The sequence below is a fragment of the Telluria sp. ZB2R32 genome (genome assembly GCF_059685715.1).
On the sequence record NZ_JCASIG010000002.1, the window covers coordinates 628,996 to 979,529 of the forward strand.

The window sequence follows — 350,534 nt, forward strand, 5'->3', positions numbered from 1 at the left end:
CGTTCGAAGTCGAGCAGGCCGTCTTCCCCGGCTTTATAAATGCGCGCGGCGGTGATCGTGGTCGGGCCCATGCCGTCGCCGAGGAAGAAAATGATGTTCTTTGCCTGCGGCTTCGGCGCCAGGCGCATGGTGGCGGCGGTCTGCGCCTGCGCGCTGCAACATGCCGCCAGCAGCAGCGTGGAAATGAGTGTTCTGGTCATGGCTTGCTTTCTGGTGGCGCTCATAATCCCGCCGCGCTCTTGATCAGGTCGAAGACGCGGGTGTTGTCGATCGTCCCGCGAAACAGTTCGGCGTTGGCACCGGCCGCGCCGAGATACACGTCGGCGCCGCCATGGATGCCGGCACCGGTGCGCGTGCGCACCACGGCTTCCTGGTGGTAGTCGTCGCCGGCCGCGATTTCGTCGGTCAGTTTGACGTCCTTGCGGCTGCCCTGGATGCGGTGCTCGCCGGCGCCAAAGCCCAGGATCGTGAACGGCGCACCGTCCTTGTCGAGGCGGACCTTCCCGTCCGGCAGGCTGCGCACCAGGCCCAGCACGCCTGCATTGGTCGGCGTGGTCTTGCCGGTGCGCGGCGAGTAGCCGTTGATCAGCAGCGTGTGGTCGTGGTCGGCGGTGGCGACGATCAGCGTGTTTTTCAGGCCCGGATCGAGCTTGTTCATCTTGTCGAGCGCGGTCTGGATGGCGGCGTTGTAGCTCACCGTCTCCTGCAGCGCGCGCTTGGCCGTCGTGGCGTGCAGCGCATGGTCGATCAGGCCGCCCTCGACCATCAGGAAGAAGCCGTTCGGGTTGGTCGCCAGGAGGTCGATCGCCTTGGCCGTCATCTCGGCAAGGGCCGGCTGCTGCGCCGGGTCGCGCGCGGCTTCGTACTTGAAATGGTTCGGGGCGAACAGGCCGATGGCCGGCTGGCCGTTCGGCGCCAGCGCCTGCAGCTGCGCCGTGTTCGCCGCCACGCGCCAGCCTTTATTTTGCAGCTCGCCGAGCAGGTTGCGGCCGTCGGCGCGCTTGCCGCCGGCGTCCAGCGGCGTGAATTGCTGGGCGCCGCCGCCGAAGACGAGGTCGAGGCCGGCGCTGCCCAGCGCCTTGTTGTAGCCGGCGCCGCCGGGCACCAGCGCGGCGGCGATGTCTTGCTCCAGCTTGCGGTGGCAGGCGTGGGCATAGGTCGCGGCGGGGGTGGCGTCGGTGACGCTAGTGGTGGTGACGACGCCGGCGGCCATGCCGCGCGCCTTCGCCAGTTCGGCCAGCGTCGGCACCGCCTGACCATTGGCGCAGCGGCTGACGCTGCGGTTGCCTTCCGTTGCGGGCGCGATCGAGCGCGTGTCGCTCGACATCGAGATCACGCCGTTGTTCTGTTTTACGCCGGTCATGTAGGCCGACATCGAGGCGGCGCTGTCGGTCACTTGCGCGTCGTTCGAAAAGGTTTTGACAAAGGCCGATTCGGGCAGCGTGTCGATGGCCAGTTCGCCCTCTTCGCCGACGGCATAGATGCGCGCGGCGGTGAGCGTGTTGATGCCCATGCCGTCGCCGAGGAAGAAGATGACGTTCTTTGCCTGGCCTGGGACCGCGGGACGCACGCCAAGGGCGGCCGGGCCGGTCGAGGCGCAACCGGCAAGCGCCGCCAGCGTGCACGCGGCGGCGAGAGTGTTGATTCGCATAGTGGGATCGAGAGCGGGGAAACGAAAGAGTCTACACCGCAAATGGCGGATGTGGCTCAAATGATATGTTGCGTCAACGGCAGACGTTTTACCGCGACGCGACTGCGACTGGATTGAACTCCCACTTCTTCCACGCCGCCAGCACCGCATTCGGATACTGCGGCTTGCCGCGGCTGCCGTTGTAGCGGCCCAGCGCCAGATACAGGTCGCCGCGCTCCATGTCGATGTACATGCGCAGGATCGCGCAGCCGTAGCGCAGATTCGTCTGCATGTGGAACAGTTTACGGCGGTCGTTGTCGCCGATGACCTTGGTCCAGAACGGCATCACCTGCATGTAGCCGCGCGCGCCGGCGACCGAGACGGCGTATTTGCGGTAGGCCGACTCGACCTGGATCAGGCCCAGCACCAGGCCCGGATCGAGCCCGGCGCGGGTCGCCTCGTACCAGGCCGACTCCAGGAACTCGGTGCGCGACTGCTCGTCCGGCAAGCGCTTTTTCAGGCGTGCCGACATCTCCGTGAACCATTGCTGGTAGCGCACGCGCGCCGCCTCGTCGCGGAAGGTCGGCTTGGGCGGACGGGTGTCGGCGATGGCGTTCGCCAGCGCCAGGCGCACCGAGTCCGCCATCGCTTCTTCCTTCTGGTTGCCGGCGTGCGCCGCGCCGCCCGCGGCAAGCAAGCCCGCAAACAGGTGCGCACCCAGCCAGGCCCGCGCCCGGCCGTGGAAGCCCCACTGCATCACTGGCCCAGCTTGCCCTTGATGAAGGCGGCGATCTCCGCCACCGGCACGGCCGTGGCGTCGGACTCGCGGCGGCCCAGGTATTCCAGGTTGCCTTCCTTCAGGCCGCGTTCGCCGATGACGATGCGGTGCGGTACGCCGATCAGTTCCCAGTCGGCGAACATCGCGCCCGGACGCAGGCCGCGGTCGTCGACGATGACGTCGATGCCGGCCGCCTGCAGTTCGGCATACAGCGCCTCGACCTGGGTCTTGACCATCTCGCTGCGGTCCATGCCCATCGGGCACAGCACCAGCTGGAACGGCGCCAGCGCGTCCGGCCAGACGATGCCCTTGTCGTCGAAATTCTGCTCGATCGCCGCGCCCAGGATGCGGGTCACGCCGATGCCGTAGCAGCCCATCTGCAGCGGCGCCGGCTTGCCGTTTTCGTCGAGGAAGGTAGCGCCCATCTTTTCCGAATAGGCGGTACCGAGCTGGAACACGTGGCCGACTTCGATGCCGCGCTCGATCGCCAGCACGCCCTTGCCGTCCGGCGAAGCGTCGCCCTCGACCACGTTGCGCAGGTCGGCAACGATCGGTTCCGGCAGGTCGCGGCCCCAGTTCACGCCCGTCAGGTGGGCGTCGACCTCGTTGGCACCGCAGACGAAATCGGCCATGTTGGCGACCGTGCGGTCGGCAACGATGGTGACCGGCTGCTTAGGCGCGACCGGACCCAGGTAGCCCGGCACGGTGCCGTAGACTTCCTGGATTTCGGCTTCGGTCGAGAAGCGGTGATTCGCCAGGCCGGCGACCTTGCCGACCTTGACCTCGTTCAGTTCATGGTCGCCGCGCAGCAGCAGCATGAAGTATTGCTTCGGTACTTTGCCTTCTTCTTCACTCTCGACCGTCAGCGCGATCGTTTTGACGGTGCGCGCCAGGGGTAGGTTCAGCAGCTCGGCCACGCTTTCGCACTTGGTCTTGCCCGGCGTCGGCACCTTCTTCATCTCCTCGGTGGCCGCGCCGCGCTCGCCGATCGCCAGCGCCTCGGCCGCTTCCATGTTGGCCGCGAAATCCGAATCCGGGCAGTACACCAGCGCATCTTCGCCGGTCGAGGCGATGACGTGGAATTCGTGCGAACCGGTGCCGCCGATGGCGCCGTTGTCGGCCGCCACCGCGCGGAATTTCAGGCCGAAGCGATTAAAAATGCGGACATAGGCGTCGAACATGACCTGGTACGACTTCTGCATGCCAGCCAGGTCGCGGTCGAACGAATACGCATCCTTCATCGTGAACTCGCGGCCGCGCATCAGGCCGAAGCGTGGACGGCGCTCGTCGCGGAACTTGGTCTGGATGTGATAAAAATTCAGCGGCAGCTGGCGGTAGGATTTGATCTCGCTGCGCACCACGTCCGTGACCACTTCTTCCGACGTCGGCTGGATGGCGAACTCGCGGCCGTGGCGGTCCTTGACGCGCATCAGTTCCGCACCCATCTTGTCCCAGCGGCCGGTTTCCTGCCACAGTTCCGCCGGCTGCACGACCGGCATCAGGAGTTCGAGCGCGCCCGACTTGTTCATCTCTTCGCGGATGATGGCTTCGACCTTGCGGATCACACGCAGGCCGAGCGGCATGTATGTATAGATACCGGAGCCTAGGCGCTTGATCATCCCGGCGCGCATCATCAACTGGTGACTGACGATCTCGGCGTCGGACGGCGCTTCTTTAAGCGTAGAAATAAAAAATCGTGAGGCACGCATATCGATGAATTCTTTTTAAAAAGAGAGAGTTATAATCGACCTAATTTTAAAGGATTAGCTGGCTGATGCGTCCAATCTTTGTACAAATGGGTCTTGAACACGCAGCGTCCGCCGTTTTCGTTGTGCACGAGGGAAGCTGACGTGTGGATTTGTAGGTAAAAATGTAAGGACCCGGAAGCCGGCAGAAAGTTTCGAGGTGTTCTTATGCTCGATCGGGAAGGGTTCCGCCCCAACGTCGGCATCATCCTGCTTAACGCCAATAACGAGGTGTGGTGGGGCAAACGGGTGCGCGAGCACTCTTGGCAATTTCCGCAGGGAGGTATCAAATACGGCGAGACGCCGGAACAGGCAATGTACCGCGAGCTCGAGGAAGAAATCGGTTTGCGCCAGGAGCACGTCAAGATCGTGGGCCGCACCCGCGACTGGCTGCGCTATGAGGTGCCCGACCATTTCATCAAGCGCGAGATCCGCGGCCATTACCGCGGCCAGAAGCAGATCTGGTTTTTGTTGCGCATGGTTGCGCGCGACAACGACGTCAACCTGCGCCTGACCGACCATCCGGAGTTCGACGCCTGGCGCTGGCACGATTACTGGGTGCCGCTGGACGTGGTCATCGAGTTCAAGCGTGACGTGTACCAGCGCGCATTGCAGGAGCTGTCGCGTTTTCTTACCATGCCGCCCAACGGCGGACATGGCGAGCGCCGCCACAGCGCGCGTTACCTGCGCCAGCCGCGCACCACCAGCAGCGCGGCCGGGAACAAGTCTGCCGTCAAGGCGCCGCTGGCCAGCAGCGAACCGCAACTGATGCTGGCGCCGGAGAAGTAATACCGCCGCAAGGCGCCAAAAAGCAGGCACGCCACGCACGTGGTGGAGCCTGCTTTTTTGTCCGTTCATCTTGCCGCTGCAACGATTTATTTTTGTTGGCAAGAAAATATTGGCGGTAAAATCGGCCGATGACATCGCCCCTGCTGCCGATTTTCGCCGCCCTCGCCCTGTGCGGCATGCTCCTGCCCGCCGTCGCCCAGGCCGACGACGCGGCACCCAAATGTCGCTACATCGACATCGGTTCGCTGCCGCTGCGCTACACCGGCCCCAGCCTGGATCTGACGACCGAAGGCAGCATCAACGGCGCCCCGGCGACGATGCTGCTCGACACCGGCGCCTTCGACACGCTGCTCACCCGGACCGCCGCCGAGCGCCGCAAACTGCCCATGCGCGCCACGCACCGCATTGCGCGCGGGGTCGGCGGGGAGGCCGCCATCCATGAAGCGCTAGTCGCCGACCTGTCGGTCGGCCCGACCGCAAGCGGCGCCGCCTGGCTCTCGATGCTCGGCGATTTCGGTTTCGTGCCCGACTACGATGCCCTGGTCGGCGCGCCTTTCCTGCTCCAGGCAGATCTGGAAATATCCCTGGCCAGCAAGTCGCTGCGCTTCTTCCGGCCTTCCAATTGCGACGGCCAGTTCCTGGCCTACTGGGACGAGAACGCGATGGAAATCCCGTTCGCTGCCCCCCGCGGCCACCGCGGCCCGAATCCGCCGTTCTTCGTGCATGTCAACGGCAAGCGCATGCGGGCGATGATCGATACCGGCGCCGGCGTCACCGTCATTGGCCGGGCGGCGGCCGAGCGCGCGGGCCTGAAACTGGATGCCCCGGGCGTAACGCGGCTCAGCGCCATCGCCGGCGTCGGCCGCGACCGGGTGGCGCGCTGGAGCACGGTGTTTGACACCTTCCAGATCGCTCAGGAAACCGTGCGCAACGCGCACATCGGCGTGGTCGATTGGGACGACGACATCGACATCGACATCCTGCTCGGCGCCGACTTCCTGCGCAGCCACCGCGTATTGATCGCCATGAGCCAGAGAAAAATCTATTTGTCCTACCTGGGCGGTGCGCCTTTCGGCCAGCGCAGCAAGCTCGAACCCTGGATTGTCGCGGAAGCAGAGGCGGGCAATCACGACGCCCAGATGCTGGCGGCCCACATGGTCTCCCAGGGAAAAGGCAGGGCGGAGGATGTGGCGCGCGCCGCCGACTGGATCGAAAAAGCGGCGCTCGGCGGCAACCCGCTGGCGGCCATGTACACCGGTCACGCACTGGTAGCGCAAGGCTTTCTCGAGCAGGGCATCGTGCGTCTACGCCATGCGGCCGCCAGGCTGCCGGCGCACGGGAGAGCGGCCCGCTGGCTCTATCTCGCGCGCGTACGCGACAAGCAGGTGGACCTGGCCCGGAGCGAACTCACGGCCCATCTCGCACGCCAGGCAGACCAGGCCTGGCCACGGCCTGTCGCAGAGTTCTATCTCGGCAGGATCACGGCCGAGACCCTGCTGGCGCAGGCCGGCGGCGACGGCAAATACGGGCCGGCGCATCGCTGCGAGACGCTGCTGGACATGGCGGACTGGCACGGGGCGCACGGCGAATCCGCGCAGGAAGCGGCACTGACGGCTCGCCATGCGGCGCAGTGCGCGACAGCGCCACGCGCGCTACAATGACGGCCACTTCATCGTTCCTGCCTACTTCCTCATGTTCACGCCCTCTTCGCACGACGTGCGCCGCTTTTTTTGCGAAGCCCTGCGCAAGCAGCGCGCCGGCGAGATCCTGACGCCGATGGACGCCATTGCCGCCGACTGGATCGTCCAGCACCCCGAATACCACGACGCCCTCGCCGACGCCGACGCAGCCGTCGCGCGCGATTATTCGGTCGAAGGCGGCCAGCCGAATCCGTTTCTGCACCTGTCGATGCACTTGTCGATCGCCGAGCAGGTCTCGATCGACCAGCCGCGCGGCATCAAGGCGGCGCACGACCTGCTGGTGAACCGCATCGGCGAGCACGATGCCCACCACGAGATCATGGAGTGTCTCGGCGAGATGATCTGGACCTCGCAACGCAACAGCACCCCGCCCGATACCGAGGCCTATATCGAGTGCGTGCGGCGGCGCGCGACGCGCTGATGCCGGACTGGCAATGCGATACAAAAAAGCGGCCACGGCCGCTTTTTTCGTATCATGTTCTACGTAGGGTGGGCTCTGCCCACGCGGTCGTACGCTTGCATACGGCAACGCTTCGCGCTGCGTTTCGACATGCATATGCGGCACCGCGTGGGCGGAGCCCACCCTACGAAAAGCACAACACGACCCGGCTTCACCCCAGCTTGTCGTCCGCCACGCGGTAGCGCGGATCTTCCACCACATTCACCTCGATCATGTCCCGCGCCCTGCCCAGCAGCTCGCGGCAATCCGCGCTCAGGTGGCGCAGGTGCAGGCGCTTGCCGAGCGCGCGGTAACGTTCGGCCAGGGCGTCGATCGCCTGGATCGCCGAATGGTCGACCACGCGCGCGCGCCGGAACTCGACCACCACGTCTTGCGGATCGTCTTTCGGCGTAAACAGTTCGTTGAAGTTGGCGACCGAGGCGAAGAACAACGTGCCTTCCAGTTCATAGACTTTCCAGCCCTGGGCGTCGACGTTGGTCTTCACGCCAATCTGCTTCGCATGCTGCCAGGCGAACACCAGCGCCGAGACGATCACGCCGACCAGCACCGCCACCGCCAGGTCGAAGATCAAGGTGATCGCCGCCACCAGCACCACCACCAGCGTATCGGCGCGCGGCACCTTGCCGATCGTGCGGAAGGTGCCCCATTCGAAGGTCTTTTCGCAGACCACGAACATCACGCCGATCAGGGCGGCCAGCGGAATCTGCTCGATCCAGCTTGAGCCGAACAGGATGAACGAGAGCAGGAACAGCGAGGCGGCGATGCCCGACAGGCGGCCGTAGGCGCCGTTGTTCACGTTGATCATCGATTGCCCGATCATGGCGCAGCCGCCCATGCCGCCGAAACACGCAGTGACGATGTTGGCCGCGCCCTGCGCCATGCATTCGCGGTTCGGCTGGCCGCGCGTTTCCGTGATTTCGTCGACCAGCGTCAGCGTCAGCAGCGATTCGATCAGGCCGACGCCGGCCAGCACCAATGAATATGGCAACACGATGCGCAAGGTTTCGAGGTTGAACGGCACGTCCGGCAGCGCGAACTGCGGCAAGCCGCCGCCGATCGAACCCAGGTCGCCGACGGTCTTCGATTCGATGCCGAGCAGCGCGGCGCCCGCCGTGACCACCAGGATGCCGACCAGCGTCGCGGGCACCGCCTTGGTGATGCGCGGCGTGACGTAGATGACTGCCATGGTCGCCGCCACCAGCCCCAGCATCGTGAACAGTTGCGCCCCCTGCATCCACTCCCCGCCAATTTTGAAATGGCCGAACTGGGCGATGAAGATCACCAGGGCCAGGCCGTTGACGAAGCCGAGCATCACCGGATACGGCACCATGCGGATGAATTTGCCGAGCCGGGCGACGGCGAACAAGATCTGGAATAGGCCCATCAGCACGATCGCGGCGAACAGGTATTGCACGCCGTGTTCGACCACCAGCGCCACCATCACCACGGCCAGCGCGCCGGCCGCGCCCGAGATCATGCCGGGCCGCCCGCCAAAGGCCGAGGTGATGAAGGAAACCAGCACGGCGGCGTACAGGCCGGTCAATGGCGAGACATGGGCGACCAGCGCAAAGGCGATCGCTTCGGGCACCAGCGCCAGCGCGACGGTCAGGCCGCTGAGCAGGTTGGTCTTGAGATAAGCAGGTGAAACGGACTGCACGATAAAACTCCAGGTAATAAATGAAAATCCCCCGGCGCCGGCGTTTAAAGCCGGATCCGGGGGATCCCGATGCTGCTGGCTGGTCCGGCGCAGGGCCGGACCGGCGATGATTTACTTGCGCACCACCAGCTGCGACGGCAGGCTGGAAAGATAGGCGCCGATGTCGGCCATGTCCTGGTTCGACAGCGGCTTGGCAAAGCCGGCCATGATCGGGTTGCTGCGCCCGTTGGCCTGGTCGCCGCCGCGTTTATACGCCATCAGCGCGTGCGACAGGTAGTCGGCATGCTGGCCGGCCAGCTTCGGATAGCTCGGGTCGATCGGCTTATTATAGTCGGCGCCGTGGCAGGACGCGCAGTTGTACTTCTTGGTCAGCTCTTCGCCGCGCTTGATGTCGGCGGCAGTAGCAGAAAACGAAACGGCGCCGAGGGCCAGCGCGATGATCAGTTTTTTCATGGCGTGGGTCCTTACTTGCGGCTCTGGCCGTTCTGCTGCGAATAATAGGCGGCGACGTCGGCGATGTCCTGGTCCGACAGGCTGGTGGCGATGCCGCGCATCGATGGATGCTTGCGGTCGCCCTTCTTGTAGGCGTGCAGTGCGGATTCGATGTACTTGGCCGACTGGCCGCCGATCATCGGCACCTGGTAGACCTCGGGGAAGCTGGCTTTGTAGCCGGGGATGCCGTGGCATCCGATGCACATTTCGACCTTGCTTTGTGCGGCTTTCGGATTGCCGACGACGTCCGCTGCGAGCGCAGTCGACGTAGCAACAGCGGCACCGGTGGCCAGAACGAGTACTGCCAAAAGTTTTTTCATGGTGGGAATCGCAAAATTTTTAATCGAAAACCGCTACCGCACAAAAAATTAGTTATCTACTACTAACCTGTCGATTCTAGCCCAACAAAAGATTGCAGTCTACCAACGTCGTGTGCCCCATCCGACGCCTGCGTGGTTCTGGCATATACTCGAACTTTCCCTCTTTTCCACTAACGCGTATGCAAGCCCATCCCCGTTTCGAAGGCACCGAAAGCTATGTCGCGACCGACGACCTGAAGCTGGCCGTGAATGCCGCCCTGACGCTGCAGCGTCCGCTCCTGATCAAGGGCGAACCCGGCACCGGTAAAACCATGCTGGCCGAGGAAGTGGCGTCGGCGCTGAACATGCCGCTGATGCAGTGGCACGTGAAATCGACCACCAAGGCCCAGCAAGGCCTGTACGAATACGACGCCGTCTCGCGCCTGCGCGATTCGCAGCTGGGCGACGAGCGCGTGCGCGACATCCACAACTACATCGTCAAGGGCGTGCTGTGGCAAGCGTTTACGGCGCCGGAACCGGTGGTCCTCCTCATCGACGAGATCGACAAGGCCGACATCGAATTCCCGAATGACCTGCTGCGTGAACTCGACCGCATGGAGTTCTACGTCTACGAGACGCGCGAAATGGTGGTGGCGAAGCACCGTCCGCTGGTGATCATCACCTCGAACAACGAAAAGGAACTGCCGGACGCCTTCTTGCGCCGCTGCTTCTTCCACTACATCAAATTCCCGGACCGCGACACGATGGCCGACATCGTGCAGGTGCACTACCCGCGCCTGAAGCAGGAGCTGCTGTCCGCCGCCCTGCAGAGCTTTTACGACGTGCGCGACGTCCCCGGTATCAAGAAGAAGCCCTCGACCTCGGAATTCCTGGATTGGCTGAAGCTCCTGATGGCCGAAGACATCCCGGCCGAAGCGCTGCATTCGAAGGACAACAAGACCGTGGTGCCGCCGCTGCATGGCGCCCTGCTGAAAAACGAGCAGGACGTACACCTGTTCGAACGCCTGCTGTCGATGTCGAGGATGAACCGATGATTGCAATCGAGCCGGTCGCGCTCGAATTCAACGGCGTGCGCCTCGAACCGCTGACCCTGGAACACGTGGAGGGCTTGCGCACGGCCGCCGCCGACGGCCAGTTGTGGACCCTGCGCGTGACCTCGGTGCCGGAGCCGCACCGCACGCAAGCCTATGTGCACGCGGCGCTGGAGACGAAGGACCGTCTCCCCTTCGCCGTGATCGATGCGTCGAGCGGCGACGTGATCGGCACCACCAGCTACCACGACATCCTGCCGAACATCGACCGGGTCGAGATCGGCTACACCTGGTACGCGAAAGCCGTGCAGCGCAGCCACGTGAACACCAGTTGCAAATTGCTGTTGCTGTCGCATGCCTTCGATACCCTCGGCTGCGCGGTGGTCGGTTTTCGTACCGATAATTTTAATGTTGCTTCCCAGACCGCGATCGAGCGCCTCGGTGCGAAAAAGGATGGCACGGTCCGCCATCATGCCCTGCGCCGCGACGGCACCGTGCGCGACACCGTCATGTACAGCATCGTGCGCGGCGAGTGGCACGAGGTGAAATCGCACCTGCACTATCAACTGACGCGTCACGCGGGTACGTAAATGCTGATCGACTTCTTCTTCGCGCTGCGCAACGCAAAAGTCCCGGTCTCGATCAAGGAATTCCTGACCCTGCTCGAAGCTCTGGAAAAGACCGTCATCGCCCCGTCGCTCGACGAATTTTATTATCTGGCGCGGCTGGTCATGGTCAAGGACGAAGCCCATTTCGACAAGTTCGACCGCGCCTTCGGCGCCTACTTCAAGGGCATCGAGGCCGTATTCGACACCAGCAAAGGCGAGATCCCGCTCGACTGGCTGATCAAGCGCATGGAGCGCGAACTGACGCCCGAACAAAAGGCGGCGCTGGAAAAATTCGGCTACGACAAGCTGATGGACCGCCTCAATGAACTCTTGAAGGAACAGAAGGAACGCCACGAAGGCGGCAGCAAGTGGATCGGCACCGGCGGGACGTCACCGTTCGGGCATGGCGGCACCAACCCGGAAGGCATCCGCATCGGCGGCGCCGGGCGCAACCGCACGGCAGTGAAAGTCTGGGAGCAGCGCTCGTACAAGGATTACGACGACGAGCGCGAGCTCGGCACGCGCAACATCAAGGTCGCCCTGCGCCGTCTGCGCCGCTTCGCCCGCACCGGCGCGCTCGACGAATTCGCGCTCGACGAGACCGTGCGCGCCACCGCCAGCAACGCCGGTTACCTCGACATCCGCATGCAGCCCGAGCGCAAGAACCGCATCAAAGTGGTGATGCTGCTCGACGTCGGCGGCACCATGGACGACCACATCGAGCGCACCGAGGAATTGTTCTCGGCGGCGAAGAGCGAATTCAAGAACATGGAGTTTTACTACTTCCACAACTGTATCTACGACTACCTGTGGAAGAACAACCGGCGCCGCCACGCCGAGCGCTTCGACACCTGGGACGTGCTGCGCAAATATCCGCCCGACACCCGCATCATTTTCGTCGGCGACGCCACCATGAGTCCCTACGAGGTGCTCGCGCCCGGCGGCTCGGTCGAATACAACAACGAGGAAGCCGGCGCCGAATGGCTGGCGCGTTTCTGCAAGGCGTTCCCGAAATTCGCCTGGCTCAATCCGGAACCGGAACACCTGTGGCAGTACCGGCAGTCGATTGCCGTCATTCGCCAGATCATGAACAACCGGATGTACCCGGTGACCTTGGAGGGGTTGGAGCGGGCGATGCGGTTGTTGAGCAAATAAAGGCGTCGCGGGCCGTGCCGGCGTCACGCGCGGGCATGCCCGCCCTACGTTACCCACCAGCCGCCAGCCGCATTACGTAGAGCGGGCATGCCCGCCTTTACCGTTCGATCAACCGCACCCTATCCCCAAAGTGTTGCCTGTGCTATACATTAAGCATGAGCAACTTTCGCATCCTGGTCATCGGCGGCTACGGCTTTTTCGGCAGCCGCCTGGTCGAACTCCTCTCCCGCCAACCGGGCCTGCACATCCTCGTCGCCGGCCGCTCCCACACGCAAGCCGCGGCCCTGGTGCACAAGCTGCGTCCCGGCGCCACGTCGCCACTCGACGCCCACACCCTCGACATCGCCTCCCCTGCGCTTGCGCAGACGCTGACCACCCTGCACCCCGCTGCCGTCATCCACACCGCCGGCCCCTTCCAGGGTCAGGATTACCACGTCGCCAGCGCCTGCATCGCCGCCGGCGCCCACTACATCGACCTGGCCGACGGCCGCGCCTTTGTCGCCGGCATCGGCGCGCTGCACGACGCAGCGACGAAAGCCGGCGTGCTGGTCACCAGCGGCGCCAGCTCGGTCCCTGCCCTGTCCGGCGCGGCCGCCGATGCGCTGGCCGCCGGCATGCACCGCATCGGCGCGATCGACATCGGCATCAGTCCCGGCAACCGCACCGAGCGCGGCTTGTCCACGGTACGCGCCATCCTCGGCTATTGCGGCCAGCCGCTGCCGGGCGGCGCCACCGGCTGGCGCACCACCCGCTCACATACCTATCCGGCGCCGGTCGGACGGCGCCTGCTGTCGCCCTGCGACGTCCCCGACCTGGAACTGCTGGGCCCACGCTTTCCCGGCACGCCGCCGGTGCGCTTCGGCGCCGGACTCGAACTCGCCGTCCTGCACCGCGGCATGAACCTGATGGCGTGGCTGGCGCAGCGCGGCCTGGTGCGCGACTGGGCCGCGCACGCGCCGCTGTTGAAACGCGCCGCCGACTGGTTCCGCCATTGCGGCTCGGATGCCGGCGCCATGCACGTGCGCGTGACGGGCCTTGATGCCGCTGGCGTGCAGGTGGCGCGCGGCTGGTCGCTGCTGGCGACCCACGGCGACGGTCCCTTCGTTCCCACCCTCGCGGCGGCGGCACTGGTGCGGCGCCTGGCTGCGGGCGAGCTCCTGCCGGCCGGCGCCCGCCCCTGCCTGGGACTGCTGACGCTGGCCGATTTCGAACGCGCAGCCGCCGGCCTGCACATCACGATGAAAGCCGACCAGTGACCCTGTCGATGTATGAAACCGTCATGGGCCCCGCCTTCGAGGCGCTGGCCCAACCTGTTAAAACCTTTCACCGCACCCGCGGCCGGCGCACGCTGCACGGGTGGGTGCGCACCGCGGCACCCGCCTCCTGGCCGGCGCGGCTGCTGGCCCTGTGTTTGGGGACGCCTCTGCAACCCGTGTCCGGCGCCATCCGCTTCGAGCTCGATGCCGGGCCGGCCTGCGAAACCTGGGTACGGCATTTCCCGGGCAAGACGATGCGCTCGCGCATGCGCCTGGTGCAGGGAGAATTGACGGAGCGGCTGGGGCCAGCCCTGCTCCACTTTCAACTGCTGGCCGACGATGGCCGCCTGGTGATGCGGCTGCGCGGATTGCGATTCCTCGGCATTCCCTGCCCGCGCTGGGCGCTGCCGCGCATCGTCGCCGAGGAAGAAGGCCGCGACGGTCGCCTGTACTTCCGCATCGGCGCTGCGCTGCCGCTGATCGGTCAGGTGGCTGGCTACACGGGCTATTTGGCTGTCGACGCCGAAGTAACTGATCGGCGAATGTAGGATGGGCCGGGCGGAGAACCGCTCTGCCCACGCGGATCACCGCTTGATCAGGTGTAATCGCTTCGCGGTATGGGCGCGGTATTCAACGGTACGTATCGGTGGGCATGCCCACCCTACATGCACAACGGCCAGTGGATATGTCACGGGCCGTCGTATAACGTAAGGCGGGCCGGGCCACGAAGGGCATGCCCGCCGTCACCCGTTCGATCAACCGCACCTCGTCAACGCGCTCCCCGCAACGCATTGCGCACCACATACAAGCCCACCACATCCAGCGCCGCATGCACCATCACGGCCGCCAGCAAGCCTACGTATTGATAAATAAATCCGAGCACTACGCTCACCCCGAACACGCTCGCCGCCTGCACCAGGCTCGCCCGGTTCAGCTTGCGGAACTGGTACACCGGCACGTGCGTCACCAGGAACACGAGCGAGGTGATCCACACGCCCAGCAGCGGCTGCAGCGCGGCCCGGAACAGCAGCTCTTCGCCAATCGCCGCGGCCAGGCTGATCCAGACAGGGTTCAAGCCCGACAGGTCGAGCCGGCCATAGGCCGTGACCGTGTTGCGGCTCGCTTCCGAGTTCGCGGTCAGACGCGCGCTGACATAGGAAAACACCGCCGCCAGCGCGGACAGGCCGAGGCCGTACAGCACCTGTTCGCCGTAGGTCATCGGTCCGCGCAGTACCAGGCGCGGCTGGTACTGCAGGACGAAAATGAGGACCAGCGCGATCGCCGAAAACACGACGCAGGTCAATACCTGGGCGGTGAGGCGGATCGGCGCACGGGCGGACTGGGGTTGCTGCGGAATCTGTTGGGACATGGGAGTGTGTCGGGGGGGCGACGAATGAGGAATCGAAAAGGCGGCTGGAACAACCGGCATTCTAGCCAGCGGCGCCGGCCCTGACAACGAACTCTTCCGTTAATCCGTTGTCCAATCGTGCGCAGCCTCCGTCCTTCCCGTCTTATAGAATCGACAAAAGACCAGTCCGTCCCAGGCCGGGTTTTCCGGTGTATTTCCGAGGAGCATGCATGCCCGACCTGTTGCCGATCTTGACCAGCCTGGCGTGGCCGTTCGCGATTGCCATCGCCTGGATCGCGGGCGAATTCGGGCAACGCTGGACGGGTTTGCCGCGCATTAGTTTTTATGGCGTGATCGGCTTCGCGCTGGGCAGCTCCCAGCTCGGCGTCCTGCCGATCCCCGACAGCGGCCCGGCGTCGATGCTGGCCGACGTCGCCTTTGGCCTGATCCTGTTCGAACTCGGCTACCGCATCAACCTGCGCTGGCTGCGCACCAACCCCTGGATCGGCATCAGCGGCCTGGTCGAATCGCTGGCCACCTTCGTTGCCGTCTACCTGATCGCGATCGCCTTCGGCACGCCGCAACTGACCGCGTTGATGCTGGCGGCGCTGTCGATGGCGACCTCGCCCGCCACCGTGGTACGGGTCATCAACGAGCAGCGCAGTTCGGGCCAGGTGACGGAGCGGGTGCTCCATCTCACCGCCCAGAACTGCGTGCTGGCGGTGTTCGCCTTTAATGTCGTCGTCGGCTTCTGGATTTTCCGTACCTTCGAAGACCTGGGCGACGCCATCTGGAACAGCCTGGTGCTGCTCGCCGTATCGCTCCTGACCGGCGCCGTGTTCGGGCTCGCCGTGCCGGCGCTGCTGCATGGGCTCAAGAATCCGAAACAGGATGCGACCGTCGCGTTTGCGCTGGCCGTCATCTTGCTGGTCGCGATATCGCATGCGGGCGGCCTGTCGCCGGTGGTGGCCACCCTCGCCTTTGGCCTGGTGGCGCGCCACCGCCGCGTGGCCTACAGCCAGGCGCAGCGCGGTTTCGGGGCCCTGGGCGAATTGCTGACGGTGTTGCTGTTCGTGTTTGCCGCCTCTACCCTCGACTGGCAAAAGGTCGCCGCCGGCATTGGGCTGGCGACCGTGATCGTGCTGGCGCGGCTGGTCACCAAGACCGGCGGCGTGGTGGCCTTTGCTCATTTATCTGGCGTGTCCTGGCGCAAGGGCGCATTGGCCGGCGTGGCGCTGGCGCCCCTGTCCGTGTTCGTGATCCTGCTGCTGGAGCACGCGCGCCAGCGCGGCGTGCACGTGGTCGAAGAATTGCGCTCGGTGGCGGCGGTGACGATGCTGTTAGAGGTGTTCGGCCCGATCATCATCCAGCGCGCGCTGGTGTGGGCGAACGAGGTACCGAAGACCCAGCCGGAGATCAACCATGCCGCTTGAGCCGTTTAGCGCCTCCACGCCGCTGACCTTCGGCGTCGAACTCGAACTGCAACTGGTCAGCCTGTCCGACTTCGACCTCACCGCCGCCAGTCCGGACTTGCTGCACCTGCTGGCCCGTAAACCCTTTCCCGGCAACGTCACGCCCGAGATCACCGAGAGCATGATCGAGATTAATTCGAGCGTGCATTCTGCTTATGCGCCGCTGCTGGCGGAGTTGCAGGAGATCCGCGACACCCTGGTCGCAGCCGGCGACCAGCTGAACATCGGCATCGCCGGCGGCGGCACCCATCCGTTCCAGCACTGGTCGGAACAGAAGATTTTTTCCAAGGCGCGCTTCGAACACCTGTCCTCGCTGTACGGTTACCTCGCCAAGCAGTTCACCGTGTTCGGCCAGCACGTGCACATCGGCTGCGGCAACGGCGACAACGCGCTGTACCTGCTGCACGCGCTGAACCGCTACATCCCGCATTTCATCGCGCTATCCGCCTCTTCTCCCTTCGTGCAGGGCCACGACAGCCTGTTCGATTCGGCGCGCCTGAATTCCGTGTTCGCCTTTCCCATGAGCGGGCGCGCGCCATTTACCCTGCGCTGGAGCGAATTCGAGTCGGCCTATTTTGCGAAGATGGAACGCACCGGCATCATCAAGAGCATGAAGGATTTTTACTGGGACCTGCGCCCGAAACCGGAATACGGCACGATCGAACTGCGCGTGTGCGACACGCCGCTCACCGTCGAACGGGCAGCCGCATTGGCTGCCTACCTGCAGGCGCTGTGCAGCTACCTGCTGGAGCAGAAGGAAGAACCGCCGGTGGAAGATGATTACCTGGTCTATAACTACAACCGCTTCCAGGCCTGCCGCTTCGGGCTGGAAGGCGCGATCACCCATCCCAAGACCTACGCGACGATGCCGCTGCGCGAGGACATCCTGGCCACGCTGACGAACATGGAACCGTATGCCGCAGTCCTCGGCAGCCAGGACGGCTTGCGCCACCTGGCGGCAGCGGCGGCCGGCGGCAGCGACGCGGCCCTCTTGCGCCAGCAATACGAGCGCCAGGGCAGCGTCGAGGGCATGGTGCATGCGGCGATCAACTGGTTCCGGGGCGAGCGGCGCTTCCGGCGCAGGTAGGGTGGGCACAAGTGCCTTTCGTGGCCCGGCCCACCCTACAACATCATGCCGGGCTGACCCGGCTCGGCCGCATGATCCGCTCGAGAAAATTGCGCTTCACCGGCTGCGGCATCCCCTCGTCGACCAGCACCGCCCAACGTTCGCACAACTGCTCGCAGGTCGCGCGCAGCACCGGGTCGAGGTCCGGCAGGCGCGCCAGCGCGCACAGGTGGCGTTCGATCACCGAGGCCAGGCGCACGCACGGCTTGTCCTTGTCGTCGCGCGCGGTGTAGTGCGACATCAGGTGCAGCAGGGAGGCGAGCATGACGGCGTGACGCTGGGGCATGCCGTGCGCGGGTACGGCAGTGTCTGCGAATGGATGGTTCATGGCGGTTCCTGTTGATCAGTCGTTAATGAGAATGATTCTCATTCATTATGATCAAGGGAAGGATTGGGTGCAAGCCGTTTACGCGCCAACCTTGCTCTAGTCCCAAATTGGGACTAATATCCATCGATGCGCATACTTTCTCTTCCCACGCTTCGTGCTTTTTACGAACAGCCCGGATATGCCGACGCAAAGGAACCTCTCCTGACCTGGCATGGACACGTCCTCAAGGCCAAGTGGGAAACGCCTGCCGACGTTAAGGCTGACTTTGGCACGGCGAGCATCCTTAGGGAAGGTCGGGTAGTGTTCAATATCGCTGGGAACAAGTACCGTTTAGTTACGTCTATCAACTACCCGTATGGGATTGTTTTCGTGAAATTCGTCGGAACACACAAGCAGTACGACGCTATCGATGCTCAAACAATTTGAAAGACATCGCCATGGACATCAAGCCTATCCGTACTAAAGAGGATTATCACGCAGCGCTGAGCGAAGTCGAATCGCTGATGACTGCAGAATTCGGTACGCCCGAAGGAGATCGTCTCGATGTCCTGGCCACGCTCGTGGAGGCATACGAGGCAAAACACTTTCCGATGGACATTGCAGACCCAATTGAGGCTATCAAGTTTCAAATGGATCAGAAGGGTCTCACACCAAAGGATCTCGAGCCGATGATCGGCAGGTTGAATCGTGTGTACGAAGTGTTAAGCCGCGCCAGGCCGCTAACCCTGCCCATGATCTGGCGATTGCATAAAGGACTGGGTATCCCAGCTGAGACCTTGATCCAGCCTCCGCGCAGCGTAACTCCCTGAGTAGATCAACCGGCTGCGGTTCCTACAACCGCGTCTCCCGCGCCGCCCTCAAGAACTCATCCAGCACCGGCGTGCAATCGAGCAGGTCGGTCCCGCCGGCGCGGTGGAATTCCGGGTGCCATTGCAGCCCCATCACGAAGTCGGCGCGGTCGTAGCGGATCGCTTCGACGATCCCGTCGGGATACGACATCGCTTCCACCCGGATGTCGCGCCCGAGTTCCTTGACGGCCTGGTGGTGGATCGAATTGACGATCGGCCGTCCGGCGTGCGGAAACATGCGGCCCAGAGTCGAGCCGGGCGGGAATTCGATGGCGTGGCGGTGGGCGTCGTAGTCGGTGTGGACGTGGGCCAGCGCCGCCGGCACGTTGGTCGCCACGTCCTGGTACAGGGTGCCGCCAAAGGCGACGTTGATCAGCTGGCAGCCGCGGCAGACGCCGAGCACCGGTTTGCCGGCCTCGACGAATTCGTGCAGCAGTTCCAGCTCGTATAAATCGCGCGCCCGGTCGCCGCTCCACTCGGGGCGCGTGGGCGATTCGGAATAGGTTTGCGGGGAGACGTCCGCCCCGCCCTGCAGCACTAGGCCGTCCAGGTGGCGGGCGTAGTGGCGCAGCGTGATGTTACTGGGGTGAAGCAAGCCGTTGGTGTTCACCGTCGGGATCATGAAAACCAGCACGTCGCGCGACATCACCCACTGGGCAATCGACTCTTCCAGGTATTGCAGGTTCTTGCTGCGCAGGCCGGTGGAGCCCGGTTCGGGATGAAAGATGCGCGCCGAGACGCCGATGCGCAGCGTGCGGCGCATGAAGTCGCGGCTGAAGCGGTCGCGCAGGGCGCGCCAGCGCGAGCGCAGGACGCGGCCGGCGAGTGCGAACGGGGTATCGCCGGGACGCTGGTAGCGCGGCGGGCCGCTGGCGGCGCGGCGGTCGGGAATGCGCTGCGGCGCATCCTCGCGGTTTTCCAGCGGCGGGCCCGGCGCCTCGCCGCGGCGCTGTGGTTGGTCGTCTGCCATGGCCCAAATATAGCCCTGCCATGGCGGCGCACGATTCGAAGTTGTAACAAAGTCACACCGGCAACTCCGGCAAGCTGGTCAGGCGTTGCAGCATGCACACCAGGCTGCGGTCGCCCACCGGCTTGTCGAGCAGCCCGCGCACCCCGGCGCCGCGTGCCAGCGTGCTGTCGTAAGTAAAAGTGCGCCCGACCAGCAGCACCACGGCCGTGCGCCCCGCGCCTTCCTGGGCCTTGATGTTGCGGCTCAGGCCGTAGGGGTCGATGCCGGGCGCGGCGGTATTGATCATGGCCAGCGCCACCTGCGTTTCGTCGCACAGGCGCACCGCCATCGGCGCGCTGTCGGTCCAGGCGATGGCCAGGCCGCGCGCGCCGACCAGGCCGGCCAGGTGGTCGCGGAACGCGCCGCCCTTGTCGACGATCAGCACCTTGCCGTCGCGCGGCGGGCGCCGTTCGGAGGGACAGCCGCTGCCGGGGCCAAAGCGCGGACGGCGCCGCCGTTCCGCCAGGATCGGCTGGCCGCGCGCATGCAACAGCGCCAGGGCGCGCCGCCGTTCCGCCAGCAGGCGCCCCATCGCTTCGTACAGGGCAAACGGATCGACCGGCAACGTCAAGTGATCGTAGGCGCCGTGCGCCGGACCGCCGATCACCAGCGCCGGCGGCGCGCAGCGCATGCCTTCGAGGCAGGCGAGTCCGGCCGGACCGGTGCCGTCGACCAACACCAGGTCGGGTTCCTGCAGGCTGTCGTCGTGCAGGCAGACATACAACGGTCCCGAGCGTGGGGCGGCAGCCAGCAGCGCGGCCAGCTCTGCCGCCTGCTCGGGCGCGAATCCGAGCAGGCAGACAGCGGTCGGAATTTTTTGTGCATGCATAAAATTTATCCGGTTTGGCGCAAGAACCTGTTGCACAAAAGGCAGGCTGACTTGCGAGAATTACTGTATGCATGTACAGTACTAGTCTGGCTAAAGCCTTTGCTCAAGGTTTTTCAGGCCGCTTGACGTAGCAAGCTTGCGTACCAATCTAGTCACGTTCGCACGTATTGACAAGAACAATCGCTTACGCCCCTCTCACTCTTTCCTCTCGACAAGATGGCGCCGACAAGATGGCGCCGACAAGATAGAATGCGCAGGCTTTCGAAAATACACTGATCAGCATGGCAACCAAGAAACCCGCACCCGACTACAGCGAATCATCCATCCGCGTCCTCAAGGGCCTCGAGCCCGTGAAGCAACGCCCGGGCATGTACACCCGCACCGAGAACCCGCTGCACATCATCCAGGAAGTCATCGACAATGCCTCGGACGAGGCGCTGGGCGGCTACTGCAACAACATCGGCGTCACCCTGAACGTCGACGGCTCCGTCACCGTCGAGGACGACGGTCGCGGCATCCCGGTCGGCATCCACCCGGAAGAAGGCGTCTCCACGGTCGAGATCGTGTTCACGCGCCTGCACGCCGGCGGCAAGTTCGACAAGGGTTCGGGCGGCGCCTATGCCTTCTCGGGCGGCCTGCACGGCGTCGGCGTGTCCGTCACCAATGCCTTGTCGACGCGCCTGGAAATCACGGTATGGCGCAAGAGCGACGACGGCACCGGCGTGCACAAACTGGTCTTCGCCGATGGTGAAGTCATCGAGCCCTTGTCCTCCGCGCCGTTCGAACGCGGCGGCAAGAAGAACGGCACCCGCGTCACCGCCTGGCCGGACGCCAAGTACTTCGATTCGCCGAACATCCCGATGGGCGACCTGGTGCGCCTGCTGCGCTCGAAAGCCGTGCTGCTGCCGGGCGTGACCGTCACGCTGACCAATGCGAAGACCGGCGACGTCCAGACCTGGCGCTACGACGAAGGCTTGCGCGGCTACCTGGTCGAGGCGATGAACCAGACCTCCAGCGGCCAGACCGTGATCCCGCTGTTCGAAGGCGCGGGCTATGCCGCCGCGGGCGACGAAAGCTTTGCCGAAGGCGAAGGCGCGGCCTGGGTGGTGGCCTGGAACGAGGAAGGCGCCGTGGTGCGCGAGTCCTACGTCAACCTGATCCCGACGCCATCGGGCGGCTCGCACGAGTCCGGCCTGCGCGACGGCCTGTTCGGCGCCGTGAAGGGTTTCGTGGAACTGCACGGCCTGTTGCCAAAAGGCGTCAAGTTGCTGCCCGAAGACGTATTCGCGCGCGTCTCGTTCGTGCTGTCGGCGAAAGTGCTGGACCCGCAATTCCAGGGCCAGACCAAGGAACGCCTGAACTCGCGCGACGCCGTCAAACTCGTCTCGACGTTTACCAAACCGCCGCTCGAATTGTGGCTGAACCAGCACGTCGAATACGGCAAGAAGCTGGCCGAACTCGTCATCAAGCAGGCGCAGTCGCGCATGCGTTCGCTGCAAAAGGTCGAGAAGAAAAAATCCTCGGGCGTGGCCGTGTTGCCCGGTAAACTGACCGATTGCGAATCGACCGACCTGACCCGCAACGAGCTGTTCCTGGTCGAGGGCGATTCGGCCGGCGGTTCCGCCAAAATGGGCCGCGACAAGGAATACCAGGCGATCCTGCCGCTGCGCGGCAAGGTACTGAACACCTGGGAAACCGACCGCGACCGCCTGTTCGCCAACAACGAAATCCACGACATTTCGGTGGCGATCGGGGTCGATCCGCACGCGCAGGGCGATTCGCCTGATTTGAGCGGTCTGCGCTACGGCAAGATCTGCATCCTGTCGGATGCGGACGTCGACGGCTCGCACATCCAGGTGCTGCTGCTGACGCTGTTCTTCAAGCACTTCCCTGCCCTGTTCCGCCATGGCCACATCTGCGTGGCGCGCCCGCCGCTCTACCGTGTCGACGTGCCGCCGCGCGGCAAGAAGCCGCTGCAAAAGCTGTATGCGCTCGACGACGGCGAACTGCTGGCGATCGAAGACAAGCTGAAAAAGGATGGCCTGAAGGAAGGCAGCTGGAACATTTCGCGCTTCAAGGGCCTGGGCGAGATGAACGCCGAGCAGCTGTGGGAAACGACGATGAACCCGGACACGCGGCGCCTGCTGCCGGTCTCGCTGGGCGGTTTCGACCACGGCGAATCGAGCGCGCGCTTCAACATGTTGATGGGCAAAGGCGAAGCGGCCGCCCGCCGCGCGTGGATCGAGGAACACGGAAACGAGACGGAAGCGGATATTTGATGGACGGTGCGGTGTTCAACCGCACGTAAACGCGTGGACTCGGGAGTCCACCCTACGAAACCCGCGATACGTAGGGTGGAGTCCTGACTCCACGCGTTACACCATCAAAACAATCGAACACACTGAACTATGACGAACCAAGCAAACCTCTTCGAACAAGCCGCCGAACCGGCCGACGACATCGAAACGCTGACCCTCTCCACCTTCGCCGAGCGCGCCTATCTCGACTACGCGATCTCGGTCGTGAAAGGCCGCGCCCTGCCCGACGTCGCCGACGGCCAGAAGCCGGTGCAGCGCCGCATCCTGTACGCGATGAACGAACTCGGCCTCGGCCCGACGGCGAAACCGCGCAAGTCCGCGGCCGTCGTCGGCGACGTGCTCGGCAAGCTGCACCCGCACGGCGACCAGTCGGTGTACGACGCCCTGGTGCGCATGGCCCAGGACTTTTCGCTGCGCTACCCGCTGATCGACGGCCAGGGCAATTTCGGCTCGCGCGACGGCGACGGCGCGGCGGCGATGCGCTATACCGAAGCCCGATTGACGCCGATTTCGCGCCTGCTGATGGACGAGATCGACATGGGCACGGTCGACTTCCAGCCGAACTACGACGGCTCCACCCTCGAGCCGCGCACGCTGCCGGCGCGCCTGCCGATGGTGCTCCTGAATGGCGCCTCGGGCATCGCGGTCGGCCTGGCCACCGAGATCCCCTCGCACAACCTGCGCGAAGTGGCCGATGCGGCCGTCGCCATGATCCGCAACCCGAAGATCTCGACCGCGGAGTTGATGACGCTGATGCCGGGTCCGGACTTCCCGGGTGGCGGCCAGATCATCACCCCGGCCTCGCAGATCGCCGACATGTACGCCGGCGGGCGCGGCTCGATGAAGGTGCGCGCGCGCTGGAAGATCGAAGAGCTGGCGCGCGGCCAGTGGCAAGCGGTCGTCACCGAACTGCCGCCGGGAACCTCGGCCGCCAAGGTGCAGCAGGAAATCGAAGAGATCACCAATCCGAAGGTCAAGCTCGGCAAGAAGACGCTCACGCCGGAACAGATCGCCCTGAAGCAGACTGTCCTCAATTCGCTCGACGCGATGCGCGACGAATCCGGCCGCGAAGCGCCGGTGCGCCTGGTGTTCGAACCGAAGTCGAAGAACCAGGACCAGAACGAATTCATGCTGCTGTTGCTGGCGCATACCTCGCTCGAGACCTCGAGCCCGATCAACCTGGTGATGATCGGCGGCGATGGCCGTCCGCGCCAGAAGGGGCTGAACGAGATCCTGCAGGAGTGGATCGACTATCGCTTCGCCACCGTGCGCCGCCGTACCGAGCACAGGCTGGGCAAGGTCAACGACCGCATCCACATCCTGGAAGGGCGCGAGATCGTCCTGCTGAACATCGACAAGGTGATCGCCATCATCCGCAATTCGGACGAGCCGAAGGCGGCGCTGATCGCCGAATTCGGCCTGTCGGACCGCCAGGCCGAGGACATCCTCGAGATCCGCCTGCGCCAGCTGGCGCGCCTGGAAGCGATCAAGATCGAGCAGGAGCTGGCCCAGCTGCGCGGCGAAAAGGACAAGCTGGAAGACATCCTCGCCAATCCGTCGACCATGAAGCGCACCATCATCCGCGAAATCGAGGCGGACGCGAAAGCCTTTGGCGACGCCCGGCGTACCCTGATCGAAGAAGCGCAAAAGGCGGTGGCCGAGCAGAAGATCATCGACGAGCCGGTCACCGTGATCATCTCGGAAAAAGGCTGGGTGCGAGCGCGCACCGGCATCGGCCACGATGCGGCCCAGTTCACCTTCAAGGCCGGCGACTCGCTGCACGCCGTGTTCGAGTGCCGCACGGTCGACTCGCTGGTCGGCATCGGCGACAACGGCAAGACCTATTCGGTGCCGGTGTCGGCCCTGCCCGGCGCGCGCGGCGACGGCGTGCCGATCACGACGCTGGTCGACCTGTCCGGCGGCGTGCGCATCCTGCACTACTTCGCCGGGAATGCCGATACGAGATTGCTGCTGGCGGCCTCGAACGGCTTCGGCTTCATCTCCAAGGCGGGCGACATGGCCAGCCGCCTGAAAGGTGGTAAATCGTTTATCACGCTCGACGCCGGCGCGGTACCGCTGGCGCCGCGTGTGGTGGCGGATGCCGCCGGCGCCATCGCCTGCCTGTCCGGCAATGGCCGCGTGCTGGTGTTCGGCATCGACGAAATGAAAGTGCTGACCAATGGCGGGCGCGGCGTGACGCTGATGGAACTCGATCCGAAAGAGCAGCTGCTGGCGGCGCAGCCGATCAGCCAGAAAGGCGTGAACGTGATCGGCACCTGGGCCGGCTCCAAGCCGCGCACGGTGGAGCTGTACGCGTCGGGGTTGGAACCGCACTACGGCAAGCGCGCGAAGAAGGGCAAGCCGTTGTCGCAGAAGCTCAAGGCGACGGATTTGTCGATGCGTTCGACCGGCGAGTAACGTTCTCGTGATGCGAATGTGACGATGCCGGCGCGAGCCGGCATTGTTGTTTTTGGCCGACGACGCGGCTGTGCTGCGGTGCGTAACGCGGGCATGCCCGCCGTCGTGACGTTGCACCCCTGGCCGCTCGCTTTGGCCACGGACAAAAAATGCCGGCTTCGCGCCGGCATTTTTTTTGACAACGAACCAATTACTTGTTGGCTGCTGCCTTGTGCACGTCGGCCATCGCCTCAGCGCGCGCCTGTTCGGTCTTGGCGGCTGCCTGCGCCTTGTCGGCGGCGGCGTCGACTTGCACCTTCAGCGATTTTTCGTCGGCCTTGATCATGGCTTTCTCGGCCTTCAGGTTCGCTTTCGAGACTTTTTCTTCCGCACGGGCGACGGCCTTGGCGCGATCTTCCGCATCGGCGTGGGTGACGTTCTCGGCGGCGTCCGCGTGCGCCTTCACGGCCTTGGCATGCGCCTTGGCTTTCTTTTCCTGGGCGTCGGCGACGGCCTTGGTGGCCTTTTCGTCGGCCTTGGCGGCTGCCTTCATTTCCTTCGCTTCGGCCTTGGCCACGTCGGCTTCGGCGCGCGCTTCGGCTTTGACGACGGCTTTGGTGTTGGTCTCGGTCGTAGCGGTCTGCGCATAGGCGCCGGTAGCGACGAAAGCGGCGATCAGGGTGGCGAGCAGTTTGTTCATGATGTGTTCCTTTCGGTGCTATGGTGGGCGCGGGTTCTCTCCCGCTTGTTTAACTTTTTATTAACAACGCCCCCAGAATATGCCTCGCCGAAGGAAGGGTCTGTTCGCCACCACACAGACCCTTGTTGCGCAAGATCAAGCGCGTTTACGGCTTTGCCGGCCCCGCGTACAAGTCGATGATCTCGCCGATGCCGTCCTGGCACACCGGGCAGAACGCTTCGCTGCGGTCGAACATGATGCACTGCATGGCCGGCCGGTAATAGCCTTTCGCCTCGTAGTTCGCGCCCTCGAAGGCGCCGATGTCGTGCCGGTGCGGCTGCCTGGCGAACAGCGCGCGGGTGCGCGCCAGGTCTTCGCGGAACAGCGCATTCATTTCGCTCTCGGGGAGGTTCTGTTCACGCAGCGCCGCGCGCCGCTTCTGGTAGGCGCGCGACGCTTCTTCGTATTGCGCTTTCGGCCACGGCGTCGGCAGCGGCGTGCCGGCTTTCACGTGTTTCGCCCATTTGAGTTTGCCCGGGTCGCGCAGCGCGGTGGCATTCGGCTCCCACGGTTCCATGCGCGTGTTGCTGGCGGCGTATGCCACCGGCGAGGTGTAGTACTCGTCGGCCAGGCCGGCGAAGTGGTGGCCGAATTCGTGCACGAACAGATACGGCGCCCACTCGTTGCTTGCCGCCGCCGTGCTGAACTGGCCAAAAATACCACCGCCGCCATAGGTCTCGTTGTTCACCAGGATTTCGATGAATTCGTAGGGCGCATGCTGGGCGATCTCGCGCAGCGCGCGGTTGTCGAGCGTGAGCACATAGCGCTCGCTGCCGAAGATGTCATAGCGCGTGCCCAGTTTCGAGGCGTGGTGCACGCCGGTCGATGGCCGCGACACGCCCGACTCCAACGTCGGCACCGCCAGCGCCCAGACGTTGAAATCGTCCGCGCGCTCCTTGAAGGGCGAGACCGTGAACAGGTGCGCCGCCAGCCGGCGCGCGTCCGCCTCGAATTTCTTCATCTCCGCCGCGGTATAGCCGTCGCCCAGCACCAATAAATCGACCTTTTGCGGCGACGGGCCGCTGACGCGGATTGGAATCGGTTGTGCAGGCGCCGGAGGCTGCTTGCGGATCACGTCCGGCGCATCGGTATCGACCTCGACGCTCCAGGCCACCGAAAAGGCGTTGCGTTCGTCGCGCTTCAGGATGCGCACCCGCACCGGGCGGTCCGGCTTGGGGAAGCGCACCGATTCCTGAAAGGAGCGGCTGATCTTGTTCGCCTCTTCCGTCGTACGCCATTCGCCGAAGATCGTCGAAAAGTCGCGCGAATACAATAAATCTCCCGTCCTGGCATCGACCACCTCGACCCGGTTCTGGCCGCGGTTCGTGTTGTCGAGGTTGCGCATGGTGTCACCCGGCCAGGGCAGCGGTTCCACCAATACCTGTTCCAGCGCATAGCTGTCCGCTAAAGCATTGCCGCTGTGGGTGTAGTCGACGCGCACGGTCGCCGGTTGCGCCGCCTGGGCCAGGCCAGCCACCAATAAGGAAACGGAGGCGCACAGGCGCGAGATGAATCGAAGCATGGAAAATCCTCGGAAAAACGAATCCGGGCATTGTAAGCCTGACACGGCGTGAAGCGACGCCGATGCATATCCGATGTTTGTTGACGCCAACCGTGCATCGAAGCATGATTACTTATCAACAAGAATCGGAGACCGGATGAGACCCTTGCTGCACGCATTGACGGCCACCCTGTTGGCCCTCCCCTTCACCTGCGCGGCGGCGGTCCCGGCCTGCGCTTCCCCGGATGGTCGGGTGCAGGAAGAAGGTTTTGTCCGCATCAACGGCATCGAGCAATGGGTCACCATGCGCGGCGACAGTTGCGCCAATCCGGTGATCCTGATCGCGCACGGCGGGCCCGGCAATCCGCAGAGCCTGTATGCGAACGGCCCCGACGCCGGCTGGACCAGGGATTTTACGGTGGTGCACTGGGACCAGCGCGGCGCCGGCATGACCTATGGACGCAACAAGCCGGTGGAAGATGACATGCTGACCGTCGAGGGCTTGCGCGACGACGGCCTGGCGGTGGCGCGCCACGTGGCCGCGCGCCTGGGGAAAAAGAAGCTGATCATGATGGGCGGGTCCTGGGGGTCGGTGCTGGCGGTGAACATGGTGAAAACCAGTCCGGAATTGTTCTGCGCCTATCTCGGCACGGCGCAGTTCGTCTCGCACCGCGGGAATACCGATGGCCACGCCAAACTGATCGCGCTGGCGCGCGCCGCCGGCGACACCGACACGGTGACAAAGATCGAAGCGCTCGGCCCGCCGCCATGGACCAACCCGCGCTCGTTCGGCATCGAGCGCCGCGCCATGCGCAAGTACGAGGCATCGAGCACCGACCCGATGCCGAAAGAATGGATGACGCCGGGCGCGCTGTACGCCACGCCGCAGGCACTGGCCGATTACGAGGGCGGCGAAGACTATTCGTTCTTCCAGTTCGTCGGCCCCAAGGACAACGGCATGGCTGCCACCATCGACCTGTACAAGCTCGGCACGGAGTTTAAAGTACCGGTCTACCTGGTGCAGGGCACCGAAGACCTGCTCACCACACCGGAGATGACGCAGCGCTACTACGATGCGATCCGGGCGCCGGTGAAAAAACTGGTGCTGGTGCCGCGCGCCGGCCACGATCCGAATGTGCCGACGGTGGAGGCGCAAACGCGCTTGCTGAAGGAAGAGATCCGCCCGCGCTGCCTGTGATCTATTTGTACTGGTACAGCGGCCGCTTGACCACGATCGGCCGGATATCGAGCCGCACGTTATAGATCGAATACGCCTCGGTGGTGGCCGACATGTAGCCGACGCTGTCGCCGGTGCGCGAGAACCTGAATTCGAAGCCGAGGTCGGGCTGCACCGCATTGGCGCTGTCGAGGGTGAGGCCGATGGCTTCCGGCTGGTCGCTGTCGATGAGTTTGCCCATCAGGTCGACCACCGTGCTGTTGCCGAGGATGTCGGCCGAAAACAGCGGCTCGCGGTAATACGGCCGCGCCGGGTCGAGGCGGCCGTCGGCCTTGTCCGGCGCCGGGATAAAACTGTGGGTGGCAATATTGAAACGGTCGCCGTTGTCGAGGTAGCTCAGGCGGACGTTGCTGACGTTGAAGGTGCCTTGCCGGGCGTTGGCGGCGGACAGGTCGACCACCAGCGCCCCCTTGTAGCCGAGCACCTCGACTTCGCGGTTCGGCCCCACCACCATCGCCGTATTTTCATCGATGCCCAGCCCGAGTTTATAGCCTTTTTGCAGCATCGCCGGCAGCATGCGCGCGAAACGGCCGCGCACCAGCAGGTGCTGGTCGATGAACACATCGTCGCCGATGAAGCCGAGGCCGGGCGCGATTTCCTGGCCGTCGGTCAGGCCCAGTTTCAGGGTCGCGAGCACCGGTTTCGGGTGGCCGAACATGGTGCTGCTCATGATGGCGGCGCCGGCGCTGCTGCCGGCGATGACGCCGCCGCGCCGGTAGAGTTCCCACAGGGCATCGAGTACGCGGGTATTGCTGCCATCGGGGCGGCGCAGGGCGCGCGTGATGCGGGCCTGGTCGCCGCCGGCGAAATAGGCGCCGCCGGCGCTGCGGACGGCATCGGCCAGTTCGGGACTGTCGGCCGCGGCCTGGTAGTCGGTGCCGGTCAGGCGCACCGCGACCGGCACGAAAAAGGCGTTGGCGCCGTATTTGTTGAGGCGCTCGACCAGGCTGGCGCCGGATTTTTCGGGGTTCGCGGACGCGGAGGCGAACACGGCAATGCGGGCGCCCTTCCCGCCCGCCAGCTGGACGATGCGCTCCCAGACGGCGGCGTTATCGGGCCGCAGCGCGCCGCCGATGATGACGAGCGAGCCTTTCGAGGCCGGCGCCTCGGCAGCGTGTGAAAGTCCGGCCAGCCAGGCCAACACGAGAGCGACAATGGCGGAGACAGAGACGGCAGAGCGGCGCATGGCTTGCTCCTTCTCGAACACGACAAATCATAAGCCTGTGTCGGGAAGAACGGCGCCGTGTTGAGCTGTCTCAGGAGAGGTAAATGTTTGGAAAGTAACGCTCCATCAGCGTTTCGGGATTGCGCGGCGCGGTGAAACCGAAGCGTTCATACAACCCTTGCGCGTCGTGCGTGGCCAGCGTGAAGCGGCGCAGGTGCTGCAGGCTCGGATGGCGCAGTACGGCGGCCACCAGTTGCTTGCCGTAGCCATGGCCGCGGTACTCGGGCACGACAAAGACGTCGACCAGGTTGGCAAAGGTGGCGAAGTCGGTGACCACGCGCGCAAAGGCGACCTGGCGGCCGTCGAGGAAGCCGCCGAAGCACAGCGAATTCTCGATGGCGCGTTCGACTGTCGGACGCGATATCCCTACCGCCCAGCTCGACTGCTCGCTGAGGAAGCGGTAGATCATCGGGATGTCGAGCCGCGACTGGTCGGTGCTGACGTCGAAGCTGGAGTCGTTGGTATTCATCCGTTGGAAGTCAGCGCTTGGTAGTCAGCACTGGCCGATCTGGCTGAAAAATGAATTCTAGCGCTGTTTATGCAAACGACAAGTACGATTCGTCAGGCGATTATCAACGTTGCGCAGCCGCTTCGTGGCGGGGTTGCAGGTAACGTTCCGGCAGCGCAAGACCGGCGTCTTCGGCGCGCCAGACCAGGTTGGCGATCCACCAGCGCTTGCCGTCGAACGCCAGCTGGATGCTGTTCATGCCGCGCATGAAAGGCTTGGGATCGTTCGGCGAGCGCAGCAGTTCATAGGTGCTGAATACGTGCACCAGCTGGCCAAAGGCATCGGTGGTGCGCGCGATTTCGCGTTCATGGAAGCCGCTGGTATTAAAGGCGCTCATGTTGCGGCTGATGTAATCCTCGACCGTCATCGCGCGCAAGCCATAGCCGCCGTCGCGCCCCGGCTGGATCACCATCAATTTCGCATCGGGCGCAAACAGGGCGCGCATCCGGTTCCAGTTGCGCGGCGCCCCGGCCGGCCCCGAGATGACCTCGTACAAGGCGGCGATGGTGCTGTCGACCGAGGCGCCGTCGGCCTCCTTCGTGACCGCGGGCTGGGCGGGCGCCGTGTGTACCGGCTGCGGCAGCTGGGCCATTGCGCCGCTCGCGGCCGTGAGCATTGCAGCGGCCGCGCCGCGCCTGAGCCATCGTTTCATGTTCGTTTCCCCGGATGCGAATGTTGACAGTTGAATAATCGTCTATTTTACCGCCCTTGTCATTCGGCGCCGGCGCGGACGGCGCCGCAGGATGGCGGGCTATAATCGAACAAATCCACCTGACCCCACCCACCATGAACGAACAATTCTCCAAAAAAGCCGAAGCCTGGTCGGCACGCTTCTCCGAACCGGTGTCGGACCTCGTCAAACGCTACACGGCCTCCGTCTTCTTCGACAAGAGATTAGCCATGTTCGACATCCAGGGCTCGCTCGCGCACGCCGAGATGCTGGCCGCGCAAGGCATCATCAGCGAGGCCGACCGTGCCGAGATCGAGCGCGGCATGGCGCAGATCAAGGGCGAAATCGAGGCCGGCAGCTTCGAATGGCTGCTCGACCTCGAAGACGTGCACCTGAACATCGAAAAGCGCCTGACCGAGCTGGTCGGCGACGCCGGCAAACGTCTGCACACGGGCCGCTCGCGCAACGACCAGGTCGCCACCGACATCCGCCTGTACGTGCGCGCGGCAATCGACGACGTGGTGGCGCTGCTGAACAGCCTGCGCGGCGCGCTGACCGATCTCGCTGAACGCCACTTCGACACCATCATGCCGGGCTTTACGCACCTGCAGGTGGCGCAGCCGATCACCTTCGGCCACCACATGCTGGCCTACGTCGAGATGTTCGGGCGCGACGCCGAGCGCATGCTCGATGCGCGCCGCCGCGTCAACCGCCTGCCGCTGGGCGCCGCCGCCCTGGCCGGCACCACCTTCCCGATCGACCGCCTGCGCGTGGCGCAGAATCTCGGCTTCGAAGACGTCTGCCACAACTCGCTCGACGCCGTTTCCGACCGCGATTTTGCGATCGAGTTCACCGCCGCTGCTTCGCTCATCATGATGCACGTCTCGCGCATGTCGGAAGAGCTGGTCATGTGGATGAGCCCGCGTGTCGGCTTCATCGACATCGCCGACCGCTTCTGCACCGGCTCGTCGATCATGCCGCAAAAGAAAAACCCGGACGTACCGGAACTGGCGCGCGGCAAGACCGGCCGCGTGTATGGCCACCTCGCGTCGCTGCTGACCCTGATGAAAGGCCAGCCGCTGGCCTACAACAAGGACAACCAGGAAGACAAGGAACCGCTGTTCGACACCGTCGACACCGTGCTCGACACGCTGCGCATCTTCACCGACATGGCCGGCGGCATCACCGTGAAAGCCGACAACATGCGCGCCGCCGCGCTGCAGGGCTACGCCACCGCGACCGACCTGGCCGACTACCTGGTGAAAAAAGGACTGCCGTTCCGCGATGCGCACGAGGCGGTGGCGCATGCGGTGCGCGCCTGCGACAGCGCCGGCGTCGACCTGTCGGAAATGTCGCTCGAGACCTTGCGTGGCTTCTCGCCGCTGATCGAGGACGACGTGTTTGCAGTGCTGACGCTCGAAGGTTCCGTCGCCGCGCGCGATCACGTCGGCGGCACGGCGCCGAACCAGGTGCGCAAGGCGATCGAGCGGGTGCGCGGGCAGTTGAAATAATATTTCACGCAGAAAAGGCGGTGAAATAATATTTCACCTGCGTAGGGTGGACGTCCTTCTGTCCACCCTATCTCCAGCCCGCGCACCGTTAAGCCGCCCACCGACGCGCCACGCCAATGTTCGCTACCATCCCTGCAAGACAATAGCGCGGGGAAATAGCATGCAACGCTACAAAAACCTGAGCGGCGAATCGGGCGTGGTCGCCTACGAGATCGGCGACCGCTCGATCACGGTCCGCTTTACCGGCGGCGACCGCTATCTGTACACCGACCAGAGCGCCGGCGCCGAGAATATCGCCGAGATGCAGCGGCTGGCGACGCTGGGCAGTGGCCTGTCGACGTTTATTAGCCAGGTGGTCAAGGACCGCTATGAGCGCAAGCTGGATTGAGGCGCGCCATGACCATGACCAAGACCACCACGGCTCTCCCCGCGCGCAGCTTCGCCGCCTTCCTGTTCGACATGGACGGCACCATCCTCACCTCGATCCGCTCCGCCGAACGGGTCTGGACCAGCTGGGCCGTACGCCACGGCCTCGATGTCGAGACCTTCCTGCCAACCCTGCACGGCAAGCGCACCCACGACACCATCCGCCAGCTCGGCTTGCCGGGCGTCGATCCGATCGCGGAAGCGGCCTGGATCACGGCGGCCGAGATCGAGGACGTCGCCGATATCGAGGCCATCCGCGGCGCGGCGGACTTCCTGGCCAGCCTGCCGCCCGAACGCTGGGGCATCGTCACCTCGGCGCCGCGCGCGCTGGCGCAGGCGCGCCTGGCAGCGGCCGGGCTGCCCTCCAACAACCTGCTGGTGGCGGCCGAGGATGTCGAGCACGGCAAGCCGGCGCCCGATCCATTCCTGCTGGGCGCGCGCAAGCTGGGCGTGGCCCCGGCCGATTGCCTGGTGTTCGAGGATACCCGCACCGGGCTGCAAGCGGCAGCGGCGGCCGGGATGGAGAGCATCGTCGTCACCGTGACGCATACGCATCCGCTGGAGACGGATGTGGTGAGCGTGCTCGATTATGCGGATGTGCGGGCGGAGCGTACCGTAGAGGGCTGGTTACAGATTTCCCGCGACCGCCGCGTAATGTAGGGTGGGCACTTGTGCCCACGCGGTTCAACGCCCGCATCTCCGGTGCATTTGCAACATCCGCATACGTTCGCGATTTATGGCCACGGTGCAGTACGCAACGGTACGACCGCGTGGGCTCGAGAGCCCACCCTACCTCATTCGTGCCGGTACACGCGCGGTTCCAGCTCGTGTTCTTCCGTCGGCGGCTGGGGTGCCGGCGCTGCCGCACCCGCATCGCGCTGCGGATACGGCGTCCCATCCTTGTGCGTGTAGCTGTTCGTGCTGGCGTTGTACATCAGGTCGATGTCCGGATAGGTGGCGCGGTCTTCGGGGACGTTCGGGCCGACCGCCAGGAACAGGGCGTTGCCCCAGCCGCGGTTGACCAGGTGGTGGCCATTCGGCCGGCCGGCGGGAAAGGCGGCGTAGTCGCCGGCGCGCATCAGGGTTTCGCCCTCGTCGGTGACCAGGGTCAGTTCGCCCGACACGACCATGACGAATTCGTCCTCATGGGTATGCCAGTGGCGCTGCGAGGAGGCTGCGCCGGGTTTCAGTTCGACCAGGTTGACGCCGAACTGGGTCAGGCCGCCGGCCTCGCCCAGCGCTTGCCGGCTGCGGCCGTTGACGATGTCGGCAAATGGTTCCGGATAACCGGTGCCGGTCAGCACGGGGATACTGCTCAGGTCTAACCGCGACATACTCAATTCCTTCCTGTGTGGGGAGCTGCAAAGACAGGCTGGCTCCCCACCGTGGAAGAGCTCAGCTCGCGCGTTTCTGTACCAGCGTCAGGATATCGTAACTTGCCACCAGTTCGTCGTTCTGGTTGGTGACCTGCACGTCCCAGGCCACCACGCCCTGCCCGCGGCCCTGCTCGTCGGTACGGTTGCGGTCGACCTTGCGCTTGCAGGTCAACCTTGCGCGGATGGTGTCGCCGATCGCCACCGGCGCCACGAAGCGCAGGTTGTCGAGGCCATAATTGGCCAGCACCGGACCCGGCGCCGGCGACACGAACAGGCCGGCCGCAGCCGACAGCACGAAATAGCCGTGCGCGATGCGCTTGCCGAATTGCGTGTCCCTGGCCGCGATCTCGTCGAAGTGCATGTAGAAATAATCGCCCGAGACGCCGCCGAAATTCACGATGTCCGCTTCGCTCACGGTGCGGCGGTGCGTCAGCAGCGAGTGGCCGATTTCCAGTTCCTCGAAATGACGGCGGAACGGGTGGATCTGCGTTTCCTTGACCGCGCCACCGCGCACATACTCTCCCGTCACCGCCGCCAGCATCGTCGGCGAGCCCTGCACCGCCGCCCGCTGCAGGAAGTGTTTGACCGCGCGGATCCCGCCCAGCTCTTCGCCGCCGCCGGCGCGGCCCGGACCGCCGTGCTTCAGCTGCGGCAGCGGCGAACCGTGGCCAGTGTTGTCGACCGATGCTTCGCGGTCGAGGATCAGCACGCGGCCGTGCGAGGCGGCCGCCACCGGCACCGCGTGCGCGGCGATCATCGGGTCCTTGGTCGCCAGCGTGGTCACCAGGCTGCCGCGGCCGAGCGCGGCCAGGTGCAGCGCCTCGTCGATGTCGCGGTAGGTCATCATCGTGCTGACCGGGCCAAAGGCTTCGATGTCGTGCACCGCCGTGTTGATCGCCGCGTTACGGCACAGGAGCAGGGTCGGCGAGAAGAAGGCGCCGCTGGCGCAATTCTCTCCCACCGGATTGAAACCGTGATGGGCGCCGAAGATGACCTCGTTGCCGCGCGCGAGCATCTCGACGCGCTCGGACACGTCGCGGTGCTGGTCCATCGACGCCAGCGCGCCCATGCGCACGCCATCGATGGCCGGATTGCCGACCACGATTTTCGACAGGCGGTCGCGCAGGCGCTCGCCGAGCGCATCGACGTGCGTCTCGGGCACGATGATGCGGCGGATCGCCGTGCACTTCTGGCCGGCCTTGCCGGTCATCTCGCGCGCAACTTCCTTGACGAAGAGGTCGAATTCGGCATCGTCCGGGGTCACGTCCGGCGCCAGGATCGCGCAGTTGAGCGAGTCCGCTTCGGCGGTGAACGGCACCGATTCGCGGATCAGGTTCGCATTCGCGCGCAGCCTGGCGGCGGTGTCGGCCGAGCCGGTGAAGGTGACGGCATCGAAACCGCTCAAGCGGTCGAGCAGGTCGCCGGTCGAGCCGATCACCAGTTGCAGCGCGCCTTCCGGCAGCAGCTTCGATTCCTGCATCATTTTGACGACCGCATGGGTCAGGTAGCTGGTCGCCGTGGCCGGCTTGCCGATGCAGGGCATGGCGGCGAGGAAGCTCGGCGCGAATTTTTCGAGCAGGCCCCAGATCGGAAAGTTAAAGGCGTTGATGTGGACGGCGACGCCGCCCTTCGGCACCAGGATGTGGGTGCCGGCGAAGCCGCCGCGCTTGCCCAGCGCGATGGCCGGGCCTTCGTGCAGCACGTTCGAGGACGGCAGTTCGCGCGACGCCATGCTGGCATAGGCGAACAGGGTGCCGATGCCGCCTTCGACGTCGACCCAGCTGTCCTGGCGGGTGGCGCCGGTCAGGTGCGAGATCTCGTACAGCTCTTCCTTCCGCTCCATCAGGTACATAGCCAGGGCTTTCAGGCGCTGGGCGCGGGTCTGGAAGTCGAGCTTCATCAGGCCGGGCACCCCTAGCTTGCGGGCGTAGGTGACGGCTTCGTCGAAGTCGATTTTTTCGGCGTGGGTGTGGTAGACCAGCTGGCCGTCGAGGGCGCTGTGCAGGGGGGTGGCGGCTTCCATGCCGATCCAGCGGCCGGCGATCCAGCTTTGCAGGGTGCTTGCTTGTGCCATTTTCTTTGTCTCCTCAGGGTACTTGCGCAGGTGGTGTGCAGATGGCGTACCGCGTGGAGTCAGGACTCCACCCTACGTATAGATGTGTTTTGGGGTACGGGCCGCCGGTTATTTTTTGGGCGTGTGGCCGCCGGTGGCGCTGAAGTCGAAGGCGGGGCGGTTGGGTTCGATTTCCGTAAACGCTTCGACTTCGCGCATCGTTTTCAAGGAGCGTTCGGTGAGCTGGTGGTACTGCTGTGTACCGAAGCTTTTCCACTTGATGTCTTCATCCTTCAGTTCGCGCATCACCTTGGCGGGTGTGCCCATCACCATGCTGCGCGGCGGGATGACCATGCCGGCTTTCACGAAGCTCATGGCGGCGACGATCGACTCTGCGCCGACGACGGCGCCGTCCATGACGACGGCGTTCATGCCGACCATGGCGTTGCGGCCCACGCGGCAGCCGTGCAGCACGGCGCCGTGGCCGATGTGGCCATCGACTTCGATCACGGTCTCGCCGTCTTCGAAGCCGTGCATCACGCAGCAATCCTGCACGTTGGCGCCCTCTTCCAGCACCAGGCGGCCGAAGTCGCCGCGCAGCGAGGCCAGCGGGCCGATGTAGCAGCGCGGCCCGACGATCACGTCGCCGATCAGCACCGCGGTCGGGTGCACGTAGCTGGTCGGGTGCACCACCGGGCGCACGCCGTCGATTTCGTAGACCTTGACCATGATTGGTTTCTCCTTATGTGTTCTTGGGACGGCGGTCGACCACGCGCCGCGCCTTGCCGGTCATCGTGCGTTCGATGCCCATCGGCGGCGTCAGCGTTACCTTCGTCGATACGCCGACATAGGTCTTGATGCAGTGCTGCAGTTCGCGCGCCAGGGCGTCCACGGTAGCCTGCGATTGCCCGGCCTCGCGCAATTCGCCGAACACTTCCAGCGTGTCGAGGTGGCCGTCGCGCGCCACCACCAGCTGGTACTGCGGCGCCAGCGCCGGCATTTTCAGCACCAGTTCCTCGATCTGGCTCGGGAACACGTTCACGCCGCGGATGATCAGCATGTCGTCCGAGCGGCCGGTGATCTTGCCCATGCGCCGCATCGAACGCGAAGTCGGCGGCAGCAAACGGGTCAGGTCGCGTGTGCGGTAGCGGATGATCGGCAGCGCTTCTTTCGACAGCGAGGTGAATACCAGCTCGCCCTCCTCCCCATCGGGCAGCACTTCGCCCGTATCCGGGTCGATGATCTCGGGATAAAAATGGTCTTCCCAGATCACCGGGCCATCCTTGCTCTCGATGCATTCGCTGGCCACGCCCGGCCCCATCACTTCGGACAGGCCATAGATGTCGACCGCGTCGATGCCGGCTTCAGTCTCGATGGTGCGGCGCATCTCGTTGGTCCACGGCTCGGCCCCGAAGATGCCGACTTTCAGCGAAGACGCCGCCGGATCGAGGCCCTGGCGCTTGAATTCCTCGACGATATTCAGCATGTACGAAGGCGTGACCATGATGATCGACGGTTGAAAATCGCAGATCAGCTGCACCTGCTTTTCGGTCTGTCCGCCCGACATCGGCACCACGGTGCAGCCCAGGCGCTCGGCGCCGTAGTGGGCGCCGAGGCCGCCGGTAAACAGGCCGTAGCCGTAGGCGACGTGGACCATGTCGCCTGGACGGCCGCCGGCCGCGCGGATCGAGCGCGCCACCATGTCGGCCCAGACGTCGATGTCCCCTTTCGTATAGCCGACCACGGTCGGGCGCCCGGTAGTGCCGGACGAGGCGTGCACGCGCACCACCTGCTCGCGCGGTACCGCGAACAGGCCGAACGGGTAGTTGTCGCGCAGGGTCTTCTTTTCGGTGAAGGGGAATTTCGCCAGGTCGGCGAGCGACTTCAGGTCGGCGGGATGCACGCCGGCGTCATCGAAGGCCTTGCGGTAGTGCGGCACGTTGTCGTAGGCATGCTGCAGCGACCATTGCAGGCGCTTCAATTGCAATGCCTGCAGTTCGTCGCGGCTGGCGCGTTCGATCGGTTCCAGCTCGCCGGGCGAGGGAATACGTTGGACCATCTGGACCTCCTATTTTCAGCTATGGACTTAGTCGACGTTCGCCACCATCCCGCTCACGCGGTGCGACTTGCCGCGGAACAGGGCGATCGTGCGCCCTTCCTGGTTTTTCACCGTGACGTCGTAGACGCCGGTTTTGCCGGCCAGCGCCTGCTCGACCGCTTCGGCCGCCAGCAGGTCGCCTTCGCGGCCCGGCGCCAGGTAATCGATCGTGCAGCCCGCGCCAACGGTGTTGAAATTGTGCGAATTGCAGGCGAAGGCAAAGGCGCTGTCGGCCAGCATGAAGATGAAGCCGCCGTGGCAGGTCTGGTGCCCGTTGAGCATGTCGGCGCGCACGCGCATGCTCATGCGCGCGTAGCCGGGACGGATCTCGTCGAGTGTCATGCCCAGCGCCTGGCTGGCCGGGTCGCGCTCGTACATGGTCTTGCCGGCCAGTTCGGCCAAGGCTTGCGGATTGCTATGCATGGAAACGTGCTCCGGATGGATTGGCCGCGAGCTTGCGGCGCAGCAGCGGCGAGACCCGGTAACGGTCTTCGCCATAGGTGGCGGCGAGATTCGCCAGCACGGTGACGATGTGATGGATGCCGACCGTATCGGCCCAGGCCAGCGGCCCGCGCGGATAGTTCACGCCCTTCTGCATCGCAATGTCGACCGCGGCGGCGCTGCACACGCCCTGGTTGACGGCGTCGGCCGCTTCGTTGGCGAGCATGGCGATGGTGCGCATCACGACCATGCCGGGCACGTCGTCGATGCGCGTGACCGTGAAGCCGGCCGCCTGGAACAGGCCGACGGCGGCTTGCCAGGCTTCTTCGCTGCATTGATCGGCGCGCGCCAGCGCGATGCGCGTGGCCCGGGCGGCATCGAACAGCAGGTCGTAGACCACGGTGTTCGGGTGATGGTTGGCGGCGGCGCGCTCGGTGGCGCTGCGGCCGTCGGACAGGAAAATGGCGACGCCATTCGTGTGCAGGGCCGGCGCCTCGTGCTTTTCGGCGCCCGCCAGCGGTTCGCGGTGGGCGACGCTCAAGCCGGCGTCGGTCAACCTCGCTTCCATCGGCGTCAGCACGCTGCGCGTGACTTCGCGCGCGACGCTGATGCCGACCGTGTGCGGGCGCACCGCTTGCGGCTCGGTCGGCACGGCCGGGGCCACGACATCGTCGCCGTAGCGATAGAAGCCGCGGCCCGATTTGCGGCCGAGGAAACCGGCATTCACCAGTTCCTGCTGCAGTACCGATGGCGTAAAGCGCGGATCGCCGAAGTAGGCCGCGTGCACCGATTGCGTGACCGAAAAATTCACGTCGTGGCCGATCAGGTCCATCAACTCGAAGGGACCCATGCGGAAACCGCCGCAGTCGCGCATGACGGTGTCCAGCGTCGGCGCATCGGCCGCGCCTTCCTGCAGCAGGCGCAGCGCCTCGGCATAGTAGGGACGGGCGACGCGGTTGACGATGAAGCCGGGCGTCGACTTCGCATGCACCGGGTCCTTGCCCCAGGCGTGCGCGGTGGCGTAGACGGTGTCGGCTACCTGCTTGTCGGTCGCCAGGCCGCTGACCACTTCGACCAGCGCCATCAGCGGCACCGGATTAAAGAAATGCATGCCGACCAGGCGTTCGGGGTGGCGTAGTTGGGCGCCGATCGCCGTGACCGAAATCGAGGAGGTGTTCGTCGCCAGGATGCAGCGCGCGTCGACGATGCCTTCCAGTTCGGCGAACAGGGCGCGCTTGGCGTCGAGGTTTTCGACGATGGCTTCGACCACCAGCGCCGCCTCCTTGACGTCGGCCAGCGAGCCGACCGCTTGCAGGCGTTCGCGCGCCAGGTCGGCCTCAAGCGCGCCCATGCGACCCTTGTCGACCAGCTTCGCAAACACCTTGCCGATGGCGTCAATGGCCTTGCTTGCCGCCTCGGGCCGCGTATCGAACAGGCGCACCTCGTGGCCGCTGGCGGCCGCCACCTGGGCGATGCCGGCGCCCATGGCGCCGCTGCCGATCACGGCAACGATGCTGCCCCTCGCCAGACCCGCCATGCCTATTCTCCCTTGAACTGCGCCGGGCGCTTGGCGATAAAGGCGGCGACGCCTTCGCGGTAATCGTGGCTGTAGCCGAGTTCGCGCATCATCTCGCCTTCCAGTTTCAGCTGGTCGGGCAGCGTGTTGGCGTAGCTGGCCTGCAGCGCTTGTTTGGTGAATGCGAGGCCTTTGGTGGGCGCACTGGCGAAGTGCGTGGCCATGGCCAGCGCTTCTTCCATCAGCGCCTCATCCGGCACGCTGCGCCAGATCAGGCCCCACTCTTCCGCCCTTTCGGCCGAGAGTTTTTCGCCCAGCATGGCCAGTCCCGTGGCGCGCGCCATGCCGATCAGGCGCGGCAAATGCCAGGTGCCGCCGGTGTCCGGAATCAGCCCGAGTTTGCAGAAGGCTTCGATGAAACTGGCCGATTTCGCGGCCAGCACGATGTCGCAGGCCAGGGCCAGGTTGGCGCCGGCGCCGGCGGCCACGCCGTTGACGGCGCAGATGACCGGTAGTGGCAGCGAACGCAGGGTCATGACCAGCGGCGCATAGAATTTTTCGACCGATTCGCCGAGATCCACGCCCGGCGCACCGGGGCTGACGGCGCGGTCTGCGAGATCCTGGCCGGCGCAGAAACCGCGCCCGGCGCCGGTCAGCACCAGCACGCGCACCGTTTTGTCGGCTTGCAGCTTGTCGAGAGCGTCGCGCACCTCAAGGTGCATGGCCTGGGTAAAGCTGTTCAGGCGGTCGGGGCGGTTCAGGGTCAGGACGGCGACGCCGTCGTTGATGGTGAACAGGATCGATTCGTAGCGCATGGTGTCTCCTCCGTTTGTTTTTATTCGTGCTGGTCGAAATCGACGATCACGTTGTCGGTGATCGGGAAGGCCTGGCAACTCAGGACGAAGCCGCGCGCGACTTCGTAGTCTTCGAGTGCATAGTTCACGTCCATCTCGACATTGCCCTCGACGACCTTGCAGCGGCAGGTCGAGCAGACGCCGCCCTTGCACGAGTAGCGCATGTCGATGCCGGCGCGCAGGCCGGCGTCGAGGATCGATTCCTTGTCCTTGTCCATCGTGAAGCTCGCGCCGCTGCCGTCCATGATCACGGTGACTTCGGTCTGGTGGCGTGTTCCTTCGACGACCGGGCGCGGCTTGTGCTCGTGTTTCGGGATGCTGGCGGCGAACAGCTCGATGCGGATCTTTTCCTTGGCCATGCCGGCGTCCTGCAGGGATTTCGAGACGCCGTGCATCATGTCTTCCGGGCCGCAGATAAAGGCGACGTCGATGTCCTGGGCGTCGATCCAGCTTTTCAGGAAAGCGCTGCACTTCTCGCCGGTGATGCGGCCGTTGAACAGTTCGATGTCCTGCTGCTCGCGGCTCATCACGTAGACCAGTTTCAGGCGCCCCATGTAGACGTCTTTCAGGTCGGTCAGCTCGTCGCGGAAGATGACCGACGAGGAGGCGCGGTTGCCGTAGACAAGCGTAAAACGGCTCTTCGGCTCGGCCAGCAAGGTGGTCTTGATGATCGACAGGATCGGCGTGATGCCGCTGCCGGCGGCGAATGCCAGGTAGTGGCGTTCGCTGCTCGGGTCGAGCGGCACGTTGAAGTGGCCCATCGGCGGCATCACGTCGAGCGTGGCGCCTGGCTGCAGGCTGTCGTTGGCCCAGTTCGAGAACAGGCCGCCGGGCGTCTTCTTGATCGCCACGCGCAGCTGCTCGTCCTGCACGCTTGAACAGATCGAATACGAGCGGCGCACGTCTTCGCCGTCGATCATCGCGCGCAGGGTCAGGTGCTGGCCCTGCTGGTAGGCGAAGGTTTGTTTCAGTTCGGGCGGCACGGCGAAGGTAACGGCGACCGCGTCGCGCGTTTCGTGCTTCACCTTGGCCACGGTGAGTGGATAGAATTTGCTCATCTTTGGTTTAGTGGCACTTGAAGTAATCGAAGGGTTCGCGGCAATCGAGGCATTTGTAGAGCGCCTTGCACGGAGTCGAGCCGAACTGGCTGGTCAATTGCGTGTGCTTGCTACCGCAGTTCGGACAAGTCACTTCGGGTTCGACAAAGGCGCCGCGTTTGACACCGCCACGCAAGCCGCTGATGTCGATCGCCTGCTGCACCGGCGGAGCGATGCCGTAGCCCTTCAAGGCCGCCTTGCCGCTCTCGCTCATCCAGTCGGTGGTCCAGGCGGGAGACAGGCGGCTGACCAGTTTTACTTTCTCGAGTCCGTGCGCATGCAGGGCGTCGGTGACGGCTTCGCTGATGACCTGCATCGCCGGGCAGCCGGAATAGGTCGGCGTGATCGTCACCACGACTTCGTCGCCCTCGTAAGCGACGTCGCGCACGATGCCGAGGTCGACCACCGAGATGACCGGGATTTCCGGGTCCGGCACCTCGCCCAGCCAGGACCAGACCTGCTCAATCGTGACGCCGCCGGTGCTCACTACTGCATCCATTACCATTCGGCCCCGGGATAGGCGCGCTGCAGGAACTGCATCTCGGCCAGGATGAAGCCGAGGTGTTCGCTGTGGCGGCCGGCCTTGCCGCCACGCTGCATCCAGGCGTCGGGCGACGGCATGGTCAGCGTGGCTTCCGCCAGGATTTCGCTCACGTGTTCGAGGAAGGCGGCGCGCAGGCCGTCGACCGGCGGCGCGATGCCCTGCTCGACCATCGCGTTGTCGACCGCGTCGTAAATGAACACTTCACCGCTGTACATCCACAGGTCGTCCAGCGCCGCCTGCATCTTCGCGTGGCTGATCTCGCTGCCGTCGCCCAGGCGCACCACCAGGTCGCCGCTGCGGCGCAGGTGGTAAGTGACTTCCTTGAACGACTTTTCGGCGATTTCGGCGATGCGCGGGTCGTTTGACTTCAGCAGGCCCTGCATCAGGAAGTAGTGCCAGGTGTCGAACAGGAACTGGCGCATCATCGTGTCGGCATAGCTGCCGTTGGGCTGCTCGACCAGCAGGACGTTGCGGTAATCATGGGCGTCGCGGTGGAAGGCGAGCTTGTCTTCGTCGCGTCCCTGCCCCTCCAGCTCGCCGGCATAGGTCAGCCACATGCGCGTCTGGCCGAGCAGGTCGAGGGCGACGTTGGTCAGCGCCATGTCTTCTTCCAGCGCCGGGCCCTTGCCGCAGAGTTGACTCAGCTGCTGCGAGAGGATCAGGGCGTTGTCGCCCTGGCGCAGGAGGTATTCGAGCTTTAGATTCGCGATCTTTACGTCCATGGCTGCCGCGCTCACAGGTTTTTGACTTCTTCCGGCATCGGGAAGAAGGTCGGGTGGCGATACACCTTGCTGTTGGCCGGCTCGAACAGCGCTTCCTTGTCGGACGGGCTGGAGGCGACGATGTCCATCGCGCGCACGACCCAGATCGAGACGCCTTCGTTGCGGCGTGTGTAGACGTCGCGCGCGTTGTTGATCGCCATTTCGGCGTCAGGGGCGTGCAGGCTGCCGACGTGTTTGTGGGCGAGGCCGTGCTGGCTGCGGATGAATACTTCCCACAGGGGCCATTCTTTGCTCATGGTTTGTCTCCGGTGTTTCTATTTTGTTGACGTTCGCAGGCGATGCTGCTTCGTGTTCGACGAAGCAGGCGCTGCACCGCGTAGGCACGGAGTGCCCACGCGGTGCACTACCGTCTCGAACAAATTCTTATGCGGCGGCTTTGCGGGCGGCTTGCTTGTCGGCGTGGGCGACCAGGGCGTCGCGGAACCATTCGCCGTCGTCCCATGCCTTGACGCGCGTGCGCAGGCGTTCGCGGTTGCAGGGGCCGTTGCCCTTGAGGACGTTGTGGAATTCGCTCCAGTCGATCTCGCCGAATTCGTAGTGGCCGGTGGCTTCGTTGAACTTGAGGTCGGGGTCGGGAATCGTCAGGCCGAGGTATTCGGCTTGCGGCACGGTCTGGTCGACCATGCGCTGGCGCAGTTCGTCGTTCGAGAACAGCTTGATGCGCCATTTGCTCGACTGCGCGCTGTTGACCGATTCGGCGTCCGACGGGCCGAACATCATCAGCGATGGCCACCACCAGCGGTTCAGCGCATCCTGCGCCATCGCCTTCTGTTCCGGCGTGCCCTTGGCAAGGCTCATCATGATGTCGTAGCCCTGGCGCGCGTGGAAGGATTCTTCCTTGCAGACGCGGATCATGGCGCGCGCATACGGACCGTACGAGCAGCGGCACAGCGGAATCTGGTTGATGATCGCCGAGCCGTCGACCAGCCAGCCGATCGCGCCCATGTCGGCCCAGCTCAGGGTCGGATAATTGAAAATGCTCGAATATTTCGCTTTGCCCGAGTGCAGCGCGGCCAGGAGTTCGTCGCGCGACACGCCCAGCGTTTCGGCGGCGCTGTACAGGTACAGCCCGTGCCCGGCCTCGTCCTGGATTTTCGCCAGCAGCACGGATTTGCGCTTCAGCGTCGGCGCGCGCGTCACCCAGTTGCCCTCGGGCAGCTGGCCGACGATTTCGGAGTGCGCGTGCTGGGAGATCTGCCGTACCAGCGTCTTGCGGTACGCGTCCGGCATCCAGTCCTTCGCTTCGATTTTCACACCGGCGTCGATGCGGGCCTGGAAGGCCTGCTCTTCCGCACTCATGTCTTCTGCCGTCTGGACCTTTTTCAGGCCCGTTTCTACCAGTTGCGCGTACATGGTCAGTCTCCCATTGCAAACATCGTCCAACAATAATACGATACAGAAAACGAGATGTACACCGAAATTTTGAATCATGTTGGGTAAAACAGAAGACGGGATTGCATGGAACAACTGACCAGGTTGACCAGTACCGAGGAGTGGATCGCGCAGGCACTTTCTTTAGAAACCCTACGTTCGAAATCCCTGGTGATGACGGTGATGGGCGACGCCATCGCGCCCCATGGCGGCGCGGCCTGGCTGGGCAGCCTGATCGAATTGCTGGCCCCGCTCGGCGTGACCGACCGCCTGGTACGCACCAGCGTGTTCCGGCTGGTGCAGGAAGGCTGGCTGGGCGCCAGCCGCGAGGGACGGCGCAGCCGCTACGCCTTCGATCCGCAATCGCTGCCGCGCTTCCAGCGCGCCAACCGCCGCATCTACGCCCCGCCCGGCCTGCACTGGGATGGGCGCTGGACGCTGGTGATGGCCCCGAACGGCAGCATCGACGCCGACCTGCGCACGGCCGTGCGCAAGGAACTCGAATGGGAAGGCTTTGCCATGCTGGGGCCGGGCCTGCTGGCGCATCCCGGCGCCGACCCCGAAGGCTTGCTCGACGCGCTCGGGCGTACCGGCGCGCGCGCCAAGGTATTCGTGGTCAGTGCGGCCGAACTGCCCGGCGTCGGCTCGCGGCCCTTGCAGGAACTGGTGGGCGAAGGCTGGGACTTGACGGCGGTGGCGCGCAGTTATGTCGATTTCATTGCGCAGTTCACACCGCTGCTGGCTTTGCTGCGCGAGGCGCCGACGGTGGCGCCGGCGGATGCGTTCGCGATCCGTTCGCTGCTGATCCATGCCTACCGGCGCCTGCAGCTGCACGACCCGATGCTGCCGATCGAACTGCTGCCCGATCCGTGGCCGGGGTCGGACGCGTATGCGGTGGCGCGCGAGGTGTACCGGGTAGTCGCTGTGCAGGCCGAAGTGCATATCGATGCGGTGTTGCGGCGCGAGGATGAGGCGGCGCCGGCGGCGGACGAGGCGTTTTATCGGCGGTTTGGGGGATTGCGATGATCGCGCAGATAATCACCCGGCGAGGCCGCGTGCGCACGAGTGCGCACCCTACGTAGGGTGGACACTTGTGTCCACACGGTATCATCGCATGCACATCGGCGCCCTCAAACCCACCCCGAAACCGGGTATCATCTCGGCTTTACGCCTCTTCTACGGGACACACCATGTCTATCAAGATCAGCAGCCAGTTCGACGCTGGCGCCATCGAGATCGTGAACGCCACCAGCGCCAACGCCATCGACCTGAACATCCGCAAGGATTCGCACGCCGACATCATCCAGTGGTTCTACTTCCGCCTGCAGGGTGCGGCGAGCGAGCCGTGCACCATCCGCTTCCTGAACGCCGGCCAGGCCGCGTATCCGGCCGGCTGGGAAGATTACCAGGCGATGGCCAGCTACGACCGCATCAACTGGTTCCGCGTGCCGACCAGCTTCGACGGCCAGGTGATGACGATCAACCACACGCCGGGCATGGACAGCGTGTATTACGCCTATTTCGAGCCGTATTCGTGGGAACGCCACCTGGAACTGCTCGACCGCGCGCAGATGAGCGAGAACGTGCGCATGGTCGACCTGGGTTCGACCGTCGACGGCCGCGACCTGAACATGCTGGTCATCGGCGAGCCGTCGCTTGAGAAGAAAAAAGTCTGGGTCATCGCACGCCAGCACCCGGGCGAGACGATGGCGGAATGGTTCGTCGAAGGCATGCTCGATGCATTGCTCGATCCGGCGCATCCGTTCGGCCGCCAGCTGTTGAAGGAAACCGTGTTCTACGTGGTCCCGAACATGAACCCGGACGGCTCGGTGCGCGGCAACCTGCGTACCAACGCGGCCGGCGCCAACCTGAACCGCGAGTGGCTCAACCCGACCATGGAGCGCAGCCCGGAAGTCTTCCTCGTGAAACAGAAGATGCACGAGACCGGCGTCGACCTGTGCCTGGACGTACACGGCGACGAAGGCTTGCCTTACGTGTTCGTCGCCGGCAGCGAATCGCTGCCGACCTTTACGCCCGAGCAGGCGGAAGCGCAGAAGCGCTTCAGCGACAACTTCATGATTGCCAGCCCCGACTTCCAGGACGTGCACGGTTACGGCGCCACGCCCTATACCGAAGAGACGCTGACCATGGGTTCGCCCCACATCACGCACGCCTTCGGCTGCCTGTCGCTGACCCTGGAACTGCCGTTCAAGGACAACGCCAACGACCCCGACCCGCAAGTGGGCTGGGATGGCGCGCGCAGCGCCCGCCTCGGCGCCGCGGTGCTGCAGCCGGTGCTGCAATCGATCCGCGCCCTGAAGTAAAGTAACCAGTACCGACGCCCCGCCAGCCGGGGCGTTTTTACCTTTGAAAGCAGCAAGCATGAGCATCTTTTCCGCCTCCGTCTTCGACGCCACCGTGGTCTACAACGGCCAGGAATTATTCAAGGGCCGCGGCGCGGCCGAGGGCTGGGCCGCCAAGGTGGCCAAGGAAATCGAAGCGCCGGTCACGGTCGAGAAAATCGGCACCGGCTGGGCATTGCGCGCCACCGTCGACGGCGCCGATGTTACCTGGGGCATTTACGGCCAGCGCCTGAAGCGGATCGAGGCCGCCTGAGGAGCAAGGAGGCGGTTGGCACGGCGGTAAATCGTTCTATAATCGCATAATCGGCAGTGCCGGATTTGACGGCATCGCCCCCCATTCCCGGACGGCGCGCGACAGGCGCCCGTCACTCGACAGGCCGTTTTGATGAATTCCCTACCTTCGCTGCGCACCGCAGAGCCCACTCCACCACCGCGCATGTCGACCGGCATCGCCGGCCTCGACGACATCCTCGGCGGCGGCCTCACGCCGCAGCGCATCTACCTGGTCGAAGGCTCGCCCGGCGCAGGTAAAACCACGCTCGGCCTGCAATTCCTGCTCGACGGCCTGACGAAGGACGAACACGGCCTGTACATCACCTTGTCCGAAACCACCAACGAACTCAAAGCCGTCGCGGCCAGCCATGGCTGGTCGATCGAGGCCTTGTCGCTGTTCGAACTGGCCAGCGACAGCATGCTCGATATCGATGCCCAGCAGTCGGTGTTCCACCCGTCCGAAGTCGAGCTGGGCGAAACCACGCGCAACGTGATGGAGCAGGTCGACCGCGTGAAACCGGTGCGCGTGGTCTTCGACAGCCTGTCGGAAATGCGCCTGCTGGCCCAGAACCCGCTGCGCTACCGGCGCCAGATCCTGGCGCTGAAGCAGTTCTTCGCGGCGCGCAGCTGCACCGTGCTGCTGCTCGACGATAAAACCGCCGCATCCGACCAGCACCTGCACAGCATCGCCCACGGCGTCATCAGCCTGGAGCAGATCGCCAAGGAATTCGGCAAGGAGCGGCGCCGCGTCAACATCATCAAGATGCGCGGCATCCGCTTTCGCGGCGGCTACCACGACTACACGCTCGACACCGGCGGCATCACGATGTACCCGCGCCTGGTTGCGGCCGAACACATGCTCGACTTCACCCCGGCGATCCGTTCGACCGGCGCGGCGGGTTTCGATACGCTGCTCGGCGGCGGCATGGTGCGCGGCACGAATACCCTGGTCGTCGGTCCGTCCGGCATCGGCAAGACCACGCTGGCGGCGCGCTGCCTGCTCTCCGCGCTCGAACGCGGCGAAACGGCATCGTTCTACCTGTTCGACGAGGGCCTCGGCACCTTCTTCGCGCGCTGCGCCTCGCTCGGCATGGAGCTGCGCCGCTTCGCCGACAACGGCCAGCTGCGCATCCAGCATATCGATCCGGCCGAGCTCTCGCCGGGCCAGTTCGCCCAAATGCTGCGCGACGCGGTCGAGCAGCACAACGTCAGCTTCATCGCCATCGACAGCCTGAACGCCTACCTGCAGGCGATGCCCGGCGAGCAGTACCTGACGCTGCAGATGCACGAACTGCTGTCCTACCTGAACCAGCAAGGCGTGACCACCGTGCTGGTGCTGGGCCAGCACGGCCTGATCGGCGAAGTGCACAGCGACGTCGACCTGAGCTACCTGGCCGACAGCACCGTACTGCTGCGCTTTTTCGAAGCGAGCGGACGCCTGCGGCGCGCCATCACGGTCATCAAGAGCCGCACCACGCGCCATGCGCTGACCATCCACGAGCTGCTGCTCGGTTCCGACGGCGTGCGCGTCGGCGAGCCGCTCGAAGGCTTCGAAGGCGTGCTCACCGGCCTGCCGAGTTACCATGGCTCGACGCCGATGATGGTCGCCAGAACGCATGGCGAAGACTGACGCCGGCGCCAGACGCGACGAGCGCATCCTGATCTTCGCGCCCCACGGACGCGACGCGCAGGTCATGTGCTCGGTACTGGCGCGCGACGGTTTCGGCTGCGCCGTGATCGACAGCTTCGACGATTTCGCCGCCAGCATCGCCGCCGGCGCGGGCGCCGCCATCCTCGCCGAGGAAGCGCTGCAAGGCGTGGACACCGCGCGCCTGCGCGCCTGGCTCGACGCCCAGGAACACTGGTCGGACTTCCCCTTCATCGTGCTGCTGACGCGGCTTGTAGGGGTGCCGGCCGACGGCACCCGCGCCCGTCTGGGAGAACTGGGCAACGTGATCCTGCTCGAGCGCCCGCTGAACGCGCAGACGCTGCGCAGCGCCGCCCTGTCGAGCCTGCGCGCGCGCCGGCGCCAGTACCAGGCGCGCGACGTGCTGCTCGACCGCGAGCGCACCGCCGCCAGCCTGCGCCAGAGCCAGGAAGCGCTGGTACACCTGAACGAAACGCTGGAAGCGCGCATCGACGAGCGCACCCGCGCGCTGGCGCAAGCCAACGACCGCCTGATGAACGAAGTCATCGAGCGCGAACGGGTGCAGGCGGCGATGGTGCAGCTGCAAAAGATGGAAGCGATCGGCCGCCTCACCGGCGGCATCGCCCACGATTTCAACAACCTCCTGAACGTGGTCCAGGGCAGCATGGACCTGATCCTCCTGACGTCGAAGGACGAGGCCGCGAAAGAGCGCCGAAGTGGCGAGACGGGCCTGCCAGCGCGGCGGCAAGCTGACCAGCCAGCTGCTGGCATTCTCGCGCAACCAGAACCTCGACCTGCGCCCGCTCGACGTGGGCACGCTGTTCGAAGGCGTGCGCGAACTGGTGGCGACCTCGCTCGGCTCGAGCATTCGCCTGTCGTTCGAGATCGCCGCGCCGGCGGCGAGCGTCATGGCCGACATGAACCAGATGGAGATGGCGCTGTTGAACCTGGCGATCAATGCGCGCGACGCCATGGACGGCGGCGGCCAGCTGCGCTTTCACGCGGGTGCGGCCACGCCGCCCGCCGGCTTGCTGCCCGCGGGCGATTATGTCCGCATCGCCGTCACCGACAGCGGCGCGGGCATGCCGCCGGAAGTGGCGGCGCGCGTGTTCGAACCCTTCTTCACCACCAAGGACGTCGGCAAGGGCACCGGCCTCGGCCTGTCCCAGGTCTACGGCATGGCGCAGCAGTCGGGCGGCGCGGCGCGCATCCTGAGCGAACAGGGCGTCGGCACGACGGTGGAGATCTGGCTGCGCGCCGCGGGCAGCGGCGCCGACGCACTGCCGCCGCCTGCCGCCGCGGTAGCCGCGTCCGCGCGTCCCGGCGCGCGCATCCTGGTGGTGGAAGACGATGGCTTCGTGCGCGCATCGATGGTCGAATCGTTGGAGGCGCTCGGCCACACGGTGGCCCAGGCGCCCGACGGCGAAACCGGCCTGCGCGAACTGACGCGCATCCGGCCCGACCTGATCATCACCGACTACCTGATGCCGGGCATGACCGGCGCCGAACTGGTGCAGCGCGCACGCGTGGAGCTGCCCGGCGTGCCGATGATCATCGCCACCGGCTATGCCGACATGCGGGCGATCGAACAGGTGATCGGCGACGACATGCTGCTGCGTAAACCGTTCCAGTTGAACGAGCTGGCGGCGATCGTCGAACGCGCCTTGCAAAAGGTGGAAGGCGAAACCGCGGCCGGTTAGGATTTGCCGTACAGCGCTTCGGTAGCGGCGATCGATTCGCGCACCAGTTGTTCGAGCACCGTCATATCGATCTCGTCGAGCCGGCGCACGTACAGGCAAGCCTTGCCGGTCTTGTGGCGGCCCAGTTGCGCCAGCAGGTCGGCGCGCGCTGCCAGGTCGCAGCTGAGGTAGATGCTGATGTCGCCCTTGCGCGGCGCGAAGCCGGCCAGCGGGGCATCGCCTTCGCGGCCGCTGGCGTAGCGGTAGTGATAGCTGCCGCAGCCGACGATGCTGGCGCCCCACATGACGGGCGGCGCGCCGGTGATCCGTTCCATCAAGGCGGCGAGCGCCTGGCAGTCGGCGCGCCGCACCGGGTCGTCGATGGCGGCAAGGTAGCCCTGCGCGTCGGCCGGGGTCGGCAGCGTCTTGTTGGCCATGGCGCCTTGCTTACAGCTGCACGCCCAGGTTCTTGTCGATCCACGCGTGCGCATCTTCGACGGTATCGAAGTGCACGGTGGCGATCACCGTCTTGTCGTGCGCCAGGCAGCTGATGTACACGCGCTTTTCGTCGGCCGAACTGAGCAGGTCGGACTGGGGCGACAGTTCGACCGATGCCACCAGGTCGAGGTTCAGCAGCACGGCCTTCTTCGGGTTGTTCTCTTTATCGATGCGGATAAAACGGCTCATGCTATTCCTTATCAGTTACCTGCCACAACCATCTTCTCGATCAGGATCGAGCCCGTCGATTTGTTCCCGCGCGCCAGCACGTCGTTGCCGACGCCGACGATCTGCTGGAACATCTCGCGCATGTTACCGGCGATGGTGATTTCCTCGACCGGGTATTGAATGACGCCATTCTCGACCCAGTAGCCGGAAGCACCGCGCGAATAATCGCCGGTGACGTAGTTCACGCCCTGCCCCATCAGTTCGGTGACCAGCAAGCCGGTGCCCATCTTGCGCAGCATGCCTTCGAAATCGTCGGCCAGCTTCGTCTCGTCCGAGGTGATGCTGAGGTTGTGGGCGCCGCCGGCGTTGCCGGTGGTTTTCATGCCGAGTTTACGGGCCGAATACGAACCCAGGAAGTACCCTTGCAGCACGCCGTTGTCGATGACCTTGCGGCGCACGGTGCGCACGCCTTCCTCGTCGAAGGGCGAGGAGCCGACTTCGCCGATCACGTGCGGGTCTTCCATGACCTGGATATGGCTCGGGAACACCTGCTGGCCGAGCGTATCGAGCAGAAAACTCGACTTGCGGTACAGCGCACCGCCCGATACCGCCTGCACGAAAGCGCCCAGCAGGCCCGCGGCCAGCGGCGCTTCGAACAGCACCGGGCAGGTGCGGGTGTCGAGTTTTCGCGCGTTCAGGCGCGCCAGTGCGCGTTCGGCGGCGTAGCGGCCGACCGCTTCCGGCTTGGCCAGCTTTTTCGGGTCGCGCGCCGAGGTGTACCAGTCGTCGCGCTGCATTTTGCTGCCCTTGCCGGCGATCGGCGCGATCGACATCGTGTGGCGCGAGAACGGGTAGCCGCCGATGAAACCGCGCGTGTTGGCGGCGACGAAATGCGATTGCTGGACGTAGACGCTGGCGCCTTCGCTGTTGGTGATGCGGCGGTCGACCTCGAAGGCGGCGTTCTCGCAGCGCTGCGCCAGCTCCACCGCTTCTTCGGTACTGATCTGCCACGGGTAGCACAGGCGCAGGTCGCGCGGGTTCATCTCGAGCATGTCGGCGTCGGGCAGGCCGGCCGCGTCGTCCTCGGCGGTGAAGCGGGCGATGTTCCAGGCCGCTTCCACGGTGGCGCGCAACGACGCTTCCGAAAAATCGGAGGTGCTGGCATTGCCGCGGCGCTGGCCGGCATACACGGTGACGCCGATGCCCTTGTCCTTGTTCTGCTCGATCGTCTCGATCTTGCCGCGACGTACCGACACCGACAACCCGCTGCCCTCGCTGATTTCGACCGAGGCATCGCTCGCGCCCTGCTCTTGCGCAAAGGCGAGGACGTTACGGGCCAGCTCTTTCAACTGGTCCTGGGTGTGGGTAAAAACGGTGTCGTTCATATCGTGTTTTTCGTCGCAAGCCCTAAAACAGTTATCATAGCAGCCGTTTACTGTTTTTACTGATCGGCTCAGCGCCAATCGGATTATTCAAATACCATGCCAAATCCAAACCGCGGCTCGGTGGGCTTCCAGTCCAACGAGTTCGAGCAAGAATACGAACGCCCTTCCAAATCTGAGCTGAAGCGCCAGATGGACGAGTTGCAGAAACTCGGCGCGCAACTCGTTGCCGAGCCGCGCGACCGCGTCAAGCGCGTGCCGATGCCGGAAGACGTCAAGGACGCCATCCTCGAGTGCCAGACCATCACCAACCATGAAGGCCGCCGCCGTCAGCTGCAGTTCGTCGGCAAGAAGATGCGCACTCTCACCGAAGAGGAAGTGGCCGTCATCCAGCGCACCATCGACAGCTGGAAAGGCGCCTCGAAAGCCGAGACGGCCGCGCTGCACGCGCTCGAGCGCCGCCGCGAAAAGCTGCTCACCGACGACAAGGCGCTGACGCAGCTGCTCGAGGAAAACCCGGAACTCGACGCCCAGCACCTGCGCACCCTGATCCGCAATGCGCGCAAGGAGCAGGCCGAATCGAAGCCGCCGAAGGCTTACCGCGAACTGTTCCAGATCCTGAAGGACCTGACCAAGAAGAAGGCCGCACCGGCTGACGACGACGCACTGGACGACGATGAGCCCGCAGATGAGCAGTGAAGTGGAACTCGTCATCGGCCTGGTGTCGGTCTCGGACCGCGCCAGCGGCGGCGTGTATGAAGACAAGGGCATTCCGGCGCTGCAGGACTGGATCGCGTCGGCCATCACCACGCCCTACCGCATCGAGCCGCGCCTGATTCCCGACGAGCGCACCCAGATCGAAAAGACCCTGGTCGAACTGGTCGACGTCGTCGGCTGCCACCTGGTGCTGACCACCGGCGGCACCGGGCCGGCGCGGCGCGACGTCACGCCCGAGGCGACGCTTGCCGTCGGCACCAAGGAAATGCCGGGCTTCGGCGAACAGATGCGCCAGATCAGCCTGCGCTTCGTGCCGACCGCGATCCTGTCGCGCCAGGTGGCGGTGATCCGCGAGACCGCCAGCCACGCGGCGCTGATCATGAATCTGCCGGGCCAGCCCAAGGCGATCAAGGAAACGCTCGAAGGCTTGAAGGACGCCGACGGCAAGGTGGTCGCCGGCGGTATTTTCGCCGCGGTCCCCTACTGCGTCGACCTGATCGGCGGCCCGTACATGGAAACCAACCCGGCCGTGACGACTGCCTGGCGGCCGAAGTCCGCCCAGCGTCCGGTCGCGCCAACAACCCTTCAGGAAAATGCATGAGCGACCTGCTGCAAACCATCGACATCGACACCGCACCGAATCCGACGGTCGCCATCATCTGGCTGCACGGCCTCGGCGCTGACGGCAATGACTTCGTGCCGCTGGTGCGCGAACTCGACTTAAAGGGGCTGCCACCGGTCCGCTTCGTGTTCCCGCACGCGAAGCAGATTCCGGTGACGGTCAACGGCGGCTACGTGATGCGCGCCTGGTACGACATCACCGGCGCCGAACTGACGCGGCGCGAAGACGAAGGCGGCCTGCGTGACTCGCAGCGCGACGTCGAAGCCCTGATCGCGCGCGAAAAAGCGCGCGGCATTCCGGCATCGCGGATCATCCTGGCCGGCTTCTCGCAAGGCTGCGCGATGACGCTGCAGACCGGCCTGCGCCATCCGGAAAAGCTGGCCGGCATGCTGTGCCTGTCGGGCTACCTGCCGCTCAACGAAAAGGTGGCGCACGAGCGCACCGAGGAAAGCATCGACACCCCGATCTTCATGGCGCACGGCCGCCAGGACCACGTGGTGCCCTTCATCCGCGGCGAGCAGTCGCGCGACATCCTCAAGGACCTCGGTTATACGATCGACTGGCACGCGTACCCGATGCAGCATTCGCTCTGCTTCGAGGAGGTGCAGGACATCTCGGCGTGGTTGAAGAAAGTACTGGCTTAACGCCTCAACCTCGGGAGCCTCGGCTCCCGTTTTTACTTGGGAGGTCATCATGGCCAAGAAAGAAGAGCAGCTCGACGAAGAAACGATGGCGCTGATTAACTGGTGCATCGAAGTCGAAAAGCACCTGGTCGCCGGCGGCGCCACGCAGAAGGAAGCGCAGGACCACATCGAGGAGCAGGTCGAGTGGTTTACCGATTTGTTCTATGACGGCTTGAGTCCGGAAGAAGCGGCGAAGGAAGCGCTGGCTTGAGCATCGACGGCATCACCGGGGATTGTTGGCGGGTGTGTAACTCAACCGGTGCGAACGCGTGGGCTCAAGAGCCCACCCTACGGTGCACCACCGCCGACGAGTCGAATCGGTTTAACAATGCACGCCAGTGCGCCCTTACTCCGGCAGCGCCACCGCGCTCGATACCGGCACCTCGGTGCGCGCGGTGTTCATCACCATCGCCAGGAAGGTGTAATAGCCGTTCAATCCCATCAGGTCGACCACGCCCTGCTCGCCGAACAGGGCCAGCGCTTCGCCATAGGTAGCGTCCGATACCTGCTTGTTCTGGTGCAGCTCGATGCAGAAGTCATGCACCACCGCTTCGTCCACCAGCATGTTGACCGGCCGTTCGCGCCGCGCGATCGCGTTGATCACGTGCGCCGGCAATCCCACCTGCGCCGCGATCGGCGCGTGAATCGCCCACTCCACCGCCTGGTTCCACTGGCGCGCCGTCACCAGGATCACCAGTTCCGACAGGCGCACGCCGATGGCGCTGCGGTAGCGCAGGTATTCGCCCATGTGCTGCGCGTTTTCCAGCAGTTCGGGACTGCGCAGCAGCGGCACGAAGGGACCGTACAAGGCGCCGCGCGGCCCGGCGATGACGGCCTGGGCGGCGCGGCGCTGTGCTTCGGTCAGCTGGTCGGGCGGGATCGGGGGCAGGCGGTCACGCATAGTGGCCTCGTGGAAGTGTCCAAATGGAAAAAATAGTCGCACAGCTTCCGCTAAAGATCAAAAGGAATCCTGTACGGGCTAGCGTTTTGTCAATCAGCGGACCGTGCGCGGCTATTTCAGCGCCGGTCGGACGCGTGGGCGGCGTTCAGGGCGCAGGGTGTGCAAGCGGCCGGGTGGAGCCGGCCACCCTACTTCGAAGTCAGCAGCCAGGCGCTCATGTCGAGCGCGTCGCGTTCGCTGACACCCATTGCCGGCATCGCCGTGCCCGGGTCGATCGATTGCGGATCGCGGATCCAGCGCACCAGGTTCGCCTGGGTGTTGGGCAGGCTGCCGGCGATGAAGCGGCGCTCGGCCAGGTCGGCCAGCGGGCGCCCGACATAGGTCTCGGGGCCGGCCAGTCCCGGGATCATGTGGCAGGCGCGGCAGGCGTGCTGGGCCAGCGCGACGCGGCCGCGTTCGGGGTCGCCCTGCACGCCGGCCGGCGGCGGCTTGTCCTGGCAGCCGGCCAGCAGCCCCAGCGCCAGGGCGCCGATCAACAGGCGCGCGCTCATCGGGCTGCTCCTGCGGCAGCCGGCGCCGGTTGTCCGCTCGCCTGCGCATAGTCGCGCGCCGACAGCGTCGGCAGCACGCCCATGAAGGCGACCACCGCCCACAGGTCGGCGTCGCTCATATGGAACTGCCAGGCCGGCATGCCGCTCATCTTGATGCCGTGCTTGGTGATCCAGTACAGCTCGCGCGGTGTCCAGCGCGCGCCGGCGTCGATCAGGGGGCCGGGCAGCGGCTGCATGCTCTGCCCGATCTTGGCTTGCGCCACGCCGGGCGCGCCATGGCACTGGACGCAATGGGCGGCGTAGACGGCCGCGCCGCGCGCCACTTGCTGCGGCGCGCCCAGCGCCGGCACGATCACGTCTTTCGAATGATTGCGTACCGAATAGCGCATGCCCTGCTCCAGCAGCGAGTACACCGGCTGCAGGTGCTGCGAGGTGGCCGTGGTGTCGTACCAGCCGGCGCGCAACACGACCGCTCCGGCCGCGGCGGCGGCGAGCCCGGCCAGCACCAGGGTGGTGGCGGCGGTTTTCAGGATCAGGCGGCGGCGGTTCGAGGGCATCGTCGATGGCTGGCAGGGGGTGCGCACTGTTGAAAAAATGATACTGTTTCCTCTTGTATTATATAGAGCCTATGGTTTCATCGGATTCAATTGTGCGCAATCACTTTCCCCTCCCTGCCGTGCCGCTTGCCCGCCCCCTTGGCCTGGCCGGGCTGTGCCTGGCATTGCTGGCCGGCTGCGGCAAGGACGAGGCGCCCAGGCAGGTCAGCGGCGGCGATCCGGTCCGTGGCCAGCGCCTGATGGCGCAATACCAGTGCACGGCTTGCCATGCGATTCCGGAAGTGGCGGGCGCGGTCGGCAACGCCGGGCCACCGTTGGAACAATTCGGCCGGAGAAACTACATCGCCGGCGGCATCCCGAACACGGCGGACAACCTGGTGCGCTGGCTCGACAATCCGCAAGCCCTGAAACCCGGCAGCGCCATGCCCGACCTGGGCGTCTCGCCCGAAGAAGCGCGCCACATGGCGGCATATCTGTTGACGCTGCGATGACGACACCGCTGCAATCCGTCCTCCACCCCGCCGGCCCCGATGCGGCCATCATCGCGCACCTGTCCTGGATCCTGTTCGGCGGCGCCGCCGTCATCTTCGTGGCGGTGATGGCGCTGCTGGTCATGAGCGTGCGCCCCGACAAGCGGCCGGTGGCGACGCGCTGGTGGATCGCCGGCGCCGGCATCGCCTTTCCGGTCGTGGTGCTCAGCGCGCTGCTGGTGTGGAGCACTTGGCGCAGCGCCGAACTGACGCCGCAATCCTCGCGCGGCGCCATGAGCATCGGCGTCACCGCCAAGATGTGGTGGTGGGAAGTGCGCTATCACGACCCGGCCAGCGGGCGCGAGGTGGTCAGCGCCAACGAGATCCGTATCCCAACGGGGCGTCCGGTGTATGTCGGCCTGACCTCGACCGACGTGATCCACAGCCTGTGGGTGCCGGCCCTGAACGGCAAGATGGATACCGTACCGGGCCGCGTCAACGGTCTGACCCTGCAGGCCGACAAGCCCGGCATTTATCGCGGCCAGTGCGCCGAATACTGCGGCGAGCAGCATGCGCGCATGGCGCTGTACGTGGTCGCGATGACGCCGGACGAATTCGCACGCTGGCTGGCGCGGGAAGCGCAGCCGGCGCCGGCGCCTGGCGACGCCCTGATCGAGCGCGGCCGCGCCGCCTTCCTCGAGCAGCGCTGCCAGAGCTGCCACACGATCCGCGGCGTGGCCGGCGCCGAACACGCGCGCCTCGGGCCCGACCTGACCCACGTCGGCGGACGCACGCACATCGCCGCCGGCACCCTGCGCAACCATCGCGGCACCCTGGCCGGCTGGATCGCCGATCCGCAAGCCATCAAACCGGGCGCGCGGATGCCGGCCGCCACCGACATCGACGGGGCCACGCTGCAAGCCCTGGCCGCCTACCTCGAACAGCTGAAATGACGGATACCGCACTCCCACAACGCCTGCCCAGCTCCCTGCCCCGTCCCGAGGGCGAACTGGCGCAACTCGAAGACGCATGGCGCAGGCCGACCGGCTGGCGCTTCTTCAAACGCGTCGACAACACCAGCATCGGCCTGCTCTACATCGGCACCGCGCTGCTGTTCTTCCTGCTGGCCGGCATCCTCGGCCTGATGATGCGCGCCCAGCTGGCCGTGCCCGACAACGGCCTGATGAGCGCCTCGGTGTACAACCAGGTCTTCACCATGCATGGCACGGTGATGATGTTCCTGTTCGCCATCCCGATCGTCGAGGCGATCGCCGTGTTCCTGTTGCCGAACATGCTCGGTGCGCGCGATTTACCTTTCCCGCGCCTGTCCGCCTATGCCTACTGGGCGTATGCGATCGGCGGCCTCGCCTTTTTTTGCACGCTGTTCTTCGGCCTCTCGCCCGACGGCGGCTGGTTCATGTACCCGCCACTCACGGGGAAAGAGTATTCGCCGGGGTTGAACGCCGACTTCTGGCTGCTCGGGATCGGCTTCATCGAGATCTCGGCGATCGCCGGCGCCATCGAACTGATCATCGGCATCCTGTTCACGCGGGCGCCGGGCATGACGCTGTCGCGCATGCCGGTGTATGCCTGGGCGATGCTGGTCGTGGCCGTGATGATCGTGTTCGCCTTCCCGGCGATCATCGCCGGCACCGCGCTGCTGGAAATGGAGCGCGCCTTCGACTGGCCCTTCTTCATTGGCGAGCGCGGCGGCGACCCGATCCTGTGGCAGCACCTGTTCTGGTTCTTCGGCCACCCCGAGGTCTACATCATCTTCCTGCCGGCCGCCGGCATGGTCTCGACCATGATCCCGTCGATCGCCGGCACGCCGCTGGTCGGGAGAAAAGCGATCATCGTGGCATTGATCGTCGTCTGCTTCTTCAGCTTCGGGCTGTGGGCGCACCACATGTTCACCGCTGGCCTGGGCGTGATGACGATGAGTTTCGTCTCGGCCGCCAGCATGGCTGTTGCAGTACCGACCGCGATCCAGGTGTTCGGCTGGATCGCCACGCTCTGGCGCGGCAAGGTGACGATGAACGCGCCGGCCCTGTTCCTGGGCGGCTTCATGTTCATCTTCGTGCTGGGCGGGCTGACCGGCGTCATGGTGGCGGTGCTGCCCTTTGACTGGCAGGCGCACGATACCTATTTCATCGTGGCCCACTTCCATTACGTGCTGGTCGGCGGGATGGTGTTTCCGGTGTTCGCGGCGCTGTATTACTGGATTCCGCTAATCAAGGGCCATTGCATGTCCGAGCGCCTGGCAACCTGGGCATTCTGGCTGATGTTCGGCGGCTTTAATATTGCCTTCTTCCCCATGCACATCACTGGCCTGCTGGGCATGCCACGCCGGGTGTATACCTATCCCACCGAGATGGGCTGGGACGGGCTGAACCTGGTGTCGACACTGGGCGCCTTCGTGCTCGCGTTCGGGGTGCTGCTGGTGCTGGCCGACGCTATTCGCACGCTGCGCCGGCCGGGCCAGGCGGTCAACAACCCGTGGAACGCAGCGACGCTCGAATGGCTGCCCACGGAAACCTATAATGCGCGCAGCATCCCGGAGGTGATCTCCGCCGATCCGCTGTGGGACCAGCCCGGTCTCGCCAGGCAGGTCGAGGCCGGCCAGCATTATCTGCCGGGTACCGTCAGCGGCCAGCGCGAAACGATCGCCACCAGCCCGGTCGGCGCCAGGCCGGCCTACCTGCTGGTGCTGCCCACCGACAGTTGGCTGCCCATCATCGCGGCCGCCGGCACTGCCGGTTTCTTCCTGCTGCTGACCGTCAAGATGACGGCGCTGGCCTGGGTATGCGGCATCACCGCCATCGTCTCCACGATTGCCTGGTTGTGGAACTCGGACCATACGCCGCCGCTCGGCCAGGCGCGCGTGTCCGATACGCTGGTGTTGCCGGTGGGCGCGCGCGGCAGCGCCTCGCACTCATGGTGGGGCACGATCATCATGCTGGTGGTCGATGCAACGATCTTCGCTTCCTTCGTCTTCGCGCACATCCACATCTCGATGCGACTGGAAGTGTGCCCGCCACCGTCGGCCAGCCTTCCCGAGCTGCGCTGGTCGATGCTCTCCGGCGTCTTGCTGCTGGCCGGTTCCGGCCTGATGTCATGGGCGCTGCGCAGCATCGGCAAGCGGCGCCTGCCCTGGCTGGCGCTGGCGGCGACCGGCTGCGTGATCGCCGCCTTCGCCATTACCCTGCACGGCTACGGCCTGGCCGGGCTGGCGCCGCGCGCGCAGGCCTGGAGCGCGACGATCGCGGCGCTGGTAAGCTACCAGGGCTTGCACGTGGTCATCCTGGCGATCGCCGGCCCCTATCTGACGGCGCGTGCCTGGAGCGGCCGCCTCGGCCCTGCTAGCCGCGCCACGCTCGACAATACGGCGCTGATCTGGCACTACACGACGCTGCAGGGGATCGTTGCGGCCCTGGCGGTCCATGTCGTCCCCTTGCTGATGGAGTGAGCGATGCGCGAACGGTTCTTCCGAAAGCTGATCCGCGGCACCCTGCCGCTGCTGGTCTGGGCCGCGCATTTCGCCGGCAGCTACGTGCTGGTGGCGGCCCAGTGCAGCCCGGCCGGTTTCACGCCGGGCAACCCGCAGCGCTGGCCGCTGGCGCTGATGACGATCGTCGCGCTGGCGATCTGCGCGGCGCTGGCCTGGCGCGGGCGCCATGCGCTGGGCGGGAGCGACGAGAAGATCGCGCTGCTGGACCGGGCGGGGGCGCTGACGGCTTTATTGGCGTTTGCGGGGGTGGCGTGGACGTCGGTGCCCTTGTGGTTTGTGGATGGCTGCGCGTGATGTGATGTGATGTGATGTGCGATGTTCAACCGTTAGTTGAACGCGTGGGCGGAGAACCCGCCCACCTTACGGGTCAAGCACAAACACAACCTGTACCGAGGAAGGTAGGGTGGGCGGCGTGTAACTCAGGCCATTGGCCTGAGTTACCCCACGCGTTCAACGCGCGTCCGCACCTCGAAAACTCACCGTGCCGCCCGCCGTACGCGCCAGACGACGTTGCCGACATCGTCCGCCACCAGCAGCGCGCCGGCCTTGTCGATCGCGACGCCGACCGGGCGCCCCAGCGCATCGCCGTTCCTGTCGACGAAACCGCTCAGCACTTCGACCGGCTTGCCATTCGGCTTGCCGCCGGCGAAGGGTACGAACACGACGTTGTAGCCGGCCAGCGGCTTGCGGTTCCAGGAACCGTGCTGGCCGATAAACGCGCCATTGGTAAAAGGCGCGCCCAGCTCCGCGCCTGCGGCAAAGGTGAGGCCAAGCGCGGCGACATGGGCGCCGAGCGCGTAATCCGGCGGGATGGCTTTGGCCACCAGCTCCGGACGCGGCGGCTTGACACGTTCGTCGACGTGCTGGCCATAGTAACTGTAGGGCCAGCCGTAAAAGGCGCCTTCCTTCACCGAGGTCAGATAGTCGGGCACCAGGTCGTTGCCGATTTCGTCGCGCTCGTTCACCACCGTCCACAGGGCGCCGGTTTGCGGCTCCCAGGCCAGGCCGTTGGGGTTGCGCAGGCCCGAGGCGAACAGGCGCGTGGCACCCGTACCGGCGTCGACTTCGAGAATGGCGGCGCGGTTGATTTCGTTTTCCATGCCGTTTTCGCCGACGTTGCTGTTCGAGCCGACGGTCGCGTACAGTTTGCTGCCGTCGCGGCTGGCGATGATGTTCTTGGTCCAGTGGTGGTTCAGCCCGGCCGGCAGCGGCGCCACCCTTTGCGGCGCGGCGGCGATCCCGGTCGCGCCTTGCTGGTACGGGAAGCGCACGATGGCGTCGGCATTTGCCACATACAGGGTCTCGCCGACCAGCGCCATGCCGAACGGCGAATGCAGGTTTTTCAGGAACACGGTGCGGGTCTCGGCGACGCCGTCGCCGTCGGCATCGCGCAGCAGCGTGATGCGGTCGGCGCTGGGCACGCCGGCGCCCGCCTTTTCCATTACCTTCTCCATCACCCACGCCTTGATGCCCGATTTCTTGGTTTCCGGCGTTTGCGGCTTGTTCGATTCGGCCACCAGCACGTCGCCGTTGGGCAGCACGTGCAGCCAGCGCGGGTGGTCCAGGCCGGACGCCAGGGCGCTTACTTCCAGGCCCGGCGCCACGGCCGGTTTGGCGCCGTTCCAGCCCTTGGCCGGTGCAATGTCAACCGTCGGGATCAGGCTGCGCTGCGGTTGCGGCAGCACCGGAGTTGGACCGGCGCCGGCGCCGATGGGCAGGCTGGACCGGCCGGCGCATCCGGCCAGCGTCAGCAGCGCGGCTGCGGCAAGCAGGGTGGATGGGAGGCGCATGCGATTCTCCTGTGACGGAAACGGTGAGCGAATGCGCCGAGTGTAGCAAATCACATAATGCCGTTCGTCTCGATTTCGTTCGGCAATCGATGGCTGCCCGGCCGTTCCCGCATGAGCGTTGCAAAAGTGTCCTACCGGAAAATTATCTGCCCGGCTTCCAATCGGCATCAACAGAAGCCGGCGCCCCGCCGCTTATTGTTGACCGTCAACTTCTAACGGAAGGGAGCACCATGAGCCATATCATCCACCGCAGCCTGCGCCAGATCCCGCCCGTGGTCGCGTCGGCGCAAGGCATCGAGTTCACCGACAGGCAGGGCAATACCTACATCGACGCCTGCGGCGGCGCGGCCGTCTCCGCCCTCGGCCACGCCCATCCCGACATCATCGAAGCGATGCACCGCCAGATCGACGAATGCGCCTATGCGCATACCGGCTTCTTCACGACCGAAGCGGCGGAGGAACTGGCGTCGCGCCTGGTGGCGGGCGCGCCGGCCGGCATCAAGGGCGCCTATTTCGTTTCGGGCGGTTCGGAAGCGATGGAAACCGCCCTGAAACTGGCGCGCCAGTATTTCTACGAAGGCGGCGAGCCGCAGCGTTCGCTGTTCATCTCGCGCCGCCAGAGCTACCACGGCAATACGCTCGGCGCGCTGGCGATTTCCGGCAGCGCCTGGCGCAGCAAACCCTTCGCGCCGATCCTGATGGACGTGCCGCGCGTCTCCCCCTGCAACGAATACCGCGGACGCGGCGCGCAGCAGTCGGTCGACGAGTACACGGCCATGCTGCTCGACGAACTCGAGACCGCGATCATGAAGGCCGGCGCGCAGAACGTGATCGGCTTCGTGGCCGAACCGGTGGTCGGCGCCAGCGCGGGCGCGGTGCCGCCGACGCCCGGCTACTTCAAGGGCGTGCGCGAGATCTGCGACCGTCACGGCGTGCTGTTCATCGCCGACGAAATCGCCTGCGGCATGGGCCGCACCGGCACCATGTACGCGATCGAACAGGAAGGGGTGGCGCCCGACATCATCACGGTGGCCAAGGGCCTGGGCGCCGGCTACCAGCCGATCGGCGCGGTGCTGGCGCAAGGCGCGATCCTCGACCGGCTGCGCCAGGGCAGCGGCGCCTTCATGCACGGCCACACCTATATCGGCCATCCGGTGGCTGCGGCCGCCGCGCTGGCCGTGCAAAAGGTGATCGAGCGCGACAACCTGCTCGCGCAGGTGCAAAAGCGCGGAGCGACGCTGCGCCGCATGCTCGGCAACGTCTTTGGCCAGCATCCGCACGTGGGCGACATCCGCGGGCGCGGCCTGTTCATGGCGCTCGAACTGGTGCAGGACCGCGCCACCAAGGTGCCCTTCTCGCCCGACCGCAAGCTGCATGCGGCGGTCAAGGCGGAAGCGTTCAAACGCGGGCTGATGGTGTTCCCGATGGGCGGCACCGTCGACGGCCAGAACGGCGACCACGTGCTGCTGGCCCCACCGTTTATCACCAGCGAAGCGGAGCTGGGCGAGATCGTGACGCGCCTGGCCGAAGCGCTCGACGCCGCGCTGCAGCCTTGACGCCCTTACCACTCCTTCGAAAGGAAACCGGACATGAGTGAATCGAACGTGATGGAAGCGGCCGCCGGCATCGACCGCTGCAAGGCCGAACTGGAAGAGCGCGGCTGGACGATCCTGCCGCGTGCGCTGCTGCAGGACGGCCCGCGTGCGGCGCTGGCGCATTTCGGCCGCATCGTCCCGCAATTCAATGGCGAGGAAACCTACGAGGTCACGCTGAAACCGGGCTTCGAAAAGCTGCCCTTCTCGCAAAGTAAAAACAGTATCGGCCCGCACACCGAAGCGCCCGTGTACGACCCGCCGCCCAAATACCTGGCCCTGCACTGCCACAGGCAGGCGCAATGCGGCGGCGGCCAGACCCTGCTGGCCGACGGCCTCGCCTTCTACGATTCGCTCAGCGCCGACATGAAGGAATGGGTGAACAACAACGACGTCACCTTCCTGGCCAGCGCCATGCCCGGCATGAGCCGGCGCCAGTTCCACACCCGGCTGATCGACGAAAAGGACGGGAACCGGCTGTTCAGGTTCAGCTATAACCAGTTCCGCTTCGGCGACGTGAATCCTTCCGAAGGCGATTTCGCCACGCCCGGCCAATACGCGAAAACGCCGCTCGGGCGCATCGCCGAAGCCGGCGAAAAATTCTTCTATGAAAACATGATCCAGGTGCTGATCCCGGAAGGCAGCATGCTCATCTGGAACAACCAGCGCCTGATGCATGCGCGCAGCAAGTACACCGACCCGGTGCGCCACCTGACGCGCTACTGGCTGGGCTGATCGTACGACCCTGTTTTACCCGGGCGCTGGCCAGTACTCGCCGGCCAGCGCAGGGTTTTACTCTTTACTTCACTTCGGGTAGGCCAGCACTTCCTGCTGCTGCTCGCCCAGTCCCTCGATCCCCAGCCGCACCTGGTCTCCCTTTTTCAGGAAGCGTTGCGGCGTGCGGCCCATGCCGACACCCGGCGGCGTGCCGGTGCAGATGATGTCGCCCGGTTCCAGGGTCATGAAGCGCGACAGGTAGCTGACGATCTGCGCCACCGTAAACACCATCTTCGAGGTGTTCCCGGTCTGCATGCGCTTGCCGTTCACTTCCAGGTACATGTTCAAGTCCTGCACGTCGTAGACTTCGTCGCGCGTGACCAGGAAGGGGCCGACCGGCCCGAAGGTGTCGCAGCCCTTGCCTTTGTCCCACTGCGAGCCCAGCTCGAACTGGTAGGCGCGTTCGGTGACGTCGTTGACGACGCAGTAGCCGGCCACGTACTTGAGCGCGTCGGCCTCGTCGACGTACTGCGCGCGCGTGCCGATGACGACGCCCAGTTCGACTTCCCAGTCGGTCTTCTTCGAGCCTTTCGGCAGCTGGATCGGGTCGTCCGGACCCGACAGGCAGGAGATGGCTTTGGTGAACATGATCGGCTCGCTCGGGATCGGCGCGCCGATTTCGGCCGCGTGGTCCGAATAGTTCATGCCGATGCCGAGGAACTTGCCGCTGCCCTTGACCGGCACGCCCAGGCGCGGATTGCCGCGCACCAGCGGCAGGGTCTTGTAGTCGATCTTGGCGATCTTGCGCAGGGCACGGTCCGACAGGACGGCTGCGTCGATGTCGGCAATCACGCCCGACAGGTCGCGCAACCGTCCTTCTTCATCCAGCAGTCCCGGTTTTTCCTTACCGGGGCGACCGTAGCGTACCAATTTCATAGTCTTCCTTCGGGGTCAATATGGCAATCTCGCATTGTAGCGGACGCCGTCGAAGGAAGTAGCCGACCAGGCCGGGCAGTTGCAGCAGCACCAGCACGCCGAAGGCGACCCGGTAGGCCACCGCCGGGTAGTGGTTCGCCGCGTCCGGCGTCCACAGTCCGATCAGCTGGCCAAAGCCCGCCTGCACCAGGAAGGCGCCCACGAAGATCACGAGGTTCAGGCAGGTGGCGGCGCGCCCGGTGAGTTCCTTGGGCATGCTCTGCGAGACGATCGCGAACTCGATGCCGGTGATCGTGCCGACCAGCGTGAACATCACCGACAACAGCTGCATGCCGGGCCGCCAGTTGCACGCCATCGCCGCCTGGATCACCACGAACACGGCCACCCCGGCCGCGGCCACGTCGAGCGGGGCGATGCCGCGCCGCCCTGCCCACTCGGTGACCATGCCGACCGCGACCGCGCCGAAGATCACCGACGCCATGCCCATGTACAGCAGGTAGGCCACCACCGGTTCGGGAAAGCGCGCCACGTCCGACAGCCAGCGTCCGATCCACAAGCCCTGGATGCCGAAGAACACCATGTGCGACACCACCACCAGCGAGGTCGCCTTGCGGAAGGCCGGGTTGCGGTAGACGTCGAGGATCGACTTGACCGTCGGCGCCTTGGCGCCGGTGGCGGCTGTCGGGGGACTGAGCAGGCGGATCAGCAGGCCGCAGCAGGCGATCAGGGCTGCGATCGCGACGAACAGGGCGCGCCAGTCCATGTACTGCAGCACTTTCGTGACCGGCATCGTGGACGACGCCGCACCCAGGCCGCCGACCGCGATCAGGTAGCCCTGCACCGAGGGCAGCCGCTTCGGGTCGACCCAGGTCGCGACCGCCTTCACGGCCGACATGAAGCAGCCGCCGAGGCCGGCGCCGATCAAGGTGCGCGCAAGCAGCAGCTGGCCGAAGTTCTGGCCGTACGCGAACAGCAAGGCGCCCAGCGCGCCGCAGGTCATCAAGACCAGCTGCACCTTGCGCGGCCCGTAGCGGTCGAGCGCCATCCCGACCGGCAGCTGCACCAGCGCCGCCGCAAAGAAGAAGGCGCTGGTCAGCAGGCCAAGCTGGCCGGAGGTCAGCGCCAGCTCCTTGACCAGGTCGGGCGCCAGCACCGCATTCACGTTGCGGACCAGCGAAGACAGGTAGTGTCCCAGCGCGAACGGCAGGAACACGCAGAAGAAAACCGCCACGCCGCTGCGGCGTGGCGCGCTTTGGTCGCCCATGGCGGATCCGGGCCTGGATCAGGCTGCGCTGGGCTGGTTGTCGCTGGCGCGGCGGTCGTGCGTGGCCGGCACGATCGGGATCACGCGGCCGCCCGGCACGTAGTGGCTAGGGTCACCGCCCTCCTCTTCGAAGAAGAATTTCTTGCGGCCGAAGGCGGGTTTCAGGTGGTCGAGCCAGGTGGCTTCCGAATCGTATTTGGCGAAGAAGGGTTTGCGTACCCAGTCCGGATTACGCGCCTGCAGGAACTGCAAGGCGAACAGTTTTTCGCCGTTGATCGTCACCACGCCGTCGATCACGACCTTGCCGGGGAAGGCGCTCATCGACGGCCCGCGCACGGTGCGCGACAGGCCCGACACCATCGAGTAGGCCTGCTGGAAGATCTCGTGGGCCTTTGCCAGCGGCAGCGCGAAATAATCGCTCGGACCGGTGTCGCGCTCGACGAACATGTAATACGGGATCGCGCCCAAACGTACGCCGGTGGTCCACAGTTCGGCCCAGCTTTTCGGGTCTTCGTTGATGTGGCGGATCAGCGGCCCCTGCATGCGCAGCGTGGCGCCGGTGCCGACGATGCGTTTCACGGCGGCCTGCGCTACGGGCGCGCGCAGTTCGACCACGTGGTTGTAGTGGCCCATGATGGCCAGATTCTTGCCGGCTTTTACCACGCGCTCGAACAGGCGCATCAGGTCGTCGGAATCCTTGTCGGAGACGAAGCGCTGCGGCCAGTAGGCGACCGACTTGGTGCCGATGCGGATGTTCTGGATGTGGGCCAGTTCGGGCGCCAATAAAGGCTCGAGAAATTCCGTGAGCGAGCGCGTATTCATGATCATCGGGTCGCCGCCGGTAAGCAGGACGTCGGTCACGTCCGGGTGCGTCGCCAGGTAGGACACCAGTTCCGAGCACTCTTTCGCATTGAACTTCATGTCGTCCATGCCGACGAACTGCGGCCAGCGGAAGCAGAAGGTGCAATAGGCGTGGCAGGTCTGGCCCGCGCTCGGGAAGAACAGCACCGTCTCCTTGTACTTGTGCTGCAGGCCGTGCAGCGGCGCGTCGTTCACGCGGGGGACGTTGTGGGTCATCTGGCCGGCCGGGTGCGGGTTCATGCGCATGCGGATCTGGTGCGCCAGTTTCGCCGTGGCGGCGTCGTCCCTCTTGTGCAGCACCAGGTCGCGCAGCTGTTCGTATTCGCGCGCGGGCAGCATGTCGCGATGCGGGAAGGTCAGGCGAAAGATCGGATCGTCGGGGATGCGGTCCCAGTCGATCAGCTGGTCGAGCACGTATTCGTTGACGCGAAACGGGAGCACATGCGAGACGACTTGTGTCGCTTCCTGCAGCTCGGGGCTCATCCATTGCCATTGGCGCGCCAGCGCGATGGTCTGGCGGGTATACGGCTTGAACTTGGCGGGGGTCGATTCGGTGGTCACGGCATGCTCCTGGAAAGGAAAGATGGGTGGCGGTGGCAGCTGGCGAATTCTTGAGTAAGAAATTGCCGGCAGGAACTCATCTTAGGGGCACGCAATCCGCATGAATTGCCAACCATCAACTACGGCGAAACAAACTTTCTTTTAAGAATAATTAGTTTGCTTGAAGACATGTTGCACGCTGTCTGCACCGCCGGGAACGCTTTGTGCGAGCGCAAATTGCCTATTGAAAGTGCAGCGTACATTTCCCAATGCACTTAGGAAAGTTTTACCCATGCACGTCTATCGAAAGGATTGTTCCATGAAGCTGCTCGCCACTGCCACCGCCCTGTGCCTCGGACTTGCCTGCTCCGGTGCACTGGCCAATGACCCGACTGAAAAAGATGCGATCGCCATGACCGAACGCGGCGCCTCGCTGATGAAGGCGAAGGGCAAGGAAGAAATGATGAAGCGCATCAGCGCCAAGGATCCGGAATTCGTCCAGGGCGAACTGTATGTCGGCATGCGCGACATCAAGACGGGCGTGATGCTGGCGCATCCGCACAATCCCTCGATCGTCGGCAAGGACCTGACCGATGTGCCCGACGCCAACGGCAAGAAATACCGCCGCGCGATCATCGACCTGGCTGCCGCCAAGGGGAAAGGCTGGGTCGACTACGTGTACAAAAACCCGACCACCGGCAAGATCGAACCGAAGACGACGTATGTCATGAAAGTCGACGACGTGGTGCTGGAAGCGGGCATCTACAAGAAATAAACGCAGTGAAATGGGGGCGGCTTCGGCCGCCCTTTTATTTGGTAACGGAGAAAAGCATGCTGAAAAAACTACGGATTGGCCCGAAGCTGCTGCTGGCGCCGGGACTGGTGCTGGTGCTGCTGACGCTGCTGTCCGGCGGCGCCTATTACGGCATGGTGCGCCAGCATGCCTCGCTCGAGAACATGGTGCAGGTGCGCGCGGCGCGCCTGCAGGATACGGCCGACGTCGCCGGCGACGCCAAGCATGCGCACGCCAACATCTATCAATTGCTGGCCTGGATCAGCGGCAGCTTCGCCAAGGAGCGGCTCGACGGCCTGGTCAAGGACATCAACCACAAGCATGCCGACATCAAGACCCGGCTGGAGGCACTGGCGAAGGTCGCCGAGCCGGCCGAACGCAAGCTGATCGACGCTTCCGCCACGGCGCTGGCCGCCTACCGCAAGGCGGTGCTGGACACCATCGAGATGGCGCAGGTCGACCAGTCGATCGCCACCAATTCGATGCAGAAGGCAGAAAAGGAGTTCGGCGTATTGAATACCCAGCTGGCGCAGCTGGCGGCGCTGGAGACCCACCTGAGCGAAGAAGCGTATGCCGCCGCCGGCGCCGAATTCCGCATGCTGGGCGTGACGATGGCGGTGCTGGTCGTGCTGTCGATCGCCCTCTCGCTGACGGTGACGATGCTGGTACGGCGCGCCATGCTGCAGGATATCCGCGCCATCTCTGACGTGGTGAACGAACTGGCCGAAGGCCGCCTCGCCGGCGCCACCGGCAGCACGGGTCGCGACGAGATCGCCGACACCTCGCGCGCACTCGACCACACCATCGGCACCCTGAACACGACCCTGCACGCGATCCTGACCTCGGTGCGTTCGATCGATACCGCCTCCAAGGAAATCGCCACCGGCAACCTCGACCTGTCGACCCGCACCGAAATGCAGGCCGGCTCGCTCGAACAGACCGCCAGCGCCATGGAAACGCTGACGGTGGCAGTCAAGGACAACGCGAACAACGCGCGCCTGGCGACCGACCTCGCAGCGGAAGCGGCGCGCCTGGCGGCGCACGGCGGCCAGGCGGTCGACCGCGCAGTGACGACGATGGAATCGATCCGCGCCAGCTCGCGCAAGATCGTCGAGATCATCGGCGTCATCGACGGCATCTCGTTCCAGACGAATATCCTGGCGCTGAACGCGGCGGTCGAGGCGGCGCGTGCCGGCGAACAGGGACGCGGCTTCGCGGTGGTGGCCTCCGAAGTGCGCACGCTGGCGCAACGCTCGGCGGCGGCGGCCAAGGAAATCAAGGCGCTGATCGCCGATTCGGTCGCGATCATCGACGGCGGCGCGGCCTCGGTCAACGAAGCGGGCAGCAGCATGGGCCATATCGTCGCTTCCGTAAAACAGGTAAACGACATCATCGAGCGCATCAGCATCGCCAGCACCGAACAGGCCGAGGGCATCGCCGAAGTCAATCACGCGGTCGGGCAGATGGACGACATGACCCAGCAGAACGCGGCCCTGGTCGAAGAAGCGGCGGCGGCGGCCGAAAGCCTGCACGAGCAGACCGTCAACCTGGCGCGCGCCGTGTCGGTGTTCCAGATCGACGGCATCGAACCGCTGGCCGAGGCGGCTACGGTAGACGAGCAGGCCGAATTCCAGGACCCGCGCGAGCGGCGCGCGCCGGGCAGTCCGATGCGCAAAGCGATGAGAGATGCGCCGCCGGCGCTGGCGCATGCCGGCAGCGTCGATCAGGTCAGCGGAACGGACGGCTGACGAAACGCGAGCCGGCCAGGCCGAAGCGCCAGGGCACGTCCATCGCCTTGGAGATGCCGATGCGCGGGCCCTCAACGATCTCGAGTCCCGCGGGCGCCGCTTCCAGAACGAACGGCGGTTGCGCCAGCGACTGGCCGTTGAAGGCGCGCGTCACCGCCAGCGCCTGGCACAATTTACCGGGGCCGGAACACAGCGCCGCGGCGTCCTCGGCGTCGCGGCGCTGGCGCATGACATCCAGGCCCGCCAACGGCTCGATCGCACGGATCAGTACCCCGGCGCCATGTCCCTCTTCGCGGCAGACGAAATTCAGGCACCAGTGGATGCCGTAGGAGCGGTAGACATAGCAATGCGCCGGCGGCCCGAACATGGCAGCGTTGCGCTCGGTGGGACCGGAAAAGGCGTGCGAGGCCGGATCTTCGCGGTCATAGGCTTCGGTTTCGACGATGCGCCCGCCGACGCCGTCGATCAGGACCACGACCCCGATCAACTGGCGCGCGACCACATCGCTCGGCGCATAAAAATCGATTCCTGCGAGATGTGCTGGGTTCATGCGGGCGATTTTAGGCGTTTCGACAACAGCGCTCTGTCCGTTTTGCCACACAAGGACCTGATCACCGTACCATGTTGCTGCAATGAAATGCAGCATCGTTTATAGTGGCGGTCTTCGTTTTATTTCCTATAAGCACTTTCCCTCCATGACTACAGTTGCCGCCCATGCAATGCCACAGCGCGTCGCACCTGTTGCCGCCGCCGACCCGGTCGACGAATTGATCAAGTCGATTCGCATTCCGCCGCGTCCCAGCCTGCTGGCCGACTTGCAGGCCGAACTGGCGTCGAGCGATCCGTCGCCGGAGCGCATCGGCCGCATCGTCGCGGCCGACGTCGGCATGGCCGGCGCCCTGCTGAAGCTAGCCAATTCCTCGCTGTTCGGCGGACGCCGCGCCAAGTCGATCGAGCAGGCGATCCTGTTCCTCGGCATTAACCAGGTGGCGGCGCTGATGACGGGCCTGCTGGCGCGCCAGGCGATTCCCGTCGAAAGTGCCGCGCTCGCCAATTTCTGGGACGTTTCGACCAGGCGTTCGCATGCGATGGTGTTCCTGTCGCGCCGCCTGCGCATCGGCGCGCCCGACATCGCCCACACCTTCGGCCTGTTCTGCGATACCGGGATGCCGCTCTTGGTCAAGCGCTTCCCCGACTATGAGGCCACCTTCCTCGACGCCGAGGCCGAAGCGCAGCGCCCGTTCACGGCGCTCGAGGACGAACGCCACAGCACCAATCACGCGGCCGTCGGCACCCTGCTGGCGCGTAACTGGGGCTTGTCGGGCGAGGTGGCGTGGGCGATCCTGCACCACCACGACTACAGCGTGCTGGAAGACGAACACACCGACGACGCGGTGCGCTCTCTGGTCGCCCTGTCGCTGCTGGCCGAGCGCGCGCTGCGCCGCTACCAGGGCCATGCCGGCTCGCCCGAATGGGACAAGGGCGGCGTACGCGCCTGCGCCTATCTCTCGCTCGACGAGGACGAGGCGGACGAACTGCTGGATGAACTCGAAGAAGCGCTGCACGACGATCAGTAAAACCAGTAAATACAGGCTTTGACAGCCAACCTGGGGCGGACGATACTGGGACATCGCTACCGGCTTGGGAGGCATGATGAAAACCTGGATCCTGGCGCTGCTCCTCGTATTGTCCGGCTGCGCCCATCAAGTGCAGGATCCCGCTGCCGCCGGCCGCGTCGCCGCCCTGCTCGATGACGCCGCCTTCCCGCGGCCGGCGACGCACATCGATGCCGATAACCTGTTCACACTCAGTCCCGAGATGCGCCGCCACCTGGGCAGCACGCAGTTCCGCACCCTGCTGCGCGACTATGGTCCGACCTCCGGCCTGGTGCGCGCGCTGTACGATCGCCGCGAACTCGCGCTCGACTACGATTCCACGTACACCGGCACCGCCGCCGAAACCTATGCGGCACGCAGGGGCAACTGCCTGTCGCTGGTCATCATGACCGCCGCCTTCGCGCGCGCACTGGACATGAACGTCAGCTTCCGCGACGTGCAGATCGAGGACACCTGGAGCCGCGACCGCACGCTCTTCCTGGTCAGCTCGCACGTCAACCTGAGCCTGGCGCCGAAAGGGCCGCGCAGCACCGACGATACCAGCGGCGTACTTACCGTCGATTTCGTGCAGTTGCCGCCGAACGCCCGCGAGCGCGTGCGCTTCCTCGACGAAGCCGATATCGTCGCCCGCTACATGAACAACCGCGCCGCCGAAGAGCTGGTCCAGGGACACCATGCCGAGGCCTACTGGTGGGCGCGCGGCGCCCTGCTGCGCAAACCAGGCTTCGAGGGCGCACTCAATACGCTGGCCGTCGTCTACCAGCGCAGCGGCCGCCCGCTGCTGGCCGAACGGGCCTACCGCGCCGCGCTCGAACGCGAGCCCGACAGCCTGGTCGTGCTGCAGAACCTCGCGCCACTGCTGGCGGCCAACGGCAAGCAGGCCGAAGCCGCGGTGCTGGAGGAGCGGCTGGCGCGCCTGTACCCGGCGCCGCCCTACCACTACTTCCAGCAGGGGATGACCGCCTACCATGCGGGCGATTTCGCCGCGGCGCGCAGCCTGTTCGCACGCGAAGTCGCGCGTGCGCCCGACAACGACGAGTTCCATTTCTGGCTCGGTGCGGCGAACTTGCAGCTAGGAGAATGGCGCAGCGCCGAGAAGCAGCTGGCGCTGGCGCGCGACACCAGCGTGCGGCCGGATACGCGCGAACGTTATTCGGCCAAGCTGGGGCACTTGCGCGCGATGGCGGCAGGAACGCAGCGTCGGTAATCGGTGGGGAGAGAAGTTGAAACCTGCGTGACCTTGCGCCACTGGAGAGATGCGGGCGCGGCCGGGAGGCCGCACCGGGGTGATACCGCTGCCGGCCGCGATGGCGTCAATGCGCACACCGCAACCGGCAACATGAACTGCTTAGCGGCGGCGCTGGAAGCCGCCCGGGCGTGGTGCCGGCGCGCCGCGCGTTTCGATGTGACGGAACACGATACGGCCTTTGTTCAGGTCGTACGGCGACAGTTCCAGCGTCACCTTGTCGCCCGCCAGGATGCGGATGTGGTTTTTCTTCATCCGGCCCGAGGTGTAGGCGACGAGCTTGTGGCCGTTATCCATTTCGACGCGGAAACGCAGTTCCGGCAGCACTTCGGTGACGAGGCCGTTCATTTCGATGAGTTCTTCTTTTGCCATGTTGTTCTTCCTTTGAAGGTTGGTGCGAGCTGGCGCAAGACGACGGCGCCGCGACGATGCTGCTGCGCGATGCCAGTGCCCGCAGGTGACTGGATCGGCGAAAAAAAAGTGAATGGGCCGCGATCTGGCGGATAGTGACGCGGCGGCTTCGATCCGGGACTGCAGCCGGACGCCGACCTGCGCGTTGATAGAAAAAAAAGCCCGCACGGTGCGAGCTTCGTTTCAATGGTTTGTCAATGCTTTGTATCGCTGCTCTGCCAATGCTATCTGCAAGGTGCGGAGCCCTGGACGCCCATGCTATCTGCGTGGTGCCCCCATCGGTGTAAGTCGACCAATGTATCTCGAATCAATCCCGCCTGGCTGGTCGCTGGCGACGTTACACACATCGCGTTGCGGGCCTTGAGGGGATGTCGTCAAGGCCTATTTACCCTCACGACTGAAATCAGTGTACCACGGATCGAAAAGGCGCGTATGGACCGGGTCAGAATTGTCCGGCTGCAACAACAGACAATGCCCGGCTGGTCACAACAGGGAGCCTTGCGCGGGCGCCGCTTGTACCGGCGCGCCCTCTTCTACCAGCTGGCGCCATACCTGCAACTTCTGCTCGAAGTTCATCGCCATGTGCGCCGGCGAACTCGACGGCAGCACGACGGTGCGGTAGCCGGCTTCTTGGAATTGCGGCGCGAATTTTCCCGACGCCTGGCCGTTAAAGCCGACCGTTTGCAGTTCCGGACACAGGCTGTGCAGGCGCGCGAAATCGTTGGCCGCGGGTTTGCGGATGGCGGAGTCGAGACTGCCCTCGCGCTCGCAGGCGCCGAGCACGTCCCACAGGCCGATGCGGTGCGCCAGCAGGCGCGGCAAACGTTCGGCGTATGGCAGCGCGGCCAGGTCTTCATCGACCAGCGCCGAGACCAGGCGCCAGAATTGATTGCGCGGATGTGCGTAGTACTGGGCGGCGGCGAGCGACTGGGCGCCAGGAAAACTGCCGAGGAGGAGGATGCGGATGCCGGGATCGAGCACCGGCGCGAGGCCGGTCAGGAGTAGCGAGTCGGGAGATGCAGGCGTGGTCATGCGGGGATTGTAGCCCTGCCCGCGCGGCCGGGCCGCACACAAAAAAACGGCGGACCACGCCTGGTCCGCCGCAAAGGGTCACACAGCAAATCGTTCAGCGCACCCGTTTAGCGCACAGCCAGCGGCGCGGCTGCCGGCGCGGGCGCATCCCAGCCGCCGCCGAGCGCGCGGATCAGCGCCACCGTCGTCATGGCCTGGTTGCCGCGCAGTTGGGCCGCGCTGCGCTCGCTGGCGGCGAGGTTGCGCTGGGCGTCGAGCAGGTCGAGGTAGCTGGAGCGGCCGGCGTCGTAGAGCTTTTGCGCCAGTTCCACCGAACGGCGCGCCGAGCGCACCGCGTCGTCGACCTGCTCGCCCTGGGCGGCGAGGATGCGCACGCCGGCCAGGTTGTCTTCGACTTCGGCAAAGGCCGCCAGCACCCGTTCGCGATACGCGCCCACCGATTCCTCCAGCGCCGCTTCGCTACGCGTCACGTTCGCCCGGTTGCGGCCGCCGTCGATGACGGGCAGCGACAGCAGCGCGCCCAGCACCCAGGAGCGGCTGCTCCATTTGAATGCTTCGGCCATCGTGCCGCCGACGCCGCCACCGGCGGCATCGATGGTCAAGGCCGGGAACATCGCCGCGCGCGCCACGCCGATGCGCGCATTGGCCGCTTCCATCGCGCGCTGGGCGGCGGCGATGTCGGGGCGCCGCTCCAACAAGGTCGAGGGCAGCCCGGCGGGAATCGCGGGCAGCGCCAGCGCCTCCGGCAAGGGATTGTTGGCGGCTGTGAAGCGCGCCGCCGGGCGGCCCAGCAGCACGGCGAGCGCGTGTTCGGCATTCGTGCGTTGCCGCTGCAGGCCGATCGCTTCGGCGCGCGTGGCCGACAGTTCGGTGCGGGCGCGGGTCAGGTCGAATTCGCCGATGTCGCCCAGGTCGAACCGGCGCTGGTTGACGCGCACGCTTTCGGCGCGCAGGCGCACGGCGGCATCCACCGTCGCCAGTTCGGCGTCGAGCGCCTGCAGGCGGAACCAGGTCTGCGCCACGTCGGCCTGCAGCGACAGCAGCACCGAGCGGTAGGTCGCAAGGGCGGCGCCGGCATCCTGGCGCGCCGCTTCGACGTTCGCACTTACGCGGCCCAACAGGTCGACCTCGTAACTGGCGCTGAGGCTGGCGCTATAACTGTTCTGCGGCGCGATCGGGCTGCCCTGCGGCAGATTGAGGTCGCGCGGCGCCGGGCGCGCGCGCTGGGCCTGGACACCGAGTCCGACCTGGGGAGTGCGGTCGGCCTGGGCGATGCCCGCGATCGCCCGCGCCTGCTTCACGCGCGCCGCGGCGACGGCCAGGCTGGCATTGTTGCGGGTCGCCTCGTCGACCAGTTCGGTCAGGCGCGGGTCCTGGAAGGCGAGCCACCATGCGCCGCGCGGCTGCTGCTCGGCCTGGCGCGCCTGGGTCCAGCGGTTGCCGTCGGCGGCGGTCTGGATGGCGCTTGCCTCCTTGAACGCGGCCGGGGTGTCGATGGCCGGTTGCTTGAATGCGGGCGCTGCACAGGCACTCAGCAGCAGTGCCACCATCAGGGGTGCAATCATCGTTTTCATTGTGCGACTCCTTCCACTGCAAACACCGGCGGGGTCGCAGGTTGTTTCTCGAAACGTTTGGCAAAGGTGCGCAGCAGGACGTAGAACAGCGGCGTCAGGAACAGGCCGAAGAAGGTCACGCCCAGCATGCCGGCAAACACCGCCACCCCCATCGCGTGGCGCATCTCGGCGCCGGCGCCGCTGGAAAACACGAGCGGCACCACGCCCATGATGAATGCGATCGAGGTCATCAGGATCGGACGCAGGCGCAGGCGGCTCGCTTCCAGTGCCGCGTCGATCACGCTGCGGCCGTGGTGCTCGAGTTCGCGGGCGAACTCCACGATCAGGATCGCATTTTCCGAGGCCAGCCCCACCAGCACGAACAGCGCGATCTGCGTGAAGATGTTGTTGTCGCCACCGGTGAGTTTCACGCCCAGCAGCGCGCACAGGATCGACATCGGCACGATCAGGATCACGGCCAGCGGCAGGGTCCAGCTTTCATATTGGGCAGCCAGCACCAGGAATACCAGCAGCACGCACAGCGGGAAGACATACACCATGGTGTTCCCCGACAGGATGTCCTGGTAGGTCAGGTCGGTCCATTCGTAGGCGATCCCTTTCGGCAGCGTCTCCTGCGCGATCTTTTCAAAGATGGCTTGCGCCTGGCCCGACGAGACGCCGGCCGCCGGGGCGCCGTTCATGTCGGCCGTCACATAAGCGTTGTAGCGCTGCACGCGGTCCGGTCCATAGCTGTCCTTTACCTGCATCAGCGACGACAGCGGGATCATCTCGCCTTTCAGGTTACGCACCTTCAGCTGCGAGATCTGCTCTGGCTGCGAGCGGAACTGGGCATCGGCCTGCACCCGCACCTGGTAGGTCCTGCCGAACTGGTTGAAATCGTTCACATACAGCGAGCCGAGGTTCACCTGCAAAGTCTGGTAAATCGTTTGCAGCGGCACGCCGAGCTGCTTGGCCTTTACGCGGTCGACGTCGGCGAACAGCTGCGGCACGTTGATCTGGTAGCTCGAGAACACGCCCTGCAAGCGCGGGTCGGCCCAGGCCTTGGCCTGCATCGCCTGCGTCGCCTTGTACAGCGCGTCGTAGCCGAGGTTGCCGCGGTCTTCCAGCATCATCTTGAAGCCACCTGTCGTGCCGAGGCCATTCACGGGCGGTGGCGGCAGCACCATCACGAAGGCGTCTTCGACCGCGCCCATGCGCTTGTTGATTTCGGCGGCGATCGCCTCGGCCGATTGCTCCTTGCCGCGCCGTTCGCTGAACGGTTTCAGGCCGGTGAACACGATGCCGGCGTTCGGTGCATTGGTAAAGCCGTTGATCGACAGGCCCGGGAAAGCGATCGACGATTCGACACCGGGAATCTCGGTGGCGATCGCCGACATACGGCGGATGACGGCGTCGGTACGGTCGAGCGAGGCGGCGTCGGGCAGCTGGGCAAAGCCGATCAGATACGCCTTGTCCTGCTGCGGCACGAAGCCGGGCGGCACCACCTTGAACATGACCACAGCGCCCACGCCCAGCAGCGCATACACGGCCAGGGACAGGGTCTTGCGGCGCAGGACGGTCTGCACGCCGCCTTCGTAGCGGTGCGAAGCACGCCCGAAGAAGCGGTTGAAGGCGGCGAAGAAGCGCCCGAACACGGTGTCGATGGCGCGCGTGACGCGGTCCTTCGGCGCATCGTGCGCTTTCAGCAGTGCCGCCGACAGGGCCGGCGCCAGCGTCAGCGAAGCAAAGGCCGAGATCACGGTGGAAATCGCAATCGTCAGCGCGAACTGGCGATAGAACTGGCCGGTCAGGCCGGAGACAAAGGCGATCGGCACGAACACGGCGCACAGCACCAGGGCAATCGCGATGATCGGGCCGGACACTTCCTTCATCGCCTGGATGGTCGCGTCGTGCGGGTTCAGGCCATTCGAGATGTTGCGCTCGACGTTTTCTACCACGACGATGGCGTCATCGACCACGATACCGATCGCCAGCACCAGCCCGAACAGCGACAGGGTATTGATCGAAAAGCCGAACATCAGCATCACGGCAAAGGTGCCGACCACCGATACCGGCACCGCCAGCAGCGGAATGATCGAGGCGCGCCAGCTTTGCAGGAACACGATCACGACGATCGCCACCAGCACGATCGCTTCGAACAGGGTTTTAATCACGGAGTCGATCGACTCGCGCACGAATTGGGTTGGGTCGTACACAATGCTGTATTCGACACCTTCCGGAAACTCTTCCGACAGCTCGGCCATGGTAGCGCGCACGTCCGTCGACAGTTGCAGCGCATTCGCATTCGGCGCCTCGAAGATCGGGATGGCGACCGCCGACTTGTTGTTCAGGAGCGAGCGCAGCGCATACGAATTCGAGCCCATCTCCAGGCGCGCCACATCTTTCAATAAGGTCGTCGAGCCGTCCTCGCCGGTCTTGACGATGATGGCGCCAAACTCCTCGACACTCGACAGGCGGCCCTGGGTATTCACGGTCAACTGGAATTCGGCGCCCTTGGCCGGGCCCTGGCCGACGACGCCGGCTGCCACCTGCACGTTCTGCTCGCGGATCGCATCGACGATGTCGCCCGCGACCAGGCCGCGCTGCGCCACCTTTTGCGGGTCGAGCCAGACGCGCATGGCGTAGTCGCCGGAACCGAACAGCTGCACTTCGCCCATGCCTTCGATGCGCGCCAGGCGGTCCTTGATGTTCAGGGTCGCGTAGTTGCGCAGGTACAGGTCATCGTAGCGGCCGTCCGGCGAGTTCAGGTGCACCACCATGGTCAGGTTCGGCGAACTTTTCACGGTGGTGACGCCGATCTGGCGCACCTCTTCCGGCAGGCGCGGCAGCGCGCGCTGGACGCGGTTCTGCACCTGCGTCTCGGCCTGCTCGACATTGGTGCCGATGGCGAAAGTCACGGTCAGCATCAGCGCGCCGTCGGAGGTGTTTTGCGAGGACATGTACAGCATGTTCTCGACGCCGTTGATCTGTTCTTCCAGGGGCGCGGCCACCGTTTCGGCGATCACCTTCGGGTTGGCGCCCGGGTACTGGGCGCGCACCACGATCGAGGGCGGCACCACGTCCGGGTATTCGGAGATCGGCAATTGAAAAATCGCGATCAGGCCGGAGACGAAGACCAGCACCGACAGCACGACGGCGAAGATCGGTTTGTCGACAAAGAAGCGGGAGAAGTTCATGGCTTACTCCTTGATGTTTGCAGCAAGCGCCAGCGGCGCGGCATCCGTCATCGGCACGATCTGCGGTGCGACGGCCGCGCCGGGACGCACGCGCTGCAAGCCGTTGACGACGATCTTCTCTCCCGCTTTCACGCCACTGCGCACCACGCGCAAACCGTCGACCACGGGGCCGAGGGTGACCTGGCGGTATTCGGCCTTGCCCTCCTTGTCGACCACGAACACGAACTTGCGGCTCTGGTCGGTGCCGACCGCGCGCTCGTTGATCAGGACGGCATTGCGGCTGTCGGCCGCACCCAACTGGACGCGTGCGAACAGGCCCGGCACCAGGACGCCATCCTTGTTCTCGAAGGTGGCGCGCATGCGCACGCTGCCGGTGCGGGCGTCGAGCTGGTTGTCGACGAATTCGAGCTTGCCTTCGTGCGGGAACCCTTCCTCGTTGGCCAGGCCGACGCGCACCGCCACCGGGGCGCCATCGCGCGCCTTGGCGCCGACGCGCAGGTAAGTCTCTTCGTCGCCGTCGAAGCTGGCGTAGATGCGTTCGAGCGAGACCACGGAGGTGAGCAGCGCGCTCGGGTCGACCAGGTTGCCGAGGGTGATCTCGGCTTTCGAGACGCGGCCATCGATCGGCGAGACCACGCGGGTATAGGCCAGGTTCAGGCGCGCCGCCTCGTACTGGGCTTGGGCGGCTGCGGCAGTCGCGTCGAGTTCTTTCTGGCTGGCGGCGGCTTCGTCGAATTCGCGGCGGGCGATCGCCTTGTCCGCCATCAGGCTCTCGGCGCGCGCCAGTTCGCGTTTGGCGAGATCGGCCTTGGCGCGCGCCGAGGCGGCGGCGGCCTGGGCACGGGTGGCTTCGGCCTGGTAGGGCCGCGGGTCGACCACGAACAGGACGTCGCCCTTTTTAACCTCGCTGCCGGGCTTGAAGTTCACTGCGGTGATGAAGCCGCTGACGCGCGAACGGATTTCGACGCGCTCGACGGCTTCGAGGCGGCCGGAAAATTCCTGGGTTTCCGCGACCGGCTTTTCCAGCACGATAGCGGCCGACACCGGTGGCGCGGCGGGAGCGGCTGGCGCCGCGGTTTTGCCGGTGGCGTCGTCGCAGCCGGCCAGCGTGGCGCTTGCCAGGCCGGCGACGGCCAGGGCGGCCAGCAAGGGCCTTGCAGCGCTGGTGAGTTGTGTCAGCTTTCTCATGTTGATTCCTTTTTCTTGTGAGAATGTTAAAAATGTGGCGATAAGAAGACGAAACCCGTCCCGCCCGCGCCAGCCATGGCAAAACGCAGGAAAAAGCGGGTCCCGCCGCACCAAATGGTGCGGTTGTCCGTTCAGTTCAGTTGTGGAAGCGAGGTAGGTGCTGACTTAGCCTGGAAGGGCCCCCTGCCCTTCGAGATCGGCAATGAAGGTCGCGATTTCGGCCAGCGCCGGCCGTTCGCAGGCGCACTCGTTGCGCTCGTCCGCTTGCGGCGTCGGCAGCAGGCGGCGCACGGTGGCCTGGACACCGAAGCCGGCCAGTTTGGCGCCATAGGCTTCGGCTTCGTCGCGCAAGGGATCGTCCTCGGCGGAGAGAATCAGGGCCGGCGGCAGGTTTTTCAGGCGGCTCGATTGCAGGGGCGACGCGTACGGGTGGGTACGGTCCGCCGCGTTGGGCAGGTAGCCGCGGTAGGCGGCGGCGCAGCCATCGGCCAGCTTTTCCTGGTCGGGGCAGTTCGGCATCTCGCGCATCGAGCAGGTCGACAGGCCGGGGTCGAGCATCGGCATGATCAGGATCTGGCCTGCCAGCTTGGGTGCGCCGCGGTCGCGCGACATCAGGGCGCAGACGGCGGCCAGATTGGCGCCGGCTTCGATGCCGGCCACCAGCAGATGCTTGCCGTTCCAGCCGAGTTTGGTCTTGTTCTTTTTCGCCCACAGCAGCACGGCGTGGGCATCCTCGACCGCGGCCGGGAACGGGCGCACGGTGGCCAGCGTGTAGTTCGATGCCAGCACGACCGGCGTATGGCTGACGCCGGCCAGGTGGCGCAGGAAGCTGTCGGAGTCGTCCAGGTTATCGCTGACGAAACCGCCGGGTGGGAAGAACACGACCAGGGTGTCGCGCTTGCCCTTCTGGCCGGTGGCGTACAGGCGCGCCCGCAACGGGCCCTGCTCGCCGCTGACTTCCAGGTCGCGCACGCGTACGTCGTCGTTGATGGCATTGAAGCTGTCGAGGCGGTCGTTCATCGCGCCACCTCGGTGGAGACGGCGGCCAAGGTTGTCGGCGCCTGACCGGGGCAGATCGTCTCGACCATGACCGTGGACAGCGCATGCACGCCGCGCGCCTCCGCGCCCGCCGCCTGCGCATAGGCGCCGCTGCCGACCACGCCGGCCATGGCCAGGATGCCGATTGCCAGTGCGCTTAACGCCACGATGTTGTCCCGCATGTTCCGCAGTTTCATGATCCTGCTCCGCCCGCCAAAAAGGTTTTACTCCAGTACGCACACTATAGACATCCACTGGAATCTGATAAAGATGGCAATCGTGAATCCATTGTTCGCCAATCGCGAACAATACGCTTAAAATTGAATTAAAACAGGGATCGGGAGGAAGCAATGAACAAACTACAAGCCATGGAAGTCTTCGTTCAGGTCGTGGACAACGGCAGTTTTACGCGCGCAGCGGAACTGCTCGACCTGCCCAAGGCGAGCGTGTCGACCCTGGTGCAGGCATTGGAAAGCTCGCTCTCGGCCAAGCTGCTCCATCGCACGACGCGCCAGGTGACGGTAACTTCGGACGGCGCCGCCTATTACGAACGCTGCGTGCGCATCCTGGCCGACGTGCGCGATGCCGAGGAATCGCTGTCGCGCATGCGCATCAACCCGAGCGGACGCCTGCGCGTCGATACCCCGACCGGGCTGGCCAGCGAAATCCTGATTCCGGCACTGCCCGGTTTCTTCGAACGCTATCCCGACATCATGCTCGAACTGGGCAGCACCGACCGCCCGGTCGACCTGGTCGAGGAAGGCATCGATTGCGCGGTGCGCGGCGGGCCGCTGTTCGATACTAGCCTGATCGCACGGCGGGTCGGCATCATCCATTTTGTTACCGCCGCCGCGCCCTCCTACCTGGCGCGCTTTGGCATGCCGGCGCATCCCAACGACCTGGCACGGCACCGCTGCGTGAACTATTTTTCGGCCAAGACCGGTAAAGTCTACGACTGGGATTTCAATCGCGACGGCGAGCGCATCGAGGTGCCGATGCCGGGCGTGATCGCCCTCAACGATTCGAATGCCTACGTGCAGGCCGGCCTGTCCGGGCTGGGCATCGTCCAGATGACCGATTACCTTCTGATGCGCCACGTGGTGGAGGGACGCATGGTGCAGGTGCTGCCGGACTGGCTCAGCGACCCGCTGCCGGTGCACATCGTCTATCCGCAGAATCGCCACATGTCGGCCAAGGTGCGCGTGTTCGTGGAATGGGTGGCGGAAGTGTTCGCCAACCACCCACACATGCGCCTCGGCGCGCGACCGGCGTTCGCGCCGCCGGAACGGGCGGCAGCCTGAATTTTTGCGGCTCGGCCGGTGTAGAATCGTCGCATAACAATCCCGTCCGGAGACCAGCATGGACCACACCCCAGCCGCGCGCAACATCCATACCCTGCTCGCCCAGTACAGCGAGAGCCACCGCAACCCGACCAACGAGCTGATCCACTTCGTGTGCGTGCCCCTGATCGTGTTTTCGCTGCTCGGCATCCTGTACGCGCTGCATCCGGTACTGGCGCTGGTGGCCGTGGCCGGGTCGCTGTGGTACTACCTGCAGTTGTCGAAACCGTTCGCGGTCGGCATGCTGGCGATGTCGATCCTGATGCTGTCGATCCTGGCGGCGATGCCGCCGATGACGGTGCTGCCGCTGTCGATCGCCGTGTTCGTCGTGTCCTGGATCGGCCAGTTCATCGGCCACAAAATCGAGGGCAAGAAGCCCTCCTTCCTCGACGACCTGCGCTTCCTGCTGATCGGGCCGCTGTTCGTGCTGGGCTTCCTGTACCGGCGCTTGAATCTCGCTTATTGAATGGCTGCGCCTTGGTGTGCGGCGCACCTTGCTGGTGGAGAGTAAGCTTTGGGAAACGTATCAAGCTTGCGGAGATTGCCATGAAAGCCACCATTCCACTCGCAGTTCCTCTCCTCCTTGCAGCCTTGCTGGCCGGCTGCGCCACCCCGCCGCCGTCAGGCAGCGTGTATCGCGCCGGGCAGGTCCAGAACGAACAGGTCGTGCGTATGGGCACGGTCGAATCGGTGCGCAATGTCATCATCGCCAATCCGGAATCCGGCGTCGGCACGATGGGCGGCGCGGCGCTGGGCGGCCTGGCCGGCTCCCAGGCCGGCAGCGGCAACGGTTCGGCGGCAATGGGCATCGTCGGCGCCATCGCCGGCGGCCTGATCGGCCAGCGGGTCGAGGCCAACGCCAACAACAAGCCCGGCTTCGAGATCACGGTCCGGCTCGACAGCGGAGAATTGCGCGCCGTGACCCAGAGCGCGGACGAACTGTTCCGGCCCGGCGAACGCGTGCGCTTGCTGAGCAACGGCTACAACACGCGCGTCACTCATTGAATTCCCGGCATGCCGCCTCGGCCGCAAGGCTGATGCGGCCTTGCCACATCCAGGCCGCCGTCCCGGGCGCACGCCTCCGGTTTTCCAATTTATAGACGACAGGCAACGGAGAAAGCACGTATACTTTCGGGATGTCTTCTCCCGTCCTGTTCACCCTCGCCTCGCTCATCTGGGGCTCGACCTTCTGGGCCATCACCTTGCAGCTGGGCGACGTGCCGCCATCGGTGTCGGTGGTCTACCGCTTTGCCCTGGCGTCGAGCGTGCTGTTCGCCATCTGCATCGGCCGCGGCATTCAATTGCACCTGCCCTGGCGTACCCAGAAATGGGTGATGCTGCAGGGTGTGGCCACCTTCGGTTTGTCGTATATCTGCACTTACCAGGCCGAAGAAGTCGTGGTCTCGGGGCTGGTGGCCGTGCTGTTCGCATTGATGGTGTTCTGGACGCCGCTGCTGGGCCGCGTGTTCTACGGCACCCCGATCGCGCCGCGCACCTGGGGCGCCGGCGCGGTGGCGACCGGCGGCGTGGCCCTGCTCTTTTATCACTCGATCGGCGCCGCCTGGCGCGATGTGCAAGCCGGCGGCAGCGGCCACTTCCTGCTGGGCGTGGTGCTGGCGCTGGTGGCGACGATCGCCAGTTCGGCCGGCAGCATCGTCGTCGGCAAGGTGCGCGAGCAGTCCGGCAACGTGATGCTGACCACGGCCTGGTCAATGCTCTGGGGCACGTTGCTGGTGGCCGTGTATGCCGTGGCGACCGGCCAGCGCTTCATGCTGCCGCCGACGCTGTCGTATACGCTTGGCCTGCTGTACCTGGCGATCTTCGGCTCGGTAATCGCCTTCCTCGCCTACTTCACGCTGATCAACCGCATCGGGCCGCAAAAGGCTGTGTACATCGGCGTCATCACGCCGGTGTTGTCGGTGCTGCTGTCAATCCAGCTCGAACATTACCGCCCTGGCCCGGTCGAATTCCTGGGCATGCTGCTGTGCCTGGCCAGCGTGGCCTGGGCCCTGCGCGGCCCCGCAGCAACAGCAGCAGCAGCCAAGCCCGTGAACACCGTAACTTTGAATCAGGTAACCGAAACACCATGACCGCAGTCACCCATTTCTCCGTCCGTCCCGCCGAACCCGCCGACGTCAGCCACATCCACTCGATGATCGTCGAACTGGCCGTGTTCGAAAAACTCGAGCACATGGTCGTCGCCACCGAAGAGCTGCTGCACGACGGCCTGTTCGGCGTGCGCCCGGCCTGCGAAGCCATCGTCGGCGAAGAGAATGGCGAAGTGGTCGCCTTTGCCCTGTTCTTCCACAATTTCTCGACCTTCCTCACCAAGAAGGGCCTGTACCTGGAAGACCTGTACGTGCGCCAGTCGCACCGCGGCAAGGGCTACGGCAGCGCGCTGCTGGCCAAGCTGGCGCAACTCGCGGTCGAGCGCAACTGCGGCCGCTTCGAGTGGTCGGTGCTGGACTGGAACGAACCGGCAATCGGCTTTTATAAAACCATGGGCGCCGAGATCCTGCCTGAATGGCGCATCTGCCGCGTGACCGGCGAGGCGCTGGACTTGCTGGCGCGTCGCGCAGATTGATCCTGAAATAAAAAGCCCACGGGACCGAAAGGCGCCGTGGGCGAACCCATTATGTCAATGGGGAGGGGAGACTGGAAATCAACGATTTCACTATAGCTGGGTGAACTCGTCTGAAGCTGTTGTTCTTACAATTGCTTACCTCTCTTATGGATGCTCTGTTACCTATAATTACCGAGTTGAGGATTGCTGAATTGACGGTGCTCAATGATTAGGCAGCTGTCCCGCACGATTGAGTGATCACAAATGCAAGAAATCGACGTCCGGGACAATGTGTTCTTCGCATGAGGGAGAGAGCAATGGCATTCATTTTCCGGCCGATTACCAGGCGCCTCTACAAGGCATGGCTGCGTACCCGCCTCGACAATTACAACCGCAGCCTGACAGCGATCGCCGCCCAGCGGGAGAACGATTTTCATGCGGAACGGATGCTGCACCGGGCGGTATCGGCCACGCGGTCGAAGTTGCAGTCGCTCTGAAATACTGCAACGGGCTGCACATTGCAACCCGTTGCAGTTCTTCGCCCTGAAAACTTCCGCACTGAAACCTTCATTCATACGCGCGTCTTACAAGCCCGCCGGCAAGCCCACGTCGCGCGCGCGCATCACGCCGCCGTTCACCACCGCCTGGCACGGATTGAAACCGATCGCGTACGCCAGCTCGGCCGGGCGGCTGATATCCCACAGTGCGAAGTCGGCGCGCTTGCCCACCTCCAGGGTGCCGATCTGGTCTTGCAGGCCGAGCGCGCGCGCGGCGTTGATGGTGGCGCCCAGCAACGCTTCGCGCGGGGTCAGGCGCCACAGGGTGCACGCCATGTTCAGCGCCAGCAGCAGCGAACTCATGGGCGAGGTACCCGGGTTGCAGTCGGTCGCCACCGCCAGCGGCACGCCGGCGCCGCGCAGGGCGGCGATCGGCGGCGCCTGTGTCTCGCGCAGGAAGTAATACGCGCCCGGCAGCAGCACGGCGACCGTGCCGGCGCCGGCCATGGCATTGATGCCGGCCGGGGTCAGGTGTTCCAGGTGGTCGGCCGACAGGCCGCGGTAGCGCGCCACCAGTTCGGCGCCGCGCTGGTCCGACAGTTGTTCCGCATGCAGTTTAACGGGCAATCCCAGCTTCTTTGCCGCCGCAAATACGCGTTCGGTCTGGTCGTAGGTAAACCCGATGTGCTCGCAGAAGGCGTCGACCGCGTCGACCAGCTTTTCCTTGACCAGCAGCGGCAGCATGCGTTCGGTGACTTCGGCGATGTAGTCGTCGGGCCGGCCGGTGAACTCGGGCGGCAGCGCATGCGCCCCGAGGAAGGTGGTGCGCACCTTCACCGGCAACAGCTCTCCGATGCGGCGCGCGGCGCGCAGCAGGTTCGCTTCGCCCTGCAAATTCAGGCCGTAGCCGGATTTGATTTCGACGGTGGTCACGCCTTCGGCCAGCAGCTGCGATACGCGCGGCGCGCTCTGGCGCAGCAGGTCCTCGACGCTGGCGGCGCGGGTGGCGCGCACGGTGGCCATGATGCCGCCGCCATTGCTGGCGATGTCTTCGTAGCTGGCTCCTTCCAGGCGCGCTTCCCATTCGTCGCTGCGGTTGCCGGCGTGGACGATGTGGGTGTGGCAATCGACCAGGCCGGGCGTGAGCCAGGCGCCGTCGCAATCGTGGATGACGGCGGCACGAGGCGCCTCGCGCCGTGCGCCGACCCAGGCGATGCGGCCGTGGTGCACGGCGATCGCGCCATCCCTGACTTCGCCATAACCGTCGACCATCGTGGCCAGGTTCACGTTCGCAAACACCGCGTCGAAGCGCTGCCCGTGGCGCTCACTCATCTTCGTATTCCTCGTCCTCGTTGTAATAGAAAATGTCGACAATGAAGATGACCGCCTGGTTGGCCTCGATCGACCAGATCGTGCCTGGATCGAACAGGACGGCGTCGTAGCGCACCATGTTGATGCGCTCGGCGTCGCTGGCGATTTCCAGGGTATCGCCCTCGGCCAGGAACATCAGCGTCAGGTCGGCGCGCGCGACGAAGCGCGATTTGCCGGCCAGGCGCCGGCGGCCGAACTGGTGGTAGCAGCGGTCGGTGCGCGTCATGACGTTGAAATCGGTGGTTGGGCCGCGATTGAGCTTGGCCACCACCTCGGAGTCGCCGTCGAACGCCAGCACCGGGCCGCTTTCGCAGATGATCACCCGTTCGCTGCCGTCGATATCGAGCGTCATGCCATGGCCGTCGACCAGCGCCAGCGTGCGGTCGACGCCGGGAAAGCGGGAAAATGGCCCATCCTCGGAAATCGTGGCCAGGCTGACGCGCCAGTCGAAATCCTCGAAGCCGGCCTCGGGCGGGCCGATCGCGATCGTCGTGGTGCTGCCGCCGCCGTTCTTCCAGGGGTAGGCCGACAGGCCGGCAAACGGGATCAGGATATTCATGTTCAGGCCTCGCTCAAACTGATACGTATGCTCACATCGCGCGCAACCGTTGAAGGGCTTGCCGGTAGCGGCGTCCGATGGCTTCCTGCGCCATGTGGCGCCCGCCCTGCACGACCCAGCGTCCGCCGGCCAGCACGTCGCGCACCAGGTTGTCGTTGCCGCAGAATACCAGACGTCCCAGCACGTCGGTGTCGCGTACGCCGTCCAGGTTCGGGTGCGCGGCGTCGAGCACCAGCAGATCGGCGCGGCGCCCCGCCGCCAGCGCCCCCACCGGACGCCCGGTCGCCTGGGCGCCGCCCCCGAGTGCATCCTGCCACAGGTTCAATGCCACGTCGCGCCTGGCCGGCGTGGCGGCGACATTCCGGCGCCCATGCACCAGGCGCTGGCCGTATTCGAGCCAGCGCAATTCCTCGACCGGGCTCTGCGACACGTGACTGTCGCTGCCGATGCCCCAGCGCCCCCCATTGGCCAAGTAATCACCAAGGGGGAAGAGGCCGTCGCCGAGGTTGGCTTCGGTGCTCGGGCACAGGCCGGCCACGGCGCCGCTGCGTGCCAGAGATCCGAGTTCCCTTTCATTTAAATGGGTCGCATGCACCAGGCACCAGCGCGCGTCGATCTCTACTGCGTCGAACAGGTAGTCGACCGGCCGGCTGCCGCTGAAGTCCAGGCTTTGCTGCACCTCGGCCTGCTGCTCGGCGATGTGGATGTGCAGCGGCCGCTCCTGCGGCAATGCGTTCATCAAGGCATGGATCTGGTCGATGCCGGCCGCGCGCAGCGAATGCGGCGCCGCGCCCACTTCCAGCTGGCCGCCGCGCAAGGGTTCGAGCGCCTCGACGATGCCCAGCACGGTGTCGATGTCGGTATGAAAGCGCGCCTGTTCCGGTTTCAGGGGCTGCGCGCCGAAGCCGCTGTAACTGTAGAGCACCGGCAGCAGGGTCAGGCCGATGCCGGCCTGCTGCCCGGCCGCGGCGACCCGCTCGGCCATCTCGGCCGGGCGCGCGTACATGCGCCCTTCCGGGTCGCGCTGGATATAGTGAAATTCGCACAGCGACGTGTAGCCATGGCGCAGGCATTCGGAGAACAGCTGGGCCGCGATCGCCTCGACCTGCTCGGGCGTGATCTGCGCGGCGAAGCGGTACATCAGGTCGCGCCAGGTCCAGAAGCTGTCCGGTCCGTCGCCCGCCCTTTCGGTCAGGCCGCCCATCGCGCGCTGGAACGCGTGCGAATGCAGGTTGACCATGCCCGGCACGACGTACTCGGCGCGTGCCACGCCGATCGGCGGCCGCGCCTGCGGCTGCACCCGCGTCAGGGTGCCGCGCGCATCCCATTCGACCAGCACGTCGCCCTGCCAGCCCTCGGGAAGCAAGGCATGGCGCGCGAACAGGGCATTCATGCGCGCACCCAGTCGAGCGCGGCGCGCATCATGTCGTGCAACAGCGGCTGGACTTCGGCCGCGACCTCTGCCTGGAACGCAAATGGCGGCGCTTCGTCCATGTACAGGCACTGGCACATCTCGAGCTGGATCGCATGCACGCCCTCGTGCGGCTGGCCATAGAAGCGGGTGATGTGGCCACCCTTGAAACGGCCATTCACGGCGATGCTGAAGCGCTCCTGGGCGCGCGCCACCCCGACCACCGCGTGCTCGAGGCCCGGATCGCAGGACTTGCCCTCGGCAGTGCCGAAATTCAGGTCCGGCAGGCGGCCTTCGAAAAAGCGCGGCACCTGCGAAGCGATCGAATGCGCATCCCACAACACCACGCGTCCGTGCAGCGCCAGCAATCTCGCCAGTTCGGCGCGCAGCTGGTTGTGGTAGGGGCGCCAGTAGCGTTCCAGGCGCCGTTGCACTTCTGCCCCATCCGGCACGCCTCCTTCCCGGTACAGGCTTTCGCGCCCGAAGGTGTCGACCGGGCACAGGCCGGTCGTGTCCAGGCCCGGATACAAATTCGTGTTCTCGGGCGGGCGGTTCAGGTCGATCACGTAGCGCGACCAGCGCGCAGCCAGGGTCGAGATGCCGAGGCGGTCGGCGCAGTCGTAGAGTTCGGCCAGGTGCCAGTCGGTGTCGGCTGTCGCCAGCGCGCAGGGCGCCATGTGCGCGGCCACCTCGTCGGGAATGTCGGTGCCCACGTGGGGCATCGACAGCAGCATCGGCGCGTCGCCTGCCTTGAACCGGAAATCCATGAAGACTCCTGTTGACATATTAAGGGTGGAGGACTGCGAACAGCTCCTTGCATGATGCGGACAATTCACCCGTGATCACCATCTGGCGCGCCGCCTCGATATCGGGCGCAAAGAAGCGGTCGGCGTCGAACGGCGCCACGCGACGGCGCAATTGCGCGTGCACGTGCTCGAGGTGTTCGGAACTGGCCAGCGGGCGGTGGAACTCGATCCCCTGCCCCGCCGCCAGCAGTTCGATCCCGACAATCACCGCCGTATTGTGCGCCATCTGGTCGAGGCGGCGCGCGGCAAAGGTCGCCATGCTGACGTGGTCTTCCTGGTTGGCCGAGGTCGGCAAGCTGTCGACGCTGGCCGGGTGCGCCAGCGATTTGTTTTCCGAGGCCAGCGCAGCCGCCGTCACGTGGGCGATCATGAAGCCGGAGTTCAGGCCCGGCTCGCGCACCAGAAAGGCCGGCAGCCCGGACAGGTTGGCGTCGATCAGCAGCGCGATGCGGCGTTCGGCCAGCGCGCCGATTTCGGCAATCGCGAGGGCCAGCGTATCGGCGGCAAAGGCGACCGGCTCGGCGTGGAAGTTACCGCCGGAGACGATGGCACCATCGTCGGGGAACAGCAGCGGATTATCGGTCACCGCATTCGCTTCGATCAGCAGCGTGCGGCTGGCATTCGCTACCAGGTCCATCACGGCGCCCATCACCTGCGGCTGGCAGCGCAGGCTGTACGGATCCTGCACGCGCTCGTCGCCGACCAGGTGCGAGGCGCGAATCGCGCTGCCCGCTATCAGTTCGCGGTAGATCGCCGCCGCCGCGATCTGGCCCGGCTGGCCGCGCACCGCGTGGATGCGCGCGTCGAAGGGCGCATCGCTGCCACGGGCGGCGTCGACCGACAGGGCGCCGGTGACCATCGCCGCTTCCACCAGGCGCTCGGCCATGAACAGGCCGTGTAAAGCCAGTGCGGTCGACACCTGCGTGCCGTTGATCAGCGCCAGGCCCTCTTTCGCGGCCAGGGTGACGGGCTCGATGCCGGCCATGGCCAGCGCTTCGGCGGCATCCATGATCCGCCCTTGATAGCGCACCGGACCGACGCCGAGGATGGCGAGGGTCATGTGCGCCAGCGGCGCCAGGTCACCCGAGGCGCCGACCGAACCTTGCACGGGAATGGCCGGCATCAGGCCGGCGTTGTAGATCGCGATCAGGGTGTCGATGATGAGCGGACGCACGCCCGAATAGCCGCGCGCCAGGCTGCCGATCTTGGTCAGCAAAATCAGGCGCACGACCGGCTCGGCAATCAGCTCGCCGGTACCGACCGCATGCGACAGGATCAGGTTGCGCTGCAACTGCGCCAGCTGGTCGTTGGGAATGTGGGCCTTGGCCAGGATGCCGAAGCCGGTATTGATGCCATACGCCGGATCGCCCTTGTCGACGATGGCTTTCACGAGTTCGGCGGACGCGGCGATCGGTGCGGCGGCGCTTGGTGCCAGCGTGATCGGGAAGTGCGAGGCCCAGGCCGCGCGCAGGTTGGACAGCGTCAGGGCGCCGGGTTGCAGGGTCCAGCCGTGGTGATGGTCGTTCATTTGGTGCTGCCTTGATTGATCATGGGAAGGTTCAAGCCGGTGCGCCGGGCACAGGCGATGGCGGATTCATAGCCGGCGTCGGCGTGGCGCATCACACCCGAGCCGCTGTCGTTGACCAGTACGCGCGCCAGGCGTTTGGCGGCGGCGTCGGTGCCGTCGGCCACGATGACGACGCCGGAATGCTGCGAGTAGCCCATGCCGACGCCGCCGCCGTGGTGCAGCGAGACCCAGGTGGCGCCGCCGGCGGTATTGAGCATGGCGTTGAGCAACGGCCAGTCGGAGACGGCGTCGGTGCCGTCGCGCATGCTCTCGGTTTCTCGGTTGGGGCTGGCGACGGAACCGGTGTCGAGGTGGTCGCGCCCGATCACGATCGGCGCTTTCAGTTCGCCCGTGCGCACCATCTCGTTGAAGGCAAGGCCGGCCAGGTGGCGCTCGCCCAACCCTAACCAGCAGATGCGCGCGGGCAAGCCCTGGAAGGCGATCCGTTCGCGTGCCATGTCGAGCCAGCGGTGCACCTGCGCCTGCTGCGGGAACAGTTCCTTGATCTTGGCATCGGTTTTATAGATGTCTTCCGGGTCGCCCGACAGCGCCACCCAGCGGAACGGTCCGCGCCCTTCGCAGAATTGCGGGCGGATATAGGCCGGCACGAAGCCGGGGAAGTCGAAGGCCTGTTCGACGCCTTCATCTTTCGCCACTTGCCGGATGTTGTTGCCATAGTCGACCGCATGGGCGCCGAGGGCCTTGAAGTCGAGGATGGCTTGCACGTGCCTGGCACAGGAGGCGGCGGCGGCCGCTTTCAGGCGCGGGTGCTGCGCCGGATCGGCCTGCGCCGCTTTCCACTCCTCGATCGTCCAGCCCTGCGGCAGGTAACCGTGGATCAGGTCATGGGCCGAGGTCTGGTCGGTGACGAGGTGAGGCACCAGTCCGCCGACGCGGGCACGGCGCACCAGTTCCGGCAGCACGTCGGCGGCATTGCCGAGCAGGCCGATCGAGATTGCCTCGCGCTTGCCCGTATGTTCCTGGATGAGCGCGATGGCGTCGTCGATATCGCGCGCCTGCTTGTCGAGGTAGCGCGTGCGCAATCTGAAATCGATGCTGCTCTGCTGGCATTCGATGTTGAGCGAGACCGCGCCGGCAAAGGTGGCGGCCAATGGCTGGGCGCCGCCCATGCCGCCCAGGCCGGCTGTCAAAATCCAGCGCCCGCCCCAGTCGCCATCGAAATGCTGGCGCCCGGCTTCGGCAAAGGTTTCGTAGGTGCCCTGGACGATGCCCTGGGTGCCGATATAGATCCAGCTGCCGGCCGTCATCTGGCCGTACATGAACAAACCTTTACGGTCGAGTTCGTTGAAATGCTCCCAGTTGGCCCAGTTCGGCACCAGGTTCGAATTCGCCAGCAGCACGCGCGGGGCGTTTTCGTGGGTCTGGAATACGCCGACCGGCTTGCCGGACTGGATCAATAAAGTCTGGTCGTCTTCCAGGGTGCGCAGCGAAGCCAGGATCTGGTCGTAACATTCCCAGTTGCGCGCGGCGCGGCCGATGCCGCCGTAGACCACCAGGCGCTGCGGGTCTTCGGCGACTTCGGCGTCCAGGTTGTTCTGCAGCATGCGGTAGGCGGCTTCGGTCAGCCAGCTCTTGCAGCTGAGCTCAGTGCCGCGCGGGGCGCGGATGCTGCGCGTGGGGTCGAAGCGTGGATCGGCGGACGGGGCGTGGGTCATGGCGGCTCCAGAGACAGGAAAAGTGCGCGGCGAACGCGCACCGGAATGCACAGAGTCTAGGTTGTCTATACAACAGCGTCAATCCATTTTGTCATGGTGCCGGCATGGCCCGTCCACGATTATTTCTGGTACACCGCCTTGCCCGCCACCCAGGTCTGCAGCACGCCGGTCTTGTAGATGTCGTAGGTCGACACCTTGAACAGATCCTGGTCGACCACGATGAAATCGGCCCATTTTCCGGGCTCCAGCGAGCCTAAGCTGTTTTCGGCGTGCCCCGCATAGGCTGCATCAAGCGTGAAGCAGCGGAACGCTTCCTTCAGCGACATCGCCTGGTTCGGATACCAGCCGGCAATCGGTTGACCGGATGCATCCTGGCGCGTGACGGCCGCGTGGATGCCGAAGAACGGGTTCGGCGATTCGACCGGGAAGTCGGAACCGCAGGCAATGCGCGAACCCTGGTGCAGGAAAGTGCGCCAGGCGTAGGCACCCTTGATACGTTCGGGGCCGACGCGGCTTTCCGCCATGTTTTTATCGGAAGTGGCATGGGTCGGCTGCATCGACGGGATGATGCCCAGCGTCTTGAAGCGCACGATGTCGGTCGGCGTCACCACCTGCGCGTGTTCGATGCGGTGGCGCTGGGCCGCGCTCTTGGTCACGCCCAGTTCCTTTTTGTAGATGTCGAGAATTTGATGGTTGCCGGCGTCGCCGATCGCGTGCACGTTGACCTGGTAGCCGCGCGCCATCGCCTTTTTCATCATCGCATCCATCTGCTCGAGCTTATAGAACAGCAAGCCGTGCGAATGCGGTTCGTCGCTGTAGGGCTTGATCAGGGCGGCGCCACGGCTGCCCAGGGCGCCGTCCGAATACAGTTTGACGGCGCGCAGCGCGTACATGTCGTTGCCGTAGGTTTTCAGCGGACCGTTTTTCGCCAATGCATCGAAGTCCTTTTCGGTGCCGCCAATCATCCCATAGATGCGCGCAGTCAATTTGCCCTGGTCCGCATAGGCGCGGTACAGGCGGTCTTCCGCCACGCCCAGGCCGGCGTCGTGGGTGCTGGTGACGCCGACGCGGGCCAGTGCGCCCAGCGCCTGATCCAGCGCCACGCGTTCCTCGGCTTCGGTCTGCGCCGGCATCACTTTGGTGACCAGTTCCTGCGCCGCGTCGACCAGCACGCCGGTGGCTTTGCCGCTGGCGTCGCGCATGATCTTGCCGCCGGCCGGGTCCGGAGTTTTATCGGTGATGCCGGCCGCTTCCAGCGCGCGGCTGTTGGCCCAGCCGGCGTGGCCGTCGACGCGCTCGAACCAGACCGGCTTGTCGCTGACCACGGCGTTGACGTCGGCGGCGCTCGGAAAGCGGCCCAGCTTCCAGTTTTCCTGGTTCCAGCCGCGGCCGCGCAGCCAGGCCTGGCCCTGGTTCGCACGGGCGTAGTCGCCGATCGCCTTCAGCGCGCCTTCGAGCGAGGTCGTCTGCGACAGGTCGAGCTGGGTCAGCATCTGGCCCAGGCCGAACACGTGGCCGTGGGCGTCGATCAGGCCCGGCAGCACGGTCTTGCCCCCCATGTCCACCTGGCGCGCGCCCGGCGCCCTGGACGTGACGTCGGCGGCGCTGCCGACGGCGAGGATCTTGCCCTTGTCGTCGAAAGCAAGCGCGGCGAATTGCACCAGGTCGCCCTTGGCGTTCAACGTGTAGCCGTTGGCGTTCACGATGACCGTGTCGGCCTGCGCGCCAATGGAAGCCAGGGCGGCAAGAACGAACGCTGAACACTGCTTGAGGCTGGACTGCATGGACTCTCCGTTTATTAAATAAAAGCAAAACATCAGTGTAGCGAAGTCCACCCGGCTTGGACATGCCCCGCCACCTTCAGCGTCTGTTTTTTCGTTATCATTTCAAGAAAGCAATCGTCATCCACCCACCTTGGGAATCCTCGTGAAACGTCTCGCCCTGTTCGCCTCCGTTCTGTTCGCCACTATGCCTACCCTCGCCGCCGAATGGGAAGGGCCGCAAGACCCGTTCCAGCTCTACGGCAACAGCTACTATGTCGGCACCGCGGGCCTGAGCTCGGTACTGATTACCTCGCCGGCCGGGCATATCCTGATCGACGGCGCCAGCCCCAAGGCGGCGGCGCAGATCGCCGCCCACATCCGCCAGCTCGGTTTTAAACTGGAAGACATCCGCTACATCCTGACTTCGCACGAGCATTACGACCACGTGGGCGGCGTGGCCGAGCTGCAGCGTCTAAGTGGCGCCACCGTGCTCACCAGCGCGGCCGCGAAGCCCGTGCTGGAAACCGGCAAGGCGGACAAGGGCGATCCACAATTCGCCAACCTGCCGGACATGGCGCCGGTAGCCTCGGTGCGCAGCGTGCGCGACGGCGAGTCGGTCGAACTGGGAACCCTGTCGGTCAAGGCGCATTACACGCCGGGCCACACGCAGGGCGGCGTCAGCTGGACCTGGCAGGCGGTCGAGAACGGCCGGGCGATGAACATGGTGTATGCGGACAGCCTGACGGCCCTCGGCGCCGGCACCTTCCGCTACAGCGGCAATACCGTTTATCCGAACGCGAAGCGCGACATCGAACGCTCGATCGCGCGCGTGGCGGTCCTGCCCTGCGATATCCTGGTGACGGCGCATCCGGATGCCAGCGGGTTATTGGAAAAGCAGACCAAGCAGAAGCAGCTCGGCAACGCGGCTTTTGTGAATCCGGGCGCGTGCATTGCGTATGCCGATGCCGGGCGACAAAAGCTGGCGCAGACGCTGTCGCAGGAGGCAGCGAAGCGCTGAAGCTTGGTGCCTGGAGGACGCTGCACAGACCCGTAGGGTGGGCGGCTTTGCCGCCCACGCGTTCAACGCACGGGTGAATAACCGCGCATCATTTTGCAACCAATGGTTGAACGCGTGGGCGGGGGACCCGCCTACGCTACGGCCTGCTAATTTTTTCACGGGCGATCAGCGCCGCTTTCCGCTCGATCCCCCAACGGTATCCCGATAACCCGCCATCGGTACGCACCACCCGGTGGCAGGGAATCGCCACCGCCACCGGATTGGCCGCGCACGCGCCGGCCACCGCGCGTACCGCCGCCGGCGCGCCGATGCGCTCGGCCAGTTCGGTGTAGCTCACCGTCTCGCCCGCCGGAATCGCACGCAAGGCCGCCCACACCCGCTGCTGGAAGGCGGTGCCGCGCACGTCCAGCGGCAAGTCGAGGCCGATGCGCGGCGCTTCCACCAGGCCGACCACTTGCGCCACCTGCTGTTCGAAAGCGGCGTCGGCGCCGATCAGCCGCGCCTTCGGAAAACGGTCTTGCAGGTCGCGCAGCAGCAGCTCGGGGTCGTCGCCCAGCAGCACCGCGCAGATGCCGCGCACAGTCGCTGCCACCAGGATCGCGCCGAGCGAACAGGCGCCCACCGCGAAGCGGATCTCCTCGCCGGCGCCGCCCTTCCTGAAGCTGGCCGGCGCCATGCCCAGCATGGCCGCGCTGCCGGCATAAAAGCGCGAACTCGAGTTAAAACCGGCCGCGTACAGCGCGTCGGTGACGGTGTTTTCCTGGCCGAGCGCGGCGCGCAAGCGGGCGGCCCGGCGCGCCGCGGCATACGCTTTCGGCGTCACGCCGGCATGCGCCTTGAATACGCGCTGGAAGTGGAAGCGGCTCATGCCCGCGGCTTGCGCGACCGCGTCGAGATCAGGTGCATCCTCTTCGGTGTCGAGGATGCGGCAAGCCGCGGCGACGGCCTGCGCCTGGCGCTCGGCCAGCGGCGGCTGGCCGGGTTGGCAGCGCAGGCAGGGGCGAAAGCCGGCCGCTTCGGCATCGGCGCAGCTGGCGTGAAAGGCGACGTTGGCGCGCAGCGCGGGCCGCGCGCCGCAGGAGGGGCGGCAATAAACGCCGGTGGTGCGCACCGAATAATAAAAGACGCCGTCGGCGGCGCGGTCGCGCGCCTGCACGGCGGCCCAGCGCGCTTCAAGGCTTGTAAATGGTGCGGCGATGGTCTCGGTCTTCATGGCGCATGTCCAGGTAATGGGCGATGGCGTCATCCTCGCACTGCGCGCGCCGCTGCGCACCTCCCTGCTTGCTTTCGAATTCGCGATAGAATCGGCACATTCAACGGTCATCATTATCGCCTTTCGGAGAGCAGTTTGAACGAATCGAGCGCGCAAGCGAGCACCCCCATTTTCCAGCAGATCAAGGATTACCTGGTCGGCGAGATCGCCACCGGGCGCTGGAAGGAAGGCGACCTGGTGCCCTCCGAGCAGGCCCTGGTGCGCCAGTTCGGCGTCTCGCGCATGACCGTCAACCGCGCCGTGCGCGAGCTGACCGCCGAGCAGGTGCTGACCCGGCGCCAGGGTTCGGGCACGTTTGTCGCGCCGCGCAAATTCCAGGCGACCCTGCTCGAAATCCGCAACATCGCCGACGAGGTGCGGGCACGCGGCCACCGCCATGCCAGCCGTCTGCATTTGCTGGAAAGCGCGCCGGCCGCCGAGGCGCTGGCGCTGCAGTTCGAACTGGCGCCGGGTGCGCCGCTGTTCCACTCGCTGATCGTGCATTTCGAGAACGAAGTGCCGATCCAGGTCGAAGACCGCTGGGTCAACCCGGCTTGCGCGCCCGCTTACCTGGAGCAGGATTTCAACAGCATCACCCCCAACGAACACCTGATGGCGGTCGCGCCCTTGCAAGGCGCCACCTACAGCCTCGAAGCCTCGGGCGCGCCGCGCGAAGTGACGGAACTGCTCGGCATCGACAGCCGCGCCCCCTGCCTTGTGCACAAGCGCAAGACCACGTCGGGCGGCCGCGTCGCTTCGGTGGTCACCATGTGGCATCCGGGCCACCTGATCCAGTACACGGGCAGTGTTGGATAACAAGACGGAACGACCTATTGGCGCAGAAAATTTTGAACTGGTTGTTCCATAAGCATCAGTTCTCGCACATAATCTCTGCCAGTAAATAATTCTGCGGAACCATTTGTATGAATAACTTCGCCGCGCCTGGCGATGGCGAGCCGCCGCGCGTGCTGGTGCTCGACGACGACCGTTTCATGCTCGAGATGCTGAAAGACATGCTGCACACCATCGGGGTGCGCGCGGTGTATACCGAAGCCAGCACGCGCCACGCCCTGTCCACCCTGGCCGAGCAGAATCCCGATGTGCTGGTCTGCGACCTGGCGCTGCCCGACATGGATGGCATCGAATTCCTGCAGGCGGCAGCCGAACGCGGCTTTCGCGGTGGCGTGATCCTGCTCTCGGGAATGGATTCCGGGGTGCGCGACGCGGCCGGCGAACTGGCGCGCGTGCTCGGCTTGCGCGTGGCCGGTATCTTCCGCAAGCCCATCGCGCTCGACCAGTTGCGCTCGGCTTTGGCCCAATAGCGCAGCACTTGGGATTTTGTACAAACGCCCGAACACTTTTAAGAAAAATAAGGTATTATTCGGCCTAAATCCCCCGCCTGACGTCCTCCAGACGCCCTTCCAAATATTGAGTTCGCGCGCATTGTCTCCACCTTTGCGTTGCAATTAGCCGTATCAGTAACCGGAAGCCGGACGACTGCCAACGGATCGGCATGAGTCTCCAGGCGTACCTTGATCCCTTTGAGGAAAACATGAGCGAAAACATTAAACACATCAGCGATGCTTCTTTTGACACCGACGTGATCAAGTCCGATCTGCCGGTCCTGGTCGACTTCTGGGCCGAGTGGTGCGGTCCGTGCAAGATGATCGCCCCGATCCTGGAAGAAGTCGCCAAGGAATACAACGGCAAGATCACGATCGCCAAGATGGACGTCGACGCCAACCAGGCTGTTCCGGCCCAGTTCGGCATCCGCGGCATCCCGACCCTGATCCTGTTCAAGAACGGCGAAGTCGCTGCGCAAAAAGTCGGCGCCCTGGCCAAGGGCCAGCTGACTGCCTTCATCGACAGCAATATCTAATAACTAAAAACCAAAGACGCATAGCGGCGGCAGCGCGCCCGCACTGCCGCCATTGTCCGGACGGGAATCCGGTCGGCTCCGGCCGCTTCCCAACCCGACGCAGTTTCTTTAACTAACCCACGCAGTTCCCTCCCCTACCTTTATTTCCCGTCACGGGACACCCACACAACATGCACTTATCTGAACTGAAGGCAATGCACGTCTCCGCGCTGCTGGAGATGGCCATCGGCCTCGACATCGACAACGCAGCGCGCCTGCGCAAGCAGGAACTGATGTTCGCGATCCTGAAGAAACGCGCCAAGTCCGGCGAACAGATCTTCGGCGATGGCGCCCTCGAAGTCCTGCCCGACGGCTTTGGTTTCCTGCGCTCGCCCGATGCGAGCTACATGGCATCGACCGACGACATCTATATTTCGCCGTCGCAGATTCGCCGCTTCAACCTGCATACGGGTGACTCGATCGAAGGTGAAGTGCGTACGCCGAAAGACGGCGAGCGCTACTTTGCCCTGGTAAAGGTAGACAAGGTCAACGGCGAATCGCCGGAAGCCTCGAAGCACCGCATCCTGTTTGAAAACCTGACGCCGCTGCATCCGAACGAGCCGCTGCGCCTCGAGCGCGACATGAACGGCGCCGAGAACATCACCGGCCGCATCGTCGACCTGATTTCGCCGATCGGCAAGGGCCAGCGCGGCCTGCTGGTGGCGTCGCCGAAGTCCGGCAAGTCGGTCATGCTGCAGCACATCGCCCACGCGATCACCTCGAACCACCCCGACGTGACGTTGATCGTCCTCCTGATCGACGAGCGTCCGGAAGAAGTGACGGAGATGCAGCGTTCGGTGCGCGGCGAAGTCGTCGCCTCTACTTTTGATGAACCGGCCACGCGCCACGTCCAGGTTGCGGAAATGGTGCTGGAAAAGGCCAAGCGCCTGGTCGAAATGAAGAAGGACGTCGTGATCCTGCTCGACTCGATCACCCGCCTGGCGCGCGCCTACAACACCGTGATCCCGGCCTCGGGCAAGGTGCTGACCGGTGGTGTCGACGCCAACGCGCTGCAGCGTCCGAAGCGTTTCTTCGGCGCCGCCCGTAACGTCGAAGAAGGCGGCTCGCTGACCATCGTCGCGACTGCCCTGATCGAAACCGGCTCGCGCATGGACGACGTCATCTACGAAGAATTCAAGGGCACCGGCAACATGGAAGTGCACCTCGAGCGCCGCCTGGCAGAGAAGCGCGTCTACCCGGCCATCAACCTGAACAAATCGGGTACCCGCCGCGAAGAATTGCTGATCAAGCCAGACCAGCTGCAAAAGATCTGGATCCTGCGCAAGCTGCTGTACTCGATGGACGAGATCGAAGCGATGGAGTTCATCCTCGACAAGATGCGTGCGACGAAGACGAATATCGAGTTCTTCGACATGATGCGCCGCGGCGGTTGATTTACCGTTAAAAGCATCGACGAGGGCAGCTGCGGCTGCCCTTTTTATTTGCGCAAGCGGTATGCATCGTTTCGGCGGGCATGCCCGCCTACGTTACACCACGGCCATTTGAACGTGATACGGACGGCGGCGCACCGTAGGGCGGACATGCCCGCCGATAAACCCGGCAACCACCCCACGGTTGCCTTGAACCCGCAACCGTTTTATAATCGTCGGTTCAGCAGTACTCACCCAGGCAAGTGAGCGGCAATCGGGTCACGAAGCAGGACGACCGACGAAGTGCTGTTTGGCTACCAAATAAACCCAAGGCAGAACCATGAAAACCGAAACCCATCCAGATTACCGTGAAGTCGTCTTCCATGACGTGTCGTGCGACTTCAAATTCGTGACCCGTTCGACCATCGCTACCCGCGAAACGATCAACTTCGAAGGTAAAGACTACCCGCTGATCAAGATCGAAGTCTCGGCTGAATCGCACCCGTTCTTCACCGGCAAGCACAAGATCGTCGACACCGCTGGTCGCGTCGAGAAGTTCCGCCAGAAGTTCGGCGCCGTCGGTTCGAAGACCTCGGTCGCGAACGGCTAAGCCAGTTGTACAGAAGCCTCTCGCAGGCTTCCTTCAAAAAAAGAAGCCGATTCGGCTTCTTTTTTTTCATCTTTTCAATCCCGCTATACTAGCGCGACATTCATTCCAGCACCTGACTTATCGATGAAACCAGTCCGCCTCCCCGCCGCCGCCACGCTGGCCCTGCCGCGCTGGGCCTTGTTCGCGCTTGGCCTGCTGTATATCCTGCCGGGCCTGATCGGCCGCGATCCGTGGAAGGACGACGCCGGCAGCTTCGGCATCATGTGGACGATGGCCAGGGGCGGCCTGAACGACTGGCTGTATCCGAACATCGCCGGCCTGCCCGCGCTGGAAGACGGCCCGCTCGCGTTCTGGCTTGGCGCCGTCTGCATCAAACTGTTCGGCTGGCTGCTGGGCGACGTATTGGCCGCGCGCGTGTCGAACATCGGCATGTTCGTGATGGGCGGCATGTCGCTCTGGTATACCGCCTTCCACCTCGGCCGCCGCCCGGAAGCGCAGCCGCTGCGCCTCGCCTTTGGCGGCCAGCCCGAACCCGACGCCTATGGGCGCACCCTGGCCGACACCACCGTGCTGGTCTACCTCGGCTCGCTCGGCCTGCTGCTGTACAGCCACGAAACGCTGGCCGTCACGCTGCAGGGTTCGCTGGTCGCCTATTTCCTGTACCGCGCGGTGCGCTACATCGAGACCGCCAGCGTGCGCAATGCCGCCCTGGTCGGCCTGTCGCTGGGCGCGCTGGCGCTCACGCGCGGCCCGCTGTCGCCGCTGGTGCTGCTGCTCGCGCTGTTGCTGTGCACGCAGCTGTTCCACATCCCGGCCGGCAACGCGCTGCGCCACATGGCGCTCGCCGCCGCCGCCGCAGTCGCGCTGACCCTGGTATGGATCGTACCGGCCAGCCTGGTGCAACCCTATGGCCAGTCGCCGGTCGCGCAATGGTTCGGCTCCAACGTCCACCAGTTCGCCCTGCCGGGCTGGGCCCCGATCAAGGCCTTTTTCCGCGTCGGCGTCTGGTTCTTCTGGCCGGCCTGGCCGTTTGCCGGCTGGGCGATCTGGGCCTGGCGGCGCCAGGAAAACATGCTGCACATCGTGTTGCCGCTCACTTTCCTGGGCGCGCTGACCGCGCTGTTCCTGTGCGACCCGACACCGGAAAACGGCGACTTGCTGAAACTGCTGCCGCCGCTGGCGCTGATGGCCGCCTTCGGCCTGCCGACCATGAAGCGCGGCGCGATCAACGCCATCGACTGGTTCTCGGTGATGGCCCTGACCACGCTGGCGGCACTGGTCTGGCTGTTCTGGATCGCCAAGCTGACCGGCTGGCCGGCCAAGCTGTCGCACAACGCTTTAAAACTGGTGCCGGGTTTTACGCCCGAATTCGGCATCGTCGCCTTTACGGTGGCGGCCGCCGTCTCGGTCGGCTGGATCTGGCTGGTGCGCTGGCGCGTGTCGCGCACGCGCACCGTGCTGTGGCGCGCGGTGGTGCTGTCCTCGAGCGGATTGATCCTGCTGTGGGTGCTGCTGATGACTTTGTTCCTGCCGGACCTGAATTACAGTAAAAGCTACGCCGGCGTGGCGCAGGCGATCGCCGCCAAGCTGCCGCACGACGCCAACTGCATCGACACCAACGTCGCCCCCGCCCAGCGCGCCTCGTTCGCCTATTTCGGACGCCTGCCGTTTGCCGGCATGGCGGGCGGGCAATGCGATTACGTGCTGCTGCAGGACAGCGTCAAAACCCGCGGCGAGCGCGACCTCACCCGCGCCTGGGGCACACGCGGCGGCACGCTGCTGTGGGAAGGCCGGCGCGCGTCCGACCGCGACGAACGCTTCCGCCTGTACCGGCGCGCGCCCTGAGCGTACGCGCTCCCCTCAGCTCGACATCAACCAGAAGCCGCCCCATCCGGGCGGCTTCGCTTTTTGGGAACAGCCAGCGGCAAACCGCGCCGCCAGGCCAGCGCGCCGCCCAGCAAGCCCGCCAGCAGCAGCGCATAGGCGGGCGCGTCCGGTATCGGCGACACGGTCAAATCGGCGCCGAAGCTGCCGCCGGCACTGCCCACGACCTGTCCATCCACGCGCAGCGCGTACAACCCGCTGGGCAAATTCAATCCCGTCAACGTCCAGGAATCGACCGGGTTATCGCCAAAGCCGGTCAAATCGATCCCCGCCACCGCGTTGCCGATCACGGCCAGCGTCTGCGGGTCGTACTGGAACAGGGAAAAGCCGGTAATCAATACATCCTTCGAGCCTGGCGAATCGAGGAAGGCGGAGGTGACCGAAGCGCTGGCATCGAAGGGCGTGCCGGCCACGGCAAACGTGAACAGGTCAGCAAAGCCGCTGCCGCTTTGCGCGGCCGTGAAAGTGTCCCCGAAAAAGGCATTCAGGCCGCCGGCCCCGTCGGGCACGGTGTCGAGCGCGACGCTGCGCTCGATGGTTTGCGCCTGCGCCTGCGGTGCGCCCGCGAGGGCGGCTGACAGGATGGCTGCAAAGACGGATGCATATGCAGCCCGCGGCACGATCAATGGTCGTTTCATGGTCCCTCCATCGGCAAGTGGCAACGGTTCGGTCATGTCGACGTGCAAGCGTTCAGGGCGCGCCCGGCCTGGACAACGGCCCCGTCCGGTTTTTGCGTCACGTCAACTCCAGGGCGCAAGCGAGGCCGACAATGGACAAAGCGCCTTGCCGATCCCGAGCCGCCCTTTAAGAGGAGACAACATGAAAAGCGTAATGTTCTCGGAAATCGTACAAGCGCCCCGCTACGCCGCGCTGCGCGGCCTGACCCCGCTGGTCGCCTACGGCCTCACATTGGCGGTCGGCACCCCGCTGCTGGTACTGGCGCTGCACGCCGCTTTCCCCGACGCCCCCCTGGCCGGCATCATCCTGCCGGTGCTGGCCGGCGTCGGCCTGCCGCTGTGCATGGGCGCCCCCGGCCGGCTGGAAGTCAGCACCCGCTTCGATGCCCGCCACATGCGCGCCACCCTCGGTACCACCCTGGGCGAGATGGGATTCATCGAAACCGCCGCCGGCCCCGAGCGCATCCGCTACGTCAAGGCCGGCAGCGGCGCCTGGCGCGCCCAGGCCGTCAGCGTACGCATCCGCGCCCACACCCTGGAAGTCACCGGCCCGATCCCGACCCTGCGCACCCTGCAGGCAGTGCTGGCGGGCACGGCGGCCGCTGCCGTCGCGCCCGCGCCGGCAGCGGCCCCGCGCCGTAACGATCTTTCAAACCGGGAAACTGTTGCCGCTGCAATGCAAATCAGCGATAATGCGGAGCGCGTTGCCGGGATGGCGGAATAGGTAGACGCACGGGACTCAAAATCCCGCGCCGCGAGGCGTACCGGTTCGATTCCGGTTCCCGGCACCAAGCACGAATACAAAAAACCCGCGTTCTTCACTGAAGAACGCGGGTTTTTGCATTCTAGCGCCGGTTAATCCACCACCAGCGTCTTCATCTCCCCATCGACCGCCCGCACCAGTTGCCTTACCGCATCCGTCGTCACGGTATCGATCTGCCCGGCCATGCGACGGTCGAACGGATGATCGTCGAACGCCACGTTGGCGCGGAACATGCGTCCGCCCAGGCGCGTCGATGCGGAAATGGCGAGTGTCGGCGGCTGGAAACGCATGCCTTTTAGCCAGGCTTGCGCCTCTTCCCTTGTTGCCACTTCGCCCGGCGGCGCGCTGGCGGCGGCGACGTTTTCGAGTACCCACTGGTTCGAGTTCTGGTACTGCGTCGAATACACGTAGGCGACCATGTTGTAGCGTGCCTCGTGCAGGCGCAGGGGCGTGCGCGTGGTAAACAAGGCCGCCAGCCGCTCTTGCAGGGCATTGCCCGGAATGATCAGTTGCGCCTCGAAGCGGTGCAGGTCGGTCAAGAAGAAATTGCCCATGCCTTCGTAATACAGGCCGGATGCGGCCGTGCCGCAATCGTTGAGTTCGTGCACGACGGTCCAGCGCCCGCGCGGATGGTCGCGCACGGCGATGCCCATGTGCGAATAGCGCAGCTGGTAGCGGCTCAAATCCTGGCCGGCGCGCGAGACCAGCGCCACGCGCGCGCCGCTGGCGTCGAGCGCCTGCACGGTTTGCCGCGCCAGTTCCATCGAGCGGACGACGTCGTGCGCCGTCAGCGGTTTGTCGGCGCAGGCCTGGCCGGCGTGAGCCGCCGGGGCGCAAGCCAACAGCAGCGCCGGCATCAACATGCGCAGCAGGCGTTTCATGTCAGATCGCCCGCGCATGATGCAGCAATCCTTTACCCGCCTCGTTCGGCAGGAAGGCGATCGCCCGGCCCGACATCACCAGCACCTGGCCGGTAGAGGCGGTGACCACTTCCAGCACGGTGCCGGTCGCGATCGACAAGCCGCCTACGGCCGCGCTCGACAAGCGGACCGTGGCGCGGCTGGCGTCGGCCGCACCTTCCAGCACGACCTCGAGTCCGTCGCCGACGGTGCGTACGCTGGCGACGACCACGCTGCCGGTAGCCGCCACCGTCAGGATCGAGCCGATGACGACCACGCCCGATAAATTGGCGCTGGCCTGCGACGGCGTCGACGGTCCGCCGGCCGCGTGGGCGCCGCCGGAAGCAAGCGCAAGGCTGAGCAGGGAAGCGGAAAGGATGCGTTTCATGGGACCTCCGTGGTTGGACAGGCGCATCCTGTCAAACCCTGTATTGCCCGGCAACAGGGCAAGATAAAGTGCCGCCACACGGACGCCGCAGTAGCGCCGGGCGCTACCGCGGCGCCGGCATGCAGCGGACTATGCGGGCAGGTGCGCATGCTCGGCGCATGGTGGTAACTGCGCGACAAATTCGCCGAAAGTCAGCAAATCGGCAATATCGGAAAAGACTTTCCACACGGAAAGTGTCATACTGCCGATGATGCCGCCCGCCCTGGGCGCCCTTTTCTGCCGGAACCCCCATGTCGCTTTTCATGTTGCCCGACGATCCGTCGCTGCTCAGTTACGGGATCTACGACCCGAAACTCGTCGTGTTGTCGCTGCTCGTGGCGATCTTCGCTTCGTGGATGGGCTTGCAGATTGCCGGCCAGGCGCGCCAGCAGACGCGCCAGCGCACCCTGTTCCTGTTCACCGGCAGCCTGGCGCTCGGCGCCGGCGTCTGGGCCATGCATTTTATTGGCATGCTGGCCTTTAATTTGTGCACGCAGGTCGATTACGACCCGATGATCACCATCCTGTCGAACCTGCCGAGCATCGGCGCCTCGTACGTGGCGCTGAGCCTGATCGCGCGCGAGCGCATCGGCGCCGGCAGCCTGCTCGCCGGCGGTGTGCTGGTCGGCGCCGGCATCGGCGCCATGCACTACACCGGCATGGCCGGCATGCGCATGAGCCTCGACCTCCGCTACGATCCATTTACCTTCGGCCTGTCGATCGTGGTGGCGGTGGTGCTGGCGACGCTGGCCCTGTGGGTGCGTTTCGGCCTGACCCGCCTGCGCCGCATGAGCGAAAGCGGACGCCTGATGATGGCCGCCATCGTCATGGGCTGCGCCATCACCGGCATGCACTACACCGGCATGGCCGCCGCGCGCTTCGTCGGCACGGTCGATCCGAATGCGACGTTCGTCACCAACACCACCTTCCTGGCGCTGGCGATCTCGCTGATCACGGTGCTGTTCACGGTCGTGGTGCTGGGCGCGAACGGCCTGCTGCGCTACCGCCAGCTGTACCTCGAACTCTCGCGCAGCGAAGCCTGGATGCGCGCCCTGCTCACGACGACGGTGGACGGCGTGATCACGATCGACCGCGAGGGCACGATCGAGGAATTCAACGCCTCGGCCGAGAAAATCTTCGGCTGGCGCCGCGACGAGATCATCGGCCGCAACGTGCGCCTGTTGATGACCGACGCCGAGCGCGCCAACGAGAGCGGCCTGCTCGGCTACATGGACGACAAAGGCGCGCACACCTCGACCAGCAGCGCCGAAGTCGATGCCACGCGCCGCGACGGCAGCCTGATACCGGTGCGGGTGGCGATCGGCCACGCGCGCCTGCGCCAGCGCGAACTGTTCGTCTGCTTCGTCACCGACATCACGGAGCGGCGCCAGATGGAGACGGCACTGCGCGCCAGCGAGGCGCAGTTCCGCTCCCTGATCGGCACCATCCCCGGCATCTCCTACCGCAGCCGCATCGCGGGCGAGCACCCGCTGGTCTTCATCAGCGATGCCGTCGAACGCGTGGCCGGCTTCCCGGCGCGCGACTTCATCGGCAGCCCGCCGCTGCGCTCCTTCGGCGCCAAGATCCATGCCGCCGACCGCGCGCGCGTCGCGCAAACGATTGCGGCGGCCCTGCAGGAAGAGCGCCCCTACCTGGTCGAATACCGCATGCTGCATGCCGACGGTTCGAGCCGCTGGATGTGGGAAAACGGCGTCGGTGTGTGCAACGAGGCGGGCGAGTTGGCCTGGCGCGATGGCGTGATCCTCGACATCACCGAACGGCGCACGATGGAAGACGCGCTGCGCGAAGCCAAGGACGCGGCCGAGCAGGCCGCCGCCGCGCGCGCGTCTTTCGTCGCCAACATGAGCCATGAAATCCGCACGCCGATGAATTCGATCCTCGGCTTCACCGACGTTCTGCTCGACGGCGAACTGGCGCCCGACCAGCGCCGCCACCTGGATACCGTGCGCAGCAACGGCCGCTCGCTCCTGCGCCTGCTCAACGAAATCCTCGACACCGCCAAGCTGGAAAAAGGCGCGGTCGAACTCGAGATCAACGATTTCAATCTGCTGTCCCTAATCGACGAACTGTCTTCGACGCTGGCGGCCAATGCCCGCACCAAGGGCCTGCAAGTCGACATCCATTACGACCCGGCGCTGCCGACCAACCTGCGCGGCGACGAACTGCGCATCCGCCAGGTGCTGACTAACCTGCTCGACAATGCGATCAAGTTCACCGCCGCCGGCAGCGTGGTGCTGCGCGCCGGCCAGCAGGACGGCATGCTGCACGTCAGCGTCACCGACACCGGCATCGGCATCGCCCCGGACCGCCTGCAGGCGATCTTCGATCCATTCACCCAGGCCGACGCCTCGATGACGCGCCGCTTCGGCGGCACCGGCCTTGGCACCACGATCAGCAAGCAGCTGGTGGAATTGATGGGCGGGCGCATCTGGGCCGAAAGCGTGATCGGCGCAGGCACCACCTTCCACGTGCTGCTGCCGCTGGTGGTGGCGCGCTTTGCGCCGCAGCAGGCACGCGTGCGCACCGCCGCCGCCCTGCCGCCGCTGCGCGTGCTGGCGGCCGACGACGTGCCGCAAAACCTGGAGTTGCTGCAATTGCTGCTGGCGCGCCGCGGCCACACCTTGACCACGGTCGCGGATGGCGGCGCCGTGGTCGAGATGGCTGCGCGCGAAGAATTCGACCTGGTCCTGATGGACTTCCAGATGCCGGTGCTCGACGGCCTGTCCGCCACGCGCCGCATCCGCGAACAGGAAACGCAGTCCGGCCGTCCGCGTGTGCCGGTGATCGCGATGACGGCCAGCGTGCTGCCCGAGCACCGCCGCGCCAGCGTGGAAGTCGGCATGGACGGTTTCGCGTCCAAGCCGGTCGACTGGGTCGCGCTGTCGCACGAAATCGCACGCGTGCTCGGCCTCGGCGCCGGCGCCGCCGCCGACGAGGTCGCGCCGGTCCTCGAGCGCCACGTGCTCAACCGCCATGGCGGCGTGCACCGCTGGGGCGGCAAGGAAGACGCCTGGCGCGAAGCGCTGGAACACTTCCACAGCCAGCATGCGCTGCTGCCGCAGTTCCTGCAAGGCTTCCTCGACAGCACCGATTACCCGTCGCTGCGCATGCTGACCCACAAGGCGCGCGGCGTGGCCGCCAACATCGGCCTCGAACTGCTGGCCGATGCGCTGGCGGAAGTGGAACAGCTGGCCGAAGGCGACAAGGGCCAGCACCTGGCCGGCGCCGCCCTGCTGCCCGACGCCCTGGCCCGCGCCGCGGGGGCGCACGCGGCGGCGCTGCTGGCGATCCGCGCCGAACGCCCCGCCACCGGCCAGGCGCCGGCGGCGCCGCAAGACACCGCCGACCTGCCGCGCGCGCTGCGTGCCGGCCGCCTGCTGGGCGCGGCGCTGGCGCGCGGCGCGCTCGACGACGCCGCGCTGGCCGGCCTGGCCGCCGCACTGGCCGGGCATCCGGCCGCCGCCGGCGTCACGCAAGTGCAGGCGGCGCTGTCCGATTTCGATTTCGACCTCGCCCAGCAGCAGCTGGACGCCGTGCTCTCCGCCCTCGGCGAGCACGACGCGCATGATGATAATCCTATGCCACAGGAAACGATGTAATGAGCACTACCAGCAACAAGCCGCTGATCCTGGCGGTCGACGACGAAGCGAGCAACCTGCAACTGCTGCGCCAGATCCTGCAAGACCATTACCGCCTGCTGTTCGCGAAAGACGGCGCGCGCGCCCTCGAACTGGCGAACAAGGAGCGTCCCGACCTGGTGCTGCTCGACGTCATGATGCCGGGCATGAGCGGCTATGAAGTGTGTGCGGCGTTAAAGGCCAATCCGTTCACCGCGCCGATTCCGGTGGTGTTCGTGACGGCGCTGTCCGACACCGCCGACGAACTCGAGGGTTTCGAAGCCGGCGCAGTCGACTACATCACCAAGCCGATCAGCCCGCCGGTGGTACGCGCGCGCGTGCGCACCCACCTGTCGCTGGTGCGGATGGAAGAACTGAAAGCCTCGCGCCTGGCGATCGTCCAGCGCCTGGGCCTGGCGGCCGAGTACAAGGACAACGAGACCGGTTTGCACGTGATCCGCATGAGCCATTTCGCGCGCATCCTGGGCCTGGCGGCCGGCATGACGGAACAGGAAGCGGACGACCTGCTGCACGCCGCGCCGATGCACGACGTCGGCAAGATCGGCATCCCCGACCGCATCCTGCAAAAGGCGGGGCCGCTCGATGCCGACGAATGGAAGGTGATGCAGAGCCATGCGACGATCGGCGCCGAGATCATCGGCGAGCACGGCGACGGCATGCTGCAACTGGCGCACCAGATCGCGCTGACCCACCACGAAAAATACGACGGCAGCGGCTACCCGAACGGCCTGGCCGGCGAGGCGATCCCGCTCACCGGGCGCATCGTCGCCATTGCCGACGTGTTCGATGCGCTGACCTCGGTGCGGCCGTACAAACGCGCCTGGACCGAAGAGGAAGCGGTGACGCACATGGTGCAGCAGAAGGGCAAGCATTTCGATCCGGCGCTGATCGACCTGTTCGTCGCCCAGTTGCCGGCGATCCGCACCGTGCGCGAGCGCTGGGCGGAAACGGCCTGAGTATTGAGTTGCTTCGCTGGCTACTTCGGCTTGGCCGGATGGGCGCCCAGCGGAGCCACCGCCGGCTGCGCCGCGTGACGCGCGATGACCTCGCGGTAGAGCGCCGTATAACCGGTCGCCATCTGCCCGGCCGTAAACACCTTCTGGAAACGGGCCGCGGCGCGCGCGCCCATGGCGCGCGCCAGCTCCGGGTTCTCCCATAGCGTGCGCATGGCGGCGCGCAGCGCCGGCGCGTCGTCCGGCGGCGTCACCAGGCCGGTCTCGCCATCGATGTTGATGTAGGTGGTGCCGCTGCCGATTTCGCACGAAATCATCGGTTTGCCGTACATCGCCCCTTCCAGCAGTGAAATGCCGAAAGCTTCCGAGCGCAGGTGCGAGGGAAAGGCCATCGCGTAGCACAGGCTCAAGAGGGCAACCTTGTCGTCGTCGCTGACGGCGCCGGTAAAGATCACGTTCTTCAAACCCAGGCGCGCGGCTTGCGCCTTGAGGGCCGCTTCTTCCGGCCCCGTACCGGCGATCACGACCGGGTAGCCTGTGTCCTTCACCGCGTCGAGCAGCACGTGCAGGCCCTTGTAATAGCGCAGCACGCCGACGAACAGGAAGAACTTCGGCCCGAGCCGCTCGCGCCAGTGCGCCAGCAATGCCGGGTCGGGCTGCGGGTAGGTGGACTGGTCGAGGCCGTAGGGAATGACGCGGGTCTTGCCGGCGTATCGTTCCAGTACCGCCGACGAGGCCAGGTAATTCGGCGATGCCGCGACGATGGCGTCGACGCTGCCCAGGAAACGCTGCTTGAGCGGCTGGTACAGGCGCAGCAGTTTTTTCTGGCGCACGATGTCGGAGTGATAGCTCACCACCGTCGGCTTGTTGACGCGCGCCAGGAAGTGGGCCAGGTCCATGAACGGCCATGGGAAGTGGTAATGCACGACGTCGGCCTGCGCCGCCAGGCGCGCCAGCGCGCCGAACGAAGCCAGCGAGCAGCCGTTCGAGGCGAATTCGAAGTCGAGCGGCACGCGGTGAACGGCATGGCCGTCGAAGACGATCGGCGCCAGGTTTTTCTCGCGCGAGAGCGACAGCACCGTGTTGGTCACGCCGAGGCGGCCGGTGCCGACGCATAGCTGGCGAATGACTTGCTCGATACCGCCGATGCTGTCTGGAAAATAGGTCTTGTAGAAGTGAAGGACGCGCATAGGTACGATCGGAAAAGAACAGTCCCGCGGCCGCGGCACCGTCGCCGCTTCGGGCCTGATATGCCCGGACACTGAACTGCCCATGGTCAGCCCTCCAAGGTTAAAGGCCTCAGCCCTGCACCATCCAGCGCAAGGTCTCTGCCAGCGGGGGCGGGTCGAGCGGCCCGATCACCCGGGCCAGTTTCGCATGACTGCCCGACAAAGTCAGGACATCGTTGGCGCGCACGAACGCGGGATTGACCTGCACTTCGATGCGGTAGCCGGCAATCGCGGAGGCCAGGTCGATGACGTCGGCGAGCGAATTGCTGCGCCCCGAACAGATATTGAATGTCTCGCCGCGCGGCGCCGCCGCAAGCAGCCTGCGGTAGCTGCGCGCCACCATGCGCACGTCGGAAAAGTCGCGCGCGACCGCCAGGTTGCCCAGTTCGATGCTGCGTTCGCGGCGACGGAAATGCGAGACGATCTTTGGCAACAAAAAATTGTCGCTCTGGCCTTGGCCGGTATAGTTGAACGGGCGGGCGATAATGATCGGCAACTTGTCCATCCACAGGCGCGCCATGTATTCCATGGCCAGCTTGCTGACGGCGTAATCGTTGGCCGGCGCCGGCGCCACCTCTTCGTCGATGACGGCAACGTCGGCGTTGCCGTAGATATTCGCCGACGAGGCCAGCAGCACGCTCGATACCTTGTGGCGTGCGCCTGCCAGCGCTTCGAGCAGGTTGCGCGTGCCGACCACGTTGACGCGGTAGATCTGCTCGACGTCGCTGTGGGCGACAAAGGCGATGCCCGCCAGGTGCACCACGACGTCGGGTTGCACCTGTTCGACCATCGCGCCGACGGCCGCACGGTCGCACAAATCGACCGCCAGCACATCCGTACCGAGGTCGTTGCCCGGCATGACAGTGCCGAATACCCGGTACCCGGCCGCTGCCAGTTCGCGCGCCACGTAATAGCCGGTAAAGCCGCGCAGACCGGTGACCAGGGCGCGCTTGCCCTCGCCTTCGCGCAGACCGGCATCGGGCTCGAGCGCAAGGCCCGGATCGGACTGGGAAGCGGGCATCGTGCGTTCCATGTCAGAACGAGAAACCCTGGGCATTGCGGCGCAGGTCGGCCTCGACCATCATCTGGCACATTTCTTCGAGCGTTGTTTTCGGTTCCCAGCCCAGCTCGCGCTTCGCCTTTTCCGGGTTGCCGATCAGCAGATCGACCTCGGCCGGACGGTAAAACTTCGGCGAGACGCGCACCAGGGTCTTGCCGCTGCGCGCGCACTGGCCCGACTCGTCCTCGCCGCTGCCGCTCCACTCGATGGCGACGTCGGCGGCCCTGAAGGCCATGGTGACGAAGTCGCGCACGGTCTCGGTGCGGTTGGTGGCCAGCACGAAGGTATCGGGCTGGTCGACCTGCAGCATGCGCCACATGCCGTCGACGTATTCCTTGGCGAAGCCCCAGTCGCGCTTGGCGTCGAGGTTGCCCAATTCGAGCACGTCGAGCTTGTCCTGGACGATCTTGGCGACCGAATCGGTGATCTTGCGCGTGACAAACTCACGGCCGCGCAGCGGCGACTCGTGGTTGAACAGGATGCCCGAGGAACCGAAGATGCCGTAGCTCTCGCGGTAGTTGATCGTCATCCAGTGCGCGTACAGCTTGGCCACGCCGTAGGGGCTGCGCGGGTAGAACGGCGTGTCCTCGACCTGCGGGATGGCTTGCACCTTGCCGAACATTTCCGAGGTCGACGCCTGGTAGAAGCGGATCTTCGGGTTGACCAGCCGGATTGCCTCGAGCAGGTTGACGGCGCCCAGGCCGGTGATCGATGCCGTCGTCAGCGGCTGGTCGAAGGAGACACCGACGAAACTTTGCGCGGCGAGGTTGTATACCTCGTCCGGTTCTGCATTCTGGATCAGGCGCAGGCTCGACGCCAGGTCGGTCAGGTCGTATTCGACCAGGTCCAGGTTCGGGTGCGCCTGGATGCCGAGTTCCTCGATGCGCCAGAAATTCGTGGAACTGGCGCGGCGGAACGTACCCGTAACGTGGTAACCCTTCTCCAGCAACAATTGAGCAAGATAAGCACCGTCCTGGCCGGTAATACCAGTGATGACGGCTCTCTTTGTTGTTTTTTGCATGATGTTAAATTCCGGATGAGTACTGTACGCACGAGTATTAATTAGACAACCTCACATTGTAACAGAGGACATTGACCAAAAAAAACGATACGAATCAGGGGTGTACGGGGTGCCAAATTACACACATTATTCGTTGAGATACAGTCGCGGCGGTAGACGCTTACGCATTGTTACTTGTTTGGCCATAAAAAAACAGGCGAGCACGCTCGCCTGTGAGTCCACTCAAGGATGAATGAATCGGACTGAACTTTCGCCAGTCCGATCCTCGGCCGGATCAGCGGTTCGACACCGCATCGACCACGCACAGCGCGGTCATGTTGACGATGCGGCGCACCGTGGCCGACGGCGTCAGGATGTGCACCGGCTTGGCGCAGCCGAGCAGCACCGGCCCGACCGCGATGCCGTTGCCGGCGGCCGTCTTGAGCAGGTTGTAGGCGATGTTGGCCGAATCGATGTTCGGCATCACCACCAGGTTGGCGTCGCCCTTGAGCGTCGATTGCGGCATCAATTTCGCGCGCAGCTTCGAATCGAGCGCGACGTCGCCGTGCATCTCGCCGTCGATCTCCAGGTGCGGCGCCTTCTGCTGCACCAGCGCCAGCGTGGCGCGCATCTTCTGCGCCGACTCGCTGTCGGACGTGCCGAAGTTCGAATGCGACAGCAGCGCCACGCGCGGGGCGATGCCGAAACGTTCCAGCTCTTCGGCGGCCATGATCGTGATCTCGGCCAGCTCGGCGGCGTTCGGGTTGTCGTTGACGTGGGTGTCGACCATCGCGATCTGGCGCTCCTCGGTGATCACGAAGTTCATCGCCGCATACACGTTGGCGCCGGCGCGCTTGCCCAGCACCTTGTCGATGAAGTCGAGGTGGGTCCAGGTGGTGCCGTAGGTGCCGCAAATCATGCCGTCGGCGTCGCCCTTGTGGATCATCATCGCGCCGATCAGCGTATGGCGGCGGCGCATCGCCAGTTTCGCCATGTCGACCGTCACGCCGCGGCGCATCACCATCTGGTGGTAGGTCTGCCAGTAGTCGCGGTAGCGCTCGTCGAAGTCGGGGTTGATGACGTCGAAGTGCACACCCAGTTTCAGGCGCAGGCCGAACTTCTCGATGCGCTGCTCGAGCACGGCCGGACGGCCGACCAGGATCGGGCGCGCCAGCTTCTCGTCGACCACCACCTGCACCGCGCGCAGCACGCGTTCGTCCTCGCCTTCGGCGTAGACGATGCGTTTCAGCTCGGGCGGGGTGCTCTTCGCGACCTGGAACAGCGGCTTCATGAACGAGCCGCTGCGATAGACGATCTGCTGCAGGCTTTCGGCATAGGCGTCGAGGTCGGCGATCGGACGCGCGGCGACGCCGCCATCCATCGCGGCCTTGGCCACCGCCGGCGCGATGTGGGTCAGCAGGCGCGGGTCGAACGGCATCGGGATCAGGTATTCCGGGCCGAACGACAGGTTGTTGATGCCGTAGGTGGTCGCCACCACGTCCGACTGCTCGGCATGCGCCAGGTCGGCGATCGCGTGCACGACGGCGATTTCCATCTCGCGCGTGATCGTGGTCGCGCCGCAGTCGAGGGCGCCACGGAAGATGTACGGGAAACAGAGAACGTTGTTGACCTGGTTCGGATAGTCCGAACGGCCGGTGGCGATGATGACGTCGCCGCGCACCGCTTTCGCGTCTTCCGGCAGGATTTCCGGATTCGGGTTGGCCAGCGCCAGGATGATCGGGTTCGGACCCATCTGCGCGACCATTTCCGGCTTCAGCACGCCGCCGGCCGACAGGCCGAGGAAGATGTCGGCGCCGGGGATGATGTCCGACAGCGTACGGTGCCCGGTCTCCTGCGCGAAGCGTTCCTTGTCCGGGTCCATCAGTTCGGCGCGGCCTTTATAGACAACGCCGGCCAGGTCGGTGACAAAGATGTTCTCGATCGGGAAGCCGAGGTCGACGATCAGGTCGAGGCAGGCCAGGGCCGCAGCGCCGGCGCCGGAGACGACCAGTTTGCAGTTCTTGATGTCCTTGTTCACCACCTTCAAGCCATTGAGGATGGCGGCGCCGACGATGATCGCGGTGCCGTGCTGGTCGTCGTGGAAGACCGGGATCTTCATCCGCTCGCGCAGTTTACGCTCGATGTAGAAGCACTCGGGCGCCTTGATGTCTTCCAGGTTGACGCCACCAAAAGTAGGTTCGAGCGCGGCGATGATGTCGACCAGCTTATCGGGGTCGTTCTCGGCGATCTCGATGTCGAAGACGTCGATGGCCGCGAATTTTTTGAAGAGGACGCCTTTGCCCTCCATGACCGGTTTCGACGCCAGCGGGCCGATGTTGCCCAGGCCCAGCACGGCGGTGCCGTTCGAGATCACGGCCACCAGATTGCCGCGCGAAGTGTATTTATATGATGCCGCCGGGTCCTTGACGATCTCCTCGCAAGGCGCCGCGACGCCCGGCGAATAGGCCAGGGCCAGGTCGCGCTGGTTCAGCAGGCCCTTGATCGGCGTGACGCTGATCTTGCCCGGACGTGGGAACTGGTGATATTCGAGCGCTGCAGTCCGAAGTTGTTGGCGCAGTTCTTCTTTTTTGTCCGATGACGAATCCATGCTGTGCAGCCTTCCTGAACTTAGAGGGGAACCTCCAATTTTATCAGACTGACTCTTATAGCAGACTACGTATTTTCCACGCCTAAGGATTTCATAAGCTTTGCTGATACGGCGGTAGAGCGCATAAGCAAACCCGATGAATCGGCTGCGCAACATGCCGACCTCGCCCGTGGACGGTAAAATTGTTCCATGCTTTCCGAATTCGACCTCATCAAACAATACTTCCGCCGTGCCCGCTCAGGCAACGCCGTCCTCGGCATCGGCGACGATTGCGCCCTGCTCGCGCCCACGCCCGGCATGCAAACGGCGATCTCGACCGACCTGCTGGTCGAAGGCCGCCATTTCTTCGCCGGCGCCGACGCCCGCATGCTGGGCCATAAAAGCCTGGCGGTGAACCTGTCCGACCTGGCGGCGATGGGCGCGAAACCGGTCGGCTTCACGCTGGCGCTGTCGCTGCCCGGGGCCGACCCGGAATGGCTGGAGGCATTCTCGAACGGGATGTTCGCGCTGGCCGACCTGCACGACTGCGAACTGATCGGCGGCGACACCACGCGCGGCCCGTTGGCGATCTGCATCACCGTGTTCGGCGAGATCGCCCCCGGCCACGCCTTGCGCCGCGACGCCGCCCGCGCCGGGCACGACATCTGGATCTCGGGCACCCTGGGCGACGCACGCCTGGCCCTGGCCGGCTACTGGAAGGAGATCGCGCTGGAGGCCGACGCCCTGGCGCTGGCTGCCCCGCGCATGCACCTGCCGACGCCGCGCGTCGCACTCGGCCGCGCTCTCAGCGCCCTGCCGATCGGGCACGCGGCGCTCGACATCTCCGACGGCCTGGTCGGCGATCTGCAGCACATCCTCGACGCCTCCAAGGTCGGCGCCACCCTGAACATCGACGCCCTCCCCGCCGGCCCGGCGCTGGCTGGGCAAGCGCTGGCCCTGCGGCGCCGCTTTACGCTCGCCGGCGGCGACGATTACGAACTGTGCTTCACGGCGCCGGCGTCGCAGCGCGATGCGGTGATCGCCGCGGCCGGATCGGCGCATACGCCGGTCACGCGCGTCGGCACCATCGACGCGCAGCCGGGACTACGCTTCGTCGATGCGGCGGGCAAGGCGCTGGAGATGGATGTGCAGGGCTGGGATCATTTTAGCGGGGAATAACGCGCTTCCGCGAACGCAGGCGCTTGACCCGTAGGGTGGGCGGCTACACCCGGCCGTGTGATGTGCTACGGCTTGAATGCCGCCCACGCGTTCAACCAGCCCATGCAACCTCGCGTCAGTGCATGCACGGGTTGAACGCGTGGGCGGCGTCAGCGCAGCAGGTATACACAGAACACGGTCTAGCCGCCCACCCTACGGGTCTGTTCAGGCGATAGAATTTCCGCACCCGCCGTCCGCGGCACGCGCCGGTCGTCATACGGCCCGTGCTCCATCCAGTAATGCCGGAATGCCAGCCGCACGTTGTTGCGCAATTCCGTATCGTTCCACGGCTTCGTATAAAACTTGTAGATCGAGCCGCGGTTGATCGATTCGAGCACGGTCTTCACGCCCGTGTAGCCGGACAAAATGATCCGCATCGTGTCCGGATACATCTCCTTGACCTTGCTGAGGAATTCGGTGCCGCTCATGGCCGGCATGCGCTGGTCGCACATCACGACCTGCACCCGGTACAGCGCCAGCAGCTCGAAGGCTTCGGTCGGGGTCGGCGCGGTCAGGACCCGGTAATTGTCGCGCCGTAGCAGGCGGTGCAGCGCACTGAGGGTATCGACGTCGTCGTCGACCACCAGGATCGTCTGCACCCGGCTGTCGTCGAAGGTCTCTGCGTCCGGCGTCTCGCGGTTCTTGCGGATCAGCTGGGCCAGTTGCGCGGCCGGCAGCGCGCGCGAAAAGTGAAAACCCTGGATTTCGTCGCAGCGGTGGCGCCGCAAGTAGGCCATCTGGGCGCGCGTCTCGACGCCCTCGGCGATCACCTGCATGTGCAGGCTGTGCGCCATGCTGACGATGGCCAGCGCAATCGCCGCATCGTCCGGGTTGGTGACGATGTCGCGCACGAAGGCGATGTCGATCTTGAGCTTGTCGATCGGGAAGCGTTTTAGATAGGCCAGGCTCGAATAACCGGTGCCGAAGTCGTCGATCGCGATGCGGATGCCGAGCATCTTGAGCCGCTCGAGCACCTCGATGGTGCGCTCGGCATTGGTCATCAGGGCGCTTTCGGTCAGTTCCAGTTCGAGCATGCCCGGCTCGATGCCGTGGCGCTCGAGCGCGGCGCGCACCACGCCTTCCAGGTCGCCTTCGACGAACTGGCGGCTCGACACGTTCACCGCCACCCGCACCTCGCGCACGCCCTGCGCGTGCCACTCGGCGATCTGGCGGCAGGCTTCGTCGATGATCCAGTCGCCGATACGCACCACCATGCCGGTCTCTTCCAGCACCGGCACGAATTCGGCCGGATACACCAGGCCGTGGCCGGGCCGGTTCCAGCGCAGCAGCGCCTCCACGCCGCACACACGCCCGGTCGACAGTTCGAGCTTGGGCTGGTAGTGCAGCACGAACTGGTTGCCCTCGAGCGCGCCGCGCAGCGCCACTTCCAGGTCGAGCCGCGCCAGCACCTGCACGTTCATGCCGGCGGTGAAGAAGCGGTAGCCGTCGCGGCCCGCCTCCTTGGCGCGCACCATCGCGGTGTCGGCGTATTTCACCAGCGTGCCCGGCTCGACCGCGTCGTCCGGGTACATGGCAATGCCGATGCTGGCCGTCAGGATCGCCTGCTGGCCTTCGAGGTCGAAGGGCGCGCGCAGCGCTTCGCGGATCTCGTTGGCCAGGTGCGCCGCTTCGTCCTGCTGCTCGCGCGTCATGCTGAGGATGACGGCGAATTCGTCGCCGCCCAGGCGCCCGACCGAGCCGCGCTGCCCGCGTACCCGCACCAGCCGCTCGCTGAACTGGCGCAGCAGTTCGTCGCCCAGCTTCGGCCCGAGCGAATCGTTGACGATCTTAAAACGGTCGAGCGTGATGAACAGCACCGCCACGCGCCAGGCCTTGTCTTGCGCCAGCTCGATCGTCTCGCGCAGGTTCTGGAAGAACAGCGTGCGGTTCGGCAGCCCGGTCAATGCATCGAAACTCGCAAGGTGTTTCAGGTGCTGCTGCGCCTGCAGGCGTTCGCTGATGTCGCGCGCCACGGCAATCAGCAGTTTGCTCGAACCGGCCTCGGTCCACTGCCAGCTGATCTCGACCGGTACCGCGCCTTCTCCGCCGACGCGCAGCAATTCGGTTTCGGCGATGTCGGTCTCGTGCGCGGCGCCGTTGGTGGCCAGGTGGCGCTCCAGTTGCGCCTTGGTGGTCAGGCCCAGCGCCACCGGATCGATGCGCAGCAGCGCCTCGCGCGAAAAACCGAGCATGCGGCAGGCGCCGTCGCTCACATCCACCAGCGCCAGGCTGGCCGCATCGACCAGGAAGATGCCGTCGCTGGTCGCATCCATCGCACTGCGGAAGCGCCCCAGCGCGGCGGTCCGTTCGCGCACGGTGCGCTCCAGGCGCGTGCCGTATTCGCGCGACTCGCGGTGCATCAGGCGCACTTCGAGCAGGTTGCGGATGCGCGTCATCACCTCGACCGTGTCGAGCGGCTTGCCGATGAAGTCGCGCGCGCCCGCTTCCAGCGCCGCCAGTTTCTTGTCCGGTTCGGCCGTCACCACCAGCACCGGCAGCCAGGATTCGCTTTCCAGCGGCTTTAACGCTTCCATCACCTGGAAGCCATCCATGTGCGGCATGTGCAGGTCGAGGATGATCAGGTCGAAGCGGTATTTCAGGTGCAGCGACACGACCTGGCGCGGGTCGGTCGTGCTGTGCACATTTTCGTAGCCGGTGGTTTTTAATAAGTATTCGAGCAGCTGCACGTTGACCGGCTGGTCATCGACCACCAGCACCCGCGCACGGCGCACGTCGGCGGGCGTGATCACGGCGCACCTCCCGCGGCAGGTCCGTTCCTGTGCGCCAGCGCGATGTCGACCACCTCGTTGAACTGGTCGATGTCGATCGGCTTGGTCAGATAGCGGAAGAAGCCGGCCGCGAGGCCGCGTTCGACGTCGCGCGGCATGGCGTTCGCCGTCAGTGCGATCACGGGAATGTCTTTCGTGGCCGGCTCGCGCTGGAGCTGGGCCAGCACTTCCAGGCCGCTCATGCCGGGCAGGTTTACGTCCATCAATATGAGCTCGGGGTGGTGCGCGCGCGCCAGCGACAGCCCGAGCGGGCCATCGCCGGCAGCCAGCAGGCGCAGGTCAGGGCGAAAGCGCACGATTTCCTCTACCAGTTTCAGGTTGGCCGGATTGTCTTCGACATACAGCAGCAGGTGCGATGCGTCGCTCGCGTTTGTCGCGGCCACCGCGTCGCGCTGGACACCCGTGGCCGCGTTCGAGGCCAGCGGCACCGTCGTGCCCAGCTCGATCGTAAACACGCTGCCCACGCCGGGGCTGCTCGACACATCGATCGTGCCATCCATCAGCTCGACGAGGCGGCGCGTGACGACCAGGCCGATGCCGGTGCCTTCCTGGGCGCCCGCTTCCTGGCCGAGCCGGTTGAAGGGCTGGAACAGGTCGTCGACCTGGTCGGGACGCAATCCCATGCCGGTGTCCTGGATCGAGATGCGCAGGCGGTTCGGCCCCGCCGGTGCGCAGTCAAGCACCACGGCGCCGGCGTCGCGGTTGTACTTGATGGCGTTCGACAGCAAATTGAGCAGCACCTGCTTCAGGCGCGTGCGGTCGGCCAGCAGCACCGCACCCACCTGCTGCGGGAACAGCATGCGGATGCCGCGCGCCGCCGCCAGCGGTTCGATCATGCTCTGGCATTCGCCCAGGATCTCGCCCAGCGCCACCGGCTCCATCGACAGCGTGATGGTGCCCGACTCGACCTTGGCCAGGTCGAGGATCTCGTTGATCAGCGTGAGCAGGTGGCGTCCGGATTTGAGGATGTGGTTGGCGAATTCCTTCTTTTGCGCCTCGCTCGTCGGCAGCGACTGCGAGGTCAGGATCTGGGCGAAGCCGAGGATCGCATTCAGCGGCGTGCGCAGCTCGTGGCTCATCGACGAGAGGAAGGCCGATTTCGCCTGGTTCGCCTTGCGCGCCTCGTCGATGGCGTTGGCCAGTTCGGCGTTCGCCAGCGCCAGCTGCAGCGTGCGTTCGTCGACGCGCTGTTCGAGCTGCTCGTTCAGGCGCATCACTTCCTGCTGGCTGCGCGAACGCTCGGCCTCGCCGCGCACGATGGCGGCGTTCGAGTCTTCCAGTTCGCGCGTGCGCTGCTCGATCTCGGTCAGCATCGCATTGAACGAGTCGGCCAGCTCGGCCGCCTCGTCGTTGCCGACGCGCGGCGCGCGGCGCGAATAGTCGCGCGTGGCGACGACGTCGCGCGCGATCTCGGTGACGGCGACGATCGGCGCCGTGATCACCCCGCCCATGCGCCGCATGACGAGCCAGGCCGTGCCCATCGCCAGCAGCATCACCCCGAGCGCAATGGCGAGGTAGTCGAGCGTGCGCGCCAGCATGCGGTTTTCGGCGCGCAGCCAGACGGTGCCGACCGTCTCGCCGTTTTCGACGATCGGGCGGAACAGCGCCACGTACTGGCCGTCGCTCTGCACGCCGCTGCTTTGCGGCTGCGGCGGGAACACGCCGCCCTCCTTGTGCGCCGAATAGGAAGCGAACAGGCGACCGCGCTCGTCGTAGATCGCGGCCGCCCCGACCATCGGCCGGGTGCGCAGCAGCGCCAGGTTTTCGCCCGCCAGGCGCGGATCGTCGAACGCCAGCGCGGCCGAGGTCATGTGCCCGACCAGTTCGGCCTGGGTCGAGAGGTCGTTCAGGAGCGAGCGCTGGTAGCTGCGCAGGTCATAGGCGATGATCAGGCCGACCGACACCAGCAGCGCGGCGAAGGTGGTGGCCATCACGACCACCACCAGTTTCTTGCGGATCGACGTGCGCCGGTTCATGACGCTCCCGTCACGCGCAAGGCGGCCGCCAGCAGGCGCGCGCTGATGCGCAGGCGGCTCGGCGCGACCTGGCCGAGCGCCACCTCGAAGCGCAGGCGCTCCTCGGCGGCGACGAAGCGGATCATGCCGGCAGGCGTGCCGGGCGCCGGGTTGGCGGCGTCGCTGACGGTCAGCAGCGGCAAGCCGCGCGTGCCGGCCAGCAGTGCGGCGCCATCCGGGCCGGCGCCGTACAGCATGTGCAGGCCAGCTGGCGAATCGCCACGCTGCAGGCGCCGCACGGCGAGCGGATGGCCGCCCACGCTGCGCCTGGTGGCCACCTGCTCGAGCTGGTCCGCCAGCGCATCGTTGCCGGCCACGCCGATCAGCAGCGGGCTGTCGGGCCGGGCGAAGGCCGAGGCCGGCCAGTCGACGAAGCTGGCGAACTTGACCAGGTAGGCGGTTTTCACCTGCAGCTCGAGACGGGCGTCGGCCCGCGCCGGCTGTGCGCAGGCGAGCAGCCACAGGGCGAGGAGGAGCGGGTGTACGCAACGCACGGCCCGGACGGCGAGCGCCATCACGATCGGTCCGGTCCTACCCGGGAGCACGTGAAAAATGCAGGCGGCATAAGAATTCTGTTGAAAAAAAGAAACGCGGCGGAAACCGCCGCGTTGCAGCATAGCAGCCCAGCGAATGCTCGTGTCGCACGGGACATTTCTTCTACAAGCTATACCCACGCTGGTTGTGGCATTCCGACAGCCCGGCCGGGAACGCATGCAAGTTTGCCACACCGGTCGGCAGCGCGGCGCGCTAGAATGAATCACGCGCGGCCACCCGCTGTCGCGCCGCCGGGTGCGCCCGGCGCCACCTGAAGGAGCTGCACGTGACGAACGACTTGATCGATCTTGCAACGAAAGTGGGCATGGCGCTGCAAGCCAAACGCCTGGTGCTGGCAACGGCCGAATCCTGTACCGGCGGCGGCGTGTCGCAGGCGGTCACCGAAATCGCCGGCTCGACCGGCTGGTTCGAATGCGGGTTCGTGACCTATTCGAATTCCTCGAAAACGGAAATGCTCGACGTGCCGGCGGCGCTGATCGCCCAGTTCGGGTCGGTCAGCGAAGAGGTTGCGGGCGCCATGGCCGAGGGCGCACTGTCCAACAGCAACGCCGACGTTGCCGTTTCCACCACCGGCATTGCCGGCCCGACCGGCGCGGTACCGGGCAAACCGGTCGGCACCGTCTGTTTCGGCTGGGCACGCGGCGACACCACCCATACCGAACGCCTGGTGTTCCAGGGCGACCGCCAGGCCGTGCGCGAGCAGACCGTGGCGCATGCGCTGCGCGGGCTGTTGCGCTTTATTGAATAGTGAGGCGGCGCCAACCAGGCGCCTCGCTGCCCGCCTGGGTGCTGGGTGCGGCGGCGGCGGCAGGCGCCTGTGCTGCATTTGCCACACCTGCTGCCGCGCCGTCCGCGGGTGTTCCCCACATCCAGACCGTGTACGCCGTCGGCGACATCGCCCGCTGCAAGCATCCCGACCCGCGCTGGTCGGGCGCCGCCGACACGGCCGCCGTGGTCGGCGCCGGACTGGCCGCCGACCCGCAGGCGGTCGTGCTGACCCTGGGCGACCACACCTATCCGCGCGGCACCGCCAGCGAATTCGCCAACTGCTACGATCCGACCTGGGGCCGCTTCAAGGAGCGCACCTGGCCTTCTCCCGGCAACCACGAGTACTACACGAAGGATGCGGCGCCCTACTTCGCCTATTTCGGCAAACGCGCCGGGCGCGGCTATTACAGCCTGCGCCTGGGCCAGTGGCGCATCTATTCGCTCGACAGCAACCTGAAGGGCGCCGCCCAGGCGCGCCAGCTGGCCTGGCTGAAAGACGAACTGACACGCGACACTGCGGCCAGCGCGGATGCGCCGCCCTGCACGCTGGCATTCTGGCATCATCCCCTGTACAGTTCGGGCGGCCACGGCAGCGTGCCGACGATGCGCGCCGCCTGGGTGCTGTTGCAGCAGGCCGGCGCCGAGCTGGTGTTGTCCGGCCATGACCACGACTACGAGCGCTTCGCGCCGCAGGACGCGCACGGAAAAGCCGATCCACGCGGCCTGCGCCAGTTCGTGGTCGGCACCGGCGGCGCCTATCCGACGCCCTTCCTGCGCTGGCGCGCCAACAGCGAAACCCGCGACGCCAGCCGCAACGGCGTGCTGCGCCTGCGGCTATATGCGGGCGGCTACGACTGGGAATTCCTGGAAGCGACCCCACCTCAGCTACCGAACGCCTCGCCGCCGGACCGCGGCAGCGCGCGCTGCCATTAAGCGTCACCGATCTATTCGCATCACCCTATTCTTTTGGAGCATTACATGAAAACCCGCCCACTGGTTGCCGCATCGCTGCTGATGGCCGCCCTCAACGGCGCCGGCGCGCAGGGCGGCGGGGGCAGCGCCGCCAGCTCGGCTGCGGCCACCGAAACGACGCTAACCGGCATCCCGAACATCGCCTTCGACAAGTACACGCTGCCCAATGGCTTGCAGGTGATCCTGGTCGAAGACAAGCGCCTGCCGCTGGTGGCGGTGAACGTCTGGTACCACGTCGGCCCGGCCAACGAGGTGCCGGGCCTGACCGGCTTCGCCCACCTGTTCGAGCACATGATGTTCGCCGGCAGCAAGCACCTCCCGCGCGGCCTGGCCGACCGCCTGATGGAAGGCGCCGGCGCCAGCGACAGCAACGGCAGCACGGACTACGACCGCACCAATTACTACGATACCGTGCCCTCGAACCAGCTCGAACTGGCGCTGTGGGTGCATGCCGACCGCATGGGCTACCTGCTCGACGTGCTCGATCAAAAATCGCTGACCAACCAGCAGGACGTGGTGCGCAACGAGCGGCGCGACACGGTCGAGAACGAACCCTACGGCATTGTCGAAGAAGCGCTGAACCACGCGCTGTTCCCGCAAGACCACCCCTATCGCGCCTCGGTGATCGGTTCGCACGCCGATATCCAGAACGCGAAGCTGGCCGACGTGCGCGATTTCTTTACGCGCTACTACGGCCCGAACAACGCCAGCATCGTGATCGCCGGCGACATCGACAAGGTGAAAACGCGGGCGCTGGTGGCGAAGTATTTCGGCAGCCTGCGCCGCGGTCCGGCCGTGCAGCGGCCGCAAGTGAAAACGCCGCCGATCACCGCCGAGCGGCGCCTGGTGGTGCCGGACCGGGTCGAACTGCCGCGCGTGTACATGGGCTGGCTCACGCCGCCCGCCTACCAGCCGGGCGACGCCGAACTGGCGGTCGCCGCGCAAATCCTCGCCGGCGGCAAGTCGAGCCGGCTGTACAAATCGCTGGTCTACGAGAACCAGATCGCCCAGGACGTCGACGCCAACCAGGATGCGCGCGCACTCACGTCCGCCTTCCTGATCGAGGTGACGGCGCGCGCCGGCCACACCCCTGCCGAACTCGAAAAGGCGATCGACGCCGAACTGGCCGCCCTGCGCGACCAGGGTCCGACCGAAGCGGAGGTCACGCGCGCGCGCAACCAGATCGAGACGGCGATCGTCAGTTCGCTCGAAAAACTGGGCGGCGACGGCCTGGCCGACCAGCTCAACCACTACAACCAGTACACCGGCGACCCCGGCTACCTGGCGCAGGACGTGGCGCGCCTGCGCAGCATCACGGCGGCCGACGTCCAGCGCGCGGTGCGCACCTGGCTACAGCCGCGTGCGCGCGTGCTGGTCGCCGGCGTGCCCGGCATTCCCGACCTGCCGCCCGATCCGCCGGCGCCGAAGCCGCCGAAAGCCCGCCCCGGCCCCGGCATCGGCGGCATCAACGAAGCCGAAGCCTGGCGCGCGCAGATGCCGCAAGCGGGGCCGGCCCCGCGCATGAAACTGCCGCAAGGCGAAAGTTTTAAACTCGCCAACGGCCTGACCGTGATCCACCATTACAACCCGGCGCTGCCGCTGGTGTCGGCCGAACTGGTGGTGCGCAGCGGCTCGGACGCCAATCCTCCCGCGCTGCCCGGCCTGGCCGGTTTTACGGCACAGATGCTGACCGAGGGGACCGCCACCCGCAGCGCGCCGCGCATCGCCGACGAAATCGCGCAACTGGGCGCCTTCATGGATGCCGACAGCAGCACCGGCGGTTCCAGCGTCTCGCTGCTGTCGCTGCGCGCCAACTTCGACGCCGCGCTCGCCGTGCTGGCCGACGTCGTGCAGCACCCGGCCTTTCCGACCGCGGAAGTCGAGCGCCAGCGCGCCAGCCGCCTGGGCGAGTTGATGCAGCAACGCGACGACCCCGAACTGATCGCGGCGCTGGCCGCCGCCGGCGCCCTGTACGGCCCGCGCCACCCGTATGGTTACGGCCAGCTGGGCACCGAACCGGCGATCCGCGCCGTCACGCGCGAAGACCTGATCGGCTTCTGGCGCCGCCACTACGTGCCGGGCAATGCGGCGCTGGTGGTGGCGGGCGACATCGCGCAGGGCGACCTCAAGGCGCTGGCCGAGGCGCGTTTCGGCGCCTGGAAGAGCGCGCCGGTGCCGCCGCCGGTAGCTGCCAGGCCGGCCACGACCGAAGCGCGCGTGGTGCTGGTCGACCAGCCGGGCGCCGGCCAGACGGCGCTGCGCCTGACTGCCCTCGCCGCCGAGCGCAAGACACCGCTGTATCCGGCGCTCGAGGTCATGAACGCCGCCTTCGGCGGCCTGTTCACCAGCCGCATCAACCAGAACCTGCGCGAAGACAAGGGCTATACCTATGGCGTCTACTCGGGTTTCAGGTATGACCGCGCGCCGGGCCCGTTCATCATCGCCGGCAGCGTGCGCGCCAACGTCACCGGAGCGTCGGTGAGCGAACTGTTAAAGGAAGCGCAGGCGATGATCGACCAGCCGCTGGCGCCGGCCGAACTGGCGGGCGCGCGCAATGCCGAACTACTGTCGCTGCCGAACCGGTTCGAGACGAACGCCGACATCGGCGCCAGCCTGGCCGAAGCCTTCGTGTTCGACCTGCCGCTCGATTACTACAGCGCCCTGCCGGCGCGCCTGGCCGCCGTCAGCGCGGCCGACGTGCAGGCGGCTGCCAGGCGCTACCTCGATCCGGCGCGGCTGACGGTCGTCGCCGTGGGCGAGCGCAAGAAGATCGCGCCGCAGCTCGACAAGCTGAAACTGGGGCCGGTCGAGGTGCGCGATAGTGAAGGGCAACTGCGTGAAGGCCAACCACGGCCATGAAGGAGGAGACCAGCGTGCTGACCGATGAAAAAATCCTGCAGTCCTGGTCGCGCAACACCGATCCGTGGGTAGCCGCCGTGCGCGGCAAGGAAATCGCCAGCCGCGCGCTGGTGACGGATGCGGCCATCGTCGACGCGGTGCGCTCCCGCGCGCCACGCACCGGCGTCGACCTCGGCTGCGGCGAAGGCTGGCTGGTGCGCGCGCTGCCGGAAGTGGAGATGGTCGGCGTCGATGCGATTGCCGGCCTGGTCGAGGCGGCGCGTTCTGGTGGCGGCGGCGAGTTTCGGGTGATGTCGTATGAAGAGATCGCGGCCGGCCACTTGCAGCTCGCGGTCGATATCGCCGTCTGCAATTTTTCGCTCATCGGCGAAGCCGCCACGGCCGGCCTGCTGCGCGCGGCGCCGAGCTACCTGCGTCCCGGCGGCACGCTGATCGTGCAAACCGTGCATCCGCTCATCTCCTGCGGCGATGCGCCCTATGTCGACGGCTGGCGCGCAGGCAGCTGGGCCGGTTTCAGCAGCGATTTTACCGATCCGGCGCCCTGGTATTTCCGCACGCTGGCGAGCTGGGTCAGCCTGTTCGTCGACAGCGGCCTGCGTGTGACAAGCCTGCGCGAACCCGTTCACCCCGAAACCGGCAAACCGGTGTCCTTGATTCTGATGGGCCAGCTGCCGGATTAACACCTCGTAGGGTGGGCACTTGTGCCCACGCGGTCGTGCCGATGCGCTGGTATAACGCTGCCCGCAACCGCTAACGATTGCTACGTGGTCGCGGGCTCTCACCTGTCGTACCGCGTGGGCACGAGTGCCCACCCTACAGTGCACAACCGTCATCGCCATTTTTTGATATTGCGGGTACAAAAAAGCCCGTCATGCGACGGGCTTTGATTCCTGCACTATCTCGATCAGGCCAGCGGATCGATGACGAACGCCGGCATCGCTGCCTTCTCCTGCGCGCACGCCAGGAATTTATCGGCCGTGATCAGCGCTTCGTTGATCGTGACGTCCATATCCAGGTAGCGGTAGGTACCGAGTCGGCCGACGAAGGTGACGTTCGGTTCCTTCTTCGCCAGGTTGACGTACAGCTCGAGCTGCTGCTTGTCGCGCGCCAGGCGGATCGGATAGTAGGGGATGTCCTTCTCTTCGCACTGGCGGCTGTATTCCTTGTAGCAGATAGTCTTTTCGTGCTTTTCCCACGGCGAGAAGTGCTTGTGCTCGGTGATGCGGGTATAGGGCTGGGCGTCGTCGCAGTAGTTGATGACCGCGTTGCCCTGGTAGTCGCCGGTGGCGCGGAAAGTTTCGAAGTCGAGCGTGCGGTATGGCAGGCGGCCTTCGGCGTGCTTGAACCAGGCGTCGATCGGGCCGCTGTAGAAGACGTGTTCGTACTCGGACTTCACGTCCGGATCGAAACGGGTATTCAGGTGCACGGTCACGCCCGGCACGTTGATGATGTTTTCGACCAGCGCCGTGTAGCCGTCGGCCGGCATGCCCTGGTACTTGTGGCTGAAATAATTGTCGTCGTAGTTGAAGCGCACCGGCAGGCGTTTCAGGATGCTGGCCGGCAGTTCGCTCGGCTCCAGGCCCCACTGCTTGACCGTATAGGTCTTGAAGAAGGCTTCATACAGTTCGCGGCCGACGAAACGCAGCGCCTGCTCTTCGAAGGTCTGTGGGTCGACGATCGACTTGTCGCCCAGCGAGGCCAGAAATTCTTCCGCTTCGGCCGGACCCATCGTTTTATTGAAGAACTGGTTGATCGTCAGCAGGTTGATCGGCAGGGTGAACACCTGGCCCTTGGTGATGGCTTTGACGCGGTTCACGTACGGTTTGAACTCGGCGTAGCGGTTCACGAATTCCCAGGCACGCTCGTTGTCGGTGTGGAAGATGTGGGGGCCGTATACGTGCAGCATGACGCCGGTTTCGGCATCGCGCTCGGAGTGGCAGTTACCTGCGATATGGGAACGCGATTCGAAGACTTCGACGGTATAGCCAGCTGCAGCAAGCTGGTTGGCAATCACAGCTCCGGAAAATCCAGCGCCGACAATGGCGATTTTCTTGTTCATGTGTGTCTATCCTAAACTGTTGATTGGTGATGAACGCGGGAGGCACAGTCCAATACCTGGCTGGACCGAACCTCAAATGTATTTCCGCGTGTTAATTCAAACGGCCGACAGATGGCACCGAACTACGCCGATTTGCTGAGCTTTGGAAATTTTCTTATGACACGCTTCGACAGAGCCTGGCCGTTCTATTTATTAATACACCGACAATTATATGCTGGCTTGCGGGTTTACCCCTGTTCGATTGACAGGGGCGGCGCGGCTTGCCGAACTCGGCCGAAACGCGCACCCAGACTGGTTTTCAGCAGACATTGACTTGCCGAACCGAGCAGTCTGATCTAACATGTGAACATCTATTCACATGTTAATGATGACCAGACCCGACACGCCCGACGACGCCATCGACCAGCTGGCCGACCTGTTCCACCTGCTGGGCGATCCAACCCGCCTGCGCATCGTGCTGGCCTGCCTGGCGCAGCCGACGGCGGTGGGAGACATTGCCGCCACGCTTGCACTGTCGAGCTCGCTCGTGAGCCACCATTTGCGCCTGCTGCGCGCGGCGCGCATCGTGAAAGCCGAGCGCCAGGGCAAGCAGGTGTTCTACGCCGCCGCCGACGCCCACATCAGCACCCTGCTCGCCACCATGTTCGAGCACATCGCCGAACCCACCAACGGAATGGACGCATGAGCCACGACCACACCCACGATCACCATGAGCACCAGCACGGCCACGGCCACAGTCACGGCCATGGCCACGGCCATCATCACCACCACGTCCCCGAACCCGGCCACGGGCGCGCCTTTGCGCTGGCGATCGGCATCAATGCCATCTTCGTCGCCATCGAATTCGTCTATGGTTTCCTCGCCCACTCGACCGCGCTGATGGCCGATGCCGGGCACAACCTGTCCGATGTGCTGGGGCTGGTGCTGGCCTGGGGCGCGGCGGTGCTGGCCAAGCGCGCCCCGAGCGCGCACTACACCTATGGTTTGCGCGGTTCGTCGATCCTGGCGGCGCTGGGCAATGCCTTGCTGCTGCTGTTCGCCTGCGGTGCGATCGCCTGGGAAGCCCTGCACCGCTTCGCGGCGCCGGCGCCGGTGGAAGGCGTCACCGTGTCGGTGGTGGCGGCGATCGGCGTGGCCATCAACGGCTTCTCGGCCTGGCTGTTCATGGCCGGCAGCAAGGGAGATTTGAACATCCGCGGCGCCTACCTGCACATGGCGGCCGACGCCGCGATCTCGCTCGGCGTGGTGATCTCGGGACTGGTCATCATGGGCACTGGCTGGACCTGGCTCGACCCGCTGGTGAGCTTGCTGATCGTGCTGGTGATCGTGGTCGGCACCTGGTCGCTGCTGCGCGAATCGCTGCGGCTGGTGATGGCGGGCGTGCCCGCCAACGTCGACGCGCCCGCGATCACGCGCTTTCTCGCCGCGCAGCCCGGCGTGGCCGGTGTGCATGACCTGCACATCTGGGCGATGAGCACGACCGAAACGGCGCTGACCGCGCACCTGGTGATGCCGGAGGGTTATCCGGGGGACCGCGTGGTCGAAGAGATCGTCGCCGCGCTACGCAAGAATTGCGCAATTCACCACTGTACGCTGCAGATCGAGCAGGGAACGCTCGAACACGGCTGCGCCCTGGGCGCACAGACTTAAGACGGTTGGCAGGACAAGGGCCCCTGGCGTAACGCATGCATATCAGTGTGGCAAAAAATCAACAAAGTTGATGATTTTCAATATATTTTCAGAAATATCATTTTCTTAAGTGTAATAATGCCGATATGTTGCGCGCATATCCATGCGCTCCTTTCCTTTTCCCATCCGTATGGAACATCTGTCGATTTCGGCGCCTGCGCGCGCGCCCGCATTAAAGACCGCGCGGCCGCGCCGCTTCAGGATCACGCTGGCGGTCGTGCTGGGCAGCCTGGTACTCGGCGAAACGACCCTGCAGGTACGCAGCTACCTGAAAACTGGACGTAGTGCGGCCGCGCTCGCCTCCGGCGAGACGGTCGTCGCGATGAACGACACCTATGGGATGCGCACTTACCGGCCGAACTACACCCTGAAACGGCCGGACCCCGACTACCGTTTCGTGACCAATTCGCACGGTTTTCGCAGTCCCGAAATCGCACCGCGGCGCGCACCGGGCGAATATCGGGTCATCGTCGCCGGCGCTTCGACCGTCGCCGGGGCCTATTCGAAGACCAATGAACTGACCTTCCCCGGCCAGCTGCAAACCGCCTTGCGCAAGACCATGCCCGGCCCGGTCAACGTCGTCAATGCTGGCGTCGAAGGCTACAAGATCAAGGACATCGAAGACCTGATCGACCGCGCCCTGATCAGGCAGGCGCCGTCGACAATGCTGATCTATTCGGGCCTGAACGACCTGGGCGCGATCTGCGGCGCCACGCGCGCCGCCAAAGGCGAAGCGCGCGCAGCGCCGGTGGCCGACCTGCCCGACTGGACCCTGTCGCGGCAATTAATTTCGAAAAATACACTGTTGGTACGCGAACCGCCGATCCGGCTCGGCATTGTCGATCCAGCAAAATATTTCCCGGCCGAGTATCCAGCCACGCTCGACCGCATCGTGACCAAGCTCAAAAAGGCCAACATTACGCCGGTCCTGCTGACCACCGCGCGCTCGTACAGGGGCGTGCCCGCTGCCGAAGCGGAAAAACTGGCGGCCTCGACGCTGTTCTTCCATAGCTGCATGAACCTCGACGGCCTGCACAAGGCGAGCGAGATGTTCAACCAGGCCATCGTCGACGTGGCCGAGCGGCACAAGGTCAAGGTGATCGACATCGCGGCGAACATGCCGAGCGGACGCCAGTATTTTGTCGACGCCAATCACTTCACGCAAAAGGGCGACCACCGGGCGGCCGAAATCATCCACCAGGCCCTGACCGGCGTTCTTCCCCACTGATAGGTTCAGCGTGCAAATTACCGAAGCGTCGTATCTGATTTTCTTTACCGTCGTCCTGGTGGTCCACCGGATGCTGCAGGGCCGCCACGACTGGCAAAAAGCGATGTTGACGCTGGCCAGCTATTATTTTTATGCGACCCTTAACTGGCGTTTTCTCGGCTTGCTCATTGCGCTCACCGCGATCAACTTCGGCGCCGGCGCGCTGGTGGCGCGGGCAGACTCGATCCGGCTGAAACGGGCGGGCGTATGGGGCGCGGTGCTGCTCAGCGTGGGCATTCTTGGCTACTTCAAGTACCTCAACTTCTTCGGCGAGATGATCAACTCGCTGGCACACTGGTTCGGCGGTAATAGTCTGGTGCCGTATGTCGAGGTCCTGCTCCCGGTCGGCATTTCCTTCATGACCTTCCAGGCGCTCTCGTACCCGATCGACCTGTATTACGGCCGCCTGAAGCGCCCTTTCGGCCTGCTCGACTTTTCCCTATTTATCGCCTTCTTCCCGCGCCTGCTGGCCGGTCCGATCGTGCCCGCGGCGCAGTTCTTGCCGCAACTGGCGACGCCGGCGCCGCGCGTGAGCGCTGACCAGCGCTTCGACGGCCTGGCCCTGATCATGCTCGGCGTGTTCAAGAAAGTGGTGCTGGGCGATATCCTCGGCACGCACCTGGTCAACCCGGCCTTCGCCGACCCGGCGGCCTATTCCTCTCCCTTCCTGTGGGTGGCGCTGGTCGGCTACAGCTTCCAGGTGTACCTCGACCTGAGCGGCTACTCGGACATTGCCATCGGCGCGGCGCGCATGCTGGGGTATGAGTTGCCGAGCAATTTCAACCGGCCTTATATGGCAACGAGCATCGGTGCGTTCTGGCGCCGCTGGCACATCACGATGTCCTCGTTCTTCCGCAACTACCTGTACATTCCGCTGGCCAGCTCGTGGAACGCGCCGGTGGCAATCAACCTGCTGATCGTCTTCGTGGCGATCGGTTTATGGCACGGGGCCGGGATGAACTTCGTCCTGTATGGCCTGATCCATGGTTCGCTGGTGGCGCGCGAACGCTACAAGAAAGACTACCGTACGCTGCACAACCTGCCTCCGAAGGAATACCGCGGCGGCGCGCTGGTGCTGCGCATCGCCTTCGTTTTTTCGATTGTCGTGCTGTCGCGCATCCTGTTCCGCAGTCCGGATTTTGCTTCGGCCAGCACTTATTTGACGCTCATGTTCGACTCGCCAGCGTTGGCCTTCCCGCTGTCGAAAGCGGCGGCGATCGCCCTGTTCACGGCGGCGCTGATGCATTTCTCGCCGCTGCGCTGGCGCGACACGGCGATGCGCGCGCTCGCCGGCGGCGCGGAATGGAAAATCGGGGTGGCTTTCGTCGGTGTGCTCTACCTTGCGGTCGTCTTTACGCAAAGTAACGGCGGCTTCATCTACTTCCGCTTTTAAGAAGCCTCCAGGCGCATGTGTATGCGCCTGGACGATGTCTTAGCCTGCCAGGTTCGCGAACAGCGCGGTGCTCAAATAGCGCTCGCCGAACGACGGAATGATCGTCACGATCGTCTTGCCCGCATTTTCCGGCCGCCGCGCCACCTGCATCGCCGCCCACAAGGCGGCGCCCGAGGAGATTCCGACCAACAACCCTTCTTCGCGGGCGGCGGCGCGCGCCGTCTCGAAGGCATTGTCGTTGCTGACGGTGATGATTTCGTCGTAGATGGCGGTGTTCAGCACTTGCGGCACGAAGCCGGCGCCGATGCCCTGGATCGGGTGCGGGCCTTTGGTTCCTTTCGAGAGCATCGGCGAGGCTTCGGGTTCGACCGCGATGGCCTGGAAGCCGGGTTTTCTCTCCTTCAGCACTTCGCCGACGCCGGTGATGGTGCCGCCGGTGCCGACACCGGCGACGACGATGTCCACTTTGCCGTCGGTGTCGCGCCAGATTTCCTCGGCGGTCGTGCGGCGGTGCACCTCCGGGTTAGCGGGATTGTTGAACTGCTGCGGCATGAAGGCGCGCGGGTCGCCGGCGACGAGCTCCTCGGCGCGGCGGATCGCGCCCAGCATGCCCTCGGAGCCGGGCGTGAGCACCAGTTCGGCGCCATACGCGCGCAGCAGCATGCGCCGCTCGTTGCTCATGGTGTCGGGCATGACCAGCTTGCAGCGGTAGCCGCGCGCGGCGCAGACCATCGCCAGCGCGATACCGGTGTTGCCGCTGGTGGGCTCGACGACGACGGTGTCGGGGCCGATCTTGCCGGCTGCTTCCGCCGCCTGGATCATCGACAGGCCGATGCGGTCCTTGACGCTGTGCGCGGGATTGTGGAACTCGAGCTTGGCCAGGATTTCCGCCCCGCCCGGCGCCAGCTTGCGGATCCTGACGAGGGGAGTGTTGCCGATCAGTTCAGTAACATCGTTCGCAATACGCATGCCGTCCTCCGTGCTGGTTGAATTACTTACGCCGGGATTACTTCACGCCGAGCAGTTCCACGTCAAAAATCAGGTCTGTATTCGGCGGAATCGATCCGCCCGGCGCGCCGCGGCTGCCGTAGGCGAGGTGGCTCGGAATGATCAGGGTGCGCTTGCCGCCGACCTTCATGCCGGCCACGCCCTGCTCCCAGCCCTTGATGACCTGGCCGGCGCCGAGGCGGAACTCGAGCGGATCGCGGCCATTGTCGAGCGAGGAATCGAATTTGCGGCCGCGGCCGTTGAGCGTCAGCGGCTTGTGGAACCAGCCCGTGTAGTTGACCCGCACCACGCTGCCCAGGCCCGCTTCCCTGCCCTTGCCGACCACGCGGTCGACGATCTCGAGCTGGGGACCCGAAGTCGTGGGCGCCGCCGGCGGCACCGGCTGGGCCGCCTGCGCGGCAGCGGCCGCCTGGGCGGCGCTGGACGTGTCGGTGGTGGCGGCCGCCTGGCCGGCTGCTTGCTGCGAAGCATCGGCGGCCTGGTCGGCGGCGCTTTGCACGCCCTGCTGGCGCACGGCGGTGGCCGCCTGGTCGGCGGCGGCGGGAGTGACAGCAGTGGCCGGTGCATTGGCCGGGACAGGCTGTTGGGCGTGGGCGGCGGCAGCCGCCAGCAGCAGGGCAACGAAGGTAGTACGATGCATCATGTGAGCTCTTTCAATGACAGGATTTCAACCGATATCCGATCATAGCAAGCCCGGGGCGCGCTGCCCAGCGTGGACTCAGATGCTTACAAACTCCGCCGGCGCCACCGCATCCGCGGAAGGTGCAACTGCCGCCTCCGCCAGCTTGCGCAGAATGTGAGCCGCCGCGATCATGCCGAAGCTGGCCGTGACCACCATGCTCGAACCGAAGCCCGCGCAATTCAGGCCGGTGATGCTCGACTCGATCTCGCAGGCATCTTCCGCTTCCGGATAGCGCAGCGGTTCCATCGAAAACACGGCGTCGATATGGTATTTCTGCTTCTCGCCGCGTGAAAAACCGTACTGCGCGCGCAGCACCTTGCGCACCTTTTTCAGCAGCGGTTCCTGCTCGGTGCGGGCCAGGTCGCGCACTTCGATCCTGGTCGGATCGAGCTGGCCGCCGGCGCCGCCGCTGGTCAGCAGCGGGATGCCCTGTTCGCGGCAAAACGCGATCAGCGCGGCCTTGGCCTTGACGCTGTCGATGGCATCGACCACGTAATCAAAACCCTTGCCGCCGATCATCTGCGCAATATTGTCCGGCTCGATGAAATCCTCGACCAGGGTGACCTGGCAAAACGGATTGATCTGGGCGATGCGTTCGCGCAGCGCCTCGATCTTCGGCTGGCCGATGGTGCTTGTAACCGCCTGGATCTGGCGGTTGATGTTCGATTCGGCCACGTTGTCGAGGTCGATCAGGGTCAGGTGGCCGATGGCGCTGCGTGCCAGTGCTTCGACCAGCCAGGAACCGACGCCGCCGACGCCGATCACGCAAACGTGCGCCGCCTTGAAACGTTCCAAGGCACGCTCGCCGTAGAGGCGGCCAACACCGCCGAAGCGGCGCGCAAAGTCGATGTCATCGCCGTGCGGCGCCGAAAAGAGTGGGGTATCAATCGAGTTCATCCGGTCATTTTACCGGACCGGTCTTTCGCGTCCGCACTAAAATAGCGCTCTGTCAATCAAAAAACTTCCCTCTGTTAAAAATACGCACATGAACGATTTCCTTCCTGATACGGCACCCGGTTTCGACCAGCCGATCGCCGTGCTCAAGCACTGCCACGGCCGCATCCGCAAGCAGCTCGCCACCCTCGAGCGGCTGCTGTCGCACCTGCCCGAACACGGTGCCGACGAGGCCGCGCGCCAGGCGGCCGGCGCCGTGCTGAAGTATTTCGAGAAGGCCGCGCACCTGCACCACGACGACGAAGAGCAAGACTTGATTCCGATGCTGCGCGCCGTGGCGCAAGGGGAAGATGCCGCCACGCTGCAGGCGCTGGCGCCGATCATCCTGCAAGACCACAAGGACATGGATGCCTTGTGGCAGGATCTGCACGAACAGCTGACGGCGATTGCCGACGGCAGCGCCGCCATCCTGACGGCCTCGAACGTGCAGCGCTTTGTCCAGCGCTACACGGCGCACATGGAGCGCGAGGAAAGCACGATGGCGCCGATGGCCATGCGCCTGTTCACGCCGGAACAGATGACCCGGCTCGGCACGTCCATGCAGCGCCGCCGCGGGATCGTCGACGACGCGGCACCGGCGCCGGCGCCGGCCATCGGCGATGCGGTGGCCGATCTGCGCAAGGATTACGGCCAGGCCAGCCTGAACGAAGACGAGGTGCTGGACGACCCGATGCAGCAGTTTACGCAGTGGTTCGAGCAGGCGATCAAGGCGCAAGTCAACGAACCGAATGCGATGAACGTGGCCACGGTTGCTGCCGATGGCCGCCCGAGTTCGCGCATCGTGTTGGTAAAACAATTCGATGCACGCGGTTTCACCTGGTACACCAACTACGACAGCCGAAAAGCCCAGGAATTGCGCGCCAATCCTTATGCAGCACTGCTATTCTTCTGGAGCGAACTTGAACGCCAGGTTCGGATCGAAGGCCGGGTCGAGACGACCTCGGCAGAAGAAAGCGACAAGTATTTCGGTAGCAGGCCGTTGAAGAGCCGCCTGTCGGCGATCGCCTCCCAGCAGAGCGCGCCGATCGACAACCGCGCGGCCCTGGAACGGAATTACGAAGCGGTCGCCGCCACGGCGGGCGACGCGCCGGCGCGGCCGTCCAACTGGGGAGGCTTCCGCCTGGTGCCCGAGCGCATCGAATTCTGGCAAGGGCGCCGTTCGCGTTTCCATGACCGCATCGTCTACACGCGGCAGGAAGACGGCAGCTGGACACGGCAACGTTTGCAACCCTAGGAACCTGCCGCTTCCATCCGGCAGGTTCGGCGCCGGCGCACACCTGCCGGCGCATGCGGACCGCCGGAGGTCATCATGTTCGATGCGTTGAAACTCAGCGCCTGGAGTGCGGGCCTGCGCAGCCAGTTGTCGCTGCCCCTGCGTGTGGAACTGTGGAACGGCGAGCATCTCGACTTTTCATCCGAGCCGCCGCGCGTCACCATCCGCGTGCCCAAGCCGTCGAGCCTGCGCTACCTGCTCTCTCCTACCCTGTACAACCTGGGCCGCGCCTATGTCGAGGGCGCGCTCGAAATCCGCGGCCGCGCCGCCGACATGATCCGCATCGGCAGCGAACTGGCCGCCGCCAAGGGCAGCGCGAACCGCCCGCCGAATCCGCTGCGCCTGCTGTCCCGGCACACGCGCGCCCGCGATGCCGAGGCGATCCGCTACCACTACGACGTGTCCAACGCGTTCTACGCCGCCTGGCTCGATCCGAACATGGTGTATTCGTGCGCCTATTTCGAGGACGGCAGCGAAGACCTGGCCGGCGCCCAGCTGAAAAAGATCGACCACATCCTGCGCAAAATCGACCTGCGTCCGGGCCAGCGCCTGCTCGACATCGGCTGTGGCTGGGGCGCGCTGGCGATCCGCGCGGCGCAGCGGTTCGGCGCCCGCTGCGTCGGCATCACGCTGTCGGAAAACCAGGCCGATCTGGCGCGCGAACGGGTGGTGCAGGCTGGCCTCCAGGGACAAGTTGAGATCCGCCTGCAGGATTACCGCGACCTCGACGGCGAATTCGAGCGCATCACCAGCGTCGGCATGTTCGAGCACGTGGGCCTGCAGCACCTACCCGCATATTTTGCCAGGATCAATGCCCTGCTGGCGCCGGGCGGCGTGGTCATGAACCACGGGATCACCACCACCGACGTCGCCGCCCGCGCCACGCCCTACGGCGGCGGCGAATTCATCGACCAGTACGTGTTCCCGCAGGGAGAGCTGGCGCACCTGTCGACGGTCATCAAGGCGATGCAGCAGGGCGGGCTGGAAGTGCGCGACGTCGAAAACCTGCGTCGCCACTACGCGCGCACCTGCACCCTGTGGACCGAGAATTTCGAGAACCGGCTGGAGACCATCGGCACGCTGACCGACGCCAGGCGCCTGCGCATCTGGCACGTCTACCTCGCCGGCTGCGCCTATGCCTTTGCCCACGACTGGATCAGCCTGTACCAGATCGTCGGGGCGAAAGCGGGAGAAGACCCGGGGCAGATTCCGTGGTCGCGGAAGTACATGTACCCATAAACGCGTGCAGCAGGACGTAGGCTGGGCGGCGCCGAAGCCGCGGCTTATTCAAGCACCCCGGTGGAGCCGGCCACCCTGCTCCAGTGCGAAAACGTCTGGCGAAACTTCGCCACCTTCGGCGCCACCACGAACGCGCAATACCCCTGCATCGGGTGCTGCGCATAGTAATTCTGGTGATAGTCCTCGGCCTTGTACCAGGTTTCGCCCGGCACGATCTGGGTCACGATCGGCGCGTCCCACACCGCGGCCATCTCCGCCATCACCTGGCGCGCGGTCGCTTCCTGTTGCGGGTTCTCGTAGAAGATCACGGAGCGGTATTGCGGGCCGACGTCGTTGCCCTGGCGGTCTTGCGTGGTCGGATCGTGGATGGTGAAAAAGATCTGCAGGATGTCGCGGTAGGTGATCACCGCCGGATCGAATGCGAGCCGCACGACTTCGGCGTGCCCGGTCGCGGCGCCGCAGACCTGTTCGTAGGTCGGGTTCACCACGTGTCCGCCCATGTAGCCCGATTCGACGCGCGTGACGCCGCGCACCTCGAGGTACACCGCCTCAAGGCACCAGAAACATCCGCCGCCGAGGATGGCCACTTCCGCCGCTCCCCCATTCCCCGCTTGCTCGCTCATCGTCTGTCCCATCACGATCGTCATGGCCCGATGCTAACGCAAAGCGCCGCGTCCTGCAGGGCGCAACAGGCTGCGGGACAGGCTGTAAAGCACACGCACGCGACGGTCGGCAGGCGGCGGTGGCATAATGAGCGTGCAACTTTCCAAGGTACCAATGAACACACGCTCCCCCCGCGCCACCGAGCGCGGTTTCGACTCGGCCCATTTCCGCCAGGCGCTGTCGCAATTTGCGACCGGCGTGACCGTCATCACGACCCGGCTGGCCGACGGCAGCTTCCGCGGCCTGACCGCCAGCTCGTTCAATTCGGTCTCGCTCGATCCGCCGCTGGTGCTGTGGAGCCTGGGCGCGGGCGCCAACAGCATGCCTGTCTTCAGCGGCAATTCGCATTACGTCATCAATATCCTGTCCGCCGGCCAGCAAGAGCTGGCATTGCGCTTCTCGCGCCGCACCGAGACCGATCCTTTCGACGGCGTCGACTACGAACTCTCGCGCACCGGCCTGCCGATTTTAAAAGGCGTGGCGGCCTGGTTCGAATGCCACAACCGCAGCCGCTATCCGGAAGGCGACCACGTGATTTTCGTCGGCGAAGTCGAGGAGTGCGCCGTGCAGCCGCAGGCGGGCCTGCTGTTCCACGGCGGCCGCTTCGGCACCACCGCACCGGGCTGATCGCCAGGATTTAACGAGGATCGCGCCAGCTTGCCGGAGTTTCAGGCAAGCCGGGACAAGACCCGCGTCCTACCATGCTCTCCACATCAACGCCACTTGAGTGGCTTAATTTGGAGAGCACATCATGCATAAAATCTGGTTCATCACCGGCGCCGGCCGCGGCATTGGCGCCGCCCTCGTCCGCGCCGCCCTGGCGCAAGGCGACAGTGTCGTCGCCACTGGCCGCAACCTGGCGCAATTGCAGGCGAGTTTCGATGGCGCCGACCCGGCGCGCCTGCTGCTGCTCGAACTCGACGTCGCCGTCGAGGCCCAGGCCGCCCCTGCGATCGCGGCGGCAACCGAGCGTTTCGGCCGCATCGACGTCCTCGTCAACAACGCCGCTTACGGGCAAATGGGCAACCTGGAAGAAGTGCCGATGGCCGACGTCGAACGCCAGTTCGGCGTCAACGTGTACGGCGTGATGCACATGCTGCAGGCGGCGCTGCCCGTCATGCGGCGCCAGCGCGCCGGCCACGTCATCAACATCAGCTCGGTCGGCGGCCTGCTCGGCTTCAATGGCGCCTCGGTGTATTGCGCCACCAAGTACGCCATCGAGGGCTTGTCGGCCTCGCTGGCCTTGGAACTGCAACCCTTCGGCATCCACGTCACGGCGGTCGAACCCGGCTTCTTCCGTACCGAATTCCTCGACCAGACTTCGGTGCGCTACGGAGCGAAGACGATCGACGACTACGCCGCCCGCGGCACCGTCGAAGACGCCTACAGCCCCTACCGCGGCAAGCAGCTGGGCGATCCGCTGAAACTGGCGGACCTCGTCGTGCGCCTGGCCGGGATGGAAACGCCGCCGGCGCAGCTGCTGGCCGGCAGCGATGCTGTCGCCATGACCGCCGCCGCCCTGGACGCGCGCCGCGCGCAACTGCACGAGTGGCGCAGCCTGTCGGAATCGACCGACCACGCGGCCTGACTTGAGTGCCGGTGGTGTATCCTGTCCTTACCCATTCGCCATGACACCACTCGACCATTCGATCCCCGGCAGTGCAACGGCGCTGGCGCGCCTGGCCGGCCTGCTGGCCGCGCAGGCGCCCTACGACGGCACCTTCGCCACCGGCATTCCGGGCGTGCATGCCGTGCGCGCCGCCAGTTCCAGCACGGAACTGGTGCACGGCTTGCACCGGCCGGCGCTGTGCATCGTCGCCCAGGGTGCGAAGACGGTCATGCTGGGCGGCGAGTCCTACGACTACGATCCGTCGCGCATGATGATCTTCGCGCTCGACCTGCCGATCGCGGCGCTGATCCGCCAGGCCAGCGCCGCGGCGCCCTACCTGTCGTTCCGGCTCGACTTCGACCAGGCGCGCCTGGGGGAACTGATCCTGAAGGTGTATCCCGAGGGCGTGCCGCTCGTGCGCGAGCAGCGCGCCGTGCAGGTGGCGCAGGCGGGCGAGCCCGTGATCGACGCGGCGGCGCGCCTGATGGCGCTGGCGGCGCAACCGGACGACGCCCCGCTGCTGGCGCCGCTGGTGATCGACGAAATCCTGCTGCGCCTGTTGCGCGGCCCCTTCGGCGCGCGCCTGGCGCAACTCGGACGGGTCGAGACGCACCGCGTGAGCAAGGTCGTGGCCTGGATCCGCGCCCACTACGACCAGGCCATCCGTGTCGACGACATGGCCGCGCTGGCGCACATGAGCACCTCGTCGCTGCATGAACAGTTCAAATCGCTCACCTCGATGAGTCCGCTCCAATTCCAGAAGACCCTGCGCCTGCAGGAAGCGCGCCGGCTGATGCTCGCCACCGGGATGGACGCAGGCCTGGCCTGCCAGCGCGTCGGCTATGTCAGCGCCTCGCAATTCAGCCGCGAATACGCGCGCCATTTCGGCACGGCGCCGACGCGCGACATCGCGCGCCTGCGCAATGCGGGCCTGGCCGAGGCGGTGTCGTTCGTCCAGTAGCCTGGTCAGGCAATTATGAAAATGGCTGTCGCAGTTTGAAAAGATGGCAAGTCTCCTCCTTTCTATAATGGCCCGGCGCGGCGCCGCTAATGACAGCCGCGCCCGCCTCCAACAAGCCTCGAGACCAGGACAGCCATGAACCACGCCGATTCGCCACGCAAGACCGCCTTCCACTGGGACGACCCGCTCCTGCTGAACAGCCAGCTGCTTGATGACGAGCGCATGATCCGCGACGCCGCCAACGCCTATTGCCAGGACAAGCTGCAGCCGCGCATCCTGGAAGCCTTCCGCCATGAGCAAATGGACACGAGCATCTTCCGCGAGATGGGAGAGCTGGGCCTGCTGGGTCCGACCATCCCCGAACAATACGGCGGCCCCGGCCTGAACTACGTCGCCTACGGCCTGATCGCACGCGAAATCGAACGCGTCGACTCCGGCTACCGCTCGATGGCCAGCGTCCAGTCGTCGCTGGTGATGGTGCCGATCTACGAGTTCGGCAACGAAGAGACCAAACAGAAATACCTGCCCAAGCTCGCCACCGGCGAATGGATCGGCTGCTTCGGCCTGACCGAACCGAACCACGGCTCCGACCCCGGTTCGATGGTCACGCGCGCGCGCAAGGTCGAGGGCGGCTATGCGCTCACCGGTTCGAAGATGTGGATCACCAATTCGCCGGTCGCCGACGTGTTCGTCGTCTGGGCCAAGGATGACGAAGGCGCGATCCGCGGCTTCGTACTGGAAAAGGACTGGAAGGGTTTGACGGCGCCGGCGATCCACGGCAAGTTCGGCCTGCGCGCTTCCATCACCGGCGAAATCGTGATGGACAACGTATTCTGCCCGGAAGAAAACGCCTTCCCCGACGTGCGCGGCCTGAAGGGCCCGTTCACCTGCCTGAATTCGGCCCGCTACGGCATCGCCTGGGGCGCGCTCGGCGCTGCCGAAGCCTGCTGGCAGACCGCGCGCCAGTACACGATGGACCGCCACCAGTTCGGCAAACCGCTGGCGGCGAACCAGCTGGTGCAAAAGAAGCTGGCCGACATGCAGACCGAAATTACTCTCGGCCTGCAGGGCTGCCTGCGCCTGGGCCGCATGAAGGACGAGGGCACCGCGGCGGTGGAAATCACCTCGATGATGAAGCGCAATTCCTGCGGCAAGGCGCTCGACGTGGCGCGCGTCGCCCGTGACATGCTGGGCGGGAATGGCATTTCGGACGAGTTCGGCATCATCCGCCATATGGTCAACCTGGAAGTCGTGAATACCTATGAAGGCACGCACGACATCCACGCGCTGATCCTGGGCCGGGCGCAGACAGGTATCGCCGCGTTTTAAGGTTCCCGGGTGGGTATCTTGCCCACCCACCCAGCCCGCATTGGCAACCCGCCCCGGACACGTGCAGACCTGACAATAATTTGCACAATACGTCTTTACAGTAACGTATCGACGTAAGTTTCGCGTTACCATGTGTGCTAGATCAAGCATCGCCCTGCTGATGTTCCACCTACTTCAAGCGCGCGGAACATGCATTCATCCGGTCATCCAGTTTCGACGAATTTGCGATCGCACGACGCTTCCGCGTTGTCGCTCGACTTGTTGCTGAGTAACCTGCCAGGTGTCGTTTACCGCTGCCTGAACGACAGCACCTGGACCATGATCTTCCTCTCCGCCGGGATCGAAAAACTCACCGGCTATCCGCCGGCCGCGTTTACCGGTGACCACGCCATGTCGTTTGCCAGCCTGATCCACCCCGACGACCGCGCCCGGGTGGCCGAGGAAACCAATGTGGCGATCGGCGAACGGCGCCCGTTCCAGATCAGCTACCGCATCACGACCGCCAGCGGCAAACTGCGCTGGGCCTGGGAACAGGGGGCGGCGGTGTTCGACGCGCACGGCAATGTCGAGGCGCTGGAAGGTTTTATCGGCGACATCACGGTCCTGCACCGCGCCGACCAGCTGGTGGTCGAGCAGGCGTCGCTGCTGGACAAGGCGCGCGACGCGATCTTCGTGATGGACATGGGTTCGCGCATCACCTACTGGAACAAGGGCGCCGAGCGGCTGTATGGCTGGGAGGCGCAGCAGGCAGTGGGAAAGCGCATGTCCGACCTGCTGTGCGACGACCATGCGGCCTACAGCGAAGCGTACAAGATGGCGCTCGACGAGGGCGAATGGGTGGGCGAACTGCACCAGCGCCGGCGCGACGGCAGCCACCTGCACGCCGACTCGCGCTGGACCGTGGTGCCGGCCGACCCGGCCTCGAGCATTCCGCAAAAGATCCTGGTGATCAGCACCGACATCAGCGAACGCAAGAACAACGAGGCGCGCATCCACCGCCTGGCCTATTTCGACGCTCTCACCGAACTGCCGAACCGTTCCAGCCTGCTCGACCACCTGCGCCGCGCCCTGCTGGGCAGCGCACGTTCGCGCAAGATCGGCGCCCTGATGTTCCTCGACCTCGACAATTTCAAAACGCTCAACGACACCCATGGCCACGCGGCCGGCGACATGCTGCTGCAGGCGGTGGCGCGCCGCCTCGAACACAGCGTGCGTGAGGCCGACATGGTGGCGCGCCTGGGCGGCGACGAATTCGTGATCCTGGTCCAGCCCGAGGAAGACAGCATGGAGGCGGCCGCGCACCAGGCCGAAACCGTGGCTGCCAAGGTCGTCGCCGCCATGCGCGCGCCGTTTCAACTGGCCGACTTCGCGTATGCGGTGTCGACCAGCGTCGGCGTGACCATGATCAGCGGCGCGCTCGACACAGTGGAGTCGGCCCTGAAGCAGGCCGATACCGCGATGTACCAGGCCAAGGCGGCCGGGCGCAATACCTTCCGCTTTTTCGACCCCGACATGCAGGCCAAGTGGACCGCGCGCTCGGAACTCGAAAGCGGCCTGCGGCGCGCGCTGCGCAACCAGGAATTCATGCTGAACTACCAGCCGCAACTCGACGGCAACAGCCGCGTGATCGGCGCCGAAGCGCTGCTGCGCTGGCGCCTGCCGAACGGCGACATCCTGTATCCGACCGAGTTCATCAAGCAGGCCGAGGAAACCAGCCTGATCGTCGAGATCGGGCGCTGGGTACTGGCCACGGCCTGCCTGGAACTGGCGGCCTGGCAGAGAAATCCGGCAACCCGGCACCTGTCGCTGTCGGTCAACGTCAGCGCGCGCCAGTTCGTCGAACCCGATTTCGTCGCCATGACCCAGGAAATCCTGGCCGCCACCGGGGTCGACCCGCATGGCCTGAAATTCGAGCTGACCGAAACCCTGGTCGTGACCGACTTCGCGCACACGGTCGAGACCATGGAAACGCTGCGCCGCCTCGGCATCACCTTCTCGCTCGACGACTTCGGTACCGGCTATTCGTCGCTGTCCTACCTGAGGAAACTGCCGCTGGACCAATTGAAAATCGATTATTCGTTCATGCGCGACGTGCTCACCGACCGCAACGACGCCTCGATCGTGCGTTCCATCATCGCGCTTGGCGGCAGCCTCGGGCTGCAGGTGATCGCCGAGGGCGTCGAGACGCAGGGACAGCGCGAATGGCTGTCCGCAGCCGGCTGCTTCGTCTACCAGGGTTTTCTCTACGAACGCGCCCTCAGCGGCGAGCATTTCGCGGTCTACGCGTCGCGCCTGCATTAGCCGGGCTAATCCATTCATCGAATGCATAAGAAATCCTTATGCAGCAGGCGAAAAAAAACCGGCCAGGCTTGCGCCCGCCGGTTTTTATAGTGGATGGCAGCGGCTATTAAAACTTGTAGCCGACCGCCAGCACCACGGCGACCGGGTCCAGCTTCATGTGCTGGTTCTGGCCGGTCGAGAAGTGCACGTCGGTGCGCAGGCGGCTCTTGTTGACGGTGACGTCGGCAAACCATTTTTCGCTTAAATTCATCGCCACGCCGACTTGCGCGGTGTAGGTGAACTTGTTGTCGATGTCAAAGGTCGTCGGGTTGCCGCCCGGGTTGGTCAGCGCGGTCAGCTTGCCCGAACCGCGTTCCTTCATGAAGTAGGCGTAGGTGGCGCCGATGCCGACGAAAGGACGGAAGGTCGCGGTCGGTGCGAAGAAGCGGTATTGCGCGAACAGGGTCGGCGGCAGCGCCTCGACCGTGCCCAATTCTCCGGTGCCGGCGATCGAACCGGCGCCCATGATCTTGTGCTTGTACGGCGTGCCCAGCGCGCCTTCGAGCGAGATGTTGTCGGTCAGGCCGTAGGCGATGATCACCACCGGCTGGATGTCGCGTTCGACGTCGGCCTTGGTGAACGGCAGCGCCGGCGCCGTGATGTCGCCGCTCTCGACTTTCGGGGTCAGCTGGTTGAAGCCGAACTTGGCGGTGAACTGGCCGGCCGACTGGGCCGATGCACCGGCTGCGCACACCAGCGCGGCGGCGGCGACCAGCGCCTTGGCGACGCTATTCATACGTACTTTCATACTTTCTCCTGGATTTTTTTACAGCCGGCCGCGCCTGCCCGCAGGCGCGACGCAGCCGGACATTGTTGTATCGGATTACAGCCAGCCCTTGACCGCCATGTCCTTCAGGACGTAGCGGGTCACCAGCCAGTATTCGTACGGCGTCGGATGGATGTCGTCGGCGAACATGTAGTGGCTCACGTCCGGTCCCGACAGCGTCTTGCTGGTGCAGGTCAGCGACGACTCGCTGGTGCAGGCTTTCAGCGCGGTGTTGGTCAGGCCGTAGATGGCGGGATTCGCCACCTGGTCGCGGCTGACCGAGAACAGGTCGACGTAGGCGATTTTCGGATCGTCGCCCAGGCCGGCCTTGAGTTGCACGTTGAAGGTGTCGACCATGGTCTTGATCAGTGCCTGGATTTCCGGCGTCTGCGCCTTGCCCGACGGGGTGCTGGCGATGTCCGGCAGGTTGTTGACGACCACGTAGTTGGCGCCCTTGGCGACGATCTGCGTTTTCACCAGCGCGGCCATTTCGGCGCCTGCGCGGCCGAGTGCGGCCACCAGGACCGGACCCTGGGCGGCGGCGTACTCGTTGCCGGCGCGGGTGCCGGCAGCGGTGGCTGCGGTGCCTGCGGCAGCGGCCGCGGCCTGCGCGTCGGGCAGCGTCGCGCCGAGGCGGGCGGCGGCGCCGACGGCGGCCGCGGCGATCGCTTGCTGGTTGCCACCGGCGGCGGCACCCTGCACGGCCTGGGTGATGGCTGCCGGTGCGGCGGCGCGGTTGGCGGCCGGCACGGTGGCGACCAGGCCGGTGATCAGCAGGGTCGGGAAGGCTTGTGCGCCGGCGGCCTGGCCGGCAGCCGTGCTGCCTGCGCGCAGGCCGGCCAGTTGCATCAGCACGTCGTTACCGCCGGACATGACGGTGACCAGTTCGGTGCCGCTGAACTTGCCGCCGGTCTTGGTCAGATGGTTGGCGATCTGCGTCACCAGCGGCACGGTCAGCTGGCCCACTTGCGGGTCGTTGCTGCGGTGGTGCGAACCGACCGGATCGGTCACGCGCGAACCGCCCTGCGCATAGTTGTAGCAGTTGCTGTAGTTGACGATGGGAACGTTGAAGTCGAGCGCCGGATTGGCATTGTCGACGCCCTGCAGGCCAGTCTGTGCAGCGCATGGCTTGGGCAGGTTCAGTTCGGCGGCCAGCACTTCGGTCCAGTTCAGGCCGGTGTAGGCCGGGTTAGCGCTGGTATTGTCGCCATTGATGGTGAACGCGCCGCCGCCGGCAGCGGCGATGCCGCCGACTTTATAGGTGCCGACGTCCGACAGGCTGTCGCCGAAGCTGACCTGCTGGGTGAACGCGACCTTGTGCGTTTGATCGCCACCTTCGCTGCCGGTGCCGCCGCATGCGGCCAGCGCGGCTGCGGTCAGCAGCGCGAGCGCGAAATTCGTTTGACGCATTGTGTCTCCTAAAAGGAATAAGGTATTTTTCTGTGAAACGAACGCTCGTGCTATTCGCATCGCAAACTAATATGCCAGTGTTCTTTCTGCTTGTATAGAAATATTGCTTGTCATGGTGTCAAGCACAGGCGACAAGAAGGGGCGAGAAAGGGCTGGCAAGGTCTGCCGATTATATCAAGGCATTGCTTTGCGTAATATCTCGAAAGGTAACAGCGAGGAGGAAACGCAACGGTTGTTGGGGCCGGGAGATAATACGGTGCGCGATTCCGCGTGGGCTCGGAGAGCCCACGCTACGGTGCACCGCCGCCGCGTAAATCAATCGAGAATGTAGCGTAACGTAGGGTGGGCTCTGCCCACGCGTAAACGATGCAACACGTTACCGTGGCCAGCACGATAAACGCGTCGCTTCACACCTCGCGATTGAGCAACCCGTGCACGATCCCGGTCGACCCGTGGGCCGCCCGGCGCAGGCGGTCGTTGACCCCGAGCCAGGCGCCATCTTGCGGCGGCGCCTCAACCAGGATCACGTCCGCACCCTGCCCGTCCAGCGCGCGCAAGGCCGCGTACAGGGCATGGGCAAAGCCGTCCGGCGTGGCCGGCAGGCGCTCGCTGGCATGCGCATTCCACAGGTCGGAATAGTGAATCAGCGCGACCTTGCGCCCCGCCGCCGCCATTTGCTCCAGCGTGCGCACCAGCGTCGCCGTGTCCTGCATCGCCACCGGCGTGTGCGGCGCGTAATGCGATTCGAGCGTGCCCGAGGCGCGCGGCGCGGCGGCGTCGGGCGCGGCCGGCATCCGGTCGATGACGGCGGCGATCGCTTCCGCGCTCACGTGGCCGGGCCGCAACAGCACCGGACCATGGGTGGCCAGGCGCGACAGATCGACGATGGTCGATTCGATGCCGACCTGCGAGGCGCCGCCGTCGAGCACCAGCGCGACCGAGCCGTCGGCCCCGAATTCGTCGCGCACGTGCTGGGCCAGGGTCGGGCTGACGTGGCCGAATTTATTCGCCGACGGCGCCGCGATGCCGCCCTGTCCGCCCTTGAAGGCGCGCAACAGAGAAATTGCCACCGGGTGCGACGGGCAGCGCAAGCCGACCGTGTCCTGGCCGCCGCTGACCGCATCCGGAATGTTCGGCGCGCGTTTTAAAATCATCGTCAGCGGCCCCGGCCAGAAGGCGCCGGCCAGCGCGTGCGCTTCGGGCGGAATGTCGGCGGCCCAGTGCGCGATGTCCGCTTCCGGCGCCAGGTGCACGATCACCGGGTGATCTTGCGGGCGCCCCTTGGCGGCGTAGATGGCGGCGACCGCCGCCGGATTTTCGGCGTCGGCCCCGAGCCCGTACACGGTTTCGGTGGGAAAGGCGACGAGCTGGCCCGTCTCCAACGCACGCGCGGCCGCTTCGATGGCGGCCTGGTCGATGTCCTGGATAGTCACGCTGCGATCCCCAGGATGGCGCAGGCGGCGCGCAATTGCGCTTGCGCTTCCTCCAGCGTCGGCGCCACGAAGGTCACGTGGCCCATCTTGCGGCCGCGGCGCGGATCGTCCTTGCCGTACAGGTGCAGATAAGCGCCCGGCAGTGCCAGCACCTGGTCCCAGGCCGGTTCGCGAATCGTGTCGCCATCGAACCAGACGTTGCCCAGGATGTTGAGCATGACGGCCGGCGAATGCTGGCGCACATCGCCCAGCGGCAGTTTCGCCATCGCCCGCACCTGCTGCGCGAACTGGCTCGTCACGCAGGCGTCGATCGTGTAATGCCCGCTGTTGTGCGGACGCGGCGCCATTTCATTGACGACCAGGCTGCCGTCGGCCAGCACGAAGAATTCGATGCAGAGCACGCCAACGTAGCCGAGCTGGGCGACGATGGCGCGCGCCGCATCCTGCGCCCGCCCTGCGCATTCGCTTGAAACGTTCGGGCCCGGCACGGTGGTCGTGAACAGGATGCCGTCGCGGTGCACGTTCTCGGCGATCGGATAGACGACCGATACGCCGTCATGCCCGCGCGCGGTCAGCACCGACACCTCATAGGCCAGCGGCAGCATTTTCTCCAGCAGGCAGGTCACGCCATTCATGCCGTCGAACGCCGCGCGCACCTCGTCGCGGGTGCTTACGCGGACCTGCCCCTTGCCGTCGTAACCCATGCGCACGGTTTTCAGGATGCCGGGCAGCAGCTCGTCGCCGATGGCGTCGATGTCCTCATTCGAGGCAATCACCTTGTGCGGCGCCGGCATCACGCCAGATTGCGGCGCGCACGCGACAAAGAAGCGCTTTTCGGCGATGCGGTCCTGGGCGATCGCCACGCAGGCGCCGGCCGGGGCGACGAAACTGCCGTGCGCCAGCAGGTTCATGCTGTCGGCCGGCACGTTTTCGAATTCGGTGGTGACGGCGGCGCACAGCGCCGACAATTGGCCGAGGGCGATGCTGTCGCCGTAATCGGCATTGATCAGGCGCTCGGCGACTTCGCCGGCCGGGCAACTCGCTGCCGGTTCCAGCACCGCCACCTTGTAGCCCATGGCCTGGGCGGCGTGAGCGAACATGCGGCCGAGCTGGCCGCCGCCCATCACGCCGAGCCAGGTCGGTGGATTGGCGCTCGGCAGAAACGCGCCTCCCTGTGCATTACTCTTGTTACTCATCGGTTGTACCTAAGGCGCCTTTGTTTATACGGGCAAAATCATCGCCTTGGCGGCGGCGGTCTGGTCCAGGCGGAACCGTTCCAGCTGCGCGGCCAGGGCATCGTCGTCCGCCGCCAGCATGGCCACGGCGGTCAGCGCGGCATTCGCGGCGCCGGCTTCGCCGATGGCGAAGGTAGCGACCGGCACGCCCTTCGGCATCTGCACGATCGACAGCAGCGAATCCTCGCCGCGCAGGTATTTGGAGGGCACCGGCACGCCCAGCACCGGCACGATGGTTTTCGCCGCGATCATCCCCGGCAAGTGGGCGGCGCCGCCGGCGCCGGCGATGATCGCGCGCAGGCCGCGGCTACGCGCCGTTTCGGCATAGCTGAACATCTCGTCCGGCATGCGGTGCGCGGAAATCACCTGGGCCTCGAACGGCACGCCGAACTGTTTCAACACGTCGACCGCGTTTTTCATGACGTCCCAGTCGGACGAGGAACCCATCACCACGCCGACCAGAGGTTTTGCTTCGCTCATCATCTCAGGCCTTCAGCTTTTCGCCGGTCAGGCGTTCGATGGCTTCGAAATACTTGGCCTGGGTTTTATCGATCACGTCTTGCGGCAAGGCCGGCGCCGGCGCGGTCTTGCCCCAGTCGGTCAGCGTTTCCAGGTAGTCGCGCACGAATTGTTTATCGAACGAAGGCGGCGACATGCCCGGCGCGTACGAATCCGCCGGCCAGAAGCGCGAGGAGTCGGCCGTCAGCACTTCGTCCATCAGGTGCAGCACACCGTTATCGTCGAGGCCGAATTCAAACTTGGTGTCGGCGATGATGATGCCGCGGGTGGCGGCGTATTCCGAGGCGGCGGTGTACAGCGCGATCGAGATGTCGCGCATTTTGGCCGCCAGTTCCGGGCCGATGCGCGACTCCATGTCGGTAAACGAAATGTTCTCGTCGTGCTCGCCCAGGTCGGCTTTGGCGGCCGGCGTAAAGATCGGCTGCGGCAGCTTTTCGGCTTGTTGCAGGCCTGCCGGCAAGGCGATGCCGCAGATCGATCCGCTTTGCTGATAATCCTTCCAGCCCGAACCGATGATGTAGCCGCGCACCACGGCTTCGACCATGATCGGTTTCAGGCGCTTGGCGACCACCGCGCGGCCGCGCACCTGCTCGACTTCGTCGGGGGCGACCACGCTTTCCGGCGCCACGCCGGTCAGGTGGTTCGGCACGATGTGGCCGAGCTTCTCGAACCAGAAATCGCTCATCTGGTTCAGCACCATGCCCTTGCCCGGGATCGGTTCGTTCATGACGACGTCGAAGGCGGACAGGCGGTCGGTGGTGACGATCAGGATCTTGTCGTCGCCGACGGCGTAGTTGTCGCGCACTTTGCCGTGGCCCAGCAGTGGCAGGGACTTGATCGAGGTTTTATAGAGGCTGTTCATGGGAGGAATATCAGAAAAACGAACTAAGCGGACTTCACGGACGCGGCGGAAAATCTGTGACTTCCCGCCGCCAAGAGACACGGGCTGCCGCAGCAGCCCGTTCCAGACAGTATATTACTTGACGACTTGCGCCAGCTCGCCGGCTTTGTAACGCTCGGCCATCTTTTCCAGCGGGATCGGCTTGATCTTGCCGGCCTGCCCTTCGCAGCCGAACGACAGGTAACGCGCCTTGCAGATCTCGGTCGCCGCTTCGCGCGCCGGCTTCAGGTAATCGCGCGGGTCGAACTTGCTCGGGTTCTGGAACATGTACTTGCGGATTGCGGCCGTCATCGCCAGGCGGATGTCGGTATCGATGTTGATCTTGCGGACGCCGTGCTTGATGCCTTCCTGGATTTCTTCGACCGGGACACCATAGGTTTCCTTCATGTCGCCGCCGAATTCGCGGATGATCGCCAGCAGTTCCTGCGGCACCGACGACGAGCCGTGCATCACCAGGTGGGTGTTCGGGATGCGCGCGTGGATTTCCTTGATGCGGTCGATGGCGAGAATGTCGCCGGTCGGCTTGCGGGTAAACTTGTAGGCGCCGTGCGAGGTGCCGATGGCGATCGCCAGCGCGTCGCACTGGGTGCGGGCGACGAAGTCGGCGGCTTGCGCGACATCGGTCAGCAGCTGCTCGCGGGTCATGGTGCCGTCGGCGCCGTGGCCGTCTTCCTTGTCGCCCTTCATCGTTTCCAGCGAACCGAGCACGCCCAGTTCCGCTTCCACGGTCACGCCGATCGAGTGCGCGAACTTGACGACTTCCTTCGACACTTCGACGTTGTATTCATACGAAGCGACGGACTTGCCGTCGGCTTCCAGCGAGCCGTCCATCATGACCGAGCTGAAACCCGAGCGGATCGCGGCCATGCAGACTGCCGGCGACTGGCCGTGGTCCTGGTGCATGACGACCGGGATGTGCGGATAGGCTTCGACGGCGGCGTCGATCAGGTGGCGCAGGAAGGCTTCGCCGGCATACTTGCGCGCACCAGCCGAGGCTTGCATGATCACCGGGCTGTTGGTGGCGTCGGCCGCGGCCATGATGGCCTGCACTTGCTCCAGGTTGTTGACGTTGAAGGCCGGCAGGCCGTAGCCGTTTTCGGCAGCATGGTCCAGCAGTTGACGCAGTGATACGAGTGCCATGGTAGTACTCCAATAAGAAGAAATCTGTCTATTGCTTCGACAACGCGAAGCCGTCTTTATTCTTTTTTAATCTTTGTAGGTCTCGCCGACACGCACGATTTTCAGGGCGTTGGTGCCGCCGGCTTCGCCCATCGGCGAACCCCAGGTGACGACGATGGTGTCGCCCGGGCTGACCATGCCTTCGCTGATCAGCAGCTCTTCCGCCTTGCGCAGCACGGCGTGGCTGCCGCCTTCCTGCTGCAGGTGGAATGCTCGCACGTTGCGGTACAAGGAGGCCTTGCGCTGCGTCGTCTGTGACGGGGTCAGGGCGAAAATCGGGGTGGCGATGCTATGACGGCTCATCCACAGCGCGGTCGAGCCCGATTCGGTCAGCGCCACGATGGCTTTCACGTCCAGGTGGCGCGCGGTGAACAGGGTCGCGTACGCGATCGACTGGTCGATGCGGGTGAATTCCACGTTCAGGAAGTCGGCGTCCTGTTTGTTGTACTCGGACTGTTCCGCTTCCAGGCAGATCGCTGCCATCATCTCGACGGTTTCGATCGGGTATTTACCGGAGGCCGTCTCGGCCGAGGTCATCACGGCGTCGGTGCCGTCCAGCACGGCATTCGCCACGTCCGAGACTTCGGCGCGGGTCGGCACGGCGTTGACGATCATCGACTCCATCATCTGGGTCGCGGTAATCGCCAGCTTGTTCGAGGCGCGCGCCATGCGGATCATGCGCTTTTGCAGCGCCGGCACGGCGGCATTGCCGACCTCGACCGCCAGGTCGCCGCGCGCGACCATGATGCCGTCCGACGCGTCGAGGATTTCCTGCAGCACGGGAATGGCTTCGGCGCGCTCGATCTTGGCGATCATCAGCGGCTTGTGCGCATACGGCTCGCCGGCGATGTTCGCCAGCTGGCGCGCCATTTCCATGTCGGTCGCGCTCTTCGGGAAGGAAATCGCCAGGTAGTCGGCCTGGAAGCTCATCGCGGTCTTGATGTCTTCCATGTCCTTGGCCGTCAGCGCCGGCGCGGTCAGGCCGCCGCCCTGGCGGTTGATGCCCTTGTTGTTCGACAGCTCGCCGCCGACCTTCACCGTGGTGCAGATTTCGTGGCCCGACACGCGGTCGACCACCAGCACGATCAGGCCATCGTTGAGCAGCAGCTTGTCGCCCGGACGCACGTCGCGCGGCAGCGCCTTGTAGTCGAGGCCGACGCGTTCCTGGTTGCCCAGTTCGCCATTCTCTCCCCACTTGGCGTCGAGGATGAAGCGGTCGCCATTGTTCAGGAAGATCTTGCCGTCTTCAAACTTGCCGACGCGGATCTTCGGACCCTGCATGTCGGCCATGATCGCCACTTCGGTACCGCATTCGGCGGCGGCGCGGCGCACCAGCGCGGCGCGGTCGATGTGGTCCTGGGCGCGGCCGTGCGAGAAGTTCAGGCGCACGACGTCGACGCCGGCGCGGATCATCTTGACGAGGATGTCGAAGTCGGTCGATGCAGGGCCGATGGTGGCAACGATCTTGGTGGCGTTGTACAGGGGACGCGCAGCTTGCATGGGTGGATCCTCGATTCTGAAAAGAGAAGCGCAGCCTCGGGGCTGCGCTGGGCGTTACTTAGTGGGCCTGACGCTGCAGCAGGATCTCGACTGCCGGCAGGGTCTTGCCTTCGAGGAACTCGAGGAAGGCGCCGCCGCCGGTGGAGATATAGCCGATCTTGTCGCCGATGTCGTACTTGGCGATGGCCGCCAGCGTATCGCCGCCGCCGGCGATCGAGAACCCGTTCGAATCGGCGATTGCCAGCGCCAGGGTTTTCGTGCCTTCGGCGAACTGGTCGAATTCGAACACGCCGACCGGGCCGTTCCAGACGATGGTGCCGGCTTTATTCACCTGCTCGGCCAGCATGGCGGCCGTTTTCGGGCCGATGTCGAGGATCATGTCGTCGTCGGCCACATCCGCCACGTCCTTGACGGTGGCGGCGGCGGTCGGGCTGAACTCTTTTGCGCAGACCACGTCGACCGGGATCGGCACCGAGGCGCCGCGCGCGCTCATCATGTCGATGATTTGTTTCGCTTCGTTCACAAGGTCGTTTTCGACCAGCGACTTGCCGATGTTCAGTCCGACGGCCTTCATGAAGGTATTCGCGATGCCGCCGCCGACGATCAGATTATCCACTTTGCCGGCCAGGCTTTGCAGGATCGACAGTTTGCTGGACACTTTCGAGCCGGCGACGATCGCCAGCAGCGGACGCGCCGGCTGGCCCAGGGCTTTACCGAGGGCGTCGAGTTCGGCGGCCAGCAGCGGGCCGGCCGCGACGACGGGGGCAAACTTGGCGATGCCGTAAGTAGTCGCTTCGGCGCGGTGCGCGGTGCCGAAGGCATCGTTCACGTACACGTCGCACAGCTTGGCCATCTTCTGGGCCAGTTCGTCGGCGTTCTTCTTTTCGCCTTTGTTGACGCGGCAGTTTTCCAGCAGCACGACCTGGCCCGGGGCAACGTCGACGCCATCGGTCCAGTTCTGCTTCAGTTCGACCGGCTGGCCGAGCAGTTCGGACAGGCGCGCGGCGACCGGCGCCAGCGTGTCTTCCGGCTTGAACTCGCCCTCGGTCGGGCGGCCCAGGTGCGACGTCACCATCACGGCGGCGCCGGCCTTGACGGCGGCTTGAATCGCGGGAATCGAAGCGCGGATGCGCGTGTCTTCGGTGATGTTGCCGTTGTCGTCCTGCGGCACGTTCAGGTCGGCGCGGATGAAGACGCGCTTGCCCTGCAGCGCATCGCGGTCGATCAGGTCTTGCAAGCGGGTGAAACTGAGAACGGCGTCCATGTCGGCTCAACAGTGAAATAGTGAAAGAACGATATTCTACCCCACCCCTCTTAGACGGCAGCACCAAAAACGTGTAAGACACGCAACAGTGTGAAGGCAATCATTCCGAACACGATGGTCAGCAGCATGTTCTTGCGCCACAAATAAAAGCCGAGGGCGGCGATACCGGCCAGCAGTTTCGGATTGCCGAGTTCCAGGTGCACCTTGCCGCCGGCATCGAGCAGCAGGTCCGGCCCGATGATCGCCGCCAGCGCGCAGGCCGGCGCATAGCGCAGCATGTCCTGGATGCGCGGCGGGATCGCCACTTTATGGCCGATCAGCCAGAAGCCGCTGCGCGTGATCGCCGTCGACAAGGCCAGCACCACGATGGTGGCCCAGATTTCCCACTCAGCCATGGTGCGCCTTTCTTCTTTCGATCATCGCCTCGGTCGCCATCGCCGCCAGCATGCCGGCCAGCACCGCCGCCAGCAGGCCGAGCTTGTACGGAAACCCATAGGCCAGCACCGAGACCGCGCCCGCAACCAGCACGCCGCACAGGGCGGCACTATTCGCCACCAGCGGCACCGTGATGCACAGGATCGCCAGCGTGCCGGCAAAACCCAGGCCCCATTCCGCCGGGATCGCACTGCCGACGAAAATGCCGATGAACGACCCTACCTGCCAGGCCAGCCAGTTCGGGAACACCAGCCCTTTCAGATAGGACAGCTTGCCCGGCACCGGCGCCGCGGTCGGGAAGCGCTGCAGGAACATCGCCACCGTCAAGTCGCCGGAGATATAGCCGTACATCAGGCGCTGGCGCCACGGCAGGTGCGTGAAATGCGGCGCGAGCAAGGCCGAAAAGATTACGAAACGCAGATTGACCACCATCGCGGTGGCAAACGTCACCCAGATCGGCGCATGCGCCAGGATCAGCGGCAGCGAAGCCAACTGGGCGGAACCTGCAAACACCAGCAGTGTCATACCGCAGGCCTGCAGCGGCGTCAGTCCGGTCTTGACCATCGCGATGCCGACCACCAGCCCCCAGGCCGCAATCCCGAACAGGCTCGGCAAGCCGGTCCGGAAACCCTCCTGCCACAAGGCGCGGTCGGGTCGTTCGACGATGGGCTGCACAGAATCAGGCGCGTTCATGTCGCCTTCCTGCAACAGAAAATGAGCTTAGCAAAGCGGGGGCAAAAAAGCATGAAACGCAGGATGAATTGATAGGGCGTTATTGATCAGACTGGACAGAAGACTTGCCAACCCAACCATGACGAATTCGCCATTCTACCGATCATTCCGAACGGTCGCCTGAATCCGTTAAAATCCTGTCTTTGCCCAACTTTGCGTGATGGAGAATGTGAATGACTGACAAGACGATGCCTGTGGTGGAACTCGAGGCCAAGGATCTGCCGGCCCACTGCCCGAACCCGGCCATGCCGCTGTGGTCGTCGCACCCGCGCGTCTTCCTCGATTTCGACCATGAGGGTACCGCCAAGTGCCCCTACTGCGGCACCCACTACCGCCTGGCCCCTGGTGTCGCGTTCAAGCACCATTAATCGCAAGGCGGCTCGCCGCGCATGACCTACGTTGCCCCACGGTGGCTGCCCGGCGGCCACCTGCAAACCATCTATCCCGCCACGCTGGTCGACAAACCGCCGGTCGCCTACCGGCGCGAACGCTGGGACGTGCAGGACCCGACCCTCGGTGACGATTTCGTCGACGTCGATTTCGTCGACGGCGAGCCGGGCCAACCGCTGGTCGTGCTGTTCCACGGGCTGGAAGGGTCATCAAGCAGCCATTACGCGCGCGGCCTGATGGCGGCGCTGGCGGCGCGCGGCTGGTCGGGCGCGGTGCCGCATTTCCGCGGCTGCTCGGGCGAGCCGAACCGCACCGCGCGCTTCTACCATTCCGGCGACTCGCTGGAAATCGACTGGATCATGGCGCGCCTGCGTGCCCGCGCGCCGGGCCCCATTTACGTAGCCGGTGTCTCGCTGGGCGGCAACGCCCTGCTGCGCTGGCTCGGCGAATCGGGCAGTACGGCGAATTTCGTCAGCGCCGCCGCCGCGATCTCCGCCCCGCTCGACCTGGCGCGCGGCGGCGAAGCCCTCTCTTCCGGCTTCAACATGCTGTATACGCGCATGTTCCTGCGCACCCTGGTGCCGAAGTGCCTGGCCAAACTGGAGCAATTCCCCGGCCTGTTCGACCGCAGCGCCCTGCTCGCCGCGCGCGACCTCTACGCCTTCGACAACGTCGTCACCGCGCCGCTGCACGGCTACCGCGATACCGACGATTACTGGCACCGCGCCAGCGCCCGCCACGTGCTGCATGACATCACCGTGCCGACGCTGGTGCTGAACGCGCGCAACGATCCCTTCCTGCCGGGCCGCCATTTGCCGGCCAGCGCATCGAAGGCGGTGACGCTCGAGTATCCCGACGAAGGCGGCCACGTCGGCTTTCCGGTGGGTCCGTTCCCGGGCCGGATCGACTGGCTGCCGCAGCGTATTCTCTCGTTCTTCGACGCAGTTCTGCCACAGTTCACGCGCGCGCCCGACCCCTCCGAATTATGCGAAGCTGGCGCCCATGGATGACATCGTAAAACAGGCAATGGCCAAATGGCCGAACGTGCCGCACTGCTACGGCTGGCTCGCGCTCGACGCGCGCGGCGCCTGGCGCATGCGCGACGAAGCGGCCCAGCAAACAGACGCCCCCGGCGACAAGCTCAACAACGCGACGCTGGTCGGTTTTATCAACCGCAACTACGGGCATGACGAGGCCGGCCGCTGGTTTTTCCAGAACGGTCCCCAGCGCGTGTACGTGAACCTGGAAGCGACGCCCTACATCGCGCGCACCGACCCGGCGCAAGGCATGCTGCTGCAGACCGGCGCCGCGCTGGCCGGCATCGAGCGCCTGTACCTGACCGAAGCCGGCGCCGCCATCGTGCAATCGGGAGAGGTCGTCGCCCAGCTCGACGACCGCGACGTCGCGCAACTGTTCGAATCGCTGGAACTGGACGGCAAGCCGGTCGCCGACGACGCGCTGCTGCGCTGGCTCGGCGGCGCAGCGGGCACCTTGTCCCTGCGCTGGCGCGGCGCCTCGGTGCCGGTCGAACGCATCGCGGCTGACGAATTGCCGCAGCGCTTCGGCTTTGTGCGCGTGCCGGCACCGTCCGCCTGATCCAGTTGAAACCGTAGGGTGGAGTCCCGACTCCACGCGTTACGTACGCATCTCTTCCCCTATTGCCGGTAAATAATCGTTCGTACGGCATCAAGCCAGACGCAAGCGCGCCTACTTGCCTTTCTCTTCTTCCTTCTCTTCCTTCTGGCGCGCTTTCAATTCACGTTCGCGCGCGTCGATCACGGATTGCTCGTAGAACGAGACATCGCTCGCCTTGCGCGCGAAATTCAGCTGATCGACCGCGGCCGGCAGCGCTCCGGCCAGCACATACGATTCGGCCAGCGCCATGTGCTGCAGCGCGATCTTGCCCTGGCTCGAATAGGCACGCGCCAGCAGGTCGTACAGCTTGGCATCCTCGCGGTACAGTTGCACCTGGTCGCGCAGGTAGCGCGTCGCATCATCGAGCTTGCCGGCGTTGATCATCGCATCGGCGTACTGGCGCGCCAGCGCGCGCGACAGCGGATAGCGGTGCGTCGCCTGCTCGGCATCCTTCAATGCCTGTTGGACGACTTCCTTCGGCTGTCCCGGCGCCAGCTTGATTTCCAGGTCGAGCACGGCGAACATGGCGCCGCCGTCGCTGCTCGGTGTGGCCGAGAACACGCCCGCTTTCGGCTGCATCGCGGCGCGCGCCTTGTCGAACCAGGAGCGCGCAGCGGCCAGATCTCCCTCCTTCAGCGCCAGGAACGACAAGCCGTACTGCGCCGCCACCTGCTGCTGGCGGTGCTGCTGGGTCAGCTGGGCCTGGAAGGTGGTGCGGGTATCGCGGCGCCCGATCGTGCCCTGGTCTTGCAGCACCCGCGCGCGCGCCTTGGCAAGATGGAATTCGATGGTGTCGGGACGCTGCCGATACGGCGTTTCCTTGATGCGCGCCTGGATGTCGACGATGCGCTCGCTCGTCAGCGGGTGGCTGCTTAGAAAAGCAGGAATCTCGCCATAGATCTTGTTCGCGCTTTGCAGGCGTTTGAAAAAGGCGACCATGCCCGAGGTATCGTAGCCGCCCGCGCCCATGATCTGGAAGCCGACCCGGTCGGCCTCGCGCTCGGCGTCGCGGCTGAAATTCAGTTGCCGCTGCACGGCCAGGCCCTGCCCGCCCATCAGCACGCCCATCGCCGCGTCCGGACTGGCCTTGGCCGCCAGCGCGGCCAGGATGAACGAGGCCAGCGGCAGCAAGGCATCCTGGCGCTGCTGGCCGAGCATGCGCGCGATGTGGCGCTGCGACACGTGGCCGATCTCGTGCGAGACGACGCCGGCCAGTTCCGATTCGGTCTGGGCCGCCAGCAACAGGCCGGAATGAATGCCGATGAAGCCTCCCGGCAGCGCAAACGCGTTGATCGCACTGTCGCGCACCGGGAAGAAGGTAAAGTCGGCATTCGTCTCGCCGCGCGCACCCGGCACGGCGTCGACCAGGGCGCCGCCGAAATTGTTCAGGTATTCGCCGATCGCATCGTCGTCGAGATAATCGCGGTCGCGCCGGATCTCGCGCATGATTTCCTCGCCGAGCTTGCGTTCGACGATCGGCGACAAGTCTTCGCGCGAGGTGTCGCCCAGCGTCGGCAGACGCGTCGCGTTGGACAACTGAGTGGGTGCCTTGTTGAAGGACTGGGCCGGCGCGGCAAGCGGCGCAAAGCCGGTCGCGGCCGACACGAGCAGGACGGCCAGCGAACGGCGCCAGCGGGCGCGGGCGCGCGGCGGTACGGGGTGGGATGTCGAGTTCACGGTGCTATGATAACCCCATCCGCCGGCACCTTGCCGCAGCCTGAAACACTTTCTTACCTGAGCTATCGAACCCACCATGAACCCATCCGATCCGACCACCAGCCCCGATGGGCTCACCCATTTCGACGCCACCGGCCAGGCCCACATGGTCGACGTCGGCGCCAAGGCCGAGACCCACCGCGTGGCGGTCGCCGCCGGCACCATCCGCATGCAGCCGGAAACGCTGCAACTGATCGTCTCGGGCAACGCCAAAAAGGGCGACGTGCTCGGCATCGCCCGCATCGCCGCCATTATGGGCGCCAAACGCACCAGCGACCTGATCCCGCTGTGCCACCCGCTGGCAATCACGCGCGTGGCCGTCGATTTCGAGGTCGACACGGCCGCCAACAGCGTCCACTGCCGCGCCCAGGTCGAATTGCACGGCAAGACCGGGGTCGAGATGGAAGCGCTGACCGCAGTGCAAGTCGGGCTGCTGACGATTTATGACATGTGCAAGGCGGTCGACCGGGGGATGGTCATGACGAATGTGCGGGTGCTGGAAAAGCACGGCGGCAAGAGCGGCGACTGGACGGCGGCGCTTTAACCGGCGGCCTCGTAATATCATCAGGCACGGGTGCCTGGCGTTTTATTTTGGCGGTTGTAGACTCCCCATCCGAGCCTGCGTCAACACCCGGCCAATCATGCTGACCGCCTTGCCATTCGCATCGGCGAAGCGTTCCAGCGACTGCTGCTGCACCGCCATCGCATTCTTCGCCAGGGCGTCGGCGCAGGACTGCGAAGCGGTAATGAGCGCGCGCAGCGTATGTTCCTGGATGATGCCCGCTGAACTGAGCAGCATTTGCTGCGTATTTGCGTGCATGGCGTTGCGGTAGAGGCCAGCGACATTGGCCCAGGTATCGAACAAGGGAGTGGTGGTGACGGTAGGGAATGCCACATTCGGGTACGCGCTCATCGTTGCCATGATGTTGCTCCTGGTGAATGGTGAGGATCAGACGCCGAATTGTGCGGCGCACCATCGAGTCTACGCTGCGGCTCAGGATGTGGCTACTTCTGTATGCACCAGCATGAGCGCTCGTGATAATGTTCCGACATCCCGAGGCCTTGCGACTGGGCGCTCATGACATTCAAAGACTTTTTCGGCATCCTGTTCGTTACGGCCGGCCTTGCGGTCGCCACGATCGGTTACCGCATCCTCGGCCTCGCATGGTACTGGAGTGCCTCCATGCTTGGCCTTGCTGGCCTGTCGTCGATCTGGAGCGCCCAACGCGACCGGGCCATCCAGAATGCCCTGAGCAACGGCCCCGGCGATTGGGGCGACCGTCATTACCTGGGCGGTGACCGCGCCACCGATTCCGCCGACGTCGGCGACGACTAACGGCTTCGATTCCTCCGACCAATCGCCCCGGGCCGCCCACCCGGCCCGCATGGTAAATTGCTGTCTTTCCGCAAATCCCTTGCACGCGGAACTTCCTGACACGCTCATAGAGGAATCGATGAAATTACGTTTGCTAGCACTGGTGACGGCACTGGCCGCCTCCAGCGCCGTGGCCGCGCCGCGCGGTTTGACGGTGGAAGACCTGGTCGCCCTGGAACGCGTCGGCAGTCCGGCCGTCTCGCCGGACGCCAGCCGCGTCGTGTACACGGTGCGCCGCACCGACATGGGCAAGAACCGCGGCCATACCAGCATCTGGATCGCCGACCTGAAAGGGGCGACTGCGCCGAAAGCACTGACTACCCACGACAGCAGCAGCACCGACCCGGAATGGTCCCCTTCCGGCGACGCCGTCTATTTCCTGTCGAGCCGTTCGGGCAGTTCCCAGGTCTGGCGCCAGGCGGCCAGCGGCGGCGAACCGGTCCAGGTGACCAATTTGCCGCTGGACGTCGACAATTTCCGCGTTTCGCCGACGGGCGACCGCATCGCGTTCAGCCTGGCCGTGTTCCGCGACTGCGCCGACCTCGCCTGCACCAAGGAGCGCATGGAGCAGCAGGGCAAGAACAAGGCGAGCGGACGCGTGTATGACCGCCTGTTCGTGCGCCACTGGGATACCTGGGGCGATGGCCGCAACGCCGTGCTGTTCTCGGCGCCGCTGGACGCCAGCGGCCGCGTCAGCAGCGCGCCGGTCAGCCTGTCCGGCGCGCTCGACGGCGACGTGCCGTCGAAACCCTTCGGCGACCGCGAGGAATACCGGTTTAGTCCGGACGGCAAGACGGTCGTGTTCTCGGCCCGCATCGCCGGCAAGACCGAAGCCTGGTCGACCAATTTCGATTTGTACGACGTGCCTGCTGTCGGCAATGCCGCGCCGCGCAACCTGACGGCGGACAATCCCGCCTGGGATACCAAGGGCGTATTTTCGCCCGACGGCCGCACCCTGGCCTACCTGGCGATGGCGCGTCCCGGCTTCGAGGCCGACCGCTTCCAGATCATGTTGCTGGACGTCGCCAGCGGCAAGAAGCGCAAGCTGGCCGCCAACTGGGACCGCTCGGCGGGCGCCCTGCAGTGGAGTGCGGACGGCAAGACGCTGGTCGTCGATGCCGAGGACGTGGGCCAGCATCGCCTGTTCGCGATCGATGTCGCCAGCGGCAAAGTGACGGGACTCACCGACAAGGGCGCGATCGGCGGCTTCGACCTGCGCCGCGATACCCTCGCCTACACGCAAGCGACCCTGTCGTCGCCGGCCCAGCTGTTCACGGCGCCGCTGGCCGGCGGCCAGGCGCAGCAAATAACGAAGAACAACACCGACAAGCTGGCCGACGTGCGCTTCGGCGAATTCGAGCAGTTCTCGTTCAAGGGCGCCAAGGGCGACACGGTGTATGGCTACGTCATGAAGCCGTGGAATGCCCAACCCGGCGTCAAATATCCGATCGCCTTCCTGGTGCATGGCGGCCCGCAAGGCAGCTTCGGCAATGCCTGGAGCTACCGCTGGAATCCACAGGTGTACGCGGGCGCCGGTTATGCGGCCGTGTTCATCGACTTCCACGGTTCCACCGGGTATGGCCAGAAGTTCACCGATTCGATCAGCGGCGACTGGGGCGGCGCCCCGCTGGTCGACCTGCAAAAGGGCCTGGCGGCAGCCGTCAAGCAATTCCCCTGGCTGGACCGCGAACGCAGCTGCGCGCTGGGCGCGTCCTACGGCGGCTACATGATGAACTGGATCGAAGGCAACTGGTCCGACGGTTTCAAATGCATCGTCAACCACGACGGCGTGTTCGATACCCGTGGCATGGCCTATTCGACCGAGGAACAATGGTTCACCGACTGGGAAAACGGCGGTCCGTACTTTGCCGTGCCCGAGAAACACGAGCGTTTCAATCCGGTGCATCACGTGAACAAGTGGAAAACGCCGATGCTGGTGATCCAGGGCGACCTCGACTTCCGCATTCCGACCGCGCAAGCCCTGTCGACGTTCACCGCATTGCAGCGGCGCGGCATCGACAGCAAGTTGCTGGTCTTCCCGGACGAGAATCACTGGGTGCTGAAACCGGCTAATTCCTTATTGTGGCACCACACCGTGATTGGCTGGCTCGACCACTACCTGAAGCGCTGATTTGCCGATTTTCATGTAGAACGCCAGGACAAGCCCGTGTCAGCACGGGCTTTTTCACTGGATTTGCCGAATCCATTGCTTCAGATTAACACGTTGCGATGGTAAGATACCGCCCTCCCCGGGCCGCCGGCCCACCATCTCCAGAATGAACAGTATGTCCGGACAGGCAAATGCGCTCGCACCTCAGGATGTCGATTTCGAGACGATGCATCTCCAGGTCGGCACGCGCCTGCAGCTGATCACGCACCGCCGAGTGAAACCTGTCCAGTATTTTTCGAGCCTGGTCGGCTACGTCAAGGATGAGTACATCATCCTCAAGATTCCGATGGAAAACGGCGCGCCGATCGCCCTGGCCGAAGGCGAGCGCCTGACGATCCGCGTGTTCTCGGGCGTCAAGGTCTGTTCGTTCGCCTGCACGGTCGAGCGCGTGTTCGGGCGCCCGCTGTTCTATGTCCACGTGTCGTTCCCGACTTCGGTGCAGGGCACCAGCCTGCGCACGGCGATGCGGGTCAAGGTCGACCTGCCGGCGGCGCTCAGCGGCAGCGGCAGCCACGGCAAGCCGCTGGCCTGCACCATTTTGAATTTGTCGGTGAGCGGCGCGCTGGTCGTTTCGCCAAACCGCCTGCCGGCCGACGAAGAGCAGGTCACGCTGCAGTTTGCTTTAAAAGCGCCGCCCGACGACCAGGAAGTACAGATCGGCGCGCATTCCACGATTCGCAATGTGAACGTGACCAAGGCACCCGACGATACCGACCTGTACACCTACGGCATGCAATTTACCGACCTCGATCCGGTGCACTACACGCTGCTCCAGAACATGACCTACGAGGCGCTGCTGGAGAACCGCCAGAAAATCGTTTGAGTTTCTGCCGGACTCACAATATAAAACCCCGCTGCTGCCGGAATGCTGTTCAGTTAAGCCGCCGCGAACTGTCTTCCAGCTCCAAGCCTTGCCACACTGTTCGCGTTTTGTTAATTGTAGGGTGGACTCCCGAGTCCACGGCCGTGCCGTTGCACTCTTCAACGCTGGGAGAAGCCTGTATGTTCGCGCTCCCAGGCCAGGTGGCGCATCTCGATCGGCATAAAGAGGGCCGTGGACTCGGGAGTCCACCCTACATATCGCGCAAATCGTATTGCGCGACCGGGCTTGGTACTAGCTGGAAATGCGTAACACGCCCCTTGACTGAATGGCATTACCGCTGCTGCGGGGTTTTTCTTTGGCAGGTCAGCCCTGCTCGGCCATGCCCTTGCAGACGGCCTCGGCCCCGATCAGCTTTTGCGGCACGGTCGCGGCGGCGCAACTCCAGGCGCCGCTGGCCATGTCGCGCGTCAGGGTGATGGTTTGCCCCTTGACGCTCGTCGGGCCGGCCACGATTTCGCAGGTCAGGCTGGTGGCGTCGGGGCCGGCAGTGGCGCCGAACTTGCAGTTGGCGGTTGGCTTGTCGGCCGCCGCCAGGCCGACGTCTTCCGGTTGGTCGACCGTCTCGCCGTCGATCAGCCTGGTTTCGATGCCGACCTTGCCTGCCGATACTTCAGACAAGGCGACGCCGAACTTCGACTTCGCCATGTAGTCCTGGTAGGTCGGAATGGCGACCGTTGCCAGGATGCCGACGATGGCGACGACGATCATCAGTTCGACCAGGGTAAAGCCGGCTTCTTTCTTTACAACTTTCATGCATGTCACGGTAAGTCTCCGGTGGTTGAAGAGTCCGGAACGATAACCGTGGTCGGCGGAGCACGATTGAGGCGGCGCAGCCAAAACAAAAACCCCGCCGAAGCGGGGTTTTTGTTGTGCAAGCTCAACCGGGATTAGGTCGGGTTGGCTGGTGGGGTAGTAGCAGCAGACGAGGTGCAGGTGCCTTTACCGATCAGGGCTGCATCGACGCCAGCAGCGGCGCAAGTCCAGACGCCGGTGGTAGCATTACGGCTCAGGGTGATGGTCTTGCCCGAGACACTCGAAGGACCAGCCTCGATCTGGCAGGTCAGGCCGCCGTTGGCTGCGACGACGCCGAAGGTGCAGTTGGCGGTCTTGGCGACTGGCAGGCCGACGTCGGTGACGGCGGTGACGCTGTCGCCATCGTTCAGTTTGGCGTCGTAGCCGACTTTACCTGCCGACACTTCCGACAGCGCAGCGCTGAACTTCGACTTGGCGGTGTAGTTCTGATAGTTAGGGATGGCGACGGCAGCCAGGATGCCGATGATCGCAACGACGATCATCAGTTCGATCAGGGTAAAGCCGGATTGTGCTTTCTTGACAATTTTCATCGATTTCATGGTGTTTCTCCGAGGGGTAGTATGTAGGGGTAAGTATTCGGTATTGCTTCGTGCCACGTACTCCTTATTGCAAACGCCGTGCCAGCTCGTTTACGCTTGGAAACCCCTGCAATTGATAGTTACCGTACAATAAAAGCGACGATTTGCGTCAAGTGCGGCCGCGGCACCGACAATTTTTGTCACCTAACGTCCAATTTCTGTCTGGAAACAAATCATGCGGACAGGATTTTTCAGCTCACCCCGGCTGCATAAAAAAAGGAGCCCGCAGGCTCCTTTTCTATAAGACAAGAACTGTCCGGTATTACAGCATCGCCTTCAGCAGCTTTGCCATTTCCGACGGGTTCTTGGTGGCCTTGATGCCGCACTCTTCCATGATGTCCAGCTTGGCTTGCGCGGTATCGGCGCCGCCCGAGATCAGCGCGCCGGCGTGGCCCATGCGCTTGCCCGGAGGAGCGGTGACACCAGCGATGAAGCCGACGACCGGCTTCTTCATGTTGTCCTTGACCCAATGCGCGGCATTGGCTTCGTCCGGACCGCCGATTTCGCCGATCATGATGACCGCGTCGGTATCAGGATCTTCGTTGAACATGCGCATGATGTCGATGTGCTTCAGGCCGTTGATCGGGTCGCCGCCGATGCCGACTGCCGACGATTGACCCAGACCCAGTGCGGTCAGCTGGCCGACTGCTTCATAGGTCAGAGTGCCCGAACGCGACACGACGCCGATGCGGCCCTTCTTGTGGATGTGACCCGGCATGATGCCGATCTTGATTTCGTCCGGGGTGATCAGGCCTGGGCAGTTAGGACCCAGCAGCAGGGTCTTCGAGCCGGCTTTGGCCATGCGGTCTTTCAACGCCATCATGTCGCGGACTGGAATGCCTTCGGTGATGCAGATGGCCAGGTCCAGGTCGGCTTCGACGGCTTCCCAGATGGCGGCGGCAGCGCCTGCTGGTGGAACATAGATCACCGACACGGTGGCGCCGGTGGCAGCTTTCGCTTCCGAGACGTTGGCGTAGATCGGGATGCCTTCGAAGTCTTCGCCGGCCTTCTTCGGGTTCACGCCTGCGACGAAGGCAGCCTTGCCGTTCGCGTAGTCGCGGCACATGCGGGTATGGAACTGACCGGTCTTGCCGGTGATACCCTGGGTGATGACTTTAGTATCTTTGTTGATCAGGATCGACATTTTTTATTCCTTGAATTAGGCGTTACCAGCTGCAGCGGCGACGACGGCCTTGGCTGCATCTTCCATCGTATCGGCAGCGATGATCGGCAGACCGGAGTCGGCCAGCATCTTCTTGCCCAGGTCTTCGTTGGTGCCTTTCATGCGCACGACCAGCGGCACTTGCAGCGAGACAGCCTTCGATGCGGTGATCACGCCTTCGGCGATGACGTCGCAACGCATGATGCCGCCGAAGATGTTGACCAGGATGGCTTTCAGGCCAGGGTTCTTCAGCATGATCTTGAATGCTTCGGTGACTTTCTCAGCCGTCGCACCGCCGCCCACGTCCAGGAAGTTGGCCGGCTCGCCGCCGAACAGCTTGATGGTGTCCATGGTGGCCATCGCCAGGCCGGCGCCGTTCACCAGGCAGCCGATGTTGCCGTCGAGCGAAATGTAGGCCAGGTCGAACTTCGATGCTTCGACTTCGGCTGGATCTTCTTCGTCCAGGTCGCGGTAAGCCAGGATGTCCGGCTGGCGGAACAGGGCGTTGGCGTCGAAGTTGAATTTCGCGTCCAGCGCGATGACTTTACCGTTGCCGGTCAGGATCAGCGGGTTGATTTCGGCCAGCGACGAATCGGTTTCCCAGTAAGCCTGGTACAGGCCTTTCAGGTTCTGGCGCGCTTCGGCCAGCGATTCGGCCGGGATGCCGATCTTGGTCGAGATGTCGTCCGCTTCGGCGTCGGTCAGGCCGACCGATGGGTCGATCGCGATCGAGTGGATTTTTTCAGGGTTGCTATGTGCAACTTCTTCGATGTCCATGCCGCCTTCCGACGAGGCCATCAGCACGACCTTCTGGGTCACGCGGTCGGTGACCATCGAGACGTACAGTTCTTTCTTGATGTCGGCGCCTTCTTCGATCAGCAGGCGGCGCACTTTCTGGCCTTCAGGGCCGGTCTGGTGCGTGATGAGCTGCATGCCCATGATCTGTTCCGCGTATTCCTTGACCTGCTCGAGCGACTTGGCCACCTTCACGCCGCCGCCTTTACCACGGCCGCCAGCATGGATCTGGGCCTTGACGACCCAGACCGGGCCGCCCAGCTCTTCCGCTGCCTTGACGGCCTCGTCGACCGACATGCACGGAATTCCGCGCGGAACCGTCACTCCGAACTTTCGGAGGATTTCTTTGCCCTGATACTCATGGATTTTCATGCTGGCTTCCCTTCTTCTGTTACTGATTTAGCTACGTTAATTGGAAAACTTCGACATCAATATCAACCCTGTACGGCCTTGATCACCCAGCGCGGGTAATACTTTGCCACAGCGGGGCCGTCGGCGCGCAGCGCGTGGCAGCGGTCGATTTCATACGGACGCACAGCGTCGCCATCGCCGGCGGCGTTGCGTATCTCGAATTCTTCATCGGCGAAGGCCTGGATTGCCGCGGTGGGCAAAACCTGCGCCAGTTCGGTCAGGTGGGTGCAGCCGAGCACGCCGGATAAGCGGTCTTTCAGGTGCAGCCGAAAATGTTTCGCAAGCGAGAGGCCAACCAGCTTCTTGTACACCGGCCCGATCGTGTCGCAATACCCCGGATACGGCACCGAGTCGGACGCGGCTTCGGCGTCGACGATCTCGAGATCGCGGTTGATGGTAATGCGCAGGCTCAGGTCATGTACGGCCGTGCCCGCCGGGCGGGTGCCGGATGCCAGGACGATGTCGCGCGCCTTGATGTCGCGAATACGCGCGTCAAGGTCCCACAGGCCATCGTCGCGCGCGTACGCTTCGACGGTAATGGCGCGTGTGTGCCGCAGGGAGCGCGGGGCGGGAGGTGACAGAAGCATAAAAAACGGGTGCCGGTGAAGGCGGCGATCAATGGGGCAGCCGGTGTGCTGATGCACGTCGCCGCAGCTTCTGCGGCAACAACCGCTCATGCGGCGCTGCTTAAACCGTGAAAGTTTAGCACACGCGGGGGACGGTTGCACTGCAACATGGAAGATGCTGGAAATGCATGGCCCTATGGTGAAGAGAACATCGGTTCGCCTACTCTGCTGTTAAGAAGTTGACCATGCTCGGGCCCGGGTCGCTAACCGACGTTGCGACTACGTTTCCTGCGCTATAGCTTACTGTCGATCGCAATAGCATGCACTACCAATAAATCCAGTCTGAAAACGACAAACCCGCCAGACGGCGGGCTTGTCATGAATCTGGGTGGCCCCACCAAGCGCGGCCAACACTGACCTAGTGTCATCGCCAGTATGGTAGCTGGGAGAGGACGTAACCTAGGCTGCATGCTCAGTATACCGTTGTGATTCTAGAGTCGGCCAAATTATTGTGAAGCGACTATCAACCCACACCGTCCTTAACGAAGCACATCTCGCCCTCGCCGTCGAGGCAAATGTTGCCGTCGCTGTCGAACGAGACCGGCCATATGCCCCGGCCCGCCTCCGGCGCGCTTCCATGCCAGACGATGCCCTGGAAGGCCACGTCCATCGAGGCGCCCTTCTCGTCCGTCCAGCGTCCGCGGATCTCGTCGGTCAGGCTGTCCGGGCCATCGATCTGGAGTACGTAGTCGCCGCTGCGCCGCACGTCGAGTACCAGCGTTTGTTCGGCTGTGTTCAGGCGGTAGACCCCGGTCGGTTCGATGGGTTTGGCGGCACAGGCGGCGAGAACGAGAAAAGGCAGGACAGCGCCAAGAGTTTTCATCATGACAACTTTTTAGGCAAACAAACGCCAGCGTGCAGCGTCATCCGGGGTTGAGGAATATGCCGGGGCATATCGCCGGATGGCGCTCCGCGCTGGCACCTGGGAAATCGGTAAGTGTTGATACGGCTGAGCGCTGCCTGAGGACGACCGTTAAAAATCGTCGTCGTCTTCGGGGGCACCCTTCAAGGCGGTGCGCACGGCGCTGCTGGAAAAACCGCGCGCCATCAGGAAACGCATCTGCTTGCTGCGTTCGGCCGCGTCTTGCGCGACGGTGCCGAACTTGCGCTGCCAGACTTCGACGGCACGCGCGGTTTCGCTCTCGGCCAGGCCGGACTTGAGTTCGGCCAGCGCTTCTCCGTTGACGCCGTGGCTTTGCAGCTCGGCCATCACACGGCTATTGCCGTAGCGGGCAGCTTTGCGGTGAATCAGCGATTCGGCGAAACGCTCCTGCGACAGCCAGTTGTTCTTTTCCAAAAAATCGAGAAGGGCGTCGATGTCGTCGCCCTCCTCGGCATGGCGTGCCAGCTTGCGCTTGAGCTCGAGCCGGCTGTGCTCCCGCATGGAGAGGAAGCGCAGGGCCCGGGCTTTCAGACTCAATACTGGTGCGCGCATGGTGGTACCAGGAACCGGTGGAGCTGACGCGGGTCAGCTCCAGGCCGATTACTCCGACACGGCCTTCAGCTTCGGTGCCTTGTCGTCGCCGGCAGCGGCATCGGCAGCCACTGGCGGCAGCTCGCGCACACCGAGGGTTGCACGGACCTTGTTCTCGATTTCGCGCGCCAGGGCTGGGCGGTCTTTCAGGAACAGGCGGGCATTGTCCTTGCCCTGGCCGATACGTTCGCCGTTGTAGCTGTACCAGGAACCGGACTTCTCCACGATCTTGTTGTCGGCGCCCAGATCGAGGATTTCGCCTTCGCGGGAAGTGCCTTCTCCATACAGGATGTCGAAGTGCGCTTCGCGGAACGGTGGCGCGATCTTGTTCTTGACGACCTTGACCTTGGTTTCGTTACCGATCACTTCGTCACCCGACTTGATCGAGCCGGTACGACGGATGTCCATGCGCACGGAGGCGTAGAACTTCAGCGCGTTACCGCCGGTGGTCGTTTCCGGGCTGCCGAACATGACGCCGATCTTCATACGGATCTGGTTGATGAAGATGACCAGGGTGTTGGTACGGTTGATCGAGGCGGTCAGCTTGCGCAGTGCCTGCGACATCAGGCGCGCCTGCAGGCCCGGCAGCGAATCGCCCATGTCGCCTTCGATCTCGGCGCGCGGAGTCAGTGCCGCCACCGAGTCGATGACCACCAGGTCGACCGAACCCGAACGCACCAGTGCATCGGTGATTTCGAGAGCCTGTTCGCCGGTGTCCGGCTGCGAGATCAGCAGTTCGTCGAGCTTGATGCCCAGCTTTTGCGCGTAACCCACGTCGAGCGCGTGCTCGGCATCGATAAAGGCGCAGGTGCCTCCGATCTTTTGCATTTGCGCGATCGTCTGCAGCGTCAGCGTGGTTTTACCCGACGATTCCGGACCATAGATTTCCACGATACGGCCACGCGGCAAGCCGCCGACGCCGAGTGCGATGTCCAGGCCCAGCGAGCCGGTCGAAACGGTTTGCACCTCTTCGACAGGGGTGTTCGCGTCCATGCGCATGACCGAGCCCTTGCCGAACTGCTTTTCGATCTGCGCGAGGGCGGCGGCCAGTGCCTTGCCTTTTTCAGAGGCGTTTGCTGCTACTTTTTTGTCGTCCATAATTTTCTCTCAGTCTTGGAGGTACCAAGGTGTGGGCACCCTCACGCTTTACAAGGGTACTACTGTATATAAATCCAGTAGTTTTGTCCAGCGCGGTTTTGCTCAACTGTTGAAGAAGACTCGCTTTGTTGCGCCAAATCAAACACAATAAGGGTAGCCGGGAGGTCTAATTGATAACAGGGTGATCTTATGCGAATTTTGCTTGCTGAAGATGATAGCGTACTCGCCGACGGGTTGACGCGCTCCTTGCGTCAGTCCGGTTATGCGATCGACGACGTGCGCAACGGCGCCGATGCCGACACGGCCCTCTCGACCCAGGAATTCGACCTGCTGATCCTCGACCTGGGGCTGCCGAAGATGTCGGGACTGGAAGTGCTGCGCCGCCTGCGCGCGCGCTCTTCCCTGCTGCCGGTACTGATCCTCACCGCCGCCGACTCGGTCGAGCAGCGCGTCGAGGGGCTCGACCTGGGCGCCGACGACTACATGGCCAAGCCCTTCGCCCTGTCCGAACTCGAGGCGCGGGTGCGCGCGCTGACCCGGCGCGGCGCCGGCGGCGGCCCCACCGTGATCCGCCACGGCCCGCTGGTCTACGACCAGGTCGGGCGCAGCGCCTACATCAACGACCAGATGCTCGACCTGTCGGCGCGCGAACTGGGTTTACTGGAGATCCTGCTGGCCCGCACCGGACGCCTGGTGTCGAAGGAGCAGTTGGTCGACCACCTGTGCGAATGGGGCGAGGAGGTGTCCAATAACGCCATCGAGGTCTATGTGCACCGCCTGCGCAAGAAGATCGAGGTCGGCGGGGTGCGCATCGCCACCGTGCGTGGCCTGGGCTATTGCCTGGAAAAATATTCCGACGCCGCGCGCGCGGGTTCCGAACAGGCGCTCGATTCGAAGTGAGAAAGCGCGCGTTCAAGCACGCGTTGACGGAAGAGCGCGGCGCGAGCGCGCTCGAGGCCGGGTTGTCCGAACCGCTCTACGTGCCGCCGAATCCCGAGCCCGAAGAAAACATCCAGCATTCGCTGTTCGGCGAAATCCTCGACTGGATGCTGGCGCCCCTGCTGCTGCTGTGGCCGATGAGCATCGCGATCACCTACCTGGTCGCAAAATCGATCGCCAACCAACCGTTCGACCATGCGCTCGAAGACCGCGTCACGGTGCTGGCCCAGCAGGTGCGCGAAGAGAACGGCGTTATTACTACCCGCCTGCCGGGCAGCGCGCGCGACATCCTGCGCGCCGACGACATCGACAGCGTGTATTTCCAGGTGGTCGATGCCGCCGGGCGCCATGTCGACGGCGACCGCGAACTGCCGCGCCCGCGCGATTTCGACAACAACAGCGAGGCCGACAAGGACGGCGCCGTTCATTTTCGCAGCGCCGCCCTGCACGGCAACCTGCTGCGCGTGGCTTACCTGTACATCAATCTCGACCCGCTGGCGCCGCCCGACAGCAACTCTCCCGCCTTCCCGCGCAAGGCGCTGGTACAAGTGGCGGAAACGCTCGACAAGCGCGCCTTGCTGGCCAACGAGATCATCAAGGGCGTGATCCTGCCCCAGTTCATCATCCTGCCGATCATCCTGGCCCTGGTCTGGTTCGCGCTCTCGCGCGGCTTGTCGCCGCTGGCCGAACTCCAGGAGCGGATACGCGCCCGTTCCTCGGACGATTTATCACCCATCGACTCACGCCAGGTGCCGGAGGAGATTTCTCCCCTGGTCGGCTCCTTGAATGACATGCTGGGGAGACTCTCCCAGACCATCGACATGCAAAAGCGTTTCATTGCCGACGCCGCGCACCAGATGAAGACGCCGCTGGCCGGCATGCGCATGCAGTCCGAGCTCGCCCTGCGCCAGCTCGACCCGGACGAAATCCACCGGTCGCTCGAACAGTTGGCGAAGAGTTCGGAATCGGCGACCCGGCTGGTGAACCAGTTGCTGGCCCTGGCGCGCGCGGAAAACCAGCCGCATGCCGGCCTCGCCTTCGAAGAAATCGACCTGGCCGCGCTGGCCCGCGGCGTGGTGCAGGACTGGGTGCAGGCTTCGTTCTCCCACCGCATCGACCTCGGCTACGAGGCGCAGGACGAGGACGTCACCATCGCCGGCAATGCCTTGATGCTGCGCGAACTGCTGTCGAACCTGATCGACAATGCGCTGCGCTACACGCCGCCCGGCGGCAGCGTCACGGTGCGGGTGCGGCGCGACGGCGACGCCGCCCTGCTCGAAGTCGAGGACACCGGCCCCGGCATCGCCCCGCACGAGCGCGCCCACGTGTTCGAACGCTTTTACCGCATCCTCGGCTCGAACACCCCCGGCAGCGGCCTGGGGCTGGCGATCGTGCGCGAGATCGCCGGGCAGCACGGCGCCGAAGTCGACATTTTCAATAACCCGCGCAGCCATTCGGCCAGATTCCCGGGCAGCCTGTTCCGGCTGACCTTCCCGCCCCCCGTCAACGATGCCATCGATGCCACCTGAATCAACCCCGCCCGCTCCTTCGCCCGGACCTGACCTGGAGCAGCAGCGCCGCCTGGTCGCCGCCCGCGCCGCGCACTGGCGCCGCACCCGGCGCCTGACCTTTGTGCTGCTGGCCTTGTGGTTGATCACCGGCTTTTGCACCGTGTATTTTGCGCGCGAACTGGCGGACGTCGCCGTGTTCGGCTGGCCGCTGTCCTTCTACATGGCGGCGCAGGGTGCGGCGCTGGTCTGCCTGGCGATCATCGGGATCTACGCCTGGCGCATGCGCCATTTCGACCGCCTGTATGCGCGTGCGCTGGAAGGCAATGCACAGGTAGACGGATGAGTACCAATAAACGCTACTTCCGGCGCCTGTCCGGCTATTACGCCTGGTTCTGCGTCTGCTTCGCCGGCTTCCTGCTGGCCCTGACGATCCTGGAAAACGAAGGCATGCCGCGCCTGTGGATCGGGCACCTGTTCATGTTCGCCACCATCGTGCTGTACGCCACCATCGGCGTGGTCAGCCGCACCTCGAACGTGACCGAATATTACGTGGCCGGACGGCGCGTACCGGCCCTGTTCAACGGCATGGCCACCGCCGCCGACTGGATCTCGGCGGCCAGCTTCATCAGCCTGGCCGGCGGCTTGTATTTGTCCGGCTTCGACGCCCTCGCCTATATCATGGGCTGGACCGGCGGCTATTGCCTGGTCGCCTTGCTGATTGCGCCTTACCTGCGCAAATTCGCCCAGTACACGATTCCGGACTATCTCGCCGTGCGCTACGGCGGCGGCGCGGGCGGGCGCGGCGGGCCGGTGCGCGCGCTCGCCGTCGGCGCCACCATCATCGTTTCCTTCGTCTACGTGGTGGCGCAAATCTACGCGGTCGGCCTGATCGCCTCGCGTTTTACCGGTGTCGATTTCTCGGTCGGCATTTTCCTCGGGCTGGCCAGCATCCTGGTCTGCTCCTTCCTCGGCGGCATGCGCGGCATCACCTGGACGCAGGTGGCCCAGTACATCATCATCCTGGTCGCCTTTCTGATTCCGACCATGTGGCTGTCGGCCAAGCACGCCGACAATCCGGTGCCGCAGGTGGCCTACGGTTCGGTGCTGCCGAAGCTGGCCCAGCGCGAAGCGCAGCTGGCGGCCGACCCGCGCGAACGCGAAGTGCGCGCCACCTTCCAGCGCCAGGCGGACAGCTATGGCGCGCGCCTGGCCAGCCTGCCGGCCTCCTGGGAACAAGGCAAACTGGAGGCCCAGCGCCGCCTCGACACGGCGCGCCTGCGCAACGTCTCGCTGGCCGACGTGCGCAGCGCCGAACGCGCCCTGGCCGCCTATCCGAAGACCGCGGACGACGCCGAGACGCTATGGCGCGAGCAGCGCACGCGCCTGCTGGCACGCGCCCAGCCGCCGCAGCCGCATGCCACGCCCTTCCCGGGCGCGACCGAGGCCGAATCGAATGCGCGCCGCAACAATTTCCTGGCACTGGTGTTCTGCCTGATGTTCGGCACCGCCGCCCTGCCCCACATCCTGATGCGCTCCTACACCACGCCTTCGGTGGCGGACACCCGCGTCTCCGTGTTCTGGACCCTGTTCTTCATCCTGCTGATTTACCTGAGCATTCCGGCGCTGGCCGTGCTCGCCAAATACGACATCTACACGAGCCTGGTCGGCAGCGATTTCAGTGCGCTGCCGACCTGGATTTCCTACTGGGGCAATATCGACAAAGTCAATCCCCTGATCCAGGTGAGCGACATCAACGGCGACGGCCTGGTTCAGCTGGCGGAAATCGCCATCGACGGCGACGTGCTGGTGCTGGCGACCCCGGAAATCGGCGGCCTGCCCTACGTGATTTCCGGCCTGGTCGCGGCCGGCGGCCTGGCGGCGGCGCTGTCCACCGCCGACGGCTTGCTGCTGGCGATTTCGAATGCGTTGTCGCACGACGTGTATTACAAGATCGTCGATCCGGGCGCCTCGACCCAGAAGCGGGTCACGATCTCGAAATTGCTGCTGCTGGCGGTCGCCTTTATCGCCGCCTATGCCGCCTCGCAAAAGCCGGCCGACATCCTGTCCCTGGTCGGCGCCGCCTTTTCGCTGGCGGCGTCGGCCCTGTTCCCGCCGCTGGTGCTGGGCGTGTTCTGGAAACGGGCAAACCACGCCGGCGCCATCGCCGGCATGCTGGCCGGCTTTTTCGTCTGCCTGTATTACATGATCCGCGTCCACCCGATGCTGGGCGGGCAGATAGACGCCGCCTGGTTCGACATCGCACCGATGTCGGCCGGTATCTTCGGCGTCCCGGCCGGCATGCTGGCGGTGGTGGTCGCCAGCATGCTGACGGCGCCGCCGGCGCGCGGCAGCGATGGCCTGGTCGACTATATCCGGGCGCCGGAGTAGCGCAAAAGAATATCCATGACAATGATTTTTTGACATGCGCAAATGTTATCCTTGAGAAATAACCGTCCGCCCTGCGGCCTTCTTCTCAACAGGATTCCAGCAATGTCGTCGACCCGCGTCTCACTTCGCAGTGCCCTCTTGTTTGCCTTGACGTTGGCTGCTGCGCCCGCCGTCGATGCGCAGGTCAATCCGCAAGCGGGCGCGCCGGTGCCGATCGAACGTTTTTTCGGGCGTCCGGCCTTTAACGGCGCCCTGCTGTCTCCCGATGGCCGCTCGGTTGCGGCGCGCAGCAGCGCGCCGGGACAGCGCGCTTTCCTGATCGTGGTCGACCTGCAGACCAACCAGGGCAAGGTCGTGGCAGCCTACGACGATGTCGACATCGGCAGCTTCCAGTGGGTCAACAGCGAGCGCCTGCTCTTCAATGTCTTCGACAACAAGGTGGCACAAGGCGACGCCTACGACGCGCCGGGCCTGTTCGCGGTCAACCGTGACGGCACCCAGCTGGTGCAGCTGGCCGACAGCGACCGCGCCAACACAGCGAGCAAGGCCACGCGCCGCCGCCTGCCTTGGCATACCTATATGCTGCCAGGGCACGGCGCCCAGGATTCCGAGTACGTCTACGTGAAAAACATGGTGCTCAAGGCCGACAGGCGCTCGGCCCGCGTCAGCCTGCTGCGCCTGAATACGCTCACCGGCCAGGCGCAGGAAATGCCGCGCCCGCGCGAAGACGTGACGGACTGGATGCTCGACCACAAAGGCGAGCCGCGCATTGCCAGCGGCAGCAGCGACGATACCGGCACCATTCATTACCGCGATCCCGCCAGCGGCGAATGGCGCAAGCTCTCCACCCATAAACTGTATGGCGACAAGGAAGACAGGCTCTATCCGCTGACATTCGGCCCCGACGGCAAGCTGTACGTCCGGGTGCGCAGCGGCGGCCGCGATACCTCGGCCGTGCACACGCTGGACCTGGCCAGCGGCCAGCTGAGCGCCGAACCGGTCCTCAGTACCGCAGGCTACGACTTCAACGGCGCCGTGCTGACCAGCCGCGACAAGGTGCTGGGCATGCACTTCACGACCGACGCCACCTCGGCCGAATGGTTCGACCCGGCCATGAAGGCGGTGCAGGAAGCGGTCGACAAGGTGCTGCCGGCCACGGTCAACCTGGTGGCGCCCCCACCCCAGCATGCGGCAACGCCGTGGCTGCTGGTGCGCGCCTATTCCGACACCATTCCCTCGACCTATTACCTGTTCAACCGCGAGACCGGGCTGCTCAACAAGGTCGGCGAAACCCATCCGGGCATCGACCCGCAGCGGATGGGCCGCCAGCAGGCCGTCAACTACAAGGCGCGCGACGGCCTGACCATTCCGGCGCTGCTGACGCTGCCCGCCGGCGCGAAGGCCGCCGGACTGCCGCTGGTGGTGCTGGTGCATGGCGGCCCCTGGGTGCGCGGCAGTACCTGGGGCTGGAATGCCGAATCGCAGTTCCTGGCTTCGCGCGGCTACGCGGTGCTCGAACCGTCGTTCCGCGGCAGCGCCGGCCTGGGCGCCGCCCACTACAAGGCCGGCTTCAGGCAATGGGGCCTGGCCATGCAGGACGACCTCGCCGATGGCGTACGCTGGGCGGTCGAGAAAGGCTATGCCGATCCGAAGCGCGTCTGCATCGCCGGCGCCAGCTATGGCGGCTACGCCACGCTGATGGGCCTGGTGAACGACCCGGACCTGTACAAATGCGGCGTCAACTGGGTCGGCGTCACCGACATCAACCTGATGTACGGCAGCGCCCACCACCGCAGCGACATGTCCGACGAATGGAAGCGCTACGGCATGCCCGAGATGATCGGCGACCCGGTCAAGGATGCCGCCCAGCTGAAGGCCACCTCGCCGATCGAGCAGGCCGCGCGCGTCACGCGTCCGCTGCTGCTGGCTTACGGCGGCGCCGACGTGCGCGTGCCGATCGACCACGGCACCCGTTTCCTTGCCGCCGTCCGCCGCACCAACCAGAACGTCGAGTGGGTCGAGTACCCGGCCGAGGGGCACGGCTTCAACCTGCCGAAGAACAACATCGATTTCTGGGGCCGGGTCGAAAAATTTCTCGACAAACATATCGGCAAGGAAGCCGTTCAGTAGTAATCTGGCAGCCGGTCATCCGTCGCTTTGAAAGAGGAGATAGATATGGCATCCGGCAGAATCCTCGTCGCACAAGGAGGCGGTCCGACCGCCGTCATCAACCAGTCGCTGGTCGGGGTGACACTGGAGGCGCGCCGCTTCCGCAACGTCACGCGCATCTACGGCGCCCTGCACGGCGTGCGCGGCATCGTCAACGAGGATTTCCTCGACCTGACCCAGGAAACCAGCCACAACCTCGAACTGGTGGCGGCCACGCCCTCCTCGGCCCTCGGCTCGACCCGCGACAAGCCGGATACGGCCTACTGCACGCGCATTTTCGACGTCTTGCGCGCACACGAAATCGAACATTTCTTTTATATCGGCGGCAACGACTCGGCCGAAACCGTGCGCATCGTCAGCGAACAGGCGCGCGCCGCCGGCTATCCGCTGCGCTCGATCCATATCCCGAAAACCATCGACAACGACCTGGTCGGCAACGACCACACGCCCGGCTTTCCATCGGCGGCGCGCTTCGTCGCCCAGGCCTTTGCCGGCGCCAATCTCGACAATGCCGCGCTGCCGGGCGTCTATGTCGGCGTGGTGATGGGCCGCCATGCCGGCTTTCTCACGGCAGCCTCCGCACTCGGCAAGAAATTCCCAGATGACGGCCCGCACCTGATCTACCTTCCCGAACGCGTGTTCGACCTGGAACGCTTCCTTGCCGACGTCAGGACGATGTACGAACGCCACGGCCGCTGCGTGATCGCCGTCTCCGAAGGCGTGCACGACGCCGCCGGCGAACCGATCGTCACCCTGCTGGCGACGGATGTCGAAAAGGATGCGCACGGCAACGTGCAACTGTCCGGTACCGGCGCCCTGGCCGACCTGCTGTGCGAGGAAATCAAGGACAAACTCGGCATCAAGCGCGTGCGCGGCGATACCTTCGGCTACCTGCAGCGCTCGTTCATCGGCTGCGTGTCCGACGTCGACGGGCGCGAGGCGAGAGAAGTCGGCGAAAAGGCGGTGCAGTTCGCCATGTGGGGCGATGCCGACGGCTCGGTGGCGATCCGCCGCACCGGTTTCTATTCAGTCGACTACGTGTTGCAGCCATTGGACACGGTCGCCGGCAGGACGCGCACCATGGAAGACGAATTCATCAGCGCGAGCGGCACCGACGTCACCGACGCTTTTCGTCTTTATCTGCGTCCGCTGCTGGGGTCCGGCATGCCGGATGCGTTCCGGCTGCGCGGGGCGCGGGTCGACAAGGTGCTTGATCGGGACGCGCCGTAGTATCGTGCCCGCAACGTGAGTTAACTCTCCATAGCCATACTGTTGCGCCAGACCAAATTGCAACACACCCCGGAGGAAGCAGGAGCCGCCGGAGAAGTGGTTCCTCTGCTATTACGGTGCTGGCGGCCAAGTGCAGCTTGCCCGCCGGGTCGCCGACACAACCACCTCGTGCACCTTGACGCACGAAAAAAAGAAATTTCCGCAAGAACCAAAAATTCAGGTCAGCTGTCACTAGCAATAAAAAAATGCCAGTCAGTTTGACTGGCATTTTTCACGGCGCTTTTTCTACCGGTGCGCTGTTACAGCACCACGGTCTGCGCCTGCCCCTCTTCGCGCGCGCGGATTTCGCCGATGCGATAGACGGTCTCGCCCGCCGCCTGCAGCTGGGCCATGGCCGCGTCCGCGTTGTCGGCGGACACGATGACGGTCATGCCGATGCCGCAGTTGAACACGCGGTGCATTTCCGCATCCGCCACGCCGCCGTGCTGCTGCAGCCACTGGAACAGCGGCGGCATCGTCCACGACGAAGCGTCGAGCACGGCCGTCAGGTTGTCTTGCAGCACGCGCGGGATGTTCTCGACCAGGCCGCCGCCGGTGATGTGGACCAGGCCCTTGACTTCCATCGATGCCATCAGCGCCAGCAGCGGTTTCACGTAGAGGCGGGTCGGCGCCATCAGCACGTCGGCCAGCTTGCGTCCGTGGAAATCGGCTTCCAGGTCAGGCTTTGCCACCGAGATGATCTTGCGCACCAGCGAATAGCCGTTCGAGTGGATGCCCGAGGAAGCCAGGCCCAGCACCACGTCACCCGGGACGATCTTGCTGCCGTCGATGATCTGCGATTTTTCGACCGCGCCGACGGCGAAGCCGGCCAGGTCGTATTCGCCGTCCGGGTACATGCCCGGCATCTCGGCCGTTTCGCCGCCGAGCAGCGCGCAGCCGGACTGTTCGCAGCCTTCGGCGATGCCCTTGACCACCGCGGTCGCAGTCGCCACGTCGAGCTTGCCGCACGCGAAATAGTCGAGGAAGAACAGCGGTTCCGCGCCCTGCACCAGGATGTCGTTCACGCTCATCGCGACCAGGTCGATGCCGACCGTGTCGTGGCGGTTCAGTTCGAATGCCAGTTTCAGCTTGGTGCCGACGCCGTCGGTGCCCGAGACGAGGACCGGCTCCTTGAACTTCTTGCTGATCTCGAACAGCCCGCCGAAACCGCCAATCCCGCCGAGCACGCCTTCCCGCATGGTGCGCTTGGCTAACGGTTTGATTGCTTCGACCAGGGCGTCGCCGGCGTCGATGTCGACACCCGCGTCGCGGTAGGAGAGAGAAACATTAGATGGTTGGCTCATGGTATTTGGCAGCGGAGGCGGTAAAATAGAAAGCGAAAACTAGATTCGTGCACTGATTCCAGTCAATCCGCTATTCTAACAAAACGCCCCGGCCCATTTGCCAAACCGAGACAACAACAAAAACATGCCCTCATCCCGCCATCCGGAGCACACACCGCCGAGCCTTGCGCCGGCGCTCCCGAAGGCACCCGCGCCTGACCTTATTTCCCGCTCATCCGGCGCCCGCCATCCACGCGTTTCCATTGTCAGCCCGGCAGCTTCTATAATGCCGCATGCGTATGACACTTCCAGGATGATCCGATCGCCATGAAACAGCTGGTGCTCGATTTAGGCGCCGAGCCGGCGCACAGCCTCGATACCTTCCAGGTCGGGGAAAATGCCGAACTGGCGCACCTGATGCACCAGTTCGCGCAGCGTGCATCGCGCGAGCATTTCGCCTACCTGTGGGGAGACACGGGCGCCGGCAAGACCCATCTGCTGCAGGCGCTGGCCGCCACCCCGCATTCGCGTTACATTGCCGCCGACGCGCCCGCCGCCGACTTCGTGTTTTCCCTTGAGACGACGCTGTACCTGCTCGACGACTGCGACCGCCTGTCGGCCGCGGCGCAAATCGATGCCTTCGCCCTGTTCAACCAGATCCGCGAACATGGCGCTTACATGGTCTCGACCGGCCCGGTGCCGCCGGCCGTGCTGCCGGTGCGCGAGGATCTGCGAACACGCATGGGCTGGGGTTTGATCTACCTGATCCATGGCCTGTCGGACGACCAGAAGATCGCCGCGCTGACCCAGGCTGCCGAAGCGCGCGGCCTGACCCTGTCGGCCAGCGTGTTACCCTATTTGCTGTCCCATTTCAAGCGTGACATGCGTTCGCTGGCGACGATGTTAGATGCGCTCGACCAGTATTCGCTCGAAACCCAGCGTCCGGTCACGCTGCCCTTGCTGCGCGATTTGCTGCTGTCAAATCCAACCGACGCCGCGCAGTCGGAATTCACGCTGCCGGAAAAGAAACAATGACCAAGCTCGCCCTGTTTGACCTCGACCACACGCTGCTGCCGATCGACTCGGATTACGAGTGGGGCCAATTCCTGGTGCGCATCGGCGCAGTCGATGCTGACGCCTACGCGCGCCGCAACGACGCATTCTTTGCCCAGTACCAGGCCGGCGTGCTCGACCCGGTCGAATACCTCGAATTCGCCCTCGGCACGCTGGCGCGCTTTCCTCAATCCGAACTCGAGGCGATGCATGGCCAGTACATGCGCGAAGTAATCGAACCGGCGATCCGCCCGCAAGCGCTGGCGCTGGTGCGGCGCCACCTCGATGCCGGCGACCTGGTGGCCATCATCACCGCCACCAATCATTACATCACGGCGCCGATCGCACGCGTGTTCGGCGTCGAACACCATATCGCGGCCATGCCGGAAACGGATGCCGCAGGCAAGCTGACCGGGAAACTGGCCGGTACGCCGACTTCGGGACCGGGCAAGATCACGCACATGCACGCCTGGCTCGAACGCCTTGGCCGCCCGTTCGCGGGCTTCGAGAGCAGCCATTTCTACAGCGATTCGCACAACGACATTCCGCTGCTATCGGTCGTTTCGCACCCGGTCGCGACCAACCCGAGCGCCGCGCTCGCCAGCCACGCACAAGCGCAAGGCTGGCCTTTACTCCATCTCTTCAATGATTAAAAAATTCATTCGTAAAATCCTTGGCGTGAAAGACGAGCGCGATCCTACCCAGCCGCACATCCTCGGCCCGGACGAACACGGCATCGACCCGAAACTGGTGTCGCCGAACGCGGTCCGCCTCACGCAAACCCTGCAGGAAGCCGGTTATAAAGCGTTTGTCGTCGGCGGCGCCGTGCGCGACCTGCTGCTCGGCGTAAAGCCGAAAGATTTCGATATCGCCACCGACGCCACGCCCGAGCAGGTGAAAAAACTGTTCCGGCGCGCCTTCATCATTGGCCGCCGCTTCCAGATCGTGCACGTGATGTTCGGCCAGGAGCTGCTGGAAGTGACCACCTTCCGCGGCAACGGCAGCAACAACGCCCCGAAAGACGAACACGGCCGCGTCCTGCGCGACAACAACTTCGGACCGCAGCACGAAGACGCCGCGCGGCGCGACTTCACCATCAACGCGATGTACTACGATCCGGCCACGCAAACCGTGCTGGACTACCACGGCGGCATCGCCGACATCCGCGAAAAAATCCTGCGCATCATCGGCGTGCCGGAAGCGCGCTACCGCGAAGACCCGGTGCGCATGCTGCGCGTGGTGCGCTTCGCCGCGAAACTCGGCTTTACCATCGAACCGACCACGCGCGCGCCGATCCCCGTGATGGCGCCACTGATCGACAACGTGCCGGCCGCGCGCGTGTTCGACGAGATGCTGAAATTGCTGCTCTCGGGCCACGCGCTGGCCTGCCTGAAAGAGCTGCGTTCGGCTGGCCTGCACCACGGCCTGCTGCCGCTGCTCGACGTGGTGCTGGAACAGCCGATCGGCATGAAGTTCGTCACGCTGGCGCTGGAATCCACGGATTCGCGTGTAAAGGCCGGCAAGGGCGTGTCGCCGGGCTTCCTGTTCGCTTCGCTGCTGTGGCACCAGGTGCTGGAAAAGTGGACCGCCTACCGCGCCGCCGGCGAAGCGCCGATCCCGGCCCTGCACCTGGCCGCCGACGCCGTGCTCGACACGCAAACCGACAACCTGGCCCTGCAGCGCCGCATTGCCACCGACATGCGCGACATCTGGGCCATGCAGCCGCGCTTCGAGCGCCGCGCCGGCCGCGCGCCCTATAAATTGTTGGAAAACCCACGCTTCCGCGCCGGCTACGACTTCCTGCTGCTGCGCTGCGAGTCGGGCGAACTCGACATGGAACTGGGCGAATGGTGGACCGCCTTCTATGAAGCCGAAGCGGGCGAGCGCGAACGCCTGGTGACCCAGGCCAACCGCCCGGCGCCGGTCGCCGGCGAAAAAAAGAAGCGTGCGCCACGGCGTGGACCGCGCCACCGCAGCGCCGAAGGTACCGATGCAGGTGCCGATGGCGGTGCGGGATCGAACGCGCGCCTGGACGCAAGTTCGAGCGCGGGTTCGGCTGATTCAGCACCGTCCGTGAGCAACATCCGCGAATGATCGCCTTCATCGGCATCGGCGCCAACCTGGGCGATGCGCGCGCAAACGTGCTCGACGCCCTCGCGCGCCTCGATGCGCAGCCCGGCTGCCGGCTCGTCGCCACGTCAAACCTGTGGCGCACGGCGCCGATCGACTCGTCGGGCGACGACTACATCAATGCGGTGGCTTTGCTCGACACCGGACTCGACGCGCACGCGCTGCTGGCCACGCTGCAAGCCATCGAAACGGCCCACGGCCGCGAGCGCCCCTACCGCAACGCCCCGCGCACGCTCGACCTCGATCTGCTGCTCTACGGCGACGCGTTCATCGACAGCGCCACCCTGAGCGTGCCCCATCCGCGCATGCACGAACGCGCCTTCGTGCTGGCGCCGCTGCTGGAAGTGGCCCCAAGCGCGGTCATTCCCGGCAAGGGGCGTGCGGCCGATTACTTACCGGCGGTGGCGGACCAGGCCATCGTCCGCCTCGACACCTGAACCCCATGCAGATCCCCGTTTTCTTCCAGACCGCCGGCTTGCTGGTGCTGTCGAACATCTTCATGACCTTTGCCTGGTACGGGCATTTGAAAAGCCTGAACAACCGCGCCTGGTACATCGCCGCGCTGATCAGCTGGGGCATCGCCCTGTTCGAATACTTGCTGCAGGTGCCGGCCAACCGCATCGGCGCCACCCAGTACAGCCTGGCGCAACTGAAGATCATGCAGGAAGCGATCACCCTGACCGTGTTCGTGCCCTTTGCCATGTTCTACATGAACCAGCCGTTCAAGCTCGATTACGTATGGGCGGCGCTGTGCCTGGTCGGCGCGGTGTATTTTATTTTCCGTAGCTAAACCGGCCGCTTCGGCAGGCGCTTCGGCAAATTTTCTTGCGTCGGATTACACTACGCCGTCGCATATTTTGTTTTCAAAAGGATCACCATGAGCGCTTATTTGCAGGGCAAGGAAATGACGGGCGGCGACGCGCCGGCACCGGTTAAAACCACGCCCAAGGCCGTCACGATCCCGACGCTGCAGGCAATGCGCGCGGCCGGCACCAAGATCGCCATGCTGACCTGCTACGACGCCAGCTTCGCGTCCCTGATGGACCGCGCCGGCGTCGACATGCTGCTGGTGGGCGACTCGCTCGGCATGGTCTGCGCCGGTCACTCCTCGACGCTGCCGGTGACGCTGGCCGACATGGTCTATCACACCGCCTCGGTCGCGCGCGGCAACAAGAACGCGCTGCTGGTGGCCGACCTTCCCTTCGGCAGCTATGCCACCAAGGAAGCGGCCTTCGAGAGCTCGGCCGCGCTGATGCGCGCCGGCGCCCAGATGGTCAAGATCGAAGGCGGCGCCTGGCTGGCCGAGACCGTTTCCTTCCTCTCCGAGCGCGGCATTCCCGTCTGCGCCCACATCGGCCTGACCCCGCAATTCGTGCACCAGCTGGGCGGCTTCAAGGTGCAGGGTAAAACCAATGAAGGCGCCGAACGCCTGAAGAACGATGCGCTGGCCCTGCAGGCGGCGGGCGCGGCAATCGTGCTGCTGGAAGCGGTGCCGGCGGCGCTGGGCAAGGAAACGACCGAACTGCTGCAGGTGTCAACCATCGGCATCGGCGCCGGCCCCGACTGTTCCGGCCAGGTGCTGGTGATGCACGACATGCTGGGCGTCTTCCCAGGGCACAAGGCGCGCTTCGTGAAGAACTTCATGGAAGGCCAGACCAGCATCGAAGCGGCCGTGCGCGCCTACGTTGGCGGCGTCAAGGATGGCAGCTTCCCGGCGCCGGAACACTGCTTTTAAAGACTGGACGGCGCGATATGGCTGCTGCAATGAGCACCCGGCTGTTCCTGGCGCTGTGGCCCGATCCGGCAATGCGCCACCAGCTGCGCGAACGGCGCGATGCCTGGGACTGGCCGCGCGGCGCCAGCCCGGTGCATGCCGAGAAACTGCACGTGACGCTGCACTTCCTCGGCGAGGTGCCGAGCGAACGCCTGCCCGACCTGCGCCGCGGCTTCGCGGTGCCGTTTACTCCCTTCGCCCTGTCGCTCGGGGTACCGAAACTGTGGCCGCACGGGATTGCCGTGCTCGAGCCGCACGAGGAACCGCCTGAACTGCTGGAATTGCACGCCAACTTGTCGTCCGCCCTGGTCGCCCTTGGCCTGCAACCCGAAGCACGCAAGTACCGCCCGCACGTGACGCTGGCGCGGCGTGCGAACGGGGCCGTCGTGCCGCCCGAGTCAGAGCCGCTGGTCTGGCAGGTCGGTGGCTATGCGCTGGTGGAGTCAAAACCCAGCAATGGGGGTGGGTATACAGTACTGGAACACTACAGCTGAACCGTAGGGTGGACGGGAAAGCCCGTCTACCCTACGGAAATTGCGCCACCGCCTCACACCAGCACGTGCGTAAGCGGCTATTGGAACAGACCCGTAAGGTGGGCGGCTCCACCTCTTCAGTTTGCAAACCAATGGCATGTGTGCCGCCCACGCGTTCAACCGGCCGATGATTCATCGCGACGGTGCAGAGTATGGTTGAACGCGTGGGCGGCATCCAGGCAGCCGGCAGGTATGCTTCTCAGGTATAGCCGCCCACCTTACAGGTCTAATGACCCATGCGGGTCCCCTGATCGTCGCCAGGCAGAGCGTCCTACCCCACCCCAATCCAGGTCGTTTTCAGTTCCGTGTACTTGTCGAAGGCATGCAGCGACTTGTCGCGTCCGTTGCCCGACTGTTTATAGCCGCCGAAGGGCACCGTGATGTCGTCGTTGTCGTACTGGTTCACGTGCACGGTGCCGGCCCGCAGGGCGCGCGACGTGCGGATCGCCTTGTTGATATCGGCGGTCCATATTCCTGCCGCCAGGCCGTAGTGCGTGGCATTCGCCTGGCGTACCGCTTCGCCCAAATCGGTGAACGACAGCACGGATAACACCGGCCCGAAGATTTCCTCGCGTGCGATGCGCATCGATGGCTCGACGTCGTCGAACAGCGTCGGCTCGATGTACAGGCCGCCACTCTCTGCCCGCGCCGCCCTGCCGCCGGCCAGCAGGCGCGCGCCTTCTGCCTTGCCCGACTCGATATAGCCGAGCACGGTCTGCATCTGGATCGGATCGACGATCGCGCCCATCACCGTGGCGTCATCGAGCGGGTCGCCCGGCGCGAAGTCCGGCATCATCGACAAGGCTTTGTCGAGGAAGGCGTCCTTGATCGATGCTTCGACGAACAGGCGCGAGGGTGCATTACAACTTTCTCCCTGGTTGAAATAGATGGCGCCGATGGCGGCGGATACGGCCGCGTCGAGGTCTGGGCAATCGGCGCAGACGATGTTCGCCGACTTGCCGCCGAGCTCGGTCCAGGCGCGTTTTAAATTCGACTGGCCGGCCATCTGCACGATCTGCCTGCCGGTGCGCGTGGAACCGGTAAACGCGATGCAGTCGACGTCCATGTGCAGTCCGAGCGCGCGTCCGGCCTCGTCGCCGAAACCGGGCACGACATTGAAGACGCCGGGCGGCACGCCTGCCTCCAGGGCCAGTTCGGCCAGGCGCAGCGCAGTCAAGGGCGCCTTTTCCGACGGTTTCAGCACCAGGCTGTTGCCGGCGGCCAGCGCCGGGCCGATCTTCCAGGCCGCCATCAGCATCGGATAATTCCAGGGGATGATGGCCGCCACCACGCCGACCGGTTCGCGCGTGACCAGGGCCAGGGCGTTGTCCGCGGTCGGCGCGACCTGGTCGTAGAGCTTGTCAGTCGCTTCGCCGTACCAGCGGATGCAGTTCTGCGCCAGCGCCACGTCGACGCTGCGGCTGTAGCGGATCGGTTTGCCCATGTCGAGGGTTTCCAGCAGCGCCAGCTCGTCGCGGTGGGCCAGCATCAGGTCGGCGAAGCGGACCAGGATTTTCTTGCGTTCGGCGGGCGCCTTGCCGGCCCAGCGGCGGTCGTCGAAGGCGGCGCGGGCGCTGGCCACCGCCGCGTCGACGTCAGGGCCGGCGCAGCGCGCCACCTGCCCCAGCAGGCGGCCATCGACCGGAGAAATGCAATCGAAATGCGTTCCCGCGCGGGCGACGACGCGCGCGCCCTCGATGAAAGCGCGGCCGTCGATCCGGAGTTGGGCGGCGCGTTCGTGCCATGGTGTTGTTGGCATACCAGTGTTCCTTCCAAAGTGAATAGAATCCCCAGGAAAAACAGTGAGAACCTCATCCGTCGGCGAAGTTCTGCCGCTATAATCGCCGATTTTCCGCCCGATAATTTTTACTCCCCGGAGCTGCTGCCACCATGAACTACACATTGATTACCTGCGTCGTGATCTATTTGCTGGGCACGCTGGCGCTGGGAGTATGGGCGGGTACGCGCATCAAGAATACCAGCGACTTCGCCGTGGCCGGGCGCAGCCTGCCGCTGATCATGGTGATCACCACCACGTTTGCCACCTGGTTCGGCGCCGAGACCGTGATGGGCGTGCCGGCCCGCTTCGTGCAGGGCGGCCTGAACGCCGTCATCGAAGACCCGTTCGGCGCCGGTACCTGCCTGATCCTGGTCGGCCTGTTCTTCGCCACCAAACTCTATAAACTCAACCTGCTGACCATCGGCGACTATTACCGCCAGCGCTACGGCAAGGGCATCGAGGTGTTCTGCTCGGTCGCCATCATCCTCAGCTACCTGGGCTGGGTGGCGGCCCAGATCACGGCGCTCGGCCTGGTGTTCTCGGTGCTGACGAACGGCGCCATGGCGCCGGCCATGGGCATGGTGATCGGCACCCTGGCGGTGCTGATCTATGTGGTGGTCGGCGGCTTCCTGGCCGTGGCCCTGACCGACTTCATCCAGATGATCGTGCTGGTGATCGGCATGTCGATCATCGCCTTCTTTGCCGCCGACCTGGCCGGTGGCGCCGGGCGCGTGCTCGACATGGCGCAGAGCGCCGACCTGTGGCGCCTGTGGCCGGAACCGACCTTCACCGACATCGTGTTCTTCTTCGCCGCCGCCATCACGATGATGTTCGGCAGCATTCCGCAGCAGGACGTGTTCCAGCGCGTGATGTCGGCCAAGGATGCCCCGACCGCGCGCACCGGCGCCGTGATCGGCGGCGCCAGCTACATCCTGTTCGGCTTCGTGCCGATGTTCATCGTCGCCGCCGCCGTGGTGGTGATGGGCGACAGCGCGATGGATCTGGCCAAGAACGACTACCAGCGCCTGCTGCCGACTTTCGTGATGACCAAGATGCCGCTGATCATGCAGATCCTGTTCTTCGGCGCCCTGCTCTCGGCCATCAAGAGCACGTCGTCGGCCACCCTGCTGGCGCCGTCGACCAGTTTTACGGAAAACATCCTGAAAAACCTGCGCCCGGGCATGAGCGACAAGCAGCAACTGTTCGCCATGCGCGTCACCATCGTCGTCTTCGCCGCCCTGGTGCTGGCGTATGCAATCGCGATGGAAGGCACGTCGATCTATGAACTGGTGTCGTCGGCCTACCAGGTGACGCTGGTGGCCGCCTTCGTGCCGCTGGTGATGGGGCTGTACTGGAAGCGCGCCACGACCCAGGGCGCGATCCTGTCGATCGGCGCGGGGATGTTCGTGTGGATTCTGTTCTTCCCGCAGATTTCGTCGCTCGGCGAGCAGTTCCCGGGGCAGCTGGCGGGCTTGATCGCGGCGTTTGCCGGCATGTTCATCGGTTCGCTGGCGCCACAGTTTTTAAAAAATCGCACCGAGCCGTCGAAGACGATCGCAGCGGGCGTTTAACAGGTAGGGTGGGCGCCCCGTGCCCACGCGGAATGATGAGCAGTGTTAGCCTATCCCGCAGCCAACAATGATCGACGTTTCGCGTGGGCACGGGGCGCCCACCCTACGTCCTTCCGGCTCCAGGACAACGTGTTACATCCAGCCGCGTGCGCGTACGTCAGCCAGCGTCAAATCCAGGCACAGCCAGATCCGCGCCGCCATTTCGTCGATTTCCGCCTTCGTCATCACCAGCGGCGGCGCCACGATCATCCGGTCTCCCACAGCGCGCATGATGATGCCGTTGTCGAACATGTGCCCGCGGCACAGCATGCCGACCTGCAGCGTGCGCTCGAAAGGCACGCACTCGTGCACCGTCGCCCCTTTTATACGCACCAGGTTCAGGCCCGCCACCATGCCGCAGCTTTCGGCGTGGCCGACCAGCGGGTGTGTCGCCAACTGCTGAAAGGCCGCCTTGAGGTGCGGGCCGGTTTCCAGCGCCACCTTTTCGATCAGGCGTTCGGCGCGCAGGATGCGCAGGTTCTCCAGCGCCGCGGCGCAGGCGACCGGGTGGCCGGAATAAGTAAACCCGTGGTTGAAATCGCCGCCCTGCTCGACCAGCGCGTGCGCCACGCGTTTACCCACGAGGACGCCGCCGAGCGGCACGTAGCCCGAGGTGACGCCCTTGGCAAAGCTGATCAGGTCGGGACGCATGCCCATCGGCTCGGAACCGAACCAGGCGCCGAGCCGCCCGAAACCGCAGATGACTTCGTCGGCCACCAGGAGCACGCCGTACTTGTCGCAGATGCGCTGCACTTCCGGCCAGTAGGTCGGCGGCGGGATGATGACGCCGCCCGCGCCCTGCACCGGCTCGCCGATAAAGGCGGCGACCTTGTCCGGCCCGAGGGCAAGAATCTCGTCTTCGAGCCAGCCGGCCGCCACCAAACCGAAAGCGTTTTCATCCAGGCCTTGCCCGTGTTCGGCGTAGTTCGGCTGGCCGATGTGGCGGATGCCGGGAATCGGCAAGCCGCCCTGGGCGTGCATGCCGGCCATGCCGCCCAGCGAGGCGCCCGCCAGCGTGCTGCCGTGGTAGGCGTTGTGGCGGCTGATGATGACTTGCCGTTCGGGCTGGCCGAGGATGTCCCAGTAGCGCCGCACCATGCGCACGACCGTGTCGTTCGCTTCCGAGCCGGAGCCGGTAAAGAACACGTGGCTGAACTGCGGCGGCGCCAGCGCCACCAGTTCGGCCGCCAGTTGCACGGCGGGGACGTTGGTGGTGTTGAAAAAACTGTTATAGAAGGGCAGCGTTTCCATCTGCCGGTACACGGCTTGCGAGATCGCCGTGCGGCCATAGCCCACGTTCACGCACCACAGGCCCGACATGCCGTCGATCAGCTGGTGGCCGTCGGAATCCCACAAGTACACGCCCTGCCCGCGCACGATCACGCGCGCGCCCTTGCCGCGCAGCGCCGCGTGGTCGGTGAACGGGTGCAGGAAGTGCGCCGCGTCGAGCGCCTGGATGGCGCGGGTGTCGAAGGTCTCCACGTCGGGAATACCTGCGGAGATCATGCTGGCGGCGAGCACCGCCGATTCGTCGGTTGCCATGACGGCACCTCGTTTATGGTTGTAATCCCTGGTTTTGGATAACGGCTCAGATCAAACGTGCAGCAACAAGTGTTCGCGCTCCCATGGACTGATGACGGTCATGAATTCCTGGTGCTCGAGTTCCTTGATCGCCGAATAGACATCGATGAAACGGTCGCCCAGCACTTCGCGCAGGCGCGTCTCGTTGCGCACCAGGGTCAGCGCTTCGGGCAGCCCCTGCGGCAGTTCGACCGGCATCTTGTAGGCGCTGCCTTCGACAATCGGGGTCGGCTCCAGCGCATCGACCATGCCGAGGTAGCCGCAGGCGAGCGTCACCGCCAGCGCCAGGTACGGGTTGGCGTCGGCGCCGATGATGCGGTTTTCGATGCGGCGGTCCTGCGCGCCCGACACCGGCACCCGGAAGCCGACGGTGCGGTTGTCGACGCCCCATTGCAGGTTGATCGGCGCGGCCGTATGGCGCACGATGCGGCGGTAGGAGTTGACGTAGGGCGCGACGATCGCCATGGCCGAGGGCATGTAGCGCTGCAGCCCGCCGATGTACTGGTGGAACAATTGTGATGCCTTGCCGTCGCCGTCGCTGAAGATGTTGCGCCCGGTTTCCGCATCGACCACGCTCTGGTGCACGTGCATCGCCGAACCCGGCTCGTTGGCCATCGGCTTGGCCATGAAGGTGGCGTACATGTCGTGTTTTAACGCCGCCTCGCGCAGGGTGCGCTTGAAATAGAAGACTTTATCGGCCAGGCCGAGCGGGTCGCCGTGCTGGAAGTTGATTTCCATCTGGCCAGCGCCGATCTCGTGGATCAGGGTGTCGACGTCGAGGTTCATCAGGTCGCAGTAATCGTAGATGTCCTCGAACAGCGGATCGAATTCGTTGACGGCGTCGATGCTGTAGACCTGGCGGCTGGTTTCGGCGCGGCCGCTGCGGCCGATCGGGGCGGCCAGCGGCAGGTCGGGGTCGATGTTCTTCGCGGTCAGATAAAACTCGAGTTCGGGCGCGACCAGCGGCTTCCAGCCCTTCTCGTCATAGAGTTTCAGTACCCGGCGCAGCACCGAGCGCGGCGCGAAATCGACCAGCGTGCCGTCAGCAAAATAACAGTCGTGGATCACTTGCGCAGTGGGATCGACCGCCCACGGCACCATGGTGATGGTGGTCGGGTCGGCCTTCAGGATCATGTCGCGGTCGGTGGCCGAAATGGCGCGGTCGTAGGCTTCATCGTCAGTCGGCGAATTGCCGGTGACGGTCATGCCGAGTACGGCTTCGGGCAGGCGCATGCCGCGCTCTTCGGTAAATTTTACTCGCGGCAGGATCTTGCCGCGGGCAACGCCGGTCAGGTCGGGGACCAGGCATTCGATTTCGGTGACGCGCTTGGCATTGAGCCACTCGTCCATGTCGGTGTAGGAAAAATTCTCGCGGATTGCCATCATTGCCTCGTGGTGTGTTCAGGGTCGCAAGGACGCAACGCGCGTCCTGCACGTGGGGAGAGAGCGAGGCAGAGCTAAGGGACGGCGCTGGCCGGAACGCAGGCACCTGGGTAGGCCACCGAGCGGGCCACTGAGCGGGTCCGGATCGTCATGGCCGCCCCTGTTTTTTGGCGCGGTAGTCGCGGCAAGCCTGGCCAAAGGCGCCGAACATCTTCATGGAATACGGATTGTGGGTGATGCGCCATTCGGGATGCCATTGCACCGCCAGCGTAAAACCGGGTGCTGCGCCGACCGAGAACGCTTCCACCAGGCCATCTTCGGCTGTGGCTTCGACGACCAGTCCCGGCGCCAGTTCGTTGACGCCCTGCCCGTGCAGCGAATTGACGGGAATCTCGTCAGCGCCAACAATCGCGTGCAGCATGCCGCCTTCGACCAGCCGGACCTTATGGGCATCGCCGTATTGCTCGTCCATGCCGAGTTCGGGGTTTTCGCGGTGGTCGAATTTCCCTTCCACCATCTGCACCGCCTGGTGCAGCGAGCCGCCCAGGGCCACGTTCATCTCCTGGAAACCGCGGCAGATCGCAATGATCGGGATGCCCCGTCCCACGGCCGCACGGATCAGCGGCAGGGTCGTTTCGTCGCGCGCCGGGTCTTGCGGCAGCGATGGATCGAGCACCTCTTCCGAGTAATAGCTGGGGTGCACGTTCGAGGCGGAACCGGTGAGCATGATCCCGTCGCACAGCTGCAGCATCGTCTCCAGGTCGAGGTCCTTGCCCAGCGAAGGCAGGATCATGGGAGCGCAGTCGGCGCCAAGGACGATGGCGTCGACATACTTGTGCTGGGCCGCGTGGTACGGATGTTCGCCGAAATCACGCGTGCAAGCTGGAACGATAACGATGGGGCGCATGGTGTCTACCTTGTTCGTGAGCGCACTGAGACCATCATACGAGCAATCTGGTCGGAGCGCGAGAGGCCATTAATCCAGATCAAACACGGTGCCGATGCCGCGCATGCGGTGTGCCGATCTGCTAATAAATCTGCGGTTTCATAACAAAAGCATAACGTCAACCTAAAAACAGTGCCAACACGATCCGCTGACCACGCCTCGAATCCCTTATTCAAGGCGAATGCTTCTCAAAAATTCTGTCGAAAATTCTTACATTTCGCATTTTGATCTTCCTCACGGAAACACTAAGTGATTGAAAGAAATAACTATTTCTTTTGTGGCACAACAATTGCTTATAGCTCATCAACAAAATCCTTCATAGAGAGATCACCATGCGCCTGCTGAACAAAATCGTTGCCGCCACCGTCCTCGCCTTCGGCGTCACCTCGGCCGCCCACGCGACCTATACCAACAGCCACTACAACAGCCACTACATCACGACCAGCGATCCATACGCGTTCACGCTGAACGTCGACAAGAAGCCAGACACGACGATCAAGACGGCCAATCTCTCGCTGTACTTTGCGGACATCTTCGATTTGTTTGGCAAGACCTACGAAACGGTGACGGTCAAACTCGACAACACGATCGCGGGTACCGTCAGCAACGTCAACTGGTTCGGCGATTATTACGATTTCAACGTGCCGCCTTCGATGCTTAATGACGGCAAGTTGAACGTATCGATCAGCCTGGGCTGCAACCTGGTGAAACACGGTGTCTGCAAATCCGAGCAGGACGTCTGGCTCAAGGACGTGCTGCTGTCGATCAACCGCGTGCCGACCGTGCCGGTCACGCCGCCGGTTGTAACGCCACCGGTTGTGACGCCGCCTGTCGTGACGCCGCCTGTCGTGACGCCGCCTGTGACGCCGACCGAGCCAACCGACCCGGTGCCGCCGATCGTGACCTTCCCTGAGCCGCCAACCACGATCGACCCGACCCCGCCGACCACCCCGGCCGAAGTGCCGGAACCAGCCACCCTGCTGACCCTGGCCGCTGGCCTGATGGGCCTGGCCGCCGCGCGCCGCCGCCGCGCCTGATCCTTCTACTCCACTGGAAACACGAGCACGAAGGTGCTCGTGTCCGGACCCGGCCGCACCTCCGCGCGGCCGCCATGCAAGTGCATGATGGCGCTGACGATCGCCAGCCCCAGGCCGGTCGACCCGGCGCCCGCACTGCGCGCCGCGTCGGCGCGGTAGAAGCGATCGAACAGATAGGGCAGGTCGCGCGCATCGATCGGCTTGCCCCTGTTGGTCACCGTCAGCTCGGTCTCCTGGCCGGCTGCGCTTGCGCTCACGGTAGCGGCCAGCGTGATCACGCTGCCCGGCTGCGCATGGCGGATCGCGTTCGACAGCAGATTAGCCAGTGCCCGCCGCAGCAACTGGGCATCGGCCAGCACGGTTCCGCTGGCGGCGTCATCGATGGTCACGCCGCGCTCCTCGGCCATGCCCTCGAAAAATGCGCGCATGCGCGCAAACTCCTCTCCGATCGCCAATGGCTGGCGCACCGTGGCCACGTCTTCCTGGCGGGCACGCGCAAGAAACAGCATGCTGTCGACCATGCGCGACAGGCGTTCGAACTCTTCCACGTTTGAAGCGAGCAATTCCTCGTACTCGTCCGGGCTGCGCCGCTGCGCCAGCGCCACCTGGGTCTGGCCCAGCAGGTTGTTGACCGGGGTACGGAACTCGTGGGCCAGATCGGCCGAAAAGCCCGACAGGCGCGTGTAGCCGTCGTGCAGGCGCGCCAGCATGGCGTTCAGGGCTGCGATCAGCGGGCGCAGTTCGCTGGGCGCATCCGCGCTGTCGAGCTGGCTGTCGAGCCTGCCCGGCCGCACCAGGGCGGCATGCGCGGCGATCGCCCGTAATGGCCGCAGGCCACGCGCCAGCAACAACACGGCGAGCACGCCCGCGAGCATGGCTGCCAGCGCACAGGCCAGCACGATTTGCTGGCGGTAGCGCGCGAACATGGCCGTGCGGTCGGCATAGACGCGCGCCACGGTGATGCGCAGCAGCTGTCCATCGAGCCGCGCCGTTCCCGCCACCACCTGGCCCGGGGCGCCGCCACGGCTGGTCCAGGCCAGGATCGCGCTGCGGGTCGGCGCGGCCGCGGCCGGCGGCAAGGGATACGTTTCGCCCGGCGCGTTAATGTCGAGCAGGACCTTTCCGTGTGCATCCTCGATGCGCACCAGCGAATTTTCCTGGCCGCTCATCGTGTCGCGAAAGTATTGCGGGCGCTCCCGCAGCAGCGCCTGGGCGCCGGCGCTGCCGAGCAATTGCTGCACCTGGCGCAGCTTGCCGAGCAGGGCGATGTCGTCGCGGCGCGCGATCTCGCCGACAAACGCGCGGTACAGGTACAGGCCGAGGCCGGCCGCGCTCAGGGCCACGATCAGCACGAAGGCGAGACTGACGCGCAGGGTCAGCGAACCCCTCATTCACCCTGCTCCGCGTCGCATACATATCCCATGCCGCGCCTGGTATGGATCAGCTTGATCATAAACGGGTCGTCGAGCTTGCGCCGCAGGCGCCGGATCGCCGCGTCGATGACGTTGGTATCGCTGTCGAAATTCATGTCCCAGACCTGGGAAGCGATCAGGGAGCGCGACAGCACCTGGCCCTGGCGCCGCGCCAGCAGGTGCAGCAGATTGAATTCCTGCGTGGTGAGCACCACCTGCCGGCCCTGACGCCGGACCTTGCGCCGCACGACATCGATTTCCATGTCGCCAATGCACAGCAGTTCGTCCTCGCGCACCGGCGCGCGCCGCAGCAAGGTACGGATGCGCGCCACTAGTTCCACGAATGCAAAGGGCTTGACCAGGTAATCGTCGGCGCCCAGTTCCAGGCCCTTGACCCGGTCCTGCACCTCGTCGCGTGCGGTCAAAAACAGGACCGGCAATTGCGCCGTCGCTTCATGGGCACGCAGCGCCGCCAATACTTCCCAACCGTTCATACCTGGCAGCATGACGTCGAGCACCACCAGGTCGACTTCTTCCTCGCCGGCGATCTGCAACCCGTCGCGCCCGTTGCGCGCCAGGCTGGCGCCAAACCCCGACTCGCGCAGGCCGCGCTGCAGGTAGTCGCCGGTCTTCGGCTCGTCTTCGATGATGAGGATGTGCATGGCGGCCATTTTAAGCTGCCGGGATGGCGTCGAACATGACAGGATTGTCATCCTGGCGTCAGGCTGGCGTCGCCATCGGCCGGGTAAAGTAAGTGCTTCATCTCAGCAGAGGATCCCATGACCAAACTTGTCCTGGCGCTGTGCGCCGCGTTGCTGACGCAGCCGGCACTTGCCGCCCTGCCGCCCCCGGCCGACCTGTCGCTCGATGCCGCCAACGGCCTTGCCGCCGCGGCGATCGGCGCTTGCCGTGCGCAGGGCCGCGCCATCGTGGTCGCCATCGTCGATCGCGGCGGCAACCTGGTGGCCGTGCAGCGCGCCGATGGCGTCGGCCCGCACAACACCGAGGCCAGCCGGCGCAAGGCCTATACGGCGCTGTCGACCCGCAACAGCACGCTCGCGCTGGCCCGCAATGCCGCCGCCGAACCCGATACCCGCAACCTGGCGACCCTGCCCGAACTGCTGCTGCTCGGCGGCGGCGTGCCGCTGCGTAGCGGCGGGCAGGTCGTCGGCGCCATTGGCGTGGCCGGCGGCGGCGGCGCCGTCAACGACCACGCCTGCGCGCTGGCCGCCATTACGGCCACGCCGCCATTCGAAGCCTCCCGCAACTGATTTATCCTTCAAAGGAATCCACCATGCCCAGTATCGCCCGTACCTTCTTCGCCGCCAGCCTGCTGAGCGCTTGCCTGCATGCCGCGGCAGCGCCTGCAGCAGACAATCCCCTCAGCGTCCATATCCTCGACCTGCAAAGCGGGCAGCCGACCGCGGGCGTGGCCGTCACGCTCGAGAGGCGCGATGGCCGCGACTGGCGCGCGCTCGCCAACGCCGTCACCGATGCCCAGGGTCGGGTGCGCGCCCTGTACCCGGCCGGCAAACCATTGGCCGCCGGCGCCTACCGCATCGTCTTCAAGACCGGCGAGCACTACGCGCGCCTGCGCCAGCCGACCTTCTTCGACCAGATTCCGGTCGAGTTCAAGGTCGAGAATACCACCCAGCACTATCACATCCCCCTGCTGCTGAGTCCATACGGCTACTCGACCTACCGCGGCAACTGACGCGCAGCAGGACGGGGGAGTGGCCGGAAACGGTCTACCATGCGGGATGAACCTGGCCAACGAGTATCCCCCCATGCCATCCATGAAGCACTCCTTCCTGCCGCCGGGTTCACATGGAGCGTGACCCACTGGCGGCTGGCGTCGATGCGCCGCTGTTCATCGTGCCGCGCGTGCTCGACGGCTTGCGCGCGTACCGGAACTCGGCATGCCTGGCGGATGAACTGGTGCAGCTGGCCGATACGCTGCTGGCGGGAATCGAAGCACATCCAACCAAATTCTGGGTGTTGAAGCAGTTTCAAAAGACGCTGGATGCGCTGGGCGACCACGACGCCCAGGCGCGCGAGCACGTATGCGGTGAGCTGGAAAAGCTGATGGCGATGCTCGGTATCGCCAGTTCGGATGGGGTACTCGGCATTCACCACCGGTAGCGCCGCAATTCGCAACCATATGTCGGCGCCAGCCGCTGACTCCTGCTCCACGCCGTTCCATTACCCGTTATGATCAATTGACCGCGATCAAATTGATCATACGCGTCCACAGAACAGCCAACGATCCCAGGAGACAAGCAGTGAAAAAGCAAGCGTCGCCGTATCTCATTCCCATCGCCATTCCCCTGAAAACCCTGCTCGCCTCGAGCATTGCCGCCGTGCTGCTGGCCGCCTGCGGCGGCAACGACAACGACGTAGCGCCGCCCTCGCGCGTGGCGATGGACGTCGTGCGTACCGCCGGCGGCGAAGTGCGCGCCGTCGACCGCCTCGGCATGCGCAGCTATTTCGCGATTCCCTTCGCCGCTCCGCCGGTCGGCGCGCGGCGCTGGACGGCGCCGGCGCCGGCGCAACCGTGGACCACCACGCTGGCCGCCACCAAGTCGGCGGCACCCTGCCTGCAGACCAGCGCCAGCCCGTTCCGGATGTCCGGCGACAGCGAAGACTGCCTGTATCTCGACGTGCACGCGCCGACCGGACTCGGGCCGTTCCCGGTCATGGTCAACCTGCATGGCGGCGCCTTCAATACCGGCGGCGCCGCGGTGTATGCCGACCCGTCGCCGCTCGTGAATAAAGGCGTGATCGTGGTGAATGTCGGCTACCGCCTCGGCGCCATGGGTTTCCTCGCGCATCCGACCCTGGCCGCCGACGGCGCCGCCGGCAATTACGGCATCATGGACCAGCAGGCGGCCTTGCGCTGGGTGCAGGACAATATCGTCCAGTTCGCAGGCGACAAGAACAACGTCACCCTGTTCGGCGAATCGGCCGGCGGCTTCAGCGTGATGGTGCACCTGGCTTCGCCCGGCTCGCGGGGCCTGTTCAACAAGGCGATGATCCAGAGCGGTAACTACGGCAACGACCGCCAGCTGAGCGCGGCGCAGATGGGCGCCGTCAGCGGCTCCATCGTCGACACGGCGATCAACGCCGCCCGCACCGCCGGCGTCAGCGGCATCAACTGCGCCGCGGGCGCGGTCACGGCGGCATGCCTGCGCAGCCTGCCGGACGCGGTAATCCGCACCTACCTGGCCGACGCCATCAGCACCGCCCTGCCGATCATGGTGCCTTCGGTGGACGGCAAGGTGCTGCCGCAGTCGGTCAAGGCGACCTTCGCCGCCGGCGAGAACATCAAGGTGCCGACCGTGAACGGCACCAATCAGGACGAATACGCACTGTACATCGCGATCAACGAAGCCGCGCGCCGGGCGGCAGCGACGCCGCCGAACGTCGATCCGGCCAACACCAGCTTCGCGCTGCCGGCCGCGGGCTACGCGCCGACCATCGCCGGCCTGACGGCGGGGACCGGCATCAACGTCAACGAGGTCATCTCTACCTATTACCCGCTGACGAACTACGGTAGCAATCCGGCTACCCAGCCGAGCCTGGCGGCGTCGAGCCTGGCGACCGACCTCGGCTTCTCGTGCCCGGCCCTGCGCACCTCGCAGCGCATCGCTTCTCAGGGTTCGCCGGTCTACATGTACGAATTCCGCGACCAGACCGCCTTGCCGACGGTCGGCGTGGCCAACGGCCGCTACACCCTGAGCTTCCCGCAGGGCGCGGCACACTCCTACGACCTGCAATACCTGTACAACCTGGGCGACCTGCAAAACGACGAACGGCGCGCGCTGCAGACGGCGATGACGCTTTACTGGAGCAATTTTGCCAAGACCGGGAATCCGAACAGCGGCGGCACCGTGCCGGCGGAATGGCCGGCCTTTACGGGGCCGGACAAGGTGCTGGGGCTGGACGTGGCGTCGGGTGGCGGTGTGAAGGCATTGAGTACCTTCGATGCGGATCACAAGTGCTCGACGGCGTGGGCGCGGGTCGTAACGTTCTGATTGCCTGAGTCGAGACAGTCGCATACGCAGGGTGGGCTCTCCGGGCCCACGCGTTACGGGCGTGTCACTCGGCCCGTAACGGCAATGTACCGCTCATTAACGTTTGCAAATGCACGTTTGCAAATGCCGCGTAGCGATATGTTGCGGCGAACGCAGAGTGGAAGCGTGCGTAACGCGTGGGCTCGGAGAGCCCACCCTACGAGGTTGTGAAAAAAAATCGCCATGGCTGCGTTGCCTCGTCTCGTCGTGCACTCGTACTGTCTTCGACTCGGCGCCGGGGGGCCGTATCCCTTGCCCTGACGATTTTTTCACAACCTCTACGATACACAAGAGCCAGTGCTGTTTGCCAACAAATCAGCACGCAGGCGCCGCGTGTTATTTATCCTTGTACTCGTGATCCTTGTACTCGTGATCCTTGTACTCGTCATATTTGCGCGCGTCGCCGCGCACTTTATCGGCGGGATACTTGGCGCGGTTGAGGACCATCTTTTCCTCGACCGCCGCCATCAGGTCGACGTCGAGTTTGTCGGCCAGGCGCACCAGGTAGACCAACACGTCGGCCATCTCATGGCGCACTTCGGTCAGCCTGGCGTCGCCGAGTTCGTCGCTGCGGCCATGCTGCAGCCACTGGAAATGTTCCAGCAGCTCGGCGGCCTCGACCGCCAGCGCCGACGACAGATTCTTCGGCGTATGAAACTGGTCCCAGTCGCGCTCGTCGACGAAGGTGCGCACCAGTTCGCGCAGGCGGGACAAGTCTCCAACCTTGCCCTGCCCCTCGTCGGAGCTCACAGCTCTTCCCCGCGGTCGCGGTAGCCGTCGAGCACGACTTCGAGCTTGGGAGCGATTTCCTCGAAATTGCTGACCGTGATGCCGAGGTCGCGCAATAAACCGTCGTGCACGCCGTAGACCCAGCTGTGGATGGTCAGCGGCTGGCCGCGTTCCCAGGCGTCGCGCACGATCGTCGTGTGGGCGACATTGATGACCTGCTCGGCCACGTTCAGTTCGACCAGGCGGTTGGTGGCCGACACGCCGGCCACGTTGCCCAGGTATTTGCCGTGCTTGTCGCGCACGTCGCGCACGTGGCCGAGCCAGTTGTCGGCCAGGCCGACGCGGGTGTTGGTCAGCGCCGCATGCACGCCGCCGCAGCCGTAATGGCCGCAGATGATGATGTGCTTGACCTTCAGGACGTCGACCGCGAACTGCAACACGGACAGGCAGTTCAGGTCCGAGTGCACGACCACGTTGGCGATATTGCGGTGCACGAACAGTTCGCCCGGCGCCATGCCGAGCAGTTCGTTGGCCGGCACGCGGCTGTCCGAGCAGCCGATCCACAGGTACTCGGGTGCTTGCTGCGAGGCCAGGTCTTTGAAATAGCCCGGGTCTTGCTCGACCATCGAGCCCGCCCATTCACGGTTGCGCTTGAAAAGGTCGGCAGCCGTGAGGCCGGTCGGGGTTTTTGCCATCTGATTCTCCTGCTGGTTTGAGCTGCGCGTATTGTAAACGCAACACAGAAACGCCACACCGCCGCACGCGGGACAAAAAAAACCGCCGGGGGCTGGCGCCGCCCGGCGGTTTTATTACAGCATCTTACTCGAAGAAGTCTTTGACCTTGTCCATCCAGCCCTTGCTTTGCGGGCTGTGCTTGGCGCCGCCTTCGTTGGTCAGACGGTCGAACTCGCGCAGCAGGTCTTTCTGCTTGTCGGTCAGTTTGACCGGGGTCTCGACCACCATGTGGCAGAACAAGTCGCCGGCATAGCCCGAACGCACGCCCTTGATGCCTTTGCCCTTGAGGCGGAATGTCTTGCCGGTCTGCGTGCCTTCCGGCACCGTGAACGAGACTTTACCGGTCAGCGTCGGTACTTCGATCTCGCCGCCCAGGGCCGCTTTCGAGAACGAGATCGGCATTTCGCAATGCAGGTCGTCGCCTTCGCGCTGGAACACCGCGTGCGGCTTGATGTGGATCTCGACGTACAGGTCGCCCGACGGACCGCCATTCGTGCCCGGTTCGCCGTTGCCGGTCGAGCGGATGCGCATGCCGTTGTCGATACCGGCCGGGATTTTCACTTCCAGCGTCTTGTTGCGCTTGATGCGTCCGGCGCCCGAGCACGATGGGCATGGTTCCGGGATCATCTTGCCGCTGCCGTGGCACTTCGGGCAGGTTTGCTGGATGCTGAAGAAGCCCTGCTGCATACGGACCTGGCCATGACCGGCGCAGGTGGTGCAGGTAACCGGCTGCGTGCCCGGCTTGGCGCCGCTGCCGTGGCAGGTGTCGCACTTGTCCCAACTCGGCACGCGGATCGTCGTGTCGAAGCCGTTGGCTGCCTGCTCGAGCGTGATCTCGAGGTTGTAGCGCAGGTCGGCGCCGCGGTAGACCTGCGGTCCGCCGCCGCCGCGCCCACCGCGGCCGCCGCCAAAGATGTCGCCGAAGATATCGCCGAAGGCATCGCCGAAACCGCCGGCGCCGCCGCCGAAGCCGCCGCCCCCCATGTTCGGATCGACGCCGGCGTGACCGTAGCGGTCATAGGCCTCGCGCTTCTCCGGATTGGTCAGCATCTCGTAGGCTTCCTTGACCTCCTTGAACTTCTCTTCCGCTTCCTTGTTGTCCGGGTTGCGGTCAGGGTGGTACTTCATCGCCAGCTTGCGATAAGACTTTTTAATTTCTTCTTCCGAAGCACCCTTCGCGACCCCAAGGATCTCGTAAAAATCACGCTTTGCCATTTGGCACCTTGCTGTTATCTGCTAATCGAACTGTCTGAACAAAAAAACCGAGCCGCGAACCTTGTGGATTCATCGGCTCGGCCGTTTTATGCGAATGTTAATTACTTCGCGTCTTTGACTTCTTTGAAATCGGCGTCGACGACGTCGTCAGCCTGGGCCGACGATTCCGCACCGCCCTGCTGGGCACCACCTTCGGCACCCGCACCGCCAGCCTGCTGCGCCTGCATGTCGGCGTACATCTTCTCGCCCAGCTTTTGCGCAGCGGTCGTCAGGGCCGCGGTCTTGGCTTCGATGTCGCCCTTGTCGCCGGACTTGATCGAACCCTCGAGGTCGGTGATGGCCGCTTCGATCTTTTCCTTCTCGCCCGCTTCCAGCTTGTCGCCGTATTCGGTCAGCGACTTGCGGGTCGAGTGGACCAGCGCGTCGGCCTGGTTGCGCGACTCGGCCAGTTCCTTGATCTTCTTGTCTTCCTCGGCGTTCAGCTCGGCGTCCTTCACCATCTTCTGGATTTCGTCCTCGGTCAGGCCCGAGTTCGCCTTGATGGTGATCTTGTTTTCCTTGCCGGTGGCCTTGTCTTTCGCGCCGACGTGCAGGATGCCGTTGGCGTCGATGTCGAAGGTCACTTCGATCTGCGGGGTGCCGCGTGCTGCCGGCGGGATGCCCTCGAGATTGAATTCGCCCAGGCCCTTGTTGCCGGCCGCGATTTCACGCTCGCCCTGATACACCTTGATGGTCACTGCCGGCTGGTTGTCGTCGGCGGTCGAGAACACTTGCGAGAACTTGGTCGGAATCGTGGTGTTCTTGTGGATCATCTTGGTCATCACGCCGCCCAGGGTTTCGATACCCAGCGACAGTGGCGTCACGTCCAGCAGCAGCAAGTCCTTGCGTTCGCCCGACAGGACCGAACCTTGAATCGCGGCGCCGACGGCGACGGCTTCGTCCGGGTTCACGTCCTTGCGTGGATCCTTGCCGAAGAACTCTTTGACTTTTTCCTGCACCTTCGGCATGCGGGTCATGCCGCCGACCAGGATGATGTCGTCGATATCGGACACCTTGACGCCGGCATCCTTGATCGCGGTACGGCATGGCTCGATCGTCTTGGCGATCAGTTCCTCGACCAGCGATTCCAGCTTGGCGCGGGTCATTTTCAGGTTCAGGTGGACCGGCGCGCCGTTCGCCATGGCGATGTACGGCTCGTTGATTTCGGTCTGCTGCGACGACGACAGTTCGATCTTCGCGCGCTCGGCCGACGCCTTGATGCGCTGCAGGGCGATCGCGTCTTTCGACAGGTCGAGGCCGTTGATCTTCTTGAATTCGTCGATGATGTAATCGATGACGCGCTGGTCGAAGTCTTCGCCGCCGAGGAAGGTGTCGCCGTTGGTCGACAGCACTTCGAACTGCTTTTCGCCGTCCACGTCCGCGATCTCGATGATCGAGACGTCGAAGGTGCCGCCGCCGAGGTCATACACGGCGATCTTGCGGTCGCCCTTTTCGGTCTTGTCCAGGCCGAAAGCCAGTGCAGCCGCGGTCGGCTCGTTGATGATGCGCTTGACGTCCAGGCCCGCGATACGGCCGGCATCCTTGGTTGCCTGGCGCTGCGAGTCGTTGAAGTAGGCCGGCACGGTGATGACCGCTTCGGTGACTTCTTCGCCGAGGTAGTCTTCGGCGGTCTTCTTCATCTTGCGCAGGATTTCAGCCGACACCTGCTGGGCGGCCAGCTTCTTGTCGCGCACGCCGATCCAGGCGTCGCCGTTCTCGGCCTTGACGATCGCGTACGGCATCAGGCCGATGTCCTTCTGGACTTCCTTCTCGTCGTACTTGCGGCCGATCAGGCGCTTGACGGCGAACAGGGTATTTTTTGGATTGGTGACGGCCTGGCGTTTCGCAGGTGCACCGACGAGGATCTCGCCATCTTCCTGGTAAGCGATGATCGACGGCGTGGTACGCGCGCCTTCCGCGTTTTCAATGACCTTTGGCTGGCCGTTTTCCATGATCGCAACGCACGAGTTGGTGGTGCCCAGGTCGATACCGATGATTCTGCCCATGATTTTTTTCCTTTGAATTACTGAAGTTTCGGATGTATTGGAATATTGGGAAAAACTGCGTGTTTTCAAGGGGCCGGCCCTCCGGGGCCTCTTGCCACTTGGCACAGGATGTTTTTCTTATTTTGCCTGCGCTGCGGTGACGATGGCCGGGCGCAACAGGCGGTCGGCGATCATGTAACCCTTTTGCAGCACGCTGACCACGGTATTGGCTTCCTGGTCGGCCGGCACCACGGCCACGGCCTGGTGCTTGTTCGGATCGAGCTTGTCGCCCTGCGCCGGCAGCACTTCGACCAGGCGGTTCTTCTCGAACGCGGCGGTCAACTGCTTGAGCGTCATCTCGACGCCTTCCTTGATCGATTCGACCGTCGGGCTTTCCACCTTCAATGCCATCTCGAGGCTGTCGCGTACCGGCACCATGGCCTCGGCGAAACTTTCGATGGCAAATTTGTGGGCTTTACTGACGTCTTCCTGGGCGCGGCGGCGGATGTTCTCGGCGTCGGCCTTGGCACGCATGAACGCGTCGTGCATTTCAGCCAGCTTGGCTTCGGTCGCACTCAGCTGTTCTTCGAGGCCTGGCTCTCCGGTTGGGGACGTGGCCTGTGCAGCAGGAGCAGCATCGCTCTCCGGCTGGGGAATCACCTCTGGATTTTCTTGATCATGCATCGAAAACACTCCTGAAATCAAATACTTGGCTGAATAATGAGACGGACATAACTCGTCGTACAGCGCCGCATATGGGGCGATCTCCTACAACTTCAAGGGGTATTGCACAGAGGCCGGCAGAAAGACTGACAACATTTGTTACAACAGTTACCGATGAGCTGATTCTTTCCCGCGCGAAGCGCTCTACCATGCTCGCAAGACGCGTCACGACGTCTTTCGAACAAGAACCAGGGCCAAGGGAGCCAGCATGAAATTGCGAATGATCAGCAGCGCCGTCGTGGTCTACACCGCGCTGGCAGTGGCGTGCATCTGCTACGCCGGGGTATAGAACACACCGTCAAAACGTGCCATTTTAACAGGTCCGCGAAGCGGACCGGGAGGCTGGGCCTAGGCGGCCCCGCGGTTCCCCGCCCAGTGATAGGTAAGGCCCAATACGGCACGCCCGTACTGGCACCCAATTGTGTAGCGCGCGGGCCTGTGGAACGCGTGGGCGGCAAAGCCGCCCACCTTACATGTGTGATCAGACCCGTAGGGTGGGCGGGTTCCCCGCCCACGCGGTGATAGTTGAACTCAGATCTTCCACGCCAGTGCCGGCATACGGATTTATGCGCCTAAGCGCAACGCATGCTCGCGCCCCACTTCCGCCTCGCGTCGCTGCACCTCCCGCTGGGACGGACTCATCATGGTCGGCCAGCCAATCAAATGCTGCTCGGCGATCTCGGCCAGCCCGACGATCCAGGTCGGCGCCTCGTTCAGGCATGGAATATAGTGAAATTCCTTGCCGCCCGCCGCCTCGAAATCGTGCTTCACTTCCATCGAGATCTCTTCCAGGGTTTCCAGGCAATCGCTGGTGAAGCCAGGGCAGATCACGTCCACGCGCTCAATACCCTGGCGCGCCAGTTCCGCCACGGTCGGCGCCGTGTACGGCTGCAGCCACTCGGCCTTGCCGAAACGCGACTGGAAGGTAACCAGGTAGTCGTCGGGCGACAGCCGCAGGCGTGCCGCCAGCAATCGCGCCGTCTTCTGGCATTCGCAGTAATACGGATCGCCCAGCATCAGGGTGCGCTTGGGCACGCCATGGAAACTCATCACCAGCTTTTGCCCGCGCCCGTGCGCTTCCCAGTGCGCCAGCACGGTATCGTGCAGCGCGTCGATATAGCCGTCGTGGTCGTGGTAGTGCTTGACCAGGCGCAGTTCGGGCACGTTGCGGATGTTCTTGTAATGGGCAAACACGGCGTCCCAGATCGACCCGGTGGTCGTGCCCGAATATTGTGGATAGGCCGGCAGCACGGCGATGCGGTCGCAGCCCTCCGCCTTCAACGCATCGAGCACTTCCGGCAACGATGGTGAGCCGTAGCGCATCGCCATGCGTACCTGCACGCCTTCATGGCCGCGCTCCTGCAGCGCTTCGCCCAGCAGGTCGGCCTGCTTCTGCGTGTGCACCTTCAGGGGCGAACCTTCACGCGTCCAGATCATCTGGTATTTCTTGGCGGAGGCGCCCGAGCGGAACGGCAGGATGATCAGGTTCAGGATGAACCACCACACCAGGCGCGGAATCTCGACCACGCGCGGGTCGGACAGGAACTGCTTCAGATAGCGCTTCACCGCCGGCCGCGTCGGCGCGTCGGGCGTGCCGAGGTTAACGAGCACGATGGCGCTGCGCGGGAGCGAGCCGTGGGTGTGAGCGGGTTCTTTTCTGAAGGGCATAAGCGAATGGGTGACGAATGGGGCCTTCATTATAGGTGCGCCCGTTGCCGCATTCGAGTTGATATTCTCGATCGGTGCGATAGCCCAGCCGTTCGGCAATGTCATTGCCACGGAAGGCAAAAAAAACGCCGCCCGGAAGCGGCGTCTGGCTGCTGCATGTCGCTTTAGGTCGTGACTTTCAGGCGCACGTCGATGTTGCCGCGCGTCGCATTCGAGTATGGGCAGACGATATGCGCCTTGTCGACCAGTTCCTGCAACTGGCCCTGCTCCATGCCGGGGCCGTGAATGGTCAGGTCGACTTCGATGCCGAAGCCGGTCGGGATCTGGCCGATGCCGACCTCGCCGGTCACGGTCAACTCTTCCGGCAGTTTCACTTTGGCCTGGCCGGCGACGAATTTCAGCGCGCCGAGGAAGCAGGCCGAATAGCCGGCCGCAAACAGTTGCTCGGGATTGGTGCCAGTGGCGCCATTGCCGCCGAGTTCTTTCGGCGTCGTCAGCTTGACGTCCAGCACGCCGTTGTCGCTACGCGAGGTGCCTTCGCGGCCGCCCTGCGAGGTGGCCTTGGCGCGGTACAGGACTTTGTCGATGCTCATGCGAACCTCCTTTGTTTTGGTTGGAGGGAGATTGTGGCAGATGCATGAGCGGTGGAGCGCCCGGTAGAGGTGGAGCCGGCCTGGGCCTCCCCGGTCGCGCCAAACGCACGTGGACGAGGGATGTCCAGTCTTACAGGCCATTGATGAAATACAGCGTCGTGTTGCCGATGCTGCCGACCGAACGGGCTACGACGGCCGAGTGCGGGCCGGTAGCAACGACGGTGCGGCGGTCGCCCAGCAGGATCGGTGGTTGCGGCCAGCGCAGGTCGGTAATCTGGAGGCGGCGACTGCCGATCAGGTCGGTCGTACCCCCCTGGGCGCCGGCCTGCGCGTTCAGGTAATCGACTTCGAATACGCTCCTGGACGAATCGTTCGCACCGAATCCCTGCGCACTGTCCCACACATCGACCGCCCCGTAGGTCTTTTCCGGAATGTTCAACAGCCGCATCACTCGGCCTTCAGGTGCGAGGATCCAGCCGATGCGCTTGCCAGTAGCCAACGATGCGTAGCTGTAACCGTCTTGCATCGTGTCACCCTGGAATCGGGTCTGGCCGAACCCCTGCCACAATGGTTTGGGCGACGAACTGTTCAGCACTGCCGTCGGACCATCGAATGCGTAGCGCGACAGGTTATTTTCCGTCGTTTTCTGGTTCACCACGACAATTTCGCGCGGCCCGTTGAAGGCAATGTCGCTCATGTAGGCTTCAGGCGACTGCGAAACGACTGCGCCGGCGCGATACACAGTGAAGCCCACGTTATGCGCCTGCACTACGGCCACGGTATCGGGCTCTGCCGGCGAGATGGCCAGCGACGTCACCGGACGCTGCAGGCCGGTAACGCGCCAGCCCAGTGCACCGGCTGCGCCCACGTCGACGCGCTGGAAACCGTTCTCTTCCGGTAGCGTGACGTAAGCGACACTGCCGCTGCCGGACACGGTCACCTGGCCTGGCTGGCTCGACAGTGGATAGCGGGCTTCGATGCTGCCGTCCGCGGGACGCAGCACAACCAATGAATTTCCGATTGGGCCGCCCTCGGGGCCGATGATCCCGACCAGGCGGTCCCGCTGGCGGTCATAGGCCATGCCGCTCAGCGGCATCGTTACCGAAAGCACACTGACATCCTGTGCAAGCGCCGGCTGGGTCACCATCTTCGGGGTGGCGACCGCTTCCACCGCGCCCAGGTCGAACACCATCAGCTTGACCCGCTTGTGGAAGGCATCGTCGATCTGCAGCGCTACCCGTCCTTGGCCGGCATCGACCACGCGCTTCAGTTCCGGCGAGTAGTTGCTGCCGTCGGCGAGCGGCGCGAATGCGAACACGGCCCGGCGCTTCAGGGTGAAGCGGTCGCTGGCGTACTCCGACAGCACCAGGCCGGGTTCCCCGGAACTGCCGAAACTTTGCACGGAGACTTCGGACAGCGTTCCCTGGTCGGCCAGGGCGGTGAAAAAGCCGCCCATGCCGTAAGGCTTTATGTTGACGCGTAATGTTGCGGGATCGACGATGTTGCCACCCTCGAGCAGCACCCGGCCGTTGTAGCGTTGCAGCGTATTCTCATCGCAGCACGTGGAGATGCCTGGAAACTGGGGCGCCAGCATCTGGCCCTGGACGGGAATGCGCAGCATGATGCGTGCGCTATCCTCGGTGTCGAGCGACAACAAGGTGTCGGCGTCGGCGAATATCACCTGCGTCGCCTTGTTATTGAGGACAGGGCCCACTTCGAGCGTCTGCGGCCATTTGACGCCATCCTGCCAGACAGCGAGGCGATCGAACATATTCAGGCCAAGCACGCTCTTGCGGCCGGCAGAGACCGCGACGGTACCAGCGTTGCCGGGACGTACCGACAGCGAAGTGGGGTAATAACCCTTGTCGCGCCCTTCGGTCAATTCAATCTCGCGCACCAGGCGGCGCGTCGACAGTTCGTACTGCCGCACCGTGCCGTTTGCGAGACCAACGTACAGCACGCTGCTGTCGTCGGCGATTGCCATGGTGGTCGCGGCAGCGGGCAGGTCGATGCTCCACGCAGTCTGCAACGTCAGCGGCGACAGGCCGAGCAGGGTAGTACTGCCGGCAGCTGCCGATGGCGCCACCAGCAACTGGTCGCGCTGCCGGTCATATGCCATGGCGTCGGCATACAAGTCGCGCACTGCGCCTGGCGCGAGCGAGGCCGTCGCGGTGCGCAGGTCGCCGCCCTCGAAGCGTACCGCCACGGTCGCGACAAGCTGCTGCGGAACGGGCGTCGGCGCCGGCGCCACGGGCGGCGTGACGACTGGCGATGGCGTTGGCCCTACGGTTGACACAGGAGGGGGTGCGCTACCACCGCCGCCACCGCCACCGCCACCGCAGCCTGCCATGACCGCTGCCAGTCCCAGCACTAGAATTCGTTGCAACATCCGGTTCATCGAAACTGCCTTGCTGGCGCCAGCCCCGGCACCTGATGCTTGGTCAACGAACGATGGCCAGTGTTCGCCGTGGCGCCGGTCGACGCCCACGCAGGATCATACATTGGAGTGCACCTGAGAAATCTATCGGATTGTCACCCTGGATGCTGTGCATGCGTGCGGTGCCCAACCGCCTGGTATCTGGAAACGAAAGTGGTGGCGCTCAACGAAACGCCCGGCACGAGCCAGGTTTATGTTCGGCGCAAGCAGGCAGCGATCCGAAAAATAATACGGAGAAGTATTGATGCGGACCGAAATACTCACGGAGCAAGCCCGGAATTTTGTCGTATTCAGACACGCTGCCGGTTGGGTGCTTACCTATCTGACTGGCAGCGTCGGCCTCTACGAAGTCAGTATCCGCCTTACCGAAGATGAGGTTGCTGCGATCTGCCTAAGGCCGGATTTTGCCAAAGCTCTGGCAGAGCAGTTTCGTCGTGCCCCTCAAGACTATCAAGCCCGGGAACTTCGCCCTTCAATTTTTCCACCCGATAGCTGAATCTGAATGTATGCTCAGCGGTCACTCGACCAATCCAGAAAATCGCCCAGCGTTTCTGGAGACGACATCTGAAGAAGCGCCTCGGCCAAGTCATGCTGGTGCTTGGCAACCGCAAACGCAGCGAGTGCACACGCCGTAAAGGCGGTATCCCATGGGCGGCCGGATACCTTTTCCACCAGGCCCGGAAGCCGAGCCAGGGACTGAAAATACGATGCTTCCAAGTCGTTGGGAATGCCAACCCCGCTCCTGTGCCGGCAGATCTCGACCCATGCGGGAAAATGAAAATACACTTCGCTCGCCGTCTCCGGAGACGTGCCGAGTGCCTGTACGACGTGCGGAACTGCCGCGAATGAAGCCGTATGCACGTCCCCTTGATGGGCAAGGGAACTCCATAAGCTGAACCATGGATCGGCACCCCCGCTGTCGCCGGGCAAGGTATGTAGCTGCGCCAGCAGTGCGGGAATGTTTACGGCGCTGCCATACGCATCTTCCAATTCAGCCCAGCGCGGGCTATTCAGGTCGAGCATGGATGCTCCAAAAGTTCAGGACGCCAGCAACTCCCGCGCATGCTTGCGCGTCGTCTCGGTAATCTCGATCCCGCCCAGCATGCGCGCCACTTCTTCCACGCGCGCGCGGTTGTTCAGCACTTCGATGCGCGACACGGTACGGCCTTCGCCGGTCGTGCCCTTGGCCACCTGGAAGTGTTGATTCGCCTGGCTCGCCACCTGCGGCAAGTGGGTCACGCACAGCACCTGCCGTTCCTGCCCCAGGCGTTTTAACAAGCGTCCGACCACCTCGGCCACGCCGCCGCCGATGCCGCTGTCGACCTCGTCGAAGATCAGGGTCGGGGTCGTGGTGGCGTTCGAGGTGATGACGGAGATCGCCAGCGAGATGCGCGCCAGTTCGCCGCCCGAGGCGACCTTGGCCAGCGGACGCGCGGCGACGCCGGCGTGGCCGGCGACCAGGAATTCGACGGCCTCGAGACCATGCGCGCCCGGCTCGGCCGGATTGAGGCCGACTTCGAAACGGCCACCGCCCATGCTCAGTTCCTGCATCGCGTTCGTCACCTGCTCGCTCAGTGCGCGCGCCGCCTTGATGCGCCGCGCCGACAGACGGTCAGCCACCTTGCGGTAGGCAGCTTCCGCCTTTGCTTCCTGACGTTTTAGCCCTTCCATGTCGCTGGCGTCGGCCAGCTGGCGCAGCTTGGCGGCGAGGGCCGCGTGTTCTTCGTGCAGTTCTTCCGGCGTGACGTGATACTTGCGGGAAGCGCTGTGCAGTGCGTCCATGCGCGCATCGACTTCGCGCAGGCGGCCGGGGTCGAGTTCGACTTTGTCGATGTAGCTGTTCAGCGCGTACACCGCTTCCTGCAGCTGGATGCGCGCCGGTTCCATGCAGTCGAGCACGGTCTGCAGTTCGGCGTCGACGTCGACCAGCTTACCCAGCTTGGTGTTCAGCGAACTTAGCTGCGACAGGATCGGGTGGTCGGATTCGGAAATCGCGGCCAGCGCTTCCTGCGCGCCTTCGATCAGGCTGGCGGCGTGCGACAGGCGGCTGTGCTCGTTCGTGATGTCCGTCCACTCGCCGGCTTTCGGCGCCAGTTTATCCAGCTCGCTCACCTGCCATTCGAGGCGCTCGCGCTCGATCAGGACGTTCTTGGCATTCGTTTCGTACTCTTCGCGCTGGCGCGACAACGCGCGCCAGGCACGCCAGGCGAGCGCTACTTCCTGCGCTTCGGCGGCGGCTTGCGGGTCGCGCACGGCGATCTGGTTGTCGAGCAGGGCGCGCTGGGCATCGGCTTTCAATAAACTCTGGTGTGCGTGCTGGCCATGGATGTCGACCAGCATTTCTCCCAATTCGCGCAACTGGCTGGCGGTGGCGGCGATGCCGTTGATATAGGCTTTCGAGCGGCCGGCGTTGTCGATCACGCGGCGCAGCAGCGCGCCGCCCTCTTCCACCGCGAACTCGTTCTGTTCGAGCCAGCTGGTGGCTGTTTCCGTGAGCGCGAAGTCGGCCGTGATGTCGGCCTTGGCCGCGCCTTCGCGCACCATGCTGGCGTCGCCGCGCCCGCCCAGGGCCAGCTGGAGCGCATCGATCAGGATCGATTTACCGGCGCCGGTCTCGCCGGTGAAAACCGAGAAGCCGCGGGCGAATTCGAGTTCGATGGTGTCGACGATGACGAAGTCGCGGATGGTCAGTGTGCGCAGCATGAAAAAAGGGGTCTCCCGGGATTTTTTGGAAAAATTTTTATTTCAATTTGCCGTCGTTCGACGGATATTCATGCCAGTGCAGCTTCTCGCGCAGCGTGTGGTAGTAGCTCCAGCCTTCCGGATGCAGGAAGGTGATGGTATTCGGCGAACGCGAGATGACGATCTCGTCGCCATGCTGCAAGGAGGCGAAAGTCTGCATGTCGAAATTCACCGAGATGTCGCGTCCGCTGACGATCTCGACCACGATCTCGCTGGTGTCGGGGATGGCGATCGGCCGGTTCGACAGCGCGTGCGGGGCGATCGGCACCAGCACCACGCCCTGCAGGCTCGGGTGCAGCAGCGGCCCGCCGGCCGACAATGCGTAGGCGGTGGAACCGGTCGGCGTCGAGACGATGAGGCCGTCCGAGCGCTGGTTGTACATGAAGTGGCCGTCGACCGTGACGCGCAATTCCGCCATGCCGGCGCCGCTGCCGCGCGCCACCACGACGTCGTTGACGGCCACGCCGCAATAAATCATTTCGCCGCCGCGCATGACGCGCCCTTCGAGCAGCGTGCGCTTTTCGGCGGTGGCCTTGCCTTGCAGGATTTCGCCGAGCGCGGGCAGCATGCGCTCGACCGGGATGTCGGTAATAAAACCGAGGCGGCCGAGGTTAATGCCGATCAGGGCGATGTCGTATTGGGCAAGCTGGCGCGCGATGCCGAGCATGGTGCCGTCGCCGCCCATGACGATGACCAGCGGCACCTGCGCGCCGATCTCGGCCACCGTCATGGTCTCGACGCCGGGCATGCCGAGGTTAGCAGCCGTGTCCGCCTCGAACACGACGCGGTGCCCGGCTTCCTGCAGGAAGTCGACGATGCTGGCGACCGGCTCTTCGATGCCGGCCGTATTTTGCCGCACTACCAGCGCGATGATCGATTGCGATTCGGGTGTAGCGGGCATAAAGGTCTCTCGGCGATGGATGGGCGAACACGCTGGAGATTAACCGATAATCCCGGCCGCTGCCACCCGGCCGCGCATCAAATACTGTACAAAATCACAGTATAGAGGTGACCGGGGCGGAACCGCAAGATCAGGCGATCACGGCCAGTGCGGCGGCTGCAACAATCGCCAACACGATACAGAAAAGATGCATGCTTCCCAGCACGATCCAGCGCAGCGCGGTCAGCAAGCGTCCTCCTCCATACACCTTGCGCATCGCGGTCGGCAGATAGAAGGCCAGCCACAGGAACAGCGCCGTGCCGAGCAGGGGAATACTCTCGGGCAGGACCAACAGCAAACTCAGCATCAGGAAAGCAAACGCGTTCGTGTGCAGCGCGAACAGCAGGTGTTCGCCGTAGCGGCGGCCGGAGCCGAGATAGAGCAGCTTGAGCAGTGCGGCGAACACCGGCATCAAGAGGAAGATCGCGTAGGGCGCGTAGCTGGAAAAGGCGCGCTGCAAGGCGGCATTGCGCTCGTGATCCGGCAAGCCGAAGAAATGTCCGACCTTTGTGCCGAGCGCCGGATGAATCGATGCCGCTTTTTGCGCCAGCTTGCTGCCGTCACCCTCGTCGAATTCGATCAGGCTGTCGTGCTTCGAACGCTTGCCGCGCACCTCCCCGTCACTGTCCTCATTCGCTTCGGCACGCGGCGTGAGCACGGCGACCTTGTCTTGCGCCGCATCCGCTTGTGCGCTGGCCTGCACTTGCACCGGTGGAGCCGGCGGCGCATCCGAGGTGGCATTGCCGAAATGGTTGCCGCCAAGTTTAAAGATGGCAAAGAAGATGATGCTGAAGCTCAGGTACAGGCGCAGCGGTTCGACATAGCGCGCGCGCTTGCCTTCGATGTAGTCGCGCGTCAGGCGGCCCGGCCGGAACAGCAGCAACACCACCGACTTCCACAATTTCCCTTCCAGCGCGACATAGTGCGCGATGAATTCGTGCAGGAATTCGCGCGCACTCGGCACGTGCAGGTGCGCCGCCTGGCCGCAGCCCTGGCAGAACTGGCCGGCAATGTGGGCGCTGCAATTCGGGCAAACGGTGGCGTGGTCCAGCAGCAGGTCGTTTTTCACGGCAGGTTCCGAAAAGATGACGAACAAACAAAGGGCGAATACAGCATGGTAACTATTTAATTGCAAAAAAGCATTATCCAATTGCGCGACTCGCGTCCGAATGACACGTTAGGATTCATGCAAGAGTCAGCAGAGGAGAACCATATGGTTATCGAAACCAAAGATCGCTTCGTCAACACCGATGCGAAGATTGAAAACGACGGCATGAAGCGCCAGCCGCACGAGCGCGACGAGTCGCCCGACGGCCAGGACACCGAGCCGCGCGGCATCATCAAGCAGGCCGCCGAAGACCTGGCCCAAGGCCTGGTCGACACCGACCTGCGCAACACGCCCGGCATCAGCGAAGCCGTCGAACCCGAAGCCGGCGCCACTGGCCAGGCCAACCCACAACCCGACCGCCATCGCTCGATGCGCGATCACGATTCGGTCGAGCCCGTTCCGGGCAAGAACCGCTGAAAGGACTATTCACATGACAATCAAACGCAACGGCAGCGCCGTCTGGAGCGGCGGTTTAAAGGACGGCAAGGGCGCCGTCTCGACCGGCAGCGGCGTGCTGAAGGATTCGCAGTACGGTTTCAATACGCGTTTTGAAGATGGCCCCGGCACCAACCCGGAAGAACTGATCGGCGCCGCGCACGCGGGCTGCTTCACGATGGCCCTGTCCGGCCAACTGGGCCAGGCCGGCTTGACGGCCGAGGAACTGCGCACTACGGCAACGGTGTCGATGGAAAAGGTCGAGGGCGGCTTCTCGATCACGGCCGTGCACCTGGACCTGGTGGCAAGAATCCCCGGCGCCAGCCAGGAAGCGTTCGACAAGGCAGCCCAGACGGCCAAGGAAAACTGCCCGGTGTCGAAGCTGCTCAATGCCGAGATCACGCTGACGTCGCGCCTCGAAAGTTAAGGAGGTAGGGTGGGCCGGGCCACGAAAGGCACTCGTGCCCACGCGGGATCAGCGGTCGATCTGAAGCGCAAATGAGCGTAGCCGCAATGCGTATGCAAGCATCGCTGTTGTTCACATGCCGTACCCGTGGGCACAAGTGCCCACCCTACGGTACAACGACCGCATCGGCAAAAATTGTTCCAAGCGCATAAAATTACCGCTTTCAGAACCAACCAGAAAGACACCACCCATGCGCTTCCTGCACACCATGCTCCGCGTCGGCGACCTGCAACGCTCGATCGACTTCTACACCAACGTGCTCGGCATGAAACTGCTGCGCACCAGCGACAATCCCGAATACAAATACAAGCTCGCCTTCCTCGGCTACGGCAGCAATCCCGAGCACGCCGAACTCGAGCTGACCTATAACTACGGCACCGACAGTTATGACATGGGCACCGCCTATGGCCACATCGCCATTTCCGCCGAAGACATCTACGCCACCTGCGACGCCGTACGCGCCGCCGGCGGCAACATCACGCGCGAACCGGGTCCGGTCAAGGGCGGCTCGACCGTGATTGCCTTTGTTACCGATCCGGATGGCTACAAGATCGAGTTCATCCAGCGCAAGGACGATGGTGCACCAGGCGGCTTGAGCAACTAAGCCCCCTCCGGCAGCATCGCGCCGATGCTGCTACAATCCACTTTGCCTGGTTTTCAGGCAACAATTACGTCTTCGGGGCGGGGTGAAATTCCCCACCGGCGGTAGGACCGGCAACGGTCGAGCCCGCGAGCGCCTGTTTTCATCCTGAAAACAGGGTCAGCAGATCTGGTGCGATGCCAGAGCCGACGGTCATAGTCCGGATGAAAGAAGATGTGCGTTATTGCGTGTGAAGCACGTGCGTGCTCGCCAGCCTGCCTGGCGGTCCGCCGGCGTGCTCGCGCGTGCCTTCGCTTGCCCTGATGCGTTTTTCGCCAACTTATCGCGAGGAGCGTTTCACATGTTAGTCAATACCACCACCCTCTACAGTCCTGACCTGGACGGCCGCATCGCAGCAGCACTGGCCGCAACCCAGGCCGGCATCCCCGTCATCCTGCTCGACGACTTCGACCGCGAGAACGAAGCCGACCTGATCGTTGCCGCCGACAAGCTGACCGTCGACACCATGGCCCTGATGATCCGCGAATGCAGCGGCATCGTCTGCCTGTGCCTGTCGGCCGACAAGGTACGTGCGCTCGAACTGCCGCCGATGGCCGCCGAGAACGGCAGCCGCTACGGCACGCCGTTCACGGTCTCGATCGAGGCGCGCGACGGCGTCACGACCGGCGTCTCGGCCCAGGACCGCGTCACCACGATCCGCGCCGCCATCGCCGCCGATGCCAAGCCGGAACACCTGGTGCGTCCGGGCCACGTGTTCCCGCTGCGCGCCACGCCAGGCGGTGTGCTGGCGCGCGCCGGCCATACCGAAGGCTCGGTCGAGCTGGCGACCATGGCGGGCCTGCAGCCGGCCGCCGTCCTCTGCGAACTGATGAACCCGGACGGCAGCATGATGCGCGGCGACGCCATCGAACGCTTCGCCGAAGAGCGCGGCTTCCCGATCCTGACGATTGCCGAGCTGATCGAGTGGCGCAAGCGCCAGGCGTAAATAAAGCATTGGCATGAGCAAACGGCGCTGCGGCGCCGTTTTTCATGTGGGAAATTTTTGTACATCGTCACCAATCCGTTTGACCGGCGCCAAGCAAACTCTTCAATGGACGAACGAACGCAGGCGTGCGTCCTAGACTGGACCGTCAACTCGTCAATGGAGGCGTCATGTTCACTTTCCGGTCAGTCAGCACAACTTTCCGTCCCGCTCATGCCGCGGCAATCGCGCTGGCAGCCGTGCTCGCCGGCTGCGGCGGAGACGGTGGCCATGGCGGCGGTCATGGTGGCGGCAATGGCAATGGCGGTGGCGGCGGTGTATCGCCTCCGGCGCCAGCGCCAGCGCCAGCGCCAGCCCCGGCGCCAGCCCCTGCACCCGCGCCGGAACCGGCACCGGCCAATCCGCCGCCGCAGGCCGATCAAGGCCCCGTCTACGATTTCATCGCCCTCGGCCTGCCCGGCAGCACCTATGGCGACATCGGGCGCTACGGTCTCACCCATAACAACTGGGTCGCGGGCACCTCGTACGACGCGGCAGGCAATCCGCGTGTCTTCGTCTTCAACGGCAAGACCAATGTCGATATCGGCACCTTCGGCGGCAGCGGCGGCCGCGCCTTGTCGATCAACCGCTGCGGCCAGGTAGCGGGCTGGGCGCTGACGGCAGCCGGCGTGCCGCATGCATTCTTCTACGACGGCACCAAACACGACATCGGCACGCTGGGGGGCGCGGATTCCTACGGCTATGCGATCACCACCTGCGGCAGGGTGGCGGGCTGGGCCAGCACGGCGCAAGGCGAGACCCACGCTTTCTACTACGACAGCAACGGCATGCGCGACCTCGGCACCTTCGGCGGCAGCGCCTCGTATGCACTGGCCTTGAATAGCGTCGGGCAGGCGGTCGGCTATGCGTATGGCCCGAACAACGCCTGGTTCCGCGCCTTCCTGTACGACGCCCGCACCGGCGCGCCGATCCAGGACCTCGGCGCACTGGGCACCAGTTCGCTGGCGCGGGACATCAACGATGCCGGCCAGGTCGTCGGTTATGCCCGTGACGGCTTCGGCCCGCTGCGCGCCTTCCGCTACCAAGCCGGAACCATGCACGACCTGGGCTTGCTGCCCGGTGCGGAAGGGGCGGAGGCGCGTGCCATCAATGCCGCCGGCCACGTCGTCGGTTACGCCTATTTTGCCGGCGGCCGCCACGCATTCCTGCACGACGGCAGCACGCTGCGCGACCTGGGCACGCTCGGTGGCAGCAACTTTTCCGATGCGGTCGCGATCAATGCCGGCGGCCTGGCGGTCGGCTCGTCCGTGAATCCCGCGGCCGGGGCCGAGCACGCGACCGCATGGGGTCCCGGCTACGGCATCGTCGACCTCAACGAGCGCGTCAAGGAGTTGCCGGCGGGGACAGTGCTGGTGACGGCGCTGGCGGTGGCGGACGACGGCGCGATCGTGGTACGCACGAATACCGGACTGGGATTGCTGCGTCCGCGTCAATAAGCAGCGCAACAACGAAAAACGGCGCCCCAGCGGCGCCGTTTTTTATTTGCATCCCGTGTTCAAGATGCAAATTTTGTATGCACGTTTATTTTTGCAGCAGGTTATTCACCGGCACCAGGTCCGCTTCGCGCAGCGAGCCCGACGCGGCTTTCAGACGCAGGCCGTTCAGGATCGTGTTGTAGCGCGCGCGTGCCAGGTCGGTGCGGGTCGAGTACAACTGGCGCTGGGCATTCAGGACGTCGATGTTGATGCGCACGCCGACCTGGTAACCGAGCTTGTTCGACTCCAGCGCCGACTGGCTCGACACCTCGGCTGCCTGCAGCGCCTTGACTTGCGCCAGGCCGCTGTTCACGCCAAGAAAGGCCTGGCGCGCCTGCAGGGCGGCATTGCGGCGCGTCGTTTCGAGGTCGTTGCGCGCCCGGTCTTCGAGCGCGATCGCTTCGCGCACGCGGCTGGTGACGGCAAAGCCGCTGAAGATCGGCACCGTCCATTGCACGCCGATGGCATTGCTGCGGGTGTCGCCGGATGCGCCCGAGATGCGGCCGTTGACGTCGCGGCGCGAGGAGCTGGCGACCAGGTCGAGCGTCGGCAGGTGGCCGGCGCGGTTTTTCGAGATGTCGCGCTTGGCCGACTCGAGCGACAGTTGCGAGACCGTCACGCCGTAGTTCTGGCTCTCGGCCGACGACACCCAGGGATCGACGTTGGCCGGCTGCGGCGGCGACAGCGTGACGCCGCTCTGCAGCGGCGCCAGCGTGCCCGGCTCGGCGCCGATGATCATCTGCAGCATCGTGCGGCGGTTTTCCAGCTCGTTGACGGCCGCGAATTCCTGCGCCACCACCAGGTCGTAGGCCGCCTGCGCTTCGTGCGTGTCGGTGATGGTCTGGGTGCCGACTTCGAAGTTGCGCTTGGCCGAGGCCAGCTGCTCGGTCACGGCGCTTTTCTGGGCACGCGTCGATTCCAGCGTGTCCTGGGCCGACAGCACGTCGAAGTACGCCTGCGCCACGCGCGTGATCAGGTCTTGCTGGGCCTGCGCGAACTGGGCTTCGGCAATTGCCTGCGCCAGCTTGCTTTGCTCGTAGGTCTGCCAGCGGTCCCAGCGGAACAGCGGCTGGCTCAGCGCCAGCGTGTAGTCGTTGGTGCGCAGGTTCGAGCCGCTGGCGCCGACCACGGTCGGCACCCCGCCCACGACAACCGTCTGGCCTTCGTTGAACGGCGAGAAATCGCTGTCGTTCTTGGTGATCGCGCCCGACAGGCCGACCGTCGGCAGCAGTCCCGCCCTCCCCTGGGTGGTACGCTCACGCCCCGCCGCGAGCGAAGCACGCGCGCTGGCATAGGTGGCGTCGTTGGCCAGGGCCTGCTGGTACACCTGGATCAGGTCGATCGCGTGCGCATTGAGCGATACGAAGGCGCTGGCCAGCAGCACGGCGATGAGGGGTTTCTGCATTGCGGTCTCCGTCGGAGTCATCAAAAGTTGAGGAATCAAGTCAATACTTCGGCATCGCCGGATCGACCTGCAAGGCCCAGGCGTGTATCCCGCCCGTCAAATTCGTTACGTTCTCGAACCCGTTGCGTTCGAGGAAAGCGGCTACCTGCATGCTGCGTGCACCGTGGTGGCAGATGCAGACGATGTCGCGGTCGTCCGGCAATTCGCCGGCGCGGATCGGTACCAGGTGCATCGGGATCTGGGTCGAGCCTGCGATACGGCAGGTCTCGAACTCCCAGTTCTCGCGCACGTCGAGCAGGAGCGGCTGTGGCCTGGCGTCGTCAGCCAGGCGTTCGGCCAGCTCGGGTGCGGTCATGTGTTGCATCGCGCGTCCGATCAGAAGGTGAAACGCGACGCGGCCGGGGCGCCCGACAGCATCTTGACGTTGGTCTCGAATACCGTGACCGTCTCGTAGGCGGCCTCGGAAACGCGCGTCACCAGCACGCATTGCATGGCCGGCGCCTGGCCGACGATGGCGGCGATGCGGCCACCGACTTTCAATTGTTTCAGGAAGCTTTCCGCCATGTTTTCCAGGGCGCCCGAAATCACGATCACATCATAGGGAGCGTCCTTTTCCCAGCCGTTGGCGCCATTGCCCTCGACCACGGTGACGTTCTGGATGCCGGCGCGGGCGATGTTCTGTTCGGCCAGCGCCTTGATTTCCGGCGAGATCTCGACCGTGGTCACGTGACGCGCTTTATGCGCCATCAGTGCGGCCATGTAGCCCGAGCCGGCGCCGATTTCCAGCACGTGCTCGTGTTTTTGAATCTTCAATTCTTGCAGGATGCGCGCTTCGATCTTCGGATTGAACATCGCTTCGCCGCCCGGCAGCGGGATTTCCACGTCGGCAAACGCCAGGTTCTGGTAGGACTGCGGCACGAACTGTTCGCGCTTGACCACATGCAGCAGGTCGAGCACGTCCTGGTCCAGCACGTTCCACGGACGGATCTGCTGTTCGATCATGTTAAAGCGGGCTTGTTCGATATTCATCTCAATACTCGGTGGAAAGGAAATAATCCGATATTTTATCGTTGAACTGCCATCAAGCGTGCATCTTATCGGGATGCCATCAGGATCGCGCGGAATTGCGACAGTCTGCAGTTTGGGAGGGGTGAACGCCGGGAATCCGGCGCCATAGCGTTGCCGGTAGTTACGCGCCGGCTTGCGTAGCCTTGCAGTCCGGCGGCAGCAGGCCGTAGAGGGCCATGTCGAGGAAACTGGCGAGAAAGGCTTGCGGTTCGAGGTCGCCCCGTTCGCAGGGGCCGACCGAATGCTTCCAGGTGACGAGCATGAGCATCGGCGCCATCAGCACCTGCGTCATCTGGGTGACGTCGATCGGGCGGAACTCGCCGCGCGTGATGCCGCGCTCGAGCATGCTGGAAATCATGCGCGTGCCGCGGTTGATGACCTCGATCTGGTAAAACTTGGCCAGTTCCGGGAAGTTACCGGCCTCGGCCATGACGAGCTTGATGATGCCGGACGCCTTGCTGGCGCCGATCCGGTCCCACCAGTCCATCAACACCTTGCGCAGCAGGTCGGCGCTGTGGCCCTCGAATTCGGCGACCGAGGACTCGGCCGCGCCGATCACGGGCACGATACTGTTGCGCACGACGGCCTTGAACAGCTCTTCCTTATTCTCGAAATACAGGTACAAGGTGCCTTTCGAGACGCCGGCGCGGCGCGCCACGTCTTCCAGGCGGGTCGAGGCGAAACCGCGCTCGACGAACAGGTCGATCGCGGCCGCCAGCAGTTCATGCGGACGAGCATCCTTGCGGCGCTCCCAGCGCGGCTTGGTGTCAAAGGAACATTCCATGCTTCTGCCCGACAACATAGTATTAAGTCATCGAATATAGACCCGGGCTCTGGGGTAGTCAAGCACGCCGCACTTCGACACCGGTACAGCTCTCAGGGCGCCTTGCCGCCGTACCCGTAGATACGCCCGCTCGAGCCGGGCTTGAACAGGGTGCCGGCGGGATCGCGCGGGGCGGCATCGGTTTGCTGGCGTGGCGCCTGGAACACGGACAGCACGTCGACCACGCCCGGCAGCAGTTTTTCCATGGCCACGTCGAAGCTGGCGACGGCGCCCACCTTCAAGCTGCGCGTCGGCGTGGTGGCTGCCTGCAGGATGGCGTCGGCCACCTGGTGCGGATCGAGGCGCGGCGCCGGCAGCTTCGGTTCGTGGGCGAGGTAATTGCGCGCGTGCTGGGGCAGCGGCGTGTCGACCGCGGTTGGTTCGATCAGGGAAATCGAGACCGGCGCGCCATCCATGTGCTCGATTTCGATGCGCAGCGCATCCGTGAATCCTTTGACGGCATGCTTGCTGGCCGAATACATGCCCTGCAGCGGAATCGCCAGTTCCGACGCTTCGCTGCCGACGTTCACCAGCGCGCCGCCCGTCATGCGCAGGTGCGGCAGCGCCGCCAGCGAACCGTTGACCATGCCCCAGAAATTGATGTCGAACAGGCGCCGGCTGTCGGCTTCGGTGACCTCGTCCAGCCGGCCATAGATCGTGCTCCCTGCGCAATTGACCCAGGTATCGATGCGGCCGAAATGGGCGATCGCGCGGCGCGCCACCTCATCGACCTGGGCGCGGTCGGACACGTCGGCCACCACGTGGATGGCCGCATGGCCGCCAGTGGCCAGGCCGTCGGCGATGGCTTCGAGCACATCGCCGCTGCGCGCCACCAGCACCAGCGTCGCCCCGCGCTGGGCGGCGTCCTGGGCCGTGGCCAGGCCGATGCCGCTGGAGGCGCCGGTAATGACGATGACTTGCTGGTCGAGCGGCTTGAGCGAACTTGCCATTGTAAAGACTCCGGTAATGAACGGTTGGGTCAACGATAGCAGGATCGATTCGGGGGCAGCGCCCGCCTGTTGGCGGCATGCGTTTGCACGCGCATTTGCACGTTATACTGTGCGGTCCCTTTTATGCCCTCGCCCGATGAACTGCCGCGACCATTGCGGTGCCTGCTGCACCGCGCCCTCGATTACCAGCCCGCTTCCCGGCATGCCCAACGGTAAGCTGGCTGGCGTGCGTTGCGTGCAGCTCGACGACGAGAATCGCTGCCGCGTGTTCGGCAAACCCGAGCGGCCGGCGTTTTGCGGCGGCTTGCAGCCGTCCGTCGAGATGTGCGGGAACGATCGCGGCCAGGCGATGGTCTGGCTGGAGGAACTGGAGCGGGCGACGGCGCCGGGGTAAGGTTTGCTCGCGGACGTGAGATTGGTGCCTGTGACGACCGGTGGGCATGCCCACCGGAATTCAACCTACCGATAACCTGACAGGCCCCCACGTTCAGCAGCAAGCCAGGCTGTTATTTCTCACCCTCATCCTGCGGCATCACCAAGCCGCGCACCTTCGCCCGCTTCTTCTTTTTCACCGTCGTCGAGATATCCTGCCCCGGCTTGATGGCTGGCGGCGGCGCCACCGGCAAGGGAAAGCCGAGGAACACCATGATCAGTAGGATCGGCAGCAGCAGATAAAACAGTGGCCGGCGCCAGTTGAGTTTTTGTTTCAGCATTGCCAATAGATGCGTATTGACAATGCGTGTTCAAGTAGCGCGCCCCTGTTTATTCGATATGCACGTCAGGCCGCGCGTTGGTGGCCGCTGCGCTTTTTCTGCTGCACATGGGCGAACAGGGCGCCCAGCGTCATCCGTTCGTCCCAGACATCGGCCAGCGCCACGTCGTAGCGGTTGCGCAATTCGCTGGCCAGGCGCTCGACTTCCTTCGATTCCGGAATCCACTTGGCGGGGTTGAGCGCACGATACACGCCCAGCAATTGATCGTCGGGACGGAACTTCTGGGTTTCGGTAGCGCGGAAGGAGAATGCGTCGGCGAACAGCGACAGAAATTCGCCGATTTGCCGTTTCGAGGCCGAGGGAAAGGCGCGGCGCCACAGGCGGGCCTGGGAAGTACGTGCACGGAAAGGATTGGGGATCTGTCCGATGGCAAGGGCGGACCATGCAACCGCCAGCAAGACTAGGATTGCAACAATACTCATCGTTGAACGGCAGAGTGAATCATGAACCCAGTCTAGCACGCGATTGGCGGCGTGGCGCATCGGTGTGCATATTGTGCAAACGCCGAAACGGCCTGAACACGGTATTAAAACCTCACTCTTTCCGCCATAAAATTCAGTGGCCGCCAATGCCTGGCTCGACGGTTAGACCCTTGCTCGTGGTAAGCTTCGACCCCGCGCAATTCTTCCGCGTCACAGATCGTTCCGCAGTTCGACCCAACAACAGATAAAGCATTTCATGGATATTCTTCTCGCCATCAAGGCGATCATTATGGGCCTGGTCGAGGGCTTTACCGAGTTCCTGCCGATCTCTTCCACCGGGCACCTGATCCTGGCGGGCAGCCTGCTGAATTTCACGGGCGAGAAAGTCAAAGTGTTCGAGATCGCGATCCAGGCCGGCGCCATGCTGGCCGTGATCTGGGAATTCCGCGAGCGCATCGCGCGCGTGTTGAGCGGCATGTTTACGGAACGGCGCCAGCAGAAGTTCATCGTCAACGTCGTCGTTGCCTTCCTCCCAGCCGCCCTGCTCGGCCTGGTGTTCGCCAACGCCATCAAGGCCGAGCTGTTCAAACCGGTGCCGGTGGCGCTCGCCTTCATCATCGGCGGCCTGGTGATCCTGTGGGTCGAACGCCGCCCGAAGGGCGTGCAACAGGGCCTGCCCCATGCTGCGCGCGTCGAAACCGTCGACGACATGACCTTATTGGATGCCCTGAAAATCGGCTGCGCCCAGGCCTTTGCCCTGATTCCCGGCACCAGCCGCTCGGGCGCCACCATCATCGGCGGCATGCTGTTCGGCCTGTCGCGCAAGGCAGCCACCGAATTCTCGTTCTTCCTCGCCATTCCGACCTTGCTGGGCGCGACCGCCTATTCGGTCTACAAGGAGCGCGCCCTGCTGTCGATGGCCGACCTGCCGATGTTCGGCCTCGGCGGCCTGTCCGCCTTCATCTCGGCCTTCCTGTGCGTACGCTGGCTCCTGCGCTACATCAGTTCGCACGACTTCACGATCTTCGCCTGGTACCGTATCGTGTTCGGCATCATCGTGCTCGTCACTGCGCATTACGACCTGGTGCACTGGGCGGAATAAGCCGGCGGCAATACTAAAATTCTTATCATGACCACCGAACTGGAAGCGCGCGCCCTACACCTGCTGGAGACCGTCTTCGGTTACCCGGCTTTCCGCGGGCAGCAGGCCGACATCGTCAACCACGTTGCCAGTGGCGGCGACGCCCTCGTGCTGATGCCGACCGGCGGCGGCAAGTCGCTGTGCTACCAAATTCCTGCACTCTTGCGCGAAGGGGTGGGCGTGGTCATTTCTCCGCTGATCGCGCTGATGCAAGACCAGGTCGACGCCCTGGAAGAAGTCGGCGTGCGCGCCGCCTTCCTGAACTCGACCCAGACCTTCGAGGAAACCCTGCGCATCGAGCGCCTGGTGCGCACCGGAGAGATTGACCTGGTGTACGTGGCGCCCGAGCGCCTGATGACGCAGCGCTGCCTCGACCTGTTCCACGATTCGCGCATCTCCCTGTTCGCGATCGACGAAGCGCATTGCGTCTCGCAATGGGGCCACGACTTCCGCCCGGAATATATCCGGCTGTCGATCCTGCACGAGCAATTTCCGAATGTCCCGCGCATTGCGCTCACGGCCACGGCCGACCAGCAGACGCGCGACGAAATCGCGCACCGCCTGCAGCTCGACGACGCCCGCAAATTCGTCTCGTCCTTCGACCGTCCCAACATCCGCTATTCGATCGTCGAAAAGACGACCGGACGCAAGCAGCTGCTCGACTTCATCAGCACCGAACACCCGGGCGACTCGGGCATCGTGTATTGTCTGTCGCGCAAAAAGGTCGAGGAAACGGCCGACTTCCTGAACGAACACGGCATCCGCGCCATGGCGTATCACGCCGGCATGGAGCATGCAAAGCGCGCCGACAACCAGGCGCGTTTTCTCCGCGAAGAAAACATCGTGATGGTGGCGACGATCGCCTTCGGCATGGGCATCGACAAGCCGGACGTGCGCTTTGTGTGTCACCTGGATCTGCCCAAGAGCATCGAAGGTTATTACCAGGAGACGGGCCGCGCCGGACGCGACGGCGCCCCTGCCAGCGCCTGGATGGCCTACGGACTCCAGGACGTGGTGCTGCAGCGGCGCATGATCGACGAATCCGAAGCCGACGAAACGTTCAAGCGCGTGCTGTCGATGAAGCTCGACGCCATGCTCGGGCTGTGCGAAACCTTGTCTTGCCGACGCATGCGCCTGCTCGATTATTTCGGCGAGCGCTCAGGGCCGTGCGGCAATTGCGATACGTGCCTGATTCCGCCGGTGAGCTTCGATGCCACCGTGCCGGTGCAAAAACTGTTGTCGACCATTTACCGGGTCGACCAGCGCTTCGCCGCCGGCCACGTGATCGACGTGTTGCGCGGCGTGCAGACCGACCGCATCAGCCAGTGGCACCACGATTCCTTGTCCGTGTACGGCATCGGCAAGGACATGGGAGAACAGGAATGGCGCGCGCTCGTGCGCCAGACCATTGCGCTCGGCCTGATCACGGTCGACCATGAATCCTATAGTTCGCTCAAATTGACCGACGCCGCGCGTCCGGTACTCAAAGGCGGGCAAAAGGTGCAGTTGCGCCAGTACCAGAAACCAGTAAAACCGAAGCGCGCGTTTACCGCGTCCAAGGGCGGCTACGAAGAACTGGAACTGTCGAAATCCGAGCAAGCCCTGTTCGAGCGCCTGCGTTCCTGGCGCATGGGCGCGGCGCGCACGCATGGTGTGCCGGCGTATGTCGTGTTCCAGGATGCGACGCTGCGCGAAATTGCCAAGGTCAAGCCGACTTCGCTCGATCAATTGCGCGGCGTAACCGGCGTAGGCGAAAAGAAACTGGTTTCTTACGGCGACGACATCGTCGGCATCATCAACGACATGCTGTAGCACCCGCCGCAGTACACATTTTTTATTCCATGCACATCGAATCCTCTCCAAGCGCGCCGGCCCACGGCGTGCCGGCCAATGCCGCCAGCCTGCAAACTTTCGTGTTCGCCCTGTTCTTCATTTTCGGCGGCATCACGAGCCTGAACGACGTCATCATCCCGAAGCTGAAAGACCTGTTTACGCTGAGCTATGCGCAAGCGATGCTGGTGCAGTCGGCCTTTTTCGCCGCGTATTTCATCGTCTCGATTCCGGCGGCCGCGATCGTGCGCCGGATCGGTTACATGCGCACCGCGGTCGTCGGCTTGCTGACCATGACGGCGGGCTGCCTGCTGTTCATCCCGGCCTCCTCGTCCGGCATGTTCCCGACCTTCCTGGTCGCCCTGTTCGTGCTCGCGTCGGGCATCACCATCGTGCAAGTGGTGGCCAATCCGCTGATCTCGCTGCTCGGGGCGCCGCACACCGCGCACAGCCGCCTGACCTTCGCCCAGGCCTTCAATTCGCTCGGCACGACCGTCTTTCCGTATGTCGGCGCCATCCTGATCCTCGGTTCGCTGGCCACCATCGATCCGGCCACCCTGTCGGGCGCGGCGCTGGACGCTTACCGCGCCGACGAAACGCGCGTCGTGGTCCAGACCTATCTCGGCCTGGCCGTCGCACTAGTGGTCGTGGCGGCGTTGGTCTGGCACAACCGCAAGAAGCTGGTCGAGGCGCCGGCGTCGAAGGTGAGCATGTTGCGCGCCTTCGAATTGCTGCGCCAGCCACGTTTCGCGCTGGGTGCGCTGTGCCTCTTCCTGTACGTGGGAGCGGAAGTGGCGGTCGGTTCCGTGATCGTGAACTACCTGATGGAAGCGAACGTCCTGGGACTCGATGCCGAAGCGGCCGGCAAGCACGTGCCGCTGTACTGGGGCGGCGCGATGGTCGGCCGCTTCATCGGTGCCGCCCTGCTGCGCCTGTTCTCGCCGGGCAAAGTGCTGGCCTGCGCGGCAGCGATGACGATCACGCTGCTGCTGGTATCGGCCAACACGACGGGCATGGTGTCGGGCTGGTCGCTGCTGGCGGTCGGCCTGTTCAATTCGATCATGTTCCCGACCATTTTCTCGCTTGCCTGCGAAGGCCTGGGCGAGCGCGCGGCCGAGGGGTCGGGCCTGATTTGCATGGCCATCGTCGGCGGCGCGATCGTGCCCTTGCTGATGGGCCATGCGGCCGACACGGTGGGCCTGAAAATGGCTTTGATCGTGCCGGCGCTGTGCTATGCGGTGATCGTGTGCTTCGGCATATTCGCACGGCGGCCGCGGAAAGCCTGACAAGCTGCGCCAGCGTACAAAAAAGCCTCCGAACAATCGTTCGGAGGCTTTTTTTTGCGTACGGCCTGCCCTGCTATTATTTCTTGGCAAACACCAGATCCCACACCCCGTGCCCCAATTTCAGGCCACGGTTTTCGAACTTGGTCAACGGGCGATAGGCCGGCTGCGGCGCATAGCCCTCGGCCGTGTTCTGCAAGGCCGGCTCGGCGCCCAGCACCTCCAGCATCTGCACCGCGTAATCTTCCCAGTCGGTCGCCAGGTGGATATAGCCGCCGGTTTTCAGCTTTTCGCACAGCAGTTTGACAAAGGCAGGCTGGATCAGGCGGCGTTTATTATGGCGCGCCTTGTGCCAGGGGTCGGGGAAATACACATGCACGCCTGCCAGCGAGCCGTCGGGAATCATGTGGTTCAGCACTTCGAAGGCGTCGTGCTGGATCAGGCGCAGGTTCTGGATGCCCTGCTCGCCGATTTGTTTTAGCAGACTGCCCACGCCCGGGGTGTGCACTTCGACGCCGATAAAATCCTTGTCCGGCATCTGGCGCGCGATGTGCGCGGTGGTGTCGCCCATGCCGAAACCGATTTCGAGGATGGTCGGCGCTTCGCGTCCAAAGGCGGCGGCGTAGTCGAGCATCTCTTTTTTATACGGCACCAGGAATTGCGGCCCGAATTCTTCCAGCGCGCGTGCCTGCCCCGTCGACAGGCGGCCGGCGCGGGTGACGAAACTGCGGATGCGGTGTTCAGTCGGGTCGTAAAGCATCGTACGGGCCGGGCCGTTGTCGGGGGTGTCTGCGGACATGGGAAATGAGAGTGAGGAGAATGAGGAAAGGAGGGCGGACATTATAGCCTACGCCGCCGCCCTGTTTCACTGGCACAAGCGCCCATGGCAACGCAGCTCGCGTGTGTGGTCAAGAAGGCAATCTGCGCCATAATTGCCTCTCTCGCCAACCTTGCCAAGGCCCGTTGATGCATTCGACCAAACACCCGATCGCGATCGAAGACAACGTCGCGACCTTCCAGTTGACCTCCTTTCACTACGGCACGCCCGGCGCCGGCAAGAAGGTGTATATCCAGGCCTCGCTGCATGCGGACGAAGTACCGGCGATGCTGGTCGCCCATTACCTGCGCCAGGAACTGGACCGGCTCGACGCCGCCGGATGCATCAAGGGAGAAATCATCCTGGTCCCGGCCGCCAACCCGATCGGCCTGTCGCAGACCATCCACGGCACGCCCTTCGGACGCTACGACCTGTCGACCGGCGTAAATTTCAACCGCGCCTATAAACACGTCGCCGCCGACCTCAAGGAATCGCTGGCCGGCAAGCTGGGCACCGATGCGCAAGCAAATGTCGCCCTGATCCGCGCCCACGCGCGCACCTCGCTCGACGCGTGGAACCCGACCACCAGCGGCGGACTATTGAAAAAAATCCTGCTGTCGATGGCGATCGACGCCGACATCATGCTCGACCTGCATTGCGATAACGAAGCGGTGCTGCACATGTATGCCGGCGAGCCGCTGGCCGACGCCGTCCAGCCGCTGGCCAGCCTGATGGGCGCGCATGCGGTGTTACTTGCGCGCGAATCGGGCGGCGAACCTTTCGATGAAGCCTGCAGCCGCCTGTGGTGGGACCTGGCCGAACATTTCGGCCCCGAGGTCGCGATTCCACCGGCCGGCATTGCCATCACCGTCGAACTGCGCGGCGAAAACGACGTGCGCCACGAGCTGGCGCAGCCGGATGCGCAAGCGATCCTGCAATACCTGGCGCGCGCCGGCGTCCTCGACCTGCCGCTCACGCCGCTGCCAGAACCGCTGTGCGCGCCGACGCCGCTGGAAGCGGTCGAGCCTTTATGTGCGCCCCACTCCGGCGTGCTGGTGTTCCTGAAAACACTCGGAGATAAGGTCGCACCCGAGGAAGCCGTGGCCGAGATCGTCAACCCGGTGACCGGACAAGTCACACCCGTGCGCAGCAAGCACGGCGGCGTGTTTTTCGCCAGCACGGCGCACCGCCACCTGCTGCGTGGCATGCACGTCTGCAAGATCGCGGGGACGACCGCCTTCCGCGCCGGCGACCTGCTCGGTTCGTAATCCCCTACGCTGCGGCGCGGCGCGCGGCCAGCAGGCGCGCGCCGGTAGCCAGCAGCGCCAGTAGCGGCAGTGCCCAGGCCTGGCCCGAACGCAACTCCACCAGCGTCGCCGTGCTGATCGCGCACCACAGCAGCGGCACGATCCACAAGAGGGGGCGCGCACGCCACAGCAACAGGGCAGCAAAAGTAAAAGCCACGGTCGGGTCCGGCGCCAGGCCGAACAGTTCGCCCTGGGTCCAGGGACGCCCGCCAAGGGGCGCCAGCAACGGATACAGCAGCGCGGCCAGGGCGATGCCGAGCGCCAGCTTACCCAGCGACCCGACCGCTTCCGTCAGTCGCGGCGCCTGGCGCCGGCTGGCAAGCCACAGCAGCAGCACGGCCTGCACTGCAAACCCGACCGCAAAATAAGGCGCGCCGGTATTGATGGTCGCGTAGCGCTGGGCAAAATACGTCCAGGCGACTTGCAGCCAGGCCAGCGCCAGCAACAGCGCCGCCGAGCGCCCCGCTTTGGCGCCGCCATGCCACAGGAGGGCGAACAGCGCGATGCCGACTGCCAGCGCCAGCAACTGGCCCGGCCACAGCGCCAGGTTGTGCAATTCGAACAGGCGAAAATAGGTCGCCTTTGAAAACATCAGCAGGTCCGACAGCGAATACGTCCACCACTCGCTCATGTGAGCCGCTTCACGTCGGCAAGGATGCGTCGGCGCAGGGCCGCGTCCGGCAGCGGCCCGCGCGCGGCCCCCATGTTTTCCAGCGCATGCGCCGGATTGGACGTGGCGGGAATGGCGCAGGTGACGGCCGGCTCCGCCACGATGAATTTCAATAAGGCCTGGGCCCAGGTGGTGCAGCCGATTTCCGCCGCCCAGCCGGGCAAGGGCTTGCCGGCCAGCGCTCCGGTCAAGTCGCCCTGGCGGAAGGGCCGGTTGACGATGACGGCGATCTTGCGATCGCGCGCCAGCGGCAGGATGCGGTTTTCCACTTCGCGGTCGAGCACGTTGTAGCTGATCTGCACGAAGTCGAGCGGCTGGGTTTCCATGATTTTCATGAATTCGCCGTGGCGCCGGCCTTCGGAGGTGGTGATGCCGACATAGCGCAGACGGCCCGCGGCCTTCATCTGCTGCAAGGTGCGCAGGTGCTCTTCCCAAGCCAGCAGGTTATGCACTTGCAGCAGGTCGAAGCGCGGCACGCCCCACAGCGCGCGCGACGCCTCGATTTGCGCCGGGCCGCGTGCACCGGCACCGATCCACACCTTGTCGGCCGAGAACAGCGCCTTCGGACCTTTCAGTTGCGCCAGCGCGTGGCCGATCACCGCCTGGGCCGAGCCGTACATCGGCGAGGAATCGATCAGGCGCCCGCCGCCCTGGAAAAACGCCCGCACCACCTCGGTACAGCGGGCGCGGGCGACCGGGTCGTCGCCAACGTTGAAGGTGATCCAGCTGCCGAGGCCGACGACGGGCAGCGCTTCGCCGGAGGACGGGATCGGCCGCGTGAGGAGCGGCGCCGCTGCAGCCGCCAGCGCCGGCCCCATGGCGGCGCAGGCACCACCGGCGAGCACGGCGCGTAGCAGCTTCCTGCGTTCCTCGTCAACAACCTGCATGTGCGCTCCCGCTAAAGGCTGACCTGCCGACACGCCATGTCACCACAGTTTGGATGAGGAGACAACAGCGGCACGTTTGCACGCTTATTTTTTAACCTCCAGCGCCGCCAGCCGCGCCTCCGTTTCGCGGATGGCCAGCTCGGCCTGGCGCTGTTCGCGTGCATCCTTCCTCAACATATAAAACACGTTCAGGGCGCAGGTCGTCAAACCGGTGAGGATGCCAAAGGCGACGCCGACCCGCTCGAGCGTCAGCGCGGTGCTGATCGATGCGAACGCACCAATCACGCTCGAGATTTCCACCATGTTCAGTTTCATCGCCATTCTCCCTTCGTGTCGTTGAGCCAGATCAGCCTCGGTATAGTAATACTATACTTAATAGTAAACTTTTTCTATACTCGCACGTTTAGATTTGCTATACACTTTCACCATGGAAGCTAAAACGATGATTGCCAACTGGATCAAAACGGCGCGGCAGGAAGCCGGCCTGTCGGGCGAAGCCCTGGGGACCAAGCTCGCTTTCGAGCTCGGCACGGCGCGTGGCCATACCAAGGCGAACATCTCGCATTGGGAGACCGAAAAGCACAGTCCCAGCCTGCAGCAGTTGCTGGCGATCGCCAAGGTCACCGGTCGCAGCCTGCCGGCCGCCATCATCGACGGCTTGCGCGGCAGCGATCCCGCCGCCCTCTTTCCCGGCGCCATGCGCGTGGTCGTCTCCGACGCCAGCGACGACACGTTTATTCAGGTGCCGATGGTGAAATTACGCCTGTCCGCAGGCGTCACCGGTTTCCAGACCGAACCCGAGCACCACGATGGCGGCACGGTCGGCATGCGCCGCGACTGGGTCGAACGCAAGGGACTCAACCCAGGCAAGCTGATTGCGATCCTGGTCAAGGGTCAGAGCATGGAGCCGACCCTGTACGAAGACGATATCGTCGTCATCAACACCGCCGACAGGAAACCCACGGCCGGCCAGGTGTTTGCCGTCAATTTCAACGGCGAACCCGTCGTCAAGCGCATGCAAAAGGATGGCGGGCGCTGGTGGCTGGCCTCGGACAACCCCGACCAGCGTACTTATTATCGGCGCGCCTGCGAGGGCGACGGCTGCCTGGTCATCGGCCGCGTGGTGCGCAAGGAAAGCGACCGGATCTGATGCGAGTACACGTCACCCAGTTTGCCCCGCATGGTTCACCGATCGTGGTCGCCATCGTCGAACCGCGGTTTACAGTAAAAGGTGCGGCGGAACCGGTCATCCGGAAAGTCGCGGAACATTTCCCGGCCAAGCCGGTCATGCTGGTGTCGGTGCAACCGAACGGCTTTCGCGCGTATGCGTCGTTCCAGACCGGAGAATTGCTGGCCTTGCTGCAGCTGGAGACGCTGCAGTTGCAGGAGATCGATATTTCGCTGCCCGCGCCGGAGAGCGATGCACCGCTGCCGTTCTGATCAGCTGGCCAGCTTGTCGTCGATAACTTTCCTAAAACCTTTTTTATAGGCGACTTGCAGGATATCGATGTCGTAACGCCAGTTCGCTTCGACGATCACCGGGCCATCTTCGAGGATCGCCACATCCCAGCCGACCGTGTGCAGGCCTGCGATCGTCTCGTGGGCCCGGGTGACCAGCGCCAGCACTTCGGGCCAGTACGGCAGCTGAACGCCGATGATCGATGCGCCCGAACCGGGGTGCACCGCGACTTCGCGCATGGCCGGCCAGGTCTTCGACTTCGAGCCGATCGAGGTGATCATCGTGCCCCGGGCGACGTCGACCCCGGCGACGAGGTTGCCGCTGGCGCCGTGCGAGAAATTGTCCACGTCGGACTCGCCGACGACGATGCGCACGGCCCCGGCAATGACTTCGATCTTGCCCGCGTGGCGGAAGGTGACGACGCGGATCGTCGACAAGCCTTTTGATTGGGTGATGGACTTGATGGCGCGGTGGTTCGACAGTTTGGGCTGGACGATCAGCGCTCGCGTGTAGGCCAGTATCGGGGCGCAATAGCGCTCCAGGTCCTCGAAGCTGCCCTCGTGGCCCCCGCTCCAGCGCACCTTCGTTGCGGTGACGGTCAGCGAAAAGGTGCCCTTGCCGTGCGAGCCATTGCTCGGTTTGACAAAATACTCGCCCGGCACCAGTACCTTTTCCAGATCGGCGGCACTGAGCAAGTGCGGGATGGTGCTGCCTGCGGGTGACGCGCGGGTAATCAGGGCCACGATGTTGGCAGTCGGAATGCCGTGCTGGCGGCAATGCTCGAAGAACATGATCTTGTTGTCGGCCAGTTCGCGCGCCTCGTGCGACGTGATCGCCGCATAACGCTTCTTCAAAGGCTCGTTGTCGAGGTAGTCCGACCAGGTGCGCTTCGGCACCTCGGCCAGGCTGTACAGCGAAAAGAACTTGGCGCCAAGGCCGAGACTGGTACGCGCGTACATCGGCCCCCACAGCAAATGCACGTCCGACAGGCGCTTGATCGACGACATCGCATACAACTGTGCACGCATGTATTGCGAGGCGACATCCATGACACGGGACAGCTTCATTCTTTCCACCTTTTCCAGATTCGACGACCAGTGATGATTACCCTGCACGCCCGACTCGGGTTCATATGCAAAGTGCAACGGTCATGATAACGCAATCACCGTTTTATGTAGTTCTGGAAATTGTGCAAGATGGCGCGCGAGCTGGCGCCGTGGGATGGAGCGGGTGAAGGGAATCGAACCCTCGTCTTAAGCTTGGGAAGCTTCGGCTCTACCATTGAGCTACACCCGCATTGCTCTCATTCTACGCGGGATCATGCCCCGCTGCCAACCTTCCAATGCGGCTCAGCTGGTCTGGGCACCGCCTCAGTCTTGATGGGCGCAGACACCTTTACGGTGTTCCAAGCACACAACACCACTCGGGAATTTAAAAAAAAGCAATTTTTGTTGCAAAAAACGTTTTATTTATTGTAATATGTAAATGAACGTATCTTTTTAGAAATACAACATTCTTGGGGAATTCCATGAAACTGAACAAATTCGGCAGCATTGCAGGAAGCATCGCACTCGTCGCGGCACACGGCCTGGCTGTTGCCGGACCAATTTCGTATTCGGAAAAGACCTGCACGGCTGGCGGCACGACTACCAGCGTGATTCACTGCGCAGCAAATGCCGGCGGTACCAGCTACGGCGCCACCGTCACGGCCTGGTCGGCGCAAAACACCGGCACGTTCAAGAGCGCAACGATGACCTACTATGCCGGTTCCGGTATCGGCATCACCAGCAAGAACGAATCGCTCTCCAATCCGCAGCATGCGATGGACAACAACGGCGCCACCGAGGCGATCCTGGTGAATTTCGGTTCGGCCAACTTCGCCCTGGACCAGGTCTCGATCGGCTGGCGTAGCGGCGATGCCGACGTCAGCATCCTGCGCTACACGGGCGACAGCGCACCATTGCTCACCAATAGCATGATGTCGGACCTGAAGAGTACGGAAGGCTGGGAGTGGATGGGCGACTTTTCGACCCTGACGCCGAGCACTGCGCTCAGCTTCAACAATACCGGCGAAGTCAAGACGGCGTCGTGGTGGCTGATCAGTGCCTACAACACGGCCTATTCGGGCCAGCCGAGCAGCCTCGGCTTTGGCAACGGCAACGATTACTTCAAGCTGTCCGGCTTCGGCGGCAGCATCGTGACGCCTCCGCCTCCGCCACCACCGGCCGACGTGCCGGAACCAGGCACCTTCGCCCTGGTCGGCATTGCCCTGCTGGGTTTCGCGGCTGCACGCCGCAAGTCGCAAGCCATGTAAGCAGATGGCGGGGCAGTTACTTGCCCTGCATCGAACCTGCAACAAACGACAGGCCGCCGCCCCGCACAGGGCGCCGGCCTGTGTTTCATTTGGGCGGCTCGACCGTATATCCCTTGGCCTGCAGCGTGGCGATTACCCCTTTCGGGTCCAGGATTTCCTTGATGTGCACGGCCGTGAACGTGCTCGCGTTGGTCGCCAGCGCCTTTTCCGCGGCGGCCACCCAGGCGGCCAGCGAACGTTCGTTCAGCGTCTGCAGCTCAGGCTGGTTCTTTGCCAGCGAACTGCTCAGCACGGCCTGCTGGCAGGCGGCCCGTTCGCCGTAATCGAGTTTGCGGATGTCCTCGTAGTCACCGACCGCCCAGGCGTTCGCGCGGGCACGCATCGCGACGAGATCGCGGTCGAGCCGGTCAATGGTCTTGGCAAGGCAAGGAATGTCGTCCATGGCCGACTTCTTGAAGTCGCGCACGGCCTTGCCCGGTTCCTTGACCTCGACCCGCAGCGTAGGATCAGTGACCTTGAGCTTGTGCTTCCCGACGAGTTTGTCGATGGTTTTGCCGATCTCGCTGCTGCTCGTGAGGCCTGCCTGCTTGAGTGCGCGGTTCGACAATTCGGCCGCGACGAAGGAGGGACGCTCGCGCTCGATACCGCTGTCGTTGCCAAAATAAACCTCCTTCAGCGGACGCCAACGCGCATACACCTCCGGCGGCAGCAAGTCCTTCAGTTCCGCGCCGTCCGGATTCTTTTTGACGCCAATCAGGAAAGGCAAGGCCGTCACGGCGCCCCAGCCGACGCTGACGCTTGCTCCCGGCGGCTTCAGGTATTCCTGCGACTGGGCAATTGCCTTTTCGACGCCGCGTGAATGCCATTCCATCCCGGCCGGCAAAGGAGAATAGGTGCCGAACACCCACATCACATGGTCATCCTTCGAGACCTTCCACACGCCCGGGCCGGGGCGGCTGCCAGAGACGAGCACCTGTTGGGGAACCGGTTCGCCACTTTCCGTCGTGGGTTCAGTGGCAGCAGTGGCTGCGGAAGGCGCAGGGGCGGGAGCAGCGGGCTCGGCTGCGGTCTGCGCCAGGACGGGCAGGCTCAGGAAACACAGGCTCAGTGCGGTGACGACACGTTTCAACAGCATGGTTACATCCTTCGGTAGTTAGCTGGAGGACATTGTGTTGTCATCTAGCGATATAAGCAAGAAACAAGATGTTACAAGAGCCATATGTATATTGAATATCACGAATACTCACTCATCTGGATACGCGCATAAATATTTCCCTGAACCATCAAGATCCGGGGCAGGCGGTCGTTATCCAGATGATCGCGCGCCGATGCGCGCATGCACTCATTATGGATCCGTCATGAAATTCGCCGCCATCTTCGTCTTTGCCGCCGCCTCGCTGCTGTCCGCCTGCGGCAGCATGCGCACTTCCTCCCCGCCGGCCGCGCTCGCGCAGCCGGCGATCGTGACCCTGCACGCCACCGGTTATGGCGCCGTCAACATGGCTTCCTGCAATGGCGAATGCGAGCGCGTTTCGCCGGCCCAGCGCAAGCTGCTGGCCATGCGCGCGGCGCGCCTGGATGCCTACCGTTCGATGGCCGAACAGGTCTATGGCTTGCGCATCGAAGGCGGCAGCACGGTTGCCTCGCTGGCGCTCAAGGACGACAGTTTCAAGGTGTATATTGACGCCTTCATCCGTGGCGCGCGCGTGACCAACGTCGCCCAGCGCGACGACGGCACCTACGAAACGACCGTGGAGATGGATTTCGACACCAATGCGGCGCGCATCCCAGTTCCAGCTCGCGACCCTGCCCCACACGCCGCCCCGGCAGTGGCGAAGAACGCCCGCACCATGGTGGGCAACGCCGGCCCTGGCGCTGCCTACGGCGCGTCGTTCTACCATGCCCAGTAAGCTGCGGCTTCTCGGTAGCGCCCTCCTGGCGCTGCTGCTTCACTTTCCGTTATTTGCCGCCGCCGCGCCGGCCGAAGCCGAAGGCGTCGCCGCGATCGCCGAAGGTGGCCTTGCGCGTGCGCGCCAGGGCGCCATCCGCGACGCCCTCGAACAATTGGGCCTGCGCAGCGGCGCCCGCGTCGACGTTGCCGCCGGCGCGTCCACGCGCGGCAAGGCGTTCGAGAGCAGCCGCGTGCAACCGGCCGCCGACTTCGAGCGCTACACGGTGCTGCGCGAATGGCAGACTGGCCAGCTGCTGCACGTGCGCATCGCAGTGAAGGAAGAAGAGGCGCGCCCGCGCGGCGGCGCCACGCTGGCCTATAAAAAGAAAATCGTCGTCACGCCCTTCCGCGTGCGCCGCTCGCCGCAACTGGACGACGTCGACGACATCGCCGTTCGGCTACCGCAGGAATTGCTGCGCCGGATGGGCGCGAGCAGCAAATTCCTCGGCAAGGAAAGCCCCTACGTGATTTCTCCCGGCGTGGACGGCCCGAGCACCGACACGGCGGCCGTGCGCCGCCTGGCATCGATGTACGACGGCCAGTTCGTGATCTCGGGCGAAATCGTCGACGCCGGCAATTACGAGCAGCCGGCCTATTACGGCCTGATCAAGAAGGATGCGCGCCGCATCGAGATCGCCTTGTACGTGCACGACGGCTTGAGTGGAGCGTTGGTCGCGCGGCGCAATGTGCTGGTCGAGCAGGTCGGCGCGCGCCGCGTCGGGCGCGATAAACCGTTTGGCAGTGCCAGCTTTGCCGCCACGCCATTCGGCGGCGCGATCCTGCGCGCGCTCGACGAAGGCATCGCCGCCGTCTCCACCGATATCGCCGCGTTGCCGTTCATGGCGAAGGTGGTGCAGGTGCAGGGCGAGCGCATCTTCATCGATGCCGGCAGCACCTCGTCGCTGGCGCCGGGCGACCAGCTGGTGATCTACCGCGCCGACCCGCGCCAGCAGGTGTACGGGGCCGACCCGCTGGTGCCGCTCGGCGCCGTCGAGACGCCGGTCGGGACCTTGTCGGTGGTGCAGGTGCAGCCGGGGTTTGCGATCGGGACGGTGACGCCGCCGGGCGCCGCGAAGCAGGTCAGCGCCGGGGATCTGGTGCGTTTCGATGTGGCGGTGATGCCGGCAAAATGATGGTTGTGTAGGGCGGGCTCTCGAGCCCACGCGGTGCGGCGTGTGCAAATCGAAATGCATTTCGACCGGCACATGCTGTACCGCGTGGGCACAAGTGCCATTCGTGGCCCGGCCCACCCTACGCGGGGCGCTCCAGCAATGACTGCGCCAACTTGAACCCGTCGACCATTACCTTGAACGCCTGGTGCTTGGTCTCTTCGTCCGGCACGCGCAGGATGTAGGACGGGTGATAGACGGTGACGACCCAGTGTTCCCCATGGCGGATCGCCTTGCCGAGCGACTCGCCCAGTTTCGCGCTGCCGCTCCCCAACACCGATTTCAGGGCGGTCGCGCCCAGCGCCACGATCACCTTCGGCTTGACTGCCGCCAGCTCCTTGTCGAGCCAGTAGTGGCAAGCCTCGACCTCGCGCTGCGCCGGGGTTTTATGCAGGCGCCGCTTGCCGCGCGGCTCCCATTTGAAATGTTTGACGGCGTTGGTGAGATAGATCTCGCGCCGGTCCAGGCCGGCGCTCTCGAACACGCGGTCGAGCAGCTTGCCGGCCGGTCCAATAAAGGCTTTGCCGGCCAGGTCTTCCTGGTCGCCCGGCTGTTCGCCCACCAGCATGATCTGCGCCCGCTTCGGCCCTTCCCCACCGACGGCTTGCGTCGCGAACTGCCACAGTTCGCAGCGGCGGCATTCGTCGAGTTTCGACGGTTGCTGGCGTTCGGGTTGGGCGTCGGCGGGCGCGATCGCGATCGTGCGCCCGCTTTGCCGGCCCACCGCCTGGGCCTGGCCGGTGCTGCGCGCGCCCAGTTCGGCATTGCTGACCATTTGCGGGACGATCGCGCCTTCAGGCAGATTCTTCCAGAAGCGCGACGGGATATGGCTTTGCATCAGCTGAGCGTTGACACGCGCCGGGTTAAAAATGCTGCGGTAATAGGTGAGCCAGAGGGCTTCGCCGGCGTCGTCGAGGTCGGCCGCGCTCGACATCAGCGGGCCGGTATGGTGCAGGGTGGCGCCGTCCCACATGACGCTGGCCTCGGGCGTGCCGATCATCCAGGTGACGCCGCCCATGCGGTTCCTGAAATGCTCGGCAACCTGCGGCAGCACGTCGTGGCGCGGCTCGAACCAGGCGGCGAACTGCGGCGGGCCGGCGTCGAGCGGACGCTCGCGGAATCGGATATAGGCATGCATGTCGTGCTCCTCGCGGCGCACCGCCTTGACCATCGCGTGCAATTTGCCGCCGTCGGCATCGGCCGGCGACTGCACGTCGTGCTCGCCGTGCTGCCAGCGCCAGATCACCCGGTACAGGAAGGCCCAACGGTCGGGCACGCGGCAGCAGGCGGCCGATTGCAGCATGTCCATCAGCGCGCGCGGTATTCGAAGTAAATGCGGGGGTGCAGGTTTTACGTGCTTTAACTCGCTAGGCCCATTATCCGCAGGAGAAGCAGAGTCCGGCGCACCCGAGAACAGGTCGGTGGCGACGGCGCCCGCCTCGTTCCAGGTCACCCGTTCCGGCGCCACGTCATGCATCAACAGGTCGCGCGCGGCAGTACGCCATTCGGGAAAGCCGGACACCACCAGCGGCTGGCCGGCAATCACGCGGGCCGCCGCGTTCATGCCGCCTTCAACTCCGGCCACAGGTTCATCTGCTCCTGCGGCGCGCCCAGGTGGCGCCGCAGCAGGTCGGAACTGGCCAGGCCCTGCGCCGGCTTGTAGTCGGCGGTGACGACGAAGGGCGCGATTTTCTTCATGCTGCAGCGCAGGCGCGACAAATCTTCCCAGCGCACCCGGCGCAGGCGGCGCAGGTCGACGATGCGCTTGGCGTTGCGCAGGCCGATGCCGGGCACGCGCGCGATCATTTCGGCGTCGGCGCGGTTCAGGTCCATCGGGAAGTGGTCGCGGTTGGCCAGCGCCCAGGCCAGTTTCGGGTCGACGTCGAGCGCCAGGTTGCCGGCCGCCGGCATCAGTTCGCCCGCGGTAAAACCATAGCCGCGCAACAGGAAATCGGCCTGGTACAGGCGGTGCTCGCGCAGCAGCGGCGGCGGCGCCAGCGGCACGCTGTCCGGGCTTTGCGGGATCGGGCTGAAGGCCGAGTAATACACGCGCTTGAGTTTATAGCTGCCGTACAGGGTCTCGGCCGTGTTGAGGATGGTCTGGTCGTCGCTGGCGTCGGCGCCGACGATCATCTGCGTGCTCTGGCCGGCCGGGGCAAACGCCGGCGCCTTCGGTTCTTCCGCTTTCTCATCCAACTTGCGCCGGATCGAACCCATCGCCAGCTTGATGGTGTGGACGTTTTTCTCGGGCGCGAGGCGGGTCACGCTGTCGTGGGTCGGCAGCTCGATGTTCACGGATAAGCGGTCGGCGTAGCGGCCGGCTTCGGCGATCAGCAAGGGATCGGCGTCCGGAATCGTCTTGAGGTGGATGTAGCCCTTGAAATTGTGCTCTTCGCGCAGCGTGCGCGCCACGGCGACCAGCTGCTCCATCGTGTAGTCGCTTGACTGGATGATGCCGGAACTGAGGAACAGGCCATCGATGTAGTTGCGCAGGTAGAAATCGTGGGTCAATTTCACGACTTCGGCCACCGAAAAGCGTGCACGCGGGACATTCGAGGTACGGCGGTTGACGCAGTACTGGCAGTCGTAGACGCAGAAATTGGTGAGCAGGATTTTCAGCAGCGAGACGCAGCGGCCGTCGGGCGTATAGCTGTGACAGATGCCCATGCCGGTGGTGGCGCCGACGCCACCGTCGTTGCCGTCGGAAGCACGCTTGGGCGCACCGCTGCTGGCGCAGGAGGCATCGTATTTGGCGGCGTCCGCCAGGATTTCGAGCTTGTCGGAAAGTTTCATCGGAATGGAGAAACTGTATGGGTGTACAGTATAAACCAGCCCGGGTATGTACGGCGCGCGGTAAGGGTTGGTGCCGGGACAAAGGCGGGTCGCCGTTGTAGGGTGGACTCCTGAGTCCACGCGTACGTGCCGTGGCACACCGCCAACACAGATGACGATTGCCGACGCATGCGTGACAGAATGAATTTCGATTGTTCAAGCGTGCGTAACGCGTGGGCTCGGGAGCCCACCCTACGAGGTTGTGAAAAAATCGCCATGGCGGCGTTGCGCCGCCTTGCCCTGACGATTTTTTCACAACCTCTACGTTACACGACCGTCACCGGCTCACGGTGAACGTTGTGAGTCGATTTATGATTTACCTCACCGGCTTGCCGTCCTGGTCCAGCACGACCACTTCGCCCCAGCCCAGCGAACGAATGCCCGTTTCCACCTTGCGCAGGTCGCCGATCACCACCCAGACCACGTTCTCCGGCTGCACGAATTTATTCGCCGCCTGGCCCAGCTGTGCGGGCGTCAGCGCCTTCAGGTTGGCCGAGTACCCACTCCAGTAGTTTTCCGGCAGGTTCAGGTTGACGCTGGCCAGGGCCGCCGCTTCCAGCGCGCCCAGGGTTTCGAAGCGGCCGGCCAGGCGCGAGGTCATGTTGCGCATGATGCTCTCGTACTCGGCGCCGACCAGCGGACGCGCGCCGGCCACGCCCTTGACCTCGTTCGCCACTTCGCGCATCGCCTCGACGGTTTTATCCGTCTGCACCGGCGCCATGGTGATGAAACTGCGCTGGCCGCGCACTTCGCTCAAACGTGCATTGGTACCGTAGCTCCAGTGTTTATCGAGGCGCAGGTTACGGTTCAGGCGCGAGGTGGCGATGCCGCCGAAGTTGTGCATCACCGGCTCGATGGCGAGGTCTTCCGGCTGGCCGTAAGGCAGCGACAGGTGCGCGGCGACGATGGTCGATTGCGGCGCGTCCGGCTTGTCGATCAGGTAGACCTTCTTGCCGGTCGTGGCGCCCAGCGCTGCCGCCGGTTTGGCCGGTGCCGTGCCGGCGGCCCAGCGGCCGAACGACGCTTCCAGCGCCGGCAGCAATTTATCCATCGTGGTGTCGCCGGCAACGACCAGGGTCGCGCTGCCCGGACGGAACCAGCTGGCGTGCCACTGCGCCAAATCGTCGCGCGTGATGGCGTCGACGCTGGCGGCGGTGCCGCTGGCAGGCTTGCCGTAGGCGTGTTCCTGGCCGTACAGCAGGGCCGGGACGACGCGCATGGCGAGGCTGTTCGGCTGCGCCTTTTCCTGGCCGATCTGCGCCATGCGCCGCGCTTTCTGCAGCGCGAACTGGTCTTGCGGGAAGCTCGGGGCCAGCGCGGCGTCGGCCATGATGGCGAGCGACGGCGCCAGGTTGGCGGCGGTCGCCTGCAGGCGTACCAGCGACTGGTCGGCGCTGCTGGCGGTCGCCAGGCGCGCGCCCAGGTTCTCCAGCGCATCCGACAGCGCAAAGGCGTCGCGCGTTTTGGTGCCCTTGTCGAGCAGGTCGAGCGCGAGCGAAGCGGCGCCGGCCTTGGCCGTACTGTCCGAGGCCACGCCGGCGTCCACCGCGAGCGTCGCATTCACGATCGGCGCCGTGTGGCGTTCGAGCAGGATCACCTTCAAACCATTTTTTAACTGCGCGCGCTGCATGGCCGGGAATTTCACGTCGGGTGCCTCGCCCAGGCCCGGCAGCACTTTGCGGTCGATGGTCGACTTCACGGCCGCCAGTTTGGCGAACGGACGCACCGTCATCGTGTAGTGATTCGCACGCAGCCAGCGGTTGCCGGCCGCCTTAACGTCGCCTGGGGTCGCCGCTGCCAACTGCTCCAGGCGTGTCAGATACGCATCCGGCGCACCGCCATAGGTCATGCTCTCGGCCAGCACGTCGGACCGCCCGCCGAAGCCGCCCAGGCGCTCGATGCTGCGCGAGAAGTCGGACAGGGTGCGGGTTTTTACGCGCGCCAGTTCGGCGGCAGTCGGGCCTTTGGCCAGCAGGTCGGCGACGATGGCATCGATCTCGCGCTCGACCTCGAGCGGATCGGCGCCCGGTTTGACGGTGGCGACAATGTTAAAAGTGCCGCCCAGTTCCGCATCGTTGACATAGGTACTGACCGCGGTGGCCAGGCCCTTGTCGTAGACCAGGCGCTTATCGAGGCGCGCGCTCTTCGAGCCGGCCAGTACTTCGGCCAGCAGCGCCAGGCGCGGCGTGTCGGCATCCTTCCAATTGGCCACGTGCCAGCTGCGGTAGATGCGCACCTGCGGTACGTGATCTTCCATCTCGTCACGGATGTTGCGTTCGAGCTGGGGAATCCAGGTCTCGGTGCGCGGCAGCGGCGGCCCCGGCGGAATCGCGCCGAAGTACCTGGTGACGAGTTCGAGCGCCTTTTCCGGCGTGATGTCGCCGGCCAGCGACATCACCGCGTTGTTCGGACCATAGTATGTGCGGTACCACTCGCGGATGTCTTCCAGCGAGGCGGCCGACAGATCGTCCATGGAGCCGATGGTCGACCACGAATACGGGTGCGAATACGGGTACATCTTCGCGCCGATCTCGTTGCGCACGCGGCCATACGGCTGGTTCTCGCCCTGGCGCTTTTCGTTCTGCACCACGCCGCGCTCGCGCTCGAGCATCTCCTTCGAGATGTAGTTGCCGAGGAAGCCCATGCGGTCCGATTCGAGGAACAGGGTGCGTTCGAGCGCCGACACCGGCACGTCCTCGAAGAAGTTGGTGCGGTCGGTATTCGTGGTGCCGTTGCGGTTGTTGGCGCCGAGGTCGTCCATCGCCTCGCGGAAGCCATGCGGGTAGTTTTCGGAGCCGTTGAAGAAGAAGTGCTCGAACAGGTGCGCGAACCCGGTCTTGCCGCGCTTCTCGTTGCGCGAACCGACGTGGTACCACATGTTGACGCCGACCACGGGCACGCTGTGGTCTTCGTGCACGATCAGGGTCAGGCCGTTGGGCAGCACGAATTTTTTGTGGTTGATCGTGTAGGCCTGGCGGTCGAACGGTGCGGATTTGGCGCTGGGTACGGTGGCCGGTGCGGCATGCGCGGGCAGCGCGGCGGTCGAGGCGAAGGCGAGGGCCAGCGCGGCGAGAAGGGGTTTGTTCATGGGTCTCCGTGGGACGGCGTGTGGTTGTTGTAGCGGTATTTTAACCATCGGGTGCCGGCACTCAGCAGAGTTTTCGGTATGCATGCGTGGGTTGGACGCGTGGACGGCTCTGCCGTCCACGCGTTCAGGCAGCAGCAGACTGCGCCATCTCCAGCTGCCCCGCATCCATGCGCGCCGCGATCTTCTTCAGGTACGCGCCCGCGCCCGCCACGCCGGCCGCATCGGCGCGCGCCAGCCAGGCGTAGGCGGCCACCAGGTCGCGATGTACCCCCTGCCCGGTCGCACACATCACGCCCAGGTTGAACTGCGCGCGCGCATGGCCCTGGCGTGCGGCGCGCAGGTACCAGAAGTGTGCCGCCCCGTAGTCGCGCTCGACGCCGTGGGCGCTGTCGTAGCGCAGCGCCAGCGCGAACTGGGCCAGCGCATGGCCTGCGTCGGCGGCCTTGCGGTACCAATGCGCTGCTTCCCTCGGATCGCTGGTGTCCAGGCGGTCGAGCAGCACCCCGACCATGTGCTGGGCCGGCGCGTAATCCTGGTCGGCCGCGCGCCGGTACCAGGCCAGGGCACGCGCGGCGTCCTGCGCCACGCCGGCGCCCGACTCATAACGCAGGGCGAGATCGAACTGGGCGCGCAGGTGGCCTTGCTCGGCCGCCTGCTCGTACCAGTACAGCGCCTGCGCCGGATCCATGTCGACGCCGTTGCCGGCATCGTAAAGCTGGCCCAGGTGGTATTGCGCGGCAGGTAAACCCTGGGCGGCGGCCAGGCGGTACCAGTGCGCGGCCTGCACCGGGTCGCGCTCGACACCCTGGCCGTGCTCGTGGCGCAGGCCGAGGTTGTCCTGGGCGGCGGCGTGGCCCTGGTCTGCGGCGCGCCGGTACCACGTCAATGCGGCCGCCTCGTCGCGCGGCACGCCATGGCCGCTGTCGTGGATCAGGGCAAGGTTGAACTGGGAACTGGCGTGGCCCTGGCGCGCGGCGCGTTCGTACCAGTCGATCGCCTGCACGCTGTCATGGGCGACGTCCTGGCCCTTGTCGAAGCGCAGCGCGAGGTTGAACTGGGCCGGCGCATAGCCCTGGTCGGCCGCGCGGCGCAACCAGTCGAGCGCCTGCGCCGGGTCGCGCACGACGCCCTGGCCGCTGTCGTAGCGCAGCGCCAGCGCGAACTGCGAGCGCGCATAGCCCTGCTCGGCCGCACGCCGGTACCAGCCGGTCGCCGCCGCCGTGTCCTGGGCCACGCCCTTGCCGCCGTCGAACATCATGCCGAGGTTGTGCTGGGCGCCGGGGTCGCCCTGGTTGGCGGCCTGGCTGAACCAGTGCAGCGCCTGGCCGACGTCGGCCGCGGTGCCCTGTCCCTTGGCATGCATCCAGCCCAGGTTGTACTGGGCCGGCGCATAGCCCTGCTCGGCCGCGCAGCGGTACCAGTGCAGCGCCTGGACGTGATCCTGGGCCACGCCCTGCCCCTTCTGGTACATCAGGCCGAGGTTGTACTGGGCCTGCTCCAGGCCGGCGGCGGCCGCCTTGCGGTACCAGCCGACGGCCAGTGCCTCGTTGCGCGGCACGGCCTGGCCGCTGACGTACATGAAGCCGAGCTGATGCTGGGCACTGGCGACGCCGCGCTCGGCCAGCGCTTTTACGCGCAGGAATTCGGCAGTGTGACGAGCCGCAGTGTCGCGCTCGGAGCCAGGCACGCCCGCGCTATTCATGCGCGCGGATCAGGCGCGCAGCGCGGCCGCCGGCGATGCCTGGCCGCGCAGCACGCCAATGAAGCTCGACAGCGAAATCGGGCGGTGGAACAGGTAGCCCTGCATCGTCTCACAACCGTTGGACCGCAGGTAGTCCGCCTGCGTCTCGGTCTCGACGCCTTCGGCCACCAGGTGCAGGTTCAGGCCGCGCGCAATCGAGATGATCGCCAGGATCACCGGATAATGCCCTTGCGCGTCGTGGATCTCCTTGACGAAGGACTGGTCGATCTTCATCGTGTGGATCGGGAAACGGTGCAGGTAAGAGAGCGACGAGTAGCCGGTGCCGAAGTCGTCGATCGCGACCGACACGCCCAGCTGGCAGAGTTTGTTGAGCTGCTCGATCGCATACTGCGGATTGCGGATGCAGATGTTCTCGGTGATCTCGACCTCGATCTGGCTCGGCGAAATCCCGTAGCGCACCAGCGCACCGCGCATCTTCTCGAAAAAGTCGCCGCGGTCGAGGTATTGCGGCGACAGGTTGAGCGACAGGCGCACCGCCTGGCCGCTGGCGAGGTTCCATTGCAGCATGTCGCGGCACAGGGCGCCGATCATCCAGTCCGAGATCGGCAGCATCAGGCCGTTCTCTTCGGCGAAGGGCAAGAATTCGCCGGCCGACAGCAGCCCGCGCGTCGGATGATTCCAGCGCATCAGCGCCTCGGCGCCGACGATGCGGCCGCTGGTCGAATCGATCTGCGGCTGGTAATACATCTCCAGTTCGTTGTGCTCGAGCGCGCGGCGCAGCGCCTGCTCCAGCGCGATCTTTTGATGCGAGGCGTCGAGCATCGAGTCGTGATAAAAACTGTGGCCGTTCTTGCCCAGCGCTTTCACCTGGTACATCGCGATGTCGGCGTGCCGCAGCAGTTCGTCGATCGATTCGCCGTCGCCCGGATAGATGGCGATGCCGATCGAGGCCGAGATGTGCACTTCGTGGCCGTCGAGGTCGAAGGGCCGGTGCAGGCTTTCCAGGAACTTGTCGGCGATGACGCGCGCGTCGTCGCGGTCGCGCAGTTCCGGCAACACGATGGTGAATTCGTCGCCGCCCTGGCGCGCCAGCGTATCGCCCTTGCGCAGGCAGGCCTTGAGGCGCACCGCCACCTGCTGCAGCAGCTCGTCGCCCTTGACGTGGCCGAGGGTGTCGTTCACCAGCTTGAAGCGATCGAGGTCGATGAACATCACCGCCAGTTCGGTCAGCTTGCGCTTGGCCTGGATCACGGCCAGGCCAAGGCGGTCCTTGAACAGGATCCGGTTCGGCAAGTCGGTGAGGATGTCGTGGTAGGCCTGGTAGGAGATGACCTCTTCGGCGCGCTTGCGGTCGGTGACGTCGCGCGCCACGCCATAGGTGCCGAAGAATTCGAGCTTTTGCACTTCGCTGTCGGGCACGTGCATGCCGATCGAGTTCAGCGAGATCGTCATCAGGGTGTTGTTGAAGGTGCGCTCGCCGCTGTTGCTCCTGGCCCCGCGGCATTTCAAACGCAGCTCGACGTTGCGCGACGCCCGCTCGTCGACCCGTCGCTCGTTGAAGACGTAGCGCGCGCGCTCCAGGTCTTCGTCGTGCACCAGGATCGAGTAATGCTTGCCGATCAGTTCATCGCGCGAAAAACCCAGCAGCTGGTAGGCGCGGTCGTTGACGAACGTGAAGCGCCCTTCGTGGTTCAAGGTATAGATGATGTCCGGCGAGCTGTCGACCAGGTAGCGGTACATCTTCTCGGAGTTTTCCAGCTGCTGCGCCATGCGCGCGTTGGCGACGGCCAGGCGGCGCTGTTCAAGCGCGTTGCCCACCGTTTTCATCAGCTCTTCGCGGCTGTAGGGCTTGCGCAGGTAGTCGTAGGCGCCGCGCTTCAAGGCGCCGATCGCGGCCTCGATGCCGACTTCGCCGCTCATCACGATCACGTCGGCGTCCACGCCGCGCTCGTTCATGAAGTCCATGATCTGGTGGCCGCCGATGTCGGGCAGGCGCAGGTCGAGCAGGACCAGGTCGAAGCGGCTGCGCGACAGCTGGGCGATGGCTTCGGTGCCGGAACCGGCGGTGGTGAGATCGAAGCCGCGGTCGCGCAGCAATTCGTAAAGCGAGGCGAGCAGGCGCGGCTCGTCGTCGACCAGCAGCAAACGCGGCTGGTGCGCCGCACCAGGCAGGGTCGACAGGAAAGGCTCTCCAGCAGGACGATACTCGTTCATCATGACCTTAAACAGAACCCAGGGCGCGCGCCGGCAAGGCCGGTGCTGCGCTGGCGCCGGACCATGCCGGCAGCAGAATTTCGAATGCGGTGCCGCCCCTGCCGCTGCGGCAGGCGATCTGGCCGTTCAGCTTGCGCACCAGCCCATGCACGATCGACAGGCCAAGTCCCCGGTGCGCGCCATCCTTGGTGCTGCGCACGGGCGAGAACAGGTTCGCCATCACCTCCGGCGCCAGCCCCGGGCCGTTATCGAGCACGGCCAGTTCGACGTACAGGGTGCGCTCGCGGTGCACGGCGCCGCGGTTGACGATCTTGATGCGCCCGCCGCCGCTGCCGGCCAGCGCCTCGACCGCGTTTTTCACCAGGTTGACCAGGATCTGCTTGAGCAGGTCGGCGTCGCCCTCGACCAGGCGCGCTTCCTCGCCCATGGTGGTGGCGATGTGCACGCTGGCGGGGACGAACTGGCCGGCGCGGAACAGGCGCACCACGTCGTCGACGACCTTGGTTACGTCGAGCGGACGCGGGCCGGTGTCGAGCGGCTTGACCTCGGCCAGGCTGCCGATCAGCTGGCCGACGCGGTCGATCTCTTCGTTCAGCACCGACATCTCGGTGGCCACCGGTTCCTGGCGCGCCAGTTTGCTGTCGAGGACACTCAGGTAATTCTTGATGATCGACAGCGGGTTGTTCACCTCGTGCACCACGCGGCGCGACGCTTCGCGGTATTCCTCGGCCACGCCGGCGAGCTGGCGCCGTGCGTTGCCGCGCTCGGCGATGGCGTTCTCCAATGCGGTCGCCGCTTGCGTGCCGAACGATTGCAGGAAGCGTTCGCGCTTCTGGCAGGCGGCGAGCTGCCAGGCCGCCACGCCGCCGACCATCACGCCCAGGCAGCGGTTGCCGGCCACCAGCGGCAGGCAAACCATGCTGTCGGTGCCGAGCATGCGCAGCAGCTGCTCTTCGGCCAGGCCCAGGGACTGGCCTTCGCGCCGCACATACACCAGGCGCCGCGCCAGCGCGGCCTGGGCAACGCCCTCTTCCCTGCCGCCCTTGTTCAGTGGGATGGCGAATTCGGCGATGCGCTGGGTGCTGCCGCCGGGCGCGCCGACCAGCATCTGGCCGGTCGGGTTCTCGAGGAGGATCACGGTGTTGTCGAAGTCGAACAGGATGCGCGCCGAGCGCGTCATCGATTCGAGCAGGTCGGACTCGCCCTGCTGGCGTGCGAAGGTCTGCCCCACTTCCGACACCAGCACCAGGTTGCGCACCTCTTCCTGCAAGCGCTGCTGGACCGGATCGATGGGCGGCGCGGCATAGGCCGGCGGCGTCGGGATCTCGTCGGCGCCGGCCAGGTCGATGCCGAGGTGGATGGCGGCCTTGTCGACCTGGCGCGCGGCGCCCGCCAGCATGGCGTCCAGTTCGCGCGCATCCAGGCCGCACAGGGCGGCGCCGTCGCCGAGCGCGGCCGCATCGTGCGGGTGGTGCGACATCAGGTGCGCCAGGCGCACGATGCGGATCAGGGGGTGGGCCGACTCCAGGCGCGCGCTCGACTCGTGGTGGTACAGCACGGCGTCGGCCAGGAAGGAATCGAGCTGCCAGCGCTCGATCAGCCAGGCGCCCGCTTCGGTATGGGTGATCTGCAGCGTGCGCTGCTCGACGGCGCACAGGTCTTCGTCGTCGAGGGCGGTGAAGTTATAGGCGTATTCCTTGGGCGCGGTGGCGAGCAGGGCCAGGCGCCCGACGTTGTGCAGCAGGCCGGCGAGATAGGCTTCTTCCAGGTGCGGGTACTCGATGCGGCGCGCGATGTCGCGCGCGATCACCGCCGCGCCGAGCGAACGCTTCCAGAAGGCGCGCAGGTCGGTACTGCCCGAATGCGGAAAACTGTTAAAGGTCTGGAATACCGAATCGCTGATCACCAGCGTCTTGATCATGTCGGTGCCGAGGGCAACCAGCGACTGCTCGAGGTTCACGCCGCGACCGCTGCGGTGATAGGCGGAGCTGTTGGCGACGGCCAGCAGCTTGCCGGTCATGCCGGCATCGTTGGCGATCAGCGCCGCCAGTTCCGGCATGCCAAGGTCGTCCGCCTGCAGATGCCCGATCAGCTTGACGAGTATTTGCGGCATCGCCGGCAGACGGGCAATCAGCAGGCGATTGCGAATATCCTGATCGGGTTGGTGCATTGTCTCGAGCGACGCCACGGAAGGTTTTTTTTCGGGTGGCATTCCCGGCAGGGCTACCACGACAGACATTCACGCCATCTCTTAATAAGAAGGCAATCTACTATGTTGATCTAGATCAAACGGCTGGCTTAGCATATATACATTTCTGAAAGGGAACAATACTTTCCTTGCAAAGTATGTATTTTTAGCAAACCAATGATGTATAGATGTGACGTTTCATTGGACATATGGCAATAAAGTTGCCTTAATCGTTACTTTGGCGTTGACCAGACGGGCGCCCTTGCGTTAGCCGCCTCTGCGCGCCAGTACGCGCCGGTACTTGCGCGCGGTCAGCCAGCACCCCAGCGCCAGCAAGGTAAAACCGGCCTGGCCGAGCGCCAGCGCCAGCACCGAGTGCGACAGCGCCGGTGCGATCAGCCCGGCGACGATCGCGCCCATCAGCGTGACCAGGAAGGACTGGCAGGACGCCACCGTGCCGCGGATGTGCGGGAACAGGTCGAGCGCAAGCAGCGTGGCGCCCGGCGAGATCAGCGAACTGCCGAAGGTGAAGAAGAACATCGGCAGCACGGTCCAGGGCAGCGCCGGCGGCAGCAACAGGTGGTAGCCGACGTTGAAGGTGACGGCGCACAGCATGAAGGCGAAACCGATGCCGATCTGGCGCGCGAAGCTGTACTTGCCGGCCATGCGGTTGGCCGCCATCGAGCCGAGGAAAATCCCGCTCACGGTCGGGACGAACAGCCAGGCGAATTCGGATGGGCCGAGCTTCAAATGCACCGGCAGCAGCACCGGAGAGGCGGTAATGTAGAGGAACAGGCCGGCGAAGTTCAGCGCCGTCACGCCCGCCTTCATGTGGAACAGGAAGGAGCTGAAGATCGCACTGTAGCTCTGCGCCAGGAAGCGCGGATTGAAGGGCTGGCGCTGCGCCAGCGGTATCGTTTCCGGCAGGTGCTTCCAGCATACCCAGCCCAGGATCAGGGTGTAGGCGCACAGCGCCAGGAAGATTGCGCGCCAGTCGAACAGGGTGACGATCCAGCCGCCCATGACCGGCGCCAGCGCCGGCGCGATCGAGAAGATCATCGTCACCATCGACAGCAGCCGCGCCGCCGGCGCATCCGAATACAGGTCGCGGATGATGGCGCGCCCGACCACCACGCCGGCCCCGGCCGAGACCCCCTGCATGATGCGGAACACCCACAGGTAGTGGACGGTGGACGCCGCCGCGCAGCCGAAGGTGCCGATCGCGAACACGACCAGGGCGACCAGGATCACGTTGCGCCGCCCGAATGCATCCGACAGCGCGCCATGCCACAGCACCATGCCGGCAAAGGCCAGCATGTAGGCCGTCAGGGTCTGCTGCACCTCGATGCTCGATGCGTGCAGGTTGGCCATGATCTGCGGGAAGGCCGGCAGATAGGCGTCGATCGAGAACGGGCCGAGCATCGACAAACCCGCCAGCAGGGTTGCCAGGCCGCCGGCCGAGAGCATGACGATCTTGTGTGGCGCCGGCAAGGGCACCGGCACCACCGGGTCTTTCGGCAGCTGGTCGGGGTCGGTCGGTGGCAGCATCGGTGACTTGGTTAATGGCTTAGTTATTGTCCAGTTTCGGCTTGGCTTCCTCGCGGCGGTTGTAGCCGGCCACCATGTCGAAGCGGAACAGGCGGCATTCGAGGGCGCCGTTGAAGAATGGCGTCTTGCGCGCTTCCTTCAAACGCAGCAGCTTGGGCAGCGACAGGTCGGCCGTGAACAGGAACACGGTCCAGCCGGCGAAGCGCTGCTTGAGCGTGGTGCCGAGCGCGGAATAGAACGACACCGCCATCTCGTCCTGTGGAACCGTCGAGTCGCCGCGCACGCCGATGCGCTCGCCGTAGGGCGGGTTGGTCAGCAGGATGCCGGGGCCATCGACCGGCGGATTGACGTGCTGCGCCTCGATCTGTTTCAGCGGTACGTCGAACAGGATGCCGGCGATTTTCAGGTTATGGCGGGTCATTTCGACCATGTCGCCCGAGATGTCCGAGCCGAAGATGGTCGGTTCCGTCGGCAGCACATTTGCCTTGATCGCGGCCTTCATGTCCTGCCATGCAGCGCGATCGAAGTCAGCAAACTTTTCGAAGGCGAAACGGCGGCGCGCGCCGGCCGGGATACCCTGCACCATCTGCGCCGCCTCGACCAGGATCGTGCCCGAGCCGCACATCGGGTCGAACAATGGTACGCCCGGCTTCCAGCCCGACACGCGCAACATGCCGGCGGCGAGGTTTTCGCGCAGCGGCGCGTCGCCCGTCTCTTCGCGCCAGCCGCGTTTGAACAGCGCCTCGCCCGAGGTGTCGAGGTAGATAATAAAATTGCGGGCGTCGAGGAAGCCGACGATGCGCATGTCCGGCTCGCGCGTATCGACCGACGGGCGCTTGTTGAACTGGTCGCGGAAGCGGTCGCAGATCGCATCCTTGATTTTCAGAGTCGTGAATTCCAGGCTTTTCAGCGGCGACTTCACCGCCGTGACGTCGACCCGGATCGTGTGGTCGACGCCGAACCAGTCTTCCCACGGCTGCTCGAGCACCAGGTCGTAGATGTCGTTTTCGTTGTTGTAGCTGCGCTGGCCCATGCGCATCAGCACCCGCGAGGCGATGCGCGAGTGCAGGTTGACGCGGTAGGCGTCGAGCATGGTGCCGGAGCAGTGCACGCCACCGGGGACCTGGTTGTGAACTTTCAGGGTGTCGCTGTGCGCCTGCGCGATTTCAGCGAGTTCTTCGGCAAGCGCCGCTTCCATGCCGCGCGGGCAGGGGCAAAAATAGGAGGTCATGGGGGTACCCTTTGTCCGTTGGTGAAAAATTAAAAAACACCTGGAGCGCCGCCGCTTCAGGTGTGGATGTGTGTTGCGGTGTTCATATGGTAAACCGCGTGGACAAAGTCCACCCTACGAGGTTGTGAAAAAATCGCCATGGCGGCGTTGCGCCGCCTTGCCGTACCCACGTACTGTCTTCGGCGGCGCGCCTTGCCCTGACGATTTTTTCACAACCTCTACGGTTCGTGGCTGTTCGTAGGGTGGGCTCTGCCCACGCGGTCGTACCGTGGCGCACCGCGACGTCCGCCCGGGCTGTGACGATCAGAACGGCTTGACGACCACCAGGATCACGATCAGCACCAGCAGCAGCACCGGCACTTCGTTAAACCAGCGGAACCAGGTGTGGCTGCGCTTGTTCACGCCGGCCTCGAACTTCTTCAGGATCGAACCGCACGCATGATGGTAGCCGATCGCCAGCAGCACCAGCGCCAGCTTCGCATGCAGCCAGCCGCCCTGGATGCCGAAGCCCAGCCATAACCACAGGCCCAGCAGCAGCGCGGGAATCGCCAGCATGGTGGTGAAGCGGTACAGGCGGCGCGCCATGCCGAGCAAACGGGTCGTTGCAGTAACGTCCGTCTCCTGCGCCAGGTTGACATAGATGCGCGGCAGGTAGAACAGGCCGGCGAACCAGGAAGCGATGAAAATGATGTGGAAGGCTTTGATCCAGAGGTACATGCGGTTCCTTGACAGTTAAGTACGTACTTCGCCGTGCCCGAACACGACGTATTTCAATGAAGTCAGCCCTTCCAGCCCGACCGGGCCGCGCGCATGCAGCTTGTCGTTCGAGATGCCGATCTCGGCGCCGAGGCCGTACTCGAAACCGTCGGCGAAGCGGGTCGAGGCATTCACCATCACCGAGGCCGAGTCGACTTCGCGCAGGAAGCGCAGCGCCGCGCTGTAATCCTCGGTGACGATGGCCTCCGTATGCTTCGACGAATAGCGGTCGATGTGGTCCATCGCTTCCTCGATCCCCGCCACCACTTTGATGGCCAGGACCGGCGCCAGGTATTCGGTGCTCCAGTCTTCTTCGGTTGCAGCGGCCAGGTGCGGGTAGCCGGCCAGGATCGCCTGCGCCTCGGCGTCGGCGCGCAGCTCGACTTCCTTCGCCTGGTAGAGCTCCGCCAGTTGCGGCAGCACGACGGGCGCGATCGAACGCGCGACCAGCAGCGTCTCCATCGTATTACAGGTGCCGTAGCGGTGGCACTTGGCATTGAAGGCGATCGGCAGCGCCTTGCCGGGATCCGCCTTGTCGTCGATGTAGACGTGGCAGATGCCGTCCAGGTGCTTGATCATCGGCACCGTGGCTTCCTCGATCAGGCGCGCAATCAGCCCCTTGCCGCCGCGCGGGACGATGACGTCGACGTACTGCGGCATCGTGATCAGGGCGCCGACGGCGGCGCGGTCGACGGTATCGACTACCTGCACCGCGTCCAGCGGCAAGCCCGCCTTGCTGACACCTTCGGTGACGAGCTTGGCCAGCGCGCGGTTGCAGTGGATCGCTTCCGAACCGCCGCGCAGGATCGCCGCGTTGCCGCTCTTGATGCACAGGCCGGCCGCATCGACCGTCACGTTCGGGCGCGCTTCGTAGATGATGCCGATCACGCCCAGCGGCACGCGCATCTGGCCGACCTGGATACCGCTCGGGCGCGATTTCATGTTCGAGATCTCGCCGATCGGATCGGGCAAGGTGGCGATCTGGCGCAGGCCTTCGACCATGGTCGCGATCGCTGCCGGCGACAGCGCCAGGCGGTCGAGCAGCGCCGGCGCCAGGCCGGCGCTGCGCGCGGCGTCGAGGTCGAGCGCATTGGCGGCGGCCAGCTGCGCGGCGTCGCGCTCGATCGCATCGGCAATCAAGAGCAGCGCGCGGTTGCGCGTGGCGCCGTCGGCGCGCGCCATCGCCCGCGCGGCGGCGCGGGCGTTGCGGCCCAGCGTGTGCATGTAGTCGGTGATGTCCATGATCGATTCCAGTGAGCGTTAATTCGCGGGGTGCAGAGCTGTTTCGAGGTGCTGACGTGCGTTGAACGCGTGGGCGGAAAATCCGCCCACCTTACGGGTGTATGCATGCGGATCGATGACGTCTCCCGTAGGGTGGGCACTTGTGCCCACGCGGATGATGAGAACCGATAGCGGCGCACCCGCAGGTCCCGCGACCGATATTTACCATCACCGGTCAACGACCAGTTAGCGCGCCACCTTCAAGGCCAGCTGCAACATCGCATCCCACGCATCCCCCGCGAACGCCTTGGCCCGTAACCCCTTGACCATCTTGTCCACCTGCGCCGCCTCCTGCAGCGCCGCTTCCAGCGTCGGCAATGAAATGCGCCGCAGGGCCGGATCCATCATCCGTTCGCGCGGACCCCAAATGCGGTATTCCTTCAGCAGCGCGCCGAGCGGCCGTCCCTGCGCCATCCCGGCTTTCAATTTTAACAGCGTGCGGATTTCTTCGGAGACGGCCCACAAGACCAGCGGCAGCGCCTCGCCCTCCCCTTTTAACCCCTCGAGCATGCGCGCCAGGCGCGCCGGGTCGCCCATCAGCATCGCTTCCGACAATTTGAAGACGTCGTAGCGCGCCACGTTCAGCACGGCGTCCTGCACCTGCTCGAAACTGAGTTTGCCCGGCTCGTGCAGCAAGCCCAGCTTTTGGATTTCCTGGTGCGCGGCCAGCAAATTGCCTTCCACCCGGTCGGCAATGAAGTCGAGCGCGGGGCGGTCGGCGCTCTGCCCTTGCGCACCCAAACGCATGCCGATCCAGCCCGGCAGCTGCGCCCGTTCCACGTTCGGGATCTCGATATACACCGCGGCCTGCTGCAGCGCCGCCACCCACGACGCCTTGGCCGTCTGCCAGTCGAGTTTCGGCAGCGTGATCAGGGTGAGATTATCGGGGCTGAGGTCCTTGGCATAGGCTTGCAGCGCGGCGCTGCCATCCTTGCCGGGCTTGCCGCTCGGGATGCGCAGCTCGATCAGCTTCTTGTCGCCGAACAGCGACAAGGCCTGGTTCGCCGCCAGCAGCTCTCCCCATTTGAAGGTGCGCTCGACGGTGAGCACGTCGCGTTCGGTGTGGCCGGCCGCGCGCGCGGCGCGGCGGATTTTATCGGCCGCTTCCAGCGCCAGCAGGTGTTCGTCGCTGGTGATCACGTACAAGGGCGCCAGCCCCTTTGCCAGATGGGGCTCGAGCGCTTCAGGCCGTAACTGCATTACCGTCTCGCTGCGCTCATTGCGGCTTCAATGCGGCCAGGCGGCGCATGATCTGCTGCACCAGGTCGGATTGCATGTCGCGGTACAGCAGCGCTTCTTCGCCTTCCTTGGCCAGCAGGGCTTCTTCGCTGAAGGTGAGGTTGCGGCGCAGCGTGATCTCGGTCGGTCCCAGCAGCAAATTGCCGGCGGCGTCGCGCACCTGGAATACCAGCGTGTAGGTGAGCAGGTATTCGCGCACGCGGCCGAGGTTGTTCAGCGACAGCACCGCCTTGTTGCGCGCCTCCGACAGCACCTCGAAGCGCGCCTGCGCCTCCTGTGGCGTGCTGGCGATGACGACGCGGTCGCCGGCGCGCAGGTTGCGCTTGAGCTCATTACCCAGCGGCGAGGCATCCGAAAACGCCAGGTGGATGCTCGAGAACGGCATGTTGTAGGCGCCGTCGGACCCGCGCAGGTGGAAGCCGCAGGCACTCAGGGTCGTTACCAGCAGCAGCGCCGCACAGGCGCGCACGAGGAATGGGGAATGAGCGCGCATGCCTTACACCACGATGTTGACGAGTTTGCCGGGCACGACGATGACCTTCTTCGGCGTGCCTTCGATGAATTTCTGCACCGCTTCGGACGCCAGCGCCGCCGCCTCGATCGCTGCCTTGTCCGCCGCCTTCGGCACTTTCACCGAACCGCGCAGCTTGCCGTTCACCTGGATCATCATCTCGATCTCGGCCTGCTCCAGCGCGGCCGGGTCGACTTCCGGCCACTGCACGTTGAGGATGTCGCCGTGGACTGCGCCATAGCCGAGCTCCTGCCACAGCGCGTGGGTGATGTGCGGTGCGACCGGGTTCAGCAGGCGCAGGAAGATCGAGAAGCCTTCGGCGATGACCGCATCCGAGGCAGCACCGTCCGCCAGCTTGGCCGACTCCAGGGTATTGAGCATCTTCATGCAGGCCGAAACGACCGTGTTGTACTGGATGCGTTTCAGATCGTAGTCGGCCTGCTGCAGCACCTTGTGCACTTCGCGGCGCAGGGTTTTCTGGGCGTCGTCCAGGGTCTCTTTCGATGCGCCCGCAGCCAGCGCAGCGGCGATGCGCTCGCGTTGCGCATAGCCGTAGGCCCAGACACGGCGCAGGAAGCGGCTCGCGCCTTCGACGCCGCTGTTCGACCACTCCAGGGTCTGCTCCGGCGGCGAAGCGAACATCGTGAACAGGCGCGCGGTATCGGCGCCGTATTGTTCGATCTGCGCTGCCGGGTCGATGCCGTTGTTCTTCGACTTCGACATCTTTTCGGTGCCGCCGATCGTGACCGGCTGGCCGTCGGCCTTCAGCACGGCGTTCTGCGGACGGCCCTTGTCGTCGAAGGTCAGTTCGACGTCGGCCGGGTTGAACCAGGTTTTTTTACCGGACGCGTCGTCGCGATAATAGGTCTCGTTCAGCACCATGCCTTGCGTCAGCAGGTTCACAAAAGGCTCGTCGAATGTCACCAGGCCGAAGTCGCGCATGACCTTGGTCCAGAAGCGCGCGTACAGCAGGTGCATGACGGCGTGTTCGATCCCGCCGATGTACTGGTCCATCGGCATCCAGTAATCGTTGCGCGCGTCGACCATGGCGTCGTTCGAACCCGGCGAGGTATAGCGCATGTAGTACCAGGACGAATCGATGAAGGTGTCCATCGTATCGGTCTCGCGGCGCGCCGGCTTGCCGCATTTCGGGCAATCGCACTTGAGGAAGGCTTCGTCCTTGTTGAGCGGATTGCCGGTGCCGTCCGGGACCAGGTGCTCGGGCAGCACGACCGGCAGGTCGGCTTCCGGCACCGGCACCACGCCGCACTCGGCGCAGTGGATCATCGGGATCGGCGTGCCCCAGTAGCGCTGGCGCGAGATGCCCCAGTCGCGCAGGCGGAAGGTGATCTTCTTGTCGCCCAGGTCTTGCGCGGCGAGGTCGCCGGACACGGCGTTCACGGCCGCGGTGTAATCGAGCTCGTCGTACTTGCCGGAGTTGATGGTGCGGCCGTTTTCCTTGTCGCCGTACCACTCGTGCCAGGCATCCAAAGAGTATTCCTGGCCTTCGACGGCGACTACCTGCTTGATCGGTAAATCGTATTTTTTGGCGAATTCGAAGTCGCGCTCGTCGTGGCCCGGCACGCCCATCACGGCGCCGTCGCCATAGGTGATCAGGACGTAGTTGCCGACCCAGACCGGGATCTGCTCGCCGGTGACCGGGTGCGTGACCATCAAACCGGTCGGCATGCCCTTCTTCTCCATCGTCGCCATGTCGGCTTCGATGACGGAACCGAGCTTGCATTCGGCGATGAATGCCGCCAGTTCAGGGTTGTCCCTGGCGGCGTGCTGGGCCAGCGCGTGTTCCGGCGCCACGGCGCAGAAGGTCACGCCCATGATGGTGTCGGCGCGGGTGGTGAAGACGTACAGTTTGCCGTCGTTGATCAGCTCACCGGCATCGTCCATGACGACGTGCGGGAAGGCGAAGCGCACGCCGACCGACTTGCCGATCCAGTTGGTCTGCATGGTGCGCACGCGCTCCGGCCAGCCCGGCAGCTTGTTGTCGACGTGGTCGAGCAGCTCGTCGGCGTAGTCGGTGATGCGCACGTAGTACATCGGGATTTCGCGCTTCTCGATCGGCGCGCCCGAACGCCAGCCCTTGCCGTCGACGACCTGCTCGTTGGCGAGCACGGTCTGGTCGACCGGGTCCCAGTTCACGGTGCCGGTCTTCTGGTAGATGATGCCCTTCTCGAGCATTTTGAGGAACATCCATTGGTTCCACTTGTAGTACTCGGGTTTACAGGCGGTCATCTCGCGCGACCAGTCGATGGCCAGGCCCATCGATTCCATCTGCCCGCGCATGTGGGCGATGTTCGAATAGGTCCACTCGGCCGGCGGCACGTTATTGGCCATCGCCGCGTTCTCGGCCGGCATGCCGAAGGCGTCCCAGCCCATCGGCATCAGCACGTTGTAGCCGTTCATCCGCAGGTAGCGGTACATCACGTCGTTGATCGTATAGTTGCGCACGTGGCCCATGTGCAGCTTGCCGGACGGGTAAGGCAGCATCGAGCAGGCGTAGTATTTACCTTTCGGGAAACGTGGATCGTTCTCGACGGCTTTATAGGCATCGATCGACTTCCAGTACGCCTGCGCGGCCTGTTCTACTTCGGCGGGACTATATTTATCTTGCATGATGATCTGCGGACGGAATGTGGGAAGGGTGGGAGCGGCGAACGCTTTAGCAGAACATTATACTGGTTCATCTTGTACTGCGGCGAAGCGGCATGGGGGCGGTTTTATAGGCATCAGCCCGCGGCGCCGACCGTAGAGGTTGTGAAAAAAATCGTCAGGGCAAGGCGGCGCAACGCCGCCATGGCGATTTTTTCACAACCTCGTAGGGTGGGCTGACGGTTGAAACATGCCGATGCCAGAGCGCGTGCGTCTCGCGGCAGAATTCGTCGACGCCGTGGCGGGTGCCGAACAGGAAGCCGAGCTTTGCGGGGTGCAAGGGCAAGGCGGGCATGACGTAGCGGGAAATCGCGAGGAGGTCGGCGGCGGTCATGGCCGTTGCGGGCGAAGCTTGGTTAGCGCAGCACCAGTTCCAGCGCCGGCTTTTCGCCGTAGTCTTCGTAGCGCTCGTTGATGCCGCCGACGCAGAACACGATTTCGTCGACCAGGTCGGGCAGGCGCGCGCGCAGGGCGGCGCTGTCGGTGATGACGATTTCCAGCACCTCGTTCGGTTGCAGCCGGAACTTGGTCATGTTTTCTTCGTCACGCAGGTAGCTCAGGCAATCGACCCAGGTATCGATGGTGTCGCCCGAAGCGGTATGAAAGCCGAAAGCGCTGCGGCTCTCGGCCAGAAAACTGGCTTCGTTGACGATTGCGGCGCCGTTCAGTTCTGCCACTGCCATTACATCATCCTTTCACGCCGGTGTTCAATGCGAGTACGTCCTGCATGTCGTACAGGCCGTTTGCCTTGCCGGCGATAAAACGCGCGCCGCGCAGGGCGCCGTGGGCGTAGGTCACGCGGCTGCTCGATTTATGGGTGATCTCGATGCGCTCGCCGGTGCCGGCGAACAGGACCGTGTGGTCGCCGACGATATCGCCGCCGCGCACGGTGGCAAAGCCGATCGTCGACGGATCGCGCTCGCCGGTGACGCCTTCGCGGCCGTACACGGCGCAGTCCTTGAGGTCGCGTCCCAGCGCATCGGCGATGACTTCGCCCATTTTGAGGGCGGTGCCGGACGGCGCATCGACCTTGTGGCGGTGGTGTGCCTCGATGATCTCGATGTCGTAGCCTTCGGCAAAACTTTTTGCGGCCAGCTCCAGCAATTTCAGAGTCACGTTCACGCCCACGCTCATGTTCGGCGCGAAGACGACGGCGATCTGTTCGGCGGCGGCGGCGATCGCCGCCTTGCCGGCATCGTCGAAACCGGTGGTGCCGATCACGATCTTTTTGCCGTTGGCGGCGCAATACGCCAGGTGCGCGAGCGTGCCTTCCGGGCGCGTGAAATCGATCAGGCAGTCGGCATTCGCCAGTGCGCGCGCCAGGTCCGATTCGATCGTGATGCCGGTCAGCTGGCCGGAAAAGGCGCCGGCGTCGTGGCCGATGAAGGGAGAACCCGCGACGTCGAGGGCGCCGGCCAGGACGGCGTCGGGAGCTGCGGCGATCGCCTCGATCAGCATGCGGCCCATGCGCCCGCTGGCGCCGGCGACCGCGATTTTCAGTTGCGTCATGACAGTTTTACGGGGTGTTCGTGGAAGTGGCGGGCGTGGCGGGCGTGACCGGTTCGATCGGACGCGCGCTGGCGGCGGCTTCGGCCTTCTTTGCTTCCTTGACGACGTTACGCGCCGGACCGGCGATGCGGGCGATGTATTCGCGCTCGGTCGGCAGGTTGCCGCCTTCGAAGCGCTCGACCACGTCATCCTTGAAGAAAATGCTGACGCGGCTGGTGGTCAGTTCGCCATTGCCGCGCGCCAGATAAAACGGAAAGTCCCAGCGGTCGGCGTGGAACATGTCGGTCAGCATCGGCGTGCCGAGCAGGAAGCGCACCTGTTCGCGGGTCTGACCCACTTTCAGCTGGTTCAGCATTTCTTGCGAAACAAAGTTGCCTTGCTGGATGTCCGGACGGTAAGGCGAGAAGATCCACAGGAATTTCTGCAGCTTGGTGCCTTGCGTCGTTTGCGCACCGGCATTGGCCAGCGAGGCCGACAGGCCGGCATCGCTTTGCAGCGCCGCTGCGGACGTGTTCACCGGTGCGGCCGGCTTGGTCTGGTTGCGCCACGAGGCGCAGCCGGACAGCACCAGCGTGCAGGCAAGGCCCGCGGCGAGCGCGGCCCGGCCCCGGGAAAGACGAACTGCGCGATGGACAACGGCATCAAAGTGACGCATAAGTAACCTCAAACGTTTAAGCGGGAGCTTCCAAAACGCTATATCATAAAGCACTCCGCCCATCTACGAGTAACAAACATGAGTAACAGTCCCACCGACCTGAAGGCGAGCGGCCTGAAGGCGACCCTGCCACGCCTGAAGATCCTGGAAATTTTCCAGAATAGCGAAGTGCGGCACCTGACGGCGGAAGACGTCTATAAAATCCTGCTGGCCGAAAACATGGACGTCGGTCTGGCCACGGTCTACCGCGTGCTGACCCAGTTCGAACAGGCCGGCCTGCTGAACCGCAACCACTTCGAAACCGGCAAGGCGATCTACGAACTGAACGCCGGTTCGCACCACGACCACCTGGTCTGCCTCGACTGCGGCCATGTCGAGGAATTCTTCGACGAAGAAATCGAATCGCGCCAGAACAAGATCGCCGTCGAGCGCGGTTTTAAAATCGCCGAGCACGCGCTGGCGATTTACGGACATTGCATCAAGCCGGCGTGTCCGCATCGGAATGGCGGGTGATGGTAACTTGCCTGCAATGAACGACGGCGCCGATGGCGCCGTTTTTTGTTGGTGACCTTACGAATTGCTCAACGCATTCGACAGCAACTTCGCCGTGATATCGACAATCGGAATCACCCGCTCATACGCCATGCGCGTCGGCCCGATGACGCCGAGGGTGCCGACGATCTTGCCGTTGACCTCGTAGGGCGCGGTGACCACGCTCATCTCGTCCATCGGCACCAGGTTCGATTCGCCGCCGATAAAAATCTGCACGCCGCCGGCGCGGCTGGAAACGTCGAGCAATTGCATCAGGCCGGTCTTTTGCTCGAACATCTCGAACATCTGGCGCAGCGAACTCATGTTCGAGGACAGGTCGGATACCGACAATAAATTGCGCTCGCCGGAAATGACCATCTCTTCGCTGCCTTCTGCCATCGCCTCGCTGCCGGCTTCCACCGCCGTCTGCATCAGGCCGCCAATGTTCTCTTGCAGCTGACGTAGTTCCCCCGTCAGGCGCGCGCGCACTTCGTCGAAGGTGAGGCCGGCGAAATTCTGGTTCAGGTAATTTGCCGACTGCACCAGTTGCGTCGGCGTGTAATCGACCTCGGTGAGCAGCAGGCGGTTCTGGACGTCGCCGCGCGGGTCGACGATCACCAGCAGGATGCGCTTTTCGGACAGGCGCAGGAATTCGATTTGCTGGAACACCGATTCACGGCGCGGGCTTTGCACGACGCCGGCAAATTGCGTCAGCGAAGAGAGCATCTGCGCCGCGTTGGCGATGAGTTTTTGCGGCTGCTGGGCGCACAGCCGCATGCGTTCGGCATCGACGCCGTGCTGGCCATGCTGGCCATCGAGGTGCTGCACCGTCAGCAGCGTGTCGACGAACAGGCGGTAGCCGCGCGGCGTCGGCACCCGGCCGGCCGAGGTGTGGGGGCTGGCGACATACCCCATTTCCTCGAGGTCGGCCATGATGTTGCGGATCGTCGCCGGCGACAGGTCGAGGCCGGAAATTTTGGAAAGCGCACGCGACCCGACCGGCTGGCCGTCGGCAATGTAACGCTCGACGAGGGCTTTCAGCAGGGTTTGGGCTCGGGGTTCAAGTTGCATGGGGAGTGGTGGCGCGCAGAATGGTTGCACGGCTATTATGCACGCTCACGCGCGCGCTGTGCACTCACGCGTGTTCGCGCTTGAGCCAATCGAGCAGTTCATCGAAACTGGCGACGATGGCGTCCGGCTGCACGCCCTCTTCCAGGTGCCGGCGGCTGGCGGTGCGGTTCATCCAGACCGCGCGCAAGCCGGCGCGCTGGGCGCCCTGCACGTCGAGCAGCAAGTCGTCGCCGACGTGCACCGCCTCTTGCGGCGCCACGCCGAGCGCCGCGCAGGCGGCGTGAAAGATCGCCGCATCGGGTTTCGCGCGCCCGAAACCGGGCGCCGCCACCGAGGCGTGGAAATGGTGGGCCAGTCCGATCGTCTGCAGGTCGGCATTGCCGTTGGTAACCGAGCCGACCAGGACACGCCCTTTCAAGCGAAGCAAGCCTGGCAACACGTCGTCGTAGGGAATCACGGCGTTGCGCGCGGCGAAAAATTCGGTCATGGCCAGTTCGACCTTGTCCGCGTTTTCCCCCGCCTGTTCGAAGGCGGCGATCAGGCCGGCGCGGCGCAGGGCGCCGAGGTCGAGCTGGAATTCGGGACGGCGCGCCAGCAGCTCCAGGCGCGCCTGGCGCAGGCTGTCGATGCTGAAGCGTTCGGCCACGCGCGGCGCGTTGCTGGCCAGCCATGCGAACAAGGTCTGCTCGGCCTGCACGATGACGGGCGCGATCGGCCACAGCGTGTCGTCGAGGTCGAACAGGATGGCTTTGGGCCAGGGGCGGCGGTGGGATGGCTTCATGCCGGGGCTTAGTCGAAAGCGGTCGTCAGGGTGACCCAAGCATAGCGAGGCCAGCGGCGAAATGCAAACGGACGGCGCCAGCGGGAACGGCCCGCGTTATGGTGGCGCCGCGCGTGCCACTGCGCGTGCCACCGCACCGTTACACCCCGATACAAAGCCTAATGCGCGCGGGCCTTGTCAAATGCTCTAAAATGATGGGCAAACTTCCACCATGCGGCCCGGCGCCGTGCAATTGCGCGCCTTGCCCCTCCCCTTTTTTGGAGAAATTATGATTCGTTCCCCCCTGCGTGCCGGCATCGCGCTGGCATGCGCGCTCAGCCTGTCCGCCTGCGGCGGCGGCGACGGTGATGTGTACGTCGGCGGCACGGTTTTCGGCGTGACCAAGGCAGGCCTGGTGCTGACCAATAACGGCGGCGACGACCTCGCCGTGCCGGCGGGCGCCGCCGAGTTCTTTTTCAACACCCGTGTCGAAACCGACGCCGGCTACGACGTCAAGGTCAAGGCCGTCCCGCCCAACGTCGACGGCATCGAAAACTGCGTCGTCAGCGGCGGTTCGGGCCGGGCGGTCTTTACCATCACCAGCGTGCGCGTGATTTGCCAGATCCGCACCCATGCGCTGACCGGCAACATCATCGGCCTGAACGGCGCAACCGGCCTGGTCCTCGTGAACGGCACCGACCGCCAGGAGATCGTGCCGACGAGCACCGATCCGCAAGCCTTCCGCATGGCCCCGGTGACCGAAGACCTGCCGTACGGCGTGACCATCCTGAAGCAGCCGGCCGGCCGCCAATGCACGGTCGAGAACGCAACCGGCACGATGGGCGCGAGCGACATCGGCAACGTCATCGTGCGTTGCGCTTAATAATTCGTGGAGACTAATTTGAAGAAATCGATCCTGGCGCTGTGCGCGCTGACCCTGGCCGCCGGCCTCGCCGCCTGCGGCGGCGGCAAGTCGGGCCATACGGTCGGCGGCACCGTCACCAACCTGCAGGAGGGCACGCTGGTCCTCGTCACCAACGGGATGGAAGTCGCTATCCAGCCGCAACGCGACAGCAGCGGCAAAATCTTGCCGACGACGAACTATGCGTTCCCGAACCAGCTGGAATACGGCGAGGCATATAACGTCACGCTCAAGCAGATCGGCACCGACAGTCTCGGCCAGGCCATCTATCTACAGCCGTTGCACCAGGTATGCGGCCCCCTGAACATCCCGGGCAACGTCACGAGCGATACCGCGGGCCGCCTGTCCTCGATCAACATCGCGTTCGGCTGCGACTACGCCAGCCACAGCATCGGCGGCACGATCACGGGCCTGGCAGCCGACGGCCTGGTCCTGAACAACGGCGGCGCGACCCTGCGTGTGGCCAAGAACGATGCCGGCGTGTATCCGACGACCTTTGTCTTCGAAACTGCCGTCACCTACAAGCAGACCTATGGCGTAACGGTCCTGACGCAGCCGGCAGGACAGACCTGCAGCGTCGCCAACGGAACCGGCGAGATGGGCGACGAAAACATCACGTCGATCAGCGTTACCTGCGTTACCAATCCGGCCTGAGCGCATGGAGACATTCACAACACATATGTCGATCATTCCCAAATAAAATTAGACGTATATGTTGTGGTGCAGCATAATTGCACCTGTCTCCTCCAACTCTCCTCAGAAAAGAATTGGATTTAAGCCTACCCGCAACGGTGGGCTTTTTTTTGTCCGCGTTTTTGCAGGCGCCTTGGACAAAGGCTCAGCCGAACTTGGTGGCGCTTGGGAGGCGCTTGCCGGTGACTTTGACGATCGCCATTTTCTCGCTGCCGACCGACACCATGGCATCGGCGCGCACTTGCGCCTTGTAGCTCTCGGCACTGGCCCAGGTGGTGCCGACGACGGCGAGTGCGGCGACCAGGAACAGCGCTTCCATATGTTTGAGGACGTTCATTTCAGGCTCCCTTCGGTTGGATGTTTGCCCTGGTGCTTCTGCGTTTGGGCTGTCGATGGGAGTACTTTAGCAACGGTCCCTTTGCCCTTCCATCGGCATGCGACGAACTGCGCAAAGGGCGCGATGAAACGCGCGCAGAAGGGATATGGCGCGCTTGTGCAGCGCGTCACAGATGGTTTGAGAGGGAACGCGGCAGATGCCAACGTAGGGTGGGCACTTGTGCCCACGCGGGATGGTACAGATGATCAACCCTAAAATCGCGCCAGGCAGGAAGCGCGAAAATAAAGGGTTTGCGGTCTTCAAGAATACGAGCGCGTGGGCACGAGTGCCCACCCTACTCAAACCGGCTTCAGAAGATTCGCCAGCGCCACGTACTGCTCCAGGCTGACGTTTTCCGGCCGCACGCCCGGGTCGATCCCCGCTTCGAGCAACTGCGCTTCGGTGAACATGCCGGCCACGCAATTGCGAATGACCTTGCGCCGCTGCGAGAATGCCTTTTGCACCACGGCTTCCAGGGTCGGGCCGTCGACGGCCAGTTTGCGGCGCGTCGGCACCATGCGCACGATGGCCGAATCGACCTTCGGCGGCGGGTCGAAAGCAGTCGGCGGCACGATGAACAGCAGCGCCATGTCGTAGCGCCATTGCAGCATCACCGACAGGCGCCCGTAGGCCTTGGTGCCCGGTTCGGCCACCATGCGCTCGACCACTTCCTTTTGCAGCATGAAATGCTGGTCCTCGACCAGGTCCGCGAACTCGGCCAGGTGGAACAGCAGCGGGCTCGAGATGTTGTATGGCAGGTTGCCGACCACGCGCAGCTTTTGTCCCTCCGGTACCGGCAGTGCGCCGAAATCGAACTTCAGGGCGTCGGCCGAGTGCACCGTCAATTTCTCTTGCGGATAAGCTTTTTCGAGGCGCACCACCAGGTCGCGGTCGAGTTCGACCACGTGCATGTGGTCGAGTTGCTTGAGCAGCAGCGCCGTCATCGCCGCCAGGCCCGGCCCGATCTCGACCATCGCCTCGCCGCGGCGCGGATCGATCGCTTCGATGATGCTGGTGAGGACGTGGTTATCGGTCAGGAAGTTCTGGCCGAAGCGCTTGCGTGCTACGTGTTTCATTCGTACTTTCGTTAATGTGATGCGGTGCGACTGGCCGCCACCATGCCCATGGCGGCGCGGATCGCCTCTTCCATGCTGCCGCAATCGGCCCGGCCGAGACCCTGCGCGGCCAGGTCGAGCGCGGTGCCGTGGTCGACCGAGGTACGGATCAGCGGCAGGCCGAGGGTGACGTTGATGCCGCGCCCGAAGGTCGCGTGCTTGAGCACGGGCAGGCCCTGGTCGTGGTACATGGCGAGCACGCAATCGGCCTCGTGCAGATACTTCGGCTGGAACAGGGTGTCGGCCGGATACGGCCCGCGCGCATCGATGCCGCGCGCCTGCGCCGCCGCCAGGCTTGGCGCGATGACCTCGATTTCCTCGCGCCCCAGGTAGCCGTTCTCGCCCGCATGCGGGTTCAGGCCGGTCACCAGGATGCGCGGCGCCGCGATGCCGAATTTACTGCGCAGGTCGGCGTGCAGGATGTCGAGCACCTGCGCCAGCCCCTCCCGCGTGATCGCGCCAGGGACGTCCTTCAGCGGCAGGTGGGTGGTCGCCAGCGCCACGCGCAGGTAGGGCTGATCGCCGCCCGGCTGGCCGGCCAGCATCATGACCACCTTGGGCGTATTGGTCTTGTCGGCCAGGTATTCGGTGTGGCCGGAAAATGCCACGCCGGCCTGGTTGATGGTGCTCTTTTGCAGCGGCGCGGTGACGATGGCGTCGAACCAGCCGGCCGCCACGCCTTCGAGCGCGAGGTCGAGCGTGGCCAGCACGGCGCGGCCGTTGTCCGCGTCGAGGGTACCCGGCACCACGTGCGCGGCCAGCGGCACGTCGATGACGGCGATGCGCTCGCGGCCGAAGTGCGGCAGCCCGCCGTTGCGCAAGGCCTGGATCGACAGCGCCGCCAGGCGGATCTCGGGGTCGATCAGGCTGGCGGTGAGCGCCAGGAAGGCGGCGTCGCCGACCAGCACGCAGTTGGCTTGCCCACGCAGCGCCCAGGCGGCGCGGATCGAGATCTCGGGGCCGATGCCGGCCGGCTCGCCGACAGTCAATGCCAGCGTCGGACGGGTTGCCTGCTCCATGGTGTTACGCCTCTTCGCGGTACTCGACGTAGGCGCGGTCGCGCACTTCGCGCGCCCAGTCCTCGAAGGCTTCGCCGAGTTTGCGCTCGCGGATCACCTGGCGTGCGCGCAGGCGCTCCTTCTCCTTGCTCTGGTCTTCGGTCTTGCGCTCGAGGACTTCGATCAGGTGGAAGCCGAACGGGGTCTCGACCACGTCCGACAGCTGGCCCGGCTTCAGGGCATCCATCGCGGCAGTAAATTCCGGCACCACGTCTTCCGGCGTAATCCAGCCCAGCTCGCCACCGCGGGCGGAGCTGCCGTCCTGGCCGTTCTGGCGCGCCATGTCCTCGAAGGTGGCCGACTTGCTCTCGATTTTCGCCTTGATCTCGGCCAGCTTGGCCTTGACCTGCGCCACCGGCATGGCCGGCGAGGCCTTCATCAGGATGTGGCGCACGCGGCTCTGCTGCACCAGCGCCTGCTCCGGCGTTTGCGACTGCGCCAGGCTGCGCTTGTCGATCATCTTGATGATGTGGAAGCCGGTATTACTCTTGATGACAGGCGTGACCTGGCCCGGGCTCAGTTTGCGCAACTGGTCGGAGATCAGCGGCGGCAGGCGGTCCGGGTCGCGCCAGCCGATGGCGCCGCCCTTGAGGGCGTCGGGCGCGTCCGAATAGGTGGCGGCGATCTTGGCGAAGTCGGCGCCGGTGCGCAGCTGGCGCGCGACTTCGTCGGCACGGGCGCGGCGCGCGGCGATCTGCTCGGGCGTGGCGTTGACCGGGATGCCGACCAGGATCTGGGCGATGTCCATCTCGACCTTCTCGGCCGCGGCGGCCTTTTCGGCAGCGAGATAGGTATCGATTTCGGCGTCCGAGACCTGGATCTTGCTGTCGACTTCATGTTCGCGCAGGCGCTGCATCATGATTTCGTTGCGGATCTCTTCGCGGAACTGGGCGAAGGTCAGGCCTTCCTTTTCCATCTGGTTGCGCATGTCCTGCACCGACATCTTCTGGCCTTCGGCGATGCGGCCGATGGCGGCGTCGAGCTCGCGGTCGACCACGCGCACGCCCATCTCCTTGGCCAGCTGCAGCTGGGCGCGCTCGACGATCATCGACTCGATCACCTGGCGCTCGAGGTCGGCCTGGGCCGGGAGCTGGGCGTTCTGGGCGCGCAGGCGCTGCACGATCTGGGCGACGCGGCCGCGCACTTCGTTGCGGGTGATGACTTCGTCGTTGACGACGACACGGATCGAATCGATGACGTTGGCGCTGCTCGAGGCCGGCGGCAGGAAACCGCTGCCGGGCGCGGCCGGCGCCGGCTGCGCGGCGGCTGGAGCGGGGCTCTTCGCGTCTTGCGCCAGGGCCGCATTGGCCGTGAGCGCGCACAGCAGCGCCGCTGCGAGCTTAAGGTGATGCAAACGGGTAGTACGCATAGTCTGGGAAGCACTCATTCAGGTCAAAATCATCCAGGGTCCGGTTACGGACGGCCGATGTTCTGGTTCAGCCGCGTATAGCCGGGAATACTCTTGTAAAACGCCTCCAGCGGGTTACCCAACCCGAGGCGCGACAGGCCGTTGAGCTCGAGCTGGAAGAACGACGACGTCGAGGTCGCCTGCGCCGCCGTCACGAAGCGTTGCGCGCCCATGCGGAAGATCCAGCAATCGGCCTTGTACTCGAAACCGACCAGGCCTTCGAGCACCTTGTGGTCGCGCAGCGAATAGCTGACGCGGCCGACGCCGTACCAGCGCTTCCACAGCGGCCACTGGGCCGACACGTCGGCGTTGCGGAAGCTGTCGCGCACGTAGCGGTACTCGGCATTGAGCACTTTCAGTGGCCCCGGCGTCCAGCGCACGCCATGGTTCTGGGCGTACACGCTCTTGTTAGTCGCGTCGTATTGTACGCTGCTGTCGAAGTTCCAGTGATTGATGATGCGGCCCGATGCCGCCAGCAGCAGGTCGGAACGGCCCGTCTCTTCGCCGGTCAGCACGCGGCCGACGCGCGGCTCGTCGAAATAAAAACGCTGGGCGATCGCCATGCGCAGGCGCTCGGCGCCGTCGGGTTCGATGTAGCGCGACACCAGCGCCGCGGTCAGCTGGTTGGCGTCGGACACCCGGTCGCCGCCGACGTAGCGGTTTTCGGTGAACAGCTGGGCATAACTGAAGCCGGTTTCGCCGGTATCGAAGAGCGGGAAGTCGTCCTGGTTCTTGTACGGCGTGCGCACGTAGAACAGGCGCGGCTCCAGGGTCTGGGTGGCGGCGCTGCCGAACAGCTTGGCCTCGCGCTCGAACACCATGCCGCTGTCGACCGAGAAGATCGGCAGCGTTCGCGACAGGCTGGAAGGACGGCCGGCGTCGCCGTCCATGTTGTACTTGGTCGCGTGCAGCATCAGCTTGGGCGTGACGTAGTAACCCGGACGCACCCAGGGATAGCTGACCTGGGACACGGTCAGCAGGCGGTTGCCGCTGTCGAAGGTCGGGTGCGCGAAGCGCGTCGCCTCGGCATCGATCGCCCAGTCGAACCCTTTTACGTCATAGCGGCCAGTATGAAAATTAATCTGGGGCATGCGGTCGTAGGGACGCGGAATCGCCAGCGCCGGATTGGCCACCGCCGCCGGTTCCTGCAGCACCTGGATGTTCTGGGCGCGTGCAGTCAGGCTCCAGTTCGGCGCCGTATAGCTGCTGTACACCTCGCGGATCAGCTGGCGCTCGGCGCTGGTGGCGACGGTCGGCGCGAAATCGCTCGGGTACTCGTCATCCGAGGCGCCGTGCAGGTTCCAGCCGAAACCCCAGCCCGGCGCCAGCGTCTGGTTGTGGGTCGAATCGATGCGCCAGCGGTCGGTGTGCGTGATGCGGTCGTTGCGCAGCGCTTCCACATGGGTCTCGCCGGCGTAGGGACCGCGCGCCGTTTCGCCCAGGTAGCGGCCGGTCGCGCCCAGTTGCAGGCCGCGGTCGAACATCATGCGCGGGTAGACCGTCAGGTCGCGGTTCGGTGCAATATTAAAATAGTACGGCACCATCACTTCGGACTTGCCCTTCGAGCCGAAGCCGATGGTGGCCGGCAGCCAGCCCGAACGGCGCGCGCCCGACAGCGAGAACGACAGCGCCGGCGTGCCCAGGATCGGGAAGTCCTTGAAATAGATGATGGTCTTGCCGGCGGTGCCGACGTCGCGCCCCGAATCGAGGCGCAGCGTGCTCGCCTTTAAGTACCAGTCCGGATTCGTCCCTTCGCAGGTGCTGTAGGTGCCGTCTTGGACCAGCGCTTCGTTCTCGCCGAGGAAATCGATGCGGTCGGCGCGGCCTTGCGCATTGTTCAGCTGCAGCTTGTAGCGCGGATTGGTGACGTAGCCGCGTCCGGTGGACATGTTCAGCTGCAGCGTGTCGCCCTGGTAGCGGTCGCCGAAGCGCCACATGTCGACGTTGCCGCTGGCCGTGACTTCGTCTTCGACCAGCAGGTAGCAAGCCCGGTCGGCCGTCATTTTCGACTGGCCGCGCGTGATTTCGACGTTGCGTTCGAGATTGATTTCGCGGTCCGGGCGGCCGCCGATTTCCTCGGCGCGCACGGTAACGGGAAGCTCTTGTTCGTCGGCATGGGGCGTAGCCGGCGCAACTTGCGCATGCAAGGGCCCCGAGGCCACGGTGACGAGGGCGGACAAGGCAACTGCCCGCCGCCGCGGGAATGGTAGGGCCGTAAACCAGCTCATGGAATCTGTGGCTGCACCATAAAGGGCGATTTTTTGGATTGAATCCCTTATTATATGGGAATTGTCTTCCTCAACCGGTTTCCGCTGGACGTTCCATGGCTTCTTTGTATCAAAACTCCCCCACTTCCGCCGAGCAGGACGCGCGCCTCGCACTTCTCACCGAATGGCTGAGCTCGCTTGACCTGGTGGAAACCGGTTCGCGCCGTCCGGCCTCGTCCGATGCCAGCTTCCGCCGCTATTTCCGCCTCGATGTGGCGCCGGCACTACGCGGCAAACTCGGCGACACCCTGATCGCCATGGATGCGCCGCCCGAGCGCGAAAACGTGCCCGCGTTTATCCACGTGGCCGGCCTGCTGCACGAAGCCGGCGTCACCGTGCCGGCGATCGTCGCGCGCGACGTCGAGCGCGGCTTCCTGCTGCTGTCCGACCTCGGCACCACCACCTATCTGGCCCGCCTCGATTCCGACAACGCCGCCTTCATGTATTCGGACGCGGTCGACGCCCTGATCAAGTTTCAATTGACCAGCCAGCCGGGCGTGTTGCCCGAGTTCGACCGCGCCTTCGTGCTGCGCGAAATGAACCTGTTCCCGGAGTGGTACATCACGCGTCACCTGGGCGTGACGCTCACCGACGCCCAGCAGGCGCAACTCGACAAGGTGTTCGAGACGATTACCGCCAACGTGCTGGCGCAGCAGCAGGTGTTCATGCACCGCGATTTCCACTCGCGTAACCTGATGTTCCTCGACCAGGGCAACCCGGGCGTGCTCGACTTCCAGGACGCCGTCTACGGCCCCATCACCTACGACCTCGGCTCGCTGCTGCGCGACGCCTACATCCAGTGGGACGAAGAAATCGTGCTGGACTGGGTGGTGCGCTACTGGCAAAGCGCCAAGCAGGTCGGCCTGCCGGTCAACCCGGACATCGACGCGTTCTACCGCGACTTCGAATTCATGGCCCTGCAGCGCCACCTGAAGATCCTCGGCATCTTCTGCCGCCTGAACTACCGCGACAACAAGGCCATCTACATGGGCGACCTGCCGACCGTGATGGATTACGTGCGCAAGACCGCGTACCGCTACATCGAACTCAAGCCGCTGGTGCGCCTGCTCGACGCTTTCGAAGACAAAGCGCCGCAGGTCGGCTACACCTTCTGAGTGCATTTTTCGGAAAATCCATGAAAGCCATGATCCTGGCCGCCGGCCGCGGCGAACGCATGCGTCCACTGACCGACGCCTGCCCGAAACCCCTATTGAAAGTGCGCGGCCGTCCGCTCATCGCCTGGCACATCCTGAACCTGGTCCGCGCCGGCATCACCGAGATCGTCATCAACCACTCGCACCTGGGCCACATGCTCGAGGATGCGCTGGGCGACGGCAGCCAGTTTGGCGCGCGCATCCAGTACTCGCACGAACCGGCGCCGCTGGAAACGGCCGGCGGCATCGCCAACGCCCTGCACCTGCTGGGCGACGAACCCTTCGTGGCGCTGTCGGGCGACATCTACGCGCCCTATTTCGATTTTTCCCAGGTGTTCGATGCGCTGCCCGACAACGACGCCATCGGCCAGCCGCTCCCCGCCGACAAACGCGACATCGCCTGGCTGTACCTGACGCCGAACCCGTGGCACAACCCGGAAGGCGATTTCGGCATCGACATGTACACCCTGTCGAACGAAGGCAACCCGAAGTGGAACTTCGGGAACATCGGCGTCTACCGCCGCGAAATGTTCGACGGCATCCAACCCGGCGAATTCGTGAAATTCGGCCCGCTGATGCGCAAGTTCATCGCCCAGGGACGCGTCGGCGGCGAAATCTACGAAGGCCCCTGGGTCAACGTCGGCACCGTCGCCCAGCTCGAGGAACTGAATGCCCCACTGGCCAAAAGGGCCGGCGCGTGAATCCGTTCGTCGCCCGCCGTGCACGCCTGGCGGCCGGCATGGAGCCGGGCGCAGTGGCGGTGCTGGCCACGGCGCCCGAAGTCGCGAGAAACAGCGACAGCGATTACCCCTACCGCCACGACAGCTATTTTTACTATCTGACCGGTTTCATGGAGCCGGAAAGCGTGCTGGTGGTCGTCGCCGCGCAGGGCGATTCGCCTGCCCGGTCGATCCTGTTCTGCCGCGAGAAAAACGTCGAGCGCGAGATCTGGGACGGGTTTCGCTACGGCCCAGAAGCAGCCCGTGACACCTTCGGCTTCGACGCGGCGTATCCGATCGGCGAACTCGATGCGCACATGGCGCGCCTGCTGGCCGACGTCCCCGTCCTGTATTACGCGCTGGCCCACAATGCGGCCTTCGACGCCCAGGTCGCAGGCTGGCTGAAGGCGGTACGCGCCCAGGCGCGCAGCGGCGTCATGGCGCCGGCACGCACGGCGCACCTGCTCGGGTTGTTGGACGAGATGCGCCTGCTGAAAGACGAGAGCGAGCAAGGGCTGATGCTGCGCGCGGCGACGATCGCCGGCGCCGCCCACCTGCGCGCCATGCGCGCGGCGCGGCCAGGCATGTTCGAGTACGAACTCGAGGCAGAACTGCTCTACGAATTCCGCAGGAACGGCGCCCAGTTCCCGGCCTATACGCCGATCGTCGCGGCCGGCGCGAATGCCTGCATCCTGCACTACAGCGCCAACAATGCGCAAACGGTCGACGGCGACCTGGTCCTGATCGACGCCGGCTGCGAATTCGACAGCTACGCCTCCGACATCACGCGCACCTTCCCCGTCAATGGCCGCTTCAGCGAGGCGCAGCGGGTGCTGTATGAACTGGTACTGCGCGCGCAGGATGCGGCGCTGCGCGCCATCGTCCCCGGCCACCCCTACAGCGACGTGCACGAGGCGGCGCTGGCGGTGCTGGCCGAGGGCATGCTCGACGTCGGCCTGCTCGATCGCACCACCTGGGGCAACGCCGACAACGTGCTGGCCGAACGCGCCTACGCTCCCTTCTACATGCACGGCACCGGCCACTGGCTGGGACTCGACGTGCACGACAGCGGCAGCTACCGCGACCTGGCCGCCGCCGGCAAGCCTTCGCGCCCGCTGGTCCCGGGCATGGCGCTCACCGTCGAACCGGGCATCTATGTACGACCTGGCCCCGGCGTGCCGGAACGCTTCTGGAACATCGGCATCCGGATCGAGGACGACGTGATCGTCGACGCAAGCGGCGCGCGCGTGCTGTCCGGCAGCGCGCCGAAGACGGTGCTGGAAATCGAAACCCTGATGGCGGAGCGATGATGGAAGAACATAAGAACAGCGGCGACGTCGATGTCGACGTGGCGATCTGCGGCGCCGGCCCGGTGGGCCTGGCCCTGGCCGCGCTGCTGGCGCGGCGCGGTGTCCAGGGGCAGCGCATCGCCCTGATCGATGCGCGTGCGCTGGGCCAGTCGATTGCCGATCCGCGCTCGATCGCGCTGGCCTGGGGCAGCCGCATGCTGCTGGAAGAAGTCGGCGCCTGGCCGATCCCTTCGACGGCGATCCACACCATCCACGTCTCGCGCCGCGGCCAGCTCGGGCGCAGCCTGCTCGACCGCAGCGAACACAAGCTCGATGCCCTCGGCTACGTCACCCGCTACGGTGAAGTCGTCGATGCACTGGCGCGCGCGGTCGAGCGTGCCGGCGTGCAGGTGATCCGCCCGGCACGCGTGAACGCGCTCGACGAAACGGCCGACCACGTGGCGCTGCAGCTCGACGATGGCCGCACGCTCACCGCGCAGGTGGCGGTCGGCGCTGAAGGCGGCGTATTCGGGCAGCAGGAAGACAAAGGCAAAACCCGTGACTACGGCCAGAGCGCGGTGATTGCACGCGTGTCCGCCGCCAGCCCGATCGCGCACCGCGCCTTCGAGCGCTTTACGGACGAAGGCCCCCTGGCCCTGCTGCCGCAGGAAGGCGCCGACGGGTATCAGTATGCGCTGGTCTGGTGCGTGCAGCCCGAGCGCGCCGAAGCGTTGCAGGCGATGGACGAAGAACGTTTTCTGCACGAACTGGGCGACGCCTTCGGCGGGCGCCTGGGCCGGTTTACCAAAGTATCCGCCCGCTTCGCTTATCCGCTCGGCCTGAACGCCGAAGCGCACGCCACCACGCGCACAGTCGCCATCGGCAACGCGGCTCAGACCCTGCACCCGGTGGCCGGCCAGGGCTTGAATCTCGGCCTGCGCGACGCCGCCGTGCTGGCGCGACTGCTGGCGCGTTGCCCGGGGCCGGAAGGCATCGGACGCTTCCTCGACGAACGTGCGCAGGACCGCCAGCTGACGATCGCGCTGACCGACGCCATGGCGCGCGCCTTTGTCGGCAGCGGGCCGCTGCAATCGGTGCTCGGACTCGGCCTGGCGGCGCTGGACGTGGTGAAACCGGCGCGTACGCTGCTGGGGGAGCTCATGATGTACGGGCGACGGGGCGGATCGGCGCTGCTGCCCAGGTAGGGTGGGCACTCGTGCCCACGCGGTGCACCGTCTCCCGATTGAAATGCGGTTCGACAATAACACGCTGAACCGCGTGGACTCGAGAGCCTACCCTACGTTATGCCGCGGCCGCGGAATAATGCATTTATTCGACCGCCTTCACCATCGACTCGATCACCTTCTTGGCGTCGCCGAACACCATCATCGTGTTCGGCATGTAGAACAGATCGTTGTCCAGCCCCGCATAGCCCGACGCCATCGAACGTTTATTGACGATGATGCTTTTCGCCTTATAGGCTTCCAGGATCGGCATACCGGCGATCGGGGATGTCGGGTCTTTCGCGGCCGGGTTGACGACGTCGTTCGCGCCCAGCACCAGCACCACGTCGGTCTGGCCGAATTCGCCGTTGATGTCTTCCATCTCCGCCACCTGGTCGTAGGGCACTTCGGCTTCGGCAAGCAGCACGTTCATGTGGCCCGGCATGCGCCCTGCCACCGGGTGGATCGCGTAGCGCACGTTGACGCCGTGTTCGGTCAGCTTGTCGACCAGCTCCTTGACCGAGTGCTGGGCGCGCGCCACCGCGAGGCCATAGCCGGGCACGATGATCACCGATTCGGCGTTTTGCAGGATGAAAGCGGCATCTTCGGCCGAGCCGGATTTGACCGGGCGCTGTTCCTGCGCGCCGCCAGCGGCCGCCGTCGCCTCGCCGCCGAAACCGCCCAGGATCACGTTGAAGAACGAGCGGTTCATCGCCTTGCACATGATGTAGGAGAGGATGGCGCCGGACGAGCCCACCAGCGAGCCGGCGATGATCAGCATCGAATTGTTCAGCGAGAAGCCGATGCCGGCCGCCGCCCAGCCTGAATACGAGTTCAGCATCGACACCACCACCGGCATGTCGGCGCCGCCGATCGGGATGATGATCAACACGCCCAGCACGAACGACAGCGCGGCCATGATCACGAATGGCGTCCAGGCCGGCTCCACCGCATCCGAAAAACAGAACACCAACCCTAACGCGATGATGGCGATGGCGATGACCAGGTTCAGGATGTGCTGGCCACCGAAACGCACCGGCGCACCCTGGAACAGGCGGAATTTGTATTTGCCCGAGAGTTTACCGAAGGCGATGACGGAACCGGAAAAGGTCACGGCGCCGACAAAGGTGCCGATGAAGAGTTCCAGCCGGTTCCCGAACGGCAGCGCGCCGCCGCGCTCGGCGATATTAAAGGCCCAGGGTTCGGACACGGCCGCCACCGCGATGCACACCGCTGCCAGGCCGATCAGCGAGTGCATCGCCGCCACCAGTTCCGGCATCTTGGTCATCTCGACCTTTTTCGCCGCATACGCCCCGATCGCGCCGCCCACCACCACGCCCAGCAGCACCAGGCTAAAACCCATGCCGCCGCTGCGCGCGCTGTCGGCGGCGGCAAATTCCGCCTGCAGCTTCAGGATCAGGGCGACGGTGGTGACGGCGGCGATCGCCATGCCGGCCATACCAAAGGTATTGCCCATGCGCGCCGACGACGGCGACGACAACCCCTTTAAAGCCTGGATGAAGCAGACCGAGGCGACCAGGTAGAGCAGCGTGACCATGTTCATGCTGATGGCGTTCATGCGGCCTCCTTCTGGGCCGGCTTGGCGGAAGCGGCGTCGGCCGACCGCTTCGGTTCCTTCTTCTTGAACATCTCCAGCATGCGCTGGGTGACCAGGAAGCCGCCGAACACGTTGACGGCGGCCAGGGCGACGGCGACCGTGCCCATGGCCTGGCCCAGCACCCCTTCGGTGAGGCCGGCGGCGAGCATGGCGCCGACGATGATGATGGCAGAAATGGCATTCGTCACCGCCATCAGCGGCGTGTGCAGCGCCGGCGTCACGGTCCAGACGACGTGGTAGCCGACGTAGATCGCCAGCACGAAGATGATCAGGTTGATGATGGTGTGGCTGATTTCCATGTCGTCTCCTTTAGGCGCGCAGGCTTTCGCCCTGATGACAGAGCAGCGTCGCGCGCACGATCTCGTCCTCCAGGTCGATGGCGAACTTGTCTTCTTTATCGAACACCAGTTTTAAAAAGTCGAGCACGTTGCGCGCGTACAGGGCCGAGGCGTCGGCCGCGACCAGCGCGGCCAGGTTCGGCTCGCCGATGATGTGGACGCCATGCTTGACCACCGTCTTGCCCAGTTCGGTCAGCGGGCAGTTGCCGCCCTGCTCGATCGCCATGTCGACGATGACCGAACCGGGCTTCATCGCCATCACGGTCTCTTCGCGGATCAGCACCGGCGCCGCGCGCCCCGGAATCAGGGCAGTCGTGATGATGATGTCGGCCAGCTTTGCCCGCTCGTGCACCAGTTCTCCCTGCCGGCGGATCCAGTCGGCCGGCATCGGGCGCGCATAGCCGCCCACGCCTTGGGCGATCTCGCGCTCTTCGTCGGTAAGAAAAGGGACGTCGATGAACTTGGCGCCGAGCGACTCGACCTGCTCTTTCACGGGCGGGCGCACATCCGACGCTTCGATCACCGCGCCCAGGCGCTTCGCCGTGGCGATCGCCTGCAAGCCGGCCACACCGACGCCCATGATCAGCACGCGCGCGGCCTTCACCGTGCCGGCGGCGGTCATCAGCATCGGCATGAAGCGTTGATAGGTGTTGGCCGCGAGCATGACCGCCTTGTAGCCGGCGATGTTCGCCTGCGATGACAGCACGTCCATCGACTGCGCGCGGGTGATGCGCGGCGCCGCTTCCAGCGCAAAGGCGCTGATGCGGCTGGCGGCCATGGCGGCGGTGTTGTCTTTATCAAAAGGATTGAGCATGCCGACCAGCACGGCGCCGGGACGCATGCGCGCGCGTTCGGCTTCATCCGGGGCGCGTACCTTGAGGACCATCTCGCAGCCGAAGGCATCGTCCGCGCTGCCGACCGTGGCGCCGGCGGCGGCATAGGCCTCGTCGGTAACGGCGGCATGAATACCAGCGCCGGACTGCACCACGACCTGGTGCTTGCTAGCCAATTTTTTCACTGTTTCCGGAGTTGCCGCTACGCGGGTCTCGCCCGGCCGTGTTTCGGCCGGAATGCCGATTCTCATGCATTCCTCCCTGATGTTGGTGTTCTGTTCACAATCTAACACGTAAACATGGCCGTTTTGTCATTCCCCGCACCTGCTCCGGCGGGCGTCATGCATTGTGGGTAAATACGATACAGCCAGGCCACATTGCTGCCCTTTTTTGTATCAAATCGCTGCAATTGACGCTTTTTTGTTGCACTGCACAGGTACTTGCAAGCAACGCTTTGAAGGGCGCTGTAGAATATCGGCTCATTTGTCGAGGACGCGCATGACCCATACCTTCAGACCGTCAGTCACCGTTGCCGCCATCATCGAACGCGATGGCCGTTTCCTCCTGATCGAGGAAGAGACGAGCGAAGGCATCAAGCTGAACCAGCCGGCCGGCCATCTCGACCCGGGCGAATCGCTCGAGCAGGCGGTCGTGCGCGAAGCGATGGAAGAGACGGCGCACGAATTCATCCCGACCGGACTGGTCGGCATGTACATGTCGCGCTATTACTCGAAATCGCGCAATGCCGATATCACTTATTTACGCTTCACCTTTTGCGGCATGGCCGGCAAGCAGTACGACCGGCCGCTCGACGACGGCATCCTGCGCACCCTGTGGATGACGCGCGACGAGATCGCCGCATCTAGCGAACGCCACCGCAGCCCGATCGTGCTGCAATGTGTGGACGATTACCTGGCCGGCCGGCGTACCGACCTGGCCCTGCTGTACACTCACCCGTCGGTGTTCGAAGAAACACTGGCCACCAATCCAACTTAATAGCAGACGTAACATGAGCAAGAAAAAAGTCGTGATCGGGATGTCGGGCGGCGTCGACTCCTCGGTCGCGGCCTGGATGCTGAAAGAACAGGGCTATGAAGTCATCGGCCTGTTCATGAAGAACTGGGAAGACGACGACGATTCCGAATACTGCTCGACGCGCCAGGACTGGATCGACGCGGCCAGCGTGGCCGACGTGGTCGGGGTCGACATCGAAGCGGTGAATTTCGCCGCCGAATACAAGGACCGCGTCTTCGCCGAATTCCTGCGCGAATACCAGGCCGGCCGCACGCCCAATCCGGACGTGCTGTGCAATGCCGAAATCAAGTTCAAGGCCTTTCTCGATCACGCGATGAAGCTCGGTGCCGACCTGATCGCCACCGGCCACTACGCGCGCGTGCGCGAAAACAGCGCCGGCAAGTTCGAACTGTTAAAGGCTTTCGACCACACCAAGGACCAGAGCTATTTCCTGCACCGCCTGAACCAGGCGCAGCTGTCGAAATCGCTGTTCCCGCTGGGAGAAATCCCGAAGACGGAAGTGCGCAAGATCGCGGAAAAATTGCAATTGCCGAACGCGGCCAAGAAGGATTCGACCGGCATCTGCTTTATCGGCGAACGCCCGTTCCGCGACTTCCTGAACCGGTATCTGTCGCACAAGCCCGGTCCGATGAAGCTCGACAACGGCCAGACCGTGGGCGAACACATCGGCCTGTCGTTCTATACGCTGGGCCAGCGCAAGGGCATCGGCATCGGCGGCCTGAAATCGCACCGCAACGAGGACGGCACCAGCGAACCATGGTTCGTCGCGCGCAAGGATATCGCCACCAACACGCTGTACATCGTGCAGGGCCATGATCACCCGTGGTTGTTGTCGGCCCGTCTCGACGCCGGCCAGGCCAGTTGGGTCGCGGGCGAGCCGCCGGCGCCTGGCCTGCTGTCGGCCAAGACGCGCTACCGCCAGGCCGACGTGTCCTGCACGGTGGCAGCCGAAGGGCTGGACCGCTTCGCGCTCGATTTTACCGACCCGCAATGGGCGGTCACGCCGGGCCAGTCGGCGGTGCTGTACGACGGCGACATTTGCCTGGGCGGCGGCATCATCGACGGCGCCAGTGCGGCGCCGGGGTGAACGACACGGAAGCAAAAGAAAACCGGCCTGTGCCGGTTTTTTTTCGCCCACCTGTCTTTAAGCCAAAGTAAATCTTTGTTATCAGGGTTGTAAATACGCAGCACTATATTGATATCTTTACCATAACCAGCGAAGAACAAGTGGTTTTTCGTCTGAAGAGGTTAAGTTTCTTCATTGAAAGACGTTATTCTAGTTTCCGTGCGGCAAAAAAGAGACCGGCTTTCCTGTTCGGCCGCCCGATAACCACTAGAAAACGTCAATCATGAACATCTCGAACCTGCGTGTCCGCACCCGGCTGTTTGCGGGTTTCGCCATCCTGTGCGCCTTCCTTCTCGTCGTTGTCGTGTTCGGCGCCACGATGCTCGGCCGGATCAATGCCGGCACCGAGGTCATCGTCACCAACTACATGCCGAAGATCGAGGCATCGAATGCCGTGCTCACCGAGGTCAACGCCATCTCGCTCGCGCTGCGCAACATGTTGATCAACGCCGATGCCGCCGACCGCAAGACGCAGCAAGCCGAAGTCGAGCGCGCCCGCGCCGCCATCGCCGCCACCTTCACCAAACTGCAAGGCGTGATCGTGAGCGAACAGGGCAAGGCGCTGTTGAAGCAAAGCCTCGATTACAACGTACAAGCCACCGCCGCCCAGGACGAGCTGCTGCGCCGTATCGGTGCCAACGACATCGCCGGCGCATCGGACTATCTCGTCAAGCAGTACCGCCCGCTGCTGGGCGAGTACCGCAAGGTGATCAACGGCCAGGTGCAGATGCAAAAGGAACTGGCCGACAAGGCCGTGGCCGAGGCCAAGCGGACCTATGCCAACACCGTCAACATGATGATCGGCCTGAGCACGGTCATTTTCGCCCTGGCGGCGTTCATCGCCTGGCGCATCACCGCTTCGATCACGGTGCCGGTCGCGCGCGCCCTGGCCGTGGCCGAAACGGTGGCCGCCGGCGACCTCACCAGCCGCATCGAGGTCACGACGGGCGACGAACTGGGCCAGCTGCTCACCGCCCTGAAAAAGATGAACGACAGCCTGCTCACGACCGTCTCGACGGTGCGCGACGGCACCGGACTGATCGCCTCGGCCTCGTCGCAGGTGGCGGCGGGCAGCCTCGACCTGTCGAGCCGCACCGAGGAACAGGCCAGCGCGCTCGAGGAAACGGCGTCGTCGATGGAAGAGCTGACCGCGACCGTGAAGCAGAATGCCGATAACGCGCGCCAGGCCAGCACGCTGGCCGACACGGCGTCCATGGTGGCTGCGCGCGGCGGCGACGTCGTCAAACAGGTGGTCGGCACGATGGACGCGATTGCTGCGTCGTCGACGCGCATTGCCGACATCATCGGCGTCATCGACGGCATCGCCTTCCAGACCAACATCCTGGCACTGAACGCCGCCGTCGAAGCGGCGCGCGCCGGCGAACAGGGGCGCGGCTTCGCCGTCGTCGCCGCCGAGGTGCGCAACCTGGCGCAGCGCTCGGCCACCGCGGCGAAGGACATCAAGGACCTGATCGCCGACTCGAACGGCAAGGTCGGCGCCGGCAGCTGCCTGGTTAACGAAGCCGGTGCGACGATGGAAGAGATCGTGGCGAGCGTGCGCCGCGTCACCGACATCATGGGGGAGATCAGCGCCGCCAGCCGCGAGCAGAGCGCCGGCATCGAGCAGATCAACCAGGCCGTCACCCAGATGGACCAGGTGACCCAGCAGAACGCCGCCCTGGTCGAGGAAACCTCGGCCGCGGCCGACGCCATGCGCAGCCAGGCGGCGGCGCTGGCGGCCACGGTGGCGGGGTTCAAGACCGGGAACGAGGAGCAACCGGCGGTGCCGGCGCCGCGCCCAGTAAAACCGGTGCCGGTGCGCGCAACGCCACGCACGATGCGGTTGGCTGGCGCCGCTACCGGCGGTTGGGACGAGTTTTAATCGTGTAACGCGGAGGTGCATTTTCGTAGCGTGGGCACGCGTGCCCACGCGGTCGTGCCCATGCATACCGCAACGTCTCAGACGCCCTCTCTCGCGCGTGCCTGCCGTTTCTTTGAAAGCCGCGTGACCGCAAACGGTGTACCGCGTGCACTCAAGAGTCCACCCTACGTATCGCAGCCGATCGCCCGTCACCTCAAGCGCAGGCCGCTTCCCCCTGCTTCGCCCGGCGCGGACGCTCCAGCGTCCACTCCGCGCAAATCCATTCCTCGAACTGCTGCGGCGCCATCGGGCGCGCGTACAGATACCCCTGCACCTGGTCGCAGCCGGCGTCGGCCAGGATGCGCGCCACCGGCGCCGTCTCCACGCCTTCGGCCACGACCTGCTGGCCGAGGTCGTGCGAGAGCTTGATCATGGTCGCCACCAGCGCGCGCTTGCGCCCGTCGGTATCGAGGTTGCGTATGAAACTCTGGTCGATCTTGATCACCTTCGCCGGCACGCTCTGCAGGTAGGCCAGGCTGCTGTAGCCGGTGCCGAAATCGTCGATCGCCAGCTGCACGCCGCCGCCGGCCAGGGCCTCCAACGTGGCGGCCGCCAGCGTGCGGTTCGACATCAGCGCGCTTTCGGTGATCTCGATGGCCAGCGCGCCCGGCGCCAGGCCGTGCGCGCGCAGGCGGGTCAGCACGTGGGCGCAAAAGTCCGGCTCCAGCAGGTTCACCGCCGACACGTTCACCGCCAACTGCGTCACCAGGCCGGCGCGCTGCCAGGCGGAGAGTTGATGCAGCGCGCGCTCGAGCACCCAGCGCGTGGTCGCGCGCGCCAGTGAGGTCTGCTCGACCACGGGAATGAATTCGCCCGGGGAGACTTCGCCCAGGGCCGGGTGGCGCCAGCGCAGCAGCGCCTCGGCGCCGATGCAGCGGCCGGTGGCCAGCTCGATTTTCGGCTGGAACACGAGGCGCAGCTGGCTGTCGTCCTCGAGCGCGCTCCCAAAATCCTTGGCGACGCGAAAACGGCGCATGAACAGCGCATTCTGCTCGGCCGAGAAGACCCGCACCCGGTGCCCGCCTTCGATGGCGTCGTGTGCTGCGCTGTACATGTCGCGCAGCAGGTCGGATGGGTCGGCTTGGCCGGTCGTGAACGGCACCACGCCGACGGTGGCGGTGGTGACGAAGCGCGCGGTGGTGCTGTCGGCACGCAGCGCGACCCAGGCGCCGAGCCAGTCGCAAAAGCGCGCCAGGTCCGCACCCGGCTCGGCCAGGAAGGCGAACTGGAACGGCGCCACGTGGTACAGCTTGCGCGTGGGACCGAGCGCCGCACGCAGCATGCGCGCCGCTTCGGTAACGATGTCGTCGACGAAGCCGGCGCCCATCGCGCGCACTGCGCTGCTCATCTGTTCGGGGGTGGCCAGGTTCACCAATGCCGCCAGGCGCGTTTCTCCAGCCGGGCGGTCGAGCGCCAGGTCGCGCAGGTCGTCGGCGAACTGGCTGCGGTTCGGGATGCCGCTGACTGGGTCGATCCGGCCGATCGCGTGCTGCAGTTCGATCTGCGCCATCACCATCGCGGCCAGGTCGGCGAGACCCGTGCGTTCGCCGGCGCTGACCGCACGCGGCTCGGTACCGAGTACGCACATCGCGCCCAGACAGTGGCCGTCGCGCGTCATCAAAGGTGCGCCGGCATAGAAGCGCACGCCGCTGGCGGCCAGGTTGCTGTCGCGGTAAAAATCGTCGGCCAGCAGGTCGGGAATGACCAGCATGCTGCACGTGTCCGCCACATGGCCGCACGGCGCCTTCTCGCGCGGAATTGAACAATGGTCGACACCGACACGCGACTTGAACCACTGGCGGTCGACGTCGGTGAGCGACACCGCGGCGATCGGCAAGCCGAACAACTGGGCAGCCATGCGCGTAATGCGGTCGAAGGCCTCGTTGGGCGGGGTGTCGAGCAGGTCGAGCTTGCGCAGGGCGTCGAGACGGGCTGTTTCCAGCTGGGCCGGCAGAGAGGAAATCATGTGATGTTGGTTCTTGCCGGCGCTGCCGAAAGATATGACGAAAATGATGATGCAATCATTTTGATCGTCAAATTTCCACAAGTCAACTTAATTATTATGAATTGACGCGTAAATACGTCGAAATGTGACAGGGAAACAATTCTAGCGGAGTCAACATCATCAATTTCGGCATTTTATCTTGTTGCTCAAGTAAAATACCAATCAATTATTGATTACGCGAAAATAAATACTATGGCTTCATCCAGCCTTGACGATGGCAACGATCCGATACTGACCACGCGCGAAGCGGCCAAGCTGCTCGGCATCGCGGTGAGCACTGCCCAGCAATGGATCGAAAATGGCGCGCTGCCGGCCTGGAAGACACCGGGCGGCCACCGCCGCGTGCGCCTCTCCGCGGTCAGCGCGCTGTTGCGCGCGCGCGCCGGCGGCGCCGTACCGGCCGGCAGCGCCGATCCAGGCAACTTCCTGGCGGGCGCCGCCTGCGCCCTGCCCGGCCACGAGCATGCGCGCCTGATGGCCCTGCGCGCGACCGGTTTGCTCGACAGCGAAGCGGAAGCCGTGTTCGACCGCCTGACCTGGCTCGCCACCCAGGTCACCGAATGCCCGATCGCGCTGCTGTCGCTGGTGGCGGGGGGCCGCCTGTGGTTCAAGTCGCGGGTCGGGTTCGCGCTGCCACAGGGTCCGCGCGAGGGCGCCTTCTGCAGCCACTTGATAGAACAAGATGCCGAGCGTGGCGCCGGCCGCAACGCACCGCTGGTGGTGCCCGACACCCTGCTCGACGCGCGCTTCCGCCACAATCCACTGGTGGTGGGCGCGCCGCACGTGCGTTTTTACGCGGGCTTCGCGCTGGTCGACGACGAGGGGTATAAACTCGGCGCCCTGTGCGTGATGGACAGCGAACCGCGCCGCCTGCGCGAACGCGAGATGCGCGCGCTGGCCGAACTGACGCAGATCGCGGCCGAGGAGATCAGGCGGCGTTAAGTATCAGGAGCGGCGCCGCCTTGCTGCTGCCTGCGCACCACGGCGATGACGGTATTGCGGATGGTCTTCAATACCGTATCGGCCTTGAACGGTTTCACGATAAAACCCTGCACCCCGCGCGCCAGCGCCGCTTCGATGGTCGGCGCGTCGAGCGTGCCCGAGACCATGAAGACCAGGGTTTTCGGCAGCCTGGCGCGCAACTGCTCGACCACGTTGCTGCCGTCTTCCACCTGTTCGCGCGCGATGCACATGATCTGCGGCCGGAACTTGGCCGCCTGCAGCAGCGCATTCTGGCCGGTGTGCGCCTGGCCCACGACCTCGTAGCCGCCCTCGGTCAGCACGGTATTCAATAATCCGCGCGAGATGGCGTTCGAATCGACGATGACGGCTTTCAGCATGGGCCGCTCTCCTTCAATGTCCGGTGTTCAGTGTGAATCGTAGGCCAGCGCCTTCCAGGTGACGCCGAGGCGCACGTCGGTTTTCAGCCGCACCAGTTCGCGCGACAGGTACAGGATGTCGCGCTCGGCGCGCAGGCGTTCGCCGAGCGGTGTCTTCAAAATGCCGGCGCCGGCCATCACCGCGTCCAGGCTGCCATAGGCATTGAGCAGGCGCGCCGCCGTCTTCATGCCGATCTTGGACACACCAGGCACGCCGTCGGTGGCGTCGCCCATCAGCGCCAGCAGGTCGTGCAGCAATTCCGGCGCCACGCCGAACTTGTTGCGCACCCAGGCGTCGTCGTGCCACTCGTTCTTGAAATGATCCCACACCAGGGCGCCATGCGCGATCAGGACATGTAAATCCTTGTCGGTGGTGGCGACGATCGCCTCCCCCCTGTTTTCCTGCAGCCAGCGCATGACGCAGGTGGCGACGACGTCGTCGGCTTCGACCTCGGGCAGCATCGCCACCGGCACCCCGGCCGTGCGCAGGCGTTCCTGGAATTCCGGCAGCGCCTCGCGCAGCACCGCCGGCATCGGCGCGCGGTGCTCGCGGTAGCGCGGGTACAGCGCGTGGCGCCAGGTCGGGCCGCCGTAATCGAAAGCGGCCAGCACGTGGGTCGGCGCATGCACTTCCAGCACGTTGCGAAACGACGAGAACGCGTGGCGCAGGGCGATGCTGGCCTTGAGGTCGGAGTCGGGCTCCGGGCTGGCTTCGTAGACCCGGCGCACGATGTTCAGGCCGTCGATCGCAAGCAGCTTGGCCATGCCTCTTTACCTTGCGTAGTCGTATTTGCCGCCGCGGGCCAAAGCGCGTACGTAAGCGGGACGGGCGTGGATGCGCGCCAGGAACGCGCTCAGGCGCGGGTATTGGGCGCCGAGGCCGGCGCGCGACGCGGCCGCCTCCAGCGGAAAACTCATCTGGATGTCGGCGCCGGTGAGTTCGCTGCCGGCGAACCACTCGCGCGTCGCCAGTTCCGATTCCAGGTAGTCGAGCTGGCTTTTGATGTTCGGGTTGATGAAGGTGTCTTTCACCTTGCGCGCGATGGCGCGCGCGATCGGCTTGGCAAAGAAGGGCATGGGGCCGTTCTCGACGCGGTCGAACACGAGTTTCATCAGCAGCGGCGACATGGCCGAGCCCTCGGCGAAGTGCAGGTAAAAATTGTACTTCAGTTTTTCCGGCGTGCCCGCAGCGGGGACCAGCCGACCGTCGCCATAGCGCTCGATCAGATAGTCGACGATCGCGCCGGATTCGGCCACGACCGTGGCGCCGTCGGTGATCACGGGCGACTTGCCGAGCGGGTGCACGGCCTTCAGTTCGGGCGGCGCCAGCATCGTCTTCGGATCGCGCTGGTATTTCTTGATTTCATACGGCAGGCCCAGCTCTTCGAGTAGCCAGAGGATGCGCTGCGAGCGCGAATTGTTCAGGTGATGGACTGTGATCATGGACGCGCGCCGAGGAACGAGGGAGCGCTAGCTTAGCATTGTTGTGTGGTTACAAAAAGGCACATGCATTTTTGACGATTAATGTTCCGTTACTGCAACTTAAGTTTTACAATCGCAACCCCTGCGCGCCATTTCATCAAATTTGGCAGTTGCGTTCGTGCTCCCCTCCTTCCCCTGTCCATGAACATTCTTTTTCGTCTGACCATTGCCCAGAAACTGGCCCTATTGACCATCTGTTCCGGCCTTGGCATGGCGATCGTCGCCGCCTGCTTCCTGGTGTCCGAGCGCAAGCTGATCCTTGAAGAACGCGGGCACGGCGTGCGCCAGGCGGTCGAGGTGGCGGCGGGCATCGTCGAACGCCATCAGCAGGCAGTGGCAACGGGTAGCGCCACCAAGGAAGCGGCGCAGGCGGCTGCGCTGGCCGAACTGAAGGCGCTGCGCTACAGCGGCTCCGAATATTTCTGGGTCAACGACATGCAGCCGCGCATGCTGATGCATCCCTTGAAACCGGAACTCGACGGCCAGGACATCGGCGCGATCGCCGACCCCAACGGCTTGCGCCTGTTCGCGGTCGCGGTTGACGTGGTGCGCAAGGATGGCGCCGGCTACGTCGCCTACATGTGGCCGAAACCGGGCCAGGAGGCGCCGGTGCCGAAGGTGTCGTACGTGAAGGGGGTCGCAAACTGGAACTGGGTGATCGGTTCCGGCGTCTACATGGATACCGTCGGCGCCGTGTTCTGGCCGCGCGTGCTGTGGTTCTCGGCCGCCACGCTGGTCATCTCGAGCGTGCTGATGCTGTTCGGGCTGTCGCTCTCGCGCAGCATCACGCGCCGCCTGGGACGCGCCGTGAACCTGGCGCGCACGGTGGCCGCGGGCGATCTGACCACGCTCATCGAGGTGCGCGGCAACGACGAAACGGCGCATCTGCTGGGCGCCCTGCGCGACATGAACGGCAGCCTGGGCAAGATCGTCGGCGAGGTCGACGTCGGCATCCATGCGATTGCCAGCGCCTCGCACCAGATCGCGGACGGCAACCACGATCTGTCGAGCCGTACCGAGCAGCAGGCGGCGGCGCTCGAGGAAACCGCCTCCTCGATGGAGCAACTGACCAGCGCCGTGCAGCAGAATGCCGAACATGCGCGCCACGCCAACCGCCTGTCGGCATCGGCGGAGCAAGTGGCGGTGCGCGGCGGCAACGCCGTGCAGCAGGTAGTGCACACGATGGAATCGATCGACCAGTCCTCGCGCAAGATCGTCGACATCATCGGCGTGATCGACGCCATCGCCTTCCAGACCAACATCCTGGCCCTGAATGCGGCCGTCGAGGCGGCGCGTGCCGGCGAGCAGGGGCGCGGCTTTGCGGTGGTGGCCGGCGAAGTGCGCACGCTGGCCCAGCGCTCGGCCGCGGCGGCCAAGGAAATCAAGGCCTTGATCGACGACTCGGTGCAGCGCGTCGCGGCTGGCAGCACGCTGGTGCGCAACGCCGGCGCGACGATGGGAGAGATCGTCAGCAGCGTGCGCCAGGTGAACGGGATCATCGCCGAGATCACGGCCGCCAGCGAAGAGCAGGAAGCGGGCATCGGCCAGGTCAACCAGGCGATCGCCGAGATGGATGGCGTGACGCAAAAGAACGCCGCGCTGGTCGAAGAAGCGGCCGCCTCGGCCGAGGCGATGCGCCTGCAGGCCGAGCGCCTGGCCGAGGTGGTCGGCGTGTTCAAGGTCGCGGCAGGCGCGCCGCGGCGCGCATCGCACCTGCTGTTGGCGGCGTAAGCTGCCCCACCCCGCCCGGCACGGTTCGGCAACGCACCGTGCCGGGCAGGGTGGCCCTCTATGATGGGGCCATGGGCACAATCCACATCGGCATTTCCGGCTGGCGCTACGCGCCCTGGCGCGGCAAGTTCTATCCTCCCAAACTGGCGCAGGCGCGCGAGCTCGACTACGCCTCGCGCCAGCTGCCGACGATCGAGATCAACGGCTCCTTCTATTCGCTGCAGCGCCCCGAAAGCTACGCCGCCTGGTACGCCGCGACGCCGCCCGGCTTCCTGTTCGCCGTGAAGGGAAACCGCTTCATCACCCACATGTTGAAGTTGAAGGAGATCGACGGACCGCTGGCGAACGTGCTGGCCTCGGGCGTGTTCGCGCTGCGCGAAAAGCTCGGTCCCTTCCTGTGGCAATTCCCCGAAATGGTCAAGTTCGACCCCGAGCGCTTCGAACATTTTCTCAGCATCCTGCCGCAGGACACGGAAAGCGGCCTGGCATTGGCGCGCCGGCACCAGGCGCGCATGGAAGGCAAGGTCTTCCTCGAGATGGATGAACGGCGTCCGATGCGCCACGCGGTCGAGGTCCGCCACGAAAGCTTCCGCGACGCCCGTTTCATCGCGCTGCTGAGGAAGTACAACGTGGCGCTGGTGGTGGCCGACACGGCGGGCCGCTGGCCGTACATGGAAGATGTGACGGCCGACTTCGTCTACATCCGCCTGCACGGCGACAAGGAGTTATACGCCAGCGGCTACGACGACGCAGCGACCGAACGCTGGGCCGCACGCATCCGCGCCTGGAGCATCGGCGGGCGCGATGTGTACTGCTACTTCGATAACGATATCAAGGTGCACGCGCCGTATGATGCGCAGCGGTTGATGGCGGCGTTGGGGTTGAGGTGATGCGCGGTTCGATCGATGGCGTGACGATTGTGGTCTGCGTGCGTTACGCGTGGACTCGGGAGTCCACCCTACAATTAGGGCAATTCACGCATTGGCACGCGGCGGCTGATTGATTGCAAACGTAGGGTGGACTCCCGAGTCCACGCGTAAACGCCGCGTACCACCTGCTTATTCCAAATCCGACTCCGCAATCCCCGGCGACCCCGCCCAATCGGCGCAATATATTCCCTCGCGCACATACCGATGGAAGGTCGAATACGGCCAATCGCATACCTGCCTCACCTGCCCGTGCTTGACCGGATTGAAATGGATGTAATCGACGTGGCGCTCCATATCGACTTCGTCGCGAATCTGGTGCTCCCAAAAACGTCGTTGCCAGATGGTCGACTCGCCGCGCTGCCGCGCCGCCCGGGTCAACAACCGTGGGTCATGCAAGCCGTCCCTGCAGGCACTGGTAACGTAACGCTTGATCTCTGCCCAGCGCGTCGAATAATCGCCGTCGGGCAACGTCCAGATGCAATGCATGTGATCCGGCATCAGTACCCACGCGTCCACGACAAAGGGACGGGTCAGGCGTACCGTTTGGATGGCGTCGCGCAGGGATGTACGCAGTAGCGAAGTGCAAAAGATCGGACGGCGCCGGTAAGCGACGACCGTGAAGAAATAGGTAGTACCAGCAGATTGGCGGCGGTAGCGAGGCATGGTGCGGCATCGTATGCCGCGGCAGCGTCAGTCCGGATGGGGTACATCAAATGAAGCGTCAGCGCTTCTCGTGCAGCTTGATCACCCGATGCTTGTTCCCCTCCGGCGCCGCCGGCTCAGCTGGCGTGTCGCAGGTATTGCAGCTCTTGCACCCGCCGCCGCAGCTGTCGGCGGTCCCGAGCCAGCGCACCAGCCTGGAGTCGGCCCCGCCGCGCGAGAGGCGGTTGACGAGACGGATGCGCCAGGCCGCCGGCAGGTATTTGGCGCCGATGTACACGGCAGCCACGACCACCACCAGCGCGACGACCAGTTCCTGCCACATGTCAGCCGCCGCCGAGCGCCAGCGCGACGCGGTAGGTGATGAAGGAGGCGACGTAGGCCAGCGCGAACATGTAGCCGGCCATCATCCAGGCATATTTGGCGCTGCCGGTTTCGCGGCGCACTACCGACAGGGTCGCGATGCACTGCGGCGCGTACACGTACCAGGCCAGCAGCGACAAGGCCGTGGCCAGCGACCAGGAAGCGCCGATCAGCGGGCCCAGCGTGTTGGCGACGTCGTCGCCGGAACCGGCCAGCGCATACACGGTGCCGAGGGCGCCGACCGCCACTTCGCGCGCGGCCATGCCGGGCACCAGGGCGATGCAGATCTGCCAGCCGAAGCCGATCGGCTCGAAGATGAAGGCCAGGGCGCGCCCCAGCATGCCGGCCACGCTGTAGTAGATCGGCGGTTGCGTCGCGCCTTCGGGCGCGCCCGGGAAGCTCGACAGGAACCAGAGCAGGATCATCAGCGTGAGGATCAGCGTGCCGACGCGCATCAGGAAGATCTTGGCGCGTTCCCACAGGCCCAGCGCCAGCGTCGGCAGGTGCGGCCAGTGGTAAGCAGGCAGTTCCAGCAGCAGCGGATGCTGGGTGCCGCCGCTACGGCGTTTCATGTACCAGGCCACGCCCATCGCGCTGACGATGCCGAGCGCGTACAGCGCGAACAGCACCAGGCCCTGCAAATTGAAAATGCCGACCTCGCGCTCGGGGATGAAGGCGGCGATGATCAAGGCGTACACCGGCAGGCGCGCCGAGCAGGTCATCAGCGGCGCGATCATGATCGTCACCAGGCGGTCGCGCGGGTTCTGGATCGTGCGCGCGGCCATCACGCCGGGAATCGCGCAGGCGAACGAGGACAGCAGCGGAATGAAGGCGCGGCCGGACAGACCGACGCCGCCCATCATGCGGTCGAGCAGGAAGGCGGCGCGCGGCAGATAGCCGACGTCTTCCAGGATCAGGATGAAGAAGAACAGAATCAGGATCTGCGGCAGGAACACCAGCACGCCGCCGACGCCGGCGATGATGCCGTCCACGATCAGGCTGCGCAGCGGTCCGTCGCTCATGGCGTCGCCGATCCAGGCGCCGATGCCCTCGACCGAGCCGGTGATGAAATCCATCGGCGCTTCGGCCCAGCTGAACACGGCCTGGAAGATGACGAACATCAGCGCCGCCAGCAGGATCGGGCCGGCGACCGGATGCAGGATCACCTGGTCGATTTTTTCCGACAGGTTGCCCTTGTCGTGGGCGTAGCTGGTGGTGGCGTCGAGGATGCGGCGCACTTCGCGCTGGGTCTGTTCGACCGGTACCGCATCGATGGCGGCCAGCGGCTGCGGTTTCACGTGCTCGAACGGCATGCGGTCGAGCGCATCGAGCAGCGCCTGCTCGCCGCCGGCCTGGATGGCGACCGTCTCGACCACCGGCATCTTCAATTCCTGCGCCAGTTTCGCCGTATCGATCTCGATGCCGCGCTTTTTGGCGACGTCGACCATGTTCAGGGCCAGCACCATCGGCAAGCCGAGGCGCTGGATTTCCAGCACCAGGCGCAGATTCAGGCGCAGGTTTGTGGCGTTGACGACACAGACGATCGCGTCCGGCGCCGATTCACCGGCGCGCAGGCCGGCAACGACGTCGCGCGTAATCGCTTCATCCGGGGTTTGCGCGGACAGGCTGTAGGCGCCCGGCAGGTCGAGCACGCGCAGGGCGCGGCCGGCAGGCGAGGTAAAACTGCCTTCCTTGCGTTCGATGGTGACGCCGGCGTAGTTCGCAACCTTCTGGCGCGCGCCGGTCAGTCTGTTGAACAGGGCTGTCTTGCCGCAGTTCGGATTGCCGAGCAAAGCGATCAGGGGCGAGCGTGTCGCCACCTGTTGTTCCATGACACCCATCGATTATTCCGGCTGGATCGAGACGAGTGCGGCCTCGAATGTGCGCAGGGCGAAGGTCGACTCGCCGACCTTCACGGCCACCGGGCCGCCGGGCAGGCCGCGTTTGAGCATGCGGATGCGTTCGCCGGGCACGAAGCCGAGTTCCATCAGGCGGCGCGCCACGTCCTGGCCGCCGAGTGCGTGCGGCGCAAGGTGGATCACGGTCGCACTCTGCCCGGCCTTGAGGGCGTCGAGTGTGGTCAAAGTGGGGACTAGAGTCATGATGACGTTTCCGGTGTGTGGCGCTCACCTGTAGCGCTGATGAGACAGATACTAGCATCATAAACCTAAATGCGAATTATTTCTATTTGCAGAACGATACCACGACAAAACCGCTTGCGTCTGTCGAAAAAACTGCGCAGAATAGAACACGAATGAGAACGATTCTCATTATTTGAGTGACAACTTGCTTCAGGGACTACTTCGATGATCGTCTGCGTCTGCAACAACATCTCCGACCGTGAAATCCGCCAGGCCGTCGACCTCGGCATCACCTCGATCGCCGCCCTGCGCGCCGAACTCGGCTTGGGCACCGACTGCGGCAAGTGCATCAGCTATGCCCGCGAAGTGCTGCACGAAGCGCTCGACAGCAAGACCGTTGTTACCGAACTGAGCTTCCGCTCCACACAAACCGCGTAAGTTTCTTTCTTCCACGCCGCCGGCTTTCCGGCGCGCGCGTTCGCCCTCTTTGCTATAGTTGTGGCAACGCATAACCACAACAAGGCATATCATGAAGGGCGACCCCAACGTCATCCGGCTGCTCAACGCGCAGCTGACCAACGAGCTTACCGCCGTCAACCAGTATTTCCTGCACGCGCGGATGTACCGCCACTGGGGCTTTTTCAAGCTCGGCAAGAAGGAATACGACGAGTCGATCGGCGAAATGAAGCATGCCGACAAGCTGATCGACCGCATCCTGATGCTCGACGGCCTGCCGAACCTGCAAGCATTGCATAAACTCTTGATCGGCGAAAACACCGAGGAAATGCTGGCCGCCGATTTAAAGCTCGAGCGCGCCGCCCAGCTGACCGTCAAGGAAGGCATCGCCGCCGCCGAAGCCGCCGCCGACTACGTGTCGCGCGACCTGCTGCTGCTGATCCTGGAAGATACCGAAGAGCATATCGAGTGGCTCGAGACCCAGCTCGACCTGATCGTGAAGGTCGGGATCCAGAATTATTTGCAGAGCCAGATGGTGGAATAACGTCATTTTTAAACGGCGCCGCTGTGTTGCTTACGTTACGCGTGGGCGGCGCATGCGGTGTAGGGATGCAACTACCCGGGTGGAGCCGACCACCCTACTCCTGCGTCACCCAGATTGGCGCCGACCACAGGATGTTGCCATCCGCCTGGGTCACCTTCGCATAATAAAAATGCGCGCCGACCGAAGGCGTCACACTGACGGTCGCCTGGTCCGACATCTGCGTCACCACCCCGCCGCGCCCCGGCACCCCTTCCATGATCGCCACCGAGGCCACCTGCTTGCCCGCCGTGCTGGCGAAGTGCGCCACCAGGTTCAACGGTCCCGTATTGGTAAAACGTTCGCCCATCATGCGGCCGTTGGCGGTCAGGACCAGTTGCGAGCCCTTGTCCATGGTGGCGAACACGCGCCGCGCCTTTAACGCATCGACGAAGCTGGCCTGGCTCAGGGCGACGCCGTTGGGGATCAGAACACCGGTGCGGTTGGTGTAGGCCGTGCCCCAGTTGGCGCAGTGGTTGTCCTGGTTGGTGCTGAAGGCGACATGAAAGCCGGCTTCCAGGATCTTGTTGCAGGCCGTCTCGAAATTGCTGCGGCGGGTTTCGCCTTCCTTGTCGTTCTTCGAAAACGCGGTGCTGTTGACCACTTCGCAGAGCGCCATCGCTTCGTCGCCGTCGGCCGTATAGCCGAGCGCGCTGCCGTTCACGCTGAACTGGCCGGACGTCGACGGATGGTTGAACTGGCCGACCCAGCCGCGTTCGCGCATCAGGGTGTACAGGGCGGCGTAATCGCTGCGCGGCGTGGCCACGTCGGCCAGCAATTGCCCCTTCGCGTTCTTTTCCCAGCCCAGTAACTGTTCGCTATTGAAAATGTTGACATGGCCGCCCTTGTTGATGACGCCCCACTCCATGCCGTACACGGCGAGGAAATCCGGATGCGCGGCATTGAAGCCGGCGGCCGTGTCCAGCCCCTTGCGGTACAGCGCCCTGGGGACGGCCGGATCGGTATCGGCTTTGGTGCTGTCGGAGCCGTCGTACATGTGGTTGTGCTCGGAGGCGACCAGGATGTCGAGGCCGTGTTTGCGGGCATAGCCAAAGGCGGCATCGGGACCGTATTTCGCCGTCAGCGGTTCCTGCGCGCCCTTGCAGTCGGACAGTTCGGCGCCGCCATCGCTGTGGTTGGTCTGGCTGTGCAGGTTGCCGAAATAGACGGTGAATGGCAGCGCGCCGGTGGCCGGAGCGGCGCCGGGTTGAGCGGTACGGCCGCTCGGCAACGGCGCGAACGGCGGCAGTACCGGCGCTTGCGGCGGCCCGATCTCGATCTGCCAGGCCTGCTCGTGCACGTCGAGCGCCGGCGCCTTGGCAGATGCATCGCGGCTGGCGGCGCGCAGGCGCACGCCGTAGACACCGGCGGCGAGCTTGCCGGCATCGAGGCCGGACCACGGCACCGTGACCGTCACCGGTTGATCGGCCAGCGGCGTGCGGTCCTGCCAGCGGCGCACGACGACGCCGCGCGGCGAGATCAGTTCGAGCTGCCAGTCGACGACTTGCGCCTGGCGCGCATTCGGGTAATCAAATGCCAGTGTGAACGTGCGCGCCTCACCTTTGCCAGGCTCGAGTACCCGGTACGGTGCATATAAAGTGGCTTCGAATTCGCTGTGTTCTTCGATGGCGGCAACGGCGGCTGGAGCGCAGAGGCAGCACAGGAACAGGGCGAGCTTGGCGGGGAGTAGGAGTGAGGTTTTCATAGTGCAATTGTTGCAATTGCACTAAGAAGAGGACTTGCGCCAGACGCTTTGTTAGTTGCTATTAACTATATATTTTTTGATAAAAATACAGCGCCGGACATCAGCCGCCGCGCATCCAGCGCTCCACCTGGCGCAGCGGCAAGTTCAGGCGCGCGCAGCCGATCTGGTCGGGACGGACGTTCAGTTCGATCATGCGCGGCCCGTCGGTGGCGATGGCGACGTCGACACCCGCGATGTTCACGTGCGGAAAAGCTTGCAGGGCACGCATCGCCACGTCCTGGCATTCTCTCCAATACGGCAGCTGCACGCCGCTGATCTGGCCGCCCGTGTCCGGGTGTGCCGTCATGGTGTCCAGCGGATTTTTCGCGTTCGCCGCATGGCTGATGATGCCCGTCGCCAGGTCGACCGGGCAAAAAATGCCGCCGCCGCTGGTATTGTCGACCATGCTGCCCTTGCGCCCCACGCGCAGGAAGGCGCCGGCGATGCGGCATTCGCCACGCGCCTGGTAGAGCCAGATGCGCAGCGTATTCACCGAATTGGCATGGATGCCGGATAACACCGGGTGCTGCACCAGGTAATGCTCGACGATATAGCCGTCCCGATTCTTTGCGATGGGCGCATGCCAGTCGGCGACCGGCGTCACCGCCGCCGTCACCGGGTGTACGAATACCGGCCGGCCATCGGCCTCGCCGATCTGGAAGGCGGCGAATCCCGCACCGCCATACCCTTCCACCAGTTTGAAACAGACCTTTTGGCCCATCAGGCGGCGGCACAGCGCCTCGAGATCGGCCAGGCCGCGCAAGGGGGTGCCGTCGGCACAGGCGCCGCGTTGCGGATGCAGGAAGCCGATGAATTCGGGCGTCGGCACGCTGGTGAGCTGCAGAATTGCTTTTTCGATCACCTTGTGCTGCGAGCTTTTCTGGTAACCGGGCAGATTCCAGCGGTCGACGAAGGCGTTGTATTCCTTCTTGTTGAGGTGGTCCCACTTGTCGGAAAACGGAACCTCGGGACGCCACCAGCGCGCCTGCAGGTAATAACCCGGGCCGATGCCCCGGATCAGGAACAGTGCCGCCATTTCCAGCAGCTGGCGCCAGAACGGCAGATAGGCGAGACCGCTGTTATTGCTGCGCAGGTGGGCCCAGGCGCGCCCGATATCTTTCACGACTTGCATTCGAATCCCATATCACCGGCCTCCCTGACAGGCCGCCGCGAATGGCGGCCCAAACGCTACGAATGGCGTTCATGCGAAGGTTGACACAACATTATGCCATTCCTTCGCGCAATACCCGGGCACCGCAGACAGGATCAGAAATGGTACTCGGCGCGCACCATCGGCGTGCTGGCGCGCTGGCCGCGCCCGCCCGTGGTGGTGCGGGTGTTGCCGAACTTGTTGTTCCAGAACTGGTATTCGAGGCCGACGCGGAAGCGGCTCTTCGGCTGGCCGAAGTGAGCACCCACGTCGTACATCAGCGCCATGTCGATGTTGGTTTCGGCGCCGGTACCGAGGCCGACTTCATCCCGCCCCTTGGCGCCGATGAACATGCCGTAGCCCTCGAACGCGAGCCGCTTGGCCACGGGAATCGCCCAGTTCACCGACAGCGCCGCATGGGTGTCGTAGGTGTAGCGGCCATTCACGTTGGCGATCGGAGGGAAAGCGCCGCTCGGCGCATTCGATTCGCGCAGCACCAGCAGGCTCGTATTCAGGAAGCCGGCCGGCACGTCCCACATCAGCGTGGGACCGGCGACCAGCATGCGCTTGCGCGAGTTGTAGCCGACGTCGTTCTTCGTGTTCCAGTCGAAGCCGAGCGTCAGTCCGACGCCTTTGACGGGGCCATAGCGCATCTCGGCGCCGCGCAGGGCGCCGATATCGAGCAGGTGGCGGTAGACGACATACGCTTCCTGGGCGCCTTCGCTTTGCGTCAGCGAAGCCGGATCGTTCTTATCCGACTGCAGCAGGTCGACGTTGAAAAAATTGCTGCCGTATTTGTAGCCGCTGGCGTGGGTCAACGCAAAGATGTGTTTATTAATGTGCTCGGGATTGAAGGGCTCGGCGAAGCGGGTGCCGTAGCGCCAGCTGATCGAGGTGTCGCTCCAGTCGGCCGCGTTCGCGGCGCCGCAGGACAGCAACAGGGTGGCGCCAGTGGCCAACAGGATTTTTTTCATGTGATCGTTCTTGAATGAGGTTGTTGATGGTCTGCCGTGCCGGCGCCCTGCTGCCGGCGTACGACGTGCAGCAGGGCGTGGTGCGTCCGGCCATCGTCGATCAGCTGCACCGTGTCGCCGCCGACGTCGACGCCATCGACCAGCAAGGCCGGGCTGGCGGCGGCGCGCACGTCGATGGCGTACGTGGTGGCACGGTAGCGGTACTGCAGCGTGAAACCCGGCCAGCCGCGCGGCAGCTGCGGCGCCAGCACCAGCCGCTCGCCGATGCGCTCGATGCCGAGCAGCGATTCGACGATCAGCCGGTACATCCATCCGGCGGAGCCAGTGTACCAGCTCCAGCCGCCGCGCCCGACATGCGGCGCGGCGGCCAGCACGTCGCCGGCCACCACGTACGGTTCGAGCCGGTAGCGTTCGCAATCGTCAAGGGTAGCCGCCAGGCGCACCGGGTTGAGCATGTCGAACAGTTCCCAGGCGCGCTCTCCTTCTCCCATGCGCGCAAAGGCCATCGCGCCCCACAGCGCGGCGTGCGTCGCCTGGCCGCCGTTGTCGCGCAGGCCGGGCGCATAGGCGCGCAGGCTGCCCGGGTTCAGGCTGCCGGCCTCGAACGGCGGATCGAACAGTTGAATCAGTCTCGCTTCGCGCCGCACCAGGCGCGCCTCGACTGCCGCCATGGCCTGGGCCGCGCGTTCGGGACCGGCCGCGCCGGACAATACGCTCCAGCTCTGCGAGACCAGGTCGATGCGGCATTCGTCGTTGTCTTTCGAGCCGAGCGGAGTGCCGTCGTCGAACCAGGCGCGCCGGTACCACTCGCCATCCCAGGCATGGTTTTCCAGCTGGGTGGTGAGCGCCTGGGCGGCGGCGCGGCAGGTGGTGGCGAAGCCGTAGTCGGCGCGGCGGTCGGCCAGTTCGGCGAAGCGCTGCAACACCTCGATCATGAAAAAGCCCAGCCACACACTCTCGCCGCGGCCCTTGTCGCCGACGCGGTCAAGACCATCGTTCCAGTCGCCGCTGCCGATCAGCGGCAGGCCGTGTTCGCCGAAGCGCAGGCTGTGGCGGATCGCGCGCACGCAATGCTGGTACAGGTCGCCATGCTGCTGCGCCAGGCGCGGCGCGTCGAAATACGACTCCTCGCCCTCCTCCAGTGTGCGCCCTTCCAGGTAAGGCGCCGTCTCGCTCAGCACGGCAAGGTCGCCGGTGGCGCGGATGTAGCGGCAGGTGGCCAGCGGCAGCCACAACAAATCGTCGGAACAGCGCGTGCGCACGCCGTTGTTCGACGGCGCATGCCACCAGTGCTGGACGTCGCCCTCGACGAACTGGTGCGCGGCGCACAGCAGCAGATGGGCGCGCAGCAGTTGCGGGCGCGTGTGCACCAGCGCCATTGCATCCTGCAGCTGGTCGCGGAAGCCAAAGGCGCCGCCGGATTGATAGTAACTGCTGCGCGCCCACATGCGGCAGGCGATGGTCTGGTACAGCAGCCAGCCATTGGCCAGCACGTCCAGGCTCGGGTCGGGCGTGGCGATGCGCACCGCGCCCAGCGTCTCTTCCCAATACGCGTGCACCTGTTCGCGCACCGCGCGCGCGGCGACGCTGCCGCGGTAGCGCTGCACCAGTTCGGCCGCATCGCCGCCCGCCGCGCCCAGCATGAACACCAGTTCCTTCTCCTCGCCCGGCGCCAGCGCGAAAGCCACCTGCAAGGCCGCGCACGGGTCGAGCGCGGCGCCGACGCTGCCGGACAGGCCGGCGCCCCTTAACGCCTGCGGCTGGCGCAGGTTGCCGCCGCGGCCGATGAATTCGCTGCGGTCGCAGGTGAACGCGTTCACCTCGGCGTCGACGTGGAAGAAGGCGACACGGTCCGCATAGTCGCTGTTCCAGGCATTGCGCGCCAACAGCGCGCCGCTGGCGTCATCGCGTTCGCTCACCACGTGCATGCCGGAGGCCGCGCGCAGCTCGCCCAGCACCCATTCGACGTAGCCGGTGGCGGACAGGCGCCGCTCCGTATCGCTGTCGTTGCGCACCCGCAGTACCGTGTACTTCAGCGGCGCGTCCGGCGCGACAAAGGTCGACAGCGCGGAATGGATGCCGTGCGCGCTGTGCTCGAAGACGCTGTAGCCGAAGCCGTGGCGCGACAGGTAGGCGCCGCCCGATGGCGCAGGCAGGGCCGTCGGCGACCAGAACACGCCGCTGGCTTCGTCGCGCAGATAAAACGCTTCGCCGCCGCGGTCGCTCACGGGGTCGTTTTCCCAGGGCGTCAGGCGCAACTCGCGCGCGTTCTCGCTCCAGCTATAGGCTTGCCCGCTTTCGGAGACGACCGCGCCGAAGCTCGGGTTGGCCAGCACGTTCGACCAGGGCGCCGGTGTCGGCCGGCCGGGACTGGTGCGGATGATGTACTCGCGTCCGTCGGGGCTGAAGCCGCCGATGCCGTTGTCGAGCAGGAGATCAGGTTGCGTTGCCTGCTGTGCGACGGCAACGGGCGCCGGCGCTTCGGTGCGCAGGGGCGGCAACACCGGGGCGAACTGCGCCTCCGCGCGCCGCAACTGCTCGGGCAAAGCGCCGCGTTCGTTCGGCAGCACCACGCGCGCGACAGCCTGCAGCAGGATGCGATCTTGTTCCGGCAGCTGGTCACGCATCTGCACGTACACGCCGCCCGGGCGATCGCGCTCGGAAGGGGCGATCGCCTCGATCACCTGCGCGTGCAGCGAGCGCTCGCCCGCTGCGCCTTCACCGCACCAGATCACCAGGTCGACGTTCAGCCCACGCGCGCGCCACCATGCGTGCGCGCCCAGCAGCTGGCGCACCAGCGCCAGGCCGGCGGCGTCGTCGACCTGCACCAGCACCAGCGGCAGGTCACCCGTGATCCCGTACGGCCACAGGTTTGACTGTCCGCGGCGGTTACGCGCGATGAGGCCGGGGGCGGCGCGCAGTGCGCGGCCGGGATAGAGCACGGCGCCGGCCAGGCGCGCATACAGCTGGCTGTCGGCCTCGCTCGTGTTGGCGTCCTGCAGCGCTGCCGCGGCCTGCGCCGGGGCCAGCGCAAAGGCGCGGTCGGCGCCGTTGCGTTCACGGTATTTGTCGGCCAGCGCCAACCCATCCGCGCGGTTCGCCGCCACGCCGAGGATCACATCGACGGTGACCTCTTCTCCCGGCGCCAGCGTCAGGCTGCGGCGCATCACCAGTGCCGGGTCGAGCACGGCGCCGGCGGCGCCATCCAGCGGTGTGGTCGCGACCAGCGCGGCCGGCAGCGCATTGTTATGGCCGCGTTTGATGAAATCGGCGCGGCTGGTTTCGAACGAGATCTCGCCAGCAGCGCCGTGGAGCGCCATCGCGTTGACCAGCCAGGGCGTCGGTTCTCCTCCCGCGCCCGGCCGGCGCGTGCACAGGATGGCCTCATGCGCGGCCTCGATCTCGCTGTGCACGAACAGCTTGCTGAAGGCGGGATGGGCATCATCCACCGCGCTTGGCGCCAGCACCGGCTCGGTGTAACTCGTCAACTCGATACGGCGCGTGCGGTCAGATAAATTCCTGATGCGCGTGCGGCGCAGCTCGACGTCGTCATCCGGCGCCACCACGATCTCGGTGATCAATTCGATGCCGTGGTCGCGGCGCAGCCATTGCGCGCGTCCTTCCGGGAAGGTCACTTCGTAATGCTCGGGCTGGGCCAGCGTCGGCTGCCAGGCGCTCGACCAGACCGCGCCGCTGTCGAGGTCGCGCAGGTAGCAGAACAGGCCCCAGTCGTCGTTTGTTGCGTCCAGGCGCCAGCGCGTGAGCGCGAGCGCGTTCCAGCGGCTGTAGCCGGCGCCGTCGCTGGTCACCATTACGTGGTAGCGGCCGTTCGACAATAGCTGCGCCTGCGGCTGCGCCAGCCCGACGCGCGTGACCGTGCGCAGCGGCAGCCGCGTTTGCGCCGGCGTGCCGCGCTGCGCCAGCGGCGCGAAGGCGTCGGCCTCGATCGCAGCCACCGGCGGCACCGGTTCCTGCAACAGCGGCAGCGCCGCGCGCAATTGCGGGTCGGCCGCGAAGCGCGCCTGCATCGGGCGTCCGTGCAGCAGGGACGACAGCGCAAGTAAGCCCATGCCCTGGTGATCCGAGCGGTAGGCGCGCACCAGCGCATGGCGCTGGCCGTGCGCCATGCTCGATCCCGTATAGTCGATCGCCTCGTACAAGCCATAGGGGCCGGCAGCCAGCGCTGCCATCCGCTCCAGGTTGGCGCAGGCCGCTTCCGGCGCCACCAGCAGCGCCAGCAATGCCGCGTGCGGCGCCACCACCAGCTCGTCGCCGAGGCCACGCGCGCGCCCGCTGCCCGGCACGCCGAACGCGCGCTGCGCGTAATGCAGCGCGCCGTCCAGGCTGTTGTAGCAGGACTCCGTAAACCCCCAGGGGATGGCGTGGCGCCCCGCGTAGTCGATCTGGATGCGCACCAGCGCGCGGCCGCTGCGCTCGAGCAGGGTACGGCGCAGGCCCGGCATCACCAGTTGCGGCATCAGGTAGTCGTGCAGCGCACCGTGCTCGGACAACAGCACGGGCGTATCGCCGACGAGGGACAAGCGGCGCCCGAGTGCAAGCCAGTGTGCTGGCGGCAGCTGGCCGCGGGCGATGCCGACAAAGCTGGCCAGGCGCGCGTTCGAGGCGAGCAAATCGAGGCCGCCGGGCTCGCGCCGGTTCGCGCCGACGTCGAAGCCGGGCGCCAGCAACCGGGTCGCCGGGTCGAACAGCAAGCCCCACTCCATGTCGGCGAACTCGCGCGCGCAGGCGGCCAGCACCTCGATCTCGGCCAGGCGTTCGCGCGCGCTGGCGGCGCCCTCTTCCACCATCTGCGCCAGCGCCTGTGTCTTTGCCTGCGCTGCATTGCCGGCGCCCGAGGCACGCACCGCGCAGGCAGCCAGTTCGCGCAGGGTCGGAATGCGCGTCAGGCTGGCGTCGAGCACGTATTCCTGCACCGCGCGCATCCAGGGGGCGAGCAGCAGCAGGTCGTCGTGGGCGGCGCGGCAGTCTTCCTCCAGTTTCGTCGCCCAGTTGCGCAAGTCGGCGTCCGCGTCGTCTCCGAGTGCAGCGGTCAGTTCCGTCGCCGCGCGCAACGCGGTCTGCAGGCATTCGGCCAACCCCGGCAAGGTGTCGCCGTTGCGGCAGCGCTGCGCATCGAAGGCGTCGCGGCAGGCGTCAAACGCGCGGCGTACCGGAGGCGAGGCACCCTGCGCATGCTCTTCCAGCACGTCCAGGGTGGCGCGCATTCCCTCCAGCGAACGCACGCCGGCGATCGGTGCATCGGCCAGGCCCTCGATGCCACAGGCCAGGGTCAGCAAATGGCCGGCAAGGTTGCCGCTATCTGCCGTCGATACGCGCGCCGGCAGCAGCGGCGCCAGCGTGCGCGTGTCGTAGCCGGCATAGAAGTGGCCGTGGTGGCGTTCGAGCAGCGCCATGCTGGCAAACGCGGCGCGCACGCGCGCCAGCACCGTTGCTTGCGGAACGAAACCGAAGTCCCAGGCGCTCAAGCTGGCCAGCAGCGCCAGGCCGATGTGGGTCGGCGCGGTCGTGTGCACCAGCAGCGGTTCGGGAAATTCCTGCACGCCCGCCGGCGGCAGCCAGTTGGTGGCGGGATTCACCACATCCTCGAAATAGCGCCAGTTGCGGCGCGCCAGCCGCGCCAGGAAGCGGGTCTGCTCGGGCGACAGGTCGGGCGCTTCCCGTTCGAACGGCAGGCTGACCCACCAGGCGACGAGCGGAGAGAGGAACCACAGCAGCAATAAAGGCGCCGCCGCGAACAGGGCGAACGGATGCACGAAAGTCAGCAGCACCGCGACCAGCACGCTCAGCAGCGGCGCGAACCACATGCTGCGCCAGGCCGATTCGACGTCGGTACTGGCGCGTACCAGGCTGGACGCCTTCCATTGCAACAGGCGCCGGCGCGAGACCAGCATGCGCCAGCCGGTGCGCGCGATCGCATGGACGCTGTACCAGGCTTCGTGCGGCAGGAAGGCGGTATGCATCACCGCGTGCGCCAGGCTGCCCGCCGCGCCGTGCGCCCAGTTGGGCACGTGCTGGCGCCAGGGCATGGCCTGCGGCTTGTCGGCCAGGCCGACGAGGATATTCAAAAATGCGGGCAGGAAGAACAGCGATAACGCGGCGGCGCTCCAGAAGGCCGGCCCGGGCAACAGCGCCCAGCACAGCACCAGCATGCCGGTCAGCGCCGGCGCCACCAGGCTGCGGCGCAGGTTGTCGAGCAGCTTCCAGCGCGCCAGCGGCGACAAGGGATTGGCTTCGCGTCCACCACCCGCGCCTGGCACGGTGGCGCGCAGCCAGCCGGCCAATTGCCAGTCGCCGCGCACGCGGCGGTGGCGGCGCGCGATGGCGTCGCTGTAGCGCGCCGGGCAGCTGTCGGGCAGCGCGACGTCGCCCAGCGCGGCGCTGCGCAGGTAGCAGCCTTCGAGCAGGTCGTGCGACAGCACGGCGTTGTCGGGCAGGCGCCCGTCCAGTACGCGCATGAACGTGTCGACCTCGTAGATGCCCTTGCCGACGTACGAGCCTGCGCCGAACAGGTCCTGGTAGACGTTCGCGGCAGTGTCCGGCCTGGCGCCGCACAGGCGTTCGTAGAGCGAGGCGCGCGCACGCGGCAGCGCGCTCGTCACGCGCGGCTGCAGCACCGCGTGGCCGGCGACCACGCGGCGCGCGCTGCTGTCCAACTGCGGCTGGTTGAGTGGGTGCGCCATGGCGGCCACCATCCGCCGTGCGCTGTCCATTGGCAGCCCGGTGTCGGGGTCGAGCGTGATCACGTAGCGCACGCGGTCCAGGCCATCGAGACTGCCTTCGACCAGCATGAAGCGCTCGCGCGCGCCGCGCAGGAAGGCGTTGAGGTCGGCCAGCGCGCCGCGCTTGCGCTCGCGCCCGATCCAGGCCTGCTCGCTCGTGCTCCAGACGCGGGGGCGGTGCAGCAGCAGGAAGGGGCGGTCGTCGTAGCGTGCATTCAGCGCGGCGATGGCGGCGCGCGCCTCTTCCAGCAGCTCGGCGTCGCCGAACACCGTCGCATCAAGTGCGTCGTCGAAATCGGTGAGCAGGCAAAAGCGCAACTGCGGGTCGCGGTTGGCGAGGTAGCGCAACTCCAATCCCGCGCACAGCGCCCTGGCGCCGGCACTGTCGTGCAGGAGCGCCGGCACGGCGACCAGCGTGCGCGCCTCCGCTGGAATACCGCCACTGAAATCCATGCGCGGCAAGGGGCGCGGCGCCACCAGGCGCGCCACCATCAGGTGCGTCAGGGTGACCGCCAGTTGGCTGGCGCCGACGGCGGCCAGCACACCGAGCACGACCAGCAGCGCGGTAGCGGCGCCGGCCTGCCAGGCATGCACCAGCACTGCCGCCGTGAACAGCAAGGTAAACGCGCCGATCGCGCCCAGGTAGGACAGCAGCGGCCGGCGCCGCGCCGCGCGCCGCAGGGCGAACAAGGCCCCCGGCGGCGCCGTCAGTTGCGCCTGCAGCGCGGGCAAGCCGGCGCCGACCAGGTAATGGCCGACGTGGCGGCCGCGCGTATCCGCCCCGCCCTCGGCCAGCGCCAGGGCGGCAGTGGCGATCTCGCCTTCGCCTTGTTCGCTGCGGCGTGCCAGACGCGCGATGCTGCGCCGGTACAGCGCGCGCGTCGCGCCATCCATCTGCGCATACACGCCGGCCGGATCGCGCCGCAGTGCCTGTTCGACCATGCTTGTCGTCTCGATAAAACCCTGCCAGTCGATGCGCGCGAGCAGGCGCAGGCTGGCCAAGCTGTTGGCGAGCGAGGCGGCGTCCAGCGCCGCTTCCTCGCCATCGCGGCGCACCAGCACATCGAGCGTGAGGCCGCTGTCGGCCAGGCGCGTGCCGATCCATTCCAGTACCTGTTCCAGCTGCGTGCCCTGCCCCTGCAGGCGCTGCGCCAGTGCGGCGACAAAGACCGAAGGGAAAGGCTGAACGTCAAGTGCTTGGGTACGCGCCATGTCCGCCATCAGCAGGACCAGGTCGCCGGGACGGCGCGCGGCGGTCTCGAGCAGGCGCGTGGACCATGCGTCCGCCAGGGCGTGTTGCAGCACGCGCTCGTCGAGGCGCACGGCCAGGCGGCGCAGGTTTTCCACCAGCGCCAGGCGCAGCATGACCGGGAGCGCCGCCAGTTCGCCAAGGCGCAAGGGCGCGCTTTCCTGATAGGCGGCGATGAAGCGGGCCAGGCTGCCTTCTTCGACCAGGCCGTCGCCATGGGCGACCAGGGTCAGCGCCAGTTCGTGGACGCGCGGCGTACCCGCGGCGTCTGCCGGCGCCGCCAGCAGCGGCAACCGCTGCGGCAAGTGCAGGCGTGCACTGTGGATCGCCTCGATGACCAGGTGATAGTGCTCGAGCAGGAGGTCGGCGGCCGCGGGCATTTCGCTGCCGCGCGCCAGTGCGCCGCAGGCGGCATCAAGCGCGGCCGCATTTTCCATCAAACGTGTGCGCAAGCGGCCCGGTCCCTCCTGCGGCGCGAGCGCGTGGACCGTCGCGAGGTGGCGCCCGTGGTCGGCCATCTGCGCGGCGTCAAAAGGCGCGGCGCGCAGCGGTGCACCGTCCGCGGCGCCGGCGGCGCGGACGGGCGCATGCCCCGCGCGCGGCGCGTCGGCCTTGGTGTGCAATTCGTCGTTCAACAGGAGCCTCGATGATGGGCGTGCGTACATGTCGCACGGCTGGCACCATGCTAAAACCTCATCAAGGGAGAGACTGTGCGTTGACGAACGCAGGCGCGTCCTGATCCCGCCTCGATCAGGACGCCATCAAAGCCAGGCCGCCGGCGAGGTGGCGCACGGTGGCGTGCCCCAGTTCGGCGGCGATGCGCGCCGCCTGGGCGCTGCGGTTGCCGCTGCGGCAGAAAAACACCAGCGGGCGCGTCTCCCGCCCCAGCCAGGCCGCGTGTTCCGGCAGGCGCGACAAGGGCAGGCTGTAGGCTGCGCGTCCATGCAGCCGGGGTGAGCCGAGCGCGTGCTCGCAAGCTTCGCGCACGTCGATCAGGAGCGCGTTCGGGTGCGCATCGAGGAAGCGCACCAACGCCTGCGCATCCAGTTCGCATGGCGACGCTGCCGGTGCCGGCTGCAACGGCGCGGCCGGCGCGGCGCCCGATCCGGTCACCGGACAAGCGGCGGGCGGCGGCGCCAGCAAGGCCTGGCCACAGCGTTCGATGCGCGCACAGGCCGCGTCAATAAACGCCTCGTCCGCCAGCGGACCGAACGACATGCGCACCGCATGCGCGCAACGTCCCTGCGACAGTCCCATCGCCACCAGCACATAACTGGGCGCCGCCTGCGCCGCCGAACAGGCGGAACCGGCGCTGACGCGGATGCCGGCTGCATCGAACAGGTCGAGCAGCGCTTTCCCCGACCTGCCCGGCACCGTGAAGTTGAGCGTGGTCGGCAGCGCGTGTTCGAAAGGCGCGTTGAACAGGATGCCGGGAAAGGCGGCGCGCAGGCTCGCCGCCAGCCGCTCGCGCATGGCGGCCAGCTGCGCATGGCTGCGGAAGGTCTCCCCTTCCTCCAGCGCGCGCAGCACCGCGCCGAGTGCGGCGATGCCGGCCATGTTCTCGGTACCGGAACGCTGGCCCGCTTCCTGGCCGCCGCCGCAGATCAGCGGCGTGTAGGGCGCGCCCTCGCGCACGTACAGCATGCCGATGCCTTTCGGTGCGTACAACTTGTGGCCGGAGAACGGCGCGTAATCGATGCGCGTGTTATCGAGGTCCAGCGCCAGCTTGCCGAGCGCCTGCACGCAGTCGACCAGCCACTGCGCGGCGCTGCCGGTTTCTTCGAGCACGGCGGCGATGCCGTCGAGGTCGGACACGACCCCGGTCTCGTTGTTCGCGGCCATCGTGCACAGCAGGGCGGTGCGCGGCGCCAGGTCGCGCAGGATGTCGAGGCGGTGGCGCCCGCCGGCGTCGACCGGCAGCGCCTGCAGCGTCAGGCCGGTGCCGAGCAGCGCATTCCAGTGCGCCAGGCTTTCCGGCACCGCCTTGTGTTCGGTCGCGCCATACAGCAGCAGGTCGCCGCAGGGCAGCCCGGCCGCGCGCCGTTCGCGCAGCGCGCACAGGCTCGACAGCACGGCGGTCTGGATGCCCTCGGTGGCGCCGCTGGTGAAGATCAGCCGTCCCTGCTGCGCACCGAGCACGCGCCGTGCGCGCCCGCGTGCGTCGTCGAGCAACGCGCGTGCGCGCAGGCCGGCCGCATGGCTGCTGCTCGGGTTGCCGAAACACTGGCCCAGCGCCGCCTGCGCCGCCTCAATCGCCGCCGGCAGCACCGGCGAAGTGGCATTCGCGTCGAGGTAGATTTCAATATTCATAATAAATCTCAATATCTGTAAACACGATCCCAGATCGTGTTATTGTTAAGCAATATGTTACGAAGATATGGCAGAAAGCACGTTCCAAATAAGCTATTAAAAACAGTTTTTTAAGCATGTTTGTTCTATTAGTGACCTATAATTAAAATGAATTCACTGGACAAGTTTGATTGTGCGATCCTTGCCGCACTGCAGGCCGATGCGACGCTGTCGATCTCGGGCCTCTCCGACAAGGTCGGCCTCTCCAGCACCCCTTGCTGGAAGCGCGTCAAGCGCCTCGAAGAAGAGGGCTATATCGAAAGCCGCGTCACCATCGTCAACCGCCAGAAGGTCGGCTTGCCGGTGACGGTGTTCGTCAGCGTGCGTACCCCCGAACACGACGAAAAATGGCTGGAGCGCTTTGCCGCCGCCGTCGTCGCGCTGCCCGAGGTGCTGGAATTTCACCGCATGAGCGGCGACGTCGATTACCTGCTGAAGGTGGCCACCACCGACATCGCCGGCTACGACCGTTTCTACAAGAAGCTGATCAAGACCGCGCAACTGAGCGGCGTGTCCTCGGCCTTTTCGATGGAGCAGATCAAGTGCACGACTGCCCTGCCGCTCGAGCTGATTGCGCACGGCTTGCCTGCTTGACCTCTGCTTGAGCGCTGCCTGCGCTGCCTCGCATCGGCACCGCTTTATATGCGATGATGACGCCCGTTCGTACTTAAACGGAGACAGGCTGATGCCATCAACAATGAACCTCGCGCCGCTGGCGCTGGCCGCGCTGCTGTGCGCCTCGAATGTGGCGCTCGCGCAGGAACAGACCATCAAAATCGGCGTGACCGGCCCGCTCTCGGGCGCGAATGCCTTTGCCGGCAAGGACAACGAAAACGGCGTGCGCCTGGCCGTCGAGGAACTCAACGCCCAGAACATCAAGGTGGCGGGTAAAACGGTGCGTTTTGCGCTGCAGTCCGAAGACGACGCCGGCGATCCCAAGCAGGGCGTGACGGTCGCGCAAAAGCTGGTCGACGGCGGCGTCAAGTTCGTGCTGGGGCCGTACAACTCGGGCGTCGCGATCCCCGCCTCGCGCGTCTACAACGATGCCGGCGCCCTGATGTCCACGGTCGGCACCAATCCGAAGATCACGCAAAGCGGCTACAAGGGCGTGTTCCGCATCGTCGCCAGCGATTCGCAAGTGGGCGGCGCGATGGCGAACTACGCCGCGCGCGAGCTGAAACTGAAAAACGTCGGCGTCATCGACGACCGCACCGCCTTCGGCACCGGCATCGCCACCGAATTCAAGCGCCAGGCGCAGGCCGCCGGCATGAAGGTCGCGGGCCACGAATTCACCAACGACAAGGCCAGCAATTTCGCCGCCATCCTGACTGCCCTGCGCGCGAAAAAGGTCGACGCCATCTTCTTTGGCGGCTATGCACCGCAGGCGGCGCCGATGGTGCGCCAGATGAAGGCGCTCGGCCTGAACGTGCCACTGCTGGGCGGCGACACGCTGTGCAGCCCGGAGATGGCGAAACTCGGCGGCGCCGCCGTCGGAGAAAACGTGCGCTGCGCCCAGGCCGGCGCCATCATCGCCAAACAGCCCGCGGGGCCGGCTTTCCTGGCCAAGTACAAGGCGCGCTTCAAGCGCGAACCGGACGTCTACGCGCCTTCGTTCTACGACCAGACCATGTTCATCGCCCAGGCGGTCAAGGCGGCCAACAGCGTTGAGCCGGCGGCAGTGGCGCAGCAGCTGCGCAGCCTGACCCACCAGGGCGTGGTCGGCAGCTACGGCTACGACGACAAGGGCAACCTGAAAAAGACCGCCGTCACGGTCTACACGTTCAAAAATGGCGCGCTGGCGCCACTGGCAAGTTACTGAGGTTTTACGACATGAACCACGTTTTTAAAGTTGGCGCGCTCGCTGCCGCCGCCCTGATCGCTTGCGCTCCGGCGCATGCCGCACAGGCCGCAGCACCTTCAGCGAAGCAGGCCCTCGTCAGCCCGCAGGCCGGCAAAGCCTTGAATGCGCTCGCCGACGAGTATTACGATGCGCTGGCGCGCTTCGACCCGGTATCCGCCAGCGAGAGCGGAGATAATCGCTTCATCGACCAGATCGGCATGACGATTTCCCCGGCCGAGCGCAACAAACAGTTCGCGCGCTATAAAGCCTTCCAGGAGCGCCTGCACGCGATCAAGCGCAATCAACTGAACGCGCGCGACCAGACCAGCTACGACATCCTCGACTACGAGCTGGCCACGGCGCTGCGCTTCGAGCCCTTCCCCGAACACCTGCTGCCGCTGAACCAGATGGACAGCATGCCGGTCACGCTGGCGAACTACGCCAGCGGCCAGGGCGCGCAACCGTTGACGACCACCCAGGACTACCGCGCCTACGCCAGCCGCCTGGCGCAGCTGGGTCCCTGGATCGACCAGGCGATCGCCAACATGCGCGAAGGGATCAAGCGCGGCATCGTCCATCCGCGCCCGGTGATGGTCTCCGCCCTGCCCCAGTTCAAGCAGCTGGTAGCGGCCAATCCCGAAGCGAGCATCTATTACACGCCGGTGACCAACTTCCCGGCCGGCTTTTCGGAGGCCGACAAGCGCGCGCTTACCAGGCTGTATGGCGAGACCATCGGCGGCAAATTGAACCCGGCCCTGAACCGCCTGGCCACCTTCATCGAGAAGGAATACCTGCCGGCCACGCGCACCAGCACCGGCTGGAACGCGCTGCCGAACGGCGCCGCCTGGTACCAGGTGCGCGTCGCCAGCCAGACCACGACGGATCTGACGCCGGAAGCGATCCATGAAATCGGTCTGAAGGAAGTCGCGCGCATTCAGGGAGAATACGGCCGCACCGGTCCGAAGATGGGATACAACGGACCTGCCGCCGGCTTGCCGGCCTGGGTGGCGCAGCAGCCGAAATTCAAGCCGTTCAAGACCGAGCAGGAAGTCATCGACGTCTACCGCAAACTCGACGCGCAGCTGCGCACCAGGCTGCCGTCGATGTTCAACCTGATGCCGAAGTCGCCCCTGGACCTGCGCCTCGAGCCTGAACTGAGCCGCGCCACGGCGTCGGACCACTACACCCCGCCGGCAGTGGACGGCACCCGTCCCGGCGTGTTCTGGTCGGTCGTGAACGATCCGACCCAATACGGCAGCACCGGCATGGTCACGCTGTTCCTGCACGAGGGCCAGCCGGGCCACCACTTCCACATCGCGCTGGTGCAGGAACTGGGTCTGCCGAACTTCCGCAAGTTCGGCGGCAACAACGCGTTCACGGAAGGCTGGGCGCTGTACGCCGAGACCCTCGGCAAGGACATGGGCCTGTTCGACAAGCCGGAAGATTATTTCGGCCACCTGAACGACGAAATGCTGCGCGCCGCGCGCCTGGTGGTCGACACCGGCATCCATACCAAGGGCTGGACGCGCGAGCAGGCGATCGCCTATTTCAGCGACACCCTTGGTTACAGCGAGGCGGATTCGCGCGCGCAGATCGAGCGCTACATGATCTGGCCGGGCCAGGCGCTGGGCTACAAGATCGGCGCCCTGAAGATCACCGAGCTGCGCCGCCGCGCGGAAGCTGCGCTGGGGCCGAAGTTCGATCTGCGTGCTTTCCATGACATCGTGCTGGGGGAAGGGACGCTGCCGCTGTCGCTGCTGGAGGCGAAGGTGGATCGGTGGATTGGGGCATCGAAGTAAGCAATACCACCAAGGCTGGGATCAGGTCTGACATTCGGACACGACCTCTGCTGTAATTTCTGTTCTCTAGCCGCGTGTAAGGCTGAGGTCGTGTCTAAATGTCAGACCTGACCCAGCCTGCTCTTCCAGCCTGCTGATCACTTCTGCGGCGCGATGCGCCACACCACCCCGCCGCCATCGTCGACCACCAGCAGCGCGCCATCGGCCGCCACTTCGACGGCAGCCGGCCGTCCCCACACATCGCGGTCGCTGAACACCATGCCGGTCATGAAGTCCTGGTACTGCCCGGTCGGCACGCCTGCCTTCATCATCACGCGCACGACTTTGTAACCGGTGCGGATGCCGCGGTTCCAGGAGCCGTGCAGGGCCAGGAAGATGTCGCCTTCGTACTCTTTCGGGAAGGCGTTCTTTGCGCCCTTGGGTGCCTGGTAGACCACCATGCCGAGCGGCGCCGAGTGCGACTGGATCAGGGTGTCGGGGACGATCACCTTGTTTTTCAGGTCGGGACGGATACCCTTCAAACGCGGCTCTTCGTTGGCGCCGATGTAGTACCACGGCCAGCCGTAGAAGCCATCCTTTTTCACGCGCGTGACGTAGTCCGGCGGCAGGTTGTCGCCCAGTTCGTCGCGCTCGTTGACGCTGCAGTACAGGTCGCCCGTAGCCGGGTGGACCAGCATGCCGACGCAGTTGCGCAAGCCGTTGGCGAAGGGGCGGCGGTTGCGGCCGTCCACGTCGAAGGCGAGCACGGCGGCGCGCTCGGTTTCTTCGCCCCAGGCGGCGCCGACGCCATATTTAGATTCCCACTGCGCCAGCGGCTGCGGCGGCGTGGCGCCGATTTTGGCAGCGATGTTCGTCGCCGAGCCGACCGACAGCAGCATCGTCTTGCCGTCTTTCGAGAACACCAGCGTGCGCGTCACGTGGCCGCCGCTGGTGTCGCTGATTTTATCGACGACGACTTCCGGTTCGCCATTGGCTTTGAGGTCGCCGACGCTGTACGGGAAGCGCACCACCGAATTCACGTTGGCGACGTACAGGTACTGTGGATTCGGGCCGGCCGGCCACAGCGCCATGCCGTAGGGGCGCGACAGGCCGCTGGCGAACACGCCGGCTGTTTCTGCCCTGTCGCCGTTGGCGCGCAGGACCGTGATCTGCCCCTTCGCCGCATCGGACAGGAAGATGTCGCCGTTCGGCGCGCGCAGCGGCAGGCGCGGCTTGCCGAGCTTATCTGCGTAGATGCTGACCTTGAAACCCTTGGGGACGGCCGGCATGGCGCCGTCCGGACGGGGCGCGAGCTTGGGGCCGTTGCCGGCGCTTTCGCTGGCGAAGGGGGCGACCAGGTCGGTCGGTTTGATGTGGTGCAGGTCGCCGGGTTTATCCATGGTCCAGGCGGCATGGTCGCCGGCGGCGGCGGGTTTGTTGGCATTGGCCGCGGCGGCTGCCGGTGCGGCTGCTTTACCGCTTTGTGTGGCGAGATAGTCGATCACGGCGGCACGCTGCTTGGGATCGGCGACGCCGATCGGCATGGCGGTGCCGGGGACATCCTTGTTCGGGTCGCGCAGGAAGATGTCGAGTTCGGCGCGGGTCCAGGTCTTGCCGGCGGCGCCGGCCTTGGTGAGCGCGTCGGTGTAGTTGAAATTGGGGACGCCGGCGGCTTTGCGGCCGAGGACGTTGAACAGGCCGGGGCCGGCGCGCGAGGACAGGGTTGAATCGACGGTGTGGCAGCTGGCGCAGTTTTGTTCGAAGAAGGTTTGGCCGGGGGTGGTGGCGGCGGCGGCGGTGCTTGCCAGGGCCATGCAGGCAGCAGCGATGGCGGCGTGGATGTGGGTTTTCATGGTCTCTTCGTTATTCGGTCGCAGGCGGTGTGCGTGCGATTGGAGCGCAGGCGTTGGTGGGGCTGTTGCCTGCGCTGCTAGCGGCAGATTGGATCCGCATGGGCACAAGTGCCCATCCTACGGGACGATTTGTATCCGGCGCGCGGCGCGCATGCGCCGCCGTACGGGAGACGTTCGTATCTACAGTGGGCAGATCACGCTTACTCGACCATGAACACCGGATAGCGGCGCCATTCGGGTTCGCGGTATCTGTCGCAGTTGGCGAAGATGAAGTCGAGGACGGCTTCCTGGTTCGACAGCAGCGAAGGATTGGCGGCTTTCCAGTCGGCGAATTTGGCGGCAAGCGCCGGTTCATTGCGCAGCAGCTGTTCGGCTTCGTCTTCGAACACGTAATCCGAATACGCTTCCTTCTTTTCCAGCACGCTGTTGAAGAAACCCCAGCGGAAGAAGCTGTCGTGGGCGAGCGGTTCCAGGGTTTCGACGACGTAACGCGCGCGGTCCTGGTCGAGCGGGACGATGACGTCGCCGGCACGCAGCTGCACGCTGGCGCGGCGTTTGTCGAGTTGCACGTCGTCGTGGAACATGTGGCCTTCGTAGGCGTTCGGGCGCGAGGATACCGACGCGACGTAGTAGTACGCCACGTCCTGCAGGCGGTCTTCGCTTACGCGTTCCATCTGCACGCCGTTCAGTTCCAGGCGTTCGATCGCTTCGCGCCAGGCTTGCGGAATGATATAGGCCTTGGGCGCCGGCACCGTCACGTCGGCATTGAAACGGTTGTAGTAGGCGATGTCGCGTTCCCACGGGCTGGCGCGGTCGTAGTACAGGCGCGTGTAGTCGCCCAGCGCGCTCGGCTTGTACTTCGCTTCGTAACCCTTGAAGCGGAAGGTCGCCGTGTTCTGTTCGTCCATGGTCCAATGGATCGGCCACTCGGCGCGCGTGCGCCCAAGCGCCCTGGCGGCGCGGCGCAAGGACTGGATCTGAGTGCCGTGCTGCACCGTGAACGCCAGCGCCGATTCGACCAGGGCGCGCATCGATTCGTAGCGGTCCTTGAAGGGCTTGAGCATGTGCGTCTCGGGCATGAAGCCGATCGTGTGGTGCAGGGCCGCGTAGCCGGTCGAGAAGCGCGCCGTTTCCAGGAATTCGGCGATGCCGTGGTCCGGACTGTCCTTGACCGGGTTCACGTACGGGCAAGTCGGCCAGCCGCGCGCATCCATGTCGGCGTACAGCGCCGGCAACATGGTCTCGCGCAGGAAGCCGCCCAATTCTCCACCCAGCTTGTCGGCCTGGGTGTGGATCAGCGTCATGGTGTAGCTGTAGTCGGCGCCGTTCGAGGTATGGGTGTCGACCATCACGTCCGGGTCCCAGGTCGTGAACAGCTTGTTGAAGACCTGGGCGGTGAGCGTGTCGCACTTGACGAAGTCGCGGTTCAGGTCGAGGTGGCGGCTATTGCCGCGGAAGCCGAACTGCTCGGGGCCGTCCTGGTTGACGCGCGAGGTGTTGGCGCGATTGAGGCTGCCGTCGACGTTGTACAGCGGGACGAACAGGAACACGGTGCTGCCGAGCTTTGCTACCCGTTCCGGCTGCGTACAAAAATCGCGCACCAGCGCCATGCAGCCGTCGACGCCTTCCGGTTCGCCCGGGTGGATACCGTTGTTGTTGAAGAAGACCGGCCGTCCCGCCGCCTTGACCGCGTCGACCTCGAACACGCCGTCGGCGCTGACCACGCCCGCGTAAATGGGCACGCCGGCATCCGAGGTGCCGACCACGCCGAAACGCAGCACCTGCGGGTAATCACGCGCGAGGGCTTCGTACCAGGCGATGCAATCGGCCAGCGTGGTGGTCTGGTTCTGGTTGCCCTGTTCGTAGGGCGTCTTCAAATTATTCGACATGATGAATGCGGGAGGTTGGGCCAAGGCGCTACGATACCGCAGATGCACCATCCAGTGGCAGTGCGATCGCCAGCGTGGTGCCCCGCTCTGGCGCCGAGCGCACGGCGATCGTGCCGCGCAGCGCATACACGCGCTCGCGCATGCCGATGATGCCGATGCCCTCGCCGCGGCTGGCCGGATCGAAGCCCTGGCCATTGTCGGCGACCTCGATGCGCAGCAACCGGTGCTCGGCATCGAGCACCAGCGTCACCTCGGCCGCCGTGGCGCCGGCGTGCTTCATGATGTTCGACAGCGCTTCCTGCACGATGCGATAGGCCGAGATGGCCAGCTCGTTGCCGAGCTTCGAAAAGTCCCCTTCGGAGTGGAAGGCGAAGCGGCAGTCGGCACTCTCGTAATGGCGCAGCATCTCCTCCACCGCCCCGTGCAGGCCGAGCATGTCGAGTACTTCGGGACGCAGGCGCCGCACCAGGCGGCGGCCGTTGGCGTATAGGTCGAGCGCGAGTTTCGTGATCGCCTGCGCCTTGGTGCGGATCTCGTCGACTTCGGGACCCGGTTGCGCGCGTGACGCCAGCATGCCGATACTCTGCGCTTCCAGGCGCACCGCGATCAGGGAAGCATTCAACTCATCGTGGATCTCGACCGCGATGCTTTTACGTTCGTCCTCGATGATGTTGTTCACCTTCTGGATCAGCTTTCTCTTGTCGGCGTCTGCGCGCAGCGCTTCGTTGCGCGAAGCGAGCAGGTCGCGCGTGCGCTCGGCCACCTTGTTTTCCAGGTCCTGGGTCGAGCGTTCGAGCGCGACCGACATCTCGCCGATCGAGGCTTGCAGCTCGCCGACTTCGCCGCCGGTCGTCACCGGCAAGTCGATGCGGTACTGGCCGCCGCGGATGACGCGCAGCGCGCCGATCGCTTCTTTTAACGGCGTCGTCAGCGAACGCGCCAGCACCCAGGCCAGGATGCCGCTGGCGAGCAGGGCCAGCGCCGCCATCGCCAGTTCGATGCGAAAGCGCCTGGCCTGCTTGGCCAGCATGTTCGACGGCGACATGCGCACCTGCACCGCGCCGACGATCTCGGTGGTGAGTGTCGGCGGACGCGCGTCGCTCGATGCCGAGACGTGCGGGGTGCCGTTGTCCGTAAACAGGTTGATCCACACGACCTGCTTGCGGATCGGTGCTTCGTAATAATGCGGCTCGGCGTCCTGCGCGGTCTCGGAGGTGACGCGCACGGCGCGCTTGCCGCTGGCGTCGACCACGTCGACCCGGTAGATGCTGCTGTCGGACTGCACCAGGCCGTTGATCGTCAGGCGCAGGTCGGTCAGATTGCCCGAGATGACGTTGTATTCGCTGGTCTCGGCCAGCGCGCGCGCCAGGATGCGCCCGCGTTCGGCCAGTTCTTCCGCCACCTGTGCCCGGTGCGCGTACCACGAGTACCAGACAAAGGCGGTGAACAGGAACACCACCGGCAGCATGGTAATGAAGGCCATGCGCAGGCCGATGCTCCAGCTGCGCCAGAAACGCCAACCCGGCAGCTTCATGGCCGTGCGCGCGCAAAGCGGCGCGCCTCGTCGCTGACGGCGACGTCGAGCGAGCGCGCCACGCCCTCGTTGATCGCGGTGCGGAAGTAATGCGGAAACTGCGGCGCCGGCAACGCTCCGGTCGCGACAAAGGCGGCCGCCATCTCGGCCACTTGCGCGTTGATGTCCTCGATCTCGGAATAGGTCGACGCCAGCGCCCCCACTTTGACCATGTCGGCGGAAAAGCCGATCACGCCCTGCTTGCGGCGGTAGGTCGAGAGCAGGATGTTGCGGATGTTTTCCGGGTTGTAGATCGCACTGTCGGGCAGCGCCAGCAGCACTTCGCTGCGCTTGACGCGCGCCAGGATGTCGCCTATGTCGCTCAGGTCATCTGTGCGCTCCGCTTGCAGCACCTCGGCCTGGCCAGCCAGTGCGGGCAGGAGAAACGCAGTGTCGGGCCCGAGGATCGCCGCCACCCGCACCGGGCGCCGGTACAGCAGCGCCGCCAGCCGTACCTGGTCGGCAGGCGCCGGCTCCGCATACACTGCCGTCATCGCCTTTGCGCGCGCCGGCGGCAGGCCGGCGACGACCGAGCGCCACACCTGGCTCGACGTGAATGCGGCGATCACGACGCAATCGCAGCGGCGCGCGGCGGCCTCGCGCAGCCCGTCCGGGCCGATGGCGATGTACACCATGCGCCGCCGCTGCGCCAGTTCGGTGCGGAAGGCGGCAAAGGTCGGCACCAGGCGTTTATACAAATCCTCGGCGATGCGCACGGTAAGGTGGCTGTCGTCGCCGGTGACGATCTGGAAGCGGTAGCCGGATGCGGAAGGCGTCACCGGCGCGGCCAAGGCAGCGCCGGCGACCAGCACCAGGCTTGCCACCAGCGCGCGCAATCGTCTCAAGGCTGGATCAGGCCATACTTCACGGCCAGCTTGGTGATGTGGGCCTGACGGTCGACGCCCAGCTTTTCCTTGATCGACTGGCTGGTATTGCTGATGGTCTTGGTCGACAGGTTCAGCTTCTCGGCGATCTCGGCGTTCGTCAGCCCCTCGGCCATCAGTTTGAAAATCTCGAGGCCGCGTTCGTCCAGCTGCGACTGCGGCGAGACGTCGCCGCGTACTGCGATGCTCGCCAATCTCTCGGCGATCTGCGGCGGAAAATACAGTTTACCCGCTTTCGCCTGGCGCACCGCCGCGGCCAGGTCGGCCGGGTCGCAATCCTTGGTGACAAAGGCGTGGGCGCCGATGCGGTAGGTTTCCTTGATCAGGCTATCCTGGTCGAACTGGCTGAGGAAGACCACCTTGGCCTGCGGGTCGGCGCGCAGGATGTTCTGCGCCGCGTCCAGGCCCGTCAGTTCGGTGCCGAAGCGGATGTCGAGCACGACGACGTCGGGTTTGCTCTCGGCGTACAGCGCCACCGCCTCCTCCGGGGTGCGCGCCTGCGCGACGACATCCATGCCCTCGGCGGCGAGCGACATGGCAAACCCTGTCATCACGATCGGATGATCGTCAGCCAGCATGACGCGCACTGCCTGTTGGTTAGTTACATTATTCTCCATTGCGTGCCTTTCGTTGCCAATGTCTGGCAGTTACCGGTGCCATTTGGCGGAAGCTTGGTTGTGTAAACGATTATTCCATACAACGCGGCATGAAGCGAGCGATTGCACTTCGACTCCACCTCCGTCCAGCATGCACGATTACCAACAAACCGCTTTACTTGTTGCTATCTAATGGCATATATTTATTCCACATCTTAGAAACAGCAGCACTTTCCGAACGCATTACAAGGAGATCGCCATGCATTTCTCATCCCTGCACCATGACAACGGCAGCAAAGCCGGCAAGTTTGCCCTCGTCGCCGCCCTGCACGCACTGGTCGCGGTCGGCGTCGTCGACATGATGAACAACAAAACCCTGTCGCTGCCGTCGCTGCCCGAGGATCTGACCGTGTTCATGCAACCCGAACCGGTGCGCCCGCCCGACCCGCCGATCGAGCCGCCCACCGTGCTGCCGCAGGTGGCGCCGCCACCGATCGTGGTGCCGAAAATCGAGATCGAGGTGCCGCCGCCACCGCTGGACAATCCGCTGCGGGCCACGACGGATGTACCGCCGGTGCAGGAACCGGCGCGGCCAGTGCAAGCCGAGATAGGGCCGCCGCCCACGACACCGGCGGCCAGTAGCCTGAACACCGGCTCGATGCGCAGCGCCGTGCTGGCCGACGCCAGGGCCTGCGTCACGCCGAACTATCCGGCCAGTGCCGCGCGCAACGGCGAAACGGGTACGGTAACGCTGGCGCTGCTGGTCGGGATCGACGGCCGCGTCACCAGCGCGCGCGTGCAGAAGTCGAGCGGCTCGCGCGAGCTCGACCGGGCCGCGGTGAGCGCATTGAGCCTGTGCCAGTTCAAGCCGGCGCTGAACAACGGCGTGCCGGAAGCCGGCTGGGCGCAGATCGCCTACGTCTGGACGCTCGAGTAATTCCTCCCTGGTCCGTTTCGCCCGCCAACCCTCAGCCTGGCGGGCTTTTTTTGTGCCTGCGTTTGACAAGGATGCACGCGATGTTCTCGGATTCCGCCTCTCCCTCCGCCGCCGGCGTCGGCGCCGCACTGCTCTTCATCGCCGCCCTGTCCTGGCTGGCGCTGCGGCCGGTGCAGCCGGCGCTTCCCGCACCGGCGCCGTTGAACGCGCCGGCGGCGCAGTTCTCGGCTGCGCGCGCAAATACCGATTTCGAAGCGCTGGCGCGCACGCCGCGCCCGATCGCCAGCAGCGCCAACCACCAGGCGCGTGCCTACCTGGTCGAACGCCTGCGCGCACTCGGCCTCGATCCGCAAGTGCAGCGCGCTCTCGTGCAAAAGAATTTTGTCGACTACAACGCAAACTATGAGGCCACCATGGCGGTGGTCCACAACGTGCTGGTGCGCTTGCCCGGCAGCGCGCCCGACCGGCTGCGCCGTCCCAGCCTGCTGCTGGCGGCCTATCTCGACAGCGATCCGGCCAGCCTGGACGCCAGCGCCGCGGCGCCGCTGGCAGCGCTGCTCGAAACCCTGCGTGCGCTGCGTGCAAATACGCCGCTGGACAACGACGTGCTGGTGCTGTTCGCCGACGGCGAGCGCGTCGGCGGCCTCGGCATGCAGGCCTTCGCCGAGCAGCATCCGTGGGCGCGCGAAGTCGGGCTGGTGCTGCGCTTCGACGGCAAGGGCAGCGGCGGTCCCCTCATGCTCTACAACACGCTGGGCGCGAATACGGCGGCGATCGACGGCTGGCTGCGCGCGGCGCCGGACGTTGCCGGCTCCTCGCTGATGCACGAGATCCACCAGCTGGCGCCCGGTGCGCTGCACATCGGCGCGGCGCATTTGTTGGGCGTGCCGCTGCTGCAGTTCGCGCATGCCGGCCGCCCGTTCGGGCGCGAACGCGTGCTCGACACGCCGCAGCGCTATGAACGCACCACCCTGCAGCAGATGGGAGAGACGATGCTGCGTCTGGCGCGCGAGTTCGGCAGCGTGCGCATCGATCCGCAGCCGGCGCGCGGCCAGGTGTATTTCAAGCTGCCGCTGGCCGGCACCGTGCACTACAGCGGCGCCCTGGTCTGGCCCTTGACGCGCCTGGCCTGCCTGCTGCTGCTGGGTGCGGCCTGCATCGCGGTGCAGAGATCGAGCCTGCGCTATCCCGCCCTGCTGCAGGCGTTGTTCATCGTGCCGTCGATCGGCGTGGTGCTCGGCATCGTCTCCTGGCAGCTGTGGCTGCAGGTGCCGGCGCTGCACCGCGTCTGGAATCCGGCCGCGCCCGAGGATGCGCTGCTTTATCTCACCGCCGTCTGCGCGCTGTGCGCCGCCCTGTTCATCGCTGCCCAGCGCCGGCTGGTACGCCGCACCGGCACGGCCGCGGCACTGCTGGTGGGCCTGGGCTGGCTGGTGCTGGTGCTGCTGCTGGCGAGCTGGCTGGCGCCCGGCGCCAGTTACGTCATCGTCTGGCCGCTGCTGGCCGCGCTGGGCGCGTTCGCCGTGCTGCATGCGCAGCGCCTTGCGGCCTGGCCGGCGTGGGCGCGCCTTGCCGTGCTGCTGGCCGGCGTGGCGCCGGCCGTGGTCCTGGTGCTGCCGGCGCTGCGCGACAGTTACCTGGTGCTCTCTCCCGAACGCATGAACGTTCCGGTGGCGCTGCTGGCGCTGGTGCTGGGCGTGTCGATGCTGCTGCTGCCCTACGCGCGGCGCTATGTAGTGCGGACGTTATTGGCAGCGGGCCTCGGCGGCCTGGCCCTGGCGGCCAACGTGACCAGTGCGGGTCCGGTCGACGAGACGCCGCCGCTGCGCGCGGATGGCCTGGTGTATTACAAGGACATGCCGAGCTGGGACGCCTACTGGCTGCACCCGGAAGGCGAACTCGATCCGTGGCAGCGCACCCTGTTCGCCAACCTGAAGGAACCGCACGTTTTTGTGAACGTCTTCGGCTGGCAAAGCCCGCGCCAGTGGTATGCCTGGGCGCCGCGCGACGGCTTGAAATTCCCGTTCGTGCGCATCCTCCGTAACGGCAAGGCGCCCGCGCGCCACGCCGACTTCACGCTGGTATCAGAAAATCGCGCTCCCGAGATCCGCCTGCGCGTGAGCGGTGCGCGGCCGACGCGGGTGACGATGAATGGCCGCACCATGCTCGACACCGAAGCGAAGTCGCTGACGCTGGTCCTGTACGGGATGGAGGATGCGCTCCTGCATTTCAGGATCGCGGTGACGGGCGATCCGATCTTCGCCGTGCGTATCGAGGAAGTCATTCCCGGCCTGCCGCAACACCTGCTGCCGCCGCGGCCGGCGACGCCGCTGACGCCGTTGATACCGCTGAGCGGACAATCGATCGCGGCCGACACGCTGTGGTTTTACTGACGCTGATTGCACTACAATGTGGCGCGCACCGCCGCACGGGCGGGTGCGCGCCCATTCACTCTCGCAGCAGGATTCCATGCCCAAGATCGTCTCCTCCGTCGTCCTCACCGCCCTCGCCAGCAGCCTGGCCCTGGCCTATCCGGCCCATGCCGCCAACAAGGCCGCCGCCACCGCCGTCGTCAAGGAAGCGCCACTGCGCGGCCATCTCGCCTTCCTGTCTTCGGACGCCCTCGAAGGGCGCGGCACCGGCCAGCGCGGCGGAGAATTGACCGTCACCTACCTGGAAACCCAGGCACTGGCCGCCGGCCTGCAACCGGCCAACGGCGCCAGCTTCCGCCAGGAAGTGAAAATCGCCGGCGTGCGTCCGCTGCCGCAGCAAAGCAATGTCGGCATTGTCGCCGGCGGCCAGGCGCTGCCGATGGCTTTCGGCGCCGACTGGGTGTGGGGACCGGGCGACGCCAAGCCGGAACATAGCCTGGATGCGGAACTGGTCTTTGTCGGCTACGGCATCACGGCGCCGGAAGAAGGCTGGGACGACTTCAAAGGTCTCGATGCCAAGGGCAAGGTGCTGGTCATGATGGTCAACGACCCGGCCCCCACCGCAGCGGAACCGAACCGTTTCAACGGCGCCGGCCTGACCTATTACGGCCGCTGGACTTATAAATTGGCCGAAGCGGCGCGCCAGGGCGCGGCCGGCGTGCTGCTGATCCACACCGACGCCTCGGCCTCCTACGGCTGGAGCGTGGTCCAGAACAGCTGGGCCGCCGCCGAGCGTTTCCAGCTTGCCGACGCCGACCTCGGCACCGGCATGCAGGGCTGGATGACCGACGCCGCCGCCCGCAAGCTGTTCGCGGCCGCCGGCCAGGACCTCGATAAACTGCGCGCCGCCGCTGAAGACAAGGCGTTCAAGCCGGTCCCACTCAACGCGCGCGTAAAAGGCGAGGCGCGCGCCGCGGTGCGTACGCTCAACGAATACAACGTCGCCGGCGTCGTGCCCGGCACCGACCCGAAGCTGAAGGATGAAGTCGTCATCTACAGCGCCCACTGGGACCACATGGGCAAGCAGGGAACCGAAGGCGACACCATTTTTAATGGCGCCGTCGACAATGCCTCGGGCACCGCGGGTCTCTTGGCGATGGCGCAGGAAGCGGCGCGCCATCCGGCCAAGCGCTCGCAGATGTTCCTGTGGGTGGCGGCCGAAGAACAAGGCCTGCTCGGCAGCGCAGCCTACGCAGCGCGTCCGCTGTGGCCGGCGAATAAAACCGCCGCCGCGCTGAACCTGGACAGCCTGAACTTCGTCGGCCAGGCCAAGGATATCGGCGTGCAGGGCAGCGAGCGCACCGAGCTGGGCGCCATGGCAGCGGCCACCGCGAAAGCCATGGGCCTCACGGTCGCGCCGGCGAAACCGGACCTCGCCGGCGGCTACTTCCGCAGCGACCACTTCAGTTTTGCCAAAGCCGGCATCCCGGCGTTTTCGGTCGGCGGCGGCAGCGCCTGGGTGTCGAATGTCGAAGCGAATAACGCCAAGGCCAAGGCGTATCGGGCGCGCTATCACCAGGTGAACGACGAATACGATCCGACCTGGGATTTGTCGGGCATGGTGCAGCAGGCGCAGTTCACGCTGAACCTGGGCCGCATGGTGGCCGATTCGCCGAAGATGCCGGCGTGGAAAGCGGGCGACGCCTTCGGCAAGATCCGCGCACAAGCTGCCAAGTAAGCCGCATGCTTTAATTTAAACGCCCGGTCAGCGATGACCGGGCGTTTTTTCATCCCGCAGCCGTTGTGTAAGTAGGGTGGGCACTTGTGCCCACGCGGTACAGCCTCTGCACATGGCACGCGCCAGAAAACAGCCACGCTATTCGAACTCAGTGAGGCCTGCGCCGGTCCGACATCATGCAAGCCCGTTCAAAAGGTGACCAGGATGAAGAAGCGGAAAGCAGAATCGCTTGCTCCCCTTCGCGCGCGCAGAGGGATGATCTGGTACACGCCAGAAGATTGGCAACGTCTAAAAGCGACAGCGGTCGATCCGGACAAATTCAAAGAAAGCTTTGCGCAATGGGAGTCCTTTATGACAGCGAATTTCGAGAAAATGCATCAGCGCTATCCGGATTTAACGAAAGTCCATATCGACGCAGACGAATTCTTTGCCTGGTGTCGTTTGCACTTGCTGACGAACACTGACCTGGTGCGAGCGGAATTCATCGTGCAAAAAATGCGCGCCGCCGCTTGATCGAAGATAGCGAACCGGTCGACAAGAATGGATGGCAGCTGAACGAAGGTTACTCCGTGCCACGCAACGAGCATGTACGCATGGCATGCTGCGTGCGCGCCCGCTTGCCATGAAATATTATTTCACGCAGCAAGAATCCTGAAATATTCTTTCATTCAACCCTTGTCTTGAAACGTACTGGTATCGAAAGGTGAGCCATGAAAAAACGAAAAGGACAGCAGCAGGTCAATCCGTCTCCATCCGACACCGTTGTCGGCATAGGCTGGTATACCCCGCCGGAATGGGCGCGCGTAAAAACGACTGCTACCGATGCCGATCTTCTCGAGGCCACCTTCCCGGAGTGGGAGGCGATGGCGACCGACAGCCTCGCCATGGTGCGCAAGCGCTATCCGAATGCAACGAAAGTATTCATCGCCGCCGATGAATTCCTCACCTGGCGTCATCTGCGCGCGCTGCCCAATGACGCTAAAACACGCGCGGAATTCGTTGCGGAGAAGCTGCGCGCCACGACCCCGTTGCTGCCGTCGACCAGTCCAGGCAGCGGACGTTAACGAGTCCGGGATGCGACCCGGCTGAGCATCTCAACGCAGCCGGGAGACGTTTTGTATTACTCGATGATCCCGCACATGATGCGCGCCCCGCCACCACCTAACGGCGCCGGATGATCCGCATGATTATCCCCGCCCGCATGCACCATCAGCGCCTTGCCCTTCACATCGGCCAAAACTTTCAGCCGCGGCGCCAGCACCGGATTGTTCGCCGCCCCTGAACTCTCGACATACAGCGCCGGCAAATCACCGATGTGTCCATTCCCCCACGGTAGCCCGTGCTGCTTGGTCTTGCCCGTATCCAGGTGCCCGCCCGCCGCCCCCGCCGGCACCGGCTTGCCATCCTTCTGGTTGGTGTCGCAGCTGCCGTTCTCGTGCACGTGGAAGCCGTGGATTCCCGCCGGCAGGCCGGTCAAGGCCGGCGTGAACACGAGGCCGTATTTCGATTCGCTGATCGTGACCGTGCCGCCCGACTTGCCGACACCGGCGTCCGACACCGCATTCATCGTCGCGCGCAGCTCGGCCGCATGCACGGTCGCTACCGCCCAGGTCGAACTCAGCAACAGTGCACAAATCCATTGCGCTTTCATGGCATCCCCTTTCGAAGGTTATTGAACGAAACAAGTAATGTCCGAGTGTAGGCCATTCGCGCCGGCCGGGGCGTCCGGCTGGGTATCTTCGAGGTTCATGCAGCCCGGTTTGACTAATGGTGGCCAATCCACTTCAATGGTCAAGCCGTAGTGATTTGCCAGTCAACCCCTGTCAAACGTTCTTGCCGACCTCCGACGCCCAGCATGGACACCACCGAATCCCAGACCCAGGCAACGCCGGCCGACGACGCACGCGCAGGACACTACCGCATCCGCCGCCTGCTCGGCGAGGGTGGGTTCGGCCAGGTGTTCGAGGCCTGGGACGAACAGCTATGCCGCCCGGTGGCGCTCAAGCGCCTGCGTGCGCGCGACGCGGGGCCGACCGCCCTGCTCGACGAAGCCCGGCGCGCCGCTGCGCTGCGCCACCCCGCCTTCGTGCGGATTTTCGCCGTCACCGGCCAGGGTGCACACCAGTCGATCGTCATGGAACTGGTGCAGGGCCGGACGCTGCGCCAGTTTTTGGCGGCCGGCGTGCCGGGCTGCGCTGCCGCGCTCGACATCGCCGCCGAGATTGCCGACGCAATGGCCGAAGCCCACGACATCGGCCTCGTCCACGGCGACATCAAGCCCGCGAACCTGATGCTCGATGCCGGGGGCAAGGTGCGTATTCTCGACTTCGGTCTGGCACATCGCGCCGATCCGCTGGCGACCGGGTCCGGGCCGCCGACCGATGCACAAGGCACCTTTGCCTACATGGCGCCGGAGCGCCTGCTCGGCCATCCGCTCAGCGCCGCCTGCGATGTCTATGCGCTCGGCGTGCTGCTCTACGAAATGCTGGCCGGCCAGCGCCCGTTCGCGGAACTCGACGGCCTGGCATTGGCTGCAGCGCACGTGCAAACGCCGCCGCAAGCCTGGCCGCTGCCCGCGCACCTCGATCCTGGCCTCGTGCGCCTGGTACGCGCGCTGACGGCGCGCGATCCTGCGCAGCGCATTGCGTCGATGCGCGCTGCCGCCGATGCAATCGACGCCCTGCACGACACGCAAACCTTGTGCCGCCGCCTGCGCCAGGAAGGCAGGGACCGGCTGGACGGGTTCGATGGCGGCGTCCCCTGGCAGATATCGCTGGAACTCAAGGTGCGCATCCAGCGCGGCCGGCCGCGCCGGCGGCCCGGGTGGAGGCCATTCATGAATTTCACCAAGGAGAGAGCATGAGCAACACCTGCCTGCAGGGACTCGACGTATCGCATTACAACGGCCAGATCGACTGGATGCGGGTGGCGGCCGACCCGTCGCGCCCCGCGTTCGCCTATGCCAAGGCCTCGCAAGGCTGCGGCAATGCCGATCCGATGTTTACGGCCAACTACGCCGGCATCAAGGAAGCGAAGCTGCTGCGCGGCGCCTACCACATGTTCTGCCCGGACCAGCCGGCAGGCGCGCAAGCCGAGCACTTCCTGTCGGTGCTGGGCCGCGCCGGCGGCGACCTGGCGCCGATGCTGGACGTCGAGCTGGCCGGCTGCGGCGTCGGCCAGGTCGCCTATGCCGCGGCGGTGATGGCGTGGCTGGACGCCGTCGGCACGGCCTTGCAATGCAAGCCGGTCATCTACACGAACGCCCATTTCTGGGAGACCAACCTGGGCAGCTTCCACAGTTTTTGCGCTTATCCGCTGTGGATTGCCGAATACACGGCGCGGCCGGCGCCGGTACTGCCGCCCGGCGCCACCCGCCATGACCTGTGGCAGTACAGCGATAGCGGCCGGATTGCCGGCATCGCCGGCAATGTCGACCTCGACAGGTTCAACGGCGACGCCGACGCGCTGCGCGCATTGCTGTGTCCACAGGCCGGCTGAAAATCGGGTTCAGGTAAACACTTCGATCGTCACGCCGACGATCCAGGCGCCGGCCGCACGCGCCTGGTAGGCCGCGCCGCCGGCGGGGCTGGCCGGCGTGGCCACTGGCGCCGGAAACGTAAACCCGCCGATTTCGACCGCCGCCGCCTCCTTCAGCGCGGCGCCGGTGGCGCTACTCACCGGGTCCGGGCCGACGATGCGCAGCACCGGATTGTAGGCAACGATCAGGCTGCTGACGCGGCCGCCCAGCATGCCCGCATACGGCTGCGTGGACGAGGCGAAGCTGGAGACGAAGGGGCCGTCGCGGCCCAGCCTGAGCAGGCTGTCGTCGAACCAGCTGCCGGGCGTCACGCTCACCTGCGACAGCGCGCTGGCCGTGATCAGCGCATGCTCGACGTCGTCGATCAGCGAGATGGCTTGCTGTTGTCCGCCCGGCGCGGTGAGCATCAACGCCTTTTCGCCGGTGATCGGCACCGACAACGAGACTTCTCTGTTCGGGTCGGTGGCGACCTCGGCCACCCAGGCCGTGACCGAAGTGCTGAGGCCATACACCATGCACCAGCGCGTGATGCCGGCGCCGTCGGCCACCCTGGCCCAGCCGTCGGGCGCCAGCGCCGTCACCGGCGAATCGGTCGGCCGCGTGGTGGCGGCGATCGCGCTGGCCAGCCGCGCCGGCAGCGGGAATGTAGCGGGCGCGAGCAGGCTCAGGAAACTGGCGTAGTTGTCGCTGAAACTGGCGCCGCCCGGTGCGTACGGGACCCCGGATTCAGTCGAGCCCGGCATACGGTCGGCCAGCACGAATTGTTGATAGGCGAGAAATCCGACCGCCGGCGTCGGCCAGTCCCAGGGCACCATCGGCCGGAACAGCTGCACGATGGGCGCGGCGCCGGCCTGCGGGCCACGCGGCATCATCTTGTCGCCGGCGGGACCGCGCCGCCAGGGTCCGGGCGAAGGCGAAGGCGCGGGCTGCGCCCCGAGCACGTCGGCAATCGCCTGGCTCAGGCCGGCGATCACGGTGACAGGCGGGTCAGCTTCGCTCATGGGGGGCCTCGTTCAAGGATAGTGTTCGAACAGCGGCGCCGGGCCAGCCTGCACCCGGCGCCGCCCTGCCTTACCGTGGCGCCGGCATCAGGCGTCGTTGGTACCCGGGAAGCCGACGATGACGCCGATGATCTGCGGATCCTGCGAAGTGCTGCCGCCGCTGAAGGTGTTCATCTTGGCCGTGCTCTTGGTGAACTCGGAGGCACTGCCGCCGGAGCCGCCGAAGGTGAACGGGCCGATGCGCAGGCCGCCGCTGGCCTCGAACTTCTGCTTGTTCTGCTGGTACGTATTGGCGCTCATCGTGATTTCGAACGATGGTTGATAGACCAGCACCAGCTCGGCCACGCGGGTGCCGGCGATCCCGTACTGGCCGAACAGCGACGACGTGCCTTTCCCGCCCTTGGCCATCCACGGCGCCACGATGGTATAGCCCTGGCCGCCCGCGCCCTGGCTGCTGGCAGCGAGCTCAGCCAGGAAGCCGCCCGGATACCAGGCGCCCGGATTGACTTTCACGCGCGTGCTCGACTTGACCATGATCTTGACCTTGACGCTCGAATCCTGATTGAACATGTCGGTCTTGTCCCAGCCGCCGCCGCCGCTCACGCCCCAGAACGGCGTCTGGATGCCGGCCGAACCGCCGGCCCAGGAATGGGTCATGTCCGCACTCTGTTCCGACTGGCTGAGGTCGATCGTGAATGCGCCCTGGGTGCCCTGGGTCAGCGCGGCGCGCCAGTCGCCGCCGGTGGTGTCCATCGCCCATGCCGGCTGGAATTGCAGCATGCCGGAGCCGTCGGGCACCTTGGTCCAGCCGGCCGGCGCCGCCATCGAGGCCGGGTCGCCCGTCGGCTTCGTCATGGCCGTGATCGCGTCCTGCAGCGTGGACGGCATGGCCGCCTTTTCCAGTTCGTTCTTCATGTCGACCGCGCGCGAAAAGGCTTGCTGGGCGTCATTGATGGCCTGGTTGTAGGCGCTCGCTTCGGGCGCATTGTTCAGCCAGGCATTGATATCGGGATACTTGGCGGCGAAGATCAGCCCGCCGTTCTGTTTCGACGACAGGTAGGCCTGGTTCATGTTGCTGTTGGCCTGGACGACGGCGTTGCTTTTCTCGGTGCACATGTCCATCAGGCGTTTCTGGTCGGACTGCATCTCCGGGCTCAGCTTGAAGGTGACGTGCCCGAAGATCGACTTCACGGCATCGAAGAACTGCGCATCCTTCGACGAATAATTGCCGATCGGCGACCACTGCGGCATGCCCGAGATGATCTGGTAGGCGCTCGGGTCCATCTGGCCGGTCGGCGGCACGGAAAACACGAAATCCTTGGGCGTGCCGATGACCTGGAAGGGCAAGCCGTTCATCCCCATGGCTTCGGCGATCTGGTTATAGATCTGGCTGTACATGCTGTCGTTGTTCATTTGGTTTCCCCCGGAATTGGAAAGCGGTTCAGTTGGCTACGGCATCGGGTGACACATGGCGCGTAGGTTGGCGCCCGTCTGATCCATATCAAGTTCCATGCCAAGCTCGGCCGCCCGCAGTCCGCACGACGCCGCCGGAAAACAGCGTCCGTTGACACGTCAACGACGCGTGTTGACATGTAAAAAGCTGCCGCTTCGACTCCCTTTCCCGCTGTGCACGGGTCCGCTCGTGCCATAATTCTTGAGTGCAGCCCCCTCCGCGGGCGCCTGGAGAAGCCAGCCATGGAAGACCAGGAACAGACGCAGACTTCGCCGCTGGCCGCGCTGGCCGCATTGGCAAGCAGCGGCGTGCGCATGCTCGGCTTGACGATCCTGTGGCATCCGGACCAGGCCCGCATCGGCGCCCAATACCTCGGGCCGCTCGGCCCCGGCACCATCGAACTCGGGCGCTATATTCCCGCCTTCCGCTGCCTCGATGCGAGCGAAGCGGCGCTCGGCACGCTGCAGGTGGCGCGCGCGCCGCTACGCATCACGCGCGGCACCGACGACAGCGTGACCCTGGACGCGCCCGCGAGCCGGATGACGGTGCTGCTCGACGGCGTCGCGCTCGGCGCCGGCATGCGCCTCGACCCGGAACAGGTAAAAGGCGGCGCAGTGCTGGAGCTGGGCGGCTCGGTGCTGGTGTGCATCCACTGGATGGCGGGTCTGCCCCAGGCGGGCGGGCGCAGCGAACTGCTGGGCGTGAGCGATGGCGCAGTCAGGCTGCGCGAACTGGTACGCCAGGTGGCCGCCACCACCCTGCCGGTGCTGCTGCTGGGCGAGACCGGCACCGGTAAGGAAGTCGTCGCGCGCGCGATCCACGCCGCGAGCAGCCGGCGCGATGCGCCGCTGGTGAGCGTGAACATGGCGGCGCTCAACGAGTCGCTGGCGGCGGCCGATTTATTCGGCGCCGAAAAAGGCGCCTACACCGGAGCACAAGCGGCGCGCCAGGGATTTTTCGGCGAAGCCGACGGCGGCACCCTGTTCCTCGACGAGATCGGCGACACCCCGGCCGCCATCCAGCCGATGCTGCTGCGGGTGCTGGAAACGGGAGAATACCGCCCGCTCGGCGCCCGTGCCAACCGCGTCAGCGGCGCGCGCCTGGTCGCCGCCACCGACCAGGACCTGCAGGCGCGCGCTTTCAATCAACCGCTGCTGCGCCGGCTCGAAGCCTTCGTCATCCGCACGCCGCCCCTGCGCGAGCGGCGCCCGGACATCGGCCTGTTGATCGCTTTTCAATTGGCGCGTGCGTGCGGCCCTGATGGCCCGGCCGTCGCGCTACCGACGGCATGCGTGAACGCCCTGTGCCGCTTCGACTGGCCCGGCAACATCCGCCAGCTGAACAATGTGGTGCGGCGCCTGGCGATTGCCATCCCGGCCGGCGCGCCGGTGCTGCTCGACGAGTTGCTGGGTGTGCCCACGCCGGCGCTTGTGCGATCGGCCGCTGGTCCCGGCATCCGCCGCCGCCGGCGCCTGCACGAGGTGGACGAGCACGAGGTACTGAATGCGATGAACGCGGCGGGCTGGCAGGTGCAGGCGGCCGCCGAGGGGCTCGGCATTTCGAGGCCATCGCTGTATAAACTGCTGGCGGCGCACCCGGCGATCCGCACGCCGGAACAGATTCCCATCGACGAGATCCGCCACGCCCTGCACCTGCACGCCGACGACCTGACTATGTGCGCCTCCAGCCTGCGCACCCCGGCCGAAGCCTTGCGGCGCTACCTGCGCGCGAATGGGCTGCTCAGCCAATCCACCGCTTCCAGCGCCACTTCGGGCGGGATCACGTGACCACCCTGGAATTCCCGGTACGTCAACGGATACCCCGCAGCACGCAACCGGCGCACGATCGCACGGCTGCAGGGATCGATCGGCAGCACGGCGTCAAGCTCGCCATGCGACACGAACACGGCCGGCGCGCCGCGCGCTTCGATCGGTCCGACGAAGCCGGGAGAAAACGCCAGCACGTGGGTGAACAATTCGCCGTTGGCCAGGCCCAGCGTCAACGCATACGAGGCGCCATCCGAAAAGCCGCCGATGGCGAGATGCGCCGGATCGACCGCATAGCGGCTGAACACATAGTCGAGCGCGCGGTCGACCAGGGTCAGGTCGGCGCCATAGGCGCGGCCGGCGATGATGTCCCAGGTACCGTCATGCGAAGCCGGCGCCACCAGCAGCAAATTCTCCTTGTCGGCCAGGTGCAGCAGGATGCGCAAGCCATCGTGGGCGTGGCCGCCGGCGCCGTGCAGCAGCAGGACCAGCGGCGATGGCTGCTCGGGGCGATACCGCGGCGGCACATAGAGATAACTGTCGCGCCGGCTGCCGAGGCCGAGCTTGCGCAGGCCGGGGACGTGATGGGGCGCGTCCGCGGCGGGATGCGTGAAGCTTGCGCTGAGATGGCCCTGCTCGTTCATTCAGGCCTCCTTTGTCGGGGCCAGTGTAGAACGGCGTGCACCCGTGCGGCGCGAGCTTTGGTGTCAGCGGTCGCGACTGGATGTTGCAGAGAGTTCAGCCAGCACGCCGCGCGTGTCCATGATCGTCGCATAATCGCTCATCAGATTGGCGAGCGCCATCGCGTGTACCTCGTCGGCGCTGCGCTGCACGCCGGCATAGTCGCGCATGGCGAAGGCAAAGGTGGCGTCGGCGACGACGACTGTATCGAACCCCAGGTTGCCCGCCGTGCGCGCACTGCTCTCCACCGAATTGTTGGTGCTGACGCCGGCCAGCACGAGCCGGTGCACACCGCGCACCCGCAGCCAGCGCTCGAGCGCGCTGTTGATGAACGCGTCCGGCACGTTCTTCTCGACCACGTGTTCGTGCGGCAGCGGTTGCAGGGCTGGCTGAAACTCGACGCCGGACTGGCCGGGTGCGAACGGAGAGGTAGGCGAGCGCGAAATATGGCGCACGTGGACAACCTGCCCCTGCGCCGTCCGCCAGGCCTGCAGCAACTGCGCGATGTTGTCTTCCGCCTGCGGATTGTTGCGGCTACCTGCAGCGGGATTCGCCATGCCCTGTTGCATGTCGATGATGATGAGGCACGGCAGTGGCGTGTGCATGCGGGTCCATATCAGATCAGTTGAGTTTCAGCTGCCAGTAGCCGACATCGATCCAGCGGCCGAATTTCATGCCCACTTCGCTGAAGTGCGCCACTTTTATAAATCCTAGTCGCTCGTGCAGGCGCACGCTGGCGTCGTTCGGCTGGGCGATGCCGGCGATGACGAGGTGCAGGCCACGCTGGCGCAGTTCGGCCAGCAGGGCCTCATACAGCATGGTGCCCGCGCCCTTGCCTGCGTGGTCAGAGTCAAGGTAGACCGAGCTTTCGACGGAATGGCGGTAGGCGGTGCGGACGCGCCATTTGGTGGCGTAGGCGTAGCCGATCAGTTTGTCGTTCTCAAACATGACCATATACGGGAGCGTGGCCGCTGCTACGTCTGCAATGCGTTGGGTTATGTCGGCCGGTGTGACTGGTTCTTCCTCGAACGAGATGGTCGTGGTTGCGATGTAGTGGTTGTAGATCGTGCAGATGTGTTCGGCATCGGCAGCGGTGGCAGGACGAATTGTTCTGGTCAAGGTCATTGCGGAGCGAGCGCGTCAGATGAATGTTTATTAAGCAACTAACGACCATGGTAACGCGCATCCAGCCAAGTCGCTATCGATATGGTACGGATAAAAAAAACGGCACCCGAAGGTGCCGTTCTTGTCCAGCTAACTAACCGATTACTCAGCGTCGCCGTGATGCTCAGTCGTCTGCGCCTGAGCCTGGTCTTCCATGGCCTGCAGCTCAGCCGCCATGTTTGCCTTCTCCTGCTGCAGCAGTGCCTGGCGCTCTTCCGCCTCCCACACTTCCTTCTCCTTGCGGGCGCGGTGGAATGCCAGACCGGTACCGCCAGGAATCAGGCGGCCGACGATGACGTTTTCCTTCAGGCCACGCAGGCCGTCGCGCTTGCCCATGATGGCCGCTTCGGTCAACACGCGGGTGGTTTCCTGGAACGATGCGGCCGAGATGAACGAATCGGTCGACAGCGATGCTTTGGTAATACCCAGCAGCACGTTTTCGTAGGTCGCCTGCAGTTTGCCTGCGGCTTCCATGCGGTCGTTCTCTTCCAGCAGCTCCGAACGCTCCACCTGCTCGCCGACGATGTAGTCGGTGTCGCCGGCTTCGACGATCGCCACACGGCGCAGCATCTGGCGCACGATCACTTCGATGTGCTTGTCGTTGATCTTGACGCCCTGCAGACGGTAGACGTCCTGCACTTCGTCGACGATGTAACGTGCCAGCGCTTCGATACCCAGCAAGCGCAGGATGTCTTGCGGATCGGCCGGGCCGTCGACGATCATCTCGCCCTTGTTCACGACTTGGCCGTCGTGCACCAGCACTTGCTTGTCCTTGGTGATCAGGAACTCGTGCTTGTTGCCGTCCATGTCCGTGATTTCCAGACGCTGCTTGCCCTTCGTTTCCTTACCGAAGGCCACCGTACCGGTGACTTCCGCCAGCATGCCCGCGTCTTTCGGCGAACGTGCTTCGAACAGTTCGGCAACGCGCGGCAGACCACCGGTAATGTCGCGGGTCTTCTGCGATTCGGTCGGGATACGTGCCAGCACTTCACCCACCGAAACGGTTTGACCGTCCTTCACCATGATCAGCGAGCCGACCTGGAAACCGATCGTCACGGCGTGTTCGGTGCCGGCGATCTTGACTTCCTGGTTTTCATCGTTCAGCAGTTTGACCTGCGGACGCAGCACTTTGCCTGCGGAGCCACGGCGCTTCGGATCGATCGCGACCAGGGTCGACAGACCGGTCACTTCGTCGACCTGGCGAGCGACGGTGACGCCCTCTTCCACGTTCTCGAAGCGGATCGTGCCGCCGTATTCCGTGATGATCGGACGGGTCAGCGGATCCCAGGTTGCCAGGGCGGTACCGGCTTTCACCGACAGGCCGTCCTTGACAATCAGGGTCGCACCGTACGGCACCTTGTGGCGCTCGCGCTCGCGGCCGTGGTCGTCCGTGATCAGGACTTCGCCCGAACGCGAGATGACGATCTGCGCGCCCTTGCCGTTGGTGACGTAACGCATGGTCGCCGTGAAGCGGACCGTACCGTTCGACTTGGCTTCGACCGACGAGGCCACTGCCGCACGCGATGCCGCACCACCGATGTGGAAGGTACGCATGGTCAGCTGGGTACCCGGCTCACCGATCGACTGTGCCGCCACGACGCCGACTGCTTCGCCGCTGTTGACCAGCATGCCGCGGCCGAGGTCACGGCCGTAGCACTTGGCGCACAGGCCGTAGCGCGTGTCGCAGTTCAGTGGCGTACGGACCTTGACTTCGTCGATGCCCAGACGCTCGATCTCTTCGACCATGTCTTCGTCCAGCAGCGTGCCGGCTTCGTACACGGTTTCCTGGGTTTCAGGGTTGACGACATCGGTGCCCGTCACGCGGCCGAGGATACGGTCGCGCAGCGCTTCGATGACTTCACCACCTTCGACCATCGCCTTCATGTGGGTACCGTTGCTGGTGCCGCAATCGTCCTCGATGACCACCAGATCCTGGGTCACGTCGACCAGGCGGCGGGTCAGGTAACCCGAGTTTGCCGTCTTCAGCGCGGTGTCGGCCAGACCCTTACGGGCGCCGTGCGTCGAGATGAAGTACTGCAACACGTTCAAGCCTTCGCGGAAGTTCGCGGTAATCGGCGTTTCGATAATCGAACCGTCCGGTTTCGCCATCAGACCACGCATACCCGCCAGCTGGCGAATCTGGGCTGCCGAACCACGGGCGCCCGAGTCGGCCATCATGTAAATCGCGTTGAACGATTCCTGGGTGCCTTCGGTACCGTCACGACGGGTGACCGGCTCGACTTTCAGCTGGTCCATCATCGCCTTGCCGACTTCATCGGAGGTCTTGCCCCAGATGTCGACGACCTTGTTGTAACGCTCGCCGGCGGTGACCAGACCCGAGGCGTACTGCTGCTCGATCTGCTTCACTTCCGCTTCGGCGGTCGCGATCATGCCCTTCTTGACGTCCGGGATCATCATGTCGTCGACGGCGATCGAGATACCGGCGCGCGTCGCCAGGCGGAAGCCCGACTGCATCAGCTTGTCGGCGAACACGACGGTCGCACGCAGGCCGCACTTGCGGAACGACGTGTTGATCAGCTTGGAGATTTCCTTCTTCTTCAGGGCGCGGTTCAGCACGCTGAACGGCAAGCCTTTAGGGAGGATCTCGGACAGGATCGCACGGCCGACGGTCGTCTCGTAACGGGTCACCGTACGCTCGAACTCGTCGGTACCGGCAACGCGTGGATACTCGACGATACGCACGGTGATGCGGGTCGCCAGTTCGACTTCCTTGTTGTCGTAGGCGCGCAGGACTTCCGACACGTCCGGGAACAGCATGCCCTCGCCCTTGGCGTTGATCGCCTCGCGCGTCGCGTAGTACAGACCCAGCACGATATCCTGCGACGGCACGATCGACGGCTCGCCGTTCGACGGGAACAGGATGTTGTTCGACGCCAGCATCAGGGTACGCGCTTCCATCTGCGCTTCGATCGACAGCGGCACGTGGACTGCCATCTGGTCACCGTCGAAGTCGGCGTTGAACGCCGCGCAGACCAGCGGGTGCAGCTGGATGGCCTTGCCTTCGATCAGGACCGGCTCGAACGCCTGGATACCGAGACGGTGCAGGGTTGGTGCACGGTTGAGCATGACCGGGTGTTCCTTGATGACATCTTCGAGGATGTCCCAGACCACCGGTTCCTGGATTTCGACCAGCTTCTTGGCCGCCTTGATGGTCGTAGCCAGACCCATCAGTTCGAGCTTGTTGAAGATGAATGGCTTGAACAGTTCCAGGGCCATCAGCTTCGGCAGGCCGCACTGGTGCAGTTTCAGCTGCGGACCGACCACGATGACCGAACGGCCCGAGTAGTCGACGCGCTTGCCCAGCAGGTTTTGACGGAAACGGCCGCCCTTGCCCTTGATCATTTCAGCCAGCGACTTCAGCGGACGCTTGTTGGCGCCGGTCATCGCTTTGCCGCGACGGCCGTTGTCCAGCAGCGAGTCGACCGCTTCCTGCAGCATGCGCTTTTCGTTACGCGTAATGATTTCCGGCGCGCGCAGTTCCATCAGGCGCTTCAGGCGGTTATTACGGTTGATGACGCGGCGATACAGGTCGTTCAGGTCGGAGGTCGCGAAACGGCCACCATCCAGCGGGACGAGCGGACGCAGCTCCGGCGGCAGGACCGGGAGCACTTCCATGATCATCCAGTCAGGCTTGATGCCCGAACGCTGGAACGCCTCGAGCACTTTCAGGCGCTTGGCGTATTTCTTGATCTTGGCTTCGGATTTCGATTCCTTCAGTTCCACGCGCAGGGCTTCGGCATCGCGGTGGATGTCGATCGAGCGCAGCAGTTCACGGATACCTTCGGCGCCCATGTAGGCGGTGAAGTCGTCGCCGTACTCTTCGTACTTGGCGGCGTAATCGTCTTCCGACATGATCTGGCACTTCTTCAGCGGGGTCATGCCGGGATCGGTCACGACGTATGCTTCGAAGTACAGGACGCGTTCGATATCGCGCAGCGTCATGTCCAGGACCATGCCCAGGCGCGATGGCAGCGACTTCAGGAACCAGATGTGCGCGGTTGGCGAGGCCAGTTCGATGTGGCCCATGCGCTCACGGCGCACCTTGGCAAGCGTGACTTCGACGCCGCACTTTTCGCAGATGACGCCGCGGTGCTTCAGGCGTTTATATTTGCCGCACAGGCATTCGTAATCCTTGATCGGGCCAAAGATCTTGGCGCAGAACAGGCCGTCACGCTCAGGCTTGAAGGTACGGTAGTTGATGGTCTCGGGCTTCTTGACTTCACCGAACGACCACGAACGAATTTTTTCGGGCGACGCCAGGCCAATCTTGATGGCGTCGAAGCTTTCATTTTGCTGTACTTGCTTGAATAGATCGAGCAGTGCTTTCATGTATCACTCCAGAGGTGACTAAATTTCTATTTTGGGATGCTTATTGGAAGCACCCCAAACCAAGCGGCATTTCGAAAGGGGAACGGGAGTAGTTGGGGACTCCCGTTCCAAAAGCAAGACCAGCCTGCCCTTCCTTCTGCTTCTTAGTTACGCTCGAGGTCGATATCGATACCCAGCGAGCGGATTTCCTTGACCAGCACGTTGAACGATTCAGGCATGCCGGCGTCGATCACGTGGTCGCCTTTGACCAGGTTCTCGTACACCTTGGTACGGCCATTCACGTCATCCGACTTCACAGTCAGCATTTCCTGCAGCACGTACGATGCGCCGTACGCTTCCAGTGCCCACACCTCCATCTCACCGAAGCGCTGGCCACCGAACTGGGCTTTACCGCCCAGCGGCTGCTGCGTCACCAGCGAGTACGGACCGGTCGAACGCGCGTGCATCTTGTCGTCGACCAGGTGGTGCAGCTTCAGCATGTGCATGAAGCCGACGGTGACCTTGCGCTCGAACGCTTCGCCGGTGCGGCCGTCGTGCATCGTGACCTGGTTCTTCGACGGCGTCATGCCCAGGTGGGCTGCGATGTCGTCCGGGAACGCCAGGTCCAGCATGCGGCGGATATCCTCTTCGTGGGCGCCGTCGAACACCGGCGTCGCGAACGGCACGCCGTTCTTGAGGTTATGCGCCAGGCTCAGGATTTCTTCATCGCTGAAGCTGTCCAGGTCTTCCTTGCGGCCGGTTTCGTTGTAAATCTTGCCCAGGAAGACGCGCAGATCCGCTGCCTTCGCTTGCGCCGCCAGCATTTCGCCGATGCGCCAGCCCAGGCCCTTCGCCGCCCAACCGAGGTGGGTTTCGAGGATCTGACCGACGTTCATACGCGATGGAACGCCCAGCGGGTTCAGCACGACGTCGGCCGGACGGCCATCGGCCATGAACGGCATGTCTTCGACCGGCACGATACGCGAGACCACACCCTTGTTACCGTGGCGGCCCGCCATCTTGTCGCCCGACTGCAGGCGGCGCTTGACGGCCAGGTAGACCTTGACCATCTTTTGCACGCCAGGCTGCAGCTCGTCGCCTTGCGTCAGCTTCTTGCGCTTCTCTTCGAAGGCCAGGTCGTACTGGTGGCGCTTCTCGTTGATCGATTCCTTGATCGCTTCCAGCGCGTTCGCCGATTCGTCGTCCGCAGGGCGGATGTCGAACCAGTGGAACTTGTCCAGGTCGGCCAGGTATTCGGACGTGATGACCGCGCCCTTCGCCAGCTTCTTCGGACCGCCGTTGACGACCTTACCGACAAGCATACGCTCCAGACGCTGGAAGGCGTCGCCCTCCACGATACGCATCTGGTCGTTCAAGTCCAGGCGGAAACGTTTCAGTTCGTCGTCGATGATCTGCTGTGCACGCTTGTCGCGGGTGATGCCTTCGCGGGTGAACACTTGCACGTCGATCACGGTGCCGACCATGCCCGAAGGCACGCGCAGCGAGGTGTCTTTCACGTCCGACGCTTTTTCGCCGAAGATCGCGCGCAGCAGCTTTTCTTCCGGCGTCAGCTGGGTCTCGCCCTTCGGCGTGACTTTACCGACCAGCACGTCGCCGGCGGTGACTTCGGCGCCGATGTAGACGATGCCCGATTCATCCAGGCGCGCCAGCTGGTTTTCGGCCAGGTTCGAAATGTCGCGGGTGATTTCTTCCGCGCCCAGCTTGGTGTCGCGTGCAACCACCGACAGCTCTTCGATGTGGATCGAGGTGTAACGGTCATCCTTGACGACGTTTTCCGAGATCAGGATCGAATCCTCGAAGTTCAGGCCGTTCCACGGCATGAACGCGACCAGCATGTTCTGGCCCAGGGCCAGTTCGCCCAGGTCGGTCGATGCGCCGTCGGCAATCACGTCGCCACGGGCAACGCGATCGCCAACCTGCACGATCGGACGCTGGTTGATGTTGGTGTTCTGGTTCGAACGGGTGTACTTGATCAGGTTGTAGATATCCACACCGACTTCGCCGGCTTGCGCCTCGTCGTCGTTGACACGAATAACCACACGGCCCGCATCGATGTAATCGACGACACCGCCACGCACGGCTTGCACGGTGGTGCCCGAGTCGACCGCGACGGTGCGCTCGATACCGGTACCGACCACGGCCTTTTCAGGACGCAGGCAAGGAACGGCCTGGCGCTGCATGTTGGCGCCCATCAGTGCACGGTTCGCGTCATCGTGCTCGAGGAACGGAATCAGCGAGGCTGCGACCGAGACGATCTGGCCTGGCGCCACGTCCATGTACTGGATGCGCTCTGGCGAGACCAGGATCGTTTCGCCCGCTTCACGTGCCGAGACCAGTTCGTCGACCAGCTGGCCTTCGCCGTTGATCGCTGCATTCGCCTGGGCGATGATGTAGCGGCCTTCTTCGATGGCGGACAGGTAATCGATCTTGTCGGTGACCTTGGAACCTTCGACCTTGCGGTACGGGGTTTCCAGGAAGCCGTATTCGTTCAGGCGGGCGTACAGAGCCAGCGAGTTGATCAGGCCGATGTTCGGGCCTTCAGGCGTTTCGATCGGGCACACGCGGCCGTAGTGGGTCGGGTGCACGTCGCGCACCTCGAAGCCGGCACGTTCGCGGGTCAGACCGCCAGGTCCGAGGGCGGAAACACGGCGCTTGTGCGTGATTTCCGACAGCGGGTTGGTCTGGTCCATGAACTGCGACAGCTGCGACGAACCGAAGAATTCGCGGATCGCGGCCGAGATCGGCTTGCTGTTGATCAGATCGTGCGGCATCAGGTTGTCCGCTTCGGCCTGGCCGAGGCGTTCCTTGACGGCACGTTCGACACGCACGAGGCCGGCGCGGAACTGGTTTTCGGCCAGTTCGCCCACGCAACGTACGCGGCGGTTACCCAGGTGATCGATATCGTCGACTTCGCCGCGGCCATTGCGCAGCTCGACCAGGATCTTGATCACGGCCAGGATGTCTTCGTTCGACAGCGTCATGTTGCCGGTCAGTTCGTCACGGCCGATGCGGCGGTTGAACTTCATGCGGCCCACTGCCGACAGGTCGTAGCGCTCAGGGCTGTAGAACAGGCCGTTGAACAGGGCTTCGACCGACTCTTCGGTTGGCGGTTCGCCAGGACGCATCATGCGGTAGATCGCCACGCGCGCGGCCATCTGGTCGGCGGTGTCGTCGGTGCGCAGGGTTTGCGAGATGTAGCCGCCCTGGTCGAGGTCGTTGGTGTACAGGGTCTGGATCGCGTCGACGTTGGCGTCGCGCAGTTTACCCAGCAGCTCGTCGGTCAGCTCGTCGTTGGCCGAAGCGATGATCTCGCCGGTGTCGGCGTCGACGATGTTGCGGGCGACGATACGGCCCAGCAGGTAGTCTTCAGGCACCGAGATGGCTTTGATGCCGGCCGCTTCGATGTCACGCACGTGCTTGGCATTGATGCGCTTGTCCTTGGTGACCAGCGTCTTGCCGGTCTTCGGATCGACGATGTCGAAGCGCGCGACTTCGCCGCGCAGTCGCTCGGACACGAATTCGATTTCCGCGCCTTCGGAGCGCAGGTTGAAATTGTCGAAGACAAAGAAGTTCGCCAGGATCTGTTCCGGCGTCATGCCAATGGCCTTCAGCAGGATCGTCACCGGCATCTTGCGGCGGCGGTCGACGCGGAAGAACAGGATGTCTTTCGGGTCGAACTCGAAGTCCAGCCACGAGCCGCGGTAAGGAATGATACGTGCCGAGAACAGCAGCTTGCCCGACGAGTGCGTCTTGCCGCGGTCGTGCTCGAAGAACACGCCCGGGGAGCGGTGCAGCTGGGAGACGATCACGCGCTCGGTGCCGTTGATGACGAACGAACCGTTGGCGGTCATGAGCGGCAATTCGCCCATGTACACTTCCTGCTCTTTCATTTCCTTGACGACCGGCTTGGTCGGCGATTCCTTGTCCAGGATCACCAGGCGCACTTTGGCGCGCAGTGGCGAGGCGAAGGTCAGGCCACGCTGTTGGCATTCCTTGACGTCAAACGCGGGGTCGCCCAGCACGTAGGACAGGAATTCGAGGCGAGCGAAGCCGTTATGCGACACGATCGGGAAGATCGAGCTGAAGGCCGACTGCAGGCCTTCGTTCTTGCGCGCGGTGGGACCTGCGTCCGCTTGCAGGAAATTCTCGTAGGATTCAAGCTGGGTAGCCAGAAGATATGGAACGTTGTGAACGTTGGCGCGCTTCGCGAACGACTTGCGAATGCGTTTCTTCTCAGTAAATGAGTAGTGCATGGACACTCCGTGAGTGACAGAAAGGATGAGAATTCAGGGATTGCCAGTGGTGGAGCGACCACATACAAGGCCTCAAGTCTCTTGCTGTTCTGCCAGATGAAAAGGACAGGCTACTGCTGTGTTACGATTTTGCTGCGGTGCTGCGATGCTGCGAATGATGCCGGGGTAATACGTTTGCCGCAGGGACGACAAAAGAGCCAAAGCCGCAGCACCGCCTTCCGGCGGGGCTTGCAAGCTTTGACTCGGGCGTTGGGCACCTTGCGATGCCCATTGCTTTTGATTACTTCAGTTCTGCCTTGGCGCCTGCATCTTCCAGCTTTTTCTTGGCTGCTTCTGCGTCTGCTTTTGGCAGGGCTTCTTTCACGGTCTTCGGTGCGCCGTCGACGACGTCTTTGGCTTCCTTCAGACCCAGGCCGGTGATTTCGCGGACGGCCTTGATGACGCCGACCTTGTTCGCGCCGACTTCGGTCAGCACGACGTTGAATTCGGTCTGCTCTTCGACTGCTGCAGCAGCGGCGCCGCCGCCAGCTGCCGGTGCTGCCATTGCAGCTGCCGACACGCCGAACTTCTCTTCGAATGCCTTGACCAGTTCGTTCAGGTCCATGACGGACATTTCGCTCACTGCGTTCAGGATATCGTCTTTGCTAATTGCCATTTGAAACTCCAGATGTATGTTGTGTGTAGTTCAGTTAGTACTTGAGAAAAAAGGCCGCGCTTACGCTGCTGCGGTTTCTTCGGCTGCAGGAGCAGCTTCCGAACCTTCGCCTTTTTTCGCTGCCAGGGCAGCCAGACCACGTGCAAAGCCCGACACCGGAGCCAGCATCACGCCCAACAGCTGCGAGATGAGGACTTCACGGGATGGGATGCTTGCCAACGCGGTAACACCAGCTACGTCGAGCTGCTTACCTGCGTAGTTACCGGCTTTCATGACCAGCTTGTCGTTGGTTTTCGCGAAGTCAGCGATGACTTTAGCGGCAGCAACGGCGTCGTCCGAGATCGAATAGATCAGCGGACCGGTCATGGCGTCAGCCAGCGGGGCAAACTGCGTGCCTTCGACAGAGCGGCGCGCCAGCGTGTTCTTCAGAACACGCAGGTACACACCCTGGGCACGTGCGGTTGCACGGAGTTTCGTCAAGTGACTAACCTGGATGCCACGGTACTCGGCCACGACGATCGTTTGCGCGGTTGCTACTTTCGCGCTCACTTCTTCGACGACGGCCTTTTTGTCATTCAGATTAAGACCCACGGTCAATCTCCTTAAATGATGCCAACAACAGCGTCGGCATCGGTTCGAACACGGCGTCCGAAGTTAAGAAGTCTAACTAACGCGGATGAGCTCACGCAGCATGGACTACAAAACTTGTTCGGGTACACCATCTGCGTTGGGTGATGTATTAACCAGTTGCCCAACCACTGCTTCCGGCCCAACGGTCTTTGATTGCCTGCCGGAGCGTATTCGACTCCAGCAGCCCAAAGATGCGCCCCGCTGATGTTTTGCGGGGACTTGATTCTTTATAAAACTTAAGCGGCGATCGAAGCGTGATCGACGCGGACGCCCGCGCCCATCGTCGACGAGATCGCGACCTTGCGCAGGTACACGCCCTTCGAGGTGGCCGGCTTGGCCTTGTTCAGCGCTTCGATCAGGGCCGACAGGTTGGCCTTCAGATCGGCATCGGCGAACGACTTGCGGCCGATGGTCGCGTGGATGATGCCCGACTTGTCGGTACGGTACTGGACCTGACCGGCTTTGGCGTTCTTCACCGCGGTGGCGACGTCAGGGGTGACGGTGCCGACCTTCGGGTTAGGCATCAGGCCACGTGGGCCCAGGATCTGGCCCAGGGTACCGACGATACGCATGGTGTCTGGCGAAGCGATGACGACGTCGAACGGCATGTCGCCGGCCTTGACGCGCTCGGCCAGGTCTTCCATACCGACGATGTCGGCGCCGGCTGCACGTGCAGCTTCAGCCTTGTCGCCCGACGCGAAGACGGCGACGCGCACTTCCTTGCCGGTGCCTGCTGGCAGGACGACCGAACCGCGAACGACCTGGTCCGACTTCTTCGGATCCACGCCCAGCTGAACGGCGACGTCGATCGACTCGTTGAACTTGGCGGTTGCGAATTCCTTGACCAACGACACTGCGTTGTCGAAGGCGTAGACCTTGTTACGGTCGACTTTCGCTTTCATTTCTTTGACGCGCTTGGACAGCTTAGCCATTACAGACCCTCCACCGTGATGCCCATCGAACGTGCCGAGCCAGCGATGATACGCACTGCTGCGTCCATGTCTGCTGCGGTCAGGTCCGGCTGCTTGGTTTTTGCGATTTCTTCTGCCTGGGCACGGGTCAGCGTACCGACTTTGTCGGTATGTGGCTTCGGCGAACCCTTGGTGATGCCAGCGGCTTTCTTGATCAGGTAGGTTGCCGGTGGGGTCTTCATCACGAAGGTGAAGGACTTGTCGGCGAACGCGGTGATCACGACTGGGATCGGCATGCCTGGCTCGAGACCCTGGGTCTGGGCGTTGAACGCCTTGCAGAATTCCATGATGTTCAGGCCGCGCTGACCCAGTGCTGGGCCGATCGGTGGGGATGGGTTTGCTTTACCAGCTGCAACTTGCAGCTTGATAAAACCAATGATCTTCTTTGCCATGTTTGGCTCCTGGTTGCTATGAGTAGTAGCGCCCCACCGCTACTACCTAGCTCGGCGGGGCTCCTCTTACCGGATTCCGCCTTGCTGCTGCGACGCCCCGATGAGTGCGTTTTAAACTTTTTCTACCTGCCCGAACTCCAGTTCCACCGGAGTTGCGCGGCCGAAGATGGTGACAGTCACACGCACCTTCGATTTTTCGTAATTCACTTCCTCGACGTTGCCGTTGAAGTCGGTGAACGGGCCTTCCTTGATGCGGACCTGCTCGCCCACTTCGTACAGCACTTTCGGCCGTGGCTTCTCGACGCCTTCCTGGACCTGCTGCATGATCTTGTCGATCTCGCGCGCTGGAATCGGGGTTGGCTTGTTCGATTTGCCGCCGATGAAACCGGTGACCTTGCTGGTATTTTTGACCAGGTGCCAGGTCTCGTCGGTCATTTCCATCTCGACCAGCACGTAGCCAGGGAAGAAGCGGCGCTCGGTAACCGATTTGCTGCCGTTCTTGACTTCCACGACTTCTTCGGTCGGGACCAGGATCTGGCCGAACTGCTCGCTCATGCCGGCGCGCTCGATGCGCTCGGTCAGGGCGCGCATGACGCTCTTTTCCATGCCGGAGTAGACGTGAACGACATACCAGCGCTTGTTGCTGACCGGGACGCTCACGGGCGCGGCTTCTTGCGCCGCTTCCGGAGTCAAATCGCCAGCGTCAGACGCCGGAATCTCTTCCGGCGCATTGTCTTGGACATTTTCGTTCATTATTGCTTCCACCCCAGGACCAGGTCGTACAACAGGAATTCCAACAGCTTATCCGTGCCCCACAGGAAGATCGCCATCACGACGACAAAGGCGAAAACGATCATGGTGATCGTGGTCGCTTCCTTGCGGGTCGGCCAGACGACTTTCTTGGTTTCGCGAACGGACTCTTTGGCGAAGTTCAGGAATTCGCGGCCGGAGGTGGAAGTCCACAAAAGCAGGACGGCAAAAACTAAACCAGCCACGAGGGCGCCGGCGGCGACCAAGGCTGGTTTGTTTTGGCCCTTCAGGTAAAAGAACCCGATTACGCCTGCAATCGCGGCAACCACCGCCAGGGCCACCTTAAACTTGTCATTCGAGGTGCTAACGGTTTGCACGGATTGATTAGACATTCTTCTTTACTTTCGGTGCTGCGCACCAGAATTCGGTGGCAGGGGCGGAGGGAATCGAACCCGCGACCTTCGGTTTTGGAGACCGACGCTCTGCCAATTGAGCTACACCCCTACGAAGACTTCAGCTGAATCGCGCATTCTACAGCATGTGCGCACATACTGCGAATGTTTTTGAAGAGGTGGTTGGCGCCACCTCCTCGGCACAACACTTACTACTAACTACTTAGGCAATGATCTTTGCAACCACGCCGGCGCCGACGGTACGGCCGCCTTCGCGGATTGCGAAGCGCAGGCCTTCTTCCATCGCGATCGGGTTGATCAGCTTGACGGTGATCGACACGTTATCGCCTGGCATGACCATTTCCTTGTCCGCTGGCAGCTCGATCGAGCCGGTCACGTCGGTGGTACGGAAGTAGAACTGCGGACGGTAGTTGTTGAAGAACGGGGTGTGACGGCCGCCTTCATCT

Annotated in this window: 317 protein-coding genes, 3 tRNA genes, 2 pseudogenes and 1 riboswitch (1 of these 323 running past the window's edge); of the genes and pseudogenes, 138 read left to right on the forward strand and 184 right to left on the reverse strand. The window is 64.8% G+C overall.

The annotated features are described in order from the left end of the window. The 4 genes from AC56LG_RS07740 to AC56LG_RS07755 form a co-directional block, all read right to left on the reverse strand. On the reverse strand, nucleotides 1-200 hold the beginning of the coding sequence (locus tag AC56LG_RS07740; RefSeq protein ID WP_497165518.1) for an alkaline phosphatase. It extends 1,198 nt beyond the left edge of the window; only the first 200 of its 1,398 coding nucleotides appear in the window; it begins with the start codon at nucleotides 198-200; its stop codon lies beyond the left edge, outside the window. A gap of 20 nt (nucleotides 201-220) precedes the next feature. Beyond that, nucleotides 221-1,651 (reverse strand): alkaline phosphatase, encoded by a 1,431-nt coding sequence (locus AC56LG_RS07745; RefSeq protein ID WP_497165519.1) that lies wholly within the window; start codon nucleotides 1,649-1,651, stop codon nucleotides 221-223. Between the two features lie 88 nt (nucleotides 1,652-1,739). Continuing rightward, complete coding sequence (locus AC56LG_RS07750; RefSeq protein ID WP_497165520.1) at nucleotides 1,740-2,387, reverse strand: lytic transglycosylase domain-containing protein; 648 nt, start codon at nucleotides 2,385-2,387, stop codon at nucleotides 1,740-1,742. After that, nucleotides 2,387-4,117, reverse strand: coding sequence for a proline--tRNA ligase (locus tag AC56LG_RS07755; RefSeq protein ID WP_497165521.1), 1,731 nt, complete (start codon nucleotides 4,115-4,117; stop codon nucleotides 2,387-2,389). The genes AC56LG_RS07750 and AC56LG_RS07755 overlap by 1 nt, the downstream gene beginning before the upstream one ends. 204 nt (nucleotides 4,118-4,321) lie before the next feature. Between AC56LG_RS07755 and AC56LG_RS07760 the strand changes: the two genes are divergently transcribed. From AC56LG_RS07760 to AC56LG_RS07770, 3 genes are all read left to right on the forward strand, one after another. Next, nucleotides 4,322-4,942 (forward strand): RNA pyrophosphohydrolase, encoded by a 621-nt coding sequence (locus tag AC56LG_RS07760; protein ID WP_497165522.1) that lies wholly within the window; start codon nucleotides 4,322-4,324, stop codon nucleotides 4,940-4,942. A 128-nt stretch (nucleotides 4,943-5,070) separates the two neighbouring features. Further along, a complete protein-coding gene (locus tag AC56LG_RS07765; RefSeq protein WP_497165523.1) occupies nucleotides 5,071-6,603 on the forward strand; it encodes an aspartyl protease family protein in 1,533 nt (510 codons plus the stop codon). Nucleotides 6,604-6,634: 31 nt separating this feature from the next. Continuing rightward, entirely contained in the window at nucleotides 6,635-7,063 is a 429-nt protein-coding gene (locus tag AC56LG_RS07770) for a DUF1841 family protein (protein ID WP_497165524.1), read from the forward strand. A gap of 190 nt (nucleotides 7,064-7,253) precedes the next feature. On the opposite strand, the gene AC56LG_RS07775 is transcribed toward AC56LG_RS07770, so the two are convergent. From AC56LG_RS07775 to AC56LG_RS07785, 3 genes are all read right to left on the reverse strand, one after another. Then, on the reverse strand, nucleotides 7,254-8,759 hold the full coding sequence (locus AC56LG_RS07775) for a SulP family inorganic anion transporter (protein ID WP_497165525.1): 1,506 nt from the start codon (nucleotides 8,757-8,759) through the stop codon (nucleotides 7,254-7,256). A 111-nt stretch (nucleotides 8,760-8,870) separates the two neighbouring features. Then, entirely contained in the window at nucleotides 8,871-9,212 is a 342-nt protein-coding gene (locus AC56LG_RS07780; RefSeq protein WP_497165526.1) for a c-type cytochrome, read from the reverse strand. Between the two features lie 11 nt (nucleotides 9,213-9,223). After that, complete coding sequence (locus AC56LG_RS07785) at nucleotides 9,224-9,571, reverse strand: c-type cytochrome (protein WP_497165527.1); 348 nt, start codon at nucleotides 9,569-9,571, stop codon at nucleotides 9,224-9,226. A 179-nt stretch (nucleotides 9,572-9,750) separates the two neighbouring features. On the opposite strand from AC56LG_RS07785, the gene AC56LG_RS07790 reads away from it, so the two are divergent. From AC56LG_RS07790 to AC56LG_RS07810, 5 genes are all read left to right on the forward strand, one after another. After that, entirely contained in the window at nucleotides 9,751-10,605 is an 855-nt protein-coding gene (locus tag AC56LG_RS07790; RefSeq protein ID WP_497165528.1) for an AAA family ATPase, read from the forward strand. Then, the gene (locus AC56LG_RS07795) at nucleotides 10,602-11,192 is read left to right on the forward strand and encodes a GNAT family N-acetyltransferase (protein ID WP_497165529.1); all 591 of its coding nucleotides are present in this window, start codon (nucleotides 10,602-10,604) and stop codon (nucleotides 11,190-11,192) included. Before AC56LG_RS07790 ends, AC56LG_RS07795 begins: the two co-directional genes overlap by 4 nt. Further along, nucleotides 11,193-12,365, forward strand: a complete 1,173-nt coding sequence (locus AC56LG_RS07800; protein WP_497165530.1) for a vWA domain-containing protein — start codon at nucleotides 11,193-11,195, stop codon at nucleotides 12,363-12,365. Between the two features lie 155 nt (nucleotides 12,366-12,520). Beyond that, nucleotides 12,521-13,621, forward strand: a complete 1,101-nt coding sequence (locus tag AC56LG_RS07805) for a saccharopine dehydrogenase NADP-binding domain-containing protein (RefSeq protein WP_497165531.1) — start codon at nucleotides 12,521-12,523, stop codon at nucleotides 13,619-13,621. Next, nucleotides 13,618-14,169: a DUF4166 domain-containing protein gene (locus AC56LG_RS07810; RefSeq protein ID WP_497165532.1), complete on the forward strand. Its 552-nt coding sequence runs from the start codon at nucleotides 13,618-13,620 to the stop codon at nucleotides 14,167-14,169. The genes AC56LG_RS07805 and AC56LG_RS07810 overlap by 4 nt, the downstream gene beginning before the upstream one ends. 221 nt (nucleotides 14,170-14,390) lie before the next feature. Here AC56LG_RS07810 and AC56LG_RS07815 read toward each other — a convergent pair whose 3' ends face one another. Next, a complete protein-coding gene (locus tag AC56LG_RS07815; RefSeq protein WP_497165533.1) occupies nucleotides 14,391-14,990 on the reverse strand; it encodes a CPBP family intramembrane glutamic endopeptidase in 600 nt (199 codons plus the stop codon). Between the two features lie 209 nt (nucleotides 14,991-15,199). Here AC56LG_RS07815 and AC56LG_RS07820 point away from each other — a divergent pair, with 209 nt between their 5' ends. Then, nucleotides 15,200-16,402: a cation:proton antiporter gene (locus tag AC56LG_RS07820; RefSeq protein WP_497165534.1), complete on the forward strand. Its 1,203-nt coding sequence runs from the start codon at nucleotides 15,200-15,202 to the stop codon at nucleotides 16,400-16,402. Further along, complete coding sequence (locus AC56LG_RS07825) at nucleotides 16,392-17,528, forward strand: YbdK family carboxylate-amine ligase (RefSeq protein WP_497165535.1); 1,137 nt, start codon at nucleotides 16,392-16,394, stop codon at nucleotides 17,526-17,528. The genes AC56LG_RS07820 and AC56LG_RS07825 overlap by 11 nt, the downstream gene beginning before the upstream one ends. Before the next feature lie 43 nt (nucleotides 17,529-17,571). On the opposite strand, the gene AC56LG_RS07830 is transcribed toward AC56LG_RS07825, so the two are convergent. Next, the gene (locus AC56LG_RS07830; RefSeq protein WP_497165536.1) at nucleotides 17,572-17,895 is read right to left on the reverse strand and encodes a hypothetical protein; all 324 of its coding nucleotides are present in this window, start codon (nucleotides 17,893-17,895) and stop codon (nucleotides 17,572-17,574) included. A gap of 126 nt (nucleotides 17,896-18,021) precedes the next feature. Between AC56LG_RS07830 and AC56LG_RS07835 the strand changes: the two genes are divergently transcribed. Together AC56LG_RS07835 and AC56LG_RS07840 are read left to right on the forward strand one after the other, a co-directional pair. Beyond that, complete coding sequence (locus AC56LG_RS07835; RefSeq protein WP_497165537.1) at nucleotides 18,022-18,321, forward strand: type II toxin-antitoxin system HigB family toxin; 300 nt, start codon at nucleotides 18,022-18,024, stop codon at nucleotides 18,319-18,321. Between the two features lie 5 nt (nucleotides 18,322-18,326). Beyond that, on the forward strand, nucleotides 18,327-18,704 hold the full coding sequence (locus AC56LG_RS07840; protein WP_497165833.1) for a helix-turn-helix domain-containing protein: 378 nt from the start codon (nucleotides 18,327-18,329) through the stop codon (nucleotides 18,702-18,704). Nucleotides 18,705-18,726: 22 nt separating this feature from the next. On the opposite strand, the gene AC56LG_RS07845 is transcribed toward AC56LG_RS07840, so the two are convergent. Both AC56LG_RS07845 and AC56LG_RS07850 read right to left on the reverse strand, forming a co-directional pair. Continuing rightward, nucleotides 18,727-19,713 (reverse strand): gamma-glutamyl-gamma-aminobutyrate hydrolase family protein, encoded by a 987-nt coding sequence (locus AC56LG_RS07845; RefSeq protein ID WP_497165538.1) that lies wholly within the window; start codon nucleotides 19,711-19,713, stop codon nucleotides 18,727-18,729. 52 nt (nucleotides 19,714-19,765) lie between these two features. Further along, the gene (locus AC56LG_RS07850) at nucleotides 19,766-20,581 is read right to left on the reverse strand and encodes a PleD family two-component system response regulator (protein WP_497165539.1); all 816 of its coding nucleotides are present in this window, start codon (nucleotides 20,579-20,581) and stop codon (nucleotides 19,766-19,768) included. 281 nt (nucleotides 20,582-20,862) lie between these two features. Here AC56LG_RS07850 and AC56LG_RS07855 point away from each other — a divergent pair, with 281 nt between their 5' ends. Then, nucleotides 20,863-22,860, forward strand: coding sequence for a DNA topoisomerase IV subunit B (locus AC56LG_RS07855; RefSeq protein WP_497165540.1), 1,998 nt, complete (start codon nucleotides 20,863-20,865; stop codon nucleotides 22,858-22,860). Between the two features lie 129 nt (nucleotides 22,861-22,989). Further along, nucleotides 22,990-25,317, forward strand: coding sequence for a DNA topoisomerase IV subunit A (parC, locus tag AC56LG_RS07860; protein ID WP_497165541.1), 2,328 nt, complete (start codon nucleotides 22,990-22,992; stop codon nucleotides 25,315-25,317). A 190-nt stretch (nucleotides 25,318-25,507) separates the two neighbouring features. On the opposite strand, the gene AC56LG_RS07865 is transcribed toward parC, so the two are convergent. Both AC56LG_RS07865 and AC56LG_RS07870 read right to left on the reverse strand, forming a co-directional pair. Next, nucleotides 25,508-25,996 carry a hypothetical protein gene (locus AC56LG_RS07865; RefSeq protein ID WP_497165542.1) on the reverse strand — a complete coding sequence of 163 codons (489 nt, stop codon included), beginning with the start codon at nucleotides 25,994-25,996 and terminating at the stop codon, nucleotides 25,508-25,510. Between the two features lie 145 nt (nucleotides 25,997-26,141). Next, nucleotides 26,142-27,557 (reverse strand): IgA Peptidase M64, encoded by a 1,416-nt coding sequence (locus AC56LG_RS07870; RefSeq protein WP_497165543.1) that lies wholly within the window; start codon nucleotides 27,555-27,557, stop codon nucleotides 26,142-26,144. A 136-nt stretch (nucleotides 27,558-27,693) separates the two neighbouring features. Here AC56LG_RS07870 and AC56LG_RS07875 point away from each other — a divergent pair, with 136 nt between their 5' ends. Next, nucleotides 27,694-28,734, forward strand: coding sequence for an alpha/beta fold hydrolase (locus AC56LG_RS07875; RefSeq protein ID WP_497165544.1), 1,041 nt, complete (start codon nucleotides 27,694-27,696; stop codon nucleotides 28,732-28,734). Nucleotide 28,735: 1 nt separating this feature from the next. On the opposite strand, the gene AC56LG_RS07880 is transcribed toward AC56LG_RS07875, so the two are convergent. From AC56LG_RS07880 to AC56LG_RS07890, 3 genes are all read right to left on the reverse strand, one after another. Beyond that, nucleotides 28,736-29,959 (reverse strand): cyanophycinase, encoded by a 1,224-nt coding sequence (locus tag AC56LG_RS07880; protein ID WP_497165545.1) that lies wholly within the window; start codon nucleotides 29,957-29,959, stop codon nucleotides 28,736-28,738. 70 nt (nucleotides 29,960-30,029) lie between these two features. Then, nucleotides 30,030-30,467 carry a GNAT family N-acetyltransferase gene (locus AC56LG_RS07885; protein ID WP_497165546.1) on the reverse strand — a complete coding sequence of 146 codons (438 nt, stop codon included), beginning with the start codon at nucleotides 30,465-30,467 and terminating at the stop codon, nucleotides 30,030-30,032. A gap of 103 nt (nucleotides 30,468-30,570) precedes the next feature. Beyond that, nucleotides 30,571-31,158 (reverse strand): hypothetical protein, encoded by a 588-nt coding sequence (locus AC56LG_RS07890; RefSeq protein WP_497165547.1) that lies wholly within the window; start codon nucleotides 31,156-31,158, stop codon nucleotides 30,571-30,573. A 134-nt stretch (nucleotides 31,159-31,292) separates the two neighbouring features. Between AC56LG_RS07890 and argH the strand changes: the two genes are divergently transcribed. The 3 genes from argH to AC56LG_RS07905 all read left to right on the forward strand — a co-directional run bounded on the left by argH (nucleotide 31,293) and on the right by AC56LG_RS07905 (nucleotide 33,773). Next, complete coding sequence (gene argH, locus AC56LG_RS07895; protein ID WP_497165548.1) at nucleotides 31,293-32,687, forward strand: argininosuccinate lyase; 1,395 nt, start codon at nucleotides 31,293-31,295, stop codon at nucleotides 32,685-32,687. A gap of 160 nt (nucleotides 32,688-32,847) precedes the next feature. After that, nucleotides 32,848-33,075, forward strand: coding sequence for a hypothetical protein (locus AC56LG_RS07900; protein WP_497165549.1), 228 nt, complete (start codon nucleotides 32,848-32,850; stop codon nucleotides 33,073-33,075). Between the two features lie 8 nt (nucleotides 33,076-33,083). Beyond that, nucleotides 33,084-33,773, forward strand: a complete 690-nt coding sequence (locus tag AC56LG_RS07905) for an HAD-IA family hydrolase (protein ID WP_497165550.1) — start codon at nucleotides 33,084-33,086, stop codon at nucleotides 33,771-33,773. A 134-nt stretch (nucleotides 33,774-33,907) separates the two neighbouring features. On the opposite strand, the gene AC56LG_RS07910 is transcribed toward AC56LG_RS07905, so the two are convergent. The 12 genes from AC56LG_RS07910 to paaA all read right to left on the reverse strand — a co-directional run bounded on the left by AC56LG_RS07910 (nucleotide 33,908) and on the right by paaA (nucleotide 45,227). Next, nucleotides 33,908-34,447, reverse strand: a complete 540-nt coding sequence (locus tag AC56LG_RS07910) for a cupin domain-containing protein (protein WP_497165551.1) — start codon at nucleotides 34,445-34,447, stop codon at nucleotides 33,908-33,910. 61 nt (nucleotides 34,448-34,508) lie between these two features. Continuing rightward, nucleotides 34,509-36,563, reverse strand: coding sequence for a phenylacetic acid degradation bifunctional protein PaaZ (paaZ, locus tag AC56LG_RS07915; RefSeq protein WP_497165552.1), 2,055 nt, complete (start codon nucleotides 36,561-36,563; stop codon nucleotides 34,509-34,511). Between the two features lie 108 nt (nucleotides 36,564-36,671). Continuing rightward, a complete protein-coding gene (locus tag AC56LG_RS07920; RefSeq protein ID WP_497165553.1) occupies nucleotides 36,672-37,271 on the reverse strand; it encodes a phenylacetic acid degradation protein PaaY in 600 nt (199 codons plus the stop codon). A gap of 13 nt (nucleotides 37,272-37,284) precedes the next feature. Then, complete coding sequence (gene paaK / locus AC56LG_RS07925; protein WP_497165554.1) at nucleotides 37,285-38,601, reverse strand: phenylacetate--CoA ligase PaaK; 1,317 nt, start codon at nucleotides 38,599-38,601, stop codon at nucleotides 37,285-37,287. Nucleotides 38,602-38,628: 27 nt separating this feature from the next. Then, a complete protein-coding gene (paaI, locus tag AC56LG_RS07930) occupies nucleotides 38,629-39,063 on the reverse strand; it encodes a hydroxyphenylacetyl-CoA thioesterase PaaI (RefSeq protein ID WP_497165555.1) in 435 nt (144 codons plus the stop codon). Continuing rightward, on the reverse strand, nucleotides 39,056-40,618 hold the full coding sequence (paaH, locus tag AC56LG_RS07935; RefSeq protein ID WP_497165556.1) for a 3-hydroxyacyl-CoA dehydrogenase PaaH: 1,563 nt from the start codon (nucleotides 40,616-40,618) through the stop codon (nucleotides 39,056-39,058). The genes paaI and paaH overlap by 8 nt, the downstream gene beginning before the upstream one ends. 2 nt (nucleotides 40,619-40,620) lie before the next feature. Then, nucleotides 40,621-41,412 carry a 2-(1,2-epoxy-1,2-dihydrophenyl)acetyl-CoA isomerase PaaG gene (gene paaG / locus AC56LG_RS07940; RefSeq protein ID WP_497165557.1) on the reverse strand — a complete coding sequence of 264 codons (792 nt, stop codon included), beginning with the start codon at nucleotides 41,410-41,412 and terminating at the stop codon, nucleotides 40,621-40,623. A 20-nt stretch (nucleotides 41,413-41,432) separates the two neighbouring features. Further along, nucleotides 41,433-42,509, reverse strand: a complete 1,077-nt coding sequence (paaE, locus tag AC56LG_RS07945; protein WP_497165558.1) for a 1,2-phenylacetyl-CoA epoxidase subunit PaaE — start codon at nucleotides 42,507-42,509, stop codon at nucleotides 41,433-41,435. Between the two features lie 7 nt (nucleotides 42,510-42,516). Continuing rightward, nucleotides 42,517-43,047, reverse strand: coding sequence for a 1,2-phenylacetyl-CoA epoxidase subunit PaaD (gene paaD, locus AC56LG_RS07950; protein ID WP_497165559.1), 531 nt, complete (start codon nucleotides 43,045-43,047; stop codon nucleotides 42,517-42,519). Beyond that, nucleotides 43,047-43,814 (reverse strand): 1,2-phenylacetyl-CoA epoxidase subunit PaaC, encoded by a 768-nt coding sequence (gene paaC, locus AC56LG_RS07955; RefSeq protein ID WP_497165560.1) that lies wholly within the window; start codon nucleotides 43,812-43,814, stop codon nucleotides 43,047-43,049. Before paaC ends, paaD begins: the two co-directional genes overlap by 1 nt. Before the next feature lie 11 nt (nucleotides 43,815-43,825). Further along, a complete protein-coding gene (gene paaB / locus AC56LG_RS07960; RefSeq protein WP_192052587.1) occupies nucleotides 43,826-44,110 on the reverse strand; it encodes a 1,2-phenylacetyl-CoA epoxidase subunit PaaB in 285 nt (94 codons plus the stop codon). 127 nt (nucleotides 44,111-44,237) lie between these two features. Continuing rightward, entirely contained in the window at nucleotides 44,238-45,227 is a 990-nt protein-coding gene (paaA, locus tag AC56LG_RS07965) for a 1,2-phenylacetyl-CoA epoxidase subunit PaaA (RefSeq protein WP_497165561.1), read from the reverse strand. A gap of 105 nt (nucleotides 45,228-45,332) precedes the next feature. Between paaA and paaX the strand changes: the two genes are divergently transcribed. The 5 genes and pseudogenes from paaX to AC56LG_RS07990 all read left to right on the forward strand — a co-directional run bounded on the left by paaX (nucleotide 45,333) and on the right by AC56LG_RS07990 (nucleotide 51,229). Next, nucleotides 45,333-46,271, forward strand: a complete 939-nt coding sequence (gene paaX / locus AC56LG_RS07970) for a phenylacetic acid degradation operon negative regulatory protein PaaX (protein ID WP_497165562.1) — start codon at nucleotides 45,333-45,335, stop codon at nucleotides 46,269-46,271. A gap of 164 nt (nucleotides 46,272-46,435) precedes the next feature. Next, nucleotides 46,436-47,569, forward strand: coding sequence for a M14 family metallopeptidase (locus AC56LG_RS07975; protein WP_497165563.1), 1,134 nt, complete (start codon nucleotides 46,436-46,438; stop codon nucleotides 47,567-47,569). A gap of 58 nt (nucleotides 47,570-47,627) precedes the next feature. Next, on the forward strand, nucleotides 47,628-47,861 hold the full coding sequence (locus AC56LG_RS07980; protein WP_497165564.1) for a hypothetical protein: 234 nt from the start codon (nucleotides 47,628-47,630) through the stop codon (nucleotides 47,859-47,861). Nucleotides 47,862-47,993: 132 nt separating this feature from the next. Then, entirely contained in the window at nucleotides 47,994-49,511 is a 1,518-nt protein-coding gene (locus AC56LG_RS07985) for an ATPase domain-containing protein (RefSeq protein ID WP_497165565.1), read from the forward strand. Beyond that, nucleotides 49,498-51,229, forward strand: a pseudogene (locus AC56LG_RS07990) (response regulator). The gene AC56LG_RS07985 and the pseudogene AC56LG_RS07990 overlap by 14 nt, the downstream one beginning before the upstream one ends. Here the strand turns inward: AC56LG_RS07990 and AC56LG_RS07995 are convergent. The 3 genes from AC56LG_RS07995 to pmbA are packed head-to-tail and all read right to left on the reverse strand — an operon-like array spanning nucleotide 51,226 to nucleotide 53,259. Then, entirely contained in the window at nucleotides 51,226-51,645 is a 420-nt protein-coding gene (locus tag AC56LG_RS07995) for a DUF1801 domain-containing protein (protein ID WP_497165566.1), read from the reverse strand. The pseudogene AC56LG_RS07990 and the gene AC56LG_RS07995 overlap by 4 nt on opposite strands. A 10-nt stretch (nucleotides 51,646-51,655) precedes the next feature. After that, on the reverse strand, nucleotides 51,656-51,895 hold the full coding sequence (locus tag AC56LG_RS08000; RefSeq protein WP_497165567.1) for a hypothetical protein: 240 nt from the start codon (nucleotides 51,893-51,895) through the stop codon (nucleotides 51,656-51,658). 11 nt (nucleotides 51,896-51,906) lie between these two features. After that, nucleotides 51,907-53,259: a metalloprotease PmbA gene (gene pmbA, locus AC56LG_RS08005; protein WP_497165568.1), complete on the reverse strand. Its 1,353-nt coding sequence runs from the start codon at nucleotides 53,257-53,259 to the stop codon at nucleotides 51,907-51,909. A gap of 96 nt (nucleotides 53,260-53,355) precedes the next feature. On the opposite strand from pmbA, the gene yjgA reads away from it, so the two are divergent. Genes yjgA through AC56LG_RS08025 form a run of 4 tightly spaced genes read left to right on the forward strand, consistent with a single transcriptional unit; the run spans nucleotide 53,356 to nucleotide 55,489 of the window. Beyond that, entirely contained in the window at nucleotides 53,356-53,955 is a 600-nt protein-coding gene (yjgA, locus tag AC56LG_RS08010; protein ID WP_497165569.1) for a ribosome biogenesis factor YjgA, read from the forward strand. Continuing rightward, nucleotides 53,945-54,574 carry a molybdopterin adenylyltransferase gene (gene mog, locus AC56LG_RS08015; RefSeq protein WP_497165570.1) on the forward strand — a complete coding sequence of 210 codons (630 nt, stop codon included), beginning with the start codon at nucleotides 53,945-53,947 and terminating at the stop codon, nucleotides 54,572-54,574. Before yjgA ends, mog begins: the two co-directional genes overlap by 11 nt. Beyond that, nucleotides 54,571-55,239 carry an alpha/beta hydrolase gene (locus tag AC56LG_RS08020; RefSeq protein ID WP_497165571.1) on the forward strand — a complete coding sequence of 223 codons (669 nt, stop codon included), beginning with the start codon at nucleotides 54,571-54,573 and terminating at the stop codon, nucleotides 55,237-55,239. Before mog ends, AC56LG_RS08020 begins: the two co-directional genes overlap by 4 nt. A 49-nt stretch (nucleotides 55,240-55,288) precedes the next feature. Continuing rightward, a complete protein-coding gene (locus AC56LG_RS08025) occupies nucleotides 55,289-55,489 on the forward strand; it encodes a hypothetical protein (protein WP_193688276.1) in 201 nt (66 codons plus the stop codon). Nucleotides 55,490-55,624: 135 nt separating this feature from the next. On the opposite strand, the gene AC56LG_RS08030 is transcribed toward AC56LG_RS08025, so the two are convergent. From AC56LG_RS08030 to AC56LG_RS08040, 3 genes are all read right to left on the reverse strand, one after another. Further along, entirely contained in the window at nucleotides 55,625-56,179 is a 555-nt protein-coding gene (locus AC56LG_RS08030; RefSeq protein ID WP_497165572.1) for a carboxymuconolactone decarboxylase family protein, read from the reverse strand. 188 nt (nucleotides 56,180-56,367) lie between these two features. After that, on the reverse strand, nucleotides 56,368-56,730 hold the full coding sequence (locus tag AC56LG_RS08035) for a c-type cytochrome (protein WP_497165573.1): 363 nt from the start codon (nucleotides 56,728-56,730) through the stop codon (nucleotides 56,368-56,370). After that, nucleotides 56,727-57,287 (reverse strand): c-type cytochrome, encoded by a 561-nt coding sequence (locus tag AC56LG_RS08040; protein WP_497165574.1) that lies wholly within the window; start codon nucleotides 57,285-57,287, stop codon nucleotides 56,727-56,729. Before AC56LG_RS08040 ends, AC56LG_RS08035 begins: the two co-directional genes overlap by 4 nt. Nucleotides 57,288-57,379: 92 nt before the next feature. Here AC56LG_RS08040 and AC56LG_RS08045 point away from each other — a divergent pair, with 92 nt between their 5' ends. Genes AC56LG_RS08045 through AC56LG_RS08060 form a run of 4 tightly spaced genes read left to right on the forward strand, consistent with a single transcriptional unit; the run spans nucleotide 57,380 to nucleotide 61,559 of the window. Then, complete coding sequence (locus AC56LG_RS08045) at nucleotides 57,380-57,778, forward strand: c-type cytochrome (RefSeq protein ID WP_497165575.1); 399 nt, start codon at nucleotides 57,380-57,382, stop codon at nucleotides 57,776-57,778. Further along, nucleotides 57,775-58,710, forward strand: a complete 936-nt coding sequence (gene coxB / locus AC56LG_RS08050; RefSeq protein ID WP_497165576.1) for a cytochrome c oxidase subunit II — start codon at nucleotides 57,775-57,777, stop codon at nucleotides 58,708-58,710. The genes AC56LG_RS08045 and coxB overlap by 4 nt, the downstream gene beginning before the upstream one ends. Beyond that, entirely contained in the window at nucleotides 58,707-61,223 is a 2,517-nt protein-coding gene (ctaD, locus tag AC56LG_RS08055) for a cytochrome c oxidase subunit I (RefSeq protein ID WP_497165577.1), read from the forward strand. Before coxB ends, ctaD begins: the two co-directional genes overlap by 4 nt. Before the next feature lie 3 nt (nucleotides 61,224-61,226). Next, nucleotides 61,227-61,559, forward strand: coding sequence for a hypothetical protein (locus tag AC56LG_RS08060; RefSeq protein ID WP_497165578.1), 333 nt, complete (start codon nucleotides 61,227-61,229; stop codon nucleotides 61,557-61,559). Nucleotides 61,560-61,741: 182 nt separating this feature from the next. Here AC56LG_RS08060 and AC56LG_RS08065 read toward each other — a convergent pair whose 3' ends face one another. Next, entirely contained in the window at nucleotides 61,742-63,055 is a 1,314-nt protein-coding gene (locus AC56LG_RS08065) for a PQQ-dependent sugar dehydrogenase (protein ID WP_497165579.1), read from the reverse strand. Nucleotides 63,056-63,285: 230 nt separating this feature from the next. Between AC56LG_RS08065 and AC56LG_RS08070 the strand changes: the two genes are divergently transcribed. Beyond that, on the forward strand, nucleotides 63,286-64,611 hold the full coding sequence (locus AC56LG_RS08070) for an aspartate aminotransferase family protein (RefSeq protein WP_497165580.1): 1,326 nt from the start codon (nucleotides 63,286-63,288) through the stop codon (nucleotides 64,609-64,611). Between the two features lie 33 nt (nucleotides 64,612-64,644). Beyond that, nucleotides 64,645-65,382: a TauD/TfdA family dioxygenase gene (locus AC56LG_RS08075; RefSeq protein WP_497165581.1), complete on the forward strand. Its 738-nt coding sequence runs from the start codon at nucleotides 64,645-64,647 to the stop codon at nucleotides 65,380-65,382. Nucleotides 65,383-65,451: 69 nt separating this feature from the next. Here the strand turns inward: AC56LG_RS08075 and AC56LG_RS08080 are convergent, their stop codons facing one another. From AC56LG_RS08080 to AC56LG_RS08090, 3 genes are read right to left on the reverse strand one after another with little or no spacing between them, the layout of a single operon-like run. Then, nucleotides 65,452-66,300 (reverse strand): fumarylacetoacetate hydrolase family protein, encoded by an 849-nt coding sequence (locus AC56LG_RS08080; protein WP_497165582.1) that lies wholly within the window; start codon nucleotides 66,298-66,300, stop codon nucleotides 65,452-65,454. Beyond that, on the reverse strand, nucleotides 66,269-67,564 hold the full coding sequence (locus tag AC56LG_RS08085; RefSeq protein WP_497165583.1) for an MFS transporter: 1,296 nt from the start codon (nucleotides 67,562-67,564) through the stop codon (nucleotides 66,269-66,271). Before AC56LG_RS08085 ends, AC56LG_RS08080 begins: the two co-directional genes overlap by 32 nt. A gap of 18 nt (nucleotides 67,565-67,582) precedes the next feature. Next, entirely contained in the window at nucleotides 67,583-68,986 is a 1,404-nt protein-coding gene (locus AC56LG_RS08090; protein ID WP_497165584.1) for a KamA family radical SAM protein, read from the reverse strand. A 298-nt stretch (nucleotides 68,987-69,284) separates the two neighbouring features. Here AC56LG_RS08090 and AC56LG_RS08095 point away from each other — a divergent pair, with 298 nt between their 5' ends. Together AC56LG_RS08095 and AC56LG_RS08100 are read left to right on the forward strand one after the other, a co-directional pair. Continuing rightward, nucleotides 69,285-69,740, forward strand: a complete 456-nt coding sequence (locus tag AC56LG_RS08095) for a cache domain-containing protein (protein WP_497165585.1) — start codon at nucleotides 69,285-69,287, stop codon at nucleotides 69,738-69,740. A 56-nt stretch (nucleotides 69,741-69,796) separates the two neighbouring features. Further along, on the forward strand, nucleotides 69,797-71,506 hold the full coding sequence (locus AC56LG_RS08100) for a methyl-accepting chemotaxis protein (RefSeq protein ID WP_497165586.1): 1,710 nt from the start codon (nucleotides 69,797-69,799) through the stop codon (nucleotides 71,504-71,506). Here AC56LG_RS08100 and AC56LG_RS08105 read toward each other — a convergent pair. Beyond that, nucleotides 71,487-72,056, reverse strand: coding sequence for a DNA-3-methyladenine glycosylase (locus AC56LG_RS08105; protein WP_497165587.1), 570 nt, complete (start codon nucleotides 72,054-72,056; stop codon nucleotides 71,487-71,489). The two genes, AC56LG_RS08100 and AC56LG_RS08105, sit on opposite strands and share 20 nt — an antisense overlap. Nucleotides 72,057-72,201: 145 nt before the next feature. Between AC56LG_RS08105 and AC56LG_RS08110 the strand changes: the two genes are divergently transcribed. Beyond that, entirely contained in the window at nucleotides 72,202-73,083 is an 882-nt protein-coding gene (locus tag AC56LG_RS08110) for an HDOD domain-containing protein (protein ID WP_497165588.1), read from the forward strand. 76 nt (nucleotides 73,084-73,159) lie between these two features. After that, entirely contained in the window at nucleotides 73,160-74,329 is a 1,170-nt protein-coding gene (locus AC56LG_RS08115) for a tetratricopeptide repeat protein (RefSeq protein ID WP_497165589.1), read from the forward strand. A gap of 141 nt (nucleotides 74,330-74,470) precedes the next feature. On the opposite strand, the gene infA is transcribed toward AC56LG_RS08115, so the two are convergent. From infA to AC56LG_RS08150, 7 genes are all read right to left on the reverse strand, one after another. Further along, a complete protein-coding gene (gene infA, locus AC56LG_RS08120) occupies nucleotides 74,471-74,740 on the reverse strand; it encodes a translation initiation factor IF-1 (RefSeq protein ID WP_497165590.1) in 270 nt (89 codons plus the stop codon). A gap of 522 nt (nucleotides 74,741-75,262) precedes the next feature. Next, nucleotides 75,263-75,811 carry a DNA-deoxyinosine glycosylase gene (locus AC56LG_RS08125; RefSeq protein ID WP_497165591.1) on the reverse strand — a complete coding sequence of 183 codons (549 nt, stop codon included), beginning with the start codon at nucleotides 75,809-75,811 and terminating at the stop codon, nucleotides 75,263-75,265. Nucleotides 75,812-75,918: 107 nt separating this feature from the next. Beyond that, complete coding sequence (locus AC56LG_RS08130; RefSeq protein WP_497165592.1) at nucleotides 75,919-77,385, reverse strand: efflux transporter outer membrane subunit; 1,467 nt, start codon at nucleotides 77,383-77,385, stop codon at nucleotides 75,919-75,921. Beyond that, complete coding sequence (locus tag AC56LG_RS08135) at nucleotides 77,382-80,561, reverse strand: efflux RND transporter permease subunit (RefSeq protein WP_497165593.1); 3,180 nt, start codon at nucleotides 80,559-80,561, stop codon at nucleotides 77,382-77,384. The genes AC56LG_RS08130 and AC56LG_RS08135 overlap by 4 nt, the downstream gene beginning before the upstream one ends. A 3-nt stretch (nucleotides 80,562-80,564) precedes the next feature. Continuing rightward, nucleotides 80,565-81,749, reverse strand: coding sequence for an efflux RND transporter periplasmic adaptor subunit (locus AC56LG_RS08140; RefSeq protein ID WP_497165594.1), 1,185 nt, complete (start codon nucleotides 81,747-81,749; stop codon nucleotides 80,565-80,567). Nucleotides 81,750-81,914: 165 nt separating this feature from the next. Further along, the gene (locus tag AC56LG_RS08145; RefSeq protein ID WP_497165595.1) at nucleotides 81,915-82,769 is read right to left on the reverse strand and encodes an alpha/beta hydrolase; all 855 of its coding nucleotides are present in this window, start codon (nucleotides 82,767-82,769) and stop codon (nucleotides 81,915-81,917) included. Continuing rightward, nucleotides 82,766-82,984, reverse strand: a complete 219-nt coding sequence (locus AC56LG_RS08150) for a hypothetical protein (protein ID WP_497165596.1) — start codon at nucleotides 82,982-82,984, stop codon at nucleotides 82,766-82,768. Before AC56LG_RS08150 ends, AC56LG_RS08145 begins: the two co-directional genes overlap by 4 nt. Nucleotides 82,985-83,137: 153 nt before the next feature. On the opposite strand from AC56LG_RS08150, the gene AC56LG_RS08155 reads away from it, so the two are divergent. The 6 genes from AC56LG_RS08155 (at nucleotide 83,138) to AC56LG_RS08180 (ending at nucleotide 87,187) form a co-directional block, all read left to right on the forward strand. After that, nucleotides 83,138-84,088: a LysR family transcriptional regulator gene (locus AC56LG_RS08155; RefSeq protein WP_497165597.1), complete on the forward strand. Its 951-nt coding sequence runs from the start codon at nucleotides 83,138-83,140 to the stop codon at nucleotides 84,086-84,088. A gap of 58 nt (nucleotides 84,089-84,146) precedes the next feature. Further along, the gene (locus AC56LG_RS08160; protein WP_497165598.1) at nucleotides 84,147-84,593 is read left to right on the forward strand and encodes an Mpo1 family 2-hydroxy fatty acid dioxygenase; all 447 of its coding nucleotides are present in this window, start codon (nucleotides 84,147-84,149) and stop codon (nucleotides 84,591-84,593) included. 80 nt (nucleotides 84,594-84,673) lie between these two features. Then, complete coding sequence (locus tag AC56LG_RS08165; RefSeq protein ID WP_497165599.1) at nucleotides 84,674-85,132, forward strand: outer membrane lipoprotein; 459 nt, start codon at nucleotides 84,674-84,676, stop codon at nucleotides 85,130-85,132. A gap of 131 nt (nucleotides 85,133-85,263) precedes the next feature. Then, complete coding sequence (locus tag AC56LG_RS08170; protein WP_497165600.1) at nucleotides 85,264-86,217, forward strand: DMT family transporter; 954 nt, start codon at nucleotides 85,264-85,266, stop codon at nucleotides 86,215-86,217. Then, nucleotides 86,214-86,711, forward strand: coding sequence for a GNAT family N-acetyltransferase (locus AC56LG_RS08175; protein WP_497165601.1), 498 nt, complete (start codon nucleotides 86,214-86,216; stop codon nucleotides 86,709-86,711). The genes AC56LG_RS08170 and AC56LG_RS08175 overlap by 4 nt, the downstream gene beginning before the upstream one ends. Before the next feature lie 296 nt (nucleotides 86,712-87,007). Next, nucleotides 87,008-87,187: a hypothetical protein gene (locus AC56LG_RS08180; protein ID WP_497165602.1), complete on the forward strand. Its 180-nt coding sequence runs from the start codon at nucleotides 87,008-87,010 to the stop codon at nucleotides 87,185-87,187. Nucleotides 87,188-87,274: 87 nt separating this feature from the next. Here AC56LG_RS08180 and hutI read toward each other — a convergent pair whose 3' ends face one another. From hutI to AC56LG_RS08215, 7 genes are all read right to left on the reverse strand, one after another. After that, a complete protein-coding gene (gene hutI, locus AC56LG_RS08185) occupies nucleotides 87,275-88,519 on the reverse strand; it encodes an imidazolonepropionase (protein ID WP_497165603.1) in 1,245 nt (414 codons plus the stop codon). Continuing rightward, nucleotides 88,512-89,117: a HutD/Ves family protein gene (locus AC56LG_RS08190; protein ID WP_497165604.1), complete on the reverse strand. Its 606-nt coding sequence runs from the start codon at nucleotides 89,115-89,117 to the stop codon at nucleotides 88,512-88,514. Before AC56LG_RS08190 ends, hutI begins: the two co-directional genes overlap by 8 nt. A 31-nt stretch (nucleotides 89,118-89,148) precedes the next feature. Continuing rightward, on the reverse strand, nucleotides 89,149-90,510 hold the full coding sequence (locus AC56LG_RS08195; protein WP_497165605.1) for a formimidoylglutamate deiminase: 1,362 nt from the start codon (nucleotides 90,508-90,510) through the stop codon (nucleotides 89,149-89,151). Beyond that, the gene (hutG, locus tag AC56LG_RS08200; protein WP_497165606.1) at nucleotides 90,507-91,295 is read right to left on the reverse strand and encodes an N-formylglutamate deformylase; all 789 of its coding nucleotides are present in this window, start codon (nucleotides 91,293-91,295) and stop codon (nucleotides 90,507-90,509) included. Before hutG ends, AC56LG_RS08195 begins: the two co-directional genes overlap by 4 nt. A 19-nt stretch (nucleotides 91,296-91,314) precedes the next feature. Continuing rightward, nucleotides 91,315-92,862, reverse strand: a complete 1,548-nt coding sequence (gene hutH / locus AC56LG_RS08205; RefSeq protein WP_497165607.1) for a histidine ammonia-lyase — start codon at nucleotides 92,860-92,862, stop codon at nucleotides 91,315-91,317. Next, nucleotides 92,859-94,577: a urocanate hydratase gene (gene hutU, locus AC56LG_RS08210; RefSeq protein ID WP_497165608.1), complete on the reverse strand. Its 1,719-nt coding sequence runs from the start codon at nucleotides 94,575-94,577 to the stop codon at nucleotides 92,859-92,861. Before hutU ends, hutH begins: the two co-directional genes overlap by 4 nt. Nucleotides 94,578-94,696: 119 nt before the next feature. Further along, nucleotides 94,697-96,361: an amidohydrolase gene (locus AC56LG_RS08215; RefSeq protein WP_497165609.1), complete on the reverse strand. Its 1,665-nt coding sequence runs from the start codon at nucleotides 96,359-96,361 to the stop codon at nucleotides 94,697-94,699. A 142-nt stretch (nucleotides 96,362-96,503) separates the two neighbouring features. Here AC56LG_RS08215 and bla point away from each other — a divergent pair, with 142 nt between their 5' ends. Continuing rightward, nucleotides 96,504-97,358 carry a subclass B3 metallo-beta-lactamase gene (bla, locus tag AC56LG_RS08220; RefSeq protein ID WP_497165610.1) on the forward strand — a complete coding sequence of 285 codons (855 nt, stop codon included), beginning with the start codon at nucleotides 96,504-96,506 and terminating at the stop codon, nucleotides 97,356-97,358. Nucleotides 97,359-97,494: 136 nt separating this feature from the next. Here bla and ada read toward each other — a convergent pair whose 3' ends face one another. Further along, on the reverse strand, nucleotides 97,495-98,571 hold the full coding sequence (gene ada, locus AC56LG_RS08225; RefSeq protein ID WP_497165611.1) for a bifunctional DNA-binding transcriptional regulator/O6-methylguanine-DNA methyltransferase Ada: 1,077 nt from the start codon (nucleotides 98,569-98,571) through the stop codon (nucleotides 97,495-97,497). A 135-nt stretch (nucleotides 98,572-98,706) separates the two neighbouring features. Between ada and hutC the strand changes: the two genes are divergently transcribed. The 6 genes from hutC (at nucleotide 98,707) to AC56LG_RS08255 (ending at nucleotide 104,353) form a co-directional block, all read left to right on the forward strand. After that, nucleotides 98,707-99,426, forward strand: coding sequence for a histidine utilization transcriptional repressor HutC (hutC, locus tag AC56LG_RS08230; RefSeq protein WP_497165612.1), 720 nt, complete (start codon nucleotides 98,707-98,709; stop codon nucleotides 99,424-99,426). A gap of 107 nt (nucleotides 99,427-99,533) precedes the next feature. Beyond that, entirely contained in the window at nucleotides 99,534-99,932 is a 399-nt protein-coding gene (locus AC56LG_RS08235) for a response regulator (protein WP_497165613.1), read from the forward strand. Between the two features lie 230 nt (nucleotides 99,933-100,162). After that, complete coding sequence (gene trxA / locus AC56LG_RS08240) at nucleotides 100,163-100,489, forward strand: thioredoxin TrxA (protein WP_192056180.1); 327 nt, start codon at nucleotides 100,163-100,165, stop codon at nucleotides 100,487-100,489. A 170-nt stretch (nucleotides 100,490-100,659) separates the two neighbouring features. Beyond that, nucleotides 100,660-101,922 carry a transcription termination factor Rho gene (rho, locus tag AC56LG_RS08245; protein ID WP_192056178.1) on the forward strand — a complete coding sequence of 421 codons (1,263 nt, stop codon included), beginning with the start codon at nucleotides 100,660-100,662 and terminating at the stop codon, nucleotides 101,920-101,922. 316 nt (nucleotides 101,923-102,238) lie between these two features. Then, nucleotides 102,239-102,508, forward strand: coding sequence for a type B 50S ribosomal protein L31 (locus tag AC56LG_RS08250; RefSeq protein ID WP_497165614.1), 270 nt, complete (start codon nucleotides 102,239-102,241; stop codon nucleotides 102,506-102,508). 123 nt (nucleotides 102,509-102,631) lie between these two features. Next, nucleotides 102,632-104,353 carry an ArnT family glycosyltransferase gene (locus AC56LG_RS08255; RefSeq protein WP_497165615.1) on the forward strand — a complete coding sequence of 574 codons (1,722 nt, stop codon included), beginning with the start codon at nucleotides 102,632-102,634 and terminating at the stop codon, nucleotides 104,351-104,353. Between the two features lie 26 nt (nucleotides 104,354-104,379). On the opposite strand, the gene AC56LG_RS08260 is transcribed toward AC56LG_RS08255, so the two are convergent. Further along, nucleotides 104,380-105,066 carry an FxDxF family PEP-CTERM protein gene (locus AC56LG_RS08260; protein ID WP_497165616.1) on the reverse strand — a complete coding sequence of 229 codons (687 nt, stop codon included), beginning with the start codon at nucleotides 105,064-105,066 and terminating at the stop codon, nucleotides 104,380-104,382. Nucleotides 105,067-105,211: 145 nt separating this feature from the next. Here AC56LG_RS08260 and AC56LG_RS08265 point away from each other — a divergent pair, with 145 nt between their 5' ends. Together AC56LG_RS08265 and AC56LG_RS08270 are read left to right on the forward strand one after the other, a co-directional pair. Continuing rightward, on the forward strand, nucleotides 105,212-105,793 hold the full coding sequence (locus AC56LG_RS08265) for a hypothetical protein (RefSeq protein WP_497165617.1): 582 nt from the start codon (nucleotides 105,212-105,214) through the stop codon (nucleotides 105,791-105,793). Then, nucleotides 105,776-105,860 (forward strand) — tRNA-Leu (locus AC56LG_RS08270). Before AC56LG_RS08265 ends, AC56LG_RS08270 begins: the two co-directional genes overlap by 18 nt. Nucleotides 105,861-105,924: 64 nt before the next feature. Here AC56LG_RS08270 and AC56LG_RS08275 read toward each other — a convergent pair. Further along, nucleotides 105,925-106,713 carry a DUF2145 domain-containing protein gene (locus AC56LG_RS08275; protein ID WP_497165618.1) on the reverse strand — a complete coding sequence of 263 codons (789 nt, stop codon included), beginning with the start codon at nucleotides 106,711-106,713 and terminating at the stop codon, nucleotides 105,925-105,927. Between the two features lies 1 nt (nucleotide 106,714). Beyond that, a complete protein-coding gene (locus tag AC56LG_RS08280) occupies nucleotides 106,715-107,119 on the reverse strand; it encodes a hypothetical protein (RefSeq protein ID WP_497165619.1) in 405 nt (134 codons plus the stop codon). Between the two features lie 290 nt (nucleotides 107,120-107,409). On the opposite strand from AC56LG_RS08280, the gene AC56LG_RS08285 reads away from it, so the two are divergent. Both AC56LG_RS08285 and AC56LG_RS08290 read left to right on the forward strand, forming a co-directional pair. Continuing rightward, complete coding sequence (locus AC56LG_RS08285; RefSeq protein WP_497165620.1) at nucleotides 107,410-110,778, forward strand: MHYT domain-containing protein; 3,369 nt, start codon at nucleotides 107,410-107,412, stop codon at nucleotides 110,776-110,778. Next, nucleotides 110,778-111,773, forward strand: a complete 996-nt coding sequence (locus AC56LG_RS08290; protein ID WP_497165621.1) for a response regulator — start codon at nucleotides 110,778-110,780, stop codon at nucleotides 111,771-111,773. The genes AC56LG_RS08285 and AC56LG_RS08290 overlap by 1 nt, the downstream gene beginning before the upstream one ends. 20 nt (nucleotides 111,774-111,793) lie before the next feature. On the opposite strand, the gene AC56LG_RS08295 is transcribed toward AC56LG_RS08290, so the two are convergent. The 4 genes from AC56LG_RS08295 to AC56LG_RS08310 form a co-directional block, all read right to left on the reverse strand. Further along, complete coding sequence (locus AC56LG_RS08295) at nucleotides 111,794-112,960, reverse strand: glycosyltransferase family 4 protein (protein ID WP_497165622.1); 1,167 nt, start codon at nucleotides 112,958-112,960, stop codon at nucleotides 111,794-111,796. 109 nt (nucleotides 112,961-113,069) lie between these two features. Next, entirely contained in the window at nucleotides 113,070-114,020 is a 951-nt protein-coding gene (locus tag AC56LG_RS08300) for an NAD-dependent epimerase/dehydratase family protein (RefSeq protein ID WP_497165623.1), read from the reverse strand. Between the two features lie 13 nt (nucleotides 114,021-114,033). Next, entirely contained in the window at nucleotides 114,034-115,080 is a 1,047-nt protein-coding gene (gmd, locus tag AC56LG_RS08305) for a GDP-mannose 4,6-dehydratase (protein ID WP_497165624.1), read from the reverse strand. Nucleotides 115,081-115,354: 274 nt separating this feature from the next. Beyond that, nucleotides 115,355-117,667: an NADP-dependent malic enzyme gene (locus AC56LG_RS08310; protein WP_497165625.1), complete on the reverse strand. Its 2,313-nt coding sequence runs from the start codon at nucleotides 117,665-117,667 to the stop codon at nucleotides 115,355-115,357. Nucleotides 117,668-117,856: 189 nt separating this feature from the next. On the opposite strand from AC56LG_RS08310, the gene thiL reads away from it, so the two are divergent. Further along, nucleotides 117,857-118,825: a thiamine-phosphate kinase gene (gene thiL / locus AC56LG_RS08315; protein WP_497165626.1), complete on the forward strand. Its 969-nt coding sequence runs from the start codon at nucleotides 117,857-117,859 to the stop codon at nucleotides 118,823-118,825. Nucleotides 118,826-119,004: 179 nt separating this feature from the next. Here thiL and AC56LG_RS08320 read toward each other — a convergent pair whose 3' ends face one another. From AC56LG_RS08320 to AC56LG_RS08330, 3 genes are read right to left on the reverse strand one after another with little or no spacing between them, the layout of a single operon-like run. Beyond that, nucleotides 119,005-121,614, reverse strand: coding sequence for an EAL domain-containing protein (locus AC56LG_RS08320; RefSeq protein ID WP_497165627.1), 2,610 nt, complete (start codon nucleotides 121,612-121,614; stop codon nucleotides 119,005-119,007). Next, nucleotides 121,611-123,629: a sensor histidine kinase, YfiR-like protein-associated gene (locus AC56LG_RS08325; protein ID WP_497165628.1), complete on the reverse strand. Its 2,019-nt coding sequence runs from the start codon at nucleotides 123,627-123,629 to the stop codon at nucleotides 121,611-121,613. Before AC56LG_RS08325 ends, AC56LG_RS08320 begins: the two co-directional genes overlap by 4 nt. Beyond that, complete coding sequence (locus AC56LG_RS08330) at nucleotides 123,626-124,183, reverse strand: TOL_0243 family YfiR-like periplasmic protein (RefSeq protein WP_497165834.1); 558 nt, start codon at nucleotides 124,181-124,183, stop codon at nucleotides 123,626-123,628. The genes AC56LG_RS08325 and AC56LG_RS08330 overlap by 4 nt, the downstream gene beginning before the upstream one ends. 305 nt (nucleotides 124,184-124,488) lie before the next feature. Here AC56LG_RS08330 and AC56LG_RS08335 point away from each other — a divergent pair, with 305 nt between their 5' ends. From AC56LG_RS08335 to AC56LG_RS08350, 4 genes are read left to right on the forward strand one after another with little or no spacing between them, the layout of a single operon-like run. Next, a complete protein-coding gene (locus AC56LG_RS08335) occupies nucleotides 124,489-124,971 on the forward strand; it encodes a CinA family protein (protein WP_497165629.1) in 483 nt (160 codons plus the stop codon). After that, entirely contained in the window at nucleotides 124,971-125,924 is a 954-nt protein-coding gene (locus AC56LG_RS08340; protein WP_497165630.1) for a metallophosphoesterase family protein, read from the forward strand. Before AC56LG_RS08335 ends, AC56LG_RS08340 begins: the two co-directional genes overlap by 1 nt. Nucleotides 125,925-125,969: 45 nt before the next feature. Beyond that, nucleotides 125,970-128,822, forward strand: a complete 2,853-nt coding sequence (locus tag AC56LG_RS08345; RefSeq protein ID WP_497165631.1) for a M16 family metallopeptidase — start codon at nucleotides 125,970-125,972, stop codon at nucleotides 128,820-128,822. Nucleotides 128,823-128,836: 14 nt separating this feature from the next. Then, nucleotides 128,837-129,502 (forward strand): class I SAM-dependent methyltransferase, encoded by a 666-nt coding sequence (locus tag AC56LG_RS08350; protein ID WP_497165632.1) that lies wholly within the window; start codon nucleotides 128,837-128,839, stop codon nucleotides 129,500-129,502. Nucleotides 129,503-129,726: 224 nt separating this feature from the next. Here the strand turns inward: AC56LG_RS08350 and glf are convergent, their stop codons facing one another. Beyond that, a complete protein-coding gene (glf, locus tag AC56LG_RS08355; protein ID WP_497165633.1) occupies nucleotides 129,727-130,881 on the reverse strand; it encodes a UDP-galactopyranose mutase in 1,155 nt (384 codons plus the stop codon). Nucleotides 130,882-131,245: 364 nt separating this feature from the next. Between glf and AC56LG_RS08360 the strand changes: the two genes are divergently transcribed. The 4 genes from AC56LG_RS08360 to AC56LG_RS08375 all read left to right on the forward strand — a co-directional run bounded on the left by AC56LG_RS08360 (nucleotide 131,246) and on the right by AC56LG_RS08375 (nucleotide 135,230). Then, on the forward strand, nucleotides 131,246-131,566 hold the full coding sequence (locus tag AC56LG_RS08360) for an ArsR/SmtB family transcription factor (RefSeq protein WP_497165634.1): 321 nt from the start codon (nucleotides 131,246-131,248) through the stop codon (nucleotides 131,564-131,566). Further along, nucleotides 131,563-132,531, forward strand: coding sequence for a cation diffusion facilitator family transporter (locus AC56LG_RS08365; RefSeq protein ID WP_497165635.1), 969 nt, complete (start codon nucleotides 131,563-131,565; stop codon nucleotides 132,529-132,531). Before AC56LG_RS08360 ends, AC56LG_RS08365 begins: the two co-directional genes overlap by 4 nt. 169 nt (nucleotides 132,532-132,700) lie before the next feature. Then, nucleotides 132,701-133,798, forward strand: a complete 1,098-nt coding sequence (locus tag AC56LG_RS08370) for an SGNH/GDSL hydrolase family protein (protein WP_497165636.1) — start codon at nucleotides 132,701-132,703, stop codon at nucleotides 133,796-133,798. A gap of 10 nt (nucleotides 133,799-133,808) precedes the next feature. Further along, nucleotides 133,809-135,230 carry an MBOAT family O-acyltransferase gene (locus AC56LG_RS08375; RefSeq protein ID WP_497165637.1) on the forward strand — a complete coding sequence of 474 codons (1,422 nt, stop codon included), beginning with the start codon at nucleotides 133,809-133,811 and terminating at the stop codon, nucleotides 135,228-135,230. Nucleotides 135,231-135,269: 39 nt separating this feature from the next. On the opposite strand, the gene cysK is transcribed toward AC56LG_RS08375, so the two are convergent. The 3 genes from cysK to tcdA form a co-directional block, all read right to left on the reverse strand. After that, on the reverse strand, nucleotides 135,270-136,199 hold the full coding sequence (gene cysK / locus AC56LG_RS08380) for a cysteine synthase A (protein WP_497165638.1): 930 nt from the start codon (nucleotides 136,197-136,199) through the stop codon (nucleotides 135,270-135,272). A 37-nt stretch (nucleotides 136,200-136,236) separates the two neighbouring features. Continuing rightward, nucleotides 136,237-136,881 carry an FKBP-type peptidyl-prolyl cis-trans isomerase gene (locus AC56LG_RS08385; RefSeq protein WP_497165639.1) on the reverse strand — a complete coding sequence of 215 codons (645 nt, stop codon included), beginning with the start codon at nucleotides 136,879-136,881 and terminating at the stop codon, nucleotides 136,237-136,239. Nucleotides 136,882-136,956: 75 nt separating this feature from the next. Beyond that, nucleotides 136,957-137,817, reverse strand: coding sequence for a tRNA cyclic N6-threonylcarbamoyladenosine(37) synthase TcdA (tcdA, locus tag AC56LG_RS08390; protein ID WP_497165640.1), 861 nt, complete (start codon nucleotides 137,815-137,817; stop codon nucleotides 136,957-136,959). 88 nt (nucleotides 137,818-137,905) lie between these two features. On the opposite strand from tcdA, the gene pdxH reads away from it, so the two are divergent. Further along, nucleotides 137,906-139,108 (forward strand): pyridoxamine 5'-phosphate oxidase, encoded by a 1,203-nt coding sequence (gene pdxH / locus AC56LG_RS08395; protein WP_497165641.1) that lies wholly within the window; start codon nucleotides 137,906-137,908, stop codon nucleotides 139,106-139,108. Nucleotides 139,109-139,183: 75 nt separating this feature from the next. Continuing rightward, nucleotides 139,184-140,386, forward strand: coding sequence for a class I SAM-dependent methyltransferase (locus AC56LG_RS08400; RefSeq protein WP_497165642.1), 1,203 nt, complete (start codon nucleotides 139,184-139,186; stop codon nucleotides 140,384-140,386). 44 nt (nucleotides 140,387-140,430) lie between these two features. On the opposite strand, the gene msrA is transcribed toward AC56LG_RS08400, so the two are convergent. Beyond that, complete coding sequence (gene msrA / locus AC56LG_RS08405) at nucleotides 140,431-141,033, reverse strand: peptide-methionine (S)-S-oxide reductase MsrA (RefSeq protein ID WP_497165643.1); 603 nt, start codon at nucleotides 141,031-141,033, stop codon at nucleotides 140,431-140,433. Between the two features lie 130 nt (nucleotides 141,034-141,163). Here msrA and AC56LG_RS08410 point away from each other — a divergent pair, with 130 nt between their 5' ends. The 5 genes from AC56LG_RS08410 (at nucleotide 141,164) to AC56LG_RS08430 (ending at nucleotide 147,249) form a co-directional block, all read left to right on the forward strand. After that, nucleotides 141,164-141,676, forward strand: coding sequence for a flavin reductase family protein (locus AC56LG_RS08410; RefSeq protein ID WP_497165644.1), 513 nt, complete (start codon nucleotides 141,164-141,166; stop codon nucleotides 141,674-141,676). Between the two features lie 124 nt (nucleotides 141,677-141,800). Beyond that, nucleotides 141,801-142,637 carry an SDR family NAD(P)-dependent oxidoreductase gene (locus tag AC56LG_RS08415; RefSeq protein ID WP_497165645.1) on the forward strand — a complete coding sequence of 279 codons (837 nt, stop codon included), beginning with the start codon at nucleotides 141,801-141,803 and terminating at the stop codon, nucleotides 142,635-142,637. A 40-nt stretch (nucleotides 142,638-142,677) separates the two neighbouring features. Further along, entirely contained in the window at nucleotides 142,678-143,619 is a 942-nt protein-coding gene (locus AC56LG_RS08420; RefSeq protein WP_497165646.1) for an AraC family transcriptional regulator, read from the forward strand. Nucleotides 143,620-143,754: 135 nt separating this feature from the next. Next, a complete protein-coding gene (locus AC56LG_RS08425) occupies nucleotides 143,755-144,948 on the forward strand; it encodes an acyl-CoA dehydrogenase (protein WP_497165647.1) in 1,194 nt (397 codons plus the stop codon). Nucleotides 144,949-145,266: 318 nt separating this feature from the next. Then, the gene (locus AC56LG_RS08430) at nucleotides 145,267-147,249 is read left to right on the forward strand and encodes a putative bifunctional diguanylate cyclase/phosphodiesterase (protein WP_497165648.1); all 1,983 of its coding nucleotides are present in this window, start codon (nucleotides 145,267-145,269) and stop codon (nucleotides 147,247-147,249) included. A gap of 106 nt (nucleotides 147,250-147,355) precedes the next feature. Here the strand turns inward: AC56LG_RS08430 and AC56LG_RS08435 are convergent, their stop codons facing one another. From AC56LG_RS08435 to AC56LG_RS08485, 11 genes are all read right to left on the reverse strand, one after another. Then, nucleotides 147,356-148,036, reverse strand: a complete 681-nt coding sequence (locus AC56LG_RS08435) for an OmpW/AlkL family protein (protein ID WP_497165649.1) — start codon at nucleotides 148,034-148,036, stop codon at nucleotides 147,356-147,358. Between the two features lie 75 nt (nucleotides 148,037-148,111). Continuing rightward, complete coding sequence (locus tag AC56LG_RS08440) at nucleotides 148,112-149,464, reverse strand: SGNH/GDSL hydrolase family protein (protein WP_497165650.1); 1,353 nt, start codon at nucleotides 149,462-149,464, stop codon at nucleotides 148,112-148,114. Nucleotides 149,465-149,871: 407 nt separating this feature from the next. Beyond that, nucleotides 149,872-150,897 (reverse strand): L-threonylcarbamoyladenylate synthase, encoded by a 1,026-nt coding sequence (locus AC56LG_RS08445; protein WP_497165651.1) that lies wholly within the window; start codon nucleotides 150,895-150,897, stop codon nucleotides 149,872-149,874. Further along, nucleotides 150,894-152,093 carry a 5-(carboxyamino)imidazole ribonucleotide synthase gene (locus tag AC56LG_RS08450; protein ID WP_497165652.1) on the reverse strand — a complete coding sequence of 400 codons (1,200 nt, stop codon included), beginning with the start codon at nucleotides 152,091-152,093 and terminating at the stop codon, nucleotides 150,894-150,896. The genes AC56LG_RS08445 and AC56LG_RS08450 overlap by 4 nt, the downstream gene beginning before the upstream one ends. A 24-nt stretch (nucleotides 152,094-152,117) precedes the next feature. Further along, nucleotides 152,118-152,615, reverse strand: coding sequence for a 5-(carboxyamino)imidazole ribonucleotide mutase (purE, locus tag AC56LG_RS08455; protein ID WP_497165653.1), 498 nt, complete (start codon nucleotides 152,613-152,615; stop codon nucleotides 152,118-152,120). 1 nt (nucleotide 152,616) lies between these two features. Next, the gene (locus AC56LG_RS08460) at nucleotides 152,617-153,513 is read right to left on the reverse strand and encodes a phosphoribosylaminoimidazolesuccinocarboxamide synthase (protein WP_497165654.1); all 897 of its coding nucleotides are present in this window, start codon (nucleotides 153,511-153,513) and stop codon (nucleotides 152,617-152,619) included. Between the two features lie 114 nt (nucleotides 153,514-153,627). After that, complete coding sequence (fba, locus tag AC56LG_RS08465; RefSeq protein ID WP_497165655.1) at nucleotides 153,628-154,692, reverse strand: class II fructose-bisphosphate aldolase; 1,065 nt, start codon at nucleotides 154,690-154,692, stop codon at nucleotides 153,628-153,630. A gap of 66 nt (nucleotides 154,693-154,758) precedes the next feature. Further along, the gene (pyk, locus tag AC56LG_RS08470; RefSeq protein WP_497165656.1) at nucleotides 154,759-156,231 is read right to left on the reverse strand and encodes a pyruvate kinase; all 1,473 of its coding nucleotides are present in this window, start codon (nucleotides 156,229-156,231) and stop codon (nucleotides 154,759-154,761) included. A gap of 58 nt (nucleotides 156,232-156,289) precedes the next feature. Then, nucleotides 156,290-157,495, reverse strand: coding sequence for a phosphoglycerate kinase (locus tag AC56LG_RS08475; RefSeq protein WP_497165657.1), 1,206 nt, complete (start codon nucleotides 157,493-157,495; stop codon nucleotides 156,290-156,292). A 50-nt stretch (nucleotides 157,496-157,545) separates the two neighbouring features. Further along, nucleotides 157,546-157,890 carry an AzlD domain-containing protein gene (locus tag AC56LG_RS08480; protein ID WP_497165658.1) on the reverse strand — a complete coding sequence of 115 codons (345 nt, stop codon included), beginning with the start codon at nucleotides 157,888-157,890 and terminating at the stop codon, nucleotides 157,546-157,548. Next, nucleotides 157,883-158,623, reverse strand: a complete 741-nt coding sequence (locus AC56LG_RS08485) for an AzlC family ABC transporter permease (protein ID WP_497165659.1) — start codon at nucleotides 158,621-158,623, stop codon at nucleotides 157,883-157,885. The genes AC56LG_RS08480 and AC56LG_RS08485 overlap by 8 nt, the downstream gene beginning before the upstream one ends. 212 nt (nucleotides 158,624-158,835) lie before the next feature. On the opposite strand from AC56LG_RS08485, the gene AC56LG_RS08490 reads away from it, so the two are divergent. Genes AC56LG_RS08490 through AC56LG_RS08500 form a run of 3 tightly spaced genes read left to right on the forward strand, consistent with a single transcriptional unit; the run spans nucleotide 158,836 to nucleotide 160,648 of the window. Further along, nucleotides 158,836-159,030, forward strand: coding sequence for a zinc-finger domain-containing protein (locus tag AC56LG_RS08490; protein WP_056343230.1), 195 nt, complete (start codon nucleotides 158,836-158,838; stop codon nucleotides 159,028-159,030). A 21-nt stretch (nucleotides 159,031-159,051) separates the two neighbouring features. Continuing rightward, on the forward strand, nucleotides 159,052-160,062 hold the full coding sequence (locus tag AC56LG_RS08495) for a YheT family hydrolase (RefSeq protein ID WP_497165660.1): 1,011 nt from the start codon (nucleotides 159,052-159,054) through the stop codon (nucleotides 160,060-160,062). Then, nucleotides 160,055-160,648 carry a DUF2946 family protein gene (locus AC56LG_RS08500; RefSeq protein WP_497165661.1) on the forward strand — a complete coding sequence of 198 codons (594 nt, stop codon included), beginning with the start codon at nucleotides 160,055-160,057 and terminating at the stop codon, nucleotides 160,646-160,648. The genes AC56LG_RS08495 and AC56LG_RS08500 overlap by 8 nt, the downstream gene beginning before the upstream one ends. A gap of 111 nt (nucleotides 160,649-160,759) precedes the next feature. Here AC56LG_RS08500 and AC56LG_RS08505 read toward each other — a convergent pair whose 3' ends face one another. After that, on the reverse strand, nucleotides 160,760-162,364 hold the full coding sequence (locus AC56LG_RS08505) for a M48 family metalloprotease (RefSeq protein WP_497165662.1): 1,605 nt from the start codon (nucleotides 162,362-162,364) through the stop codon (nucleotides 160,760-160,762). Between the two features lie 76 nt (nucleotides 162,365-162,440). Between AC56LG_RS08505 and moaC the strand changes: the two genes are divergently transcribed. Beyond that, a complete protein-coding gene (gene moaC, locus AC56LG_RS08510) occupies nucleotides 162,441-162,947 on the forward strand; it encodes a cyclic pyranopterin monophosphate synthase MoaC (RefSeq protein WP_497165663.1) in 507 nt (168 codons plus the stop codon). Between the two features lie 42 nt (nucleotides 162,948-162,989). On the opposite strand, the gene AC56LG_RS08515 is transcribed toward moaC, so the two are convergent. After that, on the reverse strand, nucleotides 162,990-163,325 hold the full coding sequence (locus AC56LG_RS08515) for a hypothetical protein (RefSeq protein ID WP_497165664.1): 336 nt from the start codon (nucleotides 163,323-163,325) through the stop codon (nucleotides 162,990-162,992). A gap of 156 nt (nucleotides 163,326-163,481) precedes the next feature. Between AC56LG_RS08515 and AC56LG_RS08520 the strand changes: the two genes are divergently transcribed. From AC56LG_RS08520 to AC56LG_RS08530, 3 genes are all read left to right on the forward strand, one after another. Then, on the forward strand, nucleotides 163,482-163,739 hold the full coding sequence (locus tag AC56LG_RS08520) for a hypothetical protein (protein ID WP_497165665.1): 258 nt from the start codon (nucleotides 163,482-163,484) through the stop codon (nucleotides 163,737-163,739). 118 nt (nucleotides 163,740-163,857) lie between these two features. Beyond that, a complete protein-coding gene (locus AC56LG_RS08525) occupies nucleotides 163,858-165,909 on the forward strand; it encodes a S9 family peptidase (RefSeq protein ID WP_497165666.1) in 2,052 nt (683 codons plus the stop codon). A 154-nt stretch (nucleotides 165,910-166,063) separates the two neighbouring features. After that, nucleotides 166,064-166,771, forward strand: coding sequence for a flagellar brake protein (locus AC56LG_RS08530; protein ID WP_497165667.1), 708 nt, complete (start codon nucleotides 166,064-166,066; stop codon nucleotides 166,769-166,771). A 363-nt stretch (nucleotides 166,772-167,134) separates the two neighbouring features. On the opposite strand, the gene AC56LG_RS08535 is transcribed toward AC56LG_RS08530, so the two are convergent. The 8 genes from AC56LG_RS08535 to recA form a co-directional block, all read right to left on the reverse strand. After that, nucleotides 167,135-167,584: a pilin gene (locus AC56LG_RS08535; protein ID WP_497165668.1), complete on the reverse strand. Its 450-nt coding sequence runs from the start codon at nucleotides 167,582-167,584 to the stop codon at nucleotides 167,135-167,137. 134 nt (nucleotides 167,585-167,718) lie between these two features. Then, nucleotides 167,719-168,174: a pilin gene (locus AC56LG_RS08540; protein ID WP_497165835.1), complete on the reverse strand. Its 456-nt coding sequence runs from the start codon at nucleotides 168,172-168,174 to the stop codon at nucleotides 167,719-167,721. Between the two features lie 310 nt (nucleotides 168,175-168,484). Then, nucleotides 168,485-169,366: a succinate--CoA ligase subunit alpha gene (gene sucD, locus AC56LG_RS08545; RefSeq protein ID WP_497165669.1), complete on the reverse strand. Its 882-nt coding sequence runs from the start codon at nucleotides 169,364-169,366 to the stop codon at nucleotides 168,485-168,487. A 15-nt stretch (nucleotides 169,367-169,381) separates the two neighbouring features. Next, nucleotides 169,382-170,551, reverse strand: a complete 1,170-nt coding sequence (gene sucC, locus AC56LG_RS08550) for an ADP-forming succinate--CoA ligase subunit beta (RefSeq protein WP_497165670.1) — start codon at nucleotides 170,549-170,551, stop codon at nucleotides 169,382-169,384. A gap of 62 nt (nucleotides 170,552-170,613) precedes the next feature. Continuing rightward, complete coding sequence (locus AC56LG_RS08555; RefSeq protein WP_497165836.1) at nucleotides 170,614-171,177, reverse strand: DUF2889 domain-containing protein; 564 nt, start codon at nucleotides 171,175-171,177, stop codon at nucleotides 170,614-170,616. A gap of 502 nt (nucleotides 171,178-171,679) precedes the next feature. Continuing rightward, nucleotides 171,680-172,042, reverse strand: a complete 363-nt coding sequence (locus tag AC56LG_RS08560) for a hypothetical protein (protein ID WP_497165671.1) — start codon at nucleotides 172,040-172,042, stop codon at nucleotides 171,680-171,682. Between the two features lie 147 nt (nucleotides 172,043-172,189). Beyond that, complete coding sequence (gene recX, locus AC56LG_RS08565) at nucleotides 172,190-172,651, reverse strand: recombination regulator RecX (RefSeq protein WP_497165672.1); 462 nt, start codon at nucleotides 172,649-172,651, stop codon at nucleotides 172,190-172,192. A 48-nt stretch (nucleotides 172,652-172,699) separates the two neighbouring features. Continuing rightward, on the reverse strand, nucleotides 172,700-173,788 hold the full coding sequence (gene recA / locus AC56LG_RS08570; protein ID WP_192055923.1) for a recombinase RecA: 1,089 nt from the start codon (nucleotides 173,786-173,788) through the stop codon (nucleotides 172,700-172,702). Nucleotides 173,789-173,977: 189 nt separating this feature from the next. Here recA and AC56LG_RS08575 point away from each other — a divergent pair, with 189 nt between their 5' ends. From AC56LG_RS08575 to AC56LG_RS08605, 7 genes and pseudogenes are all read left to right on the forward strand, one after another. Next, entirely contained in the window at nucleotides 173,978-174,688 is a 711-nt protein-coding gene (locus AC56LG_RS08575; RefSeq protein ID WP_497165673.1) for a response regulator, read from the forward strand. Nucleotides 174,689-174,750: 62 nt separating this feature from the next. Continuing rightward, complete coding sequence (locus AC56LG_RS08580; protein ID WP_497165837.1) at nucleotides 174,751-176,256, forward strand: sensor histidine kinase; 1,506 nt, start codon at nucleotides 174,751-174,753, stop codon at nucleotides 176,254-176,256. After that, complete coding sequence (locus tag AC56LG_RS08585) at nucleotides 176,246-176,581, forward strand: DUF4212 domain-containing protein (protein WP_497165674.1); 336 nt, start codon at nucleotides 176,246-176,248, stop codon at nucleotides 176,579-176,581. The genes AC56LG_RS08580 and AC56LG_RS08585 overlap by 11 nt, the downstream gene beginning before the upstream one ends. Beyond that, nucleotides 176,578-178,626 carry a sodium:solute symporter family protein gene (locus AC56LG_RS08590; protein WP_497165675.1) on the forward strand — a complete coding sequence of 683 codons (2,049 nt, stop codon included), beginning with the start codon at nucleotides 176,578-176,580 and terminating at the stop codon, nucleotides 178,624-178,626. Before AC56LG_RS08585 ends, AC56LG_RS08590 begins: the two co-directional genes overlap by 4 nt. Before the next feature lie 102 nt (nucleotides 178,627-178,728). Continuing rightward, nucleotides 178,729-180,756 (forward strand): S9 family peptidase, encoded by a 2,028-nt coding sequence (locus AC56LG_RS08595; RefSeq protein WP_497165676.1) that lies wholly within the window; start codon nucleotides 178,729-178,731, stop codon nucleotides 180,754-180,756. 45 nt (nucleotides 180,757-180,801) lie between these two features. Then, a complete protein-coding gene (locus AC56LG_RS08600; protein ID WP_497165677.1) occupies nucleotides 180,802-182,025 on the forward strand; it encodes a 6-phosphofructokinase in 1,224 nt (407 codons plus the stop codon). 91 nt (nucleotides 182,026-182,116) lie between these two features. Next, nucleotides 182,117-182,260: pseudogene (locus AC56LG_RS08605) on the forward strand (STY0301 family protein); the annotation flags it as partial. 64 nt (nucleotides 182,261-182,324) lie between these two features. Here AC56LG_RS08605 and purM read toward each other — a convergent pair. Continuing rightward, nucleotides 182,325-183,368 carry a phosphoribosylformylglycinamidine cyclo-ligase gene (purM, locus tag AC56LG_RS08610; protein WP_497165678.1) on the reverse strand — a complete coding sequence of 348 codons (1,044 nt, stop codon included), beginning with the start codon at nucleotides 183,366-183,368 and terminating at the stop codon, nucleotides 182,325-182,327. Nucleotides 183,369-183,674: 306 nt separating this feature from the next. On the opposite strand from purM, the gene hda reads away from it, so the two are divergent. From hda to thpR, 7 genes are all read left to right on the forward strand, one after another. After that, entirely contained in the window at nucleotides 183,675-184,382 is a 708-nt protein-coding gene (gene hda, locus AC56LG_RS08615; protein WP_497165679.1) for a DnaA regulatory inactivator Hda, read from the forward strand. Then, entirely contained in the window at nucleotides 184,379-185,053 is a 675-nt protein-coding gene (locus tag AC56LG_RS08620; RefSeq protein WP_497165680.1) for a histidinol-phosphatase, read from the forward strand. The genes hda and AC56LG_RS08620 overlap by 4 nt, the downstream gene beginning before the upstream one ends. Beyond that, nucleotides 185,046-186,494, forward strand: a complete 1,449-nt coding sequence (gene pcnB / locus AC56LG_RS08625) for a polynucleotide adenylyltransferase PcnB (protein WP_497165681.1) — start codon at nucleotides 185,046-185,048, stop codon at nucleotides 186,492-186,494. The genes AC56LG_RS08620 and pcnB overlap by 8 nt, the downstream gene beginning before the upstream one ends. After that, entirely contained in the window at nucleotides 186,491-186,967 is a 477-nt protein-coding gene (gene folK / locus AC56LG_RS08630) for a 2-amino-4-hydroxy-6-hydroxymethyldihydropteridine diphosphokinase (RefSeq protein WP_497165682.1), read from the forward strand. The genes pcnB and folK overlap by 4 nt, the downstream gene beginning before the upstream one ends. A gap of 5 nt (nucleotides 186,968-186,972) precedes the next feature. Next, entirely contained in the window at nucleotides 186,973-187,320 is a 348-nt protein-coding gene (locus tag AC56LG_RS08635) for a DMT family protein (protein WP_136220979.1), read from the forward strand. 87 nt (nucleotides 187,321-187,407) lie between these two features. Next, nucleotides 187,408-188,265, forward strand: coding sequence for a 3-methyl-2-oxobutanoate hydroxymethyltransferase (gene panB, locus AC56LG_RS08640; protein ID WP_497165683.1), 858 nt, complete (start codon nucleotides 187,408-187,410; stop codon nucleotides 188,263-188,265). A gap of 29 nt (nucleotides 188,266-188,294) precedes the next feature. Beyond that, a complete protein-coding gene (gene thpR / locus AC56LG_RS08645; protein WP_497165684.1) occupies nucleotides 188,295-188,798 on the forward strand; it encodes an RNA 2',3'-cyclic phosphodiesterase in 504 nt (167 codons plus the stop codon). A 310-nt stretch (nucleotides 188,799-189,108) separates the two neighbouring features. Here the strand turns inward: thpR and AC56LG_RS08650 are convergent, their stop codons facing one another. Next, on the reverse strand, nucleotides 189,109-190,596 hold the full coding sequence (locus AC56LG_RS08650; RefSeq protein WP_497165685.1) for an aldehyde dehydrogenase: 1,488 nt from the start codon (nucleotides 190,594-190,596) through the stop codon (nucleotides 189,109-189,111). 131 nt (nucleotides 190,597-190,727) lie between these two features. Here AC56LG_RS08650 and AC56LG_RS08655 point away from each other — a divergent pair, with 131 nt between their 5' ends. Continuing rightward, complete coding sequence (locus tag AC56LG_RS08655) at nucleotides 190,728-192,188, forward strand: high affinity choline transporter 1 (RefSeq protein WP_497165686.1); 1,461 nt, start codon at nucleotides 190,728-190,730, stop codon at nucleotides 192,186-192,188. Between the two features lie 132 nt (nucleotides 192,189-192,320). Here the strand turns inward: AC56LG_RS08655 and AC56LG_RS08660 are convergent, their stop codons facing one another. The 3 genes from AC56LG_RS08660 to AC56LG_RS08670 form a co-directional block, all read right to left on the reverse strand. Then, complete coding sequence (locus tag AC56LG_RS08660) at nucleotides 192,321-193,733, reverse strand: aspartate aminotransferase family protein (RefSeq protein WP_497165838.1); 1,413 nt, start codon at nucleotides 193,731-193,733, stop codon at nucleotides 192,321-192,323. A gap of 87 nt (nucleotides 193,734-193,820) precedes the next feature. After that, a complete protein-coding gene (locus AC56LG_RS08665; protein WP_497165839.1) occupies nucleotides 193,821-195,191 on the reverse strand; it encodes a glutamine synthetase family protein in 1,371 nt (456 codons plus the stop codon). A 148-nt stretch (nucleotides 195,192-195,339) separates the two neighbouring features. Beyond that, a complete protein-coding gene (locus tag AC56LG_RS08670; RefSeq protein ID WP_497165687.1) occupies nucleotides 195,340-196,098 on the reverse strand; it encodes a gamma-glutamyl-gamma-aminobutyrate hydrolase family protein in 759 nt (252 codons plus the stop codon). 371 nt (nucleotides 196,099-196,469) lie between these two features. Between AC56LG_RS08670 and AC56LG_RS08675 the strand changes: the two genes are divergently transcribed. After that, nucleotides 196,470-197,174, forward strand: coding sequence for a PEP-CTERM sorting domain-containing protein (locus AC56LG_RS08675; RefSeq protein WP_497165688.1), 705 nt, complete (start codon nucleotides 196,470-196,472; stop codon nucleotides 197,172-197,174). A gap of 5 nt (nucleotides 197,175-197,179) precedes the next feature. On the opposite strand, the gene AC56LG_RS08680 is transcribed toward AC56LG_RS08675, so the two are convergent. Next, on the reverse strand, nucleotides 197,180-198,565 hold the full coding sequence (locus AC56LG_RS08680; protein WP_497165689.1) for a heavy metal sensor histidine kinase: 1,386 nt from the start codon (nucleotides 198,563-198,565) through the stop codon (nucleotides 197,180-197,182). Then, a complete protein-coding gene (locus AC56LG_RS08685) occupies nucleotides 198,562-199,248 on the reverse strand; it encodes a heavy metal response regulator transcription factor (RefSeq protein ID WP_497165690.1) in 687 nt (228 codons plus the stop codon). Before AC56LG_RS08685 ends, AC56LG_RS08680 begins: the two co-directional genes overlap by 4 nt. 117 nt (nucleotides 199,249-199,365) lie before the next feature. On the opposite strand from AC56LG_RS08685, the gene AC56LG_RS08690 reads away from it, so the two are divergent. From AC56LG_RS08690 to AC56LG_RS08705, 4 genes are all read left to right on the forward strand, one after another. Next, nucleotides 199,366-199,857, forward strand: coding sequence for a GlcG/HbpS family heme-binding protein (locus AC56LG_RS08690; protein WP_497165691.1), 492 nt, complete (start codon nucleotides 199,366-199,368; stop codon nucleotides 199,855-199,857). A 23-nt stretch (nucleotides 199,858-199,880) separates the two neighbouring features. Then, entirely contained in the window at nucleotides 199,881-200,300 is a 420-nt protein-coding gene (uraH, locus tag AC56LG_RS08695) for a hydroxyisourate hydrolase (RefSeq protein WP_497165692.1), read from the forward strand. A 113-nt stretch (nucleotides 200,301-200,413) separates the two neighbouring features. Beyond that, complete coding sequence (locus tag AC56LG_RS08700; RefSeq protein WP_497165693.1) at nucleotides 200,414-200,728, forward strand: DUF4844 domain-containing protein; 315 nt, start codon at nucleotides 200,414-200,416, stop codon at nucleotides 200,726-200,728. A gap of 140 nt (nucleotides 200,729-200,868) precedes the next feature. Then, nucleotides 200,869-202,620 (forward strand): carboxylesterase/lipase family protein, encoded by a 1,752-nt coding sequence (locus tag AC56LG_RS08705; RefSeq protein ID WP_497165694.1) that lies wholly within the window; start codon nucleotides 200,869-200,871, stop codon nucleotides 202,618-202,620. A 375-nt stretch (nucleotides 202,621-202,995) separates the two neighbouring features. Here the strand turns inward: AC56LG_RS08705 and AC56LG_RS08710 are convergent, their stop codons facing one another. The 12 genes from AC56LG_RS08710 to AC56LG_RS08765 all read right to left on the reverse strand — a co-directional run bounded on the left by AC56LG_RS08710 (nucleotide 202,996) and on the right by AC56LG_RS08765 (nucleotide 217,534). Next, complete coding sequence (locus tag AC56LG_RS08710) at nucleotides 202,996-203,409, reverse strand: nucleotide pyrophosphohydrolase (protein ID WP_497165695.1); 414 nt, start codon at nucleotides 203,407-203,409, stop codon at nucleotides 202,996-202,998. Next, nucleotides 203,406-204,083, reverse strand: a complete 678-nt coding sequence (gene can / locus AC56LG_RS08715; protein WP_497165696.1) for a carbonate dehydratase — start codon at nucleotides 204,081-204,083, stop codon at nucleotides 203,406-203,408. The genes AC56LG_RS08710 and can overlap by 4 nt, the downstream gene beginning before the upstream one ends. 124 nt (nucleotides 204,084-204,207) lie before the next feature. After that, complete coding sequence (gene dnaJ / locus AC56LG_RS08720) at nucleotides 204,208-205,338, reverse strand: molecular chaperone DnaJ (protein ID WP_497165697.1); 1,131 nt, start codon at nucleotides 205,336-205,338, stop codon at nucleotides 204,208-204,210. Between the two features lie 101 nt (nucleotides 205,339-205,439). Beyond that, complete coding sequence (gene dnaK, locus AC56LG_RS08725; protein WP_497165698.1) at nucleotides 205,440-207,383, reverse strand: molecular chaperone DnaK; 1,944 nt, start codon at nucleotides 207,381-207,383, stop codon at nucleotides 205,440-205,442. A gap of 117 nt (nucleotides 207,384-207,500) precedes the next feature. Further along, entirely contained in the window at nucleotides 207,501-208,046 is a 546-nt protein-coding gene (gene grpE, locus AC56LG_RS08730) for a nucleotide exchange factor GrpE (protein ID WP_497165699.1), read from the reverse strand. A 603-nt stretch (nucleotides 208,047-208,649) separates the two neighbouring features. Continuing rightward, the gene (hemH, locus tag AC56LG_RS08735; protein ID WP_497165700.1) at nucleotides 208,650-209,753 is read right to left on the reverse strand and encodes a ferrochelatase; all 1,104 of its coding nucleotides are present in this window, start codon (nucleotides 209,751-209,753) and stop codon (nucleotides 208,650-208,652) included. Between the two features lie 164 nt (nucleotides 209,754-209,917). Next, nucleotides 209,918-210,346, reverse strand: coding sequence for an organic hydroperoxide resistance protein (locus tag AC56LG_RS08740; protein WP_497165701.1), 429 nt, complete (start codon nucleotides 210,344-210,346; stop codon nucleotides 209,918-209,920). A 130-nt stretch (nucleotides 210,347-210,476) separates the two neighbouring features. Next, nucleotides 210,477-212,744 carry a hypothetical protein gene (locus AC56LG_RS08745; protein ID WP_497165702.1) on the reverse strand — a complete coding sequence of 756 codons (2,268 nt, stop codon included), beginning with the start codon at nucleotides 212,742-212,744 and terminating at the stop codon, nucleotides 210,477-210,479. A gap of 549 nt (nucleotides 212,745-213,293) precedes the next feature. After that, nucleotides 213,294-213,806 (reverse strand): hypothetical protein, encoded by a 513-nt coding sequence (locus tag AC56LG_RS08750; protein WP_497165703.1) that lies wholly within the window; start codon nucleotides 213,804-213,806, stop codon nucleotides 213,294-213,296. Nucleotides 213,807-213,821: 15 nt separating this feature from the next. Further along, complete coding sequence (gene recN / locus AC56LG_RS08755; RefSeq protein ID WP_497165704.1) at nucleotides 213,822-215,486, reverse strand: DNA repair protein RecN; 1,665 nt, start codon at nucleotides 215,484-215,486, stop codon at nucleotides 213,822-213,824. Between the two features lie 37 nt (nucleotides 215,487-215,523). After that, the gene (locus tag AC56LG_RS08760; RefSeq protein ID WP_497165705.1) at nucleotides 215,524-216,426 is read right to left on the reverse strand and encodes an NAD kinase; all 903 of its coding nucleotides are present in this window, start codon (nucleotides 216,424-216,426) and stop codon (nucleotides 215,524-215,526) included. A 130-nt stretch (nucleotides 216,427-216,556) separates the two neighbouring features. Continuing rightward, the gene (locus tag AC56LG_RS08765; protein WP_497165706.1) at nucleotides 216,557-217,534 is read right to left on the reverse strand and encodes a DUF3667 domain-containing protein; all 978 of its coding nucleotides are present in this window, start codon (nucleotides 217,532-217,534) and stop codon (nucleotides 216,557-216,559) included. A 144-nt stretch (nucleotides 217,535-217,678) separates the two neighbouring features. Here AC56LG_RS08765 and AC56LG_RS08770 point away from each other — a divergent pair, with 144 nt between their 5' ends. The 5 genes from AC56LG_RS08770 (at nucleotide 217,679) to AC56LG_RS08790 (ending at nucleotide 221,553) form a co-directional block, all read left to right on the forward strand. Further along, a complete protein-coding gene (locus tag AC56LG_RS08770; RefSeq protein WP_497165707.1) occupies nucleotides 217,679-217,990 on the forward strand; it encodes a hypothetical protein in 312 nt (103 codons plus the stop codon). A 13-nt stretch (nucleotides 217,991-218,003) separates the two neighbouring features. Continuing rightward, on the forward strand, nucleotides 218,004-218,435 hold the full coding sequence (locus tag AC56LG_RS08775) for an OsmC family protein (RefSeq protein ID WP_497165708.1): 432 nt from the start codon (nucleotides 218,004-218,006) through the stop codon (nucleotides 218,433-218,435). Nucleotides 218,436-218,664: 229 nt separating this feature from the next. Next, the gene (gloA, locus tag AC56LG_RS08780; RefSeq protein ID WP_497165709.1) at nucleotides 218,665-219,078 is read left to right on the forward strand and encodes a lactoylglutathione lyase; all 414 of its coding nucleotides are present in this window, start codon (nucleotides 218,665-218,667) and stop codon (nucleotides 219,076-219,078) included. Between the two features lie 64 nt (nucleotides 219,079-219,142). Continuing rightward, a riboswitch (FMN riboswitch) is annotated at nucleotides 219,143-219,294 on the forward strand. Between the two features lie 121 nt (nucleotides 219,295-219,415). Next, complete coding sequence (gene ribB / locus AC56LG_RS08785; RefSeq protein WP_497165710.1) at nucleotides 219,416-220,060, forward strand: 3,4-dihydroxy-2-butanone-4-phosphate synthase; 645 nt, start codon at nucleotides 219,416-219,418, stop codon at nucleotides 220,058-220,060. A gap of 167 nt (nucleotides 220,061-220,227) precedes the next feature. Beyond that, nucleotides 220,228-221,553, forward strand: coding sequence for a hypothetical protein (locus tag AC56LG_RS08790; RefSeq protein ID WP_497165711.1), 1,326 nt, complete (start codon nucleotides 220,228-220,230; stop codon nucleotides 221,551-221,553). An 85-nt stretch (nucleotides 221,554-221,638) separates the two neighbouring features. Here AC56LG_RS08790 and AC56LG_RS08795 read toward each other — a convergent pair whose 3' ends face one another. The 5 genes from AC56LG_RS08795 to AC56LG_RS08815 all read right to left on the reverse strand — a co-directional run bounded on the left by AC56LG_RS08795 (nucleotide 221,639) and on the right by AC56LG_RS08815 (nucleotide 225,838). Next, entirely contained in the window at nucleotides 221,639-222,997 is a 1,359-nt protein-coding gene (locus tag AC56LG_RS08795; RefSeq protein ID WP_497165712.1) for a TolC family outer membrane protein, read from the reverse strand. Nucleotides 222,998-223,037: 40 nt separating this feature from the next. Next, nucleotides 223,038-223,361: a rhodanese-like domain-containing protein gene (locus AC56LG_RS08800; protein ID WP_497165713.1), complete on the reverse strand. Its 324-nt coding sequence runs from the start codon at nucleotides 223,359-223,361 to the stop codon at nucleotides 223,038-223,040. 11 nt (nucleotides 223,362-223,372) lie between these two features. Next, a complete protein-coding gene (locus tag AC56LG_RS08805; protein WP_497165714.1) occupies nucleotides 223,373-224,026 on the reverse strand; it encodes a protein-L-isoaspartate O-methyltransferase family protein in 654 nt (217 codons plus the stop codon). A gap of 160 nt (nucleotides 224,027-224,186) precedes the next feature. Next, nucleotides 224,187-224,849 (reverse strand): TetR/AcrR family transcriptional regulator, encoded by a 663-nt coding sequence (locus AC56LG_RS08810; RefSeq protein WP_497165715.1) that lies wholly within the window; start codon nucleotides 224,847-224,849, stop codon nucleotides 224,187-224,189. 92 nt (nucleotides 224,850-224,941) lie between these two features. Continuing rightward, entirely contained in the window at nucleotides 224,942-225,838 is an 897-nt protein-coding gene (locus AC56LG_RS08815) for an SDR family oxidoreductase (RefSeq protein WP_497165716.1), read from the reverse strand. 136 nt (nucleotides 225,839-225,974) lie between these two features. Here AC56LG_RS08815 and AC56LG_RS08820 point away from each other — a divergent pair, with 136 nt between their 5' ends. Further along, nucleotides 225,975-226,232, forward strand: coding sequence for a YkgJ family cysteine cluster protein (locus AC56LG_RS08820; RefSeq protein ID WP_497165717.1), 258 nt, complete (start codon nucleotides 225,975-225,977; stop codon nucleotides 226,230-226,232). A 112-nt stretch (nucleotides 226,233-226,344) separates the two neighbouring features. Here the strand turns inward: AC56LG_RS08820 and AC56LG_RS08825 are convergent, their stop codons facing one another. Together AC56LG_RS08825 and AC56LG_RS08830 are read right to left on the reverse strand one after the other, a co-directional pair. After that, entirely contained in the window at nucleotides 226,345-226,551 is a 207-nt protein-coding gene (locus AC56LG_RS08825; protein ID WP_497165718.1) for a hypothetical protein, read from the reverse strand. A gap of 65 nt (nucleotides 226,552-226,616) precedes the next feature. Next, nucleotides 226,617-227,033, reverse strand: coding sequence for a hypothetical protein (locus AC56LG_RS08830; protein ID WP_497165719.1), 417 nt, complete (start codon nucleotides 227,031-227,033; stop codon nucleotides 226,617-226,619). Between the two features lie 256 nt (nucleotides 227,034-227,289). On the opposite strand from AC56LG_RS08830, the gene AC56LG_RS08835 reads away from it, so the two are divergent. The 3 genes from AC56LG_RS08835 to AC56LG_RS08845 are packed head-to-tail and all read left to right on the forward strand — an operon-like array spanning nucleotide 227,290 to nucleotide 231,290. Then, nucleotides 227,290-228,135 carry an undecaprenyl-diphosphate phosphatase gene (locus AC56LG_RS08835; protein ID WP_497165720.1) on the forward strand — a complete coding sequence of 282 codons (846 nt, stop codon included), beginning with the start codon at nucleotides 227,290-227,292 and terminating at the stop codon, nucleotides 228,133-228,135. A 27-nt stretch (nucleotides 228,136-228,162) separates the two neighbouring features. Further along, nucleotides 228,163-229,986 (forward strand): DNA helicase RecQ, encoded by a 1,824-nt coding sequence (gene recQ, locus AC56LG_RS08840; RefSeq protein ID WP_497165721.1) that lies wholly within the window; start codon nucleotides 228,163-228,165, stop codon nucleotides 229,984-229,986. A gap of 29 nt (nucleotides 229,987-230,015) precedes the next feature. Then, nucleotides 230,016-231,290, forward strand: coding sequence for a sugar MFS transporter (locus AC56LG_RS08845; RefSeq protein WP_497165722.1), 1,275 nt, complete (start codon nucleotides 230,016-230,018; stop codon nucleotides 231,288-231,290). Nucleotides 231,291-231,366: 76 nt separating this feature from the next. Here the strand turns inward: AC56LG_RS08845 and trmB are convergent, their stop codons facing one another. Further along, nucleotides 231,367-232,047: a tRNA (guanosine(46)-N7)-methyltransferase TrmB gene (trmB, locus tag AC56LG_RS08850; RefSeq protein WP_497165840.1), complete on the reverse strand. Its 681-nt coding sequence runs from the start codon at nucleotides 232,045-232,047 to the stop codon at nucleotides 231,367-231,369. A gap of 206 nt (nucleotides 232,048-232,253) precedes the next feature. Between trmB and AC56LG_RS08855 the strand changes: the two genes are divergently transcribed. Next, entirely contained in the window at nucleotides 232,254-233,372 is a 1,119-nt protein-coding gene (locus tag AC56LG_RS08855) for a succinylglutamate desuccinylase/aspartoacylase family protein (RefSeq protein WP_497165723.1), read from the forward strand. Nucleotides 233,373-233,376: 4 nt separating this feature from the next. On the opposite strand, the gene AC56LG_RS08860 is transcribed toward AC56LG_RS08855, so the two are convergent. From AC56LG_RS08860 to AC56LG_RS08870, 3 genes are all read right to left on the reverse strand, one after another. Next, nucleotides 233,377-234,042, reverse strand: coding sequence for a DUF6064 family protein (locus AC56LG_RS08860; RefSeq protein WP_497165724.1), 666 nt, complete (start codon nucleotides 234,040-234,042; stop codon nucleotides 233,377-233,379). Next, the gene (locus AC56LG_RS08865) at nucleotides 234,039-234,968 is read right to left on the reverse strand and encodes an aldo/keto reductase (RefSeq protein WP_497165725.1); all 930 of its coding nucleotides are present in this window, start codon (nucleotides 234,966-234,968) and stop codon (nucleotides 234,039-234,041) included. The genes AC56LG_RS08860 and AC56LG_RS08865 overlap by 4 nt, the downstream gene beginning before the upstream one ends. A gap of 84 nt (nucleotides 234,969-235,052) precedes the next feature. Beyond that, nucleotides 235,053-235,283 carry a phage holin family protein gene (locus tag AC56LG_RS08870; RefSeq protein ID WP_497165726.1) on the reverse strand — a complete coding sequence of 77 codons (231 nt, stop codon included), beginning with the start codon at nucleotides 235,281-235,283 and terminating at the stop codon, nucleotides 235,053-235,055. Between the two features lie 112 nt (nucleotides 235,284-235,395). Between AC56LG_RS08870 and AC56LG_RS08875 the strand changes: the two genes are divergently transcribed. Both AC56LG_RS08875 and AC56LG_RS08880 read left to right on the forward strand, forming a co-directional pair. Next, a complete protein-coding gene (locus AC56LG_RS08875) occupies nucleotides 235,396-236,118 on the forward strand; it encodes a S24 family peptidase (protein ID WP_497165727.1) in 723 nt (240 codons plus the stop codon). Next, nucleotides 236,118-236,408, forward strand: coding sequence for a hypothetical protein (locus AC56LG_RS08880; RefSeq protein WP_497165728.1), 291 nt, complete (start codon nucleotides 236,118-236,120; stop codon nucleotides 236,406-236,408). The genes AC56LG_RS08875 and AC56LG_RS08880 overlap by 1 nt, the downstream gene beginning before the upstream one ends. Here AC56LG_RS08880 and AC56LG_RS08885 read toward each other — a convergent pair whose 3' ends face one another. Both AC56LG_RS08885 and AC56LG_RS08890 read right to left on the reverse strand, forming a co-directional pair. Beyond that, nucleotides 236,409-237,494: a sugar-transfer associated ATP-grasp domain-containing protein gene (locus AC56LG_RS08885; protein ID WP_497165729.1), complete on the reverse strand. Its 1,086-nt coding sequence runs from the start codon at nucleotides 237,492-237,494 to the stop codon at nucleotides 236,409-236,411. Nucleotides 237,495-237,649: 155 nt separating this feature from the next. After that, nucleotides 237,650-237,723, reverse strand: a tRNA-Gly gene (locus tag AC56LG_RS08890). Between the two features lie 232 nt (nucleotides 237,724-237,955). Here AC56LG_RS08890 and xdp1 point away from each other — a divergent pair. Further along, nucleotides 237,956-238,741 (forward strand): exosortase-dependent surface protein XDP1, encoded by a 786-nt coding sequence (gene xdp1 / locus AC56LG_RS08895; protein WP_497165730.1) that lies wholly within the window; start codon nucleotides 237,956-237,958, stop codon nucleotides 238,739-238,741. Nucleotides 238,742-238,826: 85 nt separating this feature from the next. Here the strand turns inward: xdp1 and AC56LG_RS08900 are convergent, their stop codons facing one another. Beyond that, nucleotides 238,827-239,870: a TraB/GumN family protein gene (locus tag AC56LG_RS08900; protein WP_497165731.1), complete on the reverse strand. Its 1,044-nt coding sequence runs from the start codon at nucleotides 239,868-239,870 to the stop codon at nucleotides 238,827-238,829. A gap of 229 nt (nucleotides 239,871-240,099) precedes the next feature. Here AC56LG_RS08900 and AC56LG_RS08905 point away from each other — a divergent pair, with 229 nt between their 5' ends. Beyond that, nucleotides 240,100-240,651, forward strand: a complete 552-nt coding sequence (locus tag AC56LG_RS08905) for an LPP20 family lipoprotein (RefSeq protein ID WP_497165732.1) — start codon at nucleotides 240,100-240,102, stop codon at nucleotides 240,649-240,651. Continuing rightward, complete coding sequence (locus tag AC56LG_RS08910) at nucleotides 240,641-241,825, forward strand: flagella assembly protein FlgT middle domain-containing protein (protein WP_497165733.1); 1,185 nt, start codon at nucleotides 240,641-240,643, stop codon at nucleotides 241,823-241,825. The genes AC56LG_RS08905 and AC56LG_RS08910 overlap by 11 nt, the downstream gene beginning before the upstream one ends. Nucleotides 241,826-241,943: 118 nt before the next feature. Here AC56LG_RS08910 and AC56LG_RS08915 read toward each other — a convergent pair whose 3' ends face one another. The 17 genes from AC56LG_RS08915 to AC56LG_RS08995 all read right to left on the reverse strand — a co-directional run bounded on the left by AC56LG_RS08915 (nucleotide 241,944) and on the right by AC56LG_RS08995 (nucleotide 265,282). Continuing rightward, the gene (locus AC56LG_RS08915; RefSeq protein ID WP_497165841.1) at nucleotides 241,944-243,425 is read right to left on the reverse strand and encodes a UdgX family uracil-DNA binding protein; all 1,482 of its coding nucleotides are present in this window, start codon (nucleotides 243,423-243,425) and stop codon (nucleotides 241,944-241,946) included. After that, nucleotides 243,422-244,654: a putative DNA modification/repair radical SAM protein gene (locus tag AC56LG_RS08920; protein WP_497165734.1), complete on the reverse strand. Its 1,233-nt coding sequence runs from the start codon at nucleotides 244,652-244,654 to the stop codon at nucleotides 243,422-243,424. The genes AC56LG_RS08915 and AC56LG_RS08920 overlap by 4 nt, the downstream gene beginning before the upstream one ends. 355 nt (nucleotides 244,655-245,009) lie before the next feature. After that, entirely contained in the window at nucleotides 245,010-247,781 is a 2,772-nt protein-coding gene (locus AC56LG_RS08925) for a M16 family metallopeptidase (RefSeq protein WP_497165735.1), read from the reverse strand. Between the two features lie 124 nt (nucleotides 247,782-247,905). Next, entirely contained in the window at nucleotides 247,906-249,483 is a 1,578-nt protein-coding gene (locus tag AC56LG_RS08930) for a tetratricopeptide repeat protein (protein WP_497165736.1), read from the reverse strand. Between the two features lie 9 nt (nucleotides 249,484-249,492). Then, nucleotides 249,493-251,697 (reverse strand): EAL domain-containing response regulator, encoded by a 2,205-nt coding sequence (locus AC56LG_RS08935; RefSeq protein WP_497165842.1) that lies wholly within the window; start codon nucleotides 251,695-251,697, stop codon nucleotides 249,493-249,495. A 7-nt stretch (nucleotides 251,698-251,704) separates the two neighbouring features. Then, the gene (locus AC56LG_RS08940; protein WP_497165737.1) at nucleotides 251,705-253,867 is read right to left on the reverse strand and encodes an HDOD domain-containing protein; all 2,163 of its coding nucleotides are present in this window, start codon (nucleotides 253,865-253,867) and stop codon (nucleotides 251,705-251,707) included. Nucleotides 253,868-254,152: 285 nt separating this feature from the next. Then, on the reverse strand, nucleotides 254,153-255,433 hold the full coding sequence (locus tag AC56LG_RS08945; RefSeq protein WP_497165738.1) for a multidrug effflux MFS transporter: 1,281 nt from the start codon (nucleotides 255,431-255,433) through the stop codon (nucleotides 254,153-254,155). A gap of 19 nt (nucleotides 255,434-255,452) precedes the next feature. Beyond that, nucleotides 255,453-256,664, reverse strand: coding sequence for a THUMP domain-containing class I SAM-dependent RNA methyltransferase (locus AC56LG_RS08950; protein WP_497165739.1), 1,212 nt, complete (start codon nucleotides 256,662-256,664; stop codon nucleotides 255,453-255,455). A 303-nt stretch (nucleotides 256,665-256,967) separates the two neighbouring features. Then, nucleotides 256,968-257,381: a CopD family protein gene (locus tag AC56LG_RS08955; RefSeq protein WP_497165740.1), complete on the reverse strand. Its 414-nt coding sequence runs from the start codon at nucleotides 257,379-257,381 to the stop codon at nucleotides 256,968-256,970. Nucleotides 257,382-257,396: 15 nt separating this feature from the next. Then, a complete protein-coding gene (locus AC56LG_RS08960) occupies nucleotides 257,397-258,662 on the reverse strand; it encodes a glutamate-5-semialdehyde dehydrogenase (RefSeq protein WP_497165741.1) in 1,266 nt (421 codons plus the stop codon). Between the two features lie 225 nt (nucleotides 258,663-258,887). Beyond that, a complete protein-coding gene (holA, locus tag AC56LG_RS08965) occupies nucleotides 258,888-259,901 on the reverse strand; it encodes a DNA polymerase III subunit delta (RefSeq protein ID WP_497165742.1) in 1,014 nt (337 codons plus the stop codon). A gap of 16 nt (nucleotides 259,902-259,917) precedes the next feature. Next, nucleotides 259,918-260,433 (reverse strand): LPS-assembly lipoprotein LptE, encoded by a 516-nt coding sequence (locus AC56LG_RS08970; protein WP_497165743.1) that lies wholly within the window; start codon nucleotides 260,431-260,433, stop codon nucleotides 259,918-259,920. A gap of 3 nt (nucleotides 260,434-260,436) precedes the next feature. Further along, nucleotides 260,437-263,082, reverse strand: a complete 2,646-nt coding sequence (gene leuS, locus AC56LG_RS08975; RefSeq protein ID WP_497165744.1) for a leucine--tRNA ligase — start codon at nucleotides 263,080-263,082, stop codon at nucleotides 260,437-260,439. A gap of 154 nt (nucleotides 263,083-263,236) precedes the next feature. After that, nucleotides 263,237-263,452, reverse strand: a complete 216-nt coding sequence (locus AC56LG_RS08980) for a hypothetical protein (protein ID WP_497165745.1) — start codon at nucleotides 263,450-263,452, stop codon at nucleotides 263,237-263,239. Nucleotides 263,453-263,474: 22 nt separating this feature from the next. After that, on the reverse strand, nucleotides 263,475-263,801 hold the full coding sequence (locus AC56LG_RS08985; protein WP_192056464.1) for a barstar family protein: 327 nt from the start codon (nucleotides 263,799-263,801) through the stop codon (nucleotides 263,475-263,477). Nucleotides 263,802-263,805: 4 nt separating this feature from the next. Continuing rightward, entirely contained in the window at nucleotides 263,806-264,627 is an 822-nt protein-coding gene (gene dapB, locus AC56LG_RS08990) for a 4-hydroxy-tetrahydrodipicolinate reductase (protein ID WP_497165746.1), read from the reverse strand. Between the two features lie 7 nt (nucleotides 264,628-264,634). Then, nucleotides 264,635-265,282: an outer membrane protein assembly factor BamE gene (locus tag AC56LG_RS08995; protein ID WP_497165747.1), complete on the reverse strand. Its 648-nt coding sequence runs from the start codon at nucleotides 265,280-265,282 to the stop codon at nucleotides 264,635-264,637. A gap of 78 nt (nucleotides 265,283-265,360) precedes the next feature. On the opposite strand from AC56LG_RS08995, the gene fur reads away from it, so the two are divergent. Further along, nucleotides 265,361-265,795: a ferric iron uptake transcriptional regulator gene (fur, locus tag AC56LG_RS09000; RefSeq protein ID WP_497165748.1), complete on the forward strand. Its 435-nt coding sequence runs from the start codon at nucleotides 265,361-265,363 to the stop codon at nucleotides 265,793-265,795. 57 nt (nucleotides 265,796-265,852) lie between these two features. Here fur and hrcA read toward each other — a convergent pair whose 3' ends face one another. Together hrcA and AC56LG_RS09010 are read right to left on the reverse strand one after the other, a co-directional pair. Next, a complete protein-coding gene (gene hrcA, locus AC56LG_RS09005) occupies nucleotides 265,853-266,884 on the reverse strand; it encodes a heat-inducible transcriptional repressor HrcA (protein WP_497165749.1) in 1,032 nt (343 codons plus the stop codon). Nucleotides 266,885-266,948: 64 nt separating this feature from the next. Then, nucleotides 266,949-267,665 (reverse strand): HAD family hydrolase, encoded by a 717-nt coding sequence (locus AC56LG_RS09010; protein WP_497165750.1) that lies wholly within the window; start codon nucleotides 267,663-267,665, stop codon nucleotides 266,949-266,951. A 268-nt stretch (nucleotides 267,666-267,933) separates the two neighbouring features. Here AC56LG_RS09010 and AC56LG_RS09015 point away from each other — a divergent pair, with 268 nt between their 5' ends. Continuing rightward, the gene (locus AC56LG_RS09015) at nucleotides 267,934-268,527 is read left to right on the forward strand and encodes a hypothetical protein (protein ID WP_497165751.1); all 594 of its coding nucleotides are present in this window, start codon (nucleotides 267,934-267,936) and stop codon (nucleotides 268,525-268,527) included. Between the two features lie 18 nt (nucleotides 268,528-268,545). Next, complete coding sequence (locus AC56LG_RS09020; RefSeq protein ID WP_497165752.1) at nucleotides 268,546-269,220, forward strand: hypothetical protein; 675 nt, start codon at nucleotides 268,546-268,548, stop codon at nucleotides 269,218-269,220. A gap of 184 nt (nucleotides 269,221-269,404) precedes the next feature. Here AC56LG_RS09020 and AC56LG_RS09025 read toward each other — a convergent pair whose 3' ends face one another. From AC56LG_RS09025 to AC56LG_RS09045, 5 genes are all read right to left on the reverse strand, one after another. Continuing rightward, nucleotides 269,405-269,596 carry a hypothetical protein gene (locus AC56LG_RS09025; protein WP_497165753.1) on the reverse strand — a complete coding sequence of 64 codons (192 nt, stop codon included), beginning with the start codon at nucleotides 269,594-269,596 and terminating at the stop codon, nucleotides 269,405-269,407. 338 nt (nucleotides 269,597-269,934) lie between these two features. Next, on the reverse strand, nucleotides 269,935-270,711 hold the full coding sequence (gene rsmA, locus AC56LG_RS09030) for a 16S rRNA (adenine(1518)-N(6)/adenine(1519)-N(6))-dimethyltransferase RsmA (RefSeq protein WP_497165754.1): 777 nt from the start codon (nucleotides 270,709-270,711) through the stop codon (nucleotides 269,935-269,937). A gap of 11 nt (nucleotides 270,712-270,722) precedes the next feature. Continuing rightward, nucleotides 270,723-271,769, reverse strand: a complete 1,047-nt coding sequence (gene pdxA, locus AC56LG_RS09035; RefSeq protein ID WP_497165755.1) for a 4-hydroxythreonine-4-phosphate dehydrogenase PdxA — start codon at nucleotides 271,767-271,769, stop codon at nucleotides 270,723-270,725. Nucleotides 271,770-271,773: 4 nt separating this feature from the next. Beyond that, on the reverse strand, nucleotides 271,774-273,177 hold the full coding sequence (locus tag AC56LG_RS09040) for a peptidylprolyl isomerase (protein ID WP_497165756.1): 1,404 nt from the start codon (nucleotides 273,175-273,177) through the stop codon (nucleotides 271,774-271,776). Between the two features lie 44 nt (nucleotides 273,178-273,221). Then, a complete protein-coding gene (locus AC56LG_RS09045; protein ID WP_497165757.1) occupies nucleotides 273,222-275,444 on the reverse strand; it encodes an LPS-assembly protein LptD in 2,223 nt (740 codons plus the stop codon). 95 nt (nucleotides 275,445-275,539) lie between these two features. On the opposite strand from AC56LG_RS09045, the gene AC56LG_RS09050 reads away from it, so the two are divergent. From AC56LG_RS09050 to AC56LG_RS09065, 4 genes are read left to right on the forward strand one after another with little or no spacing between them, the layout of a single operon-like run. After that, nucleotides 275,540-276,598, forward strand: a complete 1,059-nt coding sequence (locus AC56LG_RS09050) for an aminoglycoside phosphotransferase family protein (protein ID WP_497165758.1) — start codon at nucleotides 275,540-275,542, stop codon at nucleotides 276,596-276,598. Nucleotides 276,599-276,618: 20 nt separating this feature from the next. Further along, nucleotides 276,619-277,338 (forward strand): N-acetylmuramate alpha-1-phosphate uridylyltransferase MurU, encoded by a 720-nt coding sequence (murU, locus tag AC56LG_RS09055; protein WP_497165759.1) that lies wholly within the window; start codon nucleotides 276,619-276,621, stop codon nucleotides 277,336-277,338. Then, nucleotides 277,335-278,666 carry an aminopeptidase P N-terminal domain-containing protein gene (locus AC56LG_RS09060; RefSeq protein ID WP_497165760.1) on the forward strand — a complete coding sequence of 444 codons (1,332 nt, stop codon included), beginning with the start codon at nucleotides 277,335-277,337 and terminating at the stop codon, nucleotides 278,664-278,666. Before murU ends, AC56LG_RS09060 begins: the two co-directional genes overlap by 4 nt. Next, nucleotides 278,663-279,850: an FAD-dependent monooxygenase gene (locus tag AC56LG_RS09065; RefSeq protein WP_497165761.1), complete on the forward strand. Its 1,188-nt coding sequence runs from the start codon at nucleotides 278,663-278,665 to the stop codon at nucleotides 279,848-279,850. The genes AC56LG_RS09060 and AC56LG_RS09065 overlap by 4 nt, the downstream gene beginning before the upstream one ends. 124 nt (nucleotides 279,851-279,974) lie before the next feature. On the opposite strand, the gene AC56LG_RS09070 is transcribed toward AC56LG_RS09065, so the two are convergent. From AC56LG_RS09070 to AC56LG_RS09080, 3 genes are read right to left on the reverse strand one after another with little or no spacing between them, the layout of a single operon-like run. Beyond that, a complete protein-coding gene (locus tag AC56LG_RS09070; protein ID WP_497165762.1) occupies nucleotides 279,975-281,447 on the reverse strand; it encodes an NAD(P)(+) transhydrogenase (Re/Si-specific) subunit beta in 1,473 nt (490 codons plus the stop codon). Continuing rightward, nucleotides 281,444-281,785, reverse strand: a complete 342-nt coding sequence (locus AC56LG_RS09075; protein ID WP_497165763.1) for an NAD(P) transhydrogenase subunit alpha part 2 — start codon at nucleotides 281,783-281,785, stop codon at nucleotides 281,444-281,446. The genes AC56LG_RS09070 and AC56LG_RS09075 overlap by 4 nt, the downstream gene beginning before the upstream one ends. 10 nt (nucleotides 281,786-281,795) lie before the next feature. Beyond that, the gene (locus AC56LG_RS09080) at nucleotides 281,796-282,908 is read right to left on the reverse strand and encodes a Re/Si-specific NAD(P)(+) transhydrogenase subunit alpha (protein WP_497165764.1); all 1,113 of its coding nucleotides are present in this window, start codon (nucleotides 282,906-282,908) and stop codon (nucleotides 281,796-281,798) included. 247 nt (nucleotides 282,909-283,155) lie between these two features. Between AC56LG_RS09080 and AC56LG_RS09085 the strand changes: the two genes are divergently transcribed. The 3 genes from AC56LG_RS09085 (at nucleotide 283,156) to AC56LG_RS09095 (ending at nucleotide 286,700) form a co-directional block, all read left to right on the forward strand. Continuing rightward, nucleotides 283,156-283,653 carry an NUDIX hydrolase gene (locus AC56LG_RS09085; RefSeq protein ID WP_497165765.1) on the forward strand — a complete coding sequence of 166 codons (498 nt, stop codon included), beginning with the start codon at nucleotides 283,156-283,158 and terminating at the stop codon, nucleotides 283,651-283,653. Nucleotides 283,654-283,666: 13 nt separating this feature from the next. Next, entirely contained in the window at nucleotides 283,667-284,779 is a 1,113-nt protein-coding gene (gene mnmA, locus AC56LG_RS09090; protein ID WP_497165766.1) for a tRNA 2-thiouridine(34) synthase MnmA, read from the forward strand. 262 nt (nucleotides 284,780-285,041) lie between these two features. After that, nucleotides 285,042-286,700, forward strand: a complete 1,659-nt coding sequence (locus tag AC56LG_RS09095; protein WP_497165767.1) for a methyl-accepting chemotaxis protein — start codon at nucleotides 285,042-285,044, stop codon at nucleotides 286,698-286,700. A 193-nt stretch (nucleotides 286,701-286,893) separates the two neighbouring features. Here AC56LG_RS09095 and AC56LG_RS09100 read toward each other — a convergent pair whose 3' ends face one another. Next, entirely contained in the window at nucleotides 286,894-288,705 is a 1,812-nt protein-coding gene (locus AC56LG_RS09100) for a bifunctional diguanylate cyclase/phosphodiesterase (protein WP_497165768.1), read from the reverse strand. Nucleotides 288,706-288,936: 231 nt separating this feature from the next. Between AC56LG_RS09100 and AC56LG_RS09105 the strand changes: the two genes are divergently transcribed. Next, nucleotides 288,937-289,686, forward strand: a complete 750-nt coding sequence (locus tag AC56LG_RS09105) for a GAF domain-containing protein (protein ID WP_497165769.1) — start codon at nucleotides 288,937-288,939, stop codon at nucleotides 289,684-289,686. On the opposite strand, the gene AC56LG_RS09110 is transcribed toward AC56LG_RS09105, so the two are convergent. From AC56LG_RS09110 to AC56LG_RS09120, 3 genes are read right to left on the reverse strand one after another with little or no spacing between them, the layout of a single operon-like run. Beyond that, the gene (locus tag AC56LG_RS09110; RefSeq protein WP_497165770.1) at nucleotides 289,683-290,084 is read right to left on the reverse strand and encodes an ANTAR domain-containing response regulator; all 402 of its coding nucleotides are present in this window, start codon (nucleotides 290,082-290,084) and stop codon (nucleotides 289,683-289,685) included. The two genes, AC56LG_RS09105 and AC56LG_RS09110, sit on opposite strands and share 4 nt — an antisense overlap. Nucleotides 290,085-290,111: 27 nt before the next feature. After that, complete coding sequence (locus AC56LG_RS09115; protein ID WP_497165771.1) at nucleotides 290,112-290,888, reverse strand: 5'-3' exonuclease; 777 nt, start codon at nucleotides 290,886-290,888, stop codon at nucleotides 290,112-290,114. 6 nt (nucleotides 290,889-290,894) lie between these two features. Beyond that, nucleotides 290,895-291,566, reverse strand: a complete 672-nt coding sequence (locus AC56LG_RS09120; RefSeq protein ID WP_497165772.1) for a glutathione S-transferase — start codon at nucleotides 291,564-291,566, stop codon at nucleotides 290,895-290,897. Between the two features lie 180 nt (nucleotides 291,567-291,746). Here AC56LG_RS09120 and AC56LG_RS09125 point away from each other — a divergent pair, with 180 nt between their 5' ends. Then, nucleotides 291,747-293,336 (forward strand): methyl-accepting chemotaxis protein, encoded by a 1,590-nt coding sequence (locus AC56LG_RS09125; RefSeq protein ID WP_497165773.1) that lies wholly within the window; start codon nucleotides 291,747-291,749, stop codon nucleotides 293,334-293,336. A gap of 71 nt (nucleotides 293,337-293,407) precedes the next feature. Next, nucleotides 293,408-294,226: a DUF72 domain-containing protein gene (locus tag AC56LG_RS09130; protein WP_497165774.1), complete on the forward strand. Its 819-nt coding sequence runs from the start codon at nucleotides 293,408-293,410 to the stop codon at nucleotides 294,224-294,226. Between the two features lie 168 nt (nucleotides 294,227-294,394). Here AC56LG_RS09130 and AC56LG_RS09135 read toward each other — a convergent pair whose 3' ends face one another. From AC56LG_RS09135 to AC56LG_RS09150, 4 genes are read right to left on the reverse strand one after another with little or no spacing between them, the layout of a single operon-like run. Beyond that, complete coding sequence (locus AC56LG_RS09135) at nucleotides 294,395-294,928, reverse strand: REP-associated tyrosine transposase (protein WP_497165775.1); 534 nt, start codon at nucleotides 294,926-294,928, stop codon at nucleotides 294,395-294,397. Between the two features lie 58 nt (nucleotides 294,929-294,986). Further along, nucleotides 294,987-295,250, reverse strand: coding sequence for a DUF6587 family protein (locus AC56LG_RS09140; protein ID WP_497165776.1), 264 nt, complete (start codon nucleotides 295,248-295,250; stop codon nucleotides 294,987-294,989). A gap of 1 nt (nucleotide 295,251) precedes the next feature. After that, on the reverse strand, nucleotides 295,252-297,129 hold the full coding sequence (gene feoB / locus AC56LG_RS09145) for a ferrous iron transporter B (protein WP_497165777.1): 1,878 nt from the start codon (nucleotides 297,127-297,129) through the stop codon (nucleotides 295,252-295,254). A 3-nt stretch (nucleotides 297,130-297,132) separates the two neighbouring features. Then, nucleotides 297,133-297,390 (reverse strand): FeoA family protein, encoded by a 258-nt coding sequence (locus tag AC56LG_RS09150; RefSeq protein ID WP_497165778.1) that lies wholly within the window; start codon nucleotides 297,388-297,390, stop codon nucleotides 297,133-297,135. 204 nt (nucleotides 297,391-297,594) lie between these two features. On the opposite strand from AC56LG_RS09150, the gene AC56LG_RS09155 reads away from it, so the two are divergent. Together AC56LG_RS09155 and bfr are read left to right on the forward strand one after the other, a co-directional pair. Further along, entirely contained in the window at nucleotides 297,595-297,807 is a 213-nt protein-coding gene (locus tag AC56LG_RS09155) for a (2Fe-2S)-binding protein (RefSeq protein WP_497165779.1), read from the forward strand. 91 nt (nucleotides 297,808-297,898) lie between these two features. Then, nucleotides 297,899-298,369 (forward strand): bacterioferritin, encoded by a 471-nt coding sequence (bfr, locus tag AC56LG_RS09160; RefSeq protein WP_497165780.1) that lies wholly within the window; start codon nucleotides 297,899-297,901, stop codon nucleotides 298,367-298,369. A 94-nt stretch (nucleotides 298,370-298,463) separates the two neighbouring features. Here bfr and AC56LG_RS09165 read toward each other — a convergent pair whose 3' ends face one another. The 5 genes from AC56LG_RS09165 to AC56LG_RS09185 all read right to left on the reverse strand — a co-directional run bounded on the left by AC56LG_RS09165 (nucleotide 298,464) and on the right by AC56LG_RS09185 (nucleotide 312,572). Next, nucleotides 298,464-300,110 carry a CehA/McbA family metallohydrolase gene (locus AC56LG_RS09165; RefSeq protein WP_497165781.1) on the reverse strand — a complete coding sequence of 549 codons (1,647 nt, stop codon included), beginning with the start codon at nucleotides 300,108-300,110 and terminating at the stop codon, nucleotides 298,464-298,466. Between the two features lie 100 nt (nucleotides 300,111-300,210). Next, nucleotides 300,211-301,281, reverse strand: a complete 1,071-nt coding sequence (locus AC56LG_RS09170; RefSeq protein WP_497165782.1) for a sugar-transfer associated ATP-grasp domain-containing protein — start codon at nucleotides 301,279-301,281, stop codon at nucleotides 300,211-300,213. Nucleotides 301,282-301,415: 134 nt separating this feature from the next. Further along, a complete protein-coding gene (locus tag AC56LG_RS09175) occupies nucleotides 301,416-302,273 on the reverse strand; it encodes an outer envelope protein (RefSeq protein WP_497165783.1) in 858 nt (285 codons plus the stop codon). Continuing rightward, the gene (locus AC56LG_RS09180; RefSeq protein ID WP_497165784.1) at nucleotides 302,270-310,897 is read right to left on the reverse strand and encodes a GH36-type glycosyl hydrolase domain-containing protein; all 8,628 of its coding nucleotides are present in this window, start codon (nucleotides 310,895-310,897) and stop codon (nucleotides 302,270-302,272) included. The genes AC56LG_RS09175 and AC56LG_RS09180 overlap by 4 nt, the downstream gene beginning before the upstream one ends. 115 nt (nucleotides 310,898-311,012) lie before the next feature. Then, nucleotides 311,013-312,572: an aminotransferase class V-fold PLP-dependent enzyme gene (locus tag AC56LG_RS09185; RefSeq protein ID WP_497165785.1), complete on the reverse strand. Its 1,560-nt coding sequence runs from the start codon at nucleotides 312,570-312,572 to the stop codon at nucleotides 311,013-311,015. Nucleotides 312,573-312,719: 147 nt separating this feature from the next. Between AC56LG_RS09185 and AC56LG_RS09190 the strand changes: the two genes are divergently transcribed. From AC56LG_RS09190 to AC56LG_RS09200, 3 genes are all read left to right on the forward strand, one after another. Continuing rightward, nucleotides 312,720-313,205, forward strand: coding sequence for an Lrp/AsnC family transcriptional regulator (locus AC56LG_RS09190; RefSeq protein ID WP_192055808.1), 486 nt, complete (start codon nucleotides 312,720-312,722; stop codon nucleotides 313,203-313,205). Between the two features lie 91 nt (nucleotides 313,206-313,296). Continuing rightward, complete coding sequence (locus AC56LG_RS09195; protein ID WP_497165786.1) at nucleotides 313,297-314,430, forward strand: branched-chain amino acid ABC transporter substrate-binding protein; 1,134 nt, start codon at nucleotides 313,297-313,299, stop codon at nucleotides 314,428-314,430. An 11-nt stretch (nucleotides 314,431-314,441) separates the two neighbouring features. Next, nucleotides 314,442-316,250, forward strand: a complete 1,809-nt coding sequence (locus AC56LG_RS09200) for a DUF885 domain-containing protein (protein ID WP_497165787.1) — start codon at nucleotides 314,442-314,444, stop codon at nucleotides 316,248-316,250. Between the two features lie 137 nt (nucleotides 316,251-316,387). On the opposite strand, the gene AC56LG_RS09205 is transcribed toward AC56LG_RS09200, so the two are convergent. The 5 genes from AC56LG_RS09205 to AC56LG_RS09225 all read right to left on the reverse strand — a co-directional run bounded on the left by AC56LG_RS09205 (nucleotide 316,388) and on the right by AC56LG_RS09225 (nucleotide 323,006). Further along, nucleotides 316,388-318,082, reverse strand: a complete 1,695-nt coding sequence (locus AC56LG_RS09205; RefSeq protein WP_497165788.1) for a PQQ-dependent sugar dehydrogenase — start codon at nucleotides 318,080-318,082, stop codon at nucleotides 316,388-316,390. 200 nt (nucleotides 318,083-318,282) lie between these two features. Further along, nucleotides 318,283-319,971, reverse strand: coding sequence for a M14 family zinc carboxypeptidase (locus tag AC56LG_RS09210; RefSeq protein ID WP_497165789.1), 1,689 nt, complete (start codon nucleotides 319,969-319,971; stop codon nucleotides 318,283-318,285). Nucleotides 319,972-319,999: 28 nt separating this feature from the next. Continuing rightward, nucleotides 320,000-321,505 (reverse strand): sensor histidine kinase, encoded by a 1,506-nt coding sequence (locus AC56LG_RS09215; protein ID WP_497165790.1) that lies wholly within the window; start codon nucleotides 321,503-321,505, stop codon nucleotides 320,000-320,002. Further along, a complete protein-coding gene (locus tag AC56LG_RS09220; RefSeq protein WP_497165791.1) occupies nucleotides 321,502-322,389 on the reverse strand; it encodes a hypothetical protein in 888 nt (295 codons plus the stop codon). Before AC56LG_RS09220 ends, AC56LG_RS09215 begins: the two co-directional genes overlap by 4 nt. Then, nucleotides 322,386-323,006, reverse strand: a complete 621-nt coding sequence (locus tag AC56LG_RS09225; protein ID WP_497165792.1) for a response regulator — start codon at nucleotides 323,004-323,006, stop codon at nucleotides 322,386-322,388. Before AC56LG_RS09225 ends, AC56LG_RS09220 begins: the two co-directional genes overlap by 4 nt. A gap of 277 nt (nucleotides 323,007-323,283) precedes the next feature. On the opposite strand from AC56LG_RS09225, the gene AC56LG_RS09230 reads away from it, so the two are divergent. From AC56LG_RS09230 to AC56LG_RS09250, 5 genes are all read left to right on the forward strand, one after another. Next, nucleotides 323,284-323,961, forward strand: a complete 678-nt coding sequence (locus tag AC56LG_RS09230) for an energy transducer TonB (RefSeq protein WP_497165793.1) — start codon at nucleotides 323,284-323,286, stop codon at nucleotides 323,959-323,961. 80 nt (nucleotides 323,962-324,041) lie between these two features. Then, nucleotides 324,042-326,354, forward strand: coding sequence for a M28 family peptidase (locus AC56LG_RS09235; protein WP_497165794.1), 2,313 nt, complete (start codon nucleotides 324,042-324,044; stop codon nucleotides 326,352-326,354). 76 nt (nucleotides 326,355-326,430) lie between these two features. Next, entirely contained in the window at nucleotides 326,431-328,071 is a 1,641-nt protein-coding gene (locus tag AC56LG_RS09240) for a M28 family peptidase (protein ID WP_497165795.1), read from the forward strand. Nucleotides 328,072-328,275: 204 nt separating this feature from the next. Beyond that, the gene (locus AC56LG_RS09245) at nucleotides 328,276-328,584 is read left to right on the forward strand and encodes a hypothetical protein (RefSeq protein ID WP_497165796.1); all 309 of its coding nucleotides are present in this window, start codon (nucleotides 328,276-328,278) and stop codon (nucleotides 328,582-328,584) included. Between the two features lie 197 nt (nucleotides 328,585-328,781). Further along, nucleotides 328,782-329,135, forward strand: coding sequence for a hypothetical protein (locus AC56LG_RS09250; protein WP_497165797.1), 354 nt, complete (start codon nucleotides 328,782-328,784; stop codon nucleotides 329,133-329,135). Nucleotides 329,136-329,191: 56 nt separating this feature from the next. Here the strand turns inward: AC56LG_RS09250 and sodC are convergent, their stop codons facing one another. Continuing rightward, nucleotides 329,192-329,722: a superoxide dismutase [Cu-Zn] SodC gene (sodC, locus tag AC56LG_RS09255; RefSeq protein WP_497165798.1), complete on the reverse strand. Its 531-nt coding sequence runs from the start codon at nucleotides 329,720-329,722 to the stop codon at nucleotides 329,192-329,194. A 204-nt stretch (nucleotides 329,723-329,926) separates the two neighbouring features. Here sodC and AC56LG_RS09260 point away from each other — a divergent pair, with 204 nt between their 5' ends. Next, nucleotides 329,927-330,934: a serine/threonine-protein kinase gene (locus tag AC56LG_RS09260; RefSeq protein ID WP_497165799.1), complete on the forward strand. Its 1,008-nt coding sequence runs from the start codon at nucleotides 329,927-329,929 to the stop codon at nucleotides 330,932-330,934. Beyond that, nucleotides 330,931-331,569 carry a glycoside hydrolase family 25 protein gene (locus AC56LG_RS09265; RefSeq protein ID WP_497165800.1) on the forward strand — a complete coding sequence of 213 codons (639 nt, stop codon included), beginning with the start codon at nucleotides 330,931-330,933 and terminating at the stop codon, nucleotides 331,567-331,569. Before AC56LG_RS09260 ends, AC56LG_RS09265 begins: the two co-directional genes overlap by 4 nt. A 9-nt stretch (nucleotides 331,570-331,578) precedes the next feature. Here AC56LG_RS09265 and AC56LG_RS09270 read toward each other — a convergent pair whose 3' ends face one another. Together AC56LG_RS09270 and AC56LG_RS09275 are read right to left on the reverse strand one after the other, a co-directional pair. Next, nucleotides 331,579-332,610: a hypothetical protein gene (locus tag AC56LG_RS09270; protein ID WP_497165801.1), complete on the reverse strand. Its 1,032-nt coding sequence runs from the start codon at nucleotides 332,608-332,610 to the stop codon at nucleotides 331,579-331,581. Between the two features lie 87 nt (nucleotides 332,611-332,697). Then, nucleotides 332,698-334,023, reverse strand: coding sequence for a hypothetical protein (locus tag AC56LG_RS09275; protein WP_497165802.1), 1,326 nt, complete (start codon nucleotides 334,021-334,023; stop codon nucleotides 332,698-332,700). Between the two features lie 282 nt (nucleotides 334,024-334,305). Between AC56LG_RS09275 and AC56LG_RS09280 the strand changes: the two genes are divergently transcribed. Next, on the forward strand, nucleotides 334,306-335,850 hold the full coding sequence (locus AC56LG_RS09280) for a sigma 54-interacting transcriptional regulator (RefSeq protein WP_497165803.1): 1,545 nt from the start codon (nucleotides 334,306-334,308) through the stop codon (nucleotides 335,848-335,850). On the opposite strand, the gene AC56LG_RS09285 is transcribed toward AC56LG_RS09280, so the two are convergent. From AC56LG_RS09285 to AC56LG_RS09345, 13 genes are all read right to left on the reverse strand, one after another. Further along, the gene (locus AC56LG_RS09285; protein ID WP_497165804.1) at nucleotides 335,781-336,473 is read right to left on the reverse strand and encodes an alpha/beta hydrolase; all 693 of its coding nucleotides are present in this window, start codon (nucleotides 336,471-336,473) and stop codon (nucleotides 335,781-335,783) included. The genes AC56LG_RS09280 and AC56LG_RS09285 overlap by 70 nt on opposite strands. A 63-nt stretch (nucleotides 336,474-336,536) precedes the next feature. Further along, nucleotides 336,537-337,115, reverse strand: coding sequence for a cysteine hydrolase family protein (locus AC56LG_RS09290; protein ID WP_497165805.1), 579 nt, complete (start codon nucleotides 337,113-337,115; stop codon nucleotides 336,537-336,539). Nucleotides 337,116-337,131: 16 nt separating this feature from the next. Continuing rightward, a complete protein-coding gene (locus tag AC56LG_RS09295; RefSeq protein ID WP_497165806.1) occupies nucleotides 337,132-337,635 on the reverse strand; it encodes an arsinothricin resistance N-acetyltransferase ArsN1 family B in 504 nt (167 codons plus the stop codon). A gap of 141 nt (nucleotides 337,636-337,776) precedes the next feature. Next, nucleotides 337,777-342,024: a DNA-directed RNA polymerase subunit beta' gene (gene rpoC, locus AC56LG_RS09300; protein ID WP_497165807.1), complete on the reverse strand. Its 4,248-nt coding sequence runs from the start codon at nucleotides 342,022-342,024 to the stop codon at nucleotides 337,777-337,779. A 143-nt stretch (nucleotides 342,025-342,167) separates the two neighbouring features. Continuing rightward, nucleotides 342,168-346,277: a DNA-directed RNA polymerase subunit beta gene (gene rpoB, locus AC56LG_RS09305; RefSeq protein WP_497165808.1), complete on the reverse strand. Its 4,110-nt coding sequence runs from the start codon at nucleotides 346,275-346,277 to the stop codon at nucleotides 342,168-342,170. Nucleotides 346,278-346,557: 280 nt separating this feature from the next. Continuing rightward, nucleotides 346,558-346,932 (reverse strand): 50S ribosomal protein L7/L12, encoded by a 375-nt coding sequence (gene rplL / locus AC56LG_RS09310; RefSeq protein ID WP_193688065.1) that lies wholly within the window; start codon nucleotides 346,930-346,932, stop codon nucleotides 346,558-346,560. 60 nt (nucleotides 346,933-346,992) lie between these two features. Then, nucleotides 346,993-347,523 (reverse strand): 50S ribosomal protein L10, encoded by a 531-nt coding sequence (gene rplJ / locus AC56LG_RS09315; protein WP_192055846.1) that lies wholly within the window; start codon nucleotides 347,521-347,523, stop codon nucleotides 346,993-346,995. A gap of 275 nt (nucleotides 347,524-347,798) precedes the next feature. Continuing rightward, a complete protein-coding gene (gene rplA / locus AC56LG_RS09320; protein ID WP_192055848.1) occupies nucleotides 347,799-348,494 on the reverse strand; it encodes a 50S ribosomal protein L1 in 696 nt (231 codons plus the stop codon). After that, complete coding sequence (gene rplK, locus AC56LG_RS09325; RefSeq protein ID WP_192055850.1) at nucleotides 348,494-348,925, reverse strand: 50S ribosomal protein L11; 432 nt, start codon at nucleotides 348,923-348,925, stop codon at nucleotides 348,494-348,496. Before rplK ends, rplA begins: the two co-directional genes overlap by 1 nt. Before the next feature lie 111 nt (nucleotides 348,926-349,036). Next, complete coding sequence (gene nusG, locus AC56LG_RS09330; RefSeq protein ID WP_497165809.1) at nucleotides 349,037-349,678, reverse strand: transcription termination/antitermination protein NusG; 642 nt, start codon at nucleotides 349,676-349,678, stop codon at nucleotides 349,037-349,039. Further along, on the reverse strand, nucleotides 349,678-350,067 hold the full coding sequence (gene secE, locus AC56LG_RS09335; protein ID WP_435762710.1) for a preprotein translocase subunit SecE: 390 nt from the start codon (nucleotides 350,065-350,067) through the stop codon (nucleotides 349,678-349,680). Before secE ends, nusG begins: the two co-directional genes overlap by 1 nt. A gap of 36 nt (nucleotides 350,068-350,103) precedes the next feature. Beyond that, nucleotides 350,104-350,179 (reverse strand) — tRNA-Trp (locus AC56LG_RS09340). 111 nt (nucleotides 350,180-350,290) lie between these two features. After that, nucleotides 350,291-350,534, reverse strand: a 244-nt coding sequence (locus AC56LG_RS09345; protein ID WP_497165810.1) for an EF-Tu C-terminal domain-related protein, incomplete at its 5' end; no start/stop codon positions are given.

Coding starts and splice junctions, on each gene's coding strand:
- AC56LG_RS08540 (WP_497165835.1), bottom strand. CDS start 168,174: ATGAAAATTGTCAAGAAAGCACAATCCGGCTTTACCCTGATCGAACTG.
- AC56LG_RS08330 (WP_497165834.1), bottom strand. CDS start 124,183: ATGGCGCTCGCCGTCCGGGCCGTGCGTTGCGTACACCCGCTCCTCCTC.
- pmbA (WP_497165568.1), bottom strand. CDS start 53,259: ATGAACGACACCGTTTTTACCCACACCCAGGACCAGTTGAAAGAGCTG.
- AC56LG_RS07825 (WP_497165535.1), top strand. CDS start 16,392: ATGCCGCTTGAGCCGTTTAGCGCCTCCACGCCGCTGACCTTCGGCGTC.
- AC56LG_RS09140 (WP_497165776.1), bottom strand. CDS start 295,250: ATGTGGCAGGAACTGGTCGTCGCGCTGGTGGTGGTCGTGGCTGCCGTG.
- AC56LG_RS09115 (WP_497165771.1), bottom strand. CDS start 290,888: ATGGCCAAGCTGCTTGCGATCGACGGCCTGAACATCGTGCGCCGGGTC.
- parC (WP_497165541.1), top strand. CDS start 22,990: ATGACGAACCAAGCAAACCTCTTCGAACAAGCCGCCGAACCGGCCGAC.
- AC56LG_RS08260 (WP_497165616.1), bottom strand. CDS start 105,066: ATGACCGAACCGTTGCCACTTGCCGATGGAGGGACCATGAAACGACCA.
- AC56LG_RS09250 (WP_497165797.1), top strand. CDS start 328,782: ATGAAAAAACGAAAAGGACAGCAGCAGGTCAATCCGTCTCCATCCGAC.
- uraH (WP_497165692.1), top strand. CDS start 199,881: ATGCCCAGTATCGCCCGTACCTTCTTCGCCGCCAGCCTGCTGAGCGCT.
- AC56LG_RS07795 (WP_497165529.1), top strand. CDS start 10,602: ATGATTGCAATCGAGCCGGTCGCGCTCGAATTCAACGGCGTGCGCCTC.
- can (WP_497165696.1), bottom strand. CDS start 204,083: ATGGCAAAAACCCCGACCGGCCTCACGGCTGCCGACCTTTTCAAGCGC.
- AC56LG_RS07820 (WP_497165534.1), top strand. CDS start 15,200: ATGCCCGACCTGTTGCCGATCTTGACCAGCCTGGCGTGGCCGTTCGCG.
- AC56LG_RS08130 (WP_497165592.1), bottom strand. CDS start 77,385: ATGAAAACGATGATTGCACCCCTGATGGTGGCACTGCTGCTGAGTGCC.
- AC56LG_RS08400 (WP_497165642.1), top strand. CDS start 139,184: ATGTTCGATGCGTTGAAACTCAGCGCCTGGAGTGCGGGCCTGCGCAGC.
- AC56LG_RS07880 (WP_497165545.1), bottom strand. CDS start 29,959: ATGCGCCGCTCTGCCGTCTCTGTCTCCGCCATTGTCGCTCTCGTGTTG.
- AC56LG_RS07850 (WP_497165539.1), bottom strand. CDS start 20,581: ATGCATGCACAAAAAATTCCGACCGCTGTCTGCCTGCTCGGATTCGCG.
- rpoB (WP_497165808.1), bottom strand. CDS start 346,277: ATGCACTACTCATTTACTGAGAAGAAACGCATTCGCAAGTCGTTCGCG.
- AC56LG_RS08495 (WP_497165660.1), top strand. CDS start 159,052: ATGACCTACGTTGCCCCACGGTGGCTGCCCGGCGGCCACCTGCAAACC.
- AC56LG_RS07995 (WP_497165566.1), bottom strand. CDS start 51,645: ATGGCCAACAAGACGCTGCCGACCCCGGCCGACGCGCAGGGCTACCTT.
- trmB (WP_497165840.1), bottom strand. CDS start 232,047: ATGCTTTACGACCCGACTGAACACCGCATCCGCAGTTTCGTCACCCGC.
- ctaD (WP_497165577.1), top strand. CDS start 58,707: ATGACGGATACCGCACTCCCACAACGCCTGCCCAGCTCCCTGCCCCGT.
- paaG (WP_497165557.1), bottom strand. CDS start 41,412: ATGCGCTACGAATCGATCCTGTTCACCATCAACGACGGCGTCGCCGTC.
- AC56LG_RS08285 (WP_497165620.1), top strand. CDS start 107,410: ATGTCGCTTTTCATGTTGCCCGACGATCCGTCGCTGCTCAGTTACGGG.
- AC56LG_RS08865 (WP_497165725.1), bottom strand. CDS start 234,968: ATGCAGGTTGTTGACGAGGAACGCAGGAAGCTGCTACGCGCCGTGCTC.
- AC56LG_RS08525 (WP_497165666.1), top strand. CDS start 163,858: ATGAAATTACGTTTGCTAGCACTGGTGACGGCACTGGCCGCCTCCAGC.
- AC56LG_RS08920 (WP_497165734.1), bottom strand. CDS start 244,654: ATGAAACTTTCCGACAAGCTCGAAATCCTGGCGGACGCCGCCAAATAC.
- AC56LG_RS07905 (WP_497165550.1), top strand. CDS start 33,084: ATGACCATGACCAAGACCACCACGGCTCTCCCCGCGCGCAGCTTCGCC.
- AC56LG_RS08575 (WP_497165673.1), top strand. CDS start 173,978: ATGCGAATTTTGCTTGCTGAAGATGATAGCGTACTCGCCGACGGGTTG.
- AC56LG_RS08985 (WP_192056464.1), bottom strand. CDS start 263,801: ATGGCAGTGGCAGAACTGAACGGCGCCGCAATCGTCAACGAAGCCAGT.
- trxA (WP_192056180.1), top strand. CDS start 100,163: ATGAGCGAAAACATTAAACACATCAGCGATGCTTCTTTTGACACCGAC.
- AC56LG_RS08420 (WP_497165646.1), top strand. CDS start 142,678: ATGACACCACTCGACCATTCGATCCCCGGCAGTGCAACGGCGCTGGCG.
- AC56LG_RS08680 (WP_497165689.1), bottom strand. CDS start 198,565: ATGAGGGGTTCGCTGACCCTGCGCGTCAGTCTCGCCTTCGTGCTGATC.
- AC56LG_RS08590 (WP_497165675.1), top strand. CDS start 176,578: ATGAGTACCAATAAACGCTACTTCCGGCGCCTGTCCGGCTATTACGCC.
- AC56LG_RS08825 (WP_497165718.1), bottom strand. CDS start 226,551: ATGCTGAAACAAAAACTCAACTGGCGCCGGCCACTGTTTTATCTGCTG.
- AC56LG_RS07975 (WP_497165563.1), top strand. CDS start 46,436: ATGTCTATCAAGATCAGCAGCCAGTTCGACGCTGGCGCCATCGAGATC.
- nusG (WP_497165809.1), bottom strand. CDS start 349,678: ATGAACGAAAATGTCCAAGACAATGCGCCGGAAGAGATTCCGGCGTCT.
- paaZ (WP_497165552.1), bottom strand. CDS start 36,563: ATGGCACAAGCAAGCACCCTGCAAAGCTGGATCGCCGGCCGCTGGATC.
- AC56LG_RS08460 (WP_497165654.1), bottom strand. CDS start 153,513: ATGAACAGCCTCTATAAAACCTCGATCAAGTCCCTGCCACTGCTGGGC.
- mog (WP_497165570.1), top strand. CDS start 53,945: ATGAGCAGTGAAGTGGAACTCGTCATCGGCCTGGTGTCGGTCTCGGAC.
- xdp1 (WP_497165730.1), top strand. CDS start 237,956: ATGAAACTGAACAAATTCGGCAGCATTGCAGGAAGCATCGCACTCGTC.
- AC56LG_RS08620 (WP_497165680.1), top strand. CDS start 184,379: ATGACCAAGCTCGCCCTGTTTGACCTCGACCACACGCTGCTGCCGATC.
- sucD (WP_497165669.1), bottom strand. CDS start 169,366: ATGTCGATCCTGATCAACAAAGATACTAAAGTCATCACCCAGGGTATC.
- rplA (WP_192055848.1), bottom strand. CDS start 348,494: ATGGCTAAGCTGTCCAAGCGCGTCAAAGAAATGAAAGCGAAAGTCGAC.
- AC56LG_RS07900 (WP_497165549.1), top strand. CDS start 32,848: ATGCAACGCTACAAAAACCTGAGCGGCGAATCGGGCGTGGTCGCCTAC.
- murU (WP_497165759.1), top strand. CDS start 276,619: ATGAAAGCCATGATCCTGGCCGCCGGCCGCGGCGAACGCATGCGTCCA.
- recQ (WP_497165721.1), top strand. CDS start 228,163: ATGACCACCGAACTGGAAGCGCGCGCCCTACACCTGCTGGAGACCGTC.
- AC56LG_RS08325 (WP_497165628.1), bottom strand. CDS start 123,629: ATGAACCGGCGCACGTCGATCCGCAAGAAACTGGTGGTGGTCGTGATG.
- AC56LG_RS09210 (WP_497165789.1), bottom strand. CDS start 319,971: ATGTCGAATAATTTGAAGACGCCCTACGAACAGGGCAACCAGAACCAG.
- AC56LG_RS09285 (WP_497165804.1), bottom strand. CDS start 336,473: ATGAACGAGCAGGGCCATCTCAGCGCAAGCTTCACGCATCCCGCCGCG.
- AC56LG_RS09195 (WP_497165786.1), top strand. CDS start 313,297: ATGCCATCAACAATGAACCTCGCGCCGCTGGCGCTGGCCGCGCTGCTG.
- AC56LG_RS09270 (WP_497165801.1), bottom strand. CDS start 332,610: ATGAGCGAAGCTGACCCGCCTGTCACCGTGATCGCCGGCCTGAGCCAG.
- ada (WP_497165611.1), bottom strand. CDS start 98,571: ATGAAGACCGAGACCATCGCCGCACCATTTACAAGCCTTGAAGCGCGC.
- mnmA (WP_497165766.1), top strand. CDS start 283,667: ATGAGCAAGAAAAAAGTCGTGATCGGGATGTCGGGCGGCGTCGACTCC.
- pyk (WP_497165656.1), bottom strand. CDS start 156,231: ATGCAAGCTGCGCGTCCCCTGTACAACGCCACCAAGATCGTTGCCACC.
- AC56LG_RS08870 (WP_497165726.1), bottom strand. CDS start 235,283: ATGAAACTGAACATGGTGGAAATCTCGAGCGTGATTGGTGCGTTCGCA.
- panB (WP_497165683.1), top strand. CDS start 187,408: ATGAGCGCTTATTTGCAGGGCAAGGAAATGACGGGCGGCGACGCGCCG.
- AC56LG_RS08835 (WP_497165720.1), top strand. CDS start 227,290: ATGGATATTCTTCTCGCCATCAAGGCGATCATTATGGGCCTGGTCGAG.
- AC56LG_RS08800 (WP_497165713.1), bottom strand. CDS start 223,361: ATGCAACACATGACCGCACCCGAGCTGGCCGAACGCCTGGCTGACGAC.
- AC56LG_RS08600 (WP_497165677.1), top strand. CDS start 180,802: ATGGCATCCGGCAGAATCCTCGTCGCACAAGGAGGCGGTCCGACCGCC.
- AC56LG_RS08650 (WP_497165685.1), bottom strand. CDS start 190,596: ATGCCAACAACACCATGGCACGAACGCGCCGCCCAACTCCGGATCGAC.
- pdxH (WP_497165641.1), top strand. CDS start 137,906: ATGAACGATTTCCTTCCTGATACGGCACCCGGTTTCGACCAGCCGATC.
- AC56LG_RS09225 (WP_497165792.1), bottom strand. CDS start 323,006: ATGCTGGCTGACGATCATCCGATCGTGATGACAGGGTTTGCCATGTCG.
- AC56LG_RS09165 (WP_497165781.1), bottom strand. CDS start 300,110: ATGAAAACCTCACTCCTACTCCCCGCCAAGCTCGCCCTGTTCCTGTGC.
- yjgA (WP_497165569.1), top strand. CDS start 53,356: ATGCCAAATCCAAACCGCGGCTCGGTGGGCTTCCAGTCCAACGAGTTC.
- AC56LG_RS08100 (WP_497165586.1), top strand. CDS start 69,797: ATGCTGAAAAAACTACGGATTGGCCCGAAGCTGCTGCTGGCGCCGGGA.
- paaH (WP_497165556.1), bottom strand. CDS start 40,618: ATGGCGGGTCTGGCGAGGGGCAGCATCGTTGCCGTGATCGGCAGCGGC.
- AC56LG_RS08770 (WP_497165707.1), top strand. CDS start 217,679: ATGGTTATCGAAACCAAAGATCGCTTCGTCAACACCGATGCGAAGATT.
- AC56LG_RS08300 (WP_497165623.1), bottom strand. CDS start 114,020: ATGCCCGCTTCCCAGTCCGATCCGGGCCTTGCGCTCGAGCCCGATGCC.
- hrcA (WP_497165749.1), bottom strand. CDS start 266,884: ATGCAACTTGAACCCCGAGCCCAAACCCTGCTGAAAGCCCTCGTCGAG.
- paaK (WP_497165554.1), bottom strand. CDS start 38,601: ATGGTCCAACGTATTCCCTCGCCCGGCGAGCTGGAACCGATCGAACGC.
- AC56LG_RS08655 (WP_497165686.1), top strand. CDS start 190,728: ATGAACTACACATTGATTACCTGCGTCGTGATCTATTTGCTGGGCACG.
- fba (WP_497165655.1), bottom strand. CDS start 154,692: ATGGCACTCGTATCACTGCGTCAACTGCTGGACCATGCTGCCGAAAAC.
- AC56LG_RS08180 (WP_497165602.1), top strand. CDS start 87,008: ATGGCATTCATTTTCCGGCCGATTACCAGGCGCCTCTACAAGGCATGG.
- AC56LG_RS08690 (WP_497165691.1), top strand. CDS start 199,366: ATGACCAAACTTGTCCTGGCGCTGTGCGCCGCGTTGCTGACGCAGCCG.
- sodC (WP_497165798.1), bottom strand. CDS start 329,722: ATGAAAGCGCAATGGATTTGTGCACTGTTGCTGAGTTCGACCTGGGCG.
- AC56LG_RS08475 (WP_497165657.1), bottom strand. CDS start 157,495: ATGGACGCCGTTCTCAGTTTCACCCGCTTGCAAGACCTGATCGACCGC.
- AC56LG_RS08365 (WP_497165635.1), top strand. CDS start 131,563: ATGAGCCACGACCACACCCACGATCACCATGAGCACCAGCACGGCCAC.
- AC56LG_RS08950 (WP_497165739.1), bottom strand. CDS start 256,664: ATGACCTCCTATTTTTGCCCCTGCCCGCGCGGCATGGAAGCGGCGCTT.
- AC56LG_RS08520 (WP_497165665.1), top strand. CDS start 163,482: ATGACATTCAAAGACTTTTTCGGCATCCTGTTCGTTACGGCCGGCCTT.
- AC56LG_RS09040 (WP_497165756.1), bottom strand. CDS start 273,177: ATGCGTACTACCCGTTTGCATCACCTTAAGCTCGCAGCGGCGCTGCTG.
- AC56LG_RS08810 (WP_497165715.1), bottom strand. CDS start 224,849: ATGGAATGTTCCTTTGACACCAAGCCGCGCTGGGAGCGCCGCAAGGAT.
- AC56LG_RS09080 (WP_497165764.1), bottom strand. CDS start 282,908: ATGAGAATCGGCATTCCGGCCGAAACACGGCCGGGCGAGACCCGCGTA.
- purE (WP_497165653.1), bottom strand. CDS start 152,615: ATGATGAGCGAAGCAAAACCTCTGGTCGGCGTGGTGATGGGTTCCTCG.
- rsmA (WP_497165754.1), bottom strand. CDS start 270,711: ATGAAACACGTAGCACGCAAGCGCTTCGGCCAGAACTTCCTGACCGAT.
- AC56LG_RS08915 (WP_497165841.1), bottom strand. CDS start 243,425: ATGAACGCGGCGGCCCGCGTGATTGCCGGCCAGCCGCTGGTGGTGTCC.
- AC56LG_RS09075 (WP_497165763.1), bottom strand. CDS start 281,785: ATGGAAATCAGCCACACCATCATCAACCTGATCATCTTCGTGCTGGCG.
- hutI (WP_497165603.1), bottom strand. CDS start 88,519: ATGAGTGAGCGCCACGGGCAGCGCTTCGACGCGGTGTTTGCGAACGTG.
- rplL (WP_193688065.1), bottom strand. CDS start 346,932: ATGGCAATTAGCAAAGACGATATCCTGAACGCAGTGAGCGAAATGTCC.
- grpE (WP_497165699.1), bottom strand. CDS start 208,046: ATGCATGATCAAGAAAATCCAGAGGTGATTCCCCAGCCGGAGAGCGAT.
- AC56LG_RS07780 (WP_497165526.1), bottom strand. CDS start 9,212: ATGAAAAAACTGATCATCGCGCTGGCCCTCGGCGCCGTTTCGTTTTCT.
- coxB (WP_497165576.1), top strand. CDS start 57,775: ATGACGACACCGCTGCAATCCGTCCTCCACCCCGCCGGCCCCGATGCG.
- folK (WP_497165682.1), top strand. CDS start 186,491: ATGATCGCCTTCATCGGCATCGGCGCCAACCTGGGCGATGCGCGCGCA.
- AC56LG_RS08820 (WP_497165717.1), top strand. CDS start 225,975: ATGAACTGCCGCGACCATTGCGGTGCCTGCTGCACCGCGCCCTCGATT.
- AC56LG_RS08155 (WP_497165597.1), top strand. CDS start 83,138: ATGAACAAACTACAAGCCATGGAAGTCTTCGTTCAGGTCGTGGACAAC.
- dnaK (WP_497165698.1), bottom strand. CDS start 207,383: ATGGGCAGAATCATCGGTATCGACCTGGGCACCACCAACTCGTGCGTT.
- AC56LG_RS08370 (WP_497165636.1), top strand. CDS start 132,701: ATGGAACATCTGTCGATTTCGGCGCCTGCGCGCGCGCCCGCATTAAAG.
- glf (WP_497165633.1), bottom strand. CDS start 130,881: ATGAACAAGAAAATCGCCATTGTCGGCGCTGGATTTTCCGGAGCTGTG.
- AC56LG_RS07805 (WP_497165531.1), top strand. CDS start 12,521: ATGAGCAACTTTCGCATCCTGGTCATCGGCGGCTACGGCTTTTTCGGC.
- msrA (WP_497165643.1), bottom strand. CDS start 141,033: ATGACGATCGTGATGGGACAGACGATGAGCGAGCAAGCGGGGAATGGG.
- AC56LG_RS09015 (WP_497165751.1), top strand. CDS start 267,934: ATGATTCGTTCCCCCCTGCGTGCCGGCATCGCGCTGGCATGCGCGCTC.
- AC56LG_RS09110 (WP_497165770.1), bottom strand. CDS start 290,084: ATGCTGAAAGCCGTCATCGTCGATTCGAACGCCATCTCGCGCGGATTA.
- AC56LG_RS08280 (WP_497165619.1), bottom strand. CDS start 107,119: ATGAAACGCATCCTTTCCGCTTCCCTGCTCAGCCTTGCGCTTGCTTCC.
- AC56LG_RS08790 (WP_497165711.1), top strand. CDS start 220,228: ATGTTCACTTTCCGGTCAGTCAGCACAACTTTCCGTCCCGCTCATGCC.
- AC56LG_RS08760 (WP_497165705.1), bottom strand. CDS start 216,426: ATGCCCGCTACACCCGAATCGCAATCGATCATCGCGCTGGTAGTGCGG.
- rplK (WP_192055850.1), bottom strand. CDS start 348,925: ATGGCAAAGAAGATCATTGGTTTTATCAAGCTGCAAGTTGCAGCTGGT.
- AC56LG_RS08385 (WP_497165639.1), bottom strand. CDS start 136,881: ATGATGCATCGTACTACCTTCGTTGCCCTGCTGCTGGCGGCTGCCGCC.
- AC56LG_RS08095 (WP_497165585.1), top strand. CDS start 69,285: ATGAAGCTGCTCGCCACTGCCACCGCCCTGTGCCTCGGACTTGCCTGC.
- AC56LG_RS09265 (WP_497165800.1), top strand. CDS start 330,931: ATGAGCAACACCTGCCTGCAGGGACTCGACGTATCGCATTACAACGGC.
- paaB (WP_192052587.1), bottom strand. CDS start 44,110: ATGAGCAAAGAATGGCCCCTGTGGGAAGTATTCATCCGCAGCCAGCAC.
- AC56LG_RS08025 (WP_193688276.1), top strand. CDS start 55,289: ATGGCCAAGAAAGAAGAGCAGCTCGACGAAGAAACGATGGCGCTGATT.
- AC56LG_RS07800 (WP_497165530.1), top strand. CDS start 11,193: ATGCTGATCGACTTCTTCTTCGCGCTGCGCAACGCAAAAGTCCCGGTC.
- AC56LG_RS08805 (WP_497165714.1), bottom strand. CDS start 224,026: ATGAATATCGAACAAGCCCGCTTTAACATGATCGAACAGCAGATCCGT.
- AC56LG_RS08085 (WP_497165583.1), bottom strand. CDS start 67,564: ATGGGCGACCAAAGCGCGCCACGCCGCAGCGGCGTGGCGGTTTTCTTC.
- AC56LG_RS08675 (WP_497165688.1), top strand. CDS start 196,470: ATGCGCCTGCTGAACAAAATCGTTGCCGCCACCGTCCTCGCCTTCGGC.
- AC56LG_RS08945 (WP_497165738.1), bottom strand. CDS start 255,433: ATGCTGCCACCGACCGACCCCGACCAGCTGCCGAAAGACCCGGTGGTG.
- AC56LG_RS08485 (WP_497165659.1), bottom strand. CDS start 158,623: ATGAACGCGCCTGATTCTGTGCAGCCCATCGTCGAACGACCCGACCGC.
- AC56LG_RS08440 (WP_497165650.1), bottom strand. CDS start 149,464: ATGCGTCAAACGAATTTCGCGCTCGCGCTGCTGACCGCAGCCGCGCTG.
- AC56LG_RS07910 (WP_497165551.1), bottom strand. CDS start 34,447: ATGTCGCGGTTAGACCTGAGCAGTATCCCCGTGCTGACCGGCACCGGT.
- cysK (WP_497165638.1), bottom strand. CDS start 136,199: ATGCGTATTGCGAACGATGTTACTGAACTGATCGGCAACACTCCCCTC.
- AC56LG_RS09010 (WP_497165750.1), bottom strand. CDS start 267,665: ATGAAGCCATCCCACCGCCGCCCCTGGCCCAAAGCCATCCTGTTCGAC.
- AC56LG_RS09205 (WP_497165788.1), bottom strand. CDS start 318,082: ATGAAAACCCACATCCACGCCGCCATCGCTGCTGCCTGCATGGCCCTG.
- AC56LG_RS09095 (WP_497165767.1), top strand. CDS start 285,042: ATGAACATCTCGAACCTGCGTGTCCGCACCCGGCTGTTTGCGGGTTTC.
- AC56LG_RS08135 (WP_497165593.1), bottom strand. CDS start 80,561: ATGAACTTCTCCCGCTTCTTTGTCGACAAACCGATCTTCGCCGTCGTG.
- AC56LG_RS08740 (WP_497165701.1), bottom strand. CDS start 210,346: ATGAGCATCGACAAAGTCCTGTACCGCGCCAAGGCCACCTCGCAGGGC.
- AC56LG_RS08020 (WP_497165571.1), top strand. CDS start 54,571: ATGAGCGACCTGCTGCAAACCATCGACATCGACACCGCACCGAATCCG.
- AC56LG_RS08110 (WP_497165588.1), top strand. CDS start 72,202: ATGACTACAGTTGCCGCCCATGCAATGCCACAGCGCGTCGCACCTGTT.
- purM (WP_497165678.1), bottom strand. CDS start 183,368: ATGAGCCAACCATCTAATGTTTCTCTCTCCTACCGCGACGCGGGTGTC.
- AC56LG_RS07865 (WP_497165542.1), bottom strand. CDS start 25,996: ATGAACAAACTGCTCGCCACCCTGATCGCCGCTTTCGTCGCTACCGGC.
- AC56LG_RS08815 (WP_497165716.1), bottom strand. CDS start 225,838: ATGGCAAGTTCGCTCAAGCCGCTCGACCAGCAAGTCATCGTCATTACC.
- AC56LG_RS09065 (WP_497165761.1), top strand. CDS start 278,663: ATGATGGAAGAACATAAGAACAGCGGCGACGTCGATGTCGACGTGGCG.
- AC56LG_RS08980 (WP_497165745.1), bottom strand. CDS start 263,452: ATGACCGCCGCCGACCTCCTCGCGATTTCCCGCTACGTCATGCCCGCC.
- hutU (WP_497165608.1), bottom strand. CDS start 94,577: ATGACCCACGCCCCGTCCGCCGATCCACGCTTCGACCCCACGCGCAGC.
- AC56LG_RS08070 (WP_497165580.1), top strand. CDS start 63,286: ATGAGCCATATCATCCACCGCAGCCTGCGCCAGATCCCGCCCGTGGTC.
- AC56LG_RS08925 (WP_497165735.1), bottom strand. CDS start 247,781: ATGAACAAACCCCTTCTCGCCGCGCTGGCCCTCGCCTTCGCCTCGACC.
- AC56LG_RS08235 (WP_497165613.1), top strand. CDS start 99,534: ATGAATAACTTCGCCGCGCCTGGCGATGGCGAGCCGCCGCGCGTGCTG.
- AC56LG_RS08080 (WP_497165582.1), bottom strand. CDS start 66,300: ATGAAATTGGTACGCTACGGTCGCCCCGGTAAGGAAAAACCGGGACTG.
- AC56LG_RS08255 (WP_497165615.1), top strand. CDS start 102,632: ATGAAACCAGTCCGCCTCCCCGCCGCCGCCACGCTGGCCCTGCCGCGC.
- AC56LG_RS07755 (WP_497165521.1), bottom strand. CDS start 4,117: ATGCGTGCCTCACGATTTTTTATTTCTACGCTTAAAGAAGCGCCGTCC.
- AC56LG_RS08065 (WP_497165579.1), bottom strand. CDS start 63,055: ATGCGCCTCCCATCCACCCTGCTTGCCGCAGCCGCGCTGCTGACGCTG.
- AC56LG_RS09150 (WP_497165778.1), bottom strand. CDS start 297,390: ATGACTCTAGTCCCCACTTTGACCACACTCGACGCCCTCAAGGCCGGG.
- AC56LG_RS08030 (WP_497165572.1), bottom strand. CDS start 56,179: ATGCGTGACCGCCTGCCCCCGATCCCGCCCGACCAGCTGACCGAAGCA.
- AC56LG_RS08290 (WP_497165621.1), top strand. CDS start 110,778: ATGAGCACTACCAGCAACAAGCCGCTGATCCTGGCGGTCGACGACGAA.
- AC56LG_RS08040 (WP_497165574.1), bottom strand. CDS start 57,287: ATGCCCTCGAACCGCCGCCGCCTGATCCTGAAAACCGCCGCCACCACC.
- AC56LG_RS09240 (WP_497165795.1), top strand. CDS start 326,431: ATGCCCAAGATCGTCTCCTCCGTCGTCCTCACCGCCCTCGCCAGCAGC.
- AC56LG_RS08910 (WP_497165733.1), top strand. CDS start 240,641: ATGCCCAGTAAGCTGCGGCTTCTCGGTAGCGCCCTCCTGGCGCTGCTG.
- AC56LG_RS07770 (WP_497165524.1), top strand. CDS start 6,635: ATGTTCACGCCCTCTTCGCACGACGTGCGCCGCTTTTTTTGCGAAGCC.
- AC56LG_RS09135 (WP_497165775.1), bottom strand. CDS start 294,928: ATGCCTCGCTACCGCCGCCAATCTGCTGGTACTACCTATTTCTTCACG.
- AC56LG_RS08125 (WP_497165591.1), bottom strand. CDS start 75,811: ATGACCACGCCTGCATCTCCCGACTCGCTACTCCTGACCGGCCTCGCG.
- AC56LG_RS07920 (WP_497165553.1), bottom strand. CDS start 37,271: ATGGTCAAGGTCTACGAAATCGACGGCGTGCGCCCGGTGGTGCACCCG.
- AC56LG_RS08265 (WP_497165617.1), top strand. CDS start 105,212: ATGAAAAGCGTAATGTTCTCGGAAATCGTACAAGCGCCCCGCTACGCC.
- AC56LG_RS08665 (WP_497165839.1), bottom strand. CDS start 195,191: ATGGCAATCCGCGAGAATTTTTCCTACACCGACATGGACGAGTGGCTC.
- AC56LG_RS08955 (WP_497165740.1), bottom strand. CDS start 257,381: ATGTACCTCTGGATCAAAGCCTTCCACATCATTTTCATCGCTTCCTGG.
- AC56LG_RS07750 (WP_497165520.1), bottom strand. CDS start 2,387: ATGCAGTGGGGCTTCCACGGCCGGGCGCGGGCCTGGCTGGGTGCGCAC.
- AC56LG_RS07855 (WP_497165540.1), top strand. CDS start 20,863: ATGGCAACCAAGAAACCCGCACCCGACTACAGCGAATCATCCATCCGC.
- paaD (WP_497165559.1), bottom strand. CDS start 43,047: ATGGATGCAGTAGTGAGCACCGGCGGCGTCACGATTGAGCAGGTCTGG.
- AC56LG_RS07845 (WP_497165538.1), bottom strand. CDS start 19,713: ATGGCAGACGACCAACCACAGCGCCGCGGCGAGGCGCCGGGCCCGCCG.
- AC56LG_RS08880 (WP_497165728.1), top strand. CDS start 236,118: ATGCGAGTACACGTCACCCAGTTTGCCCCGCATGGTTCACCGATCGTG.
- AC56LG_RS08275 (WP_497165618.1), bottom strand. CDS start 106,713: ATGAAACGCCTGCTGCGCATGTTGATGCCGGCGCTGCTGTTGGCTTGC.
- recA (WP_192055923.1), bottom strand. CDS start 173,788: ATGGACGACAAAAAAGTAGCAGCAAACGCCTCTGAAAAAGGCAAGGCA.
- AC56LG_RS07760 (WP_497165522.1), top strand. CDS start 4,322: ATGCTCGATCGGGAAGGGTTCCGCCCCAACGTCGGCATCATCCTGCTT.
- AC56LG_RS08535 (WP_497165668.1), bottom strand. CDS start 167,584: ATGAAAGTTGTAAAGAAAGAAGCCGGCTTTACCCTGGTCGAACTGATG.
- AC56LG_RS08970 (WP_497165743.1), bottom strand. CDS start 260,433: ATGCGCGCTCATTCCCCATTCCTCGTGCGCGCCTGTGCGGCGCTGCTG.
- bfr (WP_497165780.1), top strand. CDS start 297,899: ATGAAGGGCGACCCCAACGTCATCCGGCTGCTCAACGCGCAGCTGACC.
- AC56LG_RS08310 (WP_497165625.1), bottom strand. CDS start 117,667: ATGGATTCGTCATCGGACAAAAAAGAAGAACTGCGCCAACAACTTCGG.
- AC56LG_RS09235 (WP_497165794.1), top strand. CDS start 324,042: ATGTTCTCGGATTCCGCCTCTCCCTCCGCCGCCGGCGTCGGCGCCGCA.
- AC56LG_RS08035 (WP_497165573.1), bottom strand. CDS start 56,730: ATGAGCGCGCGCCTGTTGATCGGCGCCCTGGCGCTGGGGCTGCTGGCC.
- AC56LG_RS09230 (WP_497165793.1), top strand. CDS start 323,284: ATGCATTTCTCATCCCTGCACCATGACAACGGCAGCAAAGCCGGCAAG.
- AC56LG_RS08530 (WP_497165667.1), top strand. CDS start 166,064: ATGTCCGGACAGGCAAATGCGCTCGCACCTCAGGATGTCGATTTCGAG.
- feoB (WP_497165777.1), bottom strand. CDS start 297,129: ATGGGTGTCATGGAACAACAGGTGGCGACACGCTCGCCCCTGATCGCT.
- gmd (WP_497165624.1), bottom strand. CDS start 115,080: ATGCAAAAAACAACAAAGAGAGCCGTCATCACTGGTATTACCGGCCAG.
- AC56LG_RS08905 (WP_497165732.1), top strand. CDS start 240,100: ATGAAATTCGCCGCCATCTTCGTCTTTGCCGCCGCCTCGCTGCTGTCC.
- AC56LG_RS08855 (WP_497165723.1), top strand. CDS start 232,254: ATGCATTCGACCAAACACCCGATCGCGATCGAAGACAACGTCGCGACC.
- AC56LG_RS09295 (WP_497165806.1), bottom strand. CDS start 337,635: ATGACCTTGACCAGAACAATTCGTCCTGCCACCGCTGCCGATGCCGAA.
- AC56LG_RS08940 (WP_497165737.1), bottom strand. CDS start 253,867: ATGCACCAACCCGATCAGGATATTCGCAATCGCCTGCTGATTGCCCGT.
- AC56LG_RS07980 (WP_497165564.1), top strand. CDS start 47,628: ATGAGCATCTTTTCCGCCTCCGTCTTCGACGCCACCGTGGTCTACAAC.
- AC56LG_RS09045 (WP_497165757.1), bottom strand. CDS start 275,444: ATGAGCTGGTTTACGGCCCTACCATTCCCGCGGCGGCGGGCAGTTGCC.
- pdxA (WP_497165755.1), bottom strand. CDS start 271,769: ATGGAGCAGGCAACCCGTCCGACGCTGGCATTGACTGTCGGCGAGCCG.
- AC56LG_RS08660 (WP_497165838.1), bottom strand. CDS start 193,733: ATGATCTCCGCAGGTATTCCCGACGTGGAGACCTTCGACACCCGCGCC.
- AC56LG_RS07815 (WP_497165533.1), bottom strand. CDS start 14,990: ATGTCCCAACAGATTCCGCAGCAACCCCAGTCCGCCCGTGCGCCGATC.
- AC56LG_RS09280 (WP_497165803.1), top strand. CDS start 334,306: ATGGAAGACCAGGAACAGACGCAGACTTCGCCGCTGGCCGCGCTGGCC.
- AC56LG_RS08150 (WP_497165596.1), bottom strand. CDS start 82,984: ATGAAACTGCGGAACATGCGGGACAACATCGTGGCGTTAAGCGCACTG.
- AC56LG_RS08930 (WP_497165736.1), bottom strand. CDS start 249,483: ATGAATAGCGCGGGCGTGCCTGGCTCCGAGCGCGACACTGCGGCTCGT.
- pcnB (WP_497165681.1), top strand. CDS start 185,046: ATGATTAAAAAATTCATTCGTAAAATCCTTGGCGTGAAAGACGAGCGC.
- AC56LG_RS08745 (WP_497165702.1), bottom strand. CDS start 212,744: ATGAACCGGATGTTGCAACGAATTCTAGTGCTGGGACTGGCAGCGGTC.
- AC56LG_RS08000 (WP_497165567.1), bottom strand. CDS start 51,895: ATGAGCCGTTTTATCCGCATCGATAAAGAGAACAACCCGAAGAAGGCC.
- AC56LG_RS08165 (WP_497165599.1), top strand. CDS start 84,674: ATGAAAGCCACCATTCCACTCGCAGTTCCTCTCCTCCTTGCAGCCTTG.
- AC56LG_RS08075 (WP_497165581.1), top strand. CDS start 64,645: ATGAGTGAATCGAACGTGATGGAAGCGGCCGCCGGCATCGACCGCTGC.
- AC56LG_RS08670 (WP_497165687.1), bottom strand. CDS start 196,098: ATGCGCCCCATCGTTATCGTTCCAGCTTGCACGCGTGATTTCGGCGAA.
- AC56LG_RS07870 (WP_497165543.1), bottom strand. CDS start 27,557: ATGCTTCGATTCATCTCGCGCCTGTGCGCCTCCGTTTCCTTATTGGTG.
- AC56LG_RS07835 (WP_497165537.1), top strand. CDS start 18,022: ATGCGCATACTTTCTCTTCCCACGCTTCGTGCTTTTTACGAACAGCCC.
- AC56LG_RS08360 (WP_497165634.1), top strand. CDS start 131,246: ATGATGACCAGACCCGACACGCCCGACGACGCCATCGACCAGCTGGCC.
- AC56LG_RS08555 (WP_497165836.1), bottom strand. CDS start 171,177: ATGCTTCTGTCACCTCCCGCCCCGCGCTCCCTGCGGCACACACGCGCC.
- hda (WP_497165679.1), top strand. CDS start 183,675: ATGAAACAGCTGGTGCTCGATTTAGGCGCCGAGCCGGCGCACAGCCTC.
- AC56LG_RS08060 (WP_497165578.1), top strand. CDS start 61,227: ATGCGCGAACGGTTCTTCCGAAAGCTGATCCGCGGCACCCTGCCGCTG.
- AC56LG_RS08585 (WP_497165674.1), top strand. CDS start 176,246: ATGCCACCTGAATCAACCCCGCCCGCTCCTTCGCCCGGACCTGACCTG.
- sucC (WP_497165670.1), bottom strand. CDS start 170,551: ATGAAAATCCATGAGTATCAGGGCAAAGAAATCCTCCGAAAGTTCGGA.
- AC56LG_RS07790 (WP_497165528.1), top strand. CDS start 9,751: ATGCAAGCCCATCCCCGTTTCGAAGGCACCGAAAGCTATGTCGCGACC.
- AC56LG_RS09130 (WP_497165774.1), top strand. CDS start 293,408: ATGGGCACAATCCACATCGGCATTTCCGGCTGGCGCTACGCGCCCTGG.
- hutG (WP_497165606.1), bottom strand. CDS start 91,295: ATGGATTTCCGGTTCAAGGCAGGCGACGCGCCGATGCTGCTGTCGATG.
- paaE (WP_497165558.1), bottom strand. CDS start 42,509: ATGAGCAAATTCTATCCACTCACCGTGGCCAAGGTGAAGCACGAAACG.
- AC56LG_RS08500 (WP_497165661.1), top strand. CDS start 160,055: ATGGATGACATCGTAAAACAGGCAATGGCCAAATGGCCGAACGTGCCG.
- AC56LG_RS08860 (WP_497165724.1), bottom strand. CDS start 234,042: ATGAGCGAGTGGTGGACGTATTCGCTGTCGGACCTGCTGATGTTTTCA.
- AC56LG_RS08435 (WP_497165649.1), bottom strand. CDS start 148,036: ATGAAAGTACGTATGAATAGCGTCGCCAAGGCGCTGGTCGCCGCCGCC.
- AC56LG_RS08250 (WP_497165614.1), top strand. CDS start 102,239: ATGAAAACCGAAACCCATCCAGATTACCGTGAAGTCGTCTTCCATGAC.
- AC56LG_RS09170 (WP_497165782.1), bottom strand. CDS start 301,281: ATGCAAGTCGTGAAAGATATCGGGCGCGCCTGGGCCCACCTGCGCAGC.
- AC56LG_RS08935 (WP_497165842.1), bottom strand. CDS start 251,697: ATGAACGAGTATCGTCCTGCTGGAGAGCCTTTCCTGTCGACCCTGCCT.
- AC56LG_RS09190 (WP_192055808.1), top strand. CDS start 312,720: ATGAATTCACTGGACAAGTTTGATTGTGCGATCCTTGCCGCACTGCAG.
- AC56LG_RS09100 (WP_497165768.1), bottom strand. CDS start 288,705: ATGATTTCCTCTCTGCCGGCCCAGCTGGAAACAGCCCGTCTCGACGCC.
- hutH (WP_497165607.1), bottom strand. CDS start 92,862: ATGAACGACCATCACCACGGCTGGACCCTGCAACCCGGCGCCCTGACG.
- AC56LG_RS08215 (WP_497165609.1), bottom strand. CDS start 96,361: ATGCAGTCCAGCCTCAAGCAGTGTTCAGCGTTCGTTCTTGCCGCCCTG.
- gloA (WP_497165709.1), top strand. CDS start 218,665: ATGCGCTTCCTGCACACCATGCTCCGCGTCGGCGACCTGCAACGCTCG.
- thpR (WP_497165684.1), top strand. CDS start 188,295: ATGAGCACCCGGCTGTTCCTGGCGCTGTGGCCCGATCCGGCAATGCGC.
- AC56LG_RS08775 (WP_497165708.1), top strand. CDS start 218,004: ATGACAATCAAACGCAACGGCAGCGCCGTCTGGAGCGGCGGTTTAAAG.
- AC56LG_RS09050 (WP_497165758.1), top strand. CDS start 275,540: ATGGCTTCTTTGTATCAAAACTCCCCCACTTCCGCCGAGCAGGACGCG.
- AC56LG_RS08105 (WP_497165587.1), bottom strand. CDS start 72,056: ATGAACCCAGCACATCTCGCAGGAATCGATTTTTATGCGCCGAGCGAT.
- AC56LG_RS08410 (WP_497165644.1), top strand. CDS start 141,164: ATGAACACACGCTCCCCCCGCGCCACCGAGCGCGGTTTCGACTCGGCC.
- AC56LG_RS08115 (WP_497165589.1), top strand. CDS start 73,160: ATGAAAACCTGGATCCTGGCGCTGCTCCTCGTATTGTCCGGCTGCGCC.
- recN (WP_497165704.1), bottom strand. CDS start 215,486: ATGCTGCGCACACTGACCATCCGCGACTTCGTCATCGTCGACACCATC.
- AC56LG_RS08560 (WP_497165671.1), bottom strand. CDS start 172,042: ATGATGAAAACTCTTGGCGCTGTCCTGCCTTTTCTCGTTCTCGCCGCC.
- AC56LG_RS07745 (WP_497165519.1), bottom strand. CDS start 1,651: ATGCGAATCAACACTCTCGCCGCCGCGTGCACGCTGGCGGCGCTTGCC.
- AC56LG_RS08140 (WP_497165594.1), bottom strand. CDS start 81,749: ATGAGAAAGCTGACACAACTCACCAGCGCTGCAAGGCCCTTGCTGGCC.
- AC56LG_RS08170 (WP_497165600.1), top strand. CDS start 85,264: ATGTCTTCTCCCGTCCTGTTCACCCTCGCCTCGCTCATCTGGGGCTCG.
- fur (WP_497165748.1), top strand. CDS start 265,361: ATGAGTAACAGTCCCACCGACCTGAAGGCGAGCGGCCTGAAGGCGACC.
- AC56LG_RS09105 (WP_497165769.1), top strand. CDS start 288,937: ATGGCTTCATCCAGCCTTGACGATGGCAACGATCCGATACTGACCACG.
- AC56LG_RS07875 (WP_497165544.1), top strand. CDS start 27,694: ATGAGACCCTTGCTGCACGCATTGACGGCCACCCTGTTGGCCCTCCCC.
- paaI (WP_497165555.1), bottom strand. CDS start 39,063: ATGCATAGCAATCCGCAAGCCTTGGCCGAACTGGCCGGCAAGACCATG.
- AC56LG_RS08480 (WP_497165658.1), bottom strand. CDS start 157,890: ATGGCTGAGTGGGAAATCTGGGCCACCATCGTGGTGCTGGCCTTGTCG.
- AC56LG_RS09215 (WP_497165790.1), bottom strand. CDS start 321,505: ATGAAGCTGCCGGGTTGGCGTTTCTGGCGCAGCTGGAGCATCGGCCTG.
- AC56LG_RS08700 (WP_497165693.1), top strand. CDS start 200,414: ATGGAGCGTGACCCACTGGCGGCTGGCGTCGATGCGCCGCTGTTCATC.
- AC56LG_RS08450 (WP_497165652.1), bottom strand. CDS start 152,093: ATGAGTAACAAGAGTAATGCACAGGGAGGCGCGTTTCTGCCGAGCGCC.
- AC56LG_RS08685 (WP_497165690.1), bottom strand. CDS start 199,248: ATGCACATCCTCATCATCGAAGACGAGCCGAAGACCGGCGACTACCTG.
- AC56LG_RS08995 (WP_497165747.1), bottom strand. CDS start 265,282: ATGCGTCACTTTGATGCCGTTGTCCATCGCGCAGTTCGTCTTTCCCGG.
- AC56LG_RS09290 (WP_497165805.1), bottom strand. CDS start 337,115: ATGCACACGCCACTGCCGTGCCTCATCATCATCGACATGCAACAGGGC.
- AC56LG_RS08845 (WP_497165722.1), top strand. CDS start 230,016: ATGCACATCGAATCCTCTCCAAGCGCGCCGGCCCACGGCGTGCCGGCC.
- AC56LG_RS07885 (WP_497165546.1), bottom strand. CDS start 30,467: ATGAATACCAACGACTCCAGCTTCGACGTCAGCACCGACCAGTCGCGG.
- AC56LG_RS08425 (WP_497165647.1), top strand. CDS start 143,755: ATGAACCACGCCGATTCGCCACGCAAGACCGCCTTCCACTGGGACGAC.
- paaX (WP_497165562.1), top strand. CDS start 45,333: ATGGAACAACTGACCAGGTTGACCAGTACCGAGGAGTGGATCGCGCAG.
- AC56LG_RS08635 (WP_136220979.1), top strand. CDS start 186,973: ATGCAGATCCCCGTTTTCTTCCAGACCGCCGGCTTGCTGGTGCTGTCG.
- AC56LG_RS09085 (WP_497165765.1), top strand. CDS start 283,156: ATGACCCATACCTTCAGACCGTCAGTCACCGTTGCCGCCATCATCGAA.
- dnaJ (WP_497165697.1), bottom strand. CDS start 205,338: ATGGCAAAGCGTGATTTTTACGAGATCCTTGGGGTCGCGAAGGGTGCT.
- AC56LG_RS07830 (WP_497165536.1), bottom strand. CDS start 17,895: ATGAACCATCCATTCGCAGACACTGCCGTACCCGCGCACGGCATGCCC.
- secE (WP_435762710.1), bottom strand. CDS start 350,067: ATGTCTAATCAATCCGTGCAAACCGTTAGCACCTCGAATGACAAGTTT.
- moaC (WP_497165663.1), top strand. CDS start 162,441: ATGAACCCATCCGATCCGACCACCAGCCCCGATGGGCTCACCCATTTC.
- AC56LG_RS09175 (WP_497165783.1), bottom strand. CDS start 302,273: ATGAAAAAAATCCTGTTGGCCACTGGCGCCACCCTGTTGCTGTCCTGC.
- AC56LG_RS09245 (WP_497165796.1), top strand. CDS start 328,276: ATGAAGAAGCGGAAAGCAGAATCGCTTGCTCCCCTTCGCGCGCGCAGA.
- rpoC (WP_497165807.1), bottom strand. CDS start 342,024: ATGAAAGCACTGCTCGATCTATTCAAGCAAGTACAGCAAAATGAAAGC.
- AC56LG_RS08750 (WP_497165703.1), bottom strand. CDS start 213,806: ATGCTCGACCTGAATAGCCCGCGCTGGGCTGAATTGGAAGATGCGTAT.
- recX (WP_497165672.1), bottom strand. CDS start 172,651: ATGCGCGCACCAGTATTGAGTCTGAAAGCCCGGGCCCTGCGCTTCCTC.
- thiL (WP_497165626.1), top strand. CDS start 117,857: ATGCTTTCCGAATTCGACCTCATCAAACAATACTTCCGCCGTGCCCGC.
- paaC (WP_497165560.1), bottom strand. CDS start 43,814: ATGGACGTAAAGATCGCGAATCTAAAGCTCGAATACCTCCTGCGCCAG.
- AC56LG_RS08595 (WP_497165676.1), top strand. CDS start 178,729: ATGTCGTCGACCCGCGTCTCACTTCGCAGTGCCCTCTTGTTTGCCTTG.
- AC56LG_RS08345 (WP_497165631.1), top strand. CDS start 125,970: ATGAAAACCCGCCCACTGGTTGCCGCATCGCTGCTGATGGCCGCCCTC.
- AC56LG_RS09185 (WP_497165785.1), bottom strand. CDS start 312,572: ATGAATATTGAAATCTACCTCGACGCGAATGCCACTTCGCCGGTGCTG.
- AC56LG_RS08415 (WP_497165645.1), top strand. CDS start 141,801: ATGCATAAAATCTGGTTCATCACCGGCGCCGGCCGCGGCATTGGCGCC.
- AC56LG_RS09070 (WP_497165762.1), bottom strand. CDS start 281,447: ATGAACGCCATCAGCATGAACATGGTCACGCTGCTCTACCTGGTCGCC.
- AC56LG_RS08795 (WP_497165712.1), bottom strand. CDS start 222,997: ATGCAGAAACCCCTCATCGCCGTGCTGCTGGCCAGCGCCTTCGTATCG.
- rho (WP_192056178.1), top strand. CDS start 100,660: ATGCACTTATCTGAACTGAAGGCAATGCACGTCTCCGCGCTGCTGGAG.
- hemH (WP_497165700.1), bottom strand. CDS start 209,753: ATGCCCTTCAGAAAAGAACCCGCTCACACCCACGGCTCGCTCCCGCGC.
- tcdA (WP_497165640.1), bottom strand. CDS start 137,817: ATGAACTCGATTGATACCCCACTCTTTTCGGCGCCGCACGGCGATGAC.
- AC56LG_RS09155 (WP_497165779.1), top strand. CDS start 297,595: ATGATCGTCTGCGTCTGCAACAACATCTCCGACCGTGAAATCCGCCAG.
- ribB (WP_497165710.1), top strand. CDS start 219,416: ATGTTAGTCAATACCACCACCCTCTACAGTCCTGACCTGGACGGCCGC.
- AC56LG_RS09125 (WP_497165773.1), top strand. CDS start 291,747: ATGAACATTCTTTTTCGTCTGACCATTGCCCAGAAACTGGCCCTATTG.
- AC56LG_RS08295 (WP_497165622.1), bottom strand. CDS start 112,960: ATGCGCGTCCTTCACTTCTACAAGACCTATTTTCCAGACAGCATCGGC.
- AC56LG_RS08190 (WP_497165604.1), bottom strand. CDS start 89,117: ATGAATATCCTGATCCCGTTTGCCGGCCTGTCGGCCTACCCCTGGAAG.
- AC56LG_RS07985 (WP_497165565.1), top strand. CDS start 47,994: ATGAATTCCCTACCTTCGCTGCGCACCGCAGAGCCCACTCCACCACCG.
- holA (WP_497165742.1), bottom strand. CDS start 259,901: ATGCAGTTACGGCCTGAAGCGCTCGAGCCCCATCTGGCAAAGGGGCTG.
- AC56LG_RS08175 (WP_497165601.1), top strand. CDS start 86,214: ATGACCGCAGTCACCCATTTCTCCGTCCGTCCCGCCGAACCCGCCGAC.
- AC56LG_RS08195 (WP_497165605.1), bottom strand. CDS start 90,510: ATGAATGCCCTGTTCGCGCGCCATGCCTTGCTTCCCGAGGGCTGGCAG.
- AC56LG_RS09260 (WP_497165799.1), top strand. CDS start 329,927: ATGGACACCACCGAATCCCAGACCCAGGCAACGCCGGCCGACGACGCA.
- infA (WP_497165590.1), bottom strand. CDS start 74,740: ATGGCAAAAGAAGAACTCATCGAAATGAACGGCCTCGTCACCGAAGTG.
- AC56LG_RS09200 (WP_497165787.1), top strand. CDS start 314,442: ATGAACCACGTTTTTAAAGTTGGCGCGCTCGCTGCCGCCGCCCTGATC.
- AC56LG_RS07890 (WP_497165547.1), bottom strand. CDS start 31,158: ATGAAACGATGGCTCAGGCGCGGCGCGGCCGCTGCAATGCTCACGGCC.
- AC56LG_RS08490 (WP_056343230.1), top strand. CDS start 158,836: ATGACTGACAAGACGATGCCTGTGGTGGAACTCGAGGCCAAGGATCTG.
- AC56LG_RS08960 (WP_497165741.1), bottom strand. CDS start 258,662: ATGGACATCACCGACTACATGCACACGCTGGGCCGCAACGCCCGCGCC.
- argH (WP_497165548.1), top strand. CDS start 31,293: ATGAACGAACAATTCTCCAAAAAAGCCGAAGCCTGGTCGGCACGCTTC.
- AC56LG_RS08830 (WP_497165719.1), bottom strand. CDS start 227,033: ATGAGTATTGTTGCAATCCTAGTCTTGCTGGCGGTTGCATGGTCCGCC.
- AC56LG_RS09025 (WP_497165753.1), bottom strand. CDS start 269,596: ATGAACGTCCTCAAACATATGGAAGCGCTGTTCCTGGTCGCCGCACTC.
- AC56LG_RS08430 (WP_497165648.1), top strand. CDS start 145,267: ATGATCTTCCTCTCCGCCGGGATCGAAAAACTCACCGGCTATCCGCCG.
- AC56LG_RS07765 (WP_497165523.1), top strand. CDS start 5,071: ATGACATCGCCCCTGCTGCCGATTTTCGCCGCCCTCGCCCTGTGCGGC.
- AC56LG_RS08160 (WP_497165598.1), top strand. CDS start 84,147: ATGGACCACACCCCAGCCGCGCGCAACATCCATACCCTGCTCGCCCAG.
- AC56LG_RS08875 (WP_497165727.1), top strand. CDS start 235,396: ATGGAAGCTAAAACGATGATTGCCAACTGGATCAAAACGGCGCGGCAG.
- AC56LG_RS09275 (WP_497165802.1), bottom strand. CDS start 334,023: ATGAACAACGACAGCATGTACAGCCAGATCTATAACCAGATCGCCGAA.
- AC56LG_RS08515 (WP_497165664.1), bottom strand. CDS start 163,325: ATGGCAACGATGAGCGCGTACCCGAATGTGGCATTCCCTACCGTCACC.
- dapB (WP_497165746.1), bottom strand. CDS start 264,627: ATGACGCAACTGAAAATCGCGGTCGCCGGCGCCAGCGGGCGCATGGGC.
- AC56LG_RS08145 (WP_497165595.1), bottom strand. CDS start 82,769: ATGAACGACCGCCTCGACAGCTTCAATGCCATCAACGACGACGTACGC.
- AC56LG_RS08885 (WP_497165729.1), bottom strand. CDS start 237,494: ATGAAGCTGTCCCGTGTCATGGATGTCGCCTCGCAATACATGCGTGCA.
- AC56LG_RS07785 (WP_497165527.1), bottom strand. CDS start 9,571: ATGAAAAAACTTTTGGCAGTACTCGTTCTGGCCACCGGTGCCGCTGTT.
- AC56LG_RS09120 (WP_497165772.1), bottom strand. CDS start 291,566: ATGATCACAGTCCATCACCTGAACAATTCGCGCTCGCAGCGCATCCTC.
- paaA (WP_497165561.1), bottom strand. CDS start 45,227: ATGTACGCGCAACTGGTAGAAACGGGCCTGAAAAAGGTCCAGACGGCA.
- leuS (WP_497165744.1), bottom strand. CDS start 263,082: ATGCAAGATAAATATAGTCCCGCCGAAGTAGAACAGGCCGCGCAGGCG.